At 66.3% G+C, this 341,544-nt stretch carries 339 protein-coding genes, 2 pseudogenes and 1 riboswitch; of the genes and pseudogenes, 177 read left to right on the top strand and 164 right to left on the bottom strand.

Features of this window, described 5'->3' with window-relative positions; genetic code table 11:
- Nucleotides 1–164 precede the first annotated feature (164 nt).
- The 3 genes from J2T23_RS10470 to J2T23_RS10460 form a co-directional block, all read right to left on the bottom strand.
- Nucleotides 165–1,508 (bottom strand): ABC transporter substrate-binding protein, encoded by a 1,344-nt coding sequence (locus J2T23_RS10470; protein WP_307359727.1) that lies wholly within the window; start codon nt 1,506–1,508, stop codon nt 165–167.
- A gap of 90 nt (nt 1,509–1,598) precedes the next feature.
- Entirely contained in the window at nt 1,599–2,522 is a 924-nt protein-coding gene (locus J2T23_RS10465) for a carbohydrate ABC transporter permease (RefSeq protein ID WP_141182443.1), read from the bottom strand.
- Nucleotides 2,523–2,532: 10 nt separating this feature from the next.
- On the bottom strand, nt 2,533–3,465 hold the full coding sequence (locus tag J2T23_RS10460; RefSeq protein ID WP_141159373.1) for a carbohydrate ABC transporter permease: 933 nt from the start codon (nt 3,463–3,465) through the stop codon (nt 2,533–2,535).
- A 182-nt stretch (nt 3,466–3,647) separates the two neighbouring features.
- On the opposite strand from J2T23_RS10460, the gene J2T23_RS10455 reads away from it, so the two are divergent.
- Nucleotides 3,648–4,850 carry a Gfo/Idh/MocA family protein gene (locus J2T23_RS10455; RefSeq protein ID WP_307359725.1) on the top strand — a complete coding sequence of 401 codons (1,203 nt, stop codon included), beginning with the start codon at nt 3,648–3,650 and terminating at the stop codon, nt 4,848–4,850.
- A 14-nt stretch (nt 4,851–4,864) separates the two neighbouring features.
- On the top strand, nt 4,865–5,887 hold the full coding sequence (locus tag J2T23_RS10450; RefSeq protein ID WP_307359723.1) for a LacI family DNA-binding transcriptional regulator: 1,023 nt from the start codon (nt 4,865–4,867) through the stop codon (nt 5,885–5,887).
- Between the two features lie 44 nt (nt 5,888–5,931).
- Here the strand turns inward: J2T23_RS10450 and J2T23_RS10445 are convergent, their stop codons facing one another.
- Both J2T23_RS10445 and acs read right to left on the bottom strand, forming a co-directional pair.
- On the bottom strand, nt 5,932–6,693 hold the full coding sequence (locus J2T23_RS10445) for a DeoR/GlpR family DNA-binding transcription regulator (RefSeq protein WP_141159376.1): 762 nt from the start codon (nt 6,691–6,693) through the stop codon (nt 5,932–5,934).
- Between the two features lie 94 nt (nt 6,694–6,787).
- Nucleotides 6,788–8,806, bottom strand: coding sequence for an acetate--CoA ligase (gene acs, locus J2T23_RS10440; protein ID WP_141182440.1), 2,019 nt, complete (start codon nt 8,804–8,806; stop codon nt 6,788–6,790).
- 408 nt (nt 8,807–9,214) lie between these two features.
- Here acs and J2T23_RS10435 point away from each other — a divergent pair, with 408 nt between their 5' ends.
- From J2T23_RS10435 to J2T23_RS10425, 3 genes are read left to right on the top strand one after another with little or no spacing between them, the layout of a single operon-like run.
- A complete protein-coding gene (locus J2T23_RS10435; RefSeq protein ID WP_141182439.1) occupies nt 9,215–10,630 on the top strand; it encodes a hypothetical protein in 1,416 nt (471 codons plus the stop codon).
- 44 nt (nt 10,631–10,674) lie between these two features.
- Nucleotides 10,675–11,469: an endonuclease III gene (nth, locus tag J2T23_RS10430; protein WP_307359718.1), complete on the top strand. Its 795-nt coding sequence runs from the start codon at nt 10,675–10,677 to the stop codon at nt 11,467–11,469.
- The gene (locus J2T23_RS10425; protein WP_307359715.1) at nt 11,466–12,143 is read left to right on the top strand and encodes an NUDIX hydrolase; all 678 of its coding nucleotides are present in this window, start codon (nt 11,466–11,468) and stop codon (nt 12,141–12,143) included. Before nth ends, J2T23_RS10425 begins: the two co-directional genes overlap by 4 nt.
- An 8-nt stretch (nt 12,144–12,151) precedes the next feature.
- Here the strand turns inward: J2T23_RS10425 and J2T23_RS10420 are convergent, their stop codons facing one another.
- Both J2T23_RS10420 and J2T23_RS10415 read right to left on the bottom strand, forming a co-directional pair.
- Nucleotides 12,152–12,334 (bottom strand): YegP family protein, encoded by a 183-nt coding sequence (locus J2T23_RS10420; protein ID WP_141159380.1) that lies wholly within the window; start codon nt 12,332–12,334, stop codon nt 12,152–12,154.
- 159 nt (nt 12,335–12,493) lie between these two features.
- Entirely contained in the window at nt 12,494–14,230 is a 1,737-nt protein-coding gene (locus tag J2T23_RS10415) for a bifunctional 3'-5' exonuclease/DNA polymerase (RefSeq protein WP_307359711.1), read from the bottom strand.
- A 281-nt stretch (nt 14,231–14,511) separates the two neighbouring features.
- On the opposite strand from J2T23_RS10415, the gene ssd reads away from it, so the two are divergent.
- The 7 genes from ssd to J2T23_RS10380 all read left to right on the top strand — a co-directional run bounded on the left by ssd (nt 14,512) and on the right by J2T23_RS10380 (nt 19,712).
- Nucleotides 14,512–15,552 (top strand): septum site-determining protein Ssd, encoded by a 1,041-nt coding sequence (gene ssd, locus J2T23_RS10410; RefSeq protein WP_141161470.1) that lies wholly within the window; start codon nt 14,512–14,514, stop codon nt 15,550–15,552.
- A complete protein-coding gene (locus J2T23_RS10405; protein WP_307359709.1) occupies nt 15,549–16,847 on the top strand; it encodes a TadA family conjugal transfer-associated ATPase in 1,299 nt (432 codons plus the stop codon). Before ssd ends, J2T23_RS10405 begins: the two co-directional genes overlap by 4 nt.
- Entirely contained in the window at nt 16,844–17,659 is an 816-nt protein-coding gene (locus tag J2T23_RS10400) for a type II secretion system F family protein (protein WP_307359704.1), read from the top strand. The genes J2T23_RS10405 and J2T23_RS10400 overlap by 4 nt, the downstream gene beginning before the upstream one ends.
- Before the next feature lie 2 nt (nt 17,660–17,661).
- The gene (locus tag J2T23_RS10395; RefSeq protein WP_141161471.1) at nt 17,662–18,264 is read left to right on the top strand and encodes a type II secretion system F family protein; all 603 of its coding nucleotides are present in this window, start codon (nt 17,662–17,664) and stop codon (nt 18,262–18,264) included.
- A gap of 151 nt (nt 18,265–18,415) precedes the next feature.
- The gene (locus J2T23_RS10390) at nt 18,416–18,865 is read left to right on the top strand and encodes a DUF4244 domain-containing protein (RefSeq protein WP_307359700.1); all 450 of its coding nucleotides are present in this window, start codon (nt 18,416–18,418) and stop codon (nt 18,863–18,865) included.
- The gene (locus tag J2T23_RS10385; RefSeq protein ID WP_307359698.1) at nt 18,862–19,356 is read left to right on the top strand and encodes a TadE family type IV pilus minor pilin; all 495 of its coding nucleotides are present in this window, start codon (nt 18,862–18,864) and stop codon (nt 19,354–19,356) included. The genes J2T23_RS10390 and J2T23_RS10385 overlap by 4 nt, the downstream gene beginning before the upstream one ends.
- Complete coding sequence (locus tag J2T23_RS10380; RefSeq protein ID WP_141183454.1) at nt 19,356–19,712, top strand: Rv3654c family TadE-like protein; 357 nt, start codon at nt 19,356–19,358, stop codon at nt 19,710–19,712. The genes J2T23_RS10385 and J2T23_RS10380 overlap by 1 nt, the downstream gene beginning before the upstream one ends.
- Before the next feature lie 24 nt (nt 19,713–19,736).
- Here the strand turns inward: J2T23_RS10380 and J2T23_RS10375 are convergent, their stop codons facing one another.
- Complete coding sequence (locus J2T23_RS10375) at nt 19,737–22,112, bottom strand: DEAD/DEAH box helicase (protein ID WP_307359696.1); 2,376 nt, start codon at nt 22,110–22,112, stop codon at nt 19,737–19,739.
- Between the two features lie 85 nt (nt 22,113–22,197).
- Nucleotides 22,198–22,890 (bottom strand): GNAT family N-acetyltransferase, encoded by a 693-nt coding sequence (locus J2T23_RS10370; protein ID WP_307359694.1) that lies wholly within the window; start codon nt 22,888–22,890, stop codon nt 22,198–22,200.
- A 134-nt stretch (nt 22,891–23,024) separates the two neighbouring features.
- Here J2T23_RS10370 and trhO point away from each other — a divergent pair, with 134 nt between their 5' ends.
- The gene (gene trhO / locus J2T23_RS10365; RefSeq protein ID WP_307359693.1) at nt 23,025–23,921 is read left to right on the top strand and encodes an oxygen-dependent tRNA uridine(34) hydroxylase TrhO; all 897 of its coding nucleotides are present in this window, start codon (nt 23,025–23,027) and stop codon (nt 23,919–23,921) included.
- A gap of 58 nt (nt 23,922–23,979) precedes the next feature.
- Here the strand turns inward: trhO and J2T23_RS10360 are convergent, their stop codons facing one another.
- The gene (locus J2T23_RS10360; RefSeq protein WP_246857294.1) at nt 23,980–24,543 is read right to left on the bottom strand and encodes a DUF6023 family protein; all 564 of its coding nucleotides are present in this window, start codon (nt 24,541–24,543) and stop codon (nt 23,980–23,982) included.
- A gap of 50 nt (nt 24,544–24,593) precedes the next feature.
- Nucleotides 24,594–25,067 (bottom strand): DUF6023 family protein, encoded by a 474-nt coding sequence (locus J2T23_RS10355; RefSeq protein WP_307359689.1) that lies wholly within the window; start codon nt 25,065–25,067, stop codon nt 24,594–24,596.
- 43 nt (nt 25,068–25,110) lie between these two features.
- Between J2T23_RS10355 and J2T23_RS10350 the strand changes: the two genes are divergently transcribed.
- The 5 genes from J2T23_RS10350 (at nt 25,111) to proC (ending at nt 32,153) form a co-directional block, all read left to right on the top strand.
- Nucleotides 25,111–26,760, top strand: coding sequence for a DUF7059 domain-containing protein (locus J2T23_RS10350; RefSeq protein WP_307359687.1), 1,650 nt, complete (start codon nt 25,111–25,113; stop codon nt 26,758–26,760).
- A gap of 123 nt (nt 26,761–26,883) precedes the next feature.
- Nucleotides 26,884–29,610, top strand: a complete 2,727-nt coding sequence (gene topA / locus J2T23_RS10345) for a type I DNA topoisomerase (protein ID WP_141182429.1) — start codon at nt 26,884–26,886, stop codon at nt 29,608–29,610.
- A gap of 52 nt (nt 29,611–29,662) precedes the next feature.
- Nucleotides 29,663–30,082, top strand: coding sequence for an SseB family protein (locus J2T23_RS10340; RefSeq protein WP_141159392.1), 420 nt, complete (start codon nt 29,663–29,665; stop codon nt 30,080–30,082).
- A gap of 7 nt (nt 30,083–30,089) precedes the next feature.
- Nucleotides 30,090–31,079, top strand: coding sequence for a Ppx/GppA phosphatase family protein (locus J2T23_RS10335; RefSeq protein ID WP_141159393.1), 990 nt, complete (start codon nt 30,090–30,092; stop codon nt 31,077–31,079).
- Between the two features lie 240 nt (nt 31,080–31,319).
- On the top strand, nt 31,320–32,153 hold the full coding sequence (gene proC, locus J2T23_RS10330) for a pyrroline-5-carboxylate reductase (RefSeq protein WP_141159394.1): 834 nt from the start codon (nt 31,320–31,322) through the stop codon (nt 32,151–32,153).
- A gap of 61 nt (nt 32,154–32,214) precedes the next feature.
- Here the strand turns inward: proC and J2T23_RS10325 are convergent, their stop codons facing one another.
- Both J2T23_RS10325 and J2T23_RS10320 read right to left on the bottom strand, forming a co-directional pair.
- A complete protein-coding gene (locus J2T23_RS10325) occupies nt 32,215–32,901 on the bottom strand; it encodes a potassium channel family protein (protein WP_026265713.1) in 687 nt (228 codons plus the stop codon).
- Nucleotides 32,894–34,327: a TrkH family potassium uptake protein gene (locus tag J2T23_RS10320; RefSeq protein ID WP_307359681.1), complete on the bottom strand. Its 1,434-nt coding sequence runs from the start codon at nt 34,325–34,327 to the stop codon at nt 32,894–32,896. The genes J2T23_RS10325 and J2T23_RS10320 overlap by 8 nt, the downstream gene beginning before the upstream one ends.
- A 104-nt stretch (nt 34,328–34,431) precedes the next feature.
- On the opposite strand from J2T23_RS10320, the gene J2T23_RS10315 reads away from it, so the two are divergent.
- Nucleotides 34,432–35,643: an acetoin utilization protein AcuC gene (locus J2T23_RS10315; protein ID WP_307359679.1), complete on the top strand. Its 1,212-nt coding sequence runs from the start codon at nt 34,432–34,434 to the stop codon at nt 35,641–35,643.
- A 69-nt stretch (nt 35,644–35,712) separates the two neighbouring features.
- Entirely contained in the window at nt 35,713–36,324 is a 612-nt protein-coding gene (locus tag J2T23_RS10310) for an ArsR/SmtB family transcription factor (protein WP_307359677.1), read from the top strand.
- A 3-nt stretch (nt 36,325–36,327) separates the two neighbouring features.
- Here the strand turns inward: J2T23_RS10310 and J2T23_RS10305 are convergent, their stop codons facing one another.
- The gene (locus J2T23_RS10305) at nt 36,328–37,665 is read right to left on the bottom strand and encodes an alpha-hydroxy acid oxidase (protein ID WP_307359675.1); all 1,338 of its coding nucleotides are present in this window, start codon (nt 37,663–37,665) and stop codon (nt 36,328–36,330) included.
- 66 nt (nt 37,666–37,731) lie between these two features.
- Here J2T23_RS10305 and J2T23_RS10300 point away from each other — a divergent pair, with 66 nt between their 5' ends.
- Nucleotides 37,732–38,424, top strand: coding sequence for a FadR/GntR family transcriptional regulator (locus tag J2T23_RS10300; RefSeq protein WP_307359672.1), 693 nt, complete (start codon nt 37,732–37,734; stop codon nt 38,422–38,424).
- 25 nt (nt 38,425–38,449) lie between these two features.
- On the opposite strand, the gene J2T23_RS10295 is transcribed toward J2T23_RS10300, so the two are convergent.
- Complete coding sequence (locus J2T23_RS10295; protein WP_141159399.1) at nt 38,450–39,484, bottom strand: LacI family DNA-binding transcriptional regulator; 1,035 nt, start codon at nt 39,482–39,484, stop codon at nt 38,450–38,452.
- 356 nt (nt 39,485–39,840) lie between these two features.
- On the opposite strand from J2T23_RS10295, the gene J2T23_RS10290 reads away from it, so the two are divergent.
- The 5 genes from J2T23_RS10290 to J2T23_RS10270 are packed head-to-tail and all read left to right on the top strand — an operon-like array spanning nt 39,841 to nt 45,720.
- Nucleotides 39,841–41,256 carry a Gfo/Idh/MocA family protein gene (locus tag J2T23_RS10290; protein WP_307359669.1) on the top strand — a complete coding sequence of 472 codons (1,416 nt, stop codon included), beginning with the start codon at nt 39,841–39,843 and terminating at the stop codon, nt 41,254–41,256.
- Between the two features lie 11 nt (nt 41,257–41,267).
- Nucleotides 41,268–42,233 (top strand): NAD-dependent epimerase/dehydratase family protein, encoded by a 966-nt coding sequence (locus J2T23_RS10285; RefSeq protein WP_307359666.1) that lies wholly within the window; start codon nt 41,268–41,270, stop codon nt 42,231–42,233.
- Entirely contained in the window at nt 42,230–43,135 is a 906-nt protein-coding gene (locus J2T23_RS10280; RefSeq protein WP_307359664.1) for a 5-dehydro-4-deoxyglucarate dehydratase, read from the top strand. Before J2T23_RS10285 ends, J2T23_RS10280 begins: the two co-directional genes overlap by 4 nt.
- Nucleotides 43,135–44,238, top strand: a complete 1,104-nt coding sequence (locus J2T23_RS10275; protein ID WP_307359661.1) for a mandelate racemase/muconate lactonizing enzyme family protein — start codon at nt 43,135–43,137, stop codon at nt 44,236–44,238. The genes J2T23_RS10280 and J2T23_RS10275 overlap by 1 nt, the downstream gene beginning before the upstream one ends.
- A gap of 30 nt (nt 44,239–44,268) precedes the next feature.
- On the top strand, nt 44,269–45,720 hold the full coding sequence (locus tag J2T23_RS10270; RefSeq protein ID WP_307359659.1) for an aldehyde dehydrogenase (NADP(+)): 1,452 nt from the start codon (nt 44,269–44,271) through the stop codon (nt 45,718–45,720).
- Between the two features lie 195 nt (nt 45,721–45,915).
- Here J2T23_RS10270 and J2T23_RS10265 read toward each other — a convergent pair whose 3' ends face one another.
- Genes J2T23_RS10265 through J2T23_RS10255 form a run of 3 tightly spaced genes read right to left on the bottom strand, consistent with a single transcriptional unit; the run spans nt 45,916 to nt 50,230 of the window.
- Nucleotides 45,916–47,031, bottom strand: coding sequence for a M24 family metallopeptidase (locus tag J2T23_RS10265; RefSeq protein ID WP_307359656.1), 1,116 nt, complete (start codon nt 47,029–47,031; stop codon nt 45,916–45,918).
- On the bottom strand, nt 47,028–49,079 hold the full coding sequence (locus tag J2T23_RS10260; RefSeq protein WP_307359654.1) for a DUF6807 family protein: 2,052 nt from the start codon (nt 49,077–49,079) through the stop codon (nt 47,028–47,030). The genes J2T23_RS10265 and J2T23_RS10260 overlap by 4 nt, the downstream gene beginning before the upstream one ends.
- On the bottom strand, nt 49,076–50,230 hold the full coding sequence (locus J2T23_RS10255) for an acetylxylan esterase (RefSeq protein ID WP_307359652.1): 1,155 nt from the start codon (nt 50,228–50,230) through the stop codon (nt 49,076–49,078). The genes J2T23_RS10260 and J2T23_RS10255 overlap by 4 nt, the downstream gene beginning before the upstream one ends.
- 331 nt (nt 50,231–50,561) lie before the next feature.
- Between J2T23_RS10255 and J2T23_RS10250 the strand changes: the two genes are divergently transcribed.
- Nucleotides 50,562–51,935 (top strand): ABC transporter substrate-binding protein, encoded by a 1,374-nt coding sequence (locus J2T23_RS10250; protein WP_370871433.1) that lies wholly within the window; start codon nt 50,562–50,564, stop codon nt 51,933–51,935.
- A 115-nt stretch (nt 51,936–52,050) separates the two neighbouring features.
- Here J2T23_RS10250 and J2T23_RS10245 read toward each other — a convergent pair whose 3' ends face one another.
- The 8 genes from J2T23_RS10245 to J2T23_RS10210 form a co-directional block, all read right to left on the bottom strand.
- Nucleotides 52,051–53,571, bottom strand: a complete 1,521-nt coding sequence (locus J2T23_RS10245) for an HNH endonuclease (protein WP_307359650.1) — start codon at nt 53,569–53,571, stop codon at nt 52,051–52,053.
- Between the two features lie 485 nt (nt 53,572–54,056).
- Nucleotides 54,057–54,353, bottom strand: coding sequence for a DUF4190 domain-containing protein (locus J2T23_RS10240; RefSeq protein ID WP_307359647.1), 297 nt, complete (start codon nt 54,351–54,353; stop codon nt 54,057–54,059).
- Nucleotides 54,354–54,462: 109 nt separating this feature from the next.
- On the bottom strand, nt 54,463–56,472 hold the full coding sequence (locus J2T23_RS10235) for a beta-galactosidase (RefSeq protein WP_307359645.1): 2,010 nt from the start codon (nt 56,470–56,472) through the stop codon (nt 54,463–54,465).
- A gap of 33 nt (nt 56,473–56,505) precedes the next feature.
- The gene (locus tag J2T23_RS10230) at nt 56,506–59,778 is read right to left on the bottom strand and encodes a family 78 glycoside hydrolase catalytic domain (protein ID WP_307359643.1); all 3,273 of its coding nucleotides are present in this window, start codon (nt 59,776–59,778) and stop codon (nt 56,506–56,508) included.
- Complete coding sequence (locus J2T23_RS10225) at nt 59,775–60,935, bottom strand: Gfo/Idh/MocA family protein (RefSeq protein WP_307359640.1); 1,161 nt, start codon at nt 60,933–60,935, stop codon at nt 59,775–59,777. Before J2T23_RS10225 ends, J2T23_RS10230 begins: the two co-directional genes overlap by 4 nt.
- 243 nt (nt 60,936–61,178) lie before the next feature.
- Nucleotides 61,179–62,117, bottom strand: coding sequence for a carbohydrate ABC transporter permease (locus J2T23_RS10220; protein WP_307359638.1), 939 nt, complete (start codon nt 62,115–62,117; stop codon nt 61,179–61,181).
- A complete protein-coding gene (locus J2T23_RS10215) occupies nt 62,107–63,048 on the bottom strand; it encodes a carbohydrate ABC transporter permease (protein ID WP_141159415.1) in 942 nt (313 codons plus the stop codon). The genes J2T23_RS10220 and J2T23_RS10215 overlap by 11 nt, the downstream gene beginning before the upstream one ends.
- Complete coding sequence (locus tag J2T23_RS10210) at nt 63,045–64,346, bottom strand: ABC transporter substrate-binding protein (RefSeq protein ID WP_141159416.1); 1,302 nt, start codon at nt 64,344–64,346, stop codon at nt 63,045–63,047. The genes J2T23_RS10215 and J2T23_RS10210 overlap by 4 nt, the downstream gene beginning before the upstream one ends.
- A 418-nt stretch (nt 64,347–64,764) precedes the next feature.
- Between J2T23_RS10210 and J2T23_RS10205 the strand changes: the two genes are divergently transcribed.
- From J2T23_RS10205 to J2T23_RS10175, 7 genes are all read left to right on the top strand, one after another.
- Nucleotides 64,765–65,433: a YesL family protein gene (locus tag J2T23_RS10205; RefSeq protein ID WP_141182408.1), complete on the top strand. Its 669-nt coding sequence runs from the start codon at nt 64,765–64,767 to the stop codon at nt 65,431–65,433.
- Between the two features lie 113 nt (nt 65,434–65,546).
- Nucleotides 65,547–67,076, top strand: a complete 1,530-nt coding sequence (locus tag J2T23_RS10200) for an extracellular solute-binding protein (RefSeq protein ID WP_141159418.1) — start codon at nt 65,547–65,549, stop codon at nt 67,074–67,076.
- On the top strand, nt 67,077–68,051 hold the full coding sequence (locus tag J2T23_RS10195; RefSeq protein WP_307359635.1) for an ABC transporter permease: 975 nt from the start codon (nt 67,077–67,079) through the stop codon (nt 68,049–68,051).
- On the top strand, nt 68,051–68,923 hold the full coding sequence (locus tag J2T23_RS10190) for a carbohydrate ABC transporter permease (protein ID WP_307359633.1): 873 nt from the start codon (nt 68,051–68,053) through the stop codon (nt 68,921–68,923). Before J2T23_RS10195 ends, J2T23_RS10190 begins: the two co-directional genes overlap by 1 nt.
- A gap of 1 nt (nt 68,924) precedes the next feature.
- Nucleotides 68,925–69,617: a rhamnogalacturonan acetylesterase gene (locus J2T23_RS10185; protein WP_307359631.1), complete on the top strand. Its 693-nt coding sequence runs from the start codon at nt 68,925–68,927 to the stop codon at nt 69,615–69,617.
- A complete protein-coding gene (locus J2T23_RS10180; RefSeq protein ID WP_307359629.1) occupies nt 69,618–70,289 on the top strand; it encodes a DUF1961 family protein in 672 nt (223 codons plus the stop codon).
- 120 nt (nt 70,290–70,409) lie between these two features.
- The gene (locus J2T23_RS10175) at nt 70,410–70,787 is read left to right on the top strand and encodes a DUF7793 family protein (RefSeq protein ID WP_307359626.1); all 378 of its coding nucleotides are present in this window, start codon (nt 70,410–70,412) and stop codon (nt 70,785–70,787) included.
- Here the strand turns inward: J2T23_RS10175 and J2T23_RS10170 are convergent.
- A complete protein-coding gene (locus J2T23_RS10170) occupies nt 70,784–71,800 on the bottom strand; it encodes a LacI family DNA-binding transcriptional regulator (RefSeq protein WP_307359624.1) in 1,017 nt (338 codons plus the stop codon). The genes J2T23_RS10175 and J2T23_RS10170 overlap by 4 nt on opposite strands.
- A 152-nt stretch (nt 71,801–71,952) precedes the next feature.
- Between J2T23_RS10170 and J2T23_RS10165 the strand changes: the two genes are divergently transcribed.
- The 8 genes from J2T23_RS10165 to J2T23_RS10130 all read left to right on the top strand — a co-directional run bounded on the left by J2T23_RS10165 (nt 71,953) and on the right by J2T23_RS10130 (nt 80,075).
- Nucleotides 71,953–72,297: an L-rhamnose mutarotase gene (locus tag J2T23_RS10165; protein WP_141159425.1), complete on the top strand. Its 345-nt coding sequence runs from the start codon at nt 71,953–71,955 to the stop codon at nt 72,295–72,297.
- A 105-nt stretch (nt 72,298–72,402) separates the two neighbouring features.
- Nucleotides 72,403–73,569 carry an L-rhamnose isomerase gene (gene rhaI, locus J2T23_RS10160; protein WP_307359622.1) on the top strand — a complete coding sequence of 389 codons (1,167 nt, stop codon included), beginning with the start codon at nt 72,403–72,405 and terminating at the stop codon, nt 73,567–73,569.
- A 6-nt stretch (nt 73,570–73,575) separates the two neighbouring features.
- Entirely contained in the window at nt 73,576–75,612 is a 2,037-nt protein-coding gene (locus tag J2T23_RS10155; RefSeq protein WP_307359620.1) for a bifunctional aldolase/short-chain dehydrogenase, read from the top strand.
- Complete coding sequence (locus tag J2T23_RS10150; protein ID WP_307359618.1) at nt 75,609–77,078, top strand: rhamnulokinase; 1,470 nt, start codon at nt 75,609–75,611, stop codon at nt 77,076–77,078. The genes J2T23_RS10155 and J2T23_RS10150 overlap by 4 nt, the downstream gene beginning before the upstream one ends.
- 2 nt (nt 77,079–77,080) lie before the next feature.
- A complete protein-coding gene (locus J2T23_RS10145; protein WP_307359615.1) occupies nt 77,081–78,094 on the top strand; it encodes an acetylxylan esterase in 1,014 nt (337 codons plus the stop codon).
- A 241-nt stretch (nt 78,095–78,335) separates the two neighbouring features.
- A complete protein-coding gene (locus J2T23_RS10140) occupies nt 78,336–79,457 on the top strand; it encodes a 3-deoxy-7-phosphoheptulonate synthase (RefSeq protein ID WP_307359611.1) in 1,122 nt (373 codons plus the stop codon).
- Between the two features lie 155 nt (nt 79,458–79,612).
- Complete coding sequence (locus J2T23_RS10135; protein ID WP_018761777.1) at nt 79,613–79,825, top strand: helix-turn-helix domain-containing protein; 213 nt, start codon at nt 79,613–79,615, stop codon at nt 79,823–79,825.
- Between the two features lie 151 nt (nt 79,826–79,976).
- Nucleotides 79,977–80,075 (top strand): 30S ribosomal protein bS22, encoded by a 99-nt coding sequence (locus J2T23_RS10130; RefSeq protein WP_003792170.1) that lies wholly within the window; start codon nt 79,977–79,979, stop codon nt 80,073–80,075.
- 60 nt (nt 80,076–80,135) lie between these two features.
- Here J2T23_RS10130 and J2T23_RS10125 read toward each other — a convergent pair whose 3' ends face one another.
- Entirely contained in the window at nt 80,136–80,954 is an 819-nt protein-coding gene (locus J2T23_RS10125; RefSeq protein WP_141159431.1) for an HAD family hydrolase, read from the bottom strand.
- Nucleotides 80,955–81,032: 78 nt separating this feature from the next.
- Between J2T23_RS10125 and J2T23_RS10120 the strand changes: the two genes are divergently transcribed.
- The gene (locus J2T23_RS10120) at nt 81,033–81,287 is read left to right on the top strand and encodes a glutaredoxin family protein (RefSeq protein ID WP_141159432.1); all 255 of its coding nucleotides are present in this window, start codon (nt 81,033–81,035) and stop codon (nt 81,285–81,287) included.
- Between the two features lie 10 nt (nt 81,288–81,297).
- A complete protein-coding gene (locus J2T23_RS10115; RefSeq protein ID WP_141159433.1) occupies nt 81,298–82,002 on the top strand; it encodes a redox-sensing transcriptional repressor Rex in 705 nt (234 codons plus the stop codon).
- A gap of 69 nt (nt 82,003–82,071) precedes the next feature.
- Here J2T23_RS10115 and J2T23_RS10110 read toward each other — a convergent pair whose 3' ends face one another.
- From J2T23_RS10110 to J2T23_RS10100, 3 genes are all read right to left on the bottom strand, one after another.
- Nucleotides 82,072–82,854, bottom strand: coding sequence for an ABC transporter permease family protein (locus J2T23_RS10110; protein WP_141159434.1), 783 nt, complete (start codon nt 82,852–82,854; stop codon nt 82,072–82,074).
- A complete protein-coding gene (locus J2T23_RS10105) occupies nt 82,851–82,982 on the bottom strand; it encodes a hypothetical protein (RefSeq protein WP_256371469.1) in 132 nt (43 codons plus the stop codon). The genes J2T23_RS10110 and J2T23_RS10105 overlap by 4 nt, the downstream gene beginning before the upstream one ends.
- 94 nt (nt 82,983–83,076) lie before the next feature.
- The gene (locus J2T23_RS10100; RefSeq protein ID WP_141159435.1) at nt 83,077–83,625 is read right to left on the bottom strand and encodes a YceI family protein; all 549 of its coding nucleotides are present in this window, start codon (nt 83,623–83,625) and stop codon (nt 83,077–83,079) included.
- A 215-nt stretch (nt 83,626–83,840) separates the two neighbouring features.
- Here J2T23_RS10100 and J2T23_RS10095 point away from each other — a divergent pair, with 215 nt between their 5' ends.
- The 10 genes from J2T23_RS10095 (at nt 83,841) to J2T23_RS10050 (ending at nt 97,827) form a co-directional block, all read left to right on the top strand.
- On the top strand, nt 83,841–84,521 hold the full coding sequence (locus J2T23_RS10095; protein ID WP_141159436.1) for a histidine phosphatase family protein: 681 nt from the start codon (nt 83,841–83,843) through the stop codon (nt 84,519–84,521).
- Nucleotides 84,522–84,574: 53 nt separating this feature from the next.
- A complete protein-coding gene (locus tag J2T23_RS10090) occupies nt 84,575–85,135 on the top strand; it encodes a TlpA family protein disulfide reductase (RefSeq protein WP_210411397.1) in 561 nt (186 codons plus the stop codon).
- Nucleotides 85,136–85,150: 15 nt separating this feature from the next.
- Nucleotides 85,151–85,906, top strand: coding sequence for a cytochrome c biogenesis CcdA family protein (locus tag J2T23_RS10085; RefSeq protein WP_141182396.1), 756 nt, complete (start codon nt 85,151–85,153; stop codon nt 85,904–85,906).
- The gene (resB, locus tag J2T23_RS10080; protein WP_307359601.1) at nt 85,906–87,663 is read left to right on the top strand and encodes a cytochrome c biogenesis protein ResB; all 1,758 of its coding nucleotides are present in this window, start codon (nt 85,906–85,908) and stop codon (nt 87,661–87,663) included. The genes J2T23_RS10085 and resB overlap by 1 nt, the downstream gene beginning before the upstream one ends.
- Nucleotides 87,663–88,751 (top strand): c-type cytochrome biogenesis protein CcsB, encoded by a 1,089-nt coding sequence (ccsB, locus tag J2T23_RS10075; RefSeq protein WP_307359600.1) that lies wholly within the window; start codon nt 87,663–87,665, stop codon nt 88,749–88,751. The genes resB and ccsB overlap by 1 nt, the downstream gene beginning before the upstream one ends.
- A gap of 172 nt (nt 88,752–88,923) precedes the next feature.
- Nucleotides 88,924–91,062 (top strand): Hsp70 family protein, encoded by a 2,139-nt coding sequence (locus tag J2T23_RS10070; protein WP_307359597.1) that lies wholly within the window; start codon nt 88,924–88,926, stop codon nt 91,060–91,062.
- A 1-nt stretch (nt 91,063) separates the two neighbouring features.
- Nucleotides 91,064–93,151: a LuxR C-terminal-related transcriptional regulator gene (locus J2T23_RS10065; RefSeq protein ID WP_307359594.1), complete on the top strand. Its 2,088-nt coding sequence runs from the start codon at nt 91,064–91,066 to the stop codon at nt 93,149–93,151.
- Between the two features lie 163 nt (nt 93,152–93,314).
- Nucleotides 93,315–94,361, top strand: coding sequence for an IniB N-terminal domain-containing protein (locus tag J2T23_RS10060; RefSeq protein ID WP_307359591.1), 1,047 nt, complete (start codon nt 93,315–93,317; stop codon nt 94,359–94,361).
- A gap of 95 nt (nt 94,362–94,456) precedes the next feature.
- On the top strand, nt 94,457–96,325 hold the full coding sequence (locus J2T23_RS10055) for a dynamin family protein (RefSeq protein ID WP_307359586.1): 1,869 nt from the start codon (nt 94,457–94,459) through the stop codon (nt 96,323–96,325).
- Nucleotides 96,322–97,827 carry a dynamin family protein gene (locus J2T23_RS10050; protein ID WP_307359583.1) on the top strand — a complete coding sequence of 502 codons (1,506 nt, stop codon included), beginning with the start codon at nt 96,322–96,324 and terminating at the stop codon, nt 97,825–97,827. Before J2T23_RS10055 ends, J2T23_RS10050 begins: the two co-directional genes overlap by 4 nt.
- A gap of 10 nt (nt 97,828–97,837) precedes the next feature.
- Here J2T23_RS10050 and J2T23_RS10045 read toward each other — a convergent pair whose 3' ends face one another.
- A complete protein-coding gene (locus J2T23_RS10045; protein WP_246839845.1) occupies nt 97,838–98,407 on the bottom strand; it encodes a hypothetical protein in 570 nt (189 codons plus the stop codon).
- A gap of 5 nt (nt 98,408–98,412) precedes the next feature.
- Nucleotides 98,413–98,802, bottom strand: a complete 390-nt coding sequence (locus J2T23_RS10040; protein WP_141159445.1) for a PLD nuclease N-terminal domain-containing protein — start codon at nt 98,800–98,802, stop codon at nt 98,413–98,415.
- Between the two features lie 61 nt (nt 98,803–98,863).
- Between J2T23_RS10040 and J2T23_RS10035 the strand changes: the two genes are divergently transcribed.
- A complete protein-coding gene (locus J2T23_RS10035; RefSeq protein WP_210411367.1) occupies nt 98,864–99,175 on the top strand; it encodes a DUF4229 domain-containing protein in 312 nt (103 codons plus the stop codon).
- Here the strand turns inward: J2T23_RS10035 and J2T23_RS10030 are convergent.
- The 5 genes from J2T23_RS10030 to J2T23_RS10010 all read right to left on the bottom strand — a co-directional run bounded on the left by J2T23_RS10030 (nt 99,172) and on the right by J2T23_RS10010 (nt 103,582).
- Nucleotides 99,172–100,053 carry a 1,4-dihydroxy-2-naphthoate polyprenyltransferase gene (locus J2T23_RS10030; RefSeq protein WP_141182387.1) on the bottom strand — a complete coding sequence of 294 codons (882 nt, stop codon included), beginning with the start codon at nt 100,051–100,053 and terminating at the stop codon, nt 99,172–99,174. The two genes, J2T23_RS10035 and J2T23_RS10030, sit on opposite strands and share 4 nt — an antisense overlap.
- Before the next feature lie 75 nt (nt 100,054–100,128).
- Nucleotides 100,129–101,340, bottom strand: coding sequence for an AMP-binding protein (locus tag J2T23_RS10025; protein WP_307359576.1), 1,212 nt, complete (start codon nt 101,338–101,340; stop codon nt 100,129–100,131).
- Between the two features lie 12 nt (nt 101,341–101,352).
- Nucleotides 101,353–102,306 (bottom strand): 1,4-dihydroxy-2-naphthoyl-CoA synthase, encoded by a 954-nt coding sequence (locus J2T23_RS10020; RefSeq protein ID WP_307359574.1) that lies wholly within the window; start codon nt 102,304–102,306, stop codon nt 101,353–101,355.
- A gap of 22 nt (nt 102,307–102,328) precedes the next feature.
- Entirely contained in the window at nt 102,329–102,769 is a 441-nt protein-coding gene (locus tag J2T23_RS10015) for a VOC family protein (RefSeq protein WP_307359571.1), read from the bottom strand.
- A gap of 51 nt (nt 102,770–102,820) precedes the next feature.
- The gene (locus J2T23_RS10010) at nt 102,821–103,582 is read right to left on the bottom strand and encodes a CPBP family intramembrane glutamic endopeptidase (protein ID WP_307359569.1); all 762 of its coding nucleotides are present in this window, start codon (nt 103,580–103,582) and stop codon (nt 102,821–102,823) included.
- Nucleotides 103,583–103,791: 209 nt separating this feature from the next.
- On the opposite strand from J2T23_RS10010, the gene J2T23_RS10005 reads away from it, so the two are divergent.
- Nucleotides 103,792–105,252, top strand: a complete 1,461-nt coding sequence (locus J2T23_RS10005; RefSeq protein ID WP_141159452.1) for an amino acid permease — start codon at nt 103,792–103,794, stop codon at nt 105,250–105,252.
- Nucleotides 105,253–105,354: 102 nt separating this feature from the next.
- Here the strand turns inward: J2T23_RS10005 and J2T23_RS10000 are convergent, their stop codons facing one another.
- Nucleotides 105,355–106,092, bottom strand: a complete 738-nt coding sequence (locus tag J2T23_RS10000; RefSeq protein WP_307359566.1) for a dienelactone hydrolase family protein — start codon at nt 106,090–106,092, stop codon at nt 105,355–105,357.
- 111 nt (nt 106,093–106,203) lie between these two features.
- Here J2T23_RS10000 and J2T23_RS09995 point away from each other — a divergent pair, with 111 nt between their 5' ends.
- Entirely contained in the window at nt 106,204–107,274 is a 1,071-nt protein-coding gene (locus J2T23_RS09995; protein WP_442439572.1) for a DNA polymerase IV, read from the top strand.
- A gap of 159 nt (nt 107,275–107,433) precedes the next feature.
- Here the strand turns inward: J2T23_RS09995 and J2T23_RS09990 are convergent, their stop codons facing one another.
- The gene (locus tag J2T23_RS09990; protein WP_043452369.1) at nt 107,434–107,610 is read right to left on the bottom strand and encodes a CsbD family protein; all 177 of its coding nucleotides are present in this window, start codon (nt 107,608–107,610) and stop codon (nt 107,434–107,436) included.
- 124 nt (nt 107,611–107,734) lie between these two features.
- On the opposite strand from J2T23_RS09990, the gene J2T23_RS09985 reads away from it, so the two are divergent.
- The 4 genes from J2T23_RS09985 (at nt 107,735) to J2T23_RS09970 (ending at nt 111,436) form a co-directional block, all read left to right on the top strand.
- A complete protein-coding gene (locus tag J2T23_RS09985) occupies nt 107,735–108,409 on the top strand; it encodes a pentapeptide repeat-containing protein (protein ID WP_307359562.1) in 675 nt (224 codons plus the stop codon).
- Nucleotides 108,410–108,527: 118 nt separating this feature from the next.
- Nucleotides 108,528–109,754 (top strand): thiolase family protein, encoded by a 1,227-nt coding sequence (locus J2T23_RS09980; RefSeq protein WP_307359560.1) that lies wholly within the window; start codon nt 108,528–108,530, stop codon nt 109,752–109,754.
- The gene (locus tag J2T23_RS09975) at nt 109,754–110,560 is read left to right on the top strand and encodes an enoyl-CoA hydratase/isomerase family protein (RefSeq protein WP_141159456.1); all 807 of its coding nucleotides are present in this window, start codon (nt 109,754–109,756) and stop codon (nt 110,558–110,560) included. Before J2T23_RS09980 ends, J2T23_RS09975 begins: the two co-directional genes overlap by 1 nt.
- Nucleotides 110,561–110,563: 3 nt before the next feature.
- Nucleotides 110,564–111,436, top strand: a complete 873-nt coding sequence (locus tag J2T23_RS09970) for a 3-hydroxyacyl-CoA dehydrogenase family protein (protein ID WP_141159457.1) — start codon at nt 110,564–110,566, stop codon at nt 111,434–111,436.
- Nucleotides 111,437–111,460: 24 nt separating this feature from the next.
- On the opposite strand, the gene J2T23_RS09965 is transcribed toward J2T23_RS09970, so the two are convergent.
- Complete coding sequence (locus J2T23_RS09965; RefSeq protein ID WP_141159459.1) at nt 111,461–111,694, bottom strand: DUF6480 family protein; 234 nt, start codon at nt 111,692–111,694, stop codon at nt 111,461–111,463.
- 72 nt (nt 111,695–111,766) lie between these two features.
- Between J2T23_RS09965 and J2T23_RS09960 the strand changes: the two genes are divergently transcribed.
- The 3 genes from J2T23_RS09960 (at nt 111,767) to J2T23_RS09950 (ending at nt 115,471) form a co-directional block, all read left to right on the top strand.
- A complete protein-coding gene (locus J2T23_RS09960; RefSeq protein ID WP_307359555.1) occupies nt 111,767–112,375 on the top strand; it encodes a GNAT family N-acetyltransferase in 609 nt (202 codons plus the stop codon).
- Between the two features lie 163 nt (nt 112,376–112,538).
- Nucleotides 112,539–113,258 (top strand): tyrosine-protein phosphatase, encoded by a 720-nt coding sequence (locus tag J2T23_RS09955; protein ID WP_307359551.1) that lies wholly within the window; start codon nt 112,539–112,541, stop codon nt 113,256–113,258.
- A 95-nt stretch (nt 113,259–113,353) separates the two neighbouring features.
- Entirely contained in the window at nt 113,354–115,471 is a 2,118-nt protein-coding gene (locus J2T23_RS09950; RefSeq protein WP_307359550.1) for a S1 family peptidase, read from the top strand.
- 21 nt (nt 115,472–115,492) lie between these two features.
- Here the strand turns inward: J2T23_RS09950 and J2T23_RS09945 are convergent, their stop codons facing one another.
- Nucleotides 115,493–115,936 carry a PaaI family thioesterase gene (locus J2T23_RS09945; protein ID WP_141159462.1) on the bottom strand — a complete coding sequence of 148 codons (444 nt, stop codon included), beginning with the start codon at nt 115,934–115,936 and terminating at the stop codon, nt 115,493–115,495.
- Nucleotides 115,937–116,078: 142 nt separating this feature from the next.
- Between J2T23_RS09945 and paaZ the strand changes: the two genes are divergently transcribed.
- A complete protein-coding gene (gene paaZ / locus J2T23_RS09940) occupies nt 116,079–118,190 on the top strand; it encodes a phenylacetic acid degradation bifunctional protein PaaZ (RefSeq protein ID WP_307359547.1) in 2,112 nt (703 codons plus the stop codon).
- Nucleotides 118,191–118,356: 166 nt separating this feature from the next.
- The gene (locus J2T23_RS09935) at nt 118,357–118,764 is read left to right on the top strand and encodes a VOC family protein (RefSeq protein ID WP_141182371.1); all 408 of its coding nucleotides are present in this window, start codon (nt 118,357–118,359) and stop codon (nt 118,762–118,764) included.
- An 85-nt stretch (nt 118,765–118,849) separates the two neighbouring features.
- On the opposite strand, the gene J2T23_RS09930 is transcribed toward J2T23_RS09935, so the two are convergent.
- The 4 genes from J2T23_RS09930 to J2T23_RS09915 form a co-directional block, all read right to left on the bottom strand.
- Nucleotides 118,850–119,155, bottom strand: a complete 306-nt coding sequence (locus J2T23_RS09930) for a hypothetical protein (protein ID WP_141159465.1) — start codon at nt 119,153–119,155, stop codon at nt 118,850–118,852.
- Nucleotides 119,156–119,258: 103 nt separating this feature from the next.
- Nucleotides 119,259–119,888, bottom strand: a complete 630-nt coding sequence (locus tag J2T23_RS09925; RefSeq protein ID WP_307359544.1) for a TetR/AcrR family transcriptional regulator — start codon at nt 119,886–119,888, stop codon at nt 119,259–119,261.
- Nucleotides 119,889–119,979: 91 nt separating this feature from the next.
- A complete protein-coding gene (gene paaK / locus J2T23_RS09920) occupies nt 119,980–121,332 on the bottom strand; it encodes a phenylacetate--CoA ligase PaaK (protein ID WP_222590512.1) in 1,353 nt (450 codons plus the stop codon).
- Nucleotides 121,333–121,339: 7 nt separating this feature from the next.
- A complete protein-coding gene (locus tag J2T23_RS09915; RefSeq protein ID WP_141159468.1) occupies nt 121,340–121,816 on the bottom strand; it encodes a hotdog fold thioesterase in 477 nt (158 codons plus the stop codon).
- 342 nt (nt 121,817–122,158) lie between these two features.
- On the opposite strand from J2T23_RS09915, the gene pta reads away from it, so the two are divergent.
- The 4 genes from pta (at nt 122,159) to J2T23_RS09895 (ending at nt 128,106) form a co-directional block, all read left to right on the top strand.
- Complete coding sequence (gene pta, locus J2T23_RS09910) at nt 122,159–124,228, top strand: phosphate acetyltransferase (protein ID WP_307359541.1); 2,070 nt, start codon at nt 122,159–122,161, stop codon at nt 124,226–124,228.
- Between the two features lie 53 nt (nt 124,229–124,281).
- Complete coding sequence (locus tag J2T23_RS09905; protein WP_307359538.1) at nt 124,282–127,017, top strand: winged helix-turn-helix domain-containing protein; 2,736 nt, start codon at nt 124,282–124,284, stop codon at nt 127,015–127,017.
- Between the two features lie 127 nt (nt 127,018–127,144).
- Entirely contained in the window at nt 127,145–127,825 is a 681-nt protein-coding gene (locus tag J2T23_RS09900; RefSeq protein WP_307359535.1) for a hypothetical protein, read from the top strand.
- 20 nt (nt 127,826–127,845) lie between these two features.
- On the top strand, nt 127,846–128,106 hold the full coding sequence (locus tag J2T23_RS09895) for a DUF8691 family protein (RefSeq protein WP_261398215.1): 261 nt from the start codon (nt 127,846–127,848) through the stop codon (nt 128,104–128,106).
- Here J2T23_RS09895 and J2T23_RS09890 read toward each other — a convergent pair.
- A complete protein-coding gene (locus tag J2T23_RS09890) occupies nt 128,103–128,390 on the bottom strand; it encodes a hypothetical protein (RefSeq protein WP_141159472.1) in 288 nt (95 codons plus the stop codon). The genes J2T23_RS09895 and J2T23_RS09890 overlap by 4 nt on opposite strands.
- 104 nt (nt 128,391–128,494) lie before the next feature.
- Between J2T23_RS09890 and J2T23_RS09885 the strand changes: the two genes are divergently transcribed.
- Both J2T23_RS09885 and J2T23_RS09880 read left to right on the top strand, forming a co-directional pair.
- Nucleotides 128,495–128,851 (top strand): VOC family protein, encoded by a 357-nt coding sequence (locus J2T23_RS09885; RefSeq protein WP_141159473.1) that lies wholly within the window; start codon nt 128,495–128,497, stop codon nt 128,849–128,851.
- A 54-nt stretch (nt 128,852–128,905) separates the two neighbouring features.
- On the top strand, nt 128,906–130,069 hold the full coding sequence (locus tag J2T23_RS09880; protein WP_141159474.1) for an acetate kinase: 1,164 nt from the start codon (nt 128,906–128,908) through the stop codon (nt 130,067–130,069).
- 13 nt (nt 130,070–130,082) lie between these two features.
- On the opposite strand, the gene J2T23_RS09875 is transcribed toward J2T23_RS09880, so the two are convergent.
- On the bottom strand, nt 130,083–131,198 hold the full coding sequence (locus J2T23_RS09875; RefSeq protein ID WP_307359530.1) for a TRAP transporter substrate-binding protein: 1,116 nt from the start codon (nt 131,196–131,198) through the stop codon (nt 130,083–130,085).
- A gap of 162 nt (nt 131,199–131,360) precedes the next feature.
- On the opposite strand from J2T23_RS09875, the gene J2T23_RS09870 reads away from it, so the two are divergent.
- Complete coding sequence (locus J2T23_RS09870) at nt 131,361–131,957, top strand: GNAT family N-acetyltransferase (protein WP_307359527.1); 597 nt, start codon at nt 131,361–131,363, stop codon at nt 131,955–131,957.
- Here J2T23_RS09870 and J2T23_RS09865 read toward each other — a convergent pair.
- Together J2T23_RS09865 and J2T23_RS09860 are read right to left on the bottom strand one after the other, a co-directional pair.
- Nucleotides 131,924–133,120 carry an NAD(P)/FAD-dependent oxidoreductase gene (locus J2T23_RS09865; protein WP_307359524.1) on the bottom strand — a complete coding sequence of 399 codons (1,197 nt, stop codon included), beginning with the start codon at nt 133,118–133,120 and terminating at the stop codon, nt 131,924–131,926. The two genes, J2T23_RS09870 and J2T23_RS09865, sit on opposite strands and share 34 nt — an antisense overlap.
- A 4-nt stretch (nt 133,121–133,124) precedes the next feature.
- Nucleotides 133,125–133,331, bottom strand: a complete 207-nt coding sequence (locus J2T23_RS09860; RefSeq protein ID WP_043452340.1) for a hypervirulence associated TUDOR domain-containing protein — start codon at nt 133,329–133,331, stop codon at nt 133,125–133,127.
- A gap of 162 nt (nt 133,332–133,493) precedes the next feature.
- On the opposite strand from J2T23_RS09860, the gene J2T23_RS09855 reads away from it, so the two are divergent.
- Complete coding sequence (locus J2T23_RS09855) at nt 133,494–133,946, top strand: SRPBCC family protein (RefSeq protein ID WP_307359519.1); 453 nt, start codon at nt 133,494–133,496, stop codon at nt 133,944–133,946.
- A gap of 65 nt (nt 133,947–134,011) precedes the next feature.
- Here J2T23_RS09855 and J2T23_RS09850 read toward each other — a convergent pair whose 3' ends face one another.
- Nucleotides 134,012–136,234, bottom strand: a complete 2,223-nt coding sequence (locus tag J2T23_RS09850) for a S9 family peptidase (RefSeq protein ID WP_307359517.1) — start codon at nt 136,232–136,234, stop codon at nt 134,012–134,014.
- 294 nt (nt 136,235–136,528) lie between these two features.
- Between J2T23_RS09850 and J2T23_RS09845 the strand changes: the two genes are divergently transcribed.
- Complete coding sequence (locus J2T23_RS09845; RefSeq protein WP_141159479.1) at nt 136,529–136,726, top strand: hypothetical protein; 198 nt, start codon at nt 136,529–136,531, stop codon at nt 136,724–136,726.
- 209 nt (nt 136,727–136,935) lie between these two features.
- Nucleotides 136,936–137,358, top strand: a complete 423-nt coding sequence (locus J2T23_RS09840; protein ID WP_141159480.1) for an Hsp20/alpha crystallin family protein — start codon at nt 136,936–136,938, stop codon at nt 137,356–137,358.
- Nucleotides 137,359–137,553: 195 nt separating this feature from the next.
- Here the strand turns inward: J2T23_RS09840 and J2T23_RS09835 are convergent, their stop codons facing one another.
- The 9 genes from J2T23_RS09835 to J2T23_RS09795 all read right to left on the bottom strand — a co-directional run bounded on the left by J2T23_RS09835 (nt 137,554) and on the right by J2T23_RS09795 (nt 147,067).
- Nucleotides 137,554–138,492, bottom strand: coding sequence for an NAD(P)H-hydrate dehydratase (locus J2T23_RS09835; protein ID WP_307359512.1), 939 nt, complete (start codon nt 138,490–138,492; stop codon nt 137,554–137,556).
- Complete coding sequence (locus J2T23_RS09830) at nt 138,476–139,282, bottom strand: histidine phosphatase family protein (protein WP_307359509.1); 807 nt, start codon at nt 139,280–139,282, stop codon at nt 138,476–138,478. The genes J2T23_RS09835 and J2T23_RS09830 overlap by 17 nt, the downstream gene beginning before the upstream one ends.
- 225 nt (nt 139,283–139,507) lie before the next feature.
- Nucleotides 139,508–141,199, bottom strand: a complete 1,692-nt coding sequence (locus tag J2T23_RS09825; RefSeq protein ID WP_307359507.1) for an alkaline phosphatase D family protein — start codon at nt 141,197–141,199, stop codon at nt 139,508–139,510.
- Nucleotides 141,200–141,389: 190 nt separating this feature from the next.
- Complete coding sequence (locus J2T23_RS09820) at nt 141,390–142,433, bottom strand: LCP family protein (RefSeq protein ID WP_307359504.1); 1,044 nt, start codon at nt 142,431–142,433, stop codon at nt 141,390–141,392.
- A 217-nt stretch (nt 142,434–142,650) separates the two neighbouring features.
- Nucleotides 142,651–143,337, bottom strand: a complete 687-nt coding sequence (locus J2T23_RS09815; RefSeq protein WP_307359502.1) for an arsenate reductase/protein-tyrosine-phosphatase family protein — start codon at nt 143,335–143,337, stop codon at nt 142,651–142,653.
- A 135-nt stretch (nt 143,338–143,472) separates the two neighbouring features.
- Nucleotides 143,473–144,105 (bottom strand): DUF305 domain-containing protein, encoded by a 633-nt coding sequence (locus J2T23_RS09810; protein ID WP_307359500.1) that lies wholly within the window; start codon nt 144,103–144,105, stop codon nt 143,473–143,475.
- Between the two features lie 54 nt (nt 144,106–144,159).
- Nucleotides 144,160–144,639 (bottom strand): hypothetical protein, encoded by a 480-nt coding sequence (locus J2T23_RS09805; protein WP_307359496.1) that lies wholly within the window; start codon nt 144,637–144,639, stop codon nt 144,160–144,162.
- 32 nt (nt 144,640–144,671) lie between these two features.
- Nucleotides 144,672–146,816, bottom strand: a complete 2,145-nt coding sequence (locus tag J2T23_RS09800; RefSeq protein WP_307359493.1) for a heavy metal translocating P-type ATPase — start codon at nt 146,814–146,816, stop codon at nt 144,672–144,674.
- Between the two features lie 80 nt (nt 146,817–146,896).
- Nucleotides 146,897–147,067 (bottom strand): hypothetical protein, encoded by a 171-nt coding sequence (locus J2T23_RS09795; RefSeq protein ID WP_168225730.1) that lies wholly within the window; start codon nt 147,065–147,067, stop codon nt 146,897–146,899.
- A 266-nt stretch (nt 147,068–147,333) separates the two neighbouring features.
- On the opposite strand from J2T23_RS09795, the gene J2T23_RS09790 reads away from it, so the two are divergent.
- Nucleotides 147,334–148,014 (top strand): PAS and ANTAR domain-containing protein, encoded by a 681-nt coding sequence (locus tag J2T23_RS09790; protein ID WP_307359490.1) that lies wholly within the window; start codon nt 147,334–147,336, stop codon nt 148,012–148,014.
- Nucleotides 148,015–148,098: 84 nt separating this feature from the next.
- Complete coding sequence (gene nhaA, locus J2T23_RS09785; RefSeq protein WP_141159490.1) at nt 148,099–149,451, top strand: Na+/H+ antiporter NhaA; 1,353 nt, start codon at nt 148,099–148,101, stop codon at nt 149,449–149,451.
- A 46-nt stretch (nt 149,452–149,497) separates the two neighbouring features.
- On the opposite strand, the gene J2T23_RS09780 is transcribed toward nhaA, so the two are convergent.
- From J2T23_RS09780 to J2T23_RS09745, 8 genes are all read right to left on the bottom strand, one after another.
- On the bottom strand, nt 149,498–149,743 hold the full coding sequence (locus tag J2T23_RS09780) for a hypothetical protein (protein WP_141159491.1): 246 nt from the start codon (nt 149,741–149,743) through the stop codon (nt 149,498–149,500).
- Between the two features lie 106 nt (nt 149,744–149,849).
- Nucleotides 149,850–151,007, bottom strand: a complete 1,158-nt coding sequence (locus tag J2T23_RS09775; protein WP_307359486.1) for an ABC transporter ATP-binding protein — start codon at nt 151,005–151,007, stop codon at nt 149,850–149,852.
- Entirely contained in the window at nt 151,004–152,593 is a 1,590-nt protein-coding gene (locus J2T23_RS09770; RefSeq protein WP_307359484.1) for an ABC transporter permease, read from the bottom strand. Before J2T23_RS09770 ends, J2T23_RS09775 begins: the two co-directional genes overlap by 4 nt.
- 4 nt (nt 152,594–152,597) lie before the next feature.
- Nucleotides 152,598–153,650 (bottom strand): iron ABC transporter substrate-binding protein, encoded by a 1,053-nt coding sequence (locus tag J2T23_RS09765; protein WP_141182349.1) that lies wholly within the window; start codon nt 153,648–153,650, stop codon nt 152,598–152,600.
- Between the two features lie 228 nt (nt 153,651–153,878).
- Nucleotides 153,879–155,639 (bottom strand): aa3-type cytochrome oxidase subunit I, encoded by a 1,761-nt coding sequence (ctaD, locus tag J2T23_RS09760; RefSeq protein WP_307359482.1) that lies wholly within the window; start codon nt 155,637–155,639, stop codon nt 153,879–153,881.
- A 13-nt stretch (nt 155,640–155,652) separates the two neighbouring features.
- Nucleotides 155,653–156,510 (bottom strand): aa3-type cytochrome oxidase subunit II, encoded by an 858-nt coding sequence (gene ctaC, locus J2T23_RS09755; protein ID WP_307359479.1) that lies wholly within the window; start codon nt 156,508–156,510, stop codon nt 155,653–155,655.
- A gap of 206 nt (nt 156,511–156,716) precedes the next feature.
- Complete coding sequence (locus J2T23_RS09750; protein ID WP_307359476.1) at nt 156,717–157,205, bottom strand: hypothetical protein; 489 nt, start codon at nt 157,203–157,205, stop codon at nt 156,717–156,719.
- A 44-nt stretch (nt 157,206–157,249) separates the two neighbouring features.
- Nucleotides 157,250–157,972, bottom strand: a complete 723-nt coding sequence (locus J2T23_RS09745; protein ID WP_141159495.1) for a VIT1/CCC1 transporter family protein — start codon at nt 157,970–157,972, stop codon at nt 157,250–157,252.
- Between the two features lie 177 nt (nt 157,973–158,149).
- Between J2T23_RS09745 and J2T23_RS09740 the strand changes: the two genes are divergently transcribed.
- The gene (locus tag J2T23_RS09740) at nt 158,150–159,328 is read left to right on the top strand and encodes a carboxylate-amine ligase (protein ID WP_307359474.1); all 1,179 of its coding nucleotides are present in this window, start codon (nt 158,150–158,152) and stop codon (nt 159,326–159,328) included.
- Nucleotides 159,329–159,483: 155 nt separating this feature from the next.
- Nucleotides 159,484–160,992, top strand: coding sequence for an FAD-binding oxidoreductase (locus J2T23_RS09735; RefSeq protein ID WP_307359471.1), 1,509 nt, complete (start codon nt 159,484–159,486; stop codon nt 160,990–160,992).
- 29 nt (nt 160,993–161,021) lie between these two features.
- On the opposite strand, the gene J2T23_RS09730 is transcribed toward J2T23_RS09735, so the two are convergent.
- From J2T23_RS09730 to J2T23_RS09705, 6 genes are all read right to left on the bottom strand, one after another.
- Entirely contained in the window at nt 161,022–162,668 is a 1,647-nt protein-coding gene (locus tag J2T23_RS09730) for an alkaline phosphatase family protein (protein WP_307359469.1), read from the bottom strand.
- Complete coding sequence (locus J2T23_RS09725; RefSeq protein ID WP_307359466.1) at nt 162,669–163,874, bottom strand: alkaline phosphatase family protein; 1,206 nt, start codon at nt 163,872–163,874, stop codon at nt 162,669–162,671.
- A gap of 182 nt (nt 163,875–164,056) precedes the next feature.
- The gene (locus tag J2T23_RS09720) at nt 164,057–164,821 is read right to left on the bottom strand and encodes an ABC transporter permease (RefSeq protein WP_307359464.1); all 765 of its coding nucleotides are present in this window, start codon (nt 164,819–164,821) and stop codon (nt 164,057–164,059) included.
- Complete coding sequence (locus tag J2T23_RS09715) at nt 164,821–165,591, bottom strand: ABC transporter ATP-binding protein (RefSeq protein WP_307359462.1); 771 nt, start codon at nt 165,589–165,591, stop codon at nt 164,821–164,823. Before J2T23_RS09715 ends, J2T23_RS09720 begins: the two co-directional genes overlap by 1 nt.
- 27 nt (nt 165,592–165,618) lie before the next feature.
- Nucleotides 165,619–165,984, bottom strand: coding sequence for a DUF1048 domain-containing protein (locus tag J2T23_RS09710; RefSeq protein WP_307359460.1), 366 nt, complete (start codon nt 165,982–165,984; stop codon nt 165,619–165,621).
- A 2-nt stretch (nt 165,985–165,986) separates the two neighbouring features.
- The gene (locus J2T23_RS09705) at nt 165,987–166,337 is read right to left on the bottom strand and encodes a PadR family transcriptional regulator (RefSeq protein ID WP_307359458.1); all 351 of its coding nucleotides are present in this window, start codon (nt 166,335–166,337) and stop codon (nt 165,987–165,989) included.
- A gap of 193 nt (nt 166,338–166,530) precedes the next feature.
- On the opposite strand from J2T23_RS09705, the gene J2T23_RS09700 reads away from it, so the two are divergent.
- The 8 genes from J2T23_RS09700 (at nt 166,531) to J2T23_RS09665 (ending at nt 174,997) form a co-directional block, all read left to right on the top strand.
- Nucleotides 166,531–166,887 (top strand): SPW repeat domain-containing protein, encoded by a 357-nt coding sequence (locus tag J2T23_RS09700; RefSeq protein ID WP_141182342.1) that lies wholly within the window; start codon nt 166,531–166,533, stop codon nt 166,885–166,887.
- Nucleotides 166,888–167,024: 137 nt separating this feature from the next.
- Nucleotides 167,025–168,365 (top strand): phosphoribosyltransferase family protein, encoded by a 1,341-nt coding sequence (locus tag J2T23_RS09695; RefSeq protein ID WP_307359737.1) that lies wholly within the window; start codon nt 167,025–167,027, stop codon nt 168,363–168,365.
- Entirely contained in the window at nt 168,362–170,194 is a 1,833-nt protein-coding gene (acsA, locus tag J2T23_RS09690; protein WP_307359455.1) for an acetate--CoA ligase, read from the top strand. The genes J2T23_RS09695 and acsA overlap by 4 nt, the downstream gene beginning before the upstream one ends.
- Nucleotides 170,191–171,252 (top strand): pyruvate dehydrogenase (acetyl-transferring) E1 component subunit alpha, encoded by a 1,062-nt coding sequence (pdhA, locus tag J2T23_RS09685; RefSeq protein ID WP_307359453.1) that lies wholly within the window; start codon nt 170,191–170,193, stop codon nt 171,250–171,252. Before acsA ends, pdhA (J2T23_RS09685) begins: the two co-directional genes overlap by 4 nt.
- Complete coding sequence (locus J2T23_RS09680) at nt 171,249–172,229, top strand: alpha-ketoacid dehydrogenase subunit beta (RefSeq protein ID WP_307359451.1); 981 nt, start codon at nt 171,249–171,251, stop codon at nt 172,227–172,229. Before pdhA (J2T23_RS09685) ends, J2T23_RS09680 begins: the two co-directional genes overlap by 4 nt.
- Entirely contained in the window at nt 172,222–173,649 is a 1,428-nt protein-coding gene (locus J2T23_RS09675) for a dihydrolipoamide acetyltransferase family protein (RefSeq protein WP_307359449.1), read from the top strand. The genes J2T23_RS09680 and J2T23_RS09675 overlap by 8 nt, the downstream gene beginning before the upstream one ends.
- Before the next feature lie 21 nt (nt 173,650–173,670).
- Nucleotides 173,671–173,913 (top strand): acyl carrier protein, encoded by a 243-nt coding sequence (locus J2T23_RS09670; protein ID WP_141159506.1) that lies wholly within the window; start codon nt 173,671–173,673, stop codon nt 173,911–173,913.
- Nucleotides 173,914–173,920: 7 nt separating this feature from the next.
- The gene (locus tag J2T23_RS09665; RefSeq protein ID WP_307359447.1) at nt 173,921–174,997 is read left to right on the top strand and encodes an alpha/beta fold hydrolase; all 1,077 of its coding nucleotides are present in this window, start codon (nt 173,921–173,923) and stop codon (nt 174,995–174,997) included.
- Here J2T23_RS09665 and J2T23_RS09660 read toward each other — a convergent pair.
- The 8 genes from J2T23_RS09660 to J2T23_RS09625 all read right to left on the bottom strand — a co-directional run bounded on the left by J2T23_RS09660 (nt 174,895) and on the right by J2T23_RS09625 (nt 180,711).
- Nucleotides 174,895–176,166 carry an MFS transporter gene (locus J2T23_RS09660; protein WP_307359445.1) on the bottom strand — a complete coding sequence of 424 codons (1,272 nt, stop codon included), beginning with the start codon at nt 176,164–176,166 and terminating at the stop codon, nt 174,895–174,897. The two genes, J2T23_RS09665 and J2T23_RS09660, sit on opposite strands and share 103 nt — an antisense overlap.
- Before the next feature lie 158 nt (nt 176,167–176,324).
- On the bottom strand, nt 176,325–177,725 hold the full coding sequence (locus J2T23_RS09655) for an MBL fold metallo-hydrolase (protein WP_307359443.1): 1,401 nt from the start codon (nt 177,723–177,725) through the stop codon (nt 176,325–176,327).
- Between the two features lie 90 nt (nt 177,726–177,815).
- Nucleotides 177,816–178,226, bottom strand: a complete 411-nt coding sequence (locus J2T23_RS09650) for a rhodanese-like domain-containing protein (protein WP_307359439.1) — start codon at nt 178,224–178,226, stop codon at nt 177,816–177,818.
- A gap of 5 nt (nt 178,227–178,231) precedes the next feature.
- Nucleotides 178,232–178,594 carry a thioredoxin gene (trxA, locus tag J2T23_RS09645; RefSeq protein WP_141159510.1) on the bottom strand — a complete coding sequence of 121 codons (363 nt, stop codon included), beginning with the start codon at nt 178,592–178,594 and terminating at the stop codon, nt 178,232–178,234.
- A 34-nt stretch (nt 178,595–178,628) separates the two neighbouring features.
- Nucleotides 178,629–178,925: a rhodanese-like domain-containing protein gene (locus J2T23_RS09640; RefSeq protein ID WP_307359436.1), complete on the bottom strand. Its 297-nt coding sequence runs from the start codon at nt 178,923–178,925 to the stop codon at nt 178,629–178,631.
- Between the two features lie 49 nt (nt 178,926–178,974).
- A complete protein-coding gene (locus tag J2T23_RS09635; RefSeq protein ID WP_224026918.1) occupies nt 178,975–179,316 on the bottom strand; it encodes a rhodanese-like domain-containing protein in 342 nt (113 codons plus the stop codon).
- 22 nt (nt 179,317–179,338) lie between these two features.
- Complete coding sequence (locus tag J2T23_RS09630) at nt 179,339–180,097, bottom strand: sulfite exporter TauE/SafE family protein (protein ID WP_307359431.1); 759 nt, start codon at nt 180,095–180,097, stop codon at nt 179,339–179,341.
- Nucleotides 180,094–180,711 carry a rhodanese-like domain-containing protein gene (locus J2T23_RS09625; protein WP_307359429.1) on the bottom strand — a complete coding sequence of 206 codons (618 nt, stop codon included), beginning with the start codon at nt 180,709–180,711 and terminating at the stop codon, nt 180,094–180,096. Before J2T23_RS09625 ends, J2T23_RS09630 begins: the two co-directional genes overlap by 4 nt.
- 125 nt (nt 180,712–180,836) lie before the next feature.
- On the opposite strand from J2T23_RS09625, the gene J2T23_RS09620 reads away from it, so the two are divergent.
- The 6 genes from J2T23_RS09620 to crcB all read left to right on the top strand — a co-directional run bounded on the left by J2T23_RS09620 (nt 180,837) and on the right by crcB (nt 183,902).
- Entirely contained in the window at nt 180,837–181,094 is a 258-nt protein-coding gene (locus tag J2T23_RS09620) for a metal-sensitive transcriptional regulator (RefSeq protein ID WP_043452296.1), read from the top strand.
- Nucleotides 181,095–181,142: 48 nt separating this feature from the next.
- Nucleotides 181,143–181,559, top strand: coding sequence for a DUF302 domain-containing protein (locus tag J2T23_RS09615; RefSeq protein WP_307359426.1), 417 nt, complete (start codon nt 181,143–181,145; stop codon nt 181,557–181,559).
- 14 nt (nt 181,560–181,573) lie between these two features.
- Nucleotides 181,574–182,251 (top strand): haloacid dehalogenase type II, encoded by a 678-nt coding sequence (locus J2T23_RS09610; protein ID WP_307359423.1) that lies wholly within the window; start codon nt 181,574–181,576, stop codon nt 182,249–182,251.
- A 46-nt stretch (nt 182,252–182,297) separates the two neighbouring features.
- Nucleotides 182,298–182,384, top strand: a riboswitch (Fluoride riboswitch).
- A 71-nt stretch (nt 182,385–182,455) separates the two neighbouring features.
- Complete coding sequence (locus J2T23_RS09605; protein WP_307359420.1) at nt 182,456–183,004, top strand: universal stress protein; 549 nt, start codon at nt 182,456–182,458, stop codon at nt 183,002–183,004.
- Nucleotides 183,004–183,528: a fluoride efflux transporter FluC gene (locus J2T23_RS09600; RefSeq protein ID WP_307359418.1), complete on the top strand. Its 525-nt coding sequence runs from the start codon at nt 183,004–183,006 to the stop codon at nt 183,526–183,528. Before J2T23_RS09605 ends, J2T23_RS09600 begins: the two co-directional genes overlap by 1 nt.
- Nucleotides 183,525–183,902 (top strand): fluoride efflux transporter CrcB, encoded by a 378-nt coding sequence (gene crcB, locus J2T23_RS09595; RefSeq protein WP_307359416.1) that lies wholly within the window; start codon nt 183,525–183,527, stop codon nt 183,900–183,902. The genes J2T23_RS09600 and crcB overlap by 4 nt, the downstream gene beginning before the upstream one ends.
- A gap of 29 nt (nt 183,903–183,931) precedes the next feature.
- Here crcB and J2T23_RS09590 read toward each other — a convergent pair whose 3' ends face one another.
- Together J2T23_RS09590 and J2T23_RS09585 are read right to left on the bottom strand one after the other, a co-directional pair.
- Entirely contained in the window at nt 183,932–184,666 is a 735-nt protein-coding gene (locus J2T23_RS09590) for a CDP-alcohol phosphatidyltransferase family protein (protein ID WP_307359414.1), read from the bottom strand.
- Nucleotides 184,667–184,708: 42 nt separating this feature from the next.
- Nucleotides 184,709–185,137, bottom strand: coding sequence for a hypothetical protein (locus J2T23_RS09585; RefSeq protein ID WP_307359412.1), 429 nt, complete (start codon nt 185,135–185,137; stop codon nt 184,709–184,711).
- Between the two features lie 145 nt (nt 185,138–185,282).
- Between J2T23_RS09585 and J2T23_RS09580 the strand changes: the two genes are divergently transcribed.
- Entirely contained in the window at nt 185,283–185,828 is a 546-nt protein-coding gene (locus J2T23_RS09580; protein ID WP_307359410.1) for a YceI family protein, read from the top strand.
- 142 nt (nt 185,829–185,970) lie between these two features.
- On the opposite strand, the gene J2T23_RS09575 is transcribed toward J2T23_RS09580, so the two are convergent.
- A complete protein-coding gene (locus tag J2T23_RS09575) occupies nt 185,971–186,717 on the bottom strand; it encodes an ABC transporter permease (RefSeq protein WP_307359408.1) in 747 nt (248 codons plus the stop codon).
- Between the two features lie 178 nt (nt 186,718–186,895).
- On the opposite strand from J2T23_RS09575, the gene J2T23_RS09570 reads away from it, so the two are divergent.
- On the top strand, nt 186,896–189,472 hold the full coding sequence (locus tag J2T23_RS09570; RefSeq protein WP_307359405.1) for a DUF4118 domain-containing protein: 2,577 nt from the start codon (nt 186,896–186,898) through the stop codon (nt 189,470–189,472).
- A complete protein-coding gene (locus tag J2T23_RS09565) occupies nt 189,469–190,152 on the top strand; it encodes a response regulator (protein ID WP_141159523.1) in 684 nt (227 codons plus the stop codon). Before J2T23_RS09570 ends, J2T23_RS09565 begins: the two co-directional genes overlap by 4 nt.
- 27 nt (nt 190,153–190,179) lie before the next feature.
- Here the strand turns inward: J2T23_RS09565 and J2T23_RS09560 are convergent, their stop codons facing one another.
- On the bottom strand, nt 190,180–190,857 hold the full coding sequence (locus J2T23_RS09560) for an NADPH-dependent F420 reductase (protein WP_307359403.1): 678 nt from the start codon (nt 190,855–190,857) through the stop codon (nt 190,180–190,182).
- Nucleotides 190,858–190,992: 135 nt separating this feature from the next.
- Here J2T23_RS09560 and J2T23_RS09555 point away from each other — a divergent pair, with 135 nt between their 5' ends.
- Together J2T23_RS09555 and J2T23_RS09550 are read left to right on the top strand one after the other, a co-directional pair.
- On the top strand, nt 190,993–191,571 hold the full coding sequence (locus J2T23_RS09555; protein WP_307359400.1) for a TetR/AcrR family transcriptional regulator: 579 nt from the start codon (nt 190,993–190,995) through the stop codon (nt 191,569–191,571).
- A gap of 145 nt (nt 191,572–191,716) precedes the next feature.
- Nucleotides 191,717–193,693 carry an APC family permease gene (locus J2T23_RS09550; RefSeq protein ID WP_141159526.1) on the top strand — a complete coding sequence of 659 codons (1,977 nt, stop codon included), beginning with the start codon at nt 191,717–191,719 and terminating at the stop codon, nt 193,691–193,693.
- On the opposite strand, the gene J2T23_RS09545 is transcribed toward J2T23_RS09550, so the two are convergent.
- Nucleotides 193,662–194,072, bottom strand: a complete 411-nt coding sequence (locus J2T23_RS09545) for a hypothetical protein (RefSeq protein ID WP_141182318.1) — start codon at nt 194,070–194,072, stop codon at nt 193,662–193,664. The two genes, J2T23_RS09550 and J2T23_RS09545, sit on opposite strands and share 32 nt — an antisense overlap.
- A 165-nt stretch (nt 194,073–194,237) precedes the next feature.
- Between J2T23_RS09545 and J2T23_RS09540 the strand changes: the two genes are divergently transcribed.
- Both J2T23_RS09540 and J2T23_RS09535 read left to right on the top strand, forming a co-directional pair.
- Nucleotides 194,238–194,756, top strand: a complete 519-nt coding sequence (locus J2T23_RS09540) for a GNAT family N-acetyltransferase (RefSeq protein WP_307359395.1) — start codon at nt 194,238–194,240, stop codon at nt 194,754–194,756.
- A 120-nt stretch (nt 194,757–194,876) separates the two neighbouring features.
- On the top strand, nt 194,877–195,812 hold the full coding sequence (locus tag J2T23_RS09535) for an SGNH/GDSL hydrolase family protein (protein WP_307359392.1): 936 nt from the start codon (nt 194,877–194,879) through the stop codon (nt 195,810–195,812).
- A gap of 65 nt (nt 195,813–195,877) precedes the next feature.
- Here the strand turns inward: J2T23_RS09535 and map are convergent, their stop codons facing one another.
- Entirely contained in the window at nt 195,878–196,651 is a 774-nt protein-coding gene (gene map, locus J2T23_RS09530) for a type I methionyl aminopeptidase (protein WP_141159530.1), read from the bottom strand.
- Nucleotides 196,652–197,025: 374 nt separating this feature from the next.
- Between map and J2T23_RS09525 the strand changes: the two genes are divergently transcribed.
- Nucleotides 197,026–197,928, top strand: coding sequence for a response regulator (locus tag J2T23_RS09525; protein ID WP_307359387.1), 903 nt, complete (start codon nt 197,026–197,028; stop codon nt 197,926–197,928).
- A gap of 55 nt (nt 197,929–197,983) precedes the next feature.
- Here J2T23_RS09525 and J2T23_RS09520 read toward each other — a convergent pair whose 3' ends face one another.
- Genes J2T23_RS09520 through arsB form a run of 3 tightly spaced genes read right to left on the bottom strand, consistent with a single transcriptional unit; the run spans nt 197,984 to nt 200,947 of the window.
- Nucleotides 197,984–199,372: an NAD(P)-binding domain-containing protein gene (locus J2T23_RS09520; RefSeq protein WP_307359385.1), complete on the bottom strand. Its 1,389-nt coding sequence runs from the start codon at nt 199,370–199,372 to the stop codon at nt 197,984–197,986.
- Between the two features lie 37 nt (nt 199,373–199,409).
- Nucleotides 199,410–199,829, bottom strand: a complete 420-nt coding sequence (locus tag J2T23_RS09515; RefSeq protein WP_307359382.1) for an arsenate reductase ArsC — start codon at nt 199,827–199,829, stop codon at nt 199,410–199,412.
- A gap of 26 nt (nt 199,830–199,855) precedes the next feature.
- The gene (arsB, locus tag J2T23_RS09510; RefSeq protein ID WP_370871436.1) at nt 199,856–200,947 is read right to left on the bottom strand and encodes an ACR3 family arsenite efflux transporter; all 1,092 of its coding nucleotides are present in this window, start codon (nt 200,945–200,947) and stop codon (nt 199,856–199,858) included.
- 125 nt (nt 200,948–201,072) lie between these two features.
- On the opposite strand from arsB, the gene J2T23_RS09505 reads away from it, so the two are divergent.
- Nucleotides 201,073–201,423: an ArsR/SmtB family transcription factor gene (locus tag J2T23_RS09505; protein ID WP_141182311.1), complete on the top strand. Its 351-nt coding sequence runs from the start codon at nt 201,073–201,075 to the stop codon at nt 201,421–201,423.
- 137 nt (nt 201,424–201,560) lie between these two features.
- On the opposite strand, the gene J2T23_RS19935 is transcribed toward J2T23_RS09505, so the two are convergent.
- Both J2T23_RS19935 and J2T23_RS19930 read right to left on the bottom strand, forming a co-directional pair.
- Entirely contained in the window at nt 201,561–201,914 is a 354-nt protein-coding gene (locus J2T23_RS19935) for an ArsA-related P-loop ATPase (RefSeq protein ID WP_307359377.1), read from the bottom strand.
- 70 nt (nt 201,915–201,984) lie between these two features.
- Nucleotides 201,985–202,380, bottom strand: a pseudogene (locus tag J2T23_RS19930) (ArsA-related P-loop ATPase); the annotation flags it as partial.
- Between the two features lie 111 nt (nt 202,381–202,491).
- Between J2T23_RS19930 and J2T23_RS09490 the strand changes: the two are divergent.
- A complete protein-coding gene (locus J2T23_RS09490) occupies nt 202,492–203,025 on the top strand; it encodes a DinB family protein (RefSeq protein WP_307359373.1) in 534 nt (177 codons plus the stop codon).
- 160 nt (nt 203,026–203,185) lie between these two features.
- Here J2T23_RS09490 and J2T23_RS09485 read toward each other — a convergent pair whose 3' ends face one another.
- From J2T23_RS09485 to J2T23_RS09470, 4 genes are all read right to left on the bottom strand, one after another.
- Entirely contained in the window at nt 203,186–203,623 is a 438-nt protein-coding gene (locus tag J2T23_RS09485; protein WP_307359371.1) for a hypothetical protein, read from the bottom strand.
- Between the two features lie 87 nt (nt 203,624–203,710).
- Nucleotides 203,711–204,541, bottom strand: coding sequence for an oxidoreductase (locus J2T23_RS09480; RefSeq protein WP_307359369.1), 831 nt, complete (start codon nt 204,539–204,541; stop codon nt 203,711–203,713).
- Between the two features lie 39 nt (nt 204,542–204,580).
- Complete coding sequence (locus tag J2T23_RS09475) at nt 204,581–205,609, bottom strand: aldo/keto reductase (protein ID WP_307359368.1); 1,029 nt, start codon at nt 205,607–205,609, stop codon at nt 204,581–204,583.
- A gap of 13 nt (nt 205,610–205,622) precedes the next feature.
- Nucleotides 205,623–206,504, bottom strand: a complete 882-nt coding sequence (locus J2T23_RS09470) for an aldo/keto reductase (RefSeq protein WP_307359366.1) — start codon at nt 206,502–206,504, stop codon at nt 205,623–205,625.
- An 86-nt stretch (nt 206,505–206,590) separates the two neighbouring features.
- Here J2T23_RS09470 and J2T23_RS09465 point away from each other — a divergent pair, with 86 nt between their 5' ends.
- Complete coding sequence (locus tag J2T23_RS09465) at nt 206,591–207,493, top strand: helix-turn-helix transcriptional regulator (protein ID WP_307359364.1); 903 nt, start codon at nt 206,591–206,593, stop codon at nt 207,491–207,493.
- 148 nt (nt 207,494–207,641) lie between these two features.
- Here J2T23_RS09465 and J2T23_RS09460 read toward each other — a convergent pair whose 3' ends face one another.
- The 3 genes from J2T23_RS09460 to J2T23_RS09450 all read right to left on the bottom strand — a co-directional run bounded on the left by J2T23_RS09460 (nt 207,642) and on the right by J2T23_RS09450 (nt 209,958).
- Nucleotides 207,642–208,022 carry a DUF7793 family protein gene (locus tag J2T23_RS09460; protein WP_307359362.1) on the bottom strand — a complete coding sequence of 127 codons (381 nt, stop codon included), beginning with the start codon at nt 208,020–208,022 and terminating at the stop codon, nt 207,642–207,644.
- Nucleotides 208,023–208,268: 246 nt separating this feature from the next.
- Nucleotides 208,269–209,243 (bottom strand): type IV toxin-antitoxin system AbiEi family antitoxin domain-containing protein, encoded by a 975-nt coding sequence (locus J2T23_RS09455; RefSeq protein WP_141182302.1) that lies wholly within the window; start codon nt 209,241–209,243, stop codon nt 208,269–208,271.
- Between the two features lie 229 nt (nt 209,244–209,472).
- A complete protein-coding gene (locus J2T23_RS09450) occupies nt 209,473–209,958 on the bottom strand; it encodes a DUF4188 domain-containing protein (RefSeq protein ID WP_307359360.1) in 486 nt (161 codons plus the stop codon).
- 66 nt (nt 209,959–210,024) lie between these two features.
- Here J2T23_RS09450 and J2T23_RS09445 point away from each other — a divergent pair, with 66 nt between their 5' ends.
- Complete coding sequence (locus J2T23_RS09445) at nt 210,025–210,600, top strand: TetR/AcrR family transcriptional regulator (RefSeq protein WP_307359358.1); 576 nt, start codon at nt 210,025–210,027, stop codon at nt 210,598–210,600.
- A gap of 115 nt (nt 210,601–210,715) precedes the next feature.
- Here J2T23_RS09445 and J2T23_RS09440 read toward each other — a convergent pair whose 3' ends face one another.
- From J2T23_RS09440 to J2T23_RS09405, 8 genes are all read right to left on the bottom strand, one after another.
- Nucleotides 210,716–211,534 (bottom strand): alpha/beta fold hydrolase, encoded by an 819-nt coding sequence (locus tag J2T23_RS09440; RefSeq protein ID WP_307359355.1) that lies wholly within the window; start codon nt 211,532–211,534, stop codon nt 210,716–210,718.
- 64 nt (nt 211,535–211,598) lie between these two features.
- Nucleotides 211,599–212,240, bottom strand: coding sequence for a winged helix-turn-helix transcriptional regulator (locus J2T23_RS09435; protein ID WP_141182299.1), 642 nt, complete (start codon nt 212,238–212,240; stop codon nt 211,599–211,601).
- A gap of 5 nt (nt 212,241–212,245) precedes the next feature.
- Nucleotides 212,246–212,680 carry a VOC family protein gene (locus J2T23_RS09430; protein ID WP_307359735.1) on the bottom strand — a complete coding sequence of 145 codons (435 nt, stop codon included), beginning with the start codon at nt 212,678–212,680 and terminating at the stop codon, nt 212,246–212,248.
- Between the two features lie 479 nt (nt 212,681–213,159).
- Entirely contained in the window at nt 213,160–214,155 is a 996-nt protein-coding gene (locus J2T23_RS09425) for a sensor histidine kinase (protein WP_307359352.1), read from the bottom strand.
- Nucleotides 214,152–214,823: a response regulator transcription factor gene (locus J2T23_RS09420; RefSeq protein WP_307359350.1), complete on the bottom strand. Its 672-nt coding sequence runs from the start codon at nt 214,821–214,823 to the stop codon at nt 214,152–214,154. The genes J2T23_RS09425 and J2T23_RS09420 overlap by 4 nt, the downstream gene beginning before the upstream one ends.
- A 4-nt stretch (nt 214,824–214,827) precedes the next feature.
- Nucleotides 214,828–215,598: a DedA family protein gene (locus tag J2T23_RS09415; RefSeq protein WP_307359348.1), complete on the bottom strand. Its 771-nt coding sequence runs from the start codon at nt 215,596–215,598 to the stop codon at nt 214,828–214,830.
- Nucleotides 215,599–215,606: 8 nt separating this feature from the next.
- Entirely contained in the window at nt 215,607–216,362 is a 756-nt protein-coding gene (locus J2T23_RS09410; RefSeq protein ID WP_307359346.1) for a phosphatase PAP2 family protein, read from the bottom strand.
- 413 nt (nt 216,363–216,775) lie between these two features.
- Nucleotides 216,776–217,795 carry a hypothetical protein gene (locus J2T23_RS09405; protein WP_307359344.1) on the bottom strand — a complete coding sequence of 340 codons (1,020 nt, stop codon included), beginning with the start codon at nt 217,793–217,795 and terminating at the stop codon, nt 216,776–216,778.
- A gap of 743 nt (nt 217,796–218,538) precedes the next feature.
- On the opposite strand from J2T23_RS09405, the gene paaA reads away from it, so the two are divergent.
- The 12 genes from paaA (at nt 218,539) to galU (ending at nt 229,085) form a co-directional block, all read left to right on the top strand.
- Nucleotides 218,539–219,531, top strand: coding sequence for a 1,2-phenylacetyl-CoA epoxidase subunit PaaA (gene paaA / locus J2T23_RS09400; RefSeq protein ID WP_307359341.1), 993 nt, complete (start codon nt 218,539–218,541; stop codon nt 219,529–219,531).
- On the top strand, nt 219,528–219,905 hold the full coding sequence (gene paaB, locus J2T23_RS09395) for a 1,2-phenylacetyl-CoA epoxidase subunit PaaB (RefSeq protein ID WP_255173088.1): 378 nt from the start codon (nt 219,528–219,530) through the stop codon (nt 219,903–219,905). The genes paaA and paaB overlap by 4 nt, the downstream gene beginning before the upstream one ends.
- Nucleotides 219,902–220,762 (top strand): 1,2-phenylacetyl-CoA epoxidase subunit PaaC, encoded by an 861-nt coding sequence (paaC, locus tag J2T23_RS09390; protein ID WP_307359338.1) that lies wholly within the window; start codon nt 219,902–219,904, stop codon nt 220,760–220,762. The genes paaB and paaC overlap by 4 nt, the downstream gene beginning before the upstream one ends.
- Complete coding sequence (paaD, locus tag J2T23_RS09385) at nt 220,759–221,289, top strand: 1,2-phenylacetyl-CoA epoxidase subunit PaaD (RefSeq protein ID WP_307359335.1); 531 nt, start codon at nt 220,759–220,761, stop codon at nt 221,287–221,289. Before paaC ends, paaD begins: the two co-directional genes overlap by 4 nt.
- A 10-nt stretch (nt 221,290–221,299) precedes the next feature.
- The gene (gene paaE / locus J2T23_RS09380; protein WP_307359333.1) at nt 221,300–222,526 is read left to right on the top strand and encodes a 1,2-phenylacetyl-CoA epoxidase subunit PaaE; all 1,227 of its coding nucleotides are present in this window, start codon (nt 221,300–221,302) and stop codon (nt 222,524–222,526) included.
- A 25-nt stretch (nt 222,527–222,551) separates the two neighbouring features.
- Nucleotides 222,552–223,340 (top strand): enoyl-CoA hydratase/isomerase family protein, encoded by a 789-nt coding sequence (locus J2T23_RS09375; RefSeq protein ID WP_307359330.1) that lies wholly within the window; start codon nt 222,552–222,554, stop codon nt 223,338–223,340.
- A gap of 214 nt (nt 223,341–223,554) precedes the next feature.
- Nucleotides 223,555–224,109: a hypothetical protein gene (locus J2T23_RS09370; RefSeq protein WP_307359327.1), complete on the top strand. Its 555-nt coding sequence runs from the start codon at nt 223,555–223,557 to the stop codon at nt 224,107–224,109.
- The gene (locus J2T23_RS09365) at nt 224,109–224,390 is read left to right on the top strand and encodes a PqqD family protein (RefSeq protein WP_307359324.1); all 282 of its coding nucleotides are present in this window, start codon (nt 224,109–224,111) and stop codon (nt 224,388–224,390) included. Before J2T23_RS09370 ends, J2T23_RS09365 begins: the two co-directional genes overlap by 1 nt.
- A 4-nt stretch (nt 224,391–224,394) precedes the next feature.
- The gene (locus J2T23_RS09360; protein ID WP_307359322.1) at nt 224,395–225,612 is read left to right on the top strand and encodes a hypothetical protein; all 1,218 of its coding nucleotides are present in this window, start codon (nt 224,395–224,397) and stop codon (nt 225,610–225,612) included.
- A 45-nt stretch (nt 225,613–225,657) separates the two neighbouring features.
- Nucleotides 225,658–227,220 carry a tyrosine-protein kinase domain-containing protein gene (locus tag J2T23_RS09355; protein ID WP_307359321.1) on the top strand — a complete coding sequence of 521 codons (1,563 nt, stop codon included), beginning with the start codon at nt 225,658–225,660 and terminating at the stop codon, nt 227,218–227,220.
- Nucleotides 227,221–227,227: 7 nt separating this feature from the next.
- A complete protein-coding gene (locus tag J2T23_RS09350) occupies nt 227,228–228,136 on the top strand; it encodes a nucleotidyltransferase family protein (protein ID WP_307359319.1) in 909 nt (302 codons plus the stop codon).
- Between the two features lie 58 nt (nt 228,137–228,194).
- A complete protein-coding gene (gene galU / locus J2T23_RS09345; protein WP_307359317.1) occupies nt 228,195–229,085 on the top strand; it encodes a UTP--glucose-1-phosphate uridylyltransferase GalU in 891 nt (296 codons plus the stop codon).
- Between the two features lie 8 nt (nt 229,086–229,093).
- Here galU and J2T23_RS09340 read toward each other — a convergent pair whose 3' ends face one another.
- From J2T23_RS09340 to J2T23_RS09325, 4 genes are all read right to left on the bottom strand, one after another.
- Nucleotides 229,094–229,447: a VanZ family protein gene (locus J2T23_RS09340; protein ID WP_307359315.1), complete on the bottom strand. Its 354-nt coding sequence runs from the start codon at nt 229,445–229,447 to the stop codon at nt 229,094–229,096.
- A 347-nt stretch (nt 229,448–229,794) separates the two neighbouring features.
- Nucleotides 229,795–230,391 carry an LPXTG cell wall anchor domain-containing protein gene (locus tag J2T23_RS09335; protein WP_307359313.1) on the bottom strand — a complete coding sequence of 199 codons (597 nt, stop codon included), beginning with the start codon at nt 230,389–230,391 and terminating at the stop codon, nt 229,795–229,797.
- Between the two features lie 170 nt (nt 230,392–230,561).
- Complete coding sequence (locus J2T23_RS09330) at nt 230,562–232,409, bottom strand: DUF4012 domain-containing protein (RefSeq protein ID WP_307359311.1); 1,848 nt, start codon at nt 232,407–232,409, stop codon at nt 230,562–230,564.
- A 73-nt stretch (nt 232,410–232,482) separates the two neighbouring features.
- On the bottom strand, nt 232,483–233,871 hold the full coding sequence (locus J2T23_RS09325) for a sugar transferase (RefSeq protein WP_477732483.1): 1,389 nt from the start codon (nt 233,869–233,871) through the stop codon (nt 232,483–232,485).
- A 524-nt stretch (nt 233,872–234,395) separates the two neighbouring features.
- Here J2T23_RS09325 and J2T23_RS09320 point away from each other — a divergent pair.
- The 8 genes and pseudogenes from J2T23_RS09320 to J2T23_RS19925 all read left to right on the top strand — a co-directional run.
- Entirely contained in the window at nt 234,396–235,673 is a 1,278-nt protein-coding gene (locus tag J2T23_RS09320; protein WP_307359310.1) for an O-antigen ligase family protein, read from the top strand.
- Between the two features lie 62 nt (nt 235,674–235,735).
- On the top strand, nt 235,736–236,872 hold the full coding sequence (locus J2T23_RS09315) for a DUF1972 domain-containing protein (protein ID WP_307359307.1): 1,137 nt from the start codon (nt 235,736–235,738) through the stop codon (nt 236,870–236,872).
- Nucleotides 236,873–237,039: 167 nt separating this feature from the next.
- Nucleotides 237,040–237,621, top strand: a complete 582-nt coding sequence (locus J2T23_RS09310) for an acyltransferase (RefSeq protein ID WP_307359731.1) — start codon at nt 237,040–237,042, stop codon at nt 237,619–237,621.
- 5 nt (nt 237,622–237,626) lie between these two features.
- Nucleotides 237,627–238,718 carry a glycosyltransferase family 4 protein gene (locus tag J2T23_RS09305; RefSeq protein WP_307359305.1) on the top strand — a complete coding sequence of 364 codons (1,092 nt, stop codon included), beginning with the start codon at nt 237,627–237,629 and terminating at the stop codon, nt 238,716–238,718.
- A gap of 112 nt (nt 238,719–238,830) precedes the next feature.
- Nucleotides 238,831–239,775, top strand: a complete 945-nt coding sequence (locus J2T23_RS09300) for a glycosyltransferase family 2 protein (RefSeq protein WP_307359304.1) — start codon at nt 238,831–238,833, stop codon at nt 239,773–239,775.
- A 58-nt stretch (nt 239,776–239,833) separates the two neighbouring features.
- The gene (locus J2T23_RS09295) at nt 239,834–241,015 is read left to right on the top strand and encodes an oligosaccharide flippase family protein (RefSeq protein ID WP_307359301.1); all 1,182 of its coding nucleotides are present in this window, start codon (nt 239,834–239,836) and stop codon (nt 241,013–241,015) included.
- A 342-nt stretch (nt 241,016–241,357) separates the two neighbouring features.
- Nucleotides 241,358–242,236, top strand: a complete 879-nt coding sequence (locus J2T23_RS09290) for a glycosyltransferase family 4 protein (RefSeq protein WP_307359299.1) — start codon at nt 241,358–241,360, stop codon at nt 242,234–242,236.
- Between the two features lie 37 nt (nt 242,237–242,273).
- Nucleotides 242,274–242,540 (top strand): annotated as a pseudogene (locus J2T23_RS19925) (ATP-binding protein); the annotation flags it as partial.
- Between the two features lie 368 nt (nt 242,541–242,908).
- On the opposite strand, the gene J2T23_RS09285 reads toward J2T23_RS19925, so the two are convergent.
- Complete coding sequence (locus J2T23_RS09285; RefSeq protein WP_307359296.1) at nt 242,909–244,165, bottom strand: nucleotide sugar dehydrogenase; 1,257 nt, start codon at nt 244,163–244,165, stop codon at nt 242,909–242,911.
- A 418-nt stretch (nt 244,166–244,583) separates the two neighbouring features.
- Nucleotides 244,584–246,098 (bottom strand): tyrosine-protein kinase domain-containing protein, encoded by a 1,515-nt coding sequence (locus tag J2T23_RS09280; protein ID WP_307359293.1) that lies wholly within the window; start codon nt 246,096–246,098, stop codon nt 244,584–244,586.
- 433 nt (nt 246,099–246,531) lie between these two features.
- Between J2T23_RS09280 and J2T23_RS09275 the strand changes: the two genes are divergently transcribed.
- The 3 genes from J2T23_RS09275 to J2T23_RS09265 all read left to right on the top strand — a co-directional run bounded on the left by J2T23_RS09275 (nt 246,532) and on the right by J2T23_RS09265 (nt 250,469).
- Nucleotides 246,532–247,359: an MBL fold metallo-hydrolase gene (locus J2T23_RS09275; RefSeq protein ID WP_307359290.1), complete on the top strand. Its 828-nt coding sequence runs from the start codon at nt 246,532–246,534 to the stop codon at nt 247,357–247,359.
- Between the two features lie 703 nt (nt 247,360–248,062).
- On the top strand, nt 248,063–249,316 hold the full coding sequence (locus J2T23_RS09270; RefSeq protein WP_307359288.1) for a MinD/ParA family ATP-binding protein: 1,254 nt from the start codon (nt 248,063–248,065) through the stop codon (nt 249,314–249,316).
- Between the two features lie 109 nt (nt 249,317–249,425).
- Nucleotides 249,426–250,469, top strand: a complete 1,044-nt coding sequence (locus J2T23_RS09265) for an acyltransferase family protein (RefSeq protein ID WP_307359286.1) — start codon at nt 249,426–249,428, stop codon at nt 250,467–250,469.
- A gap of 423 nt (nt 250,470–250,892) precedes the next feature.
- Here the strand turns inward: J2T23_RS09265 and J2T23_RS09260 are convergent, their stop codons facing one another.
- Nucleotides 250,893–251,075 carry a hypothetical protein gene (locus J2T23_RS09260; RefSeq protein ID WP_307359284.1) on the bottom strand — a complete coding sequence of 61 codons (183 nt, stop codon included), beginning with the start codon at nt 251,073–251,075 and terminating at the stop codon, nt 250,893–250,895.
- Between the two features lie 114 nt (nt 251,076–251,189).
- Here J2T23_RS09260 and J2T23_RS09255 point away from each other — a divergent pair, with 114 nt between their 5' ends.
- Nucleotides 251,190–251,396 carry a hypothetical protein gene (locus J2T23_RS09255; RefSeq protein ID WP_307359282.1) on the top strand — a complete coding sequence of 69 codons (207 nt, stop codon included), beginning with the start codon at nt 251,190–251,192 and terminating at the stop codon, nt 251,394–251,396.
- A 291-nt stretch (nt 251,397–251,687) separates the two neighbouring features.
- On the opposite strand, the gene J2T23_RS09250 is transcribed toward J2T23_RS09255, so the two are convergent.
- Genes J2T23_RS09250 through J2T23_RS09235 form a run of 4 tightly spaced genes read right to left on the bottom strand, consistent with a single transcriptional unit; the run spans nt 251,688 to nt 255,445 of the window.
- Nucleotides 251,688–252,863 (bottom strand): alpha-hydroxy acid oxidase, encoded by a 1,176-nt coding sequence (locus tag J2T23_RS09250; RefSeq protein ID WP_307359280.1) that lies wholly within the window; start codon nt 252,861–252,863, stop codon nt 251,688–251,690.
- A 23-nt stretch (nt 252,864–252,886) separates the two neighbouring features.
- The gene (locus J2T23_RS09245) at nt 252,887–253,651 is read right to left on the bottom strand and encodes an amino acid ABC transporter ATP-binding protein (protein ID WP_307359278.1); all 765 of its coding nucleotides are present in this window, start codon (nt 253,649–253,651) and stop codon (nt 252,887–252,889) included.
- Nucleotides 253,648–254,610, bottom strand: a complete 963-nt coding sequence (locus tag J2T23_RS09240; RefSeq protein ID WP_307359276.1) for an amino acid ABC transporter permease — start codon at nt 254,608–254,610, stop codon at nt 253,648–253,650. Before J2T23_RS09240 ends, J2T23_RS09245 begins: the two co-directional genes overlap by 4 nt.
- A gap of 4 nt (nt 254,611–254,614) precedes the next feature.
- A complete protein-coding gene (locus J2T23_RS09235) occupies nt 254,615–255,445 on the bottom strand; it encodes an ABC transporter substrate-binding protein (protein ID WP_307359274.1) in 831 nt (276 codons plus the stop codon).
- A 301-nt stretch (nt 255,446–255,746) separates the two neighbouring features.
- Here J2T23_RS09235 and J2T23_RS09230 point away from each other — a divergent pair, with 301 nt between their 5' ends.
- Both J2T23_RS09230 and J2T23_RS09225 read left to right on the top strand, forming a co-directional pair.
- Nucleotides 255,747–256,448 carry a GntR family transcriptional regulator gene (locus J2T23_RS09230; RefSeq protein WP_307359272.1) on the top strand — a complete coding sequence of 234 codons (702 nt, stop codon included), beginning with the start codon at nt 255,747–255,749 and terminating at the stop codon, nt 256,446–256,448.
- A gap of 381 nt (nt 256,449–256,829) precedes the next feature.
- Nucleotides 256,830–257,183: a hypothetical protein gene (locus tag J2T23_RS09225; RefSeq protein ID WP_307359270.1), complete on the top strand. Its 354-nt coding sequence runs from the start codon at nt 256,830–256,832 to the stop codon at nt 257,181–257,183.
- 72 nt (nt 257,184–257,255) lie between these two features.
- Here the strand turns inward: J2T23_RS09225 and J2T23_RS09220 are convergent, their stop codons facing one another.
- Together J2T23_RS09220 and J2T23_RS09215 are read right to left on the bottom strand one after the other, a co-directional pair.
- Nucleotides 257,256–257,672, bottom strand: coding sequence for a hypothetical protein (locus J2T23_RS09220; RefSeq protein WP_307359268.1), 417 nt, complete (start codon nt 257,670–257,672; stop codon nt 257,256–257,258).
- Between the two features lie 299 nt (nt 257,673–257,971).
- Entirely contained in the window at nt 257,972–258,811 is an 840-nt protein-coding gene (locus tag J2T23_RS09215; RefSeq protein WP_307359266.1) for a COG4705 family protein, read from the bottom strand.
- A gap of 201 nt (nt 258,812–259,012) precedes the next feature.
- On the opposite strand from J2T23_RS09215, the gene gad reads away from it, so the two are divergent.
- The 4 genes from gad to J2T23_RS09195 all read left to right on the top strand — a co-directional run bounded on the left by gad (nt 259,013) and on the right by J2T23_RS09195 (nt 262,046).
- Nucleotides 259,013–260,413, top strand: coding sequence for a glutamate decarboxylase (gene gad / locus J2T23_RS09210; protein WP_307359264.1), 1,401 nt, complete (start codon nt 259,013–259,015; stop codon nt 260,411–260,413).
- A 149-nt stretch (nt 260,414–260,562) separates the two neighbouring features.
- Nucleotides 260,563–260,958, top strand: a complete 396-nt coding sequence (locus J2T23_RS09205) for an Hpt domain-containing protein (RefSeq protein WP_307359262.1) — start codon at nt 260,563–260,565, stop codon at nt 260,956–260,958.
- 63 nt (nt 260,959–261,021) lie between these two features.
- Nucleotides 261,022–261,165 (top strand): hypothetical protein, encoded by a 144-nt coding sequence (locus J2T23_RS09200; RefSeq protein ID WP_307359259.1) that lies wholly within the window; start codon nt 261,022–261,024, stop codon nt 261,163–261,165.
- A gap of 11 nt (nt 261,166–261,176) precedes the next feature.
- Nucleotides 261,177–262,046, top strand: a complete 870-nt coding sequence (locus J2T23_RS09195) for a class II glutamine amidotransferase (protein WP_307359257.1) — start codon at nt 261,177–261,179, stop codon at nt 262,044–262,046.
- A gap of 47 nt (nt 262,047–262,093) precedes the next feature.
- Here the strand turns inward: J2T23_RS09195 and J2T23_RS09190 are convergent, their stop codons facing one another.
- The 5 genes from J2T23_RS09190 to J2T23_RS09170 form a co-directional block, all read right to left on the bottom strand.
- A complete protein-coding gene (locus J2T23_RS09190) occupies nt 262,094–262,933 on the bottom strand; it encodes an anti-sigma factor (protein ID WP_307359254.1) in 840 nt (279 codons plus the stop codon).
- Nucleotides 262,920–263,492: an RNA polymerase sigma factor gene (locus J2T23_RS09185; RefSeq protein ID WP_307359251.1), complete on the bottom strand. Its 573-nt coding sequence runs from the start codon at nt 263,490–263,492 to the stop codon at nt 262,920–262,922. The genes J2T23_RS09190 and J2T23_RS09185 overlap by 14 nt, the downstream gene beginning before the upstream one ends.
- Nucleotides 263,493–263,676: 184 nt before the next feature.
- Nucleotides 263,677–264,393 carry a DUF4397 domain-containing protein gene (locus tag J2T23_RS09180; RefSeq protein ID WP_307359249.1) on the bottom strand — a complete coding sequence of 239 codons (717 nt, stop codon included), beginning with the start codon at nt 264,391–264,393 and terminating at the stop codon, nt 263,677–263,679.
- 129 nt (nt 264,394–264,522) lie between these two features.
- Nucleotides 264,523–265,065, bottom strand: a complete 543-nt coding sequence (locus tag J2T23_RS09175) for a hypothetical protein (RefSeq protein WP_307359247.1) — start codon at nt 265,063–265,065, stop codon at nt 264,523–264,525.
- Nucleotides 265,066–265,193: 128 nt separating this feature from the next.
- On the bottom strand, nt 265,194–265,895 hold the full coding sequence (locus J2T23_RS09170; protein ID WP_307359245.1) for a hypothetical protein: 702 nt from the start codon (nt 265,893–265,895) through the stop codon (nt 265,194–265,196).
- A gap of 207 nt (nt 265,896–266,102) precedes the next feature.
- Between J2T23_RS09170 and J2T23_RS09165 the strand changes: the two genes are divergently transcribed.
- Nucleotides 266,103–266,600, top strand: a complete 498-nt coding sequence (locus J2T23_RS09165; protein WP_307359243.1) for a DUF2127 domain-containing protein — start codon at nt 266,103–266,105, stop codon at nt 266,598–266,600.
- Between the two features lie 5 nt (nt 266,601–266,605).
- Here J2T23_RS09165 and J2T23_RS09160 read toward each other — a convergent pair whose 3' ends face one another.
- The 5 genes from J2T23_RS09160 to J2T23_RS09140 all read right to left on the bottom strand — a co-directional run bounded on the left by J2T23_RS09160 (nt 266,606) and on the right by J2T23_RS09140 (nt 270,606).
- Nucleotides 266,606–267,064 carry a cupredoxin domain-containing protein gene (locus tag J2T23_RS09160; RefSeq protein WP_307359240.1) on the bottom strand — a complete coding sequence of 153 codons (459 nt, stop codon included), beginning with the start codon at nt 267,062–267,064 and terminating at the stop codon, nt 266,606–266,608.
- Between the two features lie 59 nt (nt 267,065–267,123).
- Nucleotides 267,124–267,864 carry a class F sortase gene (locus tag J2T23_RS09155; protein ID WP_307359237.1) on the bottom strand — a complete coding sequence of 247 codons (741 nt, stop codon included), beginning with the start codon at nt 267,862–267,864 and terminating at the stop codon, nt 267,124–267,126.
- A 34-nt stretch (nt 267,865–267,898) separates the two neighbouring features.
- Nucleotides 267,899–268,651 carry a hypothetical protein gene (locus J2T23_RS09150; protein ID WP_307359235.1) on the bottom strand — a complete coding sequence of 251 codons (753 nt, stop codon included), beginning with the start codon at nt 268,649–268,651 and terminating at the stop codon, nt 267,899–267,901.
- Nucleotides 268,652–268,772: 121 nt separating this feature from the next.
- Nucleotides 268,773–269,381: a hypothetical protein gene (locus J2T23_RS09145; RefSeq protein ID WP_307359233.1), complete on the bottom strand. Its 609-nt coding sequence runs from the start codon at nt 269,379–269,381 to the stop codon at nt 268,773–268,775.
- 130 nt (nt 269,382–269,511) lie between these two features.
- On the bottom strand, nt 269,512–270,606 hold the full coding sequence (locus J2T23_RS09140) for a sodium:calcium antiporter (RefSeq protein ID WP_307359231.1): 1,095 nt from the start codon (nt 270,604–270,606) through the stop codon (nt 269,512–269,514).
- 153 nt (nt 270,607–270,759) lie between these two features.
- Here J2T23_RS09140 and J2T23_RS09135 point away from each other — a divergent pair, with 153 nt between their 5' ends.
- Complete coding sequence (locus J2T23_RS09135; RefSeq protein ID WP_307359229.1) at nt 270,760–271,272, top strand: hemerythrin domain-containing protein; 513 nt, start codon at nt 270,760–270,762, stop codon at nt 271,270–271,272.
- A gap of 13 nt (nt 271,273–271,285) precedes the next feature.
- Here the strand turns inward: J2T23_RS09135 and J2T23_RS09130 are convergent, their stop codons facing one another.
- The 7 genes from J2T23_RS09130 to J2T23_RS09100 form a co-directional block, all read right to left on the bottom strand.
- Nucleotides 271,286–272,200 (bottom strand): DMT family transporter, encoded by a 915-nt coding sequence (locus J2T23_RS09130; RefSeq protein ID WP_307359227.1) that lies wholly within the window; start codon nt 272,198–272,200, stop codon nt 271,286–271,288.
- A 13-nt stretch (nt 272,201–272,213) separates the two neighbouring features.
- Entirely contained in the window at nt 272,214–273,413 is a 1,200-nt protein-coding gene (locus J2T23_RS09125; RefSeq protein WP_307359224.1) for a glycoside hydrolase family 26 protein, read from the bottom strand.
- A gap of 167 nt (nt 273,414–273,580) precedes the next feature.
- Entirely contained in the window at nt 273,581–274,348 is a 768-nt protein-coding gene (locus J2T23_RS09120; protein WP_307359221.1) for a VOC family protein, read from the bottom strand.
- A 123-nt stretch (nt 274,349–274,471) separates the two neighbouring features.
- A complete protein-coding gene (locus J2T23_RS09115; RefSeq protein ID WP_307359218.1) occupies nt 274,472–275,026 on the bottom strand; it encodes a copper resistance CopC family protein in 555 nt (184 codons plus the stop codon).
- A gap of 22 nt (nt 275,027–275,048) precedes the next feature.
- The gene (locus tag J2T23_RS09110; RefSeq protein ID WP_307359215.1) at nt 275,049–275,780 is read right to left on the bottom strand and encodes a YcnI family copper-binding membrane protein; all 732 of its coding nucleotides are present in this window, start codon (nt 275,778–275,780) and stop codon (nt 275,049–275,051) included.
- Nucleotides 275,781–275,900: 120 nt separating this feature from the next.
- Nucleotides 275,901–276,491: a hypothetical protein gene (locus tag J2T23_RS09105; RefSeq protein WP_307359212.1), complete on the bottom strand. Its 591-nt coding sequence runs from the start codon at nt 276,489–276,491 to the stop codon at nt 275,901–275,903.
- A gap of 163 nt (nt 276,492–276,654) precedes the next feature.
- Nucleotides 276,655–276,861 (bottom strand): hypothetical protein, encoded by a 207-nt coding sequence (locus J2T23_RS09100; RefSeq protein ID WP_307359209.1) that lies wholly within the window; start codon nt 276,859–276,861, stop codon nt 276,655–276,657.
- Between the two features lie 230 nt (nt 276,862–277,091).
- On the opposite strand from J2T23_RS09100, the gene J2T23_RS09095 reads away from it, so the two are divergent.
- Together J2T23_RS09095 and J2T23_RS09090 are read left to right on the top strand one after the other, a co-directional pair.
- Nucleotides 277,092–277,745 carry a peptidoglycan-binding protein gene (locus J2T23_RS09095; RefSeq protein ID WP_307359206.1) on the top strand — a complete coding sequence of 218 codons (654 nt, stop codon included), beginning with the start codon at nt 277,092–277,094 and terminating at the stop codon, nt 277,743–277,745.
- A gap of 6 nt (nt 277,746–277,751) precedes the next feature.
- Nucleotides 277,752–280,166: a hypothetical protein gene (locus tag J2T23_RS09090; RefSeq protein WP_307359203.1), complete on the top strand. Its 2,415-nt coding sequence runs from the start codon at nt 277,752–277,754 to the stop codon at nt 280,164–280,166.
- A gap of 16 nt (nt 280,167–280,182) precedes the next feature.
- On the opposite strand, the gene J2T23_RS09085 is transcribed toward J2T23_RS09090, so the two are convergent.
- A complete protein-coding gene (locus tag J2T23_RS09085; RefSeq protein WP_307359201.1) occupies nt 280,183–281,214 on the bottom strand; it encodes a S1C family serine protease in 1,032 nt (343 codons plus the stop codon).
- Nucleotides 281,215–281,281: 67 nt separating this feature from the next.
- Here J2T23_RS09085 and J2T23_RS09080 point away from each other — a divergent pair, with 67 nt between their 5' ends.
- Nucleotides 281,282–281,503 carry a hypothetical protein gene (locus J2T23_RS09080; protein ID WP_307359198.1) on the top strand — a complete coding sequence of 74 codons (222 nt, stop codon included), beginning with the start codon at nt 281,282–281,284 and terminating at the stop codon, nt 281,501–281,503.
- 282 nt (nt 281,504–281,785) lie between these two features.
- Entirely contained in the window at nt 281,786–283,972 is a 2,187-nt protein-coding gene (locus tag J2T23_RS09075) for a transglycosylase domain-containing protein (RefSeq protein WP_307359195.1), read from the top strand.
- A 170-nt stretch (nt 283,973–284,142) separates the two neighbouring features.
- Here the strand turns inward: J2T23_RS09075 and J2T23_RS09070 are convergent, their stop codons facing one another.
- From J2T23_RS09070 to J2T23_RS09050, 5 genes are all read right to left on the bottom strand, one after another.
- Nucleotides 284,143–286,287: an OmpL47-type beta-barrel domain-containing protein gene (locus J2T23_RS09070; protein WP_307359192.1), complete on the bottom strand. Its 2,145-nt coding sequence runs from the start codon at nt 286,285–286,287 to the stop codon at nt 284,143–284,145.
- The gene (locus J2T23_RS09065; RefSeq protein ID WP_307359190.1) at nt 286,284–286,772 is read right to left on the bottom strand and encodes a hypothetical protein; all 489 of its coding nucleotides are present in this window, start codon (nt 286,770–286,772) and stop codon (nt 286,284–286,286) included. Before J2T23_RS09065 ends, J2T23_RS09070 begins: the two co-directional genes overlap by 4 nt.
- A gap of 1 nt (nt 286,773) precedes the next feature.
- A complete protein-coding gene (locus J2T23_RS09060; RefSeq protein ID WP_307359188.1) occupies nt 286,774–287,910 on the bottom strand; it encodes a COG1470 family protein in 1,137 nt (378 codons plus the stop codon).
- A 76-nt stretch (nt 287,911–287,986) separates the two neighbouring features.
- A complete protein-coding gene (locus tag J2T23_RS09055) occupies nt 287,987–288,475 on the bottom strand; it encodes a hypothetical protein (protein ID WP_307359185.1) in 489 nt (162 codons plus the stop codon).
- Between the two features lie 382 nt (nt 288,476–288,857).
- Nucleotides 288,858–289,319: an Lrp/AsnC family transcriptional regulator gene (locus J2T23_RS09050; RefSeq protein WP_188570390.1), complete on the bottom strand. Its 462-nt coding sequence runs from the start codon at nt 289,317–289,319 to the stop codon at nt 288,858–288,860.
- Between the two features lie 160 nt (nt 289,320–289,479).
- Here J2T23_RS09050 and pdhA (J2T23_RS09045) point away from each other — a divergent pair, with 160 nt between their 5' ends.
- The 3 genes from pdhA (J2T23_RS09045) to J2T23_RS09035 are packed head-to-tail and all read left to right on the top strand — an operon-like array spanning nt 289,480 to nt 293,377.
- On the top strand, nt 289,480–290,706 hold the full coding sequence (pdhA, locus tag J2T23_RS09045) for a pyruvate dehydrogenase (acetyl-transferring) E1 component subunit alpha (RefSeq protein WP_307359182.1): 1,227 nt from the start codon (nt 289,480–289,482) through the stop codon (nt 290,704–290,706).
- On the top strand, nt 290,703–291,830 hold the full coding sequence (locus tag J2T23_RS09040; RefSeq protein ID WP_307359178.1) for an alpha-ketoacid dehydrogenase subunit beta: 1,128 nt from the start codon (nt 290,703–290,705) through the stop codon (nt 291,828–291,830). Before pdhA (J2T23_RS09045) ends, J2T23_RS09040 begins: the two co-directional genes overlap by 4 nt.
- Before the next feature lie 2 nt (nt 291,831–291,832).
- On the top strand, nt 291,833–293,377 hold the full coding sequence (locus J2T23_RS09035) for a dihydrolipoamide acetyltransferase family protein (RefSeq protein WP_307359176.1): 1,545 nt from the start codon (nt 291,833–291,835) through the stop codon (nt 293,375–293,377).
- 102 nt (nt 293,378–293,479) lie between these two features.
- On the opposite strand, the gene J2T23_RS09030 is transcribed toward J2T23_RS09035, so the two are convergent.
- From J2T23_RS09030 to J2T23_RS09020, 3 genes are read right to left on the bottom strand one after another with little or no spacing between them, the layout of a single operon-like run.
- Nucleotides 293,480–294,562 carry a DUF1648 domain-containing protein gene (locus J2T23_RS09030; RefSeq protein WP_307359174.1) on the bottom strand — a complete coding sequence of 361 codons (1,083 nt, stop codon included), beginning with the start codon at nt 294,560–294,562 and terminating at the stop codon, nt 293,480–293,482.
- A complete protein-coding gene (locus tag J2T23_RS09025; protein WP_307359172.1) occupies nt 294,559–294,957 on the bottom strand; it encodes a GntR family transcriptional regulator in 399 nt (132 codons plus the stop codon). The genes J2T23_RS09030 and J2T23_RS09025 overlap by 4 nt, the downstream gene beginning before the upstream one ends.
- A gap of 18 nt (nt 294,958–294,975) precedes the next feature.
- Nucleotides 294,976–295,200: a hypothetical protein gene (locus J2T23_RS09020; protein WP_307359170.1), complete on the bottom strand. Its 225-nt coding sequence runs from the start codon at nt 295,198–295,200 to the stop codon at nt 294,976–294,978.
- Nucleotides 295,201–295,579: 379 nt separating this feature from the next.
- Here J2T23_RS09020 and J2T23_RS09015 point away from each other — a divergent pair, with 379 nt between their 5' ends.
- Nucleotides 295,580–296,575: a glycoside hydrolase family 16 protein gene (locus J2T23_RS09015; protein ID WP_307359168.1), complete on the top strand. Its 996-nt coding sequence runs from the start codon at nt 295,580–295,582 to the stop codon at nt 296,573–296,575.
- Nucleotides 296,576–296,612: 37 nt separating this feature from the next.
- Here J2T23_RS09015 and J2T23_RS09010 read toward each other — a convergent pair whose 3' ends face one another.
- Together J2T23_RS09010 and J2T23_RS09005 are read right to left on the bottom strand one after the other, a co-directional pair.
- Nucleotides 296,613–297,890, bottom strand: coding sequence for an RNA polymerase sigma factor (locus tag J2T23_RS09010; protein WP_307359166.1), 1,278 nt, complete (start codon nt 297,888–297,890; stop codon nt 296,613–296,615).
- A complete protein-coding gene (locus tag J2T23_RS09005; RefSeq protein WP_307359164.1) occupies nt 297,866–298,201 on the bottom strand; it encodes a YciI family protein in 336 nt (111 codons plus the stop codon). The genes J2T23_RS09010 and J2T23_RS09005 overlap by 25 nt, the downstream gene beginning before the upstream one ends.
- Nucleotides 298,202–298,394: 193 nt before the next feature.
- Between J2T23_RS09005 and J2T23_RS09000 the strand changes: the two genes are divergently transcribed.
- Nucleotides 298,395–299,846, top strand: a complete 1,452-nt coding sequence (locus tag J2T23_RS09000; RefSeq protein ID WP_307359162.1) for an FAD-dependent monooxygenase — start codon at nt 298,395–298,397, stop codon at nt 299,844–299,846.
- 326 nt (nt 299,847–300,172) lie between these two features.
- Here the strand turns inward: J2T23_RS09000 and J2T23_RS08995 are convergent, their stop codons facing one another.
- Nucleotides 300,173–300,910: a GAF and ANTAR domain-containing protein gene (locus tag J2T23_RS08995; RefSeq protein ID WP_307359159.1), complete on the bottom strand. Its 738-nt coding sequence runs from the start codon at nt 300,908–300,910 to the stop codon at nt 300,173–300,175.
- 104 nt (nt 300,911–301,014) lie between these two features.
- Here J2T23_RS08995 and J2T23_RS08990 point away from each other — a divergent pair, with 104 nt between their 5' ends.
- A complete protein-coding gene (locus tag J2T23_RS08990) occupies nt 301,015–302,220 on the top strand; it encodes an acyltransferase family protein (RefSeq protein WP_307359156.1) in 1,206 nt (401 codons plus the stop codon).
- 33 nt (nt 302,221–302,253) lie between these two features.
- On the opposite strand, the gene J2T23_RS08985 is transcribed toward J2T23_RS08990, so the two are convergent.
- Genes J2T23_RS08985 through J2T23_RS08975 form a run of 3 tightly spaced genes read right to left on the bottom strand, consistent with a single transcriptional unit; the run spans nt 302,254 to nt 304,923 of the window.
- A complete protein-coding gene (locus J2T23_RS08985; protein WP_307359154.1) occupies nt 302,254–302,988 on the bottom strand; it encodes a cation efflux transmembrane domain-containing protein in 735 nt (244 codons plus the stop codon).
- Nucleotides 302,989–302,999: 11 nt separating this feature from the next.
- Nucleotides 303,000–303,326 (bottom strand): ArsR/SmtB family transcription factor, encoded by a 327-nt coding sequence (locus J2T23_RS08980; RefSeq protein ID WP_307359151.1) that lies wholly within the window; start codon nt 303,324–303,326, stop codon nt 303,000–303,002.
- A gap of 58 nt (nt 303,327–303,384) precedes the next feature.
- Nucleotides 303,385–304,923, bottom strand: coding sequence for an LCP family protein (locus J2T23_RS08975; protein WP_307359147.1), 1,539 nt, complete (start codon nt 304,921–304,923; stop codon nt 303,385–303,387).
- Between the two features lie 201 nt (nt 304,924–305,124).
- On the opposite strand from J2T23_RS08975, the gene ftsW reads away from it, so the two are divergent.
- On the top strand, nt 305,125–306,444 hold the full coding sequence (gene ftsW, locus J2T23_RS08970; RefSeq protein WP_307359142.1) for a putative lipid II flippase FtsW: 1,320 nt from the start codon (nt 305,125–305,127) through the stop codon (nt 306,442–306,444).
- Nucleotides 306,428–307,714: an MFS transporter gene (locus J2T23_RS08965; protein WP_307359139.1), complete on the top strand. Its 1,287-nt coding sequence runs from the start codon at nt 306,428–306,430 to the stop codon at nt 307,712–307,714. The genes ftsW and J2T23_RS08965 overlap by 17 nt, the downstream gene beginning before the upstream one ends.
- On the opposite strand, the gene J2T23_RS08960 is transcribed toward J2T23_RS08965, so the two are convergent.
- Together J2T23_RS08960 and J2T23_RS08955 are read right to left on the bottom strand one after the other, a co-directional pair.
- Nucleotides 307,711–307,857 (bottom strand): hypothetical protein, encoded by a 147-nt coding sequence (locus J2T23_RS08960; protein ID WP_307359137.1) that lies wholly within the window; start codon nt 307,855–307,857, stop codon nt 307,711–307,713. The genes J2T23_RS08965 and J2T23_RS08960 overlap by 4 nt on opposite strands.
- 297 nt (nt 307,858–308,154) lie before the next feature.
- Nucleotides 308,155–308,907 (bottom strand): ANTAR domain-containing protein, encoded by a 753-nt coding sequence (locus J2T23_RS08955; protein WP_307359135.1) that lies wholly within the window; start codon nt 308,905–308,907, stop codon nt 308,155–308,157.
- A 224-nt stretch (nt 308,908–309,131) separates the two neighbouring features.
- Here J2T23_RS08955 and J2T23_RS08950 point away from each other — a divergent pair, with 224 nt between their 5' ends.
- Together J2T23_RS08950 and J2T23_RS08945 are read left to right on the top strand one after the other, a co-directional pair.
- Nucleotides 309,132–309,650 (top strand): MarR family winged helix-turn-helix transcriptional regulator, encoded by a 519-nt coding sequence (locus tag J2T23_RS08950; RefSeq protein ID WP_307359133.1) that lies wholly within the window; start codon nt 309,132–309,134, stop codon nt 309,648–309,650.
- A 62-nt stretch (nt 309,651–309,712) separates the two neighbouring features.
- On the top strand, nt 309,713–310,207 hold the full coding sequence (locus tag J2T23_RS08945; RefSeq protein WP_307359131.1) for a hypothetical protein: 495 nt from the start codon (nt 309,713–309,715) through the stop codon (nt 310,205–310,207).
- A 147-nt stretch (nt 310,208–310,354) separates the two neighbouring features.
- Here J2T23_RS08945 and J2T23_RS08940 read toward each other — a convergent pair whose 3' ends face one another.
- Entirely contained in the window at nt 310,355–310,678 is a 324-nt protein-coding gene (locus J2T23_RS08940; protein ID WP_307359128.1) for a hypothetical protein, read from the bottom strand.
- Nucleotides 310,679–310,984: 306 nt separating this feature from the next.
- Here J2T23_RS08940 and trxB point away from each other — a divergent pair, with 306 nt between their 5' ends.
- Nucleotides 310,985–311,962 (top strand): thioredoxin-disulfide reductase, encoded by a 978-nt coding sequence (gene trxB, locus J2T23_RS08935; RefSeq protein ID WP_307359126.1) that lies wholly within the window; start codon nt 310,985–310,987, stop codon nt 311,960–311,962.
- Nucleotides 311,963–311,990: 28 nt separating this feature from the next.
- On the opposite strand, the gene J2T23_RS08930 is transcribed toward trxB, so the two are convergent.
- Nucleotides 311,991–312,332, bottom strand: a complete 342-nt coding sequence (locus J2T23_RS08930) for a thioredoxin domain-containing protein (protein WP_307359124.1) — start codon at nt 312,330–312,332, stop codon at nt 311,991–311,993.
- Between the two features lie 287 nt (nt 312,333–312,619).
- On the opposite strand from J2T23_RS08930, the gene J2T23_RS08925 reads away from it, so the two are divergent.
- The 4 genes from J2T23_RS08925 (at nt 312,620) to J2T23_RS08910 (ending at nt 315,874) form a co-directional block, all read left to right on the top strand.
- Nucleotides 312,620–313,141, top strand: a complete 522-nt coding sequence (locus tag J2T23_RS08925) for a PAS and ANTAR domain-containing protein (protein WP_307359122.1) — start codon at nt 312,620–312,622, stop codon at nt 313,139–313,141.
- 233 nt (nt 313,142–313,374) lie between these two features.
- The gene (locus J2T23_RS08920) at nt 313,375–313,806 is read left to right on the top strand and encodes a hypothetical protein (RefSeq protein ID WP_307359121.1); all 432 of its coding nucleotides are present in this window, start codon (nt 313,375–313,377) and stop codon (nt 313,804–313,806) included.
- Between the two features lie 91 nt (nt 313,807–313,897).
- A complete protein-coding gene (locus tag J2T23_RS08915; protein ID WP_141159618.1) occupies nt 313,898–315,115 on the top strand; it encodes an MFS transporter in 1,218 nt (405 codons plus the stop codon).
- A gap of 57 nt (nt 315,116–315,172) precedes the next feature.
- Nucleotides 315,173–315,874, top strand: a complete 702-nt coding sequence (locus J2T23_RS08910) for an esterase/lipase family protein (RefSeq protein ID WP_307359118.1) — start codon at nt 315,173–315,175, stop codon at nt 315,872–315,874.
- On the opposite strand, the gene J2T23_RS08905 is transcribed toward J2T23_RS08910, so the two are convergent.
- Nucleotides 315,843–316,973, bottom strand: a complete 1,131-nt coding sequence (locus tag J2T23_RS08905) for a flavin-containing monooxygenase (RefSeq protein ID WP_307359116.1) — start codon at nt 316,971–316,973, stop codon at nt 315,843–315,845. The two genes, J2T23_RS08910 and J2T23_RS08905, sit on opposite strands and share 32 nt — an antisense overlap.
- Nucleotides 316,974–317,088: 115 nt before the next feature.
- Between J2T23_RS08905 and J2T23_RS08900 the strand changes: the two genes are divergently transcribed.
- Nucleotides 317,089–317,766: a TetR/AcrR family transcriptional regulator gene (locus tag J2T23_RS08900; RefSeq protein WP_307359114.1), complete on the top strand. Its 678-nt coding sequence runs from the start codon at nt 317,089–317,091 to the stop codon at nt 317,764–317,766.
- Here the strand turns inward: J2T23_RS08900 and J2T23_RS08895 are convergent.
- Complete coding sequence (locus tag J2T23_RS08895; RefSeq protein WP_307359112.1) at nt 317,763–318,134, bottom strand: cupin domain-containing protein; 372 nt, start codon at nt 318,132–318,134, stop codon at nt 317,763–317,765. The two genes, J2T23_RS08900 and J2T23_RS08895, sit on opposite strands and share 4 nt — an antisense overlap.
- Before the next feature lie 68 nt (nt 318,135–318,202).
- On the opposite strand from J2T23_RS08895, the gene J2T23_RS08890 reads away from it, so the two are divergent.
- From J2T23_RS08890 to J2T23_RS08855, 8 genes are all read left to right on the top strand, one after another.
- Nucleotides 318,203–318,808: a TetR/AcrR family transcriptional regulator gene (locus tag J2T23_RS08890; protein ID WP_307359110.1), complete on the top strand. Its 606-nt coding sequence runs from the start codon at nt 318,203–318,205 to the stop codon at nt 318,806–318,808.
- A 193-nt stretch (nt 318,809–319,001) separates the two neighbouring features.
- Nucleotides 319,002–319,541, top strand: a complete 540-nt coding sequence (locus J2T23_RS08885) for an alternate-type signal peptide domain-containing protein (protein ID WP_307359108.1) — start codon at nt 319,002–319,004, stop codon at nt 319,539–319,541.
- A 72-nt stretch (nt 319,542–319,613) separates the two neighbouring features.
- Nucleotides 319,614–320,225 (top strand): hypothetical protein, encoded by a 612-nt coding sequence (locus J2T23_RS08880; protein WP_307359106.1) that lies wholly within the window; start codon nt 319,614–319,616, stop codon nt 320,223–320,225.
- Nucleotides 320,215–320,859: a signal peptidase I gene (locus tag J2T23_RS08875; RefSeq protein ID WP_307359104.1), complete on the top strand. Its 645-nt coding sequence runs from the start codon at nt 320,215–320,217 to the stop codon at nt 320,857–320,859. Before J2T23_RS08880 ends, J2T23_RS08875 begins: the two co-directional genes overlap by 11 nt.
- Entirely contained in the window at nt 320,860–321,348 is a 489-nt protein-coding gene (locus J2T23_RS08870; RefSeq protein WP_307359102.1) for a hypothetical protein, read from the top strand.
- 277 nt (nt 321,349–321,625) lie between these two features.
- Nucleotides 321,626–322,000: a VOC family protein gene (locus tag J2T23_RS08865; RefSeq protein ID WP_141159627.1), complete on the top strand. Its 375-nt coding sequence runs from the start codon at nt 321,626–321,628 to the stop codon at nt 321,998–322,000.
- Between the two features lie 310 nt (nt 322,001–322,310).
- Complete coding sequence (locus tag J2T23_RS08860; RefSeq protein ID WP_307359099.1) at nt 322,311–323,000, top strand: PglD-related sugar-binding protein; 690 nt, start codon at nt 322,311–322,313, stop codon at nt 322,998–323,000.
- Nucleotides 323,001–323,051: 51 nt separating this feature from the next.
- Nucleotides 323,052–323,357 carry a hypothetical protein gene (locus tag J2T23_RS08855; RefSeq protein ID WP_307359097.1) on the top strand — a complete coding sequence of 102 codons (306 nt, stop codon included), beginning with the start codon at nt 323,052–323,054 and terminating at the stop codon, nt 323,355–323,357.
- Nucleotides 323,358–323,361: 4 nt separating this feature from the next.
- On the opposite strand, the gene J2T23_RS08850 is transcribed toward J2T23_RS08855, so the two are convergent.
- Both J2T23_RS08850 and J2T23_RS08845 read right to left on the bottom strand, forming a co-directional pair.
- Nucleotides 323,362–324,267, bottom strand: coding sequence for a phosphatase PAP2 family protein (locus J2T23_RS08850; RefSeq protein WP_307359095.1), 906 nt, complete (start codon nt 324,265–324,267; stop codon nt 323,362–323,364).
- A gap of 36 nt (nt 324,268–324,303) precedes the next feature.
- Nucleotides 324,304–325,488: an MFS transporter gene (locus J2T23_RS08845; protein ID WP_307359093.1), complete on the bottom strand. Its 1,185-nt coding sequence runs from the start codon at nt 325,486–325,488 to the stop codon at nt 324,304–324,306.
- Between the two features lie 53 nt (nt 325,489–325,541).
- On the opposite strand from J2T23_RS08845, the gene J2T23_RS08840 reads away from it, so the two are divergent.
- The 6 genes from J2T23_RS08840 to J2T23_RS08815 all read left to right on the top strand — a co-directional run bounded on the left by J2T23_RS08840 (nt 325,542) and on the right by J2T23_RS08815 (nt 331,253).
- The gene (locus J2T23_RS08840; protein WP_307359091.1) at nt 325,542–326,531 is read left to right on the top strand and encodes an ABC transporter ATP-binding protein; all 990 of its coding nucleotides are present in this window, start codon (nt 325,542–325,544) and stop codon (nt 326,529–326,531) included.
- A gap of 1 nt (nt 326,532) precedes the next feature.
- Nucleotides 326,533–328,155 carry an ABC transporter permease gene (locus tag J2T23_RS08835; RefSeq protein ID WP_307359089.1) on the top strand — a complete coding sequence of 541 codons (1,623 nt, stop codon included), beginning with the start codon at nt 326,533–326,535 and terminating at the stop codon, nt 328,153–328,155.
- Entirely contained in the window at nt 328,152–328,679 is a 528-nt protein-coding gene (locus tag J2T23_RS08830) for a GbsR/MarR family transcriptional regulator (RefSeq protein WP_246857265.1), read from the top strand. Before J2T23_RS08835 ends, J2T23_RS08830 begins: the two co-directional genes overlap by 4 nt.
- The gene (corA, locus tag J2T23_RS08825) at nt 328,676–329,692 is read left to right on the top strand and encodes a magnesium/cobalt transporter CorA (protein ID WP_141159633.1); all 1,017 of its coding nucleotides are present in this window, start codon (nt 328,676–328,678) and stop codon (nt 329,690–329,692) included. Before J2T23_RS08830 ends, corA begins: the two co-directional genes overlap by 4 nt.
- Before the next feature lie 31 nt (nt 329,693–329,723).
- Nucleotides 329,724–330,764, top strand: a complete 1,041-nt coding sequence (locus J2T23_RS08820) for an o-succinylbenzoate synthase (protein WP_307359085.1) — start codon at nt 329,724–329,726, stop codon at nt 330,762–330,764.
- Nucleotides 330,765–331,010: 246 nt separating this feature from the next.
- Nucleotides 331,011–331,253: a hypothetical protein gene (locus tag J2T23_RS08815; protein ID WP_307359083.1), complete on the top strand. Its 243-nt coding sequence runs from the start codon at nt 331,011–331,013 to the stop codon at nt 331,251–331,253.
- 34 nt (nt 331,254–331,287) lie between these two features.
- Here J2T23_RS08815 and J2T23_RS08810 read toward each other — a convergent pair whose 3' ends face one another.
- Nucleotides 331,288–332,460, bottom strand: a complete 1,173-nt coding sequence (locus J2T23_RS08810) for a serine hydrolase domain-containing protein (RefSeq protein ID WP_307359081.1) — start codon at nt 332,458–332,460, stop codon at nt 331,288–331,290.
- 303 nt (nt 332,461–332,763) lie between these two features.
- Between J2T23_RS08810 and J2T23_RS08805 the strand changes: the two genes are divergently transcribed.
- The 5 genes from J2T23_RS08805 (at nt 332,764) to J2T23_RS08785 (ending at nt 339,821) form a co-directional block, all read left to right on the top strand.
- Nucleotides 332,764–334,830 carry a PhoX family protein gene (locus J2T23_RS08805; RefSeq protein ID WP_307359079.1) on the top strand — a complete coding sequence of 689 codons (2,067 nt, stop codon included), beginning with the start codon at nt 332,764–332,766 and terminating at the stop codon, nt 334,828–334,830.
- A gap of 233 nt (nt 334,831–335,063) precedes the next feature.
- Nucleotides 335,064–336,485, top strand: coding sequence for an extracellular solute-binding protein (locus tag J2T23_RS08800; RefSeq protein ID WP_307359077.1), 1,422 nt, complete (start codon nt 335,064–335,066; stop codon nt 336,483–336,485).
- The gene (locus J2T23_RS08795; protein WP_141159638.1) at nt 336,482–337,483 is read left to right on the top strand and encodes a carbohydrate ABC transporter permease; all 1,002 of its coding nucleotides are present in this window, start codon (nt 336,482–336,484) and stop codon (nt 337,481–337,483) included. Before J2T23_RS08800 ends, J2T23_RS08795 begins: the two co-directional genes overlap by 4 nt.
- Before the next feature lie 8 nt (nt 337,484–337,491).
- The gene (locus J2T23_RS08790; RefSeq protein ID WP_307359073.1) at nt 337,492–338,394 is read left to right on the top strand and encodes a carbohydrate ABC transporter permease; all 903 of its coding nucleotides are present in this window, start codon (nt 337,492–337,494) and stop codon (nt 338,392–338,394) included.
- Nucleotides 338,395–338,426: 32 nt separating this feature from the next.
- Nucleotides 338,427–339,821 carry a glycoside hydrolase family 32 protein gene (locus J2T23_RS08785; RefSeq protein WP_307359072.1) on the top strand — a complete coding sequence of 465 codons (1,395 nt, stop codon included), beginning with the start codon at nt 338,427–338,429 and terminating at the stop codon, nt 339,819–339,821.
- Between the two features lie 42 nt (nt 339,822–339,863).
- Here the strand turns inward: J2T23_RS08785 and J2T23_RS08780 are convergent, their stop codons facing one another.
- Both J2T23_RS08780 and J2T23_RS08775 read right to left on the bottom strand, forming a co-directional pair.
- A complete protein-coding gene (locus J2T23_RS08780; RefSeq protein WP_307359070.1) occupies nt 339,864–340,952 on the bottom strand; it encodes a LacI family DNA-binding transcriptional regulator in 1,089 nt (362 codons plus the stop codon).
- Nucleotides 340,953–341,146: 194 nt separating this feature from the next.
- A partial coding sequence (locus tag J2T23_RS08775; protein WP_370871435.1) for an integrase core domain-containing protein occupies nt 341,147–341,544 on the bottom strand: 398 nt, incomplete at its 5' end.

Raw genomic sequence — 341,544 nt, 5'->3', positions numbered from 1 at the left:
CAATTGTAAAATTTCTATTTTTGTTAGTTTGTTCTGTTTGGCGGCTGCCACCACCCCCAAAATTTAAACTCGGGGGGGGGGGGGGGGGGGGCCCGCCCCCGGGGGGGGGGCCGGCCCCCCCCCGGCCGGGTGGCTGCGACCACATACGCAGCCACGTGCGGGGGTTACTTGAAGAGGGCGTTGACCTGGTCGTTGGCGGCCGTGAGGGAGCTCGCCTTGGATTTGCCTGAGACCACGGAGTCCATGGCCGGCTTCATGATGCCGTCAACCTTCGCGGCGTTGTCAGCGATCGGGTAGAGGAACGTGGTGCCGTCCTTGACCTGCTGGCTGAAGGGGGTGACGTCCACGTCCTTGGCCTTGAAGGCTTCCACGGCCTTGTCTGCGGAGGTCTTGATGGCGGGGAAGACGACGGCCTTGGAAGCCACCACGTCCTGGCAGGCGGCGGAGCCGAGGTATTCGACCCACTTGATGGCGGCCTCGGGCTTCTTGGTGCCGGCGTAGATGGAGTCCGCCAGGCCGTTGTACATGCTGGCGCGCTTGCCGTTGACACCCACCGGGGTGGGGGCGATGCCCACCTTGACGTCCTTGTAGCCGGTGTACTGGCCGATCATCCAGGAGCCGTTGGCGTTGATGACGGACTTGCCGGCGGCGAACGTATCGGCCATGCTGGCGCCCACCGTGGTTTCGAGCTTGGGCATGTAGCCCTTCTCCACCAGCCCGGCGAACCAGTCGATGCTTTCCTGGAACTTGGGGTCGTCGTAGTTGAAGTGCTTGCCCCACGGGTTCTTGTCCGTGTGCGTCCAGCCGGTGGTGCCGGTCAGGTAGCTCCATTCGGTCTGGCCCTGGCCGGAACCGGACCCATTGAGGCCGAGCCCGTAGACGGCAACGTTGTTCTTGTCGAAGCCGGGCTCATCGCCGCGCTTGCCGTTCTTGTCCACAGTCAGGTGGGCGATGGTCTTTTCGTATGAACCGCCGTCCTGGGGATTCCACGTCAGGTTGGCCATCTGCTCCGGGGTGACGCCGGCGTCCGCGGCAAGTTTGGTGTTGTAGAACAGCGCGATGGTGTCCCAGTCCTTGGGAAGTCCGTAGCGCTTGCCGTCCTGGCCCACCCAGAGGTCCGCCAGGCCGGAGTTGTAGATCCCGGTGTCGATGTTGTCCTTCTTGACCGCGTCATCCAGGGCGAGCAGCTGCTTGTTCTTGATGAATTCCGGGTACTTGCCCAGGTGGTCGGTGAAGACGTCCGGGGCGGTGCCTGCCACGAAACCGTTGGTCAGGGTGCCCCAATAATCGTCCCAGCCGCGCTGGGTGACCTTGACAGTGATGTCCGGGTTGGCCTTATGGAAGTCGTCGGCGCACTGTTTGTAGGCCGGGAGCTGGTTGGCGTCCCAGAGCCAGTAATTGATTTCGCCCTTGCCGGCTTCGGCGGAGCCACCGCTTCCGCAGGCAGAGAGTGCCAGGACGGCGGCCGCGGCTGCAGCGAGGGAACCGAGTGCTTTCTTCTTGTTCATGGGGGTCCTTTCAGGGTGTGCTTCAGGGTGTGCTTCAGGGCACGCCGCCATGGCGCGCGCCGGGAGGGGGGAATTACGAGGGGAGGGGTCCTACTTGATGCCGGAGAAGCCGATGGAGTTGACGATCTTCTTTCCAAAGGCGGCGAACAGGATCAGGACCGGCAGGGCCGAGACCAAGGTTGCGGCCATGAGCCCGGACCAGTCCGGTGCACCTTGGGGCGACTGGGACTTGAAGACGCCCAGGCCGACGGTGAGGACGCGGACGGATTCGTCTTGGCCCACCAGTAGAGGCCAGAAGTATTCATTCCACTGGCCGATGAAGGTGAGCAGCGCCAGGGTGGCGAGCGGGGCTGCGGCGTTGGGCAGGATGATCTGGAAGAAGATCCTCAGGTGCTTGGCGCCGTCGAGCATTGCTGCTTCTTCAACTTCGCGGGACATGTTCAGGAAGAACTGGCGGAGGAAGAAGATGGCGAAGGGGGTCATGAAGATATAGGGCAGCACCAGGCCAACCATCGTGTTCAGCAGGCCCAGGTTCTTGATCAGGAGGAAGTTGGGCAGCGCGGTGAAGATCGGCGGCACCATCATGGTGGCCAGGAAGAGGCTAAAAACGGCGTTCCGTCCCCGCCAGCGAAGCCGGGCGAAAGCGTACGCCGCCATGGCGCTGAAGAACACGGCCCCGGTGGTGGTGATGGAGGCAAAGAGCACGGAGTTGCGCAGGTAGATCCAGAAGTCGATTTGCGCGCCGGATCCGCCCTGGGCCACTGCGTCTTCGGGGGACTGCAGGCCGAAGACGCGCTGGAATGCGCCCAGGCTGAATTCTGCGGGCAGCAGGTTGGTGGCGTTGCCGGCCAAGGCCCCGTTGGTTGACAGTGCCGTCCGGAGGATCCAGTAGAACGGGAGGACCGAGACGGCCACAGCGATGGCCACAAGGAACCAGGCGGCGGTGCGGCGCCAGTTGAACGGGCGACGGCGGGTGGCGGGCCGGGCGGGTGCGGAGACTTTTGCGGTGGTCATGGAAGTGTCCTTAATCCAGGTCTGATTCGTTGCCCTTGAGGAACTTCATCTGGATGAAGGCCACCAGGGCGAGGATGACGAAGAGGATGACCGCCAGGGCGGAGCCGTAGCCGAAGTCCGATTCCGTGAAGGCCTTTTGGTAGATGTAGAACTGCAGCACCCGGCTGGCATTGACGGGTCCGCCCAGGGTGGTGACGGCAACGGTGTCGAACACCTGGAAGGAACCGATGACGGTGACAATCAGGACCAACGCGAGCACCGGCCGCAGCAGCGGCATGGTGATCTTGCGGAATGTTTGCCAGGGCGAGGCGCCGTCCAGGTTGGCCACCTCGTAGACGTGGCTGGGAATGGCCTGCAGGCCGGCGAACAACAGCAGGGCGGTGTAGCCCATGTGCCGCCAGGTGTTGATGAGGGCCTGGGTGGGGATGGCCCATTCCTCGCTGCCGAAGAATGCCACCTTGGGCAGGCCGATGGCATCGATGAAGTAGTTGACGATGCCGATCTGGTAGTCCAGGAGCCAGAACCAGAGGAGGGCGGCGATCACGTTCGCCATCAGGTACGGCAGCAGGAGCGCGCCGCGGATCACGGTTGATTTGGCTACCCGGTGCATCAGCAGTGCAAGACCCAGCGCGAGCGTGGTCTGGAGGAGGATGTTGATCAGGACGTACTGCCCGGTGACTGCCAGCGCATTCCAGAACAGGGGGTCCTTGGCGATGGCCTCGTAGTTGGCGCTGCCGATCCACGTCGGGTCGCCGAGGATGCTGTATTCGGTGAAGCTGAGGTAGATGCCCCGCAGGGTGGGCACCAGGTAGAAAACGATAAATCCGATCATCGCCGGGGCTATGAAGAACAATGCGATCTTCAGGTCGCTCTGTCCCCGGCGCTTCAGCGGCCGGTGCGCTGCGTGCACTGCCGGGCTGGCGTTCCTGGTAAGGGTGGTCATCGTCGACCCTTTCCTGAGTGTGATGGAAGTAACAGGCTGGAAAGAAATCTACACGAGTAGATATTGGACGGCAAGGGCTTATTTCAATGTTTCAAAACCAGGGCAATTACGCCAGTGACTGGATATTGACTCGAGTAGATGCGGGTGAAACACTCGGAGAAACTTCAATCGGAAGGCAAACAATGACGTTCTCCATCGGCATCGTGGGCGCGGGCCAGTTCGGCAGCCAGTTCGCACACCTGTTCAGCCTGCATCCCGGCGTCAGTGCGGTCTATGTTGTGGACGAGCTGCCGGAGCGGGCTGAATCCGTGGTCCGAAGGCTGGATCTTGCCGGCGTCGTGCCCGACTTTGACGCCCTTCTGGCCTCCGACGTCGACGCCGTGGCGGTCTTCACCCAGCGCTGGACGCACGGACCCCTGGTGGAGCGTGCTCTCCGCGCCGGCAAGCACGTCTACTCAGCCGTGCCCATGGCGGTTGCCGAAGAGGAGATCGCCCGCATCATCCAGGCCGTCCGGGACACCGGCAAGGTGTACATGATGGGTGAGACCAGCTACTACAACCCCGCCACCGTGTATGCTCGCGAACAGCAGGCGGCCGGCAGGTTTGGCCGGGTCTTCTACTCCGAAGGCGACTACGTCCACGACATGGACCTCGGCTTTTATGACGCCTACCAGTACAGCGGGGGCGAGCGGTGGAAGGAGACGGCAAGCTACCCGCCAATGCTCTACCCCACCCATGCGATCGGCGGGGTGCTGGGGGCCATCCCGGCGCACGCCGTCAGCGTCAGCTGCGTGGGCGTCAAGGACCAGCGGGACGACGGGGTATTCGACAAGGACGTCAGCATGTTCGGCAATGACTTCTCCAACGCCACGGCGCTCTTCGAACTGAACGACGGCGGCGTGATGCGCACCAACGAAATGCGTCGCGTCGGTTATCCGTCACACATCCGCGAATCCAGGTTCCGGTTCTTCGGCACCGAGGCCAGCTTTGAGCAGCTCGCCAAGGTCACCGTGTGGCAGGACAAACAGGACGTCCACGACATCTCCGAGCAGATGGAAACCCGGCCAAGCATTCCGCTGGACGATCCGTCGCTGGCCAACGTCGCCCCGGAACTCCGGGACGCCTTCGTATCGGGACTCGCCCCGGTCCATGATGCCGAGCGGCTGCCCGCCGAGTTCCGCGGCGCCCCCAACGGCCATGAGGGAAGCCACCATTTCCTGGTGGACGACTTCGTCACCGCGGTGAACAACCGGACTCTGCCGCCTGTGAATGCATGGGTTGCCGCCCGCTTCACCCTTCCCGGGATTGTGGCTCACGAATCAGCCCGGCAAAATGGCGCCCGGCTCCCCATCCGCGACTTCGGCGATGCTCCGGCCGACTCGTAGCTAGCATGGAGACCATGACATCACCGGCAGTAAAGGCTCCCCGTGGCGGCCCTGTGACGCGCAAGGACGTGGCGCGCTATGCCGGCGTCAGCACCGCCGTCGTCAGCTATGTGGTCAATGGCGGCCCCAAGAAGGTGGCACCCGCCACCGAAGCTAAAGTCCAGGATGCCATCCGCGTGCTCGGCTACCGGCCCAACGCGGCGGCCCGGGCACTCAAGCTGGGGTCAAGCGAGACCCTGGGGCTCATCATCCCGGACAACACCAACCCGTTCTTCTCCCTGCTCGCCCACGCTGTCGAGGATGCCGCCGCGGATCTGGGGTACGCCCTGGTCCTTAGCAACTCGGACGGGAACCTGGCCAAGGAGAGGCGCAACATCCGCAATCTTGCCGCGCGCCAGGTAGATGGAGTGCTGCTGGCCAGCGTCCTCTTTGAACCCGACCTTGAAGCACTGGAGACTGCGGACATCCCTGCCGTACTGCTGAACCAGGAGCGGGCTGCCCCAGGTTTCAACAGCATCGGCGTTGACCTGGCTGCCGGAGCCCGGATTGCTGTCCAGCACCTCATCAGCCACGGGCACACGAACATTGGACTGGCTATGGGCACCAACGTTTCGGGCAGCATGGACGGTCGTGAGGTGGGCTGGCGACAGGCCCTGCAGGAAGCCGGGCTGCCCGAAGGACCTGTCGTCTACAGCGGCTTCACCTGGCCCGGCGGCTATTCCGCAGGCCAGCGGCTGGTGGCCTCGGTCAACCGGCCAACGGCCATCTTCTCCACGTCGGACACCCAGGCAGTGGGTCTGCTCCGGGCCGTCCACGAGGCAGGGTTGGCAATTCCGGGGGACATCGCCGTGGTGTCCTTCGACGGATCGATTGAGGCCGAATACTCCTGGCCGCCCCTGACCACGGTGGAGCAGCCCGTGGCTGCGATGGCCGAAGCCGCGGTGAATGCCCTGGTGGAAGCCCGGCGCGGAGGAAAACCGAAACACGCCATCTTCCCCACCAAGCTCCACGTCCGGCAGTCCTGCGGCTGCCCATAAGACAGTAGGACCGGCAACATGCGGCGCGGGTCAGCGTAGCCGTGCTATACGGGGACCACGCGCAGCTTCGAGCGTTCGCCCAGGACGCGCCTGGCTTCGGCGCTGAGGCCTTCATCGCTAATGACCTCGTCCACGTCATCAAATGCGGCGATGGAGCTGATACCCAACAGGCCCCACTTGGTATGGTCAGCCAGAACCACTGTCCGGCGGGCGGCTGCCACGAAAGCGCGGTCGGTTTCGGCTTCGAGCAGGTTTGGCGTGGTGAACCCGGCCTGGGCGTCCATGCCGTGAACGCCCAGGAAAAGGACATCCAGGTGCAGCTGCTTGAGGGCTGCCGTAGCGATGGGCCCGACCAGGGCGTCCGACGGCGTGCGCTCGCCGCCGATCAGGATCACGGTGGACCCGCCGGGGTGGAAGAGATCCGCAATCCGCATCGAGTTGGTCACCACGGTAATGCGGGGACCGTCGGCCAGCTCCCGGGCCAGGGCCCACGTAGTGGTGCCGGCGCCTAATCCAACCGCCATGCCCTCGTGGACCAAGCCTGCCGCCTCCACGGCAATGGCCCGTTTCTCCGCGGTCAACTGCGTGGACTTCAGCTCGAAACCCGGTTCATGCGTGCTGGCGTCCCCAGGCAGTTTCGCGCCGCCGTGGATACGCTCCAGCTTCCCGCCCTCTTCGAGCTGCTCAATGTCCCGCCGCACGGTCATCAGGGACACGCCCAGCTGTGCGGCCAGGTCCGAAATCCGGACCACCCGCTCCCGCTGGACAGCGTCCACGATGGCCTGGTGTCGGGCGGCTGCAAGCATGTGAACGGGTTCCTTTACCGGGGATACGGGTTTGCTCCAGCATACGGCGACGGCGCCGCCCGGGGAGGGCGGCGCCGTCGTCAGTCTGATGCCACTACTTCCGGAGTGACGCGGCGATCTGCTGCATGATGGTCGGGTCGGACAGGGTGGTGGCATCGCCCGGGTCGCGGCCTTCGGCAACGTCCTTGAGGAGGCGGCGCATGATCTTGCCGGAACGGGTTTTGGGCAGTTCCGGTACCACCAGGATGTTCTTCGGCTTGGCGATGGGGCCGATTTCCTTGCCCACGTGGTTCCGGAGTTCCTGGACGGTGGCGTCGCCGTTGTTCGCGGCGTCGCCACGGAGGATCACGAACGCGACGACGGCCTGGCCGGTGGTTTCGTCCGTTGCACCCACGACGGCGGCCTCCGCCACGGCGGGGTGGCTCACCAGGGCGGACTCGATCTCGGTGGTGGAGAGCCGGTGCCCGGAAACGTTCATGACGTCGTCCACCCGGCCCAGCAGCCAGATATCGCCGTCTTCGTCCCGCTTGGCACCGTCGCCGGCGAAGTACATGTTCTCGAAACGGGACCAGTAGGTTTCCTTGAAGCGCTCCGGATCACCCCAGATCCCGCGCAGCATGGAGGGCCAGGGCTCGCGGATCACCAGGAAACCGCCGTGCCCGTTCGGGACGGACTCGCCCATCTCGTCGACGACGTCCACGGCGATACCGGGCAGCGGCACCTGGGCCGAACCGGGCTTGGTGGCCGTCACGCCGGGCAGCGGGGCAATCATCTGGGCACCGGTTTCGGTCTGCCACCAGGTGTCAACGATGGGTGCCTTGTCGCCGCCGATGACCTTGCGGTACCACATCCAGGCTTCGGGGTTGATCGGTTCGCCCACCGAGCCGAGCACGCGGAGCGAAGAGAGGTCGTACTTCGCGGGGATCTCCGAGCCCCACTTCATGAAGGTACGGATGGCCGTAGGGGCGGTGTAGAGGATGGAGACCTTGTACTTTTCCACGATCTCCCACCAACGGCCCTGATGGGGGGAGTCCGGGGTGCCCTCGTACATGACCTGGGTGGCGCCGTTGATGAGCGGCGCGTAGGCGACGTACGAGTGCCCGGTGACCCAGCCGACGTCGGCCGTGCACCAGTAGACGTCCGTCTCAGGGTGCAGGTCGAAGACTGCCTTGTGGGTGTAGGCCGCCTGGGTGAGGTAGCCGCCGGTGGTGTGCAGGATGCCCTTGGGCTTCCCGGTGGTCCCGGAGGTGTAGAGGATGTAAAGCGGGTGCTCGGAGTCGTGGCCCACCGCAACGTGCTCGGCGGAGGCGGAGTCGACCGTGTCAGCCCACCAGTGGTCCCTGCCCTCGGCCCAGTCCACATCCTGGCCGTTGCGCTTGACCACCACCACGTTCTGTACCGTATGGCCGTCGTGGGCCAGGGCATCGTCGACGGCGGCCTTGAGCGGGCTGGGCTTGCCCCGCCGGTAGGTGCCGTCGGCGGTGACGACGAGCTTGGCCTCGGCGTCATCGATCCGCGAACGCAGTGCTTCGGCGGAGAAACCGCCGAACACCACCGAATGCACCGCCCCGATCCGGGCGCAGGCCAGCAAGGTGATCACGGCCTCCGGGATCATGGGCAGGTACACGGCCACGCGGTCTCCCTTGGCCACGCCCAGGGATTCGAACGCGTTGGCCGCCTTCTTCACTTCCTCGGTGAGTTGCGCGTACGTGTAGGTCCGCGTGTCGCCGGGTTCGCCCTCGAAGTAAATGGCCACACGGTCCCCGTTGCCGGCCTCGACATGTCGGTCCAGGGCGTTGTAGGCGGCGTTGAGTTCCCCGCCCACAAACCACTTGGCGAAAGGCGGATTGGACCAGTCCAGCGCCTGGGTGAAGTCCTTGTTCCAGGTCAGGAGTTCCCGGGCCTTCTTGGCCCAGAATGCCGGCCGGTCGGCATCCGCTTCCCCGTACTCGGCGGCGGTGACAACGGCGTCGGCCGCGAATTCCGGGGAGGGCGGGAAAGCCCGGGTTTCATGCAGCAGGTTCGCGAAGGCATCGCCCTGATGGCCGTGGCCGGCCGGCTGGGCGGAAGCGGACGGAACGGTGGCCGTGGAGCTTGGGGTGTCCTGGGACATGTGAACCTCATCATTCATCGATCGTCGCCGCGCGGAACGCCACCTCCGCAGGGCCCTCCGTTCGCACGGCACTGGGCGCCAGCCGGGCGGACATACCGCAAAGAGCTGTTCCGCAAACTAGCCTAATGCTTGCCACGCACCCCCTGTGCTCCCCGTCACAAAGACGACCGCGAGCGGCATTTTTTAAGCGGTGAATGGCGTCTTCGTTACTTCCAGTTGTCCCCTCCGGGCCCCCTCCAGCTAGTGATCAGCCAGGCTGTTGACTAGGCTGAGATGGAATTGTGACTTCACTTTGGGCCGCCCCGCCCAGGCATAAACAGTGCCCGGCCGGGGCAGGACCGCATGTCAAGACGGCACAGTTTTTCGGGTCCGGACCGGGCCCGGTGCCGCCACGCTAAGGAGAGCAGAATGAACCAGCAGAGCTTCGGCCAGCGAACGGCCCCGGACGCCGGGACAGGTCCCGGAGGCTCCGGATCCGCCGCCGGCGGACCAGGGCACCCGACCCCCGCCGGTAACGCGGCAACGGGACAGGCTGCAGGACCAAAGGCTGCCTCCGGGAAGATCGACCCCCACGCCCACCAGGCGGTTCTGGGCCCGTTTACAGTGCGGGACCTGGCTGTCTTCGCCGGCACGCTGATCCTGTTCGTCGCGTCCCTGCTGCCCCTCTTTGGCACCCGCTACAACCTGTGGAACCTGAACAATTTGTTCTTCCTGGGACTGGGCATCATCCTGCCGTTGATCGCCAGTGCGCTGTTCGCCGCGCGCAGGCTCGCCCCCGCGACCAAAATCCGGGTGGGTTCGCTCTCAATCGACCAATTCGCCTCCGTGGTGGCCTCCTTCGCCGTGGCTTTCTTCTTCCTGTCCATTGCGGGCGGCTACGTGACCAGCCTGCTGGTCGGCCTGATCGGCTCGCTGGTGCTGTTCGCCGCAACAGTCCTGGGCCGCTTCCTGCCATATCTGTCAGGCGACTTCAAGGACCGGCCAGAGGCGCCGGCGCACGTGGTGGCACGGGAAGCGGCGGTCCCGACGCGCAGGGCACTCAAGGCGCCCAAGCCGGAGCCGGGTCCCAGCCAGTCAAAGGGCGGCGGCATCAAGGGTGCCGGCGTCTTCGGAGGCGCCGGTTCCGGGTCCTCCGCGGTCCAGCCCGGATCCGCCAGCCCAAGCCCTGAACCTGTCCGCTTGGCACATGCGCCCGCCACCGCGGCCGTTCCGGTGGCTGCCGCCGGGACATCAAACGCGGGAACTGCCGGAGCTGCAGGAGCCGGTGCCGCGGCTGCCGTTTCCGGTGCCCACGGGCCTGCCGGGTCCGCACCGACCGCGCCCGCCCCCGAAACATCCGAACAGACCCCCGAAGTGGAGGCCGGGCCGCCCACCCAGGCAGCCGACGTCGTCCGCCCTGCCCCCGATGTGGAGGCCGGGCCGCCCACCCAGGCAGCCGACGTCGTCCGCCCTGCCCCTGTTCCGGATGCCGGCGAGACACGGCACGGGGACATCCCGGCGACCAATGCTCCGCAGGCCGCATGGGAGCCGCCCGCGGCCACCGCGGTACACCAGCAGGTCCGTGCCGAACAGCCCATCGGGGCAACGGTGGACCCGGCAAGCCGCCACGATGAAACAGACGGGCAGCCGGTCCACGAGGCTTTTTGGTTTGCCGTGGCCCAGCACCGCACTGCCTTCGACCCCCGCACCGGTGCGCCCGCCTTTGTGATCGAGCCCGGCGGCTGGGTGCTGGCGCTCGAGGACCGCGGCCACGAGTTCCTGGTCCAGCACACTGACGGACGGCTGGGCGTCCTGCGCGACCTCAGCAACATCGAGCGCGGCTGACGCAGGTGGCCGGGGCCCGCACCAAGACCGGCCAGGCCACGGGGATGCCTGTGGTCTCGTCCGAATCAGTCCTCGCCCTGAAGCGGAGGGCGCGGCGCATCCACCGGGCCCTGGCCGAGAAATACCCGTACGCCCACGCGGAACTGGACTTTCGGAACCCGTTCGAACTGCTCGTGGCCACTGTACTGTCCGCCCAGACCACCGACGTCACGGTCAACCAGGTCACCAAGGTGCTGTTCGCGCGCTGGCCTGACGCACGGGCACTGGCAGAGGCGGACCCCACGGAACTTGAGGCCATCCTCAAGCCCACCGGGTTCTTCCGTGCCAAGGCGAAGAACGTCCAGGCACTGTGCACGCGGCTGGTGGACGAGTTCGACGGCGAAGTACCCGGCCGGATGGAGGAACTGGTCACGCTGCCCGGTGTAGGGCGCAAAACGGCCAACGTGGTGCTTGCCAACGCTTTCGGCATCCCCGGCATCTCGGTGGACACCCACTTTGCCCGGCTGGCCAAGCGGTTTGGCTGGTCGCAGTCGGAGGATCCCGTGCAGATCGAACAGGACGTGGCGGAGCTGTTCGAACGGAGGGATTGGACCATGCTGTCCCACCGGGTGATTTTCCATGGCCGCCGCGTCTGCCACGCCCGGAAACCCGCCTGCGGAGCCTGTCCCGTGGCCACCTGGTGCCCCAGTTACGGGCTGGGCGAAACCGACCCCATCAAGGCAGCCAAGCTCCTTAAGTACGAACTGGCCCCCGGCAGCGAGGAGCTGCTGGAGCAGTACCTGGCAGAGCAGCACCGCGCCGCGGAAATCCGGATGGCTTCCCAAAGGAGGACCCCGTGAGCGCACGCAAAGACCTCGCCGAGCTGGTGCGGCGCGCCGAAACCGGAACGGCCGGGCCCCCGGATCCACGCTGGGCGGCGCTGACGGTTGACGCGGCACGGGCCCGCAGGGCTGCCATCCTGATGCTTTTCGGCGTCCTTGACGACGTCCCCGCCGAGTCCGGTAAGCCGCTCGCCCCGGCGGACCTCGACGTCCTGCTCCTGGAACGCGCCCACACCCTGGGCTCCCACCCGGGCCAGGTGGCATTTCCCGGCGGCGGTATCGACACGGGCGAAACTCCGGTAGCGGCTGCCCTGCGGGAAGCCGAAGAGGAAACAGGGCTTGATGCCGGCGGGGTTGAAGTTCTCGGAGCGCTCCAGGAACTGGGCCTGGCGCACAGCAACTTCCTGGTGACGCCCGTCCTCGGCTGGTGGCAGGCCCCCTCACCGGTCCGGGTGGTGGATTACGGCGAATCCGCACAGGTGTTCCGCGTACCGGTCCGGGACCTGCTGGACCCGGACAACCGGGTGATGGCCACCGTCCACCGCGCAGGCCGCACCTTCGACAGTCCCGCGTTCACCGTCAACGGCGTGGTGGTGTGGGGTTTCACCGGCATCGTGCTGAGCGGCCTCTTCGACCAGTTGGGCTGGTCGGTTCCCTGGGACCGGAACCGGCTCCACCCCATGGGGGTCTAGGTTTCGACCTACTGGCGCAGGTCCACCACGATGGCAGTGGCGGCGTTTTCGCGCATGGCCTTGATGCCGTCCCGGAGCATGGGCAGGGACCTGAAGGTGGGCGAAACGGCAACCGTGTTGCCCTCGGCGTCGGTGAGCCGCAGCCGGTACGACTCGTCGCCTGTGCGGTGTATTTCAAATCTTCCCGCCATGGACGGGGACCTCCCTGTTATGCGTCGTTGCATCAGCGTGTGGACCGGTCTGTTTCAGTCACCGCTTTTGACTGTAACCTCCGCCACCACAACCGTCGAACTACTGCCGGGTAGGTTACCTTGCATCTCGATGGCGGGTATTGACGCCCTCCGAGGCAGCTACTTGGCGAGGTCGTAGGAGTCGACGACGGCGAGGCTTACCGGGAACTCGACCGGGACCGGACCGAACAGCAATTCCTTGGCGGCCTTGGCCGAATCCTCGATCGCCGCGATGCAGGCGCCAACCCCGTCCGCGGGTGCATGCACCATCACCTCATCGTGCAGGAAGAAGACCAACTCGGCCCCGACAGGGCTGCCGCCACCGGCGGTTCCCGGCCTTCGCAGGGTACGCAGCCGGCGTCGTAATTCCGCAAGCCAGCACGCCGCCCAATCCGCTGCAGAGCCCTGGACCACGAAATTCCGGGTGAAGCGCCCGCGGGACCGGGCGATGGACTCAGCCCGCCGTTGTTCCTCCGCCGAGGTGGAGCGCTGGCTCAGGAACCACCGCTCCGAAGGCGGCGGGCTGCTACGGCCCAGCCGGGTGGTCACCGTCCCGCCGGACTCACCCGCCCGCGCCGCCTGCTCCACAAAGTCGACGGCGCGTGGATAGGTGCGCGCCAGCTGCGGCATTAGACGCCCCGCCTCGCCGGAGGTGGCCCCGTACATGGCGCCCAGCAGGGCCATTTTTGCCTTGGCACGGTCCCCGCCGAAGCCCTTCGCGGCGATACCGGCATACAAGTCCTGGTCCCGGGCTGCCACTGCCATGGAGGAATCCTGCGCCAGGGCCACCAGGACACGCGGTTCCAGCTGCGAGGCATCGGCAACGATCAGCTTGTAACCCGGGTCTGCGTGCACCGCACCACGGACCTGCCTGGGAATCTGCAGGGCGCCGCCCCCGCGGGATGTCCAGCGACCCGAGACAACTCCTCCCACCACATATTCGGGACGGAACCGTCCGCCGTCCACCCAGGCGTCCAGCCAGGACCAGCCGTTGGCCGTGTGGAGCCTGGAGAGCTTCTTGTATTCCAGCAACGGCTCGATGACGGGGTGGCTGGACTCGCGGAGCTCCCATTTCCGGGTGCTCTTGACCTCGATGCCGTTGCGGTGCAGAGCCCGCATCAGGTCCTGCGGCGAATCCGGGTTGAGTCCTGGTGAGTTGAGCAGGGCGCGCAGCTCCGCAGCCAACGCCTCCAGCCGTTGCGGACGCTGGCCGGCGGGCGGGCGGGGTCCCAGGTGGTCCACCAGGATCTGTTCGTGCAGGTCCTCCCGCCACGGGACGCCGGCGTGCTGCATCTCCGCGGCCACCATGGCGGCTGCGGACTCCGCCGCGAGCAGCAACTGCAGGCGGTTCCTGCGGTTCTCCGCTGTCTCCACGGCGGCCAGGGCGCCCTGCTGGGCCGCGTACTCGGCGCGGAGTTCATCCAGTGCCCACCCCGGCGCCGGCCCGGCAGCTGGTTCGTCGAACAGCGCGCCCTGGTCGGCAGGGGGACGCGGGGGCAGCAGGACTTTTGGTGGAAGCAAGGGATCCTCCACCGGGACCCTGTCGGTGTTCCTGGCGTAGTCGGTGTGGGCGCTGAATTGCGAAAAGGCCAGGATGCTGCCGCACAGCGTGATGTCGTAACAGCGCTCCACCTCCACGCCTGCGGCGAGCAGCGCGGGGTACCAGTCCTGCGTCCGGTGCCAGATCCAGCGGGGCGGCTGGCCGCCCGGGCGCCGGGCTTCGAATTCTCTGACGACGCCGGCAAGCTCGCCGGGTGCCACCACCCGCGGTTCAGGGTTGGCCTGCCGGGGGTGGCCGTCTTGTGTCAGTTCCTGCAGTGCCGCGCCGCGGGCGTGGGCGGCAAGCAGCAGGTACATGCTCCCATTGTGCCCTGCCGGGAGCGGTGGCTTGGTTGTCCACATAGGGGAGGTGCCCCCTTAACTGGCTTTGGCTGCCGCGGCAGAGTGGCTGCATGAGCAGGCACCAGCTGAATGCACCGCACCCCGGGCCGGACCAGGCCACGGATTCTTTCCGGCGCGCACCGGGCCGGGGAGCACCAGCCCGTGCTCCGTCGCAGGACAACCCGGCGGCCGGCGCCCCTTGGCTGCCGGACAGTTCCCATCCGGACGGATCAGCGCCGGACGGTGCGGGGGAGGTGCTGTTGGTTACCTCCTCCGCCGTCCTCCGCTCCGAAGTGGAACGCATCGTAGCGGCCGCCGGCTCCCGATTGCGGGCTGTTCCGGACGCGGTGGAGGGCGGACGCTACTGGGACGCTGCCTCAGCCGTCCTGGTGGGAAGCGACGTGCGGGAACTCCCACCACGGCGGCGGACGCCCGCAGTCCTGGTGGGCCTTGACGGCGAGGGGGACAGCCTCTGGCACCTCGCCGCCGCCCTGGGTGCCGAACGGGTTGCCGTGCTGCCCGATGCCGCTGCCTGGCTGGCGGACCACCTCAGCCGGTCGCGCTCACCGGGCCCCGGCGGCCTGGTCCTCGGCATCACGGGTGGCTGCGGCGGGGCCGGCGCCACCACTGCCGCAATTTGGATAGCCCAGGCCGCGGCTGGGCTGGGGGTGCGCGTACTGCTGGTTGACGGCGACCCTTGGGGCGGGGGCCTTGAACTGGCGCTCGCCGCCGAGGAAACCCCCGGACTGCGCTGGCCGGACCTCGCTGAGGCCAGGGGCAGCATCGACCCCCTCCAATTGGCTGATTCCCTGCCCGTCGCAGGAGGCTTCTCCTTCCTGTCCTGGCCCGCAACCCGGGAACAGCCGTCCCCCGTCGCTGCTGCGGCCTCTGCCGGGGTGCTTGACGCTGCCCGCCGGGGCTATGAGCTGGTGGTCGTGGATGTGGGCAGGGGTGCGGAGCCACTCCGGACTGTGGCCTGGGACTGCGACCGGATCATGGTGGTGGTGCCCGCGCAGCTGAAGGCAGCGGTGGCGGCGGTGCGGCTGCTCCAGGAAATCCCGCCGGTGGAAGCAGCCCTGCTGGTGCGTGGCCGGACCGGCGCGGCGCTGGACAGTTCCCTGATCGCTGATGCCGTCGGCCTGCCGGTGCAGGGCCGGATGCCGGAGCTCCGGGCTGTCCCCGGCGCCATGGAGTCGGGCCGGCTGCTGGAATTCGGGAAGCGGCGGGCAATCCGGCATTTCGGCGCCACGGTGCTCGACTGGCTTGGCGAGGACCTGCAGGCGGGGGATGTCGCATGAGCGCGACCGGTGCCCCATCGAGTCCTGCCCCGGAGACTGCCAGCCCTGCTGGTCCCATAGGCCTGGGCGCACGGCGCAGCGCCCGGATCCTGGAGGCGAGCCAGGCCGTCCGCCCGGAGCGCGGAAGGGATGGTGCCGGACGTGGCCGCATCGATTCAGGGCTGCTGGAATCTGTCCGCGAAACGATGATGGCCGAGGCAGGGGCAGTAACACCCTCCCGCGTTGCCGCGGCTGTCCAGGCCACCGGCAAGCTGCTGGGCACTGCAGGGGCGCTTGCTGCAGTGGAACGGATCAGCGCGGAGCTCAACGGCCTTGGCCCGCTGCAGGAACTCACGCGGGACCCCGCCGTGACAGATATCTTCGTCAACGCCCCCGATTCCGTGTGGGTGGACCGCGGCGCCGGCATCGAACGCGTCCCGGTCGCGTTCGATGGCGAGTCCCAGCTGCGCGCGCTTGCCTGCCGGCTGGTGGCCGCTGGCGGCCGCCGTTTGGATGATGGTTCACCGTGTGTCGATGTCAGGCTTGCCGGCGGCTACCGTGTCCATGCCGTGTTGCCGCCGGTTTCCACGTCCGGGACGCTGCTGAGCGTCCGGATCCGCAGGGAGCGGGTCTTCGCCATGGGGGAGCTGCGGACGGGCGGCATGTTCACCCAGCGGGTGCAGGACGTGCTGGAACGGATTCTGGAGAAGCGGTTGAGCTTCCTGGTCAGTGGGGCCACAGGTTCCGGGAAAACCACGCTGCTCTCCACCCTGCTGGGCCTGTGTTCCCCGGACGAGCGGCTGGTCCTGATCGAGGATGCGGCGGAACTCAACCCGGTCCACCCCCACGTGGTGGCGCTCGAATCACGCCACGGAAACCTTGAAGGCGGCGGCGCCGTTGACCTGGGCGAACTGGTCCGCCAGGCACTGCGCATGCGGCCGGACAGGCTGGTTGTGGGGGAGTGCCGGGGCGCCGAGGTCCGGGAGCTCCTGACCGCAATGAACACCGGGCACAGCGGCGGCGGCGGAACCATCCACGCGAACACTGCCGCCGCGGTCCCCGCCCGGCTCAACGCGCTGGGCGCACTCGCCGGGCTCGCTCCGGAAGCGGTCCGCCTCCAGGCTGCCAGCGCACTTGACGTCGTTATCCACGTTGGCAGGACGCCGAGGGGCAGGGTAATCCAGTGCATCGGACTCATCGCCGATGGACCGCAGGGACTGGCCGTGCTGCCGGCAGTGGGAGAATCGGGCACCCCCGGTCCAGCCTGGCCGGCGCTCGCTGCCCGGCTGGGAATGGACGCCGGGAGTGCCCTGTGACGCTCCTCCTCATCATGCTCCTGTCCTGCGCTGCGCTGGTGCTCCTCAAGCCTCCCCTGGACGCCGCCTCCAGGCTGCGCGCGGCAACCGGCAACAGGGCCACTGTGTCCGGGCCCGGGAAGGGGCGGGCGTTGCCGTGGCGCAGGGCTGCAGGCGGCCGCCCGCCGCAGGCACGGAGCCCAGGCCTGACCCTCATAGTGCAGCAGTTGGCGGCGCTGCTGCGGGGCGGGCGGACGCCCGCACGCCTGTGGGATGAGCTGTGGACGGTGTATGGCACGGGTAACGTTGCCAGCCGGCGCCCGGGGGCCGCACCCCTGACCGGTGCGGTGCCGTCCGGGTCGGTCATGACGGGGGGTTCTGCTGCCGTCCTGGCTTCCGCGAGGGCCGCTGCCGCCACGGGGGCACCCGTTTCGGAAACCATTCGCCGGGCGGTATCCACGGCACTCCCTCCCCGGGACAGGGAAGCAAGGACCTGGCTGGAGCTTGCCGCTTGCTTTGACATCGCCGAGGCCAGCGGTTGTCCACTCGCCGACGTACTGACCCGGTTCGCGGCCCAGCTGGAAGCGGAAGATGATGCAGACGCGGCCCGGCAAACGGCTCTCGCCGGTCCCAAGGCAACGGTCCGGCTCCTGACCTGGCTTCCTTTGATGGGCCTTGGACTCGGTGCCGCCCTGGGCGTGGATCCGCTGGCCACCCTGCTGGGGACACCCCTCGGACAGGCCGCGCTGTTTGGCGGGGTTGTCCTCACCGCTGCGGGAAGGGCCTGGTCCGCCAGGCTGGTTTCTGCCGCTGCCGGGGCAGGGATGCCGTGAGTATGGGTTGGGCGCCGGGACTGGCCTTGTTCCTCCTGCTGGCGGCCGGGGCCTGGCTTGCCTGTTCCAGCCATGCCGTGCCGCTCCGGCGGCTGCACCGGCTGTTTCCTGCTGCTGCCAGGACCCAGCAGGCAATGGGTACAAAGAAGGCGTCGGCCCATGAGGACAGCGGGCTGAAGGACACCGCCATGATGCTCGAACTTGTGGCCGCGATGCTGGACGCGGGCGCCGGAATTGGCCGGTCCCTCGACCTGGTGGCCGCCGCGGCAGCACCCCAGTACCGGGACTCGCTGCGGCCGGTGGTTTCGGCGCTCGCCATCGGCGCCGACTGGCACACGGCCTGGCGCAGCTCCGCCGTCCGGCTCCCCGAAATCCTGGAGCTGAGGGACGCCCTCGGCTTCGCTGCACTGACAGGTGCGCCGTCCTCGGCGATTCTGTATGCCCAGGCCGCCAGGCTTCGCCGGGAACGCTTCCGGGAGGCCGAAAAGCGGGCTGCTTCACTCGGTGTGAAGCTGGTGATACCCCTGGGCCTTTGCTCGCTGCCGGCCTTCATCTGCCTTGGCGTCGTTCCGGTTCTGCTGGCCCTGGTGCCGTCCGGGTCCTAGCCGTCCCCTGGCGGCTGCACGTCCCCTCCTCCACATCGGCGGAAGGGCACGGCTTATCCACTTAGCCCACCCCCTCACTTACCGGCAACTGCTGCGCCGGGAAGAGTCAGGAGCGCCGGAACACTGCCGGCATCATCGGAAAGGAAACCAGATGTCCATCAACTACTACCGCCGCAACTACTCCGCCGGAACATCCGCTGTGGCCGCTTCCCGGCGCGTTCCATCGGGACGGACCGGCAGCCGTGGCCGCGCTTCCGGGACGCCCTACCCCTACGCCGCCGCATTCCCGGCGGACGCATCCGTTCCCGGCGTATTCGATCCGCAGGTCAGGGGAACGGGTTTGCCCTCACCAGCAGCGACGTTGGCACGGCCCGGCAACGTGGTGGAGCTCTATCCCGGGGCCGGAGCCGGAGTTGCCGCCACCAGGGTCCGGCGCAGCGTTCGGCTGTTGGGCTCCGAAGCCGGCATGGCCACGGCTGAATACGCCATCGCTACGCTGGCCGCCGTGGGATTCGCCGGGCTGTTGGTGTTCATCCTCCGGAGCGACGAAGTGCGTGGTTTCCTCCTAAACCTCATCCGCACCGCCTTGGCGCTGCCATGACACGTTCCGCCGGAGTGTTGACGCCACGGAAGCCACCTGGAGTGGTGGCCTCCACGGCGGCCCGCATCAACGGGGACCCGGAACCGGTGGACAGGACGGTGAACGCCCGGGGCACAGTAACAGCCGAGTTCGCCGTGGCGCTGCCTGCCGTGCTTGGACTGCTGGCCATGCTGCTCGCCGGGGCAGCCGCGGGCATGACACAGCTTCGGATCGAAGAGGGAGCCCGGGCCGGCGCCAGGGCCCTGGCCCGGGGCGAGGATCCCGCAACGGTGCAACGGACGGTCAGGACGCTCGCCGGCGCTTCGGCATCGGCGTCAGTCTCGGCCGACGCCGGGTGGTTCAATGTCACTGTTACCGACCGGGTCCCGGGCCCACTTGGTTCTTCGATTCCGTGGACCCTCACCGCCCGGGCCTCCACGCGCAGCGAGATTGCAGGGACCGGCGGTTCCGGCGCCGGCGAAAGCCCGAGCGACGCCGGGGGCTTCAGGTGATGCAAACCCTTGCGGATGGCCGTGAACGCGGCTCAGGAACGGTCCTTGCGGCGGGGCTGGCCCTGGTGGTCATCACGGCCATGGCTGTCATGCTGCTGCTTGCCCAGGCCGCGGTGCTCGCCGGGAGGGCCGCAACGGCAGCGGACCTCGCAGCCCTCGCCGGGGCGGATGCCCTCCGCGGCATCACCACGGGGGACCCCTGCACGGTCGCCGCCGACGTGGCTGCCCGCCATGATGCGACGGTACTGAGCTGCTCCGAGGGTTCGGGACAGACTGTTGAAGTGCTGGCTGAGCTCGGCGAACGGCCGCTGCTGGGTGCCGCGACCGGTCGGGCACGGGCAGGTCCTCCGCCCTAGGGGACACAGTTCCCCGGGCCGGTGTCAGCTCCGGGCTTCCAGATCCACTGGAGCCGGTTCGGTAGCGTCCTTAAGCAGCACGCCCAGCAAGGTGACCGCCGCCGCCTTGTCCAACGGGTTGTTCTTGTTGCCGCATTTAGGGGACTGGACACAGGATGGGCAACCTGCTTCGCATTCGCAGGCCTTGATGGCATCGCGGGTCGCTGCCAGCCAGACCATGGCTTTGTCGAATCCCCGTTCGGCAAAGCCGGCTCCGCCGGGGTGCCCGTCATAGACGAATATGGTGGGCACCCCGGTGTCGGCATGCAAGGCAGTGGATACCCCGCCGATGTCCCACCGGTCGCTGGACGCCACCAGCGGCAGGAGTCCTATGGCGGCGTGCTCTGCGGCATGCAGGGCGCCCGGGAACTGCGCTTCGATGAGGCCGGCCCCGGTCAACGAACGGTTGTCCACCACGAACCACACCGCCTTCGTAAAGAGGTCGCGGGCGCCCAATTCCAGCGGCTCCTCGCCCAGGACTTCATTGGAGATCAGGGCCTTGCGCTGGAAGGAGACAACCTGGGTGGTCACCTTCACATCGCCGAAGTGAACGGTGACGTCGCCCCACTGCATGGTCCGCAGGGTCTCCAGGACCTCGATCTGGGTTACGTCCCGGGCGGTGGTGTAGTAGTCCGGGTTGGCCCGGCGGACCATGACGCAGTGGTCGTCCTCGTTCAGGTCCTCCACCACGTAGGCGTCGCCCTGGTGGACATACACGGCACCGGTGTGGGCCTGGTAGTGGGTCTGCGGCGAGTCCATGGTGCCCAGCAGGGAACCGGTCTCGGCGTCGACGATGCTCACCGGGCCGCCGCCGTCCGCCCGGAGGTTGACCATCGCCGCCGCACTTTGCGAGTGGGTCCAGAACCAGCCCGCAGGCCGCCGCCGGAGGTAGCCCTGGGCTACCAGCCGGTCCAGGAGCATTTCAGCGGTAGGCCCAAAGAGGTCCAGCTCGGCCGGCCCCAGCGGAAGCTCAGCCGCCGCCGCGCACAGGTGCGGTCCCAGAACGTAGGGGTTGGAGGGGTCAAAGACGGTTGCCTCCACGGACACGTCGAAGATGGCCTCGGGATGGTTGACCAGGAAAGTGTCCAGCGGGTCATCGCTGGCCACAAATGCCGCAATGGCATCCTGGCCTGCCCTCCCGGCCCTGCCGATCTGCTGGAACAGCGATGCCCGCGTGCCGGGCCAGCCGGCCACCAGGACAGCGTCCAGGCCCGAGATGTCGATCCCGAGTTCCAACGCAGACGTGCTGGAAACACCCAGCAACTGGCCCGAACGCAGGGATTTCTCCACTGCCCGGCGTTCCTCCGGCAGGTACCCCGACCGGTAGGCGGCGACCCGTTGCGGCAGGCTCGGATCCACCTCGTCAAGGAGGCGCTTGGTGATGGCTGAGATGGTCTCCGCGCCGCGGCGGGACTTGATGAAGGCGATGGTGCGGACCCGGGCGGACACCAGGTTGGCCAGCAGGTCAGCCGTTTCGGCCACGGCCGTCCGCCGCTCCTTCGCGCCGTTCTCGCCCCTGACATCGGTCAGCGCCGGTTCCCACAACGCCACGGTGGTGGCCCCGTGCGGCGAGCAGTCGCGGGACACCGCCTTGACGGGCGCCCCGATGAGGCGGGAGAAGGACACGTCGGGCTCGGACGCGGTGGCGGAGGCAGCGATGAACACGGGCTCCGGGAACGCCGTTCCGGCACCGTAGTAGGCGCAGATCCGGCGGAGGCGGCGCATCAGGTTGGCTACGTGTGACCCGAACACGCCCCGGTAGCTGTGCGCTTCGTCCACGATGACGTAGCGAAGCCGGCGGAAGAAACCCGCCCACCACGCGTGGTTGGGGAGGATGCCAAAGTGCAGCATGTCGGGGTTGGCAAGGATGAAGTTGGCATGGTCCCTGATCCACCGGCGGGCGGAGGGGTCGGTGTCGCCGTCGTAGGTTTCCGCCCTGACCGTGGGCAGCTTCAGGGCGCGGATGGCATTCAGCTGATCCGCCGCCAGCGCCTTGGTGGGGGAGAGGTAGAGGGTGACGGCGCCGTCGTCGTGGATCTTGCCCGGGTCCGCGAGCACGCGGAGCTCGGACCGGTGGATCGCATCCAGGGCCGGCAGCTGATACGCCAAGGACTTTCCGGACGCAGTGCCGGTAGCCACCACAACGTGCTGGCCCGAATGCGCTGCATCGGCCGCATCGACCTGGTGCCGGTACGGCTCACGGATGCCCAGCGTCCCGTACGCGGCAGCAATGTCCGGATGAACCCATGCGGGCCACGGCGCATGGACTGCCTCCCGCGCCGGTATGGTGCGCACATGACGGAGCTGTTCCGGGTCCGGGCCGCGGCCCAGCAAGGGAACCAGGGAGTCATGGGGGTTCACCCCACCATTCTTCCACCCGTAACTGTGCCGCCCGCCCGCGGTTCGCCAACGGGGAAAACAATCGGGATGCCCCGGCTGAACCCTTTCAGCTCAGGGAGAGGTCCGCTCCGTCGTGGGACGCCGAGAGCATCAGGACCCGGGCCACCGTGGTCCAGCCAAGATGGGAGTAGAGCTTCTGCCCGTCCAGGGAAGCCAACAGCAAACCGGCGCGGACATCATGCCCGAAGGCCTGGGCCGCCAGCGCACGCATGATGAAACTGCCCAGGCCCCTGCGCTGGAAGGCAGGCTCGGTGATGATCTTGTCGAACACTGCGGTGTCACCGACCACGAACACCCGGCCACTGGCCGCGAGGGCGTCTCCGGAGCGGACCTCCGCGTAATGCACGCCGTCCTGCTCGTAAGTGGACAGGCTCAGGTCGTCGTCGGACAACCAGGGGTCCTCGGCGTCCTGCGTCTCCATGTCCACGATCATCATCGTCTGCGAATCAGAGGTGACGTTCAGCCCCTGACGGGCTGCCAGGGCGGCGTACCGTGAGGGGTCGTTGGTGAGAATGGTCAGTACCCGCGCCGGTGATTCCGCAGTCCTGGACGCGAGGGTGGTGAACTCGTCATCCGTGGGCTCGGACGCGAAGATTTCCCACTCGCCGCTGGTGTCAGAGCGGAGCGCAGCGGGGAAACGGCCCTCCGTGGAGGTCCGGTAGCCGCGACATCCGGCCCAGCCGGCAACCCACACTTCGAGCAGGCCAGTGATGTCTTCAACCAGGGTTTCCGGGCTCATGGCAAGAAGACTATTCCAGCCCGATCGGAAGCAACAGAGGGGGCCGCAGTGCTTATGCAATTGTGATCAGTGCCGGGCCCGCTCAGCCGGTGCCACGCCGGGGAGGGGCAAACCCAGCCGGTACCCTTAAATACGTGGCTTTGAACAAGATTGTGCTCTTTTACGGTTTTACCCCCCTTCAAGACCCGGAGGCTGTCCGCCTTTGGCAGCGTGCCCTGTGCGAAAAGCTGGGACTGACCGGCCGCATCATCATTTCCAGGGACGGGATCAACGCCACCGTGGGCGGGGAAATCGGTGCAGTTAAGCAGTACGTCAAGACCACCCGGGAGTACGCCGGGTTCCGGGACATCGACGTCAAATGGTCCGATGGCGGCGCGGCAGACTTCCCGCGGCTCAGCGTGAAGGTCCGGGACGAGATCGTCTCCTTCGGCGCGCCGGGGGAACTCAAGGTTGACGCCGGGGGCGTGGTGGGCGGCGGGAAGCACCTGAAGCCGGAGCAGCTCCACGAGCTCGTTGACTCCAGGAAGAGGGACGGCGAGGACGTGGTCTTCTTCGACGGCCGGAACGCCTTCGAAGCCCAGATCGGCAGGTTCAAGGACGCAGTGGTGCCGGACGTCGCCACCACCCACGACTTCATCAAGGAGCTGGAATCCGGCAAGTACGACGACCTCAAGGACAAGCCTGTGGTCACCTACTGCACCGGCGGCATCCGCTGCGAGGTCCTGTCCAGCCTCATGGTGAACCGCGGCTTCAAAGAGGTCTACCAGCTGGACGGCGGGATTGTCCGCTACGGCGAGGCATTCAAGGACCAGGGGCTCTGGGAAGGCTCACTCTACGTCTTCGACAAGCGCATGCACCTCGAGTTCAGCGAGGACGCCAAAACGATCGGCCAGTGTGCCCGTTGCTCGGCGCCCACCAGCAAATTCGAGAACTGTTCCAACCCGAGCTGCCGCACCTTAACGCTGTACTGCGCCGATTGCGCCGCGAGCCCGGAGACGCTCCGCTGCCCGGACGGGTGCGCCGCGGCCTGACCCCGGCAACGGACAGCGCCGGTAAGGTTACCGCGCCTGTCCCTGTAACGGCAAGGCGTCAGAGCCGTTGCACACGGAACGCGTAGTTCGCAGCGGTCCGGGCCTCCACCCTGACCGTTAGCACGCTGTCCGTCGATACATAAATGACGTTTTGGCGGTTGATGCCGCACCGCAGGCCCAGGTCCACCAGGGTGAGGGTTTCAGTACTGACCGTGAAGGTCACCCGGCGCTGGCTGCGGCACGCGATGGCCAGCATGTAGGTCCCGGTTTCCAGCACCGGCGACCGGACCGTCCGGACTTCACCGGCAGCGAGCAGTCCTGCCTCCGCCTGGACCACGGGACCCGTGGTGCCCGGAAGCGCCCGTGATTCCCAGTCCCCCAGATCGGCCTCGCCAACCGGATCCTGCTGCAGCGGGTCGCGGGTGAACGCCGGCGCCGGGGCAGCGGTCGTGGTGCCCTGCGCGCTGGAGGCCCGGCCGTCGTCGTACGAATATTCACAGCCGGACAGGGCACCTGCCGCAAGCACAAGTCCAAGGGCGACGGCGGCGGCCGCCTTCGGTGCCAGCGGCGCCCGTGCTGTCCCTTCCGGAAGGGACGCGGAGATTCCCCGCACGCTGGGCATAGTCCGACTTTAAGCCCCCGCCGGGCGGCAGGCCAGAGCCGGAACGGGCGTTATTGCGCCGGTGCCAGCTGGTAGGCGTACAGCAGCGGAGCGTCCACGCTGGAGCTGCTGATTTCGACCCGGCCCGCAGCGGGCAGGCTGATCCTGGTGGTCTCTTGCCGGCCGTTGCAGGCGGCTCCGGCTTCCGTTAAGGCCTTGCCGTCCAGGGACACGGCGAAGAAGGCTTTGCCGGTGCCGTCGCACACCGCAGTGAGCATGTAGCTGCCCGCAGGAACCCTGGCGGCCTCCTGCACAATGCGGTCCCGGTTGAGGATCTTGCCGGAATCCTGCAGCACAACACCCGCCGGGGAGGATGGCATCGCGGTGGCCCGCCACGCCGATACATCTGCATTCTCCACCGGATTCGACGGTGAACACCCTGCCACGGCAAGGCAGAGGCCGGCGGCAGCCGCTGCCCCCGGCAGCGAACGGCGAACAGCGGCCGCCGTGCGGGCGTGCGGAAGGAAGGCGGGGCGGGAAGGCATGGGACCACCGTACCCCGCACCCACCCCGGACTAAACTTGAGCGGTGCCTGCATCCCCTTATGAGTTCACCGCCGGAAACACTCCCGACGCTCCCCGCAGCGACCTCCCCGCATTGCTGTCCGCGCTCGCCGCCGACCTGCGCGGGCTGGACTACACGCTCGACGGCGTGGCGCAGCTGCTCGGCCCTGAGGCCTCGTCGGCGCTGAACAGGGACCAGATCATCCCCGCGGTGCTCGCTGTTGAACAGGCAGTGCGGGCCGACGCCGGCACTGTGCCGCTCGCCGCCGTCGTCCGCCTGTGGCTCCTCGCAGAGCCGCAGGAAAAGGAAACGCTCGACGCCGCGCTGCCGGGCACCGGCGCCGACGGACTCGTTGAGCTGGGGCTGGTGCAGCCCGTCCCCCGCTCCGGGCTGCTCACGGCAAAAGCCGACCTGCGGCCGTACGGCTGGGACAGGAACGGCGACGGCAGCGGCGGTGCGGAGCTGTGGGTCGCCAGCGACCTTGCTGCCCACCAGCAGGCCGGCGTGCTCCGGCACGACCACGTCCTGGGCATCGGCCAAGCATCAACCACCCTGGTGCAGACCACCATCCGCCGCCACACCGAGCGCGCCCTGGACCTCGGGACGGGCTGCGGCATCCAGGCCTTCCACCTGCTGCACCACTGCCAGCACGTCACGGCCACCGACATCTCCGCGCGTGCGCTGGCCTACGCCAGGTTCAACATCCTGCTCAATGCCGAGGCGCTCTCGGTGGACCCTGCGCGCCTCGAAGACAGGGTGAGCCTGCGCCTGGGTTCACTCCTGGAGCCGGTGGCCGGTGAAGAATTCGGCCTGGTGGTCTCCAACCCGCCGTTCGTGATCACCCCGCGCAGTGCCGGCGAGGACGCGGCGGACCAGTTCACCTACCGCGACGGCGGCCTGCCCGGTGACGGGATCGTGGCCTCCCTGGTGGCCCGCCTGCCAGGCGTTTTGGCACCCGGCGGGTGGGCCCAGATGCTTGGCAACTGGGAAGTCGCCGCCGGCAGCAGCTGGGAAGAACGGCCACAGTCCTGGGTGCGGCAGGGCACGGACGCCTGGTTCATCCAACGGGAGCTAGTCAGCCCGGAACAATACGCCGAAACCTGGCTGCGGGACGCCTCCGAGTCCCGGGACCGGCAGCATTACCGGGACGCTTACGCCGCCTACCTCGCCGATTTCGGCTCCCGGGATGTGGCCGGCATTGGCTTCGGCATGGTCTGGCTGCGCCGCCCCGCAGACGGAAAACCTGCCGCCATCAGCCGCTTCGAGGAAATCACCTACCCCATCGAGCAGCCAATCGGCCCCCACCTGGGTGCCGCCGTCGAACGCAGCGACTGGCTCGCCGCCCACGACCTTGCCGGCACGCACCTGCTCGTGGCGGACGACGTCACCGAGGAACGCCACCAGCGCCCAGGCGCAGAACATCCTGGCGTGATCCTGCTCCGGCAGGGTGCCGGGCTGCGGCGGACCAACCTGATGAGTACCGAGCTGGCCGGCTTTGTGTCCGCGTGCGACGGCGACCTCACCGCCGGGCAGATCGCCGGGGCTTTGGAGGCCCTCCTGGGCGGCGGCGAAGGCTTCGACGCCGGGACCTTCCAGGGTGCACTGCTCGCCGACGTGGCCAACCTGGTCCGGGACGGCTTCCTGGTCCCGGCCGGAAATCCGGCCCTGGAATAGGCCCCCTCAAGCCCTCATCGGAGCCCCGTCTTTTCCACAGGAATGCGCACGATTGCCCAAAATATGGTGAACTAGGCGGACATGGGCTCATCTGCCCCAGCAACCTTTTTCTGTAGGAGCACCGTGCCAAGCAAGGCCAAAACCGGCAAGAAACTCGTGATTGTGGAGTCTCCGGCCAAGAGCAAGACCATCGCCAAGTACCTCGGCGAGGGCTTCATCGTTGAGGCCTCCATCGGTCACATCCGCGACCTGCCGCAGCCCTCGGAGCTCCCCGCCGAGCTGAAGAAAACCTCCGTGGGCAAGTTCGCCGTCGACATCGATCACGACTTCAAGCCCTACTACGTGGTGTCTCCGGACAAAAAGAAAAAGGTGACCGAGCTCAAGGCCGCGCTCAAGGACGCCGACGAACTCTATCTCGCAACCGATGGGGACCGCGAAGGCGAAGCCATCGCGTGGCACCTGCTTGAGGTGCTCAAGCCCAAGGTCCCCGTATACCGGATGACGTTCGGCGAAATCACCAAGGAAGCCATCCAGCGCGCCATGGGCAACCTGCGCGATGTTGACCAGGACCTGGTGGACGCCCAGGAAACCCGCCGCGTGCTGGACCGGCTCTACGGCTACGAAATCTCCCCAGTGCTGTGGCGCAAGGTGGCCCGCGGACTCTCCGCCGGCCGGGTGCAGTCGGTAGTGACCCGCATGGTGGTGGACCGCGAACGCGAACGCATGGCCTTCAAGGCCGCGTCCTACTGGGACCTGACCGGACAGTTCGGCGCCGAATCGGGCTCCTTCAAGGCCAAGCTTGCCGCCGTGGACGGCGCCAAGGTGGCCACAGGCCGCGACTTCAACGATAACGGCGAGCTGACCTCACGGAACGTGGCCCACCTCAACGAGGAACTGGCCACGTCCTTGGCTGCCGGACTGCAGAATGCCGACTTCCGGGTCCGCTCGGTGGACACCAAGCCGTACACGCGCCGCCCGGCGGCGCCGTTCACTACCTCAACGCTCCAGCAGGAGGCCGGCCGCAAGCTGCGCTTCTCCTCCAAGAGCACCATGCAGATCGCCCAGCGGCTGTATGAAAACGGCTACATCACCTATATGCGTACGGACTCGTCGGCGTTGAGCGATGAGGCCATCACGGCAGCCCGCCGCCAGGCCTCTGAACTGTACGGCCCCGAATACATTCCGCAGTCACCTCGCGTGTACTCCAACAAGGCCGCCAACGCCCAGGAAGCCCACGAGGCCATCCGCCCCGCCGGTGACTCCTTCCGCACCCCCGCCCAGGTCGCCAAGCAGCTCTCCGGCGACGAATTCCGGCTGTACGAACTCATCTGGAAGCGCACGGTCGCCTCGCAGATGGGCGACGCCAAGGGCTCGACGGCCACCATCCGCCTGGGCGCAGTGTCCAGCGACGGGCGGGACGCCGAGTTCTCCGCCTCCGGCACTGTGATCACGTTCCCCGGCTTCCTCGCAGCGTACGAGGAAGGCAAGGACGAGACCCGCGGCGACGACGACTCCGACGAAGCGCGCCGCCTGCCCAACGTTGCCAAGGACGACTCGCTCACGGCTTCCGACATCCAGGCCGTGGGCCACGAGACCTCCCCGCCACCGCGCTACACGGAGGCCTCGCTGACAGCGGAGCTGGAGAAGAAGGGCATCGGCCGTCCGTCCACCTACGCCTCCACCATCTCAACCATCCAGGACCGCGGCTACGTCCGGAAGCAGGGCTCGGCCCTGGTGCCCAGCTGGATCGCTTTCTCCGTGATCCGGCTCCTGGAACAGCACTTCTCCGATTACGTGGACTATGAGTTCACCGCCGACATGGAAGGCGACCTGGACAAGATCGCCAACGGCCAGGAAGCCGGCGCCTCCTGGCTGCGGCACTTCTACTTCGGCGAGGATTCCGATCCGGGCCTGCTGAGCATCGTCAACAACCTGGGCGAAATCGATGCCCGCGAAATCAACTCCATCCCCATCACCGACGAGATCACCCTCCGGGTGGGCAAGTTCGGCCCTTACCTGGAAAGCTCTGCCGCCGTGGTGGACCCGAAAACGGGCGAGATCGTCGAATCGGCGCGTGCCAACGTCCCCGAGGACCTGGCCCCGGACGAACTGACTGCTGCAAAGGCCATCGAACTGATGGAGACGGCGGCGCCCGAGGAACGCGTGCTCGGCGCGGATCCGCACACCGGACATACCGTGGTGGCCAAGAATGGCCGCTACGGTGCCTACGTCACAGAGATCATCCCGGAAATGACCGACGAGGAACTGGCCAACCAGCCGGTGGAGTACTACAAGAACGGCAAGCCCAAGCCGCCGAAAAAGCCGGTGAAGGCCAAGCCGCGCACGGGTTCGCTCTTCAAATCCATGACCGTTGAATCCGTGACCCTGGAGGAAGCGCTCCAACTCATGAGCCTGCCCCGGGCACTGGGAGAGGACGCCGAAGGCAACCTCATCACGGTGCAGAACGGCCGGTTCGGCCCGTACCTGAAGAAGGGGACGGACTCACGCTCCATCGGCTCCGAAGAGGAGATCTTCACGATCACCCTGGAGCAGGCACTGGAGATCTACTCGCAGCCCAAGCAGCGCGGCGCCCGCGCCGCCGTGCCCCCGCTGGCCGAATTCGGCCCCGACCCGGTGTCCGAGAAGAACATCGTGGTGAAGGAAGGCCGGTTCGGCCCCTACATCACGGACGGCATCACGAACATCACAGTGCCCCGTGCCACCTCCCTCGAGGAACTCACGCGGGAACAGGCGGTGGAACTGCTCGCCGAGAAGCGCGCCAAGGGACCGGTCAAGCGGACCACCACCCGCAAGGCGCCGGCCAAGAAAAAGGCCACGGCCAAGAAGTAACCAGGTGGCCGGCGCGTTTGCGCCGGCCACAGTATCGTGATCGGCTAGGGGAATGACTGAACAGCCCGCGCACACGGACCTCCAGCCGCTCAACGACCTCGAGGAGAAGCTCGCCACCGGTGGCCAGCCGGACGCAGACCCTGTGGACGTCATCCTGTCGTTCCTCAACAGCGAGGTCTACATCATCAGCTCGGACACGGTGGAGGGCGTGGACTCCCAGGTGGAGCCCCTGGTTCTTGCCAATGCCGACGGCGACCCCGTCCTGGCCGTCTTCTCGCACCCCAGCAGGGTGGACCAGCAGTACTTGGAAGCCGCTCCCAACGTCCTGGGCACGCAGGGCGCCGCCATCATCGCCAACATCGGCGATGAGCTGGGCATGGTGATCAACCCGGGCGCGGCCTACGGTTTCGAGATCAACCCCGAGGGTGTTGCCAACATCAGGCGCGACTTCAAGCGCGCTGACGAGCAATAATGTCCCCATGCGTCTAGGCGTCCTCGATATCGGGTCCAACACTGTCCACCTGCTCCTGGTGGATGCCCACCCGGGCGCGCAGCCGGTCCCGTTCGCTTCCCATAAGCGGCCGCTGTCGCTGGTCCAATACCTTGAGCCGGACGGCAGCATCAGCGACCAAGGCCAGCAGGAGCTCACGGACTTCGTGCTGGAAGCCTGGGAATTCGCTGCCCGGCACAAGGCCGAGGACCTCCTGGCTTTCTGTACCTCCGCGATCCGGGAGGCCGCCAACGGCCCGGCCGTCCTGGCCAGGGTCAAGCACGAGACCACGGTGACCCTGCAGGAACTGAGCGGCAGCGAAGAGGCGTCCATGACGTTCTTCGCCGTCAGGCGCTGGCATGGGTGGGGCGCCGGGCCCATCCTGAACCTGGACATCGGCGGCGGCTCCTTCGAAATGGCGTTCGGCCAGGACGAACTTCCCGAGGTAGCGACTTCCGTTCCGCTGGGTGCCAGCCGGCTCACCCGGGACTGGCTTCCCGAGGACCCGCCGACCGCGAAGAGCGTCAAGGATCTGCGGCGCTACATCCGGGCCACGCTCAAGCCTGCCGTCCGCGAATTTGACGGCCTGGGCCGGGCAAACGTGGTGGCCGGCACCTCCAAGACTTTCCGGTCTCTGGCCAGGATCGCGGGTGCTGCGCCCAGTGCCGAGGGTCCTTACGTCAAGAGGGAACTGCACGCCTCGGACCTGGGAATCTGGACGCAGCGGATCTCGGCGATGAGTTCGGAAGACCGCCTGCACCTTCCCGGAGTATCCGAGGCCAGGGCCCGCCAGGTCCTTGCGGGCGCTTTGGTGGCCGAGGCCGCCCTGGAGATGTTCAAGTTCAAGAAGCTCCGCATCTGCCCGTGGGCGCTGCGTGAAGGGCTGATCCTGCGGCGCCTTGACCAACTGGTCTTCGACGGACCCCTGGAGCCGGCACCCCACGTGGCAGGCTCCCGAACCGTGGAAGCAACTGTCTAGCCCTTTGACGAAGGGGTGCCAGTGAACCGGCCGTTAAATGCGGAAGCACCGGGGCCGGCTACAGGAAAATGGGGGAAAACCTGTTGCCGTGCCACCGGTGCCCTGGCAGACATCCCCATGCCTGCCGCATCACTCGCACCCTCAATGAGGTAATAACTACGTTAGGACCCCAAGTTGTGTGCTGCCTGCGCTGAGGATGGGAGTTGCCTGTGAATGCCTGCGGACTGTAATGATGGAGGCATGAGCAACCGAATCGCATTCCTTGGCTGTGGATCCATGAACGAAGCCATACTTGGCGGCCTGCTGGAGGCAGGGAAGGACCCGGGGGATGTGGTGGCCACCGTCCGCCGCGCGGAGCGCGCCTCGGAACTCGCCCAGCGCTACCAAGGGATCACCGCCATTGCCGGTGAGGAAGAACCGGACAACAACAGGCAGGCCGCCAAGGGGTCTGCGGTGGTCATCCTCGGCGTCAAGCCGGTGGGCATCGCGGACCTGGCGAGGGAAATCAGCCCCGCGCTGTCACCGGAAACCGTGGTGGTCAGCGTGGCCGCGGCCGTGTCCATCGCCCAGCTGGAGGCCGCACTCCCCGCGGGGCAGCCGGTGATCCGGACCATGCCCAACACGCCCGCCAAGCTGGGCCGCGGCGTCGTGTCCGTCTCGCCCGGCACGCACTGCAGCCCCGAACAGCTCCAAATGGTCAAAGACCTCCTGCAGGGTGCCGGAACTGTCGTGGAAGTGCCCGAAGAGCAGGTGGACGCGCTCTCGGCCATCAGCGGCTCCGGTCCCGCCTACGCCTTCTACCTGGCGGAGGCCATGGCCTCCGCAGGGGAGGAACTGGGCCTGGACCGCGAGCTTTCCCTCCTGCTGGCCCGCGAAACCGTGGCCGGTGCCGGCCTCATGCTGGCCGAACCCGGCGCCGACCCTGCAGCCCTGCGCAAGGCCGTCACGAGCCCCAACGGCACCACTGAACGCGCCATCGCCACGTTTGACGAACAGGGCATCCCGGCCATCATCGCTGCCGGAGCACGCGCGGCAGCTGACCGGGCCGCGGAAATCACCAGGCAGCTCGGCTAATCCCCACCGCTCCCTGCCCTCGCAAGCTCGGGCCGGGGCCCTCGCCGGCGGGGGCCCCAGGCTATGGACGGGCGGCGAACCGCTCCAGCAGGTCCACGTGGCCGGAAACGATCAGCATGTCCCGCGAAGACACCTTGGTCTCGGGCCGGGCGTACGTGAAGTCTTCACCAGGGGACTTCACCCCCACAATGGTCACCCCGTACTTGGAGCGGACCTTTGACTCGTCCAGGGTGAAGCCCACGGTTTCGCGTGGCGGGTACATCTTCACGATGGCGAAGTCGTCGTCGAACTCGATGAAGTCCAGCATCCGGCCGGACACCAGGTGTGCGGCGCGGACGCCGGCGTCGGCCTCGGGGTAGATGACGTGGTTGGCGCCGATCCGGGTCAGGATCTTGCCATGTGACGGGGTGATCGCCTTGACCCAGAGGTGCTCGATGCCCAGGTCGACGAGGTTGACCGTGATCAGTACCGAGGACTCGATGGAGGTTCCCACGCCCACGACGGCGGAGCTGAACTCCTGGGCGCCCAGTTGGCGGAGTGCATCAATGTTGGTGGCGTCGGCCTCCACCACGTGGGTCAGGAGGGGCGCCCATTTCTGCACCAGGTTCCGGTCCCGTTCGATGGCGAGCACTTCCCGGCCCTGCTTGACCAGCTGCTCCGCGGTGGATGATCCAAAGCGGCCCAGCCCGATCACCAGGACCGGAGCGTTGTGGGCGGGGCGCCGGGGGGCGTCTGTGGAACTAGCCAATGATCGGCCTCTCTTCGGGGTAGTGGTACAGCTGGCTGCGCTGGCGCAGGGCCAGTGCCGCCGCGAGGGTTACGGTGCCCACGCGGCCGGCGAACATGAGGGCCGTGAGGACGTAGACTCCCTCGGGCGGCACCTCTGCGCTGAGCCCGGTGCTCAGGCCAACGGTGGCGAAGGCCGAAATCGTCTCGAACAGCACCCGGTCCAGTGTTGCGCCGCTGAACTGCAGGAGCAGGAAGGCGGAGACGGAAACCAGGGTGGCGCCGGCAACGATCACGGAGATGGCCACGCGCATGGTGCCTTGCGGAATGGTCCGGCCGTACACCTTCACGTCGGCATCGCCGCGGGCCTCGGCAACGATGGCCAGGAACATCACGGCGATGGTGGTCACCTTGATGCCGCCCGCCGTCGACGCCGACCCGCCGCCGGCGAACATCAGCGCGTCGGTCAGGAGCTTGGTGGTGGATTCCATGTGGTTCTGGTCCACCAGGTTGAACCCGCCTGAACGCGTCATGACCGAGGCAAACAGGGAGTGGGTGATCTTGTCACCGAGGCCCATCGGTCCGATGGTCCGGGCGTTGTCCCACTCCATCAGGGCCCACAGGAACGTGCCCGCGGCGAGCAGGATAAGTGAGACCTGGATGGTGAGCTTGGTGTGGAGGTTCCATTTCTTCCAGTTCAGCCCGTTCTGCTGCAGCACCATCACCACGGGAAAGCCCAGGCTGCCCAGGAAGACGCCCACCATCAGGGGGATGAGGATCCAAAGGTCCGTTTCGTAGGGCACGATGCCGTCCGAATGGGGGGTGAAGCCGGCGTTGTTGAACGATGAAATGGCGTAGAAGATGCCGTGCCAGACAGACTGCCAGAACGGCTCGCCCAAAGTAAGGAAGCGCGGGATCAATGCCAGCGCCAGGATGCCTTCGATCACCACTGAAGTGGTGATGACGATCCGCAGCAGGGTGCCCACTTCGCCCAGGCGGCCTGCGTTGTTCATGGATTCCGCGGCGATGATCTTCCCGCGCACGCCCAGCCGCTTGCTCACCATGAGGGCGAGCAGCGAGGCGAGGGTCAAGGTGCCCAAGCCGCCGATGAAGATGCCCACCAGGATTACCAGTTGGCCCAAGAAGGACCAGTGGGCCGCCGTCGATACCACCGTGAGTCCCGTGACGCAGACCGCCGAGACCGCCGTAAACAACGCCTGGTGGATGGGGGTGGGGGTTCCGTCGGCGGCAGAGACCGGCAGGGTGAGCAGGAAAGTAAAAAGTGTGCAGACGGCGGCGAACGCAGTCAGTGCCAGCCGCGCGGGGGACGTATTGGCAATGTCGTCAATGAAGTCGCGCAGCCGGGTGAAGATCCAGAGGCCCTCCCGGTCCTGCGCCGGGGGGTGCCAGGGGGCCGGCGTCCGGGGCCTCGACTGGCTTTGCGTCATGTGTGGCTTTTCCTCGGTTGAAACGGCTTCCTTCAGTAGTAAACCACTAAAGCCGGCGTCATGGCCGGGCCGGCGGCGGCACAGGCTCGGGTAGCCTGTGATTGATGACATACTTGCCCGGACTCCGCCAGCCCGCGCCGCCAACGATGGTGGCGTGGAGTCCTGACATGACAGCCTACAACTTCGGCCCCGGCCACCCCATGGCACCGGAGCGCATGGACCTTACCGCGCGCCTCTCACGCAGCCTCGGGCTCTTCGACCTGGACCACGTTGACCTGGCAGCTCCGGAGGTGGCATCCGACGCAGAGCTGGAGTCCGTCCACTCGGCCGACTATGTGGCAGCAGTCCGCCGGGTCAGCGCGGACCCCACCCGCCCCGACGAATCACGAGGGCTGGGAACCGAGGATGATCCCGCGTTCGCCGGCATGCACGAGGCCGCAGCCCGCCTGGCAGGCGGCTCGCTGCTGGCAGCCCAGCGCCTGCTGGAAGGATCGGCCGTGCATGCTGTGAACTTCGGCGGCGGTATGCACCACGCGGCCCGGGAGCGCGCCAGCGGATTCTGCATCTACAACGACGCCGCCCTTGCCGTGCAAAAGCTGCTTGACGGCGGCGTGGGCAAGGTGGCCTACATCGACGTCGACGCCCACCACGGGGACGGTACCCAGAACATCTTCTGGGACGATCCGCGGGTCCTCACGATCTCGCTGCATGAGACGGGGCTGACCCTCTTCCCCGGGACCGGCTTCGCCAACGAGACCGGCGGTGCGGCTGCCGAGGGGACGGCCGTGAATGTCGCCCTGCCGGCCGGTACCTCAGACGCCGGCTGGCTCCGCGCCTTCTACGCCGTGGTGCCCCAGCTTGTGGGGGCCTTCGAACCGGGGGTGATCGTCAGCCAGCACGGATGCGATTCGCACCGCAACGACCCCCTCACGCACCTCAACCTCAGCGTGGACGGGCAGCGCGAGGCGGCCAGCGCCGTCGGTAATCTGGCCGAGCGCTATTGCGGCAGCCGCTGGATCGCCACCGGCGGCGGAGGCTACAACGTGCTGGACGTAGTGCCGCGGACCTGGAGCCACCTGGTGGCCATCGCTGCGGGACGTCCCGTGCCGCTGCGGACTCCCGTGCCGGGGGATTGGCGGCAGTACGTGATGGAGAAGTTCGGCAGGGAGGCGCCCACCCTCATGGGGGACGACGTGGAGCTCTGGTGGCGGTCCTGGGAGGTGGGTTTCGACCCCAACGACGCCGTGGACCGCACCGTCATGGCCACCCGCAAGGCAGTGTTCCCGCTGCACGGGCTGGACCCCTGGTTCGACTAGTCCGGCCGAAACCGTGTGCCGCCGAAATAGTTGATGCCTTTAGACGTATATGTCGCTAGGGTGGGAGGCATGGTGACAGACGACGTATTTGCCGTCATAGCGGAATCCACCCGGCGGGACATCCTGGTGGCGCTTCGGGCAGGCGACAAAGCCGTGGGGGAACTGGTGGAGGAACTGGCGGCGAGCCAGCCCACCATTTCCAAGCACCTGAAAGTCCTCCGTGAAGCACAGCTGGTCAGCATGCGCGCGCAGGGACAGAAGCGCTACTACGCCCTGAACCGGGGCCCTTTGGAGGGCATCGCCAGCTGGCTTGAGACGTTCGACGTCGGCAGCGGCGGCAGCGCCGCAGCCTCGCCGGACGGGCCGGTCCGGGTGGCCGCCGACCAGCCGGTCCCGGCCCACCTGCAGGAAAGCGTCGCCGCGGCGGCAGCCCCGCCGCCGCAGGCCCCCCGGGCCGCCGGGCCTTCGCAGCCGGCCCGGGAGGACATTCCTGCGCCCGTCCTGGTGAGGGAAGGCGCGGAGCTGAGCCCCGCCGTCGTCATTCCCGGCGGTACGGCCGCCCCGTTGAGCGACGACACCGTGCCGCAGCAAATCGGAAGGACCGTTGGCCGCGCCGCCACCAAGGCAGCCGACCTGCTGGCCAACCTCCCAAACCTGCCGAAATTCGGGCGCAAAAAGTAGGACTTACCGGGGCAGCAGCCGCACGTGGTCCGGGGTGAGCTCGGAAATCCGGCTGACTCCCAGCAGCGCCATGGTGCGGGCCATATCCTTCTCAAGGATCTGCAGGGTCCTGTCCACGCCCGCGCGTCCGCCTGCCATCAGCCCGTAGAGGTAGGCGCGGCCAATCAGCGTGAAGTCGGCGCCCAGTGCCAGCGCAGCCACGATGTCCGCGCCGCTCATGATGCCGGTGTCCAGCATGATGGCGGCGTCACTGTTGTCAGCGGTGAAGGCCTGCCTGACCTCCGGGAGCAGGTGGAACGGGATGGGGGCCCGGTCCAGCTGGCGGCCGCCGTGGTTGGACAGGACCACGCCGTCGGCGCCGTGGTCCACCACCTTGCGGGCGTCCTCGACGGTCTGGATGCCCTTGACCACCAGCTTGCCCTTCCAGGTTTCGCGCAGCCAGTCCAGGTCCCCGAACGTGAGGGTGGGATCAAACATGGAGTTGATCAGGTCGGCCACCGTGCCGGTGTAGCGGGACAGCGAGGCGAAGGTCAGGGGCTCGTGGGTGAGGAAGTTGAACCACCAGGCGGGCCGGTAGGAGGCGTCCAGCACGGTTTTGAGGGTCAGCGCCGGCGGGATGGTCATGCCGTTCCGGACGTCGCGGAGGCGGGCACCCGCCACGGCGGTGTCCACGGTGACCATGAGGGTGTCGTTGCCGGCTTTGGCGGCGCGCTCAATGAGTTCCAGCGAGCGGTCCCGGTCTGTCCACAGGTACAGCTGGAACCAGTTCCTGCCGTTCGGGGCGGCCTGGGCCACATCCTCGATGGAGGCGGTGCCCATGGTGGACAGGGTGTAGGGGATGCCTGCGGCTTCGGCGGCCTGCGATCCGGCGTACTCGCCCTCGGACTGCATCATCCGGGTGAAGCCGGTGGGGGCGATGCCGACGGGGAGCCGGGACGGCTTGCCCAGGATCTCAGTGCTGAGGTCGATGCTGGAGACGTTCCGCAGGATGCCGGGCCGGAACTCGATGTCCAGGAATGCCTGGCGGGCGCGGCGGAGGGTGATCTCCTCTTCCGCGGCCCCGTCCGTGTAGTCAAAGGGCGCCTTGGGGGTGCGGCGCTTGGCGATGTCGCGCAGCTCCCAGATGGTGCTGGCCCGCTGCAGCCGGGCAGCCCTGCTGAACTCCGGCTTCTTGAACTGCATCAGGGGCGCCAGGTCCGAGTATTTGGGGACGCGCCGCTTCAGGGCGGCAGGCAGGGCGGACGACGACGGAGCCCCGGCGGGTGCCGGCGCTGCGGGAATGTCCGTGGCATCCGGCGCCGGGGTGGCTTCCGGATTGTTGGGCTGGATGGTGTGGGTCATGGCTCCTCCTATGGTCCAACCACACTCTAGGGCATGTGGTCCAACCACATCAAGTACCATTGGCCTATGCGCACCCACCAGTTGGTCCTGCACTGGATCGAGGACAGGCTCTCAGCCGGCGACCTGGCGGTCGGCGGCAGGCTCCCGGCGGAGCGCACCTTGGCCGAACAGCTCCAGGTCTCCCGGACTTCGGTACGTGAGGCCATTCGGATCCTCGAAGCCATGGGCGTAGTGCGGTCCGGTGTCGGTTCCGGTCCGGACGCCGGGACGGTCGTGATCTCTGATCCTGCCGCCGCCCTTGGCTCGGCCCTTCGGCTCCATGTGGCCACCCAGCACCTGCCGGTGGCAGACATCGTGGAAACCCGGGTCCTCCTGGAGTCATGGGCTGCCGCCCAGGCGCGCCGGGATGCGCCGGAGCTGGAAGAGGCGGCCACGCTCCTGGCGGCGATGGATGCGCCCGAAGGCCTGTCCGTGGATGATTTCCTGGCCCTTGATGTCCGGTTCCATTTGGCCCTGGCCCACGCGGCCGGCAATGCGGTGGTCAGCGCCATGATGGGATCGCTGCGCGAATCCATCCAGGGGTACGCGGCCCGACTGACCGGAAACCTGCCGGACTGGAACGCCACAGCCTCGCGCCTGCGCACCGAGCACCATGCCATCCTCGCCGCGGTCAAGGAGGGCGATGGGAGCCGGGCAGCCCGGCTGGTGGCCGACCATATCGAGGGGTTCTACAAAGAGGCCGGGCTGGGCGCGGGATAATCCTGGGCGCAGCGTAATGAAAGGCTTAGCCGTGGACCGTGCTGCGGGGCGCCTTGGCGGGGCCCGTGCTGGCCCGGACTTCGAGCCGCGGCTGGTAGTGGCCGCCGGGGGTTCCGGTTGCCTCGTTGCGGATCAACGCCCGGAGCTGCTGCCAGGCCTGCTCTCCCAGTTCGGTGATGGGGACCGCGCCGGTGGTGAGGGCCGGCGTCGTATACCTGGCAAAGGGAATGTCATCGAAGCCCGTTACCGAGATGTCGCCGGGGACGTCCAGCCCGCGTTCGTGGAGGCCGCTCATCAGGCCCATGGCCACCAGGTCGTTGAAGGCAAGGATTCCGGTGGCCCCGCTTGCCAGGACGGCATCAACTGCCCCATGGCCGGTGTCGAAGTCCGAGCCACCGTCCAGCATGGTCACCTCCACCTCGGGGTGGGCCGCCTTGAACGTTTCCAGGCCTTGGAGGCGCATCTCATTGGAGGCGCTGCGGGGCGGGCCCGCGAGGAAGGCCAGGCGGGTGTGGCCCAGCTCCACAAGGTGCCCCGCGATGTCCTGGACGCCCTGGCCGTAGTCCACCACCAGGCTGGGCACGTTCGGCGTGGAGGTGGTGCGGTTGATCAGCACCAGCGGGTGCAGCGAGGGTGCGATCTCCTCCAGTTCCGCATCGGTCATGCGTGGAGCGCACAGGACCAGTCCGTCACAGCGCCTGCGCGCCTCGCCTGCGAGGATGGACTCCTCGCTGGACACTTCGAATGAATCCGCGATAAGCACGCGGTAACCGTCCTGGGCGGCTGCCCGGCTTAGGCCGCGGAGGATCGCCTGGAAGGTGGGGTTGGCCAGGTCCGGCACCACAATCCCTATGGTGTCCGTCTTGCCGAGGGCCAGGCTCCGGCCCACGGGATTGGGCTGGTATTTCAGTTCGGCGGCGGCTGCACGGACCCTGGCGGCAATGTCCGGGTCCACGGTGAAGTTGCCGTTCATGACACGCGAGACCGTGGCATGGGAAACCCCCGCCTTGGCTGCGACATCAGCGATGCCGATCCGGCCGCTTGCCGATTTCCTGGCCATGGGAACCCTTCGTTCGCGCCATCCGCCGGGGCTGCCGCGACCAGTTGGTGTCCGGGCGGCCGGCCGCGATGGCAACCTGCTTTGAATGACAGCATATACGGGGGCAGGAAAGCGATTTCTATGCTTTTCCCAGCCATGTTCCCCGCCCGGCGGCCGGGGACCTGAGCCGGCTGGGAAGAAAGCGCTTTCCTCCAGTACCGGAAATGGTTGACGGATGCCTCGCCGGGTTGGTACAACTTTTATAGACAACCGAGAAAACGCTTTCTCATTTGCTTTCCAATCGGGGCAGCAGAGTGCCGCCGCCAAACCACAGGCGCCGTTCCCACGGCCGCAGATGAGCTTTCGAAAGGGACCCCATGGTCAACACAGCCGAGACGACGTCGGCCGCAGCTGCCGCGCAGGCCAATGCCAAGGACGGCGGGAAGACCCGCATCGCCCTGATCGGCACGGGCGGCCGTTCCGAGATGTACATCCGTGCCATCTACGGCAAGCACGCGGACACCGCCGAACTGGTGGCCTTCTCGGACGTGAACCCGGGTCGCGTGGAGTTCTACCAGAAGCTCATCCAGCAACTGGGCGCGCCGGGACCGGTGGCGTCCTTTGATCCCGCGGACCTGACAGCGTTCATCCAAGCCAACGGCATCGGCCGGATCATCGTCACCACGCCCGATTACACCCACGCCGACTACATCGTGGAGGGGCTCCGGGCCGGTGCGGACGTCGTCGTCGAAAAGCCCTTGACCATTGACGCCGAAAGCTGCCGCCGCATTGTCGAGGCCGTCCACGAGACCGGACGGAACGTGGTGGTCACCTTCAACTACCGCTACTCGCCGCGCAACAGCGCGCTCAAGGAAATCATCCAGAGCGGCGTGATCGGCAAGGTCACCTCGGTTGACTTCAGCTGGGTCCTGGATACCGTCCACGGCGCGGACTACTTCCGGCGGTGGCACCGGGATAAGAAGAACTCCGGTGGCCTCCTCATCCACAAGGCCTCCCACCACTTCGACCTGGTTAACTGGTGGATCGACGACGTCCCGGAGCGGGTCTTCGCCTCCGGCGGCCTGAAGTTCTATGGCGACAAGAACGCCGCCGAACGCGGGCTGGGCCCCCGTCCCGAGCGCGGAACGCCCGACGCCGATGCCCCCGCCGGCGCGAAGGACCCGTTCACTCTGGACCTGAGGGAGGACGAGCGGCTCAAGGCGCTCTTCCTGGACAACGAACACTACGACGGCTACCGCCGCGACCAGGATGTCTTCACCGCGGGCATCACCATTGAGGACAACCTGGCGCTGGTGGTGGAGTACCAGGGCGGGCCGCGCCTGAGCTATTCGCTGAACGCGCACAGCCCGTGGGAGGGCTACCGGGTAGCGGTCAACGGCACCGAGGGCCGGGCCGAGCTTGAAGTGGTGGAACGGGCCGCCGTCCTGCACAGCACAGGCAAGAAGACCGTGGTGGACCCGAGCGCAACCCCCGTGGAGGAAGAGGATGCCGTGCGCCGCAACGGTGAGCGGCTGGTGGTCCAGCGCCACTGGGAGGCCGCGTACGAGGTGCCGATCGTCAACGGTGAAGGCGGCCACGGCGGCGGTGACGATCTCCTGCTCTCGGACCTCTTCAACGGCCCGGGTGAAGACCCGTTGGGCCGTCCCTCCGGATACCTGGACGGGCTGCGCTCGGTGTCCGTGGGTATTGCCGGCAACCGGTCCCTGGAAACGTCCTTGCCCGTGCGCGTCGAGGATTTGGACCTCGGCGTCGACCTTCGTCGCGGCAGGTAGGGGGGGACACCATGAGCAGGATCCTTGTCACCGGCGGCTCCGGCCGCCTGGGACGCAGCGTGGTGGCGGGCCTGGCACAGGCCGGCAACCACATCACCTCCGTGGACCGCGAGGCCGTGCCCGCAGGACTGCTGCCGCCCGGCGTCGTGCAGGAAACCGCGGACCTCCTGGCTCCGGGAGAGGCGCTGCGCCTCCTCCGGGAGGCAAAGCCCGACGCCGTCATCCACCTTGCGGCGATTGCGGTGCCGTTCAGTGCGCCGGAGGACGTCATTTTTGCCACAAACACCCGGCTCGCCTTCGCCGTGATCAGCGCGGCGACGGAGGTGGGGGTGCCCAAAATCATCACGGCCAGCAGCCCCACCGTGCTCGGTTACGGCTCGCCCGCGGGCTGGCTTCCGCCGTCGTTCCCGCTTGATGAACGGACGCCGCCGAAGCCCTGGAACGCCTATGCGCTGTCCAAGCTCATCGCGGAGCAGACCATGCAGATGTTCGCCACAGCCCAGGGGGACAGGATCCGTTATGCCGCGTTCCGCCCCTGCTTCGTCATCTCCCCGGAAGAATGGGAAGGCGCCCCCACGCAGCAGGGCCACACCCTTGCCGAACGGCTCGCCGACCCGGCCCTCTCTGCACCGGCGCTGTTCAACTATGTCGATGCGCGGGACGTGGCGGACTTCCTGGATTTGCTGCTCCAAAAGATGAACGAGATTCCCAACGGGGAAACCTTTTTCGTCGGAGCCGCGGACGCATTGGCAACCGCGCCGCTCGCGGAGCTGATGCCCCGGTTCCTGCCAGGCAGCGAAGCCCTGAGTGCAGGCCTGACCGGAACCAGTCCCGCCTTCTCCATCGCCAAGGCAGAGGAACTCCTGGGCTGGCAGCCGCGGCGCAGCTGGCGCACCGAACTCACGTCCCGACACACCCTCAACGACGAGGCTTCCGCGCTGGTTACTGCCGGCGGCGGGAGCAAGGAGACACCATGAAATTCGACGGCGTACTGTTCTTTCCCGTCACCCCGTTCACGGCCGAAGGCGCCGTTGACGTGGAACTGCTCAAGGAGCACATCGCTTCCCGGCTGCCCTTCGGCCCCGGCGGCGTCTTTCCTGCCTGCGGCACCGGCGAATTCCACGCCCTCAGCATCGATGAGGTCCGCACCGTGGTGGCGGCCGCCGTCGAGGTTGTGGCCGGGAAGGTCCCCGTGGTGGCCGGGGCCGGTGGACCGCTGGGCCACGCCCTCGCCGCCGCCCGCGCCGCGGAGGAAGCCGGCGCCGACGCCCTGCTGGTGCTGCCGCCCTACCTGGTGACCGGCCCCACCGACGGCCTGGTGGCCTACATCGAGGCTGTCGCCGGTGCCAGCAGCCTGCCGGTCATTGTCTACCACCGCGGGAACGCCAAGTTCACCGCTGCGTCCATGGCGAAGCTGGCCGCGAACCCCAAGGTCATTGGCTTCAAGGACGGGCTGGGAGATGTTGGCCTGGCCCAGGAAATCGTGACTGCCGTCAAGGCAACGGGCCGGACGGACTTCGCGTTCTTCAACGGACTCCTCACGGCTGAACTGACCCAGGGCGCCTACCGCGGCCTGGGCATCCCGCTGTACTCCTCCGCGGCGTTCGCCATGGCCCCGGAAATTGCGAAGGCCTACTACGATGCCTATGAGTCCGGGGATGAGGACCGCCGCAACGCCCTGCTCGAAGGGTTCTATGCACCCCTGGTGCGCCTGCGCGACCAGACTCCGGGGTTCGGGGTGTCGCTGGTCAAGGCCGGGCTGCGGCTGGGTGGACTGCCGGTCGGGTCGGTACGCCCGCCGCTGGTGGATCCCACGGAGGACCAACTACTGGAGCTTAAGGCCATCCTCGCCAAGGGCTACGAGCTGGCCGGGCATTGATGAGCGCCCCGGCGGCCGCGGCCACGCGCAGCACCCCACGCATCACAGGCCTGTCCACCCGGCTCCTGACCGTCCCACTCCGCCGGCACTGGGGCGCGGAGGCGCCGGAGAACCACGTGATCGTCACGGAGCTTCACACGGACGACGGCGGTGCGGGGCACGGTTTCTCCTGGACGCCAACCATCGGACCGCAGGCGGTCAAGGCGCTGCTGGACTATGACATCGCGCCCTTTGTCAGCGGCCTGCCGGCGAACCCCGAAGCTGTCTGGGACGCCCTGTGGAAACGGCTGCACGAGGCCGGCGGCGGAGGGCTCACCACCATTGCGATGGCCGGTGTGGACCTTGCGCTGTGGGACCTGCAGGCCCGCCGTGCGGGCACATCCGTCACCGGCCTGCTGGGCCAGCGTCAGGAGTCAGCCGAGGTGTACGGTTCCGGCGTGAACCTGCACTACACCCTGGAAGAGTTGGTGGCGCAGGCCGAACGCTGGGTTGCCGCCGGCCACCAGGCAGTAAAGATCAAAGTGGGCAAGCCGGACCTCCGCGAGGACCGCGAACGCGTTGCCGCCGTCCGCTCCGTCCTGGGTCCGGACCGCAGGCTCATGATCGACGCCAACCAGCGGTGGGACCTGCCCACCACCCTGCGCGCTCTGGAGGTCCTGGCCGAATTCGGGCTGGACTGGCTGGAGGAACCCCTCCGCGCGGACGATCTGTGGGCCTACCGCAGGCTGCGCAAGCATTCACCGGTGCCCATCGCCCTCGGCGAAAATCTGCACACCCTCTACCGGTTCCGCGATTTCATCGAGGCGGAGGCGGTGGACATCATCCAGCCCAACATCATCCGGGTTGGCGGCATTACCCCGTTCCGGCGGATCGTGGAGCTCGCCCGTACCCACAGCATCAAGGTCATGCCGCACCTGCTGCCGGAACTCTCCGGCCAGCTGGCGCTGACCCTGGCGGAGCCCACCCTGGTGGAGGACGTCGAGGAGGCGTCGTTCGAACAGCTGGGGATCCTGGACGCGCCGGCGCCCGTGCGGTTCAGTAACAGCCGGGTGACGCTCACGGACCAGCCCGGACTGGGGTTCCGCTTCCGGGACGCTTTGTAGCCAAGAATTCCAAAAGAACAGGTACCTCACGTGACAACAGCAACACTTTCCCTGTCCGAACTCACCGCTGCCGCCACGGCGGCAGCCAGGACCTCCGCGGCCGCATCTGATGCAGAGCGTGCGGGATGGCTTAACGCGGTGGCCAACGCGCTGGATGCCAACGCCGCCGAACTGGTGGAGATCGCTGATGCCGAGACCAGCCTGGGCGTCCCGCGCCTGACGGGGGAGGTTGCGCGCACCACCGGCCAGCTGCGGCTGTTCGCGGGCGTCATCACCGAGGGCTCCTACCTCGAAGCGATCATCGACCACGCGGACCCCTCAGCCGCCCCGCCCAAGCCCGACCTGCGCCGCATCCTCCGGCCCATCGGCCCCGTCGCGGTGTTCTCAGCCTCGAATTTTCCCTTTGCCTTCTCCGTGGCCGGGGGCGACACCGCCTCGGCGCTCGCCGTCGGCTGTTCCGTGATCGTCAAGGCGCACTCGGGCCACCTCCGCCTTTCGGAACGGACCGCCGCCATCGTCGCGGAAGCCCTGCGCGGGGCGGGTGCACCGGAAGGCCTGTTCGCCCTGGTCAGCGGCCGGGAGGTGGGCACGGCACTGGTGCAGGATCCCGCCATCAAGGCCGTGGGCTTCACCGGGTCCATTCCCGGCGGCCGTGCCCTGTTCGACCTCGCCACCTCCCGTCCGGACCCCATCCCGTTCTATGGGGAGCTGGGCAGCCTGAACCCCGTGGTCATCACGGCGGCCGCGCTGCGGGAGCGCTCCGTGGAACTCGCCGCGGGGCTGGCAGGATCCTTCACCCTTGGTGCCGGCCAGTTCTGCACCAAGCCAGGCCTGGTGTTCATCCCCGCCGGAACGTCCTTCGCGGCAGGCGTGGCGGAAGCCAGCAAGGACAAGGGCGCCCATGCCATGCTGACCAGCCGCATTGCGGAGGCGTACCCGGACGGGCTGCGCAGCTTTGCCTCCGTGGACGGGGTGGACGTGGTGGGCGGCACCGTAGACCAGGACGCAGCCGCCAACGGTGCGGCCCCGGTGGTTTTCGCCACCACCGCCGCCAAGGTGCTGGACAATCCGGGACAATTGCTCGAAGAGTGCTTCGGCCCCACCACCATCCTCATCGAGTATGCGGACCAGGACGAGCTGTCCGCAGTGCTGGCCACGGTCCCGGGAAGCCTGACGGCCACGCTCCACGCCCAGCCCGGCGAGGACATTGCCGGCTTGGTGGAGCAGCTGTCCGGGCTCGCAGGACGTGTACTGTTCGACGGTTGGCCCACGGGTGTCGCCGTCAACTGGGCCCAGCAGCACGGCGGTCCGTACCCGGCCACCACGTCGCTCTTCACCTCGGTGGGCGCGACGGCGGTCCGCAGGTTCCAGCGCCCCGTGGCCTACCAGGACGCCCCGGAACCCGTCCTGCACCCGGCATTGCATGACGGCAACCCGCTGCACATCCCGCGCCGCGTGGACGGTGAGCTGGTGCTTCCGTAATACGCTCTCTCACCGAATACGGGACGAGCACAAATGCTCCCGCAGACCGCCATGACTGTGCGCGCGTTGTAGGGGTGCGAGGCTCCTGGCGACGCGCAAATCTTCCTACGACTCGCAGATTCCCGGACGCGCCCAAATATGGGGTGCGTTAGGGTACGCGCGGGTCGACAGTGAATTTGCGCGTCGATAGCTTTGTTACAGCTGCAGCGTCACCGGCCGGTCCAGCCCGTTCACGGTGGCCACCGGCCAGCGGGGGTCCACGGTAAGGACCTGCAGTCCGGACGCCGTGAGCTGCACCGTATCCTCGATCTTGACGCCGGGACCCGACGGGTTCCAGGTGAAGGCCTGGTTTAGGACCACCGTGTCCGTCGCGGCGGACGTCGCCCGGGGGTCCCGGCCCGCGTAACCGGCAGGGCCGCCCTGATGGTGCTGCTCCCATTGGTCCGCCCCGAAACCATGGCGGACGTAGGCGGCCTGGATCCCGGCGAAGATCCTGTCCAAGCGTGCGCCGGGAACCGTGGCGTCGAAGATGTCTGCCTCAACTGCCGCGATGCGGGCCTCGGCGCTGCGCTCTTCCGGGGTGCCGTCGTCGAACCTGATCCAGCGGGTGATGTTGGCAATGAGGCCGTCGCGGCGGGCGCAGGCCACCGCCACGGCACGCCTGCCGAGAGGGGAATGCGTTGCCAGCGGGTGGCGGAAGGTGCTGCGGGAGCTGCCGTTGCAGAGGAGTACCAGGGGCTCCGCGCCGGCCGCCACCACGCGCCCGGCAAGCGCTGAAGCGAGTTCGAATTCCGTGGTGTCCGGCCGGGCGGCGGACAGGACGTCCGTCATGATGCCTGCCAGCTCCGCGCCCAGATGGGAGTAGCGGGCGCTCTCCGCGGGGAGGAGCTGCTGCCGGGCGGCGCGCAGTTGTACGGCAGCGTCCGCCTCCGCCAGCGGTGGAGCGGTGGAACTGCCGACGGCGGCCGCAGCCTGGTGCAGGTCCCCGTACCAGGGGACGGTGTGCAGGTTGACACCGGCTGGCAGCTCTTCGGCAGCAATCCGGGCAGCTTCGTTGTTGAACGTCACCAGATGGTCGCCATCGCGGTCCACCAGGAGGGCGGCGATGGGATCTCCGGCCAGGCTGATGTGCACCCGGCTGCCGTCCAGGTACCAGGTGAGGGCCGTGTTCGTGGTCAGGAGCAAGGAGTCGCGGCCCGCGGCATCCAGGATGTCCAGCACCCGGCGCCGCTTGATGGCGCGGTCTGCCGGCGCGCCTGGAGCCACACGCGGCTCCCGCCGGAGAGCGGCAGTGGTTGTTGTTTGGCTCATGACGGGTCTCCCTGCTGGTGGGTCAATGTTTCGACGTCGGGCGTGGCCAGGATTCCGTCGGCCACAAAAACGGTGATGCTGCGCCGCACTGGGCTGCCTGGCCGGGCAATCACAGGTGAGTCCCACGCCAGGGCCTGCCCCACGCCGGGGTAGCCGTCCACCCGCACGAACCACGGGTCCGCAGCATCGTTAGGGGCGACGAACACCAAGGTGGCCGGGCCGCCGTCGAACGTTCCCGCCCAGGTGATCCAGCGCGTGACGCTGCCGTGCGTTGCCGGCTCGCCGCTTCCTGCCGGCGTCCAGACCGTGGCGCCTTCGCATGCGGGCAGGCGCCAGAAGAACCCGCCGTATCCGCCCCCGAACCGGCCGTTGGATCCCGGGCTGCCAAGGCTGACAGGCTTGTTTCCGGCGGGGGAGAGGGCGAAGTCCAGGGACAGGCGCCAGATGGCGGGCGCGACGCCGGACCACGCCCAGGTGCGTTCCTCCAGGAGGATGGGTGCGCCGTCCGGGCCGTTCCAGCTCAAGGTCTCCTGCAGCCGTCCGGGCAGGCCATCGCGCGCATCATGCTGCCCGGCGGTGGTGCCGGTGACCGTGATGCTGCCGTGGTCCGGGCGCCAGACGTATTGGCCGGCTTCGCGGGTGTAGGTGCGTCCGCCCCAGAAGTTCACGCCGTCCACATCCTGCAGGGCCACCCCGGCGCCCAGATGCCACACATGGTCCAGTGGCTGGTGGTCCGTGACCACGGTGCCGCCCAGGGTGCGGACCGGGTGCAGATAGGGGCGCGGGGACGAGACTGCACGGACATGGCTGCCGTCCTGGTACTCGGCTACGGGCCTGCCGTCCACGCTCAGCGTGTGGACTGGCGGAAGGTGGCGGGCCCAGGGGACGCCCAATTCGGCGAACGTAGCCTGCGCCTTGACGGCCCGCTGGATCAGGTCCGCTATGCCGCGAACCACGGGGTGGGCGTCGTCTCCCCCGCCTTCCCAGGCCAGGTGTTCGGCGCCTATCGGGGCCGGGTCCGGTGAAGTGCGGATGGCCTCCAGCACGGTGGTGAACGCACCGGTATCCTCCAACCCACACAGCAGCGGCACGCCGGTGGCGCGGGAGGCGAGCAGGTTCTCCAGCAGGTCGGTCCGGCCGTACGACTCCCGGCGCTCGCCGTCCGGGGTAGTGATGACCACCTCGTCTTTCGTGTAGGAAAGGGTAATGTCGCCCAGCGTTCCGTGCACGGTGACGGTGGGGTCCAGCTGTTCCGGCGCGCAGAGCGTCAGGGCGCACAACAGCGTGGTTCCCGGCGCGGTGCGGACCCGGATGATGGAGGTGTCATCGCTTTCGGTGTCATTGGCCCGGTACAGGTCAGTTTCCACGGAGGCGACGTCGGCAGCAGTGTGCGCCCCGGCCAGATGCAGCCCGGTGGCAACGGCGTGGGCCAGCGCATTGGTTGCCACGCCATCCACCACATCCGTGCCGTCCAGGTTGCGTTTTCCGGCCCAGCGCGACCGCTTGAAATAGGCCTTGGTCCGCAGCCACTGGCCGCTGGCGCTCATGCCCAGGACGGTGCCGATGTTCCCTGCCTCCACCATCTCCCTGATGGCCGGCAAGGCGTGGGACCCCAGGCTCTGGAAGCCCACCTGGACCAGGCGGCCATTGCCGTTCGCGGCAGCAACGACCTGCTCGAACTGGGCCAGCGACGCCACCGGCGGCTTTTCGACGTAGACGTCCATTCCGGCTTCCAGCGCCGCGGCCGCCAGCGGGGCATGCGTCTGGATCGGGGTGGCAATAATGACGACGTCGGCGCCCGGCCGGGCGGCCAGCAGCGCGGCGAAATCGGGGAACACGGCGACCGACCCGGCGAGGGTGCCGGGGTGCGGCGGATTGGGATCGGCAACAGCTACCAGTTCCAGTGCGCCGGTTTTTTCAAGCCGGGCCAGGTTGGCGAGGTGATGTTCGCCGAAGCCATGTACGCCCACAAGTGCCACCCGCGGGACGGAGGCAGCAGCGCCCTGTTGGTGCGTCGGGTCCGCGGCGGTGGAATGCTGTGTGGTCATCGGGGTCCTTGGGGAGAGGTGGGAAGGGGTTGCGGGGCCAAGGCTTGCGTCAGGAAATGGAGGGCTTCGTCCTGCATGGCAGCAGTGAATACGTGGCCTCCGGGCCAAAAGCTGCCCGTGTACCTGCCGGTGCCGGCATGCATTGATTCCAGCAGTTGGTGTGCCCGGCGCATGCCGTCCTCGGGAAAGAGTTCATCGGCAAGGGCGTACTCCACCAGGAACCGGGCCGCCGCCGACCTGCCGCTAAGCTCCGGCCAGTCGCCCAGTTTCCACAGGCCGGGAGTCTGAAGCAGCCACGAGTGTGCGTCCAGGTAGGCGGGGAAGAGGGATTCGAAGGTGGTCATCATGCATGCCACCACGGAGGCCCGGATCCGGGGGCTCAGGGCAGCCAGGGTGAGCGAGCGGCCCCCTCCGCCGGAGAATCCGATGCAGCCCAGCCGGTCCTGGTCCACGCCGGGCCGGGCGGCCAGGACTTCCAGGGCGGCGAGGTCGTCATGTGCCACCATGCCTGCCAGGCTGGTGCCCAGCAGCCCTGCCGCTTTGGCAATCGTGTCCTCGTGGAAGCCCGCGGCCCCGTTGTATTCGTCCGCAGCGGAAGGAGCGACGCCGTCCTCCCGCCATTGCGCGTGCTGCGCCGCCGCTGCCGCTGCAGTGCGCCATGGAGCTGAGGAGAGGTCGAAGCGGCGGCTGCCCCAGGCGAAGGTGTCATGGGCCAGGACAACAAAGCCCCTTCGGGCGGTGTCAGTAGCCAGGGCGCGGCCGTCGTAGTGCCCGGCACGGGCGGATGCGGCTGACGGATGGTTATCGGGAAGCTCCACCAGCCGGTCCGCGCCGCCGAACTTGTTGCCGCCGTGGCAGTGCAGTGCCAGGACGCCCGGCAGGGGACCTGAGTGCCCGGCAGGCCGCACCAGCCAGCCCGTGGTGCGGGGCCCAAAGCCCAACTGCCAGCTGAGCTGGGAGGTGGTGGCGCCGTCGTGCGTGTGTTCCCAATGCACCGTCACATCCGGCGGTGCCACCGGACCCGGTACACCCAGGGCGTCCGATAGTTCCTGCGCCGCCGCTGCCGACGCCCGGTGCCCGGGTTTGCTGCGCACGTAGGCCGGCCAGTCCTCGTAGCCGGCGATGGCACTGGGCCTTGGTGTTGGGCTCATTGGGGCCGGCTCCTTCCTTGGAATGCGTATTCATGGACCGTGACGCCGGCTGTCTTACGGGAGGCATGACCACCAAGAAAACGGTTTCTCTCAACTTAACAAAGGGTTGTTGGCGCGTCAACAAGCGGTATCCCCAGGCCGTGCGGCGCCCTTGGGGTCCAGGCCGAACGCTTAGGGACAGGGGTTCCGTTGCCTCAAATCCTTCAACCTCCCCAGCATCTTGTTCTACAAGTTCTAAGCTTGTATTATCAGTTGTGGAAAGCGCTTTCATGCTTCGCCTTCCTTAGTTCAGCCCCCATCCCCGACAGATCAACGATGATCGGAGTACACAGTGCCACGTTCACCCCGCCCCGCGGCGTCTGCACATCAGCCCCCAAGGGCTCCCGCACCAGGCGCGCCCCGCCGTCCCGGGAAGGGCCGGGTCCGATGGGCGATAGCGGTTGCTGCCGCGACGGCAGCCGTCCTGGCCCTCAGCGCCTGCGGCGGGGGAGCAGCACCGAAAAGCGCGGACGGCAAAGTGGAACTTCGCTTCACTTGGTGGGGAGGTGACAAACGGGCGCAGTTGACCCAGGCGGCCATCGCAGCGTTCGAGGCCGAAAATCCCAACATCACGGTCAAGCCGGAGTTCGGTGACTGGAGTGGCTACTGGGACAAACTTGCCACCCAGACGGCGGCCAACGATGCTCCCGACGTCATCCAGATGGACGAAAAGTACATTACCGAATACTCGAGCCGAGGCGCGCTCCTTGACCTCTCCAAGTACGGCATCGACACCTCAAAGCTTGACGAGGCAGCGCTGAATGCAGGCAGGAGCGATAAGGGATTGACCGGTATTGCCGCCGGCATCAACGCGGCCACCATCCTGGCCAACCCCGCGGTCTTCCAGGCAGCCGGCGTACCACTGCCGGACGACTCCACGTGGACCTGGGAGGATTTTGGGCGCATCGCGGCCGACATTACTGCCAAGTCCCCGAAAGGTACGTACGGTTCGGCCGCCTACGGAACCGACGAGGCCTCCCTGGGTGTGTGGCTGCGACAGAACGGAAAGTCGCTCTACACCCCTGATGGCAAGCTGGGCTTCGAACCGGCCGACATCGCCGGCTGGTGGGCATTCCTGAAGCAGTTGAGCCAAAACAAGGCCGTACCGCCTGCTGCCGAAGTGGTGGAGGCTGATGCCGCGCCGCTGGACCAGAGCGGCCTGGCAACCGGAAAGAACGCGATGGCCTTCTGGTGGTCCAACCAGGCTCCGGCGCTGGAAAAGGCCTCCGGCGGCGACCTGAAGATCCTGCGCTTCCCCTCCAAAGCCGGTGCCGCCGATGAGGCGAAGCTTTGGTATAAGGCCTCGCAGTTCTGGTCCGCCTCCTCACGCACCAAACACCCGCAGGAAGCGGCAAAGTTCATCGATTTCCTCACCAACAATGTGAAGGCCGGCGAGGCACTCCTGGCGGACCGCGGCGTTTATCCTAACTCGGATGTCCGTGCAGCCATCGCGCCCAAGCTGACTCCGGCCGATACCAAGGTGGTCAAGTTCATCGACGAGATCAAGGATGAACTGGGAGAGGCTCCGGCCCCGCCGCCCAAGGGTGCAGGTGCCATCCAGGAGATCATCAAGCGGTACACCTCAGAGGTCCTCTTTGAACGCTTGTCCACGGACGAGGCCGGCAAGAAGGCCACTGACGAAATGAAAACAACCATCCGCAGCTAGGCCACTGGGAACATATTCAAACCCGGTTCTGCCCCGGGGACCAACGGTTCCTCCGGGGCAGAGCTGCCCAATGGCGGAGCTGTTGAGGAAGGTCCTGCTGACTGACGCTGGTGCCCTACGGGACGCTGCTCTCCCTGGGCCGTAACCGCTGCCGACCCTCCGCCGGTCCGTGGGCGCGGGGTGCAGACACCCTTCCCAGCACGTGGCCAGCGGGGCTCTTCAAATGCTGGCCAGGATCCAGCCGGTGCTCACCCCGAAGCGGCAGGAAATCATTGACCTCCCGCTGCGGCACGTCGGCAGACGGCAGGCCGGCCGTAAGAAGTGAGCGCCCGGGGAGTGGTGGGGCGGTGGAGTGGTAGGTGTGGCCGGTGGGGGTGGTGGTTGCGACGGTATGCCGCTGTCCCTGGATGGTTTGGGCCGTCCAGCCGGGGGTTTCTTTGGTGTGGTTGCAGGCTTCGCACAAACCTTGGCCGTTGTTGGCGTTGGTGGGTCCACCGGTGTGCCAGGCGGTGATGTGGTCGTGGTGCCTGATGGGGGCGTCGCAGTACGGGGTGCGGCAGGTGTCGTCCCGGACCTGGAGAAACCGTTTCAACCCGGCCGGGAAGAGCCGGGCTGTGGAGTCCATCGCCACGAGCTCGCCGCTGCCCGGGGCGGTGTAAAGCCGCCGGACCCACAGGTCGAGTTCTTCCATACCCGACCGCCCGGCCAGTGGGTTGGCCGCGGCTGGCCCCCCGGCGAGGGCGATGGCCCGAGCCGGTTCTGCCGGGAGGGTGCCGTAGCCGGGGAGCCGTGCTGGTTCTGCGTCGGCCCGGAAGAGGGTACGGTCGGTCATGACGAGCTGGATCTGAACCCCGGTGATGCCGCCGGGGGCGCCGGTGAGGCGTTCGATGAGGGTGTCGGCCATGACCTGCCCGCGGGACCGGTCATCTCCGGCCGCCCGGGCGGTGTCGGCGTCCCGGACCAGGGCGGCGTAGGCGGCCACGCCCTGGGCGACCGGGAGGAGCGCGGTCAGGTAGGTCATGGTGTCCGGGGCCGGGCGCAGGCTCACGGCCCGCTCGCTCACGGCCCGGGCGGCGCGTTTGGCGACGGAGGCCGGGTCCCGCCGGTACGCCGCGGCGCGGACGGCGGCGATGATCGCTTTGTCTCCCGCACCGCCCAGGGCGCCGGTATCGGCGGCGAGTTCCTCATCTACCCCGGCCCGGTCCCCGGGCGTGAGGCAGATGGTTTCCTTCACGATCAGGGTGGTCCGCCACTCATTGAGCAGCCCGGCACGGAACGCGGCGAACGTGTGCGGCATCCCGGTCAACGCCTTGGCCAGGCCCAGCAGCCGGGAACCCCGGGCCGGGGACTCCCGCCTTGCCAGGGCGATCTGCGCCGCGACCCCGGCACCCTGATCGGCGGCCGGGACCCCGGCGTCGGCCTGTTCCCGCCGCTGGGACAGATCAAAAGCCACAGCGGCCTCAGCCTGCCGGGCACCGGCAAAGCACTTAAACTTCTCCAGCCCGCGAATCTGGTCAATCAACCCCGCACCCTCAGCAGCAAGGGGAACACGGGCCAACAAATTCAGCACATCAGCGATGCAAGGCACTCGAGGCTTCGCCTCCAGTACTTTTGCTCCCACTTCAACCGCTTCCATAAGCAGAGTCTTCCAGCACCCTCTGACAATTCCGACGGCCTCTACGTCCTATGTGGAAAAGGCGGCTTCTATCAAACGTCGCCTGCCGTGGCGCGCCTGTCACCCCTGCAGCGCCGCGCCGCAGTTCTACCGCGACCGCGGATGGGTGAATCATGTGCCCTGGCACCATTTCCCACAGTTCCTGCCGTGGTCGAAAATCCTGTGGCCGGCGGACAGAGGTGGGTCATGGCGACGGAAATGGACTTCGACTCCACAGTGGTGGCGGGCGCCCGGCAACTCGTATCTGCACTAGTGCAGGACCCTTTGAGCAAAGCGATACCCCGTGGCAGCGAGTTCAATAACTGTTGGTAGCGGCGTTGCTGGCCCTCCGCACGCACACAGGACTGCCAATAGCGTGAGGGTCAGTGATGAGATCCCCATTTTCCGGCCATACGCCCCACCCCGGTCCCCAAGCAGGCCCACAGAATATGCCTTGGGAAACGCGATTACTGCGATAGCTGATGGACGACGCTCGGTATGAAGCCCAAAGTGCTGATCAATGCCAGCGTGGCAATGCAGTACCCAACGGCGAGAGCAGCGATTGCCAGCCCTTTTCCTCGCTCATCTTTGAGTTGGATCTGATTGAGGGCGACGTGCCCGGCGCCCACTGCAAAGACGGCAAGAACCGCGACTCCAAAAACCCAGAAACCTGATGCTGCTACGACAGCAAAAACAATCGATGCAACAGCCAGTTTGTTCAGTCGATGCGTTGCCGTGTGAGTCGCGTATGCGGGTCTACTCATTTGGTCCCCCAACCTAGTTGTGAGAGTGAGTCTAGCTCTGGGCCGTCGTCCCCGGGGCTCCTGGGTCACCTCAGGAGGTTTTGACGCTTCCCGTATGGCAACCGCCTATCTAACCCTCGGCCACCACTACAACACCCCCGGCCGGAACCGTGCCGCCAAAAGACTCACCCGTCAGCAGGTCGGTGCCGGTGGCAGAAACCGAAGCAGCCGAGCGCGTGTGGTTGATGGCAAACAGGAAGCTCCGCCCGTCCTCGGAAACCCGGCGGACAAGCTCCACTCCAGGATCGGCGTCGGCAACAGGGGAAACCCCGGATTCGGCGAGCAGTTTGTCCAAGAGGGCATCAATGCCATCGGGATCGGGGAAGGTAGCCAGGTACCAGGCCGCCCCGAAACCCACGGGCCGCCGGGTGACGGCGGGAACGCCGTCCAGCGGATACCCGGTAAAGGCCTGTATCGCCTCCGCGCCGGCCAGATGCACATGCTCGCTCCACACCGATGAGACGGTCCCGTCGCTGAGTGTCAGCTGGGACCCGGCCAGCAGCGGGTGGAATTCCTCCACGCGCACGCCCAGGAGACCGCGGAACGCGCCCGGATAGCCTCCCAGCCGCACGTGGTCCTGCATGTCCACAATTCCGCTGAAATAACTCACCAACACTGTGGCCCCGGCAGAGGCGGCCGCAGCGATGTTGGCGGCGGAGTCATCGGACACGGCGTACAGCGTGCACACCAGCACCAGGCCATACCCCTCCAGCGACGCGGACGGGTGCACCAGGTCCACGGCAATTCCGCGGAGGAACAGGGCGCGGTGGAACGCCCGCAACAGGTCCAAATACTTCACATCGATACTGGGCTTGGAATCGATCTCGCTGGCCCACCAGGACTCGTAGTCAAAGACGATGGCGGCCCGGGATTGAACCCGCGAACCACGCACAGGTTCCAGGCGTTTCAGTGCTGCGCCCAGTTCCACCACCTCGCGCCACACCCGCGTGTCCCGCCCTCCGTGCGGCACCATCGCGGAATGGAACTTTTCCGAGCCGGCAAAGCTCTGGCGCCACTGGAAGAACATCACGGCGTCCGCCCCGCGCGCCACGTGCGCCAGGGAATTCCGCAGCATCTCGCCGGGCATCTTGGGCTGGTTGCGCGGCTGCCAGTTCACGGCCGACGTCGAATGTTCCATCAGGATCCATGGGTCACCGCCCGCAATGCCGCGGGTAAGGTCCGCGCTGAACGCGAGTTCCACCTGCCGTTCGGGGTCGGCGGCCACAAGGTAGTGGTCGTTGGCGATGACATCCAGTTCCTTGGCCCAGTCGAAATAGTCCATGGACTTGGTGGCGCTTGAAGCCATCAGGTTGGTGGTGCAGGGGACGTCCGGCGTCACTTCGCGCAGTACCGCCACGAGCTGCCGGTAGTAGTCCATCAGGGACCAGGAGTTGAACCGCTGAAAGTCCAGTTGCTGCCCCGGGTTGAGCGTGGACGGGGCGACGGACGGCGGCAGGATTTCGTCAAAGGAACCGTAGTTCTGGGACCAGAACGCCGTGCCCCAGGAGGCGTTGAGCGCATCAACTGTCCCGTACCGGCGCTCCAGCCAGGCGCGGAAGGCGGCGGCGTCCTCATCCCCGTAGAACTCGGAGATGTGGCAGCCGAGTTCGTTGTCCACGTGCCATAGGGCCAGGGCCGGGTGGTCCTTGTATCGTTCGGCGATCACGCGGGTGATTCCGGTGGCATAGCGGCGGTACACGGCCGACGAAGGCGTGTAGTGACGCCGCGAGCCCGGCCCCAGCACGGTCCCGTCAGCCGTTACCGGCAGGATTTCCGGATGCTTGCGGACCAGCCAGGCCGGGGGAGCGGCGGTGGCGGTGGCCAGCGCCACCTTCACCCCGATGCCCGCGAGGTTGTCCATGACCTCGTCCAGCCAGCCAAAGTCGTACTGTCCCTCGGCCGGTTCCAGCAGGGCCCAGGAAAAGATGCCGACGCTGAGGAGATTCACCCCCGCTTCCTGCATCAGTTCCAGATCCTCCGCGCGCACGCTGCGGGGCCACTGTTCCGGGTTGTAGTCGCCGCCGAAGGCGAGGCCCTGCACCTTGCTCCAGACTGGGGACGGACCGCTGGGTTCCTGCATTCTTGGGGCTCCTCTTGTGTTCATCTGCCTGCTTCACTCCGGTGCGAAGGTCCACGTTCCAGTGTGGACCCGGAAATCCCTGGTGGCCCCGGCGGTGCCTGCTGCATCTTCTGGAAAAGACCTGGCGGCTGCACCGTCCGGCGTCGGGCCTTTGACCCCGTAAAGGCCCGCCGGCAACCTGACTGTTGCCAGCACTCCCGGCGGAATGGTGCACTCAACCTCCACCATTGGACCGTGCCGCCGCCAGCTGACGTCCGCCCAGCCGTTGTCCGTGGGCACGCGGCCCCGGGCGTGGTCCAGGCGGCACAACGGCGGCTCAATCAGGAGTTCGCCGGGCACCACGTTCCGTACGCCCAGCAGGTGCTCGAAGATCTCCTTGACTACCGATGCGGACCAGGCGTGCGACTGGCTGTAGTCGGTGCCGTCCACCAGTTCCCAGGCCTCCCAGGTGAAGGTGGCGCCGCGTTCCAGGAGCCGGGCCCAGCCGGGCTGGCCGCTGTTGGTGAGCAGGTCCAGAACCGCGTCGGTCATGCCTTGGCCAAGCAGGGCGCGGACCAGGCGGTGCACGGTCATGGGTCCCTGCCGCATCCCCATGACAGCGATCCGGACGGCATCCTCCTGGGCGTCGGCCGGGTCGGTGATGCCCAGGGACAGCGGGAAGGAGGTGGCGTGCTGGGACGCGTGGGGGCTGGGGGTTCCGTCCCCGTGGAGGCCGTCGATCATTACCCCGTCCACCCGCAGGCGTGACCGGATGGCCCTGGCCAGGGTCCGGGCCGACGCCGCATAGCGGGCTGCTGCATCCTCGTCACCAACGGTGCCGCAGAGCCGGGCCGTTGACATCAGCGCCGAGTACGCCTGGGCGTTGACGGTGGTTTTAGCCGCACACTCCATGTCGTACCCAAACCGGCCAGGCGCGGGCCAGTCAACGATGCCGTGCAGGTACGGGCCGGAGCCGCCGCCCAGCCTGGTGACCAGTCCCGCCGTCGGGCCCTCCGCGGGAATGTAACGCAGCGCGTAGTCCGCCGTATCGCACAGGTGCGGCAGCAGCTCGCGGATGAGCGTGAGGTCCCCGGTGCGGCGGTGGTACTCCTCGGCCCACTCGGGGACCATCAGGGAGAAATCAGGAATGTCGCGCTTGCCGTCCCCGTTGGGGTAGACGGCGTTGTAGCGCCCTTTGTCCTCCCCGTCGGTCCAATAACGGAGCGCAGACCAGCTGAACTCCCGCAGCGCCTGCGCCGTGTAGGCGTGCTCGCCGAACAGGGCCATGGTGGCATAGGAGATGTTCGCGGCGTCGGCCAGGAACTGGCCTTTTTCCCGGGTCGGGGTGTCCACGAATTGCTCCTGCACCCCGTACAGCGCCGACTCCCGCAGCAGCCGGAAGACGGCGTCCAGGGTGGGATCCGAGCTGGAGAAGCTGCCCTCGCCGGGGTGGTGTCCGCGGACCACCACCGCACCGACCCTGGACACCTCAGCAGGATCAACGCCGGGTAGCTCCAGGTAACGGAAACCCAGGTGCACGGTGGCGCGGAACTGCTGGGGCCCTGCCGCCTGGGTATAGGGGAAGGACATGTCCGTGTTTTGGCTGGCCGTCTTTCCGGTGTCAACCCGCCCGTCCGGGCGGAGGACGTAGCCGGCCCGGAGCATCACGGTGCGCCCGGGGACGCCGTCCAGGTAATCGATCTCAGGCCGCCCGGGCAGGACCTGGCCGAAGTCTGCAACCAGGGTGCCGTCGCCGGCCGTCAGGAATTCGCGCGGGGCAACGAACTCTTCAGCCAGGGAGGTGCGGCGCGGGTGGAGGCGGGGAAAGTCCGACGACGGGTGGCGGCCGCACAGGATGGCGGCGGGCAGGTCTTCGGCAGGGCTAAGGGACGCCGCGGCCTCTCCGTCCAGGTGTTCCACGGGGTCGCCCTCGTCGTTCCGGTAGCCCGACTGGCGGTATGGCGCCTCCCCTGCCGACCAGCCGGGACCCGAACCGAACACCTCGCGGCGCCCGTCCGTGTACTGCACGCTGAGCCGGGCAAGGAGGCCCGGAACTCCTGCGGCCCTGCCCTGGCCCGGGCCGTACCAGTGCAGCAGGGCTGTCAACGGAACCGGCTCCCCCTGCGGCTGTGCGGCCAGCACGCCGGTGACGTCCGCAGCATCGTAGTAGCCTTCCCCGGGGTAGCCGAACGACGTCACGCTGAGGCTGTGGACCCCGGCGACGGAAACTTGTGCGTGGTGGTTGGCGGCCACGTACAGGCGCGCCCGGCTGACCTTGCCGGTGAGCTCAACCGCCGCGCGGAACAACGTCCATTCGTCGGGCTGGCGGAAGGCCGTGGTTCGGGTCCAGGCGGCCAGGATGCCGCTCCCGGCGTCCGTGCCGCCGTCGAACCTTTGATCCATCAGGGGCGATCCCCCGGCGACAACCCGCAGCGACGCGTACTCAGCCTGGCTGCGCGGGTCCTGGTGCAGGGCCAGCCGCCCCTCTGGCCCGGCCGGCTCCTGGACCGCCATCAGCTCGGCGCCATTCAGGGACACCGTGATCCGGTTTCCGTCGTCCGCCACGGCCAGCTCCAGCCAGCCCCCGGCCGGCGCGGGCGGGGTGCTGGCATCCGCACTTGCCAGTACCGTGGTGGGCGGCGTGGCCGCCGCGGGAATCTCCCACGCAGGGGCCCGCCGCAGCACCACGCTGCCTGCCTGGTCCAGTTCGAGGAGCAGGCCGGTCCCAGGTCCGCCACTCCGGAGGATCATGCCCACCCGGCCCATCACGGGCCGCAGCCGGGCCTCCAGCCGGAAGCTGCGCACCGGCGGGCAGGGGAGGGGCAGGAACGGCGATCCCGCCACGCGGAGCGCGCCGTCCAGAATCCCGAGTGGTGCCCGGCCGCCGGGAGTACGACGTATCCATTCTGCCTGCCAGGAGCTGTCGTCCAGGCCTGTGCTGAACTCCCTGGCAGCCGACCATTCGCCGGCGGCTCCGGTGGCGTCGCGGATCCGGACGCGCCAGGCGTAATCAGCATCGGTTTCCAGCCCGGGGCCGGTGTAGGGGATGTGCCGGTGCTTGTTGTCCGCAACCCAGCCGGAGCTCCAGGTGTGGGCTCCGGAGCCGTCTTCCAGCGTTATCTCATAGCCTGCCTGCCAGGCCTGTGCGGGGTCGTGGTTCCCGGCCTGGGCCAGGTCCCAGCCGAAGGTAGGGCGGCGGGAGGCCGTCAGGCACTCTTCGAGGCCGTCCGTCAGGAGGTGGACGGCCAGGAGTTGCCCGGAACTGGACCCGTCCGTGCCGGGTGGAATGGAGGCAGCCTGCCGGTCCTGCGTGGTTTCCTGGTTCATAGGGCAGTGTTCATGGGGCTTGCGGGAACCGTGAAGGCCACAGGAGCCGAGTGCGCCCAGGGAAGTCCGAGTTCGCTGAAGGTGGCGTGCTGCCTGCCGGCCTGTTCAAGGGCCGCCTCGATACCCGGTACCACTGCATGGGCGGTGTCGCCTTCGCCTTCCCACCGGACGTGTTCCGCGGCGATCGGGGCGGGCGCCGGTGCGGTACGGATGGCTTCCAGGACCAGCATGAAGGCGCCGCTGTCCAGAAGAGGACTGATCAACGGCGTGCCGTTCCTGCGGTGGGCCAGGAGGTTTTCCGTGAGGTCGTCCCGGCCGAATGTCTCCTCCGTGGTGCCGGCTTCCGTCGAAACGGTGAGGCGGTCTTCGGTGTAATGGAACACCGCTGTTCCTGCCGTTCCCTGGAGGGTCACGCAGGGTTCAACAGACGTGGCGGCGCAGAGCGTCAGGGCGCAGGTGATGGGCAGGCCCGCGGTGGTGCGGATCCTGATGACCGATGTGTCGTCGGATTCGATGCCGTTGGCGCGGTATAGCTCGGTTTCCACGGAGGCGAGATCGGAGGTGGTGCGTGCCCCGGCGATCCGGAGGGCTGTTGCGACGGCGTGCGCCAGCGGGTTGGTTGCCACGCCGTCCACCACATCCACGCCGTCGAGGGTGCGTTTCCCGGCCCAGCGTGACCGCTTGTAATAGGCCTTGTCCCGGACCCAGCGGCCGGTTGCGGAGATGCCCTGGAGCGTGCCGATGGTGCCTGCCGCGAGGAGGTCCCCGATCGCTGCCAAGGCGTGCGAACCAAGGCTTTGGAACCCGATCTGCACGCTGCGTCCCGACGTCGATGCCGCCTCTGCCAGGCGGGTGAAGTCAGCCAGGGACGCTACGGGTGGCTTCTCCAGGTAGAGGTCCGCGTGGGCGGCCAGCGCTGCCAGGCCCAGCGGTGCATGGGTCTGGATGGGAGTGGCCACAATGATGGCATCCAGGTCCGCAGTATGGGCCAGGAGTTCGGGCAATCCCGGAAAGACCATGGACGACGCCGGCAGGGACCCCGGTGCCGGCGGGGTGGGATCTGCTGCGGCAACGAGTTCGACGGCGCCTGCAGTGGTGAGCCGTTCAAGGTTCAGCAGGTGCTGGGTACCGAAGCCGTGTACGCCAACCAGCGCCACGCGCGCGGGCGCATTTCCCTGTTGGGGCCGGCCGGTACTGCGATGGGCAGGTTCCCCGTTGAGTGTTGTCGGAAGTGCCGCGCCGGCAGGCGTTGCCATGGTTCTCCGTTCGGCCCAGCAGGGCAATCAGGTTGGGGCGCCGCCGGGTGCGGCGGGCGGATCTTCAGAATGGTGGCCCGCCGGGACATGCAGCGGACAGGCAAGGGCCGGGGTGCGTGGTGGTACACGCACCCCTGCGGGTGGTTATTTGATGCCGGTGGTGGCGATGCCTTTGACGAGGAATTTCTGGCCGACGAGGAAGGCGATGAAGACGGGCAGGAGCGAGACGATGGACATGGCGAACATGGATCCCCAGTCGGTGCTGGATTGGGCGTCGACGAAGCTGCGGAGTGCGACGGGGACGGTGAACACGTCGGGGGAGGTGAGGTAGATGAGCTGGCTGAAGAAATCGGACCAGGTCCAGATGAACGTGAAGATGGTGGTGGTGGCCAGGGCGGGAGTCATCAGGGGAAGGATGACCTGCAGGAAGATGCGGGGGTGGCCCGCGCCGTCGATCCTTGCCGCCTCATCCAGTTCGCGGGGAATGCCGCGGATGAACTGGACCATGAGGAAGGTGAAGAACGCGTCCGTGGCGAGGAACTTCGGCACGATGAGGGGCGCGAAGGTGTTCACCCAGCCGATCTGGGAGAACAGGATGTACTGCGGGACGATCACGACGTGGATGGGGAGCATGATCATGACGAGCATGGCGCCGAACATCCATTTCTTGCCGCGGAAGTCCAGCCGGGCGAAGGCGTAGGCGGCCATCGAGCAGGAGACGAGGTTTCCGATGACGGCGCCGAGGACCACCAGGGCGGAGTTCAGCAGGTAGGTGCCGAAGGGTGAGGTTAGGGCGTTCCAGCCGGTGGCGTAGTTCTCGGTGTGGATTTCGGTGAGCCAGAGGCCGGGGGCGCGGAAGACGTCCGCGCTGGGCCGGAAGGAGGAGACGACCATCCATAGCAGCGGGTAGATCATGATGATCGCGGTGGCGATCAGGATCGCGTGTTTCAGGATGCTTTTGGTCCGGTGTTTGGGGCGGGGCGAGGTGCTGGCCGGAGGGTTGGGCTCCCGGCGGCCGTTGGCGGGGCCGGGGGTGGGCAGGGGGGCGTCGGTGGTGACGCGCGGGGCTGATTCAGTCGTCATAGAACACCCAGAATTTCGATGCGTAGAAGTTGACGGCGGTGAAGGCGCCGACGATGACCAGCAGGACCCAGGCCATCGCGGAGGCGTAGCCCATGTCGAACTGGCCGAAGCCGCGCTGGTAGAGGTAGAGGGTGAAGAACATGGTCGAGTCGGACGGGCCGCCGGTGCCGCCGGAGACGATGAACGCCTGTGTGAAGGACTGGAACGCGCCGATGATTTGCAGCACGAGGTTGAAAAAGATGATCGGGCTCAGCAGGGGCAGGGTGATTTTTAGGAATCGGGTGGCCCGGCCGGCGCCGTCCACGGCGGCGGCTTCGTAGTACATGGCGGGTATCTGCCGCAGCCCGGCCAGGAAGATGATCATGGGGGATCCGAAGGTCCAGACGTGCAGCAGGATGATGCTGCCAAGGGCGGTGCTGGGGTCTGAGATCCAGCCCGGGCCGGTGATGCCGATCATGGCCAGGAGTTGGTTGACCAGACCGGAGGTGCCGAACATCTGCTTCCAGAGGATCGCGACCGCCACCGAAGAGCCCAGGAGGGAAGGCAGGTAGAACACCGAGCGGTAGATCGGCAGGCCCTTGATGCCTTTGTCCAGGGCCAGGGCCACAGCCAGGGCCAGGCCGAGCTGCAGCGGGACACCGACTATCACGTATGTCAGGGTGACCCGCAGGGAATTCCAGAACCGGTCGTCCTGCATCATGCGGGTGAAATTGTCGGCGCCGATGAAGTTCGGGTCCTGGATCAGGTTGTAGTCCGTGAAGGAGAGGTAGAGGGAGATCAGCATCGGTCCGATGGTGATGGCGACCAGGCCCACGATCCAGGGGGCGAGGAACACCATCGCGGCCCGGTTGTCCCGGAAGGTCCGCTTGACCTTGGGCCCGCCCCGGGGCGATTTCTTGCCGAGGCTGCCCAGTTCGGTGAGGACGCTCATTTCTTGGCGCTCTTGATCATGTTGTCCGCTTCGGACTTGAATGCAGCGGCTGCATCCTGGGCGCTGGCGCGCCCGAACAGGACGTCGGTGGTGTGGCGGCCGAGGGCATCGGCGGCCTTGCTCGACCCGGTGGGTGGAACAGCGGGCGGTTCGCCGAGTTCCGGCTTGATCGCCGTGAGGAAGTCGAGGGCGGTCTTGTCGGTGGGGGTCAGCAACGGCTTGATGGAGTCCTGGATCTTCGGGGACGTCGAGAAACCGCGCTCTGTGGTGACGATCTTCGCAGCGTCGGGGCTGTTGACCAGGTAGTCGATGAACGTCGCGGCCTCGGCCGCATGCTTGGAGCGTGACGACGCGGACCAGTACATCGAGGGCTTGTAGTAGAGCCCGTCATCCTTGGGGTTGCCGTCCTGGCTCGGGACGCGCAGCAGCTTGATGTCGCTGCCTGTGGCCTTCGCAATGGCGCCGAGCTGATTGGTCCACCAGAAAGACATGCCGGTCTTGTTGGTCGCGGCGAGGGTCTGCTCGACGGGTGCGCCGATGTCCTCCTGTGCCACGCTCGCGGGGGGCGCTGCGTTGGAATCCATCAGCTTCTTCTGGAAGGCCATGTAGGAGGCCACGCCGTCGACGGTGAACCCGGTCTGGCCATCCTGGGTGTACAGCTGCTCTCCCCGCTGGCGCAGCCAGATGTTGAGGCTCTGGTCCGTCAAGCCATACGAGGCTCCGTAGGTGCCGGTGGCTGCCGCGAGGGCCTGGGCCGTCTTCAGGTAGTCGTCCCACGTCCATTTAGTATCGTCAGGGATCGCGACGCCGGCCTTCTTGAAGAGGTTGACGTTAGCGAAGACGGCGAGGGCGTTTTGTCCCGTGCTGATGCCGTTCAGCTTGCCGTTGTACTGGCCCGCTTTGAGGGTGTTTTGGTCGAAGGCGGACAGGTCCAGCTGGTTCTGCTTGGAGAGGTCAAGGAGCGCGCCCCGCCCGCCGTACTCGGCGATGTACGCAAGATCCATCTGGATCACGTCGGGTGCATCGTTTGCGGCCGTCTGGGTAGCCAGCTTGTCCCAGTACCCCGACCACACCCCGGGCTCTCCCTGGATCTTGATGTTCGGATGGGCCTGCTGGAAGGCATCGATCACCTGCTGGGTCTGGTTATTGCGCACATCGTTGCCCCACCAGGAAACACGCAGGGTTACGGAGCCATCAGCGTTCTTCGCACCCCCACCGGTTCCACAGGCGGAAAGGGCTCCCACAGCGGCAGTTCCGGCAAATAGTGCCAGCGCCGATCGTCGGGTAAACGTTGTCATTGTCTCTCCTTTGAGGTCATGAGTTGCTGTACAGCGCATCCGATGTGGAATCGAGGGATGCATGTGTTCTACGCCACGTTCTTTCTCCCTACAAGGAAAGCGCATTCCAAAGAACTTGGCAAGGGCTTTCCCAAACCACCTCGAAGGTCGCCTGATCCAGGCTGCGCGGCCGGGGATCATTTTCATCCCCAGCTAGGCGCGAACATCAAGGGGAAGCGCTTTCCCCCTGTCGCCGCAAGGCGGCAGGACGTGGGTGATCGCTTTGTGTAACGATTCAAAACTTCACTTGACCAGCAGGCGGTCTGGGTCTAGATTTTCGAGAAACCGATTACTGGGGTGACGCGGACGGGCGGGATTCCGCCCCTGCAACCATTGGGATCCGCCCCTGCAACCATGAAGAACAGAAGGGAGCCGTGCCATGCTGTCCGGAACCTTCAGTGCGCGTGCCTACGCATTTTTCGACACGCTTTTGTGGGTGGCAGGCCTGAACCTGCTGTGGATCGCTTTCACGCTGGTGGGGGCCGGCGTCCTTGGTGCCGGCCCGGCCACCGCCGCCGCGCAGATTGTGGTCCGAAGGAGGGTCGCAGGGGATGGTGCCCCCTTGCTTCGCGGGTTCACGTCCGCCTACTTCCGGAACTTCGCCAGGGCCAACCTCCTGTCGGTTCCGGTCATGGCCGTCACGGCGGCGCTTCTCCTGAACTGGAACTATTTTGCGGGAAGTGGCGGAATCTTTGCCCAGTCCACGGCGGCGGCAGTCCTTGTCGCGGCAATCTTCCTGGCGGGCGCAGTCTGCTACCTGTTCCCCATGTATGCCCGGTATGAGCTGCCGCTGCCGCAGTACCTGCTGATGTCATCCCGGTTCGCCGTGCGGCACCTGGCCGGAACGGTCATCCTGCTCTTTGTCTCCGCAGCAGTGGTTTATGCCAGCAGCTGGATACCGGGGCTGGTTCCGTTCTTCAGCATCGGAGCCTGGCTCTACCTCACGGGCTGGTTGTGTGACCGGTTCTTCACGGCCAATGACCAGTCCGTAGCGATAGCTGGTGGAACTGCCGCGGGCGGGGCCCTCCCGGGGGCGTCCACCGCCTGACAATCCGCCCGGCCGGCGAATGCCTCCGAGTATCCGTGCGCGGAGCACAAATGAAACGTATCAATCGCGGGTCCAGCGAACCCAAACCCCAATGAAGTGGAAAAGGAAGAAACATGATCCATCGGAAACTGACCCTGGCCGCCGCCGTCGTCACCGCCACTGCACTGTCCCTCACGGCGTGCAGCAGTGGGAACGCCCCGGCCGCGGACCTCACCTCGGTGTCCATCATGGCCCCGTTCCTGGAAGCCCAGCCGCCGGCGTCAGACGGTGCGGTCCAGAAGAAGCTGGAAGAGCTCACCGGCAAGCAGGTTAAGATCAACTGGGCACCCAACGCTTCCTACGAGGACAAGACCAACATCACGCTTGCAGGGTCCGATATCCCGCAGGTCATGGTGATCCAGACCAAGAGCCCCGGGTTCGTCAAGAATGCCCAGGCAGGTGCATTCTGGGACCTCACCGACAAACTCGACAAATACCCCAACCTCAAAACCACCTTCCCGGACATCCAGAAGAACTCGAGCGTCAACGGAAAGGTCTACGGCCTGTTCCGTGAACGCTCTCCCATGCGCACCGCCGTGATGTTCCGGCAGGACTGGCTGGACAAGCTGGGCCTGCAGGCGCCCAAGACCGTGGAGGACCTGTACAAGGTGGCAAAGGCCTTCACCGAACAGGACCCGGACGGCAACGGCATCAACGACACCTGGGGCATCACCATTCCCAAATGGGGTGCACTGGGAACCAACAGCCCCTACGACGTGATCGAGGAATGGTTCGGCGCCGGAAACCGGTGGACCGAGCGGGACGGGAAGCTGGTTCCCAGCTTCGAAACCGACGAGTTCCTCCAGGCCGACAGGTTCATCAAGAAGATGGTGGACGAAAAGCTCATCAACCCTGACTTCGCCACCTTTGACCCCACCAAATGGAACGAGCCGTTCTTCAACGGCAAGGGCGGCATGATTGTCGACGTCGATTCCCGCGTGAGCGTCCTGGTCAACCTCTTCAAGCAGGCAGACCCCAACAACTTCCAGAACAAAGTGGGCTTTGTCGGGAACCTGGTTGGCCCCGACGGGAAGCTGCACGCCCACCCCACCGACGGCTATTCAGGCTTCCTTGCAATCCCGAAGGCCAGCGTGAGGAGCGAGGCCGAACTGGACAAGGTCCTGGAGTTTCTGAACACCATGAACGGCAAGGACGTCGCTGTGCTGCTCAACAACGGCATCGAGAACGTGAACTTCACGGTGCAGGACGGCAAGGCGGCCACCGTCAAACCGGAAACCCCGGAAGGAAAGGCCGTCAGCACCGACATCAAGAGCTACGCCCAGCTGGGCATGAACGTTGCCGGAAACCAGTTCTACCCCGTCAAGCAGCCCAGCGACTATGAACAGCAGGTCTTCGACAAGCGCACGGACGTGATGGCTGAGGACCTCAAGAGCGCCGTCTACAACCCGGCGGCGCCCTACGTTTCCGCCACCTACGTGGCCAAGGGCGCCCAACTGGACAACATCGTGGCCGACGCCCGGATCAAATACCTTGCCGGCCAGATCGATGAGCAGGGCCTGAAGGACGCCATCAAGCTCTGGGACACCAGCGGCGGCGACAAGGTCAAGGAAGAAATCAACAAGCTCTGGCAGGACAACAAGTAAATGGCAGCCCCTGTCATTGACACCCTCGCCGGGGAGCGGGCGGGCAAGACCCCGCCCGCTCCCCGGAAAGGGGGCAGGTTCTCCGTCCACTTCGCTCACTACAAGTGGCTCTACCTGCTGCTGGTGCCCGGCGTGGTGTACTTCGCGGTGTTCCGGTACGCCCCCATGTATGGCGTATCCATCGCGTTCAAGGATTACGTCCCGTTCCTGGGGGTGAACGGCAGCCCCTGGGTGGGAGTGCAGAACTTCACGGATTTCTTTGCCAACCCGGACTTCCCGCGGCTGTTGGGCAACACCCTGATTCTGGCTTTTCTTAACCTGGGCATCGCGTTCCCGCTGACCATCGTCCTGGCCTTGCTGCTCAATGAGGTACGCCTGTCCGTCCTCAAGCGCACGGTCCAGACCCTGGTGTACATCCCGCACTTCCTGTCCTGGACCATCGTGGCCTCGCTGAGCTTCCTGCTGTTCGCCCTGGACATCGGCCCGTTGTTCCAGTTCCTGAACAACACCATGGGCACGCATATCGATTTCCTGAGTGACCCGGCCTGGTTCCGCCCCCTGATCGTGCTCCAGGAGATCTGGAAGAACACCGGCTGGGGCACCATCATCTTCCTGGCCGCCCTTTCCACCGTGGACCAGGACCAGTACGAGGCCGCGATCATCGACGGTGCCGGCCGGTTCCGCCGGGTCTGGCACATCACCCTGCCGGCGATCCGCTCCACGATCATCGTGATGCTGATCCTGGCCATCGGGCAGATGCTCAACACCGGCTTCGAACAGATCTACCTGATGACCAACGCCCTGAACCGCGAGGTGGCGGACGTCTTTGACACCTACGTCTACTTCGTGGGCATCACCCAGGGCGCGTATAGCTATTCCACTGCCGTGGGGCTCTTCAAATCCGTGGTGGGCATCGTGCTGATCTTCGGCACCAACTGGCTGGCCAAGCGTTTCAACCAGAGCGGACTGTTCTAATGAAGATCCACAACACCCGCGGCGGCCGGATCTTTGACGCCGCCAACTACCTCTTCCTGTCCCTGATCGGCATCATCACGCTGCTGCCGTTCGTCTACGTCTTCGCGGGCTCGTTCGCCACCGAACCGGAGATCACCCGCCGGGCATTCTTCGTCTGGCCGGAACAGTTCACCCTGGGCTCCTACGAGTACATCTTCGCCACCCCGGCGTTCGTCCGGGCACTGGTCACCACCATCCTGGTCACCGCGGTGGGCACCCTGGTCCAGCTGGCCTTCACCGTGACCATGGCCTACCCATTGGCCAAGAAGAGCCTGCGGGGCAGGAACGTGATCCTGTCCCTGGTGGTTTTCGCCATGGTCTTCTCCGGCGGCATGATCCCCACCTTCCTGCTGGTCAAGGACCTGGGCTTGCTCAACTCCTATTGGGCCCTGATCCTGCCGGCGGCCATCAATCCGTTCAGCCTGATCATTATCAAGAACTTCTTCCAGGAACTGCCGGCCGAACTTGAAGAGTCCGCCAAGATGGACGGCGCCACCGAGATCGGAATCCTGTGGCGGATCCTCCTGCCGCTGTCCAAACCGGTCCTGGCCACGTTCGCGCTGTTCTATGCGGTGGGCATCTGGAACGACTTCATGTCGCCCCTGCTGTACCTGAGCGACAACTCCAAATGGACCCTGCAGATGTACCTGCGGCAGGTCACGGCGGCCTCGGACCTGCTGGGCACTGGCAACGTTGATCCCAACTACATCCCGCCGGAACAGGGCATCAAGTTCGCCGTGATCGTGGTGGCCACGCTGCCCATCCTCATCTTCTACCCATTCCTGCAAAAGCACTTCGCCAAGGGCATGCTCATCGGATCCGTGAAAGGGTGACATGAAAATCCTGCTGGCCGGAGATTCCACCGTGGCCCACTGCCCCACCCAAAAGTTCCCCATGAGCGGTTGGGGAGCGCAGCTTCCGCCGCATACCTACCGGTGGGGATCGGTGCATAACTTCGCCAAAGGCGGGGCAAGCACGGAATCCTTCCGCGACGAGGGACGCTGGGCGGACCTGCTCGCCTTGGCGGGCCCAGGGGACGCCGTGCTCATCCAGTTCGGCCACAACGACCAGAAAAAGCTGCATCTGGCCGCCCGTACGGGCTACGCGGCGAACCTGCGCACCATGGTGGGGGAGGTGCATGGCGTGGGTGCGGCGCCGGTGCTCTGCACATCAGTGGAGCGCCGGCACTTTTTGGACGCGCCGTCGTCGGACGTTCTTGAGGAGAGCCTTGAGGACTATCCGGAGGTGGTCCGCGAACTGGGCCCGGAGCTTGGGGTTCCGGTGATTGACCTGAACGCCTGGACCCGGCGCCTTTATGGTCGGCTGGGGCGGGAGGGGAGCCGGGAGCTCTTCTGCCACTTCGCGCCGGGGGAGCACGCGTCCTGGCCCGCGGGGCTGGCGGACGACACGCATTTCTCGCAGCAGGGTGCCGCACTGGTGGCGGCGGAGGTGGCGCGCCAGCTGGCGGGCATGGGCTACGGCGTGGCCGGCACCAAAGTGTTAAGTGCGACGGCGGGACGCGGCTAGGTGGGCACGACGGGCTTGGAGACGGGCATCCTCTACCGCAACCCGCTGGCAGGACCGGATGACGTTGCCGGGTGGGTGGCCGAAGGGCCGCTTAGCCTGCGCAGCCACAACGGTGCCCTGGAGCTGTCCGGCACGCTGGATGACGGCGAGTTCGGCGACCACGCGCACTGGACGTTCTGGTGCCCGGAAGAATTCCCGGACCGGATCCGCATCAGCTGGGAGTTCCTGCCGCTAGCGGAGCCTGGCCTGGCCATGCTGTTCTTCACGGCCGCCGGCCAGGGCGGCCTGGACTTGTTCAGTCCCGCACTCGCGCCCCGGACGGGCTACTACCCCCAGTACCACTCGGGGGACATCGACGCCCTGCACGTCTCCTATTTCCGGCACAAGTTCCCGTCCGAGCGGGCGTTCCGAACTGTCAACCTGCGTAAGAGTGCGGGCTTCGAACTGGTGGCGCAGGGCGCGGACCCGTTGCCGCCAACGGAGGACGCGGCCGGCTTCTACCGGCTGGAAGTGGTGAAGGACGGGCCGCTGGTGGGGTTTTCCATCAACGGCCTGCTGCTCTTTGAGTGGCGTGACCGGTCGGACGAAGTGCTTGGCGGCGGCCGTATCGGTTTCCGCCAGATGGCTCCGCTCCGGGCGGCCTACCGGAACCTGGTGGTGGAGAGGCTCTAGGCGACCGTCCGGTTGGCGGTTCCAGTGACATTGGCCTTGCCGGTGGGGCGGTGGGCTCCCACCTTCCGTGTGGGGCAAGATGGAGGGGTTCAGGAACTGCCTACTGGAGGGAGGCGGGGTATGGAGCCCGTAGTGGTCGACGGCGGCAAAGGCACAGTGGAGCTGCGCGCTGACGGGGTCATCCACCTCATCTGGGAGCCCAAGGTCCGCATCGAAGTCGAGGATGCGCAGGCGGCGATGGCCGCGGTGAACCGGATAGCGGGGGACGGCAACTACCCGATGCTCGTGGACATGGCCACCACCGAAAATGTCAGCATCCAGGCCCGCTCAGTGTTCTCCATTCCGTGCGCGGCCAACCGGATCGCCCTGCTGGGGACAAGCCCTGTAGACCGGATAATCGCCAACTTCTTCCTTGGCGTCCATGTTCCGCCATGCCCCACGCGCTTCTTCACATCGCGGAGCGAGTCGCTGAAATGGCTGCAGCCGGCGGTGAACTAACCAGCGGCGGCCGTGCTTTGCCGGACCACCAGTTCCGGCGTGAACACCACGGAACGGTGGACTGGATTCTGGGACTCCACCTCCTCGGACAGCAGTTCGATGGCCGTCCTGCCCAGCAGCTGGGTGGGCTGGCGGATGGAGGACAGGGGAACCACCGCGGAGGCTGCAAAATCGATGTCGTCGTAGCCGATCAGCGCCACATCCCCTGGGATGCGGAAGGTATGCGTCATGGTGAGCGACTGCATGACCCCCAGGGCCAGGAGGTCGTTGGCGCAGAAGATCCCGTCCGGCAGCTCCGACCGGCCCCGCGCCACCAGCATGTCTCCCACGCTGCGGCCGGCCAGGACGGTCTGCCCCTCCGCGTCCAGGACTTCCAGCGTGGCGTCCGGTTCCTCCTTGACGGCCCGGCGGGCCCCCTGCAGGCGGTCGGCCACCTGGCGGATGGAGGTGGAGCCGCCAATAAAGGCGAGCCGACGGCGGCCGGTGTCCAGCAGGTGCCTTGCAGCCAGGTATCCGCCGGCGTCATCGTCCACGGCAACTGAGCTGAACTTGGACTCGTCGGCCAGCCGGTCCACCAGCACCGTGGGGACGCCGCGCTCGCGGAGGAGATCCAGCCTGTCCGTCACATCGCCCACGGGCGAAATCAGCAGCCCCTGCACACGCTGCTCCTGGAAGAGGTCGATGTAGTTCGCTTCCCGGCCTGCGTCGTGGCCGCTGTCGCCCAGCAGGACGGCGCTGCCCTGCAGCGCTGCGGCATCTTCCGCAGCGCGGACAACGGAGGTAAAGAACGGGTTGCCTACGTCCAGGACGATAAGTCCGATGGTGCGGCTGTGCCCCACGCGAAGCTGGCGCGCGGCGTCATTGCGGACAAACCCAAGTTCGTCGATGGCGGACAGGACCCGCTCCTTGGTCCTGTCCGACACCCGGTCGGGGTAGTTGAGGACATTGGACACGGTGCCAACGGCCACGCCCGCGTGGGTGGCCACGTCCTTGATACTGGCTGTGCGGTTCATCGGTTCTCCGTGCTGACATGCCCCCGCCGGGAAGATCCCTGCGGCAAATCATAATTTCTGCCATTGCTTGACACCTGCTCAAATCCAAGAGTACTTTGAATCGTACCAATGAAACGATTCAAAAATTTATTGGCGTTTTGAAAGGGGCACCGATGAGGGTGTGTTTCCGTTCTTCGGTCCAGCCGCAGCTGATCGATGAATACCGGCGCCGGCACGCCGCGGTGTGGCCGGAGATGCTGCACGCACTCAAGGAAGCGGGCTGGCACAACTACTCCCTGTTCCTCGGAGAGGACGGGCTCCTGGTGGGATACGTGGAGTGCGACGACTTTGACGCGGCCCGTGCCCGCATGGCGCTGACGGACGTCAACGCCCGTTGGCAGGCAGAGATGGCAACCCTCTTCGAAGATTCCGGCCAGGCGCCCGACGAGGGGTTCCAGGTGCTGGCGGAAGTCTTCAACCTGGACAGCCAACTCGCGGCACCACCCTCCGCAGGCTGACCGGCTGGAGGCCTGGATCCGGCCACCCAAGACAACAGGCACGCTCCAGCAGCGGGGCATCAACCAAATGCAGCAGACAGACGCTCACCACCGGAGAGAATCAACATGAATGACGTAGCAACGGCGCTGGGCAGGCTCGGGGAGCTTGCCATCGAGGTCCCTTCATGGGCCTATGGCAATTCAGGCACGCGGTTCAAGGTGTTCGGCACCCCAGGCACGCCGCGCACGGTCCAGGAAAAATTGGCGGACGCCGCCAAGGTCCATGAGCTGACCGGCCTGGCCCCCACGGTCGCCCTGCATATTCCCTGGGACAAGGTGGACGATTACGCCGCTTTGAAGGAGTACGCGGCGGGCCTGGGCGTGGGCCTGGGAACCATCAACTCCAACACGTTCCAGGATGACGAGTACAAATTCGGTTCACTGACCTCCTCCAACGAGTCGGTCCGCCGCCGGGCCGTCGAGCACCACCTGGACTGCATCCAGATCATGCACGCAACGGGTTCGAAGGACTTGAAGATCTGGCTGGCGGACGGGACCAACTACCCGGGGCAGGACGACATGCGCGGCCGCCAGGACCGCCTGGCCGACTCCCTGCAGGAAATTTACGCAGCCCTGGGCGACGGGCAGCGCCTGGTCCTGGAGTACAAGTTCTTCGAACCGGCTTTCTATCACACAGACGTTCCGGACTGGGGCACATCCTACGCCCAGACCGTTGCCTTGGGGGAGAAGGCGTTTGTCTGCCTGGACACCGGGCACCATGCCCCGGGCACCAACATTGAGTTCATCGTGATGCAGCTGCTGCGCCTGGGCAAGCTGGGCTCCTTCGACTTCAACTCCCGCTTCTATGCCGACGACGACCTGATCGTGGGTGCCGCGGATCCGTTCCAGCTCTTCCGCATCATGCATGAGGTGATCCGGGGCGGCGGCTTCGGCCAGGACTCCGGCGTCGCTCTCATGCTGGACCAGTGCCACAACCTGGAAGAGAAGATCCCGGGCCAAATCCGCTCCGTGCTCAACGTCCAGGAAATGACGCTCCGTGCCCTGCTGGTGGATACCGCAGCGCTGGGTGAAGCGCAGCGTGCGGGTGATGTCCTGGCCGCGAACGGCATTTTCAACGACGCCTTCTACACCGACGTCCGGCCCATCCTGGCCGAATGGCGCGAATCCCGCGGGCTGCCCGCGGACCCGATGGCTGCCTACAAGGCCAGCGGCTACCAGAAACAGATCAACGAGGACCGCGCACGCGGCCAGCAAGCCGGATGGGGCGCCTGAAACGTGATGACGAACAAAACTGTTCAAGAGCTGATTTCCCGCTCCAACCGCCTCGGCGCGGACAAGCGGAACACCAACTTCGCCGGCGGCAACACCTCGGCCAAGGGCACCGCAACGGACCCCGTCACGGGTGAGGACGTCCAGCTGCTGTGGGTGAAGGGGTCCGGTGGCGATCTGGGCACGCTGAAGGAGCAGAACCTTGCGGTGCTGCGCCTGGACCGGCTGACCGCGCTGAAGAAGGTCTACCCCGGCGTCGAGCACGAGGATGAGATGGTGGCTGCGTTCGATTACTGTCTGCACGGCAAGGGCGGCGCAGCGCCTTCGATCGATACGGCGATGCATGGTTTGGTGGAGGCCGCGCACGTTGACCACCTGCACCCGGACTCCGGCATCGCCATCGCGACGGCGGTGGACGGTGACGCGCTCACCACCAAGATTTTCGGTGACAAGGTGGTGTGGGTGCCGTGGCGCCGTCCGGGGTTCCAGCTGGGCCTGGACATCGCCGCGATCAAGGACGCCAACCCGCAGGCCATCGGCACCATCCTGGGCGGCCACGGCATCACCGCCTGGGGAGCCACCAGCGAAGAAGCCGAAGCCCACTCCCTGTGGATCATCGACCAGGCCGAAAAGTACATCGCGGAGAACGGCAAGGCGGACCCCTTCGGCCCCAAGCTGCCCGGGTACGCAGCCCTTCCCGAGGCCGAGCGCCGCGCCAAAGCCGCCGCCCTGGCACCGGTGATCCGCGGCCTGGCCTCCACGGACAAGCCGCAGCTGGGGCACTTCAGCGATGACGCCGTCGTCCTGGACTTCCTCGAAGCCGCCGAACACCCGCGCCTGGGCGCCCTGGGCACCTCCTGCCCGGACCACTTCCTGCGCACCAAGGTCAAGCCACTGATCCTGGACCTGCCCGCGGACGCCAGTGTGGAGGACTCGATCGCCCGGCTGCACGAGCTGCATGCGGACTATCGGGAGGACTACCAGGCCTACTACGACCGCCACGCAGATGCTGGCAGCCCTGCCCTGCGCGGCGCGGACCCTGCGATCGTGCTGGTCCCCGGCGTGGGCATGTTCTCCTTCGGGGCGAACAAGCAGACCGCCCGGGTTGCCGGCGAGTTCTACATCAACGCCATCAACGTCATGCGCGGCGCCGAGGCCATCTCCACCTACGCACCCATCGAGGAATCCGAGAAGTTCCGGATCGAGTACTGGGCACTGGAGGAAGCCAAGCTGGCCCGCATGCCCAAGCCCAAGTCGCACGCCACCCGCATCGCGCTGGTGACCGGCGCGGCATCCGGCATCGGCAAGGCCATCGCCACGCGGTTGGCGTCCGACGGCGCGTGCGTCGTCATTGCCGACCTGAACCTTGAAAACGCACAAAAGGTCGCCGAGGAACTGGGCGGTGCCGACGTCGCCATCGGTGTCCAGGCGGACGTTACCGACGAAGCACAGGTCGCCGCCGCGATCGACGCCGCCGTCCTGGCGTTCGGCGGCGTGGACCTGGTGGCCAACAACGCCGGCCTGTCCATTTCCAAGCCGCTGCTGGAAACCACCGAAAAGGACTGGGACCTGCAGCACAACGTCATGGCCAAGGGCTCGTTCCTGGTGGCCAAGGCAGCCGCGAAGGTGATGATCGCCCAGGGCATGGGCGGGGACATCATCTACATCTCCTCCAAGAACTCCGTGTTCGCCGGCCCCAACAACATCGCCTACTCCGCCACCAAGGCAGACCAGGCCCACCAGGTGCGGCTCCTCGCGGCTGAACTGGGCGAGCACGGCATCCGCGTCAACGGCATTAACCCCGACGGCGTGGTCCGCGGCTCCGGGATCTTCGCCGGCGGCTGGGGCGCCAAACGCGCCGCGGTCTACGGCGTGGACGAGGAGAAACTGGGCGAATACTACGCCCAGCGCACCCTTCTCAAGCGCGAGGTCCTGCCCGAGCACGTGGCCAACGCCGCCGCCGTGCTCACCAGCAACGAACTGTCCCACACCACCGGCCTGCACATCCCCGTGGACGCCGGGGTGGCGGCGGCCTTCCTTCGGTGAGCACGTCTTCGAACGGTGTCGACGGCGGCGTGTTCGCCGCCGTCGACATCGGCGCCTCCTCCGGCCGCGTGATCCTTGGCCGCGCCAGCGGGAGCGGAGTATCGCTGCAGACCGTCCACCGCTTTCCCAACGGCGTGGTGGAGCACGACGGCGGCCTCCGCTGGGACTTCGACGCCCTGTTCACGGAAGTCCTTGCCGGCCTTCGGACCGCGGCCACCGTGGCCTCGGCGCAGGGCGAAACGATTGCCAGTATTGGCATCGACACCTGGGCCGTGGACTACGGACTGGTCAACAAGGCCGGCGAGCTCGTGGCCCAGCCCTTCAGCTACCGGGACGACCGCAGCCGGGCCGCCGTCGCGCCCGTGCATGCCAAGCTGGACCCGAGCCGGCTGTACCAGACCTCAGGCCTGCAGTTCCTGCAGTTCAACACCATCTACCAGCTGGCCACCGAACGCGGCCTGGACGGGCTGCAGGCACTCCTCATCCCGGACCTGATCGCCTTCCGGCTCACCGGCGTGCGGCGGACAGAGGCCACCAACGCCTCCACCACCGGGCTGTTCGACGCCGTGGCAGGGGAGTGGGCCACCGAATTCTTCACGGCGCTGGGCTTGCGGAAGGACCTGTTCCCACCCCTGATCCAGCCCGGTGAAACTGTCGGTACCCTGCTGCCGGAGATCGCCGCTCAGGTGGGGCTTCCGCAGGTCACGAAAGTTGTGGCCGTCGGCTCCCACGACACCGCGTCCGCCGTCGCCGCAGTCCCCGCACAGGGCGAAAACTTTGCCTACATCTCCTCAGGCACGTGGTCGCTGGTGGGGCTGGAACTGAAACATCCGGTCCTGACCGAGGCCAGCCGGGAAGCGAACTTCACCAATGAACGCGGCGTGGACGGCACCACCCGCTACCTGCGGAACGTGGGCGGACTGTGGCTGCTGAGCGAATGCCAGCGCACCTGGGCAGCGGAAGGGTTCAAACCCGACCTCACGGCCCTGCTGGCCGCGGCCGCCGCTTTGCCCGCCGGCGGCCCCCAGATCAACGCCGACGATCCGTACTTCATCGCCCCGGACAACATGCCGGAGCGCATCCGTGCGGCAGTCCGGCGCACCGGCGATGTCCTGTCCAGCGATCCGGCAGCCATCACCCGCTGCATCATGGACAGCCTTGCGGCCGGCTACGCCAGGACCATCACTGCTGCGGAACGCCTCGCCGGCCGTTCCGTGGACGTGGTGCACGTGGTGGGCGGCGGCTCCCAGAACGCCCTGCTTTGCCAGCTCACGGCCAACGCCACCGGACGTCCCGTCGTCGCCGGGCCGGTCGAAGCCACCGCCCTGGGCAACGTGCTGGTCCAGGCCCGGGCCGCCGGGGCCGTTGCCGGCGGACTGGCCGAGCTCCGCCGGATCGTCGCCACCGGGACCAGCCTTGACCGGTACCAACCACTTGTCGCTGCGCGCCAGGGATGCGTGAATTAGGAATGCCCCTTTTCGACCTCCCCCTCGCCCAGCTGCGCAGCTACACTTCGGGGGTCACGCCACCGGAGGACCTCCAGGCGTTTTGGGATGCCACGGTGGGGGAAGCGCGGGCGCATCCACTGGACGCCACTTTCGAACCGGTGGAGAACTACCTGACCGTGATCGACACCTTCGACGCCACGTTCTCCGGCTTTGGCGGCGCGCCCATCAAAGGTTGGCTGCACCTGCCGGCCAACCGGGAGGCAGGCGCCCGGCTGCCGGTGGTAGTGACCTACATTGGCTATTCCGGCGGCCGTGGCCTGGTCAACCAGGACACGCGCTGGGCGCAGGCCGGGTACGCGCACTTCATTATGGACACCCGCGGCCAGGGGTACGGCGGCCTGGTGGGTGATACGGCTGATCCGCATCCGTCCGCGGGCGACGTGGCGCATGCTGGCCTGATGACGAGAGGCATCTCGAGCCGGGAGGATTACTACTACCGCCGTGTCTACGTGGACGCCTTCCGCGCGGTGGAGGCCGCCCAGGCCCACCCCACCGTCGATCCTGCCAAAGTGGTGCTGGCCGGTGTCAGCCAGGGTGGCGGCCTGGTGGTGGCCACGGCGGGGCTCACCGCGGGACGGCTCGACGGCGTCATCGCCGCGCTGCCCGACGTCCCCTTCCTCCAGGACTTCCCCCGCGCCATCGACATCACCCCGCGCGGCCCGTACCCGGAGATAGCCCAGTTCCTCGCCCGGCACCGGGACCGGTACGACGCCGCCATGGAGGTCCTCAACTATTTCGACGGCGTCAATTTGGCCGCCTGGGCCTCCGTTCCGGCGCTGTACTCCGCTGCCCAGATGGACGACATCTGCCCGCCGTCGACGGTTTTCGCCAGCTTCAACGCCTATGGATCAGCGGCAGCATCGGGCGGCAATCCCGGTAAGGAGATGGAGGTGTACCGGTTCAACAACCACGAAGGCGGCCAGGAACACCACTGGATCCGGCAGCTGCAGTTCCTGCGCAAGCTGCTGGGGTAGGCGGCGCGGGAATGTGACGGACACAGATTTTGCGGCGGCGGGCGGCCGGGCTTATGGTCTTTCCCATGACTAACCGTTGGTATGCGTATTTTTCGTTGGCTCTGGAGGAGCCCGCGTCTAACTGACACGCATCCAACTTCCTTCAGAGCCAACAGGGCAGAGATCATTCTCTGCCCTTCGCCGTTTCTCCGGCGGGTTCTGAAATCCGGGCCCGCTTCCCATCTGGAACAGGACCCCGAACATGAGCACCGCAACAGCAGCAGCCCCGGCCAGCGACACCAAGTCCACCTCGAACCTGCGCGTCAGCGAATTCACCCCGCTGCCCACCCCGTCGGCACTCCTCACCAAACTGCCACTGGACGCCCGGGCCGCTGCCGTCGTCGAACGCGGCCGCGATGAGGTGCGCGCCATCATGGACGGCGTGGACGACCGCCTGCTGGTCATCGTAGGCCCCTGCTCCATCCACGACCCCAAGGCCGGCCTCGAGTACGCGCGGCGGCTGGTCAGCCAGGCCGAGAAGCACAAGGAAGACCTGCTGATTGTCATGCGGACCTACTTCGAGAAGCCGCGTACCACGGTGGGCTGGAAGGGCCTGATCAACGATCCCCGGCTGGACGGCAGCCACGACATGGTCACCGGCCTCCGCACGGCCCGGCAGTTCCTGCAGCAGGTCACCGCGCTGGGCCTGCCCACCGCCACTGAATTCCTGGAACCGATCAGCCCCCAGTACATGGCTGACCTGATCTCGTGGGGCGCCATCGGTGCGCGTACCACGGAGAGCCAGATCCACCGGCAGCTGGCGTCCGGGCTTTCCATGCCCATCGGGTTCAAGAACGGGACCGACGGCGGCCTGCAGGTTGCCATCGATGCCTGCGGTGCCGCCGCGGCGGCGCAGGCGTTCCTGGGGATCGACGGCGAGGGCCGGGCAGCGCTGGTGGCAACGGCAGGAAACCCCGACACCCACGTCATCCTCCGCGGTGGCCGGAAGGGGCCCAACTACTCCGCGGCCGAGGTGGAACGGGCCTCCACCGAATTGGCAGGCAAGGGGCTCAATCCCCGCCTGATCGTTGACGCCAGCCACGCCAACAGCGGCAAGAGCCACCACCGGCAGGCGGAGGTCGCGCTGGAGATCGGTGCCCAGCTTGAAGAGGGGGGAGTGGCAGCCCGGGCCGTTGCCGGCGTCATGCTGGAAAGCTTCCTGGTGGGCGGAGCCCAGAACCTGGACGTTGCAGAGCACGCGGCGGGGCGCTCCACGCTGGTCTACGGCCAGAGCGTGACGGACGCCTGCATGGACTGGGATGTCTCGGCTTCGGTCCTGGAGCAGCTGGCAGCGTCGGCGCGGAAGCGGCGGCAGCAGAATTAGGGGGCGAAATAGGGGAGGCCACTACTTTCACATCTGCCACATGAACATCTAGAGTATCTTCTTAGGTGGTTGGTGGATGGCTCAGCATCGGAACACCGCATTGGCACGTACCTGGGGTCACTGTTGTCCATCCGTCAGCAAAGGAAAATAGGGAAATGTCGGCAGAACAGAACTTCTCCAACGCGAAGTTCCTGACCGTGGCTGAAGTGGCCGAGGTCATGCGCGTCTCCAAAATGACTGTTTACCGCCTGGTCCACTCCGGCGAAATGCCGGCGGTGCGCTTCGGCCGCTCCTACCGGGTCCCCGAAAACGCCGTCGAACAGTACCTTAAGGGCGCTGTTGTGGACGGCCACAGCGAGACCGCCTGAGGCGGCCTGTCCTGAGCCGCTCCCGATAAGCGGTACCCTGTTAAGGAACGTTTTACGTCATTGTAAGAATCTGTCAGTTGTTCAGTTCGTAGCTTTGTCCACGGACATTTCCCATCAGGCAGGTACTGCATCTAGTTTGTAAGGAACTTTCGTGGGTTCAGTTATCAAGAAGCGTCGCAAGCGTATGGCCAAGAAGAAGCACCGCAAGCTGCTTCGCAAGACTCGTCACCAGCGCCGCAACAAGAAGTAGCAATACTTCGAACAGCGTGAAGATGCCCGTCGCCCTCCAAGGCGGCGGGCATTTTTTTGGCTACGCCCGGGGGCCGCGGATGCGGGCGAAGCCTTTCCAGAGGCCGTAGATGGCGCCGCCGAAGGTTGCTGCCTTGAGGCCAAGGGTGGCGGCGCGGCGGCCGGCGCGGAAATCGTAGACCGGCCAGTTCCGGTCGCGGGCGTGGCGGCGGAGCTTCGCGTCCGGGTTGATGGCAACCGGGTGGCCCACCAGCGAAAGTAGCGGAACGTCGTTGTAGGAATCGCTGTACGCCCAGCAGCGCTTGAGGTCCAGGTCCTCCTGGTCCGCGATGGCCTGCACGGCTACCGCCTTGGCCGAACCGTGGAGGATGTCTCCCACCAGGCGTCCGGTGTACATACCGTCCGACACTTCCCCCACCGTGCCCAAGGCCCCCGTCAGCCCCAGCCGGGTGGAGATCACCGTGGCCACTTCGATGGGCGTGGCCGTTACGAGCCAGACGCGGCGGCCCACCCGGAGGTGCTGTTCAGCCAACGCCTTGGCACCTGGCCAGATCCGCGACGCGATCATCTCGTCGTAGACCTCTTCGCCCAGCGCCTTGATGTCGTCAACCGTGATGCCGGCAGCGAGTGTCAGGGCCGAATCGCGGACCGCATGGACGTCGTCGATGTTTTCCCCGCGCGCCACGAACTTGAACTGCTTCCACGCGAACCCGGCAGCCTCAGTGAGCGTAAACGCCCCCCGCTGGTGCATCTTGCGGGCCACATGGAAGAGGCTGGCACCGCGCATCAAGGTATTGTCCACGTCGAAAAACGCCGCCTCACCGGGCTGCGGGGCAGCAACCGGCCGTGTAACGACGGCAACGTATTTCTCCTCGGGCATGGACTTGAGTCTAGTCAATCCACATGGCCGGCGCGGTCGGCGTCAACTGCACGGCGCGAACGGCGATACCGTTAAGCCATGGCTACCCCCCGCGTCGTCCTGGTCACCAAAGCTGAGTGCCACCTCTGCGAAGAGGCGCGCGACGCCGTCGGCCGGGTCACTTCCGCGTTGGGCCTTGAATGGCGCGAAGAGCTGGTGGACAACCAGCCCGAACTGCGCGAGCGCTACGCAGAAGAGATTCCCGTGGTCCTGGTGGACGGGGTGCAGCGCGACTTTTGGAAAATCGACGAAGCCCGGCTGGAACGCGTCCTGCGGCGCGCCATGGCCAAGTAGGGGGATGCGAATGACGTCCTTGGATTCAACCCCCCAGCCTGTGCCGGACGTGCCGGATGCCGCGGGCTCACCGGCCAAGCAGATTCCTCCCGCCGCCGTGGCCCGGTTGACGCTATACCTGCGTGCCCTGAATACGCTGCTGGCCGAGGGGGTTGAGCGTGTTTCGTCGGAATCGCTCGCGGAAGCCTCCGGCGTCAGTTCCTCCACGCTGCGCAAGGACCTGTCCCATGTGGGGTCCTACGGGACCAGGGGAGTGGGCTATGAGGTGCAGTACCTGAGCCGCCACATCGCTGCGGCCCTGGGGCTGACCCATGACTGGAAAGTGGCCATCGTCGGAGCCGGAAACCTGGGCAAAGCACTGGCGCGCTACGGCGGCTTCGAATCGCGGGGCTTCGACGTGGTGGCCATTTTCGACGCGGACCAGATGGTGGTGGGCAACGAGGTGGGATGGCTGCGGGTCAGCGACGTGGCAGACCTCGAGACCGTCCTCCACCGCACCGGGGCCAACATGGTGGTGCTGGCACTTCCCGCCGCGGTGGCCCAGGGCATCTGCGACCGGGTGGTGGCGGCCGGTGTGCACAGCGTGCTCAGCTTCGCTCCCGTCATGCTGCAGGTCCCTGAAGGAGTGAACCTCCGCAAAGTGGACATGGCCACCGAGCTCCAGATCCTGGCCTATCACGCCCAACGGGCGCAGGCGCCGGGACAGCCGGCCTGAGCCCAGGTTTAAAAGCGGTGGCCCGGGATGCTGGACATCCCGGGCCACCGCTGCGTTCTGCCGTAGGCGTTACCGCCCGTAAGGGTTGCCGAAGCCGCCGGAATAGGGGTTGGCGAACGGCTGCTGTTTCCGGAAGTACGGGGCAGCGGCCGGGAGGTAGAGCAGGACAATGGCGGCGATGCCCAGGACCGTCCCGAGCGTTCCGAAGGTGGGGACCCCGAACAGGCCCAAAACGGAGAGCGCTGCAAACACGGTTCCGAGGATGCGTGCCCAGTTTTTGCCCTTGCGGACAAAGAATGCCACCAGCAGGTAGAGCGCGACGCCGATGATCGCGAAGACCACCAGCGTGCCGGCGATGACGCTCTTGATGTCGTCATACGTAACGGCCGCTCCGCTGGCTTTCACCTGCTGCTCAAAAGCCTGACGGAACTGTGGGTCATCGAGCTGGGTGAGGCCGGCGAGCACGGAAACGACAAAGATCACCGCGGACGCGATCAGCAGCCAGAACGAGATGTTCACCAGTTGCGGGATGCCGTTGCTTCCCGCCGGCTGGGGCTGCTCCGAGGGGTATTGGCCGTACGGGGACTGGCCATAGGGCGACTGCCCGTACTGGGGAGCATTCTGGCCATATGGGGAACCGTACTGCGGCGCATTCTGGCCGTACTGCGGTGCTGCCGGGGGCTGCGAGCCGTATTGGGGCTGGTTCTGGCCGTACTGCGGTGCGTTCTGGCCGTACTGGGGCGCGTTTTGGCCGTAGCGCGGCTGCTCGGGTCCGGGCTGCTGGCTGCCGGACTGGTCATTGCCGGAATAGGGGTCTTGGGGCGCGGGAGGCGGGACGGGAGGAGTACTCATGGGCGTTCCTTCTGCAGGTCGGGATCCAGGTGGGCTGCCGGGATTCGGTCCTCAGCCTTCCCCCCAGCATGGCTTAGCTCCACCGTACCCCCGGCGGCGGAGATGTGGGTGATGCGGGCGGTATTCACGCACAGAACTGTGACCTGGAACGGCGCCTTTAAACAGCGCACCCCGGCGCCGGGCCGGGAAAGGCCTGGTGCCGGGGTGCGCCGGATGGGGAAGTTATGCTGCGGGGGCGATGAAGGCAAGTTCCAGGTTGATGGCAACCTTGTCGCTGACCAGGACGCCGCCGGCTTCGAGGACGGCGTTCCAGGTCAGGCCGAAGTCCTTGCGGCTGATGGTGGTCTCGGCGGTCAGGCCGGCGCGGGTGTTGCCGAACGGATCGACGGCCACGCCGTGGAGCTCGGTCTCGAGGGCCACGGGGCGGGTGACACCCTTGATGGTGAGGTCGCCCTGGAGCTCGTAGGCGTCGCCCTTGGGGACGATCGCGTTGGAAACGAAGGAGATCTCCGGAAACTTCTCGACGTCGAAGAAGTCTTCGCCGCGGACGTGGCCGTCGCGGTTGGCGTCGCCGGAGTCGAAGCTGGCGGTCTTGATGGTGGCGTTGACCTTGGAGTCGGCCACGTTCTCGGCGAGGCTCAGGGTGGCCTCGGCTTCCTTGAACTGGCCGCGGACCTTGCTGATGCCGGCGTGCCGGACGGTGAAGCCGATCTCGCTGTGGGAGTTGTCCAGGGTCCAGGTGCCGGTGGTGACGTCTGCGGGAAGTGCCATGATGTTGCTCCTTGGTGTGAATGCCTGCTGTGGTCCTGCGGTTGAATCTTCATCGGTTGAAGCCTCAACTATCTTGCTGCATCCAGTATAAACATGCGTTTGCATGTTTTGTTCCAGCTTTCGGAACATTTCTTCAGAAACTTAAGTTCTACTCTTTGTAGAAAGCGCGTCCCGGAGATTTCGGATCGCACGCCATCTTTGAGAAACTGGTAAACATGCCCCAAGCCACTGTCCATCTGCTCCGCCACGGCGAGGTCCACAATCCCGACGGCGTTCTCTATGGACGGCTCCCGGAATTCCACCTCTCCGAGCTGGGGCAGGAGATGGCCCGGACCCTGGCCGAGCACTTCCGGCAGCGCGCCGAGCGCGGCGCCCGGATTACCTACCTGGCCGCCTCACCGCTTGACCGTGCGCAGGAAACCGCGCGGCCGACGTCGGAAGCGCTGCGCCTGCAGATCCACACCGACCAGCGCATCATAGAAGCGGAAAACTACTTTGAGGGCATGAAGGTCACCAAGGCTGAACTCCGCCGGCCAAAGCACTGGCCTCGCCTGGTCAACCCGCTGCGCCCGTCGTGGGGCGAACCGTACAAGGAGCAGGCGGCAAGAGTGGCGGCTGCGGTGCAGGACGCACGGCTGCGCGCCATCGAACTGGCCGGCGGCGACTTTGGTGCCGCTGGCCCCGAGGCCATCCTCGTCAGCCACCAGCTTCCAATCTGGGCGGCACGGCTGAGTGCGGAGGGCCGGCCGCTGTGGCACGACCCGCGCAAGCGCGAGTGCACCCTGACATCCCTTACGTCCCTGGTTTTCGACGACGACGGCTCGCTTTTGCGGGTCGAGTACAGCGAGCCTGCGGCGTCCCTTCTTCCCGGTGCCGCCAGCACCCCTGGAGCCTAGCAGTGAGCAACAACAACCTTCCCTCGCGCCGGAGCCTGCTCTCGGCAGGCGGCATGGCCCTGACCGCGCTGACCCTTGGCCTGTCCGGCTGCGCCCAGGAGGATGCCCTGGCCAAGCAGGCCAAGGCCGGTGACAACAAGAACTATGTTGCCGGCGACGGCTCCGTAACCGAGTTCGCCGCCGGGGACCGCAAGGAAGCCGTGCAGATCCAGGGAGCGCTTTTCAGCGGCGCCGCCGTGACCCCCGCAGACTTCCAGGGCAAGGTCAGCGTCCTGAACTTCTGGTTCGCCGCCTGCGCGCCGTGCCGCGTGGAGGCGCCGCTCCTGGAGGAGCTGCACCAGGAGTTCAAGGACCAGGGCGTGCAGTTCTTCGGCGTCAACCTCCGGGACGAGAAGCCCACGGCCGAAGCGTTCGAGAAGACCTTCAACCTGACCTACCCCAGCTTTGACGACAAGGACGGCAGCGTCCTGCTCTCCGTGTCGGGCCTGGTCCCGCCCGGCGCCGTACCCACCACGCTGGTGCTGGACAAGCAGGGCCGCGTGGCCTCTCGCGTCCTCGGGGAAATCGAGAAGGGCACCCTGAAAGCCCTCATCACCGCCGCCGTGGCGGAATAGGGACGGGCCGGGACCGTGAACAGCCCCTTCGCCGAAGCCATCCTCAGCGGCTCCCTCCTGCTCGCCATTCCGGTGGCCCTGCTGGCAGGACTGGTGTCCTTCCTTTCGCCGTGCGTCCTTCCCCTGGTTCCCGGATACCTGGGCTATGTGACCGGCCTGAGCGGCGTGGACCTGCAGAAGCAGAAACGCGGGCGGATGCTGGCGGGCATTGGGTTGTTCGTCCTGGGCTTCTCCGTGATCTTCGTCCTGCTGGGCGGTGCATTCGGCCAGCTGGGCACGCTGATTACGGGCAGCCAGAATGCCTGGATCACCCAGCTCCTGGGCGTCCTGGTCATCATCATGGGGATCGTCTTCATGGGCGGTTTCAGCTGGCTGCAGCGTGACGCGAAGATCCACGCCAAGCCGCCCGCCGGGCTCTGGGGAGCGCCACTGCTGGGCCTGACCTTCGGCCTGGGCTGGGCCCCGTGCATCGGCCCCACCTACTCCGCAGTGCAGCTGCTCAGCCTCTCCGGCGGATCCTCTGCGGCCAAGGGTGCTTTCCTGGCCTTTGTCTACAGCCTGGGACTTGGCATCCCATTCCTGCTGATCGCCCTGGCCCTGCGCCGGGGGATGGGCGTCATGGCGTTCTTCCGCAAGCACCGCGTGGCCATCCAGCGGACCGGCGGCGGGATCCTGGTGGTGCTCGGGATTTTGATGGCCACCGGGGTGTGGGGTGCCTGGGTGACCGGGCTGCAGTACTGGTTCCAAACCGACGTGAAGTTGCCGATCTGATGAGCGAGCGTGTGAACGTAAAGAAGAAGCAATCCGCCCCTGTGGCAGAGGCGAAAGCCCAGGCCGCCCTTCCGGCCCTGGGACCCAAGGGCATGCTGCGGTGGGCCTGGACCCAGCTGACCAGCATGCGCACCGCGCTGTTCCTGCTGCTGCTCCTGGCCGTCGCCGCGGTCCCGGGATCACTGTTCCCGCAACGCCCGGCAAACCCGGCGGTGGTAACCCAGTACATCAAGGACCACCCTGACTACGGCAAGCTGCTGGACTCCCTGCAGCTCTACGACGTCTACTCCTCGGCCTGGTTCTCGGCGATCTACCTGCTGCTGTTCATCTCCCTGATCGGCTGCGTGGTACCCCGCGCCATCGCCCACTACAAGGCCATGCGCTCCCAGCCGCCGCGGACCCCGCAGCGCCTCTCCCGGCTGCCCGAATACGGCACCCTGGTGATCCCCTCCGGTGCGGCCATCCCGTCGTCGGACGCCATCAACGGCGCGGCCCGGGTGCTGCGGAAACGCGGCTACCGGGTGGAGGTCAGGGATGCCGACGGCGCCCTTCCGTCCCTGGGTGCCGAACGCGGCTTCATGAAGGAAGTGGGCAACCTGGTCTTCCACACCTCGCTCATCGGCGTCCTGGTGTCCGTGGCAGCCGGCGGCCTGTTCGGGTACAGCGGCCAGCGCATCCTGGTCGAAGGCGACACGTTCGTGAACACCCTGGTGGGCTACGACCAGTTCAACCCGGGAACCAACTTCCAGCCCAGCCAGCTCCAGCCCTACTCGCTGCAGCTGGACAAGTTCAACATCACGTTCGACCGTGAATCCAAGGGCAAGTTCGGCCAGCCCATCGACTTTGCCGCCACGGTAACCACCAAGGAAAACCCGGACGCTCCGCCCAAGCAGGAGACCCTGAAGGTCAACGACCCCGTGAGCCTGGGAGGCACCAGCATCTACCTCACCGGCAACGGTTACGCCCCGGTGGTGACCATCCGGGACGGAGCGGGCAACGTGGCCATGCAGGGCCCGGTGGTCGCAAAGCTGCAGGGCGAGAACTACTACTCCTCCGTAGTGATCAAGGTCCCTGACGCCCAGCCGGACCAGCTGGGCTTCGTGGGCTTCTTCCTCCCCACCGCGTTCGTCACGGACAAGAATGTCTCCTTCAGCGCCGACCCCGAGCTGTTCAACCCGCAGCTGACCCTGAACTCGTACTACGGCGACCTGGGCCTGAACAAGGGTGCCCCGCAGAACGTCTTCGAACTGGATGTCAAGAACCTGACCCCGCTTAACGCCCGGAACCTGGCTGCCGGCGGCATTACGCTGGCACCGGGCTCCACCTACACGCTGCCCGACGGCAAGGGCAGCATCAGCTTCGACGGCGTCAAGCGGTACATCGGCGTGGACATCCACCACAATCCCGGGCAGCTGTCCGCCCTTGTCTTCGCGCTGCTGGCCGTGGCAGGCCTGATCCTCTCGCTCTACGTCAACCGCCGGCGCGTCTGGGTACGCACCGGCACCGCCGCCGACGGCCGCACCATGGTGGAATACGGGCTCCTGGCCCGCGGTGAGGACCACCGCCTGGCCGGCGAGGCAGCAGCGCTGCGGAAACTCTTCGCCGCAGAGTGGCAATTGCCTGACGAGGCGGTCCCTGGGGATGCCGCTTCCGCAGGCGCCGCCCCGTCCCAGCAAACTCCCAGCCGGGCAGGCGATAATGTCGCAGGCTCCGTCAGCACCCCAGCAGGCCCCACCGGGCCCAAAAAGGACCAGTAATGCCATTTGGAATCAACGAAACCATGGGCCAGTACAGCGAACTCTTCATGCTGCTGGCGGCGGGCACCTATACGGTGGCCTTCATTGCCTTCGCCTGGGACCTGGCCAAGAGCAGCAAAGCTTTGCGCGCCGTGGACCTCAAGGCCGCCCAGGCCGGGACCGCCGCCAGGGTTCCCGTGGGAGCCGGCGTTGCCACGGGATCTGCCGGGGGCCGCCTGAGCGGGCCGGCCGACCGTGCCGAGCGCCCGTCGTCGTCCACTGCCAAGGCCGGCGGCGCAGGAACGGAAGGCATCGTGACGGCGGGCGGCGACATGAAGTATGCCGCGGAACGCCGCGTTCCGGCGCGGGTCGCCGTGGCCCTGACCACCCTCGCAGTCCTGATCCATGCCGCCGGCGTGGTCACCAGGGCGCTGGGAGCCGGGCGCGTGCCATGGGGCAACATGTACGAATTCCTCACCACCGGCGCCTTCCTGGTGGCGGCCGTATTCCTGCTCTCGCTCATCCGCCGCGACCTGCGCTTCCTGGGCACCTTCGTGGTGGGCCTGGTGATCATCATGATGGTGGCCGCCTCGGTGGCCTTCTGGACCCCCGTCGGCCACCTCGTTCCCGCCCTGCAGAGCTACTGGCTGGTCATCCACGTTTCCATCGCCGTGCTCTCCTCCGCCCTTTTCACCCTGACGTTCGCGATGTCGGCACTGCAGCTGGTCCAGTCCCACCGGCAGAAGACCGTTGCCGCCGGCGGGACCGACAAACTTGGTTTCATGCGCCTGGTGCCCTCCGCACTGAGCCTTGAGAACCTGTCCTACCGGATCAACGCCATCGCCTTCATTGGCTGGACCTTCACTCTCATGTTCGGAGCCATCTGGGCCGAAAAGGCCTGGGGCCGGTTCTGGGGCTGGGACACCAAAGAGGTATGGACGTTCGTGATCTGGGTTGTCTACGCCGGATACCTGCACGCGCGTGCCACGCGCGGCTGGACCGGTACCCGCGCCGCCTGGCTCTCGATCGTGGGCTACTTCTGCGTGATCTTCAACTTCACCATCGTGAACACCTTGTTCAACGGGCTCCACTCCTACTCCGGCCTCTAGGAGGGCCTTCCCGGCCGGCAGCAACCGGGAAACCACGCACAACGCGGCACCTGCCCGCCAAATAACCATGCGATGTAGCAACAGGGCTGTCCCCGGGTCCCTCGGAATGCTACGTTGGTGACGTTCACTGTGATGAAGCTTGCATGTGGACGGCCAGCCTTCCGAGGTAACAATGAGCTACGCACTCGCCGTAGACGTCGGGACCAGTTTCACGGCAGCCGCCGTGGTTCGCTTTCACCAAGGTCCTTCCGCTGTGCCCGAGTGCCTGCCCCTGGGCGCGCGTGGAGCTTCCATCCCCTCCGTGGTCTACTTCCCGGAGGAAGGCACCGTCCTGGTGGGCGAGGCTGCGGAACGCCGCGGACTGGACTCACCGGAACGCGTTGCCCGTGAATTCAAACGCCGCATCGGCGACGACGTGCCCATCATCCTTGGCACCCTGTCACTGCAGCCGGAGGACGTCTTCGCCACCGTCGCCCGTTGGGTTGCAGACCGGGCCGCAGAACGCGAGGGCGGTCCGGCGTCGGCCGTCTACCTGACCCACCCGGCCGCCTGGGGCAGCCACCGGCTGTCCGTGATCCGCGAGGCCCTCACCGCCCACGGCGTGCAGAACGTGACCCTCCTCCCCGAACCCGAGGCCGCCGCACTGCACTACGCATCCCAGGTGCGCGTGGAGGAAGGCAGCACCATCGCCGTGTACGACCTCGGCGGGGGCACCTTCGACACCGCCGTCCTCAGGAAGGCCGGCACCAGCCGCTTCGAACTGCTTGGCCGCCCCGAGGGCATTGAAGACCTCGGCGGCGCCGATTTCGACGCTGCGGTCTTCAGCTACGTCGCCGCCCATACCGGCAATGCCCTGGCGGACCTTGATGCCACCGATCCCGCGGTCCTCGGCGCCCTGGCCCGGCTCCGGCGCGAATGCGTGGAAGCCAAGGAAGCCCTGTCTGCGGACAGCGAGGCAAGCATTCCGGTGCTCCTGCCGGGCGTGCAGCAGCAGGTCCGCCTGGTCCGTTCAGAGTTTGAGGCCCTGATCGAAGAGCCCGTGCGGGAAACGGTGGACGCGCTCGAACACTCCCTGGCCCAGCTCCACCTTGCGCCGGCGGACCTGTCGACGGTGCTGCTGATCGGCGGTTCGTCGCGGATCCCGCTGGTGGCCCAGGTGGTCTCAGAGGAGCTGGACCGGCCCATAGCAGTGGACGCGGACCCCAAGTCCTCCATCTGCCTGGGGGCGGCCGTGGCGGCGCTTCTGGCCCATACCGCAGCAGCCCTGGAAACGGCGGCACCGGCGGGAACTGAAGCCAAGGAAGCCCTTGCGGCACGGACTGATGCGCGCAGCGAAGGGGCGCCGGCCGGCGTCGTACCCCCGGCCGTGCCACCCGCCCCGACCGGACCGGCGATGCCCAGCTGGTCGCGCAAATATGCGACGGCGGGAGCCGGGCCTGGGCATGGCGCCAGCGGGCGTGAGTGGCACGGTGGAAGGGGCGCCCATGCACCGAAACCCACCGTCCGCATCACTGCCGTCGCCGCGGCGGCTGCACTCCTGACGGTCCTTACGGCAACTGCCGCGCAAAGTCCCGACGGCTTTGGAAGCCTGACCGCCATGTTCGTCCCGCAGGCCGGCGCCAGCACGGAGGGCGGCTCCACCGGCCAGGCAACTCCGGGTGCAGGCGCGACACCAACGGTGGATGCGCCCCAGCCGCTGGCAGGCATCGAAGCGAGTGTCCGGAAGCCAATCGGGCAGGTACCCGGACTTGACGTATCCGCCTCACCCACCACGCGGCAGGCGTCCGGCGGAGAAGCGGCCGTGGGCGGAGCAAACCCGGGCGGTGCGGCAGCCGCCGGCGGGAATCCTCCTCCCGGAGCCGACGCGGGTGCAACAGGGACGGGTATCATTCCTGATTCAGCCACCGTGGGTCCGGCAATGCCGCCGGGCACCGCCGAGGCCGCCCCAACAGGCCCCGCCCCGGTTGACACGGCGTCGCCGGACCCTGCGACGCCCACACCCACGGACACCACCCAGCCAACAACGACGGACCCGGGCACGCCGTCGCCCAGCGGCACCGGCGATCCGTCGGGTTCCGGCACCCCTACCCCTGATCCCGGCACGTCGTCCCCCGGCACCGGGGAACCAACGCCGACCGTAGTGCCCACCACCCTGGCGGCCCCGGACCCGACAGGTGATCCCGTCGTTTCGCCTACGGCTGACCTGACGCCCACCCCGGCCGTTGCACCGTCACCCACTCCGGAGGACGCCACCGCCAGTCCCATTGAAACTGCCGTCGCAACGGCCTCGACCACCTCACCGGGGGCCTGACATGGATGGAAACCTGCAGCGGGCAGAGCGGCCCGTACCACTGCACACCGCACCGGACCACCAGGGGCACCCACCCCATGTGGCGGAGCTGATGGCCAAACAGCTGAAAGGCGCGAACGCTGCCCTGCGGGAGCTGCTGCTGGCGCTTTCGGTTGGCTTCGCCCTGCCCGGCCCGCTGCCCGCGGACCTCCAGCACAAGTTGATGAGTGGCACCGTGGAGGACCTCGATTCCCTGGTGGACCGCGCCGAAGCCGCCGGACTGCTGACGCCGGACGGCACGGTGGTAGGGACCGCCCAGCACGCGCTGCTGAGTGCCGCGCCCACCGCCAAAGTCCACGCGCTCCAGCGCGAGCTGGTGACGGTTTTCGCGTCCGCGGGCCAACCACTTGGCAACCTGGCCCGCGAGTTGGCCAGGGGCGGCCTGGCGGATCCCCGGGTGGCTGCGGAACTGGAGCAGGCGGCGGACGCCCTGCTGGAAACAGACCCCCGCCTTGCATCGCAGCTCTACGAGGAAGCACTCCTGGCCGGCTCCGATCCGCTTGCCTTGGCAGCCCGGCGCGCCCAGGCCGCCGCTGGTGACGGGGAACTCGACGCAGCGGCCCGCATCATCGATGCCCTCCTGGTCAGCCCGGATCCGCCGGACGTGCGCCGCGGCGCCGACGTCGCTGCTGCCGTGTGGGCTCAGCGCGGCATGCTGGCCCGGGGCGCGGACGTGTACAGCTGGCTGGGCCCGGGACGGGTGGGACCCTCCGCGCCGCTCGCTGCCGTCGCCATGATCGGCGCCGGTGACCGGGCAGCGGCGGAGGCCTTCTTCCAGCCTGAGGCTCCCGCGGCCTCGCCAACGCTCCTCGCGGCCGCCCTCGTGCAGACCGGCCAGGGAATCCTCGCATCCCTGGGAGACAAACCGCACCAGGGCATCCCCATCCTGATCCACGCCTCGGACATGCTGAACTCTGCAGGCACAACCCTTCCACTGCCCGAAACGCCCGCCGCGCTGGCGGCCCTGCTGGCCCTGCACAGCGGGGAACCACACCTGGCCGAAACCGTCTGCCGGGCAGCCGCGGCAGCCGGGCAGGGCGGCCATACTGCCCAGCCCAGGCTCCTGCTGCTCCAGGCCTGGGCAGCCATGATGCAGGACAAACCGGAGGACGCCCGGCTGGCGGCCACGGAAGCGGCCAAAGCAAACCATTGGCCGCTGGTCCCGCGCGATGAGTTCATGAGCGCGGCCCTGGAAGTGGGCCTTGCCCGCAGGAACGGCGACGTTCCCGAGCTCATCAGGGCATGGGAACGGGCGCGCGAAGCCATGCTCCACACATCAGTGGACCTGTACAACCTGCTGCCGTGGGGGGAACTGCTCATCGCCGCCGCCAGGCTGCGTGAGACGCGCCGCGTGGCGCAGTACCTGGAGGACGCCTGGAAGCTGCTGGGGCGCCTGGGCGGCCCTGCTCTGTGGGCCGTTCCCCTGCACTGGTCCGCCGTGCAGGCTGCGCTGCTGAGCGAAAGCCCGGCCGATCTCGCCCCGCACGCAACAGCATTGGCACGGGCGTCTGCCCACAGCCAGCTCGCCGCCGTCCTCGCCACGGCGGGCAAAGCCTGGGTCTCCGTGCTGGCCGGCCGCTTCCGGACCGCGGAGGTGGAGGGCGCGGCAAGGCTGCTCGGTGCGGTGGGAATGCCATGGGAAGGTGCCCGGCTCGCCGGCCACGCCGCGGCCCGTGCCGAGGAGCGGCGCGACATGATGCGCCTGCTCTCGTGCGCCCGGGACCTTCATCCGCAGGGAAGTCCCGCCGGCGGAGCGTCGGGGGCAGCGGAAGTGCAGGCCGGCACCGGTGCCGACAACGGAGGCAAAGGGGCCCAGCCGGACGCGTCCGGTTTGAGCGAGCGCGAAAAGGAAGTGGCCAGGCTGGTGCTCGAGGGCAAGACCTACCGGGAGATCGGCGAGGCGATCTACATCTCGCCCAGGACGGCGGAGCACCACATCGCCAGGATCCGGCGCCGGCTGGGGGCGGAAAACAGGTCAGACCTGCTGGCCCGCCTCCGCCTGTCCCTTGGCGTGGAGCATTCCCAGCAGTTGAATCCACAGCAGGAATAACCCTAATACCCCTACGCGCGGAGGTGCTGGCGCCCCGGAACGGCATTCGCGGGTAGGGGGGATGCGCCCGATGCCCTGTCCCCGGCGACGTATCTAGGTTTGAAACACTCGGATACGTTCACCGGATGATCCACAACTCAATGAAGATGTGAGGACCACGCATATGCCAACGCTCGCAAATGACCTTGTCCAGTTCCTCATGCAACTTTTTGGGGACCGGGAAGCGGTCCAGGCGTTCCTGGATAACCCGGAAAGGGCGCTTGAGGAACACGGGCTGGCCAACGTGTGCTCGGCCGACGTTGACGCCGCGATGCCAGTCGTCCTCGACTATGCGCCCATCACCCTCAATGCCTTGTCCTTCGTCCGGGGAAACGCCGGCAGCATGTGGCCCGGGTCCGCAGCTGTTTCCGCCACACACGCCGGAAACGCCCCGGCCATCCACGCCGGCGGGATGGCTGCAGGTTACGGCGGCGCCACTTACGACCAGGCTGACCATGCCCACGCGGTACAGCAGCTCCAAAACGTGGTGAACCACTTCTCCTACACCACCCAGACCACCATGCTGGACGACCGGGATACCATCACGGACCAGTCCGTCAACCAGAACATCTGGGCGGATGGGGACGTGGAGCAGTGGTTCGACAACCACGCCGCGGTGGCTTCCGGCGACCGTGCCGTCGCCGCCGGTGACGACGCCGCTGTCCGGGACTCCAACAACGTCAGGGATTCCTACAACACCGACCATTCGACCGATAGCTCCACGGACAACTCCGTCCATGCCGGCGGTGACGTCAGCATCGGCACCGAGGAGACGGACATCTCCGGCTCCTTCAATACCGACCTCGACCTGGACGTGGACGATTCCTTTAACGACAGCCCGGACAATTCCTACCACCCGGACTATTCGGACCATTCCGTCAGTACCGACATGGACCTCGACGCCAGGAACTCGTTCAACGACAATTCCACGAACAGTGCCGTGGATGTGGACGATTCCTTCAACCAGGACAGTTCCATGGCCACGGCAGTGGAAGTCCACGCGGACGACGCCTTCCAGGACAACCCGGCCACGAGCCTCGCGGAGGACAGCCTGGTGGCCGCCGACAACCAACTCGATTTCACGGAGGACAGCTCCACGCACACTGATGTGGACCCGGACAACCATGCGGCCATCGATGATGCAGTGGTTGACGACTCCACCGCGCTGTAACACGCTAGTTCCGTAAGGCGAACCGCCGCGCGGGCGGGCACTGGGCAGGGGGACACGCTGTGGCAGAGGCAGGACCGGTAAGGCCACCGGGGCCCATGACAGCCGGACAGCTGGTGAAGCTCCTGGAACAGGGGCTCCAGCTGGTGGGCGACGGGGACCGCGCTGACCTCCGCCGAAGGCTTGAGCAGGCAATGGCCCGGCTGCAGGACCCCAGCATCAGGGTCATTGTGGTGGGGGAGTTCAAACAGGGCAAGAGCAAGCTCATTAACGCCCTGGTCAACGCTCCGGTCTGCCCGGTGGACGACGACATCGCCACTTCCCTGCCCACCATCGTCCGCTACGGCGAACCGGCTTCGGCCGCCGTCCTGGTCCCCGCGACGGACACCCCTGCCGGGGACGCGCACGGCCTGGCCGCGGAGGACGGCGTGGAGCGCCGTCCCATCGAACTTTCCGACCTGCCGGCCCTTGTCTCCGAGCAGGGCAACCCGGGAAACAGCCGCGACCTCACGGCAGCCGAAGTCTGCCTGCCCCGCCGCATCCTGACCGGCGGCCTCACCATCATCGACTCCCCGGGCGTTGGCGGCATGGGCTCGGCCCACACCCTGACCACCCTCACCGCCCTGCCCACCGCGGACGCCATGCTGCTGGTCTCGGACGCATCCCAGGAGTACACGGAACCGGAGCTGCGGTTCCTGCGCCAGGCCATGCGGATTACCCCCAGCGTGGCCGCGGTCCTGTCCAAGACAGACCTCTACCCGGACTGGCGGCGCGTCGAGGAGCTGGACAGGGCCCACCTGGAGCAGGTGGCACCTGACATCCCGCTGTTCCCGTTGTCGGCCGACCTCCGCCTGGAGGCCTCACGGCTGCAGGACGCCGAGCTCAACAGTGAATCCGGTTTCCCGGACCTGGTGGCCCACCTGCGCAATGAGATCGTGGGAAAGGCCCAGCGCATCCAGCGCCGCTCCGTCAGCCAGGACTTGCTCTCGGTCACCGAGAACCTCCGCCTGTCCCTGCAGTCCGAGCTTGAGGCGCTGGAGAACCCCCGCGGCACCCCGCAGATGCTAGCAGCCCTGGAACAGGCCAAGGCGGAGGCGGACGAACTGCGGAAGCGCTCGGCAAGGTGGCAGCTGACGCTCAGCGATGGCATCAACGACCTCATCGCCGACATGGAATACGACCTCCGCGACCGCCTGCGCCGGATCCAGAGGGAAGCCGAGACGGCCATCGACCAGGGCGACCCAGGGCCGGTCTGGACGCAATTCTCCCAATGGCTGGAGGAATGCGTTGCCGCAGCGGTTTCGGACACGTTCGTCTGGACCAGCGAGCGGTCGCAATGGCTGGCGGCACAGGTGGCCGAACACTTTGCCGCCGACGAGGTGGCCCTGCCCGTCCTGCATGTTGCGGAGTCCGGAGACGCGCTGGACCCGGTGGACGAGATGCCGGCGCTGGACCCTGGCCGCGTGAACCCCATCCAGAAGGTCCTCATCGGTATGCGCGGGTCCTACGGAGGCGTCCTGATGTTTGGGCTGCTGACCGGCATTTTCGGGATGGCCCTGATCAATCCGCTCTCGGTGGGCGCCGGGCTGCTGCTGGGACGCAAGGCCTACCGGGAGGACAAGGAAACGCGGCTGAAGCGGCGGCAGGGGGAGGCCAAGGCGCTGGTCAGGCGGCAGCTGGACGATGTGACGTTCCAGGTGGGAAAGCAGTTGAAGGACAGGTTGCGCCTGGTGCAGCGCACCATCCGGGACCACTTCACCGAGATCGCCGACGAATACCACCGGTCCCTGTCGGATTCGGTGGCAGCAGCCCAGAAGGCAGCCAATTCCTACGCCCAGGAAAGGGAGGGCCGCATTCAGGACATCAAGGCTGAACTCAAAAAGGTGGATGCCCTGCACCGCGCCGCGGAAGCGGTGTCTGCCGAAGTTTCCGCTGCCGGTGCCCGTTCTGCGGCGGGGGTCGGATGACGGCGTCCACCACGGCCGGAACCGCAGGGCTGATCCGCGAGGCACTCGAGGTGTATGCGGATGACCCGCCCGCCATCCAGGCGCTGCAGGGCCATGCGCAGCGGTTGGCCGAGCCGTTGAGGATTGCCATTGCGGGAATGGTGAAGGCAGGAAAATCCACCCTGCTGAACGCCATCATCGGCGAGGAAATCGCGCCAACCGACACCGGCGAATGTACCCGGATTGTCACCTGGTACCGGTATGGCCACACACCGCGCATCACCTTGCACCCTGTTGTGGGCGAGCCCCGTCACCTTCCCCTGAAGCGCGCAGACGGCCGCCTGGTCTTCGTCCTCGACGGTGCGCGGGCGGACGAGGTGGAGCGCCTCGACGTCGAATGGCCCTCGCCGGCACTGCAGGCCATGACCCTGATCGACACCCCCGGGATCGCCTCCCTCTCCCAGGAGGTGTCCGCACGGTCGGTCAGGTTCCTCACTCCGGAGGATTCGGCGTCGGAAGCTGATGCCGTGGTCTACCTCCTGCGGCACCTGCACGCATCCGACATCCGCTTCCTGGAGTCCTTCCGCGACACGGCCGCCGGCCGCACGGGCACCGTTAATGCGATTGCAGTGCTGTCGCGGGCGGACGAAGTGGGAGCCGGACGAATCGACTCGCTGCTGTCCGCCGGTGCCATCGCGGAACGGTACAGCCGGGACCCCAACCTCCGCAAGCTCGCGCTCGGCGTCGTCCCCGTGGCGGGGCTCCTGGCCCAAAGCGCCCGCACCCTGCGCCAGGCGGACTTCGAGGCCCTCCGGCTCCTTGCCACCGTTGATCGAACTGCCCGCGAGAGGATGATGCTTTCGGCCGACAGGTTCCGCCGCTCGGCGGAACCGCGGGAACTGACGGAAGAGGCCCGTGCGTCACTGCTGGAACGCTACGGACTCTTTGGCATCCGGCTGGCTGTGGTCCTGGTCCGCAACGGGCTTGGCGACCCGACCCCGCTGGCCCACGAACTGGCCAGGCGCAGCGGGCTGGACCCGTTGCTGGAGCTGCTGGACCGTCAGTTCCTGGCGAGGGCAGAGGCACTGAAGGCCAGGACGGCGCTGGCAGCGGTGGAAAGCCTGCTGGCCGGCCGGCCCCGGGAAGGGACCGAACGCCTGGCGGAGTCCCTGGAGCGGCTGCAGGCCAACGCGCACGAATTCCGCGAGCTGCGGTTGCTGGCCGCGCTGCGGACGTCGGGAGTGGAGTTGGCCCCGGAGCTTGCGGCGGAAGCCGAACGGCTTATCGGGGGCCTGGGCGCCGAAGCATCCCAGCGGCTGGGCGTGGCGTCCGGCACGGGTCCGGAGGCGCTTGCCGCCGAGGCGCGCGGCGTGCTGGCCCGCTGGCGCAGGGTGTCCGAAAATCCCTTGACTGCGCGGTCTGCCGTGGAAGTCTGCAGGGTGGTGATCCGCAGCTGCGAGGGCGTCCTGGCGGATTGCACCGGCAGCGAAACCGGCACGGCCCGGCAGCCGCAGTCAGCCTAGGGGCCCGCGCTCAGGCCCGGCCGCGCCCGCCCTTGAGCCAGGTTCCGGCAGGGGGAAGGAACAGGAGCACCAGCCCTGCGAGGGCCAGGACCACTCCGGCGCCCCAAAGCATCACGACGTAGCTGCCGGCGGCACCGGCGGGGACCAGGAAGGCGGACGCCAGAAAAAGGACAAGGAGATGGCTGGCCAGCAGCGGAATCAATGTCCAGCGTGCCCATGCCCTGCGGCCCAGCACGGCGGCCAGGACAGCAGCCTCAAGCACCGTCACCAGGAGCAGGGCAACGATGCTGCCCCAGAACACTATGTCCGCCGCGGTTCCAACCGAATCGGCGTCGCGGCCTGCGGCCATGTCCGCCACCACCCCGCGAAGCCGCCGCAGGTTCGAGTCCCGGGCTGCCAAGGACCCCAGCAGGACGGCCAGTCCGGCGGCAAAGCTGAAGAGCCAGAGCGAGCGGGCGGCACGGACGGTCCGCGGCAACGCGGGGCTGGCCGGGATGGGCGGTGGGGCGGAGTGGGACAGGCCGGGCCTTGGTGGGGGAGCGGACAGGCGCCGTTCTTCGCCGCCGGCTGGGGACGCCATGAGCGCTATTTCAGTCCGTCGGCATCGTGTTCGTCGGTGCCGTGCTGGTGCTTCCCGCCGTCCTCCTTGGCCTTGGATTCGAGGTCGTCGCGGAGTTTCCTGAGGCGTTCGGCCTCAGCCTGGCTGCGGCGGCGTGCCTCAAGGTTGCGGAGGAATTCCGGGTCATCATCCGGAGCGGTGGGGTGCGGGTAGCTGGGCCGCGGCTGCGCAGAGCCCCGCGGCCGGCCGATCAGCAGCCACAGGAGAGCACCGAGGACGGGCAGGACAATTTGGACGATGATCCACGCGGGTTTCGAAATCCCGCGGGTCAGGCGGCCTTCAGTGCGGATCACGTCCACCAGGCCATACACAAAGATGACGAGGACTGCGACGGCCAAAGCCACACGGAAGAGCATGCCATCAAGTCTATCGTCAGGACGCGCAGGGGCCGCGGGCCGGGGCGGCTAAACTTGAATAGTGGCCTTTTTGAAATATTCCCTGATCCGCCTGGCGATCTTCCTGCCCCTGTTCGTCCTGTTCATGCTCCTGCAGGTCGGGGCGCTGATGGCCGTCATCTGCGCCGCGCTCATTGCCTTCGCCATCAGCTACCTCTTCTTCCAGAAGCAGCGCGACGCTGCCTCCGCAGCCCTGCAGCACCGGTTCTCGGGGAAGGCCAAGCCGCTGCGCTCCGCCGGAGAGGTCCAGGACGCCAACGCCGAGGACGCCCTGCTGGACGCCAACCCGGACATCACCATCAACAACGCCAAGGGCAGCAGCAAGAAGAACTAGAACCCGTGGCTGAGGATCAATCCCAGTGAGAACAGCACGCTGTAGCCGAGGTTGATCAGGCCGGTCTGCTTCAGCACCGGGATCAGGCTTTTGCGCTTGCGGCCGTTGATCATCAGCCACGCCGGCATCAGGCAGGCCGGAATGAGCAGCAGCACAATCAGGATCCACGGCCGGCCCGGTGCCAGGATGACCACCAGCAGGATCGCGACGGCGAGCATCAGGACGTAGCTTTCGCGCGCGTGCTTGTCGCCGAGGCGCACGGCCAGGGTCTTTTTGCCCGCCTGCATGTCCGTGGGAATGTCCCGTACGTTGTTGGCCATCAGCAGTGCAGTGGCGATCAGCCCGGTACCGATGGCCCCGATGACCGCGGAAAGGCTGATGTGCCCGGCCTGGGTGTAGGTGGTGCCCAGGGTGGCCACCAGGCCGAAGAAGACGAACACGAACAGGTCGCCGAGCCCCATGTAGCCGTAAGGGTTCTTGCCGCCCGTGTAGCCCCACGCCGCCATGACGCAGCCCAGGCCCACCAGGATCAGCCACCAGGCCTGGGTGAGGACCACCAGGACCAGGCCGAACACCATGGCCAGCGCGAACGTTCCGAACGCAGCCCACTTGACGTGTTCCGGCTTGGCGGCGCCGGAGCCCACCAGCCGCAGGGGGCCTACCCGGTCGTCATCGGTACCGCGGATGCCGTCCGAGTAGTCGTTGGCGAAGTTCACGCCCACCTGCAGCAGGAGCGCCACCAGCGCCGCGAGGATGGCGTTGGGCAGGAGGAACGAGCCCATCTCATAGGCTGCGGCAGTGCCGATCAGCACCGGCGCGATCGCTGCCGGCAGCGTCCGGAGTCGGGCGCCTTGGATCCATTGGGCGGCTGTTGCCACGGTTAGTACCTCGTGTTGTTTCGGTAAGACGGCTGGATGGAACGTGCGCACCCGCCGCGGTGGTGCAGGTCCACTCTACTTTCCCCCGTGCTGGGTGCTGAGTTCGGCGGTCATGGCGAGCCGGTCCGGCTTTCCGTTCGGCAACATCCGCAGCGCCGGCGCGGTGCGGACCGTTTTGGGCGCCAGCACCCCCAGCTCCTGCTGCCAGCGCTGTTGAAGGGCGACGGCGGGATCCCCTGCCTCCTGCCCGGGTCCGGCTTCAGCGGCGGCTCCACGGTCGGGTGCCAGCGCCACGTAGGCCGCCACCGCCTGGCCCCATTCGGCGGAGGGGACCCCGGCCACGAACGCCGCCGCGACGGCGTCGTCCTGTTCCAGCCGCTCCTGCACGTGACCGGCGGAAACCTTGACGCCGCCGGTGATGATGACGTCGTCGGCCCGGCCCAGCACGGTGAGCCGGCCGTCGTCGTCGATCGAGCCGAGGTCGCTGGTGCGGTACCAGCGCACGCCGTCCTCTTCGAAGAACGTCCCGGTCTCTTCATCAGGGGCTTCGATGTACCCTGCGGCCACGGTGTCCCCGCCCAGCAGGATGCGGCCGTCTTTAGCCACCCGGACGGAGACGCCTTCCAGAGGGTAGCCGTCGTACACGCAGCCGCCGGACGTTTCCGCGGATCCGTACGTGGTGACCACCCGGACTCCGGCATCGCGGGCGGCGGCCAGCAGGGCCGGGGACGCAGGCGCGCCACCCAGCAGGACCGCGTTGAAGCGCCGCAGCACGGCGAGCGTCTCGGGGGAGGGCTGGTCCAGGAGGCGCTGGAGCTGCGTGGGGACCAGGGACGTGAACCGGATCTTGTCCGTCAGTTCCAGCGCGGCCGCGGTGAAGGCCTCCGGGGTGAAGCCGCCGGACATGTCCATGACCCAGGGCCGGGTGCCGGCAAAGAGGGACCGCACCAGCACCTGGATGCCGGCAACGAACTGGACGGGCAGGGTCAGCAGCCACTGGCCCTCGCCCTTGAGCCGCAGCGCGGTGGCCATCGAGGAGGCCGCCAGGCACTCCACGGTCAGCAGGGTTGCCTTGGGTGCCCCGGTGGACCCGGACGTGCGGACCACGGCCACGGCGTCGTCACAGCCGGGGGTCTCGACGTGCCCAACGATCAGGCCGCCGTCCGGGCCCACGGACAGTTCGACGGCGGGGCCCTCGCCATGGAGGGCGGCCGCGAGGGCCTTCAGGGCCGGTTCGATGTTGAGCGGACCGCCGTGGCCCGTCCTGGGTGAGGCTTCGCTGTTCATTGCCGTCCTGCCTTAGAAGTAGTGCGGGAAGCGTGACCAGTCGGGGTCGCGTTTTTGCAGGAAGGCCTCCTTGCCCTCCACGGCTTCGTCCGTCATGTAGGCCAGCCGGGTGGCTTCGCCGGCGAACACCTGCTGGCCCGCCAGTCCGTCGTCGGCCAGGTTGAACGCGAACTTCAGCATGCGGATGGCCTGCGGGGACTGCCGTGCGATGTCCGCGGCGTACTCCAGTGCCACCTCCTCCAGGCGTTCGTGGTCAACGGCCTCATTGACCGCGCCCACGCGGACCATGTCTTCCGCGGAATATTCGCGGGCCAGGAAGAAAATCTCGCGGGCCGTCTTCTGGCCCACCTGCCGGGCCAGGAGCGCTGATCCGTAGCCGGCGTCAAAGCTTCCCACCGTGGCGTCGGTCTGTTTGAACTTGCCGTGCTGCCGGGACGCTATGGTCAGGTCTGACACGACATGCAGTGAGTGGCCACCGCCGGCCGCCCAGCCATTGACGACGGCGATGACCACCTTGGGCATGGTGCGCATCAGCCGCTGGACCTCAAGGATGTGGAGCCTGCCTGCACGGGCGGGGTCGATGGTTTCCTGGGTCTCGCCGTCGGCGTACCGGTAGCCGTCCCGGCCCCGGATCCGCTGGTCGCCGCCGGAGCAGAAGGAGTGGCCGCCGTCCTTGGGGGAGGGGCCGTTGCCGGTGAGGAGCACGGTGGCCACGTCGGGGGTCATCCGGGCGTGGTCCATGGCTCGGTAGAGCTCGTCAACGGTCCCCGGCCGGAACGCGTTGCGGACCTCGGGCCGGTTGAATGCGATCCGGACCGTTGGCAGGTCACGTACCCAGCCGCCGGCGGAATCCCGCTCCACCTGCCGGTGGTAGGTCATGTCCTGGAAGTCCTCGAAGCCGGAGACCACCCGCCAGCGCGTGGGATCGAAGACGTCGGACACCGGGGCGGGGATCTGGTTGCTCACCGTCCAAGTCTAGTAATCGTGCTTAGCTGATGCAGAACTCGTTGCCCTCGGGGTCCGCCATGGTGTGCCAGGAATGCGGTCCCTGCCGAGCAGACCAAAGGAAGGAAGCCCCGCGTGCCTCGAGTTCGCGCCGCACCTCATCCTTGTCCCTGCCGTCCAGCCGGACGTCCCAGTGCACCCGGTTCTTCACCGTTTTTCCCTCGGGTGCGGTCTGGAACAGGATGCGCCGCTGCGGATCCTTGGCCTCAATCTCTTCCGGTGGCCGGATGGCGGCGCCGTCCTTCCACACCAGGTTCCCGCGGTGCGTCATAGTCTGGTTTTCGGTGGCGTAGCCCTGCTCGATCATTGTGCGGATGAAGGCTGCGTCCTGCGGTTCCACCGCCCACTGCAGGGTTTCAGCCCACCAGTCGGCCAGTTCGTGCGGGCTGGCGGAATCGACGACGATCTGGATGTTCAGTCCCATCCGTCCACGGTACGGGCGGCCGGCTCGTTGGGGAAGGTCCCGTGCGGGTGCTCAGGCCTGGACGTTCTGCATCTGGTTGATCAGCTCCGGCGGAATGGCGTACACCAGGACCACGGCCAGAAGGTTCTTGGCGGCATGGACGAAGTAGGAGAACATCACGTTCTTCCCGGTCCACATGTAGACGAACACCAGTGTGGCGCCCATCGCCAGGTAGGGGAGCAGCGCAGTCAGGGTCACTGCCTCCTGGCCCACGATATGGAGGGCCGCGAAAAGCGCCACGGAAAGCGCACAGCAGATCCAGATGTTCACGCGGCGGGACATCTTCCCAATGAGGAGGTGGCGGAAAATGTACTCCTCGACGAACGGGCCCACCACCACCAGCAGTGGAACCATGAGCCATGCCGGGACCTGCTGCATCAGTGCCTGCAGCCCTGCCTGGTTGGCCGAGGTTTCAACCTGCCCGTTGGCTGCCACCACCACGGCGGTGAGGATCATCATGGCGATGACGGCTGCCGGCGCCATCAGCAGCGTGAACCATGGCCGGGTTGCCAGGACCTTGAGGTCCCTGACCACCACTCTGCGGGCCGCCAGGAGCGCCAGTATTCCCACCGAGGCATAAAACAGCAGGTTCACGGCGTAGGACGCCGCTGCCGGGGATGGGGCGATCTGCCGAAGCAAGGGCGCGAGCACGTTGCCGGCCACCGCGAAGAAGCCGGCGATGGCAACGTAGAGGCACAGCGTGGCCAGGTCCAGCGGGGAAAATCGGTACAGCTGCGGCTGCGGGGCGGGCGGTAAGCGGTGGGCTGTGGCCATGCCTCCAAGCCTATCGCCGGGGGCGGCCGTGTAGTGCGCGTCACGTACCACCCCACACCGTCTTGTAAGATGGTCAGGCCGCGTGAAGCTTCGGCAGTTCGGCCGATTCACCCTCACATCTGCTGGTCCCCAGGCCTAAAGGCCGAATTTTGTGAGCTTGATCATACGAAGACCGGATGCGGCCAACCCCCAACCCACAAGGAACAGTTGTGCCTCAAAGTACCCCCACAGAACTAAAGAACAGCGCGGCGCCATCCTCCGCCGTCGACCCCTCCCTCAGCGCCGAGGGATACAAAAAGACGCTGGGCCGACGCCACGTCACCATGATCGCCATGGGCGGCGCAATCGGCGTCGGCCTCTTCATGGGCGCCGGCGGACGCCTCGCCTCCACCGGCCCCGCCCTGATCTTCTCCTACGCCATCGCCGGCGTCATCGCCTACCTGCTCATGCGGGCCCTGGGTGAGCTCATCATGTACCGCCAGACCTCCGGCTCGTTCGTCAGCTACGCCGGCGAGATGTTCGGCAAGAAGGGCGCCTTCCTCTCCGGGTGGATGTACTTCATCAACTGGGCCATGACCGGCATCGCCGAGCTCATCGCGATCGGCCTGTACTTCCAGTTCTTCTTCCCCAACGTCCCCGTTGAACTGTCCGCCATCGCAGCGCTGGTGCTGCTGGTGGCCGTGAACCTGTTCAGCGTGAAGGCTTTCGGTGAATTCGAATTCTGGGCTTCCGTCCTGAAGGTCGCCGCCATCGTCATCTTCCTGGCCGTGGGCACCTTCATGGTGGTCACCAACGCCAAGGTGGGCGGGGGCCACGCATCGGTGAACAACCTCTTCGCGGCCGACGGCGGCATGTTCCCCAAGGGCGCCCTGGTGATGATCCTGGTCCTGAACGCCGTGATCTTTGCCTACAACGCCATCGAACTGGTGGGCATCACCGCGGGCGAGATGCAGAACCCGGAACGCGAAGTTCCCAAGGCGATCCGCGCCGTCGTCCTCCGCATTGTCGTGTTCTACGTCGGCTCCGTGACCTTGCTTGCCATGCTGCTTCCCTCGGACCAGTACCATGCCGGCACCTCCCCGTTCGTCACCGTCTTCGGCCAGATGGGCTTGGGCTGGATGGGCGATGTCATGAACATGATCGTCATCACCGCTGCACTGTCCTCGTGCAACTCAGGCCTGTACTCGATCGGCCGGATCTTCCGGACCATGGCCAACAACGGCCACGCCCCGCAGTGGCTGACCCGCATGTCCACCCGCCACGTGCCCTACGCGGCGATCCTGGCCATCGGCGGCGTCTACCTGGTGGGCATCCTCCTCAACATCTGGCTGGGCGGTTCCCACGCATTCGACCTCGCCCTGAACACCGCCTCCATCGGCGTGATCTTCACCTGGGGTTCCATTTTCGCCAGCCAGATCGCGCTGCGGAAGAAAAAGGGCAACGTCTCCAGCCTGCCCATGCCGGGCTCGCCCTGGACCAGCTGGGCCGGACTCGTCGCCCTGCTCGTCATCACCGTGCTCATCGGCTTCGACACCATGACCAGCAAGGACGGCGAGGTCTTCTACCTGGGCCTCTGGACGCTGGCCACCATTCCGTTCTTCGCCGTGGTCCTTTGGCTGGGCTGGCAGAAGGTCAAGGACAACCAGCCCAAGAGCGAGCTCTTCAGCTAGGTTTTTCCGGACTGCGTTCGACGGCGGGCCGACCCCTTGGAGGGGCGGCGCGCCGTCGGCGTTTCCACAGGGTGCCGGGATGGGTCCAGCCTGCTGGCTGCCTCAGTCCTTCAGGTACCTGGCGAAGTGGTCCTCGATGCGCCGCCAGGCCTCGGGGGCGGATGCCGGGTCCGGCCCCACGCCCATGACCCGCATCAGCGGGCGGAGGAGTACCGGTCCGATTTCTTCGTCATTGAGGAAAGCGTGGCCTGCGCCGGGAAACTCCTTCACGCTGTGCTCGATGCCCAACTGGTCCAGGGCTGATTCGAGGCGCGCTGCGGCCCCCTTCAGGGACCTGTCCGCTCCGCCGTAGTTGGCCACGATGGGGCAGGAGCCACGCAGTGCCTCCACTAAGTCCTGCTGTTCCTTGCCCGGGAGCCGGCCGTAGTTGACGGAGGCGGCATCGAACCCGTCGCGCGCGGTGAGCAGGGCAAAGCCGCCGCCCATGCAGAATCCGATTACCCCGGTCCTGCCATTGCCCGGCTCGGACTGCGCCAGCCAGGTACGGGCTGTGGCGATGTCGGTGAAAGGCCTGCCGGCGCGGGCCGCCATGGCCCGCATGGTTCCCACCAGGCACCGCCGCGGGCCGCCGTCACTGTACAGGTCCAAGGCCAGGGTAAGGTATCCGGCCTTTGCCAGCCGGTCCGCGTGCCGCCGGGTCTGGTCATCCAGGCCGAACGCTTCATGGATCATCACGACGCCGGGAAAAGGACCCTGTCCAGCAGGTACGGCGAGGTAGCCGTTCAGGGAGGGCGAGCCGCCGGCAGCGGCGCTCTCCGCACTCAGGTCTACATTCGTCATGGGCCAAGGCTAACCGGCCGGTCCGGGGATGTCTCGCCGGTTGCGCCCGGGAATTACTACGGCGGGCGGCCGGGGTGGTGCCGGGCGGTCCGCCGGGGCAGACTGGGGCCTGTGAGCGAACCGTGGGTGCTGCATGTGGACCTGGACCAGTTCATCGCGGCCGTCGAGGTGCTGCGCCGCCCCGAGCTGGCGGGCCGGCCGGTTATCGTGGGCGGCCGTGGCGATCCTGCCGAGCGTGCTGTGGTGTCCACAGCGTCCTACGAAGCACGTGCCTACGGCGTGGGATCGGGCACGCCGCTGCGGATCGCGGCGCGAAAAGTGCCGGACGCGGTGATCCTGCCCGTGGACCATGACGCCTATGTTGAGGCGTCCGGGAAGGTCATGGCGGTGCTCCGTTCACAGCCGGGAACCACGGTCCAGGTGCTTGGCTGGGACGAGGCATTCGTAGGCCTTGAAACGTCTGATCCGGAGGCCTTCGCCCGCCAACTCCAGCAGGCAGTCCTGGCGGAAACCCGGCTGCACTGCAGCGTCGGCATCGGCGACACCTTGGTCCGTGCCAAGGTCGCCACCACCTTCGGTAAACCCGCCGGTGTTTTCCGGCTCACGGAGGACAACTGGCTGGAGGTCATGGGGGAGCGGCCCACGATTGAGCTGTGGGGTGTGGGAAAGGCGGTATCCCGCCGCCTCGCCACCCTGGGCATCAAGACCGTTGCTGAACTGGCAGCGGCCAACCCCGCTGACCTGGTTCCCGAATTCGGTCCAAAAATGGGGCCCTGGTATGCACAGCTTGGCCGGGGCGACGGTTCCCGGACCGTCGATGACACCCCCTGGGTGGCGCGGGGGCACAGCCGTGAAACAACCTTCCAGCGGGACCTGGCGGAGCCGCAACAGATTGACGACGCCGTCCGCGAGCTGGCGGCGCACGTCCTGGAGGATGTCGCTGCCGAGGGGCGGCCCGTGGTGGGCCTGACCCTGAAGGTGCGCTACGCCCCGTTCACCACCAAGACGTATGGCCGGAAAATCCCGGAGACCACCGATGCCGACGAGGTGCTGGCCAAGGCCCTTGACCTGGCGGCGAAGATCGAGCCGGGGCGTCCTGTCCGGCTCCTCGGGCTGCGGGCCGAAATGACCATGCCGGACGACTCGCGGCAGGGGCACACACCCACCCGCAGCGGCTGGTAACCCCAACCATTGCTCCGTACCTGTCGTTTTCAGGCCTCAAAACGACAGGTACCCGGCAGTCGATGGTTCGGTGACAGCGAAACGGCGGCAGATCCAGTGGATCCGCCGCCGTTTTGGGCTGTGGCAGCACGCCGTTCGCTGCGGCTGCCCCAGCAAGGACTAGTCGCGCTTGAATTCGTCCTTCACGCTCTCGCCTACCTTTTTGGCGTCTGCCTTGACCTGGTCGGCCTGGCCTTCTGCCTTCAGGCGGTCGTTGTCGGTCGCGTTGCCTGCAGCTTCCTTGGCCTTGCCGCCAAGGTCCTCTGCCGCGTTACTGATCTTGTCTCCGAGGCCCATGGTTCCGGCCTCCTTTCGTTTCCGTCGATCAACCGTGCCCCTTCACGATAAGCAAAGCCTGCTTACTATTTCAAGCCCTCCCGCGCGGTGTTCCTTGTCGGGGGCCAGGGCTAGGCTCGGGGATATGGACAAAGTGCGTGGCAAGCGCCCGGCAGCAGTTGCGGCACCCAGGCTCTCCCCCGTGGAGTTGCCGGGCCTCGAGGACTCGCCGGAAGTCGCTATCCAGCATGCCGGCAGGCATGACAACGTGCGGTTCAGCCGTATCGACGGGGATGGGCTGGAGCTTGGCGGAACGGTCTTTTCCGAATGCCTTTTTGAGGGTGTTTCGTTCAACGAGGCACAGCTTCGGGGCGCCTCGTTCCGCGACAGCATCCTGGGGGAGCTGTATGCACCCGTGTTCCGCGGTGCCCGCAGCACCTGGCGCGAGGTTGAGTTCCGCAATCCCCGCCTGGGCTCCGCGGAACTCTATGAGAGCGGCTGGCAGTCCGTCCGGATCGACGGCGGCAAGGTGGACTTCCTCAACCTCCGCGGGGCCAAGCTAACTGACGTGCTGATCAGCGGCTGCATCATCAACGAACTGGACCTGGGGGCCGCCACCGCAACAAGGGTGAAGCTGGAGGACTGCACCGTTGGATCGCTGGACCTGGCCGGAGCCACATTGAAGGACTTCGACATCAGGGGCACGGAATTCCGCAAAATGAGCGGCCTGGGCAGCATGTCCGGGCTTGTCATCGATGAGTACCAATTGGGCCTCCTGGCACCCCTGATCGCCGCGCACCTGGGGGTGACCGTCCTGTAACCGGATGCGCAGCATGACCCTGCCGTGTACCATTTACAGAACGAACGGTCGGTAAGTGGAGGATTCTGCTGTGCCGGCCGCCGATGACAGTGCTGTTTATCGCGTGAAGGGTGTTTCCATGGCTGCAACCGCAGGTCCGCAGGCTTTCCTTGTTGGCGGCGTCCGAACGCCCGTGGGCAGGTACGGAGGGGCGTTGTCCGCCGTGCGGCCGGATGACCTCGCTGCCCTCGTGGTCCGCGAAGCCGTGGCACGCGCCGGCCTGGACCCGGAAAGCATTGACGAAGTCATCCTTGGCAACGCCAACGGCGCCGGCGAGGAAAACCGCAACGTGGCCCGGATGGCCACCCTGCTGGCCGGACTGCCCCTGCATATTCCGGGAATCACTGTGAACCGGCTCTGCGCTTCCGGCCTCAGTGCCATCATCCAGGCCAGCCACATGATCAAGGCCGGCGCAGCTGACATTGTGATCGCCGGCGGGGTGGAGTCCATGAGCCGCGCGCCCTGGGTCCAGGAAAAACCCACCAGCGCTTTCGCCAAGCCGGGCCAGATCTTCGACACCTCCATCGGCTGGCGTTTCACCAATCCCCACTTCCAGCACGGCGGCCTGTCCCGGGACGGCAAGATGACTTACTCCATGCCGGAAACGGCGGAGGAAGTAGCCCGGGTGGACGGCATCTCCCGTGAGGACGCTGACGCATTCGCCGTCCGGTCCCACCAGCTCGCTCTGGACGCCATCGAGGCGGGCCGGTTCAAGGACGAAATCGTGCCCGTCACAGTCAAGACCCGCAAGTCGGAAACCGTGGTGGACACCGACGAGGGCCCGCGCGCCGGTACCAGCATGGACGTTCTCGCGAAACTTAAGCCCGTGGCGCACGGCGGTTCCGTGGTGACGGCCGGGAACTCCTCGTCCCTGAACGACGGCGCCTCCGCCATTATCATCGCCTCCGAAGCAGCCATTGAGCGGCTTGGCCTCATTCCGCGCGCCCGCATCGTCGACGGCGCCTCTGCCGGCTGTGAGCCCGAGATCATGGGCATCGGCCCTGTGCCTGCCACCCAAAAGGTGCTCAAGCGAAGCGGCCTGAGCGTCGGCGACCTGTCCGCCGTCGAGCTTAATGAAGCTTTTGCCACGCAGTCCCTGGCCTGCATCCGCCGGCTTGGGCTGGAACCGGAGATCGTGAACCGGGACGGCGGCGCGATCGCCCTGGGGCACCCCCTCGGCTCCAGCGGGTCGCGGATTGCCATCACCCTGCTGGGGCGGATGGAACGCGAGGACGCGAAGTTCGGGCTTGCCACCATGTGCGTCGGCGTGGGACAGGGCACTGCGATGCTGCTGGAGAAAATCTGATGGCGGCACCGGTGGACCTCGCGGCCGGGAACTTCTCCGCGCTCCTCGTTGAGGAGCGCGAGGACCGGGTGGTGGTGCTGCTCAACAGGCCCCAGGTAAAGAACGCGATCGACCAGCAGATGGTGGACGAACTCCACACAGTCTGCGCAGCCCTGGAACAAAACCCCAAGGTGCTGATCATCGCCGGCGTGGACGGGGTCTTCGCCTCCGGTGCCGATATTGCCCAGCTGCGCGAACGCCGGCGGGACGACGCCCTGCAGGGCATCAACTCCACCATCTTCGTGCGGATCGCCAAGCTGCCCATGCCGGTCATCGCGGCACTGGACGGCTACTGCCTGGGCGGCGGCGCGGAACTTGCCTACGCCGCAGACTTCCGCATCGGCACCCCCAACGTCCGGATCGGCAATCCGGAAACGGGGCTGGGGATCCTGGCCGCCGCCGGCGCCAGCTGGCGGCTCCGGGAACTCGTGGGCGAGCCACTGGCCAAGCAGATCCTGCTGGCGGGGCTGGTCCTTGGCGCCGACGAAGCCAAGGCCGCCAACCTCATCACGGAAATCCACGATCCCGCCGATCTCCTGGACGCGGCGCACAGCCTGGCCAACAGGATCGGGCGGCAGGATCCGCTGGCCGTCCGCATCACCAAATCCGTGTTCCACGCGCCCGCAGAAGCGCATCCGCTCATCGACCAGCTCGCCCAGGGCATCCTCTTCGAGTCCCAGGCCAAATTCGACCGGATGCAGGCGTTCCTGGACCGCAATGCAGCGAAGAAGGCAGCCGCCTCCGCCAACCCCGCCGACGGAAAGTAGACCATGAGTAATTCATCAGTAGCCCCCGGCCTTCCCCCCTTCGTCGGCGTGCTGGGTGGCGGCCGCATGGGCGCGGGCATCGCGCACGCCTTCCTGATCAAGGGCGCCAACGTGCTGGTGGTGGAGCGCGACGACGTTTCCGCCGAGGCCGCGCAGGAACGCGTGCAGTCCGCAGCGTTGAAGAGCATCGAACGGGGTGCAGTGGATGCCAACTTCGAAGAGCTGGTGACCCGGCTGACCGTCAGCACCGACTACGACGCTTTCAAAGACCGCCAGCTGGTGGTCGAAGCCGTCCCCGAAGACTGGGACCTCAAAGTCACGGCATTGAGGGGAATTGAGGAACGGCTGGGGCAGGACAGCTACATCGCGTCCAACACCTCTTCGCTGTCCGTCAACGGATTGGCCCGTGAACTGAAGCGGCCTGCGAACTTCCTTGGCCTGCATTTCTTCAACCCGGTACCGGCATCCACACTTATCGAGGTGGTGCTGGGCGAACGTACGTCTCCCGAACTTGCTGCCGCGGCCAAAACCTGGGTTGAGGCACTCGGCAAGACCGCCGTCGTCGTCAACGATGCTCCGGGCTTTGCCTCCTCCCGCCTTGGCGTGGCCATTGCGTTGGAAGCGATGCGGATGGTGGAGGAGGGCGTGGCATCGGCGGAAGACATCGATGCCGCCATGGTGCTGGGCTACAAACACCCCACCGGGCCGCTGAAAACCACTGACATTGTGGGCCTGGACGTCCGCCTGGGCATCGCCGAATACCTGCATTCGACGCTGGGGGAGCGGTTCGCGCCGCCGCAGATCCTGCGCGACAAGGTGGCGCGCGGTGAACTCGGCCGCAAAACCGGCAAGGGGTTCTTTGACTGGCCCAGCTAGGCTGGCCGCCGGCCGGAGCACGGCCTAGTCAAAAAAGCCCACAATGTAGCCGATGAAGTACAGCAGGAACAGCAGCACGCCCGCTCCGATGGCTGCCAGCCAGAAGATCTGCTGACCCCTGCCGGACCCCGGCTGGCGGGGCTCCTGGGTGCCCGCCACGGAACCTTCGCCCGGCGGGGTTTCTCCCGGCGGCACTCCACCGCCGGGCTCCAGGCCGGTGATCTTGTCGTCTTCCGGGTCCGGATTGGTTCCTGACACGTTAACTCCCTTGCTCGCGGTCTGGGTTTTCCCAGCGTAACCGGCCCCGGTGATTGGTCCTAGGCTGGTGCAGTGACTTTCCTTGAACCCCTTACCCTGACCGGCCGGCATGTAATCCTGGAGCCGCTGGCGATGGAACACCACGACGGACTGCTGGAAGCGGCCAGGGACGGCGAGCTTTGGAAGCTCTGGTACACCTCGGTTCCCGAACCGGAGGCCATGGCCGCGGAAATCCGGCGCCGGCTCGCCCTGCAGGAGCTGGGATCCATGCTGCCCTTCACCACCCGGCTCATTGATCCGGGCACGGGCGGGCCGGGCCGCATTATCGGCATGACCACCTATATGAACATCGACCCGGCCACGCCCCGGGTGGAGATCGGCTCCACCTGGAACGCGGCGTCCGTGCAGGGGACAGGGACCAATCCCGACTCAAAGCTGCTGCTGCTCCGGCATGCCTTCGAAGTGCTGGGCTGCCCGGCCGTGGAGTTCCGCACGCACTGGCTCAACCATCAGTCGCGGGACGCGATCGCACGGCTGGGCGCCAAGCAGGACGGCGTGCTCCGCAGCCATTCACGGACCAGCGACGGCAACCTGCGCGACACCGTGGTGTTCTCCATCCTGGAGCATGAATGGCCGGCGGTCCGCACCGGGCTTGAGCACCGGCTGGCCCGCCGGGGTTAGTGGGTGAGCCTTATATCTGGTTCCCCTTTGAACGTGGATCTTCTGGCGTAGCTGCGTAGTTGACAGGGTATTGCCCCAGCCACGGGCCGTCATGGGGGCTTTCTACCCTTCCTGCAGAGGACTTTTGGGGGCCTCATGCAGGCGCGTGTGGTTAGCTGTGCCGGTGGGCGAACAGGGCAGGCCGGTGGGCTGGGATGGCGCCGTCAACGCGTGGCGGATATCCGGTGGAATCTACCGGATGGGGCGGCGGGAGTGGCTGACCGAAAAGGGCTGGAAACAGGCGTTCGACGACGGCGTCCGCACCGTGGTGGATCTCCGGAACCCCTCGGAGGGGCGGCGCCGGGACTCGGATCCAGTGGTTCCGGCCAGCGCCTGGGCGGCCTTCGACGTGGTCCAGGCGCCCACAGAGGAGTCGGGCGATCCGCGGTTCGCATCCGTCACCGGACCCTACCTGAACGATCCAGCCCACTATCCCGAGAATGCCAGGCTCTTCCCGGAGAAACTGGTGGGCGTCTTCCGGGCGCTGGCCCTTGCTGCACCCAGGGGAGACGTCGTGCTGCACTGCGCCGCCGGGCGCGACCGCAGCGGACTGGTGGCAGCCATGATCCAGGACCTGGCGGGTGACTCCGATGAGGAAATCGCCGATGGTTACCGGCGGGCCGCCCGCGGCATCAACGAGCGCTACCGCACGCATGGGCCGCCACACAGCCGGGAGCGATACCTGACAGAGGGGGAACTTGGGCCCCTGCTGGAGCAGCGCGGGCTTGCAGTGGTGGAATTCGTCCGCAATTTGGACACCCGCGGCTACCTCCTGGCCCATGGACTGCCGGAAGCGGAGCTTGATTCTGTTTCCGACCTCGCGTTCCGGAAGATAACCTTGTGACTCAAGTTACTGAAGTGACTGCTGATATTTGTTGATGGCAGTTGAAGTCACCGAGCGCCTCGACGCGGGCGTGGATGAGCGGAACGGCGAGCCCCATGAAGAAGATCTTTGTCGCAGGAACCATGGCCGGCGTGATGCTGTCATTCGGGTTGGCTGCCGGACCCGCAGTGGCGCAGCCCGTGCCTGCCACCCCGGACGTTCCCGTGGACACGACGGGGCCCTCCAGCGCTGGCCTGGCTGAGGCGCTTCGGCGTGATCTCGGCATCAGCATGGCCGAATTCAATGCTGCCGGCGAGCTCGGCCGCCGGGCCGCTGAGGCAGCGCCCGGCTTACGGACCCTGCCTGGCTTCGTGGGCATCAGCCTGGACGCCGGCACGATCAAGGTGCAGGGTGACGGGCCGGAGCTTCAGGCCAAAGTGGATGAACTGAACCGCTCGGGTCACGCGGACTTTGTGCTGGTTCCACCCATGGCCACGCCCGCGTCAACACCGGCTGCCCCGTCCGCCGCCGCCCTGCAGGACACGCCGCCGGCATCTCCGCCGGCACCCGTGCTCGTCGCGGGCGACATCGACCAGCTGTACAGGGCCTACCTCCGCGATGTCGGACCCCAGGGCCTCCAGGCAATCGCCTACACCGGCGGCCATTTCGTCATCCGTACCGGGTCCGTCAATACTCCTGAGTCCGGAACCCAGGCAAACCAGCCGGAGGCCACCCCGGCCACCAGCGGCCCAACCGGCACCGGCAAGATGACGCCGAGGCAGTTTGTTGCCCTGTACACCAACGTAAAACTGGAGAAGGGCGCCGCGGTCAAAACCGAGGGGGATCTCCTGGGCGGACAGGGGTACTACGCCGACAACACCGCGATCTGCTCGGCCGGTTTCAGCGCGTTCAGCCCGGCGGGGCTGCCCTTGGTCCTGACTGCCGGCCACTGCACTGCTGACGGACTGGCACGGCAGGCGGCCGTGGAGCCCCCCTCGTGGGCGCCCGCCAGCGGCCCCGGTGCCGCCACGCCCCAACCGCTGCCTCCGCTGGCACCCTTGGGCACCTTTGGGTTCAGCCAGTTCGGCGGCCCCGGCAACTCGGCGGCAGCGGCGGATGGGTCCGTGGCCGGAACTGATATCGCCGTCATCCAAAACATCGCACCGTCGGTGAACCCCCTGCCGGCAACCACCACCTGGGCGTCTCCGGCGGCACCGGACCCAGTCAAAATCATCGGAACCATGGCGCCCTTCCAAGGCCAGGACGTCTGCAGGTCCGGCCGGACCTCCGGCTGGAAATGCGGCACGGTCGATGCCGTGGGCATCTGGATGATGCCGGGCGAAAAGAGTCTTCCGCCCAACTACGACAACGATCTCCGGCCGGTCCGCGCCTTTGATTCATCGACGGTCAAGTCGAAGGGAGGGGACTCCGGCGGCCCGTGGATCAGCGGCAACTTTGCCGTTGGGACCCACACCGGTGCCGAGAGCGAGAACGGCGCCCAGACCCGGGCCATCGCAGCTACCCTGCAGGATGCCCTTGCGGTGCTGCCCGGCTACCAACTGGAATTGTTCCTCAACAAGCCTGCCGTCACGGCACCCGCTGCCGGGAAGGCCTACCAGCCTGGCCAACAGATCAGCGGCCAGGTTCCGGCGGCTCCAGCATCTGCGGTCGCGGCAGGATCCTCGGTCCGCATCACGTTCCAGGGAAAGGATCCGTTTGAGGTGCCCGTGGACTCCGCCGGGACGTGGACCTTCACAGCTCCGCAGGATGCGGGCACGCTGCGGTTCACCGCGGAAACGGTCAACGGGTACAGCAGGTCCGGTGCGAACAGCTTCGAATTCGCGTCCGCCGCACCGCCGGTTCCTCCGGCCAGCCCGGCACCGACCGCGCCGCCAACGGCAGCGGCCCCGTCATCACCCGCGCCAGCTACGCCTGCTCCGCCCGCTTCCGCCGCAACCGCGCCTGCTCCGGCTGTCCCTGCCCCCGCAGATCCGTCACCCATGCCGCCCGCTGAAACTCCCGCCGTCGTACCTCCGCCGGTAGCCGGCCCGGCCACCAGCGCACCTCCCGCCGGACTTGCCAACACGGGCGGAAGCGGGGATGCCGGCAGCGGCGGACTGGCCTATACCGGACCATCCGGATTGGTGCCAGCGGCGGCTGGTGCGGGCGCTGCGCTGGTCATTGGGATCCTGCTGACGGTCATTGTCCGCCGCAGGAAGAGGCAGTCGGACTAGGGTTCCGTGGGGCAGCCGCCGCTACTTGTGGCGCTTCATGAGCAGGTTGGTGATGCGCAGCGTGCACAGCCGCTGGCCGGCCTCGTTGGTGATCAGCACCTCGTGGGTGGTGAGTGTGCCGCCCAGGTGGATCGGCGTGGCGGTGATGGTCACCTGGCCCTCACGCGCAGAGCGGTGGTGGGTGGCGGAGACATCCACCCCCACGGCAGTCTTGCCCATGGTGCTGGCATGGATCACCGCGGCCCAGGACCCCACGGCCTCGCCCACCGCCAGGGAAGCGCCGCCGTGCAGCAGCCCGAACGACTGCCTGTTCCCCGCCACGGGCATGGTGGCCACCACGCGCTCCACGGACTCTTCCAGGATCTTCACGCCCATCTTCTCGTCCAGCTCCCCAAGGGTGATCTTCCAGAGTTCGTGCTCCGAGGGCTGGCTTCCGGCATCATCTTTCGGGGCAGGGGCGTTCATGGTTCTCCTTTGGGGCGGCCAATTCAGTGCTGGCCTTCTAGTCTGCAGCACGGCACGTCATGTATGGTGAATATATTACCGAACGGACGGTCAGTAATGACCGGCCGGTTTGCCTGCCCCCTTGTTGGAAGGACCGTCAACGATGACCACCACAGCCACAGCTCCCCAGGCCACGGTCGACACCGTGGAGACAGTGCCCAGTTTTGTCATGGACGCCTGGTGGACGCCCGACGCCGGTTCCTCGGCTTCCGCGGTCCCCGTCCGGGACGCGAGCACGGGGGAGATCCTGGCCAAGGTGAGCACGGAGGGGCTGGACCTCGGCGCCGTCGTGGAGTACGGCCGCACCACCGGCCAGGCCGGACTGGGCCAGTTAACCTTCCACCAGCGCGCCCTGAAGCTCAAGGAACTGGCGCAGTACCTCAACGCGCGCCGCGAGCACTTCTACGCTTTCTCCTACCAGACCGGTGCCACCAAGATCGACTCGATGGTGGACATCGACGGCGGCATCGGCGTCCTGTTTACCTTCGGCTCCAAGGGCCGGCGCGAACTGCCCAACGCCCAGGTGGTGGTGGACGGCCCTATGGAAGTCCTTTCCAAGGACGGGTCATTCGCCGGCGAACACATCTACACCCGCATCCCGGGCGTCGCCGTACAGATCAACGCCTTCAACTTTCCGGTCTGGGGCATGCTCGAAAAGTTCGCCCCCGCCTTCCTCGCCGGTGTCCCCACCATCGTCAAGCCGGCCACCCCAACGGGATATGTTGCCGCAGCCGTGGTCAAGGCCATCGTGGAATCCAACATCCTGCCCAAGGGCTCCCTGCAGCTCATCTCCGGGTCGGTCCGCGGCCTGTTGGACGTGCTGGATTACCGCGACCTGGTGGCCTTCACCGGTTCCGCCTCCACGGCCAAGTCCCTGAAGGCCCACCAGAACGTTGTGGAGGGCGGCGTCCGGTTCACTTCGGAGACCGACTCCCTGAACGCCGCCATCCTTGGCCCGGACTCTGTGGAGGGGACCCCGGAATTCGATGCCTTCGTCAAGTCCGTGGTCACCGAGATGACGGTCAAGGCGGGCCAGAAATGCACCGCCATCCGCCGGGCCATCGTTCCGCAGGAACTGGTGCCGGCCGTGTCCGCGGCCATCGGCAAGCGCATCGCCGAGCGCGTGGTCCTGGGTGACCCCCGCGGCGAAGGCGTCACCATGGGCGCCCTCGCGTCCGTGGAACAGCTGCAGGATGTCCGTGCCGCCGTGCAGTCAATGCTCGACGCCGGCGGTGAGCTTGCGTACGGAACGCTCGATTCGCCGTCGGTCACCTCCGCCGATGGAACCACCGGGGTAGTGGACGGTGGGGCCTTCATGGCACCTGTGGTCCTGAACTGGGACAACCCGGAAGCTGAGGCAATCCATTCGCTCGAGGCTTTCGGGCCGGTGTCCTCCGTGATCGGCTATAAGGACCTGGCCGACGCCGTCCGCCTCGCCGCCCGCGGCGGCGGTTCCCTGGTGGCCTCGGTGTGCACCAACGATCCTGAGGCGGCCCGCCAACTGGTCACCGGGATCGCAGCCCACCACGGCCGCGTCCTGATGCTCAACCGCGAGGACGCCCGCTCCTCCACGGGGCACGGCTCACCCGTTCCCCACCTGGTCCACGGCGGGCCGGGACGCGCCGGCGGCGGCGAGGAACTGGGCGGCATCCGGTCCGTGCTGCACCACATGCAGCGGACCGCCATCCAGGGCTCCCCGAACATGCTCACCGCCGTCACCGGCGTGTGGCACACCGGGGCTGACCGCAACTTCACCGTGGAGACCGAAGGAACCCACCCGTTCCGGAAGCACCTGTCCACCCTGCGGATCGGCGACGCCGTCCGCTCGGACCTCCGGCAGGTCACCCTGGAGGACATCACGGCGTTCGCCAACTCCACCGGGGACACCTTCTACGCCCACACGAACGAAGAGGCCGCGGCAGCCAACCCGTTCTTCCCGGGCATCGTGGCGCACGGCTACCTGCTGCTGAGCTGGGCCGCAGGACTCTTCGTGGAGCCTGCGCCGGGCCCCGTCCTGGCCAACTACGGCCTGGAGAACGCACGCTTCACCAAGCCGGTTGCCGCCGGCGATTCCATCCGGGTGACCCTCACCGCCAAGAAGATCACGCCGCGCGTGACCGACGAATACGGTGAAGTGGCCTGGGACGCCGTGCTCACCAACCAGGATGACGAGATCGTGGCCACCTACGACGTCCTCACTCTCGTCGAAAAGTAGCCACACGCCCCATCACTTACTGTCGGTTCTTCCCACACGCCCCATCACTTCTTTGAAGAAAGTGATGGGGCGTTTGGGTTTGGTGGGCGGGAGGTGATGGGGCAATTGGACGCGGTTCTTTTTGGGGCCGCCGGGCGTATGATTCTGCCCGTAGGAGGTGGCCCCAATGACCCTGAAAATGAACGCAGCCACAACCATCCTTCCTGTCGATGATGCAGCCCGTGCCCGCAGTTTCTATACCGAAAAGCTGGGGATCCCGCACCGCGGAATGACGGACGATGGCAGCGAATTGCTCGGCACCGACGGCGGGCCGTTGCTGCAGCTGATGCCGGTCTCCGATGGCAGGCATTCGGACCACACGGCGCTGAGTTTTGAGGTGGCTGACATCGAGGCTGCCGTCCGTGACATGGAGGCGCGGGGCGTCATGTTCCAGGACTACGACCTGCCCACGCTGAAGACGGAAAACCACATCTGCACCACGGCATCCGAGAAGTGCGCATGGTTCATGGACACCGAGCACAATATCCTCTGCGTCCACCAGAACCTGGGCAGCGGGCCGGAGTACCAGGTCTAGGCATTCGGCACGCTGACAAACGAAAACAGCAGGGGCGCCCCGGTCGGATCGGGGTGCCCCTGCTGTTGCAGTGGATGCCGCGGCGTTAGCTCTCGGCGCCGCCGTGCAGGCCGTCGTCGCTGCTGTCATCCTCGCGGCCGGTGCCGTGGCCGTCTTCGCTGCGGTCGGAGAGGTCCATGTTGCCGCGGGCCTCGTCCATGGTGGGTCCGCCCGGCGGGACGCTGTAGGTGTCGGGGCGGATCCCGTGCGACTGCTCCTCGATCAGGGCCTGCTCTTCGCTGAAGCGGATTGCGTTGGCCTCGTCGCCGGCGTCGCCGGGGATGTCTTCGCGGAGCTTTGACGGATCCGGGATGATGAATCCTCCGTCGGGCTCTTCTTTATGGGTGCTCATCTTCCCTACCTCCCTGGAATCACTGGTTTCCTACCACCGTAGCCGGGGAGCCGCTAAATACCAAGCACGCTTAGTACTTTGCTGCGTCCCGGGGCTGCGCGGCCTATAAGTCTGCGTGCAGGCCGTCGAATGCCATGGAGATGACGTCGTCGGCCAGGCGCTGCGGGGAGAGGGGACCGCCCGGCTTGTACCATTCCACGATCGAGTTGATCATGCCGAACAGGAGCCTCGTGACGGTGCGGGGATCGATGTCCTGGCGGAGCGAACCCTCGTCGCGGGCGGCCGAAATCAGCACGGCCACCTTGTGGTCGAAGGTCCGGCGGCGTTCCAGCGCGTCCCGCTCGATTTCGGTGTTGCCGCGCAGCCGCAGCAGCAGCGTGACGAAGGGCAGGCGGTCCACCAGCACCGCCACCGTTTGGCGGAGGACAAACTCCAGCCGGGAGTCCGCGGCCCCTGAGGCGGCCTCCGGCTGCTCAAGGATGGACTCAAGGCCGCCGAGCGCGTGGTCAAGGGCAAGCTTGAGCAGGTCGCCCTTGGACGGCACGTGGTGGTAGATCGCGGACTTGGAGATGCCCAGGTTGTCCGCCAGGATCCCCATGGACGTGGCGTCGTAGCCATGGCGGTTGAAAACGTCGACGGCGATGCGCAGCACGGACTGCTGGTCGTATCCGGGACGGCCGCGCTTGGCGGCGCCGCCGACGGCGGGGCTGGTGGTCTGGCTGGTGCTGGGCATAGTGGCTAGTTTCTCACGAACGGTCGGTCGGTCCGGGAGCCCGGGCCGGCCGGGAGGTACCCCGGCCGGCCACGCCCCGCAGCATGTCTCACTACGCCTTGGGCCGCATGTCGTAGATACGGCGGAGCTTGCCGTTGGACCGCTCCAGCGAGCCGGGTTCCACCACGTTCACGGTGCACGAAGAACCCACGTGGATCTTGATCTGTTCCTTCAAGGTGCGCGCCGCCGTCGTGCTCTGCTCAACGGTGACCGCGTCCCGGCGCTCGATCCGGACCGTCAGCTGGTCCATGCGCTGGCCTTCCGGGCGGGTCAGTTCGAGCTGGAAATGCGGGCTCAGCTCGGGGATGCGGAGGGCGATTTCCTCGATCTGGGACGGGAACAGGTTCACGCCGCGCAGGATGATCATGTCGTCGCTGCGGCCGGTGATGCGGCCCATCCTGCGGTGCGCCGGACGCGCCGATCCGGGCAGCAGGCGGGTGAGGTCCTTGGTCCGGTAGCGGATGATGGGCAGCGCTTCCTTGGTGAGCGACGTGAAGACCAGCTCGCCGTGCTCGCCGTCGCGCAGGACGTTTTCCTTGCCCGGTGCCGGGTTGAAGGCGTCGATGATTTCGGGGCGGAAGTGGTCCTCCCAGATGTGGCTGCCGTCCTGGGTTTCAACGGCCTCGCCCGCCACGCCCGGGCCCATGACCTCGGACAGGCCGTAGATGTCGCACGCCTTGATGTTCATCATCACTTCGAGTTCGTGGCGCATCTCCTGGGTCCACGGCTCGGCGCCGAGGACGGCGAACTTCAGTGAGGTGGAGGCGGGGTCGATGCCCATGTGTGCCATGGCGTCGGCGATGGTGAGCAGGTACGTGGGCGTGGCAAGGATGGCGTCCGGTTTGAAGTCCTGGATCAGCTGGATCTGGCGCTCGGTCTGGCCGCCGGACATGGGGATGACGGTGCAGCCCAGGGCCTCGGCCCCCGCGTGCGCGCCGAGGCCGCCGGTGAAGAGGCCGTAGCCATAGGCGTTGTGGACCTTCATGCCGGGGCGGATGCCGGAGGCACGGAAGCTGCGGGCAACGAGTTTGGCCCAGTCGGCCAGGTCCTGCTTGGTGTAGCCGACGACGGTGGGCCGGCCGGTGGTGCCGGAACTGGCATGGATCCGGGCTACTTGGTTCTGCGGCACCGCGAACATGCCGAACGGGTATTCCTCCCGCAGGTCGTCCTTGGTGGTGAAGGGGAAGTTGCCAAGGTCCTCGAGTTCGCGCAGCTCGCTGGGGTGGATCCCGGCTTCGTCGAACTTGCGCTTGTACAGCGGCACGCGCTCATAGGCGTAGGCCACGGTGTGCTGGAGGCGGGTGAGCTGGAGGGCCTCGAGCTCGTCGCGGGAGATGGTCTCCTCGCGGTCCAGGCCAGGATCGATGCCGGCAGCGGCGGGGGTTTCGGGGGCATGCAGGGTCATGATTTTCCTACTTCTTAGGGATGGTGCGGCTGCGTCCGCGGAACTCGGCGATGAGCTCGCCCGGGCTGCTGGAACTGGGCTGGCCTTCGGGAGCCGGCGCACCGGCGTCGGCGGCGAAGATTTGGATGTCGTAAAGTCCGCTGCGGCCGGCGCTGGAGCGGCGGTCCGCGACGGCGGTGAGCACCTGGCCGCGGAAAGCGGGCTTGAGGAAATTAATGTCGACGCCGGAGGCAACGGTGATGGTGTTTTCCTCGCCGGGTGCAGGGTGGATGGGGTTGCACGCCAGGGCGAAGGCAGTGTCGCCGAAGGCGAAGATCATTCCGCCGTGGGCCATGCCGAAGCCGTTGAGCATTTCCTGCCGGAGCGTCATCCGGATGGTGGCGTGGCCGTCGCTGAGGGCGAGGACCTCGATTCCCATCCACTCGGAGGCGTAGTCGTTTTCCAGGATGGGGTGGGTAGCCCCGGAAAGTGTAGTTTCAGCCATGCGTCATTGCCTCCAGCTTTATTTACCGAATGTTCATTAGGTAATCCCATGAGGGGGTCCGGTGTCAAGGGGAGGCGCCCCGCGGGCGGGCCTTCCCGCCCTGTTGCCCGGCCCGTCTTCCGCACCAAACCGGGGACACGCCGTCGTCCGCGGCGCGCCGCACGGTGCCTAGGAAAGCAACTGGGCTGGAAAGCACGACGGCGGCACGCACCTTCCGCTGCAGACTTCCGCGGGATGGCACCTCACGGCAGTTCCCGGGCGTGGACACCACCATCAAGTGCCATCTCGCGGGCTGGAAGTGCAAGGATTGGAGGGACCGGCACCAAGAGCAAAGGGCGGACCATGGCCACAGGCATCTATGTCAGCGCAACCACCCCCGGGTCGGGCAAGTCCCTCGTGGCCCTGGGCCTGGCGGACACCCTGCACCGGCATGCGGACAGGATCGGCTTCTTCAAGCCGGTAGTCCACGGGCCCTTGGCTGCCGATGACCCCATGGTGGCGCTGATGAAGGCCCGGTTTGCCCTGGAGGACGAGCGTTGCCGCGGCGGCCTGACCCACGAAGAGGTCCGCACCCTGCTCGCAGAAGGAAACCGGGCGGAAATCGATGCCCGGTGCGTGGAGATTTTCGCGGACATCGCCCGGCACTGCGATGTGGTGATCGTGGAGGGGACGGACCTGGTAGGGCAGGACTCCGCCGTCGAATTCGACCTCAACGCGCGGCTGGCCAACAACCTCGCCACGCCCGTGGTGGCGGTGGTGGGCGCCAAGGGGCGGACCGTCGCCGAGACCGCTGCCGCCGTCGAAGTTGCCCGCAAGGAACTCGCCGCCGAACGGTGCGCACTGCTTGCCATCATGGTCAACCGGGCCGCCGCCGGAGACCTGGACGCCATCGCGGCAGCCCTGAAGCCCGGAGCTTCCGGCCGCCCCGTTTACATCCTGCCGGAGCTTGAGGAAATCGCCCGCCCCACCACCGGTGAGGTGGCCGCGGCGCTGGGCGTCCGCCAAATTGCTGGAACGCCGGACATGGAACGCGACGTCAGGGACATCAAGGTTGCCGCGATGAACGTGGGCAACTTCCTGAACGTACTGGACGAGGGCGCCCTGGTGATCGTGCCGGGGGACCGGGCGGACGTGATGGTGGCCTGCCTGGCCTCGTCCTTCTCGCCCGAATTTCCCGTGGCCTCGGCGCTCATCCTCACCGGCGGCCTGGCCCCGGATGCCAACATCTACCCGCTCCTGGCGCAGGCACCGTTCCCTGTTTTTGCCGCGGACGAGGACACGTACCAGACCGCACGACGGGTGTCGGAGGTGCGCAGCGAAATCTGGTCCGGGCACCGGCGCAAGGTGGCCTCCGCGCTGGGCCTCTGGTCCCGCCGCGTGGACGAAGCCGAGCTGGTGGAGCGGCTGCACCTTCCCAGAGCGGAACGGATGACCCCGCTGCGGTTCCTGCACGACCTTATCGAACGGGCTCGGGCGCAGCGCCGCCATGTGGTACTGCCCGAGGGGACCGACGTGAGGATCCTGCGGGCCGCCGAGATCCTGCACCGCCGGGACGTCTGCGACCTGACGCTCCTGGGCCCGGAGTCCGACGTCCGGGAGCTGGCAGCCGCCAACGGCATCGACCTGTCCGGCATCACGGTCATCGACCCCGCCACTTCAGACCTTCGGCTGAAGTTCGCCGAGAAGTACGCTGAACTGCGGGCGCACAAGGGCGTGGACCTGCCCAAGGCGCTGGAGATCATGCAGGACGTCAGCTACTTCGGCACCATGATGGTCCAGCTGGGCGTGGTGGACGGGATGGTGTCCGGTGCGGCGCACACCACGGCGCACACCATCCGGCCGGCCCTGGAGTTCGTGAAGACGCGTCCGGGGGTGAAGATTGTGTCCTCGGTTTTCCTGATGCTGATGCCGGACCGCGTGCTCGTCTACGGCGACTGCGCAGTCAATCCGGACCCCAACGTGGAGCAGCTGGCTGACATCGCCCTGGCGTCGGCCGAGACCGCGGCCCAGTTCGGGGTGGAGCCGCGGGTGGCCATGCTCTCGTACTCGACCGGTGGCTCGGGCGCGGGTGAAGCCGTGGACGAGGTGCGGCAGGCCACCGAACTGGTGCGCCAGCGCCGCCCGGACCTCGCAGTGGAAGGCCCCATCCAGTACGACGCCGCCGTGGACGCTTCGATCGCCGCGTCAAAGATGCCCGGCTCCTCCGTGGCCGGCCAGGCGACGGTGTTCATCTTCCCGGACCTGAATACCGGCAACAACACCTACAAGGCGGTCCAGCAGAGCTCCGGGGCTGTGGCGGTGGGCCCGGTCCTGCAGGGGCTGCGGAAACCGGTCAACGACCTCTCCCGGGGCTGCACGGTGGAGGACATCGTGAACACGGTGGCCATCACGGCCATCCAGGCGCAGGCCTGACAAAGGACGACGCCGGCACTTAGGCAGGTGCGGGCGTCGCCTAGGGTGATCACATGGACCAGCCGCTGATGGCCACGAAGCTTTACGTTCCGGTCCCTCCGCGGGGCCTGGTTGCCCGGCCACGCCTTTTCGAAAAACTGGTCCACACCGAAGGCGCCGCACTGACGCTCGTCTCCGCCCCGGCAGGCTTCGGGAAGACCGCGCTCCTCGCCGACTGGCTCGCAGACACCACGGAGCAACAGCGGAACGTCGCCTGGCTTTCGCTGGAACCGGCGGACAGCGACCCGGCCACATTCTGGGCTTATGTCATAGCTGCCTTCCGGAAAACACTCCCCGGTATCGGCACCGCAGCGCAGGAGCTGGTCGCGTCCCCACCATTGGCAACCGAACTTGTCCTGACCGTGCTGCTCAATGACCTCGCCGCAGCCGCCCATGACATCTGGTTGGTCCTGGATGACTACCACGCAGTGGACAGCCCTGCCATCGCTGACGGTATTGCCTACTTCCTCAAACACCATCCGCCCAACGTGCACGTGGTGGTATCCACGCGCTCGGATCCTGGCCTGCCCCTTTCACGCTGGCGGTCACGGGGAGAGCTCCTGGAGATCCGGGCAGCAGACCTGCGGTTCACCCGGGACGAGGCTGCGGCTTACCTCAACGGCGCAGCCGGGCTCGGACTGGCCGACGCCCAGGTGTCAACGCTGGAGCAGCGGACGGAGGGCTGGATTGCCGCCCTGCAACTCGCCGCACTGTCCATCCGGGACCGGCCGGACCCCGCTGGTTTCATTGAGGGGTTTGCAGGTGATGACCGGTACGTCGTGGATTACCTTGTGGACGAAGTCCTGCGGCACCAGACGGACAACGTCCGGAGCTTCCTGGAGCGCACCGCAGTCCTGGACCGCCTGACGGGTCCCCTGTGCGATGCCGTGGCTGGAACGCAGGACGGCGGCCGCATGCTGGCAGACCTGGAGCGGGCAAACCTCTTCGTCATTCCCCTCGATGACAGGCGGGATTGGTACCGCTACCACCACCTTTTCGCCGACGTCCTTCGAAACCGGCTGCTCAGGGACGATCCCGGGCGCGTTCCGGTACTCCACCGGCGGGCCAGCCGCTGGCATGCGTCCCACGGTGGCACCGCCGACGCCGTCCGGCACGCCCTCGCAGGCCAGGACAACGAGTTCGCGGCCCTGCTCGTGGAACAAGCCGTGCCGCTGCTCCGGCGCAACCGCCAGGATACGGTGCTGTTCGCGTGGCTCCGGAAACTCCCTGACGGCTCCATCCGCCGAAGCCCGGTGCTTACCGTCTTTTATGGGGCGATGCTGATGGCGGAGGGCGACCTGCGCGGCGTGGAGCAGCGTCTTGCCGACGCCGAGGAAATGCTCGCGGCCGCGGCTGCCGTCCGTCCAGAGAATCCGGACATGCCGCCGGACCCGGAGAACCTGGAGCTTCAGGCGTTACCGGCGACAATCGCCACCTACCGCGCAGCACTTGCATTGGCCCGGGGAGACACGGCCGGAGCTGCGGCGTACGCGCGGGAGGCCCTTGAACGCGGGCGCCCGGAGGACCACCTGTCGCGCGGTGCGGCGGCGGGATTCCTGGGACTCGCTGCCTGGGCTGCCGGGACGGTTGATGAAGCGCGGCAGATCTTCACGGAGGCTATAGCCAGCCTTCATGCCGGGGGCAACCTTCTCGACGGGTTCGGCAGCACCGTGATACTGGCGGACATTTTGCTCACGGCGGGCCGGCCCGGTGAGGCGCGCCGGATCTGCAATGTTGCGCTGCAGGCTGCCGCAGATCATGGGGAATCGCTGGTGCGCGCCAGCGCCGAACTGCACGTGGCTCTCAGCGAAATGTGCCGGCAGGCCGGAGAACCTGGCGCGGCAAAAAGCCACCTTGATGCCGCCGCAGAGTTCGTCGAACGCGGGCCGATGACGGAAAGCCGCTACCGCTGGTTCCTGGCCGCTGGATTGTTGGCGCAGGATGCGGGCGACGCTGGACGGGCTGTCAGCTGCCTGGACCGGGCAGAGCAGCTGTACCGGCCGGGTTTCTTTCCGGAGGTCCGCCCTGTTCCCGCAGTCAGGGCACGCCTCTGGATACGCCAAGGCAACCTCGCCGCCGCCGGTGCCTGGGCCCGTGCGCTCGGGATCACAGCGCATGACGACCTCGGTTACCTTGGGGAGTACAACCAACTGACCCTTGTCCGCCTGATGATCGCCGAGCAGCCGGCCGATCCTGCTGCCGCTCTTGATGCACCTGACCTCCTGGGCCGGCTGGCCACCAATGCCGCGGCATCAGGCCGGGCGGGCAGCCTGATGGAAATCAGGATGCTCCAGGCCTTGGCCCTTGCTTTGTTGGGCCGGCGGGCGCAGGCGCAGGAGGCGCTAAGGGAGGCCCTCACGGCGTCACCGGAGCCGGAGGCCTACGTGCGGTTGTTCCTCGACGAAGGGGAACCACTGCAGGCACTTCTGCGCGAGACCGTACGGTCGGGTGACGGGACGCACCACGGCGCCGCTGCAACCGCCCGGCACCTGCTCGGCTTGGCTGCCCCATCCGGGGAGGAGCCGGCACGCTTGGGGGAGGAGCCGCCGGCCGTCATTGATCCGCTGAGTGAGCGCGAACTTCAGGTCCTCCGGCTCCTGGGCACTGAGCTCAGCGGCCCGGAAATTGCCCGGGCCCTCTTCATTTCGCAGAACACCCTCCGTACCCACACCAAGCACATCTTCACCAAGCTTGGCGTGACCAGCAGGCGGTCGGCGGTCGCCCTTGCGCGACGTCATGGCCTGGCCTGACTCCCGGATCACCCTCACGGATCACATCATCGGGTGATGCCCGCTCACCCAACGGATTCCTACCTTGGACTTATCCGGCAGCGCTCCGCAGCCGGAACCCGGAAACCCCAAGGCCCAGGAGCCCAACATGTCCATCACCACCACCCGCCTCACCCGTTGGGCCGGCGTCAGCGCCGCCGCCGCGGGTGCACTGTTCATCGGTGTCCAGATCAACCACCCACACTTGGACGCCGAGTTCGCAGTCACCACAGAGTACGCCGTCCGCCAATCCCTCAAGATCCTCATGGCCTGGCTGTCCCTAATCGGCATCACGGGCATCTACCTTCGTCAGGCTTCACGGGCAAGCATCCTGGGGCTGGTGGGATACCTTGTATTTGCCGCGGGCTACCTCATCATGACCGGCATGGAACTGATCGGACTTGTGGTCCTTCCAACGGTGGCCCGTACCAATCCCGGCTACGTGAATGACGTCTTTGCCCTGATCCTGGGTGAGCCCGTGCACGGCGATGTGGGCCTGATGACGGTGCTGAACCTGGCCGGTGCAGCCACGTTCCTGGGTGGCGGCCTCTTGTTCGGCATCGCACTGTTCCGTGCCCGGGTCCTGGCCCGCTGGGCCGCCGCACTCCTGGCCGCAGCCTCGGTGTCAACCCTGGCCATACCGTTCCTGCCGCAGGTCAACGAGCGGCTCTTCGCCATTCCCACCGGTGTGGCCATGATCGGCCTCGGTTACTCCCTCTGGCGCGGACTGAAGCCTGCTGGCGAGTCCCCGGCCCCAACCGCGGTACTGGGCCAGGTCGGTATGCCGTGACCGCGGTCCCTCGACAAGATATGCCCGGCCGGTACCGCATCCGTGTCGGAGGGCACCTTGACCGGAACTGGTCTGCGTGGTTCGGAGGACTGGCGGTGACGCACGACGACGGGGGAACCACCTCCCTAAGCGGGACGGTCCCGGACCAAGCGGCCCTTCACGGGCTGCTTGCCAAGGTCCGTGACCTTGGCCTCGTGCTCATCTCGGTGGAGGCGGAGGGAACGCATGACGGCGGTACCGGGCTTTTCCGACAAAGCCCGGTACCGCCGTCGAACGCCTAGCTGTTGTCCGGCTTGGCGGGGCTCTCAGGGTCCTCCTGCTTTGCGGGTTCGTCGGAGAGACCCTGCGGCGTGAGGTCCAGGTCTTCGGGGTTCTCCGGTGCTTCCGGCGCTTCACCGGTTTCCGCAGCCTTAAGGTTTCCGGTATCGTCCAGCGCCGGGTTGGCGCCCTCAACGACGGTAGGGTCCTTGGAGCCGGACCCGGAGCCGGATTGAAGCGGCGCCGTGCTGCTGGATCCGGTGTTGGTGGGATCGTTCTCTTCGCCCGAAGTGGGTTCGTTCGTCATTCGGAAAGTCCTCTCGACGTGGGCCAGCCTTGTCCGCCGACCATAGGCACAGCCGGGGTGCATGCGCAAGGAAGGATTGCACTCCATCCGTTACCATCACTGGCATGCCCGGTACAGCCATCACCACCGCCTTCATCCCCGTCCGCGACCCTCACGCGGCGGCCCACTGGTACAGCCGCATGCTGGGACTCGCCGTCGCAGACACGAACAATTTCTCGGCACTCCTTACTGGCACCGGAACCGCATCGGTGACGCTGATGGGCCCGGACAGCGGCATCCAGGCTGACCCGGGGCTTTCGTGGGCGACGTGCAACTTCAAAGTCGATGACCTGGACGCCAAGCGCGCAGAGCTGGCGGGCCAAGGCGTCCCGGTGGGGTCCATTACGGGCTCCCCGGACGTCTGCCTCTTCTTCACGGCCCAGGACCCGGACGGGAACACGCTGCTGCTGACCGACCGTTAGCGCGGCCACATATAGTGGGGTTGAACTGCAGACGCCAGGCTGAGGAGGCCCCGCATGCTCGTGCTCGTGATCAACTCCGGTTCGTCGTCGTTGAAGTACCAGGTCCGTGACGTGGCGGCCGGGACGGTGCTCACCGAGGGACTGATCGAGAAGATCGGCATGGGCAACGGCGGCGGCGGGGACGGTGAGGTCGAAGGCCCGCGGGACCACGCCGAGGCCCTGGAACAGGTTGACGCGGCGATCCACCGGGAGCTGGGGGACCGGGAACTGGGCGCCGTGGGGCACCGGGTGGTCCACGGCGGCGAGCGGTTCGCCGAGCCCGTGCTGGTGGACAACGAAATCACCCGTGCGATCGAACGCCTCAACCCGCTGGCGCCGCTGCACAACCCCGCCAATGTCCTGGGCATCCGTGCCATCACCAGGAAATGGCCCAAGATGCCGCAGGTGGCCGTCTTCGACACCGCCTTCCACCGCACCCTGCCCGAGCATGCCTGGCGCTACGCCGTCCCGGATGAGCTGTACACCAACCACGGCATCCGCCGGTACGGCTTCCACGGCACCTCGCACGAGTATGTTGCGCGCCGGGCCGCGGCGCTGCTGGACGTCCCCATCGAGGAGTTCGACGGCGTCATCGCCCACCTGGGCAACGGCGCGTCCGCCACCGCCATCCGGGGCGGCCTCTCCGTGGACACCTCCATGGGTTTCACTCCGCTCGAAGGCCTGGTGATGGGCACCCGCTCCGGCGACCTGGACCCGTCCATCCTGGTGTTCCTGGGCCGTGCCGGGTGGACGCCGGAGGACATCGACACCATGCTGAACCGTGAATCCGGGCTGAAAGGCCTGGCCGGCAACAACGACATGCGCTCCGTGGTGGAGGCCGCCGAGTCCGGCGACGAGAAGGCCAGCATGGCGCTCGCGGTGGCGTCCTACCGGCTGGCCAAGTACATCGGCGGCTACCACGTGGCCGTCGGCGGGGCCAAGGCGCTGGTGTTCACCGCCGGAATCGGTGAGAACTCCCGGCAGTTCCGGGCGCATGTGGCGGACCGGCTCGGCGCCCTGGGCATCGAGCTCGACGGCGGCCTGAACGCTGAGCGGTCTAAGGAACCGCGCGTCATATCCACGCCGGGCTCGGCGATCCCCGTCCTGGTGGTTCCCACCGACGAGGAGCGCGCCATCGCGGAGGCGACCGCCGCCGTCGTCGGGTCAGCTGCCTCCTGATCCCGCCTGATCCTCAGTAGGTGTCGTAGTCGCAGGGTTTGACCGCGGGGTCTGCCGGAGTCCTGGCGGCCAAATCCTGGACCCGTCCAATGAGTTCCCGGGTATCCGCATCCTGTTCCAGGACCCCGTAGACCGGTGCTGAGGCCGCACGGAAAGCTGCGAGCTCCTGCTCTGTTGCCACGACCACCTTGCCGCCACCCTCGCAGTACTTCCGGGCTTCCGCTGAAAGCGGTGCGAAAAGGGCGGAGGCCCATTCCCTGGTTGCATCGGCAGCCTCCTGGAGAATCCGCTGTTCGTCCCCGGTGAGGGCGGCCCTGGCCTTGTTATTGATCACCAAGGTGCTGATCTTCGAATGAACCACAAGGTTTCCGGTGGCGATGGCACGGCCCGTTGCGTTCCGTGCCGTCGGCAAATCCTGGGCGTAGGCCATGGACGATTCGGCGCCCCCCACCGTTCCCCTCGCCACGCCGTCACCGAACTCCTGGTCGGCCAGGTCCACGGGTATGGCACCCAGGGCCGCGAGGACGGCGAAGGTGGTGTCGGACAGGGGCGCCCTGACCACCATGCCCTTGACATCCGCGAGGGTGAGGATGGGTGTGGTGAAGGAGAACAGCATCCTCGGACCGTCCGGAAAGAGCGCCAGGCCTGTCACCCCGGCACTCTCGAGGCTGGCCAGCATCCCGCGGGCATGCTCCGGTTTCACTACTTCCTTGATCACTGCGCTTGATGTCACCAGGAAGGGCGCGGAGAGTGCCCGGAAGTCCAGGACGCCCTCCGTGTCCCACGTCCGGGCCGGCACTACGGCCATCTCCAGGTCTCCGCCCATCACCCGTCGGGCAACCACCTGGTCCCAGCCTTTGCCCGAGTCGCCTCCCGCCCGGTACACCGGGTCAACCACCAAGGTCCGGTGGGAACGGGCCTGCACCTGCCGGGCAAATTCTTCGATCTGGCCGCGGGTAGGCCCGACCGCATCGTCCTGGGTGCCGATGCGGAGCACTTTGGGGCTGGGAGCTGTTGTGGTTCCTGCCCGGGTGGGTGGGTCCTCCGTGGAGTCCTCGTACGTGCAGGAGGTGGCACCCAGCAGAATGCCGATGACGACGAGGGCTGCCCAGGGCTGTGCGGACTTCACTCTTGCCCCTACTTTCCAAGGGAACGGTAGATGCGACAACACGGGCGCCAGCGAGCCGTACGCGAACGGTACTCCCGGAGGTTCGCCGGGGCAAGAGCCCTCCAGCCACGCGGGGTGGGGGCCGTCGTCGTTCTTTGCGGAGCGGTGGCGTAACCTCGATCCATGCCTGAGATCCGCCTGCCCATCACCACCGAACGGCTGGTCCTGCGCCGGTTCAACGGCGGTGACCTGGACGCCTTCCACGCCTACCACTCGCTGCCGGATACCGCGCGCTTCCTGCCCGGGCCGGCCAAGACCTATACGCAGTCCATGGAGCGGGTGGGCAGGTACGCCAACTTTGTCTTCGAGAAGGAGGGCGACTGGGTGGCCCTGGCCATCGAAGCCGCCGAAAGACCGGGCCTGCTGGGTGAAGTGGTCCTGAAATGGCTCCCCGGCGAGGGCCAGGCCGAAGTTGGATGGACCCTGGCGCCGGCGGCCCGCGGCAAGGGCTACGGCACGGAGGCCGCCGACGCCGTGCTCAGCCTTGGCTTCGAGGAACTTGGCCTGCACCGGATCGAGGCACGGCTGGATGAACTCAACCATGCCTCGGCCGCACTCTGCAGCCGGCTGGGCATGCGGCTGGAGGCACGGCACATCGACAAATGGCGGTACAAGGGACAGTGGGCTACCGAGTTGGTTTACGCCATCCTGGCCGCTGAATGGCGCATCGGCGCCGCCCGTAGCCGCTACGCCCGGCCTTTGAGGATCAGGTTCCAGTAAATTTTGGGAAAGAGATCCCGGTCCACCACCCAGGACAGCCTGCTCTCGTTCCAGGTAGGTACCCGGGGGATGGTGGGTTTGGGCCGGTACGTGTCATCGAACTCGGCGAACACCACAGTGTCCCGTGACACGGTGAACGGACAGACCGAGTAGCCGTCATACTTGGCGCGCAGAGGCTTTCCTTTCCTGGCGGCCACCAAGTTTTTGGCCACCACCTTCGTCTGCTTGCGCAGCGCACCGCCGGACTTAGAGTTTGTGGTGCCCGCGGCGTCGCCCAGGGACCACACGTTGGGGTAGCGGAGATGCCGCAGCGTCTGCCGGTCCACTTCCACGAAGCCGCCCGCGTCACCGGGAGCCGGCAGGTCCGTGGCCTTGAGCCAGTCCGGGGCCGACTGCGGCGGGACGGCATTGATGAAGTCGTACGCCAGGTCCTCCGTGGTGTGGGCGGCGTGGTCCCGGATGGTGGCCCTGCGCCCGGAAGGGCTGACCGCCACCAGTTCGCTGTTGGTCCGTAGTTCGATCCCGTACTCAGCGATCTTGCGGTCCAGTTCCCGGTCCACCTCCGGAACCCCGAACACGGTGGGGTAGGGCTGAACCATCACCACCCGGATCTTGTCCAGGACCCCCTGTTCCCGCCAGTAGTCGCAGGCCAGGTACATGGGTTTCTGGGCGGCGCCGCCGCACTTGATGGGGCCTGCCGGCATGGTGAACACGGCGGTCCCGGAGGTCATGGCGCTCAGCAGCGTCCAGGCCTTGGGAGCCAGTTCAAACTCATAGTGGGAGGCGCCGTTCGGCGAATGGACGGCCTCGGCGAGCCCTGGCACAGCGCCCCAGTCGTACTGCAGCCCCGGGCATACCACCAGCTGCCCGTAAGCCACCCGGGCCCCCGATTCCAGCGTGACGGTATTGCCCGCCGCATCCACGCCGGCGGCGGCATCCCGGATCCAGGTGACGCCGTTGGGGATGACGGATTGCTGTGGCCGGATGGCCTCTCCGGCCTGCGCCCGGCCGCCCGCGATGTGCGAGAAAAGCGGCTGGTAGAGGTGGTGGTCCCGGGGTTCGATCACTGCGACGTCCTTGACGCCGTAGCGCCGCAGCCGGGCGGCCAGGGAGATGCCGGCGTTGCCGCCACCAATGACCACAACCTCGTGCTGGGCAGCCACGGGACTACTTCTTCTCGGTCAGTGCGGATGCCTTGTGCGCCGCCCGGGCGCCGGTCTTGTCCGATTCCACCACATACTGCGGCTCATCCTCGCTGGCGCGGTGAGTGTTGCCGTCGAGCTCAAAGTCGCTGGTTTTCTTCTCGACGATCCTGCCGTGCGTCTTGCCCTGTGAAGTGTTCCACTCCACGTGCGTTCCCTTGCTCAATGACATGCCTGCTCCTCTGTATCCGTGCCGGAAAACAAGTGCCCCCCAATGGTAAGCATGGTGAGCTTATTGGCGCATTGACAGTGGCGCGGCAGCGGTCCAAGCTGGCGCTGTGCCTACCTGCCGGCCGAGCCGCGTCGGCAGCAGGTGCTGTTCCAGGAGAATCCGATGCCAGTAGTAGAAGAATCCGTTGTCATCGCCCGGCCGCCGCAGGAAGTCTTCGATTTCCTGTCGAATTTCGACAACATCGCCGTCTATGATTCCTCGGTCACCGCCTCTGAGCAGGTGGGGACCGGTCCCGTCGCGGAAGGTACCCGGGGGCGGGGAACAAGCAAAGTGATGGGCCGGCGCTTCGACTGGACTGTCGAGGTGGTGGAGTTCGACCCGCCAAGGCGGATGGTGTCCCGCTCCGTTGAAGGGAAGCTGAACTTCACGGTGACGTTCACCCTTGAACCGGCCGGTGGCGGGACCCGGGTCACCCAGCGGATCGATGCCGATTCCGGCCTGGGCGGCATCTTTGGCAAGATCGCCGATCCCCTGGTAGAGCGCGCCCAGGGACGCACCGTCCGCGCCAACCTTGAAACACTCGCTGAGTGGCTGGCGGAGCACCCGCAGCCCTGAAGCGCTGCCTGCTGCGGCGCGGCAAAGGAAGCGTACGACGGCGGGACCCGCCCGCCGTCGTACCTTCAGTCCTGTTTCAGGCCGGCGCCGGGGAGGAGCTCGGTGGCGCCCAGGGCGTCGGCGATGAATGCGTAGTCCCAGGCCCGTTCCCGCCACTGCACGTACCGGCCGGAGGCGCCCCCGTGGCCACCGTCCATCTCGATCTTCATGACGATGGGCGCGGTCCCCGTCGTCTTGTTCCGCAGTTCCTGCACCCACTTGGCCGGTTCAACATAGAGGACCCGGGTGTCGTTGAAGGACGTCACGGCGGCGATCCTGGGGTAGGCCACCTCCCGCACGTTCTCGTAGGGGGAGTAGGACTTCATGTAGGCGTAGGCCTGGGGATCGGTGATCGGGTTGCCCCACTCTTCCCACTCCAGCGCGGAGAGCGGCAGGTCCGGGTCCAGGATGCTGGTGAGCGGGTCCACGAACGGCACCTGCGCCACAATGGCGGCGTACTTTTCGGGTGCCATGTTGGCAATGGCGCCCATCAGCAGCCCGCCCGCGGAGCCTCCAAGCGCTGCGATCCGGGCCGGGTCCACCCATCCGGAGCCTGCCAGCCAGTCAGTGGCGTCCACGAAGTCGGTGAAGGTGTTCTTCTTGGTGAGCTTCTTGCCGTCCTCGTACCAGTGCCGGCCCAGCTCGCCGCCGCCGCGGATGTGGGCGATCACGAACACGATGCCGCGGTCCAGCAGCGACAACCGTGCGATGCCGAAGCCCGGGTCCATGCTCATTTCATAGGAGCCGTACCCGTAGACCAGGCCGGCCGCCGTCGAATCCCGCTTCACGCCCTTGTGCCGCAGGACGGACAGCGGGATGCGCGTGCCGTCGCCGGCGGTGGCCCATTCCCTGGTGGCCACGTAGTCGCTGCCGTCGTAGCCGCCCAGGACCGGGCTTTCCTTGCGCAGCAGCAGCTCGCCCGCCGGCTGCTCCGGGGTGGGCAGGACGAAGTCGTAGATGCGCGACGGCGTGAAGTAGGACGTGTAGCCCAGCCGGATGACGGGGGATTCGTAGTCCGAGCCGCCCACGCCGGCGGTGTAAAGCTCCTCATCGAAAGCCGGTTCCACGGGCTCCTGCTGGGCGGGCGTGCCCAGGCCGGCCAGTCCCATCACCTGCACCCGCTCGATGGTGTCCTTGCGGACGGACACCACCAGGTGCGTGGCGGTGACGCCGGCGCCGTTGACGCGCACGTCGTCGGAATGCCCGACGACGGTCTGCCAGGTCTGTTCGGCCAGCGGCTTTTCCAGCTCGGCCGGGTCCGCCAGGGAGACCATGGAGTTGATGGCACCGCGGTTGTGCGTGAGCAGGATGCGTTCCTGCCCGTCGAGCAGGAAGGGTTCGGCCTCATACAGGACGCGCTCGTTGCGGGAAATGACCGTGGTGATGGCGCCGGCGGGATCGTCGAAGCGCAGCAGCCTGGTTTCGCTGTACTCCGAACATCCGATCCCCAGCACCAGATGGCGCCGGTCCGCGGAGAGTTCGAAGCCCAGCCACATGGCCGCGTCGTCCTCCTGGTACACCACCAGGTCCTCCGACACGGGGGTGCCAAGGACGTGCGCCTTCACCTGGTAGGGGCGCCAGGACTCGTCCACCACGGTGTAGAAGAGACGGGTGCCGTCCGGGGAGAATGCCACCCCGTAGAAGATGTTTTCAATGACATCCGGCAGCAGTTCGCCTGTGCGCAGGTCCTTGATCCGCAGCGTGAAGCGTTCGTCGCCGGCATTGTCCACCGCATAGGCGTACAGGTTGCCATCCACGGTGACCGCTGTACCGCCCACGGAGAAGAACGGCTTGCCTTCGGCCTCCACATTGCCGTCCAGCAGGATCTCCTCGCCCGGGATCTCCACCCCGGCCTCTACAGCCGGAGGCGTCCAGTCGGCCACCTTGTCTCCGGAGTCCTGTGCCTTAACCCGGCAGTGGATGCCGTACTCCTTGCCCTCCGCCGAGCGGCTGAAGTACCACCAGCCGTCCTTGCGGTGCGGGACGGACAGGTCGGTTTCTTGGGTGCGGCCTTTGATCTCCTGGAAAATGGCCTCCCGGAGCGGTTCCTGGTGCGCCGTGACGGCTTCCTGGTAGGCGTTTTCGGCCCGCAGGTGCTCTACCACCTCCGCCGATTCCTTGTCCCGCAGCCACTCGTAGTTGTCCACGAAGGTCTCCCCGTGGTGGGTGCGCTCGGTGGGGATCTTTTTGGCGGCCGGGGGAGCCGGGACCGCAGTGCCGGCGGAATCCTGCAGGGAAGTGGAGGTCATGGATTCAATATATCCACCACCCCCGCGGGCCACGGGGCCGTTCGCTGTCGGGGGAGACGCCCTTGGCTGGAAGAGGGCGAAGACCCTGGGTCTCATCCTCCCGGTCCGGGACTGACGGATCCGCACGTTGGCACCCCCCGCCGTCGTGATGCTCCATCACCTATGGCTCCTAAAACCGGCGTTTAGGGACCAAAACTGATGGAGCAACCGGGGAGGGGAGGGTGGTTGCAGACGGAGCGCAAGCGTAGGCTGGGCAGTCCAAGGCACATCCGCCCAGCGTGAGAAGGGAAGTTCATGACCATCCCGCCAGTGCACGAACCTGAGCCGTTCCCGCCGGAACCGGGCCCGGAGCCCACCTCCCCGGACCCCACCCAGCCGCACCCTCCCGGCCCGCCATCCCCGAATCCGTTCCCCGCACCGGCGCCTCCGGGACCGCTTCCCGTCCCGGATCCCGGCCCGGCGCCGCTCCGCCCGGACCCCACCCGGGACTGACCGCCAACCTCAAAGGGCCCTTCCGCTGCCTGCCCGTGCACGGCTGGGAGGGCCCTTTTCCATGCCCGCGGTGGCCGGAAAATTCTCCGGAATCCGCTGCTGGAAACCCTTGCGGACCTGGTTCTCCAGTGCTAAAAAATCTATATCAGCCACCATAGATCGGCTGATTCGGGAATGATGTTGGACCATCTCTTACGAGGAGGGAAGCCATGTTGATGCGAACCGATCCGTTCCGCGAGCTGGACAGGCTGGCCCAGCAGGTCCTCGGCACGGCTGCACGCCCGGCGGCGATGCCGATGGATGCATGGCGGGAGGACCAGGAATTCGTCGTGGCCTTTGATTTGCCCGGTGTCTCCGTGGACTCGGTGGACCTGGATGTTGAACGGAATGTCCTGACGGTGCGGGCCGAACGCCCGGACCCCGTGGGCAAGGACACCGAATTGGTCGCCTCTGAACGGCCGCGCGGCGTCTTCAGCCGCCAACTGATCCTCGGCGACACGCTGGACACTGACCACATCAAGGCCAGCTATGACGCCGGCGTCCTGACGCTGCGGATCCCGGTTGCCGAAAAGGCCAAGCCGCGCAAGATCGAGATCGAAACGAAGGGGGCAAAGCAGGAAATCGCCGCTTAGTTTCATCACAGGACCGGGAGGCGGGCACATCTGTTGACTGCCTTTTTGGGGCGAATCGCCATTCTGTGCACGCCACAGCGCCAGACAGCGCATCGGCAGCGTAAGCCTTACCCTCCCGCCACGGTGGCCCCCGGTTTCGGCCGGGGGCCATCCATGTCCCAGGACTCCCGCTGCGGGCGTGCTGCGGCTAGGCGTTCAGACGCTGAGTTCCAGCATCAGCGCGGGCAGTTCATCCGCCAGCTCGCGGGCCAGGAATCCCAGGGGACCCATCCTGCTGGCCAGCCGGTCCGCCGCTGCTGCGTGCAGGTGCGTACCCCAGCAGGCTGCCTGTGCGCAGGTAGTGCCTCGCGCCCGGAGCCCGGCAATCGCCCCCGCCAGCACGTCGCCGCTGCCGGACGTTCCCAAACCGCCGTACCCGGTGGTGATCTTCCACAGGCCGGGGCCGTCCGCATCGGGCCCCGTTGGCTTGCTGACCAGCCCCTGGCAGCTGACCACGGCACCAAATCGTTCAGAGATCCCGGCGACGTCCCGTTCGAGGTCCGCCACATCCCGTCCCAGCAGGATGGCCGCTTCCGTGGGATTCGGCGTGAGAATCAACCGGCCGCGCCAAGGGTCCAGCTGGTCCTCCAGGTGCACCAAGGCGGCCAGTGCGTAGGCATCGAGGACGACGGCGGGGCCTCCTTGGCTGCCGTCGGAAGCGCCGGACGTGCCGTCCCCGCCACGGCCTGCCTCGCGGCTCAGCAGGGCCTGCAGCAGTTCGCCGGCCAGGTCAGGGTCGTCCAGGCCGGGCCCGACCAGCACGGTGTCTGCCCGGTCCAGGTAGGAGGAGATGCCGTCGAGTTCGGCCTTGACCGAGCCGCCGGACGTTTCCGGCATGGCAATGGCCCCGCATTCCGGTACCGCCACCCCAAGTTGCACGGCCACCGACCCCGCCACTGCCAGCGTAAGTTTCCCCGCTCCCGCACGCAGCGCTGAAACGCCCGCCAGCAGTGCCGCGCCAGGGGTGGAGCGGGCGCCGCCCACCACCAGCACCGAGCCGCGGGAATACTTGTCAGCTCCCGGTGCCGGCAACCGCCAGTCCCGCAGGAGCGAGGGCGTAACGGGGACGGGAGAGGAGTCACTGCGGCCGGACACTGGTGTCTCCTGCGTGCTCGGTGACCGCGATGCCCTGCTCGGCCAGGTGGTCCGCGACATTGAAGCTCTCCAGTGTCCACGGGCCGGCGCCGGACGGGCGGACGAACCGGGTCACGGACGCATTGAGGATGGCCTCCCTGGCGGCCAGGTCCAGCAGCTCCTTTTCACTGAGCCCTTCCAGCACGTACCGGAACAGCATGATCACGGCGTCGTGGCACACCAGCATCACCCGGTGTCCGGTGCCCAGGTTGTTCAACTCCGCCAGGACGGACCGGAGCCGCAGCGCCACGTCGGCCCAGGATTCCCCTCCGGGCGGCCGGTAGTACAGCTTGCCGAGCCAGTCCCGGCGCTCGGATTCCTCCGGGTAGCGGTTCTCCACGCCCAGCCGGGTGAGCCGGTCCAGGATGCCCAGCTCACGGTCCCGCAGCCGCTCGTCCGTGCGCACCTGCACCGGCCAGCCGGCGGTTTCCACCGCGATCTCGGCCGTCTGCCGGGCCCGAGCGTAGGGGGAGGACACCACGGCGTCCGGCCGAAACTCCGCCGCGGTCCGGCCCAGGGCGGTACCCAGGGCTTTGGCCTGGTCCCGTCCCGTCCCGGACAGGTTCACGTCCGCATCGCGGGCGGGAACCTCGATGACTTCCACCCCGGCTTCCCGCGCCTCGGTGGCCGCAACGTTGCCTTCGCTCTCCCCATGCCGGATCAACAGCAGCTCCACAGCCCCGGCCTCCTGGACCGCCTGGGTCAGGCCGTCGTCGTCCGCCGCAGAACCCGCCGCCCGCTCATCCTTCACAACACCACCCCGTCCGCTCGCCGTGCCAAATGCAGGAACATTACCCACGGCGTACCCACGGGGCGGCGGAAAATAACGGAAGACGGCGGCAGCCTGCCTTGGTGCCGCGGCCGCAGTTGGACGCGCAGCACCCTTCGCGACCCGCAAAGTCCTTGACGCACCCCATTTATCGGCGCGTCAGGGAATTGGCGCGTCGCAAGTGGTTTTGTGCGTCGAGGGGAAGGCCTACGGCTCGGGGGTCAGGACTTTCGAGAATACGGTGGCTCCGTTGGCGTTGCGGAGGCTGACGGTGAAGCTGTTGTCCTCGCCCAGCTGGACGTGCCCGAAGAACTGGTTTTCGCCGTCGCGCGGGGACTCACCGGCGAAGCGTCCCGTCTTGGAGAACACCACTTCGGGACCAAAGGTGCCGTCCATCGCGTTCGGACCGAAGGATCCCGCAGCGATGGGCCCGGCCACGAACTCCCAGAACGGATCGAAGTCGGTGAAGGCCGCCCGCTCGGGGGAGTAGTGGTGGGCGGCGCAGTAGTGGACGTCGGCGGTGAGCCAGACGGTGTTCTTGACGCCGTTGCGTTTGAACGCGCTGAGCACCCCGGCGATTTCCAGCTCACGGCCCAAGGGGGCGCCGGCGTCGCGATTGGACACGCTCTCCTCATTCACCGGGCCGTCCGGCACCACCACCCCCAGCGGCAGGTCGTTGGCGATCACCTTCCAGGTGGCCTTGGACTTGCTGACCTCGCTGACCAGCCAGTCCACCTGCTCCTGGCCCAAAATGGCGGTGGCGTAGGGTTCCTTGCCGTCCGTGTTGGGGGACTTGTAGGTGCGCATGTCCAGGCAGAAGATCTCCAGCTGCGGGCCACGGGAAATCTTCCGGTAGATTCGCGCCGGCTGGTAAGTGCCGGCGTCGTCGAATGTTCCCGGGCGCCAAATGGCCGAACTGTCCGCGATGGGCATGTTCTCCTGCCAGGCCTGCCGGCCGCGGGCGGCGAGGGTGTTGACGTCCCGCACGGTGTAGCGGGAGTCGTCCAGGATCTGGCCGGGGTACCAGTTGTTGTGCGTCTCGTGGTCGTCCCACTGGGCGATCACCGGGACGTCCGCGAACAGGGCCCGCATGTTGGCGTCCATGGAGTTGTAACGGTGCCGGCCGCGGAATTCGGTGAGGGTCTCGGCCACCTTGGACACCTCGTCGGTGACCAGGTTCTTCCACACCTGCCCGTCCTTTTCAGTGACGGTCTCCGCAATGGGGCCATCGGCGTAGATGGTGTCGCCTGAGTGGATAAAGAAGTCCGGCCGGGTCTGGTGCATGGCCCGGTAGCCGCGCATCCCGCCGATCTCCTCGTTGATGCCCCACCCCTGGCCGGCCGTGTCGCCCGTCCACACAAAGCTTTGCGCGGACGACGCCGGGACGTCGCCTCCGTTGCCCGTCCCACCGGTGCGGCCCTTGCCGTTGACCGTCCCCGTGTCCGGGGCCGTGCGGAACCCGCCGCGGACCGTCTCGCCCGCCGCGCCGCCGTCGTCCTCGAAACTGATCTCCAGCGAGAACCGGGTGTTGGAGGGCAGGTTCCCCGCGTGGATCTTGGCAGTAAAGTCGGACGCCTGGGTGGCGCGGGGTCCGCGGAGGACCCGCTCGAAAGCGCCGCGCCCGCTGAGCACCTGGCCGGCGTCGTCCACGGCGCGCAGTACGGCCGTCATGCGCCCGGCGCCCGAGGCACGCGACCAGAGGACGGCTGAATCCGAGGTGACGTCGCCGGTGGCGATGCCGCTGGGCAGGGTCAGCCTGTTGCGGACCAGTGCTACGCCGCCGGGAGACTGGGTGGCGGCCGTTGCGTTCGCGGCGGGGACGGAGGCCAGCGCGGCGGCGAGGACGGAACTCTTGACGATGGTGCGGCGGGAAACCCCGGCCTGGGAAGTCTCAGTCATGTCCTCAGGGTTTCCCGGGCGGGCACACGGATTCTGGCGATGGGGTGAACCCGGGGTGTACGACGCGCAAATTCACCCGCGACGCGCAGGTTCCCTGGAGACCCCGGGATGTGGGCCGCGGAAAGGAATATCAGCCGCGGCAACGTGTATGCGCGTCGCTGCGTGGCCATGCCGCAGCGCGCCGCCCGGACTATGGCTTCGCGAAGTCGCCGATCCGGCCTTCCCGCAAGGCCGCACCCACCGCCGCAATGCCGGCGTAATCGGGAAACAGCACGGACTGCCCGGCCACAAAGCCGGAGCCCAACGTGGGAAGGGTCATGGTTCCGATGGCGTTCACGTCCAGGTTGCGCAGGCTGTACGCCAGGATCGCAGCCTGGACGGGGTCAAAGGCCCTGTCCACCGTGAGGCAGCAGGAGGCGAAATCGACCAGCGACCGCACCGCTGTCACGTCGTTCAGGGCACCTCCCCCTGTGAGCCGGGCCAGGATTGCCCGGAGCATGATCTGCTGGTCGCGGACCCGCTGGAAGTCCCCGTCGGAGAAGGCATAGCGCTCGCGGGAGAATTCCAGGGCGGCCTGGCCATCGAGGTGGTTCACGCCCGCGCTGAAGACGTGCTGGGTTTCGATGCTGGACTGGAAGGCCATGGGCACGTTGACGTCGATGCCCCCCAGGCCGTCCACCAGGAGCTTGAAACCGCCAAAGTCAAGCATCAGGGTGTGGTCGATGGTGATGCCCAGCAGTTGCTGCACGGCGGCGGTCTGCATGTCGATGCCCCCATACTGCAGCCCGGCGTTGATCTTGGCGCTGCCGAATCCGGGGATGTCCACCCAATTGTCCCGGTTGATCGAGATGAGGTAGAGGTTCCGCCGGTCGGCAGGGACGTGGACCACCATAAGGGTGTCGGCCCGCTGGTCCTGGGGTTCGCCGGTGGCGGCGGTGTGGGCCGCGGCGTCGCGGGCGGGGGTGTCGCGGGTATCGCTGCCGATGACGAGGATGTTCATTGGGACCGCAGGCAGGTCCGGAATGGGCGCAGGTGGCGGCGGCGGGGCAGGGGCCGGTGGAGGAGTTTCAGAGGGCGTGGGCGTGGGCGTCGGGCTGGGCGGCTGGGTCTGGGTGGCTGCCGGCTGCGCTTCCTGGCCTGCCCGGTTCAGGCTGAAGACCGCGACGCCGGCGGCCACCACCAGCACCAACGCCACCAGCGCGGCGATCCAGCGGCGCCGCCCCAGGGCAAGCATCCAGGCAGGCCGGGGGGAACTGCTTGGGCCCGGTTGCCGGGAGCCTGGATTTCCGGCGCCGGATGGATCAGGACCGCCTGGAACGCTCATGACGCCTCCACCTCATTGTGACTGGTGGGATCAGTGTCCGTCCCGAAGGGCCCTATTGGCTACAGGAGTATCCAAACTGTCACCTGGCAGGCCTGCCCCTCCCGTGAACTGCGGCGACGCACTTCAGCTACGGGGCAGCGTCCCCATGGACCGGAGAGTTGAGCCGTGCGTGGCGCAGGATGGAGACGATCGCAGGGGCCAGCTGGTCCTCCATCTGCCGGTAAACCTCCGGAGCGCGGCGGTAGGGGTCCACGATGTCGTTGTCCGCGGAATCGGCCGGCAGCGAGAGGTGCCGTACTCCGGCGGCCCGCGCCGGCAGCCCCCGCCACAAGGCGGCGTTGGCAGCGAGGCCGCCTTCGACGTCGGAACCGGTGTCCTGCGAAGGTACGACGGCGGCGGGCTGGCTGTCCGCGCCAGCCGTCCGCTGGCGGTCCTCCCGTTGATCGAGGACATCGAGCATTCGCGCGAACTCGCGGATGGTGAACGTCCGCTTGAGCAGGGAAGCGTCAAGCTGGAGGACCTCTCCGCGGTGGCCGGAAGTCATGGTGAGCACCAGGTCCACGCCGCGCAGGATCTTCGGCGTCAGCTGCCGCGCCGCGAACCCTTCCGGGTCCCCGCCGAAGGTCCGTACGATCTCTGCGGAGAGAGGCTGCATCGGCTCGCCCACCAGGGCCCGGGTGCCGGCGCTGGACACCTGGAAGCCGCCCGGCACCGCCTGGTCCAATCCTGCCTGCAGCAGCCGTTCGGCCACCGGCGACCGGCAGATGTTCCCGGTGCAGACGGTCAGGATCCGTACTGGTGTGGAAGTGTCCAAGGAGATGTTCTCTTTTCCCAGCTGGTGCCGGACCCGCTCAGGCCCGTGCCTTTCAACTTAACACGCGGCTGCCCGGCGGCGGCCTCCCGAACCGGGGTGCCGCCGCCGCGCCGCGCGCATTCGCGGGTCCGCCTGCTACAGCGCGGCCAGCAGCTGCTTCATCTGGGTGATTTCCGCCTGCTGGGCAGCCACGATGTCATGGCCCAGCTTGACCGCGTCCGGGAATTTGCCGGCGCTGATTTCCTGCTGGGACATGTCGATGGCGCCCTCGTGATGGCCGATCATCTGCTGGAGGAACAGCCGGGCAGCCTCGGTACCCCAAGCGGACTTGAGCTTGTTGATCCCGTCGTCGTCCACCATGCCTGCCATGCCGTGCCCGGAATGGTCACTCATCATGGTTGGCAAATTCCAGCCGGTGAGCCACCCGGTCATCTGCTTGATCTCCGGTGCCTGGGCCGCCTTGATCTTGGTGGCAAGCGCGATGACGTCGGCCGGCATGCCTGCCTTGGCCAGGATGATGTCGCTCATTTCCACGGCCTGGGAGTGGTGAGGAATCATCATCTGGGCAAACATGATGTCCGCCTGGTTGTGGTCGGCGCCGGCGTTGGGCGTGCTGCCGGCGCCCGGCATGGTGCTGGACATGGCGCCGGAGCTGCCGTGGTCCATGGGCATGCTGCTACCCGCACCGGCGTTGGCGGCACACCCGGCGAGGCCGAGCGAGGCGGCCAGGGCGGCAGCGATGGATAGGGTCTTGAAAGTGGTGTTCATGGTTGTCCTTCAGGGAGTACTGGAACTGGGCCGCGGTGTGTGGCGCAGTCCGGTTTACGTCCGGCTGATGGACAGCTCGCAGGGTGTGGGGCCCGCTGGCAGGTAGCCGTAGGTGGGTCCGGGACCGCCCCCGGCCGGCTGCAGCGGCAGGACGGCCAGGGTTGCCTGCGGCGGGGAAATGGTAAGGGGACCGCTGGGAGCGGAGGGGACGCAGGGCGCCCCCGATTCCTTCACCCCCGGGCAGGAGCCGCCGCAGGCGGCCGAGGCCAGGTCAGGTGTGTCCACGGCAGCTGCGGCCGGCGCGTGGGCAGGCTGCGGATCAGCGCCGGGCGAAGCATCTGCGTGGGGCACTTTGCCATGCGAAGCAGCGCTGTGCGAAGCAATGGTGTGCGACGCACCGCGCTGGGACATGGCCCCGTGCGAAGCGTGCCCGGAGGTCAGCACATGCATGCCCAGCAGTCCCGCGATGACGGCCAGGGCAGCGGCGAACAGCCATGCCCTGCGAAGGGGGGCCGGCACGGCGCGGGTGGTCATGGCGGTCCCTCCTTCCGTTCGGTGTGCAGTGATCAACGTACCTCTGACGGGTTCAGTTTCAGGCGCCGGAGGAGCTGGGCGTTCAGTGCCACCACCACGGTGGACGCGGACATCAGCACGGCACCCGCCGCGGGGGAGAGGACCACCCCGGCGAAGGCCAGGACGCCGGCGGCCAGCGGCACGGACAGGATGTTGTAGCCGGTGGCCCACACCAGGTTCTGCCACATTTTCCGGTAGCTGGCGCGGGACAGGTCCACCATGGACAGGACTGCCCGGGGATCGTTCCCGGCCAGCACCACGCCGGCGGACTCCACGGCGACGTCGGTTCCCGCGCCGATGGCGATGCCCACCTCGGCCCGTGCCAGGGCAGGGGAGTCGTTGACGCCGTCGCCTACCATGGCCACCTTCATCCCGCGGCCCTGCAGCTCGGCGACTTTCTTGTCCTTGTCTGCCGGCAAGACCTCGGCGAAGACCTCGTCGATGCCCAGGTCGGCCGCCACCGCCTGCGCCACCTGGTGGGCGTCGCCGGTAACCATGGCCACCTTGACGCCACGCCGCTGCAGGGCCTGCACGGCCTGCCGCGACTCCGGCCGCACGGCATCCTCCATGCTGACGGCACCCAGGACCCTGCCGTCGTCGACCACGTGCAGCACGGCGGCGCCCCGGTCCATCCACGTGCGCGTACTGGCCGCCAAAGAGTCAGGCTCGACGACGCCGAGTTCGCGCAGCAGCGCCGGCCCGCCCACGTGCACCGTACGTCCGTCCACGCCGGCCCTTACGCCGCGGCCCGTCAGTGCGGTGAAGCCGGTGGCAGCCGGGAGCGTCAGGTTCCGTTCCCTGGCGGCCCGCACGATGGCGCGCGCCACCGGATGTTCGCTGTCTGACTCCACCGATGCGGCCAGTGCCAGCACTGCGTCGGGATCCGCGCCGTCCGCAACGGCAACGTCATTCAGTTCCGGTTCGCCGGTGGTCAGGGTGCCGGTTTTGTCGAACAGGACAACGTCGATGGTGCGCATGCGCTCCAGTGCCATCCGGTTCTTGATCAGTACACCGGCGCGGGCGGCCTGTTCGGTGGAGATGGCAATCACCAGCGGGATGGCCAGCCCCAAGGCGTGCGGGCAGGCGATGACCAATACGGTGACGGTTCGCGTCACAGCGTCCGGGACGCTGCCGAGCAATGTCCACGCGATGAAGGTCAGGAGGCCGGCGCCGGCGGCGAAGTAGAAGAGGAACGCCGCGGCGCGGTCCGCCAGGGCCTGCGCGCGGGATGATGAGGCCTGCGCTTCCTCCACCAGCCGCTGGATCCCGGCCAGCGCGGTCTGGTCCCCAACGGCCGTGACCCGCACCCGGACGCTGCTGTCGGTGGCCACGGTTCCGGCTACCACCGCGTCCCCGGCGCCGCGGGCAACGGTCCTGGACTCCCCGGTGATCATGGACTCGTCGAACTCGGCCTGCCCGTCCACCACGCTGCCGTCAGCCGGCATGCGGGCGCCGGGCCGGACCAGGACCAAGTCCCCGGGGCTTAGCTCAGACACCGGGACAGTCTCGGTGCCGGCGTCCGTAATGCGTTCGGCCTCGTCCGGCAGCAGGGCCGCCAAGGCATCCAGCGCGCCCTGCGCGGACCCGAGGGCGCGCATCTCGATCCAGTGGCCCAGCAGCATGATGGCCACCAGTAACGCCAGCTCCCACCAGAAGTCGAGGTCGAACCCGCCGATCCCCAGGCTGGTGACCCAGGACGCGGCGAAGGCTACGGAAATGGCCATGCCAATCAGCAGCATCATCCCCGGCGAACGGTCTTTGAGCTCCTGCAGGCCGCCCTTGAGGAACGGCTGGCCACCATAGAGGAAGATGACCGTCCCCAGCACCGGCGGGATCCAGGCGGCGCCCGGGAATTCCGGCGGCATGTAGCCCAGGAGATGGCCCATCATGGGGCTGAAATAGACCACGGGGACGGCGAGGGCCAGGGTCAGCCAGAACCTGTTCTTGAACATGGCGGTGCTGTGCCCGGCGTGCTGGCCGTGGGTGTGGACGGTGTGGTCGTCGTCGCCGTGGGCAGCTTGGCCATTATGGTGTGCGTGCCCTGCGCCGTGTGCCGGTGCCTGGGTAAGCGTCCCGCTGGGTGGCTGGTGGTGCTCCGGGGAACTGCCTTGATGGTGCATGTGGTGATTGTCCTGCATTCTTCCTCCTGGGAGGCAGTCGCCGCCCGGACCTGGTCCGGGGCTGCGGAATCTTGGGCGTGCCTGTGATGCTGCGCGGCTCAGAAGTCGCGCTGCGGTGCCGCATCGGCGTCGGACCGTACGACGGCGGCGGGAGAGGCGTGCGCGGAAGGTTCAGGGAGGGCGGCGCCCGGCCGGGCGGCCTGGGCAGGGCCGCAGCAGCTGCAGGCGGCGGAAGCGAGGGGGAGTTGGGGGCGGTTCCCGGTGTTCATGTCAGTTCCAATCCGTTGAGGGAATCAAGGGGTGCTGGGGTTGAACGGCTGTGAAGGCCGGTGGGCACCAGCCGGGACATACCACTTCACTGACAACACCGCCACCATACCCCATGGGGGTATGGTGGTCAAGTGTGCTAGGGCATTTTCCGGAGGACGTCCATAGGGCCTCCCGCACTACCTTCCCTCCGCCGGGGCGGCCATACTGGAAAGAGCGAGGACAGAACCGGCCCGCTGGGGGCCGGCGCACGCCGGGAGGTGGACCTGTGACGGAGCTCAGCGGCCTGTACACATACTCGAGTGCCCTCGGGGACAGCGAAAGCGATGCTGGAACCTTCAGGGTGGACATCGAGCCGGCAGGTCCAACCTTCCACTGGTCCGACGGTACCTACCGGCTGCACGGATACCGCCGCGGCGAAGTTGTCCCCACCATGGAGCTGGTCTTCGCCCACAAGCATCCCGATGACCGCGACCGGTGCGAGGAGATCGTGGCGCAGGTCTGCAACACCGGCGGCTTCTTCTGCCTGTACCACCGGCTGGTCGATGCCCAGGGCAGGACCCGGCGGGTGCTGACAGCAGGCGAGGCTATCCTCGGCCCGGACGGTGCAGTCACGGCACTCGAGGGCGTGATGGTGGATCTGAGCCGGACGCTGCAGCGTGAAACCGAACAAACCGCCCGCGAGGCCGTGGCCGGCGCTACGGCAACCCGCACCGTAATTGACCAGGCGCGGGGGATCCTCATGGGCCAGCTCAAGATTGGCTCTGATGACGCCTTCCAACTGCTGGTGACCACCAGCAGCCACCGGAACGTCAAACTCGTGGCGGTGGCTGCGGAGCTGGTGCAGCTGGCCAATTCACCGGAAGCACGGACATATCTGGACCGGGCCGTGCGGGCCATCGACCTGCATGGCCGTCCGGACTCCGCCGGGGGCCGCCGCGCGGGCTGAAGCCTGTTGCCCGTAGGATTGGAGCAGGTGCGCCGGGAAGTCTGGTCGGCATGGATTTGTCGAACCCGGATTTAAGGACGCCCCATGAACTCCACGCCGCCCACCCCGCGCCGGAACACCTTTCCCGGTTCCACCGTCTTTTCCCGCGGCAGTTACTCCGAGGCGCTGCGGATCGGCGAGATCCTCCGCAAGGAGACCGTGGGCGGGGCCCTCCTGGTCGCAGCCGCCGTCATCGCGCTGATCTGGGCCAACTCGCCGGCGTCGGAGAGCTACTTTGCCCTCCGCGACTTCAAGGTGGGCTACGAACCGTGGCACCTTGACCTCAGCCTGGGGGCCTGGGCGGCGGACGGCCTGCTGGCCATCTTCTTCTTCCTGGTGGGCCTGGAACTCAAGCGGGAATTCGTGGCCGGTGACCTGCGCCAGCTCAACAAGTCGATCGTGCCCGTGGCGGCCGCCGTGGGAGGGGTGGCTGTCCCGGCGGTGATTTACGCCGTCGTCAATTTTTCCAGCCCTGGCACGCTCCGCGGCTGGGCGATCCCCACAGCCACGGACATTGCGTTCGCCGTTGCCGTGCTGGCGATCATCGGCTCACACCTGCCCAGCGCCCTGCGGATCTTCCTGCTCACGCTGGCCGTGGTGGACGACCTGATCGCCATCACCATCATCGCGTTCTTCTACTCCAGCGACATCCAGGTGGCCCCGCTGCTGCTGGCGCTCATCCCGCTGGCCATCTACGCCTTCCTCGCGCAGGCATACCGTCGTTTCTTCGGCCGCCATGCGGCCGCCGCCTGGCTGATCCTGCTGCCACTGGGTGCCGCCACCTGGGCCCTGGTGCACGCGTCCGGCATCCACGCCACCGTGGCCGGCGTTCTCCTGGGCTTCGCGATCCCCGTAATCCGCTCGCAGGCGTCCGGCGGGCCCGACGCCGGCCCAGGGCTCGCGGAAATCTTCGAGCACCGGTTCCGGCCCATTTCCGCCGGCGTAGCCGTCCCCATTTTTGCGTTCTTTTCCGCGGGCGTGGCCGTTGGCGGCTGGGCTGGCCTGGGGTCAGCCCTGGCAGACCCCGTGGCCCTGGGCATCATCCTGGGCCTGGTCCTGGGCAAGCCGATCGGCATCCTGGCCACCACGTGGATCCTGACCAAGGCCACCCGGGCAAGCCTGGACAGCTCGTTCAAGTGGATCGATGTGTTCGGTGTGGCCCTGCTGGCGGGGATCGGTTTCACCGTCTCGCTGCTGGTGGCAGAGCTGAGCTTTGGGCACGGCAGCCTGCACGATGACCACGCCAAGGTGGGAATCCTGGCTGCATCACTGATCGCCGCGCTGCTGGCCACCGCCGTGCTGCGCACCCGCAACCGCCAGTACCGGCTGGCCGAAGAGCTCGAAAAAGTCGACTCTGACAACGACGGCGTCCCGGACGTCTACCAGCAGCGCACTTAGGCCGCGGGTCCTGGGGCCGTCCGGCCGGAAGGGCCGGACCCCCGGCTCAGGCCCTCGCGAGCGGCTTCGCCTGGGTCGGTGGAACGGCCGGTGCCGGTTCAACGTGGCGGATCTCCAGGGCCTCGGGGTCCAGCAGCTTGCGCGCGCCGGTCCGGGCGTCCAGGATCCAGAAGAGTTCGAGGGCAGGGACGACGTCGGTCACCCGGCCTTTGTGGAAAAGCCTGCCCCGGTGCCACGCCTCGATCTGGTCGCCGATGCGGAGCTGGGCGGTGCCTATACCTTGTGCCTCCATTGGGCTGCCTCCTGCTGTTGAATCCCCGTAAGCTCAGCTTGCCGTGGACAGGTTGCCGGAGTGTTTCGGCCCGGTGTTTTTTCTGTGTCTTGTGTGGCTGGAGGGACTATTCCTTCATCGGGAATGCCACGGCCTCGCCCACGACCCGCAGGCATAGCTCCATTCCGGGACGGGCAATCGAGGCGTTCCAGTGCCGGATGGTGATCACTTCGCCGCCGCCCGGGTAGCGGTGGTCGGCGTGCTCCGCCACTTCCTTGGGCACATTGAGCTTCAGCCGCACGGTGGTTTCGGGGCCAAAGTAGTCGGTGTCCACCACCACGCCGCGGATGGGACCGTCCTCGGCAATGCGGATCTGTTCCGGCCGCAGCATCAGCTGCACGCGGCCCTGAGCCGGAGGCCTGCGCACCGGAATCCCGCCCAGTGAGCAAGTGGCCAGGGTCCCCTCCAGCCAGGCGTCCAGGATGACCGCGTCGCCCAGGAACTCGGCGGTGGCCCGGTCCGCGGGCCGGGTGTACACCACGAAGGGGTTGCCGATCTGTGCAAGCTTGCCGCCGCGCATCACGGCCACCTGGTCCGCGAAGGACAGTGCCTCGGCCTGGTCATGGGTGACCAGGATGGTGGTGACGCCGGCCTCGGCCAGGACCTTGGCCACGGCGCGGCGCGTGGCCACGCGCAGGCCGGCGTCCAAGGCTGAGAACGGCTCGTCCAGGAGCATCAGCTCAGGTTCGCGTGCAAGGGCCCGGGCCAGGGCAACGCGCTGCTGCTGTCCACCGGAAAGCTGGTGTGGCCGGCGCTTGGCCATGGAGGGGTCCAGGGACACCATTTCCAGCAGCTCCGCCACGCGGGCGTTCACGGCGCGGCGTCCGCCCTCGAGCCTGGCCGGATTCAGGCCGAAGGCAATGTTCTGTCCAACGTTCAGGTGCGGGAAGAGGGCACCATCCTGCGCCACATACCCGATCTGCCGCTTATGCGCCGGAAGCCATGCGCCGTCGCCGGCCACGGTGGTGCCGTTAAGCGAGATGGTGCCGGTGTCCGGGTGCTCGAACCCGGCGATCAGGCGCAGGAGGGTGGTCTTGCCCGAACCGGATGGACCCACGATCGCGGTGGTCCCGCCCTTGGCCACAGACAGGTTGACGCCCTTGAGGACCGCCTGGGATCCGAAGTTCTTGGTGACGTCCGTGATCTGCAGGTGGCTGTTGGTGGTGGCTGCCACCGAAGGTGCCACCCGCGGCTCGGGCAGCCTGCGGGTTGATGGTGCTGTCACTGTCCGGCTACTTTCTTGGACTGTTGGAAGAGGAGATAGGTCATGGGCGCGGAAAGCAGGATCATCAGCAGGGCATAGGGCGCCGCGCCGGCGTAATCGATCTCGCTGCTCTTGCTCCAGAACTCGGTGGCCAGTGTCTTGGTGCCGTTCGGGGAGAGGAGCAAGGTGGCCGTGAGTTCGTTGGCAATGGCCAGGAACACCAGGGCCGCGCCGCCGGCCGCGGCCGGGGCCGTGAGCCGCAGGGTGACGCGGATGAAAGCAAGCAGCGGGGGCTTGCCCAGCGCCTGGGCTGCCTCATCGAGTTCCTTGGGGGCCTGCGCCAGTCCGGCCCGAAGGTTCACCAGGGCACGTGGGAGGAACAGGAGCACGTAGGCTGCCACCAGCACGCCGGCCGTTTGGTAGATCCCGGGCACAAGGCGGATGCTGACGGTGACGAAGGCCAGGGCCACCACGATGCCGGGCATGGAGCTGGTGACGTAGTTGGACAGTTCCAGTGACTTGCTGAACCAGCCGGGCTTCCGGACCGCCAGGTATGCCATGGGGAACGCGACCACGATGGTGGCCGCGGCACCGGCGAGCCCGTACCCGAAGGTGGCAAAAAGCGCGGGAAGGAACTCTTCGGCGGTCCACACCTCGGCGCCGCCGGCCACAATCCACTTGAGCACGTAATACAGGGGGAGGCCGAACGCCAGCGCCGTCAGCGCCAGCAGGAAGACCTGGCCCGGGACCTGGTAGGCGTGCAACGGGAGACGCAGCGCCTTGGCCTGCACTCCGGAGCCGATCCTGGCGTACCGGGCGGTGCCGCGGCTGCGGACCTCCGCCAGCAGCAGGAGCAGGCAGAAGAACACCAGGACGCTTGCCAGCATGTTCCCGGCGGCCCCGTTGAACGTGGACCGGTACTGGGTCATGATCGCGGTGGTGAAGGTGTCAAAGCGGATCATGGCGAATGCGCCGTATTCGGCGAGCAGGTGCAGTGCCACCAGCAGCGCGCCGCCCGTCAGGGCGATCCGCAGCTGGGGGAGCACCACCCGGAAAAAGGCCCGCCAGGCGCCCAGCCCCAGCGCGGCCGCCGACTGTTCAATGGCCGGGTCCAGCCGGCTGAGGGTGGCGGCCGCAGGGATGTAGACCAGCGGGAAGTAGGACAGGGTGGAGATCAGGATCCCCGAGCCCAGGCCGCCCAGCGACGGGATGGCCGATACCCACGCGTAGCTGTTCACGAACGCCGGGACGGCCAGCGGCGCGGCCAGCAGGACCGCCCAGATCCGGCGGCCGCGGAGGTTGGTCCGTTCCACCAGCCACGCCCCCGCCACGCCAAGCAGCAGGCACAGCGGGATGGTGGCGGCCATGAGGAGCAGCGTGTTCATGAGCAGTTCGCCCACGCGGGGCCGCAGGATGAGGCCGACGGCGGTATCCCACCCGGTTGCCACCGTCATGTAGACCACGTACCCCAGCGGGACGAGGGAGAAGAGGGCGATCAGCACCGCCAGGACAGATACCGCGGAAACGCCCAAAGGCGGGCGGGGGCTGCTGCCCCTGCCCGCCGTCGTCGTGCCCGCCCTTGGCGGAGCCGATAGATCGGAGGTCACGGAATTAGAGTAGTCCGGCCTGCGTCATCAGATCGCTGACCTTCTGCGAGTTGAGCTTTGCGGCGTCAACCTTGGGAGCCTGCAGGTCCTTGATGGGAACCAGCTTGTCGTTGGCGGGAACGTCGGAGCCGATGGCGTACTCGAAGGACGTACCGTTCTTCAGGACTTCCTGCCCCTTCTTGCCCGTGATGAACTTCAGGAATGCCTGCGCAGCTGCAGCATTCTTGGAGGACTTGAGCACGCCGCCGCCGGAGACGGACAGGAACGCACCCGGGTCCTGGTTCTTGAAGTAGTACGGCGTGACGTTGTTGGAGTTCTCGCCGGTCTTGGCCTGGTCGCCGTAGTAGTAGTAGTGGTAGATGAGGGCCGCATCCACTTCACCGGCGTTGACAGCCTTCATGGCCGTGCTGTTGCCCTTGTAGGCCTTGGAGTTGTCCTTCATGGCCTTCAGCCAGTCCTCCGTAGCGGAGTCGCCCTTGAGTTCCAGCAGGGCCGAGACGATCGCCTGGAAGTCGGCGCCGGTGGGCGAGGCAGCCCAGCGGCCCTTCCACTCCGGCTTGGCCAGGTCCAGCATGGACTTGGGCAGCTGGTCCTCGGTGAGCTTGGTCTTGTTGTACACCAGCACGGTGGAGCGGGCCGCAATGCCCGTCCACTTCCCGGTGGACGGAGAGAACTCGGCGGGGACCTGGTCCAGGGTGTCCTTGTTGACGTCCGCGAACAGGCCGGCGTTCTCAACCTGCGTCATGGCGGGGGAGTTCTCGGTCAGGAACACGTCAGCGGGGGAGGCCTGGCCTTCCTGGATGATCTGGTTGGACATTTCCGTGTCATCGCCCTGGCGGAGGGTCACCTTGATGCCGGTTTCCGCAGTGAAGGCGTCAACCCATTCCTGGGTGAGGCTTTCGTGCTGGGCGTTGTAGACGGTGATTTCGCCGGAGGCTGGGCCGCCGGAGGCGGAGGAGCCGTTGCCTGCGGGGGTGCCGCCGCCGCAGGCGGTCAGGCCGAGAGCTGCGGTGGCGGCGAGTGCGATGCCTGCCAGCGCGCTGTTGCGGATCTTCATTGAGGCTGCTTTCGGTGGGGAAAAAAGTCTGCTTGAACCGGGGTCCTATTGCGCAACACTAATGTTGCCTATGTCTGAAAACTGTAGGGTAGGCAAACCTAAGCTCCAAGCCGAAAACCGCTTTAAGTGACGAGGTTCACATCAATTACGAAACTATGGCGTGACGTAATTACCGGGACGCGGGTGTGTACCTCGAAAAGTGCGGGGTGCGCCGGGAACCAGGCTGGGTTACTTGTCCGGGTTGGGATCGCGGACGTCCTGCTCCCCGATATCCGCGGCCCCCAGGACGCTTTCCGCCGGCGCGTCCTCCGAAGGATGGAGCCGGATACTCAGCTCGGGATGGTGCAGGTCAAGGGCGGGACGCTCGGACCGGATGCGCGGCAGCGAAGTGAAGTTGTGCCGCGGGGGCGGGCAGGAGGTGGCCCATTCCAGCGAAGCCCCGAAGCCCCAGGGATCGTCAACGGTGACCTTCTTCGCGGAACGCGACGTGATGTAGACGTTCCAGAAGAACGGGATCAGGGATGCGCCCAGCAGGTAGGACCCGACGGTGGAGAACTGGTTCATGAAGGTGAAGTTGTCCTCCGGCATGTAGTCCGCATACCGGCGCGGCATGCCCAGGACGCCCAGCCAGTGCTGGATCAGGAACGTGGCATGGAAGCCCACGAACAGCATCCAGAAGTGGATCTTGCCGAGCCGCTCGTTGAGCATCTTGCCGGTGAATTTGGGCCACCAGAAATAGAAGCCGGCGAACATGGCAAACACCACGGTGCCGAAGACCACGTAGTGGAAGTGCGCCACCACGAAGTAGGTGTCCGAGACGTGGAAGTCCATGGGCGGTGAAGCCAGGATGATGCCGGTGAGGCCGCCAAACAGGAACGTGGCAAGGAAGCCGAGGCTCCACAGCATGGGGGTTTCGAAGGTCAGCGATCCGCCCCACATGGTGCCGATCCAGTTGAAGAACTTCACGCCGGTGGGCACCGCGATGAGCATGGTCATGAAGGCGAAGAACGGCAGGAAAATCGCCCCGGTGACGTACATGTGGTGGGCCCACACGGTGACCGAGAGGGCTGCGATGGCAATGGTGGCGTACACGATGCCCTTGTAGCCGAACAGGGGTTTGCGGCTGAACACCGGGAAGATCTCCGAGACGATGCCGAAGAACGGCAGCGCGATGATGTACACCTCGGGGTGGCCGAAGAACCAGAACAGGTGCTGCCACAGGATGGCGCCGCCGTTGGCGGGATCGAAAATGTGGGCACCGAACTTCCGGTCCGCGCCCAGGGCGAACAGCGCCGCAGCCAGCGGCGGGAACGCCATGAGCACCAGGATGCCCGTCACCAGCGTGTTCCACGTGAAGATGGGCATCCGCCACATGGTGAGCCCGGGAGCGCGCATGCAGATGATGGTGGTAATGAAGTTGACCGAGCCCAGGATGGTGCCGAAGCCGGACAGCGCCAGGCCAAAGACCCAGAGGTCACCGCCGATGCCCGGCGTAAATGTGGTGTTGGACAGGGGCGCGTAAGCGAACCAGCCAAAGGATGCCGCGCCCTGCGGGGTGATGAAGCCGGACACGGCGATGGTGGAGCCGAACAGGAAGAACCAGAAGGCCAGCGCGTTCAGGCGCGGGAACGCCACGTCAGGTGCGCCGATCTGCAGCGGCATGATCACGTTGGCGAACCCCGCGAACAGCGGGGTGGCGAACATCAGCAGCATGATGGTGCCGTGCATGGTGAACAGCTGGTTGTACTGTTCCTTGGTCTGCAGGATCTGCATGCCGGGCTCGAAGAGTTCGGCGCGGATCAGCAGCGCCATCACCCCGCCTGCGCAGAAGAACACGAAGGACGCGATCAGGTACATGTACCCGATGGTCTTGTGGTCCGTGGAGGTGATCCAGTTGACGACGATGCGCCCCTTGGACTTGGGGACCACGGGTGCCGGCAGGACTCCGGCGCCCGGAGCGCCGCCCATTCGTTGGCCTGTGGTGGTCATATCCATGCCCTCACTACTCTGTCGCTTCCGCTGGCTGCGGCGCAGGGGCCGATTGCGGGACCCTGTCATAGTCGGCGCCCAGGTTGCCGGTGTTGCCCTTCGCCTTCAGGTCGGCGATGTGGCTGTCGTACTCCTGCTCGGTCACCACCCTGACTTTGAAAAGCATCTCGGAGTGGTACTCGCCGCAGAGCTCGGCGCACTTGCCCATGTACTCGCCGGTGCGGTTGGGGGTGATGCTGATGTACGGGTTGTACTGTTCGTGGCCCGGGTAGAGGTCGCGCTTTTGCAGGAAGTCCACCACCCAGAACGAATGCTGGACGTCGCGGGACTGGAGGTGCAGTTCCACTGTCTTCCCCACGGGGAGGTAGAGCGTGGGCAGCCTGTCCGGTGCGCCGTAGGACCCGTTAAGGTGGGCCTGCTGTCCGGCGTCCTCGTGGACCTGCTCCTTGACGTAGTTGAAGTCCCAGGACCACTGCTTGCCGAAGACATCGATCACCACGTCCGGGTTGGGGTAGCGCGCATCGATGGCACGCTGTTCCCGGTCCGTAAAGACGAACAGGACGCCGATGACAATCAGCGGAATGGCCAGGTAGAAGACTTCGAGGGGGAGGTTGTAGCTCAGCTGCGGCGGGAACCCCACGGTGTTCTTCCGGCGCCGGTACGCCACGATCACCCAGATCATCAGCCCCCAAGTGATGACGCCAACCACCAGCGCGGCGATCCAGGAGTTGACCCACAGGTCCGTGATCAGCTGGGTGTTGTTGGTGGTGTCACGGGCTCCGGGGAGGAAACCGCGGGAGACTTCCGCGGAGCAGGAAGCCAGCGCCGGCAGGGCCAGAATCCCTGCGGCCAGCGCTGCGAAGTGCCGCATACTGTGGTTTCGGAACGGTTTCTTTCCCACCTGTGGTCCCTCCGGCATGCTCCAGAAGCCCGACTGTATGAGCCCGCCGCCGGCCCCGGGACCGGCAGTTGTGAGCCCCACCCTACGCGCGGAGCATGGCGATGTGAAGGGGTTTTCGGGCGCCCGGAAAGGATGTCCCGGTCCCCGAAAAGGGCCGGTTCGCCGCGCTGGCTCCGCTAGCGGGTCGCGGCCCAGACTGACGCTGCTCCCGAATGGCCGGTGACGATGCTCTGGTACACCAGGAACAGGCCCGCCAGGACGCCCAGGACGGACGTGGCAGGAAGGACCCAGCGGGATTCGAGGAGTGTGGCCAGGCCGCGGAAGGCGGGCAGGCGGCCAAGGAGCGAGGGGAATGCGGCGGCGATCTGCACTGCTGCCACCACCAGGAACAGCGCCGCAACATAGCGGAGGAAGCTTCCCTGGTGGGCGTGGTCCTGGATGAGTTGTGACGCCGGCCGGGCCTTCTCCAGCTGCTCCCCGGCCTGCGCGGTAACCACCGTCAATGGAACCATCAGCAGCGCCAGGATGCCCAGCGGCCATGCCAGGTAGCGCCTGCTGCGACGAAGGAGCGCGAACACCACCGCCAGGACCCCGGCCAGCGGGGCCAGGACCACCACGCCGTGAATCAGCAGGATGTGGGCGGGAAGGCCGGCAATTTCGAGCACGTGGACGCTCCTGGGCGGTAGGTGGCGGGCTGGTCGGGAGGCTGCTATGCGATGCCGGTGGTGCCCAGCAGGCTTCCCACCGCGAACGTGAAGGCCATGGCCAACGCGCCGCCCACCACCAGCCGGATGGTTGCCTTGCGCTTGGAGCTTCCGCCGATTTTGGCGCTGATGGTGCCGGTCAGGGCCAGCGCCAGGATGACGGCAACGAAGGTTACCGGGATGCGGGCCGCTTCCGGCGGGAAGATGATGGCCAGCATGGGCAGGATGGCGCCGACGGTGAAGGCGATGGCGGAAGCGAACGCGGCGTGCCAGGGGCTGACCACTTCTTCCTCGTCGATGTTCAGTTCGGCGGAAAGGTGCGCCTTCAGTGCGTCCTTGGCGGTCAGTTCCTCGGCGACGGTCCGGGCGGTGGCTTCGCTGAGTCCCTTGGCCTGGTAGATATGGGCCAGTTCGTCCAGTTCGCCCTCGGGATCGTCCCGGAGCTCCTGGCGTTCCTTTTCGATCAGCGCGCGCTGGCTGTCACTTTGGCTGCTCACGGAGACGTATTCGCCCAGTGCCATGGATACCGCTCCACCTACTACGGCGGCGGTACCTGCCACCAGGATGGGCGCGAGGTCGTTGGTCACTCCCGCGACGCCCACCACGGTAGCCGCGACGGAGACGATGCCGTCGTTGGCACCAAGAACGCCGGCGCGCAGCCAGTTCAGGCGCGCGGCCACGCTGCTGTCATGGGGTTCGTTGTGGCTGAGCTTGAGGGTTTCGGACATGTTGGCAGTAAAGCACCATGCGCGCCAGGGCGCCATGAAGGTTTGCATCCCCTAACCCTGCGGGCCCCAGGCGGGGCAGCTCTTCCCACCTATTGATAAGGGTGCTTATCATAATGTTCCCTTCCAACGGCGCCTGGAGACAGGGTGCTGATGGGTGCACCCACTGCTGGAAGGATCTTGCAACGGCGCAGGGGACAGGGGACGACGGCGATGGACACCTATGGCAATGAGGGCACCGGCGGGGCGGGTGCAGGCAGCCGGACGTTCGGCATCGAGGAGGAGCTGCTCCTGGTGGACCCCGGAACAGGGGAAGCCGTACCCCTGGCAGGTGCCCTCCTGGACCTCTACGTCCGCCCGCTGGAGGCGGCGTCCGGACCCGTCCTGACAGCGGAGTTCCAGCAGGAAATGATCGAGGTGGTCAGCCCCCCGCATGCCACCCTGGCACGGCTCGAGCAGGACGTCGTGGGCGGCCGGGCCATCGCCCGCCAGGCGGCGGAGGACGTGGGCGTCAGGGTGGCGGCACTGGGAACCTCGCCGCTGCCTGCCGATCCCCATCCCGTCCAGCTCCGGCGGTTCCGCGCGATGATGGAGGAGTACGGGCTGACCGCCAGGGAACAGCTCACCTGCGGCTGCCACATCCACGTCTCGGTCGAGTCCCAGGAGGAGGCCGTGGCCGTGCTGGACCGCATGCGCAACTGGCTGCCGGTGCTTGTCGCGCTGAGCGCCAATTCGCCGTTCTGGCACGGCGAGGACACCGGCTACGCCAGCTACCGCTCGCAGGTGTGGAACCGCTGGCCGTCCGCCGGGCCGCTGGAACTCCTGGGCTCCCCGGACGCCTACCACCAGCTGGTGCATGACATGGTGAGCACCGGCGTCGCCATGGACGAGGGCATGGTGTACTTCGACGCCCGCTTGTCCAGGCACTACCCCACAGTGGAAATCCGCGTGGCCGACGTCTGCCTTCGCCCGGAGAACACCGTGCTGCTGGCGGGAATTGCCCGCGGACTGGTGGAAACCGCCGCCAGGGAATGGCGGGAAGGGATCGAACCTGTGGCTGTCCCGTCGGCGCTGCTCAGGCTGGCCGGCTGGAAGGCAAGCCGGTGGGGCCTCCGGGGTGAGCTGCTCGATCCCCTAACGCACCGCCCGGCGCCCGCGCTCGCCGTCGTGAACTCGCTGCTGCACCATGTCCGCGGGGCGCTGGAGGACATGGGCGACCTGCACCCGGTGGAGGACCTGTTGGACGGGCTGCTGGCGGACGGTACCGGTGCGGTGCGGCAGATGGAGGTGCTGCACCGTACCGGTGACCTGGAGCGGGTGGTGGAGGATGCGGCGGACTGCACGGTTGCCACGCCGTAGCCCCCTCCCGGCGTAAACGCACCCGCGGACGGCGCAGGAGCGCTCTTGACCCCTTCCAGGCCTGGGCGTATACCGAAAGCATCATCATGCTGGCCCCCGCTGGGCCTTGGATGGAGCCGGCTGCCCCTGGTCTCCGACGCAAAAATGGAGTTGTAATGGGTAGCGATCGTTTCGACGTGCTCCGCGAACAGGTCCGCGGGCAGGTCATGCAGGAAGGCGACGCCGAGTACGAGGCCGCGCGCCTTGTGTACAACGGGATGATCGACCGTCGTCCCGCAGCCGTCCTTCGGGTGTCGCAGGTGGCGGATGTTCTGGCGGCCGTCCGGTTCGCCCGTGGAATGGGGATCGAGGTTGCCCTGCGCGGTGGCGGGCACAGCGCACCAGGATTCGGAACGGTCGACGGCGGCCTGGTCCTTGACTTCTCGGCCCGCCGGGGCGTGCGCGTGGACCCTGCGGCACGGCTGGCCCGGGTGGAGCCCGGGGCAACGTGGGCCGACTTCAACCACGCCACCCATGCGTTCGGGCTGGCAAGCACAGGCGGCATCATCGGCTCAACCGGCGTCGCCGGCCTCACCCTCGGTGGCGGTATCGGGTACTTGTCCCGCAAGTATGGGTTGTCCTGCGACAACCTCGTTTCTGCCGATGTTGTTCTCGCTGACGGAACCTTTGTCATTGCCAGTGAAGCGGAAAACGGCGACCTGTTCTGGGCGCTCCGCGGCGGCAGCGGCAACTTCGGTGTGGTCACGTCGATGGAATTCCGCCTGCACCCCGTGGACATGGTCCATGTGGGGATCATGTTCTTCGATGCCGCGATGGGAGCTGAGGTGGGGGCGGCCTACCGCGAGTGGATTGCTGCCGAACCAGAAGAAATGGGCGCCTTCCTGGGCTTCCACCAGGGTCCTCCGGTTCCGTTCCTTCCCGAGGAATGGCATGGGAAGCCCGTGGCGGTGATCGCGGGAATGTGGACCGGTGACCTTGACGCCGGCCCCGCTCATTGGCAGGCAATGCTCGACGCCGGGCAGGTACTGGGAAGCTTCTTTGCGCCGATGCCGTACCCGGCACTGAACATCATGTTCGACGGCCTCAGCGGCGTCCCCGGTCTGCAGGGCTATTGGAAGGCAGATTTCCTCCGCACCCTCAGCGATGACGCACTCCGCACCGCCGTCGCCTACGCACCGGGCATTCCCAGCGTCCACTCCGCCAACCACTTCTATCCGATCGACGGGGCGGTCCAGCGGGTGGCGCCTGGGGCGACCGCCTTCGCCTACCGTGACGTGGACTTTGCGCCTGTTATCGCGGCCCAGTGGCCCGATCCCTCCGAGAATGACAGGAACATCGCCTGGGTCCGGGAGTACTGGACCGCGCTCCACGAATTCTCGGAGCCCGGCGGCTACCTTAACTTCCAGGACTCGGATGACCAGGCCAGGATCGAGGACACTCTCGGGTCGAACTACGCGCGGCTTGCCGAACTCAAGGCCAAGTACGACCCCGACAACTTCTTCCACGTCAACCAGAACATAAAGCCCGCCCCCGCCGGCACCGCAGCCGCTGCGATTCCGGCAGAGCGTCCGGCCGTACTCCAGGCTGAAGCAGCGCCGAAGGAAACGAGCCAACCTGGCAATGCGCCGCGTTCGGCAAACCCTGCAGAAGGGGCTGCCACATAACCTCGCCGCCCCGGGCGGAGGGCCCGGCGTCAGTAGGTTGTCGCGTCGGAGATAAGGTGGGGCGGCCGGGGTGCCTGGTTGAAGTCGAAGTCGTTGGCCAGGTCACCCAGCTGGGGGTTGTTCTCCCGGACGCCGGGACGGTTGTCCGGCCGGCCGTCGGTGGCGGGGTCGATCCGCTCGCCGCCCAGGAAATCGTCCTCGATGAATTTGAAGTAGGCGTCCTGGCTGAGGACCTGGTGGTCGATGTACCCCTTCTTGGCGTAGGGGCTGATGACCAGGGCGGGGACGCGCATGCCGTAGCCGTTGTTGTCCACCGCCGGCGGGGCTTCGTGGTCATAGAAACCGCCCCAGTCGTCCCAGTTGAGGAAAATGGCGGTGCTGTCCCAGTCCGGGCCGCTCATGATGGCGTTGACCAGCCCTGCAACATACTGCTGGCCGGTGCTGATCTTCGCCGGGGGATGTTCGCTGACATCGTCGGTGGGTGCCACCCACGTGACCGCGGGAAGGTTGCCCGTCCTTGCGTCGTCGTACAAGCCGCTGAGCGGCTTGATGTTGCCTTGCTCCCCGTCTTGTTTGACGGTGTCGAAATAGGGCAGCGGGTTCCACCGTCCAGGTGTCTCTGCGTCCTGTTTCACGGGGGCGCAGGTGGCGGCGTCGTTGCGGCAGTCCGGCTCGGTGCCGCTGAAGACGTAATAGGCCCAGGAGACAGCATGCTTGTGCAGGAGGTAGGTCAGGTCCGTCCAGGCATAGTCCGGGCGCCCGATGGTCAGTGCTGCTGAAGCGAGTTTCGCCTTGAGCGCATCCGGGATGTCCGCTGCCTGAATGGCGGCTTTGCAGGCGCTGAGGGTATCGGTGCGTTTGCAGCTGGCAGCCGCAATCTGCTGGGTCTGGCCGGCCAGGGCCGGACTGAGGCCAGCGGCCTGCAGGGCAGCCTGGCACGGTTGCAGATCCGTGGCCGACTGGCAGGTGCCGATCAGGCTTTTATCGAAGTCCTTCTTTTCAGGCTCGGTATCGAGGTTTTGCAGGGAGCTGACGCACGACGACGGGTCCCCGGCCTTGGTGCACTTGGCGGACCATTCCGAAACCATGTAGAGGTGGGCCTGCAGGCTGCCGGCCGCCGCGGAAGAAAACATGTGGTCCTGCAGGACGAAGTTGTCAGCGTAGTCCCAGTAGGTGGGAAGCTGCTTTCGGTCGTGGTAGCCCATGACATCGGTGGCCTTCGGCCTGTACTTGCAGTCAGTGGCCGTGGGCTCGCAGTGGGCGAGGTCTTTTTCCGCCTGCGCCACGAAGCCGTCCATGGCCCCGCCGTTGATGTCGGCGGTGGCGTCGTCCGGGCTGTGGGGGCCGCCGGCGTTGACGTCGGCGGTGCTGTAGAACGGCGCCACGCAGCCGCCCTTGGCCGGATCGGGAATGCATGCGGTGGGTTTTCCGTCCTGCATGGGAATCCCGTCGGCGCCCGGATACGTGCCGAAGTAGCTGTCGAATGACCTGTTTTCCTGGGTGATGATCACCACGTGCTTGATTTTGGATAGTCCAGTATCAGGCCCGGACGGCGCTCCGGACCTGATGGCAGGGGGGACGGCGAGGGCGAGGATCACCAGCACCAGGGCCGCCGCGCCCGCCAGGACTGCCCGACGCCGTCCTGCCCGTTGAAGCTTCGCCCGGGAGAGCTTCACCTAGGATGCCTGCCTCAGGACGTCGCTGTTGAAGGTCTTTACGCCGGGGTCACCGGCCATTCCCAGCCGGGGCAGGTGGAAGAGGTCCTCGATGGAGGCCAGCAGGCTGTAGTGGTTGTACGGCTGGTCCGAGGACGCGCCCGCCGTGCTGAACGGGGAGAGGACCAACGCTCCCACCCTTCCGCCGGCAGCACCGCCGGCAGGGCTGCCGGCGTCTCCGGAGGAGGGGCCCACCGAGCTGACCTCGGCCTCGTCGAAGGTGATCACCAGCATGCCGTCCTGTTGGTAGGCCGGGGAGGAGAGGATGGCCGGGACCTGGTCCTTGAGCCAGTTGTCCACCGTCCCCATGCCGCCCCCGGTGCCGTCGGCGCAGGATTCGTCATGCCCGTCGTGGCACAGGTTGGGCGTGATGTAGGCAAGGTTCGGCGTGGTGTCCACGTTTTTCAGGTCGTCCGCGAGCGCGGAGTAGTTGACCACGTTGTTGGCGCAGTCCGGGGACGAGAGGATGGAATGGAAGTAGACGAACGGATTGTGGTGGGTGGAGTACATCTCCTCCCGGGTGGCCCTGATGTGGTTATCGGCATCCCCGATGTTGGGGTGTTCACACGGTTGTTGCATGTCCTCCATGTAGCCCTTCCACGTTTTGCCTTGCGCGGTCAGCTGCCCGGCCAAAGTTTGGGTGTCCTTAGGATAGACGCAACCGTTGCCCTGCAGCGTGCCGTCCGGCCCATTGCCGGTGGCATGGAACTCGGTGTAGGTCCGGCAGTCCTGCTTGGTGGTGTCGTTGGGTGGCTGTCCGGAGATTTGGGCCAGGTAGTTGGGCAGCGAGTTATGGGATATCCCGTAATAGTTGGTCAGCAGCACGCCCTGGCTCCGGAGCGTTTCCGCAAGGTACGGTGCGGGAGAGTTGCCACCCCAGACAGTGTCGTAGTTCTTGTTTTCGAGGTTGATGACAAATACGTGCCCGGGGGTTCCCTGGGCTGGAGGACCCCCGGGATTCGTGACGGGGGAGGGCGCCGGGCTTGCCGGGGCCGCCGTCTTTGTTGGACTTTGGGCCGGCGCCGCTTTGGGGCTGCCCGTCGGGGCAGGTGCGGGGCCGGCGGGCTGGCACCCAACCAGGACTGATGCCAACAGTGCCGGGGCCAGGAGCAGGACCGCGGCCCGCCACCCCCGCGGCCTTTTTTGCGGAGCTGAACCTGGTTCCATGCCTGGCCTCCTTGGGCTGTCTAGGGTGACCTGCCGGCCGGGATGTTGGACAGCCCGGCCGGCAGGTATTTGCTCCCCAGCGATGCCGACACTCTCGCACACCGAAACCGCGTTTCATCCGGGCACAACCTGTGAGTTGTCAGGGAATCCTGTGCCGGCGCTCCGCTATGCCTGCCCGGGACTCAGCCGGTCTTTCGGCGGTATACCATCGCTGCGGCCGCGCTGGCTGCGAAGAGTATCCCGGCAAGCCAGGCCAGGGCGGTCCAGATGCCGCTGCCCACCGCTTCCTGGGCAAACAGGGCACGGATGGTGTCCACGATGGAGGTCACCGGCTGGTTCTCCGCGAACCAGGCCACCGGGCCCGGCATCGACCCGGTGGGAACGAACGCCGAACTGATGAACGGCAGGAAGATCAACGGGTAGCTGAAGCCGCTGGCGCCGTCCACCGTCTTTGCGAGCAGCCCCGCAATCACGGCGATCCAGGTCAGTGCCAGGGTGAACAGCGCAAGGATTCCGACGACGGCCAGCCAGGCGCCCACGGACGCTCCAGTGCGGAAGCCCATCAGCAGGGCGACGCCCACCACGATCGACAGTGCGCCGAAGTTGGCGGCCAGCGACGTGAGTACGTGCGCCCACAACACGCTGGACCGGGCCACCGGCATTGACCTGAACCGCTCAAAGATGCCGCCCTGGAGGTCCAGGAACAGCCGGTACGCGGTGTAGGCCACGCCGGACGAAATGGTGATGAGCAGGATGCCGGGCAGCAGGTAATTGACGTAAGGCCCGCCGGTGCCGGTGTTGATGGCGCCGCCAAAGACGTAGACGAACAGCAGCATCATGGCCACCGGTGTGACAGCCGTGGTGATGATGGTGTCAGGGCTGCGAAGGATATGGCGGAGTGAGCGCCCGGTCAGGATGCGGGTGTCGCTGAAGGCATGGGAATGCATCACAATTCATCTCCTACAAGTGCCAGGAAGACGTCTTCCAGCGAGGGCTGCTTCTCGACATATTCCACCGTGGCGGCCGGCAGGAGCCGCTTGAGCTCGGCCAGGGTCCCGTTCTGGATGATGGTGCCATGGTGCAGGATGGCGATCCGGTCGGCGAGGTGTTCGGCCTCGTCGAGGTACTGGGTGGTGAGCAACACCGTGGTGCCTTGGCCGGCGAGTTGCCGGATGGTGTCCCAGACCTCGAGCCGTGCCTGCGGGTCAAGGCCGGTAGTGGGTTCATCGAGGAAGATGACTGGAGGGTTTCCGATCAGGCTCATGGCGATGTCCAGCCGGCGCCGCATGCCTCCTGAGTAGGTGGAGGCCCTCCTGCCGGCGGCCTCAGCCAGCGAGAACCTGCTGAGGAGCCGGTCCGCGATGGCGCCGGCATCCGGCAGGTGCCGGAGCCTGGCCACCAGGACCAGGTTCTCCCGGCCTGTCAGGACTTCGTCCACCGCGGCGAACTGGCCCGTGAGGCTGATGGAGCCGCGCACCTCCGCCGGCTCTGCGCCGACGTCGTACCCGCCTACGGAGGCGGTGCCTGCATCCGCCCTCAACAGCGTTGAGAGGATCCGGATGAGGGTGGTTTTGCCGGCGCCGTTGGAGCCGAGGAGCGCAAAGATGCTGCCCCGCGCGACGTCAAAATCCACGCCCCGCAGCACGTGCACGTCCTTGAACGACTTCTCGATGCCCTGCACCCGGACGGCGGGTTGCAGGGCCTGGTCAGTGGCCATGGCTGGTCCTTTCGACGTTTGGCGGGATCAGGCGTCGCCTGCGGCGGCCTGGTTGATGGAGTCAGTCAGGCGCTGCCGCTCCTTCTGGATCCACTGGCCGCCGGAATAGTTGCGGATGAAAGTTTCGGCGAATTCCACGGGGTCGTCCCCCACGACGTCGCGGACGGGGGTGCTGTTGGCGGCGGCCTGTTCGATCAGGTCAGCAAGGTCCTCCAGCATCTGCATGAGGACATCGCCCTTGACGATTGCGCCTGCATACATGAAGTAGCGTTCGAGGGCGTCGATGGCAGTGCGGTAGCTGCCGGGCAGTTGCTCCTTGCGCGCTTTGTATTGGCGCCAGCGCTTCTTGTCCTCGAGCGGGCCGGTGACTTTTTCGAGCCATCCCTGGGCCATGGTCATTCTCCTTGTTCCTTTGGTTGGTTGTTGTTGTGGTGGAGGTGTTCGATCCGTTCGGCAAGGAAGCTCCAGGTGCTCCAGAATTCGTCCAGGTTGGTGCTGCCTGCCGCATTGAGGGTGTACACCTTGCGGGGCGGCCCTTTTTCGGAGGGGACCTTTTCCACGTCCACCAGGCCGCGCTGCTCGATCCGGACCAGCAGCGCGTACACCGTGCCCTCGGCGATGTCGGAAAAGCCCTGTTCCCGCAGCCGCGCCGTGATGTCATACCCGTACGCGGGCTGCAGGGCGAGGAGGGCAAGGACCACGCCTTCCAGCGTGCCCTTGAGCATCTCGGTCATCTGTTTGCCCATGAGGTGTTCCTTAGTACCTAGTAACGCTGACTACTAGTAAATAGTAACACTGAGTACCGGGAGCGCAAGGGCCGGGTAGGTCTTTCTGCCCTACAAGCCGGACAGCGGCAGGCGTTGACTTAACCCACGGGATGCTGGGGACCGCGGGCCGGAAACGCACAACGCGTCCCGCCCCGAACAGAAAGGAAAGTCAGTGAAAAAGTGGTATCGGTGGCAGGACTATGTAGCGGTCGCCGCCGGACTCTTCACCGCGGTGGCGGTCCTGTTCACGCGGCAGCAAAACATGTCCACCACCTTGATGCTCGCCTTCGGCGGCCTCCTGGTGGTCAGCGGAATCATCAACCTGGCAATGCCGGGAACTCCGGCCATGGAATACGTGCAGGCCGTCCTCGCAGCAGGACTGGTCCTCTCGCCATGGCTCGGGACATACACGGGCGCAACGGGTGCGGCCTGGACGTCATGGATCGCAGGGGCAGTGGCACTGGTGGTAACAGCGGTGGCCATTAAGCCCAGCACCGACCTCCGCCACACCTACCGCGTCTCGCATTAGCAGGAGGAGACCGCCATGGCTGAGGTGCTGCGCTGCGGAGTGGGATCCGTGGCCGTTCCCGCAGCACCGGAGGCCATGGCGGACTCCGCCCGCGGGCAACTTTAGACAGACCAAACCACACACGACGGGTGACGGCGATGGTGTCATTCCATGACAGGTCCGACGCCGGGCGGCGGCTGGGAAAACGGCTCGCCGGCCTGCGGGGACCGGATGTGGTGGTGCTGGGCCTGCCCAGGGGCGGCGTCCCTGTTGCGTTTGAGGTAGCCAAAGCCCTGGAGGCGCCGCTGGACGTGATTGTGGTGCGGAAACTGGGGGTTCCCTTCCAGCCGGAGGTGGCCATGGGCGCCATCGGGGAGGGTAACGTCCGCGTCCTGGACCCGCGCACCATCTCCATGGCCCGCGTCTCCCAGGAGGACCTGCAGCAGGTGGAGCGCCGGGAGCGCGCCCTGCTGGACAGCAGGGTGGCGCGGTTCCGCCAGGGCCGGCGCCGCCTCGACCTCGCCGGCCGTACGGTGGTCATCGTCGACGACGGAATCGCCACCGGGTCAACTGCCAGGGCGGCCTGCCACGTGGCACGGCAACTCGGCGCCGCAAAAGTCATCCTCGCAGTTCCGGTTGCCCCCGCCCGCGCCATTGTGGAGCTCAAGGAACCGGACGACGTTGTCTGCCTGCTCTCACCCCAGGACTTCCAGGCCGTGGGGTACTACTACCGTGACTTTTCGCCCACCGAGGACGGCGAGGTGGTGCAGTTCCTGGACGCCGCTGCCGCTCCGGAGCATCCCGGCGACGGGTATGTGGGAGACGGCAGCCTGGAGGACGACGTCGAAATCCCCGACGGGATGGTGGTGCTGCGCGGCAGCCTCTACCTGCCGGCCCGGTGCGACGGCACGGTCCTGTTCGCGCACGGCAGCGGCAGCAGCAGGCACAGCCCCCGCAACCGCTTCGTTGCCGCCGTGCTGCACGCCGCCGGCCTGGGGACACTGCTGCTGGACCTGCTGACCCCCGAGGAGGAGGTCAACCGGGCCAACGTGTTCGACATAAGCCTGCTGGCACGCCGCCTTTCCGCCGCCACGCATTGGCTGGAGGCGCGGCATGACGGATCCGCCGGCCGGATCGGCTACTTCGGGGCCAGCACCGGTGCGGGTGCTGCCCTGTGGGCCGCCGCCGAGCCCGGCGCCCACGTTGCCGCCGTGGTGTCCCGCGGCGGCCGGCCGGACCTGGCAGGTCCCCGGCTTGCGGCGGTCAAAGCCCCCACCCTGCTGATCGTCGGCGGCGCCGATACCCAGGTGCTGGCCCTCAACCGGCAGGCCATGGCGGGCATGCAGGCCCCCACCCGGCTGGAGATCGTCCCGGGCGCCACGCACCTCTTCGAGGAACCCGGCACCCTCGCCATGGCAGCAACCCTGGCGGCGGACTGGTTCCGGCATTACCTCCTGCCCTCGCCGGTCGGCCGGTCCGCGCCGGAGGCCAGGGAATGAACGTTTCCGCCGGCGGCCAGGTCGCCGCCGCCATCGCCAAAGATGTGGCCGCCCTCAGGGTCCGGCCCAACATGCTGGATTACGACGCCGCCCGGCGGGACTTCAGCTGGGAACAGGCACGGCAGGCGCTGGCCGGTCTGCCCGGTGGCCGCGGCGTCAACATCGCCTACGAGGCCGTGGACCGGCACGTGGCGGAAGGCCGGGGCGCCAAGGAGGCGCTGCGGTTCGTGATGGCCGACGGCGGCACCAAGTCCCTGAGCTACGGGGACCTTGCGCACGGGTCCGCAAGGTTCGCCGCCGTCCTCAGGACGCTCGAGGTGGGGCGCGGCGAGCGGGTCTTTTCGCTGCTGGGACGCAGCCCGGACCTGTACACCGCAGTGCTGGGCACGTTCAAGAACGGCAGCGTCTTTTGCCCGCTCTTTTCCGCCTTTGGTCCCGAACCGGTCCGGCAGCGGCTGCACCTGGGGGCAGGGCGGGTGCTGGTGACCACCAGGGCGCTGTACCGCAGGAAGGTTGCACCGGTGCGGGACACCCTGCCGGCGCTCCGGCACGTGCTGCTGGTGGACGCTAACGGCACTCCCGAACCCGGGACCCTGGACCTCACAGCACTCCTGGCCCAGGTTGACCCCAGCGGGGAGATCGCAGCCACGCAGCCGGAGGACATGGCCCTGCTGCACTTCACCAGCGGCACCACGGGCACACCGAAAGGTGCCATCCACGTCCATGACGCCGTGGCAGCCCACTACGCCACCGGCCGCTTCGCCCTGGACCTGCACCCGGACGATATCTATTGGTGCACCGCCGATCCGGGCTGGGTGACAGGTACGTCGTACGGCATCATCGCGCCGCTGGTGCACGGGGTCACCGCCATCGTGGACCAGGAGGAACTGGACGCCGACCGCTGGTACCGGATCCTCGCGGAGCAGCACGTGACGGTCTGGTACACGGCCCCCACCGCCCTGCGGATGCTCATGAAAGCCGGTGCGGAGCGCGCGGCCGGCCATGACCTGTCCGCGCTGCGCTTCATCGCCAGTGTGGGGGAGCCGCTGAACCCGGAGGCGGTGGTGTGGGGGCGGGACGTGCTCGGCCTGCCGGTGCACGATAACTGGTGGCAGACCGAAACCGGCGGAATCATGATCGCCAACTACGCCGCCATGGACATCCGGCCCGGGTCCATGGGCCGCCCGCTGCCCGGCATCGAGGCCGCCCTGGTGGCCCGCGACGCCGACGGCAAGGCCATCCTGAAGGACGGCCAGGCGGTCCTGGTCACCGAGCCGGACGCCATGGGCGAGCTGGCGCTCCGTCCCGGCTGGCCGTCGATGTTCCGCGGCTACCTGAACGAGGACGAACGCTACCGGCGCTGCTTCGCCGGCGGCTGGTACCTCACGGGCGACCTGGCAAAACGCGACGGCGACGGCTACTTCTGGTTCGTGGGCCGCGGTGACGACGTCATCAAATCCTCCGGCCACCTGATCGGCCCGTTCGAGGTGGAGAGCTGCCTCATGGAGCACCCGGCCGTGGCCGAGGCCGGCGTGATCGGCGTACCGGACCCGGTGGCCGGCGAGGTGGTCAAGGCCTTTGTGGAACTCAAAACCGGCAACCGGCCCACCGAGGAGCTCCAACTGGAGATCATCGGGTTCGCGCGGAAACGGTTGGGCGCCGCCGTGGCGCCCAGGCTGCTGGACTTCACCACCTCCCTGCCCAAGACGCGCAGCGGCAAAATCCTCCGCCGGCTGCTTAAAGCCCGCGAACTCGGCCTGCCGGAAGGCGATACCTCAACGCTTGAATCCCCGGCAGGGCCCGCCGTCCTGCAGAAGGACCAGCCATGACCAGCCTCAAGGGACAGGGCGTCGCGGACGCGGAGCATGCACTGCACCTGCTCCGGCAGATGCTGCGGGTGCGCCGGCTCGAAGAGAAATGCATCGAGTTGTACAGTGCCGCCAAGATCCGCGGCTTCCTGCACGTCTACATCGGCGAGGAGGCCGTGGCCGCAGGTGTGATGCAAACCCTGGCGCCTGAGGACGCAGTGGTGGCCACCTACCGCGAACACGGGCACGCCCTCCTCCGCGGCGTCTCGGCCGGTGCCATCCTCGCCGAAATGTACGGCCACGCCGAAGGATGCTGCCGGGGCCGCGGCGGGTCCATGCACCTCTTCGACGCCGCCACCCGCTTCTACGGCGGAAACGCGATCGTGGCCGGCGGGCTGCCCCTCGCCGTCGGCCTGGCGCTCGCGGACCGGATGGCCGGCCGCCAGCAGGTGACCGTCTGCTTCTTCGGCGAAGGCGCCGTGGCTGAAGGCGAGTTCCACGAAAGCATGAACCTGGCCGCCTTGTGGCAGCTGCCGGTGCTGTTCTGCTGCGAAAACAACCTGTACGCCATGGGAACCGCGCTGCGCCGCTCCGAATCCCAGACCGACATCGCGCTCAAGGCCGCCGGGTACGAGATCCCCGCCTGGGCAGTGGACGGCATGGATGTGCTCGCCGTGGAGGAAGCCGCCCGGCGGGCCGTGGAGGCGGTGCGGTCCGGCGGCGGCCCGCACTTCCTGGAGCTGCGCACCTACCGGTTCCGGGCCCACTCCATGTTCGATCCGGAGCTGTACCGGGAGAAATCCGAGGTGGCCCAGTGGATGGAACGGGACCCCATCAGCCTGCTGCAGGGTGCCATGCAGGCGGCGGGTCAGCTGGCGGAGAAGGACTGGACCGCCCTGCAGGCGGACGTGGACGCAGAGATCAGCACCGCCGTCGGATTCGCCGAGAACGGGACGCCGGAGCCGGTGTCCGAGCTCAGCCGGTTTGTCTACAGCGACCGGCCGGATGACGGCAGTGCGGGCAGCGGCGCGGGCCCGGGCCAGGGGGAGACGACTGGGAAAGGCGGGGCTGCAGGATGAAAACCACGTACCGGGAAGCCATGCGCGCGGCCCTCCGCGACGCCATGCAGCGCGATGACCGGGTGTTCCTCATGGGCGAGGACGTGGGCCGGTACGGCGGCAGCTTCGCCGTGAGCCTGGGCCTGCTGGAGGAATTCGGGCCGGAACGAATCCGCGACACGCCCCTGTCCGAGTCCGGTTTCGTCGGCGCCGGGATCGGCGCCGCCCTGGGCGGGATGCGTCCCGTCGTCGAAATCATGACCGTCAACTTCAGCCTGCTGGCGCTGGACCAGATCATCAACAACGCCGCCACCCTGCTGCACATGTCCGGAGGCCAGTTCAATGTGCCCATCGTGATCCGGATGACCACCGGCGCCGGCCGCCAGCTCGGCGCCCAGCACTCCCACAGCCTGGAGGGCTGGTACGCCCACATTCCCGGGCTGCGGATCCTCGCCCCCGCCACACTCGCGGACGCCCGCGGCATGCTGTGGACCGCGCTGCAGGACCCGGACCCGGTGCTGATCTTCGAGCACGGCTCGCTGTACAACGTGGCGGGGGAGCTCGACGACGGCGCCGGCGCCGTGGACATCGACAAGGCAGCGGTCCTCCGGCACGGGGACGGCCTGACCCTCATCACCTACGGCGGCACGCTGCCCATGGTGCTGGAGGCCGCCGACCAGCTGGCCGGTGAGGACATCGACGCGGACGTCATCGACCTGCGCACCCTCCGCCCGCTCGATGCCCACACCATCGTGGACAGCGTGGCCAGGACGCACCGGGCCGTGGTGGTGGACGAAGGCTGGCGCAGCGGCAGCATCTCCGCCGAGATCGCGGCCCGGATCTGTGAGCAGGCCTTCTTCGACCTCGACGCGCCCGTGGAACGGGTGTGCAGCCTGGAGGTGCCGGTCCCGTACGCCAAGCACCTGGAGCAGGCGGCGCTGCCAACCGTGGAGCGGGTCATGGCCGCCGCGCGAAGGGCCGTGGGGGCCAATGGCTGACTTCCGGATGCCGTCCCTGGGCGCGGACATGGAGCACGGCAAGGTGGTGGAGTGGCTGGTCAAACCCGGGGACTACGTCCACAAGGGCGATATCGTGGCGGCCGTGGACACGGACAAAACAGTCATGGATATCGAATCGTTCGAGGAAGGCGTGGTGGCCGAGTTCCTGGTGGACCTCGGCGACACGGTGGACGTGGGCACCCCGATCGCCCGGATCACGGCCACCCCCGCCGAACTTCCGGCCGCCCCAACCCCGCCCGCCCCATCCCCAAAGGCCGCCCCGCCCGTGCGCCACCTGGCGCACACACTCGGGGTCGACGTCGGACGCCTCAGCGGGAGCGGTGCCGGCGGTGAGGTGACACGGGAGGACGTCGAACGCGCCGCGGCAGCGCCCGGCGCCGGCCCCGGGCCTGCCCCCGCCGTGGCGGCGGAAGCGCCCGCGGAGCCGGCGGAGGACACGGCCCACCGGGTGCGGTCCTCACCGCTGGCCCGGCGGCTCGCGGTGGAACTCGGCGTCCGCCTGGCAGACATCGCGGGAACGGGCCCCGGCGGTGCGGTGACGGAAGAGGATGTGCTGGCCGCGGTCCCGCCCAGGGAACGGGCACCCCAGGGCACCCGCGCGGACAAGCCGGCGGCAGCACCGCCGTCGGCCGTTCCAGCGACGGAACCGGCCACGCCGGAACGGCAGGCTGCGGCGCCACCCGCGCCCCAGCCACAGCAGTCGCCCCAGCACGGCAGGAAGGACACCGGCGGCAAGGCCGAGAGCCTGCGGCAGGCGATCGGCGCCCTGATGTCCCGGTCCAAGAAGGAAATCCCGCATTACTACCTCTCCACCACCCTGGACCTGGCGGCGGCCATGGCGTGGATGCAGGCAGCAAACCAGCAGCGCCCGGTCTCGTCCCGGCTGGTGCCCTCGGCCCTGCTGCTGAAAGCCACCGCGCTCGCGGTCAAGGAGGTGCCGGACATGAACGGGTTCTTCACCAAGGGCGCCTTCCAGGCCAGCAGCGGCGTGCACCTGGGCGTGGCAGTCGCCCTGCGGCACGGCGGCCTGGTGGCCCCGGCCCTGCACGACGCCGACACCTTGTCGCTCGATCAGCTCATGGACCAGCTGCGCGACCTGGTGGGCCGGGCCCGGGCCGGCCGGCTGCAGCGCGCGGAGATGGCCGACCCCACCATCACCGTGACCAATTTGGGGGACCTCGGCGTCGAGAGCGTGTACGGCGTGATTTATCCGCCGCAGGTGGCCATGGTGGGGTTCGGCAAGGTGATGGAACAGCCGTGGGCGCACAACGGGATGCTGGGCATCCGGCACGCGGCGATTGCCACGTTGTCAGCGGACCACCGGGTGAGCGACGGCCTGCGCGGCGGGCGGTTCCTGGCCCGCATTGACGAGTTGCTGCAGAAGCCCGGGGACCTGTGAATCCGTGAGCGAGGAGGAACCGTGAACGAACAGGACGCACGCCAGGCGGTGGAGGCCGCGATCGGCAAGGTAGCCCCCGACGTCGAGCCTGGAGACCTGGACAGCGGTGCCCGCCTGCGCCAGGACCTGGAACTGGACTCGCTGGATTTTCTCCGCCTGGTGGAAGTCATTGCGGAATCCACGGGCGTGGATATCCCGGAGGCGGACTACCCGGAGGTGGCCACGGTGGGCGGACTGGTCCTGTATTTGGCGGGCCACGGATAGGGCTGACATGAAGCCCCGGAGGCCGCGGCGCCGGCTTCGCCGGTTGGGCATCACGGCACTGGTTGTCCTGGTGCTGCTCATGGCCTCTGCGTTGGCCAACGTGGCCCTGGAGTCGCGGGAGAAGGCCACCACCCCGTCCTACGGGGAGCGGATCGCGGTGGCAGGGGGTTCGCTGAACGTGGTCCGGAACGGGAGCGGGGCCGGCCGCCAGGGTCCGCCCATCGTCCTGCTCAGCGGCCTGGGAACTGCCGCCCCGGGCCTCGACTTTGCCCCGCTGATGCGCGAACTGAACGACTTCGACGTCTTGGTGGTGGAAGGCTTCGGTTACGGCTACAGCGACCTGGAGGCCAAGGCCCGGACCAACGAGAACATCAGCAACGAACTCCACGAGGCCCTGTCAAAGCTCCAGCTCCGCCGGCCTTACGTCCTTGCCGGCCACTCCATCGCCGGGTTTTACCTGCTGGACTACGCCAACCGGTACCGCCCGGAGGTGGCCGCGGTGGTGGGCATTGACGCCACCATCCCCAAGCCCGGAGACCACCCGGTGGCGGAACCGGAGCCCGGCATCAACTGGGTGAAGCTCCTGGCCGCCACGGGGCTGGTCCGCGTGGCTGCCGCGGTGGCTCCGGGGATCTTCGATCCGGACAGCCATGCCTATTCGGATGAAGAGCTGCAACGGATGCGCAGCATGATGCTGTGGAACCTCGGCAATCCGGCGGTGGCGGATGAAACCGGGCGAATCGGCAACAACGCGGCGGCGCTTCGGGGTGCCACCTACCCGGAGGACCTGCCCGTGCTGGCCTTCATCGCCGATGAAGGGGACGGCAGGGCGGCCGCGAAAACGGCTGCAGCGGAGGAACTCCTCAAGAACGTCACACTGCACCAGGTGCTGCCCCTGCCGGGCGGCCATTACCTGCACTGGACGCAGGCCGGGCGGATGGCGGAAGAGATCCGGCGGTTCCTGGCCCCGGCCGACCTGTACTACCCCATGACGTGGTCGTTCCCGCGCATCCGGACGGCCACCACGACGCCGGAGGCGGCTGTGAGCACCGCGACGGCGGCGATGGCTGCGGGGATGCCGTAAAGATCTGCCAGGACGCCTGACAGGAGGGCACCCACGGCGAAGCCACCGTCGCGCCACAACCGGTAGACGCCCACGGAGCGGGCCCGCCAGGCCGGGTGGGCGACGTCCCCAATGGCGGCAAGCAGCGTGGGGTAGACCAGGGCGGTGCCCAGGCCCAGGACGACGGCGGCGGCGAGCCAGGGCCCGAAGCTGTGGGCGGACGCGGTGATGCCCAGGGCCACGGCCTGGACCAGCATGCCGGCCGTGATGAACCATTTGCGGCCCCAACGGTCCGACGCGGCGCCGGTGGCCAGTTGCGCGGCACCCCAGGCGGCAGGGTAGGCGGCGGCGAGGATGCCGATCTGGCCAAGGTCCAGCCCGGCACCGGCGAACAGGACGGGGAAGAGGCCCCAGGCCAAGCCGTCGTTGAGGTTGTTGACCAGGCCCGCCTGGCTTGATGCCGAGAGGGAGCGGTCTTTGAAACTGGTAAGGGTGAACACTTGGCCGGTGGTGAGGCCGGCATGGGCGCTGCCGGAGGCGGCAGTGTGCTGGACGGCCTCGGTCTTGGCGTGGTGGTGGGTTTCCCTGACGGCCAGGACGGTCAGTCCCAGGCCGAGGGCGATATAGGCCGCACCGAGCAGGAACGGGGCGGGGCGGAGGCCATAGGCGGTGGCCAGGTAGCCGGTGGCCAGCGCAGTGGCGGCGACCCCCAGGTAGCCGGCGGCCTCGTTGAACCCCATGGCCAATCCGCGTTGCCGGGGGCCCACCAGGTCCATCTTCATGATCACCGCGGTGGACCAGGTCAGTCCCTGGCTGATGCCCAGCAGGACGTTGGCCGCCACGATCCAGGCCCAGGACGGGCCGACGATCAGCATGAGCGGCACCGGAACCGCCGCCAGCCAGCCGGCGACAAGGACCGGCTTGCGGCCATACCGGTCCGAGAGGGTGCCGGCGAAGTAGTTCATCGCGGCCTTGGACAGGCCAAAGGCCAGGATGTACGTCAGTGCCCCTGTGTAGAGGTCCAGGTGGAACTCCTGGGAGGCCAGCAGGGGCAGAACGGTGCGTTCCTGGCCCAGGGTGCCGCCCACCAGTCCGTTTACAGCCACGAGCAGCATGAACTGGGCCAGGTTCCGCCGCAGGCCAAGTACAGGCCCGGCCGAACCGGTTGCGGGAAGTGTCCTGCCTTGCATTAGCTGTTCCATTCCATGCGGGGTCATCGGTGGGGACATGAAAGTGGCCCGGGCGTGTGGGGGCACGCCCGGGCCGGGCCCGGATACGCGGGGGACGCACCGGACTGGAGCCCGGGCAGGAGGGGGGTCCTGCCCGGGCGGTCTGTGGGTGTCCTGGGTCAGACGGCGGGGACGCTGTTCTGCCAGGCGTTCCAGGCGGCGTAGCTGCCATCGAGTTCGACGACGTCGTACCCGGCGCGGCGCAGGGCGCTGGCGGCTACGGAGTTCCGGACGCCGGACTGGCAGTAGGAGACGATGGTGCCGCCGGCCGGCAGCTCGTCGAGGTGCCACATGAGGCGGCCGCCGCTGAGCTGGTAGGAACCCGGGACGTGCCCGGCCTTGTGCTCGGTCTTGTTGCGGACATCGAGCACCATGGCGGACTCGAAACCCTCGAGTTCCTCGGGCTGGATCAGCTTGGGGGTGAAGGTGGGCAAGCCCTCGATGCTGGTGAGGTAGCCGGCCACGTTGTCGATGCCCACGCGGACCAGGTGGTCCCACATGTCCTGGGCCTGGTCCTGGCCGTTGGCCAGGAGCACCAGCGGGTTCTTATCGGTCTCCGGGTTGACCACCCACGCACCGTAGCTGGCCACGGACTTGCCGGCCGGTACGTTCAGGGACCGGACCACGGTGCCCTGGTGGACTTCGCCGTTGGAGCGGGTGTCGATGAAGGTCAGGGTGTCCTCTGCCAGGCCTGCGGCAACGATCTCCGTGGACAGCTCGGGCAGGGGAGTGCGCTCGCCCATGACGGCCGGGCCTTCCCGGTTTTCGCGCTTCATGCGGGCGAAGTAGGCGTGTGCATCGGGCTGGCCGTCGAGGAGCTCGTTGATGAAGCCCTGCTCGTCGTTTGCCGCCAGGTAGGGGCCCCACCAGGCGTAGAGGCGCTCGTAGCCCACCGTCGAGGAAGGGATGGCGCCCAGGGCCTTGCCGCAGGCGCTGCCGGCGCCGTGGGCGGGGTGGACCTGGACGTAGTCCGGGAGGGTGAGGAACTTGTCGCGGAGGCTGGCGAAGAGCTGCTTGGCGCCTTCGAAGCGGGTGTCCACGCCGCCGGCTGCCTCGTCCAGCAGGTCCGGCCGGCCCAGGTCGCCGGAGAACACGAAGTCGCCGGAGAGCAGGTAGCCCGGCTTGTCGCTGAACGCGCCGTCGGTCACCAGGAAGGACAGGTGCTCCGGGGTGTGCCCGGGGGTGTGGACCGCCTTGATGCTGATGTTGCCCAGGGTGATGGTGTCGCCGTCGTAAAGCCGTTCGCCGTCGAATTCGTACTGCCAGTCGGGGCCGCCCTCGCCGGAAACGTAGATCTTGGCGCCGGTGGCCGCGGCCAGTTCGCGGGTGCCGGAGAGGTAGTCGGCGTGGATGTGGGTCTCGGTGACGGCCACGATCTTCATGCCGTTCTTCGCAGCCAGGTCCTGGTACACGGCGATGTCGCGGCGGCCGTCCACCACGATCGCTTCGCCCTTGGCCTGGCAGCCGATCAGGTAGCTGGCCTGGGCGAGGTCTTCGTCGTAAATGCGCTCGATAAGCATCTGGTGCTCTCCTTCAGTTGAAAGGGGATTGGGAGTTGTTCTGAATTCAGTATAGATACCCCCGGGGGTATCCTGCCAGTGCACTGCGGCCTATGCGGAGGTCCTGCGGAAGAGCCTTGGCAGCAGGCGTTTGAGGCTTGGTGCTGCGTTCTTTTGTGCGGGTGGGGGAGGGTCTGTGGGGGTGTGGTTGTAGATGACGGGGCGGCCTGCCCGGTACCACTCGGTGATCCCGCCGGCCACATTGACCGCGGTGTGTCCGCGGTCCGTGAGGAGGCGTGCAGCCTGGCTGCTGCGTTTCCCGGAGCCGCACATCAGGTGGAGTGTGGTGTTGGGCAGGTCCGCGAGCCGGGAGGCCAGCTCGTCCAGGGGAATGTTCAGGCTCCCTGGGACATGCGCGGTGGCATGCTCCTCCCGGCTGCGGACGTCCACCAGCGTGGCCTGGGGCCACACCAGGGCAAGCTGGTCCGCCGTGACGGTGCGGAACGCCCACGGGTCCGTCATGGTTCTCAGGCGTGCTGGTGGCCGGCCTCGGCGCGGAGCTTGTCCATGTCCAGGTTCTTCACGGCCTGGATGACTTCCTCCAGGCCGGTGGCGTTGAGCGCTCCGGGCTGGGAGAAGACCAGCGTCTTGTCCTTGAAGGCCATCAGGGTGGGGATCGAGGTGATGTTCGCTGCCGCGGCGAGCGCCTGTTCGGCCTCGGTGTCCACCTTGGCGAAAGTGATGTCCGGGTGCCGTTCGGCGGCGGCGCCGTACGTGGGGGCGAACATGCGGCAGGGGCCGCACCAGGCTGCCCAGAAGTCAACGAAGACGATGTCCTTGTCCTCCAGGGTCTGGGCGAAGGATTGCTCGGTGATGTCGATGGTTGCCATGATCTGTCGTGTCCTTTCGGGCGGAGTTTGCTGGTTAGGTGGTGGGGAGTCCGGCGCGGGTCCAGGCGGTCATGCCGCCGGCCATGGTGTCGGCTTTGTAGCCGGCGCCGTTGAGGGCGTCGGCGACGGCGGCGCTGCGGTTGCCGCTGCGGCAGACGGCGATCACGGGCACGGTGGGATCGAGTTCGCCCAGGCGGGCCTGCAGTTGGCCCATGGGGATGTGCAGGGCGCCGGGAATCATGCCCTCGGCGACTTCGAAGTCCTCGCGGACGTCGAGGATCCGGGCGGTGGAGCGGCGCTCTTCGGCTTCGGTGATGGTGATTTCAGCCATGGTGGTTCTCCTTTGAAGTGGTTGGTGGCTGGGAGCTGGTGGGGTGTTGCTAGCGGACGGGTTCGCCGGCCTGGCGCCAGGCGGCCATGCCGCCGCGCACCGAGTAGGCGTCGTATCCTTTGGCGGCCAGGAGCCGGGCTGCGGAGGCGGAGCGGACGCCGGAGGCGCAGACGGCAATTACCGGCCGGGTCTTCTGGATGCCGGCAGTGCTGGTCTGCAGCCGGTCCAGGGGGACGTGCTTGGCCTGCGGCGCCCGGCCGGTCCGCCATTCCTGGGCAGACCTGACGTCGATGAGCGTGGCCCCGGAACCCAGGAGTTCCTTTGCCTGTGCCACGGAAATCGTTTTGTAGGGCTTGCTGAAGGCCTTCTTGAGGGAATCAATCAGTCCCATGGTGTTCTCCTCTGTGGAGGGGTCAGGCGGTGACCGTGCCGGCGGTGACCCACGCCGCGACGGCGAAGATGAGTACCGCGAACGAGATGCGGATGTGTTTGTCGTGCAGGTGCCGGGCGAACCTGGCGGCCACCACCGATCCCACGATCGCCGGGATGGCGAACGCCAGGGTGGTGGACCAGTCGATGGTGTAGCCGGCGGCGTGGGCGCTGAACCCGGCAGCCGAGTTGACCACGATGATGGCCAGGGATGTTCCCACGGCCTGCTTCATGCGCAGGCCCAGGAAGATGGTCAGTGCGGGGGTGATGAGGAAGCCGCCGCCCACGCCCAGCAGTCCGGTGAGGAACCCGACCAGCAGGCCCACACCCACGGCCTTCGGGGCGCAGGACCGGAAGGCCCGGTTCGGTCCGGTGCTGCAGGATCCCTCGCTTTCGCGGGGCTTGCTGAGCATCCGGATGCCGGCGGCCACCATGATCACGGCGAAAGCCAGCATCAGGATGTTCGGGTCCAGCAGCTTGCCCACGGCCGCGCCGGCCCAGGCTGCCGGGATGCCGGCACCCCCCACCAGGGCGATCACGGGCCAGTTCAGTCCTTCCCGGAACCGGGGGAGCAGGGCTGCCAGCGAGGAGATTCCCACCACCAGCAGGGAGGTGGGAATGGCCTGGGCGGGGCTCATGCCCACGCCGTACACCAGGGCCGGAACGGCAATGATGGACCCGCCGCCGCCAACTACGCCCAGTACGACGCCGACGACGAGCCCCAGACCCAGGGCCGGGATCATGCCGCTGCGCCCTCTTCAGCCGACTGCACGGGAAGCTGCAGGATGGCGCTTTCGCGGGTGGGCTCCTTGGCTGCCTTGTTCCAGGGCATGGCCGAGAGGGCCTTGCCCATGGCGCAGGTGTTGGTCGCGGCCGAGAAGGTCAGTCCTGTGCCGATGGCACCGGCCAGCATGCGCACCTTGGGAGAGACGAACTTGCCGCCGGCCAGGCCCAGCACCACCAGGGAGCCGGCGGCCAGGCGGACCTGGCGCTCCAGGTCCCAGCGGTCCTTGCCCTTGACCACGTCGCCGCCCGCGGCGGCGAATCCGGGAACCCCGCCGGTGAGGACGTAAGCGGTGTCAAGGCCGACAGTGGCCATGCGCTGGCGGGCCTGCTCGGCGCGGACGCCGGACTGGCAGACCAGGACTACCCGCGAACCCAGCCGGGCGGCGAGTTCGTCGGTGTGCTCGGAGAGCAGGGGAAGCGGCACGTTGTAGGAGCCGCGGATGTGCATGGACTCGAATTCAGCGGCCGAGCGAACATCGATCACCACGAGGTCCTGGTGTTCCTTAATCCAGGACTTGAGGGCCTCAGGGGCGAGTGCGGTAACGGCTGTTGCTTTGGAAGGGGGCGTCATGGGTGGCCTCTCGGAAGGGGTCGGGTGGATACCCCACCGAGTATTACAGATACCCCCGGGGGTAGTCAAAACACCCATGGGGGTATATAGTTGAACGCAAGCCCCTTACCGATGGAGACCCCGTTATGGAACTGAACCCCACAGAGCTCACGCCCGTGATCAACCGCCTCAAGCGGGCACAGGGCCAGCTTGCCGCCGTCACCCGGATGCTCGAGGAAGGCCGCGACTGCAAGGACGTCGTCACCCAGCTGGCGGCCGTGTCCAAGGCCCTTGACCGCGCCGGCTTCGCCATCATCGCCACGGGTCTTGAGCAGTGCATCGTCCAGAAGGACGAAACCATGGACCGGAAGGACCTGGAGAAGCTCTTCCTCTCGCTGGCCTGACCTGGCCCCGCACCGCAACCGACCGCCCGGCAATTTTCAAGGAGCATCATGACCTACACCCTGGCCACCACTGTTTCCCTTCCCTGGGCGGAGGCGCTGGAGCGCACCCGCGAAGCCCTTGCCGCGCAGGGGTTCGGGATCCTGACCGAAATCAACATCCGGTCCACCTTCGAAGCCAAGCTCGGCGCCGACGCCGCGGACGCCGTCGGCGATTACGTCATCCTCGGCGCCTGCAACCCAGCCCTTGCCAGCCGCGCCCTGGCCGCCGAGCCGGAGATGGGTGCCCTGCTGCCCTGCAACGTGGTGGTGCGCCGGAACAGCGCGGCAGAGTCCACCACGGTCGAAGCGATCGATCCGCAGACAATGGTGCAGCTCAGCAGCGCGCCTTCGGTGAAGGACGTGGCGGACGACGCCGGCACGCGCCTTCGGAAGGCCCTGGCCAGCCTGGGCCAGGCGGACGGGTAGCGAAGGGGGAGACCATGCCGGAACCGCTTGTCATCGTCTTTGACGTCAACGAGACACTCTCGGACATGGGCCCGCTCGCGGACGCCTTTGAGCAGGCCGGTGCGCAGCGGGAACTGGCCAGGCTCTGGTTCGCAACGCTGCTGCGGGACGGTTTCGCCCTCGCCGCCAGCGGCGACAACCGGGCCTTTGCCGCCATTGGCGCCGACGCCCTCCGCGCCCTGCTGGAAGCCGAACGGGTTTCCGGGGACCTGGACGCCGCCGTCGAACGCGTCATGGCCGCAATGCAGGACCTCTCCCTCCACCCGGATATCCCCGACGGTGTACGCGCCCTGGCCGCGGCCGGGCACCGGCTGGTAACCCTGACCAACGGTGCGGCCGCCAACACGGACAAGTTGCTCGTGGCCGCGGATATCCGGGACAACTTCGAGCTGCTGCTCTCCGTGGCGGACGCAGCCGCGTGGAAGCCCGCCAAGGCCGCGTACCACTATGCGGCAGCTGCCACCGGGGCGGACCCTTCCGGGATGCTGCTGGTCGCCGTCCACCCCTGGGACATCCACGGGGCAGCCCGGGCCGGACTGCGGACCGCCTGGATCAACCGGACGGGCTCCCGGTACCCCTCCTACTTCCAGGAGTCGGACATCGTCGTCGCGGCCCTGACCGAACTGCCGGACGCCCTCGCCGCTGCCCTGTAAGACCCGGCCGCCCGTGGTGGCCGGCGGTGCGGAAGAACCTGTAGTCTCTGTTCACGGCGATGGATCCCGCCGGAAGGCCCGCGCAGGTGCGCGGTCTTCGAACCGCCGCCTGGCTGATGGTTCCTGCCTTTGCTGATCCGAAGGTAGGTGGCCCGTGCCCGCAGCCGGCCCAGTCTTCCTGCCCCGGCCCGACCAGGAGAGCCCATGACTGAGCCCGAGAAACCACAAGACCCCGCCGGCGCCGTGCCCTACGTCCCCCGGAAGATCAGCGGTCCGGTGCTCATGGGCGTGGTGCCCGGCCAGCCGCTCGCAGTCGCCCACCGTGCCGCCGAACTGGCGTTCAGCCTGGGCGTGAAACTTGTCTGTGCCTACGTGGACGTCACCACGTACCTGGCGGAAGAGCCCGACGGCAGGGTGGAAGCCCGCCCCATCGACCCGGACGGGATCGATGACGACATCGAAGGGATCAGCGCCTCCATTGCCGGTGACCTCCGCGAAGCTTTGGGCGCCAGCGGGATCGACTGGTCCTTCCTGACCCTGGCGGGGGACCCGGCCCGGGCACTCGGACGGCTGGCCGAATCCACTGATGCCTCCGTCATCGTGGTGGGCACCCGGGAACGCGGGCTCGGCGCGCGGTTCGAGGAACTGCTGGTGGGATCCGTTGCCGTGCACCTGACCCACCGCCAGCACCGGCCCGTCCTGGTGGTCCCGCTGGCCCCGCATTCCAGGCGCCAGCCGAAGGCGGGACGCTGATGGAGCAACCTGTCCCCAGGACCGAAGCGCAGGACGCAGCAGACCTGGGAACCCTGGGCGGGGCGCGCGTCCACCGGCCGGTCCACCTGCACCCCGGGTTTGTCCTGGTGGTCATCATCGGCGGAATCCTCGGCGCGCTGGCCCGCTACGGGGTAAGCGGCGTCCTGCCCGCACCCGGCGGCTGGCCGCTTCCCACCCTGGCCATCAACCTGGCCGGGGCGTTCCTGCTCGGCGCCTTGCTGGAGGCACTGGTCCGCCGGGGGCCCGACGCCGGCCGGCTGAGGCTGGTCCGGCTGCTGGTGGGCACCGGGTTCATGGGCGCCTTCACCACCTACAGCACCCTGGCCGTGGAAGCCACCACCCTGGTCAATACCGGCCGCAGTGCCGACGCCGTCCTCTACGTCGGCGCCTCCGTGGTGGCCGGCGCGGTGGCAACCGTCGCGGGCATCCGCCTCGCAGCAGCCCAGCACGCCCGCACCACCCGCCGGCCTGGGCCGGCCGCCGCGAAGGAAGGACGCCGGTGAGCCCCGTGACCATCATCCTGCTGGGACTTGCGGGCGGCCTCGGAGCCGCCACCCGCTTCGTGGTGGACGGGCTGGTGCGCACCAAAATCAGGACCGCGCTGCCGGTTGGCACTATCGCCATCAACGTCACGGGATCGTTCCTGCTGGGCCTCCTCGCCGGCGCCGTGATCGTGCACGCGGCCCCGCCCGAGCTGCAGGCCATCGCCGGCACGGGGTTCCTAGGCGGCTACACCACCTTCAGCACGGCCAGCTTCGAAACAGTCCGCCTGGTCCAGTCCCGCCGCACCGGGCTGGCACTCCTCAACGCCGTGGGCACCGCGGTGGCCGCGGTGGGCGCCGCGGCCGGCGGCTTCGCCCTCGCGGGCCTGCTCTGACGGCACCGGATGCAGCGCACCCACGCCGGCTAGGAAATCCCGGCGGGAACCTTCCGCAGCCCGGCGCGGTGCAGGCGCTCCAGCTGGACCACGTCGCGGGTAAAGGACACGGCGAGCAAACCGAGGGCCAGCGCGGGAACCAGGCCCGCGGCCAGGGTAGGGACGCCCGGGAGCAGCGCAATGAGCAGCGCAAACGGCTGGAACGCCCCGATGGCCTTGCGGGACGCGCTGGCCGGCAGCACCGCGCGAAGCTGCGGCCGGAGCAAGCCTGCGGCCACGAAGGCGTAATACATGGCACCGATGGCCAGCGTCCACGGGCCGGCCACGGAAGCGGCTCCGACGGACAGCACCAGCACCAGGGCGGCGTCGGTGGCGGAATCGAACCGCGCTCCGGCGGCCGAGGAGGTTCCGGTGCGCCGCGCCACCACGCCGTCCAGCCCGTCAAGGAGGAACGCCGCGGCGCCCAGGAGGGGCAGGAGCAGGTCGGTGCGGCGGCCCGTGAATAACTGCGGAACCGCCAGCACCGCGCACAGGGCCACCAGGATGGCGCGCAGCAGGGTCACCCGGTCCGCCGGCGTCGAGAAGCGCGGGATCCGCCGCAGCACCGAGCCGACGGCGGCCCCCGTCACCACTGCTCCCGCGCACAGGCCGGCCAGTTGGAGGAGCAGTCCGGACGGGGACACGGACGTCAGCACCAGGGCCGAGAACACGTACCCCGAAACGGCCCCGAAGGCGTCCGGCACCGCCCGCTCAGCCCCGCTCATCGCCCACCTCCCCTCGCATGCTAACAACGGCCGGGGTGGTGGTCACCGCCGGAAGCGCCGGGACCGGACTCCTGCGCCGGCGTCGGACGTTCTCCTGCGGCGGCCGCGGACCAGGCCGGCAAGCGCCAGCAGGGCCCCGGCTCCCTCGGCAACAGCGCTGAGGGATTTGGAGAAGAACCAGACGGGGTCGTACATGGCCGGGATCGGTCCGATGGCAGGGATGTCAACGTACCGGTACAGCACGACGGCGGCGAACGCGCTGAGGGCCACCACCAGGGCCACGCCATAGGCAGCCCTGCTGCCGCGGACCAGGACGTAAACGCCGGCCACCAGCGCGGCCGCCGCTTCGAGCAGGAACAAGGTGCCCTGGCTGACGGTGCCCGGCTGCGTGTTCTGGTAGCCCGGGGCCAGGAACAGGTGCACGCCGGCATCGATGAACAGCGCCAGGGCGGTCAGTAATCGTAGAGCCACGCTTATGTATACGCCCGAAGTTCCCTTCCGGTTCATTCGGCCCTGTTCTCCTTGTGGGATTTAGGGGGAATATTAGGGGCATCCGCAGTCTTGCGCCCTTTAGCGGGCAGCCGAGCCTGCGGCCCTACGAGCAAGGAGAATGACAATGACCCTTCCCAAGGACATCACGCCGGGAACCTGGACCCTGGACATGTCGCACAGCGAGATCGGCTTCAGCGTCCGCCACGCCGGGATCAGCAAGGTCCGCGGCCGCTTCACCGAAGCCCAGGCCGAGGCACGCGTGGGCGAGTCGCTGGCTGACTCGTCGGTGCACGCCACGGTCTCCACCGCAAGCTTCGACTCCGGTGACGCCAACCGCGACGCACACGTGCGCGGCGCGGACTTCTTCGACGTCGAGAAGTATCCCGAGATGACGTTCCGCGGCACCTCCATTGAAGGGGACGGGGAGGATTACACCCTGACCGGGGACCTGACCATCAAGGGCGTGACCAAGCCTGTGGAGCTGGAGGTCGAATTCACCGGCGTGGCCGTGGATCCCTTTGGCGCCACGCGGGCGGGGTTCTCCGCCGAAACAGAGATCAGCCGGAAGGCCTTTGGACTCACCTGGAACGCAGCCCTTGAAGCCGGCGGCGTGCTGGTCAGCGACAAGGTGAAGATCAACCTGGAAGCGGCCCTGGTCAAGCAGGCCTAATCCCGCAGGTTCCCGCCGCGCCCGTTACTTTTCGACGCGCGAAAATGCCGGCGCTACCGGAATGTCCGTAGCGCCGGCGTTTTGGCGCCGCGGGAATGGATTTGCGCAGCGGAAATGGAGATGCGCCGCGCCACGCGGTGGCCTACAGCGGGTCGGGCCGGACCTTGACGTTGCCCAGTGAACGGATCAGGGCCACGGCGGTAATGGACCCGGCTGCCATGATCGAGGCGAGCACCACCACCTGGAACCGGCCTGCCTCGAACGGGGAGGCGCCGCCGAAGATCGCCCCGACGAAGGCTCCCGGGAGGGTCACCAGGCCGGTGGTCTTGGTCTGGTCCGTGGAGGGAATCAGCGCCGAGTGCACCGCCTGCCGGGCCTGGACCAGGGTTGCCTGCCGCGGCGTGGCACCCAGCGCGAGCCACCCCTCCACCTGGTCCCACTGCTCCACCACCGCTTCGAAGAAGCGCCTGCCGGCCAGGGTGGCGATGGTCATGGAGTTGCCAATCACGATCCCGCCCACCGCCAGCGCGTACCGGGGCGAGAATTCAATGGCGCCGGTTCCGAACACGACGGCGACCGTCACCAGGATCCCGGCGGCCATGGTTCCGGCCACCAGGCCAAAGCGCCGCCAGGACCAGGTGAGGCGCCGCGTCGCGGTCACGGCCGCCACGCTGAACATCACCAGCAGGGCCGCCCCCACCCACAGCGGGTTGCTGATCACGCCGCCCAGCACCAGGCTGATCACGGCCAGCTGCGCCGCGCCGCGCAGGATGGCCAGGGCAGGGGAGAGGTACGACGGCGTCCGCGAGCCCCACAGGATGCCCACCGTGAGTGCCGCCAGGATGGCAATGGCCGCCAGGGTGGGCAGGAGGGCGGCAAGCACGGACATCCTGCCAGCTTACTGAGCGCCCGCCGTCGTCCCTTCCCAGACGCCCCACCACCTTTGGCACGTTTTCCTGCGACGCCCCATCACTTTTGGCACGTTTTCCTGCGACGCCCCATCACTACCACCGCTGTTTGGAGGCCGGAAGTTGGCCCAGGTGACCGGACGGGATAAGACTGTGGGTATGTCACGCGGAACCCTTCGGATTTTTCTGGGCGCGGCGCCCGGCGCGGGCACCACATACGCCGCGCTGCGGGAAGCGCACCGGCTGCTGGCCGGGGGCAGGGACGTCGTGGTCGGCATCGCCGCGGACCACGGCCGGGAGGAGACGCGGCAGCTCGCAGAAGGGCTCGACGCTGTTGCGCCGCGCCTTTCAGGCGGTACGACGGGAGCAGGGGTGCCGGGCCTGGACGTGGACGCCGTGCTGGAACGGAAGCCGGATGTGGCCGTAGTGGACGAGTACGCACACGTCAACGCCCCAGGCAGCAGGAACCAGCAGAGGTGGCAGGATATCGAGGAGCTGCTGGCGGCGGGCATCGACGTGCTGTCCACCCTTTGCGTGCAGCAGCTGGGGTCCCTCAGGGACGTGGTTGCCGCGATCATCGACGATCCGCCGGACGCAACGGTGCCGGATGGGATTGTGCGGCGGGCGGACCACATTGAGCTTGTGGACATCCCACCTGCGCTCCTGCGCCAGAGGGTGGCGGACGGCAGGATCTTCCCGGCGGACAGGATCGATGCCGCCCTGGCCAACGAGTACCGGCCGGGCACCCTGCTGGCCCTGCGCGGAATGGCCCTCATCTGGCTCGCGGACCGGGTGGAGGAAGGCCTGGCGGCGTACCGGGAAAGCCAGGGCATCACCGCCGCGTGGCCCACCCGCGAACGGGTGGTGGTGGGGCTTGCCGGCTCCCCCGGGGACGAGGTGCTCATCCGGCGGGCGGCCCGGATCCTGTCCCGCGTCAACGGCAGCGAACTCCTGGCTGTCCACGTGCGCGGCACCACCGCACGGCGGGAGGCGTCGGAACAAACCGTGGAGGCGCAGCGGCAGCTCATCACGGACCTCGGCGGCACCTTCCACACGGTGTCCGGGGATGACCCGGCGCAGTCACTGCTGGAATTCGCCCGGAGTGCCAACGCAACCCAGATTGTCCTCGGGGCAGCACCGGGAAGCCCTTGGAGCCGCGTCCTGGGCAGGGGCGTGGCGTCAAGGGTGGTGCGGGAATCAGGCGACATCGACGTGCATCTGGTCTCCCATCCGCCCGCGGCCCGGGGACTCCCGCGGCATACCCCCGCAGCCCTCAGCCGCACGCGCACCACGGTTGGCTATATCCTCGCGGTGCTCCTCCCCGTGCTGGCCTCCACCCTCCTGTCCTTCAGCCGCGACCTGAACCTCGCCACCCACGCCCTGGTGCACCTGACCGGGGTGATGGCGGTGGCGTTCATCGGCGGGCTGTGGCCGGCCGTGCTCGCAGCCGTCCTGGCATCGCTGCTGCTGAACTACTTCGAAACGGACCCGGTGGGCACGTTCAACATCAGCGACCCGCAGAACGTCTTTGCCCTGCTGGTCTTCCTCGGGGCCGCGGTGGCGGTGTCCCTGGTGGTGGGCCTGTCTGAACGCCGGGCGCGGGAAGCCGTCCGCGCCCGCGCCGAGGCCACCACCCTCGCCGACCTCGCCAGGGACGCACTCCTCGCGGACGATACCGTTGCCGGTTTCCTGGACAAGGCCCGCGAAACCTTCCAGGTCCGGGCCGCCGGCCTCTTCACCCGGACCGGGGACAGGCAGGACACGTGGGAACTGCAGGCCTTTTCCGGGGACGCGCCGCCACCGTCCCCGGAGGCGGCAACCGCGCTCACTGACAACGTGGAACTGGCCGATCCCCGGACCGCCCTGGTCCTGTCCGGCCGCACCCTGACGGCAGGGGACCGGCTCCTGCTGGCCGCCCACGGAGCCCACCTCCTGCTGCTCCGGCAACACCACGCCCTGCAGCGCACCCTGAAAAGCACCACGAAACTGGCGGAGGGCAACAGCGTCCGCACCGCAATCCTGAGCGCGGTCAGCCACGACCTCCGCACCCCACTGGCCGGGATCAAGCTGGCGGTCACCGCGCTCCGCCGCCAGAACAGCAGGCTCCCGGCGGAGGTGCAGGAGGAGATGCTGGCCACCATTGATTCCTACACCGAGCGCCTGGACGCCCTCATCTCCAACCTCCTGGACATGTCCCGCATCTCCAGCGGATCGGCTGCACCGCACACCGCCCCGGTCACGTGGCGCGATGCCATCGAGGACGCCCTGCGCGGCATCCCCACGGAGCGCATCCGGATCGACCTCGCACCCAACATGCCGGCCGTGGACGCAGACCTGGGCATGCTGGAGCGGGTCATCGCCAACATCGTGGAAAACGCGCTCAAGTACGCGCCCGGCTCGGACGTGGTGATCGTGGGCGTGTCGGGAGCGGCCAACGCAGCGGACGACGGCGGCACGCCTTTTGGTGAGCTGCGTATCGTCGATCACGGGCAGGGTGTGCCCGCTGCCGCGGTAGTGGAGATGTTCCGGCCGTTCCAGCGGCTTGACGATGCGCCGGAAGGTCTGGGCATCGGGCTGGGCCTGGCCGTGGCGAAGGGCTTTACCGAGGCGATGGGCGGCCGGCTGGTGCCCGAGCCGACTCCGGGCGGAGGGCTGACCATGGTGGTCCGGCTGCCGCTGTCCACCGGGCCCTACAGCCCCAACATCCGCCGGGAAGCAGGCACCGCAACCGTATGAGGACAGTCCTGATCGTTGACGATGAACCGCAGCTGCTGCGCGCCCTGCAGGTGAACCTGCAGGCGGAGGGGTACCGGGTGCTTACGGCCCTGGACGGGGCGTCCGCGCTCAGGCACGCGGAAGGCGGGCACCCGGATGTCATGGTGCTGGACCTGGGCCTGCCGGACATCAACGGCGTGGACGTGATCACCCGCGTCCGGCGCACCAGCAGCATGCCCATCATCGTGCTCTCCGCCCGGCACGGGTCCGTGGACAAGGTCAGGGCCCTGGACGCCGGCGCCGACGACTACGTGACCAAGCCGTTCGGGCTGGACGAGCTCCTGGCAAGGCTGCGCGTCGCCGGCCGCCGGAGCAGCGCGCCCGAGGTTGCCGAGGACCCGCCCGCCGTCGACGTGGGGGACTTCGAGGTGGACCTGGCCAACCGGAAGGTGACCCGGGAAGGGGAACCGGTCCGGCTCACCCCGCGCGAGTGGGCCATCCTGGAACTGCTGGTGCGGAATCCCGGCCGGCTGATCACCCAGCAGCAGATGCTGGCCAGGATCTGGGGCCCGGGCTACGACAACGAGACCCACTACCTGCGCGTTTACATGGGCCAGCTGCGCCGCAAGCTGGAGAAGGACCCGGCCCGGCCCCGGCACCTGCTCACCGAAGCCGGGATGGGCTACCGCTTCGAGCCGTAACCCGTACCAGGGCCGGCAGGCGCGGGCTTACCGGACGATCTTGAAGTTGAACGCCGGGGTGCCCAGCGCGCCCCAGAGGCGCAGCCAAACGGGCAGGAGCATTTCGGTGCCGCGGGCGGTGGAGATGTCGCCGAGGTCGATGACATCGTCATGGCCGAAGTCCTTCAGGAGGCCCGTGACGGTGTTCTTGGCGTCCGCGTCGTTACCGGAGACGAAGACCGTGCCGGGGTCGGCCAGGAGCGTGGGGCGCGCCATGAGGTCGGCGTTGAGCGTATTGAGGGACTTCACCACACGCGAGGCAGGGAAGGTGCGCTGGATCTGTTCGCCGAGGGAGTCGGTGTCCTTGACGAACAGGGTGGGCGGCATGCCCTTGCTGAAATCGAGCGGGTTGGCGATGTCCAGGATTACCTTGCCGTCAAGGTTCCCGGCGCCGGCCGCAGCCAGGACGTCCAGGGACGCATTGCCGTTGGTTGCGTTGACGATGAGTTCGGCGCCGGCCGCAGCGTCGGCGAAACCGGCGACGGCGATGCCCGGGTTTTCGGCGGCCCAGCCGGCGAACGGGGGAGTTCCCATGGCGTCCGGGGCCGTGCGCGCGAGGGTGGCTTCCGGATCGCGGGTGCCGATGGTGACATTGTGTCCCAGCTCTGCCAGGCGGGCTGCGATGGTCCGGCCGACGATGCCGGTGCCGAGGACGGCGATGTTCATGGGTGCTCCTTGGTGGGTCCGTGGGGACGGGGCTGATTGTGACGGATCGTTCTCATTTAGTTTGTGACGGAACGTTCCGTCTGTCAAACTTAAGGCCAAGCAGAGTGCAGAAGCTTTCGAGGGAGTGTGGTCCGAATGGTGCGAAGGACGGCGGAGGAGAACCGGCGCAATGTCCTGGATGTGGCCACCCGGCTGTTCTACCAGCAGGGAATCCGGGCCGTGGGCATGGATACGGTGGTCAAGGAATGCGGGGTTGGAAACGCCACCGTCTACCGGCAGTTCCCCACCAAAGACGCCCTCGCCACCGCGTATGTCCAGGGGCGTGCCGACGCCTGGTTTGAGCGGATGCGGCAGGCCGCTGATGAGCAACACGACCCCCGGGAGAAGCTCCTGGCCGTGTTTGGGGTGCTGGCTGCCGACTGCGCCGGCCCAACATACCGCGGCTGCCCGATGCTGAACACGAGCACCGAGTTTCCGCTCGGCCAGCACCCGGCCCACATGGCAGCTGTGGGCCACAAGCAGCAGGTGCGCGACTGGTTCAGCTCGCTGGCGGCCGACGCCGGAGCGGAGTCGCCGGACCAGCTCGCCGAAGAGCTCCTCATCGTCCTCAACGGCGCCTACGCCACGGCGGCAGTGCTCGACGGCGGGACGTACGGCAGGCGCGCCCTGGCCCTTGCGCAGTTGCTCGTCGGGCAGGCCTGCCCGCGCCCCTAAACGGTGGGCACCAAAGCCGCGTGCCGCAGTCGTAAATTCCCGCGTAAAGGATTCGTCAATAAAGGTCCTTTTCGCCGATCCGCCGTTTTGCCCGGTGCTAGCTTCGCAGTGGTCGCGGTGCAAAGGGCAGCGCGGAAAGGCAGAGATGACCACGTTGAGCAGGCCCCCGGCGGATCCTTCCGCGCCCCATGCCCACGGCAGGAAGGCGCTGAAGGACTGGCTGCTGTTCGGGCTGCAGGACAGCAAGGGTACCCACCAGGGCCCCGGCGGCGTGCCCACGCAGCACGAGAAAAAGCATGCATGGTGGCAGGTCATGTGCCTGACCGGTGTGGACTACTTCTCCACCCTGGGCTACCAGCCGGCCATCGCCGCACTGGCCGCCGGTGTCATCTCACCCCTGGCCACCCTGGTGCTTGTGGCCGTGACCCTGCTCGGCGCCCTGCCGGTGTACCGGCGGGTGGCCGGTGAAAGCCCCCGCGGCGAAGGTTCCATCGCCATGCTGGAACGGCTGCTGCCGCGGTGGGGCGGCAAGCTCCTGGTCCTGGTGCTGCTGGGCTTCGCGGCCACCGACTTCATGATCACCATGACGCTCTCGGCCGCGGACGCCACGGCGCACCTGATCCACAACCCTGTGGCCCCCGGCTGGCTGCAGGGGCAGAACATTCCCATCACCCTGGTCCTGCTCGCCCTGCTGGCTGCCGTGTTCCTGCGGGGCTTCAAGGAAGCGATCGGCGTCGCCGTGGTCCTGGTGGTCCTGTACCTGGGCCTGAACGCCATCGTGGTGGTGGTGACCCTGGGCCAGGTCATCTCGCATCCGGTGGCCATGGGCGACTGGTGGACCAATTTGTGGGTATCGCACGGCAACCCGCTGATGGCGGTGGCCATCGCCCTGCTGGTGTTCCCCAAACTGGCGCTGGGCCTGTCCGGCTTCGAGACCGGCGTCGCCGTCATGCCCCAGGTGCGCGGGGCGGACAACGACACCGAGGACAATCCTGCCGGCCGCATCCGCGGAGCCCGGCGCATGCTCACCACCGCCGCCGTGATCATGAGCGCCTTCCTGCTGACCTCGAGCTTCATCACCGTGGTGCTCATCCCGGAGCAGGAGTTCCAGCCGGACGGCCAGGCCAACGGCCGTGCCCTGGCCTACCTGGCGCACGAATACCTGGGCGTGGGCTTCGGCAGCGTGTACGACATCAGCACCATCGCCATCCTCTGGTTCGCCGGGGCGTCCGCCATGGCCGGGCTGCTGAACCTGGTGCCCCGCTACCTGCCGCGCTACGGCATGGCCCCGGGCTGGGCCAAGGCCGTGCGGCCGCTGGTGCTGGTGTTCACCCTGATCGGCTTCCTGATCACGTTCATCTTCAATGCCGACGTCGATGCGCAGGGCGGTGCGTACGCCACCGGCGTCCTGGTGCTGATGACCTCCGCCGCGGTAGCTGTGACCCTCTCGGCCCGCAGGAAAGGGCAGCGGAACCTCACCGTGGGCTTCGGTGCGATTTCGGTGGTGTTCGCCTACACCACGGTGGCCAACATCTTTGAACGGCCCGAGGGCATCCGGATCGCCGCCATCTTCATCCTCGGCATCATCGTCATCTCGCTGCTGTCCAGGGTCCGCCGCTCCTTCGAGCTGCATGCCACCCGGGTGCACCTGGACCAGCAGGCCCTGGAGTTCATGTCCAGCACACTGGACGGGCCCATCGCGATCATCGCTCACGAACCGCTGCGGCTGTCCCCGGAGGCCTACCGGGACAAGCTGGAGTCAGCCATCGAGGTCAGCCACCTCCCGCTGGCGGGGGACGCCCTGTTCCTTGAGGTCATCGTGGACGACTCCTCGGACTTCGAAACCGAACTGCACGTCCGCGGCATCAACCGGCACGGGTACCACATCCTGGAGGTCCACGGCCCGGTGGTTCCCAACACCATCGCCTCCGTGCTGCTGCACATCCGCGACGTCACCGGCCTGATGCCGCACATCTACTTCCGCTGGACGGAGGGGAACCCCATCACCAACCTGGTCCGGTTCCTGTTCCTGGGCGAGGGCGAGATCGCCCCGGTCACCAGGGAGGTTCTCCGCGAGGCCGTCCCGGACGTCACCCAGCGGCCGTGGGTCCACGTCGGCTGATGTGCGGCTGGCTGATGTGCGCCACCGAGGCGGCAACCCGGGCTGCGTCCGCCAGGCTGGAAGGGCGGTGTGCGCGGAAGGCGGCCTCGGCGTCGTCCTCCCAGACTCCGGACGCCAGCACCACAACGTGCACCATGTCGCCGTAGGAGTCGTTGCAGGCCAGGACGTCGCCGGGCACCCGGTGCGCCTCCGGGCCGGCTGACGGCCAGGGCTGGAAGACCACCCACCAGCCCTCGCCGTCCTGGTCGGGGAACAGGTAGCCGCTGGCAGGCTGCAGGGCGCGGCCGTTCAGCCCCCGGCCGCCGTAGCCCTCCACGGCCTCGGCTGCCGCGGCGAACTTCACCCTGCCGCGGTCCTCGGGCGACTCATCCCACCGCATCCTGCGCCCCCTGGCTCTACACACTTTCCTGCCTTAATGAAAGGTCCAGAGGGGCCCGTCCGGGGCGCGCGCGGCCGTTTTTTGACGCATTATTTACGGGCCGCTGCGCCCCCCGGCCCAACGCGTCGGGATGAGGGGGAGCGGGCCGGCACCATAATGGGACCCATGGAGAGCTCCGTAACCATCCGCCCCATGTGCCCCGAGGACTGGGACGCCGTACACGCCATCTACGCCGCCGGCATTGCCACAGGGGAGGCGACTTTCGAGAGTGAGCCGCCCACCTGGGAAGCGTTCGACGCCGTGCGGCTCCCCGAGCACAGGCTGGTCGCCGAGGATGCGGGGCGGGTTTCGGGCTGGGCGGCGGTGTCCCGCGTTTCGTCCAGGGAGGTGTACCGGGGACTGGTGGAGCACTCCATCTACGTGGCGCCGCAGGCACAGGGCCGGGGCGTGGGCCGGCTGCTCCTGGGCGCCCTAGTGGAGTCGACGGAGGCCGCGGGCATCTGGACCATCCAGTCCAGCATTTTCCCGGAGAACACGGCAAGCCTGGCGCTGCACCGCAAGCTGGGCTTCCGGGTGGTGGGGACCAGGGAGCGGATTGCGCGGATCAGTACCGGCCCCAAAGCGGGGCACTGGCAGGACACGCTGCTGCTGGAACGCCGCAGCGCCGTGGCCGGGACCGAGTAGCTGCCTCATCCAGTGTGACTCTTTCAACTTCTTGTCCGGGGCCATAGGACCCTGTCCTGATCGTGCTCCCGCGCCTATGGTCATGGGGACCGCGTCCTCGAGAATAGTTTGGAGCCCATAATGCAGTTCCCCGTAGTTTGGCGTCGCAGTGCGGCCACGTTCGCCGCCGTCACAGCCCTCATCCTCTCCGGTGCGTCAGCTCCTGCCTTCGCCGCACAGCAGCCCGTCAAATATGTCAACCTTGGGGACTCCTACTCGGCCGGCTGGGGCTCGTTTGCGCCAACCGCCGTCGGGAACCCGGGATACCTCAGCCCCGAATACGGCGGCCCGACCTGCCTGCATGGCGGCCCTGACGACGTGACGCTCTTCGACCAGCTGCATTCGGTGGCCCCCGCCGGCGACTATGCGTGTGCGGGCGCACTTGTGGGAGATCCAAACTCCACCGCCGGAGTTCCAGCCGGGGGTATTCCCACCATCGTCCAGCAGGCGGCTGAGGCGTTCGGTGATGGTGCGCTCGACAGCACCACAGGACTTGTGACTCTCACCGCCGGCGGCAACGACGTCAACTTCGGCCAGATCATCGGAGCGTGTGCTGCAGACCCGTCACCGACGGCCGTCGGTTGCCGGGAGGCCGTAGCCTATGGAGTCCAGCTTGCTAACGGCGTCGACGTGGCTGGAACGGTCGCAAAAATTCGCGGGTACGCGGCAAATGCCAAAATCGCCTGGCTCGGGTACCCCCAGCTCTTTGCGACGGCCGCTGAATCAACCACAGTCATAGCAGGCGGCGGTGTCATGTCCGCAGCGGCCGCAGCGGTGTTCGACAAGGGCACGGACCAGCTCAACGCCGTCCTCGCGGGTAAGGCACGGAGCGCCGGCGCGCAGTTCGTGGACGTCACCCCCAAATTCAACGGCCACGAAATCGGTTCCCTCGACTCCTGGTTCAACCTCGGCCAGTACACGCAGTTCAACTTCCACCCCACCGCCGACGGATATACACAGGGCTACTACCCGGCCATGGTCAGCGCGATCAAACCTGCACAGCTCGTGAAGGGCTGAGCCGTACCCTGGGCAGAGGGACACGTTGGAACGCCGCAGCGCCGTTGCCGGGACCGAGTAGCTTCTTACCGCGAGGGGAGGGTCAGGATCTCGGCGCCGTCCTCGGTGATGGCGATGGTGTGCTCGGTGTGGGCCGTCCGGCAGCCGGTGGCGCTCCTCAGGGTCCAGCCGTCGTCGTCCGTCACCAGCTCCGCTGTGTCCGCCATGATCCACGGTTCCAGCGCCAGCAGCAGCCCGGGCCTCAGTTTGAAGCCGCGGCCGGGCCGGCCCATGTTGGGGACATGCGGGTCCTGGTGCATCGTGGAGCCGATGCCGTGGCCGCCGAACTGGGTGTTGATGGGGTAGCCGGCGTCGGTAAGGACCCGGCCGATGGCATAGGCGACGTCGCCGATCTTGGCGGCCGGCCCGGCGGCGGCGATCCCCGCGGCCAGGGCCCGTTCCGTGGCTTCGATCATGGCAACGCTCTCCGCCGGGCGTGATTCACCGACGATGAAGCTGATGGCGGCGTCGGCGGCAATCCCGTCCTTGACGACGGCGAGGTCCAGGGTGAGCAGGTCCCCGTCGGCCAGGTCATAGTTGTGGGGGAGTCCGTGCAGCACGGCATCGTTGACGCCGGTGCAGATGTAGTGGCCGAACGGGCCGCGGCCGAACGACGGCGCGTAGTCCACGTAGCAGGATTCGGCCCCGGCCTCGGTGATCATCTCCTTGGTCCACTGGTCGATGTCCAGGAGGTTGGTGCCCACGGTGGCGCGGCTCTTCATGGCCTGCAGGATGTCCGCCACCAAGGCGCCGGTGACGCGTGCGCGGGCCACTTCGGCGGGGTTCAGGATCTCGATCATGGGGCGCCCTTCGTGTCCGGTAAAGCCTACGGGCCATCCTATTTCCCGTATCCCGGCCGATTGCAAGGAACGGTGCCGACCTGCGGGATTATTGCGGGATTGGAATGGGGCCCCGTGCCCGGCACCCTCCATTGCAGCCCCGGCGGGGTGTTGGGACCCTGCTGATGGGGCTAGCCTGTAAGTGGGTCGACAAGTTCGTTCGCTTTCGCAGGTACCCGTTTCAGGTAACTGTTCTCCTTTTCGCGGTGGGCCAGATTGGCAAAGCAGGAGACTAACAAGTGCCTTTGGGGTTTCAAGGGCGACTGAACGGAACGAGTATGGCCACTGGCTATCAACCTGCTTTGGCGTCGTCTTCCTTGGGGAGCGTATACGTCGTGACTGGTGAAGAGCTGGTTGGGCAGGGTCTGCGGGGGCTGTTGTCGGCCAATGGGTTCAACGTTGCCGGTGAATCGGGGTCTGTCCGCCAGGCAGCGCGGCGGATCCCTGCGATACGTCCGGATCTGGCCATCATCGACGATGACCTTCCAGATGGCTCCGGTGCGGGGCTCTGCCGGACTATCGCAGCCGCTGACCCCACCATCCGGTGCGTGCTGATGACGGGTGAAACTGACGAAGCGGTTCTTATTGGCGCTATTCTGGCCGGTGCCTGGGGGTGTTTGTCCCAGCAGGACGACAATGAGGAGCAGCTGAGGCTGATCCGGCGGGCCATGCACGGGTACACAGCCTTCAGCCGCCGTTTCCAGACCGGCATCCTGGCTCCGATCCAGGCCGACGGGATGAATGGGCCCGACGGCCGGCTGGGGATGCTTTCCAAACAGGAAATGAAGGTGGCTGTGGGGGTTGCCCGCGGGCTGACCAACGCACAGATCGGCCAGGAATTGTCTCTGGCCGAAAAGACCGTGAAAAACATGGTCTCATCGGTGCTGATGAAATTCGACATGTCGCGCAGGACCGAGGTGGCGGTATTCGTCTACGGGGAACTTGAGGAGACAGGAGACCTCGCCCGGGAGTACCGGCGCAGTCGTGACCCGGACCTGATCGCGGAAGTCACCGCGGCGCTGGTTATCTGCACCAGCGAGGCGGGCAGGATGCCGCCGTCCAACAAGCTGCTGCTCCTGGACGCCATGCGGCTTGCTGATGCTTTGGCGGTTGCCCGTCCCCGCCCGGCAAAACGCCTGCAGGAACGACCAATGAAACTCAAAGGCCCCGATGACCGGATTCCGGGACCTTCAAATACCCGCGCCCCAGACAGGGCGCCCGGGCCCACCCGGCACTAACGGTCTGGGGCGTTGTCCCCCTTAGCGCTGATTTGGGGGGCGTTAAGGAGGGTGGTCAGTTGTCACCGGAGCGGCCGTGGGCCAGGCCCGCGGGGAATCCGATGAGCAGCGGCTCGGGGGTGCCGCAGCATCCTCCGGACGTTTCTGCCACGAATCCGGCAGAAGCGGCAGCGGGGACGTCGCAGCTGGTGCCGGTGTCCGAGGAACAGACCCCGGTCTCCGGCAGCTCGAGTTGCACGGTGTCGGCTGCTTCCCGGTCCCCGGCCAGGGCAGCCGCGACGGACCGGACCTGTTCGTAGCCGGTGGCCAGCAGGAAGGTGGGCGCGCGCCCGTAGGACTTCATCCCAACGATGTAGAAGTCCTGTTCAGGGTGGGACAACATTGCTGCACCGTGTGGTTCCACCGTTCCGCAGGAGTGGAATTCCGGGTCGATCAGGGGTCCGAGTCTGCGCGGGGCCTCCACGCCCGGGTCCAGTTCCAGCCGCAGCTCCTGGAGGATCTTCAGGTCGGGCCGGAACCCCGTGGCCGGAACCACCACATCGGCCTGGAGGGTCCGGCCGTCCGTGGCGGTCAAGGTGACCGGGCCGGCGTCGGCTGCCTCGATGGAGGCGATACCGAAGCCGGTGTGCAGTTCCACCCCGCCGGATTCGACGAGGGTACGCAGCCGGCTGCCCAGCCGGCCGCGGGCGGCGAGCCCGTCGGCGTCGCCGCCGCCGTAGACCTTGGCTGCCGACGTGCCGCGGATGGCCCAGATGATCCTGGTGCCGGGTTCCTGGGTGGCAAGGTCTGCGAGGTTGATCAGGGTGTTGGCGGCAGAGTGGCCGGAACCGATCACGACGGCGGTGCGTCCGGCAAAGCCTGCGCGCCCGCGGCCCACCACGTCCGGCAGCGGGGAGGAGATGTGGGCAGCGGCGGCGGCTTCACCGACGGCGGGCAGTCCCGACGTTCCGAGCGGGTTGGGGGTGGACCAGGTGCCGGAGGCGTCGATGACGGCGGCGGCCTGGTAGTCGCGGATGTCGCCGTCGGCGTGTTCCACCCGGACCAGGAAGGGGGTGCTGTTGCGGTTGCGGCTGTGGGTCTTGTCGATGCCTTGGCGGGTCACCGCGATGACGCGGGCGCCGGTGTGGAGGCGGGACGCGATGGCCGGCAGCGCGGCGAGCGGGGTGAGGTACCGGTCGATGAGGTCCCCGCCGGTGGGCAATGCCGCGGACTCGGGTGCCGTCCAGCCTGTTTCGGAAAGCAGGCGGACTGCCGCGGCGTCGGTGTTGTACTGCCACGGGGAGAAGAGCCGGATGTGCCGCCACTGCCCGATCGCCGCGGCCGGGGCCGGGCCGGCTTCGAGGATGAGGGGTTCCAGGCTGCGTTCCAGCAGGTGCGCCGCCGCGGCGAGGCCGATGGGGCCCGCGCCGATGACCACAACGGGGAGGGTGTTGGTACCAGCCACGAGGGTTCTCTGCTTTCTACGGTCCGGGGGTTACTGGTTACTGGGCGGGGGTGAGGGAGGCGATGAGGCCCTCGATGCGGCCCTTGATCTCATCGCGGATGGGGCGGACGGCGTCGACGCCCTGGCCCGCGGGGTCTTCGAGTTCCCAGTCCTCGTAGCGCTTCCCCGGGAAGATCGGGCAGGTGTCGCCGCAGCCCATGGTGATGACGACGTCGGATTCCTTGACTGCCTCGGTGGTGAGGACCTTGGGGATCTCGGCGGACATGTCGATGCCGAGTTCGGCCATGGCCTCGACGGCGGCGGGGTTGACCGTGTCGGCTGGCTGGGAACCGGCGGAGCGGACCTCGATGGCGCCCTTGGCCAGGGTGGTCAGGAAGGCGGCGGCCATCTGGGACCGCCCGGCATTGTGGACGCAGACGAACAGGACGGAGGGCTTTTTGGCGGGTTCGGTGCTCACGGGGTTTCTCCTGGGGTTCTCGGGGGTTAGGCGGAAGGCTGGCTGGTGGTGAAATAGCGGGTGCGGGCCCAGAGGGCCGCGTACACCAGGGCAACGAGGGCGGGGACTTCGATCAGGGGCCCGACGACGCCAGCCAGGGCCTGCCCGGAGGTGACGCCGAAGGTGCCAATCGCCACAGCGATGGCGAGTTCGAAGTTGTTGCCTGCGGCGGTGAAGGCCATGGTGGCGGTCCTAGCGTAGCCAAGGCCCAGCCACTTGCCAACGGCCATGCCGGTGCCGAAGACCACCAGGAAGTAGACCAGCAGGGGCACGGCGATCCGGACGACGTCGAGCGGGCGGGAGGTGATGGTCCCGCCCTGCAGTGCGAAGAGCAGCGTAATGGTGAACAGCAGCCCGTACAGCGCCCACGGTCCGAGCTTCGGCAGGAAGGTTCCTTCGTACCAGTCGCGGCCTTTGGCCTTTTCGCCGATCGTCCGGGTGAGGAAGCCGGCCATCAGGGGGATTCCCAGGAACACCAGTACGGAGGCGGTGATGGACCAGAAGGAGAAGTCCGCGCTGGTGGTGGGCAGGTCCAGCCAGGACGGCAGGAGCTGGAGGTAGAACCAGCCCAGGGCGCCAAACGCGATGACCTGGAAGACCGAGTTGATGGCCACCAGCACGGCCGCGGCCTCCCGGTCGCCGCAGGCGAGGTCGTTCCAGATCATCACCATGGCGATGCACCGGGCCAGGCCCACGATGATCAGGCCGGTGCGGTACTCGGGCAGGTCAGGGATGAAGATCCAGGCCAGGGCGAACATGAACGCCGGGGCCAGTACCCAGTTCAGCACCAGCGAAGTGATCATGAGTTTGCGGTCACCGATTACCCGGTGTGCCTGGTCGTAGCGGACCTTCGCAAGCACGGGGTACATCATCACCAGTAGCCCGACGGCGATCGGCAGGGAAACCTGGCCGATCGTGACGGCCTCGAGAACCGTGTTCAGGCCCGGGACGAAGGTTCCCAGCAGCAGCCCCAGTGCCATGGCCGCAATGATCCACACAGGCAGGAACCGGTCCAGGGTGGAGAGCTTGCCCGCGATGGGAGCCGCCGGGTCAAGGCGGGATGTGGGGTCAGTCTGGATGCTCACGGAACTCCTGTGGCGCTGGTGTAAGGCCTGGGCGGGACTGCTGGAACAACATTGATATTCGTCGATATGAAGTATCGGCAACTATATCGATGATTGTCAATCTTGTGCATAATGGACGCATGACTTCCCTGCAACTGGCTGAGCCCGCCATCGCCGAGGACTGCTGTGCGCCATCAGGCCGGCCAGCCCTCGAGGTGGAGGAGGCCCAGCGCACGGCCCTTGTGTTCAAGGCGCTGGCCGATCCGAACAGGCTTCGGCTGCTCTCGATTGTCAAGGGCGCCGGAGACGGCGAAGCGTGTGTCTGCGACCTGACCGAACCGCTGGACTTGAGCCAGCCCACAGTGTCCCACCATCTGAAGATCCTGGTGGACGCAGGGTTGCTGCACCGCGAAAAGCGCGGCACCTGGGCGTACTACTCGCTGGTTCCCGGTGCGATCGAGCAGGCGGCCGGCCTCCTGGCCACCCTGTAGAACCGCCCGGTGCCCGTTATGCGGGTTGGGAGCTGTAGGCGGTGAGGGCTGCCAGTTTTTCTTCGCCAACGGGCTCCTCGGGCAGCAGGGGGATGAGAGCCACCCTGTCGGCCAGCGCGTACACCTTTGAAATCTCTTCAAGCTCGCCGGCCGCGCGCGCCTGCAGGAACGGTGACATTGGGTGTGCAGCGGCGATCGAGTTGTTGATGACCCAGGCCCACGGATGGTTGCAGGTCGTCCTGCAGCTCCTTGGCCTCGAGCACCGGGGTGGTTTCGGCCAGCGTCACCAGGACCACCTTGGTCTGCGCCGGGTCCTGCAGCCGCATAAGGGGTGTCACAAACCCCATGGTGGCTCCCACCTGGCGGGCGATCTCCCGGTGGTACGAGCCCGTGGCGTCCAGGAGCAGCAGCGTGTGGCCGGTAGGGGCGGTGTCGATCACCACGAAGTGCCTGCGGGACTCCTGGACCACCTTGGAGAACTGCCGGAACACCGCAACCTTGCAGCCGGATGGTGTGGCCCGTCGGCGCGGTATCGAAAACAATGTGGTGGTACTCGCCGTAGCTGCCGTCGTCGGCAAGCAGGCTTGTGAACTCGTCGAAGGAGGCGATCTCGGTGGTGCACGAACCGGAGAGGCTCTCCGCGATCCCCGCCAGCTCCGCGTCCGGAAGGACCCCGCGGGCCGGGCCAATGATCCGCTCCCGGTAGGCCTCGGCAGCTTGCTCCGGGTCGATCTCCAAGGCCCGGAGACCTGGCACGCCGCGGATCGGGGTGACAGTGTTGCCCACCTCCTGGCTGAACACCTGGCCAATATTTGAGGCGGGGTCGGTGCTGACCAGGAGGACTTGCTTCCCTGTCCTGGCAAGGGTGAGCGCGGCAGCGCAGGCCACGGACGTCTTGCCCACGCCGCCCTTGCCCGTGAAGAACAGGAACCGGGGCGCGTCCTGGAGGAACTTCATGGTGTTTCTCCTTGGCTTCCAGCGGGTCGCGGCATGCCGGCCCTGCGATGCTATTGATATCCATCAATGCCTGAAAGAATACCGGCTGACACCCAAGGAAGGCAGGGTCCGATGGCGGTACCTGACAGCGATCCGGTGAAGGCAGACCTGCTGTGGATCGCGGCCGACTTCCGGCGCATCGTTGTGGGCGCCCCGGCGGATGAGCTGGACCTGCCCTCCAACGGAACGCGGTGGACCAACCGGCAGTTGCTCTTCCACATGGTCCTGGGCCAGAATATTGCGCTCGCGGGGATTCCGCTCCTGGGACTGTTCTCGCGCCTGCCGCCTCCGGCATCCCGGAACTGGAGCCGCCTCCTGGACTCCTGCGCCCGCCCCTATGACTGGGTGAACTGGGCCGGATCCGCCGCCGGAGGCCAGGTCCTGAAGCCGGCCGGCATGTTGGGGATGATGGACCGGACCACGCGGATCATTGTGAACTGGTACGACCATGCCGGCACCAGGGCACTGGACCGCGGCATGACCATGCCCGTGCGGTGGGATCCGTACTTCCTGCCCTGGATGAGCCGCCGGGACATCCTGGAGTGGGCGCCCAAGCACTACCGCCACCACCGGGCCCAGTTGAGCCTGACCACGCTTCCGGCCTGAGCGGAAGGGTTCGGTGCACTCCGGCCCAGTTACTCCGGCCGCATCCCGCGTGGGAGCGGGGACACGCAGCTGAGCACGGCGTGTTCACCGAGTGCGGCAGGAGTAACCGGGCGGGAATGCTCGACGGCGGCCCCGTGGACGGCCCGGGGCCGCGGCCGGGCTAGGGAACGGACGGGTCCCCGCCGTCCAGGCCGATGGAACGCCCGCGGGCAAAATGGGCGTTTGCGATCTCGTTGACCTCGCGGACGCTCTTCCCCGGATGGGCCAGCCGGAGCCACTCGTAGTCCCACTCCTGCATGTCCCGCACGCGGCTGATCCGCTTGTGGGCCCGCATTTGGGCGGTGAGTTCCTCGCCGCTGGGCACCCGGGGCGGGGGCGGGGGCCTGAGGGGTTGCGGCGGGGGCTGCGGCATACGGACCGGACGTGCCGGGGCGTTGGCGGAGCGGACCAGTGCCACCGTCAGCGCAACCACCCCCGCCGCAATCAGCAGCACCCACCAGTACTGGATGATGAGCGCCACGATGATGAGGACGAAGAAGGGCGCGCACCCGATGGCGCCGCCGCCTCCGCTGCGTGACCGACGTCGTTTGGCTGCCATGCTGGTTCCTCTTGCGAAGTGATTGTTAGGCATCCACTTTCGCACCGGGCAAGCGCCGTGTCATGAGTACCCGGTACTCGAATTGGGCTAGTCCGTGATGTCGGTGCTGGTGCTCAGCTCCTGCCACTGGTCCAGCTCGGCGCGCTGGGCATCGGCCACCATGCCGAACGCGCCGAAGGCGTCCGTGCCCAGGACCAGCAGGCCCGGCGGGTTGGGGGAATCGACGACGGCGAGGATCGCCTTGGCTGCCTTGTCCGGGTCCCCGGGCTGGTTGCCGTGGGCCGTGTCGACTTCCTTGCGGCGCTTGCCGGCCGTGTCCGCGTAGTCCCCGATCGCCGTCGCGGACTGGGTGAGCGAGCGGCCCGCGAAGTCGGTGCGGAAGCCCCCGGGCTCGATGGCCGTGACGTTGATGCCCAGCGGCTTCAGTTCGTTGCGCAGCGATCCGGACATGCCCTCCAGCGCCGCCTTGGTGGCCGAGTAGTAGCCGGAACCGGGAGGGGTGATGCGGGCGCCGATGGAGGAGATGTTCAGGATGGTCCCGGACTTGTTGGCGCGCATGCCCGGCACCACGGCCTTGATCATGTCCACGGCGCCGAAGAAGTTGGTGTCGAACAGGCGGCGGATGTCGGCGTCGTCCGCTTCCTCCACGGCGGCGCGGTAGCCGTAGCCGGCGTTGTTCACCAGCACGTCGATGCGGCCGAACTTTTCCTCGGCTGCCTTGACCGCGGCGGCGATCTGCGCCTTGTCCGTGACGTCCAGGGCCAGGGGAAGTGCGCTGTCCGGGAAGCCGGCGGTGATGTCCTGCACCGCGTCAACGTTCCGGGCGGTGACCGCAGCGTTGTGCCCGGACGCGAGCACGGCTTCAGCGAGTGCCCGGCCAAGTCCGGTGGAGCAGCCTGTGATGAGCCACGTTGCCATGGGTTTTCCTTTCGTAGGGGTGTAAGGCGGGGCGGGCACCTAAGCCCGCTGCCGCCGTCGTGCGTGTGCGCTCAGTTCGTGCGCGCCGTAGCTGTTGTCGTCGGGGTTGACCGTGACGCCCGGAGCCACCAGCTGGTCGATGCGGTCCAGCACCTCCGGGGCCAGGACGGTGTCCGCGGCCGGGAGGTAGGACTCCAGCTGCTCCATGGTGCGCGGGCCGACGATGGCGGAGGTGACGCCGGGGTGGTTGATCACGAACGCGATGGCCAGCTCGATGAGCGTCACCCCGGCCCATTCGGCCACCTGCGCAAGCTCCTCCACGATGTCCAGCTTGCGCTGGTTGGCGGGCTGGCTCATGTCGAACCGGGCGCTGGGCCGGGCGCTCGAGGTGGGCCTGGACGCGGAGTCCTTCCGCCACCGTCCGGAGAGCCAGCCGCCTGCCAGCGGACTGTACGTGAGGGTGCCCATCCCGTGGCGCTGCGCCGTGGGGAGCACGTCCTCCTCGATGCCGCGGGTCAGGATGGAGTAGGGCGGCTGCTCGGTGACGAACCGCTCCAAATTGCGCTCGCGGGACGCCCACTGGGCTTCGACGATCTGGGAGCCGGAGTAGGACGAGGAGCCGATGTAGCGCACCTTGCCCTGGCGGACCAGGTCGGTGAGGGCGCCGAGGGTTTCCTCCACGTCGGTGTCCGGGCTGGGCCGGTGCACCTGGTAGAGGTCGATGTGGTCGGTGTTCAGCCGGCGCAGCGAGTCCTCCACCTCCCGCATGATCCACCGGCGTGACCCGCCGCGCTGGTTGGGGTCCTTTTCGTTCATGGGCATGAAGAACTTGGTGGCCAGGAAGACGTCGTCGCGCCTTCCGGCAAGTGCCGCACCAACGATTTCCTCGGAGGCGCCGCCGGAGTAGACGTCCGCGGTGTCGACGAAGTTGATGCCGGCGTCCAGGGCGCGGTGGATGATGCGGGTGGCGTCGGCGCGGTCGTCATTGCCCCACGGGCCGAACATCATGGCGCCGAGGCAGAGGGGGCTGACCTGCACGCCGGTGCGGCCAAGGGGGCGGTATTCCATAGCTTTTTCTCCTTTAGGCTTCGGGGATGACCATGGCGAACCGCTCCGGCCGGGCCACATCTGGGTCCGGGCCGCTGCGGATACCGGTATCCAGGGCGTCGATGGCGGCGAGTTCAGCTGCGGACAGCTCGAAGCCGAATACGTCGAAGTTCTCCGCGATGCGCACCGGGTTGGTGGACTTGGGAATGGCGGAGCGGCCCTGCTGCAGGTGCCACCGGAGCATTACCTGCGCGGGGGTCTTGCCGTGGGCGTCCGCGACGGCGGCAATCGCCGGGTCCCGCATGACGTTTTTCCGGTTCTCGCCCCAGCCGGGGTAGAACGTGATCCCGCCGATGGGTGACCATGCCTGGGTGAGGATGCCGTGTTCGGCGTCGGCCGCCTGGACGTTCCGCTGGGCGAAGTAGGGGTGCAGTTCGATCTGGTTGACGGCGGGGACAACGTCCGTTTCCGCCAGCAGCTGGGTGAGGTGGTGCGGCATGAAGTTGCTGACGCCGATGGCCCGCACCCGCCCGTCCTTGAGCAGGGTTTCCAGGGCCTTGTATGCGGCGATGGTCTTGTCGAACCGGTCCGGCGCGGGCTGGTGCAGGATGAGCAGGTCCAGCTGCTCCACGCCCAGCTTGCCCACCGCCTTGTCCCAGGCGTGCAGCGCCTCGTCGTAGCCGTAGTCGCTGACCCAGACTTTCGTCTCGATGAAGACCTCTTCGCGCGGCAGCCCGGAGCGGCGTATGCCTTCGCCCACCTCGCGCTCGTTGCCGTAGGCGGCGGCGGTGTCGATGTGCCGGTAGCCTACCTCGAGCGCTGTCTGGACGGCCGCCGTCGTCTCTTCCGGGGGACTTTGGAAGACGCCCAGGCCGAGCGCGGGCAGTGTGATTCCGTTGTTGAGCGTGAGTTCCATGCCTCCACGCTATTTCGGCGCGCGGGTTTGTGGGAGGGCTTGCCAGTCCCTCCTTCGCTGTCCACCCGGGGCGTAGCGTGGGTGCCATGACGAACAGCGAGGACGTGCGGAAGTTCCTGGCCTCCCGCCGCGCCAGGCTCACACCCGATGAAGCCGGGCTGCCCGCGTACGGCGGCAACCGGCGCGTGAAGGGCCTGCGCCGGGAGGAGGTGGCCATGCTCGCCGGGATGAGCATTGATTACTACATCCGGCTGGAGCGGGGGAACCTGTCCGGAGCTTCGGACAGTGTGCTGGAGGCTTTGGCACGGGCCCTGCAGTTGGACGACGCCGAGACGGCCCACCTTTTCGACCTGGCACGTGCGTCCACGGCTGCCCCGAGGGTGCGGCGCAAGCGCAGCCCGCAGACGGTGCGGCCCAGCGTGCAGCGGGTGATCGATGCGATTACCTCGGCGCCGGCTTGGGTCCGCAACGACCGCGGCGACGTGCTGGCTTCCAACGAGCTGGGCCGGGCCCTGTACCTGGAGATGATGCTCGACGGCGGCACCCCGCCCAACAGCGCGCGGTTCACCTTCCTGAGCCCAAAGGCGAGGGAGTTCTTCGCCGACTGGGAGCGCGCCGCGGATGACATCGTGGCTGTGCTGCGGTCCACTGCGGGCAAGAACCCGTACGACAAGGACCTCTCGGACCTGATCGGCGAACTCTCCACCCGCAGCGAGGAGTTCCGCATCCGCTGGGCCCGGCATGACGTGAAGTACCACCGCACCGGCCGCAAGCGGCTCCATCACTCCATCGTGGGGGACCTGGACCTGACTTATGAGGCGATGGAGCTCCCTGCGGATCCCGGGCTGCGCATCAACATCTATACGGCCGAGCCGGGGTCGCCGTCAGAGGACGCACTGAAGGTCCTCGCCAGTTGGGCGGCCACGCAGCGTGCTTTGGGGGCAGCGCCTGAGGTGCCGGCGTCTGACGTGGCGGCGCAGGAGACCTGAACCGCTTTCGCGCTGCGCCCATTCGTTTTCGACGCGCGTATTCGCTGCCGCTGCGCAGATTCCGGCCGCGCTAGGGAATTTGCGCGTCGGAGGCGGTTTTGCGCGTCGTAATGGAACCGCGGAAGCAGAAATTCCCCGAGGCCTCTGCTCACACCAGCGGCGCATCCTCGTTCAGCCACGCGAGTGCCTCGTCCATGGAGGTGAAGTATCGGGTGGGGTGGGCCGGCTTGTGCCGTCCCATATAGAAGTCGGCCAGTGTTTGGTCTACGGGGGATGTGCCTACCACCGCCGCGCACTTCACCGGCCAGGTGCCGGCGAAGGCCTTCAGGGCGCCCTGGTCAATCCATTCCAAGCCTGTCATTTCGACCAGCATCGGAAGGGCGCGGCCCCCGCTGAGGGCCCGGGCCCGGTGCATCAGCGTCCTGGCATCCCGCTCCGTGACAACGTCCCCGGGGGACCACTTCAGATGGAGCAAGCCGCCGGAGAGCTCGATGGTTCCGGTGACGTCTGCGTCCTCTGCGGCATTCATGCCTTCTACTGTGATGGCTTTTCAGTAGGAGCGCCACCGGTGAGGCGCCCGGGCCTATGACGGCCGTCTGCATGCAATGGGGGGTGAAGTAGGCTCGGTCGGATCACCGCCTGCGGGGGCCGACGCATGGCGGGCCAGAGGGTGGCTTCACCGAACGGGTTGCCGGACACCGCTGCTGAGGTTCAGTCCCGACGCGCAAATTCCTGAACGCCACCCACATAAGCGCCGCGCCTGGGAGGTGGCGCGTCACAAGGGATTTTGCGGGTCGAGAACAGCGGAACGCGTACGACGCCGGCCCACCCCCGCCGCCGCCAGCTTCCGTTCCAGCGTTCCAGCCGCAGCGAGCTCCGCCCAGTCCCACCGCTCCACGCGGAATCCCAAAGAACGAAGTCGGTTTTCGCGTTTCTTCTCAGCCAGGACTGCCTCGGATGTGGTCCTGCCCTTGAGGAACTCGGGTTTGACGTACTTCTCCTCACCGTCGAACTCGCCAATGATCCGCGACTCCTTCCAGTAGAAATCCGAGTACCCCACCAGACCTGCGGCGTCCGTGAAGCGCTGCTGGAGGAGAGGGGGTTCGAAGCCGGCCACGTGGATCAGTGCGCGGCTCCAGGATTCGCCGGCCGAAGCAGACGCGGGATCGGCAAAAGCGATGGCGGCCCGGATCCGTCGCGCCGCCGCAGCGGAGTAGATGTTCCCGATGCCCGCTTCCAGTTCAGCCTTGGTCAGGGCAGGCAATTGACGGGCCAGGTCCGGCCGGAGCACGTGGTCCAGCGGTGCCATGGCTTCGGCAAAGGGGCTGAATGCGGCCAGGTCCAGGACAGTCCGGACGCGGTCGGTGACCAGCAGCCCCTCCACGCAGCACGCCCTCAGGCCCGACCGGGCAGCGAAGTGGCGGCTGACTCCGGCACGTGACCTCCCGCCGTCGTTCTTCAACGTGAGGGCCTGAACCGGGTGGTTCTGCCCGATGAACGGGATGTCCCACACGCTGGCTGAGGAGTGCCTGGCGAAGATTGTGGGTTTTTCAAACGTTTCCGCGGCGGCCTGGACCCTGACGCGGTACTGCTGCCAAGGCTTCAGGTCCCGCCACGTTGGTCCGTCGACATACACGCCGTGCCGGACCCGCACGAGGGTGCCGGACCGCACGCGCTTGGCCAGATCGTTGGCGCTGAGCCCGTGCAGAATGCGGTCCCGCGAAAGCAGGAACGGCGGGAGTTCGGTCATGTATCAACGGTGGCGTGCAGAGCGCATCACCGGAACGGCAGTCCGGGGTTATGTGGATAAGCGGCTTACCCTGTTGGCCAGTCGTACCGTCCCCCATCAGGGACGCGCATTTGCCCCGCTGACGCGCACGCTCCTTTTCGCGCCCCACATGTGGGCCGCGGGAGGGAGCGCCCGCGTCGAGGATGAATCCGCGCGTCGAAAACCCGAGCCGGAGCGGCTGCTTTCTCCCCTAGGCGCCGGCGCGGCCCATCCGCTGCTTGGCGGTGTTGGTTCCTGCGCCGATTGGGACATGTGTCGTTGCTTTGGCGAGCCCAAAGACCGGCATTCCGCTGTAAACGACCTCGATGCCGGTGGCCGGCACCTGGTACGTCTCGTGCCAGACGCCGACGTCTCCGCTCCCGGCAAGTTCCTTCATGAAGCGGCGCCAGGGCTCAAGATGAGGGGCGTCCCGGTCCGCCGCAAACTTCCGCAGGTGCTCCGGACTCTCCCAGTAGCTGACCAACATGGTGGTGCGCCCCGCCCACTGGTGGTAGCCGAGCATTCCCGCTTCGGGGACAGCGGCCAGGTGCCGGAGCATGCGCCCCATGGCGGCACCGACCCTGCCTACGGTTCCGATCTTCCACCACCGGTTGGCCCGCATGCCGATCAGGAAGACCGTTACGGATTCCCGTGCGGGGTCGGCGGTGTACCGGCCCGGAAATACCTTCTGCGCCATGGGAACTCCCTCGCTCGATCGTTTCATAACACCGTTACAAAACAAGGTTATGAAACAATGGGGTCCATGGCAAGACCTGTTGTGCATAACGATTCCCTGAGGCGGGCCCTGTTGGACGTCACCGCCGGGTTGGTGGACCGCAGTGGTCCCGCGCGGCTGACGCTGCGGGACGTGGCCGCCGCGGCAAGGACGTCCACCACGGCTGTGTACTCACTGTTCGGCGGAAAAGCCCAGCTCCTGACAGCAGTGGTGGAGGACGGGTTCCGCTCCTTCGGCGATTCGCAGCACGCAGCAGCCGGCGGCGGCCTCCAGGGGCTCGGGGACGCCTACCGGGCCTGGGCACTCCAGCACCCGGCCCTCTACCGCCTGATGTTCGGCGGCGCTTTGGCCGCGTACGTCGATTGCCAGCCAGACCCCGATGCGGCCATGGATGCCATGCAGCCCCTGAAGGACGCGGTCGCCTCTGCACAGTCCGCCGGGACCCTGCGGGAGGCGCCCGTGGACCTGGTCGCGGCAGCCATCTGGGGACAGGTCCACGGCCTCGTGAGCCTTGAGTTGGCGCAGGTTGGGCCGCCCGGAGCCGATTGGGCCGGGGTGTACGTGCAGGCCCTGGAAGCCGTTGGGCGTGGATGGGCGGCCTGACGGTTCCGGTCGTCAGCGCCCGCAGCTCCAGATCCAACCAGGGAAAGCACGACGGCGGGGCGCGCCAGTAAGAGCCGCGCCCCGCCGTCGGCAACTCCAAGGCAGCGGGGGCAGCCTAGTCTCCGCGGAAGAAATCCCTGAGCTGGGTGGCGATGGCGGCGGCGGAAACCTGGTGGGTCTGGCCGTCGAGGACGCGGTGCTCGCTGCCGGGAACGGCGGCCGCGATGGTCTGTTGCCCCTGCGCCATGGGGTCCGCGGCCTTGCCGCCCACCATGACCAGGGTGGGCACGGTGATGGTGCGGAGCCGATCGACGGGGGCCACGAAGTTGTTGGTTACCCGGGTTTCGTAGGGCAGGGTGTTGGCCGCCGCCGTCTGCTTCTTCCACACCCCCGGCATGAGGCGCAGCATGTAAGGGAGGAACGCCGGCGCCCCCACCATCTTGACCAGGAAGTAGGACACGGCGCTGCCGCGCTTGCCGTCCCGCAGCAGGGCCTCGAGGTGTTCGCGGTGGCTCCCCGGTGTCCCGTCGGCGCCCTGGACACCGGTGTAGGGCGCCTCATATGTGGCCAGGCCGCGCATTGGAACTCCCGCCGCGGCAGCCTCGAGGGCCAGCGCGGCGCCCGAAGAGATCCCGTAGACATAAGGATTCCCGCCGGCCTCGTTCAGCACGGCCTGGAGGTCCTCGATTTCCCGCTCGGTAGCGTACGGCAGGGTCTCGCCGCTGTCCCCGCGCCCGCGCCGGTCGTAGAAGTACACCGTGAAGGCATCCTTCAGTTCGTTCGCCAGGGCGCGGGACGGCCCGAAGTTGCGGCCGCAGAAGGCTCCGTCCACCAGGACCAGGCTGGGTCCCGTCCCCATCCGCTCCACGCTGAGGGAGGTGCCGTCGGGCGACAGAACGCTGACGACGGTGCCGGTTTCCTGGGTCTTGGTCATCGCAATGCTCCATTCAGAGGCGGTTCACGTAGGTGCGTCAAGGGTGTCGGGTCAGGCTAGCGGGTTAGGCCGCCAGATGGAACGTGTCCGCGAAGCGGTGCAGGAGGTTCCCTTGTCCGCTCAGCACCTGGACCACGCCGCTCTCGATGGCGCGGTCGGGGGCGAGTTCGCCGGCGATAAGCCGCCGGATGCCCGGTCCGCTGGCGAACGCGAGGTCGGCCGCGCCGTCGCCACGCCGGACGTCCAGGCTGGGGCCATCCACCCGGATCAGGAGCTCGGTGGAACCGAAGTGCGCCGCGTAGGCGGTGGCCGGCAGGGTGGCGGCCACGTCCGGCCGGAAGGTGGTGCGCAGGTCCATGGTCATTGAGTCGGGGGTGATGATTTGCTCCTCGCGGGGATCGCCCATGGCCTTGAAACCCCAGGCGCCCAGGGCGAGGATCACGGGTTCAAGCTCGCGGCCGTACGGCGTCAGTTCGTAGACGATCACCCGGGAGCGGGGAGCCCGCCGGATGACGCCGGCGGCCTGGAGCTCCTTGAGCCGCGCGGCCAGGATGTTGGTGGGGATGCGGGGGAGCCCGGCGGCGAGCTCCCCGTAGCGGCGCGGCCCCACCAGCAGGTCGCGGACAATCAGGAGGGCCCACCGCTCGCCAACGATCTCCATGGCCTGCGTAATCCCGGAGTACTGCCCGTAGTCGCGTGCGGCCATGGACCTCAGGCCTGCTGGTTCATGAAGGCTTCGGGTCCCTGTTGCGCGGCCGCCGGGTCCATGTAGCCGAATTCCAGGATGTTGCCGTCCGGGTCCGTGAGCTGGCGCTGGTACATGAAGCCGTAATCGGATGCGGGCTGCGCTTCGGAGCCCCCGGCCGCGAGGCCGCTGGCCACGGTGGAGTCCACTGCATCCCGGCTGTCCAGGAAGATCGCGGTGGTGGCCGATACCGTGGCGGATGGGTCGCCGATGGGACGCTCGCTGAAGGTCTGGAAGTATTCGCGGACCAGGAGCATGAAGTAACTGTGGTCTTCCTCCACCACCACGCAGGCGGCGTTGTGGTCCGTGAAGAGGGGGTTGATGGTGAACCCTACCTCCGTGTAGAACGCCTTGGCGCGCTCCAGGTCGGTCACCGGCAGGTTGACGAACATTGCGGTCATCATGGTCTCTTTTCCAAGGGGTTGGTGCGGATAAGGCTCATACTTGCAAAAAACAAGTGGACCGTCAATACCCGAGTTATCCGCCCGCGCTTCGCACCGATGCGGATACCCCCTCGCGACTCGCTTACTCCCTGGCGACTCGCTTGCTCCCTGGCGCGACTCGAATGTGGGCCGCGGAGGGGAAGGTGCGCGTCGAAAACAGTGGTGCGCGTCGATAAGGAGGGCGGGCCGCGGAGGGCAAGGTGCGGGTCGGAAATGTCGGCCGGACAATGATGGCGGCGCGGATACTCCCCGCCGACGCGCATATTCTTCCGCGCGACTCGAATGTGGGCTGCGGAGGGGAAGGTGCGCGTCGCTAAGGAGGGTGGGCCGCGGAGGGGAAGGTGCGCGTCGAAAACGGCAGCGTACGACGGCGGCACGCGGCCCACGCAGTGCGGCCCACGCACGACGGCGGCCCGCACCTCAGCGGTCAGCCCCGGTCAGTCCCGTGCCAGGGGAAGCGCCAGGGGGAGCGCCAGCCGCATGGTGGTTCCCCCGGGCCCGGTGCGGGCCACCTCTACGGTCCCGCCGGCCGCCGTCGCGATGTCTCGGACCAGGGCCAGGCCAATGCCGAAGCTTCGGCGGCCCCCGTCCCCGTCCAGTCCCGGGGCGCGGACAAACCGGTCAAAAATCCGGCCCGGGTCCACGCCGGTAATCCCGGAGCCGGTATCCGCCACCAGGATCACCGCCCGGGACCCTTCAACAGAGCAACTGATGGCCACCCGGCCGCCGGAAGGAGTGTGGGCCAGCGCGTTGTCCGCCAGTGCCAGCACCGCCCGCCGCAGCGAACCGGAATCCACCCGGACCAAAGCCTGCCCGCCGCTGGAGAACTCCACGGAGACGCCCTGCTGCCGGGCCAGGTCCTGCAGGCTTTCGCTGACGGACCGGGCAGCAGAGGCAGCATCGGCAGGCTCCGCGCCGGCGGAAGGTGCGGACGCCGTCGCGGCCAGGAGCAACTCGTTGACGATCCCGGTCAGGGTGGCGGTGTCCTCCCGGATCCGGGCCAGGGCCTGCGCGGATTCTGACCCCGGCTCGGCTTTGCGCTGGGCCAGCTGGATGCGGGTGTCCAGGATGGCCAGGGGTGTGCGAAGTTCGTGGCTCGCGTCCTGGACAAAGCGCCGCTGCCGGGCCAGGGCCTCGCCGAGGGGCCGGATGGCGCTTCGCGCGCTGACCCACCCCACCACGCCGGCCAGCACAATTCCCGCCAGCCCGGCCAGGATCATCCCCTCGATCAGGTCCCTCGAATCGAGGTACGTGTAGGCCGGGGAGGAGGGCACCGAGGGGTGCGCCAGCTTGTTCATCAGGAACACGGTAGCGGCGGCGAGCAGCACCAGCACCAGGACGGCCACCCCGGCGCTGATCCGCAGGGCCACCTTGAGCGACGCGCGGCGGAGGGTTTCCCTGTCCGGATCGGCAGGGGAAGGGGCTGCGGTCATGACGGGTCGCCAATCTGGTAGCCCACGCCGTGGACGGTGCGGATCACGGTCCGGGAAATCTTCCGGCGCAGGTGGTGGACGTAGGTGTCGATCACGCCGGGCTGGTCCGTGGACTGGAAGTGCGCGGCGAGCAGTTCATCGCGGGTGAACACCCTGCCGGGCTCGGCCGCGAGCGCCGCCAGGACTTCGGCTTCCTTGGCGGTCAGCGTCACCAGGCCCCCGTACAGGGAGCGGACAGCGCGCGACGCCGGGTCGAACTCCCAGGTGCCGATCCCCACCGGTCCCGCGGGGGTACTGAAGGTCCGGGTCAGGGCGCGCAGGCGCGCAGCCAGCTCGCCGGCGTCGAACGGTTTGGCCATGTAGTCGTTGGCTCCGGCGTCCAGCCCGCGGACCTTCTCGTCGGTTTCGCCCAGCGCCGTGAGGACCAAAATGGGGGTGCCGATGCCCTTGGACCGGAGCGCTGCGATGACGCCCAGGCCGTCCAGGATGGGCAGTCCGCGGTCAATGACCATCACGTCCCAGGGCTGCGTGAGCCCCAGGTGCAGGGCCTCCTGCCCGGTGACCGCCAGCCGGACCCGGTAGTCCGGTTCCAGCAGTTCGGTGATGAGCGGGCCCAGGGCGGGGTCGTCCTCGGCGAGCAGCAGGGAGAGCCGGTCCGCAGGTGTCATGCGGCTATTCTGTCGTGCCGCTGTCCCGGCCGGAGGTGCTGGCTGCCGTGTCGAGCGATGGCGCGGCGTCGGCTCCAAGGTCCGTGCCGTCGTCGTCCGTTGCCTGCTCCGCTGCGGCGCGGCGGTTCCTGCGCCGGTGCTTGAGGTACTCGATGCCCCAGGGCACCACGGACACCAGGACCATGAGGATGGCGATCACGTCGATGTTCCTGGCGATGACCTCGTAGTGTCCCAGCCAGGTGCCCAGCAGTGTCACGGACGTAGCCCATGCCAGCGCGCCCACGATGTTCCACAGGGTGAATGCCTTGTGCCCGTAGCGGGCGGTTCCGGCGGTCAGCGGCGCGAAGGTCCTGATGATGGGCACGAAGCGGGCCAGGACGATCGCGGCGCCGCCGTGCCGGTGGAAGAAGTTCTCGGTGGCGGTGAGGTGGGCGGTCTTGAGCACCTTGGCGTCGTCCTTGAACCAACGGCGGCCGAATTTGCGGCCCAGGAGGAAGCCCACCTGGTCGCCGGCCACCGCGGCGGCCGTGACCACGCCGATCAGGACGGGCAGGGTGAGGTTCAGTTGCTGGTGCAGGAGCCCGGCGGTGAACAGCAGCGAGTCGCCGGGCAGGAACGGGAACAGGACGCCGGATTCGATGAAGACCATCACGGCGATGACGCCCAGGGCGGCGGGTCCGAACCCTTCCAGGAGGCTGGCCGGGTCCAGCAGGGACGGGGAACCGCTGGCGGTGGCGACGCCGGAAATGGCGTGGGCGGCGAGGATGGTGTGCACGGGGGTCCTTAGTGTCGGCTGGCAGGGGCGGTAAGCGCTGCGGGCAGGCGGTCCAGGAGCCGGGGGCCAAAACGGTTCCAGAGTCCGGCGAGCAGGACCACCGCGGCGCCTGCCGCCAGGAAGGAGGCAATCACATCGGTGGGGTAGTGCACCCCTACATATACCCGCGACCACGCAACTATCACGGGCAAGGCGGCGCCGGCTGCGGCCACGGGCTTGGACCAGCGGGTGCCGCGGCTCAGGAAGTACACCGCGAAGGCCAGGGCAACGGCGAAGGAAACGTGGCCGCTGGGGAAGCTGTTGGAGCCGGTTTCCGGGGCCAGGGGATCGTAGAGCAGGCCGGGGTTGGGCCGCTGCCGGGCGATGATGAGCTTGAAGACTTCGCTGGCCACCCAGCCGGAGCACGCCGTGAGCCCGAACGCGACGGCCTTCGGGAAGTCGCGGCGCACCAGCCAGAGGACCAGGGCGATCGCCGCGATGATGCATACGCCCGCCACGGGAGCGAACAGGACGTTGATCGCCATGGCTATGGCGGTCAGCGCGGCCACGTGGTGCTGGCTGAGGTCCTGGTCCACGTGCAGCTCGGCCGTGGTTTCGCCGGGCGTCAGCTGCACCGTCAGGCCCAGGGCGACGACGGCGGCGCACAGCAGCACGCCCAGCAGCACCCAGTGGCGGGGCTGGGGGAGCGCGGAGAACTGGGTGCCGGCAGCAGCGCGGGTGCGGGGCGTTGCGGTCTCATGGCGGTCACGGGCTGGCTGGTACACGGAAGTCCTTCGGGGGTCCGGCGGTGGACAGGGTTCTGTCCTGGTCTCTGGTTCGATCGTCCCGCACCGTTCCTAAGAAAGGCTTAAGAAACGTGCTCCGCCGGTGGGCACTGGGCCCCGGCCCTGGTCCTGGCGACGCGCATATTCCCTTCCGCGGCGCAGGTTCCGAGGTGAACCGGATATACGGGGTACGCAGAGGAATCCGCGCGTCGGAATTGCAGCCGCGCGTCGAAATCGGCAGGAGCGCACGACGACGGCCCGCACCTTGGGCGGCCACGGCACCAATTCCTGCCCTGGCGCTGGCGACGCGCATATTCCTCTCCGCGGCGCAGGTTCCGTGGCGAACCGGATATGCGGGGTGCACAGAGGAACCTGCGCGTCGAAAACGCAGCTGCGCGTCGAAGAAGCCGGGATCAGTTGGCCACCATGAACGGAACCACCGTCACCCCGGAATTCGTGGACCCCAGCTTGTTGTCCCGGCACGACGTGCGGAGATGCAGCTTGTGCAAGCCGTTGGCCAGGGTCCTGGTGTCGATCGCGATGGGCGCCGAACCGAAGGACGCCCGCCCGTAGGGGCCGGCGGAATCCCACAGGACGGTTCCGGGGTTGGGCGGATCGGCGTGGAAGTCGGGGTCGATCGAGATGAAGGAGTGCGTTGCCGGGAGTGATCCGTTGGGATGGGTGCTCAGGCCCACGGCGGGAGTCCAGACGCCGGACACCGGGGCGTCGGGAATCGGGACGCTGCGGACCGAGGCTTCGCAGTACCCGGAGTGGGTGTACCAGCCCTTCCCGCGCAGGAACGGGTACCGGGCGGCGTCGGACCGGGACTTTCCGTTCTGGATGTCGGTTTGCCAGTTGAGGCTTGCCCGCATCTCGTTGCCGTTCGGCTCCGGCACGAACGCGCGGAGGTGGACCTCCTGCAGGCCCGAATGGCTGAATGCCGAGAGGGGCCGCGAGAATGTCAGCCAGCGCTCGCAGGTTCCACTGCACACAAAGTCGCCGCCGCCCGTGCTGGACGGACCGGGGCAGGCGAAGTCGGCCGCCGCGGCCCGCAGGTAGCACTTCTGGACCGCCGTTTCGCCGCTGGACGTGAGGAACACCATCGAGACGTAGTCGGCCGTGCCGGGGTTGTCGTGGAGGACCACCCGCACGTTCAAGGTGAAGTTGCCGGAACTGATGGTTTCGCGCTCGGGAATGCAGGCACCCAGATGGACGTGGCCGTTGTTGGTGACGGAGTTGTTGGCCTGGTCGGCGTCCGGCATCCACCACGACTGGGCGTCCACGAATTGCCGGGTTTCCGCGTAGGACGTGCCATCGGCGGGAGGGGCCCCGATGCACGGTCCGGCTGCGGCCCGGGCGGCGCCGGAGCCCAGGGCGGGCATGGCGACGCCCGTCAAAGCAACGGCAATAAGCAGGGCCAGGAACCGTCTCATGACGATCCACCTTCCAACGGTGTCTGTCGCTATATGGGGTGGCGCACCCGCGCTGTGATGTCTGTCAGGGCCAAATAAGGCGTGGTCATTGTATGCCCGGGATCGGAGGCAGACCAGAGTTGACATAGTGCTGGCGCCCCCACACGGGGAGGGGATTCGGCGGTGATGCACGACGACGGCCCCTCCCACGTGCCCCCGGCCCCGCCGTGCCCCCGCCCGCGACGCGCATATTCCCTTCCGCGGCGCACATTCCTTCTCGCGCCGCACCTTCGAGGGTCGCAAAGGAAAGTGCGCGTCGAGAATGGCAAGGCGCGTCGTCGGCGCTCCGCGTGGCTGCGCCGCTCCCGCAGAGGACGACGACGGCCCGCGCCATGAGCAGGACGTGATTGGGCGTTGGGGAAAAGGTGGCAGGACGTGATGGGGCGTTGGGGAAAAGGTGGCAGGACGTGATGGAGCGTTGGGGAAAAGGTGGCATGACGTGATGGGGCGTTGGGGAAAAGGTGGCAGGACGTGATGGGGCGTTGGGGAAAACGTGGCAGGACGTGATGGGGCGTTGGGAGGGCAGCCCGCGTAAACGGTGGTGGCCAGCGCCGCTTATGCGGCCGACGGCCGGTCATGCGATCGGGCGGCGCGTTGAAAAAGAGGACGGCACGCTTGACGCCCGCGCACGCTCCCGCATATCCTGAACGAACGGTCGGTAAATAATTCCGAGACGCCCGACAGGTCTTTGCATAGGAGCAACCATGGCAGCGCAGAACTTGCAGTCAGTGCCGGCTGAGCTAACCCCGGAAGAGGACGCCGCAGGCCAGGCCCACTTCGACCGGATCATCGCCGAGGACTCGCGCATCGAGCCCCGCGACTGGATGCCGGCGGCGTACCGCAAGACGCTCCTGCGCCAGGTTTCCCAGCACGCGCACTCCGAGATCATCGGCATGCAGCCGGAGGCCAACTGGATTTCCCGCGCCCCCAGCCTGAAGCGCAAGGCCATCCTCATGGCCAAGGTCCAGGACGAGGCCGGCCACGGGCTCTACCTCTACTCGGCCGCAGAAACGCTCGGCCAAAGCAGGGACAAGATGATGGACGACCTCATCGCCGGCAAGGCCCGCTACTCCAGCATCTTCAACTACCCGGCCCGCACCTGGGCGGACATGGGCGCCATCGGCTGGCTGGTGGACGGCGCAGCCATCTGCAACCAGGTCCCGCTGTGCCGTGCCTCGTACGGCCCCTACGGCCGCGCCATGGTGCGCGTCTGCAAGGAAGAGTCCTTCCACCAGCGCCAGGGCTTCGAGATCCTCCTGGAACTTTCCAACGGCACCCCCGAGCAGAAGCAGATGGCCCAGGACGCGGTGAACCGCTGGTACGCCCCGGCGCTGATGATGTTCGGTCCGCCGGATGACGATTCCCCCAACTCCAAGCAGTCCATGGCCTGGAACATCAAGCGGTTCAGCAATGACGAGCTCCGCAGCCGGTTCGTGGGCATGATGGTGGAGCAGGTCAAGGTCCTAGGCCTCACCCTCCCGGATGACCAGATCCGCTTCAACGAGGACACCAGGAAGTGGGAGCACGGTCCCCTGGACTGGGACGAGTTCCACGAAGTCCTGGCCGGCCGCGGTCCCTGCAACGCCCAGCGCCTTGAGCGCCGGCGGGCAGCGCACGACGACGGCGCCTGGGTCCGCGAGGCAGCAGCCGCCTACGCAGCAAAACAGTCAAAGAAGACGAAGGAATACGCAGCATGAGCCCGCACGGCAACCCGGAAACCCCGGCCAGCTCGGCCACCGAGATCAACCGCGAAGCCCCCAAGGCCAGCCCCGCACCGGATCACCACGACCGCTCCACGTGGGGCCTCTGGGAGGTCTTCGTCCGGTCCAGCCGTGGCCTGAGCCACGTCCACGCCGGCAGCCTGCACGCACCGGACGCCGCCATGGCCCTCCGCAACGCAAGGGACCTCTACACCCGCCGCAACGAGGGCGTGTCCATCTGGGTGGTCCCGGCGGACGCCATCGCCGCCAGCGACCCCGACTCGAAGGGTTCCTTCTTCGAGTCGCCCCAGGGCAAGGACTACCGGCACGCCACGTACTACACCAAGAGCGAGGGAGTGAAGCACCTGTGAGCGAAGCCAACGCCTCCGCCACCCGGATCACCCCCGGCAACGCCCTCCGCCCGGAGGACATCGCACTCGAGGTCAAGACCGGCCTGGCCAAGCCCACCGAAGACGTCGCCGAGTACGCCCTCCGCCTGGGCGATGACGCCCTGATCCTCGCGCAGCGCCTGGGCCACTGGATCTCCCGCGCACCGGAGCTGGAAGAGGACATCGCCCTGGGCAATATCGCCCTGGACCAGTTGGGCCACGCCCGCAGCTTCCTCACCTACGCAGGCGCCGGCATGCCCAACGAGGACGGCACGGCCAAGTCGGAGGATGACCTGGCCTACTTCCGCCGCGAGCATGAGTTCCGCTCCGTGCAGCTGTTCGAGCAGCCCAACGGGGACTTCGCGGCCACCATCGCCCGCCAGTTCGTGGTGAGCTACTACCAGTACGAGCTGTACCGCCGCCTCACCGAGTCCACGGACGCCACCCTGGCCGCCATCGCCGCCAAGGCCGTCAAGGAAGTGGACTACCACCGCGACCACAGCACCCAGTGGGTCCTGCGCCTCGCCGGCGGCACCGACGAATCCCGCCAGCGGATGATCCACGGCCTGCGGACCATGTGGCCGTACGTCAACGAACTGTTCCAGGACGACGAACTGACCGAAAGGCTCGCCCAGGCGGGTGCCGCCGTCGCGCCTTCCAGCCTGCGGGAAGACTTTGACCGCCTCATCGCCGACGTCCTAGCAGAGGCTGAACTTGAGGTCCCGGACGTGCCCCCAGCCCCGGGCGGCGGCCGGTACGGCAAGCACTCCGAGTACCTGGGCTACATCCTCGCGGAGATGCAGGTGCTGGCCCGCGAGCATCCCGGGGCCAGCTGGTGACTGCCGTGTACATCTCGGATTTCGAATCCCGGACCCGCACCCCGGAGCAGAAGGCCTGGGACATCGCGGCCACCGTGGTGGACCCGGAGATCCCGGTGCTCAGCATCGCGGACCTGGGCATCCTCCGGAAGGTGGACGTGGCGGGCGGCGACGTTACCGTCACCATCACCCCCACGTACTCGGGCTGCCCGGCCATGGACGCCATCCGTGACGATCTCCACACCGCCTTCAAGAAGGAAGGCTACGGGGACGTGCACGTGGACCTGGTCCTGGCCCCGGCGTGGACCACGGACTGGATGACCGAGGCCGGCAAGCAGAAGCTGCAGGAGTACGGCATCGCCCCGCCCAGCGGCAACTCCCGGGCCGGCGGCCACTCCGGCCCCATCCGGCTGAGCCTGGCCGTGAAGTGCCCGCAGTGCAACAGCCTCAACACCAAGGAACTCACCCGCTTCGGTTCCACGTCCTGCAAGGCGCTGTATGTGTGCCAGGACTGCAAGGAACCGTTCGACTACTTCAAAGTCCTGTAAGGAAGCCCCCATGCCTGTTGTCCGCCAGACCGCCGCCGAAGAGGCTGAGGTGACCGGCCGCCGTCGTCCGTCCTTCCATTCCCTTGCGGTGAAGGAGGTGCGCCGGCTCACCGACGATGCCATCGAGGTCAGCTTCCACGTGCCGGCCGAGCTCGCCGGCAAGTTCGACTACCTGCCCGGCCAGTACGTGGCCCTGCGCACCACGCTGCCGGATGAAACCGGCGAGCCGAAGGAAATCCGCCGCAGCTACTCCATCTGCGCCGAGCCGCGCAGCTTCGCGGACGGCACCAGCGAGATCCGCGTGGCCATCAAGAAGGACCTGGGCGGGCTGTTCTCCACGTGGGCCAACGCCCAGCTGAAGGCGGGGGACACCCTGGACGTGATGAGCCCCATGGGCGCGTTCGTGTCCAAGCACGGCCGGGACGGGCAGGCCGTGGAGCAGAACGTCATGAACTCCATGAACCACCCGGAGGACCTCGCGGGGGAGCCCGGGAACTTCGTGGCCATCGCGGCCGGATCCGGCATCACCCCGGTGATCGCCATCGCCCGGACGCTGCTGGCCGCCAACCCGGACACCCGGTTCGACCTGATCTACGCCAACAAGGCCGCCATGGACGTGATGTTCTTGGAGGAGCTGGCGGACCTGAAGGACAAGTACCCGCAGCGGCTGGCCATCCACCACGTGCTGAGCCGCGAGCAGCGGATCGCGCCGCTGCTCTCCGGCCGCATCGATTCGGAGAAGCTGCAGCAGCTGCTGGGCACCGCCCTGCACGCGGACGATGTGGACGAATGGTTCCTGTGCGGGCCGTTCGAGCTGGTCCAGCTGTGCCGGGACACCCTGGCCGAGCGCGGTGTGAAGCCCGAGAACGTCCGGTTCGAGCTGTTCACCTCCGGCAAGCCGGACCGCCCGGAGGGCCACGCCGGCCGTCCCGTGGTGGTGGACGAGTCCAAGGAGACGTACAAGATCACGTTCAAGCTGGACGGTTTGCAGGGCGAGGTGGCCAGCCCAACGCACGCCCGCGAGTCGATCCTGAACGCGGCGCTGCGGGTGCGCCCGGACGTGCCGTTCGCGTGCGCCGGGGGAGTGTGCGGCACCTGCCGGGCCAAGGTGGTCACCGGCAGCGTGACCATGGACGAGAACTACGCGCTGGAGCAGGATGAGCTGGACAAGGGCTACGTCCTGACCTGCCAGAGCCACCCCGCCAGCAAGGAAGTCACGGTCGACTTCGACGTCTAAAACCGTTTTCACTAGAAGGAGCCCCATGATTTCCCTTTCCATCAGCAACGGCATCGCCGAGGTAGTGCTGGACGCCCCTCACAAGCTGAACTCGCTGGATGAGCAGGCGCTGCGGGATTTAGCGCAGGCGTACGACGACGCTGCTGCCGCCGCCTCACGCGGTGAGGTGCGGGCACTCCTGCTGAGGGGAGAGGGACGGGCCTTCTGCGCGGGCCGGGACATCGCCGGGGTCACCCCGGAGAACGATGACGCCGCGGCGTACCTGGGCGGGCTGGTTGAGCCTTTGTTGCAGAAGATGGCTGCGTTCCCGGCGCCCACCTTTGCTGCGGCCCAGGGGGCATGCCTGGGCGTGGGGCTGGGGCTGCTGCTGGCCACGGACGTGGTGTACGTGGCGGAGAACGCGAAGTTCGGCTCGCCGTTCGCCAAGCTGGGGGCCACGCTGGACTCCGGCGGGCACTGGTACTTCACCGAGCGGCTGGGCATGCACCGGACGCTGGACCTGATCTACACGGCGGACCTGATCTCGGGAGCCGAGGCGGTGGCGCAGGGGATGTTCAGCCGCGCCATGCCGGCCGACTCGTTGCTGGACTCGACGCGGGAGATCGTTTCGCGGGTGGCTGCCGGCGCTACCGGTGCCTTTGTTGCGTCCAAGGAGTTGGTGGCGCACATCCGTGACCAGCGCCTGGGCCTGTGGCAGGCCATGCAGGAGGAGAACGACGAGCAGGCACGCCTCTGCAAGACCGACGACTACGCAGAGGGTTTCCGGGCGTTCCAGGAGAAGCGCGAGCCGAAGTTCACCGGACTCGTTGGTTGAGCCCGTCGTAACTCGGTGGGGAGCGAAACCCGAGTAATTCCCCTTTATCAAGCCTTGCAGAATTCTTGAGTAAACCTTGCAAGGCCGTTTCAGAAATCTTTATTTGCGTTCGTAAGAGTAGGCGAAGCCGGGCAAACCGGTCGATGCGCCCTGCCGGTCTCACCTGGGCAGCCGCATCCGGGAACCTACTCTGGGGGCACAATTGTCTGAGGTTTTGAACGAGAAAATCGGTCAGGAAGAAAAGGGCGGGATAAGCCGACGCCGCGTCGCCGCGGGTGTCGCGTGGTCGCTCCCGGTTATTGCCACCGCCATCGCTGCTCCCGCCGCTGCCGCGTCTCCGGGGACGCCGGTTTCCGCTTCTGCCACCTTGGGACTGGTATCCTCGCTGGCCGTGGCTCGGGCAACGTCGGCTTCCGGGCCCACGAGTTTCACCATTCAAACGGGCAGTTCGTTCACTGGTCCCACGGTGTCGTACAGCGTCACCTTCACCGCTCGTGACAAGAACCAGAAAGCACTGATTTCTATCGGCGCTGTTTCACAGGGAAGCGGAACGAACTCAGTTTCGCAAAACAAGCAAAGCTCCTCTTTTGCAGGGAGCGTATCTGCGGCTGCTGGAGCCAATGCGCTAACTTTCGTGCTTTCTTCATTCAGCTATACCGACAAGGCAACCAAGGGCACCTACATTTACGATGTTGCCTTACAAGTCACCCTGAACAGCGGAACGACTTTGACGGCGGTCCCGTCCACTTTGACCGTGACGTACCCCTGATGGTCTGGAAACGTGGCGGCCTGGTCGCCGAAGTCTGCACCAAACCCCGGGCGCGGGTTGCACTCCTGCACCTCGATGCAAGCCAGCCCGTGGTTCTGGAAGGCACTGCTGCCGTGATCTGGGATCTGATCGATGGACGGCGCAGCGAGCAGGAGATTTTCTCCGAGCTTGAGGCAACCTTCGAGGATCAGTCGGGGCAGATGCAGGCCCAGGTGGAAAGCTTCCTTGCCACCCTCGAAGAGCAGCGTCTCATCGAGGCTGCCCGCGGCGTTTCCCACTAACGGCATGATGGCAGCGGGAATCACGGGAAGCGTAGAGCTGGCCTGGGAGCAGCGCCTGCTCGAGGAACTGGCAAAGGGCAGTGATCTTCTGCCCTTGGATGTTTTGGGGCAGCAGTTCGTGGTCCGCTGGGGCCCTGCGGTCAGCTGGCAGCAGCGGGTCAGCATGAGCTCCGTATGGGCCCGGTGCATCAGTACTGAGGAACCTCAGCTGCCACCAGAGCCGCCGGAGCCCACGCCGGGGAGCCGCTTCACCGCCTCGGTCACCAGCACCTCCGCCAAACATCCGGCGGCAACGTTCCAGCTCGCGGCCGCCTCCTTCGAGGAGCTGGCAGAGAACCTGACGTCCCGGCTAACCATTGCCGCCATCATGGCCAACGCCGGCGAACTGACCATGCTCCACGCCTGCGGGGTAGCGCATCCAGCCACCGGAGCAGTGGTGGCGCTGGTGGCCAAATCGGGAACGGGAAAGACCACCGCGGCCTCCGTACTGGCCAGAAGTTATGGCTATGTCACTGACGAGACCGTGGCCATTGCCTGGGATGGCTCCGTGATTCCATATCCCAAGCCGCTTTCCGTGAAACAGGAGGCCGGAACTCCGAAACGCCAGGCATCCCCGGACGAGTTTGGACTTCAGCTGGCGCCCGCGTCGCCCTACATCCAGTCGATCGTGCTGCTGAACCGGGTCCAAGGGGACCTGCCGGTAGCCCCGGTGCTGGAGCGGGTACCGCTGGCAGACGCGGTCCTGGCGCTGATCCCGGATTCGTCTTCCCAGGGAGAAGTTGTGGATCCGCTGCAGTCGCTGTGTCGTCTCATCCAAAGCGTTGGGGGTGTGTGGCAGGCGACCTACACCGAGGCTGCAGACCTCCCGGCCGCGCTGGAACCCCTTTTCCGCCCACAACCGGCGGCTCACACGGACTGGAAACCGGCAGCAGGCCGAGGCGTCCGGGAGCCGCACACCCCGGCTGGCAGCATTCACCGCACCGCTCCGCAGGATGCCGTGTCCATAGGCACGGATCTGCTCGTCATGCTGGACAACCAGATAGTGCGCCTGTCCGGCATCGGCCCGGCGGTCTGGGAAGCCAGCGCTGCCCCTGTCAGCCTAGGCCAGCTGACTGATTACGTGGCACGTGTGCACGGGAAGCCGGAAGGCTACCGAAGCGCTGTCGCAGGAGCCGTAGAGCAACTCGTCGCTAAGTCGATTCTGGAACGCGCCGGCAGCTGAATCTCCAGCACGCCGAGCACAATTACTTGAGTTTAGGAACCCACAATGAGCACAACAGCAGCCCCTGCTGAGGTATCCCCAGGACTGGACCTGGCAGACTACTTGAACGTCCTCCGGACGTACTGGAAGGCCATTGTGGTCTTCACCCTGCTGGCCGCAATGGCCGCCGCTGGTTGGACCGTTCTCCAGCCAAAGGTCTACTCTTCCGATTCCAGCGGCATTGTGGTCACGCCGGGCTCGGACAACGTGAGCCTCGCACTGGCCGGCGACAGCCTCGCCAAGGCCAAGGTCAAGAACTACGAGTCGGTGGCAAAATCACGGCTGGTTGCTGACCGGGTTATTCAGGCCTTGGACCTGAAAACCACTGCCGATGCCCTGCTCAGCAGCATCAGCGTAAAGGTGCCGCTAGACACGGCAGAGATCAGGGTCACCTCACAGTCGACTGATCCCGCCACCGCCCAGCGGGTAGCGGACGCCTGGGTGAATGGCCTTGCAGCGCAGGTGGAAGCCATCGAGACAGCGCCCTCCGCCGAGTCGGCTGCCGGTGCCGCAGCAACGCCCGACGCCGGAACACAAGCCGATGCAGCAACGGCAGTCCGCGTCCTCCCGCTGGGCAAAGCCGTCCTGCCCACCAGCCCCACGTCACCTAACACCAAGCTTAACCTGGCGCTCGGCGCCCTCTTCGGTTTGGCCCTCGGGTTGGCGTACGCACTCATCCGCCGCCACCTGGACCGCCGGATCCGCAGGGCAGCGGACATTGAACGGATGTTCGGCGTCCCCGTCATCGGCACCCTCCCGGTAGACCACCGGCTGGACGAGAAGAGCACCATCGTGGACGCCGGCACCGCAGCGCAGCTGCACGACGCCGGCGGGGCCATGGCGGAGGCTCTCCGCGAACTGCGCACCAACCTCAGCTTTCTGGACGTGGACCAGCCACCCCGGGTCATCGTGGTCACCAGCTCGCTCCAAGCCGAGGGCAAATCGACTGTGACGGCCAACCTTGCGGTCACCATGGCGGCAGCGGGTGAAAATGTCGTGGTAGTCGACGGCGATCTTCGCCGGCCCACGCTGGTGGACGTTTTTAACCTTGTACCGGGTGTCGGGGTCACCGATGTGCTCACGGGCACGGCCGATCTGGCTGACGTCCTGCAGCCGTGGGGAGCCCTGCCGAACCTCTCGGTGTTGGGATCGGGGCGGATCCCGCCCAACCCCAGCGAACTGCTCGGGTCCCGGGCCATGAAGAATATGCTTGCCACCTTGTCGAAGGATGCCGTGGTCCTCATCGACGCACCGCCGCTTCTTCCGGTGACTGATGCTGCTGTCCTGTCCCGGGCAGCGGACGGCGCAATCGTTGTCATCCGCACTGGCAAGACCACCCAGGAGCAGCTGGACCAGTCCCTTGGGAACCTCGAGAAGGTGAAGGGGCGCGTCTTGGGTGCTGTCCTCAATTACGTCCCGCTCAAGGGCACGGACGCCTACTCGTACTACGGGACCTATAAAGCTGCCCCCATTCCCTCCCCAACGATGTCGTCCTTGCAGGGCGGGGAGGAAGAGGACGTTCTTGCGGCACTGGAAGCTGCGCCGGGCGGCCGCAGGGCGAGAGTGTAGGTATGCCGTGACCCATGCGTCGCGTAGAACCCAGCTCGAGATCCCGGAGGGTGTTCTCCTGGGCCATGCACTGGTGGCGGGTCTGGCGGCCGGCCTGGGTATCAGGGCCTTCTTCATCAAGGGACCGGTAAGCGTCCTTCAGGGGCTTCGCGAAGCCAAGGTATCCGCAGATGTGGACGTCGTCGTTGATCCGGTGCGGCTAGAGGACTTGATGCAGGGACTGCATGAGCGGGGCTGGCGTGAACGGCCGGTCGATCCCGATAGCAGGACATTCCCAAAGCACTCCGTCACCGTCCACCACCCCGAGTGGCCGTGCTGTATAGACGTACATTTCCGCTTTCCAGGCATGGAAAGGCCCGACTGCTTCGAAAGCTTATGGGCGAACACTGAAACCCTTGAACTTGCGGGACAGCAGCTTACTGTTCCGAGCAGGGAGCTTGGCGTCCTGTTTTTGGCCCTGCACGCCCTGCGCTCTCCCGCCCTGCCCGCTTGCCGGCACGAGCTCGATTACCTTGCTGACCTCACACGCCGGGAGATCCTGGCAGAGGAACTCCTGGAGGTCGCCCGGGCGACAAACTCTCTGGCGGCCGTTCGGCCGTTCCTGGAAGTCCTTCTTCCCAGTAGTATCACTGTTGTCTGGCCGGAGCCCTCTCCGGAGTGGCGCAACCGTGTGGCAGCGCAGGATCCGGGGAGCGCACGGCTCTTGGCTATCTTGCAGGCGCCTTGGAGCGAGAAACCAAGGCTACTGTGGGGGGCGCTCTTCCCCACGCGGGAGGTCTTCCTCAGTGGAAACATCTACGCAGACATGTCCTTGTTTGGACAACTCCGGCAACATTGCGCCCGGTGGTGGCGCTTCGTCCGTGCCCTTCCGCGGATCGCGCGAAGCCTCCGCAAGCTCTCAGCCAGCGGTGATTAAGCGGTCCTGATCCATATCCGATTGCCGGTTAACCCACCAAATTTGTTAAGGTTCAGCTATGACTACGGGGAAAGCTATTACCAAAGCCGTCATTCCTGCTGCCGGATTGGGAACACGCTTCCTGCCCGCCACCAAGGCAATGCCGAAGGAAATGTTGCCGGTGGTTGACCGACCGGCCATCCAGTATGTGGTGGAGGAAGCGATCAACGCAGGCCTCTCTGACCTGCTGATGATCACAGGGCGCAACAAGCGCGCGCTGGAGGACCACTTCGACCGCGAGCCTGGCCTTGAGGCTGCGCTCGAGGCCAAGGGCGACAAGACCAAGCTGGGCATGGTGGAATACGCGTCTAACTTGGGCCCCATCCACTACGTCCGCCAGGGCGAGGCGAAGGGCCTTGGCCACGCGGTCCTGTGCGCGCGGCAGCATGTGGGGGACGAGCCGTTTGCCGTTCTGCTGGGTGACGACCTCATCGACGAGGCTGAGGACCTGCTGGGCACCATGATGGAGGTGCAGCAGAAGACTGGCGGTTCCGTGATCGCACTGATCGAAGTTGATCCGTCGCAGATCAGCGCCTACGGCTGCGCAGACATCGCTGCCGTCGACGGCGAGGACTATGTCCGCGTCAACAGCCTGGTGGAGAAGCCCGCTGTTGCTGATGCACCGTCCAACCTGGCAGTTATCGGTCGCTACGTACTGCACCACAATGTGTTCGGCGTTCTGGAAAACACCGAGCCTGGCCGCGGCAACGAGATTCAGCTCACGGACGCCCTGCAGACCCTTGCAGCCGGCGAGGGCGAAGGCTCGGGCGTTTACGGCGTGGTTTTCAAGGGTCGCCGGTACGACACGGGTGACAAGCTGAGTTACCTCAAGGCCGTCATCACCCTGGCTTCCGAGCGCGTGGAATTCGGTGAGGACCTGAAAACCTGGATGAAGGGCTTCGTGGGTTAGTCTGGCTTCTAGCGCTCTGGGAAGGCCTGTTGCCGGAAGGTGGTGGGCCTTCCCTTTTTCGTGGCCCACAGGGCTAGCAACGCCCCGATGACAGCACCTGATGTATTGGTCACGACATCTGACGGGCTTGCAAAGCGGTCGTGAAGAAACAGCTGTTGACCCAGTTCAATGCAGCCGGAAACCAGCAGACCGAATGCGCCAATTTGCCACCAGCTTTTTTTGGGAAATGCCTTGGAAGCCGCAAATCCCAAGGGGATGAATAACACCACGTTGGCGGATGCCTCTACAAAACTGTAGTTAAACCAGCTGGGTATTCCGTGTTTGTGGAGGAATACGAAGATTGACGCGAGCTGTCCTGACACTGGCTTGTCCACAGGTGACGGCCAAAACGCGATGAGGGCCAAGGGCACAGCCATACCAGCAAGAATCAGCTGCCAATGCCGGCGGTTATGAGTGGGCGTCAAGCGAACCTCAGGACGTTCGTAGAAGGGCGAATACGGTTGTGGCCAGTGCACACGCCGCTAGTAGAACGAGGAGTCCGTAGGCCATCACCTGCGGTCGGGGGCGCTGAAATGAAAAGTCGTATTCGAGTGGTGCTCTGTGCCACTGTCTTCCCCATGATCAAATAACTACCACACAAAGCAAAAGGTGGGTGCATCTCCGTTTCCGGAGATACACCCACCTTTTTTTCTGCTAAAGAGCAATAATGCTAGGCAGTAACTTCGGCCTTGGCGCGGCGGCGAACCACCACTACGGAGGTTGCACCGGCGGCCAGTGCACCTGCGCCCACGAGGGTCCACAGGATCAGCCCGGAGTCGGCACCGGTGTTGGCCAGACCGGTGTTAGCGAGCGGAGCACCAGCAGCGTTGCCGCCCGTGTTCGCCAAAGAGGCTGCAACGGTAACGGTGACGGGACCGACGGTAACGCCGGACTGCGTGCCGGTTGCGGTGATGGAGTAGGTGCCGGCTTCGCTGATCGAAATGGGCAGGGATACGGCACCCTGTGCGTCGGCAGTTGCTGACAGGTTCTGGGCTGCAGTCACGACGGCGATGCGAGCGGCAACCGCTCGGTTACCAACGCCTGCGCCGTTGGAGGCAGGAGCCTGGCCCGGCGTGACAGTGATGATAAGCGGCTCGCCGGCACGGAAGCCCTGGCCGCGGAAGACGAAGGATTCGCCCGGACCGACGGTGCCATCTGAGACGGCGGCCTGCGGCGGAAGTGCCGGGTAGGTTGCGGCCATGGCTGGTGCCGAGCCGATCAGTGCGATGGAGCCTGCAAGCGCGAGTGCAGCGAAAGTCTTCTTCATGTGTGTCCCCCCGGAGACGTTTAAGTTTTGATACCCGATTTTGGGGAGATGTCCCCTCCGCACGAGACCATGTGCAGAACTACGGATAAATATCCCAGATAGAAGGTACCATCCCGGATCGGTTGTGACCAACCTCAATCCAGTCGGTTTACATAGTGTTTACGCAACAGTCACTGGCCGAGATTGCAGGATGCGTTTTCAGTGGGCAAGATAACGTCCTTTACATGCTGGACAGTGGGTGTGACAACCACGTTAGGTTCTGTATGCTGAACGATTTTTCCAAAGGTGAAGTCGACCGTCTTACTTTCGCCTGGCGCGAGTTGCTGTGCTACAACGCCTACAGGTCTCATCGCATGCAGATATGGTGCGAACGGAATCTTCTGGCCGTTGGTAGTCGCTGATTCGACATTAGCCTGGACGGGGCCATAGACAACGATGTTGGTTTGCACGGAACCAGGCGCTACACCGAAAGCCCCGCCGCCTGTGACGTACGGAGGTAAGGACGTGGAAGCATCCGCGGGTGCCGTATTCGTACTCGAAATCCGAACAGTAGTCTGCTCGTAGCCGTCTGCAGGGCAGTCCTTAATCAATTGGACGGTTCTCTTGACGTAGTAGTCCATTTTGGCGCCCGTCCCGTCGTTGAAGTAGACGCCAAATTGGGATGCCGATACGCTCGGACCCGAAGTCGAGCCGCCAAGAGCATATTTCGTGATTATCGCTTCCTCCGGGCTGTTAGCGGACCACACTAGGACGCGTCTCTCCTCGACTCCGCGCGTAAGGCCGTTGATGAGCCCCTTGGCTTCTGCTTTGCCGCTTGAAAAAGCTGAAAAAACTTCTTTGGCAACCCCCGCGAAATATGCGTCCTGCAGTCGGGGTTGTTGGACCTTTGCGTAAACCTCGGAGAGGAGCGTGGCAACTACGTTACTGCCCGTCAACTCGGTCGGCAGGCCGGCGGCCTTGAAAGCGGCCAATTCGGGTCCTCCCACGGGTACAGGACCAGTTGACTGGAGGATGTAGCTCAGAACGACAGGATCAATGGAAATCACGCCGTCGACCCGCTGTCCGGTCTTTTGTTCCCACATGCCTCGAGCGGTCGCAGCAGCAGTGGGGAAGTCGGGAGTGAGATTGACGTCCTGCATATACTTCCCGAGCCTTCCCGAGTAGATCTGCTGTTGCTGTCGATCCACAGGGAGCGGGGGCGACATTATTCCGACATCGCCAGCGCTGCTTTGAATGCCGAGTGACAGCTTCCCGTGGTCAACGGTCATGGCTGCCAGGGCGCCCGGTATGCCTCCGGAAGCTCGGGATTCAGCATTGTTTTGGATAATCAGCAGATAGGTGCGTGGACCATCTACTCCGAGCATTTGGGGCGAGATCTGAGCAGCATCAGCCGCTACGTCTAATGCATCTGCTATTTCCGTCAATTGTTGTTTAGCGTCACCTAGCGGTTCGGATATGTCCGGAACGAGCCGGGCGTTATCGATACCTTTTAGTCGATCTGCAGAGAGACGCACAGCGCCTGCGGACGCCTTGACCTTGGTGGACGCTTGCACTAGGGGAGTCAAGTCTGCGCCAGAGTCACTTGGGACCAATACTTCCCAGTCCAATGAATCGTAAACCTGTACAAGCGGCTTGAGGCCGAGGGCCGCAACGTCGTCGGCAGAACGAGCCATCTCAGATATGGCACTTATGTTGTTGCCGAGCCAGGGGAGGCCGGAGGCCATAGTCCACCACGGATCGTTTGAAGCCTCACGAGCTGCTGCTGTATGGGCCGTGAGTTGCTGTGTTATTTCCGTCGCCCGCTCCTTGCCGTCGCCCGTCAGACTCTCTCGGAGCGGAGGGACAAGCTGAATAGCAGACTGCAACTCGTTCCGGATTACTGCAGCACGAAAGCCGAGCCATCCACATAGTGCTACGCCTATCAGCAAAATGCCACCCAGCCCAATAAAGAAGTATCTTCTGGCTGCATGGCGTGGTGTTTTTGTCTTTTGATGAGCGGCCCAATAATTACGTTGCACCCTGTTGCTCCCTGTTGTGGAATTTCTCACCGTGCGCTAGCTTTCTGGTCTGTAGAGAGGCCGCTTGCTAAACCTAGTAGGCACCAGTACTTGTGAAGACCGCTCGGGCGGTTTTGAGAATAATGACCAGATCTCCCGCAAGAGACCAGTTTTCTACGTAATAAAGGTCTAACCTTACAGAGTCCTGCCACGATAGGTCTGATCGTCCGCTGACCTGCCAAAGGCCTGTTAGTCCGGGTTTCACCAAAAGTCGCCGGCGAGCATCGTGCTCGTAAGCTTCAACCTCTTGAGGGAGGGGGGGACGGGGCCCGACCAAGCTCATTGACCCACCCAAGATATTAAGAAGTTGAGGTAACTCGTCCAAGCTGAAGCGCCGAAGCAGCCCGCCAATACGAGTGACCCTTGGATCTTTACGGATTTTGAAGAGTACCCCGTTACCTTCGTTCTTTCCCGCAAGCGAGGCTAGCTGCTGTTCAGCATCAACGACCATTGACCGAAACTTCAACATTTTGAAGCGAGTTCCCTCTTGGCCAACTCTTTCCTGGCGGAACAGCACGGGGCCGCGGCTGTCCAGTTTTATGAGGAACGCTAACATCAGCATTATTGGCAGAAAAGCAACAATAAGAATGAAAGAAACCACAACATCCATCAGCCGCTTCGCAACCCTCTGACCTCCCTCGAGAGTGGGCGTCGTCACGTGGATCAGTGGGAGCCCTGCCACTTGTTGCGTATGGATTCTTGGACCGGCGATGTCGGTAAGTGCCGGTGCCATGATAAGTCCTACATTACGGGCTGATAATTCCCAGCCAAGGTGCCGTAAGGTCTGCGGGTGGAGCTGGACGCCGGCGGAAATAGCGACGGCGTCAGCTTCACACGAATCAAGGGCAGACAGAATAGATTTTGCATCTGTACTTCGGCCTAAGATTGGCAGCCCGGATGCTGGCTCGTACTGCATGTCTTCGACGCTGCCGGGAGTGTATGCCGCAATTGGTCTGTAACCCGCATGTTTGGCGCGTAGGAGCGAACCGGCAAGATGCGCAACGGCTGCTGGACCACCTATCAACATAAGGTTTGACATGTTGTCGCCGCCGTGGCGTTTGACGCTCAAGTGCTGCCGAAGAAGCCATCGGGAGAGAAGGAGCCCCAGCAAACCTACCGGAAGCGCGATGCCTACATACCCGCGGGCAGTATCAACCCTCAAGACGTAAGAAAATATGGCTACCAGGCCGAATAACCAGAGAGAGGCCGCTGCCACTCTCTTGTATTCTTCAGAGCCTGAACCTAGGATCCGGCTTTGCCTAGTGTTCCAAGCCCCGAGCATCAACCACCAAATGATGGCCAGAACAATTGAGAGCCAAATATAGGGTGATTCTTTATTCTCGCTTGCAGTGTCCGTATCTACGCCGAACCTCAAGACGTAGGCTCCGGCTATTGCCCACATCACGACGAGGGCGTCGATCAACCTTAGGGTACGAGTCGCTCGGACCCTCCAATCTGATATTTCCCGCAAGTGATTTCCCCATAACCCTAGTTGACACTCAATCGGCGAGTGACCCGAACAGGATACAACCAGGCTACAAATCGCCAATAGTATGTCGTCTGATGCAGCCGACAGGGCTTTGCCCATCCCGAAAAGTAGCCTCCTGCTGGTAGCCAAAGAACTACCCGCCGTGACGGTTCCGCCGTCCCTTGACCATCTCATCCTTCCCTGTGTCCCCGACGCAGCCTGCCGACCGAGACGCATCGAGGCGTACTCTGTGATCGCTGCCCCGTGGAAGAGCCTGCGCTTTTGAGGGGTCGACCCCCAAGCCTTCGTCGGGAGCGGCTGACCCAGAAACGACTAGGAGCTTGGATGGGATATCCTTCTGTTGGACTCGGGGGGTCTCGGTGAACTTTTATGATGACTCGTGGTTACTCCTGGCCAAGTGCGGCGCGCAACTAACCGTCCACTATCCTCTCGTGGAAAGCCTGTGAATAGGAGCCAGAATGGTCCACCCGTCGCTTGGGGTTGCTCCGAAGGTTGAGTCTGATTTATCTGGGATCTCTGGAGTAGCCCGACGCAAGCATGTGGTTTTAGTGGCTGCCGCGTTTTTTATTACCTCCGAACCAACAGCCCTGACAACAAATCACGGCATCCTTCCGATAGGTGTCCTTCTGGTTATAGCCGTGGTCACGCTTCTGCGGGACAAGAGCTCCGCCATGGCATGGTGGGCATTAGCCCCGTTCACATTCGTTGGTATCGCGGCTGCCTCATCTGGTTGGAGCATTCTCCCAGATGAGACCATTACGGGAACTATTTCCCTCGCCTCTGTTTTTGCGTTGAGTGTCTTATTCGCTGCAAAGGTGAAGCTGCCAGCCCTCGTCGAGGGCATCGCGCTGGGGGCCGGTGCGGCATTGGCCGCCTCGATCATTCTGTCTGTACTGCGGCCCGACCTTGGCCTGGTGAACGAGACGTACAAGTATGGATCGCTCCGGGGAATATATGAACATCGCAATCAGATGGGCTACGTTATGACCGTTGGTCTGGTCGCCTTGTGTTCTACCCCTAGGCTCATGCTAAAAGGGCGCCGAGGATACGGCATCATGGCACTGCTTTTGTTTGCCCTTGGGGTCGCATGGTCCGCGTCAAGCACGGCTTTGGCCATGTCGGTTATAGGCGTAGCCTTGGCGGTTGGTTTCCGAATTATGCCAAAAGTAAACGCCCGTCTGCGCCCCTTCATTATTACCTACTACCTTCTCATCACAGCGTTCGCTTTCTGGTTCATTCCCACCCAATTTGCCACCGTGACTGGCTTGCTTGGTAGGGACGAAACTCTGACTGGAAGAACGACTATATGGCCTTATGTGGTGGAGGCGTGGAGCCACAGTCCCTGGCTAGGGTATGGATGGGATGCGGTCTGGCTGGATGGCAGCTATGTGGCGGACTGGGTTGCTCGTCAATTCAACTACCGCATCTACCACTCCCACGATAGCTACTTAGACGTACTAATTCAGGTCGGGATACTCGGATTAGCGTCATTTGGTGTATGCGTGTTTATTTCCCTGCTAAAGGGGCTCGCTTGGTTGAGGCTCTTACTCACGACGAGGGCCACTATCTCTGCCGTTTTTCCCTTGGTGATTGTCACAGTTCTTGGAATTTACTCAATTGTTGAAACAAGAATCTCGAAGCCGCTAGGCCTGTTGATAATCTTCTATGTAGTTACAACTAAAATTGCGCCAATGATGCGTAAAAGCGAAACATCTACGCCGCCCCCTGGGGGCTGACCACAGTTTTCGCTCGGAAATGCCGTATCTAACATCTATGCGCGTCGTAAGGAAAAGTATTCATGAAGAAGGTCTCGATTATAGGGACACGAGGATATCCGAGTTATTACGGAGGCTTTGAAACGGCAGTTCGTCGTCTGGCACCGTATCTCGCCGATGCTGAGTGGGACGTGACTGTCTACGGACGAGATGGTTCGGTTGAGCGCGATCCAGGACACGCGGACCACAGGATTCGGTCCGTGCTGACGTTGGGACTGAATACCCGCGCCCTTAGCACGATGTCCTACGGGCTGACGTCCGTTCTGAATGCAATGATCAAAAGACCCGACGTCGCGTTGGTCATGAATGTTGCTAACGGATTCTGGCTTCCTTTGCTGCGGCTACGAGGAATTAAAACTGTCGTAAATGTGGATGGCATCGAGTGGGAGAGAGACAAGTGGGGAAAGGCAGCCAAGTTGGTTTTCAAAGCTGGCGCTTTTTTCACTGCCAAATTTGCTGACCTGCTCATCTGTGACGCCGTGGAGATACAGCGCATATGGCGCGAACGCTACGGAGTATCGAGTAAGTTCATTCCCTATGGAGGCGACGTGCCGCCGTCGCTCCCGGTGGAAGAGGGATTACGCAGCAGAGGCTACGTATTGATGGTCGCTCGCTTTGTGCCGGAAAACACGGTCCTCGAGTTTTTTGAGGCAGCTAAGGAGCTCGCTAAAGCTTGGGATGTCGTGATAGTCGGCTCCTCCGGCTTCGGTGGAGAACTAGACGAGGCGGCACGCGCGTTGTCCGAGGCGAGTGAAAAGGTGCATTGGCTTGGGCATATAAGTGATGACAGGCGGTTGTTCGCGTTATGGCAGCACGCAGGCGCCTATTTCCACGGCCACAGTGTTGGCGGAACCAATCCGGCTCTGGTTCAAGCCATGGCCTGTGGAGCCCCTGTAGTCGCACGGGATACGACTTACAATCGGGAAGTGCTTTCGGACACAGCTACATATGCTCAGCCGACTGAAGGGAGCATTGTGGATTCCGTTAGTGAACTGATGGGCTCACCGGAGCTGCAGTCGACCCTAAGCGCTGGCGCGGTCGAACGTGCTCGGAGCTTTTACAGCTGGGAGTTAGTGTGCGGTGCATATAACGATGCCCTCATGTCGATCACGCAAAATGCAATTCTGAGCAAGTCAGATACACGGCAAATGAGCCGATAAAGCCGCGATTATGGCTTGACCCTCACTGGCAACTCTCGCTATCAAGGACTTATTCGTTGGACGTCTTCAGAAAATTAGGCAGTGAACAGCGCGCTAGAGCAAGGTCCGCTGGGCGGGAACAGGACTGGGCAAAAATCTCGCTCTCCCTAGCATGGAAAGTCGCAGGCATGGCTCTTCGAGGAGTACTGTTGATGCCTCAGCTGTCCGAATGCCGCGGTGTGCCCCTAGTCGGACGTCGCGTTACTATTCGAAACAGAAGCTTCATTCGTCTAGGCGCTAATAACGTTGTGGAAGACGGCGCTGAGATCCAGGGACTATCTCGCGAAGGCATTAGCTTCGGAGATCAGGTTTCCATCGGTGCGCAAACCATGATTAGGCCCAGTAGCTACTATTCGCGAGAAATAGGCGTTGGGCTTTCCGTCGGCGCGAATTCAAGTATTGGCCCGCAGTGTTATGTAGGATGTTCGGGGGGAATCACTATAGGCGAGAACGTCATGCTTGGCCCTGGGGTTCGGATGTTCTCTGAAAATCACAACTTTGAGGGCAGCGACGACATAAAGAGCCAGGGTGTTGCTTGGTCTCCTATAGTCATTGAAGATGACTGCTGGATCGCAAGCGGCGTAACTATAACAGCTGGTGTAACGGTTGGTCGGGGCGCAATTGTGGCTGCCGGCGCTGTAGTGACTAAGTCTATTCCTCCCAGGGCAATAGTCGCAGGAGTCCCTGCGCGCGCCATTGGGTCCCGGTGAGCAGCATGAAAGTCCTGTTCGTCCACCCGTCTAATGAGCTCTACGGTGCCGATAAGGTGCTTTTGGCGATTATCGATGCCCTTCCTCTGCACTACTGCGCTGAAGTTTGGTTACCGACAGATATACGTTATCCAGGTGACCGTCTCAGGCGAGAACTAGAGGCCCGGTCAATACCTGTAGCGTTCATAGATCTTCCCGTTCTGAGGCGCAGTTACTTTAATGCCCGAGGTATCTTGAAACTTTTACCTCGCATGGTGACTGTCACGAAACATCTTAGATCAGCAGACTTCGACTTGCTCTACATCAACACTTCCGCCCTTGCGTCTGTAGCACCATTGGGACGGATGGGCGGTAAGCCGGTGGTTCTACATCTCCATGAATATCTCTCCGGCATAACAAAGTTTGTGCTGCAGCCTTTCTTGATTTTCGCATCACTGATAATTGGCGTAAGTGAAGCTGTCAGGGATGCCCTGCCCGTGGGCAGTAGAAGTCGCAGCGTCGTGATTTACAACGGCTTTGATCTTCCCACAGGAGAACTTCAAGTAACTGGGCAAAAGCTGAGATTCGTCTTAGCAAGTCGTTGGAACGCTTGGAAGGGGCACGAGGCTCTACTAAAGGCGTGGTCCAACCTGAAGCGCGCTGACGTGGAACTACATGTGTACGGCGGTCCACCTGAGGTGGGACAGTCTGTTGACGTCCGAGCGATTGTTGAAAGAATGCCGAACAGGGAGACGGTGAAGATATGCGGGCATGTAGAAGATATAAAGACGGCCCTGCTTAACTGTGACGCCGTTCTTGTTCCGAGTGTAAATCCCGACCCGTTGCCTACGATTGCCATCGAAGCCGCCGCCTACGGCAGGGCGGTACTGGCCAGTCGGTCTGGGGGCCTGAAGGAAATAGTAGAAGATAAGGTAACAGGCTGGCTGTTGACTCCTGGGGTCAGCGAGGAATGGACCGCTTGCCTAGAAACTCTCAGTGCCGAGGATTTGGTCAATGCTGGCAACAACGCAAGAGCACTGTTCGCTCAAAAGTTCAACCAACAGGCATTTGCAGAAAGAATCCGCGTCATTTTTCAACGTTATGAAAATGAGAAATAGGATTTCGCCCACGCTCGGTTAGACCTTAGTTCGTTTTTAATTGTTCGCACAATTTGTCATGTGGCAATGACGCGACATCGCGGATATTCAATTTAGAAAGATGCTTAGTTAAATGTCACAAAATTTTGACCTTGTGGTAACTGTGGCCACCTTCCAAAGGCCGGAGATGTTGAAGGCACTACTTCACAGCATCGAACATCAGCAGGATCTCGGGAACATGAAATTCCACGTGGTTGTAGTAGACAACGATCCTAGCGGTTCAGCTGAAACCACGACTAAGGAATTTGCGAGCCTGGTCACCTATGTGCACGAACCGAAACCGGGTATCGCGGCTGCCCGGAATGCCGGCATCGAAGCGGCCGCGGTATTCCAACCCCGAGCACTGGTTTTTATTGACGATGACGAGGTTGCGCCGCCACACTGGCTTTCTCAACTGGTTTCGACATGGAAGGAGACTTCCGCCGATGTTGTAACGGGGCCCGTCCGTTTCGAACTTCCCGATGGATTTGAACACCTCGCCAACGCGGTGCCGCATTTCTACACGCCCGACAGGGCCGACCATTCGCCTGTGGAAGACGTAGCCACAGGAAACACGCTTGTGGACGCAACCTGGTTTCATGGTTCGGCGGCGCTCCGATTCAGCGAACAATACTCGCTTACCGGAGGATCCGATATCGAACTTTTCAATCGTCTGCGAAGGCAAGGAGGGAGATGTGTGTGGGCTGCTAAGGCGTCAGTCGTAGAAACGGTCCCTCGAGCGCGTACTACCCCCCAGTGGATGAGGCAGCGCGATCTTAGGAATGGACAGTTACGAGCCCGTCTGATGCTTGAATCCAATAGCCGCGCCACGCTTCGATTGGCTGTTGAGGGGGTTCTTAGAGTTCTGAAGGGGGCTTTCGTCATCACTTTGTCCCGGCCTGAAACTAGTTCGAATATTCAAGGTTGGCGAACCCTTCAAACGGGTCGAGGCTACCTCAAAGCTGTCTCCGGGCGACACTTCAACGAATATGCACTTGGCAGGAACTTGGGCAGACAGTATCCCGGAGAGGGGATTTAGTGACCCATCCTGCTTTCTGTGTCCACTGGGAGCCTAACTCGGGCAGGAACCTGAGCGATTGAAGCAGCAATTTTTGGCCATGCTACTAGCGCGCGGTATGTCGAGCGTCTTGCAAGCCGCCAATCTAGTCCTGCTGGCCCGGTCAGCGAGTTTGGAGGACTTCGGCCTATTAGCGGTACTGACATCGGTTTCGGTTCTCATCTTGACGTTTTTTGATTTAGGCATGTCAACTTTGATCCCAAAGTCGCGTGCGCTGAATTTGCATGAACAAGTCTCCGCAGGCCTTAGATTAAATGCGATTTCGACATATCTCTTGGCCGCGATATCGACGACTTCGTTCTATATCGGTTATTTGTTCAATCAAGTGCCGTTATGGACTGTCATTCTTGTGTGCGCTCTTGCCCTTGAAAAGAAGATTGAAACCGCGCTGAGTGTTTTTATTGCGGATGGTAACAAGTCAATACCTAATTTTTCAATTCTATTAAGGCGTCTAATCCCATTTCTTGGAACTGCTACCGCTGTTTGGATTCACGATGATACAATTCTTGTATACTCCGCGGCCTACCTCGTTGTCGTATTTCTGTCCGTTTTGAATGTCGACAGACTTCTACGTGGGCGCTTGAAGGTTAGAAGAAGTGGGCGGCACTCACTGCGTCGAATTGCCACGGAATCTTGGCCCTATTTCATTGGCAATCTTTCGGCCCATGCTCGATATATTGACACTTCCTTGGTTGCGGCTGTCACCTCTATCACAGGTGCGGCCATTTATTCGGCTGCATCTAAAGTAGTCAATCCGCTGCAACTGGTCCCCCAAACTCTTACTGCAATCCTGATGCCGCACTCGGCTCGCCTAAATGCGGTCGAGGCGCGTAGCCTCGTGAACAGGTTGACACTGGCCTTTCTTTCAATGCTTTTACTGCTTGTGCCGACTACCTTCTTCGCCGCGCCAATAGTGACAATACTTTTTGGTCCGGATTTCCTGGCGGCTGCGCCTGTCCTGGGTGTCTCTCTGTTGGCTTTACCTTTTGTGACTCTCTCGTCTCCACTCGGAAGCGTGCTCCAAGGCCAAGGACTAGAGAAGTTTGTGGCCCTCAATGGCGTCATTACAGCAGCAGTCATGCTGATTGCCATCCCTAGCTTTGCCATCATGTGGGGAGTTGTCGGTGCTGCTGCCGCTGTTGGTTTCTCGTTTACCCTTAAGTGCGGCCTGCTGTTTTTTCGATCTCGCAGTTTAGCCTAGCCGCATTTGTCCGCATCAAACGTTAGCTGGAATCTCTTGAAAATACTCGCTGTCACGACTTTTCTCCCATATCCCCAGAACCATGGGGATGCCTTGCGAGTGCTAATGATGCTTCAGGCTCTATCGACGAAGGGCCGACTCACTGCGCTTACCGTTGAGCGCAGGGACACGACGCCTTCTGATATTGAAGGCTTCCGAAGTGCGCTCCCTTTGGCGCAAACAAGGGTTTTCGCCCTGAGTGGCATTAGTCGGGCATCGGACCTGCCCAGTCGCGCGAGCAGACTCGTAAAGGGAATCGGTTCCGTTACGCCGCCCTTGTTCTTCAGCCCGTATAGTAGCGAAATGGAATCCTATTTGGCTAAATCGGCGGAAGTATATGACCTGATTGTTCTTATAGGCGAAGCTGCGGGAGTTTACGCCAAGCATTTCACGGACCAACATGTTGTTTGGGATAAGGCTAACGTTTTTACCGCCTTCTGCCTGAACAGCGTCGTTAACTTGCGGGATCCGAGGCAGCGTTTCAAGTTCCTACTCAATAGCGCGCTGAGCTACGTCTGGGAACGGCGTGTCCTGCGTTTGTGCGATGCAGTTTGGGTGACAGCACCAGAGGAGTCGTTGAGGCTTGAACGAACGTTTCATCGGACCGCAGATGCAGTCATCAGATCTTCTATTCGACTCCCATCTACCAATCCACGCTCATTCAATGCTGGGTCGCGGAAAATTGTCTGGATGAGCACTTTTGCTTATCCACCGAATTGGGATGGTCTGCTTCGCCTACTTCGGGAGGCCGGAGACACCTTGCGGTCTCACAACATGAAGCTCTGTGTCGTGGGTGCTGGGGCCTCACCTGAGCAAATTGCCATACTTGAACGCTTTGACGTCGTTGAATACTTGGGCTTCGTGGCGGAGCTCGACGAAGTATTTGAAAATGCTGCTGCTGGTGTTGTACCAATTTGGGCTGGGGCGGGGGTCAAGCTAAAGACCCTAACAATGATGAGCAGGGGACTACCAGTTGTCAGCACTCCGTCTGGTATGGAGGGAATTCCAGCTGCTGCTGCCCTGAGAGTGGCAGCTTCATCGATCGAACTGGTGGAGGCTGTAGCCCAGGCGTTGCCGGAGGAACTTGAAAGGGCGAGTGTGAGAGCTTTCAATGTGCTGAGAGAGAGTTTTTCCGAGCAGGCTTTCAACCGATCGGTTTCCCTTAGTATTCCCCGTGGATAAGGCCAATCGGATATATCCCCTTATACCTTCTGGGAGCGAGGGATTCACCGGGTCCAGGAAGTCGTATGTGGGGGTGCACCTTGGCCAAGTCGGCCTGCCGGTACCGCATCCGGGCCCATTACGTCGGCATGCGCAACCTTGAGGAAGCTTGGGCGCTGGCGAAGGACAAACCTTGGGGGCAACGAAGTTCCTGATGCAGTACGCGGACTAGACCCTGCTTGTGATCGACCAATAGCTTTTCGAGAGCATGCGCAGCATGCTGCTGGAACTGCTCGAGCGGCGATACGACACAGCGGCAACAATCAAGCCCGCTGGGGACCGAGGGATATGGCGCTGGCGGACTCTATTTCGTCGCTGCCGATTGAGCTCCACTCACTGCTCTGTACTCGAGGACTCGAATTCTCATGACATGGTGATTTGTGCCTGACAAGGTTGCATCGCGCATCTTGCACACCTAGTTCTCCTTCGCAGCGGTCGCCCACCTCGGACCCCAGGCAGTGAGGTGCCGGCACGAGCCTGCCTTTATCATCGACCGACAAGTGGTCGTCGAGGCTATTGTTGATCGTGCCGGCCACCGGGCCGCCGTCGGTAAGCTGAGGGCTCCACGCCAGAAGTCCTGCGTTGAGTCTCTCCAAACTCATGAGCGACTTGCTAGGCCACTCCTCACACGTCCTAAAGCCGGTGGGCTGAAGCCGTCGACGAAGCACCTCGTGTGTCAAAAAATATCTCAGCCTTTTCGCTCAGGACGTCGACATCATAAAAGTCATGGTTTTGGAGAAGAACTACGACGTCAGCATCCAGTACTGCTGCGTGGATATCATCCGCGACCTCGTACGAGGTCCCGGAGACAGACCATGTTTGGACCATTGGATCGTGAAAGAGGATTTCGGCTCCTCGCTGAAGGAGCACTTCTGCAACATCTACAGCCGGAGACTCTCTTTGGTCCGAGATGTTGGCCTTGTAGGTAACACCAAGAAGCAGGACTTTGGAGCCCTTGAGGGGCTTGCCGGCATCATTCAAAAGGGACTGGACCCGATCTCCTACGTAGCGCGGCATCGAGTTATTGATTTCCTCAGCCAGCTCGACAAACCGGAAGGGGTACCCGAGCGCTCGACGCACTTGGTAGCTTAGGTAATTTGGGTCGATCGGAATACAGTGGCCGCCGACACCCGGGCCGGGGTAGAAGGCCTGAAACCCAAAGGGCTTTGACTTAGCAGCAGCGATTACATCCCACAGATCGATATTCAACTCATGACAGAACTTTGACATTTCGTTAACTAATGCAATATTAATATGGCGATAGGTGTTTTCGAGAAGCTTTGCCGTTTCTGCTTCGCGGGCGCTTTTCGTAGGGACCACGGTGTCCACAAACTTGCTGTAGAACTCCACCGCAGCTTCCGTCGACTTTATTGAGACACCGCCGACAACTTTCGGGGTATTCTTTAGCCCAAATTTCTTGTTCCCAGGATCTATCCGTTCGGGCGAGAAAGCAAGATAAAAGTCCTCGTCTACGTGTCTCGTGCTACCTTCAAGAATTGGCTGGCAGAGCTCTTGAGTGGTGCCAGGGTAAGTCGTCGATTCGAGTACCACCAGCGTTCCGGTTGTCATGAACTTAGCGATTGACTCTGTGGCTGCAATCACAGCTTTTAAATCTGGGCTGCCGGCCTCCCCCAACGGCGTTGGCACGCATATCACGACTACTTCAGCGTCACGAATCACAGTGGGATCTGTAGAAGCCCGATAGCCAGCCTCCAGCATTTCGCTAATCTCGTCATGAGGCAGATCATCGATGTGGGACTGACCGGCATTGAGATTGTCGACGATGCTTGAACTCAGATCCAGCCCGATAACGTTCATACCTGCTCGGACGGCACCCTGGGCAAGGGGGAGGCCAACATATCCTTGTCCGATCACAACGAGGTTTTTCATTTTATATCCATTCGTACTAAAAAATTCGAATTAGAAGCGCTTAAATGCAGGGAGGATTATGGGATTTCCCATCTTTGGGCTATCTACTCTAAGGCCGCCTCCCAGGTCTCTGACAGTAAGTGAGGCTATTGCCCGAGTTCAGGTGACAGTGCCAAAAACGCAGAATTTCGCATCATGAGAAAGGTCGAGATCGCCTGGTCGAATCACGCCAAGGGTCCTTTCAGATCCGCAGTGGTACTTCGTATTGCCCGGCGGGGGTTCAAAGGATATTTGCAGGTGTACCGCGGCTTTGAGTTGGTCCAAACTTCGTGGTCGCCTGCCGGTGGAAGGGAAAACTCTGGAAGGCTCAGCTTTGAAAGTCTGTTCACACGGCTGCCGAAGAGGGTTCCGCGGGCCTTAGGAGCTGCTGGTCCAACGACTAAGGACCATCAACTGGCAAACCTGGAAAGCGGCTAGGCTGACGGCTGTCGGAAACAACGGTACTTGCTTCGTCAAAGGCCAGGCTCTCCCAAGAACGCCTGCTACCGTCAGTTGCGGATTTTCGCTTTCTGCCACCGTTTATTGCTGGATTTTCTGCCGGGCTTTCACTGTGGCCGTAGTAGCTGTAGGAGTATGCATCCGGACCCTTCACTGGAAGCCGATTCATCACAACTCCAAGAATCTTGGCGCCCACCATCTGCAGAGAAGTGATCGTCTTCTCGAGGTCCTGATGGCGCAGTTTTTTGGAACCCACAACAACGACAACGCCACCGACATACTGGGCGAGCACGGCTGCATCTGTCACTGGTAGAAGTGGCGGAGCGTCGATGACGACCGTGTCAAAAGTACTTTCGAGTCTTTCGAGCAATTGCTTCATCGCTTCCGAACCGAGAAGTTCACTGGGGTTTGGTGGAATTTCACCCGATGTCAGAACGAACAAGTTATCTTCACCCCACGGTTCCAACAGATCCTCAACGTCTGCAGAACCCACCAGCGCAGTGGTTAGACCAGCATTCCGCTCTAGGCCCAAATACTGATTGACCATTGGACGACGAAGGTCAGCGTCAATTAGGCACACGGATTGTCCAGCCTGAGTCAAAGCGATAGCTAGGTTGGTTGCAGTTGTGCTCTTTCCTTCACCAGGCAGGGATGAAGTAACAAGAACGGTCTTAGCGTGCCGAGATACGTTTGCGAATTGAAGATTAGTACGAAGCTGCCGGAATGATTCTGCCCTGGAGCTCTGTGTCGGAACCTGTGTTAGTAGGGGCTTCTTGTTTGCATCGGGGTCAAAGGCGATCCCTCCCAGAAGCGGTGCATCGGTAACCCGTCGCAGGTCCGCCTCTCCCCGAATACGGTTATCAAGTGTGGTGCGGAGAACGGCGGCTGCAAGCCCAGCAGTAAGACCAATGACAAGTCCCAAAATTAAGTTCAGGCGTGTATTCGGCGTAGCGGGGGAAGTCGGGGCGGCGGCGGGCTTGATCACGGAAAGGCGCACGGGAGAGGTTCCTCCCGCAGCCGGCTTTTCCAGCGTTTCCACAGCGTTGACCAAGCTGTTAGATACTGCTTGAGCAATCGCTGCCGCTTGAACTGGGGATCCGTCTGAGACCTTGATGTTGATCAGAACAGTGTTTAGATCAGTGCTTGCCTCAACGTTCTTAGCGAGTTCTTCGGCGGATTGGGTGAGACCCAGGCTATCAATCGCCGGTTGTAGAACCACGGGGCTAGCTACTGTTTTTACATAGGACTGCACACGAGCCTGACTGAAGTTATTACCTTGTTGAAGTTCCTGAACAGAACCCGAACTTTGAATGGCAACAAAAAGTTGAGTCTCAGCGGTGTATGTCGGCTTTGCCAAGGCGGAGGCTAGGCCGCCGCATAGTATGCCGATAAGCGTAAGGGCCACAATAGCCATCCAGTTGCGGCGCAAAACGCGTAGATAGTCGCGTAGGTCCAAGCCAGGGTCCCCCTATATACATTGCCGGAGGCAGCGCAATAGCCCTCCCCAGAACAGCATCAGTCGTGCGGTCTCGTCCATAGTACCCGGCGATAAATGTCGATTTCATCGTCGCCGAGGTTTGGGTCGCTGGAGCACACTCATGTGTCAATAGCGCACTGAGTCGCGTGGCCACGCTCGGGGCATCGAACTCGCTGACCGGGGACGGGCGGCCGACTGTCTAGTCTTGCGACGGGAAGGGTTTTGCTCTTCAGAAGTTGGGTGAATGGCCCCGACCGATCGACGCGGCAGTCTAGGTATGCACGTCCTTGTCAAGAAGGGCCCGGTAGCAACAGCCGCCGTGTCTGCGCTTCGGCTCCAGAGCCTCTAAAGCTGGGAGTACAATCTGGGACCAAGATGAAGGCACAATGCTCTGCGAAGGAACCGAAAGACAATGGCGGAATGGCTGGAAGTCGGCGCGAACAACTACGTATTGACCACAGAGGCCTCGCTTCTAAATACAGGCCTTATAGTCGGTGCTGATCGTGCGATGGTGGTCGACACCGGCTGTGGGCCACGCCAGGGGCGCGAGATCCTGGATGAGGTGAGGGAGAAGACTGCCCTGCCGCTGGTTGTCGTCAATACCCACGCCCACTTCGATCATTTCTTTGGGAACGCCGTTTTCGCTGAAGCCGGTGTCACTGAATTTTGGGCCCATGAAAACTGTGCCAACCCTATCGGTCAGCGCGGCGACCTGCAGCGCCGGCATGTGCGAGTGCTTGAGCCTCAAATGTCCGCTGGGATCGGTGAAAACGTTGAGCTTGTGGTTCCCAACGCCATCGTCAGGGATCAGCCTGTCCTTGTTGACCTCGGTGGCACTATCGCAACGTTGTTCTACCTGGGTCGCGGTCACACGGATGGGGATCTTTTAGTTGGAACGCCAACCACCCTCTACGTCGGCGATCTGGTCGAACAGGGAGCCCACCCCTCCTTCGAGAACTCATATCCCGAGGAATGGGCTGACGTGCTCCGGCACATTTCCGCGCTGCGCCACCGCTATGAGTTCCTGATACCAGGACACGGAAAGCCGTGTAGCGACCAATTCGTAAAGACAATGGCCGACACTATGACAACCGCTCTGCGCCAGGCCCGACAGTCGATCCGCGATACCCCAAACGACGCTACAAAAGCCATCCCCGTGCTGCCCTACGGCCCGGAGCAGTCGCGTTGGTTCATCAAGCGTCTTCAGGAGACCGGGCGGAATCCGCAGGAAATCCGGTAGCGATGAATTTTTGCTCCGCATCTCACACTCATAACGTTGGTTTCGCTTCGAGTTTGGGCACGAGGAGGAGGCCTGTTTGCATGAATGCTTGTGAGCAGAGTCTCGGCACTAGGCGCTACCTTAGTCTGTAACGTCATCATGACGTGACTTGTCAATCGATCTGTCACATGCTTAGGTCGTAAGCAGTAAGGAAGCTTATGACCGATGGAGATTACTGTGGCTTTGTCTGACTATGTTCTAGCGCTTTGCGTTCTATCGGGCACACTACTGGTACCGTTTTTTGTTTTTTACCAGATGGTGCGGCTCAAGCGGCGCGTATTCCGAATCTCAGTGAGCCAGGCGCCCCGCGACAGTCGGCGCTGAACATGCCTTACGTTGATATCAACCCTTATAAGGGCCTTCCCAGGTGGGTGGGCTTCACAGTCCTTACCGTTCTTTTGATGCTCACCGCAACTGTGGTTTGCGTTGCGCTCATTCGCCACTGAGCAGAGGACGGTGGCAGGCGCCGCGCACCGGACCGCCTAGACTTGCTGACTGAAGTAGCCGCAAACCATTTGCCGAAAACGTCCGGGGGACAGACATGCCAAATCCGTCGGATCAGAACCCAGGCGCCCAAGCACACGATGCAGGGCAGCCGCAACCGCGCCGACGCCGCGAACTTCGTCGTGCCGACGGCTCGGAGCAGGGCGCCTGGACAGGAACCATGCCAGCCGTAACCCCCGAAACGTCCAGTTCCAACGACGCCGGAAAGCCGGCGGCAGGCCGATCTTCCTGGGCAGAAGCAGCGGCCGCCGCCGACGCCATCAAGCCGTCCCGTGCACCGTCAGTTGCTACCCCTCATAGTGCTGCGGCGCCAGCGCCGGCTCAGTCGTTGCCGGGTCCCATCCCCGCCGCGCCCTTGCCGCCAGTTTCCGCGCCCGATGAGGCAGTCGCCCGAGCTCCCGGCCCGGCGCCGGACGCGCCAACCGGGACACCGGCCTTCCGCCGCAGCCGGCCCACCGTAGCTGACGCCATCGCTGAGAGTCCCTTGCCGGACTTCATCAGTTCGCCCGGCCTGTTCGTGAAAGAGCAAAAGCCGCGCCCCACTGGCGGTATCCGCGGCGCTCTCTACAATTTAACCGGCGGCGCCTGGAACCTGGGGCCCGGCCCCAGGCAGCGCCATGAGGACGAGCTGGCCCGCCGCATCTCGCGCCAGCTCCAAGGCAGCTACAACACGGCGATCCTGAGCCTCAAGGGCGGCATCGGCAAGACCTCCACCACGGTGGGCGTGGGCCTGACCCTGGCCGAATACCGTGGGGATGCGCCCTGCGCCATAGACGCCAACCCGGACTCCGGTGACCTGGTGGAGCGGGCCCTGGGTGAGGGTATCTACCAGCAGTCTTCCCCGCGGACCATTTCCGACCTGCTGGCAAACATCGAGTCCATCGACTCGCTCACAGCCCTGGCCCGGTACATGCATCACGCCGGCCGGCTGCACCTCATAGCGGGGGAGCAGGACCCGGAGGTCTCGGACTCACTGACGGCAGAGGAATATCTGCGGATTCGGAGTCTCATCTCCAGCTACTACTCTGTGGCGCTGACGGACTGCGGCACCGGCGTAACCCACAACGCGATGAGCGGGATCCTGCAGTCGGCGGACAACTTGGTCATCGCTGCCGGCTATGCGGTGTCCGGCGCCAAACGCGCCCGCAGTACCCTGCACTGGCTGGCCAGCCACGGCTACGCGGATCTGGCCCGCAATGCCATTGTGGTGATTACGGATAAGGACGAGGTGTCCTCCCGCGTGGACAAGGACGCTATCGAAGAGCACCTGGCCGGGATCTGCCGTGAACTGATTGCGGTGCCACACGACCGGGGCGTTGCCGACGGTGACTTGGTGACCCTGGATGTGCTGAAGCCGGAGACGCGGCGTGCGTATAAAAAGATCGCCGCTGCAATCGTGGACGGGTACCGGTAGCCGTCCACGGTGCCTGCCTGGTGCATAACCGGATTTAACTGCCCGGTAGAATAAGGCGCAATCATGAACATTCCTTGGGGGAACATTGGGGACAAGCATTAGCTCTCGTGTGGGGTGGGTCGATGCCGCGAAGGGCATCTCAATCTTTCTAGTCGTTATGGTCCATGCCACTGACTGGACAGGCTATGTCGGCGTTGAGCCGACGCCACTTATTGAGGCCTTCAACGGGGCGGCAGTGGGTGTCAGAATGCCCCTGTTCTTCTTGATGTCCGGGCTGTTCGCCGGGAAGTGGATTGCTGTCCCCTGGAAGGCCCTTGTGAACGGCAAGCTTGCCCTTCTGGTGTGGGTTTTCCTGCTCTGGCAGCCGGTGATGTTCGCCTACAAATACTTGGCAGGGCTTATGCTGCCCGGCCAAGAGGACTCAAGTTTGATGGCCCATCTGGTGCGCATGGTCGCGTCTCCAGTGCGGCCCAACGCCGAGTTGTGGTTTCTGTGGGCCCTGGTTGTCTTCTTCGTGGGGGCAAAACTGCTCCAGAAGGTGCCTGCTTGGGTAATTCTGGTCGCTTCCGCTGGCCTATCACTGGGATGGTCCGCCATTGCCCAGCCCGCACTTGGCGAAAACATGCTGCGCCTACTGGGCCCCGGGCTTGGCGCGTTCCCGATGTACTTCGTGTTTTTCATGGCCGGGATACTGCTAAAGGGCCAGGTGATCGCCGCCGTCTCCCGGGTGTCCTGGATCGCTGGGCTTGCCGGTTTTACGGCGTGGCTGGTCGTCAACCGTCTACTAGAGGCGTCCGGCGGATTCTTTGGCCGCCTTTTCGTCATCCAGATTCTTGGCGCGGTCGGTGGGCTGCTGGCTGCTGTGGTTCTGCAGCATGTGCAACCCCTCCGTCGGCTGGGCACGCTGACATTGCCTGTGTATGTCTCGCACACTTTCTTCGTCGTGCTGATGGCCTGCGCCATAGAGCTACTCGACCTTGAAATCACCGGTCACTTTGAGGCGGCAACGCCGTGGTTCATAGCAGTGGTTGCGGTGCTCCTTGGGCTGGGACTTCACCGTGTGGCGGCGTCATCCTTTCTGTTCAATAACCCGCAGTGGTTCCAGTCCTGGAGCAGGGGTAGGCATCTTGTGGGCGCTAGGCACTCCAGCTAATGGCACCCTGATCGCCGGATTTAGCTGACCGCAGTCGATGCATGCACAGGGATCCGCGAAGAGCCCTGCCTGATTCTCCAGTTTGAGACCTGACCGATCGGTGGGGCTTTTCGCTGTCCCATTGCCGGCCTTATTTGGCCGGTACCACTATCGGGGCAGCCCATATGGTGGTATGCACCGGAACCGGGAACTAGGTGGGGGACTACGACACGTCTGGACGATGCACGAGAACTTCTTGATGCGTCAACGAGCCAATTGGATGATCTTGAAAAGGTCCATGAGAGGTCGCTTACTAACAAGAGCCCGGCGGGAGTAAGGGCGGCGGTGAAGAAGATTCTGGAAAACCAGAGATCTCCTCTTGACTACCTGGTCATCCAACTGTCACAAGAATTTGGTGCGAAGGATGAACGGGCTAAAGTGCCATTACGCCACGTCCTCAATAGTGATGTCATCAATTCGTCCGGTCGCGTCACGCTTGATCACGAGCCGTTTGCCGGGAATCGTTGCACCGCTGGAGTGGCTCACCATGCCGATCAGATAATTGGCAGGAAGCGACACATGTGATTTCTGGCTCAGCCGCGTGTGCTCTGCGCCAAGCCCCTCCACCGGACTGCCTTCCCACCATTCACGGTAACGCCCGGGCTGGCAAGTAGCGCAGGGTTCCAAAGTCAGGTAGCTGATACCGGTGAAATCACCTCTGACGGGTCCTACCCTCGCATCATGATGGAACTCCTAGACGGTGGACGCCGCCGGCGTCGTTTGCCTAAAAGAGAAACGCTGGAGTTGGTTGGATTCACCGCGCTGTCAGTGACCGCTGCGGCGGTGTTGCTGCCAGCGATTGGTATTAAAGCCGTGGTGAGCGCCCTGCCATTCGTAAAGACACCCGCTGCTTCGGCCACGCCGGAGGACCTCTACCTCATCAATTGATGCTGCTAGCCGGGGCCTTCGGTTAGTGCCTCTGTGTAGCGACGCCCACCATCACCCTCGACGCGCGGGTCTGCTCTTGCTGCGTATGTTCCTTTTCGATGCTCGAGCCCGTTAGCGCTGCGCATATTGCCAGACGCGGGCCGGACCTGAATTAGCGAAAAATACTCTGCGAGTCAGTGGCTAGCGTGTTCGTCATCAGCAGTTGCCCGGCCGCCGTCGTACTCCAAACGCACCACACGAAAATTGCCCGCCGCCGAATGAACGGGGCGGGCACTTTCCGTGCAGCGGGGACTAAATCAGCACACTCTCAGTAGGCGCCGACTGTGCCTGCCCCGCGAAGATGCTGCTGTCCAGGTCCGCAACCGAGGACTTCCCCACGAAGCCCATGGCGCCCTTGAACTCTTCCTGCAGGATCCCGAACACCCGGTCCACCGCCGGCTCCCCGCCGGTGGCAAGGGCGTACGCGAACGGCCGTCCCGCGAGTGCCGCCTTGGCTCCCAGTGCCACGGCCTTGACGATGTCGTGCCCGCGGCGGATGCCGCCGTCGAGGTAGATCTCCGCACGGCCGCCCACCGCGTCCACGATGGACGGCAGGACGTCGATGGTGGCGGGCTGGGAGTCGAACTGCCGGCCGCCGTGGTTGGAGACGAAGATGCCGTCCGCGCCTTCCTCCACGGCCCGGGCCGCGTCCTCGGCGTCCATGATGCCCTTGATCACCAGGTTCCCCTTCCACTCGGAACGGAGCCTGGCGAAGTCCTCCCAGTTGGCGCCCGGGTTCTTGTTGGATGCCATCCAGTTGTTCATCTCATCCATGCGCAGCGGCCGGCCGTTGATCTGGTAGTTCCCGTAGGTCATCTTCCGGCCGGTGAGCCAGCGCCACAGCCAGGACGGGCGGGTGGCGGCGTTGAAGTAGTCCGCCACCGGCGGGCGCGGCGGCATGGACAGCCCGTGGTGAAGGTCCCGTTCGCGCTTGCTGGAGGACCCGACGTCGCCCGCCACCACCAGCGTCTCCACGCCCACGGCCCGTGCCCGGCTGATGTAGCTGGCCGTCTCCGCCGGGTCCTTCCAGAACGCGATCTGCGCCCACAGGTTGTCCGGCGCCACCTTGGCCACCTCCTCCAGAGAGCAGCCGGCCCAGGCACTGTGGATGAAGATGGACCCTGCCCGGACCGCGGCCCGGGCCACGGCTGGATCCGAACCCGGGTGGAAGATGGTGAGCATTCCCATCGGTGCCACCATCAGCGGCATCGCCAGGGAATGGCCCAGCACGGTGGTGGACGTGTTCAGGCCCCGAAGGTCCACCATTGACCGCTGGCGAAGCATCAGGGCATCGAACCGGTCCTCGTTGGCGCGCATGGTGGTCTCGTCCAGCGCGCCGCCCTCCAAGTAATCCGAAATCATCTTCGGAAGCTGCTTCCGGGAAGCCTTGCGGTAGTCATCGATGCTGACAATCCATTTGTTTCTCAAGGGTCCTGCTCCAATGTGAAGGGCTAAATTACTTTCGCCAGGAACTGTTTGGTGCGTTCATGCCGTGGTTCGCGCAGGACGGTCCGGGGTTCGCCCTGCTCCACGATGCCGCCGCCGTCCATGAAGATGAGGTGGTCGCCCACTTCCCGGGCGAAGCCGATCTCGTGGGTGACCACGATCATGGTCATCCCGGCATCTGCGAGCTTGCGCATCACGTCCAGCACTTCGCCCACCAGCTCCGGGTCCAGGGCCGATGTGGGTTCGTCGAACAGCATCAGCCGCGGCTCCATGGCCAGGGCCCTGGCGATGGCCACGCGCTGCTGCTGGCCGCCGGAGAGGGACGCCGGGTAGGAGTGCGCTTTCTCTGACAGGCCCACCCGCTCCAGGAGAATCTTTGCCCGGTCCTGGACGGCCTTCCGGCTCTCCTTCTTCACCCTGACCGGTGCCTCGCAGATGTTCTCCAGCACCGTCATGTGGGGAAAGAGGTTGAAGCTCTGGAACACCATGCCGATGTTCTCGCGCATCTTCGCCGCCTCAGCATTGTTCTGCGCGTGCAGCCGGCCTTTCCTGACCTTCACCCCAACCGGCTGTCCCTCCACAAGGATGTACCCGCCGTCGAGCGTTTCCAACTGGTTGATGCAGCGCAGGAACGTGGATTTGCCGGACCCGGACGGCCCGATGATGCAGGTGACGCTGCCCTTGGGGATGGTGAGGTCGATGCCCTTGAGGACTTCGAGGTCCCCGAAGCTCTTGGTGACGCCCTGGGCCTCGATCATTACCTCGGTCATGGCTGGACCTCCTGGGGTGCGGTGCGGGAGTTCACTGCTTTGGCTTTGCGGGTGCGCCGGGTGCTGCGTCCCGAGGTGATGCCGCCCCGGTTGAAGTGCCGCTCAATGAAGTACTGTCCCAGGCTCAAAATGCTGGTGACCAGCAGGTACCACATGCTGGCGGCGATGAGCAGCGGAATGGTTTTGAAGTTGGCGCTGTAGACCAGCTGCGCGGAGTAGAGCAGCTCGGGGAAGGCCAGGACGCTCACCAGGGAGGTGGTCTTCAGCATGGAGATGGTCTGGTTGCCCGTTGGCGGGATGATGATCTTCATGGCCTGGGGCAGCACTACCCGGGACAGGATGGCGAACCGCCGCATGCCCAGGGCCGTGGCCGCTTCCGTCTGCCCGCGATGCACGCTCAACAGGCCTGCCCGGACGATCTCGGACATGTATGCGCCCTCATTCAGGCCCAGCCCGAGGATTGCCGCCATGAACGGGGTGATCAGCACGTTGGCATCCACGGAGAAGAACTCGGGCCCGAACGGCACGCCCACCGCAATCCGCGGGTAGATGGCGGCGATAAAGCCCCAGAAGAGGAGCTGGACGAAGACCGGAACCCCGCGGAAGAGCCAGACCAGGAACGCGGCGGTCCCTGCCACGATGGCGTTCGGGGCGAGCCGGGCCAGCGCCAGGAGGACGCCGACGACGATTCCCACGGCCATGGAGATGGCCGTCAGTCCCAGCGTGCGCAGGAGACCTGTGAACAGCCTTTCCGAGGTGAACCAGCCGAAGACCACGTTCCACTCGAAGCGCGGGTTGGTGACCAGGGAGTAGCCGACCAGGAAGATCGCGAAGAGGACGATGGCGGCCGTGAGCCACAAGCCTCCGTGGCGCTGGTGCGGACGGCCCATCAGAAGCTGCCGGTCCAGTCCGTCGCCGGGCGGTGCCTTGGCGTCTGGTTCCGTGGCTGTGTTGGCCATGGGGCTACTGCGCTTTGTTGAAGGCGAAGTCAGAGATTGCACCGCTGCCCACACCCCACTTGTCCAGGATCTCCTTGTACTTGCCGCTCTTGGCCAGCGACTCCATGCCCAGCTCGATGGCCTTCTCCAGGCCCGCGCCCTTCTTGAAGCCGATGCTGACGGGGGAGACGTCCTTTTCACCGAGCAGCTCGATCTGGCCGCCCTGCTTGATGGCGTAGCCCAGGGTGGGTCCGTCGATGTAGACGGCGTCAATGCGGCCGGCGGTCAGCGCGAGGTTGGGGGCCTGCATGTCCGGGTAGGTCATGGCTTCAATGGCCGGCTGGCCGGCGTCCGTGCACGCCTTGGACAGGGCGGGAAGGCGCTTGAGGTCCTGGAAGGACCCCTTCAGTACGCCCACGCGCTTGCCGCAGAGGGTGTCCACGGTGAGGTGCTGCGGGTTGCCCGGCGCCACGCCGATGCCGCTGCCCGACTGGTAGTAGTCCACGAAGTCGAGCACCTTCATGCGCTCGGTCGAAGGCGACATCTGGGAGATGGCCATATCGAACTTCCCGGCGGAGATACCGGGGATGATGCCATCGAACGGTCCGCTCTTGACTTCCGTTTTGAGGCCGAGGGTCTGTCCCAGGGCCATGGCGATCTCCGGGTCCACGCCAACCGTCGTGGTCCCGTCCGGCGCCATGAAGTGCAGCGGCGGGGAGCTCTGGCTCATGGTGATGGTCAGCGTCCCCTTGTCCTTGGCTTCCTTGGGCAGGGCTGCCGCGGCGGCTTCATCGACCTTGACGGCCTCCGCGGAGCCTGAGGGGTTGGGGGTCTGGGACTGGGCAGAAGAGGTCATGCTGGGATTGGAGCATCCGGAGAGAAGCACGCCGGCCATGGACACTGCGGCGACGCTTGCCAACATCGATCGAAACTGAATCATCTACACGCCTTCGGAAGTGGGGGGAGGAGGGGTGGTAGGAGAGCTTCCAACCTGGTGGGCAGCCTTAGTTGTGGTACAGATCACTTCGCTGTCCGGTATCATGTACCGTACATCATGCACGATTTTCTGCAAACACCCTTTCCGAGCTGATGGGTTTGTGACGGGGCGCTGCTGCTGGTGCCCTCCGACTGACCCTTTATTCACATAGGATTCCGAAATGAACGCCGCTTCGCCCGAAGAAGAAGTCCTGATCCCCGGCCGGCCCATGCTGGTGGACCAGGTGTTTGAGGCGATCCTGTCCCTGCTGCTGGACGACAAGATCTCCACCGGATCACCGCTGAGCATTGACGGGCTGGCCAAGCGGTTCAAGGTTTCCTCCACCCCTGTGCGCGAAGCCCTGGCGCGCCTGGAGACGACGGGCATGGTACGGCGGGAAGCGCTGCGGGGCTACAAGGTGGCGCCGGAGCCGACCGCCAGCGACATCGCGGCGCTGCTGACCTCCCGGCAGATCCTCGAACCGGCCTGCACCAGCATTGCCTGCACGAACTCGACCGAGGAGCTGGTGGCGGACCTGGAAGGGTTCCACCGCGACCTGGAGGCGTCACGCCACGGCGGGGACACCTTTGCCGGATACCGCGCCTACTGGCAGGCGGACGAGAATTTCCACCGGCGCATCGTCGAGGCCACCGACAACGAGTTCCTGCTCAGGGCCTATGGCTCCATCGAAGGGCACATCCAGCGGTTCCGGCTGATGGTGCACAACGACATGAGCGGCGACCACACCGTGCAGGAGCACCAGGCAATCATCGACGCCTTCAAAGCGGGGGACTGCGCCGCGGCGACGGCCGCGATGAACACCCACATCGAGGGGATCAGGTCCCGCTCGCTGAGCCTCAAGAAGTTCGGGCAGCAGGGCTGACCGGCCGGACCGACGCCGGATGCCGTTAGGTCCTGCTGACCTGCGCAAACACCGTCCGTGAGGAAGCTCGCCGGCAAGTATCCGGGTCTCAAGAATCAGGTATCAGTTACTGGTCAAATTTGCCCATGCGGGCGCCTAGCCTTCATCCATGCTGACGACCGTATTTGGGATTTTTCGATCCGCTCCAAAATGCAGGTTTTGCGGCGGACCCCTCCCGCAAACTCCCTCTGCGGAATTTTGCTCCCGTGACTGCTACGACAGTTACCAGTTCATAAACCGCGATCCCGCCCACGGGCAATAGCCGCATTATCCTGAGGGCCGCCTGGTTTCCTCATGGCTGCCGGAAACCAGCCCGGCGCCTGCTGCGATTATGCTCGAACCATGGCGATGCATGATTCACCGGCGAAGCCCACCGCCGCCGGGAACCGAGGGCTGTGGCGGCGGCGCATGTGGATGTGGATTGTTGCCGCGGGACTGGACGTATACATCCTGGGCTTCGTCATCGGACTCCAGCCTTCGGGTCCCCTCTGCGGCAGCCCGCTGCTGCGGGAAAGCCATGCCGCTGAACTGATCGGCCTGCAGAAGGCCGGAATCGGGGCGGCGGCCGTGTGCTACAAAAACATCGACGCCGATTCTGTCCCCGTCTGGAGCCTGATGGCGTTGGGCGTCCTTATGGTGATCGCCGGAGTCGCCGTCCGGATCATCATCATCCGGCGTTCCGCGCGGGTTGAGTGAGCCTCCGGGAAATGCAGCAGCGCGCCCGGTGATTACCGGACGCGCCATGGCTGGAACTGTGCTTAGCGGGCATCAGCCTTTCATGCCGCCGCCCGGACCGCCGGCGTCGGTGGAGGTCACGGTGAAGGACGCATCCAGGTAAACGGTGGCGCGCGTGCCGTCCGCCTTGATGATGTGGGCCTCGTAAACAGCACCTTCGGCGTCGGTCTCCACCCGCTGGATGGTGGCACCCGGGTTCGCGGCCAGCGCGGCGTCGGTGACCTTCGTTGCCGTGTCGCCGGTCAGCAGGGTCTCGGTGATCCCGTTGGCCTGGTGCCCGCCCTTCGACTCGTCGCGCGGCTGCGCCTGCGTGGTGGACTGGCTGGTGCTCGAGGTACTGGAGTCGGTGGTGGCCGCGTTGGCCGGCAACGCGGTGGTTGCCAGGGCGCCGCCGCCGATCGCTGCCGCGAGGGCCAGGCCTGCCAGCGTGGACTTCATGGTGTTTTTCATGGGAACTCCTTTGGTGTTGGCCCTCCCGGTGGAGGGATTACACCAAGCCTCCGGGTCCCGCCTGTCACCGGTGTAGGGCGGGGCTGTGCTTCCGCTGTGCATGCTGTCAGCTGCCCCTTGGGGTGTGAAAGGTGCGGAGTGGCGGGAGTGAAAGACGGCGTAAAAAAACCGTCAAGGTTTCCGGACCGCGGGCCGGATCCCGGCCGGTCCGGCCTGTCCCGGGGGTACCTTTGTTGCAGTGCCGCCGCCTCATCATCCCCCAAATTTGAGGCGGCGGCACTCCCTCTTCCCCGCAGCGGTCAGGACTTACGGCCCACGGCGGAACTCCGGGCCACCACGGCCGCGGTACACACCGCAAGCCCCAAGGTGACCACTCCCGTTCCCCACCCCAGGCCGCCCCGGTCCGCGCCCACAGCGGTCCAGTCGGCGAAGGACGCCCCCAGCGGCCGGGTGAGGATGTACACGAACCAGAACGCGGGGATGGCAGCGATCCAGCGGCGCCACCAGGCCAGCGCGGCACCTGCGATCACCGCCGCGAAAATCAGACCGGACGCGAAGTAGCCGAGGTCAAGGCTGTAGGCGGCCAGGTCCCCGGCGGCGGTTCCCAGGGCGAACGTGGTCAGCACAGCCGCCCAATAAAACAACTCGCGGCGCCGGGTGTCCACGCTGTGAATGGACAGCGTCTTCTCGGTCCGGAACCAGACGCCGAAGGCGGCCAACAGCGCGGCCAGAAAGAACACCGCAGACACCACGTACGGCACGCCGAGCACCACATGCACGGCGTCCGCCGCCATGGTGCCGAAAACACTGACCATCACCACCGCCAGCCAGTAAACCCATGCAACATAGCGGCGCACGGTGAACTGCAGGACCAGCGACCCGGCCAGCCCCACGCCGCCGAGGGCCAGTGCCACGGCAGGATCCAAAGTGTGGACCAGGAAGTCCGAGGCAGTCTCGCCCATCCCCGTGGTGAACACTTTCGCCACCCAGAACCAGGCGGTGATTTCCGGTACCTTGGCCAGCGCCGTCCGCACCGGGGCACCGGGGTGTGTGCCCCTCCGGGATGGGGTGCTGCCAGGGTCGCGGAGCGCTGACGCGGTGCCGTGGGACGGAGGGATCTGCTGCGGGGGTTCTGTCATGCGGTGATTGTCCCTGACGGACCCGGCAGAAACCTGAGTCTCGCTGGAACGTGACGCGCCGCCGTCGTACGTCCTGACGCGCCCGCCGCGACCTCCCTGGGCGCCCTTCCCAGCCGGTGCATGAATAATACGGAGTGCTGGGAACAGCGGAAGTGCAATGGCAGGCGCGCGCCTGCGACGGCGAGGGCTAAGGAAGCGGACATGACCAGGTCACACCGGAGCGAACGGCACGAACCCGAATCGAGCGTGGAGCTGAACCCCCTGTTCAGCCGGCCGGGGGAGTCCACCATCTTCCCCCGCTTCACCATTCCGGACGGGGAGTCCCTGCCGGGCACCGCCTACCAGGTGGTCCACGACGAGGTGATGCTGGACGGCAACTCCCGCCTGAACCTGGCCACGTTCGTGGGCACCTGGATGGAGCGGGAAGCCTCCCAGCTCTATGCGGAAACGTTCGACAAGAACATGATCGACAAGGACGAATACCCGCAGACGGCGCTGATCGAAACCCGGTGCTGGCGGATGCTCGCGGACCTGTGGAACGCCCCGGATCCGGCCGCCGCCGTCGGCACCTCAACGGTTGGCTCTTCCGAGGCGTGCATGCTCGGTGGCCTGGCGCTCAAACGCCGGTGGCAACACCGCCGTCGTGCCGCCGAGCAGCCCACCGACTCGCCCAACATTGTCCTCAGCTCCGCGGTGCAGGTGTGCTGGGAGAAGTTCTGCAACTACTTCGAGGTGGAAGCCCGCTACGTGCCCGTGTCCGCCGACCACCCCACGCTGGACGGCCATGACCTGGAACGCTACGTGGATGAGAACACCATCGGCGTGGTGGCCATCATGGGCGTCACCTACACCGGCGCCTACGAACCCGTGGAACGGATCTCCGCCGCGCTGGACGCCATCCAGGCCAGCACCGGCCTGGACATCCCCATTCATGTGGACGGCGCGTCCGGGGCCATGGTGGCGCCGTTCCTGCAGCCGGAACTGGTGTGGGACTTCCGGCTCCCCAGGGTTGTCTCCATCAACACCTCCGGCCACAAGTACGGGCTGGTGTACCCCGGCCTGGGCTGGATCGTGTGGCGCGACGCTGACGCACTGCCCGAAGACCTGGTGTTCCACGTCAGCTACCTGGGCGGGGACATGCCAACCTTCGCCCTGAACTTCTCCCGGCCCGGCGCCCAGGTGCTGCTGCAGTACTACCTGTTCCTCCGGCTGGGCTTTGCGGGCTACCGGTCCGTGCAGGCCAGCTGCCGCGACGTGGCCCGGTACCTGTCCCACGAGATCGGCGCCATGGACGCTTTCACCCTCTGGAGTGACGGGTCCGACATCCCCGTCTTCGCCTGGCAGCTCACCGACGGCCACACCAAGAACTGGAACCTGCACCACCTCTCCGAGCGCCTGCGCATGAACGGCTGGCTGGTCCCGGCCTACCCGCTGCCGGACGGGCTCGAGGGCATCACGGTGCAGCGGATCGTGGTGCGCAACGGCTTCACCCGCGACCTCGCCGCCAGCTTCCTGGCCGACCTCCAGAAGGAAGTGGACTACCTGGATGCCCTCACAGGTCCCATGCCCACGCAGCAGCAGAAGGAAGCATTCCACCACTAAGCGTCCCGCGCCAGAAAACTTGAGTACCCACTACTCGTGTGACCTCCCACGCCCAGCGCGTAGCGTCGAACTTGGTTCGGAAACGTACTTGCAAGGGGGAGCATGTGTATGGACGGGAAACCTTAGGCGCCAGGGGCGCTGCGGGAGCCGTGAACCAGGAGGAAAGCCCTAACCTGCCCGTGCTGGATGACTCCGTCCTGGCACTGTTGCGGGCCGAAACGGATTATGACGACGGCATCTGGAAGGTATTCGTCCGGGACTTCATCGAGCAGATGCCGGCCAGGATCGAGAAGATCCGCAGCACCCTGACCAGCGGTGACGGCAAGGGCGCGATGGCAGCCGTTTTGAGTCTCCGGACGTCGGCGCAGATGGTGGGGGCCATGCAGCTGGCCGGGATTGCGCTTGACCTTGAGGAGGACCTCCGCCGCGCGGCCAGCGGATCCGATCCGGCCGGTATGCTGCCGGGGCTCGCTGCGAAGTACCTTCGCAGGATCACCTACGCCGGCCAGCGGACCACGGACCAGCTGGAGTTGTTCATCGGATAGAAATTGGCAGCCACATTCCTCCATCTTGAGGAAACGTTGAGCTTGCATTCCTAATCTGTGGCCATGGGTAAATATGGGGGAAGTTACGATGCGCGCTACTCACGCAGGGAGCTGCGCCGCCGCCGGCTGAGGGCGACGTCCTACGTCGGCCTGGCGTTCTTGGCTGTGGGAACTGTTGCCGTAGTGCTGGCGGCCCTGGGGCGCTGAAGGAGCATTTCGTGTGCCGGTTGTTCGGGCTGCACGCCGGGTCCCGGCCCGTCCGCGCCACTTTCTGGCTCCTGGACGCACCGGACAGCCTGGCTGAGCAGAGCAGGCGGGAGCCCGACGGCGCGGGGATCGGCACGTTTGCGGCCGACGGCGGCGCACGGGTCAGCAAACGGCCGCTCGCCGCATGGGAGGACCACGCCTTCGCCCGGGAAGCCCGGCAGCTGGTGAGCACCACCTTCCTGGCCCACGTCCGGTATGCCAGCACCGGCGCCCACACCCTGGTGAATACGCACCCGTTCGAACAGGATGGGCGGCTGTTCGCGCACAACGGGGCGTTCCACGGGCTGGACCGGCTCGACGCGCGGCTTGCCGGTTTTGGGGCGTCCGGGTTGGTGCAGGGGCAGACCGACAGCGAACGGCTCTTCGCCCTCATCACCGCCGAGAGCCGCGGGGCCGGCGGGGATGTGGCCGAAGGCATTGTGCGGGCGGTGGGCTGGATCGCCGCGGAGCTTCCCGTCCTGGCCCTGAACCTGATCGTGACCACCGCGACCGATCTCTGGGCACTCCGCTACCCGGCCACCCACCCGCTGTTCATGCTGGAACGGGACCCTTCAGTAGAGCCGGCTCCGGTGGCGCCGCTGGATGCGCGGAGCCACCGGATCCACACGCGAAGCACCGAACTCTCCGGTGCCCGGTCCGTCCTCTTCGCCACCGAACCAATGAACCACAACGCCGGCTGGCGGCCCCTGGCGGCGGGGGAGCTGGTGCATGTTGGCCCGGACCTGGCGGTTCGCTGCACTGTCCCGTTCCCGGACCAACCTGCCCACTCGCTCACGCTCGCCGACCTGGATCCGTCCGCTGCGGCGTCGCAAACGTCCTGACGGCTGTCTCCAAGAACTGCTGCGTGGGGTCCGGCGGCAGGGGAGTGTCAGGTTTTGGGGGTGAATTGTCCCCTGGCGACGCTGTCGTCGGAGTGGGCCGGATTCCCGTTGTAGGCCTGGTTTGAGACGTCCACAACGGGATATTGGGCCAGGTCGATCCCGGCGGGGATGGTGAAGGTGCCGGTGTCATTGGCCAGGACGCCCAGGCTGACCATTCCGGTGAGGTCGCTGGTGCCGACCCATACCTGCCGGTATCCCGCTGCCCGGTCCACGGAGAGGCGGATGGTGAGTTGGCGGGTCCCGTCGGGGAGTTGTTCCACCTGCGCCTCGCCGCTGCCCGTGTGTGCGGGCAGCGCGGTCAGGGGCGCTTGTGCGAGGACCCTGGGAGCGGGGCCGGACTGGGTGGGGCCGGGGGAAGGGGTGCCCGGATGTTCCAGGACGCCGGCCGCGGTCCAGCCGGCGGCCGTGCCGAGGACGACGCCGGCGGCAGCGGCGGCCATCCACAGCCTGGGACGGGTGCGCTGGTCCTGGGCGCGGGGCCGCAGCGGAATCGGTGCGCCGTCCGGCCCGTGGCCCGGTTTCCTGTGGCCCGTCGTCGTGGCTGTTTCCGCCGGAGCCTGTGTGGAGGCCCCTGTTTGGGTCAGGGGATCCGCTGCGAGGGCGGGGGAGAGGCCAAGGGCCTGGTGGATCCCTGCCCAGGTCCGGGGGCCCGGTTGCTCGAGTTTGATGCCTGCCGGTTCCAGGGTGGCAATGTCCCTGACCAGTTGGAAGCCCCGCAGGGTTTCGGCGCACTCGGTGCAGCCGGCGAGGTGCTCGGCGTCGGACTCAGTGCCCGGTGTTTCGCCCAGCGCCATCAGGCTGAGGAGTTCCGCGTCAAGGTGTTCCATGTTCCACCTCCAGGCGGGTGCGCAACCGGGCAAGGCTGCGCCGGATATGGCTTTTAACGGTTCCGAGCGGCAGGTTCAGGCGGGATGAGATCTGGTCGTGGGTAAGGTCATCGTAGAACGCCAGCCTGAGTATCGCCTGTTGGGGGTCTCCCAGGTGTGCCAGTTCATCGTCAAGGATCAGGCGGTCGGCCACGGCCTCCACGCCTCCTTCTTCCGGTGCGTCAGACGGGTCCGGGACCAGCTGGACCGCCGCTTGCTCCAGATGTCGTTGCCGGGTGCGCTCGGACAACGCGTCGCTGATGGCGTTCCGTGTGATCCCCACCAGCCAGGCGGGCAGCCGCGCAACCTCCGGCCGGTAGGTGGTCCGTGACTTCCAGGCGCGGATGAAGACTTCCTGGGTGACGTCGTCCGCCGCGCTCCGCTCTCCCAGGGACCTGAGCGCCAGCGTGAAAACCAGCGGGCCCAGCCTCCGGTACGCCTCGGCGAGGACGCGCTCGTCCCCGCCGGCAAACGCCTGGTCGAAGCCGGGGTCCCAATCGTGCGTGGCGGCAGCCTCCATCGGGTGCTCCTTGAGCGGCAACAGGCCTGGTTCAATGCCCCATTATGCCGCTGCCGGATGTAGTCCGCCATGGGCGGGTGACACTACCGGAACGCAGATGTTCCCAATCCCCGGCGGTGCCGCCGAGTGGGCGGCTCCGCCGGGGTCAAATCGGGGGTGCTAACCAGCGGCGGGGATTCGGCGGTCAGTCGTCGTCGCAGTCGTGTCCGCGTGATGCGGAGTCCACCACCTGCACGGCAAGTCCCAGGTTCTTATCTTTGAGGCTGCCCCAGGCGTAGACGATGGTGGTCTTTCCCTCGGCGATGTTGACGCTGGCGGGTCCGATGAGCGGGGCGGTGGTTCCTGCTGCCGCGACCGAGGCGGAGATGGTTCCGTCTTTCAGGGTGAGGGTCTGCTCGTCGGGGTTGGTGAGGCCCTTGATGACGGCCTTCCCTCCGGCCAGGATATCGACGGCGGGGGCGGCGGCGACGTGCCGGACGGTCAGCTTTCCCTTGCCGTTGGGGCTGGCTTTGGTGTCGTTGGTGAACAGTGTGGCGGTGGGGGTCCCATTCGCGGCCAGGTGTGCGACGGCGGTGTAGTCTTGCCCGGCTTCGAGGTCCACGGTGACGGGGCCGATCACGGGGTTGTCCGGGCTGGTCGCTGTGGCGCCGGTGATGGCGATCTTGTGGTCTCCGCCGGCAATGGTCAGTGGGCCGGCCAAAGTACCCGGCTTGAAGTCGTCCAGGGTGAGCTTGCCGTCAACCCAGACGTCCACCACCAGGCCCGGCACGCCGTGGAGGACGGAGAGTTTGGCTGTTCCCTCGTCGTCGTGATGCCAGGTGGACGCCTGGGCAGGGGCGGCGAAGGCCAAAGCTGCCAGGAGGGTGGTTGCTCCGGCGGCTGCAGAAAGTATCTTGCGCATTTCGAACTCCTTTGAGGGCCCCGGTGGGGCGGGGTTGTGCTGACACCCCTACTACCGGTCGATTGCCCTGCCCGGATGCAGCCCGGCGGAAATTTCTTCGGAAAAGCCGTAAGAGGGGGCAACCAGCCCCTACTTTCCCGGTTCTTTGCCTTGCCTGCGTCCCAGCAACTCTGCCGCACCGAACGCTCCCGCCAGGACCAGCATGCTGCCCAGCCATCCTGCTGCCAGGAACATCTGGGTCATGTTGTCGCTGGCCTCGAAGGGTGCCAGCGATTGGCCGGCCACCACGACGTTGCCTGCCCCCTGTTTCGCCACGATCGCCATCCGCAAACCAGGCTCCGGCTGCCACGTCACCGTGTCGCTGCCCGCCGCCCGCGCCGTTTCGAGCACCCCGTCCGGTACCACGGGCATGGCTCCGCGCAGGACCACGGTAGAGGAGAGCGGGCTGTTGGTGTCCCCGTAAACGATCAGGAACACGCCGCTGTCAGGGGACAGTTCCAGCCGCGGCCCCGCCGCCGTATCAGGCCCCGGCTGTTGAAGCCGCGCGGCGGCGGCGGCAGCGGGCGCCGTATTGGCCATGTGGCGGCCGATCTGCTGGAGCGCGACGTACACGCTCCCAAAGGCAAGCGTGATGATGATGGCCGCTGCCAGGCACCAGATGATCCTTCTCATGGGAACATCATGCGCTCATATCCCTGCCCCGCGGCGGTACCATAACGAACCCGGCCCACTGCCCACGCCGCCGGACCTGGAACCGTCCGCGCCGCCGTCGCACGCCTCCCGGCGGCTGGCTGGAGGTGTTACGTGCTGGGCGTTGCCGCCTTCTTCTGGAGTGCCTCGGCCATTTTCTGCACCTTGGCGCCGTAGCCGCCATTCAGTGCGGTGTCCTTGATCTTGTTCGCCTGGGCGTCCAGGTCCGCGGGGGCAGCGTTCTTGAGCGTGGTCAGGTCAGCCTGGAGGTTGGCGGGAAGCTTGGCGAACAGCTTCGGGTGCGCGATGAGCTGGTCGGCCACCTTCTGGAGCCCGGCGCCGGGGTTGCCCGAGCTGAACGCGGTGCGCAGCTCCTGCCGCAGGCCGGCGAAACCGGTAACGGTCTTCTCCAGCGCTTCGGCACGCTTCTGGACTTCGGGTCCGTAGCCGCCGGAGAGGGCCGTGGTCTTGATCTTGTACGCGTCCTTCACCCGGTCCGCTGCCGGGGCGTCCTTGAGCGTGGTGACGTCGGCCTGGAGGGCGGCGGGCAGCTTGGCGAACAGTTGCGGGTGGTTGACCAGGGCTTCGGCTGCCTTCGCGGCACGGTCCCCAACGGCCTGGGGGCTGTCTGCGTTGATGCCAAGGAACGCCTGCAGGCCGCCGGCGACCTTCGCCGTCTTGGCCTGGCCGGTGGCCGCGGCCGAGGCGGTAGCTGTTGGACTGGGGGAGGCGGACGCGGCGCCCACACCTGCGACGGCCATGGCGCCGGCGGCCAGGAGAGCTGAGGCTCCGACGCCGATGCGGGTCTTCATTGACGGGATTGATGGGTTCACCTCGGTGTGTCCTTCCAAATTTGCGCGTGCGTCCTCGCCCCCGCGGCATGGACCGGCACGGGATCACTGTAGGAGACGATGCTGGGGAAAAGCTGAATGCCGTGGCCGCCGGCGCGTGGTCTGCTTGGCGGGTGCCCAGTGCTGTCCCGGGGATACACTGCACGGGTTGTGGGAAGGGAATATCCAATGGAAAACACGCGCCAGGGAACGGCCCTGCTGGACAGGACCTTCCGCATCTCCCTCATCCTCAAGGGCCTGGACGGGGTCCTGGAACTGATCGGCGGGGTACTCCTCCTGCTGGTCACGCCCGCGCAGATCAATGACCTGGTCCGGTTCCTCACCCAGCACGAACTCGCCCAGGATCCGCGGGACTTCGTGGCCAACACCCTGGTGCACCTGACTGCCAACCTTTCGGGGTCGGCGTCGTTGTTTGGCGCCGTCTATCTCCTCCTGCACGGAGTGGTGAAGATTGTCCTGGTGTGGGCTGTCCTGAGGGAGAAGCTGTGGGCCTACCCCTGGATGATCGCGTTCCTGCTGGTGTTCATCGTGTACCAGGGGTACCGGATCTCGGTGGAGTTCACCTGGGGCATGGTGCTGCTCACCGCGTTCGACATCTTCATTGTGTGGATCACCTGGCGTGAGTACCGGATCCGGCGCGCGCAGAACCGGATGCCCGTAGGCTGACCCGCCTACCTGACCGTCAGGGTTCCCTGCATGCCGGAGTGGTAGGTGCAGTGGTAGGGGTAGCTTCCGGCCTTCGCGGGGGCGGTGAAGGTGGTGCTGGTCCCGGGCTTAACCACGGCATCGAAGGAGCCGTCGTCGGCGGCCACGGTGTGGGCCTCGTTGTCCATGTTCATGACGGTCACACTCGCGCCGGCGGGGACGTTGTCCGGCCCGGTATAGGCAAAGGACTTGATGTGGATCGTCAGGCCTGAGGTCGTTCCGGACGACTGATGCCCTGCCATCGTGGTGCCGCTTGGGGACGCCATGGGCGAACCTCCCATGCCCTCCATTGATGCCTGCGTGGACGTCGGCGCTTCCGGTGCCGTGGCGGAGCCTCCTCCGCTGGTTCCACACGCGCTGGCCCCGAAGACGGTTGCGGCGCCGATCAGGGCCAGGGCCATGCGCTTGGTTAATGTCGATTTCATGGTGTTCCCTCTCGGGGATGAGTGGCCGCTGTCGGCCCGGGCGCGGTAGCCGCTGCGGATCACGCGGGGTGGCTGGAGACCAGGTGCGCGTAAACGACGGTGTTGTCGAGGTACTCCCTCGTGGCCGGATCGTAGCCGCCGCACGTGATCAGGCGGATCTCGGGCCGGTCGGCGTTCTGGTAGACCTTCACGGTGGGGAACGTTGATTTGTGGTACACGTCCACCTTGTCCACGGTGAAGACCGCGGCGGTGTGGTCCGCACGGGTCACCGTGATGGTCTGGCCCGCGGTGAGCTCGTGGAGGCGGTAGAACAGTCCAACATCGCTGGTGGTGCTGTTGACGTGGCCCAGGATCACCGCCGAGCCCGTCTGGCCCGGGGTGGGCAAATCCTGGTACCAGCCAGCAGGCGAGCCCGGTTCTCCCGACGGCGTCTGGACCTCCCCGTTCGCTTGCTTTCCCACCGGAGCCACAGCTGCGTCCACCCCGATGGAAGGCACCTCGACCCGCACCGGGACGGAGGCGGGCAGCGGGGCATCCGGAGTGGCCGGTTTGGCGTCGGCCGGCGGGACGGGCTGGACCGGTGGAGCGGGCGGCGGCCCTGTTGGGGACGCCGGCCCCGATCCGCCGTCGTCAGCGGACGGCGCCGCGGCCGGTGGGCTGGACACTGCTGCTGGTTCCCCCGTGCCTGGGGGTTCGGCGTGGAGTCCGAGGCCGATGGTGGTGATGCCGCCGGCCAGGAGCAGCGCGGCTGCCGCGGACGCGATGACGCGTCCGCGGCGGCTGCTGTTCCGGGGTTCCATCAGGTCCCTGCTTGTTCCTGCTGTTCTGCCGGGCCTACGCAGCCATCTTGCGGCGGAGTGCGTACGCGCCGCCGGCTGCGAGGACCAGGCCGCCGCCGGCAGCGATCAGGCCAAGGTCAGGTCCGGCCGGGGCCGGGGTGGTGATGCCGGTGCCGGGGGCTCCGGCCGGCATGGCCTTCAGGGAGCCGCACAAGGCCGGTGAGGTGGCGGCCAGGGGCAGCGAAGGCACCAGGTCGCTGGGAGCTTTCTGCGCTGCCTCGGGCAGGGTGGCCGGATCCAGGCCATGGACCACAACGACGGCGGTTCCGGCCTTGAGCGAATCAGCAGTCTTTGCATCCAGGGTGAAGGTCCGGTTGTAGGTATAGGAGGCACCCATGCCCGCGACCTTCAGGTCCGTTCCGGCCGCGGGGCTGGTGTCCCCGCTGGTGGACAGCGTCGCGCCGATGCCGCCGTAGGCCGGGGCACCTTCGGTGGTGCTGATGACGCCGTCTTTGTTGGTATCGGCAGACATGTCAGGGCACATGCCCTTCGCGCCGATGTGGATGTGCTGCACATGCGGGTACGGGTTTCCGTTGAACATGGCGGCGAGTCCGGAGACCTTCTCCGTGACGGTTGCCTGGTCGCCGTTGACGGTGACCATGACGGTTCCGGAGGCGTTGCTGCCATTGATCGCGGCGAGGTTCGCCTGGTACATGGTGGCGTTGTCGGCGGCAACGGCCGGGCTGGTGGAGAGTGCGAAGGCGCCCAGGGCAAGAACCGGGGCTACCAGGAAAGCGGATTTCTTCATGACATTTCCTCCATTGGAAATGGACGCTCCCCTGATGGGCCGCCCATGACTGTGACAATGCTGGTTCGCTGTGCTCCACGTCACGGATGGGGAGGGCGGGTGCTTTTCTGCCCCTCCCTGGCTATTCGGACCAGCAGGCCAGCACGGCGGTGGCCACCTGGTACGCGAAGGCGTCCCGGGAAACGGCATGGGGGCCCAGAGTGGAGGGAAGGGCTGCCGCGTCCACCGTCAGGACGAAGTTGTCTTTTGTAAAGACCGCTGAGGTGGGCGTTTGGAACGCCGGAAATCCCAGGTTCGCCAGCCCCTCGATAGGCGCAGCCCCGGGCGCCTGTTGCTGCAGCCCGTCAAAAAATTTACGGGCAGTTTCCGGATCGGATGTTTCCTTTACCGAGAGCATCAGGTGCCCGGAGGGGAGCGTGTAGGTGCAGGTGTAGAGCTTGTCCGCCCAGGAGTCCGTGGTGGGAGGCTCGGAGGGAAGGGACAGGGCCTTGACGATGTTCGTCCTGGTCTCGTCGCCGCAGACCATGGTTGCGGCCGGTGAGGGGCCGTCCGCCGCGGCACTGGCGGTTGCCCCTGGCGAAGCGGACGGACCCGCTGAAGGTCTTTCGGGCAGCGGCTTTTCGGCGCCTGCCGCGGCGCAGCCGGACAAGGCCAGGGCCAGGAACGTTGTCAGGGCCGTAACCCGCATCCGTCCGCTGTTGCGCGCTCGCGGACTGTTGTGTGGATTCATGGCTGCACCTTCCGAACATTCCTGTACTGGCCTGACTCGGCCGCACCTACCATCTGTTCGTAACGGCAACCCCTCTGGACCGGTCCCGGCGGGTGTTGCGCAGTCTTGGCCTCGACGCCAATTCCGGCGGTCAGGACATGGTGGCGACGGCGAACAGTCCGGCCACGCCCACCAGGTACAGGACCAGGACCACCAGTGAGTCGGTCCCCATGCCCAGGTGTTTTTTCTTCGGGCGGAAGAGCAGGCCCAGCAGGTAGGTCAGGGTCAGCAGGATGGCCAGGGCGGTGAGGTAGATGTCGGTGGCCTGGGCCTGCGGCAGCACCGGTTTGCCGGTGATGAGGACGGCCACCAGGAACAGGACCGGGAGGAAGGCGTTGCCGCCGAAGATGTCACTGAAAGCGAGCTTGTAGTCGCCCTGCTTCACCGAGGCCAGGCCGGTGGAGATTTCCGGCAGGGACGTTGCCAGGGCCAGGAAGGTGGCGCCGAAGAGGACCCCGGAGAGGCCGATGTGCCCGGCGATCGCGTCGCCGCTGCGCTCCAGGACGACGCCGGCGCCCAGGGTTGCTAGGGCCGCCACGGTGAAGATCAGGGCAGACTTGCCCGTGCTGATGTGCCGGTTCTTGTCGGTGGACTTCTTCTTGGAGTGTCCCTTGGGCCGGTCCTGGCCGCCGGGGGCCTCGCCCTGCTGGTGCCAGGGGAGCCCCTTTTGGGAGCGCTGGACCAGGATCAATCCGAGGATCCAGATCACGGCGATCAGCACCGCGGCGGGGGTCAGGTGCAGGGCCACGAGTGATCCGGGCATCTGGCTGCCGGCGATCACCACGCCCAGGACGGCGACGACCGTGACGGCTTCGATGACCAGGGTGAGGGATGCTGCCTTGTAGCTGAGCGGCTCCGTGCCTTTGGTCCCGAACACGTCCAGGATCACCAGCACCACGGTCTGGATGGCGATGCCGCCCAGGATGTTGCCCACGGCCACGCCGATGTTGTTGGAGGCGGCCGCGCTGACCGTGATGGCGATCTCCGGCAGGTTGGTGGCAATGGCCAGCAGGATCAGCCCGCCCAGCGCCGAGCCCAGGTGCAGCCGGTCATCCAGGACGTCCGTCTGATTGGACAGCTGGATCCCGGCCACCCAGATCACCGCCGCCGCACCGGCGAAAATCAGGAGCAGGACCACCAGGGGCAGCGCTTCCATGTCTTTTGCCTCCTCTTGGATTGTTGTCACGGCTTCAGTGAAGCCGTACCCACCGGCCTGCCCCAACTGGTGGTTATTTGCTGGGAATCCGCTGGGAATCCTGTCCCTGCAGGGTGTGCTGGTGGAAGACGGGCTGGTGAGGGTAAGGATTAGGGCGTAGCTACCCCCGCGGAGAGGACCACCATGGACATCGTTGAAGTGATTTTGAACGACCACCACGAGCAGCGGCGCCTGTTCGCCCTGCTCGATGAAATGCATGCCAGCGAAACATCCAGCCTGGACGCGGTATGGAAACGCATGCGGATCCTGCTTGAAGTCCACGCCAAGGCAGAGGAGGAACTCTTCTACCCTGAGCTGCTGGAACTGGGGAAGGGGGCCGGCGGAAAGGACTCCGCCGTTGACGAGACCACCGACGCCATCCACGACCACAACGAGATCCGGGACGCCATCAGTGACGTGGACCGGCACCCGACGGGTAGCGCCGACTGGTGGGACGCGGTGGCGAAGGCCAACGAAGCCAACGGCGACCATATGGCTGAAGAGGAACGGGAAGGCCTGACCGACTTCCGGCAGCACGCCTCCCTGGAGCTGCGGCACCGTCTGGGCCTGGCGTTCAGTATTTTCGAATCCGAGCACGCCGGCGGGATTGAGCCGGAGGACGTCAGCCCCGAGGAATACGTCCGCGAGCACGAATAAGTCCTGGCTGGGGTTACCGCTTGACCCGTGGTTCGGCCGGTGTCTTGACGGTGGCCAGCAGGATGACCCCTGCCACGGCGGTGGCTCCTGACAGGAGGAACAGGACGATGGCCAGCGGCGGGGCGGAGTCAGCCTCGCCCAGGATGGTGACGCCGATGGCCACGGCCACGAGCGGGTCGATCACGGTGAGTCCGGCCACCACGAGTTCGGGCGTTCCCCGGGTGTGGGCGTTCTGGACCAGGAAGCTGCCGGCCAGGGCCGCGACAACAAGCCCCGCCAAACAGGTCAGGGAAAGCCATTCAAAGTCGCCTTGGAACAGCCGTGCAATGACGGTCTTGGCCAGGGCGGCGACGAACCCGAAAAGGATCCCGGCGCCGGCGGTGAACACCACGGCGCCGGAGCGGTGACGCCATAAGGCATAGGCCACTGCGACGCAGGCGAGGACCACGGCGAGGACGATCAGGATGGTCACCAGGTGCCGGTCACTGATTTCCACGTCCTCCGCGGAGAACGCCGCCACGGCCACGAACACGCCCACCCCACCGACGCAGAGGGTGACGGCGGTGAGGGCCCGCCGCCCGGGGGACCTCCGGGTCATCCGCGCGGTGGCGAGGGTGGTGACCACCAGGGCCACCGCGCCGATGGGCTGCACCACGATCAGGGGTGAGAACCGGAGGCTGGTGAGCTGGAGCAGGATCGCAGCCCCGAGCATCGCCGTTCCGGCCAGCCACGCCGGTTTGCGGACCAGTGCCTGGAGCCGACCTCCGCCCATGCTGCCCGCCGCGCGCCCGGAGGCAGCCGGCTGGTCTTCCACAGCCCGGTGCTGGAAGAGCGTTCCCAGGGCGAGCAGGACGGCGCCGGCGGCGGCAATGGGAATTCCCAGCCAGTGGTAGGACGTCAGTGCGGACACGGCCGCAGCCTGGATCATGGACAAACCTTACCTAACCAGCGGGTCGGCAGGTGGTCCCAGTCCCGTAGTGCAGCCAGTCCGGCAGGGCCGTAGTGAAGGCGCCGCGGATGGCGGGGCTGTTGGTGGTAGTCCAGTCGATCCTGCCGTTGACCTCCACCTCGTTCTTGTCCCATTCGAACCAGTTGATCATCTTCAGGTTGGGGAACTGGGCGTGGGCCTGGGCGCTGAACACCTGCTCCCACCAGGTGCGCTTGATGTCGATTTCCGCGGCGCCGCCGGCCGTAGGGTTGTAGAGGGCGGCGGTTTCCGGGATGGCCACGGGTTTGTTGTGGTCTTTGCCGTACACGCTGTAGAAGTCGGGCAGGAGGGTGTCATCGCCGTTTGCCCCCACGTAGTTGCCGGTGAGCTGGTCGGCGAACTTGTTGGCCTCCGGGATCTCGTTCTCGCCCCACGGGTACTTCGCGCCCCAGTGGTAGAGCGACATGCCCACCCAGTCCACCGCCCCGTCCCCCGGGTAATACGGGGCGTAAGGATCGTCCGCCATGGTGATGGCGCCGTCGTGATCGGTGTCCAGGGCCGCGAAATCCGCGCTGCCCGCCTTCGCCTCGAACTGGCCGCCCGCGAACGGATAGCCGCCCGCGTAATTGGGCGCCCACATCATGGCCGAGCCCGGAACGCCCGTGTGGACAGCGTCCGCGACCCGGGTGAACATGTCCCTGTACTCCAGCGGCTGCTGGGACCAGGGATACCAGGACCCGTTCATCTCGTGGGCCAGGCGGACGATCACCGGGACGCCCTGGCTGTTGATCGACCCCAGATCCTTCACCAAGTCGCTGATGACGTCGCGGGTGACGGCGGCCAGGCCCTGTTTGGGTTCGAGGGTCAGGAGCATGATGTGACCGTCCGCCCGGATCTGGGCGGCCGCCTGCTGCAGGTGGGTCCGTTCCTGCTCTGTGTAGGGGAAGTCGGCGAACGAGACGCTGACGGCGGGCTTGTGGCCCAGGTCGGCCGCGTACTGGGCCAGTGGTTTGGCTTCCAGGTTCAGGTTCACGCCCAACAACGCGCCCGACGGCGGGACCAGGCTGTTCCGGTCCGTCACCTCACAGGTGGGGATGGCCGCGGCACTTTGGCTGGCCGCCGCTTCCTGGTTCTTGCGGTCCCGGTCCGCCAGGCCGCCGGTGATGCTGGCGGCGCCCAGCGCGATGGCCGCCACGGCAATCCCCAGGGGCAAACCCCAGTCCTTTAGGCGCCCAAGTACTACGTCACGGCGCTTGGTGTCCTTCGGTGCGGACTGTTGCTCGGGCAAAGCTTGACCCCCTGTTGGCCTGCGGTTTTACCCGATTCTATGCGCCGTCACCCCCGGCTCCGGCGCTCATCGCCGGGCGCGGGGGACCGGCCCTATCTTTGGGCGATCCGGAACAGCGCGCCGGTGGGGTCCGTGAGGGTGGCGATTCGCCCAAACGGCGTGTCCTCGGCGGGATGGAGCACCTGGCCGCCCAGGGACGTGGCGATCTCCACCCCGGCGTCGGTGTTTTCAACGGTGAAGTAGTTCTGCCAGTTGGCCGGCACACCTTCAGGCAGGAAATGGGAGGCGTCCATGATGCCCGCCCGTGAGTCCCGCCCGGATCCCAGCGTGGTGTAGCGGAAGTCCTCGGTGTCACTCATGACGTCCGTGTCCCAGCCGAAGACGTCCTGGTAGAACTTCACCGACGCCGCGTAGTCCCGGGCGTGGAGTTCATGCCAGTAGGGGGTGCCGGGTTCGCCCGTGGCCTGGAACCCGGTGTGGCCGCCGAACTGCCAGGCGCCGATTGCGGCTCCGCCTGCGTCCCCGAGCATCGCCATGTGGCCCTGCTCGGGCACCTCCATGGGCCCCATCAACACCTGGCCGCCTGCCGCCACGGCCGCGTCGGCTGTCGCCTGGATATCCTCCACCCGCAGGTACGTTGTCCAGACATCCGGGTACCCGGAGCCGGCGTCGTTCTTCATCATCCCGGCCACCATCGCACCGTTGGCGAACGCCGTGATGTAGCCGCCGTACTTCTCCTGGTCGCCCTCCTCGTAGGTCCAGCCGAACAGGCGGGTATAAAACTCGCGGGACTTGTCCGGATCTGACGTCATGAGGTCGATCCAGCAGGGATCACCGTTGGCGATGGTGTGCTTGGACATGGGGACTCCTGGTGTAGGGATGTGGGCCGGGCAAGGCCCACCCTAACGCTGCACGCGCCAAAAGCCGAGGGGCCGCCGGCACGGCCGAATATACGGTGGTTGCCGTGCCGGCGCTGGCCATTCTTAGCCTTCGTCTTCCGGGTTCCGCAGCCGGCGCCGGATCAGGAGCCCGGCCACCACCAGGCCGATGACCAGGACGGCCCCAACTATTCCCGCCGCAACCAGCGGCCAAGGAACCCCCGGGTTCGCCGATGTGGGACTGGGAGCCGGTGTAGGCGGCGCCGCGGAATTCGGGCCCCCCGCGGTGAAGGTGAAGGTCCCCTCGATGGGGTGGCCGTCCGAGGACACCACCCGCCACACCACCTTGTACTTCCCCTGGGGAGCCCCCGGCTTGACCGGCTGGCTGACCTGGTTGTCAACGATTTCCACGGGCCCATCCGCCTGGTCGGTACCGCTGGCATCCTCAACGCGAACGATCGAGTTAATGGCGATGGGGGTGTGGTCGAAGGTCAGCTCGATCTTCGCCGGCATCGCGCTGACGGTGGAACCGTTCGCCGGGTTGCTGGATTCGAGGGCATCGTGCGCCTGGGCGGGCGCGGAAAAGACCAACAGGATCGCTGCGGTGGCCAGCGGCAGCAGCAGGCGTACCTTCCGGGCCAGGGTGGTGCGGGGTGACATTGGCTTCATGATCCGGCCCGCCCTACTTGCCGGTGGGGCGGGTACGGCGGCCGGCGAGGACCATGCCCAGCGCCGCGGCACCCAACACGAAGCCGGCAGCGCCGAGGACCAGGCCCCACACTGACAATCCGTCGCTGGAAGCCTGCGTCGTCACGGACGCAGCCTCGGCGTTCGGTGCCGCGGACGCTGGGGTGGAGGCGGCGTCGTCGGCCGTTGTTACGAAAGACGGTGCCGGATGCTGGGGTTCCGGCTGCCCTTCAGCGCCCTCCTCGTCCCACTTCACCACGCTGCCGTCCGTGTAGGTCTGGGCCGCCTTCAGGGTGACCTTGGTGCCCTGGGCGGGAAGCCGGCCCACGGACAACGAGAACGCCTGGTACTGGTTCTGGCCGAGCTGGTGGGATTCGTCCGCGGTCCAGACCACTGTGGTGGGCGCCTTGGTAACCGTGGTGCCGGACACCGTGACGGGCTTGGGCAGGTCACTGGTGATCACCTGCGCCGTCCACCCCTCCACGGGCTTCACCGAAACGGAGGTGAAAGGGGTGTCGGTTGGCAGCGTGACCTCGAGCTTGCTGGTCTTCGCCGTGGGGGACTCGTTGGGGACGTTGAACGTCAAATGGGAGTAGCCGTTGGCGGCGGTATCGTCCGGGTTCACGCTGACGTGGGCGGACGCGGCGGTGGCGCCCGCGGCCACGATTCCCGCGGCGGCAGCGGCAGCTGCAAGGGTCTTGAGGGTACGGCGGAGTGAGGTGTTCAAGGCAAGCCTTCCAAGGGGTGCGCCAAAGAGGCCGCGGGTGGGCGGCGGCGCGGAAAAGGGGACAACGCGGCGGCCCTGCCTGGTTTCGGCGGGTTGGGCACGTCGCGGAGCGTCTGCCGCCTAAAGGGCGGCGTGGAAGGAAGGCGGCCCGCGCAGCGCAGGCAGGCGCAGGTTCCGCCACCGGAAAGGAATGACGACGGCGGCCGGCGCGGCAATGTGCGGCCACTCCGGGATGGCGACGGCGGCCAGGATCCGGACCAGGGGGCGCAGCCATGCGGCCAGGGCCCACACTGCCGCCTCGCCCCGGGCAAGGACGAGGGCGGTGGCCACTGTGGCCACCGCGTGCAGGGCCAGCATCAAGGCTCCCGGCACGGCGGCGTGGCCCGGCGCGAGGACTGCAGCCATGGAGGAGGCCGGGAGGGCACCGTGTCCATGGGCGCCGTCCGCCGGGGTGAAGGTCGCGGAAACCGATAGTGCATCGAAGGCCCAGTGGAGCGCCAGTTGGCTGGAGCCCAGGAGTCCGGTCATCGCCGGCGCATTGATCTTTGTTTTCGAGAGGATGGTGACCGGGGCCAGTACCAGCGCCACGATTCCGGCCAGGATTACCGGCGGGGGCAGTATGCCGCCGGCCAGTAGGTGGGCCCCTGCGGCGAGGGTCAGCATGGCGGCGGTGAAGGCGATGGCCCGGGGGACGCGGAACGGAGCAGTCATGCCAGTCGCCGCCCTTCCTTCCACAGTTGCCATCTTCCACTGTAAAGAACGGGCCGCCATGGCCGGTAATCAGCTGCACGGTGTGGAGGAAACCGGAGGGGGCAAAAACAGCAAAGCCCTTGGCCGGGGCCAAGGGCTTTGCTGGGAACTGCTGGGTGGCGCGCTACTCCGCGAGCTTGGCGACCGAGTGCGCCCAGATGAAGAACTTGTTGGTGCCCAGATCCTTGACCGTCTTGATGTTAAGGGCTTCCTTGAGCTTCTGGGCGTCGCTTTCGGACAGTCCCTTCAGCGCCTCCACCGGCGCCTTCGCGAGGTCGTCAATGCCCTTGTCGATGTATTCCTTGTCGAACTTCGAGTTGATTCCAGTCATACTGTCCTCCTGGTGTCCGGTTGGGGCGTCACTGTGCCGGGGGGCACATTCGCCATTCAACCACGGGACCCGATAATCCGCGCAGGTTTTCTGCGTTGACCTGCGGCTGCATTGCCGCAGGGATAGCTTCGCAAAACTACTAACCATGCTTACTATTGGTGGGCGCGGGCTGCCCGCTGGGGGCAGAGCACCCGCGCCGCACTGGAGGTCTCACAAGCATGGACAACGAAATGCGTCCTCTCACCGACGAAGAACTGATGTCCGAACAGGCCACAGCCCTGCCGGACAAGGAAGTAGCATCCGTCCTGGACCTGAACGCGGACCTGGACCTGGGGATCAATGCTGCAGCCCCGATCGACCTGGCCGTCGCCGCCAATGCGAACGTGGCCGCGCCGATTGACGCCGCCGCGTCAGCCAACATCCTGTCCTATGGCTCCGACGCGCAGGCCTTGTCCAGCCAAGACGCGGCGATTGACCAGGGCATCGTGGCCGACGCCAATGCCAACTCCGCCCAGGACAGCGTAATCGGCCAGGGCGACGGCACCACCGACACGGCCACCGCCGGAACCACGGATGGGACCACCGGAACAGCACCTGCGCCCACAAGCACCGGTGGCGTCACAGACGCAGCGGGTGCGCTGAACGGCAACCTGTTGAACGTCGACGTGAACCTCGATGCGGACGCCGCCATCGCCGCCCCCATCAACGGTGCCGTCGCCGCGAACGCCAACGTCGCAGCCCCCATCGACGCGGCCGTCGCCGCCAACATTGGCTCCATCGACAGCCAGGCATACGCGATCTCGGACCAGAGCGCCGCCATCTCCCAGCACATCGACGGAGCCGCCAACGCCACGGCCGGCCAGCAGTCCGACCTGCAGCAGTAAGCCAAGATGACCCAGACCCAAGGCGGCCCGCCTGCCCAGGCGGGCCCGCCGTCGTCGGGCGCCGGCCTTTCCCAGGATCCGCCGGGCCGGACCATCACGACGGCGGGAGCCCACCTTCCTGCGCTGGCCGACGGCGTGCAGCTGCTTGGGCCGGCGGAAGGCTCCGGCTACCGGGAGCCGCCGTCCTTGGTGCGCCGCGGCGATGGGCAGACCCTCCAGCTGACCCGGCTCCTGTACCTGGTGCTGGAGGGAGCCGACGGGACGCGCGACCTGGAGGCCATCGCCCGGCACGTCAGCGACGGCTCAGGGCGCCTGGTCAGCGCGGACAACGTCCGCACGCTGATGGACTCCCAGCTGCTGCCGATGGGCCTGCTCCGGCTCGCCGACGGCAGCCAGCCCGAGGTCAGGAAATCCAACCCGCTGCTGGGCCTGCGGTTCCGCTACATCGTGTCCGATCCCGAGCGCACGCGCAGGATCACCGCCCCGTTCGCCGTGCTGTTCCACCCGCTGCTGGTGGTGGCCGTGACGGCCGCGTTCCTGGCCGCATGCTGGTGGGTGCTCATGGTGAAGGGCCTGGGCTCCGCCACCCATGAGGCCTTCGAACAGCCGGCCCTCCTGCTGCTGATCCTCGCAGTCACCATCCTCTCCGCCGGGTTCCACGAATTCGGCCACGCCGCCGCCGCCCGCAAAGGCGGGGCGACGCCCGGAGCCATGGGGGCGGGGCTGTATCTGCTGTGGCCCGCATTCTTCACGGACGTCACGGATTCCTACCGGCTGGGCCGCGGCGGCAGGATCCGCACCGACCTGGGCGGACTGTACTTCAATGCCATCGTGGCGGTGGCCATCATGGGCCTGTGGTGGGCCACCGGCTTCGACGCGCTCCTGCTGGTGGTGGTCACCCAGATCCTGCAGATGGTCCGGCAACTGATCCCGCTGGTGAAATACGACGGCTACCACATCCTGGCCGACGCCACAGGTGTCCCGGACCTGTTCCAGAGGATCAAGCCGACCCTTCTGGGGATCCTTCCGTGGCGGTGGGGAAACCCGGAGAGCAGGGTGTTGAAACCGTGGGCGCGGGCCGTGGTGACCATCTGGGTCCTGGTCACGGTGCCGGTGCTGCTGTTCAGCATGGTGATGATGGTGCTGTCCCTGCCGCGGCTGTTGGCCACCGGGTGGGCCAGCGTGGGCAAACAGCAGGAGGCGCTGGCAGCGAGCCTGTCCTCGGGTGACGTCCTGGGCGTGACCGTGCGGGCTCTGGCCATTCTTGTGGTGGCCGTCCCGGTGCTCGGCGTGCTGTATATCGTGGTGCGGCTGTTGCGGCAGTTGGTCACCGGCTTGTGGCAGAAGACCCGCGGCAAACTTGCCCAGCGGATCGTGGCCATGAGTGCCGTGGCCGCCCTCCTCGGTGGGCTCGCCTGGGCGTGGTGGCCCGACGGCGGGACGTACCGCCCAGTGCAGGCCTACGAGCGCGGGACGCTGGGTGATGCCACCCGGACGATCCTTCCAGCGCGCGACGGCGCGGCGCTGCGCCAAGGCGCGGCGGGACGAACCGTCGCGCTGTGGCCTGCCGGCACGGCCAAACCGACCTGGGACAACCCGCAGTTGAGCATGGTGCTGGTACCGGCGGGTGCCTCCGCCGCTCCATCTGCCGGCCGCGGTTCCTCCGCTGCGGCGCCGTCCTGGGTGTTCCCGTTCGACCGGCCGGCTGCTCCCGAGGGTGACGGGAACCAGGCGCTCGCCGTCAACACCACCGACGGCTCCGTCCAGTACAGTGTGGCGTTCGCCCTCGTGTGGGCCGAGGATGGCCAGCCCGTCACCACCACCAACGAGGCCTATGCCTTCGCCAACTGCTCGGGGTGCGCAGCCGTGGCCGTGGGGTTCCAAGTGGTGCTGGTCGTGGGGCAGACGGACGTGATCGTGCCGCAGAACCTTTCCGCGGCGGCCAACTACAACTGCCTGGACTGCCTCACCTACGCCTTGGCCAGCCAGCTGGTCCTGACCCTTGATGGTCCGCTGGACGGTGACAGCAAGCAACAGCTGGAAGCGCTGTGGGCCCAGATCGCCGAATACGGGAGAAACATCCGCGACGTACCGCTTTCCGATATCCAGGCCGCGCTCAACGGGTTCAAGGAACAAATCACGGCCGTCGTCAGGGGTGCTTCGGTGACCCCGGCCTCCGCCCCGGCGCCGACTGTTTCGGCAGATCCCAGCCCAGGTCCCTCATCGTCCAGGGCCGTCGTGGAACCGTCCAGTCCGGGGACGGTCCCTGCCGGTGATCCCAACCCAGCCCCGACGTCCGGTGCCACCGCGCCGGCGGGGCAATACACGGAAGTGCCGCAGCCGACGTCGTCTGTTGCGCCCACTCCTGACGCCGGGTACGGCTCGACGCCTGTTCCTGCGCCCACCTCCAGCGCAGGCTGACGCCTATCTGAGGCAGTCAGCAGGCTTTGGGCGGCCCTGCGGGAGTGGACGCTGCCGCCATCCGCCAAATGCTTCCGTCCCAGGACATGCGGTAACGGAGTCCCCAGTCGGAGCACGTTTGGCCGCCGGGACCGTCGGCCGCGGACTGCTCGGTGCGGAGGACGACATCTGCCGTCAGCTCGTTGCCGGAACCGCTGATGCTGTTGACGGTCAGGGCCCGCCAGAAGGACGTTCCCAAACCGGAGCTCCACTTGGCCAGTCCGCCTTCGCTGGCCTGCAGTTCGGGCGTCAGGACGGCAAAGGCGGTGTCGTAGGCCGCCCGGTTGATGGCCTGTCCATGAGTGAGCAGGCTTTGGATGACTTTGGGTGCCTGCTCGTGGTCCGAATGGTTGGTGGTGATGATGTCGCTGCTTGAGGTCTGCGCCTGGTTGTCGCAGCTGGCCTGGGGCACCGGTGTGCTGCGGCGGCCCCAGTCCGTCAACGCCGCGGCGGCCGACGGTGCCGGGGCGGCGTACCCCACGCCCTCGGCACCGTAATCGTTCTGGTCCCGGGTGCCCAGGACCCACGTCCGTTTCGAGCTGACCACCCCCACGACACTGCCGTCCATGAGGAGCAGGGGGCCGCCGCTGTTGCCTGGATTGATAGCCGTGTCCGTCTGGATGAGGCCCCGAACTGTTCCGGCAGGGAGGCTGACTTCCTGGTTGAGGGCGCTGACGCGGCCGGACGTGAAGGTTAGTCCACGGTCGAGGGGAAAGCCAAGGGCTGCCACCTCAACACCTTGGGTGGGAAGGTCCGGAGCAAGATTGAACCTGTAACCCGTCAGAGCCGTCGGCGTCCGCAACAGGGCCAGGTCAAGATTGTCATTGATCCCCAGGACCGCCGCCGACGTGAACTGGCCGTTCACCGAAACGTTGATGGCGGCCTCGTTCTTTGCCACGTGGGCCGCCGTCATGATCAGGTCATCGCCCACCAGGAAACCGGTGCCCACGCCGCCGCCATCGCAGAGGGTTACGGCCAGGCGGGCCACCCCTGAGCTGACCAGTTTCACGGTCTCCGCCCAGTCTCTTGGCGCGCTTGGAGATGGCGTTGATGTCAGCGATGGCGATGCTGACGCAGTGGGCACGGCGGCCGCGGTAGAAGACGACGGCGCGGCGACGGTCGCGGACGTGGAAGGCGGAGAGGAACTGCCAGGCGTGGCAGGGGGCGGCTGGCAGGCCGTGGCGAGGAGCAGGACGGCAACCGCCGGTGCAAAGCGGACAATCCGGCGCGAGACTGAAAACATCGGGCTTCCTTCCCCCAAGGTGGTCCCTGCCCAGCCCCAGTTACCGGTCCAGTAGCCTCACGCTAGCGACGCCGGGTCCCGGCTACAAGCACATCCACTACCTAACCTGGGGCGGAAGCTACCCCTGTTAGGGGCCTACGCCCGCTGGAGGCATCTGTTGGGCGGCCGACTTTGCTGGGAAAACGCTATGAGTTATTCCGCACTCCCGCGTGGTTGCAGGGGAAGGCCCGCGGGACGCGAATTCTGGAGAGTAGGGTAAAAACGTATGGTTGCCGGCAAGGAAGAAGATCCGGAGACACGAATGCCCGAGCGAGTCCCGTTCCAAACTTCCCCGACCGTGCCCCGGAGCAGGAACCTGTTCCGCGCCACCGGAATTACCCTTGGCTGGTTTCTGGGTTTCATCGGTGTCAGCGCCCTGTGTGGCGCCCTGGTCGCCGGATTGATGGTACCCGCAGCAGCGCTGACCGAGACGGCAGTGTCAGGCGGCTCCGCCGCACTGACCACCGACCTCCCCAATGATGTGTTCTCTGCGCCGCCGGCGCAGATGACGCGTGTCCTGGCGGCGGACGGTTCGCTGATCGCGACGCTTTTCGACGAGAACCGGACCCGGATCCCGCTCGACCAGATGTCGCCCAACATCAAGAACGCGATCGTGGCGGTCGAGGACTACCGGTTCTACCAGCACGGCGGCATTGATCCCGAGGGCATCTTCCGGGCGCTGGCGGTCGACGCCGCCGGCGGCCACCAGGGCGCGTCCACGCTGACCCAGCAGTACGTCACGAACATGCTCAACGAGAACCTCATTGCCCAGGGCAAGGACGCCCAGGTGGTGCTCAACGGGCAAAAGGGCGTGAACCAGAAGATCCAGGAGATGAAGCTCGCCATCGGCCTGGAGGAGAAGTACTCGAAGGACCAGATCCTCGCCGGGTACCTGAACGTCGTCGGCTTTAACGCCAACGCGTACGGCATCCAGGCGGCGAGCCAGTACTTCTTCTCGGTTGATGCCAAGGACCTCACCCTGCCCCAGGGGGCGCTGCTCGCCGGGCTGGTCAACGGCCCGTCACTCTACGACCCGACCGTTCACCCGGAGGCGGCCAAGAGCCGCCGGGACCTGGTGCTCGACGCCATGCTGCAACACGGCTACATCGACCAGCAGCAACATGACGACGCTGTCGGCACTCCCATCCAACTCAAGGTCAACCCGCCGAAGCAGGGCTGCGCCTACGCGTCCCAGGCACAGTATTTCTGCGATTACGTCCTGCACCAGATCGAGAATGACCCGGCCTATGGCGCCACCCTGGACGAGCGGGACCAGAAAATCATGGCTGGCGGCCTGACCATCAAGACCACACTGGATCCGCGCCTGCAGGGACCGGCCCAGGCGCAGGTGGACGCCACGGCCGGTGCAAACCCGGACAAGTGGGGCGCCTCCCTGGTGACCATCGAACCGGGCACCGGCAAGGTCCTGTCCATGGCGCAGAATTCACGGAAACTGCCGGACCAGGGCGCCGGGTTTGTCTCTGACTACAACTTCAACGTGGACAGCGCCGATGCTGCAGGAAACAGCCTCGGCGGTGTGGGAGGCATGCAGCCCGGATCAACCATGAAGCCGGTGACCCTGGCCGCCTGGCTGGGCGAGGGCAAATCGACCAACCAGGTTGTGGACGCTTCCAAGCGCCGCTATGGCATCTACTACCCGTGGAAGACCACCTGCCAGCCGGTCCACGGCTGGTTCGACAGCACCGTGCCGCAATCCTCGGACCTGCAAAACGATGAGCCCAACTGGTACCGGCCCATGACCGTCAGGGAAGGCATTTACCAGTCGATCAACACGGCCACATTCGCTTCGCTCGCCGGACTTGACGATTTCTGCGATGTCCAGCGTGCCGGCGATGCCATCGGCCTCCACCTGGGCAGCGGAAGTGGTGAAAAAATCGACCTCTCAACCCTGGGCAACATCCTCGGAAGCCAGAACGTCGCTCCGCTGACCATGGCCAACGCCTTCGCCACGTTCGACGCCAACGGCACCTACTGCGCGCCGATGTCCATCACCGAAGTTGACGATTCCCAGGGCAACAAGATCGGCGGCCAAACGTCCTCCTGCCGGGCCGACGCCCTGAAACCGGACGTCGCCAAGGCCGTCACCAACGTCCTCCAGGACGTCCTCACCAAGGGCTCCGGCCTCCTGATCCCGCAAAAGCTGGGGGTTCCGGATGCCGCGAAGACAGGAACCAACGAGTACAACAACCAGACCTGGGTGGTTGGCTACACGAAGGGCCTGGCGACGGCGTCCTTCTTCGGCGACCCCTTCAACGGCGGCCCGACCCGGTTGGGCCGCAACATCACCGTCAACGGCAAGTTCTACCCGGCAGTGGATGGGGCGTTCATTGCCGGGCCGCAATGGGCGCAGTACATGCAAAGTGCGGTGGGCCTGTACGACCACGGGAACTTCGATGCCCCGCCGCAGAACCTGATCAGCGCTCCTGGAACTGCCTCGCAGCCGACTCCGTCCAAGAAGAACTGACCGATCATGCTCAACGGTGGGAATCTGGGGGCCAACATCGGAGCGCTGGTGGCAGTGGGCGTCGCTCTGTACATCGTCCTGGTGGTCCGCCGGCGGAAGTGAGTGGCCGGCAAGGATGGGCCTCGCCCATACTGGCGACGGCTCCCGTTGGATCCGCCGGCCTCCCGCGGTCAGAAGGTGGTTTTCACCTTCCCGCTGGTGCTGACTCCTGAGGGAAGGGGGTTCCCCGCCACGTCAGCCAAGCCAGTTGCCGTGCTGTAAGAGGGGACTCCTTGGGTGGCGGGCATGCTCACGTTACCTGAATTCGACCTGTAGGACCCCAGCTTGATAGTGAGGGTCTTGCCGGTGGGATCCAGCGTCAGGGTGGAGGGAGTGTTGCCGTTGCCGTTGCCGTTGCCAGTGGCGCTGAAGACTGCAGAGCTGTTTCCCACATAGTTTGCGCCGAGCGAGAGAGTTCCAGATGGTACGACGCAGTTCCCGGCGGTGAAACTGATGGTGTCGTTGTTACCAGCGTCGGCAACAGTAGCGGATCCGCTCAGCTCTGTCCCTGACCATCCCGCGCAGAACTTCGCCGGATCCATCGCTTCCGAGAAGACCACGGTGATGACGTCCCCCTTGTCGAGGGAGCCGGAAGTCGAACCAGTACCATTCTGCCCGGTTACGTCAACGACGCTGGGAAGCACAGTATCCTTGCCGGTGAAGCCCGCTGCGGTTGCGCTGCCGGTGTTGCCCGCTGCGTCTGTGGCGGAGGCGGTGTAGGTCAGGGTGCCGTCGCCCACCATCGTGAGATCCATCGTTGTTGACCATGAAGTGCCAGCTGGCGTGACCTGTTTGGTGACGCTCTGCGAGAGGCTGTTGTTCCTGACTGTCACGTTCACCATCATGCCGCCCTCTGTAGTTCCGCTGACCGGAACTGCCGCGATGTTGCTGCTCAGGTTGACGTACATCGGTGCCGCAATGCTCAGAACCGGGGCTGCGGTGTCCTTGATATTCGATGCTGAGACAGGGCTGCTCGTGTTGCCCGCTGAATCGGCAACCGTGACCGTGTAGGTCACGGTGTCATCCTTGAGGGACCTGAGGTCCAGGTTCAGCGACCAGGCGCCATTGCTGGCAATGGCGGTGCCCGTAACTGCGGCGGGGGACCCTGGGCTCATGGCCGAAACAGATACGGTCGCCCCGGCTTCCGCGTTGCCCGAAACGTTGATGGACGGGGCGGTGGCGGCATTGACATAAGTCGGGACTTTCAGGGCCGTAGGGGCAGCAGGGGCCGAGATGTCCTTGCTGCTCGTGGCGGTCCTGGCTGGGCCTGTGTTGCCCGCGGCATCCGTTGCCGTTGCCGAGAACGTCACGGGTCCCTCGTTCAGGCTGCTGAGGTTCAGGGTGGCCGTCCATTTGCCTGTGCTGTCCGCGGTGGGGGTAGCAGCGGGCGTGGTGTGGGCGGAACCCGCGTCGGCCGCGGTGAGCGTGATCTTCGCATTCGCCTCAGCAGTTCCGCTGACGGTCACTCCGGAAACCGTCGCCAGGTTCACGTACTGCGGTGCGCTGAGCCCAGTAACGGCTGGCGCCTGGGTGTCAATCTTCACCGTCTGGCTCTGCGCCGTTCCGGCGTTGCCCACCTTATCCGTCGCGAAGTAGGGCACCGTGTGCGTCCCGTCGCCGGCCACCGGGATAGTGGCGACGGCGCCGCTCACCGTCTGCTGCGCTCCGCCGTCGACCGCGTACGTAATGGAGGCGACGCCGGAACCGTTGGTGCCGTCGTCGGCCGTGAGCGTCACGGTGACAGGGCTGGTGTTGTTCCAGCCGGCAGCGTTGGGCGTGGGCGAAACGGAAGCAAAAGCAGTGGGCGGGGTGGCATCGCTGCTGATGCCGTTGCTGCGCGGGCTCTCGGCGCCGGTCCACAGCGCGATGGCCGGGGTGACGGTGTAGTACCAGGTGCCGCCCGGGACGTTCTGCTCCGTGCAGGTGAGGGTGGTGACGGTCCCCGCGCAGCCGCCGGTGGCCGGGGTGGCGGCCCCGCCGGTGGCTGCTGGGTAGCGGGCCACCGTGTAGCCGGTGGCGGCCCGGCCGTTGACGGTGGTGCCGCTGGCCCAGGTGACCGAGAGTGCGGCGCCGTTGGCGCTGACGGCCGGCTTGGAGCCCGGCGTCAGGGCGTCGGCTGCGGCCGCTGCGTTGCTGCTGCTGGTGGTGGAGGCCCAGAACGCGTAGGCGGCGGTGCCCGAGCCGAGCAGGAGCAGGACCGCGGTAATGATCCAAGCGAGCCTGCGGGACGGGCGGCGGCCAACGAAGAGTGCTGCGTTACGGACGGCGAGGCTCATTTGCGGACCTCCGCCGTCACTGGAACGCTGAATGTTGCGCCCTGGCAGGCGGCGAGCGAGGTGGTATCCATGGTGGCCGCTCCGGGGAGGGTAATGAGTGCTGACGAGTTCGCGGCAACGTAGGTTGCGGGGGCGAGAGGTGCGGCAGTGCCGGTGAAAGTGACGCCCGTGGTGGTGCATCGGGGGTGCGCGCTGTCCGCTGTGACAGGCCCGTTGCCGGTGACGCTGTAGACCTGCACCGAATATGGGTTGGGGTTGGTCAGGCGGAGGACGACGTCGGCGCTGCCGCCAGGGTAGAGGGCCGCCTTGGGGTTGTCGCTTGCGACGAGGGCGTCCACGGTGACAACCTGCATGGTGCCTGCGGCCGCCGATCCGCTCCCGGCGCCCGTGCCGCTCCAGAAGGCGTAGGCCGTTCCGGCGCCGGCGGTCACGAGGAGTCCGGCGAGGGCAGCTGCCTTGAGCCCCCGGCTTCGTGTAGGTGTCATCTCAGTTCCCCTGTCCTGATCCTGAGTAGCTGAGCTGGAGGGTGGCGCCTTTGCAGCCGTCCTGGTTGGTGGACGTGTCCAGCATTCCCACCCGCGGCCAGGCGGTCTGTACGACGTTGAGCCCCTGGAGGGAACCGCCCGCGGCCGGCACTGTCAGTGGGTAGGGGCCGCTGTACTGGGTGACGGTGAAGTCGGCCGGTGTGCAGGGCAGGTTTGCTGCCACCGCGGCCGGGCTCCTGCTGACGCCCGCGACGGCGACCGAAAGGTTGGTCAGCGACAGCGGCTTGTTGATGGGGTTGCTGATCTGCAGGTTCAGTCCGGCCGACGTACCGGGGGACAGGGTGCCGGGGACGTTCCCGGAGATACCGAACTGTTTGATGGTGGAGTCCAGGACCAGTTGCACGTTCGCGTAGGCGTACTGCGCTTTCCCGGAAGAGTCCTTGCCGGTGCCCACCAGGTAGATGCTGGAGCTTCCGGTGGGGGAGGAGTTGGCGGTGACCACCTGGAGAGTGGTGGAGTTCCCGGTGGCCGGGTTGGGCGAGAACGATGCGGTGGCTCCCGCGGGCAGGCCGCCCAGGACGCTGAAGGTAATGGGTCCGCTGAGGTTGGTGCGGCTGAGCTGCAGCGTGTAGACGGCGGTGGCACCCGGCGGAATGGTGACGGAATCCGGGGTGGCAGTCATCGAGAAGGAGCTGGAGATTTTGTAGTTCACCGTGAGGCTGGCAGTTGCGCTGCCGGAGACCTTGCCGCTTGCCGCGGTAATGGTGATTGAGCTGGTGCCCGCCGGCGTCGTCGCGGCGGTGGTGGCGTTCAGGGTGGCCGTTGCGGTGCTGCCGGAGTTGAGGGTGACGGACGACGGCGAGAACGCACCGCCTGCGCCGGCCGGGAGTCCTGCGGCGGTCAGGTTTACGGCCCCACTGAATCCGCCGGTGGAGGTCAGTGACACCGTGTAGGACGCCAGCTGGCCCTGTTGGACGGACTGGCTCGCGGGGGAGACCTGCACCGTAATGCCCGGCTTTGGATTGTTGGCCGCTGCGATCAGCGATCCGGCGCCGGCCAGCAGCAGCACCAGCGCCACCAGCGCTGCCTTGATTCCGATTCGCCTGCGACGCCGCGCATGCCCGTCCTGCTCGTGCACCCTGTGCCCCTCTTTCTTCGGTGCAAATGACGGCAAGCCGGGGGTGGATTCGCACCGCCCCCGGCCCGCTCGCTTGTTAGTTGCTGCCGACCGTCACCGTGATGGTGGCGCCCTTGCAGGCGTTCTGGTCCGCCGTCGGATCGTCAGTGAAAGTGAGCTTGCCGGTCCCCAGCGCGTCGGCGGTTGCACCTGCGGAAACGGTTGTCGGGCCAGCCGGGACGGTGGCCTTGAACCAGGCGGCGTCGCAGACACCGGAGACGCCCGCTGCGACGGTGGTGGTCACAACAGGGTTCGTCAGCGTGACTTGCGTGCTGCTGGTGTTGGGGTTTGCGGCGGTGTATGTGATGGTCTTTGATGTGGCTGCACCACCGTTGCCGCTGGGTGTGATACCGGCCTCGACAGCTGCAGTGATGGTGACGTTGGAGGTGGTGGAACCAGCTACGGCTGAACCGCCACCGCTACCCGTGGTGCTCCAGTAGGCGTAGGCTGCACCGCCGCCGGCTGCCAGCAGCGTCGCGGACAGGGCAACAGCGGCGATCTTATTCTTCTTGGTCATCTTGCGCATGGAGAAGCTCCTTGAATGTGTTGTTGAGAACCCGTTCCCCCATTGGTGGCTCCATCCAGGTGCCTTCCGGTGGATCGATGACCCAATATTTGCCGGAGCGAAACAGGCGCAACAACAGGTACCGGTACCCGAGTTTCTGGAACCTCAAGAAGCCGGGTACTCGGTAAGCGCTGCCACTACCTGCTTTGTCCGCGCTGCACTGCCGTGGAAGTTTGTCCGCACACCGCGAAGACTCAAGGCGAAAAGGGGCAATCCAAGTAGTCGTCCCCGCTGTCTTCGGGTACTGCCCCGGCACTGCCATGGAGCGCTCACATTGAGGAAATCTTGAGTAGCTCGGGCATCAAATCCCCGGCATGACTCCGGCCCTCGGCGCGGAAGTCTCCTACCGCGTATCCACGTCCTCGAACACCAGGAACGTCTGCGTATCGAGCACACCGGGCATGGACTGGAGCTGGTCGAAGATGACCCGGCGCAAATCGATGTTGTCCACGGCCCGGACCAGCAGGATCACGTCGAAGTCGCCACCCACCAGGGCAATGTGGTGCACCTCGGGGATGGCGCCCAGCTGGTCGCGGAGTTCGCGCCAGGAGTCCTGCTTCAGCTTGAGGGTCACATAGGCGGAGGACTTCAGGCCGGCCTTGATTGGATCCACGAGTGCCGTGAACCGGGTCAGCACCCCGTCGCCGGTCAGCCGGGCAATCCGGGAGTAGGCGTGGGCCCGTGAGATGTGCACGTTTTCGGCTACCTGGGTCACGGACATCCGGCCGTCGCGGGTGAGCTCGGCAATGATGCGGCGGTCGATCTCGTCCAGCGGAACTTCAGCAGCAGCATCCTTGCCCGGCATTTTGTCCACAGCCCCCGTCGGTAATCCACGTCACAGTTACAAATCGTCTCCCATAATAGGGCCGTAGGAGCAGGTTCTCCACGATTTGCCTATCCAGTAGATACGAAACCGGCGTCAGGACAATACTGGGAGGGAATAGTGGCTACCGAAGGACGGACCAATGACGATCTCCGCAGACCACACCGCGCCGGACACCACCAGCACCGCAGCGCCAGACAACGCGCTGACGGAAGCTGTGAAGAAGTTCGGCATCACGGTGGAGGACTACATGCTCCCCGCCCGGCACCAGATCCAGATGGTGGACCCGGACGGCAGCCTGAAACCCAAGGGCGAGCAGGGCACCCAGCCCGGCCACGAATACCCCGTGCCCGGCGACAAAGAACTGCTCGAAGCATACGAACAACTCGTCGTCGGCCGCCGCGTTAACGACCAGAATTCCGCCCTGGTCCGGCAGGGCCGCATGGCCGTCTACCCCTCCAGCCACGGCCAGGAAGCCTGCCAGGTGGCCGCCGCGATGTGCCTGTCCGACGGCGACTGGATGTTCCCCACCTACCGCGACGCCGTCGCCGTGATGACCCGCGGCGTGGACCCCGTCCAGGTGATGACCATCTTCCGCGGTGACTGGCACGGCGGGTACGACCCCCTCAAGTACAAGGTGGGCATCCAGTGCACCCCGCTGACCACCCAGCTGCTGCACGCCGTCGGTGTTGCCCACGCCGCCAAGCTCCGCGGTGAGGACACCGTGGTGCTGGCCATGTGCGGCGACGGCGCCACCAGCGAAGGCGACTTCCACGAAGCCCTGAACTTCGCCGCCGTCTTCCACCTCCCGGTCATCTTCTTCGTCCAGAACAACAAGTACGCCATCTCGGTGCCGCTGGCACACCAGTCCGTGGCGCCGTCGCTCGCGCACAAAGCCGTGGGCTACGGCATGGCGGGCGAACGCGTGGACGGCAACGACGTTGTCGCGCTCCTCGCCGTCCTGGACCGGGCCGTGAAGCTGGCCCGCGAGGGCACCGGCCCCCTGCTGGTGGAGGCCAATACGTACCGCATGCAGGCCCACACCAACGCCGACGACGACACCCGCTACCGGGAAAGCGCTGAAGTTGCGGAGTGGCGGGCCAAGGACCCCGTGAACAGGATGCGCACCTACCTGACGGACCGGGGCCTGCTGGACGACGACGGCGAGGCCCGCATCCGTGAGCACGCTGAAGCGGTTGCCGCGCAGCTCCGCGAAGGCCTCGGCGAGGACGTCCCCGTGGACCCGCAGGAACTTTTCCGCCACGTATTCGCGGTTCAAACGCCGCAGCTGAAGGAACAGTCAGTTCTGCTCGCCGACGAGTTGGCCCGCGACGCCGCAGCTACCGATTCGAAGGAGGCCGGCAAGTGAGCCCCACCATCACCACCTCATCCGAGGCCAACGGCAACGTTTCCGCCGCCACCGCCCGGGCCGCCGCCTCCGCCGCAGCGTCCGCGGAGGCCGCCGGCCCACAGCCGGTCACCATGGCCAAGGCCCTCAACACGGCGCTCGCCGACGCCATGCACGCCGACTCCTCCGTCCTGGTGTTCGGCGAGGACGTGGGGCTCCTGGGCGGCGTCTTCCGCATCACCGACGGGCTCACCGCCACGTTCGGCGAGCAGCGCTGCTTCGACACCCCGCTGGCCGAATCCGGCATCGTGGGCATGGCCGTGGGCATGGCCATCAACGGTATGCGCCCGGTCATCGAAATGCAGTTCGACGCATTTGCCTACCCGGCCTTTGAACAGATCGTCAGCCACGTGGCCAAGATGCACAACCGCACCAAGGGCACGGTCAAGCTGCCCCTGGTGATCCGCATCCCGTACGGCGGCGGCATCGGGGGAGTGGAGCACCACTGCGACTCCTCCGAGTCCTACTACGCCCACACCGCCGGCCTGAAGGTCTACACCCCGGCCACTGTCGCGGACGGCTACCGGATGCTCCGCGAAGCCATCGACTCCGACGATCCCGTGGTCTTCATGGAACCCAAGAAGATGTACTGGACCAAGGACTCCGTGTACCTGGGCGAGCTGCGGCGCCTTCACGAGGACGGGCGTTCTGCGGACGGTACGACGGCGGGACGCACCTCGGAGGGGAGGGCCGCCGTCGCGCGTCCCGGAACCGACGCGACGCTGATCGCCTACGGTCCGTCCGTGCCCACTGCTTTGGCTGCCGCGGAGGCTGCCGCTTTGGAAGGGCGCTCGCTGGAAGTCATTGACGTGCGGACCATCGTTCCGTTCGACGACGAGACCGTGTGCGAGTCCGTGCGGAAGACCGGCCGGGCCGTGGTGATCGCCGAAGCGCACGGCTTTGCGTCGGTGTCCTCCGAGATCGTGGCCCGGGTCCAGGAGCGCTGCTTCCACTACCTGGCTGCCCCGATCCGCCGCGTGACCGGGTTCGATGTCCCCTACCCGGCCCCCAAACTCGAGAAGTACTACCTGCCCGGCGTGGACCGCATCCTCGACGCCGTTGACGACCTTCAGTGGGAGAACTGACCATGAGCGAACCACGCGTATTCTTGCTGCCCGACCTGGGTGAAGGCCTCACCGAAGCCGAACTGGTGGCCTGGCATGTCTCTGTGGGTGACGAGATCGCCGTCGATCAGCCCATCGCCGAGGTGGAGACCGCCAAGTCCGCGGTGGAGGTGCCGTCGCCCTATGCCGGGATCGTGGCCGAGCTGCACGGGAAGCCGGGGGAGACCCTGGACGTAGGGAAGCCGCTGATCTCGGTGACGCCGGTGGTTGAGCCTGTCGAAACCCGTGGCGTTGCCGCGCCGGTTGCCGCCGCGGATGATGCCGCCCCCGCCCCTTCGCCGGACGGCCATGCTGCAAGCAGCATGCCGTCCGGCTCCGACAGGCCCGAAGCCACTCCCGGGGCGGCATCATCCGCGGCTGAGGCGGAAACGTACCGTGAGGAAGAAAAAGCCGGGTCTGGAAATGTCTTGATCGGATACGGCACTCCGGGCGGCCATGGCCAGGCCCGGCGGACCCGTGCACGGCGAGGCTCCCTTCCGGTGGTTGAGCCTGTCGAAACCTCTGGAATTTCGACAGGCTCAACCACCGGTGACGACATCACTCTGCTGCGGACCCGCGTTCCCGGAAAGCTTGGTGCCGTGATCTCTCCGCTCGTCCGGCGCATGGCCAAGGAGCACGGCGTGGACCTCGGTGACATCTCTGGTTCCGGCCACAGCGGGCTGATCATGCGCCGTGATGTTGAAGCGGCGCTGAAGTCGGCAGCCCCTGCAGCCACACCCCCGGCCCAACCCGTTGAAGCGCCCGCACCGTTGGCGGAGCCGGCCGCACCGTCCGCCGGCCCGGCCACGGACGCCCGTACCGGACTCGCCATCTCGGCCCGCACCCCGGTCCGCGGCGTCCGGAAGGCAGTCGCCGCGAACATGGCACGCAGCCGTTCCGAGATCCCGGAAGCCACGGTCTGGGTGGACGTGGACGCCACCGCGCTGATGGAGCTGCGTGAGGGGCTGAAAGCCAATGGCGCGGAGGTTCCCGGTTTGTTGGCGTTCATTGCCCGGTTCGTCACGGCGGGGCTGAAAAAGTTCCCGGAGCTGAACACCCGCATCGAGACTGCCGACGACGGGTCGCAGGAGATCGTGGCCTTCGACGGGATAAACCTGGGCTTTGCGGCGCAGACCGACCGCGGCCTGGTGGTGCCTTCCGTGCGCGGGGCCGAAAAGCTCAGTGCCAGGGAGCTGGACGCGGAGATCCGCCGCCTCACGCAGGTGGCCCGCGACGGCAAGGCGACCCCGGCCGAGCTGGGCGGCGGAACGTTCACGGTGAACAACTATGGTGTGTTCGGCGTCGACGGCTCAGCGGCGATCATCAACCACCCGGAGGTAGGCATCCTCGGCGTGGGCCGGATCATCGACAAGCCGTGGGTGGTCAACGGCGAGCTGGCTGTCCGCAAGGTCACCGAACTCACGCTGACCTTCGACCACCGGGTCTGCGACGGCGGCACAGCCGGCGGCTTCCTCCGCTTCGTGGCCGACGCCATCGAAAACCCCACATCCCTCCTGGCGGACATCTAACCCAGCGGACGTTTTCGACACAGGAAACCTCCGCTGACACGCAGAGAGGCTGGCGCTCCCGGTATTCGGGCTGCGCCAGCCTCTTTGCGCGTCGAAAGCTCCTCAGCTGGTAAAGCGGAGCGCGATCACCAACCCGATCAGCGCGACCACGCCGGCCAAAAACATCGCCGCCCTCGGGTCGCCGAAGTTCAGGGTCCAGCCGATGCCGAACCTGCGGGGGACAACCAGGGCCGGGTCTTCCCGATTGATGTAGATCACGCCGCCGCGCCAGTACCTGTCGTCGTCGCGGTGAGTGAGGCCGGTGTCCTCCCCGTTGCCGCCGCGGTCCCGGTTGTTCCTGGCCAGGACAGTGATAGTTGCTGCCACCGAGACCAAGACCGGAATCACGATCACCAAAGGTGCCCACCGGGAAACGGTTCCTGTCCACATTAACAGCGATGATCCCATCAGGCCCAGGTCGATCATGGCCACCAGTCCCAGCAGGGCCTTGGCGCCCAGCGACATGTAGTGCCGTGCCCACCGCGAGGACCCCATGGGGCGGGCCGGGTCAAGATCGGGACGGCTGCGGAGAATGGCCGCCGCGATGCCGGCCAGCAATGCGGTGAGCCCCAGCTGCAGGAAAACCAGCGAAAAAGCGGAGCCAACCGACTTCACTTCAATCCTGTTCGGCACACCGTTCGCGCCATAGTGCACCGCGAGGTTCTGCGGCATCGACGGATACATCAGGATGCCGATAACTCCCGTCGCCACCGGGATGGCTACTGCCGGCACCAGCCAGAGCCAGGGGAACCGTGGAGGATTGGTCCGCAGCTCGGTGTCCACGGCGATGCCTTGGTGCAGCCCCTCGAACCAGCCGCCGGCAAGTTTCGCCGCGCGGATCTCCTGGTGGGCCAGGAAGAAGCAGCCATACCAAGTACCTACAAGCACCAGGACAGATAACGGCAGAAGCAGCGGCTGCCCGGTCACTGCGACGCTGGCCACGCCGGCAGCCGCGATGATGCCTCCGCAGATCAGGACCCGACGCCGGTACAGGCGCGACTGCGCGGTGACCACCGGATCTGCGGCATTTTGGGCCGGGATCCGGACCCCGAACGGAACAGTTCCGCTGGTGACCGACGGCAAGACCAGTGCCAACAGCAGAACCAGGCCCAGCAATACCAGGCCCAAAATCACGGAAACAATCACGGCGTGCCCTCCTGCTGTTTGGGGTTGAATGAATCGAGAACTGTCCGGCAGGCCTCGAGCACCTCGGGGGCCGAGGCTCCGCGTGCCACGGCCTCGGCCAGGAGGGTCCGGACCCTGCCGGTCCAGTCCGCGGGGAGTGGGTTCGCGGCGGGTGCGGTCACCACCGCTCCGGTGCCGCGGCTGAGGCGGATCAGGCCTTCTTGCCGGAGGAGATCGTAGGCCTTGTTGGCAGTGTGGAAGTTGATGCCGAAATCGGCAGCGAGAGTGCGGGTGGGTGGCAGTGAGCTGCCGTCTTTCAATGCGCCGTGGGCGATCGCTTCCACGATCTGGTCCCGGATCTGCTGGTAGATCGGGACGTCGGCAGCCAGGTCCACATTGAGGATCAATGTCCCCACCCCTTTACCTTTGTTCTATTAGTTATAGAACAAAGCTGACTCCGGCGCTAGGGCCACCTGGCCCGCCTCGGCCCGCCACCGCCGTCGGGCATCCAAAATTTTTCCAAGAGGGTCTTTACGCTCCGGCAGCCAGTTATTAAAGTGGAACGCGTCATAGTCCGGATGGGCGCCGGGGGCGTCCGGGAAGGGGGATTGCGCATCACCGCTGACCGATACCAGAAGACAAGTGACCACTACGTTCAAGGCCCCTCCTAGGAGGGGCCTTCCCTTTGCCCTGCAGCTCCGCGGAGCGTACCTTGCCGCCAGCGGGACGCCTCAAACCCGGCCCGGGCGGGGATTGTAACGGCGCGGCCATCCTCCGGAACCGGTTAGGGCAAAAACAGGTACCCCTGCCATGCGCCCCCGAGCGAAGTCCCGGAAACCTGAGTACCAGCTACTCATGACCAGTCGCCGGGAGGTTCGTAGGCTGGACCGGACTAGGGACGGGATGCCGCGTACGGTTCTCCCGTCGTCGCGGGATCCAGGGGGAGGACAGCAATGCAGACACCCGTTGCGGAGCCGGTCGCCGCCTGGATTACCCGGCGGTAGAATCCAATAACTCTGACTGGACGGAGGCAGGCCCGTGGCGACATTTGCCCATCATGCCCGCAGCCTTGTCCTCGTCATGGTCATTGCTTTGACGGCCGTTGCCTGCGGTGATCTCAACGCTCCTGCAGGTTCAGGACCAGGGCCAGGTTCCGGGCCCGGAAATGCCTCCGATCCCGCGGATCCAACCACCGGGGCGCCGGCGTCGTCGGCCGCCCCCGAGGTTTCCCACAACGTAGACCCCCCTGCCCCCTCCGGAACGCCCCAAAGCGCAGACCCCTCCGCAGCTTCAGAGGCCATGCCCACCACCGATCTTCCCGGTTGGAAACAGGTCTTCGCGGAAGACTTCACCGACGGAGACGTTGGCCTGGGGACATTTCCCGGTCCCATCTACGCCTCACGCTGGAGCGAGAACTACGCGGATGGAACACCGGACACCGCCGCCCAGCAGCAGCCCAAGGACGCGCGGACGTCCGGGTACTACCCGTCGAAGGTCCTGAGTGTCCATGACGGCGTCCTGGACATGTTCCTGCACTCGGAAGACGGAGTGGCCATGGGCGCCGCGCCGTCGCCCAAACTCCACGGAGCCAGCCAGCGGCCCTACAACAGCCTGGTGTACGGACGGTTTTCCGTCCGTTTCAAAGCCGAAGCGTTGCCGGGATACAAGTTGGCGTGGCTGCTGTGGCCGGACAGCAAGCAGTGGCCGGAGGATGGGGAAATCGACTTCCCGGAAGGCGACCTGTCAAAGGTCATCTACGCTGCGGTGCATGGCGTGGAGGCCGGCGAACACCGGTTCGACGTCTTCCGCCCCAACCAGCCATACGGGGACTGGCACATTGCCACCACTGAGTGGCGCGCGGACGGCATCGAATTCTTCCTTGACGGGAAATCCCTCGGCGTCTCCACGAGGTTCGTCCCGAACAAGCCGATGCACTACATCCTGCAGACCGAAGCCTGCTCCCCGAACTGTCCGCTGCCCGAATCCAACGGGCATGTCCTGGTGGACTGGGTATCCATCTGGGAGAGGACGTAGCTGTCCGGGCCAGGACCCGGCACCAGCGGCGCCCAGGTCACCCTGCCGGCTCGTCCAGCCGCCCCCGGAGGAAGCGCCGCTCCGCGTCGTTGTCCGTGAGGATCAGCGCCTCCTCAAACGCCACGCGGGCCTCCTCGGCGCGGCCAAGCCTGACCAGGAAATCGCCCCGGGCGGCGGCAAGGTACGGGTAGCGTGCCAGCTGTGGCTCGGCACCCAGCGCATCCAACTCTGCCAGGCCTTGGGCATATCCCGCGGCGAAACCCAGGGCTATGGCCCGGTTGAGTCGAACCACGGGGGAGGGCCACCGTTCCATCAGCAGGTCATATAGTCCCAGAATCTCCTGCCAGTCGGTGTCGGACCAGGACCCGCTCTCATCATGCACGGCCGCGATGGCCGCCATGAGGGCGAAGCGGCCCGGCGGCCGGGCAGCTAAAGCTTCCCCAAGGAGCGCCACGCCTTCATTGATGGATTGCCGGTCCCAGGCGGACCGGTCCTGGTGCTCCAGCAGGACGACGTCATGGTGTTTATCGAGCCGTGCATCCCTGCGGGCTTCGGTGAGCAAGACGAGTGCCAGGAGCCCGGCGACATCGGGATCGGCAGGAAGCAGGACGCGCAGCATCCTTGCCAACTCCAGCCCGCGTTCGGCGAGGTCGCGGCGCATCAACTCCGGTCCCGACGGAGCCGTATGCCCCGTGGTGTACACCAGGTACACCACTGCCAGCACCCCGTCCACACGTTCATGCAGCTCGGACGCCGGCGGCACCCGGTACGGGATATGGGCTGCCGCGATCTTCTTCTTCGCCCGGGTGATGCGGGCGGCCATCGTGGATTCGGGCACGAGGAACGCCCGCGCCACCTCGGCCGTGGACAGCCCGCACAACAGCCGCAGCGTCAGGGCTACACGGGCCTCGAGCGCCAGGGCCGGGTGGCAGCACGTGAAGATCAGCCGGAGCCGGTCGTCCGGAATGCCAGCGGCATCGAAGTCCGGAAGACCGCCGTCGTACTCCTCCGGCTCAAGCAGCTTGGGCAGCGACCGTTGAACCGTAGCTGCGCGGCGGCGCATGTCCAGGGCCCGGTGCCGGGCCGCCACCGTGAGCCAAGCCCCCGGATTCCTGGGGATCCCGCTCCCGCCCCAGCTGGACAGTGCGCTGGCATAGGCGTCCTGGACAGCTTCCTCGGCGGTGTCGATGTCGCCAGCCACCCGCACCGTTGCCGCCAGCACGAAGGCCCACTCCCGGCGGTGCGCGGCCGCCACCGCTGCAGCAACCTCCGCGCTGGCGGCCTGCGGCATCAGTTGGCCACCCGCACCGGCCACACCTCGACTCCGACGCCGGCGGGAACCTCCTTGGCGATCTCAAGTGCTTCATCCAGGTCGGCGGCATCAATCAGGTAGTAGCCGCCCAGGGTTTCCTTCGACTCGGCGAACGGACCGTCCGTGACCAGGAATCCGCCGGCCCCGTCGCGGCGGACCGATGTCGCAGTGGAGGAGGGGTGCAGGGCAGCTCCGCCGAGCAGGGACGGGCCACGGCGTTGCTGGAACTCCTGGTAGCTCGCGCTGATCGACTCCCCTTCGGCCTGCCGTGCCACCGATTCGTCCTGGTAGATCAGGATCAGGTACTTGGACATGTCATGCTCCTTTGCCGTGATGAAAGGCCCTTCATCGAGCCCCTACCAATTCGACGCACAGCGGAAGCGGAAATCGACAACACCCGCAGTTTTCCTTCCATTTTCAAAGTACCCCGCCATGGGGGCCTTGCCGCAAGGCCCCGGGGGTGCCGCATACTGGCCGTCGTATACCGGACGAAGGCGGGGGAGCGAGATGCACGACGCAGTGATTGTGGGGTGCGGGCCCACGGGCTTGATGCTGGCGGGGGAACTTCGGCTGGCTGGGGTGGACGCAGTGGTGCTGGAACGGCGCGCGTCCCAGGAACTGGCCGGTTCCCGCGGTGGCGGCATCCACTCGCGCACCATCGAACTGCTGGACCAGCGCGGCATCGCGGACCGGTTCCTCGCCGCTGGCAAGACGGTCCAGACGGCATCCTTCGGCAACACGCAACTGGACCTGGGCGGCCTGCCCACCCGCCACCCGTACACGCTGGCACTGTTCCAGAACCACATTGAGCAGCTGCTGCTCGAGTGGGTGCAGGGCCTGGGCGTGGAGATCCGGCGCGGCGTTGAGGTCACCGGCGTTTCCGCGGACGACGACGGCGCGGAGGTCCAACTGGCCGGCGGCGGGCCCGTGCGGGGCCGCTACGTTGTGGGCACCGACGGCGGGCGCAGCGTCGTGCGCCGGTCCGCCGGCATTCCCATGGTGGGCCCGGACGCTACCCGGAGCAGCCTGATCGCAGAGGTGAAGGCCGCCGGGGAACCGGGCCAGCAGGGGAAGGTGGACGCCCGCGGGATCCACGGGCTGTACCCGATGGGCGGCGGCATGGTCCGGGTGGTGGTCACCGAAGCGTCCCTGGGGCCGGCCACCGAGCCCACCCTGGCAGACCTGCGGGAGGCCCTGACACAGGTCTTCGGCACCGACTTCGGCGTGCACAGCCCCACCTGGCTCTCGCGCTTCACCGACGCCACCCGGCAGGCGGAGGCGTACCGGAAGGGCAGGGTGCTGCTGGCCGGGGACGCCGCCCATGTCCACTCACCCACGGGCGGGCTCGGCATCGGCCTCGGGCTGCAGGACGCCGTCAACCTTGGCTGGAAACTGGGGCAAGTGGTGCGGTGCGTCGCCACCGAAGCCCTGCTGGACACCTACCACGCGGAGCGGCACCCGGCGGGGGAGCGGGCCCTCAAGTACACCATGGCCCAATCCCTCTTCCAGAAGGCCGATCCCCGGCAGGAAGCCCTGCGGGACCTGCTCGGCGAGGTACTGCGCGTCGACGGCGCCGGGACGCCCATCGCGGCGCTCGTCACCGGACTCGACGTCGCCTACCACCGTGGCCCGGGCCACCCGCTCCTGGGCCGCCGCATGCCGGACCTGGACCTGGCCACCCCTGCCGGGCCGGCCACCGTGTACGGGCTGCTGCACAGTGCGCGGCCGCTGCTGCTGGAAGTCGGCGGCCCGGCGCTGGAGGCGGGCTCCTGGGCCGGACGCGTGCTGCACACCCGGGCAACGTACGACGCCGCGTGGCAGCTTCCGGTGCTGGGAACCGTTGCTGCACCCACGGCAGTCCTGGTCCGGCCTGACGGCTACGTCGCGTGGGTGGGGCAGGGGTCGGCGGACGGCCTCGCCGAGGCCCTGGGTACGTGGTTCGGCCCGGCCAACCCGTGAGGATCCAAAACTGGTCCGCGCCACAAATGCATTAATTGGGGGAAACTGAGCAAAAACTGCGGGAGTTCCCCCTATTGCCCGCAGCTGCAGTTTGTTAAGCTGAATCCCGGGTCAGGCAGGTGGCCTTGCTGTTGCTGCCGAGGGAAAGCCTCTTCATTGCCGCCCGCCCCTTTCGCCGGGATCCTGGCAATCATTCCTGGGCACGCAACCGCCCGCAAAGCTGACGCGGATGTGGCCCAGGGTATCCATTTTTCGGGGGTGGGCCACATCCCGTCGTCCACTCCGGGGGCCAGCAGCGTGGCTGGCTCCCGGGCATCGTGCAAACGTCAGTCGTCGAAGTGCGCCTTCACGGCCACAGCGCCGGAGAAGCGGCTGACCAGGGCTTCGGCAATCTCGTGGAGCTTTTGGTTCCGGGTGCTGGACGCACTGCGGAGAAGCTCGAAGGCTTGGTCCTTGCTGCAATTGTTTTGGGCCATAATGATCCCGCAGGCCACATCGATTACGGTCCTCGTGTCCATCGCCGCCCTCAAATTTTCAGCGAGCTGGTCCGCCGAGGCGATCCGCACCGCGAGCCGCAGGGCCTTGCCCGCCATCTCGCCGAATCTCATGGCGTCGGCCACGGCCTGCTCGTCGAAGAGCCCGCTGACCGGAGCGAAGAAGTCCAGGACCGCGCCGCCGTCGTTCTCCAGTTTCATCGGAATCCCCAAAGAGCTGGCGACGCCCGCCGCAGAAAGGGCCGTGCGGTATTCCGGCCAGCGCGGGTCCGTTGACACGTCTTCCAGCAGGACCGGAACCCCAGTCTCCAAGGCCTCGATACAGGGCCCGTCCCCCAGCGATTGTTCGATTCGGTCCAGTACCACGGCCCTCCCGCTGCTGCCTCCGATGGTGGCCGTGCGCTTGCGCCGGTGCAAGGTAACGGCGCACTCGATGGACTTTCCCGTGCTGTTGGTCATGGTGGCTGCCGCGAATCCGGTGAGATCGTCCAGCACGGATTTGATGTCCTCCATGCCGGCGATGAGGTCCACGAGCTCTTCCAGGTCTTCTGCCCTATCCTGTTCCACCATGCCTTCAATGTAGGAGCGGCAGCCAGCACCCACAAGGGCCCGCTCCCAGCTTCCACCCAGCTCCGGGTCAGCGCAGTTATGGAAACGTTATATATGCTTGCTTAGTGGTTTTGAGGTCAAGCAGCGGAAATTCGTCAGTATCGGCCGGCCCGGCGGCGCCCCAGGCCAGGCTCCTTGCCGGGCGTAAGCATGCCCTGGACGGGCTGAGGATCATCGCCGTGGCCGGCGTGTTCTTCTTCCACACGGCCACCGAGTCGATGCCGGGCGGGTCCATCGGCGTGGACGTATTCTTCACCCTCAGCGGCTTTGTGATCACGCTGCTGATCATGAAGGAGCGGATCGCCACCGGCCGGCTGCACCTGGGCATCTTCTACGCCAAGCGGCTGGCCCGGCTTTGGCCCGCGCTCCTGGCGCTCTGCGCCGTGATCGTCACCGCGGGCCTGCTGTTCCCCGCCTCCGGCTGGGGCGGCCAGGCAGGCTTCGTCCTTCCCGCCGCCGCCTATGTGATGAACCTGGCCCACTTCGGCGTGTTTGGGGACCCCATCGCCGGCGAAACCCTGGGCCCCACCTGGACGCTCGCCGTCGAAGAACAGTTCTACCTGGTGTGGCCGCTGCTCCTGCTGGGGATGCTCCGGTTCTGGAAGGTTCGCACCGCTGCCATCGCCACCGTGGGCCTGGCCACCGCTTTCGTGCTGAACCGCTTCCTGCTGGTCAACGCCGGCCAGCCGCTGGACCGGATCTACAACGGACCGGACACCCGCGCCGACGAACTGCTGATCGGCTGCGCCCTGGCCCTGCTCTTCACTGCGGTCCGCGAGGGCTCCAGTCTGCACCGCGCCCTGGCATCGGCTGCCCGCTGGAGTGCTCCGCTGGCCGGGGCCGCCCTCGTGGCCGCCCTGTTCCTGCTGAAGGAACCCGACACCCCCGGCGCCTGGTTCAACACCTTCTGGACCGTGGGCCCCACGGCGCTCGCCCTGGTTTCGGCCGTGCTCATTGGCTCGCTGGTCCTCCAGCCGGCCGGCTTCCTGTCCCGCGTCTTCAGCCATCCCTGGCTGGCCCGCCCCGGCCGCGACCTGTCCTACGCCATGTACCTCTGGCACCTGCCGGTGTACCTGCTGCTGATGCGGCTGATCCCGGCGCTGCCCCTCCGCATCGGGCTGACGGCCGTGCTGACGGTGCTGCTGGCGTACGCGTCCTTCCGTTGGGTGGAGCGGCCACTCCGGCTCTGGGCGAACCAAAAGCTGGAACCCGTCGTCGTCCGTTCCACCGTCAAGCCTTCGAAGCAACCCGTGTCGGCGTCAGCCGGGTAGGTCCACGCCTGCCCTCTGTCCACCAACCAAAAGTCAGCTTTTCCTGATGGGCTGAAGTCCCAGCTGGGGCCTGCCCGCTGAGTCAGGCACAGGGGTTGAGCTCGTACAGTCCGGGCAGCAACCCTCCGGGCGGTCGGCAGCGGCAGCCACCCGCTGCGGCACAGCGCAGCAGGCGTCCCCGCGCCACGCGTTGATGCCTTCACGGACGGCGAGGCCCGCGATGGCAAGCGCTGCTCCAGCGTCGGCCCACCACCAGCCCAGGGCGCTGTTCAGGACGAGTCCAACCAGCAGCACCGCGGAGAGGTAGGTGCACAGGAGCGTCTGCTTGGAGTCCGCGACGGCAGTCCGGGACCCGAGCTCTCGGCCAGCGCGGCGCTGTGCCCAGGAGAGAACGGGCATGATGGCCAGGCTCAGCGCCGCGATCACGATGCCCGGCAGGGAATGCTGTGCTTCGCCGCCGCCGGCCAGGGACCGGATGGAGTCCGCGGCGACGAACGCTGCCAGTGCGAAGAACGATACGGCGATGATCCGCAGGGTCAGGTGTTCGCGGCGTTCGGGATCCTTGGCGGAGAACTGCCATGAGAGCGCCAGTGCTGAGGCCACCTCGATTACCGAGTCCAAGCCGAAGCCGATCAGCGCGGACGAATCAGCAGCGCCCCCGGCCCAGAGGGCAGCGATGGCCTCGATGATGTTGTAGGTGATGGTGGCTGCAGCGAACAGCCTGATCCGCCGGTTCAGCACGCGCCGCCTGGCGACGGTGGGTGCCATGCCTGGGTCCGTCACGCCAGGCACTCCCCATCCGGCGCGCAGCAGGCAGGGTCCACCGCCAGGACAACGCCCAGCAGTTCCTTGATGGCATGGCCGATTGCCTGATCCGCCAGCTCGTAACGGCTCCGTCGTCCATCCGGCACTGCAACAACCAGCCCGCAGCCCCGCAGGCAGGTCAGATGGTTGGACATGCTTTGGCGGGATACCCCCAGGCTGTCTGCCAGGTCGGAGGGGTAGCACGGTGACTCCGCGAGGGCCAGCAGCACCCGCGCGCGGGTGGGATCCGAAACGGCATGGCCGAAGCGGGCCAATACCGGGGCGTGGGTAAGGGTCTGCATGTCCCAAAAGTACAGCCGAAGCTGTATTCAGGCAAAAGTGGATTCCTCCGGGGCCTGCCTAGTAGCCGGCGGGGTTGGCTGACTGGCAGGTCTGGTCGCTGCCGGTCTGCGCCACCACGCTCCCGGAGGAGTCGGCGGACGACGGCGGTGCGGCGGGCTTGGTGCCGGTGGCAAAGTCGGTGCCGGCATACAGCTGCACGCCCTGGATGTTCGCCACCTGCTGGACACTGGTGGCCGGCAGGCCGAAGAGTGCTGCCACGTCGGCGGCGACGTCCTCGAACCCGGCCGAGTAGTACACCATGGTCTGGCTTTGGGCCTGGGCCTGCAGCTTGGTCACCTTGGTGAAGCCGGCATCGGAGAGAAGCCCCGCAATCGCGGTGCTCCGCCCCGCCACCCCGGTGCCGTTGGCGATGGAGACCGGCTGCAGCGACTTGTCGTATGCCGGCGCGGCAGGGGTTGCGGGCGCCTCCGTGGGGGCCGCAGGGGCCGGCTGGCTCAGGTCCGGGCTGTTGCGGAGGGCGGCGAAGAAGTTGGATGCCGCCGGCTCATCCAGGGTCAGCCGGTTGGGGTCCTGGGGGGACGGCACCGTCGGGGTGGTGATGAAGTTGATGTTGGCTGGATCGATGTTCTTCAGCCGGTTGGCGATGGTCAGCAGCGACGGGATGGAGGACAGGCCCGAATCGACGGTCAGGTTCTTGGTGATGGTATCGGCGATGGTCAGCGTCTTCTGCGGGTTGCCCAGGGTGCCCTCGGACTTGAGCTTGCGGCTCAACGAGGCCAGGAAGGCCTGCTGTGCCTGGATGCGTCCCAGGTCCCCGCCATTGGCGAAGGCGTGCCGGGTGCGCAGGAACGCCAGCGCCTGGTCACCCTGCACCTGCGACTTGCCGGCCGGCAGGTTCAGCTGGGAATCGGGATCGTTGACGGCAGCGGTGACGCAGACCTCCACACCGCCAACAGCGTTGGAGAGCTCCTTTACCGCGTTGAAGTCGGCCATCATGAAGTGGTCCACTTCCAGGCCCGTGAGCTTGTTCACCGTGTCCACCGCGCAGCCAATGCCGGCCTGCGCCATGGCGCTGTTAATCATGGCGCTCTTCTGCTCGGGGTACGCCTGGTTGGTTTTGGAATCCGTGCACGCCGGAACGTCCACCATCAGGTCACGCGGGAAGCTGACCACGTTGACGTGCTTGTTGTCTGCCGAGATGTCCAGCAGCATCATCACGTCAGACTGCCCGTAGCCGGAGGACTGGTCCGCCGTGCCGTACTGGCTGTTGTTCCCGCTCCTGGTGTCCGACCCCAGGACCAGGATCTGCAGCCGGTCCGTGCTGTCATTCACGGCACCTTCGGTACGCTGCCCTCCCGCAGACAGCTGCGAGGTGCTGATGTTGGACTGCAGGCGCCAGGCCCAGTAGCCGCCGAACGCCAGGACGCCAAGGAGCAGCACGGACACCACGGCGGTGACGGCTTTGACCCAGCGGGGGGCGTGGCGGAAAGGCCGACGGCGGCGCGAACTGGCGGCGTACAGCTCCCCTTGGCCGGGGTAGGCGGGCGAGCTGGCGGCTTCCTGTTCCGGGCCGGGGGATTTTTTGGAACCGAACACGACGAAATGACCTTCGGGAGGGGACAGGTTTCCGTTACGCTACACGCCGAAGCTGGCAATTCACCCAGAACCGTAGCGCTGGCGGGTGTCCCGGCGCCTCCGCCGGGGTGTGGGGGCGTACTCTTTCTTCTCGGCGGTATCCGCCCCGGCGATGGGCCCGGCCGTGGGGAAAGCCCGGTGTACAGGCTGAGGAACGGACAAATGGATACAGGACAAAAACAGCACGGAACGGGCCGGCCCGCCCGGCGCGGGTTGGGCAAACTGGCGGTCTGGCTGGAGGACGACTCCCCGGGACGCCTGCGCCCGCTGATCCTGGCGGTGGTCCTCACGCTCTCGGCGATCGGACTCGTGGAGGTGGCATCGGCGTCGTCCGTGGAATCCGTGGCGGCAGGAAACAATCCGTACGACCTTCCGCTCAAGCAGGCCATGTGGACCGTGGCCGGCGTGGTGCTCATGCTGGTGCTGGCGCGCATGTCGGTGCGGCGGATCCGGTGGCTGGGCTGGCCGCTGCTGATCGGTTCCCTGTTCGCCCTGGTGCTGGTGTTCACGCCGCTGGGGATGTCCGTGAACGGCAACCGGAACTGGCTGAGCGTGGGCGGCTTCACCGCCCAGCCGTCCGAATTCGCCAAGCTGTCGCTGATTGTGTGGGGCGCCGGCATCCTGGACCGGAAGCAGGCACTGCTGGGGCAGTGGAAGCACGCCGTGATCCCGCTGGCACCAGCAGGAGCGCTGATCATGGGCGTCGTGGCGCTGGGGCACGACCTTGGCACCACCATGATCATCATGCTGATCCTTGCCGCCACCATGTTCTACGGCGGCGTGCGGATGAAGGTGTTCTCCGTGGCCGGGCTGTTCTGCGTGGCGGCGGCCCTGGTGCTCGCGGCCACCAGCGGCAACAGGATGGGCCGGATCTCCTCCTGGCTGGGCATGGGCTCCGACGAGGACGCCCAGGGCATGGGCTACCAGGCGCAGCACGGCGCCTACGCCCTGGCCTCCGGCAGCTGGTTCGGTGTGGGCCTGGGCCAGAGCCGGCAGAAATGGAACTGGATCCCGGAAGCCCACAACGACTTCATCTTCTCCATCCTGGGCGAGGAACTGGGCTTTGCCGGGTCGCTCCTGGTGCTGGGCCTGTTCGCCATCCTGGCCATTGCCGTGTTCAAGACCATCGCCCGCACCACCAACACGTTCTCCAGGATCGTCGCGTGCAGCATCATCACCTGGATCCTGGGCCAGGCGGTCATCAACATCGCGATGGTCAGCGGGCTGCTGCCGGTGATCGGCGTGCCCCTGCCGTTCATCTCCTACGGCGGCTCGGCCATGGTCTCCTCACTCGCCGGAATCGGGGTGATCCTGGCCGTAACACGCCCCGAAGGAACTGTTCCCCCTGGCCGCGGCCGCCTGGGCCGGGGACTGTTGGGCCGCGGGCGCTTCCGCGGGGACAGGCCGGAGGATGCCAGGCCGCACGGAGCGGTGGCCGGCCCCGCCGTGGAGCAGGTCCGGGAGCATGCCCACCAGCGCTAGTGCCGCCGGGCGGGGTCCCGCGGCGCCCATCACCGCCATCCGGTTCATCCTGGCCTTCGGCATCATCAGCGCCTTGATGGACATGGTGTACGAAGGCGCCCGCAGCGTCACCGGCCCGTACCTCGGCGCGCTGGGCGCCTCGGCACTCCTGGTCAGCGTTGTCACCGGCGCCGGCGAGGCAGTGGCCCTGGTCCTCCGCCTTGGGTTCGGGCGGCTTGCGGACAGGCCCGGGCTGCGGTGGGCACTGGCAATCGGCGGATACGCCCTGACTGCCGTGTCCGTTCCGCTGCTCGGCCTCACCGACGCGCTGTGGATCGCCTGCCTCCTGGTCCTGGCGGAGCGGCTGGGCAAGGCCGTCCGGAGCCCCGCCAAGGACACCATGCTGGCCGAGGCAGGATCCGCGATGGGCCAGGGAAAGGCGTTCGCACTGCACGAGGCCCTGGACCAGGTGGGGGCCTTGCTGGGGCCGCTGCTGGTGGGTGCGGCGCTGGCGCTTTCGGGCAGCTACGGCCCGGGGTTCCTGCTGCTCGCGGTCCCCGGACTGGCGGCCATGCTGATCCTCTTCTGGCTGCGGCGGAGGGTCCCTGACCCGGGCCTGTTCGAGCCGACGGACGTCCAGCCCGCCGGTCCTGTTCCCGGCGAAAGCAGCCCCGTCCACGGCGATGCCGCCGCCGTGTCCGGCAAGACCGCCCCCATGCCGCGCCAGTACTGGCTCTACGCTGCGTTCAGCAGCCTGACCATGTTCGGCTACGCCACGTTCGGACTGCTCTCATTCCACCTGGTGGCCACCGGCCTGCTGCCGCCCGCCATGGTGCCGGTCCTCTACGCGGCAGCGATGGGAGTGGACGCGGTCGCCGCCCTGGCCTCCGGCTGGCTCTTTGACCGGGTGGGATTGAAAGTCCTCCTGGTCCTTCCCGTCCTGGCGGCTGCGGTGCCGTGGCTGGGTTTCAGCAACAATGCGGCGCTGGCCGTGGCCGGGGTGCTGCTGTGGGGAGCGGCCATGGGCGTCCAGGAAAGCACCATGCGGGCCGGGGTGGCCGGGCTGGCTCCGGTTGCCCGCCGGGGGAGTGCCTATGGGATGTTCACCGCGTGCTACGGGCTCGCGTGGCTGGCCGGAAGCGTCCTCATCGGGTGGCTTTACGAGTACTCGACTCTAGCCCTCGCCGTCACCGTCACGGCTGTGCAGGCCGCCGCCATGGTGCTCTTCGTCGTCGTCCGTCCCCACGCCGCACGCCCTGAACTGCAGTCTCCGGGAACCGAATCCTCCTAGGCGACCGCTCCGGCGATCTCCGGGCACTCAATGCAGCGGACGTCCGCAACCAGGGAACCGGCGTCGTCCTTTTGGAAGTGGGTGACGTGATTGGTGGTCCTGCCGCAGGTGGGGCAGTAGCTCTGGCTTTGTTTAGTCCACATGCATGAATAATACGGAAAGCCGCGCCAAACGAAAGGTTAAGGACCAGAAGTATGTGGATCCCCGCACGTCCTGTGACCGGATCTTGACCAAACCTGCTGGCGATTCTTCAGGGAACACTGAGTTTCGCCGCGTAGCTTGGGCGCATCAGGCAGTACGGAAGGAGCGCAGGACAATGACCATCACCGATTACATCGTGGCTCTCGGCGGCATGCTGGCTTCACTCGGATGTGCAGGACTCGTGGCCGCCGGCCTCATCAGGGCGCGGGCGCGGCACCAGGCGTAACCCGGGCGGCCGGCTACGCGATCGCCGGGGGGTCGAAACGCGTTCGGGGTGCGCCGCTGGGCATCGCCTTCAGGATGCTGTCCGCCACGCTGCGCACTTTGAGGTTGCGGTTCCTTGACGTTCCCGCCAGCCTGCTGAACGCCTCCGCGTAGGAGCAACGGTTCTGCGCCATGAGCACGCCGCAGGCAACGTCGATGCTGGTGCGGCTCTCCAGGACCTGCTTCAGGTTGTCGCCGGCACGGATCACGCCGTGGACGTCCAGGGCCAGTTTCAAACTGCGCGATGCCACCTCGCCGAACCACGCGGCTTCACTGGTGACCCGGGGGGTGAATGCGTGATTGGCCGGGCCCAGGAACACCAAGGCGGCGGATACGCCTGGTTGCAGTTCCAGGGGCAGGACCAGGGCGGCGCCGAAGCCGTGCTCCAGCAGCCGCCGCCGGTAGGCCTGCCAGCGCGAGCCCGCCTGGCCCACCACCGTGGGCGCGGCCAGCGCGGTGCCCAGCGCGGCCGGGCCGTCCGGGTACTCGTCCTCCGAGGCTGCAACGGCTGCCGCCTCCGGGGTGCTTCCCGCTGTGGCGGTGCATCCCCGCTGCCGGTACAGCACCGCGGCACATTCAACACCGGTTCCTGCCGCGGTACCGAGCCAGCGGGCGGAGGCGTACGCAAGCTTTTGCAGGGATGCGGCCTCGTCCTCAGCCCCGGTCATCAGGTCCAGCAGGAACCCCTGCCGATCGGGCCCCTCATTGTTCGCCGGGCCATCAGCCACCCCGCACCCCCATCTGCCATTACCCCAAGGCCGTGCTGCCGGGGATTGCACAAAAACCTATTAGTCCGGGCAGGCCCCCGGCACGAGTAGCCGGTACTCTACTTTTCCACGGGGGCCTAGGGAGATACCTGTTCGTTTCCTCCGAGGGCGAGGTGGACGGGCGGCAAGTGGGCTACCATGGGTTTGTTAGACGGCCAAGCAAGTAGGATATCGAAGGAATTCGCATGAACCCGCATGGTGCAAGCGAAGGCTCCTGGTACCCATCTGCCGAGGGGAACCGGCCCCGGGCTGTCGACGTCATCAATGCCCTTCGGGAGTTCCGGACCTCGGAGAGCGCCATGAGAAGGCGCACCCGTTCCTCGGTGGCCATGGGGGAGACTGACCTCCTGGCGCTCCGGTACCTGATCGACGCAGAGGCCGCGGGCGTTGGCATCCGGCCCACGCAGCTTGCCGCCCGGCTGGGTATCACCTCCGCATCGATGACCAGCCTCGTGGACCGCCTGGTTGCCGCCGGCCACGTGATCCGCGAACCCCACCCCTCGGACCGGCGGGCCGTCATTCTTCGGCCCACCCCGGGCGCCGACGAGGAGGTGCGGCATAACCTCAACCAGCTGCACAAGCGCATGCTCGAGGCCGCAGAGTCTCTGACCCCCGAGGAAATCACCGCCGTCATGAACTTCCTGCTGCGCATGCGGGAAGCGGTGGATGCCGTGGACCCGAGCCCGGTTGCCGGACTCCGGTAGACAAGTCAGTAATCCTAGTTAGACTAGCTACATTGTTTGGTAACTATCGGATGGCGGATCGCATGACTGCAGTACTTGAACCTCAGGCAGCGGGACAACCGATCCCTGTCCAGGCCCACGATGACATCCAGCTCCACCTGGCGCCGATGGAGCTCCAGGAGCCCCCGGCCTCCGCTCTGCCGGAAGAGCATGCGGAGCCGATGGATCTGGAAGACCCGGCCGCACCCTTCCACTGCGGCGTGGCCATGACCGCCGGGCCCGTCCCCATCGCATCCCTGGGGTGGGCGCCACTGGAGCTCGGCTCATCGGAATGGTCCTGCACCTGCGGCTACACCATGGACAGTGCGCCCGCCGGTGACCCGCTGGAATCCGTCCGGCTGGCATCAGCCAGGGTGGAGAGCCTTCAATGGGAACTTGACGCCGCCCAGGAGCAGTTCGAAAACGCCTTGAGGACCGCTTCGAAGCGCGGCGCGGAAGAGGATGCCCTGGGCAGGGCGGCCGGCCTGAGCGCAGTGGAACTCCAGGACATCCTCGCTGGCGGCTCCGGGCTGCTGTAAGCCCGCGGGCCGCGGAAGGCTCTTAATAGCCCGAAGTGCAGCCATCCGTCTGTTCAGATGCAGCTGCACTTCGGGTTGTTGGAAGCGGAAAAAGCGGTTGCGGCCTGCTCTGGCCCGAAAAGTGGGCGCGGCGAGCGGCCGGGAGTTTTATGCGGCCAGCCGTACCGGCGCGGTACGCGGATGGCGGCGGTTGGGCAGCACGCTGATGGTGCAGGGTGCCTGGTCCGGATCGATCCGCGCGGGCAGCTGCCTTGTTTTGGAAGCGGCGTGGAGCATTTCCAGCGCCTCCTCATCCACCCAGGCGCTGGAGATATCAAGCTCCAGGTCCAGGCCTCCCCTGAGGCAGTTGGCACGCTTTGCCACTACATAGAGGGCGTTGACGCTGTGGATGGTGATATGCCCCTTTGCAATCACCTGGGCCTTGCTGTGGTCCAGATCGACCCGGACCACGATGTTCAGCTTAGAGTTCAAGATATAAAGCCTTCCCCGGCATTGGCTGCGACGCTGCAGCTTCTTGCATGACCTGTTTGCTTAAGCCTCAACTAGATTAGGCAACCAATGTGATGTGCGCAACACAGTGACGTTTGTTACATCGAACGCAGTTTCCTCTCGGTTGGAGGAGCGGTTCGTCACCCGCTGCCCCGTTCTTGGCCCTGGGCACCGGGCAAATGGAAGAATCAGACCTAGTAATCAAGGCACGCACTCAACAACCGACTACCGGTCTGCCGGCCGCCCAGCACGCGGACGCCCAGCAGTACCGCCACCGAAGGACACGCAATGAGCAAAGAACAGCTGATCATCATCGGCTCCGGCCCCTCCGGCTACACCGCCGCCATCTACGCAGCCCGCGCCGGCTTGAACCCCCTGGTTCTGGCCGGTTCCGTCACTGCCGGCGGCGCCCTGATGAACACCACCGAGGTGGAAAACTTCCCTGGTTTCCCCGGCGGCGTCCAGGGCCCGGAGCTGATGGACGGGCTGCAGCAGCAGGCGGAAAAGTTCGGCGCGCGCATCGAGTACGACGACGCCACGTCCGTTGACCTGAAGGGTCCGGTCAAGCGCGTGGTGACCGGAGCGGGGGAGACGTACGAGGCCCAGGCCGTCATCCTGGCCACCGGCTCCGCCTATAAGGAACTCGGACTGCCGGAGGAGAAAAAGTTCAGCGGCCACGGCGTCTCCTGGTGCGCCACCTGCGACGGGTTCTTCTTCCGCGAGCAGGACATCATCGTGGTGGGCGGCGGCGACTCCGCCATGGAGGAAGCAACCTTCCTGACCCGGTTCGGAAAGTCCGTTACCGTCGTGGTCCGCAAGGGTGAGCTCCGCGCGTCCCGCATCATGGCCCAGCGTGCCAAGGACAATCCCAAGATCCGCTTCGCCTGGAACTCCGCGGTGACGGCCATCCACGGAGACGGCAAGGTCACCGGGGTGACCCTGACGGACACCCGCACCGGAGAAACCCGGCACCAGGATGCCACCGGCATCTTCGTGGCCATCGGCCACCTGCCCCGCACCGAGCTGGTGGCCGGCCAGGTGGACCTGGACGACGAAGGCTACATCAAGGTGGATGCTCCCACCACGTGCACCAACCTGTCCGGCGTCTTTGCCTGCGGCGATGCCGTGGACCACCGCTACCGGCAGGCCATCACCGCTGCCGGCACCGGCTGCGCCGCGGCCCTGGACGCCGAGCGCTTCCTGGCCGCCCTGGAGGACGCCGCCAGCATCGCTACGGCACTGGTGGAGGAGCCGACCCACAGCTGAATGCTGTGCAGCGCGATGGCTCCCCGGGTCAGACGACTTCGGGGAGCCTTCCCGTTAAAACCGAAACGGGTGCTGAGGACCAGCGTTCGCGTTCCGGCTCGTACGAGATCACCATTGACGGGTCGCTCTCGCGCGCCTCGTCGATGGCCAGCAACAGGGCGTCCTCCATGTGCCTGGCGTATTCCAGCCGCTCGGGCTGGGAACCCTGCAGCCCGCCGTCGTCAATCAGCACGTGGCCCTTGCCGTCCACGATGACTTTCAATGAATACCCGCTGTCCTCATGAAGGGACCCCCGGGTGGATGAAATTTCCGTGACCCGGTCTGCCCGGACCAGCCCGTTGCCCAGCGTGCGGATCCACACTTCACCCATGAAATGACCTCCCCTTGGCTGTGGGCGCAGATCATCGGCGCCCCATAAGGCGAACGCTACTCCTTCGCGGGCAACTTGTGACCCCCGCATTCTTACCGGGCTTGCGCCGAAAAATGGGGAGCCCGTCCGGCGCCTTTGACCTATGCTGGTTGTCGCCAGCCCACCTGGGGTTTAACCGACTTTGGGAGGAACTTATGTGGTCGAAACTTGATGCGTATCTCTTTCCGCTCCGGCCACCGGCAACGTGTCCCTCCGGCACCTTCGTGCTCCACGTTCCCTCTGGAAGGATGGAGTGGTCCGAAGGCATGTTCGGCATTCACGGCCTCAAGCAGGGCGAAGTGGTGCCCACCCTGGAACTCTTTATGGCCCACAAGCATCCGTTGGACCGGGAGCCGGTCCGCGCCCTCTGGGAAAACCTGCTGGACGGCGGCGGCCAAGGCGCGCTCCTCCACCGGGTCATTGACGTGCGCGGCAGGGAGCGGCGCGTTTTTTCCGCAGTCCAGGCCATGGCCGATCCATCAGGACACGTTGAATATGTCCGCGGATTCATGGTGGATGTGACCCAGAGCCTTCGCATCGAATCCCAGCACGCGGCAGAGGAAGCCATCGAGGGGGCATACGGGCATAAGGCCCTGATCGAACAGGCCAAGGGCGTTGTCATGGCGCTGCGGGGTGTGGACGGGCCGGCGGCGTTCCAGGTCCTGGCCACCAGGAGCCAGCACGCCAACACCAAGCTGCATTTTGTTGCCGAAGAACTGGTGAGTGCCGCGGCGGACGGCAAAGCCGATGAACTGCTGGCGGGCTACTGATTCCCCGGCACAGCCTCTCCCCGCCCGGCTCCTGCCACCGCCCGCGGGACCTTCGGCACTTCCCGCCGTCGTACGCCAGGGGCGACTCTGGTTGCACGTCCGTGGGCCCCCCTCCCTTGAATCGATTGCTGGGTAACTGCCGTTTTGAGCGCCGAAAACGGCCCGTACGGAGCAATCGATGCTGAAATCAAGGGCCTTACGGCGTGAGCCAGGAAACCGGTGAGGAGGGTGGCATGGCAGGCAGGTCCGGTGCCGGCCGCAGCGGCAGCATAGGCTCTGCGATCGTCAACGCCCTGCTGCTTTACGGGATTAACATCTGGCCCGGGTGGCAGGTGCTGCCGTTCCTGACGGCGGACATGGCCCGGGTCCTGGACCTGATCAATGCCTCGTTGATCGCCGGCATCATCGTGAATCTCGTGTGCGTGCTGATCCGCTCCAGGGTGCTGCTGGCACTGGGAAACCTTGTGGTCATGGGCATCGGGGTGGCTGCCATGCTGCGTCTCTGGGACGTCTTCCCCTTCGACTTCGGCACCGCCTGGTCCGGCTGGCCCGTCCTGGTGCGTGTCTTCCTGGTCCTCGGAATCGTCGGCTCGATCATTGGTGCCATTGCTGAACTGGTGAACCTGTTCCGCGCCCTTGCCGGGCTGGAGCCGCGGGCCCGCTGAGGGCCGGCAGACCCATCAGAGCACCCCCGGAGATTCCTGGCACCCCCGCCAATACGGGAGGTCCGGATCGGGCGGCCATAGGATAAATCTGATGACTTCCCCGGATGACCCCGAGCCCTTCAACCTGCGCAGCATTGCGGTGGCCGCCTTCGGCCCCACGTTGCTTTTCGGAATCGGGCAAGGTGCCATCCTGCCGGTGGTGGCCTTGTCCGCCCGCGACCTGGGTGCCTCGGTGGCGGTAGCAGCCCTGATCGTCACCCTGATCGGACTGGGGTCCTGGTTCTTCAACCTGCCCGCGTCCCTGGTGACCCTGCGCTTCGGCGAACGCTGGTCCATCGTGGGCGCCGCCGTCGCCGCCGGCCTGGCCCTGGCAGCCGCCGCCACGTCCTCCCTCGCCCCGAACGGACTATGGCTGCTCGCCGTGGCGATGACCGTCGTCGGGATGTCCGGGGCGGTGTTTGGCCTGGCGCGGCAAAAATACCTCACCGAGGCGGTGCCCGTGGCGTTCCGTGCCCGCGCGCTGTCCACGCTGGGTGGCGTGAACCGGATCGGGGTGTTCATTGGCCCGTTCGCGGGGGCGGCGGTGATGCAGTTCTTCGGCATCGCCGGCGCCTACTGGGTGGGCGTAGTGGCGATGGCGGCCGCCGCCCTGCTGTCCCTCACCATCCCGGACCTTACGACGCCGGAGGTCCGCACCGGTGCGGACGCCGGGCCCCAGCCCACGCTCCGCAGCGTTGCGGTGTCCCATGCCGGGGTGTTCCTTTCGCTGGGCGTTGGCATCCTGCTGCTCAGTGCGCTGCGCTCCTCCCGGCAGGTGGTGATCCCGCTATGGTCCGACCACCTGGGCATGGACGCCACCTCCGCATCCCTGATCTACGGGCTGTCCGGCGCAATCGACATGCTGGTGTTCTACCCGGCCGGAAAACTCATGGACCGCAAAGGCCGGCAGTGGGTGGCGGTCCCGTCCACGCTGCTCATGGGCACCGCGCTGCTCCTCATTCCGCTGACAGGTTCCTTCGTGGGGCTGCTGCTGGCCGCGCTGCTGATCGGGTTCGGCAACGGGATCAGCTCCGGGCTGGTGATGACCCTCGGCGCCGATTTTTCGCCGGACCGCGGCCGCGGGCAGTTCCTGGGCCTCTGGCGGTTCATGGCCGATGCCGGGTCCACCGGGGGACCGGTGCTCCTCTCCGGGGTGACGGCCCTCGCCTCCCTGGGCCCGGGCATCGCCGCCACGGGCGTCCTGGGGTTCGCGGCGGCGGCGGTGTTCGCCGTCGTGATTCCCCGCCTGAAGCACCGCCGCAACTACTGATGCGTGTTTGCGCGGCCGGTTGGTGGGTAGGCCGCCCCGCGAGGCTATTCTCGACTCATGAGTGATCCCGGCGCCGCTGCCCGCATCAGTCCGCTGCAGAAGGCCGTGTGGTGGGCGCAGGACTATGTCTACGCCGCGGCTTGGCAGGTCCGCGGATTCTTCTCGCGCGTCCAGCCGGCGTCCTTCCGCAACGGGACCCGCGCACCCGTAGTGATCATTCCCGGCGTGTACGAAAACTGGCAGTTCATGATGCCGCTCATCCAGGCCATCCACGACGCCGGGCACCCGGTGCATGTGGTCACGGTGCTTCAGCGCAACAAGCTGAAAGTGCCGGACGCCGCCAAACTGGTGGCCCAGCACCTGGAGGAGGCAGGGTTGCGCGATGCCATTCTCGTGGCCCACAGCAAGGGCGGACTGATTGGCAAGTACACCATGCTGTCCCTGGATCCCGAACACCGGATCGACCGGATGATCGCTGTGTGCTCGCCGTTTTTCGGCTCGCGCTACGCCCGGTACATGCTGCTGCCCAGCCTGCGCATCTTCTCGCCGCGGAACGCCCTGACCCTCCAGATGTCCCGCGAGCTGGCCATCAACAGCCGCATCACTTCCCTCTACGGGCCGTTCGATCCGCACATCCCGGAGGGGAGCGACCTGCCCGGGGCCACCAACATCGAGCTGCCGGTGGCCGGGCATTTCCGCATCCTTGGCGACCCCGCCACCGCCCGCATCATTGTGGAGCAGCTGAACCTTCCGGCCTGACTGTGCTGTCTGCGGAACCGGGCGCCCGCGCTGCCGACGGCGCTTTTGCGGCGATGTGCCGGGCGATGAAGGCCGCGTCCCTTCCCACGCCGTGCACCATCGAGGATGCCAGCGACTGCTGGAAGGTGGCCCCGAGGAAATAAAGCCCATGCGTTTTGGATATGCCGCGGACCTGCTCCGGCTCCCCGTCCGGGCCGAACACCGGCAGGTCGATCCACGCCAGGTCCGGCCGGAATCCGGTGCACCAGATGACGTTGGAGATTTCAAGAGTCCTGCCGTCTGCGAGCAGTGCGCGGCCGTCCTTGGCGCCCTCCGTCCTGGGGACGCGTTCGACGCCGGCACGCACCAGGTCACGGTCCTTCACCCTGACCAGTGGCCCGCTGTGGGCCAGGATCTGCGGGCGGGCTTTCCGTCCGGCGGGCGTGTTGAGGTTGAGGACGTGTGAGAAGGCGAAGAAGACGGCGAGGGTGAGCGGACGCGCCGCTACCGCTTCGATGGGCCAGGGAATCTGGCCGGGGTGCCGGCCGGAGAGATAGGTGGTGCGGGTGGACGCGAGTTCAAGCGCGACGTCGGCTCCGGAGTTGCCTGCCCCCACCACGAGGACGGGGCCTGGTGCCAGGTCGTCCGGGCTCTGATAGCTGGCCGCCGTGAGTTGCCTGATATCCGGGCTGAGTTGCCCGGCGAAGGCCGGCACCTTTGGCTTGCGGTCCCAGCCGGGGGCGACCACCACGTTGTCCGCCTCCAGGTCCTGGCCGTCAGCTTCGATGGTGAAACTCTTTCCGTTGTGGCTGAGGCGGGTGACCCTGCGATTGTTCCTGATGGGCAGGTTGAACTTCTTGGCATAGCTGCCGAGGTAGTCGGCGAATTCTTCACGCGACGGATAGGACCAGGGCGGGCCGGGATAGTGGCTGCCGGGCAGGGCGTCGTACCGGGCCGGGGTGAAGAGCCGGAGGGAGTGCCATCGGTTGCGCCAGCTGTCCCCGGTCCGCCCGTTGCCGTCGAGGATGACGTAAGGGCGTTCCAGGCGCGACAGGTGGTAGCCCATCGCCAGTCCTGCCTGGCCGCCGCCGATGACCACGGTGTCGAAGTGCTCTGACATGATGCCCTGCCCTTCCGCCCCTGTTCCGCTGCGTTGACGCCGTGCGTTGCTGTCCGGGGCTTCCTGCTACAATTCATCCGAATTATCTTCGGATGAATTAAGGCTAGGCCCGGCGATGAGTGAAGTCAATGCCCCCGCACGCCGCTACCACTCGCCCCGGCGGAAGGAGCAGGCGGCCGCCACCCGCGACGCCGTGCTGGCCGCCGCCCGCGAGCTCTTCGTAGGGGAGGGGTACCGCGCCACCACGGTGGCGGGCATTGCGCGGAGGGCCGGAGTCGCCGTCGACACCATTTATGCGGCCATCGGACGGAAGCCGGACCTCATGCGGGAAGTGGTGGAAACGGCCATCTCGGGCACCGGCCAGGCCGTGCCCGCTGAACAACGGGACTACGTGATCCGCCTGCGGGAGGCGGACGGGGCGGCCCGTAAGATTTCGATCTACGCCCACGCGCTGGCCGGCATCCAGCCCCGCCTGGCGCCGGTCTATCTGGCCCTCCGCGACGCCGCCGGCACCGATCCCGACTGCGCAGCGCTCTGGACCGGGATCTCCGAACGGCGGGCCGCCACCATGCGTAAGTTCGTGGCGGACCTTGCCGCCACCGGCGAGCTGCGAACGGACCGCCCGGCCGCCGAACTTGCCGATGCTGTCTGGAGCATGAACGGGCCTGAATACTGGGTGCTGCTGGTGGATCAGCGTGGGTGGTCGCCCGGGCAGTTCGCCGAGTGGCTGGCCGACGCGTGGTGCAGGCTGCTGCTGTCTGGGGATCGGCCCTCGGAACTGTCCGGCCGCTAGGAGCCGGCAGGTCCAAGGCGGGAGGCCTGGGTGGCCGGACGATGCTGGCCGTCTGCTCTGACGGTTTCCCGGCGTGGTTCCTTCAGCTCGATAAAGAGGCAGTGCGTAGGGGTGGAGCCGGTATTCGTGCCGGAATGTTCCTGCGCGTCGAGCCAGCGGGCCTGCCCTGCCGGCAGTTCCACATCGACCTCCCGGCCTCCTGCCCGGAGACGGCGGGTGAAGGCGCTCAGAGTGACCATGACGCTGTCCGGGTGGGAATGGGTGCCGGTCCTGTCTCCGGGGCCGTCGCTGTACTCGAGGACGCGGACACGGTCGTTTTCGAAAACGAGCCGGTAGTGCTGCGGATTCACTGCAATGGGATCGGCCACGGGAAGCCCCTGGGTAAGTTTTATATGGGACGAACGTACCATTACGGTACGCCTGTATCATAAATCCCGTGGCGCCCCGAAGCAATGAAAAATATCTTGACACCGGCAGGGTCCGGCAAAAAGCGCGCACCCGGGAACAGTTGGTGGCTGTCCTCCGGGACCTCTTGAAGGACGGGCAGGATCCGTCGGTTGCGGACGTCGCCGCCATTGCCGGGATATCCCGCACCACTGCCTACCGTTACTTCCCGGACAAGGAGGCGCTCCTGCATGCGGCCCTCCCCGAAACCGGGCTGGGGTCGCTGCTTGGTGAGGATCCGCCGTCGGACATCCATGCCCGCCTGGAACGCACCCTCGACGCGCACTTCGAGTTCATCCGAGCCTGGGAACCGCAGCTGCGGGCGTCCTTGCGACTGTCACTGACTCCCGGCGCGGCCCGGCCCACCCTGCGCGGCGGACGCGCCGTGGGCTGGTACCGCGACGCCCTAGCGCCGCTGGAATCCAACGGAGCCGGAGTGGACACCGCGGCCCTGGCCGTGCGGCTTAGGGCTGTTGCCGGGATTGAACCTTACGTCTGGCTGCGGGATGTGGCAGGTCTGCGGCCGGACCAGGCGTTCAGTGCCATGCGTGCCAACGCACTGGACATTCTTGGCGCCGAAATGAGCCGGCAACAGTAGCTGCCGCGGTGCCCCGGCAGGCGAGGCGCCAAGGGCGGCATTTGAGGTAGAAGCGCAGGTCAGGCCTCGGTTGAACTTTCAAATACCTTGAGGATTTGTTGACTCTTTACCCCCTCGCTTCCTGAGGTTGGGCGTGCAAAGTGGTCCCCAGTTAGACAAAAGGAACGAACACCACAAAGTCTGAGGGGACATCATGAAGAACAGCACTCTGGTTAAGGGAACTGCCGCTATCGCCGTCGGCGCTGCATTGCTGCTGGGCGGCGGGGGTACCCTGGCCAACTGGAACGACCAGGCAACCGCAGCTCCGGGCAGCATAGTTTCCGGCGATCTGAAGATTGGGCTTAACAGCGCGCCTGGTGTTTGGACTGACCGCGGTGGCGTCGACATCACGGCCAAGATCAAGGATGGTACATACCTGGTTGTTCCGGGCGATCTGCTCACCTTCAAGCAGGATTTGGATGTCACGCTCACGGGCGCCAAGATGGCAGCCAACATCACGGCCAGCGGCGCAAATGCAGCCAGCGGCTTTGGCGATAGTGTCGTTGTCTCCGCCCCGGTGCTGACGGTCGGCTCAACCGCGGTGGCGAATCCGCTCACCACCTCGAAAAAGGTCACTGCGACCATCACTTTCGAATTCAAGGCGGCAACGAAGGATCGTGTTGACGTCAACAAGACGTATAACTTCAACAACGTCGAGTTCACGCTGTCCCAGGTCCTTCCCGCAGGAGCCTAGCTTGACCAGGCGGGTGGCTGAACGGCCACCCGCTTGGTGATCAGGCAACAGGACGACAACCAGGAGGGGACCATGCGCACGAAGCGCAGGCTGCAGTCGGCAGCTTTGGTCGCCTTCGCAGTGGTCCTGGGCCTGTTCACTGTGCAGGGAACCTACGCACTCTGGAATGCCGTGGCATCGGCAACTCCAGGCACCATCACGTCGGCGTCATTCGATACGACGCTGCAGGCGGTCAACACCGGCACGACGACCAACATGACGCTCGCGGACGGGAAGACCTCGGCGAACCTGACCTTGTCTCCGGCAGGAACCTTGGGGCCGGGAACCTCGGTCTACGGCGGCGTGGTGGTCACCAACAACACCAACGCCGGCGGCCAGTTCAACACCGCCATCACCGTGAACCAACCGAGCGTGGCGAACCTCAACGGCGGAGTCCTTGCCACCTACATCATCGTGAGCGCGAAGACCGCCGTTTCCTCGACGGAATGCAGCTCCAGCACCGGCTACGCGCAGATCGGCACCAGCGGCCTCGTCTCGCCCACGGTGGGCAAAGGCGCGTCCACCATCTTCTGCTTCCAGGTCAGCCTCGCCTCCGGCGCCCCGTCAACAGTGAAAGGACAAGCAGTGACGATCTCCCTTCCACTCACCGCACGTCAGCTCTGCGGGGTGTCCAGTGGCTGCTGACCTGACCGAACGCCCGCTCGGCGGTGTAGCCGGACCGTGGAAGCGATGGACCGGGACTGCGCAGGCCACGCCGAAAAGTGGACGCAGAAGCAAAGCCGCCTGGACCGCCGTCGGACGCTTCCTGAGCATGGCCGCCATGCTGGTGGCACTGTTCGCCGCCCTCGTCCTGATTGTGGTGCCGGTGGCGACTGGCTCGCAGACCTACACGATCCTCACTAAGTCCATGGTCCAGAAGTACCCGCCGGGAACGTTCATGGTGATGAAGCCCGCGCCGTTTGACGAACTCAAGTACGGCGACGTCGTCACCTTCCAGCTCTATTCCGGCCGGCCGGACGTGGAAACGCACCGGATTGTCGGCTTCGGTTCCACCCAGCAGGGCGAAAAGACCCTGATCACCAAGGGCGACAACAACGGAGCCAACGATCCAGAACCGGTCCGCGCCATCCAGGTCAAGGGCAAGCTGTTCTACGCCGTCCCGTACGTGGGTTTCGTGGCGAACTTCCTGGGGAACTCAGACCGTGGCACATGGACGGTGATCGCAGCGGTGGCGCTGATCGGCTATGGAGCCATCACGGTGTACACATCCGTCCGCAAGACCCGTAAGCGGGATGAACCGGCTGCGGAGGCTGCGTAGATGGCAAGGTTCCGGGATCTTCCAGGCGCGGCGCTCGCTGTAGGGGCCTTCGTGCTCACGGTGCTGCTCGGTGCCGGCGCCGCCTCGGCGTCCGCACTCTGGCAGCAAAGCGCGACCGCGACCATGACCGTCACCGCATCCGGAGCCTGGTCCCAACCTGTGTTCAACACCCCCGTGTGCAGCAACGTAGACAACGCGAACAAGTACGTATCCCTGGCATACTCGGGATTCTCCGAGCCTCCAACGAAGCTCACCTTCTCGGCAGCCGGAACCAACGGGGTCTACGGGGCAAGTTCGGACCTGGCCGGCCCGTTCGGTACTTCCGGGAGCGTATCGCTCTTCGGAGACTCCACGATTTTTACCCAGGTCACCACCACCCCGGCGACGGTCAGGATTGTGGCCCTGTTCGCAGGCGGTGCCCAGGCCACCGCGTATGTGAAGGTGGGCCTGGAGATCGGCACGGGAAACAAGAAGATTTATTGCGCCTGAGCTTTCCTCTTGCCAGCTCGGCGGAAGAAGGTGCCGCTGCATCCCCCCATGCAGTGGCACCGTCTCCCGCCGAGCTGGTTCCCGGGATTCTGGCGACGCGCAAATGCTTCTCCGACCGACATCGTCCGCGACGCTCCTGGAATGTGGGCCGCGCAAGGGAATGAGCGAGTCGAAGAAGGAGGAGCGGGTCGAAGGTGGCTGTGGGCCGCGGCGGGGAAGAGGCGGGTCGAGGAGGAAGATCCGCGTCGTAGCACCACACGGTCCTTACACTGGCACTATGTCATGCCGCATCAGTGAACTGGTCCTGAACTGCACCAACCCGGAACTGCTCGCGCGGTTCTGGAGTGAAGTCCTTGGTTATGTGGAGCTGGACAGGGAGGACGGGGCGATTGAGATCGGGCCGGAAGCCGGGTTCGGCGGACTGCAGCCCACGATCATCCTGAGCCCCAGCAGCAACCCGCGGGTGGGGAGGCTTCCGCTGCACATCGACGTCAACCCCGTGGACCGGGACCAGGACGCCGAGCTGGAACGGCTGCTGGCCCTCGGCGCACGGCCGGCGGACGTGGGGCAGGCCGGCGACGAGCAGTGGCACGTCCTGCAGGACCCCGAAGGGAACGAATTCTGCCTCCTGCGCAGGCGGCTCGAGCCCTGATCGACGGCCGCCGCGCGCCGGAAAAGCAGGAATGCCTGGTGGCGCCCACTTCAAAACGCCGCCCAGGCACCAGCAAACTATCCATCGCCCCCATCAAGCCCGGGGACCGCAAATCCTCAAGGTTGGCTCAAGACTTCCCGGCGGTAAGCCCGGCCGTGCTACGGAGGGGCCCCTCCTGGATCTTTGCGCCCCGAGGCCTTTCCTGCCGAGCAAGTCCGACATAGGGTTTGGGGACAGCCAAGTATCAAGCAGCTGGTGAACGGGCCGAACGACATTCCTGCAACGGAGCAGGGACTGGAAGAGGCGCACATTGAGCGAGTTGATGCTGCTGGGCATGGGCGGACTGGCCCGGGAAGTGCTGGCCGCGGTCCGGACCAGCGGGCAGTACGACGTCCTGGGGATCCTGGATGATGACCCGGAACTGCTGGGCACCACCATCGAAGGCACGGTGGTGATGGGCGCGCTCGCTGACGCGCCTGCCTTCACTAAGGCGTTTTTCAGCGTCTGCCTTCCCTCCGGGCGCGACAGGGAAGGCTTGGTGGGCCGGCTTTCCCTCCTCGGCGTGCACGAGGACCGGTACGCCACCGTGGTGGACCCGGATGTGCGGGTCCCCAGGGATTCCCGGATCGGCCCCGGCAGCATTGTGATGCGGAACGCCACCATCTCCCCGCAGGCCCGCATCGGCCGGCACGTGCTCTTGAAGCCGCATGTCAATGTGGGATGCTGCGCCCAGGTGGGTGACTTCGCCACTCTGCATCCCCGCGTCTCGGTAGGGGAAGGCACGCGGATTGGCCGGGCGGCGCACCTGGGCATGAACGCCGGGATTGGCGACGGGCTGGTGGTGGGGGACTACTCCTACGTCGGGATGCGCTCAGCGGTGACGCACAACGTTCCTGAGCACGAAACGTGGGCCGGTGTGCCCGCGCGCGCGGAGGCCGCATCCAACGAAAACCCGGACTATGGACCCTTACGGGGCAGGCATGGAGACGCTACATTGTAGCTACTCGCGGGGGCGTCGTCCGTTCCCTGCCACCGTTACTGAGGGAACACCGTGGAACTGTTCAGCGATAAACCGGCACTCGCCGCGGCTGCCCTGACCAGGCTCGTTGCTGCGGACATCGAAACGAAGGGCCGCCCCGCCGGCAGCCTCCGTGCGTACCTCAGCGACCTGGTGGTCCGGAACGGCCCCAGCATCGTGGAGGAGTTGGCCATTGAGCTGGCCCGGCAGCACCTGGCCACGCTCGACCGGCTGGCCAAGGCCACGGGCCGGCCTGCCGCCCGGTACCTGGATGAGATTGAACTTGCCGCAGCCATGGAGGAAAGCATAGGACGGGACTTCGGGGAAACCACGGGGTGAGCGGCTACCGACTGTGGACGTCCCGCCGGCGTGCGGCAAACGCAAACAGCGACGTTGTGGCCACGGTGGCCAGGTAGCCCGCGATCACGATCAGGGAGATGCCGGCCCAGAAGTAGTTGGTGGTGCTGGATTCCTGCCAAGGGCTCGGCGCGATCCGGATCAGCGAATAGACTGCCACCCCGGCTGAGGCCAGTCCAATCAGCACCGGCAGCGTGAGCCAGATCCTCGCAGAACCGATATGGTCACCGAACCCGTCCCACTCGTTCCACGACCCGCGCCGGAGGATCAGCCAGCCCGCCGGAATCATGAAGGCGCCCACCAGCAGGAACGCGGCCACCACGTCGGCCGGCCGGTGCCACTGGTTGATCAGCGTGGACACCCCGGACGCGATGGCGAAGGAGCCGCCAATGAAGCCGGCCATCGGGCGCCAGCGGGGTGAGGCCATGAGGAACACCGCCGCCGCAGCGGACGCGGCAAGGGTGGTGTGGCCGGAGGGCAGCGAGTTCAGCTCCAAAGTCAGTACCCCCTTGTCCGGGCGCGGCGGCAGCAGGTCCTTCAGCACCTGGGTGGCAACATTCGCCCCGATGCACGCTGCCACGGCAATCCCGGCTTCAACCCAGTGCCGCCGGATTACGGTGACAAACAGGACCACGACGGCGGCCATCACCAGTGAAATGGTGGGCAGCCAGTCGAGGAACTGGGTGGCGGCCTTGCCGGCAGGTCCGTGGATCTGTACCGCTTCCACCAGCGCGGACTCATCAATGAACTGGCCCGTGGTGGTCTGGACAAAGAAGTAGTAGGTGGCAAGCAGCCCGGCGACGCACGCCACAGTGGACAGCACGAACAGGAACGCCGAGCCCGGGGCAGGCCGAGCCGGAGTCCTGGTGGAGAGTTGCCGTGAAGAAGTCATCGCCATTAACCCTGACACAAAAAGCTGGAAGGCCGCTCAGTCGGAAGGCCTGACCGGGTCCAGCCGGGGAATGGCAGCGGCAGCCACCAGCAGTGCCAGCGCGCCAAGCCCGAACGGCAGGGCCGTTGCCGTGGCGATGGCCCCCACCAGCAGGGGTCCGCCGGCATCCCCGAGTTCGCGCCCCAGCTCTGCCGAGCCCATGGTCCGGCCCATCCGCTCCGGCGGCGTGGTGTCCGCCAGGTGCGCGAACCCCAGCGGGGTGGCCACGCCGATCCCGCACCCGATCAGCGCCGCCGCGAGGAAGATGGTGACCACTCCCGGGGCGGCCGCCACCAAAGCGATGCCCACGGCAACCAGGAGCAGGCCCGTCGTCGTGCCCTTGTTGTCGCTGACGGCGTGCCGGTCCCGCAGCCTTCCGATCCACGGCTGCGTCAGCACCGAGCCCAGAGCCACCACGCTCACCGCGGCCGTTCCGGCGAACGCACCAAGCCCGTGGCGGGTGGCCAGCGCGGGGAGGAAGCCGACGGCGGCACCGAGGGCCCCGGTCGACGCGGCAAGCACCAGGGTGGGGACCAGGAAACGGCGCTCGCCCACCTGCCGCGCCAGGTCCATCACCGTATACCGCTTCCGCGGCAGGGGTGCCAGATGCGGCACCGAGAGCAGCACCCACACGGCCGTGGCCGCCGCCAGCGCGGACAGGGCGCCGAAGAGCAAGGGGAAACCGCCGGCCAGGATCAGCCCGGCGCCCAGCGGCGGCCCAAGGATGTAGCCCAGGCTCTTCCAGGACCCGTACCGGCCAAAGTAGGTCCCGGCTTTTCCGCCGCGGGCCATCCTTGCCACCATGGCGGACGACGACGGGGAGAACGCCGAGGCCGCCGCGCCTTGTCCGAGCCGGGCGAGGGCAAGGATCAGCGGGTCAGCTGCGCCGAGGCCAATCAGGGACAGCGCGGCGAAGGCGAACAGGCCGCCGACAATGACGGGCTTGGCGCCAATGCGGTCGCTCAGGGCGCCGAACACGGGTTTCAGGAAGACCTCGGCCACGTCGTAGAGGGCCAGGAGGATGCCGAGGCTGAGCAGGGTCAGGCCGATGTTTTCGCTCTCCGCGCCCAAAGCCGCCGCGATGCTGTGGGCTCCGAAAGCCGTGACGAATCCCGCAGCGTAGAGTGGCGCCGTTGCCTGGCGGATGGCCTGCGCGCCTGGCGGGGAACTGTCGGAGCTCATAGCTGGGACTTTAGTACCTTCACAAAGTTGTGAAAACTTCGAAGACTTGAACCATGAACACCGTTGTCCAGACAGTGAACCTGCACAAACACTTCGGCCAGGTCCGGGCCCTCGATGGATTGGACCTGGACGTCCAACAGGGGGAAATCCACGGCTTCCTCGGCCCGAACGGCGCCGGGAAATCCACCACGCTCCGCGTCCTCCTGGGCCTGGCCAAGGCCACCTCCGGGTCCGCCACCGTCCTGGGGCTTGAGCCGTGGACCCAGGCCGTGGAACTGCACCGCCGCCTGGCCTACGTTCCCGGCGACGTCCGGCTCTGGCCCAACCTGTCCGGCGGCGAAACCATCGACCTGCTCTCCCGGCTTCGCGGCGGCACCGCCGACGCTGCCGCCTACCACCGCCGGAAGGACCGCCTGTGCCAGGTCTTCGACTTCGACCCGGCCAAGAAAGGACGCGCCTATTCCAAGGGCAACCGGCAGAAAGTCGCGCTGATCGCCGCACTGGCGACCGAAGCCGAGCTCTACCTCCTGGACGAGCCCACCAGCGGCCTTGACCCGCTCATGGAGGAAGTGTTCCGGCGGGAGCTGCTGGCCGCCGTCGAACGTGGTGCCACCGTGCTCCTGTCCAGCCACATCCTCTCCGAGGTGGAGGTGCTCTGCCAACGTGTGAGCATCATCCGTGCCGGCAGGATTGTCGACGGCGGCACGCTGGACTCCCTGCGGCACCTCACCAGGTCAGAGGTTTCCTTCGCCGCGGACGGCCTGGACGCTGAGGCCCTGGCCCGGCTGGGTGCGGTGCATGACCTGGCATACGACGCCGGGCGGATCAGGTTCACCGCCGATTCGGACCGGATCGCCGAGGTACTGCCCGCGCTGGGCGCCTTGGGCGTACAGGGCCTGACGATCGTTCCGCCGTCGCTCGAAGAGCTGTTCCTGCGGCACTACGGCGACGCCCCCGCGGACGAAGGCACCCCCGCCGGCGCCTCCGGCGAAGACCAGCACGGTTCCCGTCGGCACCTGCTCGGCGCGAGGGGGCGGGGCTGACATGGGCGTCCTCCTGGTCCTCTGGGGCCAGCGGCTTCGCCGGGACCGCTGGCAACTGGTCAGCTGGGTGGTGGCCATCGGGGCATTCGCGCTGTTCGCGGCCGCAGCCGTCACCCAGACCTACGGCAATGCAGCCAGCCGCACCGAGATCCTGCAAGTGGCGATCGCCACTCCCGCCATCCTGATGCTGCGCGGCCTTCCCCGCGGAGCGGACCAGGGAGCCTTCACGTTCTTCCTGATCTACGCCTTCCTTGCCCTGCTGGCCGGCCTGATGAGTACCTTCCTCGCCGTGCGCCACACGCGGGCGGACGAGGAGACCGGCGCCGCCGAACTCATCGCCGCCACGCCGGCAGGCCGGCTGCTGCCCTACACCGCCACCCTGCTGCACGGCATCACAGCCAACATCCTGGTGGCGCTCGCAGTCTTTGCCGGGTTCGCCGTCCAGGGCCTGGACCCACAGGGTTCCCTGACCGCCGGAGCGGCAACGGGCGCCGTCGGCCTCGCCTTCCTGGGGGTGGGTCTGCTCGTGGCCCAGTTCATGGGGACCTCACGCGGGGCCAACGGCGCCTCGGCCGCGCTGGTGGTCCTGGCCTACGTGGTGCGCGGGATCGGGGACGCCACCGGAACGCCGGGGGCGGACGGGACCACCATGACCGAAGGCGCGGCCAGCTGGTTCTCACCCATCGGCTGGGGCCAGCAGACCTTCGCCTACTCAGGGAACCGCACCTGGCCGCTGCTGCTGGTCGTGGCACTCGGCGTGGCCTGCCTCGCCGCGGCGTGGCTGATCCTGGGCGCGCGCGACGCCGGCGCGAGTGTCTGGGATACGCGGCCGGGACGGCCCGGCGCCCGGGCCTCGCTGCGGAGCCCGGCGGCCCTGGCCCTCCGCCTGCAGTCAGGATCGATCATCGGGTGGGGGCTCAGCGGCCTGGCCCTGGGGCTGCTGGCGGGGTCGCTTTGGAAGGCGATTGCCGCCGTCGACACCCCTGACACGAACATCACCGCGGTGCTGCGGGCCATGCTCCAGTCGCAGGGGACCTCACTGACCCAGCTCATGGTCTCCGTGCTGTTCATGATGGCCGGGGTCCTTGCGGCAGCATGCGCACTGCAGGCGGTGATCAGGCTGCGGCAGGAGGAAGCAGCCGGGACCGCCGAACTGCTGCTGTCCGCTCCGGTGGGGCGGGTCCGGTGGCTTGCCGGGTACCTGGTGCTGGGCGCGGCCGCCGTGGTGCTGGTGGTAGGCCTCGCCGCGGTCGGGGCATGGGCCACGCTCACCGGCACCGGGGACGGGTCCATGCCGGCCAATGCCCTCTGGCAGACCGCCGTGGCCCAGCTGCCGGCGGCCCTGATCTACCTCGCGGTGCCCGCCCTGGTGTTTGTCCTGTGGCCTTCCGCCACCGTCGCCGCCAGTTGGGGGCTGCTGGCCCTGGGCGTGATGCTGGGTATTTTCGGCGGCATGCTGGGCATCGACCAAAGCCTGCGCGACCTGTCCCCGTTCACCCACACGCCCGTGCCGCGCGGTGACGCGACTGATTGGAGCGGAGCGTGGTGGATGCTGGCCATTGCCGCGGTGGCCGGCGCGCTGGCTGTCGCGGTGATGCGGCGGCGGGAGGTGGGGTCGGCATGAGCGCCGATGCCGAGGTGGCGGCTCTGGACGAGCTGACGGGCGGCGCAGGTGCGGGTGCGCGCGGTGTGGATGCCACCGCCGCTGCGGCCGAACGGACGGCCGCCGCGTTCGCCGCGGCGGGGTTCCCCAAGATGCCCGCCCGGACGCTGTTGGCGCTGGTGTCCTCGGAACAGGGCAGCCTCACCGCGGCAGAACTGTCGGAACGGCTGGGGGCCAGTGCGGCGGCGGTCTCCGGCGCCGTGCGCTACCTGCAGACGGTGGGCTTCGTGCACCGGATCTCGCAGCCGGGCAGCCGCCGCGACCTGTACGCGCTGCATGAAGACGAGTGGTACGTGGTGTCCATGCGGAACAGCCCGGTTTACGACAAGCTGGCGGCACTGACGGATGCCACCGCCGAAACGCTCCCGGAAGGATCCCCGGCACGGGCACGCGTGGCGGACATGGCGCGGTTCTACCGGTTCCTCAACTCACGGATGCCGGCCCTGCTGGACGACTGGGAGCATGAGCGGGAGGCGGCGCCGTGACCATCATCGACAACGCGGTATATGTGAACGGGCTCCGCACCGAGGACCCCGAAGACCTCGACGAGACGTACTTCCTGCTCCGGCAGCGCGAGGGGATGGCCTGGATCGGCCTCTACCGGCCCGACCCTGAGGAACTGCAGTCCGTAGGCGAGGAATTCGACCTCAACGCCCTGGCCGTCGAGGACGCGCTCGCCGGCCACCAGCGGGCCAAGCTGGAGCACTACGGCGAGTGCTTGTTCCTGGTACTGCGGCCCGCAAGGTACCGGGACGACGTGGAGAAGGTCGATTTCGGCGAAATCCACGTCTTCGTGGGCGATGAGTACGTTGTCACCGTCCGTCACGCAGAGTCCCCGGACCTGGCCAAAGTCCGCCGCCGCATGGAGGCCATGCCGGAGTTCCTGGCCCTGGGCCCCGACGCGGTGCTCTACGGAATCCTGGACCAGGTGGTGGACGAATACGAGCCCGTGGTGGCCGGCCTGGAGAACGACATCGACGAAATCGAGGACGACCTCTTCGGGGCCGATCCCGACGTGTCCCGCAGGATCTACGAGCTGTCCCGCCAGGTCATCACCTTCCAGCGGGCCACCAGCCCGCTCGCCGGGATCCTGCAGGCCCTGATGGCCGGAACTCCGGACCGCGACCAGGCAACAGAACTCCGGGACCACTACCGGGATGTCCTGGACCATGTCATCCGGCTCAACGAACGCGTTGCCTCCTTCCGCGCCCTGCTGCAGAACGCCCTGGCCGTCAACGCCGCCTTGGTGGCCCAGCGCCAGAATGATGAAATGCAGCGCATGACCGAGTCGAGCTTTGAACAGAATGAACAGGTCAAACGCATCTCCTCCTGGGCTGCCATCCTGTTCGCTCCCACCCTGGTGGCGTCCATTTACGGCATGAACTTCACCAACATGCCCGAACTGGCCTGGACCTACGGCTACCCCTATGCGCTGGGCCTGATGGTGGCCATGGGCCTGGTCCTCTACCTGGCGTTCAAGCACAACAAATGGATCTGAACCAGGCGGCCCGCCGCGTACAGTAAGCGGCATGCCCAACCCCGGTTTTCCGCCTTCCCCCGATGGCACGCTCCAGCCAGTTCCGTCCCTCGACGAATTGCTTGCGGACGCCCACGTGGTCACGCTGCCCATGAGGGTGAAGTTCCGCGGCATCATGCAACGTGAATCCCTCCTGCTGCGCGGTCCCGTGGGCTGGGGCGAGTTCTGCCCCTTCCCGGAGTACGGCGACGCCGAGGCCTCGCGCTGGCTGGCCGCGGCCATCGAGGCGGGATGGCAGGGGTTCCCGGACCCGGTGCGGACGTCGGTGCCGGTCAACGCCACGGTGCCCGCCGTCGCCGCGGACCGGGTACCGGATGTGCTGGCACGGTTCGGCCGGGTGGACGCCGTCAAGGTCAAGGTGGCGGAGCGGGGGCAGTCACTGGACGACGACGTATCCCGGCTGCGTGCCGTGCGCGCCGCTTTGCCGGACGCGGCCATCCGCGTGGATGCCAATGGCGGGTGGGACGTGCCCGGCGCCGTGGAGGCGTTGACCCGGCTTGCGCCCGTTGGGCTGGAGTACGCCGAGCAGCCGGTGCCTTCCATCGAGGGCCTTGCCGAGGTCCGGAGGCGGTTGCAGGAGGCCGGGACGCCGGTGCTGATCGCGGCGGATGAGAGCGTCCGGAAGGAAACCGATCCCCTCCGGGTGGCACGGGCGGGCGCGGCGGACCTGATCGTGGTCAAGGTGGCGCCGCTCGGGGGAGTGCGGTGCGCCCTGGACATCGTGGCACAGGCAGGACTCCCCGCCGTCGTCAGCTCCGCCCTTGACACCTCCGTTGGCATCCGCGCCGGGCTGGCGCTGGCCGCCGCGCTGCCCGACCTGCCCTACGCCTGCGGCCTGGGCACCGTGTCGCTTTTTGAATCCGACGTCACCCTGGATCCCCTGGTGGCCGACGACGGCGTCATCCGCCTCCGCGACGTGGCCGCCGACGCCGGGCTGCTGGAAAGGTTTGCGGCTCCCGCGGACCGGCGGGACTGGTGGCTGGACCGGCTCCGCCGTGTCCACGCCCTCCTCACCCCAGCGACTGCTGAGTAAGCTGCCGTTTTCACGCCCTCCTCACTCCAGCGACTGCTGAGTAAGCTGCCGTTTTCACGCCCTCCTCACCCCAGCGACTGCTGAGTAAGCTGCCGTTTTCACGCCCAAAGGGCAGTTAGCCGGCATTGGATGTCGCTGCAGGGTGGCGTCCTGCGGGTGATTGCCGGAGGGTTGCGGGGCTCCTATCATGGTTCCACCGGTTCCTCCCTGCACCGAACAGGGACGTTACTTAAGGTCGCGAGTGCCATGGTGAAGATACCTTTCAGGCATCTGGCGGATGAATCGAAAAAGCGGGAAAACTCCGGGGAACATCACCGGCTGCACCTGGCGGAATGGCTGAGGCGGGAGGACGAGGGCATCGAGCGCGCCTCCAGCAGTATCTTCCTCAGCAGCCATGACCGGCCCCTAGCCCCGCAACGGACCTGCATCCAGGGGCACGAGATCCTGCCGGGGGAGGACCACTGCTCGCACGGGCATCCCGTGGGTTGAGGAAGACGGCCACCAATCGGGGAGTGGTGTTTCCTCATTTGGCCGGCGCGCACAGCCGGTCAAGGGCCTCGTTAAGGGTTGACTCGATTTGGCCGACCAGGAGTTCGCGCATGTTCTGGGTGGACTCATCCTCCAGCTCTGTCGGAAGCGGCGGGGTGGTGACGGTCATCGCGGCCTGGTAGCGCCCGTCGCTGCTGCTGACCGCCACAGTCTGATAATCCCAGAAGAGCCCCCTGCCCGCGTAGCGCGGCTGGGCCGAGCAGCCATCTGCGTGTTCCCAGAGGCCCAGCCCGTACGGCGAGAAGACGGTCTTCGCCGTCATCGCGCCCAACGACGCGGCGGAGATTGCCCGGCCCTGGAAAAGGGCCGCCATGAAGTGGTTCATGTCCTCCACTGTCGACACGGCGCCCACGGCCGGCGAACCGGCACTGAAGATGTTGTCAGTGGTATCGATCCGCTCACCCCGGAGGGTCACATAGCCGTGGAGAAGCCCGGATTCGAGCGGGTCGAGGTGGTCCAGGGTGGTGCTCTTCAAACCAAGCGGACCAAAGATCTCCTCACGCATGACGCTGGTGAAGGGCTTATGCCGCAGTTCCTGGATGAGCAGGCCGAGTGCGAGGTAGTTCGTGTTCGAGTACCTAAAGGAGCCGACGCTGGACCCATCCCACGGGAGGGTGCCGGCCAGCTGCAAACCCCGCTCCATCGTCATCGTCCGGGAAACACTTGGGCGGAAGTCGACGTCGCGCGGCAATGCATCGTTGGCCTCCGGCATGCCAGACGTGTGGCTGAGCAGCTGTCTCACGGTGATGGGGCCCGGAGGCTTGAGTGCTGTGAAGCCGGGGATGACGTCGTTTACGGGGTCGTCCAGGCCGATGAGGTGGTCGTCGACGAGTTTGAGTACTGCCACGGCCGTCATCGTTTTGGTGACGCTGGCGATCTGCACACGGTCGGTGGGCTGTGCCGGGGTCCTCGTTTCAAGGTCGCGCATGCCAAAGGCCTTGGACCACTCACCTTCCGGCCATTTGACCTGCACGACGGTGGCCACCGCGCCGTCGTTCATGAACAGCTTCACCTGGTTTTCAAGGGAACCGAAGGGGTTGGGGGAGCTTGGGGAGGGGGCGGGCTCGTCCGGGGTGTAGGTGCAGCCGGTCACGGCGAGGACGGCGGCGAAGACCGCCCGCCGCCACACAGGTCTGTTCGTGCTCATGCCGGGGCATCCGCTCTGGACAGGTGACGTGTTTGGGCCGCCTGCAGCGCCGTGTCCGGCCAGACCTCTGATGGCGCCGTCCGCCCAGCACTCCAATTTTAAGTCCGCCCACCGCCAGCGGGAAGCAGCCGTTGGATGTTCAGCCAACCCACGGAACGGGGCGGTACCACCTGCATTGACGGATGAAACGTTCCTGCAGGTCACGGGCGGTTAACCCTGGATTCATCAAATGGATGGGTTTCCTTAGGAAGCGGCTGGAAGGGTGATCGGGCACCCCAAGGACATTCCTTCGAAAGGTTCCCCATGTCTGAAACTGCCCGCAAGTTCACCCTGCTGCCCATGCTCGGCCATACCAAGGGCAAGCGCAGCCCTGTCACCTGTGCGCTCAAGTGCGACAACGCCTGTGCCGGCGACGTCTGCAACACCAGCTCCAACAGCTACTTCCGCGACATCGCCTCCGCCACGATGTCCCGCCGCGCCGCCCTGGGCCTTGGCGCCGCCGGAGCGCTCGCCGTCGCCCTCGGTTCCGCCGTAAGCTCCGCCGAGCCTGCCTCCGCCGCGGGCCTGTCCAAGGCCGCCAAGGAAGGCTTCGGCAACTCCAAGCTGCAGTTCACCGCCATCAAGCCCGTGGACAAAGCGGTTGACGCCTTCACCGTGCCGGAGGGCTTCACCTGGCAGCCGATCATCCGCTGGGGCGACCCGCTGTTCAACGATTCCCCCGAGTTCGACCTGAACAACCAGACCGCTGCCGCCCAGGCCCGCCAGTTCGGCTACAACAACGACTACACGGACATCGTGGAAATCCCGGGCAGCAAGGGCCGCCGCGCAGTGCTGTTCACCAACCACGAGTACACCAACGAAAACATCATGGTCCCGGCCGGCTACGACCCGGTGGAAACCCGAGCCATCGGCCGCGCCGCGCACGGCCTGGCCGTGGTGGAACTCGAGCGCAAGAACACCACCAAGCCGTGGAGCTACGTCAAGGGCGCCCCGCTGAACCGCCGCTACCTTTCGGACACCACCTACGAACTGACCGGCCCCGTTGCCGGCTCGTCGCTGGTGAAGACCGTGGCCGACCCGTCCGGCCGCGCCATTAAGGGCACGTTCGGCAACTGCTCCGGCGGCACCACCCCCTGGGGCACCATCCTTTCCGGCGAGGAAAACTTCAACGGCTACTTCGTCTCCGCCGGCACGTCGGCCAGCGACAAGCGCTACGGCCTCACCGCCAAGCCCACCGCCCGCAAGTGGGAACTGGACGACCCCCGCTTCGACACCCGCAATGCCGGCTACGAGAACGAGGCCAACCGCTTCGGCTGGATCGTGGAAGTCGACCCGTTCGACCCCACCTCCACCCCGAAGAAGCGCTCCGCGATGGGCCGCTTCAAGCATGAGGGCGCCAACGTGATCGTGGCCGAATCCGGCCATGTAGTTGCCTACATGGGCGACGACGAGAAGTTCGACTACCTCTACAAGTTTGTCTCCAAGGGCAAGTACGTCGAAGGCGACCGCAGGAACAACATGAACCTGCTCTCCGAAGGCGACCTCTACGTCGCCAAGTTCACCGGAAACTCTCCCGCTGCTGAGATCACCGGAACCGGGGCGCTTCCCGCCGACGGCGCGTTCGACGGTACCGGCGAATGGCTGCCCCTGGTGGTTGGCGGCAAGTCAGCCGTGCCCGGCATGTCCGTCGAGGAGGTCCTGGTGTACACCCGACTGGCCGCGGACAAGGTGGGGCCCACCAAGATGGACCGGTGCGAGGACGTCCAGCCCAGCCTGCACACCGGCAAGGTCTACGTGGTCTGCACCAACAACTCGGACCGCGGCACCGGCACCAAGGAAGGCGCCACCGAAGTCAACCCGCGCACGCAGAACCGCGACGGGCACATCGTGGAAATCACCGAAACCGGCGACCAGACCTCCACCCTGTTCAACTGGACACTCCTGATGGTCTGCGGCGATCCGGCGCAGGGCGATGTCACCTACTTCTCCGGCTACCCGGCGGACAAGGTCTCGCCCATCTCCTGCCCGGACAACGTGGCCTTCGACTCCGTGGGCAACCTCTGGATTTCCACCGACGGCGCCCCCTCCGGCATCGGCTACAACGACGGCCTCTTCAGGGTCACCCTGGACGGCGCCGAGCGCGGCAGGGTGGAGCAGTTCCTTTCCGTTCCCCGCGACGCCGAAACCTGCGGCCCGGTCATCCACGACGACGAGCGCACCGTCTTCGTCTCCGTGCAGCACCCGGGCGAGGAAGGCACTTTCGAGGCGCCGCACTCCTTCTTCCCGGACTACGTCCCGGCAGGCACGACGCCGGCCCCCGGCCAGGTGCGCGCGCCCCGTCCCTCAGTGGTCCAGGTGTTCCGCGGCTAACCGCCTGCCCACCACGGACGCGCCATCACCTTTAGGCGCATTTTCCCGGACGCCCCATCACCTTTCAGCCCGCTGCGGCAGGAGGTGATGGGGCGTTTCGGCTTTAGGGGCAGGAGGTGATGGGGCGTTCCGGCTTTAAGGGCGGGGCAGTGCGATGCCGCCTCGATGTGATGCTTGACACGTGTTAGGCCGGTCATTTACAGTTCCTAACACGTGTTAGGAAGGAAAAGGATATGACCGGAGCCATAGACGGGCAGCTGCGGGACATCACCCGCCGTACTGCCTTGGGGGCCCTCGGCGCGGGAATCATCGGAGCAACTGTGGCGTCGTGGCCGCGGCTCTCCGGAACGGACATACCGGGCCGCGGAGACAACAGCCTCAGCATCGCCATCATGGGCACCGCCGCGGACGCCGCCGCCCGCCAGCGTGCCATCGACGCATTCACCCGCCTCCACCCGGACATCCGGGTCAAGGTCCAGGCCATCCAGGCCGTGGACTGGAAAGACTTCTTCACCAAGATCCTCACCATGGTGGCCGCCGGAACCCCGCCGGACGTGGTTTACGTGGCCACCGAGGGCGCCCAGCTGTTCGCCGAAAAGCTTGCCCACCCGCTGGACGAGTACATCCGCCGCGACGCGGTGGACATGCGCGAGTTCTTCGAGGACGTCCACCCCAGCCTGGTGGAAGCCTTCATGTACAAGGGCAGCCTGTACCAGCTCCCCATGGACTGGAACGCGGCCAACATGTACTACAACACCGCCGCCTTCGCGCAGGCAGGCCTGGACCGGCCCGCGGACGACTGGACCCACATCGATTTCCGCAACAGCCTCGCCGCGATGCGGAAGGCCCGGACCTCTGACTTCACGCCCTACTACTGGACCAACCGGCTCTTCGGCGGGGTGGTGCCGTGGCTTTACGCCAACGACACCAGCTTCCTCAAGGAAACCAGGTCCGCGGGCGGCGACTGGCTGTGGGACGGCTTCTACGCCAACGATCCCTCCCGGAGCCTCCGCTCCGGCGGGTACCAGTGGCTGGAACCGAACGCCAACGACGACCGCGTGTTTGAGTCCTTCGACTACCTCCGGGGCCTGGTCAAAGACGGCCTGGGCGTCCGGCCGGAAGAAGGCGGCGGCAGTTCGCTCGTCGGGCTGTTCGCGTCCAACCGCATCGGGACGACGCCGGCCGGCGGCTACTGGGTGCAGGGACTGCACGAAGCCGGCATGGGCGCCAACGACTTTGACGTCCAGTTCTTCCCGCGCTGGAAAACCCAGCGCCACCAGTTCGGCACCGCCGGCTACGCGATCATGAAGACCGCCAAGGACAAGGACGCCGCCTGGGAATGGATCAAGTTCAGCTCCAGCCGCGAGGCCATGGAACTGATCTTCCCCAACCCGATCACCACTCCGGCGCGCCGTTCCATGGTCAACGAGCAGCTGTACGCCGGCAAGGGTCCCGCCCACTGGAAGGTCTTCTACGACACCCTGGACCGGTTCCCCACCACGGGCCCCATCCCGGCCCCACCCCAGCAGGCCGCCGTCGAAACGGCCCTGATGAAGAACGTTTCCCTTGCCGTCAGCGGGGACGAGCAACAGCTCAAGCAGGCCCTCGCATCCATGCAGCGCGACCTTGAACTTGCCCTGAGGAGGCAGTCATGAGCACCACCACCCCGCCCCGGGAACGGCCCAAGCGGGCGGCCGGCCGGGCAAGTACGACGACGGCCCGCACGTCCGGCACCAGCGGCACCGGCGGTGGCAGCACCACCGGCGGCCGCAGCGCAGCCAGGCACAACCAGCGCTGGCTGGCCTGGATCTTCCTGGCACCCACCATCCTGGGCATGGGCCTCTTCACTTTGATCCCCATCGTGGCCTCGGTTGTCCTGGCCTTCTTCCGCTGGGACATCATTTCGGCACCAACCTTCGTGGGCTTCGACAACTTCTCGGAAGTGGTCCAGGACCCCACCGTGCGGGTTTCCTTCCTGAATACCATCGTGTTCGTGGTGGTGGCCGTGGCACTCCAGCTGGGACTCGCCCTGGCACTGGCGGTCATGGTGCAGGAGAAGATGCCGGCATGGCTGCGGGTGTTCTTCCGGTCCGCGTTCTTCTTTCCGCTGATCCTGTCCGCCGCCTCGGTGTCCATCTTCATGCGGTACCTCTTCAACGAACAGTTCGGCGTGGTCAACTGGTTCCTGTCCCTGGTGGGCATCCCCGCCGTGCCCTGGCTGACCACCCCCGGCGGATCGGCCGCCGTCGTGATCCTGGTGTACGTCTGGCAGAACTTCGGCTTCAGCTTCCTCCTGTTCATCGGCGGACTGGCCTCCATTCCTGTCGAGACATACGAGGCAGCCGCGATTGACGGCGCCACCGGCTGGCGCAAGCACCTCCACGTGACGCTGCCGCTGCTGAGCCCCACCACCCTGGTCGCCTCGGTCATGGCCATCATCAGCGCCCTGCAGGTCTTCGACCAGCCCTACGTCCTGACCCGAGGCGGCCCCGGTGACTCCACCCGCACCGCCGTCATGGTGATTTTCGAATCAGCCTTCCAGCGGCTCGAATTCGGCCAGGCGTCCGCCATCGGCGTGCTGCTCACGCTGATCATCATGGCCATCACGGCCGCGCAGTTCCGGCTCAGCAAACGATTCGTCTTCTACCAGTGAGGCCAGCCATGACAACCACAACTGACCACGGCCTTGCCGGACATTCCCCCCGGCTCTCCGAAGGCCTCCCCGTCACCACGCCCAACCGGAAGAAGTTCAATTGGAGCTTCGCCGCCCGGATCCTCCTGCTGCTGCTCGCCGCCGCGCTGACGCTCGGTCCGGTGCTCTGGACCCTGTCCACGTCGCTGCGGTCGCCGTCGGAATCCTTCAAGCTGCCGCCGTCGTTCATACCCTGGAACCCGGATTTCACCTCCTACGGGGAAGTGTTCAAGCAGCTGAATATTTTCCTGCTGGTCCTCAACAGCGCCCTGGTCACCGGCGTGATCGCGGTAGGCCAGATGGTCTCCGCCGCCTTGGCCGGCTACGCGTTCGCGCACCTGAAATTCCGCGGGCGCGGGGCGCTGTTCTCGATCGTGCTGGCCACAATGATGGTGCCCGTACAGGTGACGATCGTCCCCGTCTTCATGCTGATCCGCGGCATGGGCCTGTCCGATACCCTGCTCGCTCTGATCCTGCCGGCGATCCCGACGGCGTTCGGCACGTTCCTGATGCGCCAGTACTTCATGGGGCTGCCGGCCGAACTAGCCGAAGCCGCCTCGATCGACGGCGCCAGCCCGTGGCGGACATTCCGTTCCGTGTACGCCCCGCTGGCGATGCCCGGCATGGCGATCGTGGGAATCCTGGCATTCAACTTCCACTGGAATGAGTTCTTCCGCCCGCTGATCCTCACCATTTCCGAACAGAACTTCACCCTTCCGCTGGGCCTGGTCTCACTGCAGGGCAACCTGGGCACCGGAAGCATCTCGGTGGTCCTGGCGGGCGTGGTCCTGTCCATGATTCCCGCGCTGGTGGTCTTTATCTTCGGCCAACGCGCCCTGCAGGACGGCCTCACGGCCGGAACCGGCAAGTAAACCTACCTCCCTCAAGCCCGAAAGGCCGTTCCATGACCTCCCCGGACCTCGCTGCCGTCCACCCCGGCACCGTCACCTTCGACGACGTAGCCGCCGCCCACCCCGATCCCGCTTTCCCCCGTTTCCACCCGCGCCCCGCGCAGGGCTGGATCAACGATCCCAATGGCATCAGCTTCATCAACGGCCGGTACCACGTGTTCTTCCAGTACAACCCGGACTCGGCCCGGCACCACAGGATCGCCTGGGGACACGTGAGCTCGGCGGACCTGGTCCGCTGGGAGGAGCACCCGGTGGCGCTCCGCCCGCAGGACGGCGGTCCGGACGAGTACGGCTGCTGGACAGGGGTGGTGACGGACGACGACGGTGTTCCCACCGCTGCGTACTCCGGCGTCCGCAGCGACGGGGGCCACTCCCAGGTGGTCATCGCCCGCGGCTCGGAGGACCTTGTCAGCTGGGAGCAGGCAGGCCACGTTGCCGCCACCATGCCAGCCGACGGACTGGTCATCGCAGTGCGGGACCCCTTCATTTTCCGCTTCAACGGCAGGCGCTACGCGATGCAGGGCGCCGGACTGGCCAACGGGCACGCCGCGCTGCTGCTCTATACCGTGGATGATTTGTCCGACTGGAAGTACCAGGGCATCTGGCTGACCTCCGAGAACCCGGTGGCCGGCACATTCACCCCGGCCGAGATCTGGGAATGCCCGCAGCTGGTGCAGGTGCCCGACACCGGCGCCCCTGGCGGGGGCACCTGGCTGATGATGTTCTCGCTCTGGCTCGCCGGCGACTCCCACGAACACGCCAACGGGGTGGGCCACCTGATCGGATCGCTGGCGGAAGACCCTGCCACAGGGCTGCCCGTGTTCACGCCGCGGACCGGCGGAAAGTCCGACCTGGGCCGCGACTTCTACGCCCCGCAAGTGGTGTCCCTTGAGAACCGGGCCCTGTTGTGGGGCTGGGCCAACGAAGGTCCTGGGCGGGACGGGCGCCGCGGCCGCAGCCAGGAAGAGATCGACGCCGCCGGGTGGGCGGGAGTCCTGACCTTCCCGCGCGAGCTTTCGATAGTGGATGGTTCCCTTGCGGTCAGCCCCGCCCCGGAAGTGGATGCCTACCGCGGAGGGCTGCGCACCGGCCGGGCATCCGGGACGGTGTCGTTGCCGGCCTTCGCCGAGGCTGTGGTGAGGGCAGGCAGGGAGGGCCTGGTGGAACTGCTCCTGGTGGGGAACGGAAGCCGGCAGGTGGTCTTCAGCGGCAGCGTGGACGCAGGGGAGGAACTGCGGGTGTTCGTGGACGCCTCCCTGGTGGAGGTGTACCGTACAGGCTCGGTGGCCACCACGCTGCGTGCCTACCCGGCAGCGGGGGAGGAGTGGCAACTGAGCCTTCCCGCTGGGGCAACTGCGGACGTGTGGAGCCTGGCCAGGCCCGCGTAGCCCGCTCCGAACCCGTCCGGTGGGTCCCGGCCGGCGCCGCGTTCAGCGTCCTGCCGGGACCGGGCCGGTGGACTCCCTGACCACCAGCCGGCAAGGGACCAACGTCTCCCGCGCGGCGCCGGAGACGGCCGCCGCAGCCGGGCCGCCGTCGTCGGACGTTCCTTCGGGCGCCGACCCCACCTCGGCGAGCAGCGACGCCATGGCTGCCGCCCCCATTTCCCGGAGCGGCAGGGCCATGGTGCTCAGTGCCGGAACCATGGCCTTGGCGATGCGGAATTCGTCGTCGTATCCCATGACGGACACGTCCTGCGGGACGCTCAGGCCCAGGCGGTAGCAGGCCAGCACCACTCCGATGGCCAGGCGGTCGTTGGCGCACAGGATGGCGGTGGGCCGGGCGGCCGGTTCCACCCCTTCGAGGAGCTTCATGGCGCCATGGAAGCCGGCGTCGATGTCCCAGCCCACCTGGATGACGCGGTCCTGGGTGACAGGCATCCCCGCGCCACTGAAGGCGTCGCGGAAACCCTCGATCCGGCGGGGCGCCGCGGGGGTCAGGGAATCGCCGGCGAGGAACGCGATGTCCCGGTGGCCCAGGGACATTACGTGCTCCGCGGCTTCCCGTCCGCCGCGCACTTCGTCAGGAATCACGGCCGGAAGCCCTGCCTCCGGCCGGTCATCGAAGCAGTTGGCAAGGATCGACGGGACACGCGCCATGTTTGCGGGCACGTGCAACGGCCGCAGGCCCACGGTCACATACATGAGGCCGTCCACCTGGCGGTCCAGCAGGGTTTCCACGGCGCTCTCGTCGCGGGACTCGTCCAGTTCGGTATCCATGACCACCGTCACGAAGCCATGTTCCCGGGCCACCGCATCCGCGCCGGCAATGATGTTGCCGTCGAACGGGCTGGTGACCACCTGGTCGGACACGATTCCGATGATGCGCGACTGCTGGTTGCGCAGGCTCAGGGCGATTTTGTTGGGGGAGTAGTTGAGCGCCGCTGCTGCCTCCCGGATCCGCTGCTGGCTTTCGAGCGCCACGTTTCCGTCGCCGCGGCCGTTCAGTACCAGCGACACGGCACTGCGCGAAACGCCTGCCAGCTTGGCGACGTCGAGGGCGGTGGCCTTGCGCTTCATTGGCGTCCTTCGGGTGCTGGGGTCTGTTGCTTGGGTGCAGTTTACCTAACTCGTGTGAGCTTCCGCTCGCTCCCAACGCCCCATCACCTTCAGCCCCCTTTTCGGCAACGCCCCATCACCTCCCGCCCCCTTTTTGGGAACGCCCCATCACCTTTCGGGCCTATTGGGGTTGCCCGCAAATCGTGGACAGTTGATCAGGCGGCTTGTGCCGGCTGAGGTTGTGCTGTGGAGAGCAGTAGCTCGTGCTCCACAGGAGTGTTGAAGCCCAGAGCTGAGTGCAATCGGACGCGGTTGTAGAACTCCTCGATCCAGCGCCCCGTGGCCATGATCGCGTCGTGCCTGGTTGCCCAGCGGCGGCGGTCGTAAAACTCGGTCTTGAGCGTGGACCAGAACGATTCTTGCATCGCGTTATCCCAGCACACGCCGGTTCTGCCAACGGATTGGAGAATGCCCAGCTTGTCGCAGACGTCGTTTAGTTGGGCGCAGGTGTACTGGGTGCCGCGGTCGGCATGGAACACGACACCGGCCGGGCCGCCGCCGCGCAGGACGTAAGCCATGCGCAGCGCGCGTTCCACCAGGCTGGCCGTCTGGA

Origin of the sequence: Pseudarthrobacter niigatensis (assembly GCF_030812615.1) — a bacterium.
In the GTDB taxonomy this organism is placed as follows: domain Bacteria; phylum Actinomycetota; class Actinomycetes; order Actinomycetales; family Micrococcaceae; genus Arthrobacter; species Arthrobacter niigatensis.
The sequence above is the reverse complement of the archived record's forward strand: the minus strand, read 5'-3'. Positions and strand labels throughout refer to the sequence as shown.

What these genes read in the sequence shown, in the direction of transcription:
- acsA (WP_307359455.1), top strand. Translation starts at nt 168,362, where the DNA reads ATGAACGTTTCCGCCGGCGGCCAGGTCGCCGCCGCCATCGCCAAAGAT.
- J2T23_RS09885 (WP_141159473.1), top strand. Translation starts at nt 128,495, where the DNA reads ATGCCCGGTACAGCCATCACCACCGCCTTCATCCCCGTCCGCGACCCT.
- J2T23_RS09990 (WP_043452369.1), bottom strand. Translation starts at nt 107,610, where the DNA reads ATGGGCCTCGGAGACAAGATCAGTAACGCGGCAGAGGACCTTGGCGGC.
- J2T23_RS10445 (WP_141159376.1), bottom strand. Translation starts at nt 6,693, where the DNA reads ATGCTTGCAGCCGCCCGACACCAGGCCATCGTGGACGCTGTCCAGCGG.
- nth (WP_307359718.1), top strand. Translation starts at nt 10,675, where the DNA reads ATGCCTGTGGTCTCGTCCGAATCAGTCCTCGCCCTGAAGCGGAGGGCG.
- J2T23_RS10420 (WP_141159380.1), bottom strand. Translation starts at nt 12,334, where the DNA reads ATGGCGGGAAGATTTGAAATACACCGCACAGGCGACGAGTCGTACCGG.
- J2T23_RS09170 (WP_307359245.1), bottom strand. Translation starts at nt 265,895, where the DNA reads ATGAAGACCCGCATCGGCGTCGGAGCCTCAGCTCTCCTGGCCGCCGGC.
- J2T23_RS09570 (WP_307359405.1), top strand. Translation starts at nt 186,896, where the DNA reads ATGTCACGCGGAACCCTTCGGATTTTTCTGGGCGCGGCGCCCGGCGCG.
- J2T23_RS08830 (WP_246857265.1), top strand. Translation starts at nt 328,152, where the DNA reads ATGAGCGCCGATGCCGAGGTGGCGGCTCTGGACGAGCTGACGGGCGGC.
- J2T23_RS10015 (WP_307359571.1), bottom strand. Translation starts at nt 102,769, where the DNA reads ATGGGACTGAACATCCAGATCGTCGTCGATTCCGCCAGCCCGCACGAA.
- J2T23_RS09575 (WP_307359408.1), bottom strand. Translation starts at nt 186,717, where the DNA reads ATGTCCGTGCTTGCCGCCCTCCTGCCCACCCTGGCGGCCATTGCCATC.
- J2T23_RS09640 (WP_307359436.1), bottom strand. Translation starts at nt 178,925, where the DNA reads ATGGCTGAAATCACCATCACCGAAGCCGAAGAGCGCCGCTCCACCGCC.
- J2T23_RS09695 (WP_307359737.1), top strand. Translation starts at nt 167,025, where the DNA reads ATGGTGTCATTCCATGACAGGTCCGACGCCGGGCGGCGGCTGGGAAAA.
- J2T23_RS10415 (WP_307359711.1), bottom strand. Translation starts at nt 14,230, where the DNA reads ATGTACCTGCTGCTTGCCGCCCACGCCCGCGGCGCGGCACTGCAGGAA.
- J2T23_RS09355 (WP_307359321.1), top strand. Translation starts at nt 225,658, where the DNA reads ATGAGCACAACAGCAGCCCCTGCTGAGGTATCCCCAGGACTGGACCTG.
- J2T23_RS10370 (WP_307359694.1), bottom strand. Translation starts at nt 22,890, where the DNA reads ATGAGCCCGGAAACCCTGGTTGAAGACATCACTGGCCTGCTCGAAGTG.
- J2T23_RS10125 (WP_141159431.1), bottom strand. Translation starts at nt 80,954, where the DNA reads ATGCCCGAGGAGAAATACGTTGCCGTCGTTACACGGCCGGTTGCTGCC.
- J2T23_RS09315 (WP_307359307.1), top strand. Translation starts at nt 235,736, where the DNA reads ATGAAGAAGGTCTCGATTATAGGGACACGAGGATATCCGAGTTATTAC.
- J2T23_RS10190 (WP_307359633.1), top strand. Translation starts at nt 68,051, where the DNA reads ATGAAGATCCACAACACCCGCGGCGGCCGGATCTTTGACGCCGCCAAC.
- pdhA (WP_307359453.1), top strand. Translation starts at nt 170,191, where the DNA reads ATGACCAGCCTCAAGGGACAGGGCGTCGCGGACGCGGAGCATGCACTG.
- J2T23_RS09580 (WP_307359410.1), top strand. Translation starts at nt 185,283, where the DNA reads ATGACCCTTCCCAAGGACATCACGCCGGGAACCTGGACCCTGGACATG.
- ctaC (WP_307359479.1), bottom strand. Translation starts at nt 156,510, where the DNA reads ATGCGGCACTTCGCAGCGCTGGCCGCAGGGATTCTGGCCCTGCCGGCG.
- galU (WP_307359317.1), top strand. Translation starts at nt 228,195, where the DNA reads ATGACTACGGGGAAAGCTATTACCAAAGCCGTCATTCCTGCTGCCGGA.
- gad (WP_307359264.1), top strand. Translation starts at nt 259,013, where the DNA reads ATGACCAGGTCACACCGGAGCGAACGGCACGAACCCGAATCGAGCGTG.
- J2T23_RS09725 (WP_307359466.1), bottom strand. Translation starts at nt 163,874, where the DNA reads ATGGAACCAGGTTCAGCTCCGCAAAAAAGGCCGCGGGGGTGGCGGGCC.
- J2T23_RS09630 (WP_307359431.1), bottom strand. Translation starts at nt 180,097, where the DNA reads ATGATCCCGGCCCTGGGTCTGGGGCTCGTCGTCGGCGTCGTACTGGGC.
- J2T23_RS09950 (WP_307359550.1), top strand. Translation starts at nt 113,354, where the DNA reads ATGAAGAAGATCTTTGTCGCAGGAACCATGGCCGGCGTGATGCTGTCA.
- J2T23_RS09850 (WP_307359517.1), bottom strand. Translation starts at nt 136,234, where the DNA reads ATGACCTCCACTTCCCTGCAGGATTCCGCCGGCACTGCGGTCCCGGCT.
- J2T23_RS10405 (WP_307359709.1), top strand. Translation starts at nt 15,549, where the DNA reads ATGAGCGCGACCGGTGCCCCATCGAGTCCTGCCCCGGAGACTGCCAGC.
- J2T23_RS09095 (WP_307359206.1), top strand. Translation starts at nt 277,092, where the DNA reads ATGCGTCCTCTCACCGACGAAGAACTGATGTCCGAACAGGCCACAGCC.
- J2T23_RS09845 (WP_141159479.1), top strand. Translation starts at nt 136,529, where the DNA reads ATGACCATCCCGCCAGTGCACGAACCTGAGCCGTTCCCGCCGGAACCG.
- J2T23_RS09065 (WP_307359190.1), bottom strand. Translation starts at nt 286,772, where the DNA reads ATGACACCTACACGAAGCCGGGGGCTCAAGGCAGCTGCCCTCGCCGGA.
- J2T23_RS10210 (WP_141159416.1), bottom strand. Translation starts at nt 64,346, where the DNA reads ATGACAACGTTTACCCGACGATCGGCGCTGGCACTATTTGCCGGAACT.
- J2T23_RS08880 (WP_307359106.1), top strand. Translation starts at nt 319,614, where the DNA reads ATGCGCACGAAGCGCAGGCTGCAGTCGGCAGCTTTGGTCGCCTTCGCA.
- J2T23_RS10390 (WP_307359700.1), top strand. Translation starts at nt 18,416, where the DNA reads ATGTCCATCAACTACTACCGCCGCAACTACTCCGCCGGAACATCCGCT.
- J2T23_RS09190 (WP_307359254.1), bottom strand. Translation starts at nt 262,933, where the DNA reads ATGGAACACCTTGACGCGGAACTCCTCAGCCTGATGGCGCTGGGCGAA.
- J2T23_RS09275 (WP_307359290.1), top strand. Translation starts at nt 246,532, where the DNA reads ATGGCGGAATGGCTGGAAGTCGGCGCGAACAACTACGTATTGACCACA.
- J2T23_RS09720 (WP_307359464.1), bottom strand. Translation starts at nt 164,821, where the DNA reads ATGCATTCCCATGCCTTCAGCGACACCCGCATCCTGACCGGGCGCTCA.
- J2T23_RS09820 (WP_307359504.1), bottom strand. Translation starts at nt 142,433, where the DNA reads ATGCTTGCCCTGGGGCGGCGCCGCTGGATCGCCGCGCTGGTGGCGTTG.
- J2T23_RS09185 (WP_307359251.1), bottom strand. Translation starts at nt 263,492, where the DNA reads ATGGAGGCTGCCGCCACGCACGATTGGGACCCCGGCTTCGACCAGGCG.
- J2T23_RS09805 (WP_307359496.1), bottom strand. Translation starts at nt 144,639, where the DNA reads ATGACCACCCGCGCCGTGCCGGCCCCCCTTCGCAGGGCATGGCTGTTC.
- paaB (WP_255173088.1), top strand. Translation starts at nt 219,528, where the DNA reads ATGAGCCCGCACGGCAACCCGGAAACCCCGGCCAGCTCGGCCACCGAG.
- J2T23_RS10300 (WP_307359672.1), top strand. Translation starts at nt 37,732, where the DNA reads ATGCGCACCCACCAGTTGGTCCTGCACTGGATCGAGGACAGGCTCTCA.
- J2T23_RS10320 (WP_307359681.1), bottom strand. Translation starts at nt 34,327, where the DNA reads ATGACGCAAAGCCAGTCGAGGCCCCGGACGCCGGCCCCCTGGCACCCC.
- J2T23_RS08835 (WP_307359089.1), top strand. Translation starts at nt 326,533, where the DNA reads ATGGGCGTCCTCCTGGTCCTCTGGGGCCAGCGGCTTCGCCGGGACCGC.
- J2T23_RS09465 (WP_307359364.1), top strand. Translation starts at nt 206,591, where the DNA reads ATGACGAACAGCGAGGACGTGCGGAAGTTCCTGGCCTCCCGCCGCGCC.
- J2T23_RS09450 (WP_307359360.1), bottom strand. Translation starts at nt 209,958, where the DNA reads ATGGCGCAGAAGGTATTTCCGGGCCGGTACACCGCCGACCCCGCACGG.
- paaZ (WP_307359547.1), top strand. Translation starts at nt 116,079, where the DNA reads ATGACCACCACAGCCACAGCTCCCCAGGCCACGGTCGACACCGTGGAG.
- J2T23_RS10395 (WP_141161471.1), top strand. Translation starts at nt 17,662, where the DNA reads ATGGGTTGGGCGCCGGGACTGGCCTTGTTCCTCCTGCTGGCGGCCGGG.
- J2T23_RS09545 (WP_141182318.1), bottom strand. Translation starts at nt 194,072, where the DNA reads ATGCGGTGGGATGAGTCGCCCGAGGACCGCGGCAGGGTGAAGTTCGCC.
- J2T23_RS10100 (WP_141159435.1), bottom strand. Translation starts at nt 83,625, where the DNA reads ATGGCACTTCCCGCAGACGTCACCACCGGCACCTGGACCCTGGACAAC.
- J2T23_RS08790 (WP_307359073.1), top strand. Translation starts at nt 337,492, where the DNA reads ATGACAACCACAACTGACCACGGCCTTGCCGGACATTCCCCCCGGCTC.
- J2T23_RS10245 (WP_307359650.1), bottom strand. Translation starts at nt 53,571, where the DNA reads ATGGAAGCGGTTGAAGTGGGAGCAAAAGTACTGGAGGCGAAGCCTCGA.
- J2T23_RS09120 (WP_307359221.1), bottom strand. Translation starts at nt 274,348, where the DNA reads ATGTCCAAGCACACCATCGCCAACGGTGATCCCTGCTGGATCGACCTC.
- J2T23_RS08795 (WP_141159638.1), top strand. Translation starts at nt 336,482, where the DNA reads ATGAGCACCACCACCCCGCCCCGGGAACGGCCCAAGCGGGCGGCCGGC.
- J2T23_RS09780 (WP_141159491.1), bottom strand. Translation starts at nt 149,743, where the DNA reads ATGGAGGCACAAGGTATAGGCACCGCCCAGCTCCGCATCGGCGACCAG.
- J2T23_RS08820 (WP_307359085.1), top strand. Translation starts at nt 329,724, where the DNA reads ATGCCCAACCCCGGTTTTCCGCCTTCCCCCGATGGCACGCTCCAGCCA.
- J2T23_RS09115 (WP_307359218.1), bottom strand. Translation starts at nt 275,026, where the DNA reads ATGTCACCCCGCACCACCCTGGCCCGGAAGGTACGCCTGCTGCTGCCG.
- paaE (WP_307359333.1), top strand. Translation starts at nt 221,300, where the DNA reads ATGCCTGTTGTCCGCCAGACCGCCGCCGAAGAGGCTGAGGTGACCGGC.
- J2T23_RS09600 (WP_307359418.1), top strand. Translation starts at nt 183,004, where the DNA reads ATGGAGCAACCTGTCCCCAGGACCGAAGCGCAGGACGCAGCAGACCTG.
- J2T23_RS09625 (WP_307359429.1), bottom strand. Translation starts at nt 180,711, where the DNA reads ATGACGCCCCCTTCCAAAGCAACAGCCGTTACCGCACTCGCCCCTGAG.
- J2T23_RS08785 (WP_307359072.1), top strand. Translation starts at nt 338,427, where the DNA reads ATGACCTCCCCGGACCTCGCTGCCGTCCACCCCGGCACCGTCACCTTC.
- J2T23_RS09710 (WP_307359460.1), bottom strand. Translation starts at nt 165,984, where the DNA reads ATGGCCCAGGGATGGCTCGAAAAAGTCACCGGCCCGCTCGAGGACAAG.
- J2T23_RS10000 (WP_307359566.1), bottom strand. Translation starts at nt 106,092, where the DNA reads ATGACGAATGTAGACCTGAGTGCGGAGAGCGCCGCTGCCGGCGGCTCG.
- J2T23_RS10290 (WP_307359669.1), top strand. Translation starts at nt 39,841, where the DNA reads ATGGTCAACACAGCCGAGACGACGTCGGCCGCAGCTGCCGCGCAGGCC.
- J2T23_RS09420 (WP_307359350.1), bottom strand. Translation starts at nt 214,823, where the DNA reads ATGACACCTGCGGACCGGCTCTCCCTGCTGCTCGCCGAGGACGACCCC.
- J2T23_RS08965 (WP_307359139.1), top strand. Translation starts at nt 306,428, where the DNA reads ATGCCCACCAGCGCTAGTGCCGCCGGGCGGGGTCCCGCGGCGCCCATC.
- J2T23_RS10010 (WP_307359569.1), bottom strand. Translation starts at nt 103,582, where the DNA reads ATGGCCACAGCCCACCGCTTACCGCCCGCCCCGCAGCCGCAGCTGTAC.
- J2T23_RS10310 (WP_307359677.1), top strand. Translation starts at nt 35,713, where the DNA reads ATGGTGACAGACGACGTATTTGCCGTCATAGCGGAATCCACCCGGCGG.
- J2T23_RS09905 (WP_307359538.1), top strand. Translation starts at nt 124,282, where the DNA reads ATGGACCAGCCGCTGATGGCCACGAAGCTTTACGTTCCGGTCCCTCCG.
- J2T23_RS10335 (WP_141159393.1), top strand. Translation starts at nt 30,090, where the DNA reads ATGCGTCTAGGCGTCCTCGATATCGGGTCCAACACTGTCCACCTGCTC.
- pdhA (WP_307359182.1), top strand. Translation starts at nt 289,480, where the DNA reads ATGACGATCTCCGCAGACCACACCGCGCCGGACACCACCAGCACCGCA.
- J2T23_RS09165 (WP_307359243.1), top strand. Translation starts at nt 266,103, where the DNA reads ATGGAAAACACGCGCCAGGGAACGGCCCTGCTGGACAGGACCTTCCGC.
- J2T23_RS09470 (WP_307359366.1), bottom strand. Translation starts at nt 206,504, where the DNA reads ATGGAACTCACGCTCAACAACGGAATCACACTGCCCGCGCTCGGCCTG.
- J2T23_RS09425 (WP_307359352.1), bottom strand. Translation starts at nt 214,155, where the DNA reads ATGACCGCAGCCCCTTCCCCTGCCGATCCGGACAGGGAAACCCTCCGC.
- J2T23_RS10465 (WP_141182443.1), bottom strand. Translation starts at nt 2,522, where the DNA reads ATGACCACCGCAAAAGTCTCCGCACCCGCCCGGCCCGCCACCCGCCGT.
- J2T23_RS10435 (WP_141182439.1), top strand. Translation starts at nt 9,215, where the DNA reads ATGAACCAGCAGAGCTTCGGCCAGCGAACGGCCCCGGACGCCGGGACA.
- J2T23_RS09310 (WP_307359731.1), top strand. Translation starts at nt 237,040, where the DNA reads ATGGCTCTTCGAGGAGTACTGTTGATGCCTCAGCTGTCCGAATGCCGC.
- J2T23_RS10460 (WP_141159373.1), bottom strand. Translation starts at nt 3,465, where the DNA reads ATGACCACCCTTACCAGGAACGCCAGCCCGGCAGTGCACGCAGCGCAC.
- J2T23_RS10275 (WP_307359661.1), top strand. Translation starts at nt 43,135, where the DNA reads ATGAGCGCCCCGGCGGCCGCGGCCACGCGCAGCACCCCACGCATCACA.
- J2T23_RS09930 (WP_141159465.1), bottom strand. Translation starts at nt 119,155, where the DNA reads ATGAGCACCCATAAAGAAGAGCCCGACGGAGGATTCATCATCCCGGAT.
- J2T23_RS09000 (WP_307359162.1), top strand. Translation starts at nt 298,395, where the DNA reads ATGCACGACGCAGTGATTGTGGGGTGCGGGCCCACGGGCTTGATGCTG.
- J2T23_RS09650 (WP_307359439.1), bottom strand. Translation starts at nt 178,226, where the DNA reads ATGACGGACCCGTGGGCGTTCCGCACCGTCACGGCGGACCAGCTTGCC.
- J2T23_RS10170 (WP_307359624.1), bottom strand. Translation starts at nt 71,800, where the DNA reads ATGAACCGCACAGCCAGTATCAAGGACGTGGCCACCCACGCGGGCGTG.
- J2T23_RS10295 (WP_141159399.1), bottom strand. Translation starts at nt 39,484, where the DNA reads ATGGCCAGGAAATCGGCAAGCGGCCGGATCGGCATCGCTGATGTCGCA.
- J2T23_RS10070 (WP_307359597.1), top strand. Translation starts at nt 88,924, where the DNA reads ATGAGCTACGCACTCGCCGTAGACGTCGGGACCAGTTTCACGGCAGCC.
- J2T23_RS10040 (WP_141159445.1), bottom strand. Translation starts at nt 98,802, where the DNA reads ATGCTCTTCCGTGTGGCTTTGGCCGTCGCAGTCCTCGTCATCTTTGTG.
- J2T23_RS10235 (WP_307359645.1), bottom strand. Translation starts at nt 56,472, where the DNA reads ATGCAGGAACCCAGCGGTCCGTCCCCAGTCTGGAGCAAGGTGCAGGGC.
- J2T23_RS09590 (WP_307359414.1), bottom strand. Translation starts at nt 184,666, where the DNA reads ATGAGCGGGGCTGAGCGGGCGGTGCCGGACGCCTTCGGGGCCGTTTCG.
- J2T23_RS09285 (WP_307359296.1), bottom strand. Translation starts at nt 244,165, where the DNA reads ATGAAAAACCTCGTTGTGATCGGACAAGGATATGTTGGCCTCCCCCTT.
- J2T23_RS09550 (WP_141159526.1), top strand. Translation starts at nt 191,717, where the DNA reads ATGACCACGTTGAGCAGGCCCCCGGCGGATCCTTCCGCGCCCCATGCC.
- J2T23_RS09160 (WP_307359240.1), bottom strand. Translation starts at nt 267,064, where the DNA reads ATGAAATCGACATTAACCAAGCGCATGGCCCTGGCCCTGATCGGCGCC.
- J2T23_RS10230 (WP_307359643.1), bottom strand. Translation starts at nt 59,778, where the DNA reads ATGAACCAGGAAACCACGCAGGACCGGCAGGCTGCCTCCATTCCACCC.
- ctaD (WP_307359482.1), bottom strand. Translation starts at nt 155,639, where the DNA reads ATGACCACCACAGGCCAACGAATGGGCGGCGCTCCGGGCGCCGGAGTC.
- J2T23_RS09680 (WP_307359451.1), top strand. Translation starts at nt 171,249, where the DNA reads ATGAAAACCACGTACCGGGAAGCCATGCGCGCGGCCCTCCGCGACGCC.
- J2T23_RS10280 (WP_307359664.1), top strand. Translation starts at nt 42,230, where the DNA reads ATGAAATTCGACGGCGTACTGTTCTTTCCCGTCACCCCGTTCACGGCC.
- J2T23_RS09915 (WP_141159468.1), bottom strand. Translation starts at nt 121,816, where the DNA reads ATGGCTGAAACTACACTTTCCGGGGCTACCCACCCCATCCTGGAAAAC.
- J2T23_RS09935 (WP_141182371.1), top strand. Translation starts at nt 118,357, where the DNA reads ATGACCCTGAAAATGAACGCAGCCACAACCATCCTTCCTGTCGATGAT.
- J2T23_RS09610 (WP_307359423.1), top strand. Translation starts at nt 181,574, where the DNA reads ATGCCGGAACCGCTTGTCATCGTCTTTGACGTCAACGAGACACTCTCG.
- J2T23_RS09200 (WP_307359259.1), top strand. Translation starts at nt 261,022, where the DNA reads ATGGGTAAATATGGGGGAAGTTACGATGCGCGCTACTCACGCAGGGAG.
- J2T23_RS08850 (WP_307359095.1), bottom strand. Translation starts at nt 324,267, where the DNA reads ATGACTTCTTCACGGCAACTCTCCACCAGGACTCCGGCTCGGCCTGCC.
- J2T23_RS09235 (WP_307359274.1), bottom strand. Translation starts at nt 255,445, where the DNA reads ATGACCTCTTCTGCCCAGTCCCAGACCCCCAACCCCTCAGGCTCCGCG.
- J2T23_RS08945 (WP_307359131.1), top strand. Translation starts at nt 309,713, where the DNA reads ATGACTGCAGTACTTGAACCTCAGGCAGCGGGACAACCGATCCCTGTC.
- J2T23_RS10285 (WP_307359666.1), top strand. Translation starts at nt 41,268, where the DNA reads ATGAGCAGGATCCTTGTCACCGGCGGCTCCGGCCGCCTGGGACGCAGC.
- J2T23_RS09870 (WP_307359527.1), top strand. Translation starts at nt 131,361, where the DNA reads ATGCCTGAGATCCGCCTGCCCATCACCACCGAACGGCTGGTCCTGCGC.
- J2T23_RS10120 (WP_141159432.1), top strand. Translation starts at nt 81,033, where the DNA reads ATGGCTACCCCCCGCGTCGTCCTGGTCACCAAAGCTGAGTGCCACCTC.
- J2T23_RS10055 (WP_307359586.1), top strand. Translation starts at nt 94,457, where the DNA reads ATGACAGCCGGACAGCTGGTGAAGCTCCTGGAACAGGGGCTCCAGCTG.
- J2T23_RS09430 (WP_307359735.1), bottom strand. Translation starts at nt 212,680, where the DNA reads ATGACCGCAATGTTCGTCAACCTGCCGGTGACCGACCTGGAGCGCGCC.
- proC (WP_141159394.1), top strand. Translation starts at nt 31,320, where the DNA reads ATGAGCAACCGAATCGCATTCCTTGGCTGTGGATCCATGAACGAAGCC.
- J2T23_RS08925 (WP_307359122.1), top strand. Translation starts at nt 312,620, where the DNA reads ATGGAGTGGTCCGAAGGCATGTTCGGCATTCACGGCCTCAAGCAGGGC.
- J2T23_RS08915 (WP_141159618.1), top strand. Translation starts at nt 313,898, where the DNA reads ATGACTTCCCCGGATGACCCCGAGCCCTTCAACCTGCGCAGCATTGCG.
- J2T23_RS09745 (WP_141159495.1), bottom strand. Translation starts at nt 157,972, where the DNA reads ATGTCCGAAACCCTCAAGCTCAGCCACAACGAACCCCATGACAGCAGC.
- J2T23_RS09765 (WP_141182349.1), bottom strand. Translation starts at nt 153,650, where the DNA reads ATGAAGATCCGCAACAGCGCGCTGGCAGGCATCGCACTCGCCGCCACC.
- paaA (WP_307359341.1), top strand. Translation starts at nt 218,539, where the DNA reads ATGGCAGCGCAGAACTTGCAGTCAGTGCCGGCTGAGCTAACCCCGGAA.
- J2T23_RS08930 (WP_307359124.1), bottom strand. Translation starts at nt 312,332, where the DNA reads ATGGGTGAAGTGTGGATCCGCACGCTGGGCAACGGGCTGGTCCGGGCA.
- J2T23_RS08870 (WP_307359102.1), top strand. Translation starts at nt 320,860, where the DNA reads ATGGCAAGGTTCCGGGATCTTCCAGGCGCGGCGCTCGCTGTAGGGGCC.
- J2T23_RS09225 (WP_307359270.1), top strand. Translation starts at nt 256,830, where the DNA reads ATGGCGATGCATGATTCACCGGCGAAGCCCACCGCCGCCGGGAACCGA.
- pta (WP_307359541.1), top strand. Translation starts at nt 122,159, where the DNA reads ATGGCCACAGGCATCTATGTCAGCGCAACCACCCCCGGGTCGGGCAAG.
- J2T23_RS09255 (WP_307359282.1), top strand. Translation starts at nt 251,190, where the DNA reads ATGATGGAACTCCTAGACGGTGGACGCCGCCGGCGTCGTTTGCCTAAA.
- J2T23_RS09375 (WP_307359330.1), top strand. Translation starts at nt 222,552, where the DNA reads ATGATTTCCCTTTCCATCAGCAACGGCATCGCCGAGGTAGTGCTGGAC.
- J2T23_RS09485 (WP_307359371.1), bottom strand. Translation starts at nt 203,623, where the DNA reads ATGGCAGCCAAACGACGTCGGTCACGCAGCGGAGGCGGCGGCGCCATC.
- J2T23_RS10200 (WP_141159418.1), top strand. Translation starts at nt 65,547, where the DNA reads ATGATCCATCGGAAACTGACCCTGGCCGCCGCCGTCGTCACCGCCACT.
- J2T23_RS09475 (WP_307359368.1), bottom strand. Translation starts at nt 205,609, where the DNA reads ATGGAATACCGCCCCCTTGGCCGCACCGGCGTGCAGGTCAGCCCCCTC.
- J2T23_RS10265 (WP_307359656.1), bottom strand. Translation starts at nt 47,031, where the DNA reads ATGAGCCAAACAACAACCACTGCCGCTCTCCGGCGGGAGCCGCGTGTG.
- J2T23_RS09860 (WP_043452340.1), bottom strand. Translation starts at nt 133,331, where the DNA reads ATGTCATTGAGCAAGGGAACGCACGTGGAGTGGAACACTTCACAGGGC.
- J2T23_RS09800 (WP_307359493.1), bottom strand. Translation starts at nt 146,816, where the DNA reads ATGCAGGACAATCACCACATGCACCATCAAGGCAGTTCCCCGGAGCAC.
- J2T23_RS09405 (WP_307359344.1), bottom strand. Translation starts at nt 217,795, where the DNA reads ATGAGACGGTTCCTGGCCCTGCTTATTGCCGTTGCTTTGACGGGCGTC.
- J2T23_RS09335 (WP_307359313.1), bottom strand. Translation starts at nt 230,391, where the DNA reads ATGAAGAAGACTTTCGCTGCACTCGCGCTTGCAGGCTCCATCGCACTG.
- J2T23_RS09945 (WP_141159462.1), bottom strand. Translation starts at nt 115,936, where the DNA reads ATGAACGCCCCTGCCCCGAAAGATGATGCCGGAAGCCAGCCCTCGGAG.
- J2T23_RS09440 (WP_307359355.1), bottom strand. Translation starts at nt 211,534, where the DNA reads ATGACCAAGACCCAGGAAACCGGCACCGTCGTCAGCGTTCTGTCGCCC.
- J2T23_RS09840 (WP_141159480.1), top strand. Translation starts at nt 136,936, where the DNA reads ATGTTGATGCGAACCGATCCGTTCCGCGAGCTGGACAGGCTGGCCCAG.
- J2T23_RS10095 (WP_141159436.1), top strand. Translation starts at nt 83,841, where the DNA reads ATGCCCCAAGCCACTGTCCATCTGCTCCGCCACGGCGAGGTCCACAAT.
- J2T23_RS09480 (WP_307359369.1), bottom strand. Translation starts at nt 204,541, where the DNA reads ATGGCAACGTGGCTCATCACAGGCTGCTCCACCGGACTTGGCCGGGCA.
- J2T23_RS09090 (WP_307359203.1), top strand. Translation starts at nt 277,752, where the DNA reads ATGACCCAGACCCAAGGCGGCCCGCCTGCCCAGGCGGGCCCGCCGTCG.
- J2T23_RS10315 (WP_307359679.1), top strand. Translation starts at nt 34,432, where the DNA reads ATGACATACTTGCCCGGACTCCGCCAGCCCGCGCCGCCAACGATGGTG.
- J2T23_RS09005 (WP_307359164.1), bottom strand. Translation starts at nt 298,201, where the DNA reads ATGTCCAAGTACCTGATCCTGATCTACCAGGACGAATCGGTGGCACGG.
- J2T23_RS09320 (WP_307359310.1), top strand. Translation starts at nt 234,396, where the DNA reads ATGGTCCACCCGTCGCTTGGGGTTGCTCCGAAGGTTGAGTCTGATTTA.
- J2T23_RS10110 (WP_141159434.1), bottom strand. Translation starts at nt 82,854, where the DNA reads ATGAGTACTCCTCCCGTCCCGCCTCCCGCGCCCCAAGACCCCTATTCC.
- J2T23_RS09445 (WP_307359358.1), top strand. Translation starts at nt 210,025, where the DNA reads ATGGCAAGACCTGTTGTGCATAACGATTCCCTGAGGCGGGCCCTGTTG.
- J2T23_RS10185 (WP_307359631.1), top strand. Translation starts at nt 68,925, where the DNA reads ATGAAAATCCTGCTGGCCGGAGATTCCACCGTGGCCCACTGCCCCACC.
- trxB (WP_307359126.1), top strand. Translation starts at nt 310,985, where the DNA reads ATGAGCAAAGAACAGCTGATCATCATCGGCTCCGGCCCCTCCGGCTAC.
- J2T23_RS10360 (WP_246857294.1), bottom strand. Translation starts at nt 24,543, where the DNA reads ATGCCCAGCGTGCGGGGAATCTCCGCGTCCCTTCCGGAAGGGACAGCA.
- J2T23_RS09540 (WP_307359395.1), top strand. Translation starts at nt 194,238, where the DNA reads ATGGAGAGCTCCGTAACCATCCGCCCCATGTGCCCCGAGGACTGGGAC.
- paaK (WP_222590512.1), bottom strand. Translation starts at nt 121,332, where the DNA reads ATGACCCTGCATGCCCCCGAAACCCCCGCCGCTGCCGGCATCGATCCT.
- J2T23_RS10195 (WP_307359635.1), top strand. Translation starts at nt 67,077, where the DNA reads ATGGCAGCCCCTGTCATTGACACCCTCGCCGGGGAGCGGGCGGGCAAG.
- J2T23_RS09365 (WP_307359324.1), top strand. Translation starts at nt 224,109, where the DNA reads ATGGTCTGGAAACGTGGCGGCCTGGTCGCCGAAGTCTGCACCAAACCC.
- J2T23_RS09245 (WP_307359278.1), bottom strand. Translation starts at nt 253,651, where the DNA reads ATGACCGAGGTAATGATCGAGGCCCAGGGCGTCACCAAGAGCTTCGGG.
- J2T23_RS10090 (WP_210411397.1), top strand. Translation starts at nt 84,575, where the DNA reads ATGGCCCTGACCGCGCTGACCCTTGGCCTGTCCGGCTGCGCCCAGGAG.
- J2T23_RS09665 (WP_307359447.1), top strand. Translation starts at nt 173,921, where the DNA reads ATGAAGCCCCGGAGGCCGCGGCGCCGGCTTCGCCGGTTGGGCATCACG.
- J2T23_RS10115 (WP_141159433.1), top strand. Translation starts at nt 81,298, where the DNA reads ATGACGTCCTTGGATTCAACCCCCCAGCCTGTGCCGGACGTGCCGGAT.
- J2T23_RS09635 (WP_224026918.1), bottom strand. Translation starts at nt 179,316, where the DNA reads ATGGGACTGATTGATTCCCTCAAGAAGGCCTTCAGCAAGCCCTACAAA.
- J2T23_RS10060 (WP_307359591.1), top strand. Translation starts at nt 93,315, where the DNA reads ATGCCAACGCTCGCAAATGACCTTGTCCAGTTCCTCATGCAACTTTTT.
- J2T23_RS10385 (WP_307359698.1), top strand. Translation starts at nt 18,862, where the DNA reads ATGACACGTTCCGCCGGAGTGTTGACGCCACGGAAGCCACCTGGAGTG.
- J2T23_RS09825 (WP_307359507.1), bottom strand. Translation starts at nt 141,199, where the DNA reads ATGACTGAGACTTCCCAGGCCGGGGTTTCCCGCCGCACCATCGTCAAG.
- J2T23_RS09130 (WP_307359227.1), bottom strand. Translation starts at nt 272,200, where the DNA reads ATGATCCAGGCTGCGGCCGTGTCCGCACTGACGTCCTACCACTGGCTG.
- J2T23_RS09270 (WP_307359288.1), top strand. Translation starts at nt 248,063, where the DNA reads ATGCCAGCCGTAACCCCCGAAACGTCCAGTTCCAACGACGCCGGAAAG.
- rhaI (WP_307359622.1), top strand. Translation starts at nt 72,403, where the DNA reads ATGAATGACGTAGCAACGGCGCTGGGCAGGCTCGGGGAGCTTGCCATC.
- trxA (WP_141159510.1), bottom strand. Translation starts at nt 178,594, where the DNA reads ATGGCAACCATCGACATCACCGAGCAATCCTTCGCCCAGACCCTGGAG.
- J2T23_RS09620 (WP_043452296.1), top strand. Translation starts at nt 180,837, where the DNA reads ATGGAACTGAACCCCACAGAGCTCACGCCCGTGATCAACCGCCTCAAG.
- J2T23_RS09460 (WP_307359362.1), bottom strand. Translation starts at nt 208,022, where the DNA reads ATGAATGCCGCAGAGGACGCAGACGTCACCGGAACCATCGAGCTCTCC.
- J2T23_RS08950 (WP_307359133.1), top strand. Translation starts at nt 309,132, where the DNA reads ATGAACCCGCATGGTGCAAGCGAAGGCTCCTGGTACCCATCTGCCGAG.
- J2T23_RS09135 (WP_307359229.1), top strand. Translation starts at nt 270,760, where the DNA reads ATGGACATCGTTGAAGTGATTTTGAACGACCACCACGAGCAGCGGCGC.
- J2T23_RS09155 (WP_307359237.1), bottom strand. Translation starts at nt 267,864, where the DNA reads ATGGAACCCCGGAACAGCAGCCGCCGCGGACGCGTCATCGCGTCCGCG.
- ftsW (WP_307359142.1), top strand. Translation starts at nt 305,125, where the DNA reads ATGGATACAGGACAAAAACAGCACGGAACGGGCCGGCCCGCCCGGCGC.
- J2T23_RS08840 (WP_307359091.1), top strand. Translation starts at nt 325,542, where the DNA reads ATGAACACCGTTGTCCAGACAGTGAACCTGCACAAACACTTCGGCCAG.
- J2T23_RS09615 (WP_307359426.1), top strand. Translation starts at nt 181,143, where the DNA reads ATGACCTACACCCTGGCCACCACTGTTTCCCTTCCCTGGGCGGAGGCG.
- J2T23_RS09150 (WP_307359235.1), bottom strand. Translation starts at nt 268,651, where the DNA reads ATGAAGAAATCCGCTTTCCTGGTAGCCCCGGTTCTTGCCCTGGGCGCC.
- J2T23_RS08920 (WP_307359121.1), top strand. Translation starts at nt 313,375, where the DNA reads ATGGCAGGCAGGTCCGGTGCCGGCCGCAGCGGCAGCATAGGCTCTGCG.
- J2T23_RS09895 (WP_261398215.1), top strand. Translation starts at nt 127,846, where the DNA reads ATGCCCGGCCGGTACCGCATCCGTGTCGGAGGGCACCTTGACCGGAAC.
- J2T23_RS08810 (WP_307359081.1), bottom strand. Translation starts at nt 332,460, where the DNA reads ATGAGCACGAACAGACCTGTGTGGCGGCGGGCGGTCTTCGCCGCCGTC.
- J2T23_RS09555 (WP_307359400.1), top strand. Translation starts at nt 190,993, where the DNA reads ATGGTGCGAAGGACGGCGGAGGAGAACCGGCGCAATGTCCTGGATGTG.
- J2T23_RS08800 (WP_307359077.1), top strand. Translation starts at nt 335,064, where the DNA reads ATGACCGGAGCCATAGACGGGCAGCTGCGGGACATCACCCGCCGTACT.
- J2T23_RS09565 (WP_141159523.1), top strand. Translation starts at nt 189,469, where the DNA reads ATGAGGACAGTCCTGATCGTTGACGATGAACCGCAGCTGCTGCGCGCC.
- J2T23_RS10255 (WP_307359652.1), bottom strand. Translation starts at nt 50,230, where the DNA reads ATGAGCCCAACACCAAGGCCCAGTGCCATCGCCGGCTACGAGGACTGG.
- nhaA (WP_141159490.1), top strand. Translation starts at nt 148,099, where the DNA reads ATGAACTCCACGCCGCCCACCCCGCGCCGGAACACCTTTCCCGGTTCC.
- acs (WP_141182440.1), bottom strand. Translation starts at nt 8,806, where the DNA reads ATGTCCCAGGACACCCCAAGCTCCACGGCCACCGTTCCGTCCGCTTCC.
- J2T23_RS08985 (WP_307359154.1), bottom strand. Translation starts at nt 302,988, where the DNA reads ATGGCACCCACCGTCGCCAGGCGGCGCGTGCTGAACCGGCGGATCAGG.
- J2T23_RS09810 (WP_307359500.1), bottom strand. Translation starts at nt 144,105, where the DNA reads ATGAACACCACTTTCAAGACCCTATCCATCGCTGCCGCCCTGGCCGCC.
- J2T23_RS10165 (WP_141159425.1), top strand. Translation starts at nt 71,953, where the DNA reads ATGAGGGTGTGTTTCCGTTCTTCGGTCCAGCCGCAGCTGATCGATGAA.
- J2T23_RS09735 (WP_307359471.1), top strand. Translation starts at nt 159,484, where the DNA reads ATGGGTAGCGATCGTTTCGACGTGCTCCGCGAACAGGTCCGCGGGCAG.
- J2T23_RS09230 (WP_307359272.1), top strand. Translation starts at nt 255,747, where the DNA reads ATGAACGCCGCTTCGCCCGAAGAAGAAGTCCTGATCCCCGGCCGGCCC.
- J2T23_RS09795 (WP_168225730.1), bottom strand. Translation starts at nt 147,067, where the DNA reads ATGAACACCGGGAACCGCCCCCAACTCCCCCTCGCTTCCGCCGCCTGC.
- J2T23_RS08885 (WP_307359108.1), top strand. Translation starts at nt 319,002, where the DNA reads ATGAAGAACAGCACTCTGGTTAAGGGAACTGCCGCTATCGCCGTCGGC.
- J2T23_RS10045 (WP_246839845.1), bottom strand. Translation starts at nt 98,407, where the DNA reads ATGGCGTCCCCAGCCGGCGGCGAAGAACGGCGCCTGTCCGCTCCCCCA.
- J2T23_RS08960 (WP_307359137.1), bottom strand. Translation starts at nt 307,857, where the DNA reads ATGTGGACTAAACAAAGCCAGAGCTACTGCCCCACCTGCGGCAGGACC.
- J2T23_RS09305 (WP_307359305.1), top strand. Translation starts at nt 237,627, where the DNA reads ATGAAAGTCCTGTTCGTCCACCCGTCTAATGAGCTCTACGGTGCCGAT.
- J2T23_RS10065 (WP_307359594.1), top strand. Translation starts at nt 91,064, where the DNA reads ATGGATGGAAACCTGCAGCGGGCAGAGCGGCCCGTACCACTGCACACC.
- J2T23_RS10140 (WP_307359611.1), top strand. Translation starts at nt 78,336, where the DNA reads ATGAGCACCGCAACAGCAGCAGCCCCGGCCAGCGACACCAAGTCCACC.
- J2T23_RS08865 (WP_141159627.1), top strand. Translation starts at nt 321,626, where the DNA reads ATGTCATGCCGCATCAGTGAACTGGTCCTGAACTGCACCAACCCGGAA.
- J2T23_RS10025 (WP_307359576.1), bottom strand. Translation starts at nt 101,340, where the DNA reads ATGAACAGCGAAGCCTCACCCAGGACGGGCCACGGCGGTCCGCTCAAC.
- J2T23_RS09675 (WP_307359449.1), top strand. Translation starts at nt 172,222, where the DNA reads ATGGCTGACTTCCGGATGCCGTCCCTGGGCGCGGACATGGAGCACGGC.
- J2T23_RS09605 (WP_307359420.1), top strand. Translation starts at nt 182,456, where the DNA reads ATGACTGAGCCCGAGAAACCACAAGACCCCGCCGGCGCCGTGCCCTAC.
- J2T23_RS09050 (WP_188570390.1), bottom strand. Translation starts at nt 289,319, where the DNA reads ATGCCGGGCAAGGATGCTGCTGCTGAAGTTCCGCTGGACGAGATCGAC.
- J2T23_RS09715 (WP_307359462.1), bottom strand. Translation starts at nt 165,591, where the DNA reads ATGGCCACTGACCAGGCCCTGCAACCCGCCGTCCGGGTGCAGGGCATC.
- J2T23_RS10470 (WP_307359727.1), bottom strand. Translation starts at nt 1,508, where the DNA reads ATGAACAAGAAGAAAGCACTCGGTTCCCTCGCTGCAGCCGCGGCCGCC.
- J2T23_RS09505 (WP_141182311.1), top strand. Translation starts at nt 201,073, where the DNA reads ATGACTTCCCTGCAACTGGCTGAGCCCGCCATCGCCGAGGACTGCTGT.
- J2T23_RS09560 (WP_307359403.1), bottom strand. Translation starts at nt 190,857, where the DNA reads ATGAACATCGCCGTCCTCGGCACCGGCATCGTCGGCCGGACCATCGCA.
- J2T23_RS09145 (WP_307359233.1), bottom strand. Translation starts at nt 269,381, where the DNA reads ATGAATCCACACAACAGTCCGCGAGCGCGCAACAGCGGACGGATGCGG.
- J2T23_RS09660 (WP_307359445.1), bottom strand. Translation starts at nt 176,166, where the DNA reads ATGCAAGGCAGGACACTTCCCGCAACCGGTTCGGCCGGGCCTGTACTT.
- J2T23_RS09215 (WP_307359266.1), bottom strand. Translation starts at nt 258,811, where the DNA reads ATGACAGAACCCCCGCAGCAGATCCCTCCGTCCCACGGCACCGCGTCA.
- J2T23_RS09070 (WP_307359192.1), bottom strand. Translation starts at nt 286,287, where the DNA reads ATGAGCCTCGCCGTCCGTAACGCAGCACTCTTCGTTGGCCGCCGCCCG.
- J2T23_RS10380 (WP_141183454.1), top strand. Translation starts at nt 19,356, where the DNA reads ATGCAAACCCTTGCGGATGGCCGTGAACGCGGCTCAGGAACGGTCCTT.
- J2T23_RS09055 (WP_307359185.1), bottom strand. Translation starts at nt 288,475, where the DNA reads ATGCGCAAGATGACCAAGAAGAATAAGATCGCCGCTGTTGCCCTGTCC.
- J2T23_RS10155 (WP_307359620.1), top strand. Translation starts at nt 73,576, where the DNA reads ATGACGAACAAAACTGTTCAAGAGCTGATTTCCCGCTCCAACCGCCTC.
- J2T23_RS10240 (WP_307359647.1), bottom strand. Translation starts at nt 54,353, where the DNA reads ATGAGTAGACCCGCATACGCGACTCACACGGCAACGCATCGACTGAAC.
- J2T23_RS10355 (WP_307359689.1), bottom strand. Translation starts at nt 25,067, where the DNA reads ATGCCTTCCCGCCCCGCCTTCCTTCCGCACGCCCGCACGGCGGCCGCT.
- J2T23_RS08815 (WP_307359083.1), top strand. Translation starts at nt 331,011, where the DNA reads ATGGTGAAGATACCTTTCAGGCATCTGGCGGATGAATCGAAAAAGCGG.
- J2T23_RS08910 (WP_307359118.1), top strand. Translation starts at nt 315,173, where the DNA reads ATGAGTGATCCCGGCGCCGCTGCCCGCATCAGTCCGCTGCAGAAGGCC.
- J2T23_RS10340 (WP_141159392.1), top strand. Translation starts at nt 29,663, where the DNA reads ATGACTGAACAGCCCGCGCACACGGACCTCCAGCCGCTCAACGACCTC.
- J2T23_RS10205 (WP_141182408.1), top strand. Translation starts at nt 64,765, where the DNA reads ATGCTGTCCGGAACCTTCAGTGCGCGTGCCTACGCATTTTTCGACACG.
- J2T23_RS10220 (WP_307359638.1), bottom strand. Translation starts at nt 62,117, where the DNA reads ATGACGACTGAATCAGCCCCGCGCGTCACCACCGACGCCCCCCTGCCC.
- J2T23_RS10260 (WP_307359654.1), bottom strand. Translation starts at nt 49,079, where the DNA reads ATGACCACACAGCATTCCACCGCCGCGGACCCGACGCACCAACAGGGC.
- ccsB (WP_307359600.1), top strand. Translation starts at nt 87,663, where the DNA reads ATGCCATTTGGAATCAACGAAACCATGGGCCAGTACAGCGAACTCTTC.
- J2T23_RS09220 (WP_307359268.1), bottom strand. Translation starts at nt 257,672, where the DNA reads ATGAAAAACACCATGAAGTCCACGCTGGCAGGCCTGGCCCTCGCGGCA.
- J2T23_RS09105 (WP_307359212.1), bottom strand. Translation starts at nt 276,491, where the DNA reads ATGACTGCTCCGTTCCGCGTCCCCCGGGCCATCGCCTTCACCGCCGCC.
- J2T23_RS09705 (WP_307359458.1), bottom strand. Translation starts at nt 166,337, where the DNA reads ATGGGCAAACAGATGACCGAGATGCTCAAGGGCACGCTGGAAGGCGTG.
- resB (WP_307359601.1), top strand. Translation starts at nt 85,906, where the DNA reads ATGAGCGAGCGTGTGAACGTAAAGAAGAAGCAATCCGCCCCTGTGGCA.
- J2T23_RS08845 (WP_307359093.1), bottom strand. Translation starts at nt 325,488, where the DNA reads ATGAGCTCCGACAGTTCCCCGCCAGGCGCGCAGGCCATCCGCCAGGCA.
- J2T23_RS09240 (WP_307359276.1), bottom strand. Translation starts at nt 254,610, where the DNA reads ATGGCCAACACAGCCACGGAACCAGACGCCAAGGCACCGCCCGGCGAC.
- J2T23_RS10135 (WP_018761777.1), top strand. Translation starts at nt 79,613, where the DNA reads ATGTCGGCAGAACAGAACTTCTCCAACGCGAAGTTCCTGACCGTGGCT.
- J2T23_RS09490 (WP_307359373.1), top strand. Translation starts at nt 202,492, where the DNA reads ATGGCGGTACCTGACAGCGATCCGGTGAAGGCAGACCTGCTGTGGATC.
- J2T23_RS09360 (WP_307359322.1), top strand. Translation starts at nt 224,395, where the DNA reads ATGATGGCAGCGGGAATCACGGGAAGCGTAGAGCTGGCCTGGGAGCAG.
- J2T23_RS09900 (WP_307359535.1), top strand. Translation starts at nt 127,145, where the DNA reads ATGTCCATCACCACCACCCGCCTCACCCGTTGGGCCGGCGTCAGCGCC.
- J2T23_RS09455 (WP_141182302.1), bottom strand. Translation starts at nt 209,243, where the DNA reads ATGACCGAACTCCCGCCGTTCCTGCTTTCGCGGGACCGCATTCTGCAC.
- J2T23_RS09655 (WP_307359443.1), bottom strand. Translation starts at nt 177,725, where the DNA reads ATGCTTATCGAGCGCATTTACGACGAAGACCTCGCCCAGGCCAGCTAC.
- J2T23_RS09175 (WP_307359247.1), bottom strand. Translation starts at nt 265,065, where the DNA reads ATGAGAAGGATCATCTGGTGCCTGGCAGCGGCCATCATCATCACGCTT.
- J2T23_RS10455 (WP_307359725.1), top strand. Translation starts at nt 3,648, where the DNA reads ATGACGTTCTCCATCGGCATCGTGGGCGCGGGCCAGTTCGGCAGCCAG.
- J2T23_RS09890 (WP_141159472.1), bottom strand. Translation starts at nt 128,390, where the DNA reads ATGACGAACGAACCCACTTCGGGCGAAGAGAACGATCCCACCAACACC.
- J2T23_RS09180 (WP_307359249.1), bottom strand. Translation starts at nt 264,393, where the DNA reads ATGCGCAAGATACTTTCTGCAGCCGCCGGAGCAACCACCCTCCTGGCA.
- J2T23_RS08780 (WP_307359070.1), bottom strand. Translation starts at nt 340,952, where the DNA reads ATGAAGCGCAAGGCCACCGCCCTCGACGTCGCCAAGCTGGCAGGCGTT.
- J2T23_RS09535 (WP_307359392.1), top strand. Translation starts at nt 194,877, where the DNA reads ATGCAGTTCCCCGTAGTTTGGCGTCGCAGTGCGGCCACGTTCGCCGCC.
- J2T23_RS09100 (WP_307359209.1), bottom strand. Translation starts at nt 276,861, where the DNA reads ATGACTGGAATCAACTCGAAGTTCGACAAGGAATACATCGACAAGGGC.
- J2T23_RS09880 (WP_141159474.1), top strand. Translation starts at nt 128,906, where the DNA reads ATGCTCGTGCTCGTGATCAACTCCGGTTCGTCGTCGTTGAAGTACCAG.
- J2T23_RS10050 (WP_307359583.1), top strand. Translation starts at nt 96,322, where the DNA reads ATGACGGCGTCCACCACGGCCGGAACCGCAGGGCTGATCCGCGAGGCA.
- J2T23_RS09980 (WP_307359560.1), top strand. Translation starts at nt 108,528, where the DNA reads ATGGCTGCAACCGCAGGTCCGCAGGCTTTCCTTGTTGGCGGCGTCCGA.
- J2T23_RS09290 (WP_307359299.1), top strand. Translation starts at nt 241,358, where the DNA reads ATGGAATCCTATTTGGCTAAATCGGCGGAAGTATATGACCTGATTGTT.
- J2T23_RS09985 (WP_307359562.1), top strand. Translation starts at nt 107,735, where the DNA reads ATGGACAAAGTGCGTGGCAAGCGCCCGGCAGCAGTTGCGGCACCCAGG.
- J2T23_RS09975 (WP_141159456.1), top strand. Translation starts at nt 109,754, where the DNA reads ATGGCGGCACCGGTGGACCTCGCGGCCGGGAACTTCTCCGCGCTCCTC.
- J2T23_RS08995 (WP_307359159.1), bottom strand. Translation starts at nt 300,910, where the DNA reads ATGGTGGAACAGGATAGGGCAGAAGACCTGGAAGAGCTCGTGGACCTC.
- J2T23_RS09300 (WP_307359304.1), top strand. Translation starts at nt 238,831, where the DNA reads ATGTCACAAAATTTTGACCTTGTGGTAACTGTGGCCACCTTCCAAAGG.
- J2T23_RS09855 (WP_307359519.1), top strand. Translation starts at nt 133,494, where the DNA reads ATGCCAGTAGTAGAAGAATCCGTTGTCATCGCCCGGCCGCCGCAGGAA.
- J2T23_RS10175 (WP_307359626.1), top strand. Translation starts at nt 70,410, where the DNA reads ATGGAGCCCGTAGTGGTCGACGGCGGCAAAGGCACAGTGGAGCTGCGC.
- J2T23_RS09970 (WP_141159457.1), top strand. Translation starts at nt 110,564, where the DNA reads ATGAGTAATTCATCAGTAGCCCCCGGCCTTCCCCCCTTCGTCGGCGTG.
- J2T23_RS10215 (WP_141159415.1), bottom strand. Translation starts at nt 63,048, where the DNA reads ATGAGCGTCCTCACCGAACTGGGCAGCCTCGGCAAGAAATCGCCCCGG.
- J2T23_RS08805 (WP_307359079.1), top strand. Translation starts at nt 332,764, where the DNA reads ATGTCTGAAACTGCCCGCAAGTTCACCCTGCTGCCCATGCTCGGCCAT.
- map (WP_141159530.1), bottom strand. Translation starts at nt 196,651, where the DNA reads ATGATCGAGATCCTGAACCCCGCCGAAGTGGCCCGCGCACGCGTCACC.
- J2T23_RS08980 (WP_307359151.1), bottom strand. Translation starts at nt 303,326, where the DNA reads ATGCAGACCCTTACCCACGCCCCGGTATTGGCCCGCTTCGGCCATGCC.
- J2T23_RS09925 (WP_307359544.1), bottom strand. Translation starts at nt 119,888, where the DNA reads ATGCCCAGCACCAGCCAGACCACCAGCCCCGCCGTCGGCGGCGCCGCC.
- J2T23_RS10145 (WP_307359615.1), top strand. Translation starts at nt 77,081, where the DNA reads ATGCCCCTTTTCGACCTCCCCCTCGCCCAGCTGCGCAGCTACACTTCG.
- J2T23_RS09435 (WP_141182299.1), bottom strand. Translation starts at nt 212,240, where the DNA reads ATGGCCGCACGCGACTACGGGCAGTACTCCGGGATTACGCAGGCCATG.
- J2T23_RS08905 (WP_307359116.1), bottom strand. Translation starts at nt 316,973, where the DNA reads ATGTCAGAGCACTTCGACACCGTGGTCATCGGCGGCGGCCAGGCAGGA.
- J2T23_RS08900 (WP_307359114.1), top strand. Translation starts at nt 317,089, where the DNA reads ATGAGTGAAGTCAATGCCCCCGCACGCCGCTACCACTCGCCCCGGCGG.
- J2T23_RS10305 (WP_307359675.1), bottom strand. Translation starts at nt 37,665, where the DNA reads ATGACCCACACCATCCAGCCCAACAATCCGGAAGCCACCCCGGCGCCG.
- J2T23_RS10450 (WP_307359723.1), top strand. Translation starts at nt 4,865, where the DNA reads ATGACATCACCGGCAGTAAAGGCTCCCCGTGGCGGCCCTGTGACGCGC.
- J2T23_RS09035 (WP_307359176.1), top strand. Translation starts at nt 291,833, where the DNA reads ATGAGCGAACCACGCGTATTCTTGCTGCCCGACCTGGGTGAAGGCCTC.